The sequence below is a fragment of the Pyxidicoccus sp. M6 genome, from assembly GCF_055568925.1.
Genome location: NZ_CM145714.1, coordinates 1,759,215 through 2,214,770 on the forward strand (window position 1 = coordinate 1,759,215; position 455,556 = coordinate 2,214,770).

A 455,556-nucleotide genomic window follows, 5' to 3' on the forward strand; every position below is an offset into this window, starting at 1 on the left:
TTCTGTCCGTCTTTCAGTGAGGTCACTGGCGCCGGTCCGGTCTCAGTGTTGTCCGTGCTCATGGGGATTCTCCGTGCCGTCGCGCTGGGGGCTGTGTTCGGGCTGTGAGGAGGGTTCCGTCGGTGCAGACGTCGGGCTTGCCTCGCTCGTGTCGCCTGGCAGGCGTCCACCCACGAGCCGTTCCAGCTCGGCGCGGGCCATCCAGTAGTCGCGGACAGCTTCGATATAGGAACGGTACGCCTCCACCTGCTCCCGCTTCGCGGTGAGCAGTTGATAGAGGCCAATCTGCATGCCGTTGCATTGGAGCTGCGCCTGCTCGACGACCTTCTCGCGCAGGGGCAGTACGACCTGTCGGTATCGCTCGGCCACCTGACGGAGCGACAGCAGGCGTGCGCGCGCGGCGCGGACCTCGGAGCGGGCGTTGACGGACAGCTCGGTGAGGCGCCGCTCGCCCTGGCGGTGCTGGGCTTCGAGCCGGGCGATGAGCGCCTGGCGTTGGTCGAAGATGGGCAGCTCCAACGACAGCGTGGGGCCGAAGAGGCGCGGTCCATCCGCGTCGCGGTGCGTGTGGACGCCCACCTCCACGCGTCCGAAGTAGCGCGTGCTCCGCGCCAGCTCCAACGCGTTCCACAAGAGCGACGCCTGCTTCCGCGCCGCGTCGATGTCCAGCCGCTGCCGGATGGCGAGCGACTCCAATCGCTCCAGTGGAGCTTCCCGCGAAGGCGGCGGCGGAAGCTGCTCGGAGACCTTCCACTGCGTGCGCGGCCCCCAGAGGCCGAGCAGGCGGTTGAGGCGCTCGCGGTCCTCCACCAGCGCCAATTCCTCCTGCGCCAGGATGAGCCGGGCCTCTTCCGTGCTGGCCTGCTCGGTGGCCAGCTCCAGCTCGGTGATGTTGCCGGCCTCGCGCTGCCGGGCCGCGAGGTCGGACGCGGCCTCCGCCGCCTCCAGCACCGCGCGACGCATCTGCACGAGTTGCTGCCGCGCCTGCACCTCGCTGTAGGTCTTGCGCACCTCGGCCGCGGTGCTCAGGGCCTCATGCGCTACGCGCAGCGTGTCTGCGATGAACTGCTCCTGGGCCACGCGCTTGCGCAGCGGCAGCGTGAACAGGTCCACGAACTCCTGCACCAGCGAGAACTCGTGCTCGGAGACGCCCACGCCGGAGATGGGGAAGCCGATGCTCCCGCTGAACGTGGGATTGCTGAGCAGCCCGGCCTGCACCATGTCGGCCTGGGACACGCCGAGGTCCTCATACGTCGACTGGAGCGCGGGGTTGTTGAGCAGTGCCACCTCCACCGCGCGGTCCGAGGTGAGGTCTTCCTTCAGGAGCGCATCGAGGTGTCGCTGCACCTCGGCGTCCTCGGGCGTGCCCTGGTTCCAGCGCGTCTTGCGGCCCAGCCGTTCCTCGACGAGCGCGGCGACCTCCGCGTGGCCTCGCTCCTTCTGGATGGAGGCGCAGCCGCTCGCGAGCAGGGTGATGCAGAGGAGTCCTCCCGCTCTCACGGATGGGCTCCGTGGTCATGGCCGGACGGAGTGGAGGACGGCTGCCCCGCATCCGTGGCGCCACCGGTCTCGGGCTGTGCGGGCACCAGCTTCATGCCGCACTTGGGACACCGGCCGGGCGCATCGGACCGGACCTCCGGGTGCATCGGGCATGTGTAGACGGTGGCGGTGCCCGCATCGCGCGCTGCCGCGCCACCATGTCCCGCATGCTCCTGTGCCGAAGCCGAAGGCACGGATGCGACAGGCGTCGACAAGGTGCTCGGGAGCACGGCGGGTGGGGCCTCGGGCGCATCCGGGCTCGATGGGTCCACGTTGGAGGGCAGCCTGCGCGGCTCGGAAGCACAGGCGGCGAGCGTGAGCAGGCTCGCGAGGACACAGACGACACGGCGCATGACAGACCTCGAGGAGTTGCGGTGTTTCAGGACCCACTCCCTTGAGCAAGGCACGGGCCACGCGGTCCACCGCCGCAACCGCGAGAATCAACGAGCTGTTCGAGTGTCGCGGCCCTCGACGGACGAACCCGTGTGTAACCGGGGTCATCACACTGTGACGCCGTGCGCGACGGCCGGATGTTCACCCGCTCACGCGCGCGTGCTCCATCGGAGGCCTGGCGAACAGCCTCCTCGTCACGACGTGCAACGCAAGGGAGGGTGGGAAGGACCCACGGCGCCGCGCGGGGGAGGGTGTTTCGGCCCCTCGCGACTGCGCCAATCGCGTGCTGCTAGCGTTTCCCGCACCCCGTTCCCCGCGCGGGGCATTCCCTCGCAATCCCCCCGGAGTCGTCATGCTGAACGCAATCCGCGCGGCGCTCGCTGCCTCGGTCGCCTCAGTCCTGTTGTCCGCAGCTCCCGCGCTCGCCACCAACTACACGCTGTGGATCCACGGGAAGAACTCCGGTGGAACGCAGGCCGGCAACTACGCCGACTTCTCCAACTGGGGCCCCAGCTCCACGGCGGCCGGTGTGAACAAGAAGGCCGTGAACTGGGATGGGCGGCAGAAGATTGGCGGGCAGAACTACCGCATCCGCGACGCGCTGGACTGCTTCTGCACCGGAACGAACTGGTGCTACATCGCCGTGCACAGCGCGGGTGACCTGCAGATTGGCTACGCGCTGTCCCTGTACGGCGGCACCGCTCGCTACAAGAAGAACGCCATCCCCAACTCCAGCGGCGTGTGTGGCAACACGGACGGCACCACGCAGGTGGGCTGGAACATCAAGTGGGTGGACGTGGCGTCCGGCGCGGGCGGCGGCAGCGAGCTGGCGGACAACGGCGAGTGGGCCACGAGCGACGCCATCGTCGGTGACCTCGTCACCACCACGGCGCGCGCCATGTACAACCACAACACCACGCGCGGCCTCTGGTTCTACATGTTCGCCGGCGCCAAGGGCACGCTGTACTCGGGCATCCTCCCCGGGCAGGACGACGAGGCCGTCTCGTACCACTCGACGGGCGGCGTCGCGGGCAGCGCGGGCGGCGCGTACTGCAACCCCTCCGACTGGTTCTGCAATGATTTGACGACGGGCTCCGGCGTCTGCGAGGGCAACCACGCCAAGTGGAGCTACCACACGGTGTCGTTCCGCGATGACGGCGAGGCCTACAGCCACAGCGGCGGCGGCACCTGGGGAGGCATCGTCGGCAAGGTGCGCGAGGACGTCGTCACCTACGCGAAGTGATTGAACGGCACGAGCGTGGACGGAAGCGTCGCCCACGCTCGTGCCCGAGCTTCACGCGCTCACGCCTCCGCCTTTCGCGCCGCCAGCCGCTGGCCCATGCGCTCGCGCAGCCCGTGGACGAAGGCGTAGAAGGTGGGCAGCACCAGCAGGGTGAAGAGGGTGGACGTGACGAGCCCGCCCACCATCACCACCGCGAGGGGCCGCTCCACCTCCGTGCCATGCAACGGCAGGACGAGCAACGGCAGCAGGCCGAGGATGGCGGTGCTCGCCGTCATCAGCTTGGGCCGCACGCGACTGATGCTCGCCTCGCGCAACGCTTCGGCGAAGGGCTGGCCGCGCTCCATGAGGATTTTCGTCTGCGCCACCAGCACCAGTCCGTTCTGCACGGCGATGCCGAACAGACCGATGAGCCCCACGAGGCTGGACACGTTCCACGTCTCCCCGGCGAGGAGCAGCGCGAGGATGCCGCCCACGAAGGCGTCCGGCAGCGTGGCGACGATGACGAGCGCCTCCGCCACCGAGCCCAGCGCGAGGTACAGCAGGATGAACACCGCCATCAGCGCCACGGCAATCGCCACCATCAGCGACTTCGCCGCGCGCTCCTGGCTCTCCACCTTGCCGCCCACGTCGACGAAGTAGCCCGTCGGTAGCTTCAGCTCCGTCGCCAGCCGCTCGCGCACCTCGGCCGCGGTGCTGCCCAAGTCCCTCCCGGAGACACCGGCCTCCACCGCGATGCGACGGCTGCCCGCCTCGCGGCGGATGCTGCCCGCGCCGAACGTCTCTTCGATTTGCGCGAGCTGGCTCAGTGGAATGCGCGTGCCGTCATGCCCGTCCACCAGGAGGTTCCGGATGGCGGTGGCATCGCCGCGCCGGTGGTCCGCGAGCCGCAGCACCAGGTCATAGCGCCGCTGGCCCTTCCACACCTGGGAGGACTCCTGGCCCACGAGCCCAACGCGCACCGCGCGGACGACGTCTCCGGGTGTGAGGCCCACGCGGGCCACGGCGGCGCGATTCACGGTGATGCGCAACTGGGGCAGCCCGCTGAGCTGCTCCGCGCGCAGGTCCTCCACGCCGTCCACCTTCGCCATGATGGCGCGGGCCTGCTCGGCCAGTGGGGCGAGCACCTCCAGGTCCGGCCCGAAGATGCGCACGGAGAGGTCGGCGGGACTGCCGCCCAGGCCCTCGTCGATGCGCATGCCCAGCGGCGTGGTGAAGAGGGTGGACACGCCGGGCACCTTCTCCACCGCCTCGCGCATGTCCGCCTCCAGCTTCTCCAGCGAGCGGCCCCGCTCAGGCTTGAGCACCACGAGCACGTCGGAGAGCGTGTGCGGCATCGGGTCCTCGGTGCGCTCGGCGCGGCCCGTGCGGCGCACGACGTCGTCCACCTCGGGGAACTCCAGCAGCACGTCCTCCACGAGGTGGTTGAGCCGGTCCACCTCCTCCAGCGACGCCTCCGCCGGGAGCACCGTCTGGAGGAGCAGGGCGCCCTCGTCGAGTCTGGGCATGAAGTCGCTGCCCACGACGAAGGCCAGTCCCAGCGCGGGCACGGTGATGGCCAGCGCCAGCAGCCGCACGAGCCCCGCCCGGCGCATGCACCGGTCCAGCAGCGGCGCGTAGAAGGCCTTCACCTTGCGTACCAGCCACACGTCCTCCGGCTCATCGGGTTTGGGCGCGCGGAGGAAGAGCGACGAGGCCACCGGCACCAGCGTGAGGGCCAGTCCCAGTGACGCCGCGAGGCACGCCACCACGGCCGCCGCGAGCGGCTGGTACATGCGCCCTTCGATGCCCGTCATCGCGAAGAGGGGAATGAAGACGGCCACGACGATGAGCGTGGCGAAGGCGATAGGCCGGCCCACCTCCATCGCGGCGGCGAGCGACTCCTCGCGCTTGGACCTGCGCCCCGCGCCCTCGCGCAGGTCGTGGACGATGTTCTCCGTGACGATGATGGCCGCGTCCACCAGCAGGCCCACGGCGATGGCCAGTCCGCCCAGCGTCATGGTGTTGATGCCGATGCCCGCCGCCTTCAGCAGCACGCCCGCGATGCCCAGCGAGAGGGGCAGGGTGAGCGTGACGATGAGCGCCGCGCGCCAGTCCCCCAGGAGCCCGAAGAGGACGAGCACCACCAGCAGGGCGCCGAGGAGAATCGCCCGGCTGACGCCGCCCAGCGCGGAGCCGATGAGCTGCGACTGGTCATACACGATGCGCAACTGCACGCCCGGGGGCAGGCTCCGGCTCAGCTCCGTGAGCGCGTCCCTCACGCCCGAGGCCACCCGCTGTGTGTCCGCGCCGAACTGCTTGATGACCCGGCAGCTCACCACCTCGCCCTTGAGACGATGGGCGATGCCGCGCCGCACGGCGGGGGCCTCGCGGATGTCCGCCACGTCGCCGAGCAGCACGGGCGTACCGTCGCGAAGGGCCACCACGGTGCCGCTCAGGTCCTCCACCGTCTGCGCGCGGCCCACGGCGCGCACCGTCCACTCCATGGGGCCCTGCACCACGAAGCCTCCGGAGGCATTGAGGTTGGCGCCCTCCAACGCGTGCTCCACCTCGTCGAGGCTGATGCCTCGGGCCACCATCTGGTCCGGGTCGAGCTGCACCTGGAACTGGCGGAGGTAGCCGCCCAGTCGCTCCACGCCCGCGACACCGGGGACGGCGAGCAGCCGGTTGCGGATTTCGAACTCGGCGAGGTCCCGGAGCGTCATCAGGTCGGCCGTGCCGGGCTCGGCCTCCAGGGTGAACTCGAAGACCTCGTTGAGCCGGCCCGTGAGGCTGGAGACGAGCGGCGCGTCCGTGCCCGCGGGCAGCTCCGCCTGGGCCTGGGCCACGCGCTCCGCGACGTACTGGCGGCTGCGGAAGTAGTCGGCGTCGGGCTCGAACTCCACGGTGATTTGCGTCACGCCGAGCTGCGAGGTGGACCGGATGCGGCGCACGTCCGGCAGGCCCGCCAGCGCCACCTCCATGGGGATGGCCACGGCCGTCTCGAGCTCCTCGGCGCCCATGGCCGCGTTCTGCACGATGACGTTGAAGATGGGCGCGGACAAATCCGGGAACACGTCGCGGCGCAGGCCGTGGAGCGCCATGGCTCCGAAGGCGGACAGCGCCAGGGCGAGCACCACCGTGAGGCCCGGACGTGCGAAGGACGTACGCAGCACCCGATTCACCAGGGACGGCGAAGCAGGGTCCTCAGTGCGCATGGGCTTCGCCTCCGCCGCTCGACTTCTCCACCTCGGCCTTGAGGAGGAACGCGCCCTCCACGATGACCGTCTCGCCGGCCTTCAGTCCGGAGAGCACCTCCACGTCGCCGCCCAGCGTGCGGCCGCGTCCCACCTCGCGCCGCTCGAACACGCCCCGCGTGTCCGTGGGCAGGAAGACGACCCAGCCTCCCTCCAGTCGCTGGAGGGCCGCCGCGGGCACGGTGGTGATGGGCGCGCCGGTGTCACCGAGGGGAAGGAAGGCCGACGCGGACATGCCCGGACGCAGCAGCCCGTCGCGGTTGTCCAGTTCCAGCCGCACGGGGATGGTGCGCGAGGCCGCGTCGACCCGCTGACCCACGTGGCCCACCTTGGCCATGACCTCCTGTCCCGGGAAGGCCGCGAAGGTGACGCGAGCCTGGGTGCCTGGCTGGATGCGCACGGCGTCGCGCTCGAACGCGTGGACGATGAGCCACAGCGAGGACAGGTCTCCGATGCGGAACAGCGGCCGCGACGGGTCCGCCATCTGGCCCATGCGCGCATCCCGCTCGATGACGGTGCCGGACAGCGGCGCGCGCAGCACGAAGCCCGGTGCTCCCGGGCCGCCGCGCAGCTCGTCTTCGCTCGCGCCCAGGGACGTCAGCTCCGCTCGGGCGGAGGCGACTTCCGCTTCGGCGGAGGCGGCCTCTGCTTCCGCGGCCTGCACGTCCTTCTGCGCGACGATGCGCTCGGCGGCGAGGGCGCGTTTGCGTTCCGCGGCCTGGCGCGCGGCGGTGGCACGGGCCTGGGCCGCCTGGAGCGCGGCGCGGGCCTTGCCCAGCTCGGGGCTTCGCAGCTCCGCGAGCTTGTCGCCCTGCTTCACCTCCTGGCCGGTGGTGACGAAGACGGTGCCCACGCGCGCGGCGATGGGAGAGGCCACCTCCGCGTAGGCGTTCTCGCTGAAGGTCAGCTCGCCCAGGACGGTGACGCTCTCTCCACCGGGGCGCTCACCCACGCGGGCGGTGGTGACGCGCAGGTCGCGCATCATCTCGGAGGCGATGTGCACGCTCGACTCGTCGTGGCCCTCGCCGTGTGCCTCGGTTCCTCCGTGTTCCTCGTGCCCGTGCTCGTCCTCCTGCTTCGGGGACTCCGACTTGCACGCGGTCAGCAGGAGCAGGGCGGCCATCAACAGGGAAGAGGTCTTCATGGCAGGGCTCCCATCTCGACGGCGAGCTGCACTCGGGCGAGCGCGGCATCGAGGAGACTGTCGGCGTAGGCGAATCGGGCTTCGAGCGTGTCGCGTCGCACGAGGAGGAACTCCGCGAGTCCCATTTCGCCAGCTTCGTACGCCCGCGCCGCGAGCGAGGCGTTGTCCGCCAGCAGTGGCAGGGCCTCACGTTCCAGCAGCTCCGCGGCTTCCTTCCGCTTGCGGTGAGACACGCGCGCGGCCTCCACCTGGACATCCCGCACCGCACGCGCTGCTTCCAGCACGCTACGCAGGCGGCGCACGCGAGCGTCGCCCGTCACGCGCGCTTCCTGTCCGCGCGAGAAGAGGGGCAGCGGAACACCGAGGGTGCCGAGCACGGCTGTCTCATCCACCTCGCGCTGATAGCGCACGCCCACCTCCACGTCGGGCCACGCACTGCTCCTGCCCAGGCGCAGCTCCGCCTCGGCCTGTGCCAGCTCGGCCTCCAACGCGACGAGGTCCGGACGCTCCTCGGTGGGCGCCGCCGGCACATCGGCGATGGCCAGGGCCCGCAGCTCTCCGCGAACACCCATCGGCTGCACGAGCTTCATCCCCAGCAGGGCCCGCAGCAGGTGCAGGAAGGACGCTTCATCTCCCTCCGCGCCAGCCACCTCCGCGCGGGCCCGCGCCAGTGCCACGCGCGCCACGTTGACGTCCACCACGGGCACGTCGCCCGCGTCGAAGCGCCGCTGTGTCGACTGCGCCATGCTCTCGGCGGCGGACTCCGCCTCTCGCGCCAGCTTCAGCCGCTCGTGTGCGTGCAGCGCGCGCAGGAAGGTGGAGGCCACCTCGCCCAGCACGCGGCGCTCCGAGTCGCGCTGGTTCGCCGTTGCTTGCGCCAGCCCGGCGCGCGCGGACTCACGACGGGCGCCCTGTTTGCCGCCCAGCTCGAAGGGCTGAACCAACCCTACCTCCAGGTCCAACCCCCGCGTTCCATCGGCGACGGTGCGCGGCCCGGCCGCCACGTCCACGGTGGGGTTGTTGCGCAGCAGGGGCGCGGCGCCGGCCACGGGGCCCTGCGCTTCGGCGACACGGCCCGCGGCCTCCAGCAACGCGGGAGCACGCTGGCGGGCCAAGGCCAGTGCCTCCTCCAGGGAGAGCTCGACGGGAGGGGATGCGGATGACTGCGCCACGCCAATGCGTGGCAGGAGCAATGCGGCGGCGAGCCCGAAGGCGGCCGTCGCGAGACGATGGGACAACACGGGGAGACCTCGCGGTGAGTCAGCGAGCGTCAGACACGGGCATGCCCCACGGCACACCCGTCCTGGCGGACGCGAGAGAACGAAGACGACGGACTCGGGCTACGCGAGGGTGGCTATGGGGACGTGCAGGATGTCGCCCACGTCGGCGGAGGGCGGCGCGGCCTCGTCGTAAGCGAAGCGCGGCGGCCGCTCCACGTACACCCCGAGCGAGGGCATCAGCTCGGGCGCGGCCACGGAGCGCACATGGCCACAGCAGGTGCAGTCGGCGCAGTCGGGAGCGCACTGTCCGCGCTCGTCATCATCCGCGCAGCGCTGCGAGCACACCTCTGTCGCCGTGCCCGGCAGGGAAGGGAGCATCCCTCCCACGCTCGGGGCGAACAGCAGCAGGCAGAGGCAGAACCAGATTCGCAGCACCGGCGCCGTTCCTAGCACGCTTCCAAAGGGAACGCGCGAGCCTGACTCACGGACGGTGTAGGTACGACGGCTCCGGCCCGGAGAAGGCGCCGCGTCATCTCCCCGCGTCACGCGGGGCGAGGCGGTTCTTGTGCACCTTGCCGTCCTTCATGACGACCAGCAGGTTCGCGTCCGGGTCCTCGAACAGCTTCAGGTCCTTCAGCGGGTCGCCGCTCAGCACCAGCAGGTCGGCGAGCGCGCCCTCCTCGATGACGCCCAGCCTGCCCGGGTACGGATTGCGTGGGCCCGACAGCGCGAGCAGCGCGGCGTTGTCCGACGTCGCCATCTTCAGCACCTGCGCGGGCGTGAACCAGCGGACGAGCTTCGCCAGCCGCGCGCCCTGTCGCTCGGCCAGCTTCGGCTCGAAGAGCACGTCGGTGCCGAAGGCCAGCCGCACGCCGTGCTTCTTCGCGAGCTGGTACGCCCGCTCCGTCCCCTCGGTGACCTGCCGCTGCTTCGCGGCCCGGGCCTCGTCGGGCATGGGCGTGGCGTCCTCGTCGTCGAGGAACGGTTGCAGGCTCCACCACACGTCCCGCTCCTTCATCAACTTCACCGTGGCCTCGTCGGCGAGCTGCCCGTGGTCGATGCACTTCACGCCGGCCGCGATGGCCTGCTGGATGGCCTTCGGCGTGTACGCGTGGACGGCGACGTACGTGCCCCAGTTCTCCGCGGCCTCGACGGCGGCACGCAGCTCCGGCTCGGTGTACTGCGTGGCGTCGAGCGGGTCGTGCTCCGAGGAGACACCTCCGCCCGCCATCAGCTTGAGCTGGGTGGCCCCGCGCATGAGTTGTTCGCGGGCGCGCAGGCGGACCTCGTCCGGGTTGTCGGCGATGGCGGCGGCTCCCAGGCGCTCGGAGTAGCTCAGGGGGGTCGAGCCGTCCCGGGGCAGCTCGTTGCTCAGGCGGAAGTCGCCGTGTCCTCCCGTCTGCGAGATGAACGCGCCCGATGGGTAGATGCGCGGCCCCACGATGACGCCCTCGTCGATGGCCCGCTTGAGGCCGAACACCGGCCCGCCCAGGTCGCGCACGGTGGTGAAGCCGCGCATCAGCGTGCGCTCGGCGTTCTTCCCCGCCACCAGGTTGAGGTAGCCGACGTCCGCGGTGTGGGCAGCGACCAGCGGCAGCGTCGCGAACATCGCGTGCCAGTGCGCATCGATGAGCCCCGGCATCAGCACGCGGCCTCCACAGTCGATGACCGTCATGCCCGCGCCGCCGTCCACCGGAATGGGCGCGGTGGAGATGCGCTCGATGAGCCTGCCCCGTACCAGCACGTTCGATGGCGCGGACAGAGCACCGCTCCTGCTGTCGAAGATTCGCGCGTTCTGGAGCAGGACGGCCGGCTCTCGCGGCGCCTGGGGCCTGGGCGCTCCGGGCGAAGCCGGGGCGGCCAGCATCATCCCCCCGCCGCCGGCCAGCACTTCCGTGAAACCCATGGGCACTCTCCTTCCGAAGCAGACACGCGAGCCCGACATGATGGGTTCGCGCCGGCAGGAGGCACGGGTGGGGAGTGTCGCTCACCGGCGCGCAGGTCCGGTTCACGTCACTCGGTGGCGTATGCCACCGTCTGGACGACACGGGCCGGCCCTGGAGGGCGGCGACTCAGCGCGCGGTCAGGTGTTCGAACAGCGTCCGCGCCCCGAGCGCGATGAGCACGATTCCACCGAGCGCATCCAGCTTGCTCCCGAAGCGGTCGCCGAAGCGGCGGCCCGCCTCCACGCCCGCGAAGGAGAGCACGAAGGTGGTGACGCCGATGAAGGCGGCCGCGATCAGCGGGCGCACGTCGAGCGTCGGCAGGGTGAGGCCCGCCACCAGCGCGTCGATGCTGGTGGCAATCGCGAGCACCAGCAGCACCCGCAGGCTGAACGGATTCGAGCGCGGAGTCTCCGAGCCGTCCTTGTGGCTGAAGGCCTCGTGCAGCATCTTCGCGCCGATTCCGCACAGCAGCACGAAGGCGAGCCAGTGGTCCCACTCTGCGATGGCGTTGGCGAAGCGCTCGCCCGCCGCCCAGCCGATGACGGGCATGAGCGCCTGGAAGCCGCCGAAGAAGAGCGCGAGCAGCAGCGCGTCGCGCACCCGCACGCGCGGCGCCGAGAAGCCGCTCGTCATCGCCACGGCCGTGGCATCCATGGAAAGGCCGAGCGCCAGCAGCACCAGGGGCAGGGAGAGCATGGGCGCTCCCTATCGCATCCGGCGCCTCGCGACTACCCGCCCGCGAGGCGAGGCCCGGCAAAGAGCCTGCCCGGCCACCGCGCGTGTGGGGCAGCCTTCGCTCAGGAGATGCCCTTCTTCAGCCGGTTCCAGTCGAAGTTCGGCGCCGGGTCGTTCTTGCGGCCCTTGGGCACCGCCACGTCCGCGTGGCCGACGATGTTCTTCATCGGCACATCGTACGTCTGCTTCAGGTAGCCGGTGAGCTGGGTGAGCGACTTGTACTGCGCATCCGTGAAGGGCGTCTTGCCGTCGCCGAGGTTGACGATTTCGATGCCGATGGAGCGGCTGTTGATGTCGCTGGGCACGCCGTGCAGCTCGCCCTTGCCCGCGTGCCACGCGCGCTTCTGGTCGTTGACGAGCTGGTAGATCTTCCCGTCGCGGTCGATCATGTAGTGCGCGGACACCTCGCTCTTCGGGTTGCGCATCCACGAGAGGTCGGCCGCGCCGTTGTTGGAGCCGGTGTGGTGCAGGACGATGGTGTCGATGTCCTTCCCACCGCGCTCGTTGGAGTTGGGCGAGGGCGCGCTCACGACGGGCGGCTTGGTGAACTTCTCACCCGTGCTCGGCGGAGGCTTCGTCGGGCCGTCCACGGGCGGCTTGCCGCCGCTGGAGAGGGCCTTCTTCAGCGCCGCTTGCGTCAAATCGCCGTAGTAGCCGGTGGTGGGCAGCTTCTTGTCGCCCTGGAACTTCTTCACCGCCGCTTCCGTCTTCGGGCCGAAGCTGCCGTAGCCGGTGCCGACCTGGGCCTTCGTCAGGTAGCCCAGCTTCACCAGCGCGTCCTGGAGCTGCTTCACCTTGGGGCCCTCGTCGCCCTTGCGCAGGCCGGCGGGAGGAGCCGTCACCGCCGTGGTGGTCGCGGCGGCGCGGGTGAGCGTGGCGGGAGCCGTGCGGGGCGCGGAAGCGGGAGGAAGGCGGACGGTCATGGGGGCGCTCTCGGAACGTGGGGGGACGAGGCGGATTATCGCCCCCGCACTCCAGAAGTTGCGCCGCCAGGGAAGACAGCCGCTTTCACGGCCCTCTCACGCCGAGGTTTCGCCTGCGGGTGTCGCTCAGGCCGCACCACGCGTGGAGAGCTTGGGCTGGATGAGCTCGGTGGAGAAGTAGCGCTCCATGCGGTCCGGGAAGACGGTCACCACCTGGGCGCCGGGGCCCAGCCGCTTCGCGGCCTCGACGGCGGCGGCGTAGTTGAGGCCGGAGGAGGGGCCCACCGGGAAGCCGCGGCGGATGAGGGCGCGCGCGGTGTGCATGGCCAGGTCGTCCGACACGTCCAGCTCCACGCGGCCCGGCATCTCCGCCTCGCGGTACAGCTTGGAGATGCCGTCCACCACGCCGGGCACGCGGGGGCTGAAGCTGCAGCACTCGACGTCGCAGCCCAGCCCGGCGATGGGCCGCGCCACGAAGGCCGTCACCGGGCAGCCGGCCTCCGCGAAGGCCTGGTACAGGCCCACCACGGTGCCGCCGGTGCCCACGCCGCTCACCACGCCGTGCACCAGCCCGCCCGGCACCTGCGAGAGGATCTCCTGTCCCGTCCACACGCGGTGCGCCTCGGCGTTGTCCGGGTTCTCGAACTGGCGCGGGGCGAACGCGTTGCGCTCGCGGGCCAGTTCCTCCGCCCGGGCCACCGCGCCGCGCACGCCCGCGTCACGCGCCACCAGCTCCACGTTGCCGCCGTAGGCGCGGATGGTGAGGACGCGCTCGCCGGTGACGCCCTCCGGCATCACCGCCGTGAAGCGCAGCCCCATCTGCGCGCAGGCCAGCGCGAGGGCGATGCTCGTCGAGCCGCTGGACGCCTCGATGACCTCGCCGCCCGGGCACAGCTCGCCCAGGCGCCACGCCTTCTCCAGCATGTACCGGGCGATGCGGTCCTTGGTGGAGCCGCTGGGGTTGAGGAACTCCAGCTTGCACCAGATGGTGGGGCCGTCCTCTTCCAGACGGACGGGGACGAGCGGCGTGGGACCCACGGCCTGGAGGAAGCGGCCATCCGCGGGGAGCGGGCGACAGGGAGGGCGCATGTGGCCCTCACTATCGCGAAACCACCCCTCGGTGGGAGCGCTCTGAACTTTTTGCAGGCTGGACGACTGCTGGAAGCCTGCCTACCCGGGAAGCGGACACTCTCCGGGCGGTAAACCTTGGCGTGCGGCGGGGGACACAGGTACGACAGAGTCAACGTCCCCACCGAATGACTTCCAAGCCTGCGGTCATCCTCAACGTCAATGACGACGTCGCCAGCCGGTACGTGACTTCACGCGTGCTGGGGCTGGCCGGCTTTCGCGTGTTGGAGGCCGGGTCCGGCCACGAGGCGCTGGCGCTCACGGACGAGCACACGGACCTGGTCATCCTCGACGTGAGGCTGCCGGACATCAGCGGGCTGGAGGTGTGCCGGCGGCTGAAGATGGCGCCGCGCACCCACAACGTGCTGGTGCTGCACCTCTCCGCGCAGGCCGTGGGGCCGGGCGACCGGGCGCAGGGCCTGGAGCATGGTGCGGACGGCTACCTGGTGGCCCCGGTGGACCCGGAGGAGCTGGTCGCCCAGGTCCACGCGCTCCTGCGCCTGCGCAAGGCGGAGCGAGAAGTCCGCGCGCTGTCGCAGGAGGTGGAGCACCAGCGCCGGCTGCTGGAGCTGGCCATCTCCAGCGCCGCGGACCCCATCGCCCTCTATGACGGCGCCGGGCGCGTGCTCTTCGCCAACCAGGCGCTCTACGCGGCGCGCGGCAGCCACGCCGCGCACGGCACCGGGCTGACGCTGGAGGAGATGGCCGCGAGGGACTCCTCGCTGGAGCCCTACGTCCGCCAGGTGGAGGCGGCGCTGCGCACGGGCCAGGTGCAGCGGGGCTCCATCAACCTGTCGTCGGACCGGGGACCGCGGCACTTCGAGTTCGTGGTGTCGCCCGCGGTGGGCCCGGATGGCCGGGTGCTGGCGGTGATGACGTCCTCGCGCGACGTCACCGAGCAGCGCAGCGCGGAGGAGTTCCGCGAGCAGTTCATCGGCATGCTCGGGCACGATTTGCGCAACCCGCTCAACGCGCTGTCCATGTCCGCGCAGCAGCTCCAACGGCGCGGAGGGCTGGACGAGCGCCAGGCGAACCTCACCAGCCGCATCCTCACCAGCGCGGAGCGGATGGACCGGATGATTCGCCAGCTCCTGGACTTCGCCCGCGCGCGGCTGGGCGGCGGAATCCCCGTGGTGCGCGCGCCCGGCGATTTGTTCGATGTCGTACGCCGCAGCGTGGAGGAGCTGCGCGCCAGCCATCCCGGGCGGCTCGTGCAGGTCGAGGTGCTGGGGGACGGCCGGGGCGACTGGGACGCGGACCGGCTGGAGCAGGCGCTGGGAAACCTGCTGGCCAACGCGCTCAAGTACAGCCCCGCGGACAGCCTGGTGACGGTGAACGCCGAGGGCAGCCCGACGGGCGCGGTGCTGCGCGTGCACAACGTGGGCGCGCCCATTCCCCCCGAGGAGCTGCCGCACGTCTTCAGCGCCTGGCGCCGTGGGAGGAAGTTGCGGCCGGAAGGGGGCTCGGGCGGGGGACTGGGGCTGGGGCTCTACATCGCCTCGCAAATCGTCCGGGGCCATGGCGGCGACGTGGACGTGGTCTCCAGCGCCGCCGATGGCACTACCTTCACGGTACGTCTGCCTCGTTGATGAGAAGCGGACGAATGCGGTGCGTCGACCCTCGCCGTTGAACGAGGGAGTTGCCACCTTTCGGTCATGCCGTCCGAGAAGCTCATCTTCGCCCAATCCGTGGAAGCCCTCTTCGTGCGTTCCCTGGGACCGCACCTCACCCGTGAAGCCCGCCTGCGCCTGAAGGAGGTGGGGCTCGATTTGTCGGAGCCGTTGCGGCCGCACTACACGGTGGAGCAGTGGCGCGGCTTCCTGCGGGTGGCCGCGAAGGACGTGTACCCGGAGTTGCCCGCGCACGAGGCCTGCTACGAGCTGGGCGCGCGCTACCTGCAGGGCTTCCGGCAGACGTCGGTGGGACGGGCCAGCATGGCGCTCGTCACGCACCTGGGCCCACGCCGCACGCTGGAGCGGGTGCCCTACAACGTCCGCGCCGGCAACAACTTCAACGAGGTGCGGGTGGAGGAGTCCACGCAGGACTCGGCCACGCTGTGGATGAAGGACGTCACGGCGGACAACCCGTACTTCGCCGCCGGCTTCCTCGCGGAGACGCTGCGCTGCGCGGGCGCGGGCAACGTGCGCGTGGACCCCATCGCCTTCGACGGCACGGCGGCCACGTTCCGGCTGACGTGGACGCGAGGCGTGGCGCGGAGCCCGGTGGCCGCGAACAGCGCGCACGGGTAGGGCGCTTCAGCCGGACGTCTTCGTCTCTTCCTCCGCGAAGGGGGCCCATGGGTGCTGCAGCCCCGACCGCACGTCGGTGACGCGGGCCAGGGGCGTTGTGGGCCCCCGAGAAATCCATGTGCATCAGCTCGACCACGACGTCGGCGAAGTCGACGACATACGGCTGGGGCTGGCGCGTCTCCCGTCTCGAAGAGCTGGGGCTCCCGGATATTCGGGGCCGGTGAGAAGCGTGCGTCAGCGAACGCGTCATTGCATGCACAGTCCTCCAGATGGGGCCCGAAGAATGCCGGGGGTGGAAGGATCGAAGGTGGGTGAGCGTGCTCAGGCGCCTCTGTGAGGCCATGCAGCTCATTCTCTGTGCCGAGGTACTAGCCGAATCCAACCCGACATGGGGTGCCCCGCGCATTCATGGGGAGTTGTTGAAGCTGGGGATGAAAGTAGGTCAGACAACGGTCGCTCGGTACATGCCCAGACCGGGAAGGGGAGCGCCGAAACCATCGCCCTCATGGCGGAGTTTCTTACGCTTGCATGTGTCAGAGCCCGCGGGAATGGGCTTCTTTGTCATTCTGACTGCGACGTTTGGGGGGGCTGATGAGATTCGTGCTAGTGAGTCACCGGGACAGGCGAATCCTCCTTCTCAGGGAGGGAGTGGTGTACCCACACGCAGGCAGAGAGGTGCTGAGACGTCTGGTTCGGGCGCAATTCCGACCCCTATCGAGCAGGGCAGGAGGGCTGGACGGCCCGTTGGGCGCGTCGCTCACCCGTCATGACGCGAGTTTTGACGCACCCATGACGCAGCGACCGAAATCTGGATAGGCACAGTATCATCGACGCCATAATATGGCTCCGCCGGTACATATCGATGCCCTCGCCTTCCGCGGCGAAGTCGCCCGCGTCGCTCACTTGCGCGGCGCCGAAGCAGACGCCGCGATCATCGATCTCGAGGCCCGCTTCGCCGACTGGCCGGACTGGGCCCGCTGCGCGCCGTGGTCGTGGGTCGAGGCCGTGGCGCAAGGCTTCGCGATGCCGTGGTTCCGCCTCGCCCGCACAATCAATCTCAAGCATCCGGCGCTCTGGCACTGGCACCCGCAGTCGCTGCCGAGCAACACGCGCGCGTTCGAGACGATCAAAGCGATCCGCATGACGAACCCAGGCGTCATGCTCACCCACATCGTCGAGCACCCCGAGCTGTTTCCGGCGCTGCGCGCGGTGCACGTGTCTTCGGCGAACGAAGAGCGCATCGAACCGTGGCCGACGTTGAGCGCATCACCCATCCTCCGCCAGCTCGAAGTCCTCGCCCTCGGCAACCCGCGGCCGAGGGCACTTGGCTCGATTCACTGTGCGGACTACTCGGAGCTGCTCTACGGGGCCGAGCCGCCAAAATACACGGCCGACCGCCTCCACACGCTCGAGGTCCGGACCGGCACCCTCGAGCAACTCTTCGCATTCTTCCGCCGCGGACCATTGCCGGCGCTGAAGAGCTTGCACGCGGGCGTCGACGATGTGGACGAGTCAGAGTCAGAGATCGACACGAAGCCGTTTCGCGGGCTCGAGGAAATCGGCCTCTACAACGTTGGCAACCTGGCGGATGAACTCTTTGTTAAAGACGCTCAGATTTCTCCCGCCCGACTCATCGTCGGCGAGGGCGCCGTGACATCGCGGGCACTCGCGGTGCTCGAGGAGTGGAGCGCGACCTACGAGGCGCCACCCGCGAAGGCTCCGCGCCTGCGCCGCCTGTGCCTGCAGGCGTGCAAGCTGAGCGAGAGGAGCACGCTCGACTATCCGGAGCTCGAGACGCTGACCATCGTCACGAACTGCGGAGAGGATCACTTCCTCGCTGGCGTCGTCGCGAGCGCGAACCTGCCGAAGTTGCGCGAGCTCGCGTTTCGTTCGAGCGGCCCGCGAAGCTACGATGGACTCAAGCTCATCAAAGCGTGCAGCGGTCTCATCGGGCAGCTGGACGAGTTGAGCATCGACGCTCCGGACGAACTCGACTCAGAGGCAATCCAGACACTGATTGACGCCGACACGCGAGCGCTGAAATCGCTCGAGCTCCACTGCTGCGGGCTCGACGAGAGCGCGCTGGGCCTGCTCGCGAAGGGGCGCTTCCCCGAGCTCGTCGTGCTTGACCTCTCGATTAACTGGCCGTCCGCCGCCGCTGTCACCGCGCTCCTCGCCGGCGGTTGGCCGAAGCTTGAGTGGCTGGACCTTGATTACTGCGAGATTAAAGGTGCCTTCTCCGCGCCGGACGCGATTACCGTGAAGCTCCGCTCGCTCAGTCTGAACAACGGCCGCGTTGACCCGAGCTTCTTCGAGACCGTCTGGCCGCGGCTCCCGACAATCGAGGCGCTCGACATTCGCGAGCATCGTGTGACCGGCGAGCTCCTCCTGGCAATCGCTGAGAACGCTGGCCCTCACCTCGTCGAGTTGCTGCTGTCGAACGACGAGCGTTCGTCGATAGACGGCTCGGCCGCGCCGCCACCATTCACGGATGCGATGTCCGAACAGATTGCAGCAGCACCAGGCTTTCGCGCGCTCGATTGCCTCGCGGGCGGCATTTTGTTCAGCGACTATTCGGACGGCTCGGGCGATTGCTATATCATCGCCTCCTCCTTCGCGGCGCCTGCACTGCGCGCCTTCGAGACCCTGCGGCCGGAAGCGATTGCGAGCGCCCTCTACCACGTCCCATAAAGCGCGCACGATGAAGACGGACGGCTCGCTGCGCCCAGCCGGGGAGGCGGCGGTGACGGCGCGGCCCCGTGACAGCGAGAGGCCGCTGACTGATTCCTCCTTCTGCCGCGCGAGTGGTGGTGGTCTGCCCCCAGGTTTTCGGATCCAGTTGAAGCGTGAGAGAGTCCTCGCGGCCAGGGGGTAGGTCGGTCGTGAGGAAGAGCAGTTTCACCTGGGTGCAGACGTGCGGATGACCTGGTCAAAGCTGCTCGAGGCCCCTCTTCCCTTGTCGATGCCGGGCTTGCTCGCGTTCATGGAACGATGGAAGCCCGGTAGCACCCAGGGCTTCGAACCAGCCACGGCCGAGCAGATTGCCGCCCTGGCCAGGCCGCATGGAGGGCTCAATGCGCTGCCGCGCATGTATCGCGAGTTCCTGGAGACGATGGGCGCATCGACTGGCAGCCTGCGGTTGACGTTCGGCACAACCTCTATTTCGGCGCTGCTGAAGGACCGCGAGGAACTTCAACGGGAGCGGCCTGATGCTCGCCGGTATCTCAAGTTCACCATGGGCGAGGAGGGTAACGAGGGTCGCAACCCGGACATGTTCTTCGAACTCACCCGCCCAACACCCGACAGACGGGACGCGGCAATCATCCGAGTCCACGAAGAGGGCCTAATCCGTGGGAAGGTTGCACCTAAGCAACCCTTCTCGACCTTCTCCGACTGGCTACGAACGGTCATCGCATCCAGACTTGTCTTTGAGGCTGAACCGAGAAAGCAAACGGAGTACTACAGCCTTGGGCAAAAACCCGAGGCTCCGGCCAAGACGTACGATTTCCTCACGCGCCTGGGATTCTCGCTCACCGAACTCGGGGCCTCGTCGGCGGTGATTCCGGTCGAGCATGCAGAGTATGGCGCAATTGCCCTTATCTATGCGCCTACAGTGTCAATCCCACGCATGGGACTGGAGTTGCGCGCGCGCGACAAGACACAGCAAGCGCTTCTCAATGAAGTCATCGAGGACCACAAGCAGGCGTTGCGCGGTGGTTGACGAGGTTCGCTGCGCCTATGGCCTGAACTCCTCAAATCGAAGGTAACCCTCGTCACCCAAGGACATGACGCGCCGCCCGGGCGCGCTCGTGAGCCTCAAGCCGCCTGGATGACGCCCGTGGCGCCCGGCTGCCGGTGGGTGATGTCCGCCAGCACGCCCAGCACCCGGCCGATTCTCCCGTCCTCCGCGCGTGAGCGGGCCCGCAGCGCCTGCCGCCGCACGTGGCCGTCCGCCATGAGCAACCGGTAGTCCAGCACCACCTCGCCCGGAGCCTCGGCGCAGCGGGCCAGTCGCTCAGCCACACCCAGCCTGTCCTCCGGATGGATGCGCGACAGGAACGAGCCCAGCGCCTCCTCCACGGGAAGCTCCGCCTGCCCGAAGAGCGCCGCCGCGTTGCGCTCCCAATGCAGCATGCCCTCCGGCAGCCGCAAGTCGAAGAGCGTCAGCGACGCGGCGGACAGCGCCTGGAGCATCCGCGCTTCGTTGCGCCGCAGCGCCTCCTCCATGGCCTTGCGGTCGGTGATGTCGCGGCTGATGCCGAACAGGCCGAACACCGCGCCCGTGTCGTCCTTGAGCACGCCCTTGGTGGACAACCACACGCGCGACTTGGGGCCGCCTCGCTGCATCTCCTCGTAGGTGAACGTGTGTCGGAAGGCCAGGACCTCGCGGTCATGCGCGGCGGTGGTGCGCGCCTCGTCCGGCCATAATTCCGCGTCGGTGTGGCCCAGCACCTCGTCCACCGTCTTCCCCATCAGCTTCGCGCCGGCGGGGTTGATGCGCGTGTACCGGCCCGCCAGGTCCTTCGTGAAGATGGCGTCCGTGCAGCCCTGGAGCACCGCGGTGAAGAGCGCGCTGGTGCGGCGCAGCGAGTCCTCCGAGCGCCTGCGCTGGGTGATGTCCGCCATGTACACCAGCAGTCCACGCACGGTGGGTACCGCCGTCACGCGCACGTGGAGGTTCGGCGTGGAAAGGCACTCCTCGAACTCCACCGTGCGCCCGGTGCTCAGCGCGCGGTGCAGCTGGCGGCGCAGCGTGGACTCGGGCTCCGCCTCGTACGCGCTCCACAGCACGCGGCCCAGCAATTCGTCGCGGCTGATGCCCAGGAGCTTCTCCGCGGCACGGTTGATGTGGCGCACCCGGAAGGCCCCGTCCATGGCGAGGAACGCATCCGGCATGCACTCCACGTAGGCGCCCATCCGCTCCTCGAAGGCATCCGCCTCCACGACGAAGCGGGCCTCCTCGGTGATGTCCGCCAGCCACACGGCCAGGCAGCCGTCCTCCATGCGCACCGAGCGCGCGCGCACCTGGCGCGAGGCCTCGCCCTCGCCCACGCTGAAGGCGTGCTCGGTGCGAGCACCCGTGGCGAGCGTGGCCGTCCACGGCGCGCGCATTCCCGCCAGCGCGGGCCGGTTCGCGAGGAGCGGCGGGCCCACCAGTCCCTCCCCGAGCAGCAGCTCGGCGGCCGGGTTGGCGTAGTCACAGAGGAAGTCCTCGGCGCCTTCCGCGCCTCCGTGGGAGCGGAGCGCGAGGAAGCCGTCCGGGTTCAGCGCTTCGAGCGCGTAGCGGGGGGAGGGAGTCATGGCGGGGGTGGAATTGAGGTAGCACGCAAGGTGTCACCGGCGCCCTCGTACCGCCGCGCAGCGTCGCCGTTATGGGCACCAGGTGACACCCCGGCCAGGTGCCCGTTTGCGAAGAGACGCGCGTTCAGGGTTTGCCCGATGCTTGTCGTGGGCAACCCGTAGCGCCAATGGACACTGGCGGCGCGTTGACGACGGGCTGCACCTGTGTTCAGGCTGCTCCTGGAGAGGTACGCATGGCCCCGCAGATCAGCCTCGACTTCGCCGCCGAGTGCGCGGCGCATCCCGCGCTCGCGCCGTTCCATCCGGTGGTGCGCCGCTGGTTCGCCGAGCGCCTGGGCGAGCCCAGCCGGCCGCAGGTGGAAGGCTGGCCGCTCATCCAGGCCGGCGACGACGTGCTCATCGCCGCCCCCACGGGCAGCGGCAAGACGCTCACCGCCTTCCTCGCCGCGCTGGACTCGCTCTTCCGCCTCGCGCTCGAGGGCTCGCTGCCGGACGCCACGCAGGTGCTCTACGTGTCGCCGCTCAAGGCGCTGGGCAACGACGTGCAGAAGAACCTGCTCCAGCCGTTGGAGGAGCTCCTCTCCCGCGCCCGCGCGGAGGGCTACACGCCCCAGGACCTGCGGGTGCAGGTGCGTAGCGGAGACACGCCTGCCTCCGAGCGCTCGCAGATGGTGCGCCGTCCGCCGCACATCCTCATCACCACGCCGGAGTCGCTCTACCTCTACCTCACCGCCGAGCGCGCCCGCGCCACGCTGCGCAAGGTGCGCACCGTCATCGTGGACGAAATCCACGCCCTCGCGCGCGACAAGCGGGGCAGCCACTTCGCCCTCTCCATGGAGCGGCTCAAGGCGCTGACGGAGGTGCGCCCGCAGCTCATCGGCCTGTCCGCCACGCAGAAGCCGCTGGACGCCATCTCCGCCTTCCTCACCGGCGCCTCCCATCGCGAGTGCAAGCGCGTGGAGGTGGGCCACCTGCGCCCGTGGGATTTGACGTTGGAGATTCCGGACGCGGAGCTGTCCTCGCTCGCCACGCACGAGATGTGGGGCCAGATCTACGACCGGCTGGTGGAGCTGACGGGGCAGCACCGCACCACGCTCATCTTCGTCAACACGCGGAAGATGGCGGAGCGCGTGGCGCACGACCTCGGCGAGCGGCTCGGTGAGGGCACCGTGGCCGCGCACCACGGCAGCATGTCGCGCGAAATCCGGCTGGCGGCGGAGGAGAAGCTCAAGTCCGGGCAGCTCCGCGCCATGGTGGCCACCGCGTCGCTGGAGCTCGGTATCGACGTGGGCAACGTGGACCTGGTGGTGCAGCTGGGCACCACACGCGCCATCTCCGTGCTGCTCCAGCGCGTGGGCCGCGCGGGCCACCACAAGGCGGGCATCTCCAAGGGCATCCTCTTCGCGATGACGCGCGACGAATTGATGGAGTGCGCCGCGCTCCTCAACGCCGTGCGCGAGGGCGACCTGGATGCGGTGCGCATCCCGGAAAAGCCGCTGGACGTGCTGGCGCAGCAGATTGTCGCCGCGTGCGCCTGCGAGGAGTGGGACGAGCGCGCCCTCTTCAGCCTCTTCCAGCGCGCGTCCCCGTACCGCTCGCTTTCGTGGGAGGAGTACCAGTCCGTGCTGGAGGTGCTGTCGGAGGGCATCGCCGCCGCGCGAGGCCGGGCCGGCATCCACCTGCACAGAGACCGCGTGAATCAGCGCCTCAAGGGTCGGCGCGGCGTGCGAATCACGGCGCTCACCAACGGCGGTGCCATTCCGGACACCTTCACCTTCAGCGTCACCGCCGAGCCCGAGGGCAAGGTGGTGGGCACGCTGGACGAGGACTTCGCGGTGGAGTCCTCGCCCGGGGACATCTTCCTCCTGGGCAGCACCGCGTGGCGGATTCAGCGCGTCATGGGCAGCACGGTGGTGGTGGAGGACGCGAAGGGCGCTCCGCCCAACGTGCCCTTCTGGCGTGGCGAGGCCCCGGGCCGCACGGACGAGCTGTCCGCCCAGGTGGGCCGCCTGCGCGAGGAGTTGCTGAAGCGCGAGGACGCGGCGACGTTCCTGGAGAAGGACCTGCGCATGCCGCCGCCCGCGGTGGACGCGCTGATGGGCTACCTGCGGCTGGGCCGGAAGATGCTGGACGCGGTGCCCAGCCATACCACGGTGGTGGCCGAGCGCTTCTTCGACGAGGCGGGCGGGATGCAGCTCATCATTCACGCGCCCTTCGGCAGCCGCATCAACCGCGCGTGGGGCATGGCCCTGCGCAAGCGCTTCTGCCGCTCGTTCGACTTCGAGTTGCAGGCGGCGGCCACCGAGGACGGCATCCTCCTGTCGCTGGGCGAGCAGCACTCCTTCCCGCTGGCGGACATCTTCGACTTCCTCCACCCGGACCACGTGGAGGAGGTGCTGGTGCAGGCGGTGTTGCAGGCGCCCATCTTCGGCACGCGCTTCCGCTGGGTGTCCACGCGGGCGCTGGCGCTGCACCGGTTCATGGGCGGCAAGCGCGTGGCGCCCAACCTCCAGCGCGCGCGCAGTGAGGATTTGCTCGCCGCCGTCTTCCCCGCGCAGGTGGGCTGCCAGGACAACCACGGGGGCGGCGACATCGAGCTGCCGGACCATCCGCTGGTGAAGCAGACGATGGACGACTGCCTGCGCGAGGCCATGGACATCGACGGCCTGCGCGAGGTGCTGCGGCGCATGCGCGACGGCCGCATCAAGCTGGAGGCGCGTGACGTGCCGGAGCCGAGCGTCTTCGCGCACGCGATGATTCACAGCCAGCCGTACACCTTCCTCGACGACGCGCCGGCCGAGGAGCGCCGCGTGCGCAACGTGGCCCTGCGCCGCGCCATGCCCGCCGAGGACGCGGCCGCCTTCGGCGCGCTGGATGCGGCGGCGATTGCGCAGGTGGTGGAGGACGCCGCGCCGCCGATGCGCGACGAGGACGAGCTGCACGACGCGCTCTTGCAGTTGATTCTCGTCCACGCGCACGAGGTGCCGCGCGGGCTGGAGGTGCCCCTCTTCAAGCAGGGCCGCGTGGCGTGGCTGGAGCTGCCGGGGGGCCGCTTCCTCGTCTCCGCCGAGCGGGGCAACGCGGTGCGCGCGCTCTTCCCGGATACGGTGACGCAGCCTCCGTTGCCGGTGCTGCCGCATGACCGGCCCGTGGAGCGGGACGCCGCCATCCTCCAGGTGGTGCGCGGGCGCATGGAGATGCTGGGCCCCACCACCGTCGCGGAATTGGCGAAGCTCACGCTGCTCTCCGAGGACGAGGTGAACGTCGCCCTGCACGGCCTGGAGTCGCAGGGCTCCGTGCTGCGCGGGCGCTTCCGCGCGCTGGAGTCTCCACTTGCTCCGGGCGAGACGCCGCCGCTGGAGTGGTGTGACAGGCGCCTGCTCCAGCGCATCCACCGGATGACGGTGGGGCGGCTGCGCAAGGAAATCGAGCCGCTGAGCGCGCAGGACTTCATGCGCTTCCTCTTCCGGTGGCACCACATGGAGGACGTGGACGCGCTGCGTGGCTCCACCGGCCTGCTCAAGGCGGTGCGGCTGCTGCAGGGCTACGAGGCACCGGCCTCCGCGTGGGAGCGCTTCCTCCTGCCGGCGCGCATGCGCGGGTACACGCCGGACATGCTGGAGAAGGCCTGCTACGCGGGCGAGGTGGCCTGGGGCCGGCTGACGATGAAGGACGCGAAGCCTCCGCCGGGCCCGCGCCGGGGCGCACCGGTGGACCCGGCGCCCACGCCGCCGCCTCGCTCGCGCGCCTCGCCCACGCGCAACGCGCCGCTCACCTTCGCCCTGCGCGAGGACCTGGAGTGGATGCTCACCGCCGCGCGCCCGCATGCCGTGCTGGCTGATGGCGACGTGTGGACGCCGGCCGACTTGAGCATGGCCGCGAAGGACGTGGTGGCTGTGCTGGAGCGGCGCGGCGCGTGCTTCTTCCAGGACCTGGTGTCGCGCGTGCGCCGGCTGCCGGCGGAAATCGAGGACGCGCTGTGGGAGCTCGTGGCGCGCGGCCTGGTGACCGCGGATGCGGTGCAGAACCTGCGCATCCTCCAGAGCCCGGCGCACCGCAAGCGACAGAAGCTGTTGCAGCGCGGAGGCCCGGGCCGCTGGAGCCTGCTGGCCCCCGCCGAGCCGAAGCCGCAGGACGAGGTGATGGACCCGCTCGCGCGGCTGTTCCTCAACCGCTACGGCATCGTCTGGAGGGACCTCGTCATGCGCGAGGCGCTGGCGCCCACGTGGCGCGAGCTGCTCTTCGTCTACCGGCGCATGGAGGCGCGCGGCGAGGTGCGCGGCGGCCGCTTCGTGGCGGGCTTCGTGGGTGAGCAGTTCGCTCTGCCCGAGGCGGTGGACGTGGCGCGCGCGGTGCGCCGTCAGGCGCCGTCCGGTGTGCGGGTGCAGTTGTCCGGAGTGGACCCGCTCAACCTCACCGGCGTGGTGACTCCGGGCCCGCGCGTGCCGGCGATGCCGGGAAATGTTGTGACGTATGTGGACGGCGTGCCGCGGGGTGTCGACGAGTTGGAGGATGAGAACGACGCCAACGTTGGCGAGGACACGGAGGGCGGAGGTGGTGAGGTGATGGCGAGCTGAGAATCGGTTTCTCCCCGCACCCGCGATGCTAGGGTGCCCCCACTGATTGTCCGAGGGGGTTCATCCGCATGCGCCGCCTGTTGTTGCTGGGTCTCCTGCTCCTCACCGCCACCGCCTGCCCGGGCGAAGACGATGATGATGACAACGACCGTCCCGATGCCGGCAATCCAGCCGCCACGGGCACCATCCGTGGTCAGCTGACGCCGTTCCGCAGTAATGACGAGTCCGCCGAGGAGGGCGGCGTCTCCCGCGAGGCCCACCTGCCGTTCAGCAAGGCGGAGCTGACGAAGCTGAAGGCGAAGCTGCGCGGCATGCACGTGCGCAAGGACGGTCCGGTGGTGACGGACCCGGACCTGCCCATCGTCCCGCCGCCCATGGGCGCGCCGCCGCTGGCGCGCGTTCCGCAGACGGACCCCACGATTCCTGGCGACGTCATCCTGCGCTTCGAGGCGGCGGGCCTGTCGCCCGAGCACGTGCTGGAGGCCGCGAAGCTTCCCGGCTACCGCGCGGTGCACAAGGGCTACGCGAGTGAGTACCTGCACCTCGTCGGCTTCGAGGCGCTGGATGGCCACGCGGTGACGGCGGACGAGACGCGCGGCCTGGTGGCGAAGCTCGCGAAGCTGCCGGGCGTCCGCTACGCGGACCGGAACATCCGCATGTACAAGCTGAAGGTTCCGAACGACAAGGGCTACAGCGTCCAGTGGCACTACCCCACCATCAACCTGCCGTCCGCGTGGGACCTCGAGTCCGATGCGACGGGCGTGGTGGTGGCCGTCATCGACACCGGCATCATCCCGCACCCGGACCTGGATGCGCGCGTGCTCGCCGGCTACGACATGATTCAGGACACGGCCAACGCGGGTGACGGCAGCGGCCGTGACAACAACCCGCTGGACATGGGCGGAGACGAGCCCAACGGCGGCTCCTCGTGGCATGGCTCGCACGTGGCGGGCACCATCGCCGCGACGACGAACAACACCACCGGCGTGGCGGGCGTGGCGTGGAATGCCCGCATCCTCCCGGTGCGCGTGCTGGGCAAGGAAGGTGGCAACAGCTTCGACATCGCCGCGGCCGTGACGTGGGCCACGGGCGGCAATGTGCCAGGCATCAATGACACCTCGACCCCCGCGAAGGTGGTCAACATGAGCCTCGGTGGCTCGGCGCCGCCGCAGCAGGCGTATCAGGAGGTCATCAACGCCGCCGTCGGGCGCGGCGCCATCTTCGTCATCGCGGCGGGCAACGAGAATGTCGACGCCAGCAACAGCACGCCGTGCAACCAGGAGAACGTCATCTGCGTGGGCTCCACCAACTTCTCGGGCCGGCGCAGCAGCTTCTCCAACTTCGGGGCGCGGGTGGACGTCATGGCCTCGGGCGGAGAGATGACCGAGGACCTCAACGGCGACAGCTACCCGGACGGCGTGCTCTCCACCGCGCGCGACGAGAACAACCAGCCCGCGTACGTCTTCCTGCAGGGGACGAGCATGGCCACGCCACACGTGGCGGGTGTGGTGGCGCTGATGGCCGCCAAGCGGCCGGGGCTCGACACCAGCCTGGCGGAGAGCACGCTGAAGGCGACGGCCACAGCCATTCCCGCGTCGCAGTGCTCGGGTGGGTGCGGCTCCGGCCTCATCAACGCGCGGTCCGCGCTGGCGCGCATCGCCGACCTGAACCCGGGCACGCTGCCGCCGCAGCTCAGTGTCAACACCAGTTCGCTCTTCTTCCGGGGAACCGGAGTGCAGCAGCTCACGGTGAGCAACGTGGGCGGCAACCAGGGCGGTGACATGGCGGTGACGGCCACCGTCACGGGGACACAGGCGGGGGCGGTGACGTTCCCCTCGGGTGCGACGGTGGCGGTGCCGGCATTCGGCTCGGCCCCGCTGACCGTGGCGGTGAACACGGCGGGACTGCCTGACGGCGACTACACGGTGACGCTGAACCTCACGGCCTCCAACCTCGCGGGCTCCACGGGCTCGGCCACGGTGCTGGTGAAAATCAGTGTCGGGTCCACGCAGGACCTGGACGCCGTCGTCGGCTTCGTGTGGCAGGACGAGGTGACGGGCGACTGGGAGGCCTCGGAGGAATCCATCACCATTGCCCGCGCCTCGCTCAACTACGCGTACTCCATCAAGCTGGTGCCGCGGACGTACTTCGCGCTGGCCACCATCGACGACGACCAGGACGGCGAGCTCTTCGAGGAAGGCGAGCGCACCGGTTTCTGGCGCAACCTGGACTCCTTCGAGCCGCTGGAGCTGGGGGACAAAGAGACGATTGATGGCGTGAGCTTCGACCTGGTGCCGCTGGCGCCCGTGGATGACAACCCGACGCTGGATGTGGGCGGGACGTGCAGCAGTGACGCGAGCTGCCCCGGTGGCTACTGCGTGACGAGCTTCCCGGGCGGGTACTGCACGCTGGACTGCGCCGTGGATGCGTGCCCGGCCGGCTCCAAGTGCTACCTCGTGAGCAGGTCCGGCACGAGGGCGTGTCTGCAGACGTGCACGGAGGACATCGGCACGGGGCAGGGCGACTGCCGCGACTCGGACTACGTCTGCTACAGCGACGGGACGGGCGTGGGCGCGTGCCAGCCGAACTGCAAGACCTCGGGTCTGAGCTGCGCCACCGGCAAGATATGCAGCGCGGACGGCTTCTGCCGCTGAGCAGGAGTTGCACGGGCTCCCGGTGCGGAAAGGGCCGGGGGCCTGCTTCACGGAAGTGACGTGGGACGCTCAGCCCGCGCGCGTGAGGAGCACCGCGCGGCTGTCCACGTTGAGCACCTGGGTGCCGCCGTGCAGCGTGGCGAGCGGCTCCTCCCAGTGCGCGTGGCCGCAGACCACCAGCAGTCCCTCGTGCTGCTCCAACACCTCGCGGATGGGCTCGCTGCCGCGCACGCGCATGCCGGGGACGTCCGGCCCCGCGTGGAGCACGAGCAGGGCGGGCTCCTCTCGCAGCACCTCGCGAATCAGGTTCAGGTGCGCGTCCTCCTCGCGCCGTCCCGGCTTGTCGGGCCGGCCGATGATGCCGCCAACGCCGCCCATGCGCAGGCCGTCCAGGTCCACCGTCTCGCCATCCAGCAGGTACACGCCGGGCTGACGCTTGAAGCGCGCTTCGTCGCGGGGACTTCCGAAGGAGTCGTGGTTGCCCGCCACGCCGGCCACCCAGCGGTAGTGCGCGGCGAAGGCATTCCACACCTCGCGCACGTCGCCGGACGCGCCGCGCACGGTGGCGGAGGCGTCCGAGTACAAGTCTCCCGCGAGCACCACGCCCGTTTGGGCCGGGAGGGGCAGCTCTCCCAACTCACCGAGCGAGGCCAATGTGTCGGCGAGGACCTCGCCCAGCAGCGCCACCGCGCCGTCATGAAGCGCATGCGGGGCAACGCCTTGCAGGTCCGACAGCACCAGCAGGGCCTCCACCCCGTCGGGGAGGGCGTCCACTGTGCCGCGCAGCAGCGGGAAGTGGCGGACCTCCGCCCCGCCACGCGGTGCGGCGGATTGATAGGGCCAGGTCTGTGCCGGCACCGTGTCGAGTGTCAGGATTCGCATGCGCCCGAGGGTCGGATGGCCGCCCGCATTCCTGACGGGCCGTCCCGGACCGCGACACCTCGGGTGTGCGTCCGCCCGGCCCCTGTCGAAAAGGACATACAGGGGTAACCCTGTGGACACTCGCTGGAGAAAGCCGGTTCCCACCGTACGGGGTTGGGGCCATCTTCCGGACACCTTGTCCCTGCTGCAGCGACTGAAGACGGAGACGCGCCCGCACCACGAGCGCACCGAGGCCGCGGTTCGGCTGATGGACCCGGGCCTCACACTTGGCGACTACCGACGCCACCTGGAAGCCCTCTACGGTTTCTATGTCCCGCTGGAGGCGCAGCTCGCCGCCCGGCTGGCCGGTGCCGTGCCCGCCCTCCGCGCGCACGAGCGCTGGAAGGTGCCGCTGTTGGAGCAGGACCTGCGCGCGCTCAGCCATGACGCCGGCTCGCTGGACCGGCTGCCCCGCTGCGCCCTGCTGCCCCCGCTGCCCGGCGTCCCCGAGGCCCTGGGCTGCTTCTACGTGTTGGAGGGCTCCACGCTGGGTGGCCAGCTCATCCTCCGTCACCTGAAGCGCCACTTCGCCAACGTGCCCTCGGGGCATTTCGCCTTCTTCCAGGCGTATGGCGACGAGGTGGGCCCCATGTGGCGCGCCTTCGGTCAGGCCGTCACGGAGGCCGCGGCCCGGGCGGCCTCGGACGACTTCGACGCGCGCGTGGTGAAGGGCGCGCAGGAAACCTTCGACGCCTTCGGGGCGTGGCTGCTGCGGGAGACAGCCCATGACCCCTCTTGTCTCTGACCTGGACCTCACGCAGTGCGACCGCGAGCCCATCCACCTGCTCGGCGGGGTGCAGCCGCATGGCGTGCTGCTGGCCTTCCGCGAGCCGGACCTCTCCGTGGAGGTGGTGAGCGCCAACTCGGAGGCGCTGCTCGGCCTGACGCCGCAGGCGCTGCGCGGTCAGCCCGTCACTCGCGTGCTGGACGCGGACTCGCTGCGGCGTGTGCGTGCCGGCACCGCCACGGGCCCCGTGCGCGTGATGGCGGGAGGCCGCGCCTGCTCCGCGCTGCTGCACGGCAGTGACGGCCTCATGGTGCTGGAGCTGGAGCCCCTCACCGGGGAGGACGCGAAGGCAGAGGAGGATGCGCTCGCCGCCATGCATCGGCTGGTGTCGCCGCTGGCACTCGCGCGTGGCACGTCCTCGCTGCTCCAAGCCGCCGCGGAGGCGGTGCGCGCGCTCACCGGCTTCGACCGCGTCATGGTGTACCGCTTCCACGCGGACTGGCACGGCGAGGTGGTGGCCGAGAGCCGCGCCGCTGGCGTCGACGGCTTCATGGGTCTGCACTTCCCGGCGAGCGACATCCCCGTCCAGGCCCGCGCCCTCTACACGCGCAACCCGCTGCGCCTCATCGCCGACGTGGACGCGCGCCCGGTGGCGATGGTGCCTCCCACGCTGCCGGACACGCGGCGCCCGCTCGACCTGTCCGGCGCCGCCCTGCGCAGCGTGTCCGAGGTGCACCTGGAGTACCTGCGCAACATGGGCGTGCGCGCGTCCTTCTCCGTGTCGCTGCTGAAGGACGGCGCGCTGTGGGGCCTCATCGCCTGCCACCACCTCTCGCCGCGCCACGTGTCCGCCGCGCGCCGCCAGGCGTGCGAGGTGCTCGCGAGGTTGCTGGCGCTCCAGCTCGGTGCGGAGGAGCGCGGCGCGGAGGCCGCCTCGCGCGCACGCCGCGCGGACCTCCAGGCCCGGCTCGTCACCCGGCTCGGCGAGAACCCATCGTTGCCCGTCGCGCTGGAGGAGCACGGCGCGCTGCTCCTGGAGCTCACCGGCGCCACTGGTGCGGCGCTGTTGCTCGGGAGCCTCCTCGATGCGAGCCCGAATCCGGACGTGGACCTGGGGGACGTGCCCCTCCTCGTCGGCAAGACGCCCGGCGAGGCCGAGGTGCGGGCCCTGGCCGCGTGGCTCGCGAAGGACTCCGGCATGGGCACCGTCTTCCAAACCGAGCACCTGGCCAGCCGGTACGCGCCGCTGGCCGCGAGCACGGACGTGGCCGCGGGCCTGCTCGCGGTGCGGCTGGACCCCGAGGCTCCGCGCTTCGTCCTCTGGTTCCGCCCGGAAGTCGCCCGCACCGTCACCTGGGCGGGCAACCCGAGGAAGCCCGCCGAGCCCGAGCCCGGCCACGCGCGGCTGCACCCGCGCGGCTCCTTCGACGCCTGGCGCGAGGAGGTACGCGGCACGAGTGTCCCGTGGACGCGCGAGGACGTGGAGGCGGCGGAGGCATTTCGTGGTGCGCTCGCGGGCGTGGTGCTGCGCCACGCGGCGGAGTTGTCCCGCCTGTCGCGCGCCCTGGCCCGCTCCAACGCGGAGCTGGAGTCCTTCAGCGGCACCGTGGGGCACGACCTCAAGGAGCCGCTGCGCGGCATCCAGCAGTACACGGCCTTCTTCCTGGAGGACCACGCGGACTCGCTGGACACGGAAGGGCGCGAGCACCTCCAGGCGGTGGGGTGGCTCGCCCGCCGCACGCAGGTGATGCTCGACGACCTCTTCGAGCACAGCCGCCTCAACCGCATCGAGCTGGCCTGGGGCGAGGCGGACATGCAGGAGGTGGTGGAGGAGGTGCTCGGCACGCTCTCCGCGCGGCTGGAGGAGGGGCACGTCGAGGTGCGCCTGCCGCGCCGCCTGCCCCGCGTCCCCTGCGACGCCGTGCGCATCCGCCAGGTGTGGGCCAACCTCGTGTCCAACGCGGCCAAGTACCAGGCAGGCGAGCCGCACTGGGTGGAGCTCGGCTTCTTCGGGCCCGGAGAGCCACGTCCCGACGCGGCGGACCGCACGGGCGCGCCCTACGTTTTCTACGTGAAGGACCCGGGCATCGGAATCGCCGCGCCGTTCCACGAGAACATCTTCGAGATGTTCCGGCGGCTGCATCCCGCGCACGCCTTTGGTGGGGGCTCGGGCGCGGGGCTCGCGATTTCGCGCCGGCTGGTACGGCTCCATGGCGGCGAGCTGTGGGTGGACTCCGCGCCGGGCCAGGGCTCCACCTTCTATTTCACGTTGGGCCGGGGGCCGTGATGACGGAGCCACGTCGGCCCCTCCTCCTCGTGGAGGACAGCGACGCGGACGCGGTGGCGCTCGAGCGCATCGCCCGCCGGTTGCCCATGTCCCTGCCCCTCGTCCGCGTGCGCGACGGCGAGAGCGCGCTGGAGTACCTCTACCAGCGAGGTGACTACGCGGACGCCGTGCGGCCGGCGCTCGTGCTGTTGGACTTGCACATGCCCGGCATGGGCGGCCGCGAGGTGCTGTCCCGCCTCAAGGCGGACCCGGCGCTGCGCTGCATTCCCATCATCATCTTCTCCAGCTCGAAGGAGCCGCGGGACGTGGAGGGCGCCTACGCGGACGGCGCCAACTGCTACCTCTTCAAGCCCGAGCCCGGCGAGCAGCTCGAGGCCGCCGCGCGGGCGCTCCAGTCCTTCTGGCTCTCCGCAGCGCGGCTGCCGGGGGCGGAGGACTCGCCGGCATGAGCCTCCGCGTGCTGATGGTGGATGACAGCCCCGCGGACCGGCTGGCCGTGCGCCGCGCCCTGGAGCGGGACGCGGACGCCACCTGGGTGCTGGAGTCCGTCTCGACGGCGGAGGAGGCGCTGGGGCGCATCTCCACCACGCGGCCGGACGTCATGCTGGTGGACTACCACCTGCCGGGCATGACGGGCCTGGGGCTGTTGCGCGAGCTGCACGCGCGCCACCCGGGCACCGCGCCCGCCGTGGTGATGCTCACCGGCAGCGGCAGCGAGCGCGTCGCGGTGGACGCGATGAAGGCGGGCGCCCAGGACTACCTCATCAAGGACGCCTACAGCGCGGAGCGCCTGCGCCGCAGCCTGCGCGTCGCGGTGGACACGGTGCGCATGACGCGCGAGCTGGAGGAGCGCCGCGTGCGAGCCGAGCGCGCGGAGCGGGCCGCCCAGGAGGCGCTGGCCGTGCGCGACGAGTTGTTCGCCCTGGCCACGCACGACCTCAAGGGGCCGCTGCAAATCATCGCCCTCAACGCCGAGGTGCTGCGCCGCCAGTTCCCTCAGGGCACCCTCAAGCCCACGCAGGAGTCGCGGCTGGAGCACATCGTCCGCGCCGCGCACCGCATGGGCGACCTCATCGACCACTTCCTGCAGGCCACGCGAGGCCAGGAGCACGCGCTGCGCCGCGAGCCCGTGGATTTGCGCGCGCTGGTGCGCTCCAAGGTGCACGCGATGGAGGCCTCCGCGAAGCACCGCTTCGTCCTCCACGAAGAAGGAGACGACCTCACCGGCCACTGGGACGCTCGCGCGCTGGAGCGCGTGCTGGAGAACCTGCTGGGCAACGCGGTGAAGTACAGCGCCCCCGGCACCACCGTCACGGTGGTGCTGGCCGAGGAGCGGGACCGCCCGCTGGACGGCGTGAGGCTGGAGGTGTCGGACGAGGGCATCGGCATCCCCGCCGAGGACCTGCCCCACGTCTTCGAGCGCTTCCGGCGCGGGCGCAACGTGGCGCAAGACGTCTCCGGCAGCGGCGTGGGGCTGGCCAGCGCGCGCCGCATGGTGGAGTTGCACGGCGGCACCATTCACGTGGAGAGCCACGAGGGTCGGGGCACCACCTTCACCGTGCGCCTGCCGCGCGGCGGGCTCGAGGACGTGGAGCCCGCGCGGGAGCCGGGGACGGACGCCGCCGGGGATTCCTCCGCGACGCCCCGGTGAGCGTGGGCGCTACGGCACCGCGGGCACGCTGCCGCGGAGCATGAAGAAGACGACGACGCCCGTCACCGACACGTACACCCAGATGGGCGCCAGCCACCGCGTCACCTTGCGGTGCCGGGTGAACTCCTTGCGCCACGCGAAGTAGAAGGACAGCAGCGCCATGGGCACCACCGGCATGGACAGCAGCACGTGGCTCGCCAGGATGAGCAGGTACATCCCGCGCCAGTCGCCCACGTAGCGCGTGTTGCCGTGCACGTAGTGGTAGGCCAGGTAGCACACCAGGAACAGCGACGACGCCACGAAGGCGGACACCATCAGGTACTGGTGCACCCGCTTCGCGCCGCGCTTCACCGCCACCCACCCGGCGATGAGCAGCACCGCCGCCGTCGCGTTGAGCCCCGCGTTGACCGCCGGCAGGAAGCGCAGATCCACGCCCCCCACCGCGCCCCCGCGCCGCACCAGCAGCAGCCACGCCAGGAACGACAGCGCGGCGACGGACACCACCGCCGTGAAGACGAAGAAGTTCCTGTCACTCACGCGGGAGGAGGGGAGGGCGGATGCGGCGTTCGACATGGCTCCCCTATCTCTCGCGGCCTTCACCCCGTTGCAACCGCCACGCCCTTGCGGCAGCGGCCTGTGCACACATGTCGCATGAGCAATTGTTTCAGCATCGTTTGATCTTCAACAGGAAATCCCAGCATACTCCGTTCAGTCACCCCCGACCCCCCCTCTCGGAGGTCCCCCTTGGACCGTGTGCGTTGCCTTGCCGCCCTGGCCGGCGCCGCCTTCCTCCTGGCGATGCCAGCCGCCGCTGAAGAAGCGGTCTGCGCGCCCGTTGCGAAGGTGCCCCTGGAGCGGCACCTCCGTCAGCTCTCGTTGGACCTGCTCGGCCGTCCGCCCACCTGGGATGAGTACCAGGCCGCTCAGAAGAAGGGCTCCGTCGACGTAGAAGACATCCGCGCGATGATGGGCAAGGACGAGTTCTACGCCCGCATCCGCAACTACCACCGGGCGCTGCTCCGCTCGAACCTGTCCGCGAGCGTCAACGACAACGGCAACTCGCGCCTGAGCGGCTCGGGCGCCGCCGACAGCGTGCTCGGCTTCGCCAACAACAGCTCCGCCGGGCTGCGCGGCGGCTTTGGCGCCGGGTGTGACGGCACCATCGAGCAGGACTCCTGCCTCACGACGACCAATCCGGACGCGCACGCGGCGCCGCTGCGGGAGAAGGTGCTCACCTGCCGGGACAGCCAGGGCGTGCCCATGCCCGTGTCGTTCGACTACGACACCAGCTTCTACAAGTGCACGCCGCTGGCCACCGCCACCAGCAACGCGGTGAGCACGTGCGCCGACCTGGCGGCCAACGCCACCTGGAAGAAGTACACGTACTTCTGTGACAGGCGCGGGGCGGCCAATGACTCGTTCCTCTGCCTGCCGGACCCGGGCAAGAGCACCACCTCCGCGCTCACGGTGGAGGTGACGGACGCCCAGGGCCGCATCACCGCCTTCGAGCACCCGAACATCCCCTCCAAGCCCACGCTGACGGACCTCAAGCGCTGCACGCTGGACCTGGAGCTCAGTGGCAACGTGAAGGGCAACTACGCCGCCCGCCGTGGCTGCCTCCAGCGCGAGGGCTACGTGATGTCCACCAAGGCGCCCTACTGGGCCACGGCCACCACGCCCGCGTCCGTGAAGGTGTGTGCCATTGAAGCGCAGGACCGCGCCTACAACCCGTGGACCATGGCCTCCTGCGAGACGGCCCGCTTCGCCAGCGACCGGAGCTGCGGCTGCGGTGACCGCATGCGCCGCTGCGAGGTGAACGCGATTACCGCCCAGGGCGTCCGCTCCGTGCACGACATGCGCGTGGCCGCCTTCAACGAGGAGCCGCTGCGCATCGTCGAGTCGGTGGTGAAGCGCGACGAGCCGTACTTCAACATCCTCACCACGCGCCGCTCCTACGTGAACGGCACCCTGTCCGAGTACTACCGGCAGAACCAGGGCGTGGGCGTCTTCAGCGTCACGTCCCCCGCGTCCGCGCAGGCCATCCCCGCCGTGCCCTATGAGGAGAACGGCGCCTGGGTGGAGTACACGCGCGACACGCAGCACTCCGGCGTCCTCACCACGCCTGCCTTCCTCTATCGCTTCCCCACGCAGCGTGCGCGGGTGAACGAGTTCTACGAGGCCTTCCTCTGCAAGACGTTCGCCCCGCCGGCGGACGCCTCGCTGCCGCCCCCCGAGGACTCCTGCAACCGGCAGAACAACCTCGCGGTGCGCTGCGGCTGCAACTACTGCCACGCGACCATTGAGCCCACCGGCGCGCACTGGGGCCGCTACGCCGAGCGCTCCTCGCAGTTCCTCCCGCCGGACCAGTTCCCGCGCTTCGACCCGAAGTGCCGCGACTGCGCCCTCAACGGCGACACCAGCTGCGGCGGTGAGTGCAGCCAGTACGTCATGCAGGCCTATGACGGCGACGGCGCCAGCAGCCTGGGCATGCTGAAGACGTACCTGTACCGCACGGCCGACGAGGAGCAGAACATCGAGGCCGGCCCGCAGCTCCTCGTCCAGCGCATGCTGCAGACGGGCGACCTGGAGCGCTGCACGGTGAAGCGCATCTGGAACGAGTTCCTCGGCCGTCCCATGACGGTGGAGGAGCAGCGCATGTATCTGAACTCGCTGTCACAGGACTTCGCGAAGAGCGGCCACAAGCTCAAGACGCTCATCGAGCGCGTCGTGACGACGGACGCCTACCGGAGGATTGATTAAATGCGCCGCCTTGTCCTGACCGCCGCGCTGCTCGCGCTCGCCTCCGGCTGCCAGAAGTCCGAGGAGAAGACCCCGCCGCCGCTGGATGGCCAGCTCGAGCCCGTTCCCAACCCCCACCAGGGTGAGACGTACGAGCCGCTGCCGGACCCCGAGGCCCAGGGCGGCAGCGTGGGCCGCGCCCCGCGCCGGCTCACCGTGTCCCAACTGGACGCCGCCATCACCAGCGCGGTGGGCCGCAAGTGGGTGACGGCGGATGGCCGCGACGGCATCGACCAGCGCGCCACGTCGCTGGGCCGCGCGGACTACGCGCTCGTCGCCAGCGAGAACATCGAGCCCAACCTCGTGTTCGCCAAGTTCCTCGAGGACGGCGCGCGCTACACGTGCCTGGAGCAGGCGAAGGCGGAAATCGCCCAGTCGGACGCCTCGCTGCGCACGCTCAGCCGCACGCTGCCCGGCAAGTGGGACGACCTCCGCAAGCTGACCGACGCGCAGGTGCGTGAGTTCCTCGTCTACAACTCCACGCGCTTCTGGGGCTCGCCGCTTCAGGGCGACGAGCTGACGAAGTGGGTGGGGCTCTTCACCCAGGCGGCGACGCGGGTGGAGACGCTGGCGGGCACCACGAAGAAGCGGGAACAGGTCCTGGCGGTCATCTGCATCGCCATGCTGACCGACCCGCGCTTCATCACCTATTGAGCTTGGGAGAGCCTGCGATGAAGAAGAACAACCGCGACGAGAACTTCCTCCCCGAGCGCCGCACCTTCCTCAAGGCCGCCGCCGGCTTCATGGGCTCCACGCTGCTGGGCGGGCTGCCCTTCCGCGCCTTCGCCCAGGCCGCGGAGCTGGCCCCGGCGGACCGGTGCTTCGTCTTCGTGTACTTCAGCGGCGGCTGGGACCAGCTGCTCGCCTTCGACCCGAGAGACCCGGACGAGTTCACCGCCGACCGCGCGTCCGAGACGAAAATCCTCCCGGGCTACAACCTCATCAACGACTCGCGCTTCCCCACGAAGCCCATCATCCCGGACGAGCGCTCCGGCGCGGGCCGGCCCAACATCGACTTCGGGCCCGCGATTGGCGAGCGGCTGGCCTCGCACTACGACCTGATGACGGTGGTGCGCGGCATCAACATGAACACGCTGGGCCACGAGGTGGGCTACCGGTACTTCCTCACCGGCAAGCTCCCCATCGGCAGCGCGGCGCGCGGCTCCTCCACGGCCACGGAAATCGTGGGGCAGATGAAGCCGCGCGTGCCCATCGCCTCCATCTCCTACAACGTGGAGTCGTACAACGACCGCTACGGCGGCTATGCCAACGCGCTGCGCGTCAGCCGCCGGGACGATTTGCTCCTCACGCTGCGGCCCAGCTCGGCCAGCCTGACGCTCGACAGTGAAATCGAGAAGCAGCTCGTGGACTTCCGCGGGCAGCCCATCAACTGCGAGCAGGCGGCGTACGGCACGCGCGGCGTGGGCACCACCTACTCCAACAGCCGGGACCAGATGCAGCAGGTGCTGTCGCAGGGACTGGAGAAGGCCTTCCAGTTCCAGGACACCACCAACCCGGAGATGGAGGCGGTGCGCACGCGCTACGGCCTGTCCACCACGGGCTCCATCGACAACGAGGCGGGCCGCGCCGCGACGGTGGCCACCGCGCTGAAGAAGGGCATCGCCCAGTGCGTCACCATCAACCTCACGGGCGGCCTGGACACGCACTTCGGCACCCAGCTCACCCACGCCAACAACCAGCGCCGCGGCTTCGACGCGCTGGCCAGCCTGGTGGATGATTTGCGCGCCAGCCCGCACCCGTCCGGCGGCAACTTCATGGACCACACCACCATCATGGTGTTCTCCGAGTTCTCCCGCACGCCGCTCATCAACGCCTCCGGCGGAAGAGACCACCACCTGTGCAGCTCGTGCCTCCTGATGGGTGCGGGCATCAAGCACAACCGGGTCTTCGGGAAGAGCGGCGACATCGGCATGTCGCCGGGCACGTTCGACCTGCGCACCGGCGCGGCGGACCCGAACGGCTCCAACATCTTCCCCGAGCACGTCATCGCCACGGTGCTGGCCTCGGCGGGCCTCGACTACAGCATCACCCGCGTGGAGCCGCTTCGCCCCATCCTCGCCTGAGCCGTCATACGCATGCGTATACATCCGAGGGTCTCCTCCTCCGTCGTCTCCGTCCTCCTCGCCGCGCTCCTGGGCGCGTGCGGGGAGGACTCCCTTCCGCTGGACCGGCCCAAGCCCACGGCCTTCCAACCCGTGCAGGTGCCGGCCAAGGCGGGCCTGGCCAGCACGCCGGGCTTCGCGGACCAGTCCGGCGGCGGCGTCTTCGCCTCCGCGTCGGGCTCGCTGGTTCGGCTGCGGCTGGACGGCTCGCTCGGCGCGCTGGAGCCGCACCCGGGCAACACCGTGGCGGCCGGCAACGTGAGCGCCGTCTTCCGGCTGGGGCCGCACAGCGCGGTGGTGGAGGCGCAGAACGGCCTCTTCGTCGCGGAGTCCGGCTGGCTCATCGCCCCTTCATGGCGGGACGCGCTGGGCGCGGGTGTCACCGCCACCGCGCAGTCCTCGGACGGCGCCGGGTGGCTCGCGCACACCAGCGGCCTGTACCGCCTGCAGGAGGGCACGCTCGCCGCGCTGAAGGTGAGCGGCAGTCCCATCACCGGCATCACCTCGCTGGCGGCGGCGCCGACGACGGACGGCTCGCCGGGTGTGTGGTTCCTCCAGGAGGGCAAGCTGCACGTGGCGGTGGCCACCGGCGCCACCACGTACGAGGTGCGCGAGGCCAGCGCGCCGCTGGACGAGGGCGAGTCGGTGGAGGCGCTCGCGGGCCTGGGCCCGGCCGTCGGCAACGGCGGTGAGCTGTGGTTGCTCACCAGCAAGGGCCTGCTGCGCCGGGCGAAGGAGGGCTGGCGCCGCATCGATTTGGGCGAGCGGCCGGAGCAGCTCCTCGCCGCGGGTCGCTTCCTCTGGGCGAAGTCCGCGGACTCGCTGCTCGTCTACGACGGGGACGCCAACACCTGGGGCGTGGCCACGGACCTGGACACGCGCGAGCTCCGCTTCCTCGCCGCGGACGAGGCCGGCACCGCGTGGGTGCAGTTGGGCGGCCAGGCGGTGGCGGTGAGCCGCGCGGCGGTGCCTCGCGTGACGGGCCTGTACCAGGGCATGCAGGTGGTGGAGGACGGGCTGGTGGCGCACGCCGTGCCGCCGCCGGGCCCGTCGCCGGAGAGCATCTACTTCCAGGTGGACGGCGTGGACGTGCCGACGGTGGGGCCGCAGTACAGCCTCGGCGGCTCGGAGGCGGACGGCACGCCCAAGGCGTACTCGCTGGCGAGCCTCGCGGCCGGGCGCCACGCGCTGGCCGTCGTCGCGCGCTTCGCGGACGGCACCGAGGCGAAGCGCACCGTGCCCTTCGAGTACCAGCCCCTCGTCGCGGAGGCGCTGAGCTGGGACAAGGACATCCGCCCCATCCACGAGTCGCGCTGCGCGAAGTGTCACACCACCAGCCCGGGCCGGCCGCTCAACACCTATCAACTGTGGAAGGCGAACGCGGCGCTCATCACCGCCGCCGTGCGAGACAAGCGCATGCCCGCCGACGGGCCCATGGACCCGCAGCTCATCACCCGCATCCAGCGCTGGGCCGCCTCTGGCGCGCAGCCCTGAAGCCCTGGTGAAGTACCCGGAAGCTCCCCCCGAGGCACCTCAACATGATTCGACTGACTCGCGCGGCCCCCCTCCTCGCGCTCCTCGTCTCGGCCTGCTCGGACGAGCTGGAACCCGCGCGGGTACTCCCGCTGGAGCAGACCGTGGACCTGTGCACGGGCCTGCCCGCGCTCGCCCTGAAGGTGGAGCCGGCGCGCGTGCGCGTGGCCGGCCCGGTGTCGCTGGTGGCCTCCGGTGGCAGCGGCCACTACCGCTACCTGCTGGAGCCGGGCGGCTCGTCTGGTGAGCTCGTCGGCAACCGCTTCGTCGCGGGGCGCACGCCGGCCACCGACACGCTCATCGTGGAGGACGCGAAGTGCCCCGGCGACGCGCGCGCCACCGTGTCGGTGTTGGCCGCCTTCGACGTGGCCCCCGCGCGCGCGGAGCTGCCGCCGGGCTCCTCGTTCCAGGTCGCCGTGAACGGCCTGCTGGGCTCCGCCACGTACACGCTGACGCGCACCGACTCCGGCGCCACCCTCACCCCCGAGGGCGTCTACACGGCGGGCACGCGCGACGGCGTGGACCTGCTCACCGTGCGCGACTCGCAGACGGGCGACGAGGCGCTGCTCCAGTACCAGGTCCGCGCGGGCGCGAAGCTGGCGGGAGACCCGGCCTTCCTCGCGGTGCCCGCGGGCGCGTCCGTGCCGCTGGCCACGCGCGGCGGCGCGGACCGGGTGACGTGGACGAAGGTATCCGGCCCGGGCACGCTGGCCAACGGCCGGCTGTCCGTGGAGGCGGGCGCCTCCGGCGAGACGCTGCTGACTGCGACGGACCCCTTCACGAAGCAGACGGCGCAGGTGAAGGTGAGCGTGCTGGGTGAGCTCACGCGCCCGGGCGTGGCGCACGGCCGCCTCTCGGACGTGGCCGCCATGGTGACGGCGGACTTCGACGGTGACGGGGTGCAGGACCTCGCGGTGGGTCAGCGCGAGAGTGATTTGGCCCGTCCCGCCGGCGGCGCCGTGTTCATCTTCAAGGGCGCGGCGGGCGGCCTGCCGTCGGCGCCCACGTGGGTGCTCACCGGCAGCTCGGACACGGCGGCCTTCGGCGACGCGCTCGCCGCGGGTGATTTGGACGGTGACGGGCGCGCGGAGCTGGTGGTGTCCTCGCCGGGCGCGGACGTCGCGGTGAGCAACGCGGGCGCGGTGTACTTCTATACCTTCAAGGGCGCCACGCCCTCGCCGGCCCCGCTGCGCGATGGGCTCACCGGCCTGCTCAAGGACGCGGCGTTCGGCGCGGGCATGGCCGTGGCCGACATGGATGGCGACGGCGACCTGGACCTGGTGGCGGGCGCGCCGCTGGGCGATTTGGCGCCCACGAATGCCATCAAGCAGCGCGGCACGGTGGACATCTACCTGTCCGACAGCAAGAGCCCGGTGCCGGACCTGCCCTCGATTCGGCTGGGCGGCTCGGACCTGACGCGCGAGGGCGCGCTGGTGGCGCGCAGCAGCTCGGACCTGGGGCGCTCGGTGACGGCGGCGGACCTCAACGGCGACGGCCGCGTGGACATCGCGGCGCTCAGCAAGATTTCCCGCTACTCGGCGACGGACGGCTCGGTGTCCGGCTCGCAGGTGGCCATCTCCGTCTTCTTCGCCCGTGACGGGAGCACGCGCTTCCGCGCCTCGCCGGACGTGTACGTGCTGCCCTCCAACGCCTCGGAGGTCAACGGCGAGGGCACGTGGCGGCTGAGCGCCATTCCCGCCGACGGCTCGCGGCCCGCGCTGCTGATGGCGGTGGCGGACGGGCTGGACTCTCCGGACCTGAGCGGCAGCGGCGGCGTGAAGTCCGGCAACGACGCGGGCGGCGCGCTGCTGTTCGACCTGAGCGACCGCCGTCCCACCGGCGAGCCGCCCGCCACGCCCCCACAGGTGAAGCGCGAGGAGGCCTTCGCCCGCATCTACGGCGACGTGGGTGGCATCAACGCGGGCCGGAGCTGGGCGGTGCTGGACGTGGACGGCGTCGCGGGGGCCGAGTTGCTGCTGGGCGCGCCGAAGTTCACCGGCCCGGCGGCCAACAACGCGCAGCGCTGGATTGGCAAGGTGCTGGTGTACCCGCTGGCCTCGCTGACGAAGGGCAGCGTCATCAACAAGCCGCTGGCGTCGCTGCTCGGCACGGCGAAGTCAGACACGCTGGGCTCGGGCCTCACGGCGTGGACGCTGCCGGACGGTCCGGTGCTGGTGGCCTTCTCGGGCCGCGCGTCCTCGGACCAGGGCGCCTTCACCGGCCGCGTGGAGTTCTACCGGCCCTCGAGCACCACGCTGGCCGAGTGGCCGCGCACCGGCGTCATGGTGCCCGCGAAGCCCAGCGTGGAGCGCTACGGCGAGCTCGTCGCGGTGGCGCGCGGTCCGCAGAAGCAGGCCCTCACGGCGGTGGCCGCGCCAGGCTGGTCGGGCGCGGGCTCCAATGCGGATGGTGACGCGCTGTCCATCGGCCGCGCCTACGTGCACGACGCGGCGCAGCCGGCCGCGGCCCGCGTGGCGGAGGAGGGCGCGCCCTCGCCGAGCAAGGCAGGGCGCAGCGTGGGCGCGGACGTGGCCTTCACCGACTTCAACGGCGACGGGCGCAAGGACCTGGTGGTGGGCGCGACGACCTTCTACGTCCCCGGCACGGGCACCACGGCCGGCAACACGGAGCTCTCCAACACCTACTTCACCGTCAACGCCTCGTGCGTCACCAGCGGCACGCTGTCCGTCGGCGGCGTGCTGGTGTCGCTGGGTCAGACGGACGGCACCTTCAAGCCGGCCTTCCGGCTGTGGGCGCCCTCGCAGATTGCGGGCTGCACGCCGGAGACCGACTCGAAGTGCAAGCGCACCGCCATCGGCCGCGGGCTGGTGGGCGGCTTCGACTTCAACGGCGACGGCAAGGAGGACCTCGGCGTCCTGCGCGACAGGGGCATGGAGGTGTTCCTCGGCCGCGCGGCGGAGGACACGTCGCTCACGAAGCTCACCATGGGGTGCGACCCCATCTACTCGTGGCCGTCGATGGCCATCCAGACGTCCGCGCCCACCTCGCTGGACGACCTGAACGGCGACGGCTGCGACGAACTGGCGTGGCGCTACGCGGAGAACACGCGCTCCGGCGTGGCCATCCTCTTCGGCTTCGACCTGGGGGGCTCGCGCTGTGGCGCCCGCACCACCGGCACCGTGCTGCGGCTGGCCGGCGACAACGAGATGCAGCTCAACAACCTGGGCCTTGGTGTGGCGACGACGCGCGCCGGGAAGTTCCTCAACGACGCGCGCGACTTCGTGGCCGTCAGCGCCACCGCCGTCCCCTTCGACGGCGTGACGCAGCCGGTGGTGCTCCTCTACGACAAGGCGGAGCTGCTGACGAAGATGAACAGCCTGCAGTCCGCCGGCCAGCCGCTGGTGATTGGCGCGCTGGGCGACGGCATCGACCCGGTGATGCTGGTGCACCGCACGCGCGCGGTGAGCTTCGGCACCTCGCTCGAGGGCGGCCGTGACTTGACGGGTGACGGCGTGCCGGACCTGCTGGTGGGTGCGCCGGGCGCGTCGGATGCCTCGGACGGCGGCGGCGCCGTGTACCTCTACGCGGGCGGCAAGACGCAGCAGGGTGCGCTTTCCCCGTTCCTCATGGTGGTGGGGGATGGAACGGAGCGCAGTGCTCTCGGACAAGACATGGCGCTCATTCCGGGAGTCACCGGAGTTCCGCCGATGCTCGTCATCGGAGCGCCCCGGAGCTACCGCACCGGTACGCAGAACGGCACGGCCTTCGCCCTTCCGCTCGCCTTTTAACGAGGCGCTCGTGACACCGTTGGTCTCCGCTTGGAACGGACCTATCATTGTTCCGTTCCAATCGTAGGAGTTCCATGTCGCGGCAATCCGAATGGGCGTTTGGCGAGCAGCGGGCGTGGTTCGAGGCCCCGGACATTCTCTGGGCGAAGTTCCGGGGCGCCATCACGCTGGAGACGTCGCAGTGGTCCTGCGCCGTCTACAAGGAGGTGTCGGAGTCGGGGCGCTTCTACCTCGCGGCGGACATCACCGGCTCGCACCTGAGCCCGGAGTCGCGCGGCTACCTCGTGGACCACGCGAAGCCGGACTGGTTCCGCGGCATCGTCTACATCGGCGCGGGCGTGGACCAGAAGGTGACGACCAAGAGCCTCATGGTGCGCTCCATGCTGAGCGGCGGCGAGCCGCTGGACGTGCAGTACGTGGACACCATTGAGCAGGCCCGCGAGTGGATTGACCAGCACCGCGTGGCCTGGGCGAAGTTCAGCCGCTGAAGCGCCTGCCGGGCGTCAGCTCGCGTCCTTCCTCGCCGGCTCCTCGGCGGGGATGAGGTTGGCGAGCATGGCGCCACCGAGGATGAGCGAGCCGCCGACGAGCAGCGACAGGGTGAGCGGCTCGTCGAGGAACACCACGCCCAACACCACCGCCACCAGCGTGTCGAGCAGTGCCATGGCCCCCAGCGCCGCGAGCGAGATTCGCGGCAGCAGCCAGTAGAGGCACTGGTACGTCAGCACCGTGCCGCACAGCGCGAGGTACAGCACCGCGAGCACCGAGCGCGCGCTCCAATTCACGGCCTGCCCCGCCTCCAGCAGGAACGACAGCGCGAGCAGCGGAATCGCGCCGCTGAACGTCTGACCGAACACCATGACATGCGCGGGCACGTGGCCCATGTGCTTCTTGGCCACCACGTTGGCCACCGCGATGACGGCCACCGAGCCCAGGCACAGCAGGCACCCGAGCAGCATGCGCCCCGACACCTCCAGCGCGCCGAGCCCGGAGTGCTGGAGCACCGCCACGCCCGCGACACCGAGCGCCGCGGCCAGCAGCTTGCGGCCGGTGAGGTGCTGGTCCGGCATCATCACCCGGCCCACCAACAGCAGCCACACGGGGAAGGTGGAGAAGAGCAGCGCCGCCCAGCTCGAGGGAATCCACTGCTGCCCGACGAAGAGCAGGCCGAAGGGAATGGCAATCTGGAGCCACCCCAGCCCGGCGATGCGCCACCCCATGCCCGGCCCGAGCGGAGCCCCGCGCGAGCGTGCGAAGGGCAGCAGCGCCAGCCCCGCCACCAGCATGCGGATGCCCACGAAGCGCAGCGGTGGCAGGTCCTGGAGGCCCACCTTCACCACGGACCACGTGGAGCCCCACAGCAGGAAGCAGGTGCAGTAGGCGAGGGCAATCTTGAACCGGCCACCGGACTTCACCGGGCTCGTGATGGAGGCGGAGGACATTGGGGCGCGACGGACTAACACCGGCTGCCCGGGGATGCACGGTCGGATGCGGCAGTCACCAGCAGTGCTACTCCGGGAGCGTCTGCCGGTCCTTCATGGCTTCGGCGAAGAGGTCGCCCACGGCGTCCAGGCGCTTGCGCAGCGTCTTCAGGTTGAAGCGCGACGGGTCGAGCTTCTTCGTCACCTCGCCCCACGTCACGGGAGCGGAGAAGGAGGCGCACTTCACGGCGCGCAGGGAGTAGGGCGCCACCACCGTCTTGCCGCGCGCGTTCTGCCCCGCGTCCAGGTAGAGCCGCCCCTTGCGCTTGCCGATGGAGCGCTGCGTGGTGGCGATGTCACCGAGCTCTTCCTCCAGCTCGGAGACGAGGCGGTCCGCGAAGGCCTGCGTCCGCGCGTACGTGTGCCCCTGCGTGAGCGGAACCACCACGTGCAGGCCGCGCTTGCCGGACGTCTTCGGATGGCCGCGCAGGCCGTGGGCCTCCAGCTTCTCGCGCAGCGACATGGCCACCGTTACCACGTCGGACCAGCCGCCCTTGCCCGGGTCCAGGTCCAACACGAGCATGTCCGGCTGCGCGAGCCGGGGCGCGCGGCTCAGCCACATGTGCAGCGTCAGCGCGGACTGGTTCGCGAGCCACAGCAGCGCTTCCTCGTCCTTCACGTTGACGTGGCGGAGCGTCTTCTCCTCGTGGCGCACGCGCAGCGTGGGCAGCCACGCGGGCATGCCGGACATCTCGTGCCGGAAGAAGCCCGGAGCGGCGATGCCCGCGGGCCACTGCTGCATGGAGATGGGCCGGTCCTCGAGCACGGGCACGAGAAGGGGCGCCACCTCGCGGTAGTACGCGAAGACGTCCGCCTTCGTCAGCCCGATGTCCGGGAAGAGCACGCGGTCTCCGTGCGTCAGCTTCGCGCGGCCCACGGATGTTTCCGTTTCCAGGTCCTTTCCGCGCACCGCCGCCGTGCGAGCAGCCAGGGACGTCGGTGCGCGCCGGCTGCCTGCTGCACCCGGAGCCCTCTGGCCCGCCGTGCCCTCGCGCACCGGGCGCACGGCATTGCTCGCCGCGTCCGGAATCTCTTCGGACCGCCGTGCCTTCCGCGCGACGGGCGCGGGTTGCTCGCGCACCACCTCCACCGGCTTCTTGTCCGTGCGCAGGCCCTGGTACACGGGGTGGCGCAGCCGGCCGTCCTCGGTCCACTCGGTGAAATGGACCTGTGCCACGTGCTTCGGCTTCACCCACACCGCGCCCTTGCGTGGCTCCGCGTCCACCGCCATCGGCTGTCTCACGCGGTCCTTGTCGAAGAGCTGCTTCAGCGCGCGCCGGTCCTTCGACGAGAAGCCCGTGCCCACCTTGCCCACGTCGTGGAAGCCGTCCTCGTCGTGCACGCCCACCAGCAGCGCGCCAATCTCCGTCTTCGCCCGCTCGTTCTGGATGGGCAGGTAGCCCAGGATGACCACCTCCTGGCCCGCCAGCACCTTCAGCTTCAGCCAGTCATCGGAGCGGGTGCCCACGTACGCGGAGCCCTTCCGCTTCGCGATGAGCCCCTCCCATCCGCGCCGCTGCGCCGTGCCCAGCGCGCGCGTCAGCGGCTGCTCCACCCGCTCCGAGAGCTGCAGTGGCAGCTTCACGCCCTTCAACATCCGCTCCAGCCGAGCGCGCCGCTCCTCCAGCGGCAGCGCGCGGAGGTCCTCTCCCTCCAGCCAGAGCACGTCGAAGACGATGTAGCGCTGCTCCACCCCAGCCTGGTTCTGCAGGAGCTGGAAGCGCGAGCGCCCCTTCGAATCCAACGCGACGATTTCCCCGTCCACCACCGCGTTGCGCACGTCCAGCTCGCGCAGCGCCTCCGCGAGCGCGGGGAAGCGCGCGGATAAGTCGTTGCCCCGCCGGCTCTGGAAGGCCAGCTTGCCGCCCACCAGCGAGGCCACCGCGCGGAAGCCGTCGTACTTCACCTCGTACACGTGCGTCGCGTCGCTGACCTCTTGCGGCACCGACAGCCGCGCGAGCATCGGCGGCCACACGCGCTCCAGCAGCGCCTCCGGAGTCCGCGCCGCCGCCTGTCTGCGCGCCTTCGCAGTGACTTTCTTCGCCACGCGCCTCGTGAGTCCGGTGGGTGCTTCCTCCGCGGGCTCCGGTGCGTGCTTCCGCGCGCCGCGCTTCACCGGCCCGTGCGTCTCCACCTGGCCGCTCTTCACCGACTCCGGGCGCTCCGTGGTGACGTCGTAGTCCGGGTCCGCCGTCTCGTCCTTCGCCTTGAAGCACAGCCACTGCGTCTTCTTCCCGCTGCCGCGAAGGTGCGTGCGGATGAGGTGCCAGCGCCCCTTCAGCTTCTCACCCTGGAACTCCACCAGGAGGCGCCCCTTCTCGCGCTGCGCCTCGGCCTGTCCCGGCGGCACGGTGTCGAAGGTGCCGCGGTCCCACAAGAGCGAGTCCCCGCCGCCGTACTCTTCATCCGGGATGTGTCCCTCGAACCCGGCGTAGGAGAGCGGATGGTCCTCGGTCTCCACCGCGAGCCGCTTCTCGCCCGGGTCATAGCTGGGGCCCTTGGGCAGCGCCCAGCTCGCGAGCACGCCGTCGATTTCGAGCCGCAAGTCATAGTGCAGCCGCGTGGCGTCGTGCTTGTGCACCACGAAGATGCGGGCACCGTCCTCTCGGGCTTGGGGCTCGACGCCCGGCGCGGGCTCGGGCGTGAGAGAGAAGTCGCGCTTGCTTCGGTAGGTCTTCAGACGTGCGTTGGAGCGGCTCACGCCTCAACGTTTGGCATCCAGCATGCCAGCGGCAAATCACGCGATGGGAAGAGTGGAGGATTGGCACGCGCCCCGGGCCCCCACCCACTGTCCGGAGAGCCGCCAGCCGACCGGGCCCCACTGTGACCGGGCTCGGAGCGCGTGTCGGTGCCAACTGCACACCCCTCACTTCTGAGGGTAGGGGCTGTGGCGCGCGTTGCATGTGCCTGCCCGGGGCACGCCCGGAGGGGAGGCAGGCCCCGGCGGATGCCCTCATGAACGGGCGTGAGCATCCTCTGTGCCCGGAGGGTGCATGCGGTCCGAAGCCATTGGCTGGTTCAGCTCGTTCATCCTGGTGCTGACCATCGGCCAGCAGGTCTACAAACAGTGGAGGTCCGGCTCCAGCGAGGGCGTCTCCAAGTGGCTCTTCGTGGGCCAGATTACCGCCTCCACCGGCTTCACCATCTACAGCGTCCTGGTGCGCAACTGGGTGTTCGTCGTCACCAACGCGCTGCTGCTGCTGAGCGCCGTCGTCGGCGTCTTCATCGTCTTCAAGCACCGCCGCGCGGAGCGGCTGCGTGGAGCGCTGGAAGCACAGCGGCGAGGCGCGAAGGGCCGTGAGCCCGCGCGGCCCGCTCACGCCTGAACCCGCCCCTCGTCTCACGAGGGGCGGAGGCCACGTGTTTCAGCTCAGGGGGCGGACTGGCTCCTGCCGGCGCAGCTCGTCCGCCGACTTGAGGATGGACGCGTTGTCGCCGTGCTTCACACGCTGCTCCTCGTCGAAGGGCGCGGAGAAGGTCTTCACGATTTTGTTGTAGATGGCGAACGCAATCACCGTCGGCGCCCACTGGCCGACAAAGAGCGCCGCCTGCTTGCGGCCCAACGCCATCAGCGTCGCACTGGCCACCACGGAGCCCACGGCGAAGCCCAGCAGGCCGATGGACGGAATGCGCTTGGTTGCCTCTTCGACACGGGTGGTGGCGAGGTCCTCGTTCTTCATGTCGTTCCTCCAGCGGCAGGTTGGTGCGGGTCAAAAGTGCGCATGCCCCGCCCGGACACCCTCGCGAGCCTGCCCGCCTGCTCCCGGGCCGGGCGTCAGGGGAGACCCGGGGACGGGTTGGCCCCCGGGAAGGCCTTGCTCACATTGCCCAAGGTCCCCCTTCGAGGAGGTCGACATGGCCGAGAATTCCGCAGTCGCGAAGCTCCGCAGCCTGGCCCAGCTCGACGCGGATGCGGTGGGGGCATACGACGCCGCGCTGTCGCGAATCCCCGAGCCCCTGGTGCGCGAGCGGCTCAACGCGTACCGCATCGACCACATGCGGCACGTGCAGGACCTCAACACCCTCATCACCCAGTTCGGCGGCGAGCCCGTGGACCTGCGCCCGGACCTCAAGGGCGCCGCGATGAAGAGCCTCACGGTGATGACCAGCATGATGGGCACCGAGGCCGCGCTGGTGGCGATGATGGGCAACGAGGAGTACACCAACCGCGCCTACGAGCTGGCCCTGAGGTTCGAATGGACCCCGGAGGTCCGCGCCCTCATCGAGAAGCACCGCGAGGACGAGCGGCGCCACGTCATCTGGATTCGCGAGGCCGTCCGCAGCCGTCCCTGGGAGAAGGAGCGCGCCGCCGTCGTCTCCAGCGGCTCCGAAGCCCAGGCCTGACGTCTCCCCGGCGTCTCGATATGCCGGGCACCTGACCGCGTTCCCCGTGGGTCCGTTCTCGCGGGGGATACAATGCGACTTGCGATACCTGTGGTGGCTGCACTGGCCTTGCTGATGGTGGGCTGCGCGGCCCACCGGAGCGCGCTGGAGGTTCCAGACCGGGAGGCCATCTACGACCGGCCATTGGAAGAGATGTGGCCGGAGGTGCGCACCTTCTTCACGGAGAACAACCTGCCCTTCCGCGAGGACCGGGGCAGCATGGTGCTGGAGACCGACTGGCGCCAGGAGTTCGGCGGCTCGAAGGTGTCGGGCTTCTGGCATCGCTACATGGTGCTGGGCAAGCGCGAGTCCCCGACGCAGAGCAAGCTGTGGATCATCCGCATCACCAAGAGCTCCAACAAGGCCTTGTCGCTGGCGGGCAAGGAGCTGGACTGGAGCCCCAGCCGCGCCCTCTTCGGGAACAAGCGAAACGAGGGCGCCGATGGCCCCGTGGGAGGCGAGTTCTCCGAGCCCGACACCACCCCCGAGGACTGGGAGGAGATGCTGAACGAGCCGCAGGGCGAGAACTCCTTCTTCGCCGAGTCGGCGCAGGGCTCGAGGGACCTCCTGATGGAGTGGCGGGTGTTCCGCTCCGTGGCGCCCAAGCTGGCGAAGGAGGAGAACGCGCCGAAGCCGGTGCGCGTGGCGAAGGCGCCCGATGCGAAGGAGGAGCCCAACGCCCTGGCGATTGAGTGCGGGCTGCCCATCATCGGCCTGGCGAAGCAGGCGAAGAAGGGCGCGGTGCTGCTCTTGGGGGAGATGCATGGCACGCAGGAGGTGCCGCGCTTCCTCGCGCAGACGGTGTGTCAGGCCACGGTGGCGGGTCTGCCGGTGACGGTGGGACTGGAGCTGCCGCTGGAAAGCCAGACGCGCGTGGACGCCTTCATCGACAGTGCGGGCGCGGAGGAGGACTGGCTGAAGCTGATGGACGCGCCCTTCTGGCGCAGCCCGTATCCGGATGGGCGCAGCAGCGAGGCGATGGCGAACATGCTGGAGCAGTTGCGCCAGCTCCGCTCGCTCGGGCTGGACGTGGAGGTCTTCGTCTTCGACCACCCGAAGTCGCAGGGCCAGCAGCGAGAGAACGCGATGGCCTCCATCGTGAAGCACCAGGTGGAGTCGGCGAAGGACCGCTTCTACGTGGTGCTCTCGGGCAATGTCCACGCGCGCACGAAGCAGGGGCTGCCTTGGGACTCGAAATACAAGCCCATGGGGCTGCTGCTGAAGGACTCGCTGGACGAGGTCTCCGCGCTGGACATGGCCTACAGCAGCGGCTCGGCCTGGATTTGCGCGGTGGACAGCCAGGGGGCGAAGGACCGGCTGGCCTGCGGCGTCCGCGCGGCGAAGGGCCGGGACAACGGCGACCGCTTCTTCATGCACCGGTGGGCCAGCTCCAACGCCGAGGGCTACGACGGCGTCTTCTACGTGGGGCCGGTGAACGCGTCCGCACCCGCGGTGCACAGGGGCCTGGGCCGGCCGGGTGCCAACGACAACTCGGAGCACCCGCTGCGGGACGAAGGCTCGTCGTACGCCGCTGTCCACTGAGGGTGCCACCGGAGACTGCGTGGGGGGTGTGCTCGCCGGGGCGATATGCCGCGAGTACGCTCTCGTTACCTCTTGCATCAGGCGTTGGAGGGAGAACGAACGATGCGCCTCGCGGCATACGTGGCTGTGGCACTGGCATGGATGACGGTGGGTTGTGCGGCCCACCGAAGCGACCTGGAGATTCCGGACCGCGAAGCCATCTACGACCGGCCGCTGGAAGAGATGTGGCCGGAAGTGCGCACCTTCTTCACGGAGAACAACCTGCCCTTCCGCGAGGACAAGGGCAGCATGGTGCTCCAGACGGAATGGCGGCAGGAGTTCGGCGGCTCGAAGATTGCCGGCTACTGGCACCGGTACATGGTGCTGGGCAAGCGCGAGTCGCCCACGCAGAGCAAGCTGTGGATCATCCGCATCACGAAGAGCTCCAACAAGGCGCTCTCCCAGCCCGGCAAGGAAATCGACTGGGGGGTGAACCGGAACATGTTCGACGGCAACGACGACGGCCTGGCCGGGGTCACCGTGGAGGACTGGGAGGACCGGCTGGATGCGCCGCAGGGGGAGAACTCCTTCTTCGCCGAGTCGGCGCAGGGCGCGCGAGACCTCCTGATGGAGTGGAAGGTGTTCCGCTCCGTGGCGCCGAAGCTGGCGAAGGAGGACAAGGCCCCCAAGCCGGTGCAGGTGGCCAAGGCGCCGAACGTGAAGGAAGCGCCCAACGCGATGGCCTTCGAGTGTGGGCTGCCCATCATCGGCCTGGCGAAGCAGGCGAAGAAGGGCGCGGTGCTGCTGCTGGGCGAGATGCACGGCACGCAGGAGGTGCCGCGCTTCCTGGCGCAGACGGTGTGCCAGGCCACGGTGGCGGGCATTCCCGTCACCGTGGGGCTGGAGCTGCCGCTGGAGAGCCAGACGCGCGTGGACGCCTTCATCGAAAGCGCGGGCACGGAGGAGGACTGGCTGAAGCTGATGGACGCGCCGTTCTGGCGCAGCCCGTACCCGGACGGGCGCAGCAGCGAGGCGATGGCGAACATGCTGGAGCAGCTGCGTCAGCTCCGCTCGCGAGGGCTGGACGTGGAGGCCTTCGTCTTCGACCATCCGAAGGCCCAGGGCCAGGAGCGTGAGAACGCGATGGCCGCCATCGTGAAGCAGCAGGTGGGCGCCGCGCCGGACCGCTTCTATGTGCTGCTCTCCGGCAACGTCCACGCGCGTACCAAGGCGGGCCTGCCGTGGGACAGGAAGTACCGCCCCATGGGCCTGCTACTGAAGGATGCGCTGGACGAGGTCGCGGCGTTGGACATGGCCTACGACAGCGGCTCGGCGTGGATTTGCGCGGTGGACAGCAAGGGCGTGAAGGACCGGTTGGATTGCGGCATCCGCAACGCCAAGGGCAAGGACAACGGCGACCGCTTCTTCATGCACCAGTGGGCCAGCTCCAACGCCGAGGGCTACGACGGCGTCTTCTACGTGGGCCCGGTGAGCGCCTCCATTCCGGCGGTGCAGCGGGGCCTGGGCCGGCCGGGTGCCAATGACAACTCGGTACACCCGCTGAAGGACGAGGGCGCGTCGTACGCCTCTGTCCACTAGGGGAATCACCGGAGACCGCGCGGGATGGTGTGCTCGCGGGGTCGATATGCCGCGAGTACGCTCTCGTTACCCCCAGAGTCAGGAGCTTGGAGGGAGACGAACGATGCGCCTCGCGGCATACGTGGCTGTGGCACTGGCGTGGATGACGGTGGGTTGTGCGGCCCACCGCAGCGACCTGGAGATTCCAGACCGCGAAGCCATCTACGACCGGCCATTGGAAGAGATGTGGCCGGAGGTGCGTACCTTCTTCACGGACAACAACCTGCCCTTCCGCGAGGACAAGGGCAGCATGGTGCTGGAGACCGACTGGCGGCAGGAGTTCGGCGGCTCGAAGATTTCCGGCTACTGGCACCGGTACATGGTGCTGGGCAAGCGCGAGTCCCCGACGCAGAGCAAGCTGTGGATCATCCGCATCACCAAGAGCGTCAACAAGGCCCTGTCCAAGCCCGGCAAGGAAATCGACTGGGGGGTGAGCCGGGCCGTGGGTGGATCCAGCCCTGATGGGAATCTCAGTCCCGAGGACCTGGAGGCCTACTTCAACGCGCCGCAGGGCGAGAACTCCTTCTTCGCCGAGTCCGGACAGGGGGCACGCGACCTGGTGATGGAGTGGAAGGTGTTCCGCTCCGTCGCGCCGAAGCTGGCGAAGGAGGAGAACGCTCCCAAGCCGGTGCAGGTGGCGAAGGCGCCGAATGCGAAGGCAGCACCCAACGCCATGGCGATTGAGTGCGGGCTGCCCATCATCGGCCTGGCGAAGCAGGCGGGGAAGGGCGCCGTGCTGCTGCTGGGAGAGATGCACGGCACGCAGGAGGTGCCGCGCTTCCTGGCGCAGACCGTGTGTCAGGCGGTGGTGGCGGGCATTCCGGTCACGGTGGGACTGGAGCTGCCGTTGGAGAGCCAGACGCGCATCGACGCGTTCCTGGAGAGCGCCGGTACGGAGGAGGACTGGCTGAAGCTGATGGACGCGCCCTTCTGGCGCAGCCCGTACCCCGACGGCCGCAGCAGCGAGGCGATGGCGAACATGCTGGAGCAGTTGCGCCAGCTTCGCTCCCAGGGGCTGGATGTGGAGGCCTTCGTCTTCGACCACCCGAAGGCCCAGGGCCAGGAGCGTGAGAGTGCGATGACCGCCACGGTGAAGCAGCAGGTGGAGGCCGCACCGGACCGCTTCTACGTGCTGCTCTCCGGCAACATCCACGCGCGTACCAGGACGGGCCTGCCGTGGGACAAGAAGTACCGCCCCATGGGCTACCTGCTGAAGGACTCGCTGGGCAGGGTCTCCGCGCTGGACATGGCGTACGACAGCGGCTCGGCGTGGATTTGCGCGGTGGACAGCAAGGGCGTGAAGGACCGGCTGGACTGCGGCATCCGCAACGCGAAGGGCAAGGACAACGGCGACCGCTTCTTCATGCACCAGTGGGCCGGGACGAGCGACGCGGGCTACGACGGAGTCTTCTACGTGGGCCCGGTGAGCGCCTCCATTCCGGCGGTGCAGCGGGGCCTGGGCCGGCCGGGCGCCAACGACAACTCGGAGCATCCGCTGAAGGACGAGGGCTCCGCGTACGCGGCCTTCCCCTGACGTGGACGCATGAGGCGCTCGCACGGTCGATATGCAGTGCGAGCGCTCCCGTTCCCATCACCGGGCTTGATGAGGGGAACGCGAATGCGCTCGACGCTGTACGCGGTGCTGCTGTTGTCCTGGGGACTGGTGGGCTGCGCGGCCCACCGGAGCGAGCTGGAGCTTCCGGACCGCGAGGCCATCTACGACCGGCCACTGGAAGAGGTCTGGCCGGAGGTGGGGCGGTTCTTCACGGAGAACAAGCTGCCCTTCCGCGAGGACAAGGACAGCCACGTGCTCCAGACGGAGTGGCGTGAGGAGTTCGGCGGCTCGAAGGTGGCGGGTTACTGGCACCGGTACATGGTGCTGGGCAAGCGCGAGACGCCCACGAAGAGCAAGCTGTGGGTGGTCCGCATCACCAAGAGCTCCAACAAGGCGCTGTCCCAGCCCGGCAAGGAATTGGATTGGGGGCTCAACCGCGCGATGGGCTTCAATCGGGGAGGAGAGGACGCACGCCGAGAGGTGGGCTCGGCCGGTGATGGGGCGGGAGCGGGCGCCGACGATACGTTCCTGGGAGCCGAGGACTGGGAAGCCCGGCTGGCCGCGCCACGGGGGGAGAACTCCTTCTTCGCGGAGTCCGGCCAGGGCACGCGCGACCTGGTGATGGAGTGGAAGGTGTTCCGCTCCGTGGCGCCCAAGCTGGCGAAGGAGGAGAACGCTCCCAAGCCGGTGCAGGTGGCGAAGGCGCCGAACGTGAAGGAAGCACCCAACGCGATGGCCTTCGAGTGTGGGCTGCCCATCATTGGCCTGGCGAAGCAGGCGAAGAAGGGCGCGGTGCTGCTCTTGGGGGAGATGCACGGCACGCAGGAGGTGCCGCGCTTCCTGGCGCAGACGGTGTGCCAGTCCGTGGTGGCGGGTCTGCCGGTGACGGTGGGACTGGAGCTGCCGCTGGAGAACCAGACGCGCGTGGACGCCTTCCTCGACAGCGCGGGCACCGAGGACGACTGGCTGAAGCTGATGGATGCTCCGTTCTGGCGCAGCCCCTATCCGGACGGCCGCGGCAGTGAAGCGGTGGCGAACATGCTGGAGCAGTTGCGCCAGCTCCGCTCGCGAGGGCTGGACGTGGAGGCCTTCGTCTTCGACCACCCGAAGGCCCAGGGACAGGCGCGTGAGAACGCGATGGCCGCCACGGTGAAGCAACAGGTGGAGGCCGCACCGGACCGCTTCTACGTGGTGCTCTCGGGCAACATCCACGCGCGCACGAAGCAGGGGCTGCCGTGGGACGGGAAGTACCAGCCCATGGGCTACCTGCTGAAGGATGTGCTGGACGAGGTGGTGTCACTCGACATGGCGTACAACAGCGGCTCCGCGTGGATTTGCGCCGTGGACAACAAGCTGGACTGCGGCATCCGCACGGCGACGGGCAAGGACAACGGCGACCGCTTCTTCATGCACCAGTGGGGCGGGGCGAACTCCGACGGCTACAACGGCGTCTTCTACGTGGGCCCGGTGAACGCGTCGGCTCCGGCCGTGCACCGGGGGATGGGACGTCCGGGCGCGGATGATGGCTCCGGCCATCCGGTGAAGGACGAGGGCTCCATGTTCGCGTCCACGCGCTGACGGGGCGGCTCCGCCGATACTGCGGCCCCGGGGCGGCTGTGGCATACGCTGGCGGCGTGAGCGAAACCATCGTCTACCAGCCGGACCTCCTCTACACCGGAGGCCGGTTCCACGAGGGGCGGGCCCTGTGCGTGAGCGCGGAGGGCGTCGTCCTGCAAGAAGGCCCCGCGCCCTCCGGCGCGCGCACCGTGCGGCTTCCGGGGCGCGCGCTGCTGCCGGGGCTCGTCAACGGCCACTCGCACGCCTTCCAGCGGCTCATCCGCGGCCGCACGGAGTACGTGGCCTCCGGTCGCGAGGCGGACGACTTCTGGAGCTGGCGCGAGGCCATGTACCGCGCCGCCGAGTCGCTGGGCCCGGACGACGTCTACACCGCCTCGAGGCAGGCCTTCGTGGAGATGGCCCTGGCCGGCATCACCACCGTCGGCGAGTTCCACTACCTCCACCACCAGGCGGATGGCACTCCGTACGTGGACCGCAACACGCTGGCCCAGGCCGTCATCCGCGCCGCGAGGGACGTGGGGCTGCGCATCTGCCTCCTGCGCGTGGGCTACGCGCGCGCCGGCTTCAACGTCCCGGCGAACCCGCGCCAGCGGCGCTTCATCGACAAGGACGTGGACGCCTTCCTCGCCTCGGCGGAGTCGCTCGCGCGCGAGACGCGCGATGACGCCGCCGTCAGCGTGGGGCTCGCTCCGCACAGCGTGCGCGCGGTGCCGCGCGAGTGGCTGGCCGCGCTCGGCGGCGGCTCCCAGCGGAGCATGCCCGTGCACATGCACGTGGCGGAGCAGCCGAAGGAAATCGAGGCCTGCCTCGCCGAGCACCGGCGGCGCCCGGTGGAGTTGCTGGCGGACCTGGGCCTGCTCGGCCCGGGCTTCACCGCCGTGCACGGCGTGCACCTGACGGACGAGGAGGTGGCGCTGCTGGGGAGCGCGAAGGCCACGGTCTGCGCGTGCCCCTCCACCGAGCGCAACCTGGGCGACGGCATCGTCCCCGCGGACGCGCTGGTGAAGGCGGGGGCGCGCATCAGTCTCGGTTCGGACAGCCAGGCGACGGTGGACCTGCTGGACGAGGCGCGCCAGTTGGAAGGCCACCTGCGGCTGGCGCGGCTGCGGCGCGCGGTGCTGGACCCGGGCCGGGGCGCCATGGACGGGCTGGCCGCGCGGCTGCTCGACATGGCCACGGTGGAGGGTGCTCGCAGCCTGGGCCTGTCCACCGGTGCCCTGGAGGCCGGGAAGCCCGCCGACTTCTTCACGGTGGACCTGCACCATCCGTCGCTCCTCGGTGCGAGCGTGGAGTCACTGTTGGCCTCCATCGTCTTCGGCGCGGACAAGGCGGCGGTGCGCGAGGTCGCGGTGGCCGGCCGCGTGGTGGTGCGCGATGGCCGACACCCGCTCGCGGAGGAGAGCGGTCGCGCCTTCCATGCGCTGTCCCGCACGCTGTATCCGTAGGCCGCTCCGGTATGGCGCCGGCAGGCGCGGCGTCTTTCGAGCCGTCAGCTCGTGGAAAGAGGGCGGGGGGCTTCCAGGGGCTGGCGCGCGGTGCCGGGCGGTGGCATGACGCGGCTCCTGGAGGTCGTCCCGATGAGTGACACGCTGCCCGCGCTGCGAGCCACCCTGTCCGAGCTGGTGGCCATGGACACCACGTCCGCCCGCCCCAACGCCCCGCTGGTGGACTACGCGCAGGCGAAGCTGGAGGCCGCGGGCTTCTCCGCCGAGCGTCAGCGCTACACCGATGACGCGGGCATGGAGAAGGTGAACCTCGTCGCGGTGAAGGGCGGCAGCGGCCGCGCCGAGCTGGCGCTGGTGGGGCACACCGACTGCGTGCCGTATGACCCGGCGTGGACGGACGCGCTGCGGCTGACGGAGAAGGACGGGAAGCTCTACGCGCGCGGCGCGTGCGACACCAAGGGCTTCATCGCCTGCGCGTTGCACGCGGCCCTGAAGGCCGAGCGCCTGCGCGCCCCGCTGATGGTGGTGCTCACCGCGGACGAGGAGGTGGGCCTCGTGGGCGCGAAGAAGCTGGTGCAGGCGGGCCTCGGCCGCGCGCGCCACGCGATTGTCGGCGAGCCCACGCGGCTCACTCCGGTGCGCGCGAACAAGGGCTACTGCCTCGCGGAGGTGGACGTGCTGGGCAAGGAGGGCCACAGCGCGTATCCGGAGTCGGGCGCGTCGGCCATCTTCCGCGCGGGGCGCTTCCTCCAGCGGCTGGAGCACCTGGCCAATACGGTGCTGCGCGACGAGCGCGACGAGGGCTTCCAGCCGCCCTTCACCACGGTGAACGTCGGCGTCATCCAGGGCGGCAAGGCGAAGAACATCATCCCCGGCGCGTGCCGTTTCATCGTCGAGTGGCGCCCCATCCCCGGCCAGCCGCCGGAGCGCGTGCCGCAGTTGCTGGAGCGCATCCGCCAGGAGTTGGTGAAGGACGAGCCGGCCTTCGAGGCGCACATCCGCGTGGTGCGCACGGACCGGGGCGTGAATACGAGCGCGGACGCGGAGGTGGTGCGCTTCCTGGCCGAGGCCAGCGGCAATGCGCCCACCACGGTGTCCTTCGGCACGGAGGCCCCGCAGATGACGGAGCTGGGCGCCGAGGCCGTGGTGTTCGGCCCCGGCGACATCAAGGTGGCGCACCAGACGGGTGAGTACGTCCCCATGGAGGACCTGGTGCGCTGCGAGGCCGCGCTGTCCCGCGCCGTCGCGCACTTCTGCGGCGCGCGCTGAGTCAGGGCTCCTGGCCGGGCCTGTCGTCGAAGAGCTGCACCCAGCGCCCGTCGAAGCCGCCGTTCGCCGGCAGGTACCACGGTCCGGCCAGCCAGAAGCCGGCCTCCACGCCGTCCGTCGAGTCGACAGTGCCGGCGTGGACGAAGTAGTCGTGCTGCCACCAGAAGGAGTTGGGTGACGTGCTGTAGCCGCTGGCGCTCGCGCGCGTCTGGCCTCGCGAGTCCACCACGGTGCTGGCATAGGAGTTGTCCTTGAAGGCGCCGGAGCCGCCGCCGCCCGTGTCCGAGGCGTTGGCGTTCAGCTCGTAGGTGCCGAAGAACCAGCTCTTCGCGGGGTAGCCCTCGCGGTCGTCCTCGTTCTCGATGTCGCGCGTCTTCGTGAAGAAGCGATTCATCCCGCTGCTGACTTCCGATACGCCGGACTCGTTGAAGAGGGGGCTCTCCATCCACACGTCCACCACCGGGTTGGTGGTGAGCCAGTGCGTCGCATAGCCGCCGTACTGCCAATGCGTGGGGAGGATGTCCGCGATGTCCTGCAGCTCGTAGGTGACGCGCTTCACGTTGGGCCACGTCACGGTGTCGCCGTTGTCGGCACGGCTCGCGAGCGAGTCCGCCGTCGCGTAGGTAATCCCCCGCGCGTTGAAGGCGGACACGGCGCCGGGCGAGCCCTGCGGCACGAAGGCGTAGTGCAGGTTCTTCCGGCCGTCGTCGTTGTTCACGTCCACCTGCGCCTTCGCGGTGGTGCTGGCCATCTGCGTGGCAATCCACGCGTACGTGTCACCGACGAAGCGCAGCTCCTGCCCGTGGGGAGCCAGCAGCTTGTCGGACCACTCGGCCTGCCAGATGAGCAGGTGCTTGCCCGTGGACGTCTGCATGAAGTTGAGCTCCGCGCTGCCCTGCGTGCGGATGACGTTGCGCTTGTGCTGCGTCACCACGCCGTAGGCGACGGACTCGCCGCTGCCCGGTGCGCCCACCACGTTCTTCACCAGCAATTCCACGCGCTCCCAGTCGTGGAGCTGCCAGTCGCCGGCCGCGTTCTTATCCAGTGCGTGGTACAGGTGATACGTGAGGACGAGGTTCTTGGTGCTCCCGTCCATGAACTCGATGAGCGACGTGTAGAGGGTGGGGCGGATGCGCCACTGGCTGTACGCGCCCGTCCCGGCGCGCGCCGCGTCGACGTACTGGTTGATGTTCTTCCAGTGCAGCTTGTTGTTGGAGAAGTCCCCGTCCTGGTCGAAGTCGAAGTGGGTGAGCCAGTCGTAGCCGTGACGGTTGTCATTGCCGTTGCCGCGCTTGAAGACGATGGGCGCGTAGTGGTTCAGGAACGCCTGCCGCTGCGCGGTGGTCAGCGTCCACGCCTGTGCCTGGGCCGTGGAGAGCGGCCAGCCGACACACACCAGCGTGAGGGCGAGCACTCCGAGGAGACCAAGACTTCCAGATGTTCTGTTCTGTCCTGTATTCGTGGTCATGTGCGGGGCAGACCACGGAGCGAGCGCTCGTGTCAAAGGGGCGCCTGCGTTCGCGACGAGGCGCTGTTAAGAGTGCGGCCACTCTTCCCCAGGCCCCCTGCATGAGCACGACCGCCCGCAACGTCCTCTTCCTGCTGTCCAGCGCCCGCGAGGGTGGCAACGCCGAGCAGCTCGCCCGTCAGGCCGCGCAGGCGCTTCCCTCCGGCACGGTGACGGAGTGGCTGCGGCTGGAAGAGCACCTGCGCCAGCCCTTCCGTGATTTGCGCCACACGCCGGGCGGCTACCCGAAGCCGGGGCCGGAGCTGTACGCGCTCGCCGAGCGCACGCTGGCGGCGGACGAGCTGGTCATCGTGTCACCGGTGTATTGGTACAACCTGTCCTCCACGGCGCAGCACTACCTGGAGCACTGGTCCTGGTGGCTGCGCATGACGGAGCTGCGCTTCCGCGAGCGGATGCGCGGCAAGGTGCTGTCGCTCGTCACCTCGCACTCGTCCGACGAGGACGACTCCGTCGCCCAGCCCGCCGTCCTGAGCCTGCGCATGTCCGCGGACTACATGGCCATGCAGTGGCGCGGGGCGCTCATCGGCCACGCCAACATGCCGGGGCAGGTGCTCACGGACACGCGCGCGCTCGACGCGGCCCGCGACTTCCTGGTGCGGCCGGTGGAGTCGGCGGGCCCGCGGGCGGCGTGAGCCCTTCCCGGATTTGACGCACGCGGACGGCCCCCACTACGGTGCGCGCCCTCCGGCCCGTGAGAGGGAGTGTGGCGCGCCGCCGTCAGGCGCGAGGGCCCTTCATGTCCCCTCGGCAGGCCGGCTCAAAGCACTCCTGAGGGGAGTTCCATGCAGCGTCGTTGGTGGATGTCCGTGGTGATGTCGTTGGTGGCAGTAACCGCGTGGGCCCAGGTGCCCGCGCCCGAGGCGGCCCCTGCCGCCGAAGAGGAAGCCGCGGAGGACGCGGCGCCGCCCCTTCCCGAGCTCCACCCCCGCAAGGGCGAGGTGCTGCTGGGCAACGGGCTGGCGAAGATGAACGTCCCCGACAACTTCGAGTACCTCTCCCCCGAGGACGCGCAGAAGGTCCTCGTCGAGGTGTGGGGCAACCCTCCGGGCACGGAGACGCTGGGCATGCTGGTGCCGGCGGGCATCCCCGTGGACGCCGAGGACGGCTGGGGCGTGGTCATCGAGTACAGCGATGACGGCCACGTCGAGGACGAGGACGCGGCGGGCATCGACTACGCGGACCTGCTGAAGGACATGCAGGAGGGCACCCAAGAGGAGAACGCCGAGCGCACCCAGGCCGGCTATCCCCCGGTGAACCTCGTGGGCTGGGCCGCCTCTCCGCACTATGACCCGTCGACGCACAAGCTGTACTGGGCGAAGGAGCTGGCCTTCGGCGACGTGGACGCGAAGGACCACACGCTCAACTACAACATCCGCATGCTGGGCAAGGAGGGCGTGCTGGTGCTCAACGCCGTCTCCTCCATGAGCGCGCTGCCGCAGGTGGAGAAGGACATGAAGCAGGTGCTGGCCTTCACCGACTTCCAGCCCGGCCACCGCTACGCGGACTTCAACCCGGCCACCGGCCGCGTCGCCGCCTACGGCATCGCGGGCCTCGTGGCCGGCAAGGCCGCCGCCAAGGTCGGTCTCTTCAAGGGGCTGCTCGCCGTGCTCGTGGCCGGCAAGAAGGCCATCTTCGCGGGCATCGCGGTGCTCGTCGCCGCGCTGGGCAAGCTCTTCAAGCGCGGCGGCAACAGCGACGGCACGCCGTAACGCGTAGAGCCGCGCGTCCGGCACACTGAGGCCCGGGGCCATTCGGTCCCGGGCCTCTTTGCTTTTCTACGCCTGCGGCAGGGCGCAGTGGCTCAAATCGCGCAGCACCTTCTTGGCCTCGGCGATGAGGTCATGTCCGCTGGCGCCCTGGGGCACGCGGACGATGAGCTTCATGTCCGGGGTGAGCCGGTAGACGCCCTTCGAGCGCTGGACGAGGCCAGCCACCTTCGCGCCGTCCAGCAGCGCGTCCGCGCCCAGCGTCACCACCAGCCGGCCGGTGCCCACCTCCAGCGCGCGCAGCCGCAGGTCTCGCATGTCGATTTTGAGCAGCGTCAGCTCGGACAGCGAGTCCACCTCGTCCGGTGCCTCGCCGTAGCGGTCCACCAACTCGGCGCGCAAATCCGTGACTTCGTCCGGGTGGCTGGCCTGGCTGAAGCGCTTGTAGAAGAGCAGCCGCTGGTGCACGTCGCTGACGTAGTCGTCCGGGATGAGCGCCGGCATGGGCAGCGTCACGTCCGGCTCCACCTGCACGCGCGGCGGCTGGCCCTGCATCTCCGCCACCGCTTCTTCCAGAAGCTGCGCGTACATGTCGAAGCCAATCTCCGCAATCGCCCCCGATTGCTTGTCGCCCAGCAGGTTGCCCGCGCCGCGAATCTCCAAATCGTGCGAGGCGATGGAGAAGCCAGCGCCCAGCTCGGTGAAGTTCTGGAGGACTTCCAGGCGCCGCTGCGCGTCCTTCGTCACCGCGCGCCGCGAGGGCACCAGCAGGTACGCGTACGCGCGCTCCTTGCTGCGGCCCACGCGCCCGCGGAGCTGGTAGAGCTGCGCGAGGCCGAACTGGTCCGCGCGGTTCACAATCATCGTGTTGGCGCTGGAGATGTCGATGCCGCTCTCGATGATGGAGGTGCACAGGAGCACGTGGTGCTTGCGCTCGGTGAAGGCCAGCATGACCTTCTCCAATTGCCCCTCGCCCATCTGCCCGTGCGCCACGCCGATGCTCAGGTGCGGCACCAGCGTCTTGAGCTGCTGCTCCATGGAGGGCAGGGACTCCACGCGGTTGTGCACGAAGAACACCTGGCCGCCGCGCCCCACCTCGCGCTCGATGGCCTCCTTGACGACGGCCTCGTCGTACTTCATGACGAAGGTGCGGATGGCGCGGCGGTCCTCCGGCGGCGTGGCGATGATGCTCATGTCGCGCACGCCGGACATGCTCATGTGCAGCGTGCGGGGAATGGGCGTCGCCGTCAGCGTGAGCACGTCAATCTGGGAGCGCCACTTCTTCAGCGCCTCCTTCTGCTTCACGCCGAAGCGCTGCTCCTCGTCGACAATCATCAGGCCCAGTTCCTTGAAGGCCACGTCACCGCCGAGCAGCTTGTGCGTGCCGATGAGGATGTCGACCTTGCCGTCCTTGGCGCGCTTGAGGATTTCGCGCACCTCCGGCGCCTTCTTCATGCCGGAGATGACCTCCACCGTGACGGGGTAGTCCTTGAAGCGCTTCTTGAAGGAGAGGAAGTGCTGCTGCGCGAGCACGGTGGTGGGCACCAGCACCGCCACCTGCTTGCGGTCCAGCGCGGCCTTGAAGGCGGCGCGCATGGCCACCTCCGTCTTGCCGTAGCCCACGTCGCCGCAGACGAGCCGGTCCATGGGCTGCGCCTTCTGCATGTCCGCCAGCACGTCCTCAATCGCCTTGGCCTGGTCCGGCGTCTCCTCGAACTCGAAGTCCGCCTCGAACTGGGCGAAGTACCGGTCCGGCGCACTGAAGGCATGGCCCGGGTGCGCCTTGCGCGCGGCGGCAATCTGCAGCAGCTCCGCCGCCATCTTGAGGAGCTGCTCCTTGACGCGCTTCTTCGTCTTCTCCCAGCTCGTGGTGCCCAGCTTGTCGAGCTGCACCTTTTCCGGGTCACCGCCGGAGAACTTCTGGATGAGCCGCATGCGGCCCACCGGCAGGTAGATTTTGTCGCGCCCCGCGTACTCGAGGACGAGGAAGTCCCCGGGCACGCCATTCACCTCCATCTTCGTCAGACCCGCGTAGCGGCCGATGCCGAAGTCGGTGTGGACGATGAGGTCGCCTTCCTTCAAGTCTCCAAAGCCGGAGGCGAACGCGTCCAGCTTCTTGCTGCGCTTGGGACGCCTGCGCGCGCGGACGCCGAAGATTTCCTCGTCCGCCAGCACGGCCAGCCCGCCCGCGCCGTCCACGAAGCCCTGGCTCACCTCGCCCGTGAAGAGGTGCACCCAGACGGACGGCTCGTACAGCTTCGACGCGTCCGCCAGGGCCTCGGTGTGCACCTTCACCATGACGTTGCGGTCCAGCAAGAGCCGCTTGAGCCGGTCCGCCTGGCTCAGCGTGCCGCACGCCACCGCGCACGCCACGCGCATGTCGCGCCAGCGCTGGAGCCGCTCCACCAACGGGCTGAGCGCGCCCTCCTCGCCGTGGTGCGCCAGAATCGCCTCGCGCAAATCCTGGGTACCGCCGAAGTTGAAGAGGACGGGCGGCTTGTCGGACTGCGCCAGCGACAGGCCGCCACCCTCCACCACGCGGAAGGCGCCCAGCCGCTCATTCACCGCGTCGCGCGTGAGGAAGTGCTCGGCGGGGGGGCACACCAGGTCCTGCCGCTCCTGGGCCGCCGTGAAGGAGCGCTCCAGCTCCGACCACAATTCGTCCACCGCGCGGTCCACGCCCAGCGGGTCGTCCACGTAGAAGACGGGGGACTCCTTGCTCCACGTGCGCAGGAAGTCGAACACCGTGGACAGGCCGCCCTCGAAGAGGCCAGGCAGGAGCCCCTCCAGGCCGAAGCCGGGCAGGCCCTCGCGCAGCGCCTCCAGCCGCTCGCGCAACTGGATGGTGGGCAGGTTGATGCGGTCCGCCACCGCGCGGGCGGCGGCCTCGGCGCGCGGGCGCGTCTCCTCGGTGAGGATGACCTCGCGCGCGGGCACCAGCGACACTTCCTTCAGCGAGTCCACCGTGCGCTGCGACTGCGGGTCGAAGGCGCGGATGGACTCAATCGTGTCGCCGAAGAACTCCAGGCGCACCGGCTTGTCGTAGAGCGGGCTGAAGACGTCCAGCAGGCCGCCGCGCACGGAGAACGTGCCCACGTCCTCCACCAGCGGGCTGTTCTGGTAGCCCATGCGCGCCAGCTTCAGCGCCAGGGTGTCGCGGTCGAAGTCCTGCCCCACCGCCACGCGCTCCGCCAGCGACGTCATCACTGCCAGCGGCATCACGCGGCGGTACAGCGCGCGCGCGGACAGCACCAGCGCGGGGAAGCGCGTGCCCTGGCCCAGGTGGAAGAGCGCGCCCAGCCGCTCGGTGACGGTGCGCGTGTCGGGGGACAGTTCGTCGAAGGGCAGCAGCTCGTCCGCGGGCAGCCGCAGCACGCGCGGCTCCAGCAGGGTGCCGGTGCCTCCCAGGAAGAAGGCCAGGTCGGCGGCCAGGGCGTCGGCCGACTCCTCGTCCACCGCCACGCAGACGAGCGGCGCCTTCGCGGCCCGGTGCAGCCGCGCGAGCACGTGGCCGCGCGCGGCGCCCTTCATTCCCTGCGTCCGCACGCGGCGGCCGGGTTGGAGCGAGTCGAGGAGTGGGGCGAGCGGGTCTGCCGCCGGAGGCACACGCGCCGCCTCGGCATCGAACGTCTGGGAGAAGGGAGGAGTGTCCATGAGTGGACCCTGAGGGCCCCCGGGTAATTAGGGGCCTGCCTGGGCCAAAGCAATGACAGAGCGCGTCGCCTGTCGTGTCACCGGGGACTACACCGGCCGGCAGGTTCGGTCCGGCACGCTTCGGCCACCCCTGGGGCCGGTTGGCCGCCCCTCCACCGGTGGGGCTAGGCTGCCTCTCCAACGGGCATCGATGGGGGGTGCCGCTCCAACCATGCAATCTGTCCGTGGGAGCAACAAGCGCCCGGGTAGCGGGTCTCCAATCCCGCCGTCCGAGGCTGTCGTCGTGCTGCGCAGCGTCCGCTCCGCGGTGGGGGGCATCCTCGACTTCGAGTGCGTCTCCGCCAACATGTACGCGGAGCGGTGGCTCGGCCGTGAAGACCACCCGCTGGTGCGCCAGCGGCTCTCGGACGAGGCTCCGTGGGTGACCGAGTGCGGCCTGTTCGCCGTGTGCGTCCGCGTGGCCGTGCGCCGCGAGCCCGAGGCGACGCGGCTGTCGCGCAAGTCCCCCGTGGGCATGGTGTGGCTCCAGGCGCGCGTGTCCCCGTGGGAGGACGGTGTCGTCCTCTTCCTGGAGGACCTCACCGAGCGCATGGCCGCGGAGGAGGCGCTGCGCAGGGACCACGATTTGCTCCACGCCGTCATCGAGAGCGCCACCGACGCCGTCTACGTGAAGGACCTGGACGGCCGCTACGTGCTCATCAACCCCGCCACCGCGCGCGCCTTCAACCGCAATCCGAAGGACATCCTCGGGCGCACGGACGCGGAGCTGTTGGGGCCGGACGCCGCGCTGGCCACGCTGGCTCATGACCGCGCGGTGGCCGAGTCCGGAGAGACGGCCACCTACGAGGACCCCGAGGGCGGTCCCGGCACGGACTGCGTCTGGCAGACGACGAAGGGCGTGCTGCGCCGGAGCGACGGCACCACCTACGGCCTCTTCGGCATCAGCCGCGACGTCACCGCGCGGCGCCGCCTGGAGCTGGAGCGCGAGGAGGAGGCCCGCTTCCAGGAGCGCTTCATCGGCGTGCTGGGCCACGATTTGGGCAACCCGCTGGCCGCGGTGCGCCTGTCTGCCGCGGCCCTGCTCGCGCGAGACACGCTGACGCCGGACGTGCGCCGCGTGGTGGAGCGCATCGACGGGAGCGCCGGGCGCATGGCGCGGCTGGTGCGGCAGCTGCTGGACTTCACCCGGGCGCGCATGGCCGGCGGCATCCCCCTGCGCCCGCGCGAGGTGTCCCTGGAGGAGGTGTGCCGCCGCATCATCGCCGAGCTGGAGCCCGTCCACCCGCAGCGCGGCATCCAGCTGGAGGTGCAGGGCGACTCGAGTGGCGTCTGGGACGAGGAGCGGCTGGGGCAGGTGCTGTCCAACCTGGTGGGCAATGCCCTGCAGCACAGCCCGGAGGGCACGCAGGTGCGGGTGCGTCTGGACGCCCCGGACGGGCACTTCCAGCGGCTGGAGGTGCACAACGGCGGGTCGCCCATCCCGGACTCGCTACGCCCGCGCCTCTTCGCGCCCTTCCACCGCGCGCCGCACGAGCCGGGGCAGCCGAAGCCCCAGCACCACGGGCTGGGCCTGGGCCTCTACATCGTTTCGCAAATCGTCACCGCCCACGGCGGCTGGGTGGACGTGGCTTCGTCGGTGGACACCGGCACCTGCTTCTCGGTGACGCTGCCCCGCGTGGCCCGGCCTCCTCCAGGAGCCCGTTAGCGGGAGCCGAACCTCAGGCCCGCGCTGACGCGGAGCACGTCTTCCAGCCCGCCCGGGTCCACCATTTCCAGGGCGGCGCGCTGGGCCAGGTCGGAGTAGCGGGCGCGGTACTCCTCCTCGTCCTCCTCGTCGTCGTCCTTGCCGCCCTTCTTGTCGTCACCGCCGCCCTTGCCGCCCCCTCCACCCCCGCCGCCGCCCTTGCCGTCCTTGTGCAGCACGGACAGCGGCTCCGGCCGGGACAGGCCCTGCTCGATGCGCACGGAGGACAGTGCGTCCGCGCGCAGCGAGGCAAACAGGCTGGCCATGGATGCGCAGAACACGAGGGCGACGGTGAGGTTCTTCATGGGCGGCTCCAATTCTCACCCCTCATGACGCGCGGCCGCGGCCGGAAATTCAAGCCGGCTACTTCGCCTTCATTGTGCGGATGTGTCGCACCAGGCCGTCAATCTGCTCGGCGGTGAGCTTGTCCTTGTAGGCCTTCATCTTCTTGTTCTTGGACGAGCCCTCGGTGATGACCTCGCGGAGCTCCTCGTCCGACTCGGCCTTCTGCCAGGCAGGCGAGGTGAAGTCGTCGATGGACTCCTTCTGGCCCATCTTCGTCTGCGCCTTGCCGTCCTCGCCGTGGCAGGACTTGCACCTGGCCTTCCAGACGTCGGCGCTGTCCTCCGCGTAGGCACTCGTGGCCAGGCTGAGGGCCATCACCAGGGCGAACCGCTTCATCATCGTTGCTGTCTCCTCGAGAACGGAGGGGGTGGCGGCACGGGGACGGGGAAGGCTGGCCCGGAATTCAGGGGCACCCGTCCTGGCCCGCGTGGTTGTAGCACTCCACCACCTTCAGGGAGCGCGTCAGCGCGTTCACGACGAAGACCTGGTCCACCTTGTAGCCGCTGCCCGTGTCGGAGCGGAGCTTGAGCGAGCCCGCCGTGGGGGCCGGGTTGGCAGTGCTGCACGTCGTCGTGCCCTGCTTGGCCACCACCGCGCCGGATTCACCGCCCAGGAAGCACAGGCCCGCCAGGCTGCTGGCGTCCATGTTGGAGGGCACAGGCACCGTGGGCCCCGTCACGGCGCAGGTGCAGCCGCCCGCGCCGCAGGCGTTCGTCAGGCAGGCGTTGAGGGGGCACTGCGCGCCCCAGGTGTCCCCGGCGGCGCAGTCCAATTGCTCCCAGCGCAGCGCCGGGCCCCGCCGCCCGCTCTCGTCGCTCGCGGTGACGATGGACAGCCGCACCGGCTGGCGGGTGCGGCGCGCCTGCTGCCGTGCCTCGAGCGTCTGTTGGTAGATGGCGCGCTGGGCGCCGCTGACGCGCCGGTTGTTGACGACGCCCTGGAGACTGGGGATGGCCAGCGCCAGCAGGACGCCGAGGATGGCCACGGCCGCCATGAGCTCCAGCAGGGTCATGCCACGATGAAAGGCCCGCATGGTCAGCCTCCAGAAAGGGCGAAGTTGCGCGGGGAGATGCGCTGGATGACGTGCCGCCGCTTGTAGCCGTCCACGGGGTTTCCCTCCGAGTCCGTCGTCGAGCCGTTGGCGCCGCGGAGCACCGCGTCCACGTCCGGCTGTTGCGTGCGCGCGGTGATGAGCAGCTCCACCAGCCGGACGCGGCGCATCAGCTCGTCGCGTGCGCTGCCCGGCCCCGTCTCGTTGGCGCCCATGGTGCCCGCGTCTCCCGGTATCTTGGACCAGCACGCGAGGTTGGTGCACGTGTCCACGGCCGGCCGGCCCGCTGCCGGGTCCGGGAAGAAGTCGACGTCGTCGTTGGGGTCGTTCGGGTCATACAGCCCGAGCCGCACCTTGATGCGCTCGATGTCCGTGGCCAGGGCCTGGTAGGTGGCGGGGCCGGCGGACCCGTCCGGGTCCACCTCCAGCACCGGCCGGCCCGTCTTCCAGTTGACCCGGTAGGCGAGCACGTTCAGGGGAATCAGCATGGAGTTGCTGGAGTCGTAGACGCCCGCCGCCTGGGTGGGAGAGGAGCAGTCGCTGCCCGCGGGCAGCGCGGGCAGGCCCGGTGCTCCGGCCGTCCAGGCGATGGTCTTGTTGGCGAGGTCTCGGCCAGCTCCCACCACGCCGACGCAGGCCGTTTGCGCCTCGGCGTTGGCCACCACCGCGAGCGTGTTGGCGGGGATTCCTCCGTCCGCCAGGTTGGTGCCGCACAGGTTGGTTCCATCCCAGACCTTGGCGCCACAGTTGGTGGTGAGCTGCATCGCACGGGACGTGTCCGCGTCCCAGATTTCCACCGCGTCCGAGACGAGGGTGGCGTAGACGCCCGTGGGCGCCGCGAAGGTGGAGTCCCCCGAGAAGGTGGCGTTGGTGGTCACCCATACCGCGTAGCGCTGGTCCACCTGGGCGCCGTTGCCGCCCACGTTGAGCCGGGCCCGGCCGAAGCCCGCGCCCGCCCGCTGCAAGGGGGGGACGAGCAGGTCGCGAGCGGCGCGGCTCGCGTTCTGCGTCTCCATGGTGCGCTCTTCCAGCAGGCCGCGCCGCTGGAGGTAGACGCCCGCGGTGATGGCTCCGGCGAGCACCAGCAGCGACAGGCTGCTGGCAATCATCACCTCGAGGAGGGTGAAGCCCCGGGGGGCGGATGCAAGTGGCTGTCTCATTGGGTCATCCGGGTCTGCAGGGCCACCGCGCGCCGCGTGGGGGCGCCCACGCCGGTCAGCGTCGGGTCCAGCCAGCTCACCACCACGCGCACGTTGATGACCTGGATGAGCTGCTGGCCGTTGACGACGCGGTCCACCGCGGGGCTGCCCCGCGCGACGCCCTCGAAGGCGCCTCCCGGGCCCGGGTCCACGTCCACGGCGACGTCGAACTGCAGCCGCGGCTGGCCGGGGGCCGGGGCCGTCGTCTGGGGCTGGCCGTCCGCGGCCCAGTACCAGGAAGGGCGCGGGAGGCCGTCCAGCGCCTGGATGTTGCCGCACAGGGGGTTGGGCGCCACGCCCGTGCAGCCCATGGCGACGATGCGCTCCAGCTCCCGCTCCGCGATGATGCTCGCCTGCGCCTGGATGAGGTTGCGGCGGTTCTGCCGGGAGGAGGCGAGCACCGTGAGCGACACCGCGAGGATGCCCACCACCAGTACCACCATGGTGGCCATGGCCTCCATCAGCGTCGCCCCCCGGCGCCCGCCCGCCCTCCGTTGCTGCGTTCTGCTCACGGAATCACCTCACGGATGTTGCTGTCGGGGCGGACATCCCAGATGAGCGTCCGCGACGTGTTGCCTCCCGAACTCCCCGTGGGCGGGTCCAGCGTCCCCGTGCCGAGCTCGATGCGCGCGTTGTTGTTGGGCCGGATGAAGACGCGCTTGCCGACGACGACCGGCGGGCTGAACACGTGGTCGTTCAGCACGGTGCCGCTGCCGGGCATTGCCGCGCCGTTGTTCCGATTGAACGCGTAGATGATGCCGCTGGTGTCGTCGCTCACGCTGCAGACATCCGCGCGCGTGCCCACGGCGGTGGCCGTGGTGACGGTCTCCTCCTGCATGACCAGGCCGCCCCAGACGGACTGACCCGAGGCCAGCTTCTGCACCCACAGCTGCTGCACGGTGCAGCTGGGCGTCAGCGGGTTGGCGTCGCGGAAGGCCATGACGTGGTAGCTGCGCGGAGTGGCGGCCAGGTCGTCCGCGTCCACGTCGGAGTCCGGGTTGTTGCCCGTGCCGAAGTAGATGTCGACGGTGGCGTTGGTGCCCGAGCGGTTCGTCCGCAGCGACAGGTTCGAGTAGATGCGCTGGCTGGTCGCGTCGTCCACGATGGCGGTGTTGGCGTACTTGGCCTTCTGCGCGTCCGCGATGACGCACGAGCTGATGGCCTTGCCGTAGTCGCGCGTCGCGTCCACGTCGCGCAGGTTGACCTTGTAGACCTTGCCCGAGGTGGACGGCACGTAGATGACGTCGTAGCTGCCGTCGCCGTCCACGTCCACGGCCGAGGGGCTGCCGCCGATGCCCTGGTTGTGGTCCTTCGCGGGGTCCGTGCCGAGCGTGACGACGCCCGTCAGGCGCTGCTTCATGCCGTTGCCGTGGTTCGCCATGATGGGCTGACCCGTCTTCACGTCGATGAGGTAGAGCGTGCCGGCGGTGTCCGTGCGCGGCGTGAAGTCCGTGGCGAAGGCCGCCACCCACTTCTTGCCGCCGCGCGTGCCGAAGTCCATGCGCAGGAGCAGCGGGTTGTGCCGCGAGCCGCGCGTGTCCGCCTTGACGGGGGCATTCGAGGGGTACGCGTTGCCGATGATTTCGCTGATGCTCGCGCAGTCGGGGTGGCTGGTGGTGCACAGCACGCCGCTGGAGTCCACCGTGTGGAACTTGTCATTGGCGATGTCGAACTCCCACATGGGCCACGGGTAGTTCGTGTTCGTGCTGCTCGGGTTGGTGACGTCGAGCGCGTAGAAGACGCTCATGTTGGGGCCCGCGGCGCTGGTCAGCACCGTCTTGGCGCCGGTGAGCTGCGTGGGGTCGGTGCTGAGCTTCCACGCGGTCGTCGACGCGGGGACGTAGCCCTTCTTGTTGTTGTAGTCGTTGGTGCCGTTGTTGTCCGGGTTGGTGTTCTGGCCCAGGTCCACGGAGGCGAAGGTGGGCGAGGCGTCCATCGTCGCGGCCGCCCGGTCCGCGCGCGGCGTGCGCACGTACGTCTCCACGTAGTTGAGCAGCATCTTCCCGGGCAGGTAGGCGAACAGCTCCGAGCCGGTGCCGTACTGGCGCGCGCCCGTGCAGGCGGCGGGGTTGCCGAGCTCGAAGTGGCCGCTGTACTCCGTCGCCGTGGTGCAGGGGTCGTTCTTCGAGTTCCACTTGCCCACGTCCACCGCGTGCAGGAAGCCCTGGTTCGTGCCGACGAAGGCCACGGCCTTGCGGCCGGCGATGGCGGGCGCGTCCTTGAAGTTCGAGCGGAACTGCGTCTTCTCCGCCTCCGTCACCCCCGTGTTCGACAGCCAGGCGGGCTCGGTGACGACGCCCACCAGGGCCGGGGTGGACAGGTTGATGGAGCCCACGGGCCAGGTGCGCCGGGGCGACAGGTCCGGGTCATTGGGGTGAAGGGAGTCGTACTTCTCCCAGCCGTAGAGCCAGTCACGCAACACGTTGCGGTCCGTGGCATTGCACAAGCCGTCGTTGTCCAGGTCGTACCGGGGCACGTTCGTGCACAGGTTGTCCGCGCCGCTGGTGGGGAAGATGTTGGCGGTGACGTTCTTGATTTCGACGCGGGTGCCACCCACGCGGCTGTAGAGCTTGCGGCTGTTCGGGTCCCCCGTGCTGATGGCGACGCGCTGCACCTCGCCGGCGTCCCAGATGGGCGGGTTGGCGGCGTCGCTGTCGGGCAGCAGGACGGTCTGGTTCGTCGGCTCGTAGAGCTTCTTCAGGTACAGGTGGCCGCGCGGGCTCATGTCCGGCCGGCCGTCCAGGATGCGCTTGGAGGGGGCCAGCGTGGCGCTCTCCACCCAGCTGCGGCCCGGCACCTCGCTCATGCCGTAGAGGGTGGCGTTGGCCACGCGGATGGGGCTCGCGCGGGCGTACTGCCCGGCCTTCTGCGCCTTGTACGAGATGTCGACGTTGGCGATGGTGGGCTGGCAGCCCTCACCGGGGCTCTCCAGGACGGCGCGCCAGCACAGCTGCGTGCCGGTGTAGCCGCGCTCCAGCAGGTTGTCGATGGAGACCGTCACGTTGTTGCGCTGGCCGGGCGGCGCCGTGGGGTTCGTGAAGGGCACGGTGACCCACTGCGGCTCTCCGGGGTTGGGCTCGAAGACGGGTGTGGTGGTGTTGCAGTTGGCCACGCAGACCTTGCAGTCCAGCGCCACCTCGTAGGTGATTTTGGGCCGTGGCTTGTAGATGCTCCCGTCCGGCTGGGTGATGTTGGGCGTGCACGCGCCGCTGTTGCCGTTCGGGTCGTAGAACGGGTGGTCCGTGACGGTGAGCGTGACGGAGGTGATGGTGTAGTCGCGGGCGACGTTCAGGTTGATGTTCGAGACGATGTCGGACTTGTAGACGCCGTTGTTCTGCTTGTTGATGAGGATGACGATGTCGTTGTACGTGCGGTTGCCGCCCGAGTTCTGGTCCTCCCAGCCGAGAATCCAGACGCGCGGGTTGTTGTCGGGCGCGCCCACGATGGTGTGCGCCGCGCGCTGGCCGTACGAGAGGATGTCCTTCTTCTGGCTGTGCTCGAAGAAGACGTGGCCATACTCGGGCGTCAACAGCCGGTCGTACGCGCCGTCATCCAGCCAGCCGGTCTGCAGTTCCTTGTCGTCGAGGACGACGGTGCCTCCCGTCTGGTGGAGGTCCATGTTGAGGAACGTCTTGGAGAAGAAGACGTTGATGTCGCCGTGGGCCCAGAGCTGGCACTGGATGCCGCCGGGCACCGGCCTCGTGATGAAGCAGGAGTCGGTGGCCTGCTCACCGTCCATCCAGCCGTAGATCTGCTCCACGTAGGTGACGAGGAAGAAGACGATTTCCTTGTTGCCCTTGATGCGGCCAATCTTCACGCGCCGGTCGTCCTCGTTGGGCGAGGCGTTGCCGTTCTTGCCCGGGATGAGGTGGCCGGTGTTGTCGAAGGCGCTGGCCTTGTAGTCGGGGATGCCGTCATAGGCGCCCGACTTGTCGAAGATGGGCCCCACCTGCGTGCCGCCGTCGGTGCTCCAGGCCATGCGCGGCTGGAGGCACTCGGAGGTGCCGGAGTTGGGGCACTTGTTCGCGTCGTCGTCGGTGGCGAGGAGGGCGATGTAGCCCAGGCCCTTGTTGCCGTTCTTCGGGTCCTTGGGCTCGAGCAGGTTGGGGATGTGCGGGAAGAGGCCCTGGTCGCTGAACCAGGAGTCCGTCTTGGTGTAACTGGAGGCCGAGTCGTTGTAGATGTTCAGCGTGCGGTTGGTGTTGGGCCAGTTGAGGTCGTACCAGACGAGGGACCGGCCCACCGCGGCGCCACCCGGCCTGGGCTGGGGGTAGCGCGTGTCGCCGTCGGGCCAGCGCCGGGGGCCTCCGGTGGCGGAGTACGTGGTGGGCTCGCTGCAGGCGCCGGTGAGCAGCTCCGGCTCGCGCAGCGTGACGGTGGTGCCGTCGGGCTTCGTATGGACGAAGTTCGGCTTGGCGGGGCACCGGGGGCTCACGCCGATATACGTGCGGGCCGGGTTGAGGTTGTAGAGGTCCTCGTGGAAGTCCGGCACGCCGCTGTTGTCGGCGTCGATGAGGGTGTCATCGTCGGTGGTCTCCGTGCCGTGCGTGTCCACGTAGCCCTTGTCGATGAGGTCCTGGTAGTAGAACCAGCCCAGCGTGTGGGAGGCGCCGTCACCCGCGCGGTCGTCCACGATGAGCGCCTCGAGGTCCTGCTCGAAGGGCAGGATGATGCGCTCGGGGTCCAGGACGACCTGGTTGGTGTTGAGGCGCAGCTTGGGCGGGGCGTCGTTGGTCAGCAGCACCGCGCTGTAGCCACCGGCGTCCGCATTGAAGTCCGGCTGGTGGTCCTCGCCGGTGGTGTCGATGCAGGTGTTGAAGTTGGCGGCGACGCCCCCATCCGTGCCGCCGTCCTGCGCGAGGACGGCGCCGGGCACGGTGAGGACCAGGGCGGTGATTAGGAACTGGCAGAGGCGCATGGCGTGTCCTTCACGGAAGGGCTTCGCGTACTGCTGAAATGGGGAGTGGGCGGCGCTCAGAAGTCGTTGGCTTCGCAGCCCGCTTCGTGGCAGGGGGGACCCTCGCCGCCGCTCGTGTTGGGCGTGATGAGGGTGCGGATGATGGAGCGGTGGGGCTGGCTTCCCGTCGGGCCGGCGACCTCGCCCACGGAGACGAGCCAGACGCGGGAGTTGGCGTCGGTCGTGCGGCTGTCGCCATCGTCGTCGTCGACGAGGAAGACGCGGTAGCGCACGCCGCCGGCGGTAGGGAAGTCGGGGATGCGCACGCCGTCCGGCCCGTTCATCTCCCGGTTGGCCCCCGAGAAGCCATCATCGATGGCCATGCCCAGCGGCGTGGTGGTGAGCGTGTAGGGCGTCCAGGGGATGACCTCGAACCAGGGCACGTTGGCGTCGCTGGGCAGGCCCGCCTCGTTGACGCGGGCGCCGAGCACGGTGCCGTTGAGGAACGGAGTGAAGACGGTGGTCGTCAGCTGCGAGCGCACCCAGTCCCGGCCCTCCGCCATGCCCGCCTGGGCGGCGAAGAAGGCCTCGCGCGCGCGGCGCTCCTGGCCCTGCAGGGCGCTCTCCGTGGAGACGGCGCGCAGGGAGATGAGCGTCGCGGCGGTGATGGCGGCGATGAGCGCGACGGCGATGAGCAGCGCGATGCCGCGCTCCGGCCGCCGGTGCCCCCGCTGCACGCTCCGCCGGCAGGCGGACAGGCTCGCGGGCACGCGCGTGTGGGACGGAAGACGAATCACGGAGGCTCCTTGCCGGACAGGCAGCGGGGAAGAGCAGGTCACTCGCTCAGCAATCCCCGGGCCCACGGCAGGAGCGCGCGAATTTCAATTGTTTCAGCCCTTTGGCACAGCCCCTGGGTGGAGGGTGACACGTGTTGAGCTGACAACCTTTGCAAGGTCCGCAAAAGTTGCGAGGCAGGACGGACAGAGTGCCGGCCGCGCAACGGGTTTCTCAGAAAATGTAAGGCATTGGATTCTCCGTGAGGCACGGAAAAGCCGGTGCTGTGTCAACCGCCGGGACGGGGCCAGAAGGGGACGGCACGGCCGGGCGGGGAGAGCCAGACGGACTGGAGGAAGCGCACCGCGTTGCGATCCGCGTCGTCGTGTTCGGTGGTGAGGGCGTGGAAGGTGACGAGCAGCGCCAGCGTGACGAGGCCCGCGCCGAGCGAGGCGGTGACAGGCCACGCGCGCCCGGGGGCTCTTGCCACCTCGCGGAACACCCACGCGGCCACGGCCATGAGCGCGGCGAGGAGCACGAGGCCCGCGGCGGGCTGGGGCACGCCGAGGAAGGCCAGCACGCCCGAGGGGAAGTAGCCCGAGTCGAGGAGCGGCAGCGCCAGCCCTCCCACGGCGTTGGAGACGTCGTCCGGGATGTAGTTGATGAAGGTGGCCGCGCCGGTGGTGAGGAGGGACGCCGCGCACAGCAGGGCGGCCACGCCGAGCGTCCACGTCCGCCCCGAGGCGCGCAGCCGCTCCAGGAAGAGGCCGGCGGGGAGCAGGAGGAAGGGGACCAGGCCGGTGAGGTGGCGCGGCCCCGTCGTCCAACCCCAGGAGTCGTAGGAGAAGGACGACGTGAAGTACGTGTAGCCCACCATCAGCGCCACGCCCATCCACGCCACCGCGCGCCCCTCGGGCGAGGCTCCGGCGCGGCGTTTGAGCAGCACCAGTCCCGGCAGGGCGAGCAGCAGGAAGGGGGCCAGGGTGAAGAGGCCGCGCAGGGGCGAGAAGAAGGACAGGACGAAGGCGCGCGGGTCCGGGGTGCGGATGCCGAGGAAGCCGCCCAGGTGCCACGGCTGGTAGGCCGCGTCGTTGAGGTACTTGTAGCCCGTCGTCAGCGGGTGGCCGAAGGCGGCCTGGTGGTAGAGGGCCAGCGCCACCACGAAGGGCAGGGCGCCCAGCGTGGCGAGGCCGGCGGCGCGGCCCAGGCGCTTCAGGCGCTCTGGCATGGGGCCGGACTGGAAGAGGACGGTGAGCGCCGCGTACAGCACGAGGCCCGCCACGCCGAGCGCGCCGGTGTACTCGGCGGCCACGGTGGTTCCGGCCCAGGCGCCCGCGACGAGGTAGCCGCGCTCGCGCCAGTCGCCGCGCGCGCAGCGCCACAGCGCGTAGAAGCCGGCGAAGAGGAGCACCGCCGTCGTCTGGTGGCTCATGAAGAGCAGCGAGTAGCTGAAGGCCAGCGAGCCCAGGCCGTACGTCACCGTGAGGACGTCCGCCACGGGCGCTTCCAGGTGCGCGCGCAGGTAGCGGCGCAGGAGCCACAGCATGCCCAGCGTGGGCAGCACGGTGAGGAAGAGGCGCGAGAAGAAGACGAGCGGTACTTCCGGCACGGAGTCGCGGTGGCCGCCGCCCACGGCGCGCAGCGTGGCGTACAGCGGCACGGCGGCGAAGGACAGGAGCGGCGCCTTGCTGGGGTAGTACTTCCCGTCCTTCACGGACAAGTCGCCGACGTAGCCGTAGTCGCGCAGCGCGCCGTTGATGTCGAGCGTGCCATACTCCACCAGCGCGCGCGTCTGCCACAGCCGGCACAGCTCGTTGGGCGAGCGCAGGCCCGGGTGGTACGGGAAGAGCAGCACGTACAGCGCCACCAGCACGGCCCACACGGCGCGCGGCGCTCCGGTCGCCTGCGACACGGGACGCTCGGAAGGAGTGGAGGGCGCCTCCGCCGGTGAGGACGCGTGGGCGGCGTCAGGCCGAGGGGCGGCGCTCATGGACGCGGACTCCTCACGCATCGCCCCCGGTGACGCGGGCCACGGCGAAGAGGCTCATGCCCACGGGGAGCTTCACGCGGGACTCCGCCTGGGCGAGCAGCGGCGCCAGCGTGTCGTATAGCTTGAGCTGCAGCTTGGGCACCGCGCGGCGGCGCAACAGGCGGCTGTTGACGAACCAGCCCGGCAGGCCGGCGAGGTTCATCCACTCCAGCTTCTCCACCGCGAAGCCGTTCTCCTCCAGCACCGCGCGCAGCGTGGCGGGCGTGTAGCGGCGGTGGTGGCCCACCGCCTCGTCGATGGCGCCGAAGAGCTGCGGCAGCGCCGGCACGAGGATGACCACCCGCCCGCCCGGCGACAGAATCTGCCGGAAGCGCCGCACCGCCGAGGCGTCGTCGGGGATGTGCTCCAGCACGTTGGAGAGGACGATGGTGTCCAGGCGCTCGGCCTGGAGGGACTCCCAGTCCGCCAGCGCCACGTCGGACAGGTAGGGCCGCACGTGGGGCTTGCCGCGGAAGAGGTTCTTCAGGCGGTCCACGTAGAAGCGGTCCACCTCCAGCGCGATGAGCAGCTCGAGGCCCGCTTCCAGCTCGCGCGTAATCGTGCCGATGCCGGCGCCAATCTCCAGCACGCGGCGGCCCAGGTGCTCGCGGAAGCGGCGGCCCAGCCACTGGTTGTAGTGGGTGGCGCCGTCCATGCGCTCCAGCGTGGTGTAGCCCTCGTGCTGGTTGTCCGCGTCGTCGCGCACGGTGGCGTAGCGCAGCAGCGTGCGCAGCCGGGAGACATTGGCGGCGCGCGGGCGGCGCGGCACCACCGGCACGGGCGGCAGGTCCACCTCGGTGAGGCGGAAGAGCTGCGCGGCCAGCTTCACCACCAGCTCCGCGTCCACCGCGTCGTCGTCGCTGGTGAGGGTGACGGAGCGCAGCGCGTCCGTGCGGAAGGCGCGCAGGCCGGTGAGCGGGTCCTTCAGCGCCACGTCGGTGACGAAGCGGGTGACGCGTCCCAGGGCGCGGTCCGCGAGCAGCTGCGGCGCCAGGCCCTGCACGGTGCGGCGGCCGAACACGGCGTCCGCGGTGTTCGCGCGGATGGGGCGCACCAGCGTGTCGTACACGTCCGGGGACCAGGCGGTGTCCGGGTCCTGCACCACCGTCACCTCGCCCGTCACCCGCGCCAGCGCGGCGCGGAGGGCCGTCCCCTTGCCTCCCTGCACGGGGAGCACGTGCAGGTGGGGGCCAGGCGTCACCTCGACGGGGCCCTCGCCCGCCAGCACCACCTCCGCATTCCGTGACAGCTCTCGCGCGAAGCGAGCGGCGGTGTCGGCATTGCGGGCGGTGTAGGGCAGGACGAAGGAGAGCGAGGGATTCACGCGGCGCTCAGTAGCACAGGCTGTCAGGACGCGCGCGTTCATGTCCTACCGGGCCCGCGAAGATGAGTGGATGGAGGGCATCCAGGCAGCAGTGGAACGATGGACAACCCGGCGTGGAAACGGCACGCTCGACGGCGCTTGTGACGTGTGGGTGTAGGTCGGGCGGAGGCCCTGACGGGCCGGGCCGCTCCAGTGGGTTTCCAGGAGAGACGAGACGTGGACGGAACCGTGTTCGACCCGGCCGGCGGTGGTGCCGGTGCCCTGACGCCCGCGGGCATGATGCAGCACGTGCGCGCGCTGTGGCGGCGTAAATGGGTCGTGCTCGGCGTGGCGGTGGTGGTGGCGGCGCTGTCTGCCGCGTACACGCTGCGCCAGCCGAAGGTCTACTCCGCCAGCACCTCGCTCATCATCGACGTGACGGCTCCGCGCTTCCTCGACAGCGAGGTGAAGGAGGTCATGGGCGAGGAGCGCAGCAACTACTGGTTCAACAAGGAGTACTACGCCACCCAGAGCCAAATCATCACCTCGCGCGCGGTGGCGAGCCGGGTGGTGGACAAGCTGGGCCTGGGCGCGGACGCGGACTTCCTGGGCCTGGCGGCGGTGAAGGACGAGAAGCTGCGCGTGCAGGCCATGCAGGCCACGGACGCGGTGGCGATTGTGCAGTCGCGCATCCGCGTGGTGCCGGCGAAGGACTCGCGCGTCATCAACATCGCGGTGGATGACCTGGACGCGAAGCGCGCGGCGCTGCTCGCCAACGAAGTGGCCGCCGCGTACATGGCGGAGAACCTGGCCCTCAAGCTGCGGATGACGGAGGACGCGCGCTCGTGGCTGGAGGGACGGCTGGAGGATTTGGAGTCCAAGTCCAAGTCCAGCGAGCTGGCCGTCTACGACTTCAAGAAGGACGCGGACATGCTGTCCACGTCGCTCGAGTCGCGGATGAGCATCGTCAGCGAGCGCATCAACTCGTACAACCTCAAGCTGACCGAGGTGCGCATCCAGATTGCCGCGCAGCAGGCGCGCGTGGAGGCCATCAACAAGCTGCGCAAGGCGTCCCCCGAGGACGAGACGTGGGCCGAGGCGCTCACGGGCATGAACGAGGGCCCCATCCAGGACCTGCGCCGCAACTACACCGAGCTGCGCGTCGCCTGCGCGGAGCTGGGTGAGCGCTACCTGCCCGAGCACCCGAAGCTCCTGGAGTGCAACCGCAAGCTGTCGGTGGTGCGCGAGGACTTCCTCAAGAGCCTCAGCAACATCGTGCGCGCGGCGGAGACGTCGCTCGCCGAGGCGGTGGCGCAGGAGAAGAACCTGGATCGCCTCCTGGACGCGGCCAAGGCGGAGGCCTTCGCGGTGAACAAGAAGGCCATCGAGTTCGACCGGCTCAAGCGCGACTCGGACAACAACCAGCGCCTGTACGAGCTGGTGGCCAAGCGCCTCAAGGACATCGAGCTGTCGGGCCTGCTGCGCACCAGCAACGTGCGCGTGCTGGACCCGGCCCGGCCCATCTTCGCGCCGGTGAAGCCCAACACGCGGCGCAACCTGGCGCTGGGCCTGGTGATGGGGCTCATGGCGGGTCTGGGCATCGCCTTCCTGCTGGAGCTGCTGGAGAACAGCGTGGCCACGCAGGCGGACGTGGAGGAGCGGCTGGGCCTGGCCTTCCTCGGCGTGGTGCCGCGAATCGAAGGCCACAAGGCGCCGCGTGACAGGGACCTGTACGTGCACCGCGAGCCGAAGTCGTCGGTGGCGGAGTGCTGCCGGGCCATCCGGACGAACCTGCTCTTCATGTCACCGGACAAGCCCTTCAAGACGCTGGTGGTGACGTCCAGCGGGCCGCAGGAGGGCAAGTCCACCACGTGCATCAACCTGGGCGTGGCCATGGCGCAGAGTGGCAACCGGGTGCTGCTGCTGGACACGGACATGCGCCGCCCGCGGCTGCACCGCGCCTTCGGGGTGCCCAACGAGCTGGGCATCTCCTCGCTGGTGGTGGGCGAGGGCAAGCTGGAGCAGGCCATCAAGAGCACCGAGGTGCCCGGCCTCTTCGTGCTGCCGTGCGGCCCGCTGCCGCCCAACCCGGCGGAGCTGTTGCACACGCAGGCCTTCGCGGAGCTGCTCAAGTCGGTGGCGGAGCGCTTCGACCGCGTCATCCTCGACAGCCCGCCCATCAACGCGGTGGCGGATTCCGCCGTCCTGGCCACACAGACGGACGGCGTGGTGCTGGTGCTGAAGGCGGGCAAGACGAATCGCGAGTCGGCGAAGCGCGCGCTGCGCTCGCTGGCGGACGTGCAGGCGCGCATGTACGGCGCCGTCCTCAACGACGTGGACCTGCGGGCGCCGCGCTATGGGGACTCGTACCTGGCCTACCAGGGCTACGGGCAGTACGCGGACGACTCCAAGGACGGGGTGGCGCAGTCGTGAGCGGGTCGTCAGCGGGTGCGGGCCTCCGGGTGTTGCACCTGGGCAAGTTCTATCCGCCGGCCTCCGGAGGCATGGAGGCCCACGTGCAGACACTGGCGCGGGCCCAGGCGGAAGCCGGCGCGCAGGTGGAGGTGCTGTGCGCCAACCACTCGGCGGACGGCGCGGGCACCAGCCACGAGTTCCACGGACGCAGCCCCACGCGCGAGGACTGGGATGGGCCGGTGCGCGTGGTGCGCCTGGGGCGCGCGGCCTCGGTGGCGCGCATGGACGTGATGCCAGATTTGCCGCGCGTGCTGCGGCGCGCGCTGGCGCGGGGCGTGGACGTGCTGCACCTGCACACGCCCAATCCCAGCATGCTGCTGGCGCTGGACGTGGCGCCCCGGCTGCCGCCGCTCTTCGTCACGCACCACAGCGACGTCATCCGCCAGCGGGTGGCGGGCGCGCTGTTCCGCCCCTTCGAGGCGCTGCTGTACGCGCGCGCCCGGCGCGTGCTGGCCACGAGCGAGGCGTACGTGCCGGGCTCGCCGCTGCTGCGCGCGTTCCGGAACAAGGTGCGCGCGCTGCCGCTGGGCATCGACCTGACGCCGTACCTGCGCCCGTCCGCCGAGGCGCTCGCGGCGGAGTCGCGCTGGCGCGCGGAGGCCGCGGGCTCGCCGCTGTGGCTGATGGTGGGGCGGCTCGTCTACTACAAGGGCCTCTTCACCGCGCTGGAGGCGCTGGCGCGGGTGCCGGGCCGGCTGGTGGTGGTGGGGCAGGGGCCGCTGCACGCGGAGGCGCGCGAGCGGGCGCGGGCGCTGGGCGTGGAGGACCGCGTGACGTGGGCGGGCTACCTGCCGCCGGACGCGCTGGCCGGGGCGTACCGCGCGGCCACCGCGCTGTGGTTCCCGAGCAACGCGCGCAGCGAGGCGTATGGCCTGTCGCAGGTGGAGGCCATGGCGAGCGCGCTGCCGGTGCTCAACACCGCGATTCCGCACTCGGGCGTGCCGTGGGTGAGCCGCCACGAGGAGACGGGGCTGACTGTGCCGGTGGGCGACGCGGCGGCGCTGGCGATGGCCGCGCGGCGGCTGGTGGAGGAGCCGGGCCTGGCGAAGCGACTGGGACACACCGCGCGAGAGCGGGCGGTGGCCGAGTTCCGGCATGACATCATGGCCACGCGCAGCCTCACGCTGTACGCGGAGGCGCTCGGGCGGCCCGTGCCGGTGGTGGAGGAGGCGCAGGTGCACGCCACGCCCCAGGCCGCGGCGGGGAGGGCGTGAGACACCCCATGCGCGTGCTGCACGTCTACAGCGGCAATCTCTATGGCGGCGTGGAGACCTTCCTCCACACGGTGGCGCGCGAGCAGGCGCGCCACCCCGAGCTGACGCACGCCTTTGCTCTCTGCTTCGAGGGCCGGCTGGCCAACGAGCTGCGCGAGGCGGGCGCGGAGCTGCACCTGTTGGGCGAGGCGCGGGTGGGCCGTCCGTGGACGGTGTACCGCGCGCGGGCGGCGCTGCGGGAGTTGCTGAAGCGCGAGCGCTACGACGCCGTGCTTTGCCATGCCATCTGGCCGCAGGCGCTGTTCGGCCCGGTGGTGCGCGCGTCCGGCGTGCCGCTCGTCTTCTACCAGCACGACGCGCTGAACGGCCGGCACTGGCTGGAGCGCTGGGCGCGCGTCACACCGCCCGACCTGGTCATCGCCAACAGCCGCTTCTCCGCGGGGACGCTGGCGGCCGTCTATCCCCATGCGCGCTCGCGGCTGGCCTACTGCCCGGTGCGCGCGCCTGCGCCGGCGGCCGCGGAGGACAGGGCGCGCCTGCGCGCGGAGCTGGGCGCGGGCGACAAGGACGTCATCATCATCCAGACCAGCCGCATGCAGGAGTGGAAGGGACAGCGGCTCTTGCTGGAGGCCCTGGGGCGGCTGCGTCAGGTGCCGAACTGGCAGGCCTGGGTGGCTGGTGGCGCGCAGCGGCCCGACGAGGAGGAATACCTCGCGGGGCTGAAGGCCCAGGCGGAAGGGCTGGGGCTGACGGGGCGCGTGCACTTCCTCGGGCAACGCTCGGACGTGCCGAGGCTGCTGCGGGCCGCGGACATCCACTGTCAGCCCAACGTCTCCGCGGAGCCGTTCGGCATCGCCTTCATCGAGGCCCTGCACGCGGGGCTGCCCGTCGTCACCACTGCGATGGGTGGACCGCTGGAAATCGTGGACGTCACCTGCGGCGTGCTGGTGCCGCCCCGGCCGGCGCCGCTGGCGGTGGAGCTGCGCAAGCTCATCGAGAATCCGGAGGCGCGTCAGCGGCTGGGCGCGGCGGGGCCCGCTCGCGCGGCGAAGCTGTGTGACCCGGCCCTCTACCTGCGCCACCTGGACGAGGCCCTGCGCGACATCGTCCCCGAGGAGAGGCTTCGCGCGTCATGACGAGCCCGCGTCCGACAACCCCTCCCGGGGTGGCGAGGCCGCAGCTCCAGGGGCCCGGAGTGCTGCGGCGCCACTACGTGCGCCGCGCACCGGGTGCTCCGCTGGAGTCGCTTCCGCCAGGAGCTCGGGTGCAGCCCGAGGCTTCGGAAGCGCGAGGCACCGGGGCTCTGGAGGCGCAGGCCGCCGCGGCTCCGGCGCCTGCTCGCAAGGGGCTGCTCGCGTCGGGGCGGCTGGTGCCGTACTTCATCTGCCTGCTCTTTGCCTGCCAGCTCGCGCTGCTGGTGCCCGCGATTGCGCCGCTGCGCATGGTGGTGCGCATCACCGCCTTCGGCGTCAGCCTGGCGCTGCTGGCGCTCGTGCGCGGGAGCGCGCTGAAGCACCCGGCGCGGCCGTTCATCCTGGGCGCCATGGGCATCACCGCGCTCAACTTCTTCAACCCCGGCACGTCGAGCGCGCTGGGCGGACTGGCGCAGCTCGGCATCGAGCTGTCGGTCGTGGCTCCGCTCGTGTGGGTGACGCGGCTGTCCATCGACGCGAAGACGTTCCACCGCACGCTGGCGCTCATCTTCCTCTTCAACGCCGCCAGCGCCACGGTGGGTGTGCTCCAGGTCTACTTCCCCGGCCGCTTCCAGCCCGCCATGTCCGCGGTGGTGGAGGGGCAGGGAGAGAGCTACCTGCGCAGCCTCCAGTTCGAGACGGCCAGCGGCGAAATGGTGCTGCGTCCCATGGGCCTGACGGACATGCCCAGCGGCGCGGCGGCGGGTGGCTTCTACACCGTGCTGCTCGGCAGCGGCTTCCTGCTGTCGTCCCGGCGCAAGCTGGTGCGCGTGCTCAGCGTGGGCGGCATCCTGACGGGGCTGGTCTGTCTCTACCTCTGCCAGGTGCGCGCCATCTTCATCACCCTGGCCGTATGCCTGCTGGCCATGGCGGTAGTGCTCGCGCTGAGCGGCCGAGTGATGCGGTTGCTGACATTGATGGGCGTCATGGGCGCCGCGGGAGTGGGGGCCTTCGGCTGGGCGGTGGCGGTGGGTGGTGACGCGGTGATGAACCGGTGGTCCACCCTCGTGGAGGGACGGCCCGAGGACGTCTACCAGCAGAACCGCGGCCGCTTCCTGGAGGGCACGTTCGAGGAGCTCCTCCCCGAGTACCCGCTGGGCGCGGGCCTGGGCCGCTACGGCATGGCCAACGCGTACTTCGGGGACAACAGCGACCCGGAGCGCCCGCCACTGTGGGCCGAAATCCAGTGGACGGCGTGGGTCTTCGATGGCGGCTTCCTGACCATCCTCCTCTACCCGCTGGGCCTGCTGGCCACGCTGTGGTGGGTGTTCCGCATCGCCCAGCGGAAGGATGACGGGCCGGAAGAGTTCTGGCTGTGGGGCAGCGTCATCTTCGCGTACAACCTGGGCGCGGTGGCGCTGACCTTCAGCTATCCGCTCTTCCTGAGCCAGACAGGCATGGAGTTCTGGCTGCTCAACGCTGCGCTCTTCGGCGCCATGGCCCATGCGAAGACCGTACACGCTCATCGCCGGTGACTTCGTCGCCACCGGGGGAATGGACCGCGCCAACCTGGCGCTCGCGCTCTGGCTGGCGAAGCAGGGCGGACCGGTGCGGCTCGTGGCGCACCGGGTGGCGGAGGAGTTGCTCGGCTACTCCAACGTGCGCTTCGTGCGCGTGCCCAAGCCGGGCAACGCGTACATGCTGGGCGAGCCGCTGCTGGACGCGGTGGGCCGCGCGTGGGCGCTGCGCACGCGCGCCGAGGGCGGACGGGTGCTGGCGAATGGTGGCAACTGTCCGGTGCCCGGGGCGAACTGGGTGCACTACGTACACGGGGCCTATGTCTCCGAGCCGGTGGGCGGTGCGCTGCGCCGGCTCAAGGGGCGGCTGAGCCACCGGATGTACCTGCGCGGCGAGCGCGAGGCGCTGCGGCGAGCGCGCGTCATCATCGCCAACTCGGAGCGCACGCGCGCGGACCTGGCGGCGGCCACGGGCGTGCCGGAGTCGAAGGTGCGCGTCGTGTACTACGGCAGCGAGCCGCAGCGCTTCCGGCCGGTGTCGCCCGAGGAGCGGCGCGCGGCGAGGGCGGCGCTGGGCTGGCCGGAGTCGCGGCGCGTGGCGCTGTTCGTGGGCGCGCTGGGAGACAGGCGCAAGGGATTCGACACGTTGTTCCACGCGTGGGCGCGGCTGTGCGCGCGCGGGGACTGGGGCGTGGACCTCAAGGTGGTGGGCGTGGGCGCGCAGCGCGAGGCGTGGGAGCGCGAGGCCCAGGCGAAGGGACTGGGTGAGCGCATCCAGTTCCTCGGCTTCCGCAAGGACGTGCCCGTGCTGCTGTCCGCGGCGGACCTGCTGGTGGCGCCCACGCGGTACGAGGCGTACGGCCTGGGTGTGCACGAGGCGCTGTGCGCCGGGCTGCCCGCGCTGGTGAGCCGCACGGCGGGCGTGGCGGAGCGCTACCCGGCCGCGCTGCGTGGGTTGTTGCTGGACGACCCGGACGACGTGGACGGACTGGTGCGGCGGCTGGATGCGTGGCGGGAGCACGAAGCGGAGTGGGCGCCTCACGTGGCCGCGCTGTCCGAGTCGCTGCGCTCGCAGACGTGGGATGGCATGGCCGAGGCCATCTGCGACGTGGTGGAGCGCGAGGGCTGAAGCGCCTTCACCGCGCGGCCATCACTTCGTTGAAGAAGTCCAGGTGCGCGCGTGCCACCACGGGCCACGCGAAGCGGGTGACGGCGCGCTCCCTTCCTCGCGCGGACATTTCGCGTCGGCGCTCCGGACTCTCCAGCAGACCCGCGAGCGCCTCGGTCCACGCGGGTGGAGACGCCTCCGGCAGCACGAGCCCTGCATCGCCCACGGTGTGCGGCACCTCACCGGAGTTGCTGCCGAGCACCGGCACGCCGCAGGCGAAGCCCTCCGCGAGCATGCGGCCGAACTGTTCCTTCCACTTCGGAGCCGTCTGACTGGGCGCGCACAACACATCCATCGCGTTGAGCACGCGCGGGACGCCGGTGTGCGGGACGCCGGTGATGACCCGCACCTTGTCTCCATGCCGTGCGCCCCACGCCCTCAGCACGTCTTCCATGGGCCCGCCGCCCGCGAAGAGCGCGCGCCATGGCGTGGTCAGCCGCTCCAGCGCCTCCATCAACAGCGGCAGTCCCTTCTCCTGCACGAAGCGCCCCAGGTAGCCCACCACGGGCGGACCCGAAGTCTCCCAGCCGAGCTCGCGCAGCAGCGTCTCGCCCGAGGCGCGGTCCGGACGGAACAGCTCCGTGTCCACGCCCATGGGGATGTAGCGCGCGGGTCGCTGCGCATAACCGGGCCGTGAGAGGAGGTTGTCCTTCACCGTCTCGCCCCAGGCGACCCAGCCCGAGGCGCGCCGGACGACGAAGCGCTCCGCCTGCGCGAAGGGCGGCGGGTAGCGCTTGGACAGGTTCTGCGCGGTGCAGAAGACGAGCGGCACGCGGCGCGGAGTGAGCAGCGCCACCTCCAGCCCCGCGAGCACGTACGGCTCCTCCCACGAGTGCACCAGGTCCACGCCTCCCGCGAGCCGCGCGCGCAACTCCGGCCCGTACACGAAGCCATGCAGCGAGCGGCTGAAGAGGGCGCGAACACCCTCGATGCGCGCGGGCTCGCCCGGCTCGCGCTGGAGGGTGAGTGGGCTCAGGTCGCCATGGAAGAAGCGAGGGGCCACGGCGGTGACGTCCCATTCGCCACCGCCCACGCGCGCCATCTCGTTGGCGAGGCGCCGGTTCAGAGTGACGACATAGGAGTGCGAGACGGTGACGAGCCTGCGTGTCCGCTTCACGTGGGGAGCCCTCGGAGTGTGCGCGACCGAACCAGAGCCGTCAGGACAGGTCAAGGCATCGCTTGGGTGTGCTCCAGTTGCGGACGGTAGAATCCAAACGTCATACCGACCCATCAGGAGCGGACGGCATGGTCCCACCGAACTGGCTTGCGCGCGTCTGCCTGCCCGCTCTGCTGCTGGCGCTCCTGTCGGGCTGTGCCGCGGGAAGCACGATGACCCTCGTCGAGGGCAGTCTCCAGCCGCACCACTTCCAGTTCGTCACCATCATCACCAAGTCTGAACCCGGACCAGATGGCTGGCGTGAGGCCTGTATCAACGTCGCACTGCGTAGGGCTGCGGGTGCGCCATACATGTGCCGACTGGGAGTCGGGATGCCTTTGCAGAACAAGGACGAGCCCATCTCCAACGAACGGGCCCAGACCCTTGCCGCGAGGTGTGCGAACCTGGCCGCTCAATTCGCATTCGAGTCAGTGACGCCCGAGACCCCTCTGGTACTCGCCTGCCAGCGCTTTCATGACGCTTACGACGCCACGCTGCGCGGCATGGTGGTGGGCTCGCATGTCTCGCTGCAGTGCCACAAGAAGACAAAGCCCGTCTATGTGGGGCCCTGACACCATGGAATTTTCAACCGAGAAGCTGCTGGCCATCGCTCGTAAGTACTGGCGTGCGGACAGGGAGTACGAGGCCAGGCAGATGAATTCCCCCGAATACGACAGGTTTTGTGACTTCTGGGACGAGCGACTGGAGAAGGACCTCGGACGCTGGCGGGCATTTCTGAATGCGCTGAGACAGTTGCTTCCTGATTTCGAAATTGGAAACGCAACCATGGGCCCGGCCGCGAGCGCGTTTCGCGGCGTGGCCTACGCTCGCAATCCACAGAGTTCTTCGCAGTTCCCCTTCGCCCTTGTCGGCTGCCTCAGCGTCCTCGCACCCATCTACACCGTCTACGGCGTGCAGTACGACTTCGTCGGCCGTCAGCGGCACAACCCGCGCTTGAGCTTCGACCCGCTCCCACCCGAGATGCGCGCTCCCGCCGACATCATCTCCCGGAAGCTCGAGGAGACCTTCGACGTGCGGCGGCTCCCGCGCGAGGTGGCGGACACGCCCATCCCCCTCTACGTGCACAACATGGAGCCGCCGCGAACGACGCTCTTCCACGCGCTCTTCGACAGCCAGCCCGACAACCTGCCCTGAATCCGGAGGGCTCAGGCCCCGCGCACGAGCGAGCGGTACACCGCGAGAATCTCACTCGCATACCGCTCACGGGAGAACCGCTCCACCGCCGTGCGCCGCGCCGCCTCGCCCAGTCGCGCTCTCAGCTCCCCGTCCTCCAGCAGCGTTCCCAGCGCCGTCACCAGCGCGCTCACGTCCCCCGGAGGCACGGCCAGCGCGTCCACGCCATTCGTGAGCCCCTCCGCAGCGCCGCTCGCGCGCGAGACGATGGATGCCCGCCCGCACGCCAGCGCCTCGGCAATCGTGAGGCCGAAGGGCTCGCGCCGCGTGCTGGCATGCACGAAGACATCCAGCGCGCGGTACACGGCGGCCGGCTCCGGCTGGAAGGGCACCAGCCCCGCGCGTCCCGTGAGCCCTCGCGACTCGATGAGCCCGCGCAACTCCTCCCCGGAGAACTGCGAGCCGGGCGTGCGGTACAGCGGCGCGCCCACCAGGTAGAAGCGCGCGGGCAGGGCGGGGTGCCGCCGCATCAACTCCGCCGCTGCTTCCAGGAAGACGTCGTGCCCCTTCCAGCGCGCGTACGTGGCCACCAACCCCACGCGCAATGTGCCCTCGGGCGCGGGCGGCAGGCCGGCCAGTGCGTCCAGCCTCGCTCCATCTCCGGCGCCTGGTGAGAAGCGCTCCACGTCCACACCGTTGTGCACGACGTGCACGGGCACCCGGCCCAGCACCTCGCGCGTGTCCTCGCCCACCGCGCCCGAGTTGGCGATGGCCGCGGAGGCCAGCGGTGCCAGCGTCCCCAGCGCCCTTCGCACCAGCGGCCGCTCGCCGAGGAAGTCGTGGATGTGCCACACGCGCTTCAGCGGCAGCCCCACCGTCACCGGGCTGAGCAGGTGCGTCTTGATGCCATTGGAGTGCAGCAGGTCTGGACGCACCGCCGCCACCTCGCGACGCAGCGTCCGGCCATAGCCCGCGAGCAGCAGCGGCGTCGGCGCCAGTTCCCTCGCGAAGCGCAGCGCCTCTCGCGGCCCGCGTCCACGCAGTGCACTGTCTCCCAGCGCGGACAGCCGCTCGGGCAGGGGCAGCGCCCGCGCCTCCACTCCCAGCGCCCGCGCCTCGTCCACCAGCGGCCCCTCCGTGCCCGCCAGCAGATGGAGCGACAGCTCCGCGTCCAACCGCTTCAGGCACGCGAGCAGGTCCAACAGCGCGCGCTCGGCGCCGCCAAGGATGCCCACCGGATTGAGGAAGAGGATGCGCACGGCGGCCCGGACCGAAGCAGACCCCTTCAGGTGGGTCAAGGCATCACACCAGTTCCATCCAAGGCTTCACGAAGCCGCTCGCTCGGCCGACTCCCCCGTGAAACAGCCCCGTGAGACATGTGAAACATGAATTTCGTTTCAGCTCGGAGGAGCGTCTGGCTTCCTTCCGGCGAAATCCGTGCGACTTCGGGCGCGACATGTCGTTGCACTCGCAGGCGTGTGTGCTCGGACAGAGGGGGAAGGGGTCTGGTGAGACCCTTCAGGCCTGGATGGCATGCACGCACGTGGACGGGCGATGATGAGTGAATCGATGAGCCAACACCAAAAGTGTCCCCGCTGCGGGTCTGCCCACCCCGCGGGTGTCACGCGCTGCCCCCGGGATACGTCCGAGCCCGTGGCCCCGATTTCCTACGACTACGAGGACGAAGTCACCGCCCGGCGCATGCCGGACTCCGCTCCCGTCGCCGCGCGCCCGCTCGTCGTGGGCGCTCCCGCTGCCTTCACGGAGAAGGAAGAGGACGGGGCGTGGGAGAAGTCCGTCGCGCGCGACGTGCTGGTGGGCAAGCAGCTCGGCGACTACGTGGTGAAGCGCCGCATCGGCTCGGGCGGCATGGGCATCGTCTACGAGGGCGAGCACCCGGTCATCGGCCGCAAGGTGGCCATCAAGATTCTGCGCCCGGACTTCGCGGAGGGCGGACGCGCGAGGGACCTCGCCTCCGAGGCGCGCGCGGCGGCGGCCATCCGGCACCGCGGCATCATCGACATCTTCGGCTTCGGCAGCATCCCCGGCGTGGGGCAGTACCTGGTGATGGAGTACCTCGACGGCGCGCCGCTGGACGAAATCATCGGCCAGCGCTCGCCCATGCTGGAGGTCGAGGTCGTCACGGTGCTGGATGACTTGCTGGGCGCGCTGGCGGCGGCGCACGCGGCGGGTGTCATCCACCGCGACCTCAAGCCGGGCAACGTCTTCGTGGTGCGCGACAGCACCGGCAACGAGTACGTGAAGGTGCTCGACTTCGGCCTCGCCAAGCGCGCCGAGGCACCCAACGCCACCACGCCGCAGACGCGCGCCAGCATGATGGTGGGCACGCCCGAGTACATGGCGCCGGAGCAGGCCTGTGGCCAGCAGGTGGGGCCGTACACGGACCTGTACGCGGTGGGCGTCATCGCCTTCGAGATGCTCACGCGGCGGCTGCCCTTCGAGGGGTCGTCGCCCATGGCCATCGCCGTGCACCACGTGCGCACGCCGCCGCCATCGCCGTCGCAGTACGTGGAGCTGCACCCGGAGCTGGAGTCGCTGGTGATGCGGCTGCTGGCCAAGACGCCGGAGGAGCGCCCCGCGTCCGCCGAAGTCGTGCGCCGCGAGCTGAAGGTCATCCTCCAGAAGCTGACCCGCGACGCCACGCAGCTCTCCGCGCCGCTCCAGGCGGGCCCGCCGTCCACCCTTTCCCAGGAGGCCGTGCCGCTGCCTCCGCGCAGGCGCACCGAGCGCTTCGGGCAGCAGCCGGGCCGCCGCACCGGTCCTCCGGCGCCCCGGCGCGCCACGCCGGTCTCCGTGCCCCCTACGAGCTCGGACCTCGAGGCCATGCCCCGGCGTGCCACGCCGGCCCCCATGGCTCCCACGTCCCTGGATGCTCGGGCCGTGCAGCCGACGGAGATGGACCTGACGCCCCTGCGCTCGGGCCGCTCGCGCGCGGTGGTGGCTGGCGTGGGGGGGGCCCTGACGCTGGGCCTGCTCGTGGTGGGAGGCGTCTGGATGTCCCGCGAGACGCCCGCGTCCACGCCGCCCATCCGGCCGCTCAGCGCGGGAGCGGTGAGCGAGAAGATGCCGCTGCGCGAGCGGACACCGGCCAGTGCGCCCACCGCGACGCCCGAAGCTCCGCGCGATTCGCACACCGAGGCCCTCGCCAACGACGCACGGCCGGACACCGAAGGCGCCACCGACGACTCCCCGAGCAGCGCGCAGAAGCCCACGCTGGCCGCCACCGTCCTGGCGAAGGGCACGCAGCCGCCTTCCACGTCCTACGGTGAGGGCAGCCGTCCCACGCGCAGGCCGGCGCGTACGGTGGGCGCGTCTCGCGACGGTCGCATCCCCGGCGCGCGCACGGATGTCGAGCGCACCGAGGAGCCCCGCGCTTCCGTTGCCACCACGGGCACGCTGACGCTCAAGGTGAAGGGCTACGTGAAGGACATCGTCGTGGACGGCGAGAGCCACGGACGCAAGTACCAGCTCGAGCTGCCCGCGGGGCTCCACCGTCTCGAGGTGCGCGGCAACCAGTTCACCCGGCCGTACAGCACCCCCATCACCATCCTGGCGGGTGAGCGGACCGAGCACCACGTGGAGCTCGAGGCCATCCCCTGAATCCCCGCACCGAGAACCTGATGAGGCCGAGCGTCTTGTTGTGCGTCGTGTGGCTGCTGCCGTTGGCGGCCCTGGCGCAGTCCCGAGGTGTCGCGCTGTACGAGCGGGGCGAGTACGCCAAGGCCCGCCGCTCGCTGGAGTCGGACCTGCGCGGCCCGAAGCTGAGCGAGAGTCAGCGCGGCACCGCGCGCCTGTACCTCGCGGCGTCCCTGTACGAGCTCGAAGAGACGGCGGCGACGTGGGCCCAGTTGGTGGAGCTTGCGCGCAGCCACCCGGACCAGACGGTGGACCCCGCCCTCTTCCCGCCCGAGTTCGTGGTGCTCGCCGCCGAGGCCCGCAAGCGCGTCCTCGCCGAGCGCATGCCGCCGCCCCCACCGGAGCCGAAGCCGCGCCTGGAGTTGCCACCACCGCCAGAAGTGAAGCCTCGCGAGGCACCCGAGGTGGCCGAGACGTCCGAGGTGCCCGAGGTGTCCGAGGGGCTCGCCGCGAAGTCCCGCACGCTGCTGCTCCCCGAGGTGTTCGGCTTCATGGACCCTGTGGGCAAGTCGGTGGGCGTGGGCGGCGGGCTGACGTACAGCGGCGGCACGCTGGAGGTGGGGGCGCGCGCGCTGCTGGGCGACGAGGTGGGCGTGGGCGTGCAGGTGGGGCTCGTGGTGGCGGGCAATGATGCTTTCCGGCCGCACGTGGCGCTTCGAGCCACGGCCATCCCCGGGCTGTCCGCGTACGGCGGCGGGCCGGTGGTGGGCTTGCGTGGCGTGCTCGGCTCGCGCCTCACCATGCTGCTGGATGTGGGCGCCGAGTACTTCTCCGTGTCTGACGTCGAGAACTACCGCACGTTCGCGCTGACGGTGTCCGCGGGCCTCGGCTTTGATGTGTTGTCACCGTGAAGGAAGGGATGTCCGTGCACCCGCGCTTCCTCCGTGGCGCCCTCGTGGCCGCCGTCTCCACTTCGCTTGCGCTCTGCCTGCTCGTGCCGGCTCGAGCCACCGCGCAGGCCTGGCAGCCCACCATCACCTGGAACACGTACCTGGGCGGCGGCACGCTGTCGGACGGCGGCGTCGAGTCGAACCGGGATGACCAGATTGAAGCCGTGGCGCTCGCGCTCGACGGCGACGTGGTGGTGACGGGCTGGACGAATTCCAGCACCTTCCCGGGCGGCTCGGGACTGCCCACCCCTTCCGCGAGCAAGAAGGACGCCTTCGTGGCCCGCTACTCGGCGGATGGCCAGACGCTGCGGTGGGCCCGCGTCTTCGGCGGCTCCGAGGACGACGTCGGCACGCGCGTGGTGGTGACGCCCGGTGGCGTGGCGTACGTCGTGGGCACGACGCGCTCGTCCATCATCAACATCGCCCCGGGCACGCAGGCGCCGCTCTCCATGAAGTACAGCTTCCAGGGGCGGGTGGACGGATTCCTCGCGCAGGTGAATCCGGACGGCACGCTGGAATGGTTCATGTACCTGGGCAGCACGCTCGACGACGAGGCCCGCGACATCGTCCTCGGGCCGCCGGGGACGAACCTCGTGTACGTCGTCGGCAAGACGGGGCGGGACGATGGCGTCTCGGGCGGCAGGTCCGATGACACGCCCATTCCCTTTCCTCCGAACAACGCGCAGAGCAACGAGCGCCTCCGCGCCTTCGAGGCGTTCGTCTCGCAGGTGGACGTCTCCGCGCCGGGAGACCCGGTGGTCCGGTGGACCCGCATCCTCAAGAGCAGCGAGAACGACATCGCCTGCTCGGTGTCGGCCCAGGGGGATGTCGTGTACGTGGGCGGCATCATGGGGGCGACCTTCTCCGGTGACTCCACCACCATCGTCCGCAACAGCTTCGGCGAGGGCGCGAATGATGGCTTCGTCGCGCGGCTGGAGGCGGACGCGGGTGTCTCGTGGCTGCGGTACGTGGGCGGCAGCGGGGACGACGACGTGCGGGGCGTGCTGGCGCGGCCGGATGGTGGCGTGGCCGTGGTGGGCAACACGGATTCGTCGAGCGCTCCCGTGCCCGGCACCGGCACCGACGTCTACGTGCTCAAGCTGAGCCCGGACGGCTTCCCGATTGGCAGCGGCCTTCGCGTGGGCGACGTGAGCAATGGGAATGAGCGGACCGAGGGCCAGGTGGCCATGGACCCCCAGGGCAACGTCTACGTCGGTGGCAGGACGACGTCGTCGTCGGGCTTCGCTCTCCACGCCTTCGACGCGGCCTTCACCGGCAACGCGAACAACAACACGGACGGGTTCATCGCCATGGTGGACTCGGCGGTGGAGGGCGTCATCTGGACGTCCTACGTGGGCGGGCTCGCCACGAGCGACGAGTGGGTGCAGGGCCTCGCCGCGGGCCGTGAGGGCCGGATTGTTTTGGGTGGCTACTCCAACGCGCCCGACTGGCTCATCGCGGATACGGGAGTGGACCGGACGTCCAACGGCGGCACGGACGGCTTCCTCTTCAACGGGGTGGTGGATTCCACGCGGCCCAACTCGGGCACGGTGAGCGCGCAAATCACTCCGGAGGGACGGCTCACGGCGACGTGGAGTGGCTTCAGCGACCAGGAGACGCCGCTCACCTACGAGTGGGGCATCGACGTCTTCCCAGGCACGGACCGTGTGCGGCGCTTCGAGTACGTGGGCCGGGACACCACCGTCACGCTGCCCCTGTTCGAGCCGGACAGCGAAGGGCCCTTCTACGTCACCGTGCGCGCGACCAACGCCGTGGGCCTGTCCACGCTCGCATGGTCGGGTTCGTTCCTGGCGACGCCGAGGCCGGACGCGGGAACGGATGCGGGCTCCGACGCGGGGACTGTGGATGGTGGCACGTCGGATGGTGGGACGTCCGACGGTGGCACGGATGGCGGCACCGTCGATGGAGGTACCGCCGACGGGGATGAAGGGGACGTCCGCTCTCCGCTGGGGTGGTCCTGCGCGTCGGGTGGAGGCTCGGGCTCGCTGGCGCTCACCGTGCTGGGCGTGATGGCCACTCTGTTCGCGATGCGCCGTGAGCGGGCGCGTCCTGGTTCGGAGCGCTGAGGTTTCGAGCAGTGGGCGGCCGGCTCAACCGCGAGCGCCGCTGCTCAGCAATCGCAGGTACGCGTCCAGCACGGTGCGCGCGTGCGCGGCCCAGGTGAAGCGCGCGGCCCGGGCCAGGCGCGCTTCACGAGGCGGGGCAGGGGAGCGTCCGGAGAGGAGAGCGTCCACCGTGTCCACCCACGCGGGCACATCGCCCACGGGGCAATAGGCGCACGTGTCCGCTCCTACCTCCCGCAGCACGGGCAGGTCGCTGGCCACCACGGGCGCACCGCACGCGAGGGCCTCGATGACGGGCAGGCCGAAGCCCTCCGCCTCGCTCGTGACGAGCACGGCCTGCGCATGCCGGTAGAGCCCCGCGAGCGTAGGCCGCTCCTGTCGCGGAGGCTGGAGCAGCTCATCGCCGATACCGAGTGCCTCCACCTGCGCGCGCTGCGTGGCATTCAATGCGCCGCCCTGTTGCACCAACTGCAATTCCGGATGGCGCGCGCGGAGCGCGGCGAAGACGGCGAAGAGCACGTCCAGCCGCTTGCGGGGAATCGCGCTCCCGACATGCAGCAGGTAGGGCCGGCCACCGAGGGACGTGAGCAGCTCCGCGCTTCGGTCTCCCGGCACGGGCTCGGGGCGGTACTCCGGAGACACACCGTAGGGAGCCCAGACGAGCTTCGACTCGTCCACCACCCCGCGCGCGAGCAACTCCGAGCGCACCGCCTGGGTGCTGTGGAACACGAGCGCCGCACGCTCCAGCCCCGCGAGTTGTGCGCGGGCCATGAGCCGGAACCAGGCCGGACGAGGCTCGCGCTCGGGCTCCAGCACGGAGCGGAACGCGTCCAGGTCGTGGCAGAAGACCCCGGTGCGCTCGGCCGGCAGCGCATGCACGAGCTGCGCGTACGTGTGGTCCACCACATGGAAGGCGTCGTAACGGTTCCGCGCGAGCAGCGTGCGGCCGGGGTACAGCCCGAAGCGCGTGAGGAGCCGGTCCGCGTTGAAGGCCGCGTTGCGAGCACCGAGGCGCGGCAGCCTGCGCACCACGGAGGGCATCGTCGGGCGCACGCTGACGGCGGAGACCTCGGTCGGGTGCGCGGAGAGCCCTTCCAGAAGCGCCTCGCCCACCAGGTCCATGCTGGGCCAGCCCTCCTCGCGCGGGTCCATCAGCAACGCGAGCCGGGGAGGCGAAGCGGACGGAGCATTGCGGCTCACGGGGACGTTCCTCCCATGCCTGGCCGCAGCAGCGCCTCCACCGTGCGCTCCAGCGCGAAGCGCTCGCGATACACCTGGGCCGCGTGCTCACCCAGCGCAGTGCGTGCCTCCACGTCGGACAACAGCCGCTCCGCTGCGGCCACCAGCGGCTCCGGCTCGACGCCTTCCACCAGCTCCACCGCGCGCAGCTCGCGCCACATCGGCTCCGTGAGGTGCCCCGTGTTGGTGACGAGCGGCAGTCCCAGTGCCAGCCCCGCCATGGTGGTGGTGCGCCGCGCGCTCACGCCATCCGGATAGGGCTGCACCAGCACGTCACACGCTGCCAGGTGCGCCGCCACGTCCTCCGGCGCGAGCGAATCCCGAGTCACCCACCGTCCCGCCAGCTCCGGGTGCCGAGCGCTCAAGGCCTCACCAAACGCGCGGCTGCCCCGGCCCAGGAGCAACGCCTTCCGCTCCGAATGCGCACGCAGCAGCGGCACCAGCACGGCCTCCAGCAACCCGGTCGTGTGCGAGCCATAGGTGCCGAAGTGCCCCAGCCAGGGCCCGCTCCCCAGCGCTGACCGCACCGCCGCCACCGCTTCGGTGGAGACCTCCGGAGGCAGCGTGCTGGGCACAGGCCTCCACTCCGCGCCCCGGCGCACGCGCGAGGGCAGGTGCTCCGCCCAGGTGGGAATGGACACGAACACGCGGTCCGCCGCGCCGGCCACCAGCCGCAGCATCACCCGCGTGGTGCCCGCGAGCACCTGGTGCCGCAGCGGCGCGCGAGGGCTCCACGGGTACACCACCTCGTGGAAGAACACCCAGCGCTCGTCCTCTCCGCGCGCGGCGAACCACGCGCAGAACGGCACGTTCATCGCCTTCATGCCGAACGCATGCGGCACGTACTGGAGCAGCAACCGGCGCGGCCCCGGGCACGCATCCAACCCGCGCGTCAGCTTCGCCAGCCCCACGGGCGTGAAGAGGCCGGGCACGCGGTGCACCGTGACGCCGTCCTCCACGCGCGTGTCCGAATCACCCGGCGCCCAGACATGCACCTGCTGCCCGGCGCGCACGAGCGCCGTGGCCACCTGGCGCGTGTAGTCACTGACGCCGCCGGGCTGGGGCGGGTACTCGCCGGTGAGGACGTGCCACGCGGGTGCGGTGGGAGCAGGGGACATGGGGCCACGGCTCCAGCCACCGGGCCGGAGCTAGGACGCCTCCATGTCGCGGATGGCGAGCAACTGGAAGGCGTGCTTCGGGAAGCGCGTGGCGAAGGGCTCGGTGAGGATGGACAGGCGGCTGCCAATCCGGAACGGACGGATGCGAGGCAGCGCGTAGTCCCCGCGCAGCGGCTTCCACCCGCTCATGCCCGTGACGCGGTAGCCGCGCAGCTCGAAGTCGTAGACCTCCCAGCCCGAGCGGTGCACCTGGTGCACGTTCTGGTCCCACTCGTCCTGCGGGAGGAAGCCGTTGGGCGTGAAGATGATGACGCGCTTGCGCGCCAGGGACTCCATCATCTCCAGCAGCTTGAAGCCGTCCGGCTTCTCGAAGTGCTCGATGACGTCGAGCGCGACGACGGCGTCGAAGCTCTTGGGCCCGAAGCGGCGGCCCGCGTCCATGAGCTCCATCTGGTGGTACTCGCTGTGGATGCCCACGGCGCGGCTGCGCTCGATGCTGGCCGCGTGGCCGTCGATGCCCACCGTGCGCGGAATCAGCTTGGAGAAGCTGTGCAGCGGTGAGCGGGAGCCACAGCCGATGTCGAGCACGCTGTCACACGTGCCCACCAGGGCCTCCTTCAACGTACGGTGGAGGACCTCGTGCTCGCCGACGAGCACCTCGCGCTTCAGGAACTGGAAGAGATTGCCGCCAGGGAGCATGCGGCGCGGACCGTAGCCTCGGGGCTCCACCCTCGCAACAAGCGCGAGAGCATCCGGACAGGCGTCCATGCCCGCCCGCACGCCGGGCCAGCGTCGCGTCCCCGTGCGGAGCAGCCGAGCCACCAGCACGCTCGCGTTGCTTGTGGGCCCGGAGCCCCACCGGTAGCATTTCGCCCCCTGCTCGTGCCGCGCGTCCCGGAGGATGCCGGCGCGGGCAGTCCAGGACCATGACTGTGACAGCGGTACCCGAAGTCAGCGCTGGAGAGGTGAAGGCACGTGCCCTGAAGGGCATGTTCGTGCTGGCCGCCCGCACCGTGGCCTCACAGGGGCTGCGCGTGGTGAGCGCGCTCTTCCTGTCCCGGCTCCTCTTCCCCTCGGACTATGGCCTGTTCGGCATCGTCTCCTATGCGGCGTCGCTGGGGGTGTTCCTCGGGGACCTCGGCCTGAGCGCCGCGCTGGTGCGCCAGCCGCACGAGCCCACCCGCGACGAGACCTTCACCATCTTCTGGTGCCACCAGGCGCTCACCGCCGTCATCGTCGCCACCGTCTGCGCGCTCGCGTCCCGGCTCACCGAGGGCTATGCGCTGGGTGCCGGCGCGGTGCCCATGGTGTGGGCCCTGGCGCTGGGGCTGTTCCTCTCCTCGCTGCGCGTGATTCCGCTGATGGCGCTGGAGCGCCAGCTCGCGTTCCCCGTCATCGCCCGCGCGGAGTTGCTGGAGAACGTGGCGCAGGTCATCACCACCATCTCCCTGGCGGCGCTCGGCTTCGGCGCGTGGGCGCTGGCGCTGGGCGGCCTCGTGCGCGGTGGGGTGGGGCTGGTGCTCGTGTGGTGGGCCTCGCCGTGGCGTCCGCACGGCCGCTTCCGGTTGGATGTGCTGAAGCGGCTCCTGAGCTTCGGCCTGGCGTTCCAGCTCCCGCCGCTGGTGGCGGCGCTGGTGGCGGGCTGGGTGCCGCTGGTGGTGGGCGGCGTGCTCGGCAAGGAGGCGGTGGGCCTGGTGAACTGGGCCTGGGCGCTGGCCTCCACGCCGATGATGCTCAGCGTGGTGCTCAACCGCGTGGCCTTCCCGGCCTACTGCCGCCTGCAGGAGGACCCCGCCGGCTTCGCGGAGTACCTGCGCACGTCGCTGCGCCGGCTGTCCGCGGCGCTGCTGCTCGTCATCCCCTGCGTGGTGCTGGGCCTGCCCGTCGTGGTGCCGCTGTTCTTCGGCGAGCGCTGGGTGCCGGCGGTGGCGCTGGTGCAGTGGTTCAGCCTGGAGTGCGTGCTCACCACGCTGACGGGCCTGCTGGCCACGGCGCAGAACGCGGGTGGGCGGCCGTGGGAGCGACTGGTTGTCGTAGTGGGCGTGGGCGCGGCGAAGTGGAGCGTGGGCACCTGGGCCATCCAGCGCTTCGGGCTGGCGGGCGTGGGCCCCATGGGGCTGGGCGTGAGCCTGGTGGAGATGGCGGTGACGGCGTGGCTGGTGGGGCGCATCAACCCGGCCATGCGCGGGCTGGTGTCGCAGGTGGTGGAGCCCTTCGTGACGGTGGGGCTGCTCCTGGCGGGCGCGTGCGCGGCGGCGCTGGCGTTGCCGCTGGCGGCGTCGGGCGTCGGCACGCTGGCGAGGGCGGTGGTGGGGGCGGGGCTGTTCGCGGTGCTGGTGCTGGCGCGCGAGCGGTTGCCGGGGACGCTGTCGCTCCTCGGCGAGCTGAAGGACATCCTGGGATTCGTCCGGGCACGGCGGGCCGCGAGGGCCGCGCCGGTGAGCCCGGCTTCGTGATGAAGGACGTGAGTGATTCGATGAAGAAGGTCGACCTGGTCATCTCCATCGTCAACCACAGCAACCCGGAGCTGCTGCACGACTGCCTCCGCACGCTGTACGCGACGACGCACGACATCACCTTCGAGGTGTGGATTGTCGACAACGCCACCGACGGGCGCGGCGTGGAGGCCATGCGGCGCGACTTCCCGCAGGTGAAGTGGCTCTTCAACAAGGAGCGCAAGGGCTTCTCCGCCAACCACAACCAGGTGCTGCGCGCCGCGCGGGGCCGCTACATCTGCATCTTCAACGACGACACCATCGTCCACGAAGGGGCCTTCGACGCGCTGGTGCGCTTCATGGACGAGCACCCGCGCGTGGGCATGGCGGGCGCGCGGCTGCTCAACGCGGACGGCACCATCCAGAACTGCACCTTCCGGAACATGTCGCTGGCCGGGCAGCTCTTCGACCTCGTCTTCCTGCCGCGCCCGCTGCACTTCCTGAAGCGCATCGAAATCGACCCGGCGCAGTACGGGCACGAGGAGGCGCGCGTCGACTGGGTGCTCGGCGCGTGCATCGTGGTGCGCGAGGAGACGCTGGCCGAGGTGGGCCTGCTGGACGAGCAGATGTCCCCGCTGGGCAACACCGAGGACACCGACTGGTGCGTGCGCGCGTGGAAGGCGGGCTGGGAGGTGGCTTTCTGCCCGGAGGCGGTGATTACGCACCTGTCGAGCCGCTCGTTCCGCCCGTCCGCGACGGGGCCGGACAAGGTGCGCATCGAGCTTTGGCGCACGCGATTGGCGTACTTCCGCAAGCACCACGGCAAGCTGCACGAGGTGGCGATGCGGGCGATTCTCGTGGGCACGCTGCCGTACAACGCGGCGGTGCTGACGCAGACGCTGCTGCGCGGGCGCACGAATCTGAACGACTACCGGCGGCAGCTCTCCACCTTCCTGGGCATCTCCGGGATGGGCCTGCGCGCCCGGGTGTGACGGGCATGCCCTTCTTCTCCATCGTCATCCCCACGTACAACCGGGCACGGCTCCTGGAGGAGACGCTCGCGTCCGTGTGGGCGCAGGAGGAGACGGACTACGAGGTGCTCGTGGTGGACGACGGGTCCACCGACGACACGCTGGAGACGCTGGCCCGGTACGGCGAGCGGGTGCGCGTCTTCCAGCAGCGCAACGCCGGGCCGGGCGCGGCGCGCAACCTGGGCATCCAGGAGGCGCGGGGCGAGTACGTCGTCTTCCTCGACAGTGACGACCTGTGGTTCCCGTGGACGCTGGCCACGTACCGGCGCGTGCTGAGGGAGCAGGGCGGGCCCTCGGTGGTGATGGGCACGGCGGCGTCCTTCGCGAAGCGCGAGGAGCTGGCCCCCGTCACGTGCGAGCCCGTGCGGGTGGTGTGCTTCGCGGACTACCTGGCGAGCGCCGGTGACAGGACGCCGCGCACGGCGTGCGTCGTGGCGGTGCGCACCGAGGCGCTGCGGCGGGTGGGCGGCTTCACCCCGCTGCGCATCAACGGCGAGGACTACGATTTGCTCTACCGGCTGGGCACGGAGCCGGGCTTCGCGTGGGTGCGCGCGCCGGTGACGGTGGGCTACCGCCAGCACGGTGGCTCGTCATCCGCGGCACTGGAGCTGAGCTACCAGGGCACGCTGTACCAGTTGGAGCAGGAGCGGCTGGGGCGCTACCCGGGCGGCGCCGCTCGCAAGCGCGAGCGGCTGGAGATGCTGCTCTACAACCTGCGCCACGTGTCGCAGTGGCTGCTGTCGCTGAAGCGCGCGGACCTGGCGCTGGCGTTGTACCGGCGCGGGCTGCCCTTCCACCTGTCCGCGCCGCGCTGGCGCTACGTGCTGGGCTTCCCGCCGTGGGCGGTGGCCACCACCGTACGCCAGCGCGTGCGGAAGCGCTGAGGGCGCGGACGCTCAGCGGCCTCCGCCCATCAATCCGCCGAGCATTCCGCCCAGCCCACCACCGCCACCGCCCGGCGTGTTGCCGCCGCCACCGGCGCCGGCCAGCAGGGGCACCACCGCGAGCACCTTGCTCACCAGCCCCGGGTCCAGCCGCGACTTGAGGAAGTTGAGGAGCAGCGGCGCCACGAGGGACGCCTTGCTCGCGTCGATGTTGAAGCGGCCCAGCAGGGAGACGACGGCGGCCACCTCACCGGTCTGCGCCGCCACGCTACCGAGCGCGCCCAGCATGGCGCCCATACCGCCACCGCCGCCACCGCCGCCTCCACCGTCGTTTCCGCCCATGAGCCCGCCGAGGGCGCCCATCAGCCCGCCACCGCCCTGCTCCTGTGCGGGCGCCGCGGTCTTCGCGGCCTGCTGCCACGAGTCCATCTCTGGAATGGCGCTGCCCATCTGGTTCGCCGCGTCCGGGCCGAGCTTCTCCTGCACCGTGCCCTGCACCAGCTTCAACAACGAGCCCGCCAATCCCTGAGCCTGCGTCCCGTTCACCCCGAGCTGCTGCGAGAGCTGTCCGATGAGGTCCATCCCGGTCTCCTTGCGTGTGAGGCGCCTTTCTAGCGGGTATCGACGCTGCCCATGCAAGGACTGTCGCGGAAGCGTTGTCCACCGACACGCCGGCCCTGGCCTCCGAGGCGGGCGCGGCCGTCTCGACGGCTGCCCCCTTGCCCGCCGAGCGTTTCCGGCCGGCCAACGAGGCACTGCGCATCTTCGTCTCCAGGGCAGTGAGCCCGTGGAGGCGAGACATGGACGAGGCGACCTCGGCGGGCACCGAGGCGACGAAGGAGCCGTCGCACGACACGTCGAAGGCCTGGGGGGGCATCGACCTCGGGGGAACGAAGATAGAGGCCGTGGTCATCGACGAGGCCGGCGCCGTCCTCGGCCGGGCCCGGCACCCGACGCCGGGTGATGGCGACGCGAGAGACGTGGTGCAGGCCGTCTACGGCGCGCTGAAGGAGGCGGCCCAGGCCGCGGGAACGACGCCGCAGCAGCTCGCCGGCGTGGGCGTGGGCGCGCCCGGCTCGGTGAACGCGAACGAGGGCACGCTGGCGCACGTCGGCAACGTGGGGCGGGGATGGGAAGAGCCCTACCCCGTGGCCGCCGACCTGGGAGACCTGGTGGACGGGCAGGTGGTGCTCGGCAATGACGTGCAGGTGGCCGTGGCGGCGGAGTACCGCCTGGGCGCTGGCCGGCCGTTCCGCTCGGTGCTGGGAGTGTGGTGGGGCACGGGCGTGGGCGGAGGGCTCGTGCTGGACGGCACGGCGTGGCGCGGGCGTGGCGCGGCGGGCGAGATTGGCCACATGGTGGTGAAGCCCGGAGGCGCGCGCTGCGGCTGTGGCCGGCGCGGCTGCATGGAGGCCTACGCGGGCCGCGCCTCCATGGAGCGCAAGGCGCGCAAGGAAGTGCGTAGGGGCGAGAAGACGATGCTCTTCGACCTGATGCACAAGAAGGGACGCCCGCGCCTGACGAGCAGCATCTGGGACAAGGCGCTGCAGGAGGAGGACCGGCTGGCCACGTGGCTCATCGAAAGGGCCGTGCGGATGCTCGGCGCGGGCGTGGCGTCCGCCATCAACCTGGTGGACGTGGAGGCCATCATCCTCGGTGGAGGACTGGGCACGCGGCTCGGCCCCGCGTATGCCGGCCGCATCCACGACGCCATGCGCCCGCACATCTTCGTCCCCGAGCGGCAGCCGCCCGTGCTGGTGGCGGAGCTGGGCGAGTTGTCCGGTGCCATCGGCGCGGCGCTCCTCTCCCAACCTCCGATGAAGTGAGGACGTGAAGCCCGCAATCGCGCCTCCATCCGGATGCCCGGTTGGTCGCTGTTGACCGCGAGAAGCCATGGAAGACAATGGCCCACCCGTTACCTGGGCCTGCCCTCTTCATGTCCTCTTCGTCTCCATCGACAGCACGGCCGCTTGCCCAGCGCAGGGACGGCCTGGACGTGCTGAGGGCGCTCGCCATCCTCGCGGTGCTCTTCTTCCACGCGCCGGACGTCGTCCTCGCCGCGCTTCCCTTCACGCTGCGAAAGGCCTTCGCGCACGGGTGGATGGGCGTGGACCTGTTCTTCGTCCTCTCCGGCTACCTCGTGGGACGGCAGGTGTTCGCCCGGCAGGAGGAGGCGCAGGGCACGCTGGCGGAGCTGCGCACCTTCTGGCTCAAGCGCTGGGGCCGCACGCTGCCGCTCTACTACGTCGTGCTCGCGTTCTACGCGCTGAAGCCGTGGACGTTCGGCACGCCCTTCAACGGCGGCGGCTGGCACTTCGTCTTCTTCCTCCAGAACTACACCGCGCTGAGCGACTTCGTGCAGAGCTGGTCCCTCTGCGTGGAGGAGCACTTCTACCTGGTGCTTCCGCTGCTCGCGTTCGGTCTGCGCGGGCGGCAGTGGCCCGCGTGGGTGTGGTGGCTCCCGATGGCCGTGAGCCTCACCGCCCGCTGGATGACGTGGCGGGAGCTGCCTCCGGACGTTCCGCTGCGTCAGCTCCCGGCGCTTCTCGGCTGGCCCACGCTGCACCACCTGGACGGGCTCGCGGTGGGCGTGTTCCTGGCGAAGACCGCGCCCGTCTGGCAGCAGTGGGCGTCCTCGCGGCGCACGCTCTGCGCCGTGGTGGGTGCCGCGGTGCTGGTGCTCACGATGGGTGTGTGTGGCGCGCTGCCGGTGGGCGTGAATGGCCTGTGGGTCTACACGGGCCTGTCGCTGGGCTTCGGCGGCGTGCTGATGGGCATCGAGTCGATGCAGCTCCCGGCCGGTCCGCGCTGGGGCATCTACCAGGTGGCGGTGCTTTCCTACGGCACGTACCTCTGGCACGGCTCCGTGGTGCGGGTCATCGAGCGCACGGGCCTCTCGCTCGGCGCGTGGCCGGTGGATCTGCTCGTCTACCTGGGCGCCACGCTGGGCGTGGCGTGGGTGACGTACGTCACGGTGGAGCAGCCCGGCCTCAAGTGGAGGGACCGGCTCCTGGCGCGCTTCGAGTCACGTCCGGCCCCGCGCGTCCAGGCGGGCTCGATTTCGCCCGCGCCGGTGGACAAGCTCGCCGGCCCCTGACGGCCGGACGCCACGACAGCACTCAGGCGATGGGCAATCACTTCCACGCATCGCTTCAGTTCGTGGAGCCCGAGCACCTCACAAGGTAGTCTCGCGGCGGATTTCGCCCAAAAGTTTCTTGGAGGCGCCGCCGTTGACACGCCGTTCACAGAGCTCTGACGCGATCTTCTTCAAGAAGAAGGCGCGCTCCGTCTTCTGGCCCTGCATCGCCGTCATCCTGGCGGCCGCGGGGCTCGTGGCGGCGTCGGAGCTGACCATCGCGGCCTTCTCCTCCGCGGGCATCCAGGGCATCCATGAGCGGAACCCGATGTCGATGCTCATCAGCGTCGGCGTCATCACCGCGGCGGTGGGCCTGCTCTGGACGGCGACGAACCGGCTCGGCGTCTCGCTGGCGCTGGTGATTGCGGGGCTCGTCTTCACGTCCTCGGTCCACATCCGGAAGCTCGAGCTCATCGGCCGGCCGCTGCTGCCGTGGGACTTCCTGGAGTGGCGACAGGTGACGTCGCTCGCGCCCACGCTGTTTCCCGGAGCCGGCGCGCTCGTCGCCATCCTCGCGGGGCTCCTCGTGCTGGCCGTCCTCGTGGCCCTGGTGCGCGCCGTGCGGCGCGGCCGGCCCCGCTTCCCGCTGCCCGGGCTCGCGCGCGGCGGCCTCGCGGTGGCGTCGCTGGTGTACCTGCTGGCCATTACCTTCTACGCGCACCTTCCGCTCCTGCCGAAGGCGTTCATGCGCTTTGGCGTCATGCACCAGGTGTGGGACCAGCGCTCCAACTTCCAGGCCAACGGGCTGCCGCTGATGCTGCTCTGGAACTGGGAAGGGCTGCGCCTGGACCCGGGCGGTGCGTACTCGGCGGCAGCGGTGCACGCCGCCCTGGGCCGTGACGCGGAGCCTCCGGCGGGTGCGCCCGCGGAGCCCGTCGACGTCGTCATCTACATGGCCGAGTCGCTGTGGGACCCGACGCAGCTCGGGGTGAGCCTGAGCGCGGACCCGCTGCCCTTCCTGCGCGGCCTCATGGCCGCGCACAGCTCGGGTCGCCTCATCAGCCCCACGTTCGGCGGCGGCACGGCCAACGCGGAGTTCGAGCTGCTGACGGGCATGTCGACCACCTTCGTGCCCGACGGCTCCTTCCCGTATCAGCACTACGTGCTCGAGCCCGTGGAGGCGCTGCCCTCGCTGTTCCGCGACGCCGGCTACCACACCTCCGCCATCCATCCGTTCCACGGCTGGTACTGGAGCCGCGATGTCGTCTACCCGCTGCTCGGCTTCGACGACTTCCAGTCGCTCTCCGCGTTCGCCAACGCGAAGCAGGAGGGGCCGTGGGTGTCGGACGAGGCGCTGGTCGACCACATCCTGGAGCAGCTCTCCGACGCGCGCCGGCCACAGTTCATCATGGCCATCACCATGTCCACGCACGGCCCCTACAGCCTCCCGCTCACCGGCGAGGAGCAGGTGCGTGTCATGGGAGACATCTCTCCCGACAACAAGCTGCTGCTGACGAACTACGCGCACAAGCTCCGCCAGACGGACCGCGCGCTGGAGCGGCTGGTGCACGTGCTGGAGGCGCGCCCGCGCAAGACGCTGCTCGTCGTCTTCGGCGACCACCTGCCGATGCTCGGCCCCAACTACTCGCTCTACCGCGAGGCGGGCTACCTCAAGGAGCCGTGGACGGACGCCCAGCGCGAGCGCATGGCCGAGGTGCCGTTGGTCCTCTGGTCGAACTTCGCCATGCCGAAGCGGGACGTGCACCTGAGCATGAGCCTGTTCGCGCCGCGCATCCTCGAAGCGGCGGGGATGAAGCCCCACGGCTTCTTCGCCTACCTCGACGAGATGGCCCGCGCGCTCCCCGTGGTGCGCAGCGACGTGCTGAAGACGGGCGCGGGCGCGTACGTGCCGCAGCCGGAGCGCGACGCCGCGTCACCCGCTCCGGGCTCGCCGGCCGAGTGGCTGCGGCGCTACCGCCTGCTCACCTATGACCGGCTGGCGGGCGAGCGCTTCAGCGTGGTTCCGGCGCGCAAGCCCGGGCCGTCCCTCCCGAGCGGCCCGGCCGGTCCCTCGACGGCCAAGGTCCACGCGCCCTGATGGGCCACCCTCGCGCTTCCCGGCTATGGTCCGCCCCGCGATGAAGACCGCACCCTCGGAGTCCCTGCGCCTGCCCGCGCACCTGCCCGCGCTGGACGGCCTGCGCGGTGTGGCGGTGATGCTGGTGATTACCTACCACTCGCTGACGGGGCTCCGCACCGCGTCGGTGGGCAGGTTCTTCCAGGTGGGCTGGGCGGGAGTGGACCTCTTCTTCGTCCTCTCCGGCTTCCTGATTACGCGCATCCTCCTGCAGACGCGCGAGCGCGGGGGCTACTTCCGCACCTTCTACGCACGGCGCGCGCTGCGCATCTGGCCGCTGTACTTCCTGATGGTGGCCTTCTGTTTCGTCCTCATGGGACGGCTGATGCCGGCCATGGCCTTCGACACCCAGCGGTATCCGTGGGTGATGTATGCGCTGTACCTCCAGAACATCTGGCAGACGGACTTCGGCCCCTATCCGCTCAACGTGACGTGGTCCCTGGCCATCGAGGAGCAGTTCTACCTGGTGTGGCCGCTGCTGGTGTTCTTCCTGAGGAGCGGGCAGCTCCGCGCGCTGCTGTGGGCGTGCGTGCTGCTGTCTCCCGTGGCGCGCTTCGCCGCGCTTCTGGAAGGCGTTGCTCCCATCCAGGTCTACACCTTCACCCTGTTCCGCCTGGACGGGCTGGCGCTCGGGGGACTGCTGGCGCTGGGCGTGGTGGACGGCCGCTTCACGGCGGAGCGCCTGGAGCAGTGGGGCCGGCGGCTCGCGGTGCCCTTGCTGCTCGTGGCCTTCGGAATCTCCTTCGTCTTCTTCAGCTACGGGCAGTCCATCCACATGGCGACGGCGCTCGAGGGGGCGGGAGGCCCGCATGTCCGTGCGCTGATGGTGGCGGGGACGTACACGCTGTGGGCCGTGGGCTTCGCCAGCCTGCTGGCATGGGCGCTCACCGGGCGCGCGCGGGTGCTCCAGGCCGTGCTGCAGTGGCGGCCGCTGCGCTTCGCGGGGCAGGTGAGCTACGGGCTCTACCTGTTCCACGCGCTCGTCATCCCCGCTGGCGCCCACTACACGCGGCCGCTGTTCTACCGCTTCATCCCGTCGAGCCTCGTCGCCACCGCGCTCGCGCTGCTGTTCGAGTACGTGGTGCTGCTGGCGCTCACCGTCGTGTCGTGGCGCTTCTTCGAGAAGCCCCTGCTGCGCTTCAAGGACCGCTTCAACACCACGGACGCGGAAGCCAAGGCCGTGGCGCACACGGCCTGAGCGCCGGCTTCAGCGCAGGTGCGTGTACGGCCCCTGCACCTGGGCCCACCGCCGCGCGAGCACGAAGAGCACCTCGCGCACCGGGTCTCCCCGCAGCGCGAGGGCCGGGCTGACGAGTCCCGCGCCCACGAGCCGCGCGCACGCCTTCAGCCGCGCGAGCCCCTGGAAGCGCCGGCCGAGGTAGCGCGCCTCCAGCGTCTGCTCGCTGCGCACCACGCCCACGATGAGGCGCAGGAAGTAGCGCGTCTCGAAGCGCGAGCGCGGGATGATGTGCCACATCTTCAGCGTGGGGCCGTAGCGGCGCTCGTACCCGGCCTTGCCGAGGAGGTAGCCGAACTCGATGTCGCCGCCGCTCAGGAGCTTGTTGCCCAGCCGGTCCGGCATGAGCTGCTCCGGGTGCTGCCAGGGCACGGACTCCAGGAAGGCGGCGCGGCGCAGCCAGAGTCCCGCGCCGATGGTGGGCGCGAGCGTGGGCTGCGCACCGAAGTCCACGACGGCGTCGCCCATGCGGTGGTTGATGGCGAGCAGGTGCTCGCGGCGGCCGATGCTGGGCGGAGGTGGCACCTCGTAGCGCGGGAAGAGCCGCGAGACGACCACACCCACCTTCGCGTCGTCGAAGAGCGCGAGCCCGTCGGTGACGAAGTTCGGCTCGGGGACGTTGTCGTCGTCGAGGAAGCACACGATGTCGCGGCGTGCCTCGTGGATGCCCCGGAGGCGGGCGAAGAGCAGCCCCTGGCGGGACTCGTGCACCACGCGCACGTCCACGCCGCGCTGGCGCAGGCTCGCGGTGGAGGGGCTCGACTCCACCGCCTGCGCCGTGCCGTCCTTCGAGTTGTTGTCCACCACCACGACCTCGAAGGACCCGGACGGAGCCTCCTGCGCGAGCAGGGCCCGCAGCGGGTCCTCGATGCGGCGCGCGCCGTTGTACGTGGGGATGACGAGCGTGACTCCCGCCGTGCTCATCCTCGTGCCTCCTGACGGCGGGCCCAGAGCAGCCCGTTCTCTTCACCGGTCCAGATTCCAGCCCGGACCTCGTAGCCCAGCCCCGCGAGGGCGCGCTCGCACCAGTCCTTGCCGTCGGGATGTTCGGGGGTGCGGTGCCACTCCATGACCAGTGTGCTCACTTTCAGTTGCGCGAAGCGCGGGTCCTTCAGCAGGGCGTACTCGCCGCCCTCGATGTCCATCTTCAAGAGGTCGATGGGCTCGGTGCCCACGGCATCGAAGAAGTCGACCAGCGGCACGCGCAGGGTGCGGGCACCCGCGGGCGCGTCCACGATGGAGGAACAGTTCTCCGCGTCGAGGAACTCGGCCTCGCCGGCGCGCACGCTCGCCGCCGCACGGTGCAGCGTCAGCCGGCCGGCCAGCCCGTTGAGCGCCACGTTGCGCTCCAGCATGTCCACGTGCGTGGGGTGCGGCTCGAAGGCGATGACGTGCGCGCGGGGATACTGGCGGCCCCAGAAGATGAGGGAGTGGCCGCAGTTGGCGCCCACGTCGACGATTCGGCGCGTGCGCTCCGCATCCACGGGGAAGGGCGGGCGGTACACCTCGGCGACGAAGAGCTCGAAGGCCGTGTCCAGGTCCGTCGCCGGGAGCGGCCGCAGCATGAGGCGCTCACCCGAGCGCAGGCGCACCGTCAACCGCCGCCCCAGCGGCAGCGCCCGCCAGGCCAGGTAGTGCAGGTGGCTCAGCGGCGTCAGCCGGTCTCTCAGTCGCATCATGGAATCCCCCCATCATCCGTTTCCTTGAATCGCGCTGCGCGCGCCGGGCCGCAGCCACCGCAGCAGCGCGGGCGGCCGGTCCTTGAGCGTCAGCGCGGGCTTCTCCACGAGGTGCCAGGATAGCGCGGACAGCGCCACCACCACCGGAAAGGAAACCGCCGCATTCACCCACCACTCCGTGCGCCCGCCCAGCAGCGCGGTGACGGCCTGCTGCACGGGAAAGGCATACACATAGACGCCGTACGAGAAGTCTCCCCGGCGCCCGAAGTCCGCCAGCGCGCCCGCCGGCAGGAAGGCGAGGTACAGCACCACGTACGCGCCGAACAGCCCCGTGCCGATGCGGCCGTAGCCGAGCCACGTGGTGACGAGCCAGCCCGCCGTGCACGCCAGCGCGAGCCACGGGCTCATCCGCACCTTGTCCCGCCACAGGTACAGCGCCACGCCGCCGCCGAAGTACAGGTAGAGCTCCGGCCAGAAGCCGAGCCGCCCGGTGACGAACGGCGCCACCGCCGCGCCCACCCAACCGAAGACCACCATGCCCTTGCGCAGCAGGCCCGTGAGCCCCAGGCCCAGCGTCAGCAGGTAGAAGCCCACCTCGTACTTCAGCGTCCACAGCGAGCCGTTGACGGCATTCGAGTAGGCGTTGGACTCGAAGACGCCGGGCAAATCCCACTGGGGGAAGGCGAGGGTGAAGTTGCGCAGCCAGTACAGGTGCGTGTCCGCGGCCAGCAGGTAGTCGCGCAGCGGCAGGCGGGTGAAGGCGGGGCCCAGCACCAGCGTGGTGAGCAGCAGCATGACGCCCAGGCCCGGGAAGATGCGCAGCACGCGCGCCCAGGTGAAGCGCGCCAGGTCCGGCGTGCGCTCCCAGCTCCGGGTGATGAGCACGCCGCTGATGACCAGGAACACCGCCACGCACAGGCGGCCGAGCGAGAGCTGTCCCCGCGAGAAGACGTCCAGCGGCTCCACCGTGCCGCGCCCCTCGCCCAGCGGGAAGGCGTGACTGAGGATGACGCCCGACGCCGCCACGAAGCGCAGGAAGTCGAGGTTGTTGCGGCGGCGGTCGAGGCACGCCTGCAGCGTGGGGTGGGCAGGGGGCATGGGGTGTGGCGCGATTCTCGTCCGGGGGCCGGTCAGGTCAATAGCGACCAGGGGGGCAGCCGTCCGGAGGGATGAAGGGAACGAAGGAGTCGCCATTACGCGGCGCGATGGCCTACAAGGCACGCGCTCATGCGAGTCCTCCTCGGCATCCACCATCCGCTGGACGCGAACCTCGGCGCCCCGGGCGTGACGCTCGCGCTGGGACAGGCGCTGGCCGCGCTGGGCTGCGAGGTGGACTATTACAGCTACCATGAGGCCTTCCCCGGTACGCCGTGGTTCGGCACCTCGCACGGCGTGCGCTTCCCCTGGAAGGTGGCCGCGCACCTCAAGCGCGAGGCCCACCGGTACGACGTGCTGGACATCACCACCGGCGACGCGTGGGCCTGGGCACGCCTGGGCCGGCCGGGGGCTCGCGAGAGGCATGCGCTGGTGACGCGCAGCCACGGCCTGGAGCACACGTTCTCCGAGCGCATCCGCACGTCCGCGCGCGAGGGCCACCTGAAGCTGAGCTGGAAGTACCCGCTCTACCATGGCGGCTTCCGCCTCTGGGAGGTGCGCCAGTCGCTGCTGCTGGCGGATCACGCGGTGCTGCTCAACACGCTCGACGCCGCGTACGCGCGCGAGCGCCTGGGCGTGCCCGCGGAGCGCGTGAGCGTCATCCCGCACGGACTGGACGCACCCTTCCAGTCGCTGCCGCCGCCCCGGCCCTCCGCGCCCGGCGCGCCGCTGCGCGTGGCGTGCGTGGGAAGCTGGCTGCCGCTGAAGGGCAGCGCGGAGATGGTCGCCGTCGCCACGCGGCTGCACGCCCAGGGCGTGCCCTTCTCGCTGTCGCTGTACGGCACGGGCGCGAAGGAGGACGAGGTGCTCGCCGCCTTCCCCGCCGAGGTGCGCGAGCGGCTCCGGGTGGTGCCCCGCTATCCGCGCACCGAGCTGCCGAAGCTGCTGGAGGCCGAGGAGGTGCTGCTCTTCCCGAGCCACTCGGAGGGCTTCGGCATGGCGCTGGTGGAGGCCATGGCGTGCGGGCTGGCGCCGGTGTCGTCACCGGTGGGCGTGGCGCCGCAGGTGGTGCGCAATGGGCAGACAGGCTGGCTGATTCCTATCGGCGACGTGTCGGGCCTGGTGGGTGCGCTGCGTGGGTTTGCCGAGGACCGTGAACAATTGCAGTCACTCCGTCAGGCGGCCCAGAACGAGGTGCGAAATCTCACCTGGCGGGACATCGCCGCTCGCACTCTCTTGCTATATGAGGCGCTTCTCGGCAACCGAAGAAAGCCTTGAATTTCGCACGGTTGGTGGCTGACTGAGCAGCCGCGGGGTCCATTCCTCAACACACATCCGCGTGCATTGACGCGTCAGGCCAGGGGCCGTCACAGTTCCAGATGGCTCAACCGAAATGATTACCTTCTTCGTCGCGTTCCTCGTCTCCCTGATGGTTGCCCTGGTGCTGACGCTCGTGGTGCGCAACCGGGCCGTGGCGTGGGGCTGGCTGGACCAGGCCAATTCCAGTCGCAAGGTTCACGTGCGTCCCATCCCGCGGTTGGGAGGCATTGGCATCGTCGGTGGCTTCTTCGCGCCGCTGTGCGCGCTGTTCCTGGTGGACTCGGGCGTCGGGCACAACTTCCGCGCGCAGCAGGAGCTGGTGGGTGGGCTCTTCATCGGCGGCGCGGTGATTGCGGCGCTGGGCCTGTACGACGACCTGAAGGGTGCGGGCGCGCGGCTGAAGTTCGCGGTGCAGTTCGCGGTGGCGCTGGGCCTGTACGCGATGGGCTTCCGCATCGACGTCATCGCCAACCCGTTCGGCCCGGAGCTGTCGCTGGGCGCGCTGAGCCTGCCCTTCACGGTGTTCTGGATGGTGGGCGTGGTGAACGCGCTCAACCTGATTGACGGGCTGGATGGGCTCGCGGGCGGAGTGGCCTTCTTCGGCGTGAGCACCAACTTCATCCTCGCGCTGGCGCGCGGAGACATCCTGCTGTGCCTGCTGATGGCGGCGCTGGCGGGCGCCATCCTCGGGTTCCTGGTGTTCAACTTCAACCCGGCCTCCATCTTCATGGGGGACACGGGGAGCATGTTCCTGGGCTTCGTGCTGGCGGCGGTGGCCATCAAGACGAGCACGAAGACCGGGACGACGGTGGCCATGCTGGTGCCGGTGATGGCGCTGGGGCTGCCCATCATGGACACGCTGCTGGCCATGGTGCGGCGCTCGCTGCTGGGCCGGCCGCTGTTCAGCGCGGACAAGGAGCACATCCACCACCGGGTGATGAGCCGCATGGTGCTCAGCCACCGCGCCACGGTGCTGGTGCTCTACGGGCTGTGCGGCCTGTTCACGCTGACGGCGCTGGGGCTGAGCTTCGCCAACAGCGCGCAGAGCGCCATGCTGCTGTGTGGCATGGGCCTGGTCATCTTCGTGATGATGCGCAAGCTGGGCTACCTGGACTTGAAGCGCGCGGCGGACGTGCAGCAGGTGCGGCAGCGCAACATCCGGCTGCGTACGGTGGTGAAGGACGTCACCCGCTCCGTTCGCACGGCGCCGTCGCTGCAGGACGTGTGGAACGCGCTGCGGCCGCTGGCGGAGGCGCTGGACGTGTCGCGGCAGGAGCTGCGCTTCCAGCACGAGTCCGGCGGGCAGATGGACGGAGTCGTCTTCGAGACGCAGCGCCCGGCGGGCTCGGAGGTGCCGCTCGAGGTGCGCATCGACGTGAAGGACGATGACGAGGTGCTCGGGGCGCTGCTGCTGGTGTGGCGCGACGGGCGGGCGGCCATCAACCGCGACGAGGAGCTGGCGCTGGAGGTGGTGGCGGACGCGGTGGCCGAGCGCGCCGCGCGCTTCCACGTGCCGGTGGAGGCGGAGCCCGGGCGCGTCATCGCGCTGCGGCGGTGACGGCGGTGGACGCGCGCGCCCTGGCGGCGCTGCTGCGCTCCTGGCCGGGGGCTCCGTCGAGTGAGGCCCCGGTGGGTGTGGAGGCCGACGGGCTGGTGCGCGCGGCCGTGCACCACGGGCTCGCGGGCTTCGTGGAGCACGCGGTGGCGAAGGCCGGGTGGGTGTTGCCCGAGGAGTCCCGTGCGTTGCTGCGCCGCGAGTCGCTGCTGGGCGCGGCGCGGGTGATGCGGGTGAAGGCGCTGCTCGTGCGGAGCCTGGAGGCGTTGGCTTCGGTGGGCTGTGTGCCGGTGCTGCTCAAGGGGTACGGGCTGGCGCAGCGGCTGTACCCGGACCCGCTGCAGCGGGCGACCACGGATGTGGACCTGCTGGTGGCGCGCGGCGAGGTGGACGCGGCGGTGCGGGCGCTGGGTGGGCTGGGCCTGGCGGTGCGCGCGGGGGATTCCGCGCGGCATGGCGAGGAGGACTCACATCACCTGGAGTTGGCGGGGCCCGCGGGATTGGTGGAGCTGCACTTCCGCGCGCTGGCGGGGTGGGGTGAGGCGCTGGAGGGCGATGCGTTGCTGGCGCGCGCGGTGGAGGGCGAGGTGGAGGGCCGGCGCGTGCGGTGGCTGCGGCCGGAGGATGAGGCGGTGTACCTGGCGCTGCACGCGAGCAACCACCTGTTGCAGCGGTTGGCGTGGGTGTTCGACTTGAAGTTGCTGGCGCTGAAGGGGTTGGACTGGCGGGCGGTGGTGGAGGGCGCGCGCGGGACTGCGTTTCCGCACGGCGTCTGGTACGGCTGGGAGGTGGCGCGGAGGCTGCTGGATGCGCCGGTGCCCGAGGACGTGCTGGAGGCGCTGGCGCCGCCGAGGTGGCAGCGGGCGCTGGCGCAGCGGTTCTTCTCGGAGGAGCGGCTGTTGGGCGCGGACCTGGCGCGCAGCAAACCCGCGTGGGTGGCGGCGAAGCTGCTGCTGGCGCCTCGACCCGGAGCGATGGCGCGATATGCGGTGCGCCGGGTGGAGAACGCGGTGCGGGCCCGGCGCTGAGGCTCAGTCGAGGAAGCGGCGCTCCCAGCGGCGGACGTCCTCGGGGGGAAAGTCCAGATTGTTTCGAGGCTCTTCATGGAAGAGCCAGGGTTCCAATACGCGCGCCAGCTCGCGGTACAGCGGGAGGTCCTGACCTGCTTCGGTGTCACCGGCCTCGGGCCATGTGCCGAGGGTGATGGCCACCCGGTCTGCATCCATCTCCTGCACCGTGATGTCTGGTGACGAAAGGCGTGCGCGGAGACCCGTGGCTCCACCGAGCTGTCCGAGCACGGGCTGACCGATGAAGGTCATCCAATAGGCACCGCGTACGCGGGTTCCTATCTCGGCGGAAAGCATGCCCTCTCCAGAGATCTCCATTCCAGGGTGGAGAAAACATTGACGTCGGACCACCCTGGCCACTCCCATCATGTGCGTCAGCGCATTGAGAGAGAGGCTTGCGTAGCCCGAATTGAAGGGTAGGGGCGCGGCCACTGCCAGCGCGACTTCACGGACGCGCGCGGGGCCGTGCTGCTCCAGGAACTCGGTGGGCAGCCAGCAAGAAAGGGCACACACCGTGCCACGCATCGTATTGGGAACTGTAGGGTCTGGCCCGCCGCCGTAATATTCGAGCTGGTACTCGCCCACGCCGCCCGGTCCGTCGCGCAGCAGTGTGTGGGCCCATCGGTTTTCGCGGAGCTCGCCGAGGACGTGCTCCCAGCCATTGTCATTGAGCTCAAGATAGTCGTCCCGGTCATTGTCGAAGTACCAGGACAAGGCTTGAGGGCCTACTGCGTTTCGGTACTGCTCCAGCGCCTTGATCACGGGCTGAGCCACCTCCGAGTGTGGTCGGAGCATGTAGAAGCAGAGGGTGAGGCCGTCACGAATCAGCAGTTCGCCGTTCTTGGCCTGGACTCGGACCCGTGGAAAGCGCCTGCTCATCAGATGATTCCCCACGATGGTGATACGAGGGAGGGAGTGACTCTCAGGGCATCTCTGTAGATGTCACTTTGATTGGCTCGGAAGTAGGGGTGTCCCTGGGGATAGTCATTCCATTTGGGCTGGTTGGTACCCGGGCACGGGAACTTGAGGTCATAGACCGCAACGGCTTGGAGTGGATCTCCCGTATGGATGACGACATCGGGCCGCAGGGTTCCTCGCAGCTCGTCACCTCGCCCCTGACGTAGCAGGGCCTGGGCCTCTTTTTCACTGAGCAGTGTGGTCTCGTTGGACTTCTTGTCGTAGCGGTATCGCTGCTCCAGGCTGAACCCTCCTGGCCAGGCTGAGGGCAGCCGCTCCTGGATGCACCGGAACGCGACCTCGTGCTTCTCCGTGCCCAGTGTCATCGCGCGTGTAATGGGGTTGCCCTTCGAGTCCACGCCCACCTGCTCGGAGCACTGGGCCTTGGTGGGATTGGCTCCGAACCGGCGCAGGTTCACCTCCGAGTTGGCCAGCTCGACACAGTCTTTCAAGATCTGTTCGACGCGGTTCTGGTGCTCATCCTGGAAGAGCTTGAGCGCCGCAGCGAGCACAGCGGCCCCTTGCGCCGCCTGTGCTCCCGAGGCCGCCATCCTCACGGACCGTCTCGGGAGACTCCACAAACACCGCTCACAACGAAGCTCTACAGCGCTCGCGGTTTCACGGGCACAGGTAACTGCCGCCCGTGCCGTAAGGGCAGCCCTGGCCCACGCAGTACTTCGGCCCGCTGTCCTGTGCCGGCTGCTGTCCGTACGTGTCGCGCGGCACGCTCACGGTGCAGCTTCCCGCCGCCGAGTTCCCGGACGTATCCGTCACCACGTAGTGCACCGTGTACACACGGCCATCACCCGTGTCGTCGCGTTCGGCGCGCAACTGCACCGACGTCGAGTTCACCCGCACGCTCACGTCGTCGCACGTGTCGCCGTCACACGTCCCCGCGGCGTCCTCGGACTCGTCCGACGTGACGCGGACGATGCGGCCGTACTGCCCCAGCGGCAGCTCGCCCAGGCACGCGTCGTGGGCCGGGCCCGCGCACTCGGCCAGCGTCACCGTGCGATACGTGGAATCCGCCGGCCTCAGCGTCACCCCCAGCGAGCACCCCAGCTCCGGCGGCTTCGTGTCCCGCACCGACACCGAGAAGCCGCACCCGCACGCGTTGCCCGAGCCGTCCGTCGCGTTGCAGTCCACCACCGTCCGCCCCAGGGGAAACACGGAGCCCGTCGGCGGCGAGCACGTCACCGACACCGGACCGCAGTTGTCCTCCGCGTGCGCCGTGTACGTCGCCTGCGCCCCGCCCGCCGTGCACTCCAGCACCTGCGGCGCCGGGCACACGATGCGCGGCAACGTCGTGTCCACCACCGTCACCGTGCCCGTGCACATCGCGCTCTCCTCGCCGTCCGACGCCGTCAGCGTCACCTCACGGCTCCCCAGGCCGAACGGCCCTCGCGCCGACTGCGTCACCGAGAAGGGGCCCGGCTGGCCATCCGGGTCATGGCTTCCATCGTCCACGCTCGCCGAGGCCCGGCACGTCGCGTCCGCGCTCACCGTCACGTCGCGGCACACCGCCACCGGCGGCAGGTTCGCCGAGCACTCCAGCCCCACCAATCCCGAGCCGGTGTTGTTGTCCTCGCGGCACTCCAGCTCGCGTCCCGTCCCAGTGCCGTCGTCATCCACCACCGCGAACATCTCGCCGCGTCCACCGGGCGCGGTGCCGAGCACCAGCTCCGCCTGTGCCTCGCCGCCCGCGTCCAGCTTGTCCGTCAGCGTGGCCACGCCCAGCAGCGTGCCGCCACCACTCGCGGGTCCGCGATAGAAGGCCACCTTCACTCCCGCGGAGGCCGGAGCGTCACCCGCGTTCCGCACACGCGCGCCCAGCTTCACGCCACCCTCGCTGTCGCACGCGGCGCTCACCGCGTCCACCACCAGGTCCGGCGCGGCGAAGGGCTTCACCGTTCCCGTGCCCTGGCTGTTGGTCCGGAACGTGTTGAGCCCCGGCGTGAGCCAGTTGGCCACCGGGTGCGCGGGGATGGAGCCATCGTCCCCCACGTTGGTGACGGAGTACGCATGCTGGTTCCAGATGCGCCGCGTGTTCACCCAGCCATCCTTCTTGTCCCTGTACACGCGGATGCCGTGGAACGGGCCGAAGCCGCACGCGGTGTTCTGCGCCACCACGACTTCAGCGTTGCCGTCACCATCCACGTCGACGACGACCGGGTTCTCGTACGCGGTGCACGAGCTGTGCGGCGCCTCGAAGCGCACCTCTCCCGTCGTACCGTCGTAGATGCGCAGCGCCGTCTCGTCCGCGTAGACGACCTCCGCGCGCCCGTCTCCCTCGAAGTCGAAGGTGGACGAGCCCGTGCGGTTGGAGCTGGTGTCCTGCGTCGGCACCAGCCACTTCACCGTGCCGTCCGCCTCGAAGACGGAGTACCAGGCCATGGCGGCCACGCCGATTTCCGGCTGCCCGTCCGCGTCGAAGTCCGCGATGTTCGGCGGCCCGCCCGTGCCGAGTCCCAGGTGCTCCACCGTCCAGCGCACCGTGCAGTCGGACTCCATCAGCGACACATGGCCGCTCCACACCACCACCACTTCACCGTCCGGGTCCGCGTCGAAGTTGCCCACGCCGGAGAAGCCATCGCCCAGTGACTCGGCCCGGCACTTCAGCGTGCCGTCGTGCAGGTAGATGCTGGGGCCATTCACCACCTCCTGCTTCCCGTCCCCGTCCAGGTCCGCCGCGAAGGCGAGCGGCCCCGTGTCGTTCGGCGGCCCGCCCACGCCTTCGCTGCCCACCCATTCCAGCTTTCCCGCGCCGTCGTAGACGTGGTTGCCGGCGATGATTTCCACCGCCCCGTCCCCGTCCAGGTCCGCGAACGAAACGCCGCCCCAGTCCAGCCGGGGCCCGTCCGCGCGGAACTTGAAGTCACCGGTGTTCTCGAAGCAGAGGATGCCCACCGCGCTCTCCGGCACGGTGCACAGCTCCACCCACCCATCACCGTCGATGTCGCCCGCCGCGACGCTCGCCGCGCCGCGCGTCCGCAGCGCCGGGTCCGTCACCGCCCACAAGTCGGAGCCGTCCGCCCCGCTGATGGCGCGCAGCACGCCGTTCGTCTTGTAGTTCCAGCCCTCGAAGCTGTTGAACACCACGTCCGGCACGCCGTCGCCGTTGACGTCCACCACCACGGGCGTGCTCTCCACGTTGGTGTGCGTGGGCATGACGGGGCTGTCCGTCCACGCCCACTCCACCTCGGGCTCGAAGTGGGGCTCGAAGGGAGGCCGCACCTCGCACCGGGCCTCCGTCCCCACCTCCACGACGACCGACGAGCCGCCCTGCGCGGCGGGTGCCTCCGAGGTGGTGCCGCTGCACGCCACCAGTCCGAGCGCCCCCAAGACACACCACCGGCCCGCCCGCCTGTCCGTCCAGCCCTGCTGCACCATGTATGACAACCTCCCTCGGCTGCCTGCCCGGCCCGCGACGTACCGAGGGGCCGAGGTATTCATCCGCTCCGCCTTCCGGACCCACCCCGTGGGGCCGCCGCCTGTCTTCCGCCGGGCACTCGCCCGGGTTCGTGTCCGCCCGGAGACAGAAAGCGGGCGTTGCAGCCCATGCGTCCGGCCCGTTAAAGGGGGCCCCCATGCCGCCGCCGCCGAGCCTCCTCGACACCTTCCGCGTCCTCTCAGCCTTCGACCCGCCGCGCGTCCCGCTGCGAGGCGCGCCGTGGGAGGAGTACGTCGACTGGGCCATCGCCCAGGGGCTCGCGCCGCTGGCCGCCTACAACCTCCAGTACCGGCTGGGCGGCGCCGCCGTGCCGGAGTGGGTGCGCGACAGGCTGCTCGCCATCTACCAGGGCTCGGCCAACGACAACGTGATGAAGCTCGTCAACTTCAAGCAGATGGTGGACGACCTTCAGGGCCGCCGGCTCGTGCTCTTCGGCGGCGCGGCCTTCGCCGACTCGCTCTACCCGCACGTCGCCTTCCGTCCCGTGACGGAACTGCAACTGCTGATGAAGCGGATGGACGTGGACGGCTTCGCGGGCTTCCTCTCCAACCACGAGTTCAAGCCCGAGGACGCCGCCGGCACCGGCGCCACCCGGGTCGTCTCCGACGGCCGCACCCTCATCTGCCTCTACTCGGACGTGCTGGGCCCCCAGCGCAAGGAGCAGGCGGCGGGCATCCTCGAGCGGGCGAAGCCGATGCGCATCTACGGCCCGTCCGTCTTCCGCGCCGACCTGGAGGACGCGCTGCTGCTGGCGTCGCTGGACCAGGCACGTCAGGGCTATGAGGTACCGTGGCTGACCTTCCTCGACGTGCGCGAGCTCGTCACCGGCGCCAAGGCCATGGGCGGCCCGTACTCGCGCCCGCTGGACGTGCCCGCGCTGCTGGCCCGGGCCGCGGAGTGGCGCCTGGAGCGCGCCCTCTACACGTCCCTGGCCATTGTCGCGCGGCTCTTCCCGGAGGCCGCCGCGGACGCCACCGCCGCCTTCCCGCCGCTGCGCCGGGCCACGCGTGAATTGCTGGACCGCACGGTGGTGGGTCCTGTCAGCACCCCCGGCCGGACGTCGGCGCTCAAGGGCATGGAGCGGGTGCGCCGTCTTCTCACAGGCCAGTAAGTCTGGCCGCCTGCCCACCTGCCCTGGGGGACGGGCTTTCTTTCCGTGCGCCTCCCGGCGTATGAGTCCTGCTCCGGACACTTCTGGAACGGACTTTCAATGCGTATTGCCATCATCGGAACGGGCTACGTCGGCCTGGTCGCGGGCACCTGCTTCGCGGACTCGGGGAACGACGTCACGTGCGTGGACATCGACGAGCGGAAGATTCGCATGCTCCAGGCGGGCGAGGTGCCCATCTACGAGCCGGGTCTCGAGGAGCTCATCAAGAAGAACGTGCGCGAGAAGCGCCTCTTCTTCACGCGTGATTTGGCCGAGGCCGTGGCGCCCGCGCAGGTGGTGTTCATCGCCGTGGGCACGCCCGAGGGCGAGTCCGGTGACGCCGACCTCCAGTACGTGCTGGCCGCCGCCGAGCAGATTGGCAAGGCGATGAAGCAGTACACGGTGGTGGTGGACAAGAGCACCGTGCCGGTGGGCACCGCGGACAAGGTGCGCGAGGCCATCCGCAAGGTGACGAGCATCGAGTTCGACGTCGTCTCCAACCCCGAGTTCCTCAAGGAAGGCGCCGCGCTGGACGACTTCCTCAAGCCGGACCGCGTCGTCATCGGCGTGGACTCCGAGCGCGGCCGCAAGGTCATGGGCGAGCTGTACGCGCCCTTCGTGCGCACGGAGAACCCCGTGCTGTTCATGGACACGCGCTCGGCGGAGCTGACGAAGTACGCCGCCAACGCGATGCTGGCCACGCGCATCTCCTTCATGAACGACATCTCCGCGCTCTGCGAGAAGGTCGGCGCGGACGTGGACTTCGTGCGCAAGGGCCTGGGCTCGGACAAGCGCATCGGCTACCCGTTCCTCTTCCCGGGCGTGGGCTACGGCGGCTCGTGCTTCCCCAAGGACGTGAAGGCGCTGGTGGCCACCGCGCGTGACTACGGCCTGGAGCTGGATTTGCTCCGCGCCGTGGAGCGCACCAACGAGCGCCAGAAGAAGCTGCTGGTGAACAAGGCCGTGAAGCACTACGGCTCGCTCGAGGGCAAGAAGTTCGGCGTGTGGGGCCTGGCCTTCAAGCCGAAGACGGATGACATGCGCGAGGCGCCCTCCATCGAGGTCATCGAGGGGCTCATCGGCAAGGGCGCGCAGGTGATTGCGCACGACCCCGTGTCCGCGCACACCGCGAAGCGCGTCTTCGGTGACCGCATCCGCTACGCCACGGTGCCCTACGAGGCGCTGGAGGGCGTGGACGGCCTCTTCGTCGTCACCGAGTGGAACGAGTTCCGCCACCCGGACTTCGAGCGCATGAAGGGTCTGATGAAGACGCCCGTCGTCTTCGACGGCCGCAACGTGTACGACCCGGCGCGCATGCGCGAGCTGGGCTTCACGTACTACGGCATCGGCCGCCGATGAGCCGCGGCGGTTCGCTCGACTCCCTCACGGGGCTGCGCTTCCTGGCGGCCCTCCACGTGGTGCTGTTCCACTTCGGGAAGTCGTCCGTGGGTGCGGGGCCGGAGGCGCTGCACAACTGGGTGAGAGCGGGCTACTCCGCCGTCGGTGTCTTCTTCGTGTTGTCGGGCTTCGTCCTGGCCTGGAACTACCTGGACCGGGATGGACGGATGGAGACGGGGCCGCGCGCCTTCCTGGCCGCGCGCCTGGCCCGGGTGTACCCCGTCTATCTGCTGACGTTCCTCCTGGCGGCGCCCACCACCATCGCCGTTTCGGTGGGTGCCAACGGCTGGGCGGTGGCCGCCGGGAAGCTGACGGTGGCCGGCGCGAGCGCGCTGCTGCTCGTGCAGGCGTGGGTGCCGGTGCTGGCGCTGTACTGGAACCCGCCGGGCTGGTCCGTCGCGGTGGAGGCCGTGTTCTACGTCCTCTTCCCGGGCATTGCGCGCGGGTTGCCCCGGCTGCGTCCGTCGCTGTTGCCGGTGGCGCTCGTCGCCGTATGGGTGCTGGGGCTCCTGCCGCCGGTGCTGTGGCTGGCACTGCGCGCGGACGGGGCAGGGCCGGTGGACGCGGGCACCTGGACGACGGGGCTGGCCATCATCAAGTTCAACCCGCTGATGCGGCTGCCAGAGTTCCTCTTCGGCGTGCTGCTCGGCTGGTGCTTCGTGCGCGAGCGCGCGGACGGAGCGAAGAAGGGCAGCGGCGCGGTGATGGCGGCGGCGGGCGCGGCGCTGCTGGTGGCGGCGGGCGCGGCGGGCCCGAGGATTCCCTATCCGCTGATGCACAACGCGCTGCTGGCGCCCGCGTCGGGGCTGCTGGTGTACGGGCTGGCGCGCGGTGGCGGGCCGCTGGGGTGGCTGCTGTCACGCCCGTGGCTGGTGCACCTGGGCGGCGCGAGCTACGCGCTCTACCTGCTCCAGTACCCGGTGTCGGAAGGCGTCGTGGCGCTGGCGCGCGTGCTGACGCCGTGGGTGGACCTGCGCTCGCCGCTGGCGCTGCTGGTGGGCGTGCTGGCGCTGGGCCTGCCCGCGTCGGTCTGGGTGCACCGCTACGTGGAGACGCCGTTCCGCTCGCGGGTGCGCAAGGCGCTACAGCCGTGGGTGGACGCGGAGCCGCGCGTGTCCGCGCGGCCGGTGGTGCCGGGGGCCTGAGGCCTCAGGGGCGAGCGAGGCCGCAGGCCTTCTTGCCCTCGGCGGTCTCGATGGCCCTGCAGTCGCACTGGTCGACGAGCTGCTCGCAGACGGCCTCGTCCTCCTCGGTGGGCTCCACGCGGCTCTCTTCCTGGGCGGCGTTCGAGAGGCACAGCTCCTTCTCCACGGAGTTGGTGGAGCAGTCGCAGAGCTTCTCCGACAGCTCGCGGCAGGCGCCCTTGCAGCCGGCGAGGCCGGACAGGGTGGAGCACAGGAGGGCGGCGGTGATGACGAAGCGGCGCATGGGCCGGCGAACATGCCAGAAGGCTCCCCGGATGCAAGCAGCCCGCGAGGGCCGGAGTGCCGGAGCGGATGCCAGGGTCGCCCGCCTGCTCCACGCTCCCGGCTACGTGCTGTCACCGCTGGTGCTGATTGGAATCCCACTCATCATCTCCGGCCTGGGCGAGGAGGACGATGATGACCAGGCCTCGTTGCTGGCCTGGGGCGCGGGCCTCTCCATCGTCGGAGCGGGCGGCGTGGCGCTGCTCGTCACGGGCCTCGTCACCGGCTCGCGCGAGTCCAGCGTCCACCGCACCCGGCGCGAGGAGCTCGTCCAGGAGCGCATCCGCCTGGAGGACGAGCTGCGTGACTTGAAGGCCCGTCGCGATGCGCGCGGCTCGCTGCAGGCGCGCCGGTGGCAGCCGCGCCCCACCCTTGCCCTCATAGCGCTGCGCTTCTGACGCGCCGCCCCACGGACGCCCGGTCCCTCTGCGACCGGGGGCGGAGGCGGGAAGCGGGCGGTCATGGCATGCCGTGACATACTCCCGCGTCCTCCGCCCCAAGCATGTCCTCCTCCCGTCACGGCACGTCCCGATTCACCCTGCTCGCCGAAGCGGCGCTGGCGGCGCTCGTGGTGCTGGGCCCGGTGGCGCTCGGTGGCGCGGCGCGCTGGGTGTTGTGGCCGCTGGTGGGGCTCTCCGGCGCGGCGGCGGTGCTGGCAGCGGTGGCCGCGAAGCGGCAGGGCCAGTCCCTGCGCTTCCCGCTGCTGGCGGTGCCCCTGGCCCTGGGCGCGGTGCTGTGCGCGGTACAGCTCGTGCCGCTGCCGGCGGGCCAGCTGGAGGTGCTGAGCCCGGAGTCCGAGGCGCTGCGCGAGTTCGCCCTCGTGCCCATGGGCCTGGACGGCGCTCGGCCCGTGTCGCTGGACCCGCCCGCCACGTGGCGCGAGCTGGCGAAGCACGTGGCGTACCTCCTGTCCTTCCTCGCGGCGGTGCAGGTGTGCCGCGCGCGCCGCAGCCGTGAGCGGCTGCTGTCGGTGCTGGCCTTCACCGGCGCGGCGCTGGTGGTGGTGGGGCTGGGCCACGCGCTGCTCGGCGTGCAGTCCCTCTTCGGCGTGCTGCCGTATGTGGACGCGCGGCCCCCGCTGGTGACGCCCTTCGGCAACCCCAACCACCTCGCGGGCTTCCTCGGGCTGTCCTCCACGGTGGCGCTGGGGCTGGCGCTCACCACGCGGCCCCGCTCGCGCGCGCTGCCGTACGCGCTGGCGGCGGGCGCGGGCGGCCTGGGCGTGGTGCTGACGCTGTCGCGCGGAGGCATCGCCTTCTACGTCTTCGGCCAGGCGCTGCTGGCGGTGCTGCTGCTGCGCCGACGCCGCGAGTCCTCCGGGCGCGGCACGCCGGTGTGGGCCCGGAGCGCGGTGGCGCTGCTGGGGCTCTTCGCCGTGCTCGCGGTGGGCGCGTACACCGCGGCGGACAAGCTGTGGGTGGAGGCGCGCAGCGCGGACAGCGTGGAGGAGCTGCGCCAGTCCAAGGTGGCCCTCTGGCCGATGATGGTGGAGACGGCGCGCGCCTTCCCCGTGCTGGGCATGGGGCGCGGCGCCTTCGAGGCCGCCTTCCCGCGCTACCAGACGGAGCCCGGCATCCACACCTTCACGCATCCGGAGAACGCGGTGCTGCAGGTCGCGGTGGAGCTGGGCGCGCCGGGCCTGCTGCTGCTCGCGGTGGCCGCGTGGGGCTTCGTGCGGCTGCTGCGCCGCGACGGCCTGGATGCGCTGGAGCTGGCCGCGCTGTCGGGCGTGGCGGCGCTGGCGCTGCATGACCTCTTCGACTTCAGCCTGGAGCTGCCGGCGTGCGCGGTGGCGGCGCTGGTGGTGCTGGGCGCGGCGGCGCGGCCCCGAGAGCGCCGCCGTGCTCCCGGGACGTCCGGCGGCCTGAAGCCCTCCGCCTGGGTGCCGGGCGCGGGCGTGGCGCTGACGGGGCTGGCGCTGGCGGCGCTGGTGCCCGGCCGGCACTTCCTGGCGGACGCGGAGGCGGAGCTGGCGGGGCTCGTCAGCGCGCGCGCGCCGGCGTCCGACGTGCACGCGAGAGGCGTGGCGCTCATCGACCAGCACCCCGCGGACTATCTGCTCTACCGGCTGGTGGCGTCCGGGTACGCGGCGAAAGGCCCCGAGGCCGCGGGCGAGTCCCTGGCCTTCATCAACCGCGCGCTCTACCTGTCGCCGCACGATGGCGTCTCGCACCGCGTGGCCGCGCGGGCGCTCCTGGCGCTGGGGCGCCGCTCGCAGGGCTTCCTCGAGTACCGGCTGGCCTACGAGGCCGGGGACACGGGCGCGCTGCAGGGCGAGGCCCTGTACCGGGTGCGCTCGCTGGAGGACCTGGCCGCGATGACGCCGGACTCGCCGGAGGTGGCGGTGCGGCTGCTGGACGCGCTGGCCAACGTGCCGTCGCGGCTGGACGCGGCGCTCGCCTACTCGGGCTGGGCGCGGGAGAACTTCGAGGGCCGCACCGGCGTGGCCGCGCTCTGGGCGCGCGAGGCCCGGCTGCGGCTGCGCAAGGGCGAGCTGCCCGCCGCGGAGGCCGCCAGCGCCCAGGTGGAGCGCCTGGCGCCGGACGCGCTGGACACGCACCTGTTGCGCGCGGAGGTGCTGCGCGCCCAGGGCCGGCGCGACGAGGCACTCCAGACGCTGGAGCGGCTGCTGGCGCGCTTTCCGGGCCACGTGGAGCTGTCCTTCACACTGGCCGCGCAGCAACTGGACGCGGGGCTGACGCGCAGGGCGAAGGACACGCTGCAGGCGGTGTCCCCGTTCCTCACCGACTACGCGCAGCGCGCGCGGCTCCTGTCCATGGAGGCCGCGTGCCTGGAGCGCGAGGGCCTGCTGTCGCGCGCCGTGGAGCGCCGGCAGACGGCGGCGCGGCTGGCGCCCGGCCCGGATGCCTGGTTCGCCGTGGCGCGCACGCAGGAGGCACTGCACCGGTATGACGCCGCGGCGCGCTCGGTCCACGAGGGACTGCGCCTGTTGCCCGCCGGTGCGCGCAAGGATGCCGAGGCGTGGGCGGCCCGGCTGGAGGCCGAGGAGCGCTCCCGCGTGGAGACGCGCCGCAAGGAGCTCACGGACGACCCGCACGCCCAGGAGCTGGAGCACCTGCTGCGCAACCCCGACACCGGCGGCGCGGGCGAAGCGGCGAACGAGCCGTAGTCACCGCCGTCACGCGGGCGCGTGGGTTTCCATGCCCGCTTCGGGCATGCCCATCGCCGGTCGCTGCTCGCGCTGGATGAAGGTCGCCACCAGGGGCCACTCCAACGTGGCGAAGTCCTGGAAGCGCATCTCCAGGGCCTCCTCGTGCGAGCCCGCCCGGAAGAGCAGGTGGTCCGTGATGCTGAGCGACTCGTCCACCGCCACCGGCAGGCCGTACAGCTCGCCGAAGGGGGGTTCCGCGCCCAGCTCGCAGTCGGGGAAGAACTTGGAGAACTCGGCCTCCGAAGCCAGTCGCACGCTGCGCGCGCCGATGATGTCGCGGACCTGCTGAAGGTCCACCGTGCCCGCCGCGGGCACCACGACAATCCACGGCTGCCGGTCCGCCATCAAGATGACGGACTTGGCCACTCGCCAGCCGGACACGTGCAGCGCCTGCGCCAATTCCTGCGCGGTCACCGCATGCGGGTGCCAGTAGCGCTCGAAGCGCACGCGATTGCGCCGGAGATAATGCTGGATGGATTCCGGAATCATGGGGAATGTCACCTCCTCGCCAGAGAAGGTGGGTCGCCCCGCCGGGTAAGACCATCGTCCGATGCCGCCGTCCGGCTCCACCGAGGGCACGCCCGCCTTCCAGAGGCCCGCAGGCCCGCCGGTAGGGCAGGCGAGCGTGGGCCCTTGTCATGCCAGTCTCCCGCCCCGCAGGTGCCCCATGTCCTTGTCCCGATTCACCTTCGCCTGGAGCTTCGCGCCGCGGACGCGGCCGTGACGTGCACCAGCGTCTCAGCGCACCGGCAGCTCGCGGAAGGTGAGGCCGTCCAGCTCGAAGCGTTCCACGGTGTCCTTGAAGCGCTCGGTGACGATGAGGACGGTCGCGAAGTTGCGCAGGCGGAAGAGGTCCAGGTCCGAGGGGAGGGAGGCGGCGTCGAGGATGGGCTCCTTCGGGAGGCTGAAGCCATGACGGCCGCACTTGGGGCACGGAGGCGGAGTGCTCTTCGGGATGCAGTCGGCGTGCAGGAGGCCGCGCGGCTCGATGTGCAGGTCGAGGAGCTCGGGGATGCCCTTGGGGCGAAAAAGCATCTCCGTGCGGCAGCCTCGCAGGCCTCGGAGTCCTTCGTCCTGCAAGAGCTTCAAGACGTCGGGCCGGATGAGCAGCGAACCGGCATACCGATAGACGAGTGCGGAGAACGGCCCCCTGGCCTTTCCTACCAGGGGACCGAACATGGCCCCGGGTTCGAGCGGATAGTCTGGGGGTAGCAGAACTCGAACCTGGTCGCGCAGACGCTCGAACTCCTCGAAGTCTTCTTCCAGGTAGGCTCTCGACAACTTCTTCGCCACCGGATGCCCGGAGAGATCTACTGCGGGATAGTGGAGCCCCGCACCTGCCCACGTTGCCTTGCACTCAGGGCAGGTGATCCCCGGAAGCCCCCATTTGGGGGCGGCGTTGTAGCTGCCCTTCTGGGGTGGGTCGTCCACAAAATGAGTCTTGAAGAACCGTGACATGGCGTCAGTACTCGATGGGAGGCCCTACCAGCAGGTGGTACGGCAGGATGGGGCCTATCAGGTTGAAGCGAATGATGAGCTCCCGTGCATAACGGTACATGTCCTCCTTGGTTGCACCACGATGTGCGTCTTGAAAGTCCCGCCACGCTCGATTCCACGGTCCTCCATTCGGTCCATTGTGGATGCGGTGATGGGTGTCGATGTCGAGCAGCATCGTCTCCTGATGGATGTTGATGCCCTGCCGCTCGAACCAGATCCTGAGGCTCTCCTGCCGCGGAAAGATGTGGTGCTTCTCCCGGGGCTTTGTCGCCAAGGCCTGAGCCATCTCCAAGAGCCGCTTCTGGCTCGGCAGCAGCTCCCGCCCGTACCAGCGGATGACGAACACCGGCTCGGACTGTCCCGGCCGCACCCACGGGTAGCCCCAGTTCCGCTGCGGTGACTGCACCGCGCTCGGCGGGAGCACGAACGTGCCACGCGTCCGTACCACGCGCCCGGGTTCGGGAGGCGCATCCTCACAGCGGAAAAGGCCGCACGAGTCCTGCGCACAGACGAACGTGACGCACGCGCCCTCATCCAGGCGAGTGTACGCCTCCGGGTACTCCGCCGCGTCCCGTTCCACGGGAGCCGCGGGAGTCGACGTGCACGACCACAGCACTGCACACAGCCACAGCCACCAGGCACGGTGCCACATCACGAATCCCCAGCCGGCCCGGAAGGCCCGGAGCCGGCCGGAGGTCATATCAATAATTGCACCTGCAACTCCGATGCTTCATCCCCGCACCCTGGCGGCGTGTCCTTCCGCTGCGCGGAGATGTACGCCTCCATGGCGCGCAGCTTCGGGTCGCCGTCCGCGAACGGCTTGCCGCGCACCGGGTTCTCGATGCACCCGTCGCGCATGTCGCGCAGCAACGCCTGTCACCGAGCGGGCGGATGGATGGTGACGTGAGCGGGCGAGTGGATGGGATTGCGCGGAGCGGCGGTGCGCAGGTGTTGCTGATGGGAGGGCCGGAGCGGCTCGCGGACGCACCGCTCGACCTGGACAACCGCCCGCCTGGACGCGCTCCCTCGGGCCTGTGAGTGCTTCCCGGAGAGATGCCGTCGCTCGGTGCCTTGATGACTCCGTGCTGGGACGTGGCGGGAGCACTCTGGCCGAGGAAAGGGAGACGTTGCGCGTTCGCGGGCGATGTTAGGGTGCCCATCCAGGAGGTCATGTACTCTTGCCGCAACCCGTTAGATTGGCCCTTGCGCTCATGCTCTTGTGGGGAGTTGCGCCGCGAGCGGATGCCGCACCCGGGCGCACGAAGCGAGAGCGGTCCGTCGCGGTCGCCGCCACCCCCGCCGAGCCGTTGCCCGAGCTTCGCGTCGACAAGGCCACGTCGACGTTGCTGTACTTCCCGGCGGCAATCGCGAAGAGCACGCTCACGGTCGACGGGCAGCCACGCACGGTCGACAGGGCGGCGCTTCCGGACGAGTCGCGAATCAGGGTCCTCGACGTGGGCGAGCGCTCGCTCATCGTTCAACCCGTGGAGGATCTCCGGCCGGGCGAGCGCCACGAGCTCGCGGTTGTCTTCGCGGACGGGCAACCACCGGCACGGGCCGCGTTCATGCTCGTGACCGACCCGGCTGAAGTGGACGCGCGGCTCGACGTGGAGCGCCCCGCTTCGCCGAGCACCGCCTGTCCCGCTGAAGCACCACGCTCCCCACCCCGGCCAGAGGACTTCGTGTTGCTCGGATACGTGGATAAGAATGGCGTTCAAACGGACACGGTTGCCGAGGCTGCGGATGCCAGTCAGGGGCTGTCGTCGCAGCAGGGGTTTTCGTATCGGGGCAAGGGCTGGGTGTTGGTGGATGTGAATGTCGAGAACCAGGCCGGTCAACAGCCCTGGACGCCACGCGAGGTGTCGTTGACGGGCAGGCGGGGAGCCACGCTTCCGGCGCGGCTGGTGACCGTGGACGGCGGGAAGATTGCTCCCGGCGACTTTGGGCGGGTGCTAGCCGTGGCCGACCCTCCGCCCCCAGACGCTGGGACTGTCTTCAGTTTGCATATCCGTGGGGATGGAGGCCGTAGCCTGGAGATTCCGCACGTGCGATTCCAAGGGCGGTTGACGGAGCCCCAGCCATGACCGGCAATCTGATTCGGCTTCCGTCAGGAACGACTATTGATGGATGGCACGTCGTGAAGGAGCTCGGCAACGGCGGCTTCGCCGTCGTCTACCGCGTGGAGAAGGGCGCCACGCCATACGCGCTCAAGCTCGCACGGCACCGCGAGGCCAGTGGGGACGAGAAGCAGACCCACCGTCGCGTCCTGCAGGAGCTGTCGATCATCACGGCGTTGAGGCATCCGAACATCGTCAGTCATCGCGGCTCTGGGTACGCGGAGACTGGCAACGTCTACCTGGTGCTGGAGTACGTGGATGGGTGGACGCTCGCGGAGTGGAAGGAGCGCAAGCACCCCACGGCGCATGAAATCCTGCGGGTCTTCGTCAAGCTTGTTTCCGCGCTGGTCTACATGCACGAGCGTGGGGTTCTTCACCGTGACCTGAAGCTGGTCAATGTCCTGATTCGCAGAAGCGATGGCGAGCCGGTCATCATCGACTTCAGCAGCGCGACCTACGCGCTGGCCGACGACTTGACGGATGGCGGGCTGCCCCCCGGCACGGACCGATTCAGGGCGCCCGAGCAGTTCAAGTTCCTCGCCGAGCACAGGGATGAGCGGCGGGCGCAGTACGCCTTCCAGGTGGCCGACGAAATCTTCGCGGTCGGCGCGATGCTCTATGAGCTGCTGACGGACCCGCGACCGACGGAGCACCGGGCGCGCTCGCCTCTCAACGACCTGACGATTCCGCCGTCCTCGGCAAGGAAGGTGAACCCCCGCGTGCCGGAAGCGCTCAGCGAGTTGGTTGAGAGCATCCTGTCCCGAGAGCCCGAGCGGCGGCCTGTGGATACGCTTGCGCTCCAGCGCGAACTGGAAGACCTGCTGGCGGACCCGGGCGCTGACTACGCCGTGCCGGTACATCCACCGTCGGAGCAGCGGCAGGCCAGGCTGCCCGAAGATGAGGCTCCTCTTCCGGTGGATCCGGCGGGAATGTCTCGTCCGCGCAGGTGGGGCGCGCTCGCGGTGGCTGGGGGCGCTGCCGTCGTGCTCGCCGCCGCCATGGCCCTGTGGGTTGCTTCCTGGGATGCGCCCACGCCGCCCGCTGAGCCGCCCGTCGCCGCGAGCCCGGTGCCTCCCAGCATCCCCCCTTCCACGCCCTCCGAGCCAGCCCCCCCCTGATATGTCACCCCCTGGCCCCGCCCCCATGGTGGACGCAGGCCCGTCAACTGCCGCGGTTCAGAAGGAAGGTTCCACCGTGAAGACCCAGCCACCCGAAGCCCCGAAGCAGCCGCGCACCGGACGCAGCGGAAGGGCGTTTGCCACGCCGGCGGTCAGCGTGGCGCTGCCGCTCTGCGCCGTCCTCGCGGCGGGGTGTCCGGGAGTCCAGGTCCGGCCGGAGCCCTTCGATTGCCCGGCCGGCACCCGTGAGACGATGCGCGCGGTGCTGGGTTGGACGGACGGCGACAACTTCGCGCTCAACATCGACGAGCGCCACAAACAAGACGCGGTGCTTTGGTTCTCGGCAGGTGCCGAGGTGGTCGGCGTCGTTCCGGAGGGGTACGGGAAAGGCAATGGGCCGAAGGCGCCTGCGGGCACGCGGTTCTACGGGGGAAAGGTGTACCTCATCCCCGAAACCAACCAGTGGAAAGGCTATCCGTCGGTGGTCGTGAAATATGAGCGCGTGAAGGTGCCCGGAAAGGACGACGTTCCCGTGTGCTTCGTGGTGGAGCAAAACGCGCGTGAGGTGAAGGGAACGGCGGGGAAGGCTCGCAACGGCACCAATGGATGGGTGTCGGCGGATGGCTGGAGGCCTCGCTGAACGCTTCGCGCCGGGTGACGTGACGGGTAGGTGGCCGTTCTCGAGGCGCGGCCGGCATTTCCGGACACCACCCCGTGAGGGCGTTCCCTTCCGCCCCATCCCCTGGGTAGCTTGTTCCCGCGTCGCGCGAGCCCGGTGCCCGCGCGAGGGGCGGGAGGACCGAGGATGCCGGCCATCGATTTCAAGCTCCCCAGGGGAGCGATTCTGTTCACCGACGACGCCTTCGCCTACGAGTTCCGTGAGGACCTGGGAGAGGCCCATCACGGGCTGAGCCTCTTCGTCGCGCGGCGCCGGACGCTGGAGGGCAACCATCCCCGGGGGAAGGTGCTGCTCAAGGCGGTGGGCAGGCCGACGGAAGAGGACGGCGCGCGCGTCAAGCGCGCCAGGGCGAAGCTGGAGGAGCAGGTCCGCCTGGCCACGTACCTCCAGCACCCGGGCATCCTCCGCGTCCACGGGCTGCGCAAGGCGGAAGGGGCCTGGTACGTCATCACCGAGCATCCGTCCGGGCATTCCCTCAACGACCACCTGACGGCTGTCTCGGAGTGCCGGCGCTGGTTCTCGCCCCTGTTCGCGCTGTACGTCGGCGCGCAGGTGGCGAGCGCCCTGGAGCACGCGCACACGGCGAAGGACGGGATGGGGAGCCCGCTCGGCATCGTCCACCGGGCCATCGATTTGGAGCACGTCTTCATGGATTGGGACGGCACGGTGCAGGTGGCGGACTTCGGCCTCGCCCTCTCCAACCTGCCGGGGCGCGTGGCCTCCACAGTGGCCCGCCCGCGGGCGGATACCTACTTCTCCTCTCCGGAGATGTTGCTGTCCGGCCGCGTCGATGCGCGCTCGGACCTCTACGCGCTGGGGCTCGTCATGCTCGAGCTGGCGACAGGGAAGAACCTGCTGCACGCGCCGGATGACGTCTCCGAGGAGGCCAGGAGGGCGCTGTCGCGGCGGAAGCTCGCGCGAGTCAATCGCGCCATCAAACGCGCCCGGCTCGCCGGGTGCGGCCCCGCGCTGGAATCGGTCATCTGGCGCGCGGCGACCTACACGCCAGAGGACGTGGCCGCGGTGACGGCGACGCTCCCCGAGTTGCTGCGGGTGCCACTGTGCAAGCTGCTCCAGCGGGAGCCTGCCGCGCGCTACCAGACAGCGGGAGCGCTGGCGGCAGACCTGCGCCGGTGGCATGGCGAGGCCTACGGCAAGCGCGATGCGGCTGCCGAGGTGAAACGCGCCGCCAGGGACGCGGGCGAGGCGTGGGTGCAGCTGAACCTTCGGGGCCCCCGTGGTAGCGGGCGCGGCCTGGACGACATCACGACGCGTTAGATGCGCGGCGCTTCAGTGCAAGGCCAGCGGGTCGGTCAGCAGCGTGTAGTACCCGGGCCCGCTCAGCCGCAGTCGTTCGGCCAGCTCGGCGCGCGGGGCATGCGCGTCGGGGGGCAACGACTCCAATTGCCGTCCCAGCTCGCACGCGGCCTCGTCGTAGCACACCTCCTGCCGGGGGCCGCCTTCGGCCAGGTACCGCACGACGCCCGCCAGGTAGTGGCAGCAGCTCATCCAGTATCGGGAAGACCTCGCGCCTCGCGTCCGCCGCAAGTCAGCGGTGGTGCCTTCGAGGGTGGCCCCCGGCGTCATGTCGAACTGGAGGTACTCGTTGACCGCCAGCTCCGAGTCGATGGGCGCGCACAGCCACAGGTGCCAGCGGTGCCGGGGCGGCGCTGACTCCACCGCGTAGATTTCGGTCACCGCCACCGATTGGCGCTCATGGGGCAGGCGCAGCCCTGCTTCCGGCGGCACCCGCAGGAGCATCGCCGGGACGGGCAGCCGGAGCGTGGCGCAGGGGAGCTTTCCGGAGGAGGGGCCGCCCAGTCGCGCGGCGAGCGCGGGTGAGACCGTGTAGTGGTGCTGTCCGCCGAGGTCGTGCGCCACGAAGTGCCACTCCCGCCGGGCATTGGAGAGGGCGCTCTCCGTCCAGGCCAGCGCCTGCCGGGATGAAAGGCCCAACTGGTCGGCGTTGGCGACAAAGGAAGCGTGGAATTCCTCATCCGCGGTGATGTCTTCGAAGCGGGTATGACCGGCCCGGCGCGCCGCACGCTCGATGAGGATGCGCAACGTGAAGTGCCCGATGAACTTGCATTCGTCGAGCGTGAGGAGTCCCTGCTGGAGGTCCCGGTTGAGGGCCTGCTGGACCTTCATGAGCCCGCCCTCCCGATTCCAATAGCCACGCGCCTTGGCCATCCGCTCGCGCTCACGAGTGACCAGTCGGTCGAACTCCGTCGTGGGTGGCCGGGCCCCGGAGATGCGGCCAACCACCGTGAGGTCTTTTCTCATGGCTGCTGGAAGTCGTAGACGTTGCCGAGCTTCAACAGGCGCGTCAGCTCGTCCAGCGCCGTCATCGTCTCGCGCGCGAGCTGCGGGTCCTGCAAATCCTTGGGCCGCAGCACCTCGCGGTAGTGGCGCCGCACCCACGCGGCCAGCGAGTCGTGCAGCGCGGGCGTGTAGAAGACGTCCGCGGTAATCGCCTTGCGCTCCGCGTCCGTCAGCCACACGCGCTGGCGCAGGCAGGCCGGGCCGCCGCCGTTGTTCATCGACTGGCGCACGTCCAGGTAGTGCACCGCCTTCACCGGCGTGTCCTCGGCCACCACGCGCTCCAGGAACCGGTGCGCCGCGGGCGTCTCGCGCGCCTCCATGGGGGCGACAATCGCCATGGTGCCGTCCGGCAGCGTCAGCACCTGCGAGTTGAACGGGTAGGACTTCACCGCGTCCTTCGGAGGCAGCTCCGCGCTGCTGGCCACCACCGCGCGGAAGTCCGGGCCCAGCTTCTCGCGCAGCACCTGGAGCAGCCCCGCGTGGTCCACGAAGGCCAGCTCGTGCAGCATGAGGAAGCGCTCGTTGCCCACCGCCATGACGTCCGTGTGGAAGGCGCCCGCGTCGATGCCGTCCGGGTGTTGCTGCGGGAAGAGCACCTGCTTCGGGTCCAGCTTGTGGAGCCGCGCCAACGCCTGGCTCGCCTCCAGCGTCTGCCGCGCGGGGAAGCGCTTCGGCCCCGGCACGTCCTGCCACGCGCTGCGGCCCCAGGCGAGCAGGTGCACGCCCGCGTGGCCCGGCGTGGCCAGCCGGGTGTGGTTGGCCGCGCCCTCGTCCGCGAAGTGCCCGCTGCCCGGCAGGGGCGGGTGCACCAGGAAGTGGCGCTCGCTCGCGAAGATGGCGCGCAGCACCGCGTGCGTCGTCTCCGCTTCAATCGCGCGGTGGTACATCTGCGAGAGGTTGGCGGGTGTCAGGTGGACGCGGCCGTCGGTGGTGTCCGAGCTCGGCGCCACGGTGGCGGCGTTGGCCGTCCACATGGCGGACGCGCTGGAGGTGAGCCGCAGCAGGTGCTCCGCCTCGCGCGCCGCGCGGGTGATGATTTCCTCGTCGGTGCCGGTGAAGCCGAGCGCCCTCAGGGCGCGCAGCGATGGGCGCGGCTGCGGCGGCAGCACCGCCTGGCCCACGCCCAGTCCCGACACGAAGCGCATCTTCTCCAGGCCCTGGAGCGCGGCCTCGCGGGGGTGGCTGGGCTCACCGCCGTGGTTCTGCGACGCCAGGTTGCCGGGCGAGAGGCCGCCGTAATTGTGGGTGGGACCGACGAGCCCGTCGAAGTTGTATTCGCGCATGGGGTATGGAACGCCTTGTGGAGCGTCCTCCCTTAGCAAAGCGCCTCAAACGTTTCCTCCGCTACGTGCTCATCCGCGGAGTGCTGTTGCTCCTTCAACCCCTGCCCCTGGGTGTCGCCCGGGCCCTGGGCGCACGTCTGGGGGCGCTGGCCTACACCGTGGCCGGCGGCGAGCGGCGCAAGGCCCTGAAGTCCCTGGGCGTGGCCTTCCCGGAAAAGTCCGACGCGGAGCGGCAGGCCCTGGCCCGCGCCGCGTTCCGCCATCTCGGTTCCGCCGCGCTGGAGGTGGCCTGTACCGGCGCGATGGACCGGCAGCTGGAGCGCCTCGTCGCCTGGCCGGAGGAGGACCGTCGCGTGTTGGAGACGGCGCTGGCGCGTGGCCGCGGTGTCGTCTTCGTCTCCGGGCACGTGGGCAACTGGGAGTTGCTGGCCCGCCGCGTGGCGCGCTCGGGCTACCCCAGCCAGAGCATCGCCAAGGAGACCACCGACCCGCGTCTCACGGAGTTGGTCGGCCGCTTCCGCGAGCGCGGCGGCGTGCGGAGCATCTGGCGCGGCCAGGAGGGCGCGGCGCGGGCCATGCTGCGCGCGCTGCGGAGCGGCGAAATCCTCGGAATCCTCATCGACCAGGACACGCGCGTGCAGTCGCTCTTCGTGCCCTTCTTCGGTCAGCTCGCGGCCACGCCCCGCGCGGCGGCGGACCTGGCCATCCGCACCGGCGCGGCGGTGGTGGCGGGCTTCTGCCACCGCGTCGAGGGCGGTGGGTACCGGCTGGCCATGGAAGAGGTGCCGGTGCCCCAGGTTGAGGACCGCGAGGCCGCGGCCCTGGAATTGACCACGGCGCTGTCCGCGCGAATCGAGGCCGCCATCCGCCGCACGCCCGAGCAGTGGGTGTGGATGCATCAACGCTGGAAGACGCGTCCGGAGGCGGCGCCCGCCCCGGCCCGGTGATAAGGAGGGCCCGTGCCGCGCCTGTCTGCCGCCAGCCTCGCCGTCCTGCTCCTCGCCGCCTGCTCGCCCCGTCCTCGCGCGCAGGGAGGCCAGGAGCAGCCGCCACCCCAGGTGGTGCTCCACGGTGCGCGCCTGGAGTCCTACCAGGGCGAGACGCTCACCCTCTCCGGCACCGCCGCGCAGCTCACGTATCAGCGGGCCGGGGGTGACGTGCAGGCCACGGATGCGGTGTTGAAGGTGCCTCCGGGGCAGGGAGTCTCGAAGGGCCCGGCCGGTACCTCGGGGGGCATGGTGGTGAGCGCCCCGAATATGGAGGGCAACCTCGCGTCCAAGCAGTTGGTGGCCTCCGGCGGCGTCGTCATCCGCACGGGGGAAGGCATGCTCGTGGAGACTCCCCGGTTGACGTACGACGCCAACACGGCGCAGGCGCGAGGAAACGAGGGCGTGAAGGTCAAGGGGCCGGACTACCGACTGCGGGCGGACCGCTTCGAGCTGTCCACGCAGGACGAGACGTTCATCTTCGAAGGCTCGGTGGAGACCGAGCTGGGAGCGGCAGAGTGATTGAGTTCCTCGTGACGGCCTTCTTCGTCGCCCAACCGGTGCCCGCCACCGCGGCCTCCGCCGACGGGGGCACGCCGCCCGCCGCCGACGCGGGCGCGCGCGGCCCGAGCTCGCTGGCGCCCACGAATTTGAAGGAGCCCGTGCAGATTGCCGCGGACCGCATCGAGGGTGAGCGCACCCAGGCGACGCTGACGGGCAACGTGAAGGCCACGCACCGGACGCTGAGCCTGCGCTGCGACAAGATGATTGCCTACTACACCCAGCCCCGCGTGGTGACGCGCGTGGTGTGCACCGGCGGCGTGCAGGCCGAGGACGGGGACCGCATGGCCCGCGGCGAGCGCGCCGAGTACGACGTGGCCAGCGGCGTCCTGGTGGTGACGGGCTCCCCGGAGGCCCGGCAGGGGACCACGTACATGCGGGGGACGAAGGTTCGCCTCACGTTGGGTAGCGAGCGGCTCGAGGTGGAGAACGCCGTCATCATCTTCGAGCCGCCCCCCTCGTCCGCGCCCACGCCGCCCCGGCGCAAGGGCGCTGGCACCCCCGCTCGCACACCGCAGGCACCGGCCGCGCAGCCGGCGGCCCAGGGAGGCACGTCGAAGTGAGCGCGAAGCTTTTCGCAGAGGGGCTGGAGAAGACCTACGGCAAGCGCAAGGTGGTGGACGGCGTGTCCTTCACCGTGGCCCCGGGCGAGGTGGTGGGCCTGCTGGGCCCCAACGGCGCGGGCAAGACGACGAGCTTCAACATGGTGGTGGGCCAGGTGACGCCCGACGCCGGCCGCGTCCGCGTGGGCGACGAGGACCTCACGCACCTGCCCATGCACCGCCGCGCGCGCAGGGGCGTGGGCTACCTGCCGCAGGAAGCGTCCGTGTTCCGCAAGCTCACCGTGCGCGACAACTTCCTGGCCGTGCTGGAGCTGCAGAAGGGCCTGGACAAGCGCTCCCGCGAGCGGCGCGCCGACGCGCTGATGGAGGAGTTCGGCCTCGCGCACGTCGCCGAGTCCCTGGGCGAGAAGCTCTCCGGCGGCGAGCGCCGCCGCGCGGAGATTGCCCGCAGCCTCATCCCCGAGCCCCGCTTCATCCTCTTCGACGAGCCCTTCGCCGGCGTGGACCCCATCAACGTGGGCGACCTCCAGCGGCAGATCTTCCTCCTGCGCGAGCGCGGCCTCGGCGTCCTCATCACCGACCACAACGTGCAGGACACCCTCGGCATCTGTGACCGTGCGTACATCATCGCACAGGGGCAGATTCTCGAAGAGGGCACCCCCGCCCAGATTGCCGCGTCGCCCAAGGCGCGCGCCGTCTACCTGGGGGAGCGGTTCCGCCTGCAGCAGGCGCTCTGAGCACGACTCCCCACCGGCCAACCGAGTGACTAGGATGGGTTGGCCCCGCTTTTGCGTCGCCCGGTGAACACGCGCGGCTCATACGGAGCGTGCGTAAGCTGTTGGTTTTCTTGCAGATTTTGAACTCTGCAAGCAAGGGACCACCTCATCGCCACTAGACGAATCCGGGGCATCTTGTTACGTTGGCACGGTCTTTGATTGTGGTCCTGGATTGTAAGGGACTGAGTCAACTTGGGAGCCCCGTCTCATGGCGATGGAACTGAAACAAAGCCTGAAGCTTGCCCAGCAGCTGGTGATGACGCCCCAGCTCCAGCAGGCCATCAAGCTCCTCCAGCTATCCCGCATGGAGTTGCTGGAGCAGGTCCGCGAGGAGATGGAGCAGAACCCGCTCCTGGAGCAGCCGGACGAGCAGGCGCCCGGCGACGTGGCCGACAAGGAGCCGGGCGAGGCCTCGCTGGAGGCGGACAACGTCGAGGTGCCGCGCGACGTGGAGCTGCCGGCGGCCACGGCGGACACCGCCCCCGAGTTCAAGGCCGACGGCGAGGGCCCGCCGGAAATCGACTGGGAGCAGTACCTCAACAGCTACCAGTTCAACGAGCCCACCACCGCCTCCAACAAGGGCAACGTGGCCACGGACGACCTGCCGTCGTTCGAGGCCAACCTCGTGAAGAAGGAGGACCTGGTCGACCATCTCCAGGAGCAGCTGGGCACGCTGCGCCTGAACGACGCCGAGCGGCGCATCGCCATGCTCATCCTCGGCAACCTGGATGACGACGGCTACCTCAAGCTGCCGGAAGTGGAGGGAGACCCGCTCATCCGTCTGGCCAACGAGGCGGACGTGCCCATGCACGTGGCCGAGCGCACCCTGCGCCGCATCCAGTCGCTGGAGCCCCGCGGCTGCGGCGCGCGTGACTTGCAGGAGTGCCTGCTGGTCCAGCTCCAGGGGATGAAGGACAAGGCCGCGGCCCTCCTGGGCCTCATCATCAAGCGCCACATGAAGTACCTGGAGTCGAAGAACCTGCCCGCCATCGCCAAGGACCTGAAGGTCCCCATGGAGGAGGTGGTGGAGGCGGTGAAGCTGCTGCCCAAGCTGGACCCGAAGCCGGGCCGCAACTTCAGCGGCGACGACGCGCAGTACATCACCCCCGACGTGTTCGTCTACAAGATGGGGGACGACTACACGGTGGTGCTCAACGACGACGGCCTGTCCAAGCTGCGCATCTCCGGCACGTACCGGAACGCGCTGAAGACGGGCGCGGTGGGCCCCGGCCAGACGAAGGACTTCATCCAGGACAAGCTGCGCAGCGCGATGTGGCTCATCCGCTCCATCCACCAGCGCCAGCGGACCATCTACAAAGTCACGGAGAGCATCATCAAGTTCCAGCGGGACTTCCTGGACAAGGGCATCGCCCACCTGAAGCCGCTCATCCTGCGCGACGTGGCCGAGGACATCGGCATGCACGAGTCCACGGTGAGCCGCGTCACCACCAACAAGTACGTGCACACGCCGCAGGGCATCTTCGAGCTGAAGTACTTCTTCAACTCGTCCATTGCCCGCGTCTCCGGCGAGGACACCGCGAGCGAGGCGGTGAAGCACCACATCAAGCAGCTGGTGGCGCAGGAGGATGCGCGCAACCCGTACTCGGACCAGAAGATTGTCGAGCTCTTGCGCGCGCAGGGCACCGAGATTGCCCGCCGCACCGTGGCCAAGTACCGCGAGGTGCTGGGCATCCTCCCCAGCAGCAAGCGCAAGCGGTACTACTGAGCCCCAAGCTGTTCGAGGCCAACACCCGCCCCGCTGGTTCGCTCCGGCGGGGCGTGCTGTTTTCTGGGGACTGGCCGTTTCGAGTCCGACTGCCCTGATGCTCGACACGGGGGGGCTGGCGGTTCGCTCGGGAACCTGGGCGCGGTGTTTCTGAATCCGTGCAGCCGGCGGGTACCCGACATCTGCCCTGCCGTTCGCTCCTGGTTCTGGGCGCGGAGCCGCTGAAGGCCGGCCGGTACACGACACCTGCCCCGCTGTTCGCTCCTGGTTCCGGGGCGCGGTGGGTATAGGGTGCCGGCACGTATGCACCTCTTCTCCTTCCTTCGCCGTGGCTCCGTCCTCGGAGCCTTCGTGGCGGCCGGCCTGGTGGCGGGCTGCGGTGACGACACCGAGTCCGTCACCATCGACGTGGCCGGCCTCTCGGACCGCACGCTCACCTGGGCCATCAGCGACGTGGACGTCGCCGAGGGCCTGGAGCCCGCCGGCGCCCACCGCGTCACCATCGAGTTCTCCCTCGCGAGCGCCGGGACCTGCAGCCGCCTCGCCGACGGCGCCACCGCCACCTTCAACGGTCAGGCGATGACGCTGGAGCCCGGCGGCATCAACGGCACCGCGGGCCGCGACGTCTGTGAGCCCACCCGCGCCATCCTCGACGTGGACCCCAACGTCTGGGCGCAGCAGCCCGTGGAGGACGCGCGCATCGTCCTGAAGGACGGCAGCGGCACCGTGTCCCTCGTCGTCCAGGGCGGCAAGGCCAAGCGCCGCTTCACCTTCCAGGGCGCGGGCTCCGCGGACCGGCTGGCGCGCGGGCAGACGTACTCGTACCGCTGGCAGCCGGACACCGAGACGCCGGGCGGCGTCTCCGTCACCCTGCTGCGCGAGGGCGGCACGGCCCCCGCCAACGTGCCCACCACCCAGGACGGAGGGCTCGTCACCTTCACCGTCCCCGCCAACACGCCGGTGGCCAACCACCTGCTGACGCTGAGCGGGAGCGTGGGCCTGCCGGTGCTGGAGTGCGCCGGCGTCTCCTCGTGCAGCGGGTCCGCGTTCCACTCGGAAGGCTTCATCGTCACCATCCAGTAGCCACCGCGCGCCCGCGGGGCGGGCAGGGGAGCAGGGGGATGGCACCGATTGCCGGAGCCGGGTGCCACCATCATCAACACCGCGTCCATCCAGGCGTATCAGCCGTCGGCGGGCATCCTCGACTACGCCAGCACCAAGGGCGCCATCGTCACCTTCACCAAGGGGCTCGCGCAGCACCTCATCGAGCGCGGCATCCGCGTCAACGCCGTGGCGCCGGGGCCCGTGTGGACACCGCTCATTCCGCAGTCGTTCAGCGGCGACAAGGTGAAGGAGTTCGGCAAGCAGTCCCCCATGGGACGCCCCGCGCAGCCCTCGGAGCTGGCGCCTTCGTACGTGTTCCTCGCCTCGGACGAGTCGCGCTTCGTCAACGCGGAGGTGCTCGGCGTCACCGGGGGGGCTCGCCTGAGCTGACGCGGCGCGAAACCATATCAGGGTTGCTGGCCCGGCTCTCAATTCCCGCCGGGGCCAGCGACGCGGTGTGGCTGGCGGATGTCCTCCCTCGGACGGGTGGTGCGTTCGGGAAGATGCAACCTGGGGGGGCGGGTTGCTTTCCCGTGGGCAGACCGTTTCTGATCTGTCACGTCGCCCCCCTCTCACCCTAGGAGGCAGCCGCGCATGCAGTTCAACATCACCTTCCGTCAATTCGGGACGTCGGATTCCCTCAAGGAGTACGCACGCGAGAAGGTCGAACGGGTGAACCGACTGTTGGACCGGGCCGGGGAAGCCCACGTGGTGCTCTCGCTGGAGCGCCACCTCCACCACGCGGACATCACCATCCACTCCGGCGCCTGGGTGCTGCGAGGGCGTGAGAAGAGCGACGACATGTACGCGTCCATCGACCTGGCGATGGACAAAATCGAGCGCCAGCTCCGGCGCTACCGGGACAAGCTGAAGACTCATCACGGCCGCGAGCGCGTCCACCACCGGCAGGACCTGGTGAACCACCTCAAGGTCCGCCACGCCGTATTCGAGATGCCGGAGGCCGACGAGCTGGTCGCCCACGCCGACGAGGCGCAGGGCGCCGCCGCGGCGCCCGAGCCGAGGCCCGTGGCGGTGGCGCCCAAGCCGACCGCCTCCTCCGTGCCTCCCTCCGCGCGCGTCGTCCGGGCGACACACCTGGAGGTGAAGCCGCTCTCCGTGGATGAGGCGGTGATGCAGATGAACCTGATGAACAACGACTTCTACGTCTTCCACAACGTGGAGTCGGACTCGTTGTGCATCATCTACCGGCGCAAGGATGGCCAGTACGGCCTCATCGAGCCCCACGAGCCCTCGGCGCCCGCAGCCGCCACGGGCACCTGAGGCCCCAAAAAAATGCGCTCCGTCACCCCCCTCAAGGTGACGGAGCGCGGGCCCCGGTCCGGTGTGTGACCGGGGCGTGCTTCGTGTCCCCCGGGGCCCCGGCTCAGTATGAGAAGGGGAAGATGTTGCAGCCGGAGATTTCCCCTGCCCGCTCCGTCCCTCCCCGGAGCTTGGGGCCCATCCTGGGCGCGGAGGCCGTCGCCTTGGTGTTGACGAGCGCCAGCGTCATCAGCGCGGCCCGCTCGCCCACCGGCCTTGCGGCGAGCTCCACGGGGAAGGAGACCTCGATGCCGCGCTCCAGCAGGTTGTTGCCACAGTCGCGCATGCCCTTGAATGCGTCCCCGTCACGCTTGAGGGCGTAGGCGCACTGGCCCACCCGGCCGTGCAGCCACGTGCCGTCCTCGGTGAGGTCCACGTCGATGCCGCCAAAGGTGCCCCGGACCCGGGTTTCGTTGCCCTCGGCCAGCTCCAGGCGGGTGGTCAGCTCGCCGACGGAGCCGGTCAACTCCTGATGGTTCCACTGGAGGGCCACGGAGCGGGTGCGGAAGCGGCCGCGCATGCGCTCCCCGTCGATGAGCAGCGACGAGGTGGGGCCGGTGATGGCGGTGCCCTCCACCCGCAGCGGCTCGACCGAGGCATTGCCCAGGGGGACGCCGCTGGTGGAGCCCTGGGTGCTCGAGGTCGTGGCGCAGCCCTGACCGAGAAGGGAAAGGACGGCGGCGGTCGACAGCAGCAGACGCTTCATGGGACTCCCCCTGGCAGGTCCGTCGTTCATCGCGGACTCGCTCTGGAAAACGCCACGCCGTGAAGCGCATATCGCCCCCCAGTACGGGAGGGCGGCGCGTCGTGTGGCGCTCTCTTCTCCCGTCCGCCATGATGCGCAGTGAGCGCCGAAGGGGGGGCGGAAGACAGCCGACCCTTGCGCTATGGAAGGGTGAGGAGTAATTGCGGCCATCAGGAGCGCCAGCGCGGGAGCGTCAGTGAGAATCGCCGAGTTCCTCAGCCCCCAAGCCGTCATCGCCGACATGCAGTCGCGGACGAAGCCGGAGGTCCTTCGCGAGCTGAGCGCCACGCTGGTGCGCGCCCATCCGCAGCTCAACGGAGACCGCTTGGTGGAGGTGCTCCGCGAGCGCGAGAAGCTGGGCAGCACCGGCATCGGCGAGGGGGTGGCCATTCCCCACGGCAAGCTGCCGGGCATGGCGCAGCTCCAGGCGGCCTTCGGCGTGTCCCGCTCGGGGGTGGACTTCGAGGCCATCGACGGCCGGCCCACCCACCTCTTCTTCGCGCTGGTGGCGCCGGAGAACAGCGCGGGCGTGCACCTGAAGGCGCTGGCCCGCATCTCCCGCCTCTTCAAGAACCCTCGCTTCCGGACCGCCATCCTCGAGGCGCCCACGGCCGCGGACATCCACGCCCTCATCATCCAGGAAGACGCCCGGCCCTGAGGCCGGCTCCGGGGGGCGCCAACATGGATGTCGTCATCAGGCCGATCAACGACCGGTTCTTCCACGACCAGGTCCTTCCGTTCCTCACCCGCGCCATGGGGGATGCCCCGGGGGCGCTGGAGTCCCTGCTCGACGGGCTGGGCGACGGTCAGGCCCGCATGCTCTGCGAGCGCATGTTGTCCACGTCGGTGCCCGGTGGGCTGAACGCGGTGGACGCGGACCCATGGGCAGATCTCGTGGACCGGCTCATCTTCCAGCAGTGGCATGAGGGGCCCGCGGGCTGGGAGGTGGGCGGCATGCAGGCCGGCTACGCGGATGCCTGGGACGAGGCGCTGCACCTGGCGCTGATGCTGGAGGAGCCCGGCTACCCGTATTGGGATCCGCGCGGCGCGCGCGAGGTGCGGGATGGCTTCCGCTTCCGGCCCATGTCGGACGTGGGGCTGGCCTCGCTGCTGGCGGGGCAGTGGGAGCCGTTCCCGGAGTTTCCCCCGGACCGCATCTTCAGCACGCAGGGGCGCGGCGAGTACTTCCCGAGCGAGCGCTTCGCCTTCGCGGACTGGGCGTGGCGTCCGGCGCGGATGATTGCGCACTGGCAGGTGAACCTGCCGCGCAAGCTGGAGCGGTTGCTCGCGCGCGAGCAGGAGCGGATGCGGCTGCCCTCGCTGCCGGAGAAGGACGAGGTGCTGGGCTACTGGTTGGGGAAGGTGGCCGTGCCGCCGCCGCTGACGGTGGCCTTCTCCGGGCTGGGGCCGCGCGCGGCCAACTGGATTCGCGAGTTGGGCGCGCTCACGTCGCACGTGCGGACCGCCGCGATGGCGAAGCAGGGCCTGGCCGCGATGGTGACGAAGGGCACGGGCGTCCGCATCTGACGCGCCCTGGAAGTCCTCCGGGCACCCCGGCGATGGCCGCCCGAGTGGAGGAACCCGGGCCGGGTGTCCGGCGGATTGGCAGGGCGGCTCAGGCGGGCTTCGGCGCCGCGGGGCCGGGGCTCTCCAGGAGGATGGTGACGGGCCCGTCGTTGACGAGCGCCACCTTCATGTCGGCGGCGAAGATGCCGGTGCCCACGGTGAGACCGCGCTGGCGGAGCAGCTCGCAGGCGCGCTCATAGAGGGCCCTCGCGCCAGTGGGCTCCATGGCGTCGATGAAGCTGGGGCGGCGGCCCTTCTGCGCGTTGCCGTAGAGGGTGAACTGGCTGACGACGATGAGCTGCTTCGAGGTGTCCTCGAGGGAGAGGTTCATCTTCCCGGCGGTGTCCTCGAAGATGCGCAGGGTGGCGAGCTTCTCCACCATCCACGTCACGTCGGCCTCGGTGTCGCCCTTGCCCACGCCCAGCAGCACGAGCAGGCCCGGGCCGATTTCACTGACGCGCTGGCCCTCCACCGTCACGGACGCCTCCAGCACCCGCTGCACCACGGCTCGCATCGACGTGTCCTCCGCGAATGGGCACCCTTTCATGACGGGCCCGTGAGGCCTTCCGTTATCGCTCCGTGTGGCGCGGGTCCAGCGCATCCCTCAGCGCGTCCCCGAGCAGGTTGAAGCCCAGCACGGTGAGGGCCAGGGCCGCGCCGGGGAAGAGGGCCACGTGCGGGGCGACGAGGAGGTACTGCGTGCCCTGGTCCACGAGTGCGCCCCAGGACGGTGTGCCGGGCGGGACGCCGAGGCCGAGGAAGCTCAGCGAGGCCTCGGCGAGGATGGCGCCCGGCAGCGCGAAGGTGGCCTGCACGAGCAGCGGCCCGGCGGCGTTGGGCAGCAGGTGGTGGACGAGGATGCGTCCGGGGCCACTGCCGAGAGCGCGCGCGGCCTGGACGTACTCGCGCTCGCGGAGGGTGAGCACCTGTCCGCGTGCGAGCCGTGCGTAGCCCGTCCAGCCGGTGAAGGAGAGGGCGAAGATGACGTTGGACAGGCCGGGGCCCAGCACCGAGGTGATGAACAGCGCCAGCAGGATGCCGGGGAAGGCGAGGAGCACGTCGACGATGCGCATGAGCACCTCGTCCACCCAGCCGCCCGCGTAGCCGGCGATGCCTCCCAGCGTCACGCCGACGAGGCCGGAGAGGGCCACCGCGAACACGGAGACGAGCAGTGACACGCGGGCGCCGTAGAGGACGTGGGTGAGGATGTCGATGCCGTTCTCTCCCGCTCCGAGGAGGTGTGTGGCGGAGGGCGGAGCCAGCTCCGAGGACAGGTCGATGCGGTCCGGAGCGTATGGCGCGAGCAACGGTGCCAGGAGCGCGGTGAGCACCCACAGCACGGCCACTGCGAGCCCGAAGCGGCCGCCCCATGAGGACAGGCGGAAGCGGCGCGGTCGTCGGCTCACGAGCGCCTCCGCACACGCGGGTCCACGAGGGCATAGGCCGCATCGGTGAGCGTGTTGACCGCCACGTAGCAGAAGGTGAAGACGAGCACCGTGGCGCGCACGGTGTTGTAGTCGCGCTTCTCAATCGCGGTGAGCAGCAGCGTGCCCATGCCCGGCCACGCGAAGACCTTCTCCGTGACGATGGCGCCACCCAGCAGCGTGCCGAACTCCAGGCCCAGCACGGTGACCAGCGGCAGCAGCGCATTGCGGAACGCGTGCTTCCACAGCACCGCGCGCGGAGACAATCCCTTTGCACGGGCCACGGTGACGTAGTCCTCGCGCAATGCCTCCAGCATGGACGCGCGAGTCATCCGCGCCAGGAACGCGGCCAGTGCCGTGCCCAGCGTGAGGGCCGGCAACACCAGGTGCCGCCACGACTCCGCGCCCGACACGGGCAGCCAGTCCAGCTTCAACGCGAAGACGATGATGAGCACGGGGCCAAGCCAGAAGCGTGGCAGCGCCACGCCCGCCACGGATGTCCCCATGGCCATCGCGTCCACCGCCGTACCCCGTCGAGCCGCGGCGGCCACACCCAGAGGGAGCGCCACCGCCAGCGCGACGAGCATGGACGCGACCGTGAGCATCAGCGTGTACGGCAGCGCGGTGCCAATCGCGGGCAACACCTTGCGCTGGAAGGGAGGCAGCGACGTGCGCAGCTCTCCGGTGACGAGCTGCTGCGTGAAGACCCCGAGCTGCGAGTACCACGGCAGGTCCAGCCCCACGGCGCGCCGCAGGGCCGCGCGGTCCACCTCCGTGGCCTGCTCGCCGAGCATCACATCCACCGGGTCTCCCGGCACGAGGTGCAGGAAGAGCGACACGAGCAGCAGCGCGCCCACCAGCGCCACCATCGCGGACCCGATGCGGCGCTTCACGGTGCGAGCTCCCTCGCGCCTGTGGCCATCCGCGCACGGGCCAGCGGGGTGAGCAGTCCATGCGCGCTCGGCACGAATCCCTCCAGCCGAGTGGACACCACGGCCACGCTGTCCTCATGCCACAGCGGAAGAATGGGCATCAGCGCGTCCAGCCTGCGCTGCGCTTCCGCATACAGCGCCTTCCGTTCCTCACGTGGCGCGCGCGACGCCTCCTCCAGCAACGCATCCAGCGCCGCATCCCGCAGCCCGCCGCGATTGAAGCCACCCCAGTTGTTCTCCGGCCCGGGCACGTTCGTCGAATGGAACGCACCACGCAGCAGGTCCGGCTCCATGACGGACGCCCACTTGAGCGTGAACAGCTCGAACCGTCCCCGGCGCACGTCCTCGAAGAACGTGCCGAACTCCAGCGAGCGAACCTCCACCTCCACACCGCCGCGAGCAAGCTGCTCCTTCAGCACCAGCCCCACCGCGCGGCGCAGCCGGTCCGTGCTCGTCTTCAACGACAGCGTCAGCCGGGGCCTGCCACCAGGACCATCCGGGTCCGGATACCCCGCCTCATCGAGCAGCCGCGAGGCCTCCTCGGGCGAGTACGCACACCCGGCTGACGGAGCCCACGCCCAGTTCGCGCGAGGCAGCAGCCCTTTCGACGGCTGAGCCAGTCCGTGCAGCTTGTGCTCCACCACCGGCCCCACCTCCACGAGGTGACACAGCGCCCGCCGCACGCGCCCGTCCGCCAACGGGCCCTCGCGCAGGTTGAGTCCCACGTACGCGAAGCCCGTGCCCGGGCGTGACAGCACACGGAGCCGCGGCTCCCGCTCCAGCACCGGCAGCACCGCCGGAGACACCACGTTGACCGCCAGGTCCGCGCGCCCCTTCAGCAACTCCAGCACCCGTGTCGTCTCGTCGCGCACCACACGGAAGCGCACACGGGGCAGCGCGGGCGTCCCGGCGTACCAGCCCTTGAATGGAACCAGCGTGAGGTGCTCCTCGTCCGGATGCGACTCGAAGCGGAACGGGCCTGCGCCCACGGGGTGCTCGCCCTGTGCCACCACGCTGTCCGCGCCCGCGCGCTCGGCGGGGAGGATTCCCACCGACAGCTCCGCGAGCAGCGGCGCATAGGGACGCTTCAGATGGAAGCGCACGGTGCGCGCATCCACCACCTCCACCTGCTTCAGCACCTCGAACCGCTCCGCCCTCGGGCTTCGGACCCTCGCGTCCCGCAGTCCATCGAACGTCGCCTTCACGTCCTCCGCCGTCAGCGCGGTGCCGTCATGGAACGTGAGCCCCGGGCGCAGGGTGAACTCCATGAGGGTGGGGGACACCTCGCGGAAGGACTCGGCCAGCACGGGCACCGGCTGGCTCGCGTCGTCGAAGGCCAGCAGCCCGGGCGTCATCAGCGCCGCGAGACGCTGTCCGTTGGCTGTCAATGCGAAGCGGTCATCCAGGCTGTCCGGCGGTGATTCCAGAATCACCGTGATGCCGTCGGCCGGAGGCTCGGCCCGGCAACCTGGAGATCCAACGAGAGCAGGCAGGCTCAACGCCCCGAAGAGGAGCCACGTCCGAAGATGGTGCACACCCCCCGAACCCAGGCGCCGGAGCCGTGCGGGCACACCGGAGATGTGCGGCTCCATCGGAGACCGGGTGGGAGGAGGGGGCATCCTTCGGAACCTGTCCGTCTCACGGTTACAGGTCGGATGTCAGGGGGAAAGCCCATTCTACGCCCGTGCAGTCTCGGACTCTCAAAGAGGGGCAGTGAAAAGAAGTCCACATGCCTGGCACCCGCTTGCCGCCTGGTGGAAGAGCGAGCGCCCAACCGTGGACTCCTGCTGCCTCTCTCCCTTGCCGGGCTTTTGCCCCCTTCCCCATAATGGCCCGCGACTTCCCTGGAGAGAGTGTGCAGGTCCATCGAGCCAGCCCCTTCTTGGCCGCAGCGGCCATCATTTTCCTGACACTCCCGAGCGCCGCGTTGTCGGCGCCTTCGCCCGCGGAGAAGCGCGCGGACCGAGAGGCGCTGAAGCAGGCCTTGATGGAGGTGCTCAACCGCTCGGCGTTGAAGGCGAGCCGCGTGGGCGTCCAGATGCAGAGCCTGGATGACGGCGCCGTCGTCTTCAGCCACAACGCGGACGAGCTGCTCAACCCGGCGTCCAACGTGAAGCTGGTGACGTCCGCGGCGGCGCTCGCGTCGCTCGGGCCCGAGTTCCGCTACGACACCGAGTTCCTCGTGGAGCCGGAGCTGGCCGCGGACGGCAAGGTGAAGACGCTCTACGTGCGCGGCAAGGGCGACCCGTCCATGACGTCCGAGCGCCTCTGGGGCGTCGTCGCCGAGCTGTGGCACGCCGGCGTGCGTGAAGTCGGCGACATCATCGTGGATGACTCGTGGTTCGACGCCGAGCGCACGCCGCCCGGGTATGACCAGGAGGACTCGGACCGCGCGTACATGGCGCCCACCGGCGCGCTGAGCCTCAACTGGAATGCCGCCGCCATCTACCTGCGCCCCGGCAGCAGCCCCGGCGCCAAGGGCACGGTGGAGATGGAGCCGCCCAGCGACTACTTCGTCATCGAGAACCAGCTCAGCACGGGCTCGGCGCGCGCGCGCCGCGTGTCCGTGACGTCGGACCCCTCCGGGCCGAGCCAGAAGATTGTCGTGCGCGGGCAGATTCCCAACGAGCGCGGCGGCGCCGTGAGCGTGTGGAAGAAGATCGACAACCCGCCCATGTACTACGGGCAGACGCTCAAGCAGATGCTGGGCACCCGTGGCGTGAAGGTGAAGGGCAAGGTCAAGGTCGGCCTCACGCCGCAGAAGGCGAAGATGCTGTACGTGTCCCAGTCGGACACGTTCGACGTCATCCTCAAGCGCCTCAACAAGCTCTCCAGCAACTTCGTCGCCGAGCAGCTCCTCAAGACGATGGGCGCGGAGCTCAAGGGCACGCCGGGCTCGTTCACCAAGGGCGTGGAGGTGGTGGAGCAGTTCCTCGAGCGCGAGGTGGGCATTCCGCGTGGCACCTACGTCATGAAGAACGGCAGCGGCCTCAACGACGCGAACCGCTTCTCCACGTCGCAGCTCAACCGCCTGCTGCGCTACATGTACGAGCGCTTCCCGTTCGCCCCCGAGTACATGTCGTCGGTGCCGATTGCGGGCAAGGACGGCACGCTGAAGTACCGCTTCGAGGGCAGCGACGCGGTGGGCCGCCTGCGCGCCAAGACGGGCACGCTGGAGAGCGTCTCCGCGCTGAGCGGCTACGTGACGAGCGCGGGCGGTGAGCGCTTCACCTTCTCCATCATCGCCAACGACTTCGCGGGCCGCGCCGGTCCGATTGTGGCCGGCCTGGACGCGCTGGGCGCGGCGGTGGCCGCGACGGGCTCCAGCCTGGGGCCCTCCAACGCGGTGGCCGCGCTGGCCGACAACGGCCGTCCGGCCGGGGCCATCAACGACGTGGCCGCGCGCATCAAGACGTACCTGGACCTGGGCAAGCAGCGCGACCAGCGCAACATCGGCTTCCTCCGCACCGCGTGGCGCAGCGAGAGGGACCCGGCGGTGCGCGCGGTGCTCGCGGAGAGCCTCTACCAGTCCAACCCGCACGACTACCTGGGCGCGCGCACGCTGTTGGACAGCTACGCCGCCACCGGCGAGGTGTACGGCCGCCTGAGGGAGGTGGCCCGCGTCCTCTCCGTGGACGTGCCGGGCGTCAGCAGCATGGTGGAGCTGGCCGCCGGCGGTAACACCGAGGCGCTGGCCCGCGTGCTGGAGCTGGCGGGCGCCGCCGGGGCGGACGCGCAGGCGCAGCAGGAGATGTCCGAGGCGCTGGGCGAGGTGGCCCGCACCGCTCCCGAGGAGCTGGTGGTGGCCCTGCGCGGTGCCAACGCCGGGGACCGCGACGCCTCCACCACGCTGCTGGCTCGCGCGCTGGTGCAGGCCGGTCAGGCGGACCACCCGTTCTGGAAGTCCCTGCGCCGCACGCTGGGCGCCACGGACCCGCAGCTCGCCTCCTTCGCCCGGTCGCTGGACTCCACCCTGTCGCAGAAGGTGGCCGAGGCCAAGGCGCCGCCGAAGGACGGAATGGTGCCCGTGAATGTCGTGGCTCCGGCCGGCAATGCGCCGCGCACCGGAAACCCGACGGCCGAGACGCGCCCCGGCGGGTAGCCCCGCGTTCCCCGTCTCCACCTACCCCGGGTGTATGTCTCCCCACCCGGGGAGCAAGCAGGCGTCCAGGGCCCCAGGAACATTTCTGGCGCGACACCGGATGTCGGTGTGCACTGCTATAGGTGAAGGCCCCAACCTGGCAGGAGCTGTCCGGGTGGGGAGTGGCCGGCCCGTGGTGGGTCGGCTATCGACGAAAGGAACGCAGTCATGGCTGGAGGCGTGAACAAGGTCATTCTCATCGGCAACCTGGGCGCGGACCCCGAAGTTCGCTTCACCCCGGGAGGCCAGGCGGTCGCGAACTTCCGCATCGCCACCAGCGAGAGCTGGACCGACAAGAATGGCCAGAAGCAGGAGCGGACCGAGTGGCACCGCATCGTCGTCTGGGGAAAGCTCGCGGAGCTCTGCGGCGAGTACCTGAAGAAGGGACGGCAGTGCTACGTCGAGGGCCGCCTGCAGACGCGCGAGTGGACCGACAAGGAAAACCGGAAGAACTACACCACCGAAGTCGTGGCCAACGCCGTGACGTTCCTCGGTGGTAACCGTGAGGCCGGAGAGGGCATGGGCGGTGGCGGTGGTGGCGGCGGTGGCCGCCGGCAGTCGCCCCAGCGCGGCGGCATGGACTCCGACTACGGCCAGCCGCCTCCCATGGACGACAGCGGCATGGGCGGTGGCCACGGCGGCGGCGGTGGCGACGACGACATCCCGTTCTAGGCCGCGCCCCGAAAGCCCCTGGAAATGAAACCGGCCGCTCCCCGAGACACAGGGGGGCGGCCGGTGGTGTTTTCAGCGCCTGAAACGAGGGCCCGGATTCACTCCGGGCCCCGCGCCTCGCATCAGCGCGTCAGCATGGACACGCCTTCGGGGCTCATGCCCGCGCCGGCGGTGTAGAGCGCGTAGATGACAGCCCAGCTCATCGCCGTCAGCACCAGGAAGAGGCCGATGGCGACCGGCTCGAAGCGGCGCATGGAGCGCTCGCTGGCGAGGAGGCCCCAGGACATGGCGAAACCCTGGAGGCCGTTGGCCAGGTGGTACGCGGTGCCCAGCGTGCCCAGCAGGTAGACGACGAGCGTGGGCAGGTGGTGGTGCATCTCCCGGGCGATGTCGGAGAAGGGCTCCGCGTGGCCCTCCACCAGGCGCGGGTGCAGGAAGGCCAGCCAGATGTGGGCGCCGAGGAAGAAGAGGACGCCCACCGCGCTGATGCGCTGAACGAGGTACTTGAGGTTGCCGTAGTTGTTGTAGTGGGCGTTGTTGGGCTTGAAGCTGAACAGCCGGCCAATGCCCCACAGCGTGTGGATGAGCAGCGGCAGGATGACGATGATGAAGGTGACGCCCTGGGTGAACGGGTTGGTGTACGTCGTCACCGACGACTCCCACGCCGTCGCGCCGTTGAAGGCGGCCAGGTTGTCCCAGAGGTGGTTGATGACCCAGATGGACAGGGGCACCACCGCCAGGAACGAGCCCAGGCGGGAACTGAGGAGCGGTGTCTTCGTCGGTTCGGCTACGGCGGCTTGGCTGCTCATCGGGTCTCCAGCGACGGCGCGCGGGCGGGTACTACCGCGTCCAAGTCAATGTCGGGTGACAGTCGTGGGAGGTTTATAGCCATTTCCGCCAAGGGGCTGGATTTCTTCCGCATCCCCGGATGCCAGTCACCCCACACGGAGGCATAAGGCTGACCTTATGTGTCACCCCGGGGGAGGCTGTTGCTCCCCCGGCGGGCGGAGGGGCGCCCGGCTTCTGTCGTTGGCGGGCAATGCGGGCTCGGGCACGCTACTCGCTGCCCTATGTCCGATGAGCTCGTCAGTGGATTGCTGAAGAAGACGGACCTGCGCGTGGTGCTGGCCACCACCACGGAGCTGTCCCGTCAGGCGCGCGCCACCCATGGCACCGCCCCCGCCGCCGCCGCCCTCCTGTCCCAGGCCCTCACCGCCGCCGCCCTCATGGGCGCCCTCCAGAAGCACGACGCCCGCCTCAACCTCCAGGTGGAGTGCGACGGCCCCCTGCGCGGCCTCTTCGTGGACGGCGATGCCTCCGGCCTCGTGCGCGGCTATGTGAAGAACCTCCACGTGGAGTACGTGGGCGGCGAGGGCCAGTACCACTGGCGTCCCGTGCTGGGGAACAAGGGCTTCATCTCCGTGCTGAGGGACTTGGGCGGCGGCGAGTACTACCGCTCCTCGGTGGAGCTGGTGCACTTCGACCTCGCGGCCGACATGGAGCGCTACCTGCACCAGTCGGATCAGCTCCCCTCGCACCTGCTGCTCGCCCAGTTGCCCTCCGGGGGCGACGGCGCGACGGAGTCGCTGGGCACCGTCGCGGGCCTGCTCGTCCAGCCGCTCCCCAACGGAGACATGGACATGTTCAAGGAGCTGGGCCTCCGGCTGCGCCGCGACTTCGAGTCCGCGCTGCGGGCGCACGCGGCGTCCGGCGCCTCGGCGGTGCTGCGCGCGCTCCTGCCCGAGTCCGACTTCGAGGTGATGTCGCGTTATCCCCTGCGCTTCGGCTGTTCGTGCAGCAAGGACCGCGTGAAGCGCGCGCTGCTCGCCATGGGACGCGAGGAGCTGACGGACTTGTTGGAGAAGGAAGGGCAGGCGGAGGCGACGTGCCAGTTCTGCACGACGCGCTACGTCATTCCAGGAGAGGAAATTCGCGCCATGTTGGCGGCCGGCGCGATTTGACTTGAGGGGTCCTCGACGGTACTTGCCGCCGCGCCATGAGCTACTTCACGCAACTGCTCGAGGGCGGCTACGAGGCCGTCCATCTTCTCAGCGATTCCAAGACGGGCCTGCGGGCCATCGTCGGCATGCACAACACGCGGCTGGGGCCGGGCCTGGGCGGCACGCGCGCGCTGTCGACGTACACCAGCGAGGAGGAGGCCGTCGCGGACGCGCTCCGGCTCGCGCGCGGCATGACGTACAAGGCGGGGCTCGCCGGCCTGCCTCATGGTGGCGGCAAGGCGGTCATCATGCTGCCCCGCGGCAACTTCGACCGGGCGAAGCTCTTCGAGTCCTTCGGGCGCGCGGTGGAGTCGCTCGGCGGCCGCTACATCACCACCGAGGACAGCGGCACCAGCCCGGACGACATGGAGTACGTCCGCAAGCACACGAAGTACGTCGTGGGCCTGAAGGAGCGCAGCGGTGACCCGTCGCCGGTGACGGCGTACGGCGTGGCGCGCGCCATGGAGGCCACGGCGAAGCACCTCTTCGGCCGCCCGGACCTCAAGGGCCTGCGCGTCACCGTGCTGGGCGTGGGCCACGTGGGCATGTACCTCGTGAAGGAGCTGCACGAGCGCGGCGCCAAGGTGTGGGTGAGCGACATCAACGCCGCGAGCGTGGAGCTCGCGGTCAAGCAGTACGGCGCCACGGCGGTGAAGGCGGACGAGCTGCACCGCATGGAAGCGGACATCTACGCTCCCTGCGCGCTGGGCGGCGCCATCAACGACACCACGGCGCCGCTGCTGCGCGTGAAGGCGGTGTGTGGCGCGGCCAACAACCAGCTCCTCACGTCGCGTCACGGCGAGCAACTGGCCAAGCGCGGCATCCTGTACGTGCCGGACTACGCGGCCAATGCCGGCGGCCTCATCAACGTGGCCCAGGAGTGGGCGGGGTATGACCGGGACAAGGCCTACGCCCGCGCCTCGCACATCTTCGACACCATCGACACGGTGCTGACGCGCGCGAAGGACTCCGGCCTGCGCCCCGAGCAGGTCGCCGACCGCATGGTCGAAGAGAAGCTCGCCGCCTGAGTCCGGGGGCGGGCCGCCCCGCCTCTTCGCCGCGCTGCGTGCTGAAGGGGCGGGTGTGTTGCCGGATGTGGCCAGGGCGCGTGCCTCGGGATATGACGGGGCCCGCACCCCAGCCGGAGTCACCGCGTGGCCACGAAGCGGGCAACGCCCGGGCCCAAGGCCCAGGGCAAGCGCAAGCCCACCGCGAAGTCCTCTCCGAAGAAGAAGTCCTCTTCCCCATCTGCTTCCGCGTCGAAGGCGGACCGGCGGCAGGCGGAGAAGCTCGTCTCCATTCCGGCGGACCTGGTGTTGGCGCCGCAGGTGGAGGCCCCCCGCCAGCCCACGGGCAAGGACCAGTCGCGCAAGAAGTCCGCGGGCGGCGTGCGCGAGCTGACCTGGGCGGAGTTCGACCGCGCCGTGCAGGAGCTGGCCGGCACCATCCGCGAGTCCTTCGCGCCGCAGGCGGTGGTGGGCGTGGCCCACGGCGGCGTCTTCGTGGGCGGGGCGCTGTCGTCGGCGCTCGGCTGCGAGTTCTTCCCGGTGCGCATCAGCCGCCGCAGTCGTGACAGGGGCGAGGGCGCGCGCACGCGGACGAGCCCGACGCTGGCCGGGGAGATGCCGCGCGAGCTGAAGGGCCGCCGCGTGTTGATTGTGGACGACGTGGCCTCCAGCGGTGACACGCTGGAGCTGGCGTCCGCCCTGGCGCGCGAGGTGGGCGCGAAGCAGGTGGAGACGGCGTGCCTGGTGGCGCGGCCGGAGGGCTTCGCCCCGGACTACAGCGCGCTGGCCACCGCGTCGCTGGTGGTCTTCCCGTGGGACTACGAGCCGGCCACGGGCGACGCGCGCTTCGACGAGGACCCGGACAAGGCGGGAGCATGAGCCCCCGGGCGGTGGGGCGATGATTGTCGGGACGGCGGGGCACATCGACCACGGCAAGACGTCCCTGGTGAAGGCGCTCACCGGCATCGACACCGACCGCCTCAAGGAAGAGAAGCGTCGCGGCATCACCCTGGAGCTGGGCTTCGCGCACCTCACGCTGGACGACGGCTCGGTGGCCGGCGTGGTGGACGTGCCCGGCCACGAGCGCTTCGTGAAGGCCATGGCCGCGGGCGCCGGCGGCGTGGACCTGGCGGTGCTGGTGGTGGCCGCGGACGAGGGCGTCATGCCCCAGACGCGCGAGCACCTGGACATCTGCCGCCTCCTGGGCGTCAGGGCTGGCGTCATCGCCCTCACCAAGTCGGACTTGCTGGCCGAGCTGGGCGCGGAGTGGCGCGCGCTGGTGGATGCGGACCTGGGCGCGCTCACCGCGGGGACGTTCCTCGAAGGCGCGCCCGTGGTGCCCTGCTCGTCGAAGACGGGCGAGGGGCTGGACGCGCTGAAGACCGCGCTCACCGTCGCCGCCCGCGCGCTGCCGAAGCGCCCGGCGGAGGGGCCCGCCTTCCTGCCGGTGGACCGCGTCTTCACCATCAAGGGCTTCGGCACGGTGGTGACGGGCACGCTGCTGTCCGGTGCGCTCGCCGTGGAGGATGCGGTGTCGCTGCTACCCGGGCTGCCCGGCCCGCTGCGCGTGCGCGGCGTGCAGGTGCACGGGCAGGCGGTGCCGAAGGTGGAGGCGGGCCAGCGCGCGGCGGTGAATGTCGCGGGCGTGGAGCCGGAGGCGCTGCACCGGGGCATGGTGCTGGTGCGCTCGGGAGAGCTGCCGGAGACGCGCATGCTGGACGTGGAGCTGTCGCTGCTGCCCGCGGCGGAGGCTCCGCTGCCGCGCCGTAGGAAGCTGCTCCTGCACCTGGGCACCGCGCAGGTGGAGGCCACGGTGGCGCTGCTGGACGTGGAGCGGCTGGAGCCCGGCGAGACGGCGCTCGCGCAGCTGCGCCTGGATGCGCCCGTGGGCGCGCTGGTGGGGCAGCGCTTCATCCTCCGGGGCTCGCGTGCGCTGCCGGGCCGAGGCGCCACGGTGGCGGGCGGCCGCATCCTGTCCATTGCGCCGCCCCGGCGTCGCAAGGGGGGCTCGGCGGTGGTGGCGCCGCTGCTGGAGGCGGACCCGCAGGGACAGGTGGCGTGGCTCCTGCGCCAGGCCGGCTACCGGGGGCTGACGCAGCAGGAGCTGTTCGGCCGCTCGGGGCTGGGGCCCAGGGTGCTGACGCGCGCGCTGGAGTTGTTGGGCGCGAAGGGCGGGGCGCTGCTGGTGGACCGCGAGCGGCGGCTGTACCTCTCCGGCGAGGTCTTCGAGGGACTGCAGGGGCGAGCGCTGGCCCTGCTGGCCGCCTTCCACGAGCGCGAGCCGCTGCGCGAGGGCCTGCCGCGCGAGGAGCTGCGCCAGCGCCTGTCCGCCGAGCTGGATGCGCGCACCTTCCAGCGCGTGACGCAGGCGCTGGTGGACGCGGGGAAGGTGGAGCTGGAGAGGGAGGTGGTGCGCCTCAAGGGGCGGGGCCGCACGCTGTCCCTGGGGGACGAGGCGGCCCGGACGAAGCTGGCGGCGGAGCTGTCCGCGGCGGGGCTGGCGCCTCCCACCCTGACTGAGCTGGCGCAGAAGCTCCAGCTGCCCCCGCCGCGGCTCCAGGAGCTGTTGAAGGTGATGGTGGCCGAGGGCGTGGCGGTGCGGGTCAGCGACGAGCTGTGCTTCGACGCGGGGGCGCTCGCCAGCCTGCGGGAGCGTCTGGTTGCCCACCTGCGCGAGAAGAAGGAAATTACCACTCAGGCCTTCAAGGAAATGGTGGGCCAGAGCCGCAAGTTCGTCATCCCGTTGTCGGAGTACTTCGACCGGGAGAAGGTGACACTCAGGGTGGGCGAGAAGCGGGTGCTGCGTCGCGGATGACCACGAAGCGTTACAGCGAGGCCGACCTGCGCGCCCTCATCGAGCCTTTCGGCAACCCCATGGTGGTGGTGGTCGAAGGGCGTGTGTCCGCCGCGAATGACGCCTACCTCGCGCTGCTGGGCCTCCCCCGGGAAAAGGTGGAGGGCCGCTCCGTGATGGACTTCGTCCAACCCGAGGAGCGCAGCCGCCTGTCCGAGCGCTACCGCCTGCTGGAGTCCGGTGGCGCCTTGCTGGAGTCGCGGACGCAAATCTTCCAGGTGCCCTGCGCGGACGGCGTCGTCCGCGACGTGGCCCTCTACCCCAAGCGCGTGCAACTGGCGGACGGCGGCAGCGCGCTGCTGCTCAACTGCCTGCCGCTGAGGGAGCAGGACCGGCCGCCGGAGATGACCGTGGCCGAGCGCCTGGTGGAGACGTCCGCGGCGCTGGTGTCCGCGCACTCCGAGGACGCGGTGCGCCGCGTGGCGATGAAGGGGCTGCGCGAGGCGGGCTTCCGCGTGCGCCTGCTGCGCTGGGACGGTGAGCGGCTGCTGGCGCGAGACGGCGAGCCCTTGCCCGAGGACGTGCGCCTGGGCCTGGAGGCACTGTCCGACGGGCGCCCCGTCTTCGGCGGCGTGGACCGGGCGGCGCCCTCGCATGTCTACATCCCGGTGGGCGGCCCGCAGGCCGAGGTGCTGTGGGTGGAGGGGGCGTGGGTGGCGCCGCGCCACGGCTCGGTGCTGACGCTGTTCGCGAAGGTGGTGGGGGCCGCGCTGACGGACGCGCGCGTGCAGGCGGACGGCGCGCGCAGCCGCTGGGAGATGGAGGCCGTGGCCCAGGTGGCTCGCTTCGTCGCGCAGCCCGTCCCGCCCTCGCTGGAGGACTTCCTGGCGCGCGTCTCGGAGTTGCTGCAGGCGAGCGCCGCGGCGCTGCACCTGTCGCCCCCGCAGGGCGGAGCGGTGGCGCTGGCCACCCACGTGGGGCTGGCGGACCTGGTGCGCGACGGCGAGCACGCCTCGCGGCTCACCGCCGTGCTGGCGGATGTCCCGGGAGACGGCGGCCTGTCCACGGAGGCTCACGGCGAGGCGCTGGCGGCGCTGTCCAACGGGCGGCTCGGCCGTGGAGCGGTGGCGCGCCTCACGCGCGGCGGCGAGGTGTGCGGCACGCTCCAGGTGCTGCGCGCGGCCGGGCACTCCTTCGACGCGCGCGACGTGCGGCTCCTGGGGACGCTGGCGGAGCTCCTGGTGACGCTGCTGGAGCAGCGGCGGCTGCGCGCGGAGTCCTCGCGCCAGCTCGCGGAGACGCGCCTGTTGCTGGATTTGGCGCGCACCACGTCCGGCGTGCTGGAGACGTCCAGCATCCTCGACGTGGCGTCGGACTTCCTCGTCCACCTGCTGGACGTGTCCAACTGCTACATCATGCTGTACGACGAGGCGGCGAAGGTGCTGCGCGGCGCCGCCGCCTCCACGGCCCACCGCGACTTCTTCCGCACGGTGGTGCTGCCGCTGCACGGGGACAGCCTCGCCACGCGGGTGGCCCGTGAGCGCCGGCCCATCGCGATTGAAGACGTGTCGGCCTTCGCCAGCAGCGGCCTCGACATGCAGCTCGTCAACCGCTTCGGGGAGAAGGCGCTGCTCGCGCTGCCGCTCACCTCGCGCGAGGAGCTCATCGGCGTGGTGGTGGTGGACGACACGCGCAGGGCGCGTACCTTCGGGCCGGAGCTGATTGAACTGGCCGAGGCCACGTGCGGCCAGCTGGCGCTCTCCATCGCCAACGCGCGCCTGTACGAGTCGCTGTGGGCCAGCTACGCGGAGCTGGCCGCCACCCGCGCGGAGATGGTGAAGCGCGAGCGGCTGGCCGCCCTCGGCGAGCTGTCCGCGATTGTCGCCCACGAGGTGCGCAACCCGCTGGGCGTCATCTTCAACGCGGTGGCCTCGCTGCGCCGGCTGCTGGAGCCGGGCGGCGACGCGGCCATGCTGCTGGACATCCTCGGCGAGGAGAGTGACAGGCTCAACCGCATCGTCGGGGACCTGCTCGACTACACGCGCCCGAGGGACCCGGTGCTCCAGCACGAGGATTTGGGGCGCGTGCTCCAGGACTCGCTGGAGGCCGCTCGGGCGCAGGGTGGGGGCGCGGACCGGCCCGTCCTCATCCAGTCGGACGTGGAGCCCGGGCTGCCTCCGGTGCCCATGGACCGGCGCCTCATCCGCCAGGCGCTCGTCAACGTGGCCGTCAATGCGATTCAGTCCATGCCTCAGGGCGGCATGGTGCAGGTGCGCGCGCGCCGCGAGGCCCACGCGGGGCGGGAGCAGTTGCGCATCGACGTGGCGGACCAGGGCCCGGGCATTCCCGCGGAGCTGCTCCACCGCGTCTTCGAGCCCTTCTTCACCACCAAGGCCCAGGGAACAGGACTGGGGCTCGCCGTCGTCAAACGCATCCTCGAGGAGCACCGGGGAGAAATCGCCGTGGAAAGCACGCCCGGTCGCGGTACCACCTTCACCTTCCGGCTGCCCCTGTCGCAGCCCCCGTCCTTCCCATGACCGACGCGAATACCCCACCGTTCCGTGGACGCATCCTCGTCGTGGACGACCAGCGCAACCTGCGCGCCACCACCGCGATGCTGCTGCGCGCGGACCACTACACCGTCTTCGAGGCCGCCACGGGCGAGGAGGCCCTGGCCCAGCTCGCCGGCGGCAGCATCGACCTGCTGCTCACGGACCTGAAGATGGAGCCCATGGACGGGCTCACGCTGGTCAAGCGCGCGCTCGAGGTGGCCCCGCGCCTCCAGGTCATCATGATGACGGCCTTCGGCTCCATCGAGAGCGCGGTGGAGGCCATGCGCCTGGGCGCCTACGACTACGTCACCAAGCCCTTCAAGGAGAGCGAGCTGCGCTACCGCGTGGAGCGCGCCCTCGAGCGCTCCCGCCTGCTGCGCGACGTGGACAACCTCGCCACCGACTTCAACCAGCGCCATGGCCTGTCCGCGCTGGTGGGCCGCAGCCCCGCCATGCGGGACCTCACCTCGCGCCTGATGCGCGTGGCCCAGAGCGACGCCACCGTCCTCATCCAGGGCGAGAGCGGCACCGGCAAGGAGCTGGTGGCCCGCGCGCTCCACGCGCACAGCCGCCGCAAGGTGCGCTCGTTCGTCCCCGTCAACTGCGCCGCCATCAGCGAGTCCCTGCTGGAGAGCGAGCTGTTCGGCCACGCCAAGGGCGCCTTCACCGGCGCGGTGAAGGCCCGCCGCGGCCTCTTCGAGGAGGCGGACGGCGGCACGCTCTTCATCGACGAGGTGACGGAGACGAGCCCCACCTTCCAGTCCAAGCTGCTGCGCGCGCTGCAGGAGGGCGAGGTGCGCCGCGTGGGCGAGTCCACCGCGCTGCGCGTGGACGTGCGCACCGTGGCCGCCACCAACCGCGACATTGAACTGGAGGTGCGCGAGAAGCGCTTCCGCCAGGACCTCTACTACCGCCTCAACGTGGTGGCCCTGCGCGTGCCGCCGCTGCGCGAGCGCCTGGAGGACGTGCCCGCCCTTGCCGAGCACTTCCTGGAGCGCGCCAACGCCCGCAGCCCCAAGCCCAAGCGTCTGTCCGCCGCCGCCGTGGCCCACCTCATGGGCTACAACTTCCCTGGCAACGTGCGCGAGCTGGAGAACCTGGTGGAGCAGGCCGCCGCTCTCGCGGAGGGCGAGGAGCTGCTGCCCGAGGACTTCCCGCTGCGCCAGCAGCGCCTCACGCCCGCCCACGGCACCCCCAGCGTCAGCATCCTGGAGGGGCAGGGGAGTGGAGGCCCCAGCCGCCCCGCAGGCACCGGCCCCACGCTGGCCCAGGTGGTGGAGGAGGCGGAGCGCCATGCGATTACGCAGGCCCTGGAGCGCCACGGCGTGGACCTCGCCCGCGTCGCGGACGAGCTGGGCGTCTCATCCACCACCCTCTGGAGGAAGATGAAGCGCCTCAACCTCCGACCCCCCAGCGAGTTGGGCCGCGAGTAGGCACCGGGGTGTGGGGAAGGTCGGCACATCGGTGTAACTTTCCCGCACTCATGGATTCAGATCCGAAATGGGCGGGGTTCATCGGTGAAAAAGCCAAGCCATTGAAAACACTGGGACTTTTCAGATCTGCAACCCCATTTCAGGGCTGAAATGCAATCGCGAGGTGCCAGCAAAGTCGGGTGGTGGGCTAAGTCCTTGAGAAAATTGGACTTTGCGCCCCGGTTGGCACTGGCACGAGGGCTGCTAAAGGAATGCGCGGGACACATCGAAGCGAGGCTGAAGGCGGTTCCCCCCCACCCCTTCAGCACTTCCGGTGAGTCACCTTGAGAAGACCCGCGGCCCGGCACCCTTCTGGGGTGTCGGGCCGCCTTCTTTTCTACGCTCAGAAAGTTTTCCGGGTTTCCGTCGTTGCTCTTCCAAGCATGTGGAGGGGTGACTGATGACGGTGGAAGTCGGACAGCAGGCGCCGCGGTGGGTGTTGAGACCCGCGCGGCCGGATGACTACGCGCTCTTCGTGGAGTTGTTCGCCGAGCTGGGGGTGGATGACCCGCCGCCTCCGCTACCGGTGTGGGAGTCCGAGCTCCTGCCCCTCACCGTCTTCGCGGAGGGCCCGGAAGGGGTGGCTGGCTACGCGTTGACGGAATCCCTGGGCGAGCTGGGCTACGTGGGGCAGTTGGTGGTGGCGCCGTCCGCCCGGAGGCAGGGGCTGGGGCGGTGGATGATGGAGCGGCTGGCGGAGCACCTGCGGGCGCGGGGCTGTCAGCGCTGGGCGCTGAACGTGAAGCGGGACAACACTCCCGCGCTGCGCCTCTACGCCTCGGTGGGGCTGCGGCCCGCGCGCCAGGCGGCCAACCTCAAGCTGACGCGGGCCCACGTGGCGGCGCTGCCCGCCGCGCCTCCGGGGCTGAGCGTGGTGCCCATGTCGCCGGGGGACATGGAGGTGCTGACGGCCGCCTTCGACATGATGCCGGGCAAGCTGGCGCGCTTCGCCACGAGGAAGTCGCACCAACTGCTGCGGCTGGAGGCGCCCGGCGGCGGTACGCAGGCGCCACCGGGGCTGATGGACCTGCGCGCCTCCGCCCGCATCCTCTTTCCCTTCTTCGCGGCGACTCCCGGCCATGCACGCGCGCTGCTGGAGGACGCCTTCGCCCGCGCCGGGGAGGCGATGGAGTCCCTCGGCGTCGTGGTGACGGACGACGCGCCCCTGGACGCGCTGCTGCGCGCGGCGGGCGCCGAGGTGCGCCATGAGACGTTCGAGCTGCGCGGCACACTGCCCTGAAACGACGACGCCCGCCCGGGCACGAAGCCGGGGCGGGCGTGGACGGGCGGGGGAGCGACCCCCGCGAGACTACTGGCCGAAGAGCGTGCTGGCCTGCGCCAGCCACGCGGTGACGGGGCCGGGGATGATGCCCAGCACCACCACCGCGGCGGTGGACACCACCAGCGCCACCTCGGTGCCCCAGTTGCGCTCCAGCGCGTGCGCGCCCTCGGGCACCGGCCGCATGAACATGTAGACCACCACGCGCAGGTAGTAATAGACGCCCGCGGCGCTGGAGAGCACGCCGACAATCGCCAGGCCGATGAGGCCCGCGTCCACCGCCGCCTGGAAGATGAGCAGCTTGCTCATGAAGCCGATGGTGGGAGGAATGCCGCCCAGGGACAGCATGAAGGCCGCCATGGCGAAGGCCCAGCCCGGCCGGCGCTGCGCCAGCCCGCTGAAGCGCTCCAAATCCCACGCGGTGCCCTTCTCCTCGTCCTCGCGGCGCTCCAGCGCGGACACCATGGCGAAGGCGCCCACCGCGCTGAACGTGTAGGCCAGCAGGTAGTAGAGGATGCCGCGCAGCGCCTCGGAGCGAGCCACGTCCAGCGCGGTGCCGCCCGACAGCGCGGAGGCGCCCAGCAGGCGGAAGCTCTCACCCGGCGCGGTGACGAAGAGGGCCGCCACGCCCACCAGGAGGTAGCCGGCGTGGGCGATGGACGAGTACGCCAGCATGCGCTTCACGTTGCGCTGCGGAATGGCCAGCAGGTTGCCCGCCACCATGGTGAGGAAGGCCAGCGTGGAGAACAGCGCCAGCAGCATCTGCGGGTCGATGCCCCGGCCCACGGTGATGAACACGCGGACCATGGAGGCGAAGGCCGCCGCCTTCACGCCCGCGCTCATCAGCGCGGTGACGGGCGTGGGGGCGCCCTCGTAGACGTCCGGCGTCCACATGTGGAAGGGCACCGCGGCCACCTTGAAGGCGAAGCCCGCGCCCACCAGCACCACGCCCGCGTACACCAGCGCCGGCTGGCTGCGCAGCGCCCCGGCCAGCGGACCCACCATGGCCGTCAGCTGCGTGGTGCCGGTGGCGCCGTACAGCAGCGCCGCGCCGTACAGCAGCACCGCGGAGGAGAAGGCGCCGAGGATGAAGTACTTGAAGCCCGCCTCGCTCGGCCGCGTGCCGCGGCGCAGGTACGCCGTCAGCGCGTAGGTGGAGATGGACAGCACCTCCACGTTGACGAAGACGGTGATGAGCTCGTTGGACATGGCCAGCAGGCTCATGCCCGCCGCGGCGAAGAGCATCAGCGCGTAGAACTCACCGCGCTCCGCGCCACGGCGGCGCAGGAAGCCCACCGCGCTGAGCGCCGCCAGCGCCAGGCCCACGCACACCACGAGGGTGAGGAAGCTGGAGAACGGGTCCAGCACACCGAAGCCGACCATCACCTCGCGCGGCGGCTCGAACATCAGCGACACCGACACCGCGCCGGCCGCCACCGCCGTCACCACCGTCAGCACCGCCTGGTAGGCGCGCGACGAGGTGGCGGAGAGGAAGACCTCGGACAGCAGCAGGATGGAGGCGCCCACCACCATGAGGATGGCGGGCAGCAGCGGAAGGAAGTCTGCCAGGACGAGATTGGGCAGGGTCATGGAGAGAGCTCTTTCGGGCCTACTGCCGCTGCGAGGGGACGGCGGCCAGCGGAACGGGCACGGACGGCGCGGCGACGGAGGCGCTGGAGGGTAGCGACATCACCTCCACGCGCACCTGGTCGTCCTGCACCGGGGCGCCCGGGGTGCCCACGCGGGCGCGGGCGAGGAAGCGGTCCGTGGACGGGGCGAGCCGGTCCAGGAAGGGCTGCGGCATCAGGCCCATGACCACCACGAGGACGATGAAGGGCAGCACCGTGAGCCCCTCGCGCAGGTTCAGGTCGCGCAGGTGCTGGTTCTCCCGGTGGGTGAGCCCGCCGAAGAACACCTTCTGCACCATCCACAGCATGTACGCCGCGCCGAGGATGACGCCCAACGCCGCGAAGGAGCCGAACACCGCCGTCAGGTGCGGGTTGCCGGCGGCCACGCCCAGGTCGCTCTTGAAGGTGCCCAGCAGCACCAGGAACTCGCCGATGAAGCCGTTGGTGCCCGGCACCGCCACGGACGAGAAGGTGATGATGAGGAACGCCGCGGTGAACACCGGCATCACCTTCGCGATGCCGCCGTAGTCCGCCATGAGGCGCGTGTGGCGGCGCTCGTAGAGGAAGCCGAACAGGAGGAACAGCGCGCCCGTGGACACGCCGTGGTTGAGCATCTGGTACGCGCTGCCGGTGGCGCCCTCGGCCGTCACGGCGAGGATGCCCAGCATGCAGTAGCCCAGGTGGCTCACCGACGAGTACGCAATCAGCTTCTTGATGTCCCGCTGCGCCAGGCACATCAGCGCGCCGTAGACGATGCCGATGACGGCCAGCACCGCCAGGAAGGGGCGCGCGGCCTGCGCGGCCGCCGGGAAGAAGGGAATCGCGAAGCGCCAGAAGCCGAAGGTGCCCATCTTCAGCATGACGCCGGCCAGAATCATGGATCCGGCCACCGGCGCCTGCACGTGCGCGTCCGGCAACCACGTGTGCACCGGCCACATCGGCACCTTGATGGCGAACGCCAGCGCGAAGGCGCCGAACAGCCACGGGCCCCACGTGTGCAGCGTCCGCGCGAGCCCGCTCAGCGACTCACACGAGCCAGCGGCCGTGCACGCCGTCACCTGGCGGTTGGCGTCCAACAGGCCGTTGTAGATGGTGGCGTAGTCGAACGAGCGGCCCGTCGAGGGCGCGCTGATGAAGTACACGGCGATGATGGCCACCAGCATCAGCAGCGAGCCGGCCAGCGTGTAGAGGAAGAACTTCACCGCCGCCATCTGGCGGTCCTCGGCGCCCCACACACCCACCATCAGGTACATGGGGATGAGCATGGCCTCGAAGAAGATGTAGAAGAGCAGCACGTCCAGCGACACCAGCGCGCCCAGCATCGTCGTCTGGAGCACCAGCAGCGCCAGGTGGAACTCCTTGATGCGGTGGCTGATGTACGTGGTGGAGGCCAGCACCACCAGGGGGCCCAGGAACACGGTGAGCAGCAGCAGGCTCACCGCCAGGCCGTCCACGCCGATGTGGTAGCTGGTGCCGAACAGCTCGAACCACGGCACCCGGTACTCGAGCTGGAACTCCGGCCCGCCCGGCACGTAGCGCATGTACGCCCAGACCCCGAAGACGAGGTCCACCAGCATGCCGATGAGCGTGACGGTGCGAATCTGCCCCGACTCGCTCGCGGGCAGCATCAGCACCAGCGCCGCGAAGACGAGCGGCAGGAAGACGACGAGGTTGAGCAGGTGGGTGTCGAAGAAGCTCATTGCAGCACCTGGATGAGGGCGTAGGCCACGCCGCCCAGCAGGGCGAGGGCCATCACTGCGGCGTAGGCCTGGGCATCGCCCGTCTGCACGTAGCGCAGGGCGCTGCCCACGCGCGCCGTCACCCACGCCGTGCCGCGCACCGCGACGGTGTCGATGAGGAGCGCGTCCACCACGCGGAAGAGGATGAAGCTCAGGAACTTCACGGGGCGGATGACGATGAGCTCGTACAGCTCATCCACGTAGAACTTGTTCTGCGCCGCGCGGCGGACCGCCCGAGCGAAGGCCGGGGCCGGCTGGCCCGCGCGCGCCGGGAAGAACTTCAGGTACAGGAAGCCCGCCAGCACGCCACCCGACAGCGCCACGAGCCAGGCGAAGACGTAGTCGCCCAGGTGCGGGACGCTCGTGTCCAGCTCCACCGTCTTCGCCCCCGAGGCGATGCGGTTCATGGAGCCGAACACCGGGCTGAGGAAGTTCTCGAACACCGCCTGCGGCTGGCCGGAGGACGACTTCATCAGCGGGAAGGCGTAGACGGCCGCCACCACGCTGAGCACCGCCAGCACCACCAGCGGCAGCGTCATCTGCCAGGCGCTCTCGTGCGCGTGCGCCACCCGCGCCTCCTTCGAGCGAGGACCCTCGAAGGTGAGCAGATACAGGCGCGTCATGTAGAAGGCCGTGCACGCGGCGATGAGGAGGCCCAGGTAGTAGACGACGCTGGAGACCCAGTGCAGGCCCTCCAGGTGGTTGTGGTGCACGCCGTGGAAGATGGCGTCCTTCGAGAAGAAGCCGGACAGCGGGATGATGCCGGTGATGGCCAGCGTGGCCACCAGGAAGGTGCCCCACGTCCACTTCATCTCGTGGCGCAGGCCACCCAGCTTCTTGATGTCCGTCTCGTCGCCGTTGCCGTGCATCACGCTGCCGGCGCCGAGGAAGAGGCAGGCCTTGAAGAACGCGTGCGTCACCAGGTGCAGCACCGCCGCCCAGAAGATGCCGGCGCCCACGCCCATGAACATGATGCCCAGCTGGGACACGGTGGAGTAGGCGAGCACCTTCTTGATGTCGTCCTGCGCGAAGGCGATGAGCGCCGCGAGCAGGGAGGTGAGCGCACCGATGATGGCCACGGTGGCCATGGCGGTGGGGCTCAGCACCAGCAGCGCGGACATGCGGCTGAAGAGGTACACGCCCGCGGTCACCATCGTCGCGGCGTGGATGAGGGCGGAGACCGGCGTCGGGCCGGCCATGGCGTCCGGCAGCCAGACGTAGAGCGGCAGCTGCGCGCTCTTGCCCGCCGCGCCCAGCAGGAACAGCAGCAGCGCCACCGTCATCACCCCGCCGAAGGTGTAGCCCTCCAGCGGGCCCGCCTCGATGGGGGTGGACAGGTCCACCTTGTCGGCGCCGGTGTCCACCATGCCCTCGGCCATCTTCTCCAGGCCCTTGAAGGTGAGGGGCCCCTTGTCCTGCAGCGCGGCCTGGTAGCGGTCCCCGCTGCTGCCGGCGGTGGCGTAGTCGGCGGAGTTCGCCTGGCGCGTGAAGGCGCCGACGAGCAGCACCAGGAGGAACGTGGCGATGAGGAAGGCGAAGTCGCCGATGCGGTTGGTGACGAAGGCCTTGCGCCCCGCCCACGCCTTGGCCGGGTCCGTGTACCAGAAGCCGATGAGCAGGTACGAGGCCATGCCCACGCCCTCCCAGCCCACGAAGAGCAGGACGAGGTTGTCGGCCAGCACCAGCGTCAACATCGCCGCGACGAAGAGGTTGAGGTACGCGAAGTACCGCCAGTACCCGTCGTCGTGCTCCATGTAGCTGGTGGAGTACAGGTGGATGAGGAAGCCCACGCCGGTGATGACCAGCAGCAGGATTCCGGACAGGTGGTCCACCGCCAGCCCGAAGTTCACCCGGAAGTCGCCCGCGGAGAACCACGTGCCGTAGTCATACGCCAGCGCGTAGCGGACGAAGTCGTTCTCGATGCCGAACGGGTTCCGGTAGAAGGCGAGCAGCCGCCGCGTGCCTTCCGCGGCGCTGGTGTGGCTGGTGGCCCAGAAGGCCAGCACGCTCAGCACGAAGGCGCCAGCCACCGCGGAGCAGGCGATGAGGTGGACGTTGGCGCGGCCCAGCATCCGGCCGAACACGCCACAGATGAACGCGCCCAAGAGGGGCAGCGCGATGATGAGCCACAGGGAGGGCGCCAGCGACTCCGGAGCGACGGGCGCCACCTGGAAGAATTCGGCAAGGTTCATGGGAGGAAGGCTCCTGGCGGGGCGGGCGTCAGTGCTTCATCGTCCGGATGTCTTCCACCAGGACGCTGCCACGGCTGCGGAAGACGGCGATGACGATGGCCAGGCCGATGGCCGCCTCCGCCGCCGCGACGGCGATGACGAAGAAGGCGGAAACGTGGCCGATGCTGTCCCCGCGCATGCGCGCGAAGGCGAGGAACGTCAGGTTCGCCGCGTTGAGCATCAGCTCCACGCACATGAAGACGACCAGGGCGTTGCGGCGCACCAGCACGCCGAACATGCCCATGCAGAACAGCGCGGCGGCAAGCAGGAGGTAGTAGGTGATGGGAACCATGGGCCGATTCGGGGCCTCGCGAGCGGCTGGCGTGCGCCGCCATGTAGCACAGAAAGTTGTCCGGAAACGGCGATCAGATTCGCGACTTGGCCACCACCACCGCGCCCACCATCGCCACCAGCAGGAGGATGCTCAACGCTTCGAAGGGCAGCAGCCACTGGGTGAAGATGACCTGACCCATGGTGGCCATGGTGCCGAAGGAGGCCTGTGCCTCCGCGGGCACCCCGCCCGTGTTCTGCGGCAGCTTGAGCAGGGTGATGACCAGCACCGCCAGCAGGCCCACCGTCGCCGCGCCGCCCGCCAGGCGCGCCAGCGTGGGCCGGCCTCGCGTGGGGGACTCGCCGAGGTTGAGCAGCATGATGACGAAGAGGAACAGCACCATGATGGCGCCCGCGTAGACGAGCACCTGCATCACCGCCACGGTGTGTGCCCACAAGAGCACGTAGAGGCCGGCCAGGAAGAAGAACGTGGACACCAGCGCCATGGCCGAGTTGACGGGGCTGCGCGCGAAGATGACCAGGCCGGCCGACAGCAGCGTCAGGAGCGCGAAGGCTCCGAAGAGGATGAGCTCGATGTTCAAGACCAGTCTCCGAACGAACCCCAGGGCTTGTCGCCGAACGGGCAGCGCTTCTCCCGGATGTGGGCCTCGAACTCGTCCCGGAACCGCATGAGGAACGAGTGCGTGGGCAGCGCGGCCGCGTCGCCGAGCGCGCAGATGGTGTTGCCAAGGCCGATGGGCGGGTAGGGGGCGATGGACGAGGCGACGTTGGACAGCATGTCCACGTCTCCCGGCTCGCCGCGGCCTTCCTCAATCTTGCGCAAGAGGCGCGTCTGCCACGGCGTGCCCTCGCGGCACGGCGTGCACTGGCCGCAGGACTCTTCCGCGTAGAAGCGGGCCACGCGCCAGAGGCTGCGCACCATGCAGGTGGTGTCGTCCATGACGATGACGCCGCCGGAGCCCGCCATGGTCTGCTTCACCTTGAGGGCCTCGAACTCCATGGCCACGTCCAGCTCGTCCGCGCCCAGCACCGGCGCCGAGGAGCCGCCCGGAATCACGGCCTTCACCTTGCGGCCCGCCGGCATGCCCCGGCCGTACTTGTCGTCGTAGATGAGCTCGGCCAGGGTGGTGAACATGGACACCTCGTACACGCCCGGCCGGTTCACCGTACCGGAGAGGCAGACGAGGCGCGTGCCGCCCGACTTGTCCGTGCCCAGCTTCGCGTAGGCGTCCGCGCCCTGCTGGAACACGGCGGGCACGCTGGCGAGCGTCTCCACGTTGTTCACCACCGTGGGGCTGCCGAACAGGCCCACCACCGCGGGGAAAGGAGGCTTCAGGCGGGGCCAGCCCTTCTTGCCCTCCAGGCTCTCCAGCAGCGCCGTCTCCTCGCCGCAGATGTACGCGCCCGCGCCGCGCACGAGGTAGACGTTCAGCTCATAGTCCTTGCCCATGAGCGTCTTGCCGAAGATGCCCGCCTTGTACGCCTCGTCGATGGCGGCCTGGCAGCGCTGCGCCGGGAACTTGAACTCGCCGCGCAGGTACACGTAGCAGGTGTGCACGCCCAGCGCGTACGACGCGATGGCGATGCCCTCCAGCATCATGTGCGGGTCGTCTTCCAGGATGTAGCGGTCCTTGAAGGTGCCCGGCTCGGACTCGTCGCCGTTGACGGCGAGGTATTTGGGCTTGGGGCTGTCCTTGGGGACGAAGCTCCACTTGAGGCCCGTGGGGAAGCCCGCGCCGCCGCGGCCGCGGAGGTTGGACTTCTTCACCTCGTCGATGATGGCGGCCGGCTGCATCTCCAGCGCCTTCTTCAGCGCCTCGTAGCCGCCTCGCTTGCGGTAGCTGTCCAGGGTCCAGGACTGCGGCTTGCCCCAGGCCGCCGAGATGATCGGTTCAATCGCCTTTGCCGTAGAGGCCATGTTGATGACGTCCCGAGAAGGAAGGGGTGGAGGATCAGCTCAGCTTGGCCAGGATGGCGTCCAGCTTCGCCTTGGTGAGGCTCTCGTGATGATCCTCGTTGATTTGCAGGCACGGCGCGGTGCCGCAGGAGGCGAGGCACTCCGTCTCGCGCAAGGTGAACTTCTCGTTCGCCTCACCCGCCTTGAGGCCGAGCTTCTCCTCCAGGTAGGCGAGCATCTTCTCCGCGCCCCAGAGCGAGCAGGAGAGGTTGGTGCAGACGTCGATGACGTACTTGCCGGGCTTCTTGAGGTGGTACATCACGTAGAAGCTCGCCACTTCCATGGCGCGCTCCGGGGTGACTTCCAGGTGCTTCGCCACCAGCCTCAGGCCTTCTGGCGGGAGCCAACCCTTGAGCTCCTGGAGCAGCCGCAGCGCCGGGAGCATGCCCGCGCTTTTGCGATCCGGGGGGTAGTGGGAGATGATCTCCGCGATTCCCGCGTCGAACTTCTTCTGCTCTTCAGGGGTGAACAGGGGCTCCGCCATGGCGGGGCGTACGTATTGCCCCAATGGCTGCGTTGTCAACATAAACCCTCGACGCTACACTGGGCGGCCATCAGCAAATTGCCGAGCGATTTCAACGCCTTGTTATGAGCCCGGGACCAGAGGACAAGCGCCAGCACACCCGGGTCCCGGCCGTGCTGAGGGTGGACTACACGGACGGGCGCCAGGCCCGGGACGTCACGGAGAACCTGTCACATACAGGGCTCTTCGTGCAGACCGAGCAGGCGTTCTCCCTCGGAGACCCGGTGCGGCTCGCACTTTCTTTCCCGGGGCTTCTGGATCCGGTAGAAGTGGCCGGAACCGTGGCCTGGGTGAGGCCGGCGGCCTCCGATCATCCCGGGGGTGTGGGCGTCCGCGTCGAGCGCGAAGAGGACCGGCGGAAACTGGGTGACATCTTGAGTGCGGCAGGAGCTGACAGCCACGCGTCCCAGGCAGAGCACGACGGGTACCGTGTGCTCATCGTCGAGGACAACCCGCACATCATCGAGATGTACAGCTACGTGCTGAAGAAGCTGGCCAGCGGCGAGCTGCACGGGAAGGTGCCCCTGGAGGTCCACTTCGCGCCGGACGGGCACCACGCGCTGATGATGCTGCGCGAGGGCCGCTTCAACCTGGTGATGACGGACCTGTACATGCCGGTGATGGACGGCTTCGCCCTCGTGGAGCGCATCCGCGAGGAGGAGGCCCTGCGCGCCATCCCCATCATCGCCATCTCCGCCGGCGGCAAGGAGGCGCAGGAGCGCGCCATGCAGCTCGGCGTGGACATCTACCTGCGCAAGCCCGTGCGCTTCGTGGAAGTGCTGGAGACGGTGAAGCAGCTGCTGCGCATCAAGTAGCGGTGCGTCGAGCGGCGTGCTCTCCCGGCGGTCGGCGCGTTTTACCGGTAGTCCCACGTTGAGCGGTGGCGCGGGGCCGGCGTAGAGTCTCCCACCCATGCCGAAGCCCGCCATCAACCGCGACACCGTCAGTGGCGAGGCGCTGTTCATCCTCCGCAACCTGAGGGAGAACGGCCGTCTTGGACGCTCCAACAAGCTGGCTGACGTGAAGGCCGCGCTCGAGCCGTCCGTGTCGCTGGAGTTCGACAACTACTTCTTCTTCCTGCGCAAGTTCCACTACATCGCCATGGACCGCGAGGCCCAGCTCAAGCTCACCGAGCAGGGCGAGCGCGTGGCGGGTGGCGACTTCCAGGAGCGCTTCACCACCGAGGTGGGCGAGTTCTTCGCGGATCAACTCGTCCCCGCCGAGGACGAGCCGCCCGTGGCGCCCGGCGGCGACGAGTCGCTGCTGGTGCCGCCGCCTCCGCCGGAGCTGCTGCTGGACGAGACGGAGGTCCTTCCGCCGCCTCAGCCGCCGGCTCCGCCTCCGCCCATGCCTCCGGCCCAGCAGCGCCCCTCGCGCACGGCCATGCCCGCGCTGGAGGTGACGGTGCCGTCGGCCACGCCGCTGCCGCTGCCTCCGCCGCCCGCGCCGGCCGCCGCGCCCACGCCCGCGGCCCGCGCGGAGCCGCCCGCCCCCGAGCCGCGCAGGGAGGCGACCCTCATCTCGCATGCCCCCCGCGCCGAGGCGCCCGCTCCCGAGCCGCGCAGGGAGGCGACCATCATCTCGCCCGCGCCCTTCGCTCCGGCTCCCTCCACTCCGGCCGCCAGCCCCGCGCCGCTGCCATCCATCACCTCGCCGCTCGCCGCCGCCCCCATGCCTCCTCCCGCCGCTCCCGCCCCCGCCCCCGCGCCGGCCGCTGCTGCTCCCGCCTCGAAGGGCGCGGAGATGGACCTGCGCTACCAGAAGTTCGACCCCATCGGCACCGGGCCGCTCGGCACCGTCTTCAAGGGGCGCTTCACCGCGCTCGGGCTGGACATCTGCCTCAAGGAGCTGAAGGACATCTTCGGCTACTTCTCCTTCCTCCAGCGCGGCGAGGTCCTCAAGCGGCTGAAGAAGGAGCTGTGCGCCCAGGCCCAGGTTCGCCACCCGGGCGTGGTGCAGGTGGTGGACCAGAACGTGGACGCGGCGCGGCCGTACTTCGTGCTGGAGCTGATGCACGGCAGCCTCAAGGAGCGCCTGGAGGCGGGCGGCGGCAACGGCGTGCCGGTGTCCTTCGCGCTGCGCGCCTTCCTGCAGATGGCGTACGGCCTGCGCGCCGCGCACGCCGCCGGCCTCACGCACCACAACCTCAAGCCGGAGAACGTCCTCTTCGACGCGTACGGCAACGCGAAGCTGTCCGACTTCGGCCTGGGCCGCGTGGTGGAGGTGGACGCCACCAAGGGCATGCCCCAGGTCTTCGTTGGCACGGGCGGCATGTCCTATATGGCCCCCGAGCTGATGAACCGCGGGGCCAAGGAGCCGGGCGTGTCCGCGGACGTGTACGGGCTGGGCATCCTCCTCTACGAGATGCTCACCGGACAGATTCCGGGCCGCCGCTCGCCGCTGCCCTCCGAGGTGAATCCCGAGGCCCCCAGCGGCCTGGACCAGCTCTTCGACAAGGCCACCCAGGACAAGCGCGAGCAGCGCTACCCGGACGTGGATGCCATGTTGGAGGACTTCTACAAGGCCTTCCCGGACAAGGAGTTCCTCGTCCGTGGAGACCTCATCCTCTCCTCGGACGCGCCGAAGGAGTGATGGCCGGCGGGCACCGCATGCACTCCGGGCTCGCCGGGCGCATGCGGGGCTGACACACTGACGGGCGCCCATGACTTCGCGCCCGTCCGAGCGAGTGCTCGTCACCGTCACCGGGAAAGACGCTCCCGGAATCACGTCCCGCCTCACCGGCCTGCTCGCTGACGCCGGCGCCGAGCTGCTCGACGTGGAGCAGGTGGTGGTGCAGGGCCGGCTCACGCTCTGCCTGCTCGTGCATCTCCCCGAGTCGCGCGGAGTCCTCAAGGAATTGCTCTTCGCCGCGCACGAACTGGGCGTGGCGCTGGACTTCCAGGTGGTGGAGGCCCCGGCGCCCGCGCCCTCTGAGAGCGCGGGGCCCGTGCGCTACGTCGTCACCGCCGTGGGCCGCGCGCTCGGCGCCCGTGAGCTGCACGCGGTGGCCGCGCGGCTGGCCGCGCACGGCGCCAACATCGAGCGGATTACGCGCCTCACCGAGACGCACCTGGGCTCGGTGGAGTTCCACATCACGCTGCCGCCGGGCACCGTGCCGGACGTGCTGAAGCGCGCGTTGCTCGCGCTGTCCATGGAGGCCGGCTCGTTCGACGTGGCGCTGCAGCGCGAGAGCCTCTTCCGGCGCGGCAAGCGGATGGTGGTGATGGACATGGACTCCACGCTCATCCGCATCGAGGTCATCGACGAGCTGGCGCGCGCGCACGGAGTGGGCGAGCAGGTGTCGCGCATCACCGAACGCGCCATGCACGGAGAGATGGACTACGACGAGTCGCTGCGCCAGCGCGTGGCGCTGCTCGCGGGGCTGGACGTCGCGGTGCTGCGCCGCATCGCGGACAACCTGCCGCTCACCGAGGGCGCGGAGACGCTGATTCGCGTGCTCAAGCGCCTGGGCTACCGCACCGCCGTCATCAGCGGCGGCTTCTCCGTCGCGGCCGAGGCGCTGAAGGCGCGGCTCGGTATCGATTACGCGTACTCCAACGTGCTGGAGGAGCAGGACGGGAAGCTCACCGGCCGCACCGTGGGGCCCATCGTCAACGCGCGCCGCAAGGCGGAGCTGCTCGAGTCGCTCGCCAGGCAGGAGGGCATCCTCCTGGACCAGGTCATCGCCGTGGGCGACGGCGCCAACGACTTGCTCATGCTGGAGAAGGCCGGGCTGGGCATCGCCTTCCGCGCGAAGCCGAAGCTGCGCGAGGCGGCCGACACGTCCATCTCCGCGGGCGGCCTGGACGCCATCCTCTACCTCCTGGGGCTCACCGCTCGGGAGCTCCAGGAAGCGGGCTGAGAAGACGCGCGCGCGCAACAGGTGCGCGCGCACGCAAGTCCTGCGTGCGGGCTACAAGCGCATCCGCGCCGCCAGCTCCTTCTGCTGGAGCTGGCCCTTCTCCAGCAGCAGCTCCAGCAGGGCGCGCAGAATCTTGGAGCTCTTCTCCTGGTTCTGCTGCACCGTCTGGAGGCGCTGCAGGTCCTCCTCCGTCCACTCGGACGTGGGCGTGCCGCCGGCGAGGATTTCGTCGAGGATGTCCGCGGCGCTCGAGCCGGCCGCGGGCGGGGCCGGCTTCTCCGCGGCGCGCGCGGCGGCGGGCGGAGGTGTCGCGGGCGCGGCGGCGGGCGCGTCCGGGACGATGTCCGCGATGCGCTTCACCACCGTCTTGCCGCTCATGTCGACGACCTTGAAGTCGTCCTCGCCGCCCGAGTCGAACTCCTCGCCCGCGGGCTGCTGCGGCCGGGGCCCGCCGAAGCGGGTGCTCACCACCGGCTCCTGGTTGCGGTAGTGGCGCAGAATCGCGTGCGCGATTTCGCGCTCGCTCGCCACCATGACGACCACGCGGGCGCGGCTCTTCGCCGCCACCTGGTCGACGGTGGCCAGGTCCGTGGGGTCCGCCATGGCGAGCACCAGCGTCTTCCCGTTGTCCTTCAGGCCCACCGGGAAGATGCCCTTCTGCTCCGCGAGGCTCACGTCCACGCGCGCCAGCGCGCCCACGTCGCGGGTGATGTTGCCGAGCTGCACGCGCGGCATGCCCGTGCCCTGGCAGATGGCGTCGGTGATGGTCTCCTCCGACGCCAGGCCCAGGTCCGCGACGATGCGCGACAGGCGTCCGCCCCACTGGTCTTGCGAGGCGAGCGCGCTGCGTAGCTGCAGGTCGTCGATGACGCGGGCCTTGACGAGGATTTCTCCGATGCGGTTCCGGGAAGGAGAAGCCATGGTCCAGGAGTCTACCGTCTGGAAGCGCGGACGCTCAGTCCACGACGCAACTACCCGCCCAGAGGGCGAGGAGGCACCCCATGCAACCCTTCGCGGAAGCCGCCACCCAGCTCTGCCCCTACTGCGGTGAGGAAGTGGAGGTCGACGTGGACCCCATCGGTGCCCACTCGGAGACCTACGTCGAGGACTGTCCGGTTTGCTGCAGACCGTGGACGGTGCATGTGTCCCGCGAGGAGGACGGGGTCTCCGTCCACCTCGGACGCGACGACGATTGACGAAAAAGGGCAGGTCCCCGGGTCATTCGGCAGTGGGCAGGCAGGCAGGCGGGCCCTGGGGGACGGGGCCGCGCCGGGGTGGGGGCGTTCCTTGACACGTCTTCATCCATGGTTCTCTTGAGTCATGTGAGGCGGCGCTGGAGCCCGGTGGGGGCCGCGGCGACCGCGAACCAGGACAACGTTTCTTCAGTCATGACGTGCGCCCAGAGGGGCGACACGCACAGGAGAAGACCATGCAGACTCGCAACCCGTTCAACTCCGCCGTCGTCGTGAACCCCCTCATGCGCGACTTCGACGCGCTCGTCCGCGAGCTGACGCAGCCGGTGTGGCGCCAGGCCCCGCGTGAGCGCGTGCCCGCGGCGGACATCCTCGAGTCCGAGAGCGGCCTGACGCTCTTCCTCGACATGCCCGGGCTGGACGCGAAGGCCATCCAGGTGAAGGTGGAGAACGACGTGCTCACCGTGCAGGCCGAGCGCAAGGCGGAGCCGAAGGCCGAGGGCATCAACGTGCGCCGCCAGGAGCGTCTCTTCGGCACCTTCGCGCGCTCGTTCGCGCTGCCGGACACCGTGGACGCCACCAAGGTGGAGGCGAAGTACGAGAATGGCGTGCTGACGCTGACCCTGCCCCGCCGCGAGGAGTCCAAGCCCCGCGTCATCGAGGTCAAGGTCCAGGGCTGACGCAGAACAGACGTATCCAGGGAGGCCGCTGCCAGCATGACGGGCGCGGCTTCCTCCCCAGCAACCCAACCTTCCCGAGGGCTTCCGCGAGGGGAAGCGGAAGCCCTTCCCGTTCCTAGCGCTTGGCGCTCAGCGCCAGCGGCACGCGGAACAGCTCGAGTACCTCCTGAACGTCCAGCGGCTTGGCGAGGCACGCGAGCGCGCCGGCCTGCTTCGACTGCTCCACCACCTCGGGCGAGTGCAGGGACGTCATGGTGATGAGCCGCACGCCCTCCATCTGCTTGCGCGCGCGAATCCGCCGGCAGACCTCGAGGCCGTCGATGTCCGGCATGTTGAGGTCGATAATCATGCCGTGCGGCTTCTGCTCGGACACCAGCAGCAGGGCCTCCACGCCGCTCGTCGTCGTCTGCAGCTCCACCTGCGCCGCATACGGCTTGAACGCGCGCTTGATGGCCTCCAGCACCGGGCGCTCGTCATCCACCACCAACAGCCGCACCGTCCCGCTGCCCAGCTCCTCGGGCACTGGCATCTGGTGGGTGATGAGGAACGTGCGCAGGTCCGCCGAACGCACGCGACGGTGGCCACCCGGCGTCCGGAACGCCATCAGGATGCCACGGTCAATCCACTTGCTCACCGTGGACGGGTCCACCTGAAGCAACCGGCTGATGTCGTGCGTCGTGTAGAGCTGGTCCGTCATCGCCGTACTCCCCTCTTGCTGCATCATTCCGCTGCCCATGGAGTCTTTCACCTACCTTGAATACGGGGTTTGTTCAACTCTCTGCGCACCGCGTCCATCAGCCCCTCTCATGAGACCCACTGCGTCTTCCCAGCGGCCACTGGCCTTGAGGCACAGCTCCACGAGCTCCCGGGCGGCTCCTCGGCCGCCTGGGCTCTGGGTAACGAAGTGGACCTCCTGACGCACCTCCGCAACCGCATCCGCGGGACACGCGGCCAGACCCACGCGTGACAGCGGGGCCAGGTCGTTGTGGTCGTCTCCCATGTACGCGCAGTTCTCCGGGGAGACGCCCAGTTGCTGGAGCAGTTCATCCAGTGCGGCACCCTTGTCGCGGCGGCCTTGGAATACGGCCGCCAGCCCGAGCTCCCGCCCGCGGACCTCCACGATGCTCGAGGTGCGGGCGGTAAGGACGGCGGCGGGCAGGCCCGACAGGCGGGCCATGACCAGGGCGTGTCCGTCCTTCACGTCGAAGCGCTTCATCAGCTCACCCTGGGCGCCGTAGTACAGGCCGCCGTCGGTGAGCACCCCGTCCACGTCGAAGACGAGCAGGCGGACGCGTGCCGCGCGAGACGTCAGCTCTTCCTTTCCAGGCTTGGAAGGCGCTTCCGTCACCATGGCGTTCTTGTCTCCTCCCCGTCTCGATTGCGCATCAGCCGGGCTCGTGTCCCAACACCCGGCGGATGTTCAGCACATTTCGTACCACGTCCTCGAACATCTGTGGATTCAGGGAACACGGACCGTCACACAGGGCACGGTCCGGATCCTCATGGACTTCCGTGAACAACGCGTCAATCCCGGCAGCTGCGGCAGCCCGGGCGAGGAGGGCAACGAACTTGCGCTCGCCGGCCGTTTCGCCGTTGCCGGCGCTGGGGAGCTGGACGGAGTGGGTGGCGTCGAAGCAGACGGCGAGGCCGGCCTCGCGCATCTGGGCGAAGCCACGCATGTCCACGACGAGGTTGTTGTAGCCGAACGTGGAGCCGCGCTCGGTGACGAGCACGTTGGGGTTGCCCGCCTCGAACGCCTTGCGAGCCGAGTGGACGATGTCCTTGGGGGCCACGAACTGGCCCTTTTTCAGATTCACGCCCTTTCCAGTCCTCGCCACGGCTTCCACCAAATCCGTCTGCCGGCACAGAAAGGCCGGTATCTGGATGATATCCACTACTTCCGAGGCAGGCCCGACGTGGCTGGTTTCATGGACGTCCGTGAGCACTGGGACACCCACCTCGTCACGGACGCGCTTGAGGATGCGCAGGCCTTCCTTCAGGCCGGGGCCCCTGAATGACTTGCCGCTGGTGCGGTTGGCCTTGTCGTAGGAGCACTTGAAGGCATACGGGACGCCCAGCCTGCTCGTCATCTCCTTGAGCATGCGCGCGTGGCGCAGGGCCATGTCCTCGGACTCGATGCTGTCCGGGCCGGCGATGACGAAGAGCTTCTGCCCCGGGCCGACCTTGTAGCCACAGAGCTCGATGGGAAGGGTGCTGGTGGTCATGCGCGCACCTGGCCGGCCGCGGCGGTCCGCTCGCGCTGCTCGAGCGCCGCGCGGATGAAGCCGGAGAAGAGGGGATGGGGGGCGAAGGGTTTGCTCTTGAACTCGGGATGGAACTGGCAGCCGACGAAGTAGGGGTGGTCCGCCAGCTCAATCATCTCCACGAGGTTCAGCTCGGGGTTGTGGCCGGAGATGACGAGGCCCGACTCCTGGAGGCGGCCGCGGTAGGCATTGTTCACCTCGTAGCGGTGGCGGTGGCGCTCCTGGATGGTGTCCTGGGCGTAGAGCTTGTGCGCCAGCGAGCCGGGCTTGAGCGCGCACGCGTAGCTGCCCAGGCGCATGGTGCCGCCCTTGTCCTGCACCTTCACCTGGCTCTCCATGAGCGTCACCACCGGGTGCGGCGTGTGCTCGTTGAACTCCAGGCTGTTGGCGTTGGCGAGCCCCAGCACGCTGCGGCTGAACTCCACCACCGCCATCTGCAGGCCGAGGCAGATGCCGAAGAACGGAATCTTCTTCTCACGCGCGTAGCGGACGGCGGCAATCTTGCCCTCCGTGCCGCGCACGCCGAAGCCGCCGGGCACGAGGATGGCGTCCACGTTGGCCAGGAGCTTCTCCGGCCCCTGCGCCTCCACGTCCTGGCTGTCCACGAAGTGCAGGTTCACCTTCACGTCGTTGGCGATGCCGCCGTGGAGCAGCGCCTCGTTGAGGCTCTTGTAGCTCTCCGTGAGATTCACGTACTTGCCCACAATCGCCACCTGCACCTGGCCGCGGGCGGGCTCGTACACCTTGCGGAGGATGCTCTCCCAGCGCTCGAGGTGGGGTGCGCGGCTCCAGATGTTGAGGACCTCCGCGAGGCGCTCGTCGAGGCCCTGGCGGTGCAGCTCCAGCGGCAGCTCGTAGATGCTCTTCACGTCCGGCGAGGTGAACACGCTGCGCGTGTCCACGTTGCAGAACATGGCAATCTTGTCCTTTATCTCCCGCGACACCTCGCGGTCCGTGCGGCACACGAGGAAGTCCGGCTGGATGCCGATTTCACGCAGCTTCATCACCGAGTGCTGCGTGGGCTTGGTCTTCACCTCGCCGGCCGCGCCGATGTACGGCAGCAGCGTGAGGTGGACGTAGACGACATTCTCACTGCCCACGTCGTAGCGCATCTGACGGATGGCCTCGAGGAAGGGCAGCGACTCGATGTCACCGACGGTGCCGCCGATTTCGACGATGACGACATCCGCGTCCTGCGCGGCCTGGCGGATGTTGGATTTGATTTCGTCGGTGATGTGCGGAATCACCTGGACCGTCTTGCCCAGGTACTCACCCCGGCGCTCCTTGGTGATGACCGAGTTGTAGATGCGACCGGAGGTGAAGTTGTTGAGCCGGCTCATCCGAGCGTTGGTGAACCGCTCGTAGTGGCCGAGGTCCATGTCCGTCTCACCGCCGTCCTCGGTGACGAACACCTCGCCGTGCTGGAACGGGCTCATCGTGCCCGGGTCCACGTTGATGTAGGGGTCCAGCTTCAGCAGGGTGACGGCCAGCCCGCGGTTCTCCAGCAGGGCGCCAATCGAAGCCGAGGCGAGGCCCTTGCCGAGGGAGCTGACCACTCCGCCCGTCACGAAGATGAACTTGGTTTTCTTGGAGCGCATATCCCGTTCTGCCAACTGCGGCAGGGATGCGTCAATAATTCTGATTCGGGCGGACGACCGGGTGGGTCGGCGTCAGTTGCCGTCCCAACCTCCGGGCCGGGACTGTGCGAATTCCCGGGCAGTAGGCTGCCCGACACGGAACTGGCGGAGGTCGCAGTTGCGACAGCTCCAGCCCTCCCAGCCGCGCTTCACGACGAGGTGCAGGCAGGCGTCGTAATTCGGGCAGAACAGGTTGCGCTGCGTATCCACGGCCTCTTCGTCACGGAGGGCGGTAGGCAGGGGGCTGGGGCAAGGGGTAATGGACACGGCGGAACTCCCGGCTTGGAACGTGTTGGGTCGGCCACTCCCCCCGGGGCGACGGAACAGGGAGGTCGGGTCTTCATTCCCGAGCAGACGTAAAAAGGCCCGTCCCCACCAAGGCGGGAACGGGCCCGAACTGCCGGCGTCTGCCACCGCTTGCGCGGCCTTTTTCAGGCCAGCGAAGCGGAGGTGGACGCCTTGAAGTTGCTGTCGGTCAAGGCATCACCTCCTTTCGAGGAGGCGGATCTAATCCCGGCCGAAATACCGCGCCATACTCCTTGCACCCATTAATGGGCCTGAAGGGCGGGCAGGCGTTCAGGCCGCGACGAACTGCCGTTCCACCAAGCGGCGGTAGAGGCCGTCCTGTCCCATGAGCGCGGAGTGGGTGCCGCTCTGGATGACATGGCCGCCCTCCAGCACGAGCACGCGGTCCGCGTTGGCCACGGTGGACAGGCGGTGGGCGATGATGAGCGTGGTGCGGCCCTTCATGAGGCGCTCCAGGGCGTCCTTCACCAGGTGCTCGCTCTCCGCGTCGAGCGCGCTGGTGGCCTCGTCGAGGATGAGCAGGCGCGGGTCCTTCAGCACGGCGCGGGCAATGGCCACGCGCTGCTTCTGGCCGCCGGAGAGCTGCACGCCGCGCTCGCCCACCTGGGTGCGGTAGCCCTCGGGGAAGCGCTGGATGAAGGCGTGGGCGTTGGCGGCGCGCGCGGCCTCCTCCACCTGCGCTTCGGTGGCGTCCGGCCGGCCGTAGCGGATGTTGTCGAAGATGGAACAGGAGAAGAGCATGGGCTCCTGCGCCACCATGCCGATGTTGCGGCGCAGCCACTCCGGGTCCAGCGAGGTGAGCGTGTGGCCGTCCAGCAGCACCGCGCCGTCCAGCGGGTCGTAGAAGCGCGACAGCAGCGAGGCCAGCGTGGACTTGCCCGCGCCCGAGGGGCCCACCACCGCGACGACCTCTCCGGGGCGCAGCTCCATGTTGAGTCCCTGGAGCACGGTGATGTCCGGCCGCGTGGGGTAGGCGAAGCGCACGTCGCGGAACTCCACGTGGCCGCGCACCTCGGGGAGCCGCTCGCCGCCGGACGAAATCGCGGGCGGGCGGTCCAGCAACTCGAAGACGCGGTCCGCGGCGCCGCTGGCGCGCATGAAGTCCGCCCACAGCTCCGCCATGGCGCTGAAGGAGAAGGCCACCAGCATGGTGTAGATGAGGAACGAGGTGAGCGCGCCCACGCTCATGTGGCCCTGCACCACGAGCCGGCCGCCGTACCAGAGCACCGCGGCGATGGCGCCGTAGCCGGCGATGGAGACGGCGCCCATGAAGATGGAGGACTGGCGCGTGCGCTCCCGCGCGAGCGAGAAGGAGCGGTCCACCGCGGCGCCGTAGCGCTCCACCTCGTTGCGCTCGGCGGCGAAGGAGCGGACGGTGCGGATGCCGGACAGGTCCTCCTCGGCCACGTCGTTGCTGGCCGCGAGCGCGTCCTGCACCTGGCGGGAGATGACGCGCACGCGGCGGCCGTAGAACACCGCGCCCAGCGTCACGGCGGGGATGACGGCGAGCATGACACCGGTGAGGCGCGCGGACGTGTAGAAGAGCAGCGCCACGCCACCCAGGGCCTGCACGCCGTAGCGCAGCGCCATGGAGATGTTGGCGGTGACGGTGTTCTGCAGGACGGTGGTGTCCGAGGCGAGCCGGCTGGTGAGCTCGCCGGTGCGGCGCGCGTCGAAGAAGCCGACCTCCTGCGAGAGCAGCGCGCCGAAGAGGGACTTGCGCAGGCGCGCCACCACGCGCTCGCCGGCGGTGTTGAAGTAGTAGGCGCGCAGCGCCATGGCCACGCCCTGCACCACGAAGACGGCGAGCATCGCCAGCGCGAGCCCGTCCAACATCTTCTGGCTGCGGGTGCTGAGCGCCTCGTCCACCAGATTGCCGATGGCCTTCGGGTAGACGAGCGTGGACACGCTGCTCACGAGCAGGAAGACGGTGCCGGCGATGATGAACGGCAGCTCCGGCCGCGCGAGGGCGAGCAGGCGGCGCACCGTGACGCGGGTGGGGAGCTGGGGTGCGGAGGACTTTTCGGGCGAAGACACCGGCGGAGACTAACGCGGACCCGGCGGGTGTGCATTCCAGGGGCTGCCAGTCCTGCCTGGCGGTGTTAATCCTTCCGGAGCGGATGGCTCGATAGCGAGGTGTGTCATGGAGAAGCACCCGTTTGGTCGCACCGGTGTGTCGGTTCCCGTGCTGGGGCAGGGGACGTGGCAGATGGAGGATGACGACCGGGCAGGCGCCATTCGCGCGCTGCGAGCCGGATTGGATTTGGGCCTGACGCACGTGGACACGGCCGAGCTCTATGGGCACGGTCGCGTGGAGGAGAGCATCGTCTCCGAGGCGATTGCCGGACGCCGCGACGAGGTGTTCCTCGTGTCGAAGGTGATGCCCTCCAACGCGACGTACACGGGCGCGCTGGCCGCGTGTGAGCGGAGCCTGAAGCGGCTGCGCACCGACAGGCTGGACTGCTACCTGCTGCACTGGCCGGGGCCGCATCCGCTCGAGGACACGATTCGCGCCTTCGAGAAGCTGGTGAAGGACGGGAAGATTCGCTCGTGGGGCGTGAGCAACTTCGGCGTCGAGGATTTGGAGGAGGCGCTCGCGCTGTCCGGCCCGGGCCGCATCGCGTGCAACCAGGTGCTGTATCACCTGGAGGAGCGCTCGATTGAGCACGGCGTGATTCCGTGGTGCGAGGAGCAGGGCGTGGCGGTGGTGGGCTACAGCCCCTTCGGCAACGGCAACTTCCCGAGCCCCGACAGCAAGGGCGGCAAGGTGCTGGGGGCCATTGCCCGCGCGCACGGCGCCAGCCCGTACCAGGTGGCGCTGCGGTTCCTCACGCGCCGGCCCTCGCTGTTCGCCATTCCGAAGGCGAGCCGCGAGGCCCACATGCGCGACAACGCGGCCGCGGCTTCGCTGAAGCTGTCCGCGGAGGACATCGCTCGCATCGACGCCGCGTTCCCGCTCGGGCCCGACAGCGGCGAGCTGCCCGTCATCTGATTGCGGCGGCGAAGGCTTTCTTGAAAGCGGACACCGTGGGGTCTCCGGAGCCGGGGGCCACCGTCACGGTGCCCGTCTCTCCCTCGACGGCGGCGCGCGTGTCGCGGCCCTTGATGAAGCGCACGGTGGTGATGCGGCGGAGCACCTCGCGTCCCTGCTCCTGCGCCAGTGCGCGCAGGGCGTGGCCCGCGACGTTCATCGCCGTCTCCAGTGCTCGGCGGCCGGGCTCGTCGTCCAGGCCCACCCAGTCCACCTCGAAGCGCAGCGGACGGCCGCCCAGGGAAGCCTCGCCCGGCCAGAACTGCTCCGTAATCGCGTGCGGCAGCCTCTCCTGCAGCGTCACCACGTCCTGCCGCGTGGGGTTCGGCCGCACCAGTTGCGCGAGCTCCAGCAGCTTGTCCGCGTTGCCCACCGACACCGCCACCACCGTGGTCAGGTCCACGTAGGCCACCGATGCGGACCGGAGCAGGCCCTCCTTGCCCAGCGCCATCAGCACGGACTCGCGAGGGACGTAGTCCACCACCTCGCCCGTCATCGAGTGCCCGTGCGCCAGGTGCAGCGTGACGGTGAGCGCCGGCACCTCTTCACCCGTGCGCGCTCGCGCCGCCAGCGCGCCGAGCTGCTCCAGCACCCGCTCCACCTTTCGCGACAACAGCCGCTGCACGCCCTCCATGTCCTCGTCCTCCTCTTGCTGCCGCGGTTGCTTGCGGGGTTCCGGTTTCGGCTTCGGTGGGGGCTCGGTGGCCCTGGGCGGCTCGGGCCTCGGCTCTGGCTTCGGCGCGGGTGGGGCCTCCGCCTGCGCCGCGGGTGGCTCCGTGGCCGGTGTGCTGGCGGCGGGTTCCTCCTTCTTCTTCCCGCCGAAGAGGTCGCTCCAGAAGCCCATGGTTATCGGCCTCGCTCTCGCATGACGGCCTCCACCTTCGCCACGTCCTCGGGCACGTCCACCGCCACCGTGCGCCAGTTCACCTGCGCACAGCGGATGGAGATGCCGTGCTCCAGCGCTCGGAGTTGCTCCAGCTTCTCCGCCTCCTCCAGCGGGGTGGGCGCGAGGCCCGCGAGCGACAGCAGCACGTCCCTGCGGTAGCCATACAGGCCGATGTGGCCCCAGCGCTTCACGGGCGTGCCCGGCTCGCGGACGAAGGGCACGAGGCTGCGGCTGAAGTAGAGCGCGTCGCCGTTGCGTGCGAGCACCGCCTTCACCACGTTGGGGCTGCCCGCCTCGTCCGGCTCCAGCGGGCGCACCAGCGTGCCCATGCGCACCGTGGCGTCCTGGAACAGGCCCGCGAGCACCCGCAGGGCGGCCGGGTCCACCAGCGGCTCGTCGCCCTGTACGTTCACCCAGACGTCCACGTCCGGACGTCCTCGCGCCACCTCCGCCACGCGGTCCGTGCCGGTGGCGCAGTCGGGGCTGGTCATCACCACCTTGCCGCCGAAGCGCTCCACCGTGGCGCGGATGCGCTCGTCGTCCGTGGCCACCACCACCTCGTCGAAGGCCTTCGCCTCCTGGCAGCGGTTCCACACGTGCTCAATCATCGGCCGGCCGGCGATGAGGGCGAGCGGCTTGCCCGGAAAGCGCGTGCTGGCGTGGCGGGCGGGGATGACGGCAACTGTCCTGGAGGAGGGAGAGGCAGGCATGACACATCCCGTCTATCAGATTCAGGACGCATCTCCGCCATCACCCGCCAGGCCCACCTTCAACCACTGGCCACTTGGGAGGCAATGCCTAGCTTCGCAGTCGACATGAAGAAGGTCATCCACATCGTCGGCGCGCGCCCCAATTTCATGAAGGTGGCCCCCATCTACAAGGCCATCGCGGCACGCACTTCGCTCCAGCAGATTCTTGTCCACACCGGCCAGCACTACGACGTCAAGATGAGCGACGTCTTCTTCTCGGACCTGGGCCTTCCGGCTCCGGACGTCCACCTCGGCATCGGCTCGGGCAGCCACGCGCAGCAGACGGCGCGGATGATGGTGGAGCTCGAGAAGGTCTTCCTCGAGCACGAGCCGGACCTCGTCTCCGTGGTGGGCGACGTGAACAGCACCATCGCCGCCGCGCTGGTGACGTCCAAGCTGGCCATTCCGCTCGCCCACGTCGAAGCGGGCCTGCGCAGCTACGTCCAGCACCAGCCGGAGGAGGTCAACCGCGTCGTCACCGACCGGCTCTCCGATTTGCTGCTCACGCCGTCGCGCGACGCGGACGCCAACCTCCTCAAGGAAGGCTGTGAGCCGAGCCGCATCCACTTCGTGGGCAACGTGATGATTGATTCACTGCTCGCGTCGAAGGAGAAGGCGGAGCGGCTGTCCACGCTGAAGGACCTGGGCCTTACTCCGCGCGGCTACGCGGTGTGCACGCTGCACCGGCCTTCCAACGTGGATGACCCGCGGCTGCTCGGGGGACTGCTGTCCGCCGTGGCCCACGTGTCCACGCGACTGCCCGTCATCTTCCCGGTGCACCCGCGCACGCGGAAGATGATTGCCGAGCAGGGCCTGGGCCACTGGTTCGAGCGTCACCCGAACCTGCGCCCCGTGGACCCCATGGGCCACCTGGAGTTCGTCGCGTTGACGGCGCAGGCGAAGCTCATCCTCACCGACTCGGGCGGCCTCCAGGAGGAGACCACCGCGCTGGGAGTGCCGTGCCTCACCCTGCGCGAGCAGACCGAGCGCCCCATCACCGTGGAGCAGGGCACCAACGAAGTCGTGGGCACCGACCCGGACCGCATCCGCCAGGCCGCGGACCGCGTCCTCGATGGCCAGGGCAAGAAGGGCCGTATCCCGGAGCTGTGGGACGGACGCGCCAGCGAGCGCATCGCCGACGTCTTCGCGCGCTACCTGGGCGTGGAGGGCGCTCCGCTGCGCGTGGCCATGGCCTGAGGTGATGGACCGAGATGCATCGGGCGGGCATCAGCCTTGTTCCTCCGCGGGGGAGCGGGGTGGTGCCCGTTCGCACGTCTGGTGGACTGTGCGGCGGCGCGCTCCGTGTTAGAGCGCGCGTAACGGCCCATGCACAGCGAGCGGGACACAGACACTCCGGATGAAGCGCCCGACGGCTACGTCGACATCGTCTTCGTCGTGGAGCCCAACTACGCGGGGTGGCGGCTGGACCGGTACCTGGGCCAGAAGATCCGCCGCATGACGAAGGAGCGCCTGCAGGGCGTCATCCGGCGCGGCATCCTCTGCGAGGAGAAGCGACTCAAGCCGTCCACGCCCGTCTACCCGGGGCTCACCTTCCGTCTCCGCCGCCGCGCCAGCGAGGAGCCCGAGACGCCCACCGCGCTGCCGGTGGTGTTCCAGGACGAATGGCTGCTGGTGCTCGACAAGCCGGCGGGGCTGCCGATTCATCCGACGGCGCGCTACCACAAGGGCACGCTCGTCACGCTGCTGCGCGAGCGCTTCGGTGAGCGCTACGCCGAGCCCGCGCACCGCCTGGACCGCGAGACGAGCGGGCTCGTCGTGTGTGGCCGCACCACCGAGTCGTGCCGCGTGCTCGGACGGCTCTTCGTGTCTCGCGACGTGCACAAGGAGTACCTCGCGCTGTGCGAGGGGCATCCCCCCGAGGACACGTTCGTCGTGGACGCGCCCATCGCCGAGGGCACCGAGCTCATCCGCATCGCCGTGCGTATCGACCCCGTGGAGGGGAAGGAGAGCCGCACGCGCTTCCAGGTGCTCCAGCGCTTCATGCGTGACGGTGAGCCGTTCGCGCTGCTGCGCTGCTATCCGGAGACGGGGCGGCAGCACCAGATTCGCATCCACCTTCGCGAGGCGGGCTTCCCGCTCGTGGGCGACAAGATGTACGGGCCGGACCCGGGCTACTTCGACCGCTTCAGCAAGCACTGCCTGGAGCCCGAGGCGTGGACGCGCCTGCGGTTGCCCCGCCAGGCGTTGCACGCCGCGCGCATCGCGTTCCCGCATCCGGGGACGGGGCAGGAGGTCGTGTTCGAGGCGCCGCTGCCCTCGGACCTCACGGACTTCATCGAGGGCAGACCGTTGCCACTTGCGAGGCCGGAGCCGGAGACGGACGCGGCCTGAGCGTCACCCCGCAACTTTTCGCGGGCACCCGGGTTCATGGGGGAAACACGCTGTCTCCTTCACCCCTGGAGCCCACCATGCGCCGCACCCTCGTTGCCGTCACCGCCGCCTTCGTCCTCGGCGGCTTCGCCAACCATGCGTACGCCGACCGCCAGCCGAAGATGCGGGATGCCGTCGCCCACCTGGAGCGGGCCCTCACGTCGCTGAAGAACGCCAGCGCCGACAAGGGCGGCCACCGCGTGAAGGCCATCGAGCTCACCGAGGCCGCCCTCAACGAGGTCCGTGAGGGCATCAAGTTCGACAATCAGCACTGAACGCGCGGGCGTTGGCACGGCCCTGAAAATGCCAAGGCCCCCGACCCGGGAGGGCAGGGGGCCTTGCTCATGCGTCCGTGCGCGGAGCGCTCGGGCTCAGGCCGTCATCTTCACTTCGGCCGGGGGCGCCAGCTCGCCCATGAAGTACTGGCCGGAGAAGCACGCGCTGCAGAACTTCTCGCGCTTCGGGTCGCCCACCGCCTCGCCCAGGCCTTCCAGGGAGATGTAGCCCAGCGAGTCCGCAGTGACGTACTTCGCAATCTCCTCCGTCGTGTGCGTGGCGGCGATGAGCTCCTGACGGCTCGGCGTGTCGATGCCGTAGTAGCAGGGCCACTTCGTCGGCGGCGAGGAGATGCGCAGGTGCACCTCCACCGCGCCCGCGGCCTTGATCATCTTCACGATTTTGCGGCTCGTGGTGCCGCGCACGATGGAGTCGTCCACCACCACCACGCGCTTGCCCTTCAGCACCTGCCGCACCGCCGACAGCTTCAGCTTCACGCCGAAGTGACGGATGGACTGCTGCGGCTCGATGAAGGTGCGGCCCACGTAGTGGCTGCGGATGAGACCCACGTCATACGGAATCCCGCTCTGCTGCGAGAAGCCGATGGCCGCCGCCACACCCGAGTCCGGCACCGCGATGACCAGGTCCGCTTCCGCCGGCTGCTCGCGCGCCAGCTGCATGCCCAGGCGCTTGCGCACCTCGTACACGTTCTTGCCGAACAGCGTGGAATCCGGACGTGCGAAGTACACGTGCTCGAAGATGCACTGGGCCAGCCGCTTGGGCTCCTCGAAGGGACGGCTGGTGCGCATGACGCCGTTCTCGATGACGAGCATCTCGCCCGGCTCCAGCTCGCGCACCACATCCGCCTCGATGAGGTCCAGCGCCGTCGTCTCGCTCGCGAGCACGTACGCGCCTTCCTTCATCCGTCCCAGCACCAGCGGCCGGATGCCCATCGGGTCGCGCACCGCGACGAGCTTGCTCTCCGTGAGCACCAGCAGGCTGTACGCGCCCTTCACGCGGCGCAGCGCCTCGACGAGCTTCTGCTCGAAGGTGCTCTGCTTGGAGCGGGCCAGGAGGTGCATGATGACCTCCGTGTCCGCGTCCGACTGGAAGATGGCGCCGTCGGCCTCGAGCTGTTCCTTCAGCTCGGCCGCGTTCACCAGGTTGCCGTTGTGCGCGATGGCGCACTGGCCGCCCGCGTACTGCACGAAGATGGGCTGCGCGTTCTTCAGCGCACTGCCGCCCGCCGTGGAGTAGCGCACGTGCCCGATTGCCGCCTGCCCGGGCAGGCCAGCGAGGACCGGTGCGTCGAAGATGTCCGCGACGAGCCCCATCTGCCGGTGAGCCCGCAGGGAGTTGCCGTCAGAGGAGACGATGCCCGCGGACTCCTGCCCGCGGTGCTGGAGGGCATGCAACCCCAGGTACGTCAGGTTGGAGGCCTCGGCGTGGCCAACGATTCCGAAGATGCCGCACATGGCGCGCTGCCTTACTCCTTTCGGGCGGTGAGCGGAACAAGAACGCATGCCCCTCTGGTGGGTATTCCACCCGCCGCCACCGTCGTCCGATGTGGGCAGTCGAGCCTCCAGACTTTCGCCGTTGCGGTTAGTCTGGCTCGCGAATGGGCTTCCTGCGTCGCGTTCACTGGCGTTCCCTGATTCCCCTGGTTCTGCTCACGACGGGCGCCGCGTATGCGCTGGCGTCCTGGAACTGGTGTGGTGTCTGGAAGGAGCACGCGCCCGTGCTTCTTTCACAGGTGCGCGGCGAAGGGCCGCTGCGGGCGGGGGCGGCGAAGGTGGCGCTCGTGCCGCCCTTCCCGGTGGTGGTGGCCGGCTATGCGCCGCCTCGTCCCGAGGCCGTCGAGGCAGACCCGCCGCTGCACGCGCGCGCGGTGGTGCTGGAAGCCGGTGGGACGCGCGTGGGACTGGTGTCGCTGGAGTTGCTGTCCATCACCACGGAGGTGCTGGAGCGCGTGCGCGCGCAGGCCGCCGCGTCGGGGCTGGGCGAGGTGCTGGTGACGGCCACGCACGCGCACTCGTCGATGGGCGGGTATGACTCGCGGCTGGTGGCGCAGCTCGCGGGGACGGGCAAGTACCGGAAGGACTCGGTGGATGCCATCGTCACCGCAGCGGTGGCGGCGCTGACTCGCGCGGCGGCGTCGATGACGGACGTGACGCTGGAGGTGGGGGAGGCTCGCGAGCCGGACCTCGTGTACTCGCGCAGCAGTGGGACGGCGCCGGACGGGGCGCTGACTCGCGCGGTGCTGCGCGGGCAGGCGGGGCCGGTGGCGGAGTTGCTGCTGTTCTCCGCGCACCCGACGATGGTGTCTCGCGAGCGGGCGTACGTGGACCCGGACTATCCCGGGCGGCTCTGCGCGCTGCGCGAGTCCGAGGGCAGCGGTGTGACGCTGCTGTTGCAGGGCGCGGTGGGCAATGCCTCCGTGGCGTACTCCGAGGGGAAGGGGCTGGAGCGCGTGGCGGGCTTCGCTCGGGCGCTGGCGACGCTGACGGGGAAGGTGGCGCTGTCACCCGTGGGCGAGACGGTGCGCCTGTCGCTGGCGCGCGTGGAGGTGGCGATGCCGCGGCCGGATGCTTCGCGGCTGGTGCCTTCGCTGACGCGCGCCGCGGGAGACAACCTGCTGTGCGGCTCCGCGCAGCGCGTGGCGGAGGTGGGCGCGTTGATGCTCGGGCCGTTGGAGCTCGTGGCCGTGCCGGGTGAGCCCACGGTGGACGCGGGCGCGGTGCTGGTGCGGCGCACGGGGGCCACAGGGGTGCTGGGCCTGGCGGATGGGTACCTGGGCTACGTCGAGGCACCGGAGTTGGTGAAGGACGGACGTGGTGAGTCCGTGCGGCAGTACTTCGGGCCGACGCTGCTGGAGCGGCTGACCGTGGCGGCGGAGCTGGCGGCCCAGACGGCGGGCTTCTCGCGCTGACGTCGTGCCGTGGACGTTGCTCCGGTGCGCTCCGGCCACAAGGCAATGGGCGGCGTATTCAGGGCGGGCGAAGATGCGCGCGACTCTTTCCCACTCGGGAGCCCCATGAGCCAGACCGACCCCCGCATCACCCTGGAAGTGCGTGGCCACATCGCCGTCATCGGCATCAACCGGCCCGAGAAGCGCAACGCGTTCGACGTGGGCATGCTGCGCGCCTTCTCCGAGGCGATGACGCAGGCGGACCGCAACCCCGACGTGCGCTGCATGGTGGTCCACGCCGTGGGTGACCACTTCTCCGCGGGGCTGGATCTGGCCAACGTGGCGCCCTCGCTCGCGCAGGGCGAGGGGCTCGCGCCGAAGGGCTCCATCGACCCGTGGGCCACTCAAGGCGTGGTGCGCACCAAGCCCCTCATCGTCGCCGTCCAGGGCCTGTGCCTCACGCTGTCCATCGAGCTGGTCCTCGCCGCCGACATCGCCGTGGCCTCCGAGGACGCGCGCTTCGGGCAGATTGAAATCAAGCGCGGCATCTTCCCCTTCGGCGGCGCGACGATTCGCTTCCCACAGGTGGCCGGCTGGGGCAACGCCATGCGCTGGCTGCTCACCGGTGACGAGTTCGACGCGCGCGAGGCGTACCGCATCGGCCTCGTGCAGGAGGTGGTGGAGCGCGGCAAGCAGTTGGAGCGCGCGCTCGCCCTCGCGACGACGGTGGCGAAGCAGGCGCCCCTCGGTGTGCAGGCGACGCTCGCTTCCGCGCGGCAGACGCTCGACGAGGGCCCCGAGGCCGCCGCGAAGGCGCTGCTGCCCCGGCTGCTCCAGTTGGTGAACTCGGAGGACGCGGCCGAGGGCGTGCAGTCCTTCATCGAGCGCCGCGAGGGCCGCTTCACCGGGCGCTGAGGTAGGGGCTGCTCGTCGCCATTTCCCCAAGGCTCGGTATGGCCCTGTTGTGGTCTCGGAGCGTTCTTGTCATTGCCCTCTCTGGGCTCGGACCGCAGATGCGGCTAGGGTGCCCAGTCGAACCATGTACCTGACGCGATTCACCATCGAGAACATCCGAGCCATCCGGGCGCTGGAATGGGACGTTCCCATCCAGCAGGCTCCGGGCTGGCACGTCATTCTTGGGGACAACGGATCCGGGAAGTCGTCGGTCCTGCGCTCGATTGCACTGGCGCTCGTTGGGGTGCGTGGAGCGTCTGCGCTTCGAGTCGACCTGATGCGTTGGATGCGCCACGGTGCAGCCGGGACTGTTCGCCTGAAGTTGACGCCCGACTCCAGATTCGACAAGGGAGGGGGAGCCCCTTCTCGGAGCCGGGCCCTCAACGTTGGCTTCCAATTGGAGCCCGTGACGTTCGGGGGAAGAGCCACGGTGGCCTTCAAGGACACTGCTCCCGGGTGGTTCTCAAGAGGGCACAGGGCCGGATGGTTCGCGGCCTCGTACGGCCCTTTCCGGAGATTCACCGGGGGCGACAAGGACTACGACCAGCTCTTCTCCTCCGACCCTGAGCTCGCGCGTCATCTGTCCGTCTTCGACGAGAGTGTGGCGCTCACCGAGGGGCTGAAGTGGCTCCAGCAATTGAAGTTCAAGGAGCTCGAGAAGGGACCTGAGGGTGAGCTGCTTGGCCTGCTCACGAGGTTCATCAACCAGCCAGAGTTCCTGCCCCATCATGCACGCTTGGAGGAGGTCACCTCAGACGATGTTCTCTTCGTGGACGGCAATGGATACCGCGTTCCAGTCGAAGAACTGAGTGATGGCTATCGCTCCATTCTGAGCATGACCTTCGAGCTTATCCGCCAGATTGCGGCTGCCTACGGGGCCAAGCGCGTCTTCGACCCGAAAGACCCATCACGCGTGGATGTGCCCGGCGTGGTGCTCATCGACGAGGTGGATGCCCATCTGCATCCGACCTGGCAGCGAAAGGTGGGGCTCTGGTTCCGGAAGCACTTCCCGAAGATGCAGTTCATCGTCACGACTCACAGCCCATTGGTTTGTCAGGCTGCGGACGAAGGGACGGTGTGGCGGCTCCCCAGGCCTGGTACGGACGAAGAGGCCCATCAGGTCACGGGAGTAGACTTGGACCGACTCATCTTCGGCAATGTGCTCGATGCCTACGGCACAGGCGTGTTCGGCGAAGGCATCACCCGGTCGGAGCGCTCGAAAGAGAGGCTCCAACGGCTGGCTGAGCTGAACATGAAGGAACTGCGGAAGGGGTTGACCGCCGCTGAGCGCAGGGAGCAGACCGCTCTGCGCGCGAGCCAGCCCACCGCGGCCATGACCCTTCATGAGTCGGAGGCGTGGGGCCGGGAGTGATCAAGCTGCCGGACATCCCGTTGTCCAGGGCAGCCTCTCAACAGCTCGTGAGCTGGCAGGCCGAGGTGGATGCGCTCGCGAGCCACGCAGCGCGTGTCGAGGCCGCGAAGCGGCTCTTCAGACAGCGCAACACTCCGCGGAACAGGACCTTCATCGAGATTCGCCGGCAGCTCACGGCGATGTGCTCGGGTGCTCAGCGCTGCGGGTATTGCGAGGACTCTGCTGCCGACGAAGTCGAGCACGTCCGGCCCAAGGACATCTACCCGGAGCTGGTCTTTGCGTGGCGCAACTACCTGTATGCCTGTGGCCCGTGCAACGGGCCGAAGAACAACCAGTTCGCTGTCTTCCCTCGACGCGCACGCACTCCTGTCGAGGTCAGCCTGGCAGCCAGGACTTCCTCGCGGCCGCCCCCCAAAGGCGAGTCCGCGCTCATCGACCCGCGAAGCGAGGACCCGATGAAGTTCCTCGTGCTCGACCTTCAAGGCACCTTCCTTTTCGAGCCAAACGCCCGGAAGGGCACACGTGACTACGAGCGGGCCGATTACACGCGGTGCATCCTGCGACTGAATCGGGAACTGCTCACGACGGCCCGGGCAGAAGCCTTCAGTGGCTATCGAGCCCGTCTTTCCGAATACATCACCCAGCGCGACCATGGCGCCTCACGGGCCTCGCTCCTGCGGTGCATTCAGGCAATCCAGCGGGCAGCTCACCCTACCGTCTGGAGGGAGATGCAGCGGCAGCAGAGTCAACACAGGGCACTCCGGGCGCTCTTCCGTGAGGCGCCCGAAGCCCTGGGCTGGTAGCGCCTCTCAGAACTTCTCGAACTTCGACTTCTCCTTGCGCTTCTTGAAGAGGAGCGCGGTGCGGCCGAGGAGCTGGGCCAGCTCGGACTGGGTGCCCTCGGCCATCTTCGCCGCGGCCTCCTGGCGCGTCTCCGGGCCCTCGTTGATTTTGACCTTGATGAGCTCGTGGTCCTTCAGGGCCTGCTCGACCGCGGCGATGATTCCCTCGGTGACGCCGGACTGACCGACGATGACCACCGGCTCCAGGTGGTGTCCCAGCGCGCGTAGGGCGCGGCGTTGCTTCCCGGTGAGCGGCACGTTCCTCGACTCCTTTTGAGTGTCCGGCCAGGGCAGGAGCCCTGGCCTCATGGGTATATGGCCAGGGCGGTGGGCCCCGGCCGACAGCGACGGGGGACGCACCCTACTTCTTCTGCGCCGCCATGCGGATCTCCCGCTGCGCGTCGATGTGGTCTGGCTGAAGCTCCACGGTCCGCTTGAAGTGCTTCAGGGCTCCCGTAGCGTCGCCACTCAGCTTGGCAATCACCCCCAGGAAGTAGTGCGCGGGGGCGCAGCGCTCGTTGCGCTTGATGGCGTTCTGGATTTCGCGGAACGCCTCCGGCTGGGCGGCCTTCTTGTCCGCCGCCGTGAAGAAGCGCGCGTAGCCCCGCCACGCGTAGAACTCCGCCTCCTCCGCGTTCAGCTTGATGGCCTCGTCCAGCATCTTCACGGCGTCGGCGAACTTGCGCGCCTTCACCAGGATGGTGGACTTCTGGAACAGCTCCTCGGCCATGAGGATGGAGTTGACGTCCACCTCGGTGCCGGAGCCTCCGCCGGCCTTCAGCTCCTCGATGTACGCCGCGCGGCTCTTGTCGTCCGAGAGCGTCCGGTACGCGTCGCCGATGTACGCGAAGACCTCCGCCTTCAGCTTCTCCAGCTCCGGCGGAGCGCCCTGCGGCAGCGTGTCCGGGTGGTACAGCTTCGCCAGGCGGAAGTAGGCAATCTTCACCGCGCTCGAGTTCGTCTGCTCCGTCAGCCCGAGCCGCTGGAAGTGGTTCTGCTGCTTCATCGCCGTGACGAGCTGGCGCAGCGAAGGAATCTCCTCCGCGCCCGGGGCATTCGCGGGCGTCGCCGCCACGGTGGGGGCCGCCGGACGCTGCGGGGCCTGTGGCGCCGCGGCGGCAGGACGGGGCTGAGGCGCACCGGCTGGGGCCGTCGCGGGACGGGCGGCTCCGGCGGCGGCGCCTGCTCCAGGAGCCGCGTTCACCACGGGCGGAGCGGGACGAGGCGCGGCGGCAGGGGCGGCTCCGGCGGCAGTGCCTGCTCCAGGAGCCGCGTTCACCACGGGCGGGGCCGGACGGGGCGCCGCGGCGGCAGGGGCGCCTGGGGCGGCTCCGGCGGGACGGGGCGTGTTCGCGGCGGCGGGGCCCACGACGGGCGGCGGTGGGCGCGCGGCGGCGGACGCGGGCTGGGGCGCGGCGGGGCGCTGTGCGGCGGGCGCGGGCTGCGGCGTGGCGGCAGCGGACGGCGGCGGGGCTGAGGCTCCCGGTGGTGGCGAGACCGCGGCGCTCCTCGATGGCGCGGCGAACGACACTCCGTCCAGCTCACGGAGCAGGAAGGCGATGCGCAGCAGGTGGTCGGCGTCCTGCGGGAAGTCGGTGAGGAGCTGCGCCACCGAGCGCACTCCGTCGATGACCGCGAGCGTGCGGACCTCGTGCGGCGTGAGGCGCAGCTCGCTCGCGGCGACCAGGCCCCCGGACTTCATGATGGGGAGCTGGAGCACCGGGGCCAGCCGGCGCTTGAGGTCCGCGGGCGGGAGCCGGCGCACGGAGTCGCTCAGCACCGCCCAGCGGTTGCCGAGCGGCATCGCCTTGTTGCCCGGGAGGTCGCGCGCCTCGAAGGTGAAGGTGCCGGACTCGGCGCGCAGGCCCTTGGACAGGATGGACACCGCGCGCTGCGCGAGGTGCGTGAAGGCACTGGCCGGTTGCAGGAGGCCGAGGCCGAAGAGGGCCGCGAGGAGGTCTCCGCCGAAGCGCTCCTTCGCGGACTCGGCCTGCTGGAGCTGGTCGGGAGAGAGGAGCTTCGCGCCCATCAGCGACGTGCCGAGCGAGTCCTCCGCGTGCGTGGAGTCGACGAACTCCGGGTTGCCCTTGCGGAAGTGGATGTGGATGACGCGGTCCGACAGCGTGAGCGACAGCAGGCCCGTCTGCTCTCCGGCGGCGATGCGGCCGTAGAGGCGGATGGGAGAGAGCTGGTCCAGCGGGCCCTGCGGCGGGACGGTGAAGGGCGATTCGTCCGCGGAGACGACGGCGGGCGCGGGCGCGACGGGTGCGGCACTGGCGGCGGGCGCGGCCGTGGGGCTCGGGACGGGGCCGGGCGTCGGCGCCGCGGGGCCTCTTGCGGCCGCGGGGTTCTGGAAGGGACCGGGTGTGGGCGCGGTGGCGCCCCGCGCGGCCGCGGGGTTGGCAACGGGCGTTGGCGCGGCGGGGCTTCGCGCGGCGGGATTGGGGACTCCTGCCTGGGGCGCGCCGGGAGGCACGGTGGGGCGGGCTCCTGGTCCCGCCATGGGCGCGGCTCCTGCGACCGGACGGGCGCCCGGGCCCGCCATCGGCGCCGTGCCAGGACCTGCCGTGGGGGCTGCTCCTGGGCCCGCCATCGGCCGGGCACCGGGGCCTGCCACGGGCGCCCCACCCGGACCCGCGAGCGGCGCTCCACCGGGTGCCACGGGTCGGGCACCGGGGCCCGTCATCGGCACCGCGCCTGGACCCGCGACGGGCGCCGCTCCCGGCCCTGCCATCGGTCTCGCTCCGGGGCCTGCCATCGGGGCCGCGCCTGGACCCGCGACGGGCGCGGCTCCAGGCCCTGCCATCGGCCGGGCACCGGGGCCTGCCGTGGGCGCCGCACCCGGGCCCGCCATGGGCGCGGCGCCCGGCGTCACGGCACCGGGACCCGCGGATGCAGCCGGCGTGGGTCCGAGCGAGATGGCTCCCTGGGCCGGTTCGGGAACGTTCGGTGCTCCGTCGCCCCACAGGGCTCGCGGGAAGACGTCGCGGACCTCGGGGAAGCGCCACGGGAAGGCGAAGTTGAGCCCGTCCTCGGAGACCTGGAGCTTGCCCTTGATGGAGCCGCTCTCCACGAGCAGCTCGATGGTCGGCAGGGTGAGGGGCCCCCACATGGTGCCCCTGTCATTGCGAACCCAGTACTGGCGGACCTCACCCTCGGCCATGCGCCGCTCGACTCCGTTGAAATTCGGGGAAAGGAGAACCCTAGCGCCGTCCTCCGTTGACTCAAAGCATACGGCCGGGCAGGCCGCCCGTACTCCGCGTCAGGGAGTCACGCCATCCAGCGCCGCCAGTCCCAGCGCCGCGAGGCACGCCGCGTCCGCCTGCTGCTCCGCCGGCGGGTCGAAGCAGTGCACCTCCGTATCGAACACCTTGCACATCCCCGCCGGTGTCGCCGCGCACGACGCCTTCGAGAACGCCGTCGTGCACCCATAGCCACACACCGGTCCCGTCTCGCTGTTGCGGCACTCGGGCGCGGGCAGCGAGCGCTTCCAGGCGCACATCGCCGCGGGCGTCGGGTCGAAGCAGGTGATGCGGCCGCTGGCCAGCTTGCACACACCGGCGGGCGTCCGGGCACAGCGCACGCCTTCCGGCGCATTCACGCAGCCATAGCCGCACGTCAGTTGCACCCCGTTGCTCCGGCAATCCGCCTTCGGCGTCTCCCGGCCGTACACGGCGAAGACAATCGCGGGCGGGTCGAAGCACTCCACCTCGCCGCCGCGGCCCAGGCACACACCCGCCGGAGACTTCGCGCACTTCACCTTGCCGGGCTGCGTCGCGCAGTTGTAGCCGCACGCCACCATGCCATCGATGTTCTTGCACTCGGACGCGGGCAGCGAGTCGCCGTACGCCTTCTGCACGTAGGCCGGCGGGTCGAAGCACACGGCCTGCCCGTCCACCACCTGGCAGCGGCCCTGTGGCGTCTGCGCGCATCGCACCCGTTGTCCGTCCGACTTGCACCCGTAGCCGCATGACACCTGCCCGTCGATGGAGCGGCAGGTGGGCGCGGACGGGTCCTGGGACGGCGGCGCCGAGGCGAGCGTGAGTGCCAGCACGGTGATGAGGGAAGCGAGCACGGGGGACCTCGGGGGGCGGAGGTGGCGGGCGACATTGACGCCCAAGGCGCGCGGGGACGCAAGAAGCGGGCAGCCGCGACGGCGCGAGTGTGTCGTGGTACCCAGCGCGCACCGACGAAGAGGCGGGCCCCGGTGGCCCCAAGAGGAGGTCGGCCCCGGTGGACGTGGACGTCAGCCTGCTGCACATCATCCTGCTCTGTCTCGCCGCGCTGACCGCGGGCATCGTCGACGCCATCGCCGGAGGCGGCGGGCTCATCACCCTGCCCGCGGTGCTGGCCGCGGGCCTGCCGCCGCACGTGGCGCTGGGCACCAACAAGGGCCAGTCCGTGTTCGGCTCGTTCGCGGCGCTGGTGCGCTTCTCGCGCGCGGGGCTGGTGGACGGGAAGCTGGCGCGCGTCACCTTCCCGTTCGGCCTGGTAGGCGCCTTCGCGGGCGCCGCGCTGGTGCTGCTCGTCAAGCCGGAGGTGCTCAAGCCGCTGGTGCTGGTGCTGCTCATCGCGGTGGCGGTGTTCCTCACCTTCCGCAGGGCCCCGCGCGCCGGTGACCAGCCCGAGCCCGGACCGCGCCCCCGCGCGCAGGCCATCGGCGCGCTCATCGCGCTGGCCATCGGTGCCTATGACGGCTTCTTCGGGCCGGGCACCGGCACCTTCCTCATCGTCGCCTTCTCCACGTTGCTGGGCCACGGCCTGGCGCGCGCGTCCGCGGACGCGAAGGTGGTGAACTTCGCCTCCAACCTCGCCTCGGTGTCGCTGTTCGCCCTCAAGGGCGTGGTGCTGTGGCGGGTGGCGCTGCCCATGGCCGCCGCGCAATTCACCGGCGCGTACATCGGCGCGCACCTCGCGGTGAAGGGCGGCGACAAGCTGGTGCGCAAGGTGGTGCTCGGCGTGGTGCTGGCGCTGGTGCTGAAGCTGGGCCGCGACCTGGTGATGGCGGGCTGACGCCCCTCACCGTCAGCCGATGTGCACCAGCAGCGCGTCCCCGCGCTTCACCACGGTGGTGATGAACTTCTTCAGCTCGTCGAAGTAGGACATCAGTTCCTCCTGCAGGTCCACGTCCTCCTCGGGCTCCTCCCAGGTGCCGGGGTAGATGTCCTGGGCCTGCATCTCCGCCGGGTCATACCGGCGGCGCAGCGTGGACTCCTGCACCTTCTGGAGCGCGGCGGAGAGCGCCTTCACCTGCTCGGGCGCGAAGATGCGCGCGGTGCCCTCGTCCGAGGGGATGTCGCCCACGTCCTCGCCGCCGCGCACCAGGAAGTCCAGCGGCGCGGCGCCCTCCCACGGCGTGCCGGTGAGCAGGTACTGGAGGCCGTGCCACGCCTCGCCGATGTCCAGCTCCACGAAGGCCTTCGAATCACCGAAGTCCTCCTCGTCGTCGAGGAAGGGCTCCAGCAGGTCGGGCGCCTGGAGCAGGGCGTTGCGCTGCGCCTCCGTGGCGCTGCGAAGGGAGCAGAGCATCTCCATGCGGATGACCTCGGGGCGCTGGGGGAAACGCGCGCGGGGCGGACCTTACCGCCCGCCGCTCACCAACGGAACAAGGGAGGCATCGGTGCTCAGCGGTAGCTCGACGGTGAACGTCGCGCCCTGGCCCGGCACGCTGGCCGCGGAGATGGTGCCGCCGCTCGCCACGACAATCCGCCGGACGATGTAGAGCCCCAGGCCCAGGCCGCCGAAGTGCCGGTCCGACACCGCCCGCTCGAAGCGGTCGAAGATGCGCTCCAGCGCCGCGGGGGAGATGCCGATGCCCTCGTCCCGCACGGTGAGCCGCGCCCGTGCTTCATGCCGCTCCAGCCGCACGCGGATGGGCTTGCCGGCGCCGTACTTGATGGCGTTGGACAGGAGGTTGTCGAGCACCTGCTCGAAGCGCAGCGGGTCCACCCGCGCCATGAGGGCCGCGTCCAGCTCCAGGGTGAGTGTGCACCCGGCGCGAAACGTCTCCGGCTCGAAGCGCCTCACCGCGTCGCGGACGACCTCCGCCAGGTCCACCCGTGCGGGGCGCAGCTCGAGGCGGCCGGCGGAGATGCGCGACACGTCCAGCAGGTCATCCACCAGGTCCACCAGCTTCTTCACCTGCCGCTGGGACACGTCCAGGTGGAACTGCGCGCGCTCGGCGGAGGAGTGGGGTGGTGGCAGCGACAGCTCGCGCCGGAGCTGCTGGAGGCGGAGGCTGAGCGGGGTGAGCGGCGTGCGCAGCTCGTGGCTGGCGATGGAGAGGAACTCGTCCCGCGCGGCCACCGCCTTCTCGGCGAGCGTCAGGCTCCGGCGCAGCCGCGCGGAGTCCACCCAGAGCAGCCGGAACGTCAGCGCCACGCACGCCACCGCCGCCACGGCGAGCACGCTCCGCTGGAGCCACGGCGGAGGCTGCTCGACGAGCGGCGGCAGCAGGCCGTCCACCACCGTCACCCACACGTCCGCGGCGAAGGCGGCGAACATGAAGCGGCCGAGCGCGCGCCGCTCCAGGTACGGCAGCACCAGGGCCACCCCGGCGATGGGCATCAGGAGCAGCGCGGCGAAGAGGAAGTGAACGAACAGCGCCCCGAGCGCCACCATCACCAGCAGCGCATGCCCCGTCACCCCCGCGGCCCGCGCCGTGTGCCCGCGCAGCGCCAGTCCGCGGGCCCAGGTCAGCGCCGCCGTGTAGACGCCCACCGCCACCGCGCCTCCCGCGAGCGCGGGGCTGCGCAGCACGAGCGCGAAGGCCGCGTACACGAGCAGGAAGCCCACCGCGACGGGCAGCATCCACTGGAGGAACTGACGGAGCCGCAGCTGCTTCAGCTCCTCTTCGGAGGACTCATGCATCCCGGATGGACCTGCACTTGGGTAGGCGGCCGGACCGAACCATGAATGCCCATTCATGTCATCACGGGCCGGTCCGCGCGGGTCCGGCAGTGGATATTGGCGGCCCCCCGGGCGGGCAGCCGGGGGCCTGTCCGGATGTTTCAGAAATCTGAGCCGGAGTGTCGCCCCAGTCGCGGGGGCGGTGCGGGCGGGTGCCTCCGGCTCCTGGAAACCGTTGCTGGCATCCGCGTTGCTCTACACGCAGGCATCACCTCGTCTGCTGGAGCCACTTCATGCACCCGATGTCGCTGCGCCGACTCTTCTCCCGCGCCTTGCGCGCCTCGCTCGTCACGCCGCTGGTGCTCGCCGGGTGCGACAAGGACGACCTGGACCTGACGGGGTACTCCGCGCCCGCGTGCGAGGACGGCTACCTCGCGTTGAGCGGGCTGTCGCTCGCGACGCCGGTGGATGTCGTGCAGCTGCGCAGCATCCAGACCGGTTTCGGCACGGACGAGGAGCATCACGAGCGGGTGGTGTCCTCCTCTGGCACGGCCTGCGCGACGGCCTCCGACGTGCCCGCCTGCACGTCTTCGCTGAACAGCCTCACGTCGGAGACGGGGTTCCGTAAGTCCTGTCAGGAGTTCTGCGTGGCGTATTACTTCGCGACGACGCGCGGCGACGAGGTGACGGCCCATGCGTCGTTGGAGTCGCTCCGGGCGCTGCTGGGCACCGTCGACACCTCGCAGGAGGCCGTGCTGGTCGCCTTCGCCGAGGGTTACGACGTGTCCTGCCAGGAGCTGCGGCGCGGCGCGGTGAAGGCGGAGACCGACGGGCGCTTCAGCGTCATCGGCACGCAGGGCTTCGCCTGCGGTGAGGGCACGAAGGTGACGCGCTTCGTGCTGGAGGTGTCCCCGGACGGCTCGGTGCGCGAGGTGAGCAGCGAGGTCATCGAGCGGGGGGACCCGGGCTGCGCCATCGGCCGGCGGCCGGTGGGGCTGCGAGGCGCGGACGCCGTGGCCTGCTCGGACGCGCTGGGGCGCCACTTCGCCGTGGTGGCGCACCTGGAGGCGGCGTCCATCAACGCCTTCCTGCGGCTGCGCGAGGAGCTGGAGTTGCACGGCGCCGACGCCACGCTCAAGGACGCGGCGCTGCGGAGCGCGATGGAGGAGGTGCTGCACACGGACGTCAGCACGCGGCTGGCCCGGCGCTTCGGCGGCACGCCCCGGAAGCCCGAGGTCGACGCGCTGCCGCTGCGCCCGCTGTTCGAGGTGGCGCTGGACAACGCGGTGGAGGGCTGCGTGCGCGAGACGTACGGCGCGCTGGTGGCACATCACCAGGCGCTGCACGCGCGGGACGCGGAGGTGCGCGGCGCCATGGTGGGCATCGCCGATGACGAGACCCGGCACGCCGAGCTGTCGTGGGCCATCAACGCCTGGGCGCAGGAGCGGCTCTCCGCCAGCGAGCGCGAGGCCCTGCGCGCCGCTCAGCGCGAGGCGGTGGCGAAGCTGCGCGAGGAGGTGGCCAGGCCAATGGACGCGGCGCTCGTCACCGACGCCGGCATGCCCGCGCCCGAGGTGGCCGCGGCGCTGGTGGACACGCTCGCGGCGCAGCTCTGGACGTGAGGGCGGGGGTCTACTCCACCACCACCAGCTTCGCGTTGTTCTCCACGGCGATGCCTTCCTTGGCGAACAACTCCGTCACCTTGCCGGCCTTGGGGCTCTTGAGCTCGTTCTCCATCTTCATGGCCTCCACCACCACGAGCCCCTGGCCCTCCTTCACCTCGTCGCCCACCTTCACCAGCACCTTCACCACCTTGCCGGGCATGGGCGCGGTCACCAACTGCTTGCCCTCCACGGAGAAGGCCGCGTTGCCCGCGCGCAGGCGCAGGCGGCGCTCGTCCGCCACGTCGAAGCGGTTCACCTGCCCGCGCAGGAGGACGCCCACCTCGTCGCCGTTCTCCTCGAACTCGACGCCGTAGGACTGGCCGTCCACCAGCATGGTCATGGTGCCGTGCTCCAGCATGAGCGCGTCCACCTCGTACGTCTTGTCGCCCACCGTCAGCCGGTACTTGTCGTTGCCCAGCGGCTCCAGGTCCACCGGCACCGCTTCCTTCTGGCCCTGCTGCTTCGTGAAGTAACGCATGGAGGTCTTTCCGAGCTCGAAGGGGAGGGGATTACCGGCGCGTGCGCAGCGCCAGCTTCCACGGGGAGACGCCGCCATTGCCGCCGCCCTGGCCGCTGGCGGAGGGCATCGTCTTGGCGCGCTTCTGGTCCCGCTGGTACGACTGCACCACGCTGGCCAGCAGCGCCATCTCGCTCAGCTTCGCGTCCTCCACGCCGAGCAGCGCCTCGTGCTCGCGGGTGAGGAAGCTGGTGTCGTAGTCGCCGCCGATGAACTCGGGGTGCGCCAGAATCGCCTTCAGGTAGCGGATGTTGGTGGTGATGCCCTTCACCACGTACTCGGACAGCGCGCGCTGCGCCCGGGCAATCGCCTCGCGCCGCGTGGGGGCCCACACGGACAGCTTGGAAATCATCGGGTCGTAGAAGTTGGGCACCGTGTACCCGGGGAACACGCCCGAGTCGTCACGCACGTTGGGGCCGCCCGGCACGCGCAGGTACGTAATCTTCCCCGGGCTGGGCATGAAGTTGCGCGCCGGGTCCTCCGCGTACACGCGCACCTCAATCGAGTGGCCGCGCGGCTCGGGGGCGTGGGTGAGCGGCAGCTTCTCGCCCTCGGCGGAGCGAATCTGCAGGGCCACGAGGTCCAGGCCCGTCACCCACTCCGTCACCGGGTGCTCCACCTGGAGGCGGGTGTTCATCTCCAGGAAGTAGAAGTTGCGGTGCACGTCGACGAGGAACTCCACCGTCCCCGCGCCCACGTAGTTGACGGCCTTGGCCGCCTTCACCGCCACTTCGCCCATCTTCGCGCGCATCTCCGGCGTGAGGATGGGGCTGGGCGTCTCCTCCACCACCTTCTGGTGGCGGCGCTGCGCGGAGCACTCGCGCTCGTTGAGGTGGATGGTGTTGCCGTACTGGTCGGCGAAGACCTGGATCTCCACGTGGTGTGGCTTCTCCAGGTACTTCTCGATGTAGACGGCGTCGTTGCCGAAGGCGTTCATCGCCTCGCCCTTGGCACCCCGCCAGGAGGAGTCGAAGTCCTCGGCGCGCTCCACGCGGCGCATGCCCTTGCCGCCACCGCCGCCCGCGGCCTTGAGCATGATGGGGAAGCCAATCTTCAGGGCGTAGGCGCGCGCCTCTTCGAGCGAGGCGAAGGGCTCGGTGGAGCCGGGCACCACGGGCACGCCGGCCTTTATCATGTTCGCGCGGGCGCGGGTCTTCTCGCCCATGGCGTCCATGGCGGAGGCCGGCGGGCCGATGAAGGTGATGCCGGCGGCCTCGCAGGCGCGGACGAAGGAGGCGTTCTCGGAGAGGAAGCCGTAGCCGGGGTGGATGGCATCCGCGCCGGCCTGCTTCGCGGCGTCGATGATGCGCTGCTGCACCAGGTAGCTCTCACGCGAGGGCGGAGGGCCGACGAAGTAGGCCTGGTCGGCGGTGCGGACGTGCAGGGCGGCGCGGTCCGCCTCCGAGTACACCGCCACGGTGGCGATGCCGAGCTCCTTGCAGGTGCGCATCACCCGGATGGCGATCTCGCCGCGATTGGCGACGAGCACTTTGCGGATCTTGGGCATGGGCGCCCGTCTAGCACGGGACGCCCCGGATTTCGCGCCCCTACTTCCGGCTGCTGAGGTACTGCTCCATGTAGACCTTGGCCTGCGCCAGCTTGGCCTCCACGAAGCGGTCATCCTCGTCCGGCTCGGGCGGCGCCGCCGGCTGGGTGGCGGGCTCGTTGCCGAAGTCCACCGCCGCGGCCAGGAGATTGCGCGCCGCATTGCCGCCGCCGAACAGCCGGGCCAGCAAGCCCGTCTCCACGTCCAGCCAGCGCGCGGCCTGGCGCATCACGTCCAGGACCTCACCCTCCACGGCCTTGGACGGACGGCCGGGGCCGCTGACGCAGGTGCGGGCGTAGCTGTGCTCGCGGTCCACGAAGATGCCCAGCGCCCTGTCCCGGAAGTCCTGCGCGAGGGCCTGCGTCATGGCGTCGAGCTGCTCCTCCAGGAAGGGCTGCTCGGACTTGCGGGCCTTGCGGCCGGGCGCGGGCGGCAGCTCCAGCTCGGCCGCGTGCCAGCCCGCCTCCGCGAGGCCCTCCGGCGGGGACTCCAGCCACTTCACTTCAGGCGTGGGCAGGTCCACGGCCTCACATACGCGCTTCAGCGTCTGGCGCAGCGCGGTGAGGTTACCTTCGACGTCGGAGAGAAAGAGGATGAGTCGGCGGTGGGACAAAATAAGTTCCTTTCCTGGCAACCTGAAAGCCCGCGCGCCACCCTCAAATTTCCGGGGTGGCGCGTGCCTGCCTGCCCTCCAGCCAGGGAGGGCCCCTCTTTCTCTAGTAACGGCTACAGCGGGATGTTGCCGTGCTTGCGCGGCAGGTTCTCCTGGCGCTTGTCCTTCAACATCTCCAGGGCGCGGATGACCCGGGCGCGGGTGTCCTCGGGGCGGATGACCTCGTCGATGTAGCCCAGCTCCGCCGCCTTGAACGGGTTGGCGAACTTCTCGCGGTACTCGGCGGTGAGCTTCGCGCGCTCGGCGGTGGCGTCCTGCGCCTTGAGCAGCTCGTTGCGGAAGATGATGTTCACCGCGCCCTCGGGGCCCATGACGGCGATTTCGGCCGTGGGCCAGGCGAAGTTCATGTCCGCGCGGATGTGCTTGGACGCCATGACGTCATAGGCGCCGCCGTAGGCCTTGCGGGTGATGATGGTGACCTTGGGCACCGTGGCCTCGGCGTACGCGTAGAGCAGCTTGGCGCCGTGGGTGATGATGCCACCCCACTCCTGCGCGGTGCCGGGGAGGAAGCCGGGCACGTCCACGAAGGTGATGAGGGGGATGTTGAAGCAGTCGCAGAAGCGCACGAAGCGCGCGGCCTTCACGCTCGCGTCGATGTCCAGCACGCCGGCCAGGACCGCGGGCTGGTTGGCGACGATGCCCACGCTCTTGCCATTCATCCGCGCGAAGCCGATGACGATGTTCTTCGCGTACTGGTCCTGCACCTCGAAGAAGTGCTTGTTGTCGACGACGGCCTTGATGACGTCCTTGATGTCGTAGGGCTTGTTGGGGTTGCTCGGGACGATGTCCTTGAGCGACGCCTCGGCCCGGAACGGGTCGTCGTCACACGGCTGCGCGGGCGGCTCCTCCTGGTTGTTGGAGGGGAGGAACGAGAGCAGCTCGCGCGTCATGACGATGGCGGCCTGCTCGTTCTCCGCCGCGAAGTGCGCCACGCCGGACTTCTGGTTGTGCGTGAGCGCGCCGCCCAGCGCCTCCTTCGTCACCTCCTCGTGCGTCACCGTCTTGATGACGTCCGGGCCGGTGATGAACATGTAGGAGGTGTCCTTCACCATCATGATGAAGTCCGTGATGGCCGGCGAGTACACCGCGCCGCCCGCGCAGGGGCCCATGATGAGCGAAATCTGGGGCACCACACCGGACGCCAGCGTGTTGCGCAGGAAGATGTCCGCGTAGCCGGCGAGGCTCTCCACACCCTCCTGGATGCGCGCGCCGCCCGAGTCGTTCAGGCCGATGACGGGCGCACCCACGCGGGTGGCGAGGTCCATGATTTTGCAGATCTTCTGCGCGTAGGCGCCGGACAGCGAGCCGCCGAAGACGGTGAAGTCCTGGGCGAAGACGAAGACCTTGCGGCCCTCCACGGTGCCGTAGCCGGTGACGACGCCGTCGCCGGGAATCTTCTTGTCACCCATGCCGAAGTCGTTCGAGCGGTGGGTGACGAACTTGTCCAGCTCGCAGAAGGAGCCCGGGTCGAGCAGCAGGTCGATGCGCTCGCGTGCGGTGAGCTTGCCGGCCTCGTGCTGCTTGGCGATGCGGTCGGCGCCGCCGCCCAGCTCGGCCTGCTTCTCCAACTGCTGGAGCCGTGCGCGGAGGGGGTTCTCGGAGGTCTCGTCCATGGGCGCCCCGTCTAGCACGATTGGCCGGGGTACGCGCTCCCTGGAAGCACGGCGTCCACCGCGGCCAGGTCCAGGCTGTAGCGCTGTCGCACCTCCGCCAGGGGCAGCTCCCACATCCTTCGCCATGGCGCGCCAAAGAGGAGGCGGGCCCGGCGGCCCAGGAGCCACCCCCGGACGATGGCGCGCATGCGCACGTCCCGCTCGGAGAAGGCATAGAGGAGGGTGTTGGCCATCCCACCCGCGAGGATGCCCAGGGCGAAGGGGCTGCCCACCTGGGCGAGGCTGAAGGCCTGGACGCCCAGCTCTCCGGCCACGTCGGTGGGGAAGCCGGTGAGGACGTGCCAGATGTCGTGGGACTCCAGCATGTGGGCCCGTACGTACTCCTCGTCCGTGTGGGCCTCCAGGGTGGGGAGGGCGTCCGGGTCCAGCCCGTTGTCCAGCAGGTGGTCCGCGTAGGCGCGCCCCAGCGTTCCTTCCGGCAGGCCGCGCAGCGAGGCGAGGTGGAGGAAGCCCACGCGCGGGCGCTCGACGAAGGCGAGGGCGGCGGAGTCGTGCTGCATCAGCCGCTCCACCAGCCGGCTCATGGCGGTGGGTGGGGCCAGCACGGCGGCCAGCTCCAGGATGTCCTGGAGCTGCTCCGGGTCCCGGAGCGCGCGGGCCATGCGCCACGCTGTCCGGGCATACGCGACGGGGTTGCGCATGCCTGCCTCTCGAGCTGTGCGTCTCGACGCCGGGCGTCGTGCCGTGGCGCAGGGTACGCGCAGGGGAGGCGGGGGGAAGGAGCGGGGTGCGGAGCGGTGCTCGCGGGCGGACATCCCGAGCGCCCGGGAGCGGACACTCAGGAGGCGGCCGGCCGAACGGGTAGCCCCCGGGCCCGTGCGGACGTCATGCGCGGGACGGACGTTTGGGCCCTGGAGGTCCGCCATGCGCGCTGCGCGGGGGTCTTTGCAGGTGGGCGCGTTCCGCGGCATTCCCATCCGCGTCCACTTCTCGCTGTTGCTGATTCTTCCCCTGCTGGCCATCAGCTTCGGAGGGGCCTTCCGCCGGGCGGCGGAGGTGGCCGAGGTGCCGCCGGAGCGGCTGCTCGGCTCGCCACTGCTGTGGGGGCTGGGGGTCGCGGTGGGGTTGTTCGGCTCCGTGTTCGTGCACGAGCTGGCGCACACCGTCTACGCGCTGGCCCGGGGCGGGCGGGTGCGGTCGATTACGTTGATGATGGTGGGGGGCGTGTCGGAGCTGTCGGAGGCGCCGCCGCGCCCGAGGGACGAGGCGCTGATGGCGCTGGTGGGGCCGCTCACCAGCCTGTTGCTGGCGGCGCTCTTCGGGGTGGCGACGTGGCTGTTGCAGGGCACGCGCTCGTTCAATCTCCAGTTCGCGTGCTTCTACCTGGGGAGCCTCAACCTGTTCCTCGGTGCGTTCAACCTGCTGCCCGCGTTCCCGATGGACGGAGGGCGCATCGTCCGCGCGTCGCTGACGGGGCGGCTGGGCGCGGTGCGCGCGACGCGGGTGGCGTCGGTGCTGGGGCGGGGCTTCGCGGTGCTGTTCGGGCTGTGGGGCGCGTTCGTGCTCAACCCGTTCCTGATGGTGATTGCGGTGTTCATCTACATGGGCGCGGAGGGCGAGGTGCGGCAGGTGCGGATGAAGGACACGCTGGCGCGCGTGCCGGTGTCGGCGCTGATGACGCCGAGGCTCGCGGGCGTGGAGGCGTCTTCGTCGCTGTGGGAGGCCATGTGGGCGCTGCGGCAGGCGCGGCGGCTGGCGCTGCCGGTGACGGAGGGCGGGAAGCCGGTGGGCTGGGTGTGGCTGGAGCCGGTGCGGCAGGTGCCGGAGGGAGAGCGCGCCACGCGCGCCACGCGCGAGCTGATGGGGCCGGCGGTGGTGGCGGGCATGGACGAGGACGGGTGGACGGCGCTGCGGCGCATGGCGGAGGAGGAGGTGCCGCACCTCGCGGTGGTGGCGCCGGATGGGACGCTGGTGGGCACGCTGGACTTCGCGGACGTGCAGCGCGGGCTGGCGCTGTACGAGGCGCGGGCGGAGCGCGCCGGGCGCGAGCAGCGGGGCTTCCGGCAGGAGCGGCCGGCGTGAGCGAGTGAGTGCGCGTCAGGCCGCCGCGGCGCCCGCGCCGTAGAACTGCTGGCTCAGCTCGGCCTCGCTGGCGAACCTCGGGTACTTCCCCTGGCGCAGGGACGCGCTGTCCGGCAGCGCGGTGGCGCTGGAGTACTCCAGCAAGTCACTGAGCAGCTTCGCGTACGCGTCACGCTGCGCGAGCCCCGGGTAGAGCTGCGGCAGCGAGAGCCCCGGAACGTTGATTCGAAGCACGACGGGCCCCTGGTTGCCGCCACCCCAGGACACGACGAGGTCCGTGAGCACCGTCTGCCGGGGCGGCGTGCCCGGAGGCCCGGCGATGGGCAGCATGCCCACGGCGATGGCCAGCACCTCCGTCACCGCGAGCGTGCGACGCTGGCCGTTGGCGGACTCCAGGCTCAGCGCCTTGTCGCTCAGTCCCAGGATGCGGCAGGGAATGATGCGCGGGGGCAGCGAGGGCGCGTCGATGGTGGGCGCGGGCCGTCCCAGCTCCACCCCACGCCGTCCGCTTCCGTCCAGCGCGGCTTCCACTTCCGCCTCCAGCGCCTTCACGCGCTCGGCCAGCGCGGCGGCGTCTCCCGTCAGCAGCGTCTTCGCGCGGGCCAGGTACTCCGTCGCCTTCTCCAAATGCTTGGACTGCGCCAGCCGCAGCTCCGCCGCCCGGATGAGCGCGCGCACCGCGACGGCTCCCGCGCCCGAGCCGGCCACGACGTACAACTCCTCCGTCGTCGGCGCGGCGCCGGGCGGAGCACCCTCGCCCTCCATCGCCTGGGCCACGCGCCAGGCCGTCGCGGGGCGCAGCCGCTCCAGGGGCAGCAGCGTCCCGAACTGCTCCAGCGCCAGCCAGAGGGCCTCGGGCGACGCGCGCCCGGCCAGCAGGTTGAGCCCGCGCTCCACCTTCGACATGCCGAGTGGGAGCTTCCCGTCCTCCAGGTCCATCCTGCCGAGGGCCAGCATCGCGTCCGTCTGGTCCGGGTGGTCGGCCAGCACGCGCGTGAAGTCGGCTCGCGCCTCCTCGCGGTCTCCTCGGTCCAGCGCGGCCTGCGCCTCCGTCAGCCGCGGGTCCGCCACCCAGCCGCCCTGCTTCGCGGCCAGCGCGGGCGCCACCACGCGCTCCTCCAGCCGGGTGACTCGCATCAGCGAGGCCCCCACGAAGCCGAAGACGAAGCCGCCGATATGGGCCATCACCGCCACGCCCGTGTTGCTGCCCCAGAGGAGGAAGTTCAACACCTCGTTGCCGAACCACAGCCCCGCCCAGAGCCAGCCGACCACGGGGATGGTGCCGCGCCAGATGCGCAGTATCCAGACGAAGTAGCCCACGCGGACCCGGCGCTGCGCGAAGCGCAGGCAGAACGCGCCCATGCACGCGGCCACCGCGCCGGACGCGCCGACCATGACTCCCTCCGACGAGGACTCCAGCGCGAAGTGGGCGAGGCCGGCCACCAGTCCGCCCGCGAGGTAGAAGGCCGCGAAGAGGGGCCGGCCCCAGGCGTCCTCGAGCAGCAGGCCCACGACGTAGAAGAAGAGCATGTTGCCCAGCAGGTGCATCCACCCGAGGTGCAGGAACATGTACGTCAGCCAGCCGGGCTGGGCGATGCCACGCGCGGGCACCAGCGCGAAGCGGCGCAGCAGCGAGTTGTCCTGACGGGTGAGCAGCTCCACGCAGCTCGCGTCGAGCAGTTGCTGGCGCTTCGCCACGTCGAGGGTGGGGTCGACGTTCTCCGGGTCCGCCTTCATCTTCGCGCGCACCTTCGCGAGCTGCGCCCGGCCCTGGGCGGTCAGGAAGCGCTCGGCGCAGGCGGGCGGCACCTCCAGCTCGGAGTGCTGGAAGGATTGCTCCACCAGGTCGCGCACGTCGTCGTCGCCCACGCCCAGCGGCTCGGAGGGGATGACCCAGGTGGCGACGAACGCGAGGACGCACGCGGCCGCGATGCCGATGGACACGCGAGGAAGCCGGTCCAGCTCGGCTCCGTCCACACCCAGTGGCAGCAAGATGAACATGGCTTCAGGTCCCCCTCATGAGTCGCGCCCCGCGCGAGGATTCCCGGCGCGAGCACTCCCCATCTACCATGGCACGCCTGCCCGGCGACGGAGACGGCCCGTCATGGCAGGTCCGCCTCCGGGTAGGGGCGGGCAGGCGACCTTCGAGTCCGGCCCTACTTCGCCGGCAGCGTCCACGTGAGGGAGAAGTGGTGCGCGCCGCCGGGCGCGCTGTCCATCCATCCCGAAATCCGCTCGCTCTGCTCCAGCAGCGGGCCCAGCTCCGAGCTGACGGCGAACATGGCCGCGAGCTGCTCGTCCGCGAGCACGTCCGAAAGCGACACCTGGCCGAGCCCGCGCGCCAGCTTCTTCGGGTCCACCGAGAAGTCCGCCGCGCGCTCCAGCTTCGCGCCCGCCTCCGGCAGCGCGGCCAGCGTGGCCTGCGTCACCGTCTCGTCGTTGCCCACCACGAGCTGCTTGCCCTTCAGCCGCACGAAGACGCTGCCGCCCTTCACCGGCAGGGCCCAGCCGTCCGCCAGCGCCTTCGCGCCCGGGAAGCTCGCCATGGGCGCCAGCGCGTTCTTCACCGCCGCCGCGTCCGTCACCTCGGCGGCCAGCGCCTGGCGCACGGCGAAGAAGCGCGCCTCCGGCTGGCGCAGCGAGCCGCGCACCTGCACGTTGTCCATGTTCACCAGCATGTTGCCGGTGAGCTGCTTCGCCACCGTGTCCGCCATGGACTGCACCTGCTCCTTCGGACACGCCGGGCACACGGACTGGATGGTGGCGCGCAGCGAGCCCACCGCCTGTGACACGCCCGACGGCGCCACCGCCACGCGCGAGAAGAGCATGCCCGCCGGCTTCATCGCCCCGTAGGGGCTGGTGGTCTTCGCCTGGAAGGGCGGCAGCGGCAGCTTCAGCGCCGTGCCGTCCACCTTCAGCGCGTTGCCCGTGCCGTCCAGCCCCACCACGGTGTTGCCGGACGCGAGGAACGCCACGCCCGTCACCTTGCCCAGCCGCGCGTCCGGCGCGGGCGCCTTGCCCACCAGCTTCACCGCCTCCTTCAGCAGCGCGGGCCCGCCATCGTCCGTGGCGCCGTAGGAGCACACGTCCTGGCCCTTGAGGGCATAGCCCATGGCCCCACCCGCCGCGCGCTTCACGCTCACCGTCGTCACGCCCTTCGAAGTGGTGGGCTTCGCCTCGTCACCGCCGGCGGCGGCGATGGCCTCGGCGGCCTTGGACTGGAAGAGCTTCGCGTCCGCCATGCGCAGGCAGGACACGCGGCCGTCCTCGCGCAGGGACACCGTGGCCGGGCCGGCCGGGTCCACTCCCACGGCGGAGAGCGTCTCCGGCTTCGTGGGGTCGATGACGAGGAAGGGGTGCAGCTCCGCCCGCCACGCCGAGGGGCGCAGGAGCGCCGCGTGCGTGCCCGCGCGCTCGAGGAAGGCGGACAGGCCCGCCATCGCATCCAGCCTGGGGACGTGGACGACGGTCTGCGCCGACGCGGCGGCGCGGGGAGCGGGAGCCGCGGCCAGGGTGGCCGCCAGGACGAGCGAGGAGAACATGCCCCCGTGAGAGCAGCCGGGCTCCGGGGCTGTCAAGGATGACGCGCCCGCTCCCCCTCCCGGAGTGTCATTGGTTCGAGAGTAGCCGGGCGAGCCAGCAGGGCGGCGCCAGTCCGTCCGCGGCGCTGGCCGTCACCTTCCCCGAGGCGCGCCGCAGCACCTGTCGCCGCAGCGCACCCGGGGCGTGGGGCCTGACGGAACGCGGCCCCGTGTATTTGTTGCGCGCCGGCACCTCTCGGCGCGTCCTTCTGGGACGGGCAGACCTCACCATGATTGCTCCTCGGGTGGGCGCCCGCCGTACCGCCGCTAGAGGCGGCCGGCGTTGGCCCACTCAATCATCCGCTCCGCCAACTCCTCGGCGTTGCGGCGCAGGTGCGCGAGCTGCAGCACCTGGTCATCCGTGCGGGCCAGCGCCATGCGCAAGGCCAGCGTGTCCGCGAAACGCACCACCTGCGCGATGCTGATGCAGTCCCGGTCCTCCGACGCCCCCGCGAAGCGCGCGACCTCCGCGTCCACCGCGAACCCCTCCGCCACCAGCGCCTTCACCAGCGCGCTCCGCGCCACCGGCGTCTCGTACTCCCCAGGGTTGCGGAGTTGACGCCGCCACGACTGCGCCTCCCACCGCGTCCGCGCGGGGTCCCGAGAGACCCTCTGCGTCGCGGCCAGCTGCGCGCCCTTCATCCCCTGCATGCCGGCCAGGGCCGGCGTCCAGACGTTCATCTCCATCACTGCCCCCTCTCCACTACGGGGTCCATCCACGGGCATGAGCGACATCGATGCTTCTCCGACAGTCCAGAGCGCCGGGCTGCTCACCCCTTATTACGGCCATGCCGTGATTCCTTGACTGCCCCCCGGGCGCCAACCTGTTGCGTCGGGGCGCCAAGGCACTCGCGGACAGGGGTGCTGCGTGCTCGTTGACATGGCCCTGGTGCCCCGGGACAGTCCGCGCGCCATGGCTACCTACCCCGCCACACCTCGCGATGCCTTCCACCTGCTGCGCGCACTGTCGGAGGACCTCTCCCATCCGGAACGGCGCCCGCACGCCTTGAAAGACCTGCGCGAGCTGGCCGAGGCCACGCGGAACCAGCCGGAGACGGCGCCGCTGCGGCTGGTGACGGTGACGGTGGCGGTGGGCGCGTCGCAGGAGCGGCTGGAGCTCTTCCTCCTGCCGTCCATCTTCGCCCCCGAGGCGTGGGCCTACACCTTCATGGAGGGCCTCTTGAGCGTGCCGCTGGACGAGTACGCCGGGAAGCGCCTGGTGGAGGTGGGCGCGGGCTCGGGGTGGATTTGCATCGCCCTGGCGAAGTTCACCCGGCTGGCGCACGTGCACGGCGCGGACCTCAACCCGCACTCGCCCGTGGTGGCGCGCTGTAACGCGTGGCTCAACGGCGACGAGACATTGGTGTCACGCCTGTCCTTCGGGGAGAGCGACTTGTTGCGCGGCGTACCGTCGGATGCCCCGTGGGACTTCGTGGTGGGCTGCATCCCCCAGGTGCTGCGCGGCGAGGGAGACGCGCTGCCCTCCGAGCTGTCCCAGGCCGACGAGCAGGCGCTGTACGACTTGTCCAACTACTGCACGCTGCAGAACGTCTACGAGGACCACTTCGGACTGGGGCTCATCGCGCGGCTGCTCGACGAGGCACCGGAGCGGCTGTCGCCGGGAGGGCGGCTGTTGCTCAACCTCGCGGGCCGGCCCGGGCGTCCCATCATCCAGCGCATGCTGACCCGGCGCGGCTTCACCACGAAGGTGCGCGTGGCGCGGCGGGTGATGCAGGCGGCGGACACGGACATCCGCCCGCTGGTGGCGCTGGAGCAGCGCACCGGGCGCGAGTTCGAGTTCTTCATGGAGGCCCGCAGCCCGGAGCCGCTGCGCGCGGCCACGGCGCTGGGCTGGCTCCAGGACGGCCACCCGGTGTGGCACGAGGTGGCGGTGTGGGAAGCGCAGCTCGCGCTGCCTCGCGAGACGCTGGCCCTGCGCGCGGCCCTGCGGGAGCTGGGCGCCGCGTCGCTGCAGGAGGAGCTGGATTTGGGCGCGGCCTCGGCGGAGCAGCTCGGCTTCGTGGCGGAGCTGGCGGCGAGGCTCGCGCGCGGGCCGCTGATGCCGTACGCGCACGAGGCGGGCGACGCGTCCTTCCGCCGCCGCGTGGTGCGCTACCTGGACCGGTACTTCGGGCTGCGGCTGGCGGAGGAGGAGCTCTTCGTCGCGCCCGAGCGGGAGCAGGCCGTCTACTCGCTGCTGATGGCCACGTGTGACGCGGGTGACGAGGTGCTGGTGTCGCGCAACCTGCACCCGCTCTACGCGCGGGCGCTGGAGAAGGCGGGCGTGCGCGCCACGGTGACGCACACCACGCTGGAGGAGGTGCGCCGGCTCTTGTCGGCCTTCGACGTGAAGCTGGTGCTGCTGACGGTGGAGCCGGGCGAGCGCACCAACCTCGCGGTGCTGCGCGACATCCTCGCGGAGACGGCGCGGCGGGGCATCTGGGTGGTGCTGGACGAGAGCGCCTTCTTCAACATCACCGGTGGAGTGGAGCCGCACACGCTCTTCGAGTTCCTCGCGCGCGAGGCGTACGCGCCCAACCTCGTGGTGCTCTACGGCCTCATCAAGAACGCGGTGTGGCCGGACCTGGAGCTGACGCTGCTGCTCCCCGTGCCGGAGCCGCTGCGCGCGGACCTCGAAGTCGCAGCGGAGGTGACGTACTCGCGCATCAGCACGCTGGCGGAGTGGTTCTACGAGCGCACCTTCGCGGACCTCCTGTCCTTCCGCATCTCCTTCGCGGAGCCGGAAGCGCCCGCGCCGAGGAAGGCCCCCGCCGTTCCGCTGCCGCGCTCGAAGCGCATCGCCCGGCTCGCGGCCTTCCCCGCCTTCGCGCCCAAGGTGTTCCGCGAGGACGACGCGGAGCTGGTGCGGCTGGACTACGGCGAGAACGAGGGGCCGCTGCCCGCGCCGCTGGTGGAGGGCCTCATCGCCGCGAGCGCCGCGCCGCGCGAGTCGGGCGCGCAGACGGGGTTGACGGAGGCGGTGGCCGCGTTCCTCCTGGAGTCCCGTGCCGCGCGCTACGCACCGGAAGATCTGGCGGTGGCGCCGGGCGTGTGGCCGCTCATCCACCACCTCGGCGTGGCGCTGCGGCAGCGGCTGGGGCGCGCGCCTCGCGTGTTCCTCGCCACGCCGTGCTACGGCGTGCTGCCGCCCACCTTCGTGTCCGCCGGGTGCGAGGTGGAGCAGGGCCCACTGTCCGGCCTGCTCGCACGGCGGGGGCAGGGAGGCGCGGCGCCGGATGCCATCGTCGTCTCGCAGCCGTCCAACCCCACCGGCACGTACCTCACGCAGGAGGAGCTGGTGGCGCTGGCCACGTATGTGGTGGAGCAGCGCTGCCTCCTGGTGTCGGACGAAATCTTCGGACTGGTGAACCTCACCAGCCCCACGGCGGAGACGGTGCACAGCCCGGTGACGCTGGAGGGCGCGGTGCCCGGCGTGGGCGCTCGCACGGTGCTGCTGGGCGGCCTGTCCAAGGAGTTCGCGGCGGGCGGCCTGCGCGTGGGCTGGCTCGCCACGCGCGACAGGGCCCTGGCCGCGGCGGTGCGCGACAGCGGGCCGGGCGTGCTGCACCGGGTGACGGCACGCGCGGCGGCGTACCTGTACGCGGCCTATGCGCGCAGCCCGGACGGACAGCTCCTCTACGCGTCACGACACCGCGCGCTGCGCTCCTTCCTCGCGAAGATGCGGCGCGACCTGGCGGAGAAGCGCGAGCTCCTGGCGGAGGCGCTGCCCGGTGACGGGCGCTCGGACGCGAGCGACGCGGGCGGCCTCTTCATCGCGCCGCGCATGACGGCGTGGCTGGGCCGCGAGGTGGACGGCGTGCGCCTCACGCCGGAGAACCTGCCCGCCGTCATCTATGAGCACACCCACGTGGTGCTCAACGGCGGCCCGTGGTGTGGGGACGCGGAGCGCGTGCGCGCCGTCTTCTCCATCCCCCGCGAGAAGCTGCTGAAGGCCCGCGAGCGACTGCTGGCCTTCGGCGCGAAGCTGCGCGCCACGAAGGCGTGACGGAGCAGGTCGGGCCTGTTCACACGGGGACAGTGACCCTGTCCCCTCGCTCGATGGGCCCGTGCAGGTAAGTCCCGCATGGTAGGAAATCCCCGTGCCAGGACCGGCCGGGGTCTGTGGCTCGAAACATCCAAGCATCCGGGGGGATGCCATGCCGAATCTGCTCGACTTGCCGAGACAGGCATTGATGGACCTGCGTTCACGCCTGAGCCATCTACCGCTGGTCTCTCAGTTCCCGCTGCGCAACGTGACGCCGGACTTCCTGTCCCTATCCAGTCCTGCGCCGCAGGACCACACGCTCGCGGACCCGGAGCGCGTGGAGGTATGGCAGAAGGCCTGTGAGCGGTACATCCGACCCGGGCACGTGGTGATGGATGCGTGCACCGGCTCGGGGCTGCGCACCTTCCTGGCGGCCAGCCGCCATCCGAAGAAGCTGTACGCGGTGGACGGCTCGCGCCTTTTGGACACGGCGCAGTGGGTGGCGCGGCGCAACGGGCTGGAGCACATCGACTTCGTGCGCGCGCACCCGTGGCAGTACCACCCGCCAGAGAAGGTGGACGTGCTGCTGCACGAGCTCCTGGGCGATGCGCTCTTCGACGCGGGGCTGGTGCCGAGGGTGTTGGATTTGCGCACCCGCATGCTGAAGCCGGGCGGGCGCATCCTCCCCAACCGCTTCGAGGTGTTCGTGGAGCCGGTGCAGCTGCGCGACGAGGCCTGCATCCCCTTCATCTGGAGCCAGCGCTTCCCGAGCGTGGACTACAGCTGCCTGCAGACGCTGCGCGAGGCGATGAACCCGTCGTACTTCACGCGCGTCATCCGCTCGTACGAGGTGGACCACCTGCTGTGCGACCCGGAGCCCGCCTTCGCCTTTGATTTGGAGACGATGGCCGCGGACGGCCTGCCGCACCGCGTGCGTTACGAGCGGCCGGTGGTGGACGAGGGCCGCGTGGACGGCTTCTGCCTCTTCTACAAGGTGGCCTTCGACGCGGAGCTGTCCTTCACCGTGTCGCCCTTGCGAGGGCAGAACCACGCGGGCATGACGCTGCTCCGCGTGGACTCGCGCGAGTTCGAGCGCTTCGACACGCTCTCCTTCGAGCTGGAGCTGGTGGACCCGAGCGACGTGCGCACCTGGCGCTGGCAGTTCACCTGAGGGCACTCGCCCGCGGGCGCAGTGCTCGCGGGTGGACAGCTCGCGGGATGCGAGGCTGAGCGCCGGGAGGGGCGTGGCTAGCTTGCGTGGAAGGCATGCCCTCTTCCCGAGTCCTCCTCGTCGTCGTGTCCCTGTCGCTGGGCGCCGCGCTGCTGGCCGCCGCCCAGACGCCCTCTGCCTCCGAGCGTCCGCGCACCGTGGCCGGCGTGTGCGGCGCCACCAACTGGGCGTGCGTCGCCGAGTGCATCGACGCCGAGTGCGTGGACCGGTGCCTGCGCGAGGACTGCGAGAAGGCGCTGGACCGGCTCAAGCTCTGCACGGAGAAGGCGGGCTGCGCGCCGGATGACACGCAGTGCGCGAAGCGCACCTGTGGCAACACCTGCCAGCGCTCCTTCGAGCCGGCCCCGCCCAGCCCGGAGAAGGAGCGGACGGACCCGTGCAAGGGATTGCCCGCCCCGGCCATGAAGCCACCCGAGGAGCTGGTGGGCACGTGGATACTGTCCGCGGCCAGCCTGCCGGAGGAGGTGGACGGCGGGCCCGAGCGACTCGAGGCGCAGCCGCGCGCGGACTACGAGCGCACGCTGCAGGTGACGCCCGAGGGCTGCTTCATCCTACGCACCTCGCTGGACGAGCCGACGCTGGGACGGGGCAACACGCTGGTGGTCCGCGCCTGGGGCATGGTGGAACTGTCCGGCAAGGACCGCGTGACGCTGCGCACGAAGGACGGGCAGGCGGTGGGCCCGGTGTGCGGCGACAAGCGCGTGATTCCGCTCACCCGCAAGAAGCTGAAGTTCAAGGGCGGCACGTACCGCTGGGACATCGAGAAGGAGGTCCTCACCCTCATGGTGGATGACGCCACCAAGCAGACCTTCCAGTTCGACCGCAAGGCGCCCGAGGGGGAGAAGAAGTAGGGAGGCGCATCCGGTCAGGGCTCGGGTTGTGCGAAAGTCCCTGGGCTCTCCAGGGGGACCGATGAGCGCACAACCGCTGGCGTCCAGGACGCCCGAGCTCGACGGAAGCCGTTGTTTCCTCCACCCGGGCAGGCCCGCGCTGGGGACGTGTGCCCGGTGCGGCATCTTCTTCTGCGACCGGGACCACCGGGTGGTGGAGGGGAAGGCCTACTGCGAGGACTGCGCCGTCCGTCCCGAGGTGGACCTCTTGGAGGCCTTCCGGCTGAAGTACTGGGGCAGGCGCGACTTCTGGGCCTGGTTCGTGGGCTTCGGCGCGGTGTTCCACCTCGCCAGTGGCTTCGCCATCTTCACGTCGGGAGCGGTCGAGGCGATGCCCATCGGGCTCCTCGGGTTCGTGGCGGGCGTGGTGGAGGTGTTCTTCTGGCTGGGAGTCCCCTGGGCCCGCCCGGCGCTCATCGGCGTGCCTGTCGCCTTCATGGTGGGGGGCGTGATGTCAGGAGCCCCCCTGGTGACGGTGTCTTTCGGCATCTTCGCGCTGCTCGTCTCCATCGCCATCTACATGGACACCCGCAACAAGTTGTTCTTCAAGCGGGAGGTTCCTCGCGAGGCGTTGCAGAAGGCGTGGGACCTCTACATGAACAACGCGATGGCACGCGCGGGGCTCATGTTCGGAGTGGCGAGCCTCATCCCTGGCGTCGGCCTCGTCGCGCTCATCTGCTCCATCATCGGACTGCTGCAGGTGGATCCGAAGGCGACGCCTCCCATTGGGAGGAAGGGGCAGGCCATCGTGGGCATCGTCCTCGGCGCACTGGGCACGCTGTTCTGGGGCGACTTCGTGCTGAACCAGATGCTCAAGTGAGGGGTCCATGAGCAGGCCGGCCGGGAGGGTGCCCGGCCGGCACACCGGAGGGACGTGGAGCGATGGCGGCGCAGGAGCGGATGGCGAGCGTGGACGCGCTGTGGTTCCACATGGAGGAACCCGCCAACCTGATGATGATTACCGCCGTGCTCTGGTTCGAGGGCCGGTTGGATGACGAGCGGCTCCGGTCAGTGGTGCGCGAGCGACTGGTGGAGCGCTATCCGCGCTTCCGCCAGCGCGTGGTGCTGGGGCGGCTGGCGATTCCTCATTGGGAGGACGTGCGGGAGTTGGACCTGGACGCGCACCTGTCGCGGTTGACGGTGCCCGCGCCTGGAGACCGCGCCGCGCTGGAGACACTGGTGGGGCAGTGGATGAGCACGCCCCTGGAGCGCTCTCGGCCGCTGTGGCAGTTCCATGTGCTGGAGGGCGCGGACGGTGGGGACGTGCTGCTGTGCCGCCTGCACCACTGCCTCGCGGATGGCATCGCGCTGGCGCGGGTGCTGCTGACGCTGACGGACACGGAGGGCGCGGAGGAGGGCGTGGCGTCGACGCTGCGCGAGCCGCGGCACGGTGCGTCCGGTGGGCTGGCTCGGTGGATGCGCGGGGCGCGGGTAATGGCGGGTGCGGCGCGGACGGTGCTGCGCAAGGCGGAGGAGCTGGCGGCGGAGCCCATCCTCGCGGGTGATTTGGTGCGCCAGGGCGCGCGAGGCGTGGCGGCGATGGGGAAGCTGCTGGTGATTCCACCGGACCCGCACACGCCCCTGCGCGGGCCGCTGGGGACGGAGAAGCGCGCGGCGTGGTCGGGCCCGGTGCCGCTGGAGCAGGTGAAGGCGGTGGGGCGCACGCTGGGCGGCACGGTGAATGACGTGCTGCTGACGGCGGTGACGGGAGCGCTGCGGCGGTACCTGGAGGTGCGCGATGTGCCACCGGAGGACGTGCACGCGCTGGTGCCCGTGAATCTGCGGCCGCTCGATGAGCCGGTGCCGCGCGAGCTGGGCAACCGCTTCGGCGTGGTGTTCCTGCGGCTGCCCGTGCACGTCGCGGACCCGCACCGTCGCCTGCGCGAGCTGGCGCGGCGGATGGGGCAGGTGAAGCAGTCACCGGAGGCGGTGGTGACCTTCGGAGCGCTGGAGATGCTGGGCTACGCGCCCGCGGCGGTGGAGCGGGTGATGGTGGATGCCTTCGGCTCGAAGGCGACGCTGGTGGCCACCAACGTGCCCGGCCCACGTACGCCGGTGTCCCTGGCGGGCACGAAGCTGGGTGGGCTCACCTTCTGGGTGCCGCAGGCGGGACACCTGGGCCTGGGCGTGAGCCTCTTCAGCTACGCGGGGAAGGTGACGGTGGGTGTGGCCTCGGATGCGGGGAGGATGCCGGACCCGCATGAGCTCATCCGCGCGTTCCACGACGAGATGGAAGCGCTGGCGGAGGCGCCTCCTCTGAGGGAGGAATGAGCCCGATTCACGAAGCCGCGCGGAGCGCGCGAGGAGAGCCACCGCCGAGCTTCTTCAACAGACGCCGGAGGGCGCCAGCGTCCTGGTAGCCGACCTCCGCGGCGACGTCGTCGACGCTCATGCGCGTGGACTGAAGCAGCGCCTGCGCGCGCCGGAGCTTGACGCTATGGACGAGCGCAAGCGTGCTCCGGCCTGTCGCGCGATGCACGTGGCGCGACAGGGTCCGCTCCGTCATGCCGAGGCGCGAGGCGAGCCTGGCGACACTCGGGGGATTGGGGAAATGCGCTTCAAGCTCCGACGTGATGCGCGCAATCAGCGCGTCACCGTTCGCCAGCAGTTCCGGTGCAACGTACTTCGCCTGTGCCTGCCGGCCATCGAGCAGCAGCGTGCGCGCGAGGAGGTCCACCAGCCGCGCCCCGCAGTGTTCTCGCAGCAGGTGCAGCATGAGGTCGGTCTGCGCGAAGGCCGCCCCAGCCGTGATGACGGGGCCATCCGCACGGACCATCGCGTTCGCATCGACGGTGCATTCCCGTTCCATCTCGGCGAGCAGGCCCGCGAGCCACCAGGTGGTGGTGGCCCGGCGGTGGGCCAGCACGCCCGCCTGTTGCAGGAGGAAGACGGCCGAGCATGAGGCGGCAACGCGCCCTCCGCGCGAGACATGGCGGGCAATCGCCTTCGAGAGTTTCATGGCATCGGGTCGCGCGAGCCGCGCGCGGACGGCGGCAGCGTGCGTCGTACCGAGGCCCGGGATGACCCAGGTCGTCCTGTCACCGCGGGCCCCGGTGCGCAGGCGCGATGTCTCGATGCTCACACCCGAGGAGAGCGGCACCTGGCCGCCGTCGACCGAGCACACCTCGAAGCGCAGGGACTTCGCCCCCAGCGTGCGTGCTGCCTGCAGCATGTCGAGCGTCGCCGCGACGCCCGCCGCGAAGGCGCCTTCCAGGACGATGATGGTGAAGGCCATGGTGTCTGAATCTGCCCGAAAAATGTCTTTTCCGACACTGGCGGCCGCACGCGAGCCGTGGCTCTGATGTGCGTGGAAAGGATGCGACATGCGCAATCTCGAAGAGGACGACCTGCTCGAGGATTTTCAGCACCGCGACGTCACGCTGCTGGGGGAGACGCGGAAGGTCTACACGGCGGGCACCGGTCCCGCGGTCATCGTGATGGCCGAGATGCCGGGCATCAGCCCGCGCGTCGCGCGCTTCGCCCGCTGGGTGAGGGATGCCGGCTTCACCGCATGGATGCCGAGCCTCTTCGGCCGTGACGGTGCCGTGCCCACCGCGAAGGAGGGACGGGACATCTTCCAGCGCGCGTGCATCAGCAAGGAGTTCCGGGCGCTCGCCGCGAACGAGTCGAGCCCCATCACGGTATGGCTGCGGGCGCTCGCCACGCACGCGCACGCGGAATGCGGCGGCCCGGGTGTGGGCGCGGTGGGCATGTGCTTCACCGGCGGCTTCGCGCTGTCGATGATGCTGGAGAAGTCGGTGATGGCTCCGGTGCTGTCACAGCCGTCGCTGCCATTCGACAGCCCCGCGGGGATTCAAATCGCCCCCGAGGAACTGGAGCGCGTGCGGCAGCGACTGGAGGGAGAAGACCTCACCGTGCTCGCCTATCGCTTCGAGGGTGATGCCTTCTGTCGCGCGGAGCGCTTCGCCGCCTATCAGCGCGCGCTCGGAGACCGCTTCCAGGCGCGCGTGCTTCCGGACAGCGCCGCGGGCCCGAAGTCCGAGCGCCCCGACGACTTCTTCCGGTTCATCCCGACGCCCCACAGCGTCCTGACCGTGCATCTCGTCGACAAGGCAGGCGAGCCCACCGCCGCCGCGAGAGACGAGGTCCTGGCGTTCTTCCGGCGGCGGCTGCTGGCGTGACTGGAATGCGCGTCACGGGCTACAGCAGCCCGTGCTCCTCCAGCTTGTTGTAGAGCGTGCGCCGGCTGATGCCGAGCAGCCGCGCCGCCAGCGTGCGGTTGTCACCCGCACGCTTCAGCGCATCCACCAGCGCCTGCTTCTCCATGCCCTTGCGCTGGGACTCCAGCGTGAGTCCCGAGTCCGCGGGCGCGGGCACGCTCGTGCTCCCAGCAGGCACGGGCTGCGGGGGCACGGCGGGGGCAGGGGACAGGCCCGGCTGCCGCGCCAGCTCGCGCGTCACCTCTTCACCCGTGAGCACCTGTCCGTCCGAGAGCACCACCAGCCGCTCCAGGAAGTTCTGGAGCTGGCGCACGTTGCCGGGCCACGGCTGTGCCTGGAGCACCGCCAGCCCTTCCGGCGTGAGCGTGAAGGGCGGCCGGCCGTTGGTTTTCGCGTGGACGTCGAGGAAGTGTCTCGCCAGCGGCTCGATGTCCTCGGGGCGCGCGCGCAGCGGGGGCAGCTCCACCGGCACCACGTTGAGCCGATAGAAGAGGTCCTCGCGGAAGCGGCCCGCCTTCACCAACTCCTCCAGCGGCTGGTGCGTGGCCGCGACGAAGCGCACGTCCACCTTCACCTGCTGCGTGCCGCCCAGCCGCTCCAGCTCGCGCTCCTGAATCACTCGCAGCAGCTTCACCTGCATGGAGAGGGGGATGTCGCCCACCTCGTCCAGGAACAGCGTGCCGCCGTGGGCCAGCTCCACGCGGCCCGGCTTGCGCGTGGCCGCGCCGGTGAAGGCGCCCTTCTCGTAGCCGAACAGCTCGCTCTCCAGCAGCGTGTCGGGCAGCGCCGCGCAGTGCAGCTTCACGAAGGGCCCGTTGCGACGCGGGCTGCCTTCGTGCACCGCCTTCGCCGCCAGCTCCTTGCCCGTGCCGGACTCACCCCGCAGCAGCACCGTGGCCGTGCCCGTGGCCGCCTTCGCGAGCATCGCCTGCACGTCCGCCATGGCCTTGCTGCGGCCGATGAAGGGGCTCGGCGCGCGGAGCGGCTCACGCGCGGTGTCGTCATTCGCGCGCAGCAGCGCCTTGCGGATGGTGAAGAGAATCTCCTCACGGTCGAACGGCTTGAGCACGAAGTCCGCCGCGCCCGCCTTCATCGCCTCCACCGCCAGCGGCACCGTGCCGTGCGCGGTGAGCAGGATGACGGGCACGTCCGGCCAGCCGCGTGACACCTCGCCCAACAACTGCATGCCGTCCATGCCCGGCATGCGCACGTCGCTCACCACCACGTCGATGGGCTTGCGCCCCAGCAGCGCGAGCGCTTCCGTCCCGTCCCGGGCCGTGTGCGTCGTCAGCCCCGCCTGCGTCAGCAGCGCGCCCAGCACCTTGGCCACCGCCGGGTCGTCATCCACCAGCAGTACGTTCCCCTTCAATGGCTCGCTCACGCGGCCGCTCCTTCCCCGTTCGACAGGTGCCTCGCGCCCGCAGGCAGGCGCAGGCGGACCACCGTACCGTGCCCCTCCCGGCTTGTCAGGGACACCTCACCACCGTGTGCCTCCACCACGCGCCGCACGAAGGCCAGCCCCAGCCCGCTGCCCGAGGCCTTGGTGGTGAAGAAGTCGTCGAAGGCGCGCTCCCGGGTGCGCGCGTCCATGCCCTCGCCGGTGTCCTCCACCTCCAGCGCCACACCCGCGCCGTCACGCAGCGCGCGCACCGTGAGGGTGCCTCCCTTCGGCATCGCCTCGAAGGCGTTGCGCACCAGGTTCTCCAGCGCGTTGGCCAGCAGGTCCTCGTCCCCCGAGCACGGAGGCAGGCCCGGCGTCAGCTCGCGGACGATGGAGACCTGGCCCGGGCTCGCGAAGGACTGGAGGGACAACACGCCCTCCACGAGCCGGCCCAGGTCCACCGGGCGCGGCAGCGGCTCTACGCGGGCGAGGCGCTGGTACGTGTCCACCACGCGGTCCAAGCGCTCCACCTGCTCCAGCAGCAGGTCGAGGAACTCGCCGTGGCCGTCCCAGGGCTGTCCTCGCGCGTGCTCCTCCTTGAGGTACTGCGCGGCGCCCTTCATCGCGGCGATGGGGTTCTTCAAGTCATGCGCCATCTGCGCGGAGAAGCGGCCCAGGGTGGCCAGCCGCTCCATGCGCTCGCTATGGGTGACGAAGGCGGTGACGCCCCGGCGCGTGGCGGCCACGAGGGCGAACGTCACCGCCGTGGTGCACACCACCAGCACGCCCGCCTGCCCTGCGAAGAAGCGGAACACGGCGAGGTACGCGAGCACACCGAGGCCCGCCACCACCGCCGCGTGCAGCGCCATGCGCGGTGCGCCCAGGTCCTGGCCGTCCTGGCCGAAGAGTCCGAAGCGCAGCGCCACCGTGGCCATCACCGGCACGCCGAGCAGCGTGCCCAGGCTGCCCAGCCGAGGCACCTGGAGCCCCAGTTCCGCCGCGAGCTCCGTCAGCAGCAGGGCCACCAGCAACGTCAGGCCCAGGAGCACGAGGCCCGCGCGGGCCCGCTCATCCGCGTGCTGCGCGCGGCGCAGGTGCAGCACCAGCAGAGCGAAGCCCCCGGCCAACGGCGGCCCCACCAGTGCCGTGACGATGATGCCGAAGCGCTGCGTGAGGAGGCGGTCCGCGAAGGAAGGCGCGCCCAGCCCCGCGAGGATGGCCATGCCCAGCGCGCTGGCGACGGCATAGGTGCCGTACATGGCCCACGCGAAGCGACGGCGCCGTCCCACGAAGGACAGGATGAAGTGCAGCGTGCAGGGCACCGTCATCAATTCCGCCGCGAAGCCCACCAGCGGCCAGCCGGTGTCACCCGAGCGCTCCAGCGCGAAGCCGGAGAAGTTCCACGTGGCCAGCGTGATGGCCAGCAACGACAGCGGCAGCGCCAGCGGGCTGCGCCCCACGCGCGAGAGCGCGATTCCCGCGAGCGCCAACAACCCTACGCACGCCACCAGGCTGAGCCCCGTGACACCCGTCATGCGGTGCTCCCGGGCTCACGGAGGTCAGCCCGTGTGTCGAGCACGTGTGCGGAGTGAGGCAACAACATCCTCATGCCTTGCGCCGGAAGTCGTCGATGTAGCTGAGGTGCGAGACGAGCCCGGCCTCCTCGCTCCACAGGTGGAGCTGGCAGGCGGGCGGCTCGGGGAGCACCGAGAGGCGGCCCGGCACTCCCAGGTCGAGCTCCACCTGGAGCATGGTGCTCGGGCACGTGCTGGCCACCGTGCCAGCGAAGCGCTTCACGATGGGCCGGTGCAGGTGGCCACACAGCACGCGCTCCACCTGAGGGTGCCGGCCAACCACCGTGGCCAGCCCCTCCGAGCCCTCCAATCCCATCGCATCCATCGCGGTGATGCCGGTGCGGAACGGCGGGTGGTGCATGAACACCAGCGTCGGCCGCCGGGGCGCCTCGGTGAGCCGCGCGTCGAGCCACGCCTGCCGCTCCGCGCACAGCAGGCCGCCCGGCTTGCCCGGCACATGCGTGTCCAATCCGATGAGCCGCAGCGGGCCCTGGTCCACCACGTAGTGCAGGAAGCCGCTCGCGGGCAGGTAGCCGAGGTGCCCGAAGGCGGCCCGTAGCTGCTCGCGGTCGTCATGATTGCCGGGGATGACGAACCACGGCATGGGCAGCGGCTTCAGCAGTGCCGCGAGCCGCGCGTACTCCTCGGGCAGCCCGTCGTGGACGAGGTCGCCCGTTACCAGCACCGCGTCCGGGCGCGGCTCCAGATGACACAGGTGCCGCACGGCGCGCTCCAGGAACCCGGAGCTGCCAGAGCTGCGTTCTATTTCCGAGCCGGAAGCGCCGATGTGGAGGTCGGAAATCTGCGCGAGGAGCATGGCTCGCAGGCTACCAGCAACGGCCGCGTGCGCGCCCCTCGCGGTCCGCTACAGCATGCCGAGCCGGCGGGCGTTGGCCGGGTCCACCGCCGCGGCCTCCCAGCGGCGCACCGCCACCTCGCGCTCGGCCTCGGGGGCGTCCGCGTAGTAGCCGAGCGTGTCGTTGAGGGCGCGGCTCAGCTCTTCAATCGCCGCCAGCCGCACGTCGAGCTCCTTGTGGCGCAGCGCCGTGACGAGCCAGTCCGCCCGACGGCGGCTGCGGTTCTCCACCCACCACGCCCCCCACTGACGGGGGTTGAGGCCGATGGTGGCGCGCGTCACCTCGCGCAGCGCCTCGGCGCCGGCCTGGGCGCACATCTCGTCGTCGCTGCCGGTGAGCTGGATGAGGCCTTCAATCGCCTCGCGGTCATGCAGCGCGCCCAGCGCCCGCGCGGCCAGCGAGCGGCGCATCGCGTCCCGGCTGTTCAGCTCCTGGCGCAACTCGCGCATGGCCGCGTCCAGCCGGGGGAGCTGCTTGAGGGCCGAGGCCGCCACGCGAGCGGCGCTGGAGATGTCCGGCTCCAAATCGAAGAGCCCGCGCAGCACGCCGTCCACCAGCTCCACGTAGGGCAGGTTGCCGGCGGTGAGCAGCGCGAAGTAGCGCGTGTCCGCGTCGTGCGAGTCCAGCAGCGGCGCCAGCGCGTGCGCGGCGGGACGGCCCAGGCGCGAGAGCGCGCCGGGGATGGGGCCCAACTCGTCCGCCTCGGGCAGCTCCACCACGGGCAGGCGGCTCCACGCGGTGGGGCCGGGGAAGTGCTGTGCCAGCACCTTGGCGCTGGCCTCGGGCGAGCGTGCCAGCTCGGCCATGGCATTCGCACGCTGCGCGGCGTCCGGGCCGGTGAGGCGCTTGAGCAGCGGCGCGAAGTCCGGCGGCGGGCGCTCCTCCTGCGACTGCGCGCGCGGAGGCAGCGCGGCGGCGCGGCCCATGCTGCCCGCGGCGCCCCGGCCGAAGAAGGGGCTCCAGCCCAGGCCCGCGACGACGGCGGGCGCCGGGGCCGGCTGCGCGGCCATGGGCACGTCCACGTCGATGGTCAGCTCCGGCTCCTCCGTCGAGCGCAGCTCCGCCACGCGCTGCTTGCGGTAGAGGATGAGCTCCTGGAAGGCGGCCGGCAGGTCCTGGCAGAACAGGATGTAGTCGGACAGGCGGCGCTGGCTGATGGGCTTCTGCCCGCAGTCACCGTAGAGGATGGCCACCAGCCGGCCCTTCACCTCCACCGGGTACAGGAAGACGGTGCGAGGCGACTGCCGGCCGAACAGCTCCAGGTAGTGCCGCGTGAGCGCGTCCGGCGGCAGCGGGCCCGCGTAGCTGCCGCGCGTGACGGCCACCGTGCGGAAGACGCTGCTCGCGTCGAGCGGGACGGACACCTGCGTGAGCGTGTCGCCCATCATGCCCTCGCCGCGCGCCTCCAGGCCCTGCGCGGCACCGCGCACCACGGCGAACGAAGCCACGTAGTCGAACGTGCGGCGGCCGAAGCGCAGCGCGACGTCGATGAGCCGGTCCCGGTCCTTGGTGGCTTCCTTCAGCGCGGCGCGCGCCTGGGCCAGCGTCCAGTCCGGCACCTCCTGGCTCGCGGGAGCCTGCGGCTGCGGACGGGAAGGCGCGGGGGCCGGCTCGGCCGGGCGCGGCGCGGCGCCGGGATTGGGGAAGACGAGGAACGCGGGCTCCGAGGTACGCGCGGACGCGGGCTGCGCGTCGGCCTTCGCGAAGGGCGAGGGGAAGCGCAGCGTGGCCGGTGCCTCCGAGACGGGAGCCGTGGAGGCACCCGGAGGCCAGACCTGCGGCGCGCCGGTGGCGGCATTCGCCGGTCCGGGCGGCCACACCTGCGGCGAGCCCGAGGCGGAGGCGGGTTGCGCGGGAGCGCGCTGTGAGCCGTTCGTGGCGCCGGACGGCGTGGCCTGGAGCACCGGCGGAGCGCTCGTGGCGGGAGCCGTCGCGGGCTTCGCGGGCGGGACGGGCGCGGTCTGCGGGCCGGCGGTGACGACGGGCGGTGCGGCCTTCGCCACGGGCTGCTGCGGGCTCGCGGTGACGACGGGCGGAGCGGCCTTGGGCGCGGGCTGCTGAGGGGGCGTGGTGACGACGGGCGGAGCGGCCTTCGGTGCGGGCTGCGGACCGGCGGTGACGACGGGCGGCGCGGCCTTCGCCACGGGCTGCTGCGGAGCCGTGGTGACGACAGGAGGCGCGGCCTTGGGCGCGGGCTGCTGCGGAGCCGTGGTGACGACAGGAGGCGCGGCCTTGGGCGCGGGCTGCTGCTGCGCGGTCGGCTCCTTCGGCATGTTCAGCCGCAGCGGCGCGCGGACGTAGGCCGGCGGCGGAATGTTCGCCTCGGGCGGAGGCGGCGGGGGCTGGCGCTGCGGCTCTCGCGCGGGAGGCTCGGCGCGCTGGGGCGCGGCCGGCTCACGCGGAGCGCTGCGCACCTCGGGAGCCAGCGGCTCCTGCGCCACGGAGCGCGCCAGTCGCTCCACCATGTCCGCCGTGAGCGTGTCCTCCTGCGCGGCCGGCTTGGGCGGAGGCGCGGCGGCGGCGAGGCGCTCCGGGTCCAGCGCGGCGGCGAGCCGGGTGAAGCGCGGCGCGAGCGGCAGGCGGTAGATGTTGGAGACCCACTCGCGGACGCGCACCTCGGTGGCCACCCACAGCTCGAGCGGCTTGCCGAGCAGGAAGCCCACCTCGTCGAGCTCCTTCTTCGGCACCGGGTAGCCGCACGCCACGTGCAGCGTGTTGCCGTCCAGGGACAGCGGCACGACGCACAGGCGCTCGGCGATTTTCGGCGGGATGAAGGAGGCGACGTCCGTGTTGGGCTCGAAGTCCATCAGGTTCACCGGCCGGAAGCCGGAGACCTCGCCCAGCAGCGCGAGCACGTCCGCCTCGCCGAGGACACGCTGCTCGAGCAGCACCGTGTCCAGGAGCCCGCCCTGGGTCTGTTGCTGGCGCAGCAGCTCCCCCGCCTTCTCCTGAGAGAGAAGCATGCGCGAGACGAGGAGCTGGGCAAGGCGGGCAGGCATGTAGGACGCGGCATCTTACGGCCGCGGCCGCAAGGCACAATGAATGAAGGGTCAGCTCGGCTGGACGACGAAGGTGGACGTCAGCTTGTCATGCAGTGTCTGTCCGCGCCGATCGAAAAGCGCCATCCAGAAGCCACCCAGGAACAGCACGAACGAAAGGCTGGCGAGTACCGCGCGGACAATGGCGCGACCCGGTGCCGGGGCCAGGCCGTGCGTATCCACGAGCCGCAGCCCGAGGAGCAGCCGGCCGAGCGTGCGACCATTCCAGAGGAAGGCCGCCACGGCGCAGTACACGAGCGCCAGGACCAGCACCAGGAAAAACCCCGGCAGCAGCACGGTGTGGAACGCGCGCAGCCACGCGACGAAGGCATCCAGGCCCACCAGCCCGGCCGTGGGCGCCTTCGTCCCCGTCACCGAGGAGGCGAGGGTGATGTAGAGCGCCGCGACGCCCGCGATGGCCGCGGTGTCGATGGTGAAGGACAGCAGCCGGCGCCACAGCGAGGCCGGACGCGCGTGCACCTCCACCGTGCTGGACGCGTTGATGCCCTTCGCGGCGGGAGCGCGAATCGCCTCGGCGCGAGCGATGCCGACGTTGGGCGAGGCGGCGGGAGCCGGGGGCACGGACTCCATGCGAGGCAGGCCCGGCGACTGCGCCGGAGCCGCGCTCTCCACACGAGGCATGCCCGACGGAGCAGGAGCCGGAGCCTCCATGCGAGGCAGACCCGACGGCTGAGCCGGAGCCGCGGCCTCCATGCGGGGCTGCGCGGAAGGCGCGGGAGCCGCAGCCTCCATGCGAGGCAGGCCGGCCGGAGCAGGAGCCGCGACACCGGGAGCCGGAGCCTGCGCGCGCGGAGCCGGGGCCGCCGTGGGCGTGCCGTAGGCGGGCGTCATCGGAGAGCCCGCGGGCGGCTGCGCGGCACGAGGAGCGGCGGGAGCCTGCTGCTGCTGCGGCGCCGCGCGAGGAACGGGAGGCTGCTGCGGCGCCGCGGCACGCGGAGCGGCGGGAGGCTGCTGCGGCGCCGCGGCACGCGGAGCGGCGGGAGGCTGCTGCGGAGCCGCGTGAGGAGCGGCGACACCCGGATGACCCGGCTGCGGCGCGGGCATGCGCGGAGCGGCGACACCCGGGTGACCGGGCTGCGCGGCGGCGGCGCGAGGAGCGGCGGGAGGCGGAAGCGGCGCGGCCAGCGGGGCCACGGACGGCGGTGCATGCGCGGCGTCCACGAAGGCCGGCTCCGAGGCGCGCTCCGCCGAGCGGCGGTCGATGCGGATGTCCCGGTCGAGCAGGCTCGGCACCGGGGTGTCACGAACGGTGGTGGCGCAGGAGGTGCAATCCCCCACGGGCGGAAGCGTGGCACCGCACTTCAGGCACTTGGACAACGGACTCCTCCCGGCATGAACGGCAGCCACATGAAAAGGCGTTCACGCGCGGGGGGCAAGAAAAGTGCGAGCCCCCGAGGCTCCTCGCCTGAGGAACCGTCAGGGGCTCGTCAACGTCTTCAGCCACACGTCCCCTTCGAGACGTTGTGTGTGTGGGGCTTCACGCCTAGGCATGGACGCGCCGTCGTCCAGCGACCCCGACCAGCATGAGGACGACGATGGCGCCAATCACCGACATGATGATGCCCGACGGGCGCAGGTCGAACAGACGGCCGTCACGCTGGAAGAGCGAGCCAATCAGGCCGCCCACGAGCGAGCCCACCATGCCGAGCAACGTCGTCGCCACCAGACCCATGCTCTGCCGCCCCGGAAGGATGGCGCGGGCGATGAGACCCGCGATGAGGCCGATGACGATGAATGCGATGATCCCCATGAGTGTCTCTCCTGTGTTGAGGGACCCATGAGGTCCCGGACGGCAGAAACGTAGGAATCACCATCCGACATTGGGAACCCGATGGCGCCGGGCGCTCGCCTGGCCGCCCGCTACCCGAGTTCTCCATCCAGGTGCATCATCACCGCGAGAGCCGCGAGAGCCGCCGTCTCCGTGCGAAGGATGCGTTTGCCCAGGGTGACGTTGCGCGCGCCCAGTTTCCCGAGTGCATCCACCTCGTCGCGCGCAAGCCCGCCCTCAGGTCCAATGACGAGCGCCACCGGCGTCCCGGGGCCCGCCGCGCGGAAGGCCTCGCTCAGCGGCACCGCGGACTCCTCCTCGTCCAGCACCAGCACCACCGTGCCCGGCTCCAGCGCGCGCGCGGCTTCCAATAGAGGACGTGGCGTCTCCACGCGCGGCACGTCGTCGCGGCGACACTGGCGCGAGGCCTCCTCGACAATCTTCATCCACCGCGAGGTGCGCTCCTCCGCGCGCTTCGGCTCCAGCTTCACCACGCTGCGCGCGGTGGCCACGGGGAGGAACGCGGCGGCGCCCAATTCCGTGCCCTTCTGCAGCACCAGCTCCAGCTTGTCTCCCTTGGGCAGTCCCTGAAGCACGCTCACCGCGCGGCGGGGAGGCGCCACGCGCGCGGTGCCGAGCGTCACCCGCACGGCTTCCGCGCCCACGCCTGCCACGCGAGCCTCGAAGGCGCGGCCCCTTCCGTCGAAGACCTCCAGCGCGTCGCCTTCCTCCAGGCGCAGCACGTGGAGGAGGTAGTGGCGGCGTTCTCCGGTCAGCTCCACCTCGGCGGGGGCGGGCTCCGGCAGCGGGACGAAGAGGCGGACCACGGCGGCTTCCTCCAGAAGGCGTGCGCGGGACGTCCCGCGCGGGGGCGCGACTTCAACAGGAAGCCGTCGTCATGCGCCAGTTCACTTCGTCTCACCCTCCTCTTCCTCCGCGGGCTTCTTCCCCACGGGCAGCGCCGCGTCGTCCCCTTCACATGGTGGTGAGGTGTTCTTCTCGAACCCTCAAGCTGGGAAGCGCCGGGGCCTGGTGCCAGGGTATGCCAGGCAGGGAGGCGGACGTCCCGCGCAGGGGAAGGAGCCGAGCAAAGCGGCGCTGGTCCTGGTATGGCGCCGTTCCATGTCCACGCTCACCATCGAGACCGTCCGCTCGGGACTGGTCGAGTCCGTCCACGCCGTGTCCGTCGCGGTGGTGGACACGGAGGGCATGCTCGTCGCGCAGGCGGGAGACCCACAGCGCGTCACGTGGTGGCGGTCCGCGGCCAAGCCCTTCCAGGCCATGCCGCTCGTGCTGGACGGCGCGGCGGACCACTACGGCTTCGGCCCGCGAGAGCTGGCGCTGGCATGTGGCTCGAACTCCAGCGAGCCGATGCACCGGGCGCTCGCCGCGTCCATGCTGCGCGCGTGCGGCTGCGAGGAGTCGCAGCTCGCCTGCGGTCCACACCCGCCGCTGTCCCAGGCCGTGGCCGATGAGGCGATGCGCGCGGGCGTCATCATCACCCCGCGCTGGAGCAACTGCTCGGGCAAGCACGCCGGCATGCTCGCGCTGGCGCGGCACCACGGCTGGGCCACGCAGGGCTACGAGCGCGCCGGCCATCCGGTGCAGGAGCGCTCCCTCGCGGAGGTGCTGCGCTGGACGGGCCAGTCGCGTGACGCGGTGAAGCTGGGCGTGGATGGGTGCACGGCGGTGTGCTTCGCGCTGTCCCTGCGCGCCATGGCCACCTCCTATGCGCGCTTCGGTGTCTCGACGGAGCCCGCGGCGCGGCGGCTGCGTGAGGCCATGGTGGCGCACCCGGAATTGGTGGCGGGCACGGGCCGTCCGTGCACGGACATCATGACGGCCGGGCAGGGCGCGGTGGTGGTGAAGGTGGGCGCGGACGGCATCTACAGCGCCGCGCTGCCGGCGCTGGGGCTGGGCGTGGCGCTGAAGGTGGAGGACGGAGACGGGCGCTGCTCGCCGCCCGCGCTGCTGGCGGTGCTGCGGCAGGTGGCCGAGCGGCGCGGAGTGTCGCTGCCTCTCTCCGGCCTGGGACATCACGAGGCTCCGGTGCTGCGCACCACCCGGGGCGAGCCCGTGGGCGGGCTGCGGGCCACCGGCGCGCTGCGCTTCCACTGATGGGGGCCTCGAAGGAGCACGTCATCATGCGCCGACGCGACAAGCGCCATGGAAGGGGCCGCGAGTCCACGGTGGCCCGTTTCTCCCAGAGCCGCGCCAACGAGGAGATGGTGTTCGCGGAGAACTCGCTGCGAGGCGAGCGCCGCGTGTCCCTCCTCCGCCTGAGCGTGCTGGGGCTGATGGCCATCAGCCAGGGCGTCATCTCGACGCTGTCCAACGAGCCCTACCGGCCGGTGATGGACGAGTGGCGCATGCTGGCCATCGCCGGGTACGGGCTGTTCTCCGTGGCCGCCATCCTCGTGTTGCGGGACCAGAAGCCGGCGCCGAATCGCGCGCGGTGGTTCCCGCTGCCCACGACGGTGCTGGACACCAGCTTCTTCTCGTACATGGCCTGGCACACGTGGACGCGCACGGGCCAGTTCGACGCGGGCATGCTCGCCGCGAGCCTGGGGCTGGTGCTGGCCTTCTCGGTGGCTCGCTACTCGTGGCTGCACGTGCTGCTGTCCACGACGCTGTCTTCGATGGCGTACGTGGTGATGGCGGGCGTGACGGGGCACGGCTCTCCGGCGCGCGTCAGCTTCGTCGTCTCCTGCTACGTGGCCCTGGGCGCGCTCATCGCCCGGACGAACGCGGACGTGAGCGGCATGTTCCTCAACCTGCGCCGCCGCGACGGCCTCTCGCGCTTCCTGCCGAGGCAGGTGGTGGAGCGGGTGATGCAGCTCGGGGACGTGTCGCTCGAGCCGGTGCAGCGCGAGGTCACCATCCTCTTCAGCGACATCCGCGACTTCACCGCGCTGAGCGAGACGCTGCAGCCGCGCCAGGTGCTGGAGTTGCTGGACGACTACTTCGGGCACATGTCGCAAATCGTCATGGCGCGCGACGGCATCGTGAACAAGTTCCTCGGGGACGGGATGCTGGCGTGCTGGGGCGTGCCGGACCACCGTGAGGACCACGCGGAGCTGGCCATGCGCGCGGCGCTCGACATGCGGGCGCGGCTGGAGGAGCTCAACGCCCACCGTGAGCAGCAGGGCCTGCCCCGGCTGCGCATCGGCATCGGCCTGCACACCGGCGTGGTGGCGGCGGGCATGCTCGGCGGCGCGGAGCAGCACGAGTACACCGTCATCGGCGACGCGGTGAACCTGGCCTCGCGCGTGGAGGGGCTCACCAAGGCGCACGGCGTGGACATCCTCGTCAGCGAGAGCACCTGGAAGCTGGGGGGCGGGCGCTTCGCCGGGGAGCGCCTTGCGGAGACGCACGTGAGGGGCCGGCGCGGGGCGGTGGTCGTCTACACGCTCGAAGGCCGGCTCCCCGCGATGGAAGAGGCGACGCCCGTCCTCCAGGTCGCCGCGGCGACGTAGCTTTCTCCCGAAACGTCACGGGCCGCATCCACGCTGTGTGGACGCGGCCCGTGTCTTCCACTGCTCAGCGAGTCACGCCGCCAGCCGCGCGGAAGGAGCACCCCCCGCGGTGGCCCGCGCGTGCAAGTCACGCTTCAGCCCCATGGCGAACAGGGCGAGCGTGAGCAGGTACACGGGCTCGATGAAGAAGAGCAGCGGCCCGCCGAGGGACAGGCCGTGGGTCTTCTTCTCGAAGACGACGTGCGCGCCCACGACGAGCGCGAAGCGCACCACCATGACCCCCACGGCCACGGCGGCGGCGGTGCCCGCCGGCAGGGTCGCCACGGATTGCGCGGCGGCGAGCGTGGGCACCAGCGGCAGCGCCATCAGCAGCCCCGCCGTCCACTCCAGCGAGACGGCGTAGAGCGCCACGGCCACCACCAGCGCGTGCGCCGCGGTGAATTCCATTCCACCCACCGGCACGCGCACGAAGCTCAGCGGCACCAGCAGGGCGAAGGTGAACATGTACGCCCCCACGAAGTGCGCGGCACGGCTCACGCCGTTCTCGTGCAGGGGCATCCAGGCGCGCAGTTTGTCGGCGAAGCTCATGGGCTCAGGCGCGTGCCGGCTGTGCGGCCGGAGGAACGGGCTTCAACTGGTAGTCGCCGAAGAGCACCGCGACGAAGAACAGCGGGCCCACCAGCGCGTGCACGAGGTTGGTGAGGAACGAGGGCGACTTCTTCTCCCAGACGGCGTGCCCGGCGAGCTGTACCAGCCAGGCGAAGACGGCGATGGCCACCACGCTCCACATCGGCAGCATGCGGCCCACGGGGAGGCACGCGACCATGAACGCCATCACGATGAGGCCCAGCTTCACGTCCGCCCGCAGGTACCAGATGGCGGTCGTCACCAGGGACACCATCCCCAGCGTCAGCACTCCGCCCGGCAGCGCCGGCACCGTCGCCAGCTTCACCCAGTCCAGCATCGCCACGATGTGGAGGATGATGAGAGGGATTGCAACCTTGTGCGTGAGGCGGTTGGTGGGGTGCTGGTGCGAGGAGTAGTACTCGTCGAACAGGGCCACCACGTGGGGCTTGAGCATGTGTCCTCCGGGGGAAAAGGACTGCAAGACGTGTACGGTAGGTGATGTCGCGCCAGCTTTCCTGGCAGCGCGCGCCAATCTCCTGGCAGCGGACGCCAGTCTTCAGCGCTCCTCGCGCCAGACGCGGGGCGTCATCCCCGTCCACCGCTTGAAGGCGCGGTCGAAGGTGCTCAGCTCCGCGTAGCCGAGGAGGAAGGCCACCTGGCTGACGCCCAGGTGAGGGTCCTTCAGGTACTGGAAGGACAGCTCACGGCGCACCGCGTCGACCTCGTCTTGAAAGGACGTGCCGTGCTCGGTGAGGCGGCGCTGGAGGGTGCGGAGGCTGACGTGGAGCTGCTTCGCCACGTCGCCCACCTGGGGCGCCCCCTCGCGCAGGGAGGCGCGGATGGCCTCGCGCACGCGCTGGACGAAGTCGGGCACCTGCGGGCCGGGCGGAGGAGCGGCGGCAGGAGGCGTCCCGGCGGCGCGCTCCAGCACGGAGAGGAGGACGGGGTCGGCGCCCACGACGGGCGTGTCCAGCGTGGCCGCGTCCAGGGTGAGGGAGTTGAGGCCGCCGCCGAAGACGGGCGTGACGCCGAAGTGCTCCACGAGGGGGCGGATGTCGGCGGGGGCGGGGTGGGCGAAGGCGACGGCGCGCGGCCTCAAGTGGTGCTCGGTGAGCTGGCGGCCCACGTGGACGAAGAGGGCGAGGCCGTACTCGCTGGCGTGGCGGCCGTAGGCCAGGGGCTCGCCGGGGATGCCGTAGGCGAAGGTGCCGCCGCCGTCGGCCTCGTCGCGGAAGGACGCGCTCCACGCGGGCTCCAGCAATGCCATGTACCGGGCCAGCGAGCGGAAGGTGTCGCGTACGGTGGCCGAGGCCCGGGCGATGTATTCCACGAGGCCGTAGGTGCCGCGCGGCACCCGCTGCGCCACGTGCAGGCCGAGGAACGCGTCGCCGGAGAGGGCCTCCGCGGCGTCGAGGAAGGCGTGCAGCGTGGCGAGCGGGAGGCTGACCTCGGGCAGGGACGCGGCGTTGGCGGGGAGGCCGAAGCGCTCCACCAATGGCGCGGGGGCATGCCCCGTCGCGCGCAGGTACGCGAGCAGCGGGCCCACGAGCTGGGACCGGACGTCCGTCGGAGGCCTGGATGGGGGCTGCGTCTCCACGCGGCCGGAACGCTACCCCGTCCCGGGCACGGGCCCAACGGGGCCCGGCTCCAACTGCGCCTCCGGGTTGGACCACACGAAGGGAATGCCGGGCTGGCGGTAGAGCGTGGCGGGAATCTCGGGGGCGAGCCGCGCGTGGAGCTCGGGGAGCTGGGACCAGTGCAGGCCATGCCGTGCGTGGTGGGCGGTGTGGTAGCCCAGGTTGCCCGTCACCAGGTTGTAGCCGCGATGCACGATGTTGTACGAGGCGCCGGTGTGCTCCGTCGCGTCGAGCCCGACGTGGTGGAAGTACGTGGCCCAGACCGTCACGTAGAGCGACACGCCCATGGGGAGCAGGAACACCCAGAGCGCGTTGTACGCGTCATGCCAGAAGAGCAGGCCGAGCAGCGCCACCTGCAGCGCGCCCATCCCCAGGAAGACGGGGAGGACGCGCGGGTTCGCCAGGCCCACGCGGAACGCGCGCGGGTAGGCCACGAGCGTGTTGATGACGGAGAACTCCACCTCGCCCATCGGCGTCCCGTCGCGGCGCTTCCAGCGGGCCTCGTCCTTCTCCTGGTCGAGGTAGTTGCGATGGTGGCCGAGCACGTGGTGCAGGAACCACGCGTGTGACGTCACCCCCGTCTGGAAGCCGAACACCACATCCAGGAGGCGGTTGGGGAGGGCGTGGCGGAACACGGGCACGTGCTGGTGGTGGTGGTTCCACGCGCAAATCCATCCCTTGGGAATCACCCACAGCGCGAGCCACAGGATGGGGAGCCACCAGCTTCGTGCCGTGAAGTACACCGTCAGGTCCAGCGCGAAGAGGATGAGGAACAGCAGTACGGGGATGCGGTCTCGGGGATTCCGGAACAGGGTCATGCACTTTCCACAGCGGGAGATGAACGGGCTCTGATGAGGGATTGAACGTTTCCCGACTGGCGGGATTGCAGCTTCGCGGTGACACCCTTGGGGAGGACGACGCCGAAGAAGAAGCCCTCCTCGAAGGGCTCCGTCGAGTCGACCTGGACCTGCACCTGGGACGCGAGGGTCGTCAGCGCCGTCCGCAGGTACACCATGGCGAAGGCACCAGCCACGCAGGCCCGGGGCCCCCGGCCGAACGGGAAGAAGTGGCCGCTGCCGAGCGGATTCCTCTCCGCGCCGCCGTCGAGCCAGCGCGCCGGGTCGAAGACCTCGGGATTCGCCCAGTGGGACGGGTCCCGGTGCAGGTGCTGGTTCGAAATCATGAGCGTCGTGCCCGCGGGCCACGTCACCCCCGCGAGCCGCGTCTCGGCGGACGGCGTGCGCAGGAAGATGCGGACCGCGGGCAGGATTCGCAGGGCCTCGTAGGCGACGGCCTCGGCCCAGGGCGCTTCGCGCAGGCGCTCGTAGGACAGGGGCGCGCCCGCCAGCGAGGCGGCCTCGGCGGCCAGCCGCGCCTCGGCCTCGGGGAACTTCTGGAGCTGGTGGAAGGCGCCGACCAGGGTGGTGCTCGAGGAGAAGACGCCGCCGAAGAAGAAGCCTCCGAGCAGGTGCGCATGCACCGTGTCGTCGAGCTCCGGCATCTCGCGCAGCGTCCACGACATCAGGTCCACGCGGTGGGCATCCGGCGCCGCGCGCGCCGCGCGAATCTTCTCGGCGAACAGGCCGTAGAAGCGCTCCTTCGCCGCCGCGAAGCCCTTGGGCGGGGAGACGAACCTCAAGGGCAGCTTCGCCTGGATGCGCGCGTCGGCGGCGGCGGCCAGCAGCATGAAGTCTTCGTAGACGGACGCCGGGAGCTTCTCGCCCACGGTGGCCACGCAGAAGGCGTCGAACGTCAGCTTGCGCAGCGCGGGCGCGAGGTCGATGGACGGCTCACGCAGCAGCGCCTCCACCGACTCGGCCACCGCCGCTTGAAGGGGGCCCACCTGTGCGGCCTCCCAGGCCGGCGTCCACGGCTGCGCCAGCGGGTCCATGGCGTGCTTGCGCGACCAGTCCTCGGCCTGCTTCGCGATGAAGGGCGTGTCGTCCGTGGTGGAGTGGCGGATCTGCTCGCCGATGTTGCCCTTCTCGAACTCCAGGCGGCGCGTCTCCAGCACCTCCTCGATGAGCGCGGCGTCGTTGAGGACCAGCGCCGGGCTGGGGCCCATCCAGATGAGGGTGAGTCCCCCGTACGTGCGCCCGTAGCGCGCGCAGACGTCCCAGGGCGGAGCGGCGAGGAAGTCTCCGAGGTTGCCCAGCAGGCCGGGCGCCGGCCCGGGCAGGCTCGCGTAGGCTTTGCGCCGGGCGCCGAAGAACAGGTTGAACAGGCCGCGTGAGATGGGGTTCGGCAAGGGCGTGGACTCCAGGGCGTCTCAGACGGTGATGCCGCAGGGGACGCGGTCCGGCCGCAGGACGGTGTAGGGCACTTCGGCCCGCGCGTTGCGAGCGTTCACCGCCTCCTGCTGGGCGCGCAGCCGCGAGAGGAACCGGTCGCGGATGGCCGCGAGCTCCGGCTCCTGGAAGTAGTCCTCGCGCCAGCCGCCCTCGTGGAGGAGGTACTCCTCGTCATCGCCGAAGCTGGAGAGCGCCCGGCCGATGGCCACCTGCCAGAGCATCTGGGACTTGCTGGGAATCATCGCCGCCATGTCCTCCGGGCCGATGACGCCCTTCTGCCTCGGCGGCTCGCGGCGCATGCAGAGCGGTGCGTTGGGCACGAAGGCGTAGTGCTCGTACTGCAGATAGTTCACCGCGGCGTGCTGGACGCTGACCGTGAAGAGGACCGTGGTCAGCATGTCCACCAGGTCATCGACGCGCTTCAGCTCGCGGCAGGGCAGCTTGTCGACGGGCAGCCCCCGCTCGGTGAGGTCCGCCCACCAGCGCTGCATCTCGGTGTCGGCCGCGAGGTCGGCGTCGGACCGGTAGAAGTGCCGCAGCACGCCGCCGACGTACTCCTCGAGGGCATCCCACAGCGGCAGGGCGTCGTCCCGGTAGGGGTAGTAGGGGAGGACGGCGGCGTCGAGGACACCGCGCCGCTCGAAGTCCAGACGCGGCTTGTTGTCGGACAGCTTCCAGCGCTGGTAGCCCTTCTTGCCGAGCTGCAGGTGTCCCTTGTCGGGACCGCCGGTGGCGATGAAGTCGTCGAAGACGCCGCCCTCGGCGAGCAGGCCCTTGCGCGCGCCCTCGTTGATGGCGAGCGTGTAGCGGAAGTGGCGGCGGAGCAGCTTGTAGACGGGGTGCGGGTCCGGGAGGTTGCGCATCGTCGCCATGACGAACGGCTCCGCCACGAAGTGGGTCCGCAGCGCGTGCGACACCATCTGGTGCGCGTTGCCCTCGCTGCAGCGGACGTAGACCTTCGCCGCCAGCCAGTCGTGCTCGCCATCGTTGGGCGTGAAGACCGGGTCTCTCTCCGCGTCCCGCCCGAGCTGGATGGCGAGCGGCCGGAGCTGACGTGCGTCGTCCACGTAGAGCAGGCACCGGGACGCCGGCGCCCAGCGGTGCTCCTCGACGCCGTCCTCGCCGGTCTTCCGATACATGCGGATGTCGTCGAGGATTTCGAAGTCGAGCAGGAAGATGCGCTTCGCCTCGAGGGCGTGGGCCAGCGTCTGGCCCGATGACAGCAGGCCGTGGACGTCCGCGTCCGTCAGCGGCATGCCCTCGGGCAGCCGGGAGATGCCCTGGATGTGGAGGGGGTTGATGCCCTGGACGGCCTGCCGCGCGAACTCCAGGTCGTCCTTCCAGCGCTGGGCGAGCTTGGGCATCTCGATGCCCTTGAAGAAGTCGAAGATGTCGACGAGCCCGTTCCAGGCTTTGGACATCATGGGCAGGTGCAGCTTGATGGCCGCCAGCGTCTTGGCGACGACCACCTCATAGCTGCCCTCGGTGAGCCCCCGGTACAGCTCGTCCTTCGGCAGGGGCCGCTGCTCGCTGATGTCGAGCGCGCCGGGAAGCCCCTCGGTCGCCTCGGCCGGACGCCAGACGTACATCGCCTGGCGGGCCTGGAGCTGCGCGCGGCGGGCAAAGGCCTCGCGCTCGCTCGTCACCTGCTGTGGCAGTCGCGCCGAGCCCTCCAGCACCTCCACCGTCGTGCCGCCCAGGACCCACCGGTAGAAGGGGAAGAACCAGCTCCTGTTGCCCGCCGCCACGCGGACGGTGTCGAGGAGCCAGTCGTCTGTCGCGGCGGCTCCGGCGCCGGTGTTGCTGAACCGCAGCGCCACCGGCTCGCCCACGTCCTCCGTCGAGACGGTGTAGACGTCCTCGGCGCCGGCCTCGAAGTCGTTGTGGAAGCGCTTGTCCAGGACGTGCGGCGCGCTCTCTCCCCGCGTGCCGACCAGGACGACGGAAATGGTGGAGTCCGTCCCCGCGCCGAGCCGCGTGCCCGTGCGGATGATGAGCTTGTACTCAGTAGCCATACGTACCTCTGAATAGCGGGCCCGCACGGTAAGGCGCGCAAAGTGGGTGGCGCAAGCGTGCTAGCCTTCAGCGGGACGATGCTCAGCGCGCTGCGAAGCCTGATGGAGTCCCTGGGGTTCAAGGGGCAGGGAAAGGGCAATGAGCTCCTCGAGCCCGAGGAGCTGGCGCGGTGGTACTCGGGGCTGGCGCTCGAGGAGCGGCTTGCTCTCAGCCGCGAGCTTGCACCCCACGTACGGGGTTCCCGCACCCGGAAGGCACCCGAGAGCCTTCCCGCCGTCGCGGTGGGACGCATCGTCTTCCAGCAGGACGGCCCCGAGGGAGCGGTGCCCCTGCACCACCTCAAGGTGGAGCTCTGGGACCGGGACTTCGGCGCGCCCGACGACTTCCTCGGCGAGGGCTTCACGGACGCCGACGGTCGTTTCTCCATCCGCTATGACCCCGCGGACGCGGGCGCGGGAGACCTGCCGGACCTGGAGGTCCGCTTCTTCGAGCCGCAGCACACCTTCCGCGAGGATGGCCGGGTGGTGGAGACCTGGCGGCGCATCGGCTCGGAGAAGGGGCCCGACAACCATGGTGGTCTCCATCACGACTTCGGCACCATGCGGCTGCCGTATTGGGAGTACGACCCGACGACGCCGCTGGCTCGGCTGCTGGTGACGGAGGAGGGGACGCCGCCGACCGCCTATGCCCCCGGACGCTCGCTCGCGATGCTGAAGGCCGTCGCGCCCATCGAGCTCATCAAGCGCCAGCACCTGCTGCAGGTCCGCCTGGGCCACGCGCCCGACGTGCATCGCATCCAGGCCGACTACCCAGAGCCACTGACGGTCCGCATGGAGCGCGAGGCCCCGGGCTCCAGCCGGAGCGATGCCTTCTTCGGCGAGCGGCTCCTCAACGGCATGTTCTCCACCGTCCTCGACCGGGACCCCGAGGTCCCCGGAGATGCCCAGGCCTTCCGGCTCTACTACCCGTGGAACGCGTACGAGCAGGACGGTGTCCACTGCCTTCCCGACGTGGACGTGCGGCTGCGGCTGGTGGAGGGACGGCTGCTGCCGGTGCGCATCATCCTGGGGATGCGCGAGCCAGGAGCGACGGCGCCCGGCTCACCCGTGACGCGCCGGAGCTTCACGCCCGCGGATGGCGCGGAGTGGGAAGCCGCCAAGCGCATGGCCCGGGTGAGCGCGACGCTGGACACGGAGCTGGGCAACCACCTCGGGCAGTGCCACCTCAACGTCGAGCAGTACGCCATCTCCGCCCAGCGGAACCTGCGGCGCAGTCCTTTGCGCTGGCTGCTCATGCCGCACCTGCGGGAGGTGGTGCTCATCAACCACGCGGCCAGCGGGTTCCTCATCGGGCCGACAGGCTTCATCACCCGCACCAGCGCGCTGACCGAGCGGGCCATCGAGACACGCCTGCAGCACCTGCTGGGCAGCTACGACTGGCGCGGCTTCGCGCCCGCGCCGCCCGTGTGCGAGGGGCACCGGTATGCCCGGGCGGCGGGGCTGTTCTGGAAGCTCCTCGGCGAGCACGTGGATGCCTTCTTCGCGGAGCACGGGGCCGAGGTGGAGGCGCAGTGGCTCGAGGTGCGTCGCTTCTCGGACGACCTCGTCGCCCACGCCGCGCCGGCCTTCGTGTGCCGCTACCTCCGGGCGAAGGTGCCGGGGAAGGACGCTCCCTGGTTCGTGCGCACGGAGCGCATGGACCTGGACGCGAAGGTGACGGAGCCGGTGCCGAAGGCCGTCAGCGCGGTGACGAGGACGGACACGCCCGCGCCCGGAGAGCTGGACGCGCTCAAGCAGCTCTGCCGCTACGTCATCTACTTCGCGACCTTCCGGCATGCGTGGGCCAACAACCTCCAGTGGGAGGACGCGGGCGAGGTGCTGTACACGTGTCTGGGATTGCGCTGGGGGAAGGGCGGGGCGCTGTCCACGGAGGCGGACCTGGACGTCGCCCCGCCGCCCGATGCGGCCACGGAGATGCTGTGGATTTCGTGGATGCTGTCCAAGACGAACTACGGCTTCATCCTGTCCAACGAGGAGGCGGACGTGCACCCGCGGTTCGTGGAGTTGCTCCGCGCCCACGCGGCGCGGTTCGCGGAGCTGGGAATGGATGTCCGCACCGTCAGCTCCCGCATCAACATCTAGCGCTCACGTCGTGAGACACTCGAGCCCATGGACAACCTGGCCCACTCGCTGGTTGGTGCGTGGATGGCGGAGGCGGGGCTGAAGCGGACCACGCCGCTGGCCACCGCGACGCTCGTCATTGGCGCCAACCTTCCTGACGTGGATGCCTTCGTCTCCTTCGCGGGCCCGGATGCGTCGCTCTACTGGAGACGGGGCTGGACGCACGGCGTGCTCGCGCTGGCCCTGTGGCCCTTCGTGCTCACGGGCTTGATGCTGCTCTGGGACAGGTACGTCCGCGGACGGCGGCGTCCGGATCTGCCACCCGCGCGCTTTGGGCCGCTGCTCGTGTGCTCGGTGCTGTCGGTGCTCAGCCATCCCGCGCTGGACTGGCTCAACACGTACGGCGTACGGCTGCTGATGCCCTTTGATGGGACGTGGTTCTACGGGGACGCGCTCTTCATCATCGACCCGTGGGTGTGGCTGCTCGCGGGGGCGTCGGTGGTGATGGCGGATGCGCGCACGCGCCGCTCCATCGCGGGCTGGGTGGTGCTGGGCGCGGCCACCACGGCGCTCGTCACCGTGCCGGACTTCGTGCCCTGGCCCGCGAAGGTCCTGTGGAGCGTGGGCATCTTCGCCATCCTCTGGCTGCGCCTGGGTGGTGCGAAGGTGGTCACCGCGCAGCGTGTGGCGACGGTGTGTGGCGTGGGGCTCGTGCTGTACCTGGGCGCAATCTTCGTGGGCTCACAGGTGGCGGCGCCGGGAGCACTGGCGTGGCTGCGCGCGCAGGACCTTCCTGTGGAGCGCACCATCGCAGGCCCCATTCCGGCCAATCCGTTCGTGCGGGACATCATCGCGCTGGCGCCGGACCGCTATCACTTCGTCAGTGCCAACTTCCTGGAGCCGGAGGAGAACCGCTTCCGCTTCAGCGATGCGAGCCAACCACGCGAGCCGAACCCCCGCCCCGTCATCCAGGCCGCTCTGGCCGCGCCAGGGATTCGCGGGCTCGCCAACTGGCTGCGCCTTCCCACGTATGAAGTCGAGGAGACTCCGGTCGGCTGGCGCGTCACCATCCGCGACGTGCGCTACTCGCGGATGCAGGGCACCGGACTGGGCACCGCCGTGGTGGAACTGGACCGCGAATTGCGGCCCGTGCGTACGCAGCCATAGACGTGGGGCACCAGCCTCCGAAATCGGTGCGCCGCGCTCTATGCTGCCGTGAGATGAAGCTCGACAAGCTCGATAGGGGCATCCTCGCGCTGCTCCAGGAGAACGGCCGGCTGACGTCGGAGGCCATCGCCCGGAAGGTGGCTCTCTCGCCCACGGCGGTGCAGCGGCGCATCAAGCGCCTGCGTGACCAGGGGGCCATCACGGCGGAGGTGGCCGTCGTGTCGCCCACCGCTGTCGGGCGCGGCCTCACCGCCATCGTGAGCGTCGCTCTCGTGAAGGGCGGCAGTGAGGCGCTGCTCGGAGCCTTCAAGCGCCGCATGTCGAAACGGCCTGAGGTTCAGCAGTGCTACTACGTCGCGGGCGAGGCGGACTTTGTCGTCATCGTCACCGCCATCGACATCGCGGATTACGAGCGCCTCTCCCGAGAGCTCTTCTTCGACGACCCCAACATCAAGAAGTTCCAGACGACCTTCGTCCTCGAGCCCGTGAAGGTCGGGCTGCGCGTGCCCCTCGGCTGAAGCTCCGAGGCGTCGCGCGGGTCTCCTGCGCCGACCGCGTCCCGCGCGCCGCGAGGCTGCGTGTCGCGCGTGTCTTCGCCGCCCTCCTGCGTGCCTTCGGCCGTACTCCTGCCGTGGCTCACGACAGCCATCGGGAGGAGTCATGGCGGACAGCGACTACGACATCATCGAGGAGCGATTCCGGCGCTGCATCCGGCGCAGCGCGCGCGTGGAGAAGTTGTACGACGGGTGCCGCTGGGCGGAAGGGCCCGCGTACTTCCCCGCGCACCGGACGCTCGTCTGGAGCGACATTCCCAACGACAGGATGCTGCGCTTCGACGAGGCGAGCGGCTCCATTGCTCCGTTTCGCCAGCCCGCTGGCTACTCGAATGGCAACACCGTGGACCCGCAGGGGCGCCTCGTCACCTGCGAGCAGGGCGGGAGGCGCCTAACGCGCACCGAACACGACGGCCGTATCACCGTCCTCGCCGACAGCGTGGAGGGCCGGCGCTTCAACAGCCCGAACGACGTCGTGGTGAAGTCAGATGGCTCTGTGTGGTTCAGCGACCCGACCTACGGCATCGACTCGCAATATGAGGGTGTGAAGGCGGAGTCCGAGGTGGGCGCCTGCCACGTCTATCGCATCGACCCACGCTCGGGCGTCGTGAGTGTCGTCTGCGACGACTTCGTGCGCCCCAACGGCATTGCCTTCTCTCCCGACGAGCGGCGCCTGTACGTGAGCGACACGGGCGCCACCCACGTGAAGGACGGGCCCCGTCATATGCGGGTGTTCGATGTGCGGGACGACGGCACGGTGTCCGGAGGCCGTGTATTCGCCACCTGTCCGACGGGAATGTTCGACGGGTTCCGCCTTGATGAAGAGGGACGCCTGTGGACGAGTAGCGCGGACGGCGTCCTCTGCTACGAGCCGGACGGGACGCTGCTCGGCCGCGTGAAGGTACCGGAGTCGGTGGCCAACGTCTGCTTCGGCGGTCCCAAGCGGAACCGCCTCTACATCTGCGCCACCACGTCCCTGTACGCCGTCCTGCTGCCCGTCAGCGGTGCTCCGCTCAGGGGGTGAGGGCACCGGACAGCGGCGTGCATGCTCATGCGAGAGATGTCGCCTGCGCGTGCGCGCGCTCTTCAACGCAATCGCGCCGGACGAGGAGGGCGGCCACGGAAGACCTGTGTGATATCCATCGCGATATGTCCAGGCTGACGTGCACGGTGCTGATGGCGTTGGTGATGGGCATTGCTGGCTCTGGCTCGGCCACGGTGAGTAGCAGCGGGAAGCCCGCATCCGCGAAATGGGTAGGCCCGACCATGCCAGGCCCTGGGGGCGGCACCGTCAGGACGGTCATCTACTACGGGCCCTGGCAGTGCAACGCCAGATACCTGAGCCAACGCCAGCGACGCTGCGCTTCCGAAGGGCACGCGCTGCTGGGTTGCATCTGGCTCGCTGACCTCAAGGGTGACTGGCAGGGGCGCTTCGTGTTCCTGTCCGCGGAGGCAGGCGGGTACCTTGCGCTCAAGCACTGCTGTTGTGACTACTCCACCGTCAGCGATCTCCAGTCCCGGCGCCGCACATGGAACAACGCCCGAGAGGGCTTCCGGAATCAGTGGGGCCGCGAGTTCGGAGCGTGGCCGCAGACTGACGGCAACAACTGGCCCGGTCACCACATCTTCGACCTGCTGCATGGAGGAGACCCGACGGCGCCGCGCAACGTGTTGCCGGTGCCTCCCGAAGTGCACGAGGTCATCAATCTCGCCTACCCTGCGTGCTACACGCGTGGGGGCCAGTGGAGCGTGGTGGGACCGGACAGGCCCTACGTCGAGTCGCCATGACGATGGAACAGATGCTGGCCGAAATCTCCCGCGCTCACTTCCCGCACCCACGTGCCACCCCTGAGCAGATTGCCGCGTTCGAGGCGCAGGCGGGCTGGAAGCTCGACGCGCAGTTGCGCGACTTCTACCTTCATTGCAACGGCGCGGAGCTCTTCCGGCGGTTGCCGGAGGCGAACTACAGCATCCTCTCCCTCGAGAACATCCAGCGGAAGACGGAGCGCGTCCGCTTCCGGGACAAGGGTGCTCCGCCTACCGCCTCGTGGTTCCCGCTCGTGGACTGCCAGGACTCCGACTTCGTTCTCGTGGATGCGAGCCAGCCAGGGAGGTCCTACCCGCTCCTCGACGCCTACCACGAGACGTACCCGCGCGAGGTGCGGCGGATTGCGGCGTCCTTCAGTGAGTTTCTGGAGCGGGCGCTCAACAGCGGAGACCAGTTCTACTGGTTGAACGAGTAGAGCGCTCTCCGACAGGTGAGTGGGGCACCGTCCACGAAGAACGGTGCCCCGCATCCTCACCGCTTCAAGTCGATGCGAACCCACTCGCCCTGCTGGGCACCTTCCAGCACGGTGAAGCCGAGATTCCGGTAGGCCGCCTCCACGTCCGCGCGCTGGTGCGCCAGCACGCCCGCGAGCACCGCGCGGTCCTTCACCTTCGGCGCAATCAGCGGCGCCAGCTCAATCAGCGTGTTCGCCAGGATGTTCGCGAGCACCAGGTCGAAGGTGCCCTCCACCTGCGTCAGTTCCTTCCCCGACACGTCGATGTCCGGCGTCCCGTTGTCCGCGGTGTTCTCCTTCGCCAGCTCCACCGACGTCGGGTCGTTGTCAGTGCCCACCACCCGTCCCGCGCCGAGCTTCTTCGCGGCGATGGCCAGCACGCCCGTGCCCGTGCCCACGTCCAGCACGCTCGCGCCGGGGTGGTCCTTCATGTACGCGTCCACCGCCGCGAGGCACAGCGCCGTCGTCGGGTGGTCTCCCGTGCCAAACGCCATCTTCGGCTCAATCACCAGCCGCACCGCGTCCGCGGGTGCGTTCGCCACATCCCACGGCGGACCCACCCACAGCCGGCCCACATGCACGGACTTGATGAGCGACTTCCACTCGTTGCTCCAGTCCTGCTGCGGCTGTTCATCCAGCGACGCGCGCACATCAGGGAACGACTCCTTCACCTCGGCCTGCGCGGCCTCGGCCGTCTCGCGGTCGTCGAAATAGCCGATGACGATGGCCTCGCCCTGCTTCGGACCGCGCACGCCCGGCATGGGCGGAGTCTCGCGGTCCCTCACCTCGAGGCCCAGCGCCCCCGACTCATGGAGGAGATCCTGTACGGCCTCCGACGCTTCCTCGGGCAACTCCACTGTGAGTGACAAATAGGTCTGGGACATGCGGGCCGTTTAATCCCCCTGTGCCTAGCGTGGAAGCGCCGTGAGAACCCTCCATGTCTTGTGGCCCCTGGCCTGTTTATTCGCCTGCTCTGGACCCCCAGCTCCGGACGCGGCCGTCTGTCAGGATGTCGTAACCCGGCTGTGCCAGACAGCCGCCTGCCCTGGAGTCGGGGAGCAGCTCGCCCCGGGGCTCGACTGCGAATTCACCCTGCTGGAGCGCACCGGCTGCCGGGAGGAGGACTTCGTCTTCTCCGAGCCCACGCGCGACCGCGTCCTCGACTGTCGCGAGCTGCTGCTGACGGAGGACACCACCACGCAGACGCCTCCGTCCTGCGGCGACACCCTGAGCTTCCTCAACCAGTGCCAGGACGTGGCGGGCTTCTTCCGGGAACAAGGAGGTGAGCCATGAAGCGGCTCGGCGTGGCGGCGCTCGTCCTCGCGGTGGGATGCGCGCCCCTGGACGTGGAGCGGCGCAGCGAGCGCGGCCCCCTGGTGCGCACGTACACGCAGCAGAAGGTGCTCGGCGAGCGACTGCCCTACGCGAAGGTGGAGGCACAGTGGCCCAGGCTCACCCTGCACTTCACGCAGGCGGACGTCTGCCGCACGGAGTACCACGAGGAGTACGCGGAGGACGTCATCACCACCCGCTCCTCGCGCGGCGCCGCGGCGGCGGTGAGCACCGGCGGCGTCCTCACCGCCGTGGGTGGAGGCCTGCTGCTGGGGCGCTCGCTCTTCTCGGACCAGCCGCACGACCTCTCCATCGACCGCGAGGGCCACTACGGCGCGTCCAACCGCGAGCTGGCCACGGGGTGGGGCACAGGGCTCCTCATCCTCGGCGTGCCCGCGCTGGTGTCGGGGCTCGTCATGCTCTCCCGCAGCAGCGAGACGCACGCGGCGCGCAAGGCGGATGAAGTGGTGGCCATGCGCGAGCTGCCCTGTCAGCACCAGCCCATGGACGGCATGGTGGAGCTGGCCGGCGGCAGTGGAGCGCCGCCTCCGCCCCGCCTCACGTCCAAGGGGACACTCGTGCTCACCGCGGACGAGATGCGCGAGGAGTTCTTCACCGGGCTCCTGCTGGACGGCGCGCCCGTCACCCTCCAGGAGGACGGTGAAGACACGCTGGAGACATTCCGCACCTGCGCGCTGTTGCTGGCGCAGCCGGTGGAGCCCGAGGCGCTGGCCCGCGAGGCGAAGGAGCACCCGCACCGGCTGCGCATGAAGCGCGGCCTCGTGCAGATGTGCGACGCACTTCCTGGCGCTCCGACGGGCGCGCTGCTGGAGGCGCTCGACGTGGCGCTCGGAGGTGAATAGGCGCCTTTCTTCGGGACGACATCCGCGCCGACGCGCGGCGGACACCTGCTCTGCCCGAATCGCGGAGCACCGTTCGCTAAGTCACGCATCTGCCCTCTGGTACGGGGTCGAACCCGAAATCCATGTCCACCGTTTATTCCGGGCGTGATGGCTGGGCGGCGGCGAGCGGATGCGCACGCAGTCAGGTGCGTAGGTCCGCACATGGTCTCACAGCTCGGGGGGCTGGGGCGGGGCGTCGGCGCGACGTGCTCGAAGCAGGTTCCTGTCTCCCGCAGCGGGTCCACGGCGGAGCTGCCGTTGCGGAGTGCCGATGCGAAGTCGCCCTGGGGGTTTCACGCTCATCGAGGTGGCGGTCGTCCTTGCCATCCTCTCCGTCCTCCTCACCCTGTCCGTCATGGCGTTGCGCGTGCTGCCCGCGCGGGCGCGGATGTCCGGAGGCGTGCTGGAATTGAACGCCGCGCTGTCCGCGGCGCGTGCGCACAGCCTGGGCCGTGGCGTCCGCACGGCGGTGCTCATCGACACCGCGGAAGGTGCCCCGGAGCCCGAGGCGCGCATCCGCTTCTGGACGCTGGTGGACCCGTGGTTCCTCCTCGACGAGTCCATGGCAGAGCACTCGCAATGGCGCACGCCGGAGGAATTGCTGCCGCCGCTGCCCGCGCCCGCGGGCTCGATGTTCCGCGTGCTGGACTCGGGCCACTTCGGTGACTCCGTGCAGCTGGCGACCAAGGGGTACCGCTCGCTGGTGAGTCCTCCCATCCAGCCGAGCTGCGGCGAAGCGGGGGCTCCCTCGGTGGAGCTGTCCTCGGGCGCCGCGGATGGCTCGTGGGCCTTCCCTCCGCCGTTCTGCCAGGTGCCCGACGACAAGCCCTGCACCTTCTGCTCGCAGTCCGGAGGCACGGTGCGTGGCGCCATCCTCTTCGAGCCGGATGGACGCGTGTCGCTCCTCGACGCGCAAGGGCGCGAGGACTCGCGCGGCGCGGGCTCCATCGTCTTCGGCGGGCGCGAGGAGAACGCCGACGTGCGCGCCCTCGTGTTGCTGGGCACCGGCCTCTTCCGCTCCTTCGACGGACACCCGTGACTGCCATGACTCGCAAGCCTTCACGCCGCAACGCCGGCTTCTCCCTTATCGAGGCGATGTTCGCCGCCGTCGTCTTCACGCTGGGCATGACGGGACTGCTCGGCGCCATCATCCAGGCGCGCACCTCCACCGCCGCCGCGCGCCGCCACGTGCACGCGGTGGCGGTGGCCACGGACCTGGTGGCGCAGGCGCAGCTCTGGGCGTACGACGACCCGCGGCTGATTCCCTCGGGCTCGCCGTGCGCGGACGACCCCACCGACGCGGCGGGCCTGCTGCTGGACGCGGCCGCGCCCGGACATGACGCGTACGTCGCGTGCCTCCATGGCGAGGCGCAGCTCCGCTCGCAGCCCTGGCACGGGCTGCCCGAGGCGGACTTCCCCATCGGCTCGGGGCAGTGGGACCGCTACCGGCGCTACTTCGTCGTCACCGAGGTGGATGCGGACGGCCTCCCGGTGCCCGCGGCGCAGGCGCACTCGGGGGCGCGCAAGGTGGTGTGGGTGCTGGTGACGTGGAACGACGGCCGCATCGTCAGGCGTGTCACCAGCCAGGTCATCAAGTTCAACCCGGTGTCGCTGACGGGAATCAACGGGGGGCGGTGATGCGCGCGAGTCGGGGCTTCACATTGATTGAGATGTTGATGGGCACCACGGTGGCCATGCTCACCGTGCTCGCGGTGGCCGGGGCCTTCATCGCCTTCACCCGGAGCATCTACACGCAGGAGGGCATCCGCGGCGGCCAGGCCGGCATGCGGCAGGCGCTGCATGATTTGACGCGGCAGGTCCGCATGGCGGGCTACGGGCTGGAGCCGGCGTATGCCTTCGGACTGCCGGATGGCTGGTCGGGCTCGGGGCCCAATGCGTCGGACCGGCTGGTGGTGCGCTCGCGGGACCTGATGTTCAGCGCCGCCGTCGCGCAGCCGCTGGGCGCGTCCGCCGGAAGCATCCACGTGGCGTCGCTGCCGGTGTCGCTGCGCCGGGGACAGATTCTCCAGGTGGTCTGCCCCGGGGCGATGCGCTGGGGCTATGGCCGGCTGTCACAGGACGTGCCCGCTTCCAATGGCGCCACCGAGCTGCCGCTGGAGCCCGCGACGGGCGTGTTCCCGGACCTCGGCAATGTGTTCGACGAGCCGTGCTTCGACGGAGCGGTGGGGCTGCCCGCGCGCGTCTTCAAGGTGGACGTGCACGACTACTCCGTGCAGTTGGTGGACGACGACGGCCAACCGGGCACACCGCCCCGGCCGTACCTCTTCCGCGCGCACGGACTGGGCGCGAGGCCGGACGCGGTGGGCGAGCCCGTGGCCGAGGGAATCGAGGCCCTGCGCATCACCTTCCTGCGGGAGAACGGGGACGCCTTCGTGCCCCGGTGGGACGTGGCCCATCCGCCACCGGATTACGAGACGCCCGCGGGCTCGCCGCTGCGTCAGAACGACAACCCGGCCAACGTGCGTGCCGTGCGCGTGCGCCTCGTGGCACGTGCGTCCATGGCGGACTCGGTGCTGCGCGAGGCGGGGATGGAGGCACGCATTCCCGCCATGGCCGGCGAGAACGCACTGCCCGCGCCAGCCGGGTACCGGCGCTTCCTCTACGAGACGACGCTCGTGCCCCGGAACCTCCGCTCCACGGAGATGCCGCTGCCGGCCTACTCCCAGGACACCACCACACCCGGCGCGTGCACGGGCCGCATGCCCGCCGACGGACTTCTCTGCGCTGGAGGCTGAACCATGACATCCCCTCATCGAGGCTCGGTGCTGTTGCTGGTCGTGGTGCTGCTCGCGGTGGTGACGGTGCTGGCCATGGCCGCCATCGGCTTCTCCGGCACCGAGCGCGGCGCGGCGAGCAGCTTCCGCTCCAGCGAAGAGCTGGTGGCCTGCGCGGACGCGGGCCGCCAGTACCTCCTCTCGCGCTTCCGGCTCATCGGTCGCTCGCCCACGCAGTTGGAGCCCACGGACCAGCGCCTGGACCTCGCGGGCCTGCCCGGCTGCGGCGGTGGTGTGACCGGTGACGACGCGCGATGCATCCGCAGCGGCCACCTGGGCGAGCCGCCCACCGTCAGCGGCGTGCGGCTGGTGCCGCAGGTGACGTACGGCCGCCGCTCCAGCGCGAGAGACCTCTCCAACGTCATCGCCCCCGCCTCCGGCCTCGGCGGGCAGACCTACCAGGTCGTCGTGCACTGCCTCGACGCCCGGGGCGCCGAGAGCGAAGTCGAGTTCACGCTCCGCTTCGGCCTGTAGCCCTCATCCCATTCCCCACGCAGGAGCCGCCCCATGCGCCTGTTCCCCACGTTCTTCCGTCATGCTCCGCGCCGCCGTGCCGCCCTCGTAGGCGCCGTGGCAGGGGCCGCCGTCCTCTTCTCCGCCGGGCTCGCCATCTCCGGAGCCGTCTCCCCTCCGCCGCGCGCCGCGTGCTGCACGGGCCCCGTGGCCATGGGCGACGCGATGCTCCAGGCCCCGTCCGGCGCGGACAAGGACTTCTTCGAGGCGCGCACGCGTCCGCCCTCCGCCATCTTCCTGCTCGGCAACAACGCCTCCATGCAGGACTTCCACACGCCGCTGCCGGAGCTGGCCGGCATCCCCGGCGTCACCGGCTGCGACGACCCGACGCTGCGCGCGGGCATGGCGTGGTTCGACCTCCAATCCCCGAACGCGAGCTTCAACGGCTCGCGCATCTTCGACCCGGACGCGGCGCTGGGCGGCGGGCGCGGCTTCTTTGACCCGGACCGCTACTACCTCTCCTACGGCACGCGGCTGCCGCTGCAGAAGCTGGACAACGCAGACACCGCGGGTGACTCGACGACGCGGTACACCGTGCTGCGCGACTTCCACGGCACCCAGGGGAGCGCCACGCCCGAGGAGGCCTGTGCGCGCTGGCCGGGTGACGCGGCGACGCGCGCGGCCTGCGCGGCGTGCCTGCGCACCGTGGGCTGGTACCGCGGCGACAAGGACAATGGAGACCGCCGCCGCTGGGTGCTCAGTGGCCGCGTGCTGAACGTGCGGCCGCCCAAGTTCGTCATCGCGCGCAAGGCGCTGAAGGACGTCATCAACGCCGTGCCCGAGCTGCGCATGGGCGTGGCCACGTTCAGCCACAGCGACGACCTCTTCGACCCCGCGTGGCTCCTGCGGCCCCTGCGCCCGGCCTGCGACAAGTCCTGGCCCCAGTTCTCCGAGGACGACCTGCGGCGCTCGGAATTGGTGACGGCCGTCAACGCGGTGGAGTTCATCAACAGCGAGCGCTCCATCGGCGAGTCCCTCTACAGCCTCGGGGCGTACTTCTCCTCGCAGCGGCAGGACGACATCTGGGCGAACTGGTTCACCAACGATATCGGCGCGACGGAGGGCTACCCCGGCGGGCCGGACGGCACGCGCGACGACGCGGACGGGCGCGGCAAGCACTGGGCGCCGAAGACGTACGACTTCACCCACCTCGGAGGCACCTACGCGGACCCGCTGCCGCTGGAGGGCTCCGGCGACCAGAAGTCCGTGTGCGCCGCGTGCCAGGCCAACGCCGTCATCGTCCTGTCCGACGGCCGCCCGGACAACGACAACACCGTCCCTGTCTACAAGATGCTGAAGCTGCTGGTGGCGGCGGGCGCGAAGCACCCGGACGGCACGCCGCTGACGTTCAACCCCGGCGTGGATGGGAACCCCGGTGGGGTGAACTACTGCGACCGGTACGGCGCGACGAAGGAGGACTGCGACTACTTCGTCGACAACAACGGCGACGGGTTGGACGACGACCTCAGCGGTCCCAAGGGCGGCGACACGAACAACCGCAACTACATGGATGACGTCGCCTTCTTCCTCGCCAACGCGGACCTGCGCGGGGACATGGACGGCATGCAGTCGGTGCGCACGTACACGATTGGCTACGGTGACAACAGCCCCATGCTCCGCAGCATGGCGCGCGCGGGCGGCGGCCACTTCTACCGCGCGGACGAGCCGGGCCAGCTCCGCGACGCGCTCATGACGGCCATCGGCGACCTGCGCGAGACGGCCACGTCATTCTCCTCGGCCAGCGTCGCCAGCGTGCAGGCCGGCAGCGCGCAGACCTCCGCGTACGTGCCGCGCTTCATTCCCCGTAAGGGCCAGCCCTACGAGGGCCACCTGTACCGCTTCTACTTCTACGGCGAGTTCGCCCAGGGCTGCGACGCGGCCCGTGCCCGCACGCAGCAGGGAGACCCGCTGGACCTCAACGGCGACGGCGACTGCGATGACTCCTTCTACCTGGACCGGCCGGCGAGCTTCACGCCCGGGCCTGGCAACGTGCCGCTGCCCACCGCCTTCACGCGCGACAACGTCGTCGAGGAGAACGTCGCCGGTGAGTGGGTGAAGGCCGCCACCGCCCACCGCAACGCACAGGGGCGCCTCGAAGGCGGGGACCCGGCGGTGCCGTTCTGGGACCTGGCCGACACGCTCAGCCGCCGCAGCGCCTCCGCGCCGTGCGAGCAGCTCGGCAGTCCCGGCACGGCCATCCGGGCGACTGCGGGCCGCTGCGTCTTCACCATGAAGGACCGGGACGGCAACGGACGCTATGACCAGGAGGACAACCCGCCCGTGCCCTTCGACCTGCAGCACGCGGACGAATTGCGCCCGCTGCTGTTGGCTGGCGGTGACTTCTTCTGCGCGGATGTCTTCACCCGGCTGGACAAGGTGTGGACAGGCGGCGCTGCCGAGGAGCTCGAGTGCGCCCGCGCCGTCGTCGCCTTCGTCCGTGGGCAGGATGCCTTCGACACGGATGGAGACGGAGACCGCGGCGAGGACCGGCCGTGCCTGGGGGACAGCAGCCGCTCCTGCAAGCTGGGGGACATCTTCCACTCGTCGCCCATCCTGGTGGAGCCGCCCGCGGAGCCCTTCCTGTGTGACTTGGGCCTCGCGCCGCAGTGCCTGCGCACGCTCTACGCGGACTATGCGCAGGACGGCACGCCGCCCTCGTCCGAGCCGGTGTGCGGCAACAACACCCCGAAGCCGTGCTACCGCGCCACGCCCATGCAGCCGCCGCTGAGCCTGGTTGACGGCGACTACGGCGCCTATGGGCAGTACCTCCAGGCGCAGGGGCGCAGGGACCGCTTCCTGCTGGTGGGCTCCAACGGCGGCATGCTGCACGCGGTGCACGCGGGGCGTGCGCTCGACTCGCCGGGGCGCGGCGGCGCGCTGGATGACCTCTACGATTTGGGCACCGGCCAGGAGCTCTGGGCCTTCATTCCTCCGGACCTGCTGCCCAAGCTGGGGCTGCTCGTGCGGGGCCACGAGTACCTCGTGGACGGCACGGCCATGGTGCGCGACGTCTGGGTGGACGGGCTCGACGACAACCGGGTGGACGCCTCCGAGGGGAAGAACCGCGGCGACGGCGTGAAGCAGCCGGAGGAGTTCCGCACCCTGGCCATCATCACCGAGCGCGACGGCGGACAGCGCTACAGCGCGCTCGACGTGACGAATCCGTACGGGATGCTGAGCAACGCGGCGGGCGCGGCCGGCCCGTTCCGCTGGATGTTCCCCCAGGCGTGTGACCCGGAGTCCACGCGCATGGGACAGGCGTGGATGAACTTCGCGCCCAAGCCGCCGCCCATCGGCCCGGTGCGGTTGACGAGCTCCCGCGAGTCGCGCGGTTGGGAGGAACGCTGGGCCGTCTTCCTCAACGGCGGTTACAGCGCGGACCTCACGCGCGGGCGCGGCCTGTACGTGCTGGATGCGTGGACGGGGCAGAAGCTGTGGGCGTTCGGCTCGGACGCGCTGATGCCGGTGGCCGCCGCGCCCGCGCTGGTGGACGTGGGCAAGGCGCTGGACATCAAGACGGACCAGGACGGCTTCTTCGACACGGTGGTGGTGGGGGACCTGGGCGGACAGGTGTGGACCTTCCGGCTGCACGCGCCCGGTGATGACACCTCGGGCACGGTGGACAACTGGTACGGCGCGAGGACCTTCGAAATCGCGCGAGGTCAGCCGGCCCACCAGAAGACGCCCTTCTTCAACATCGCCTCCAACACGCTCCAGCCGGAGACGGGCTGGCTGCGCACCTTCCTGGGCTCGGGAGACCGGCAGCACCTGCGCGACTCGGAGGGCGACGCGTGCGGCCCGGAGAACCTCCTGGCCTGCGTGCGGATGAAGTGCGACGTGGCCCTCACCCTGTCCGGAGTGGTGGACGGCGTGTCGCGGACCAGCGTGCTCGAATACTCCGGCGGCGTGCTCACGCGGAACGAGGACCTGACGTCGGGCACACCGGTGAATGTCTGCGCGCCGGGCAAGCTGGAGCTGACACAACTGGCCATCGACTGCGGCACCACCGCGCTGGGCAGCGGGCAGTACAAGTTCCCCCCCAGCAGCGACGTGCCCTCGGGCTCACGCAGCGAGTGCACGCTGGAGGGCGGGCTGTGGCGGTGCGAGACACAGCGGCTCGCCTCGGGGAGCAAGGGCAAGCTGTGGCTGAGCAATGACGAGCGGGGCGTGGTTCCGCGCAACACCTACGTGGGCTTCTACAACTACGGCGGCTCGCGCATCTTCTCGGACGCGGCCTCCGCGCAGGCGCTGGACGCGCGCCGCTGGACGGACACGGATGACGCGTGCCCCACCGGCCAGGGCTGCGGCCTGCGCGACGTCACCCTGCCGCAAGGAGCGCTGCGCACGCGCCGGCTCCCGGGCGGCGAGATGCAGAGCTACATCACCACGGAGGACCTGGCGCTGCGGCCGCGCGCGTCCACCACGGGCGCGGGCTGGTTCCTGCGCTACGACGGGCTGGACGAGAAGACGGCCGCGGGCTCCAGCATCCTCGGAGGCATCGTCACCTGGCCGTCCTTCTCTCCGCCGGTGGCGGTGCCCGGCGAGTGCAGGGTGGGCGGCGCGGGCGACCTGGCGCGCTCGTGGCAGATGGACATCGTCACCGGCTGGCCGGACCAGGCGGAGGGCTTCAAGCTCTTCGACGACGACGGGAAGCTGGTGGGCTACATGCCCTTCAAGTCGCGCGACGTGCTGTCCCCGCCGTCCGAGCCGGCCAGCGTGATTACGCTCTCGCGCACCGGCGCCATCCGCTACACCACGCTGGACATGGGCGTGGGCAAGTCACCCACGCAGGAGACGCTGCGGCAGAACGACAACCCCGCCGCGGACATCTCCTGGGTGGAGGTGCCGCGCAGCGTCCACGTCTGCCGCCACGTGGACGCGCGGGCCTGCAAATAGACGCCGGAGCTACGGGCCGACGATGGCGAGCGCGCCGCGGTTGAAGTCGATGACCCGGCGCGCCACCTCCTGCACTTCCTTCGACGTCACCGCGGCCACGTGGTCCGCGTAGTGGAGGAAGTTGTCCAGGCCCAGGCCGTAGCACGTGTCCATGGCCAGGAGCCCCGCGCGGGCGCCGTTGCGCTGCAGGCCAATCTCATGCGTGCCGATGAGGTGCTGCTTCGCGCGGGCCAATTCCTCCTCGGGGATGGGCTCGTCGCGCACGCGCTCCAATTCCGCGCGGATGCCGGCCAGCGCCGCGTCCACCTTCTCCGGGCTGGTGCCCATGTAGACGGCGAAGTAGCCCGGGTCCACGCCTTCAATCGCGAACGAGCTCACGCTGTAGGCCATGGAGCGCTTGTCGCGCAGCTCCACGAAGAGGCGCCCGCCCTGGCCGGACAGCACCGTGGACAGCACCTCCAGCTCATGGCGCCACGGGTCTCCCACGCGGGCGGCCGGGAAGCCGAGGACGATGTGCGACTGGGCGCGGGCCAGGACCTTCTTCTCCTGGCGGGGCGCGTCCGGAGGCGGCTCCGCTGTGACGTGCGGCGGCGGGGCCGCCTTGCCGCGCGACTTCCCGAAGTACTCGCGCGCGAGGGCGAGCACCTCGTCCACCTTCACGTCGCCCACCACGCTGAGCGTGAGCTGCGACGGGTCCATGTGCGCCGCGTGCCACGCGCGCAGCTTCTCCGGCGTCAGCGCCTCCACCGAGGCCTGCTCGCCCAGCGACGCCAGGCGGTACGGGTGCGTGTGGTACAGCGTCTTGCCGAAGAGGTCGAAGGCCACGCTGGCCGGCTTGTCCTCGCGGGTGAGGATGTCCTGCAGCAGCAGCGTGCGCTCGCGGGCGAATTCCACCTCGGGGAAGGTCGGGTTGAGGAGGCAGTCCGCGAAGAGGCGGAAGGCCGGCTCGAAGTGGCGTGAGAGGAACTCGCCGCGCAGGCTCACCGAGTTGCGCCCGCCCTGGCCGCCGAGGCTGCCGGCGTACGCGTCGATGAGCTGGGAGATGTCCTCCGCGTCGTGCGACGGCGTGCCGCGCGTGAGCGTGCGCGTGAGCAGGGTGGTGATGCCGTTGTCGGCCGGCGTCTCGTAGCGCAGGCCCCCGGCGAAGGCGGCGCGCATGGCGAACAGCGGCACCGCGGGCTCCACGCGCACCACCAGCGTCGCGCCCGAGGGCAGCTTCTCCTGGATGATGTCGCTGGGGCCGGAGCCCGCCGCGCGGGCGATGCGCATGGAGGGCTCGCCGGCCGCCACCTTGCGCGGCTTGCGCTCGGGCGGAGCGGTGGCGGGCTCGCGGTCCACGCGGTCCAGCACCTCGTGCACCTGGGCCTCGGTGAGCTCGGCGCCCTGGGGCATCAAGGCGGTGAAGACGGCGCGGTCGAAGCGCAGGTAGCGCTCCGCGGCCGAGCGCAGGTGCTCCGGCGTCAGGCCGCGCACCGCCTCGTAGTAGCGCGCCTCCGCCTCCAGGCTGCCCATGCCGGACTGGTAGAAGCCCATCTTCCGCGCCACGCCCTGCACCGTCTCGCGCTGGTACACGGCCTCGGCCTCCACCAGCGCCTTGGCCGTGGCCAATTCCTCCGCGGACACCGGCATCGCGCGCAGCGTGGCCAGCACGCGGGCCGTCTCTTCGATGGCGCGCGCGGCATGTCCCGGCTGCGTCGTCATCGACGCGGAGAAGAGGCCCGGGTCCCTCGGCGTGTACGCGAAGGCGTGCACGTCGTTGGCCACGTTGTGGCGGCGCTTCACCTCGCGCACCAGCCGGGACGCATCGCCCTGGCCGGCAATCATCGCCAGCACGTCCAGCGCGGGCGTGTCCGGGTGGTCCGCCTGCGGAATGCCGAAGGACAGGTGCAGCCACGCCTCCTTCACGTCGTCCGGGCGCAGCAGGATGCGACGGCCCGTGGGCACGGGCTCGTCCGGGCGCTTCACGCCCCCTTCATACGGACGGCCCCAGTCCCCGCCGAAGATGTCCTCCACCCACTCGCGCAATTCGGACTCGCGCAAGTCACCCGACACGGAGAGCACCAGGTTCTTCGGCGTGTAGTGCCGGTGGTAGAACTCCAGCACCTTCTCGCGAGTGAAGCTGCGCACGCTCTGCTCGGTGCCGATGACGGGCAGCTTGTAGGGGTGCACCTGGTACGCGGTGGAGAACAAGTCCCGCGAGGCCCGCCGGGACGGCGTGTCCTGGCTGCGCTTGATTTCCTCGCACACCACCTCGATTTCGCGGGAAAGCTCGCCCGCATCGAAGGACGAGCGGCGCACCGCGTCGCCGAGGATGTCCAGGCCCGTGCGGGCGAACTGGCTGGCGATGACGATGTGGTAGACGGTCTGGTCGTACGACGTCCAGGCGTTGATTTCGCCGCCGTGGGCCTCCACGTCGCGGGCGATTTCACCTGGGCCGCGTCGCTCGGTGCCCTTGAAGAGCATGTGCTCGTGCAGGTGCGCCAGTCCGGCCTGGTCGGGGCGCTCGTCGGCGCTGCCGGCCTTGACCCAGACCTGGAAGGCCGCGACCTTGGCGGCGTGCTGCTCCTCGAAGACGACGGTGAGCCCGTTCGGTAGCGCGTAGCGGATGGCCATAAGGAACGTCCGAAGCTGTCACCAGCCCCCCGGGCCGGCAAGACAAGGTGTGATGTTTTCCCCTACTGGCTAACGTCTGGCCCCCCTGGCGTCGAGGAGACTGTGAGCCTGCCGTCCGACCGGCGGGACGGAGCGGGCCCGCCCCCTCGGCCAACGCGTCTATGGTGATGAGCGGCGGTGAGCGCTAACCTGCGTGCGCCCATGCCGTCACCTCCGGAAGAGGTGGATCCGTTCGCGGACATGCTCGAAAGCCTGGGCCTGGACGACACCAGCGCCGAAGCGGCCCCCCCCGCCGCCCCCGTCGCCGCTGTCCCCAGGCCCCTGCCGAAGCCCCCGCCCTCGGCCCCACCACCCGCTGCTCCGCCACCGCTGCCGCCCCGCCGTCCGGCCTCCCCCCAGGCCACCGCGCCGGCGGGCACGGGCACGCCTGCCTCCCCGGCCGCCAGGACCGCGGTGCCGGCCCCGTCGGCCACGTCCGCTGTCGGAGCGGCCCCGGCCGCGTCTGCGGGTGGCGCGGCCCTGGCCGCGTCTGCTGGAGGTTCGGCTGCGGCCGCGCCCGCTGGAGGTGCGGCTCCGGTGGCACGTGCCGTGCGGGTGCCGGGCAATGACCCCTTCAATGAACCGCCTGAAGTCCGGATGCCCATGGGGGGCTCTCCGGAGGAGAAGCTCGAGTACTTCCGCTCCGTCGTCCGTCAGAAGACGGAGACGCTGGCGCGCGCCCGCACGCTGTACGCCGAGCGCGACGGCGAGGTGAACGGGCTGAAGCAGTCGCTGACGCTGGCCCGCAAGGAGGCCGCGGAGGCCAAGGCGCAGCACGGGGCGGTGAAGGACGCGCCCGCGAAGCTGGCGCAGGTGTCGGAGGCCCTGGCGAAGGCGGAAGCCCGGGCCGCCGAGTCCGAGGCGAAGGTGTCCGCGCTGGAGGCGGAGCTCGCCACGGCGGAGGCGGACCGGAAGGACCTGTCGCGGGCCCTGGCCGAGGTGGAGTCGGAGGTACCCCGCCTCACCGCGGAGCTGGCCGAGGAGCGCGGCTCGCGCGGCGCGGTGGCCGAGGAGCTGGTGGGCGCCAAGGAGGCGCTGTCGCTGGCGCAGGACCGCGTGGCGGAGCTGGCCGCGCAGAAGTCGGAAGCGCAGGGCGCGCTGGAGGCGGTGCAGGAGCAGTATCAGCAGGCCATCGCCGACGTGGAGCGGCTGACGGGCGAGCTGGAGGCCGCCACCACCGACAAGGACTCGCTGGGGCTGCGCACCGCGCAGCTCGAGGCGGCGCTCGCCGAGGCGCAGGCCGCGCTGAGCGCGCAGGAGTCCGAGAGCGAGTGGTCCAAGAGCTCGCTGGAGGAGGCGCAGGCGCGGGCCCGCACGCTGGAGTCGGAGCGGGACGAGGCGCGCAAGCAGCTCGCGTTGGTGGAGGACGGGCTGCGGGGCCTTCAGGGGCAGGTGACGGAGCTGGAGCGCGCGCTGGCGCTGAAGGACGCGGAAATCGTCGGCCTCCGGGCGGCGCTCACCGCGCGCACGGCCGAGGCCGCGGAGCTGCCCGCGCTGCGCCAGGCGCTGGAGGGGCGCACCGGCGAAGTCAGCAAGCTCAACGCGAAGCTGGAGGCGGAGGTCGCCAAGGCGGCGGAGCGGGCGCAGGCGCTGGAAGAGGGACTGTCCCAGGCCAGCGAGCGCGCGCAGGCCGCCGAGGGTGATGCCGCCGCGCTGAAGGAGGCGCTGGAGGCGGCGGAAGTCGAGCAGGTGTCGCTGCGCGACAGGATTGAGTCCGACGCGGCGGCCCTGGGCGAGGCGGTGCACCAGGCCGAGGCCAAGGTGGCCGAGCTGTCCGGCGCCGTGGAAGCGGCGCAGGCCGAGCGCGAGGAGCTGAAGAAGCAGCTCGCCGCGACGGAGATGAAGGTCGCCACCAAGGACGCCGAGCGCGTGGGCCTCGCCGCCCGCGTGTCCATGCTGGAGACGGCGTCCGCGCAGCGCGAGGCGGAGCTGGCGCGGCTGCAGGGGGCGCTGACGCAGGCGCAGGCCTCCCTCTCGCAGGCCCAGAGCGCCGCGGCGCAGGCGCAGGAGGACGTGTCGCTGGAGCGCGTGCGGCGCGAGGCGGCGGAGGCCGAGCGCGCGGACGCGCAGGTGAAGCTGGCCGAAGTCGAGGCGCGGGTGGACGCGCTGACGGAGGGGCAGGGCGGCGCCGAGGCGAAGCTGGCGGAGCTCCAGGAGGAGCTGGCCGAGGCGCGCGCGGAGGCCGACAAGTCCGAGCGCCTGCAGCAGCAGGTGAAGATGCTGGAGGGTGCGCTCCAGGCCGCGAAGGCGCAGACGGCGGCGGCCGGCAAGACGGACGCGGCGCGCGCGGAGGCCGAGGCGAAGCTGGCGCAGGTGGGCCAGGCGCGCGCGGAGGCCGAGGCCAAGGCGACGCAGGCCGGCGCGGCGCGCGCGGCGGCGGAGGCGAAGCTGGCCCAGGTGGAGGCCTCCCTGAAGGCCGAGCAGGAGGCCCGGAAGGCGCTCGAGGAGAAGCTCGCGGGCGCGGCGGCCTCGGCGGCTCCGGCCGACTGGGAGTCGGAGCGCGAGAGCCTCAAGGCCGACGTGGCCAACCTCAAGCGCAAGCTGGTGGCGGCCGAGACGGCGCTCGAGAACGCGGCCGGCTACAAGGCGAAGATTGCCAAACTGGAGGCGCAATTGAAGGGGAAGAAATAGAGGTTTTCCCCTCATGCCCTTCGACGCGCCGGTGGACTCACTCACGGGGATGCAGGCGGCCCGCTTCGGGCTGTACCTGCACTTCCCCTATTGCCTGGCGAAGTGTCCCTACTGCGACTTCGCGGTGGCGGTGGCGCGTCAGGTGCCGGAGGAGCGCTACGCGCGCGCGGTGCTGAAGGAATTGGACTCGCGCCTGGCGGCCCAGCCCGCGTTGGCGGGCAAGCCGCTGGAGTCCATCTTCCTCGGCGGCGGCACGCCGTCGCTGTGGCACCCTCGCTACGTGGCGCAGGTGCTGGAGGGAATCGCGTCGCGGCTGTCGGTGGCGTCCAACGTGGAGGTGTCGCTGGAGGCCAACCCGGAGCGCGCGGACGCGGAGCGCTTCGCGGGCTATCGCGCGGCGGGCGTGAATCGTCTGTCCCTGGGCGTGCAGTCCCTCCAGCCCCAGACGCTGAAGGCGCTGGGGCGAGCGCACGACGCGGCCATGGTGGAGGCGGCGGTGGACGCGGCGCGCCGGGCGGACTTCCCGGTGGTGGCCATGGACTTCATCTATGGCGTGCACGGCCAGACGGTGGCGCAGGTGGAGGCGGACGCGCGGCGCGCTGTGGCGCTGTCTCCGGAGCACCTGTCCACGTACGCGCTGACGGTGGAGCGCGAGGTGCTGGCCGAGGACACGCCGCTGTCCAAGCGGCTGAAGCGTGGTGAGCTGGAGTTGCCCCCGGACGAAGAGGTGGTGGCCATGGCCCGCGTGGTGCGCGAGGTGTACGGCGCCGCCGGGCTGCATCGCTATGAGGTCTCCAACCACGCGCGGCCCGGCTACAGCTCGCGGCACAACGCGCTGTACTGGACGGGCGGCGAGTACCTCGCCCTGGGCGTGGGCGCGTCCGGCATGCTGCTGACGCCCACGCCGCACCGGTACGTGAATCTGCGCAGCGCGGAGAAGTACCTCGTGGCGGCGGAGTCCGGGCGGCTTCCGGAGGAGGGCCGCGAGGATTTGGGCCCGGAGGAGCTCTTCGCGGAGCGGCTGTCCATGGGTCTGCGGCTGGTGTCGGGCGTGGATTGGGAAGCTGTGTGTGCGCGATATGGCCAGCCCGTGGAGCCCCGGCGCGCGGAGGTGGCGCGTCTGGTGGAGCACGGCTTCGCGACGCTGAAGGACGGGCGTCTGGCCTTGACGGAGAAGGGCGCGGACGTGCACAGCGCCGTATGCGCGCGGCTGCTGTAGAGAGGCGTCCGCCGGAAGCACTCAAAAGAGGGGCGAATGAGCAAGTGGATGTTGTGGGTGATGCTGACGATGCTGACGGGCAGCCCGTGGATGGCGCTGGGCCTGATGGTGGTCATCGTCTTCGCGGCGGACCACTTCACGTGGCAGGCGCTGCCCAGCCCGGTGCGGATGTTCAAGCGCTTCCAGCGCGCGGGGTACCTGGCCGGCACCATCCTCACCAACCCGCATGAGCGGCGCGCCCGTCACGAACTGGCGGACATCCGCGTGGAGCAGAAGCGCTACGACGAGGCCGTGGACATCCTCAAGCCCAACCTCGAGGCGGGCGACGAGGACGTGGACACGCTGTACCTCCTCGGCGTGGCCTACCTGGGCGCGGGCGACGCGAAGCGCGGCGAGCTGTTGCTGGACGAGGCGGAGAAGCTGGACGCGGACTACCGGCAGGGCTCCATCCACCTGGAGCGCGGCCGCTTCCGCCTGAAGCGCGGCGAGTTCCAGGGCGCGGTGGAGGCGCTGGAGCGCTTCTGCACCGTCCGCCACGGCTCGGTGGAGGGGCGCTTCCTCCTGTCGAAGGCGCTGGCGGAGATGGGGCGCGGGGACGAGGCGAAGCGGATGCGCGAGCTCGCCTGGAGCGACTACGTGGTGGCGCCGCGTTTCCAGCGCCGCCGCGAGCGCAAGTGGGCGTGGCGCGCGCGTCCCAGCCGGCCGCTGATGTACGGCGCGCTGCTGGCGGTGGTGCTGGGCGGCGTGGGGTGGGTGGTGCGCGAGGTGAAGTCCACTCCACCCACGTACGGCCACGGGTACTACGACGACGCGCCCACCGCCGCGGGGATGGACGAGGACACGGGTGAATAGCGGTAGGCTGTAGTCACTTCCGGACGTCACATCTCAGCGAGGCCCACCCGCATGTTCCCCACGCCATCGCAGGTGCTCCGCCAGCGAGAGGGCACGCTGGCCGACACGCCCTTCCCGCTGCTCCTGCACTCGCTCATGGTGGAGGAGCGCACCTGCACGCTGGAGTTGAAGGTGCGCCAGCGCGAGAAGCGCATCGTCTTCGAGGACGGCTCGCCGGTGGGCTGCCAGTCCAACCTCCTGCACGAGACGCTGGGCAAGTTCCTCGTGGAGAAGGGCCGTCTCTCCGAGGCGGACTACCAGAAGTCCCTGGCGGAGAGCGTGTCCTCGGGCCTGCAGATGGGGGCGCTGCTCATCCAGAAGCAGCTCATCAGTCCCTTCGACCTCTACAAGCAGCTGCAGGCGAACCTCGCGCACAAGCTGCTCGACTGCTTCCGGTGGACGGACGCGAAGTACCGCCTCATCGCGGACGTGGAGACGCCGGACGCGAGCGTGCGCATGAACACCGCGCAGCTCATCCTCACCGGCGTCGCCAACGTGATGCCCTTCGATGCGGTGGCCACGCACTTCACCTTCACCGACGAGCGCCGCTTCGGGCAGATGCCCGGCGTAGAGGCCGGGCTGAAGCTGTCCTCCAAGGACGCGCGCCTCTTCCAGGCCCTGCGCCAGCGCCCCACCTTCAATGAATTGATGGAGCGCACCGGCTTCGACACGGAGACGGTGCTGCGGCGGCTGTACGCGCTGTGCCTGCTGGAGGTCTCCGGCTTCGTGGAGGACGTGGACGCGCGCACCGCGAAGCTGGCCGCCGCGCCGCCCGCCACGCCGGCGCCCGTCGTGGTGGAGACGCCCGTGCACGCCGCGCCGCGGGCGCAGGGCACGCCCTTCTCCGACGAGGACGAGGCGGCGCGCAACGAGCTGGTGAGCGCCTTTCTCGCGCACCGGAGCAAGGACCCCTTCACGCTGCTGGAGGTGCCGGAGGACGTGCAGCCGGTGCCGCTGCGCAAGGCCTTCTTCGCCTGGGCGGACAAGCACTCGCCGCTGCGCTTCCAGACGCCGGAGCTGCGCGAGAAGGCGGAGGCGCTGCTGGCCGCGTACGCCAAGGCCTTCGGCGCGCTGTCGGACGCGGAGCAGAACCTCCTCTGGCGCAAGCGCCGCGCGGCGCAGCGCGAGAAGGAGCGCGGCAGCGCCCGCCCCAGCACCGCGGAGCAGTTCCGCATCCGCACGGACCTGCTGGATGCGACCACCCAGTTCGACGAGGCCAAGCGGCGGCTGGACGCGCGCAACTTCGCGGGCGCCTTCGAGTACTTCGAGTACGCGTGCGACATCGACCCGAAGCCGCTCTACAAGGCCTACCGCGCCTTCGCGCGCTACCTGATGAAGCCGGAGGCCCACGGCCGGCTCGCACTCCAGGAGCTGCAGGACGTGCTGCGCGAGGACCCGGGCATGGAGCTGGGCTGGGCCTTCCTGGGCGAGGTGGGCCAGGGCGAGGGCCAGTGGCCGCTCGCGGAGGACGCGTACCGCAAGGCCTTCAAGCTCAACCCGAAAAATCGCCGCTACGTCGAGCTCATCCAGGAAATCGCCAGGCGCCGCTGAGCCGTATTACCGCCAACCCCTCTCATGAATTGCCCGCGCCAATAGTCAATACGACAACTGGCCCGGGCAACCCCTCTCATGAATTGCCCGTGCCAGCCGTCAATACGACAACTGGCCCGGGACAATCCCTTTCGGCGTCTGTCTTTTTCTCAGAACCTGTTGCGGACGAGCCTGATTACAGGTTGGAGATATAATTCCGGTCGGCGGACGTCAGCTTCTCGCCCCGCGACAGGCGCCACACGGCCGCCTGCAGCTCCGCCTGGGGAGCCGTCCGGTCAATCTCCTTGTCCTCGACCAGGTCGAAAAGCTCCAGGAAATCCGTGTACTTGAGGACGGGCCCCATCTGGAACGTGTCCGAGGGGCTGCTCCCGCTGCGGGTGTCGTTCAGGCAGAAGAGGTACATCGGGATGTAGAGGGTCTTCCCCGGCTCCACCGTCACCGTCGTCTTCTGCAGCAGGGCCCCGTTCTGGGTGGTCAGCTTGTCGGACACCACGGTGAAGCCCGGGGGGAAGGTGACGGTGATGGGCAGGGGGTTGCTCGTGGTGTTCGTCGTGTTCCTCAGCGGCAGGCAGACGCGCACCAGGTCTCCGGCGCCCTTGGCCTCCTCCTCGGGGGCGCACTTCTCCGGCTCGAACACGCTGTAGCCGCTGATGCTCCCCGCCAGCTCGAGCCCCGAGGGAAGCGAAAAACGCTGTCCTTCCGGGGACTTGGTGGAGCTCCCCAGGCCCGGCCGGTGCTCCTGTCCCGAGGGGGTTCCGTCGCCGTCCTGGTCGTCGTCGTCGTCCGAATCAGAGCCGCCGCACGCCGCAAGCACCACCATCGCCAACAGCCCGACAATCTTCCATGTCTTCTCGCGCATCTCTCGTCCTCTTGCTCGTGACCTCTGCCACCGAGCGTGCCCGAATGCCGGCCCCCATCCAGGATATTGCCAACCAAGTGTAGAACACCTGAAGGTCTTTATTTCGTTGCCAGCACCGTGATCTGCGATACTCGGAGTGAACCGTGGAGTCTTTGATATCATCAATGGCTCTGAAGCTCAGTCCTCATGGGGAGGCCAGGATGGCCATGAAACACCAGTCGGGTCAGGCGGCAGTCGAGTCCGCGCTCATCCTCCCGCTCTTCGTCTTCCTCATCCTGGGAACCCTCCAGCTGGGGCTCATGCACCAGGCGCGGCTGCTGACGAAGTACGCCGCCTACAAGGCCGTGCGCGCCGGCTCGCTCCACAGCGTCAACCAGCGCTCCATGGAGCGCGCGGCGCTGGGGGTGTTGCTGCCCATGGTGAGCCAGGGCAGCTCCGGGGCCGAGTTCATCAAGACGGTCAACAGCGCCTCCGACTTCCAGGCCAAGTGGATGTGGCCGGGGGTCGCGTCCAACAGGATGATGGACACCGGCATCCCTTACGCCGAAGTTGTCGTCTGCGGTCCGCTGCGTAACGAGCTCCCTGGCGGACCGGAGGTGGACTTCGATGACCCGGCGATTACCGCCAGCGACGACTGGGGCCAGGGCCAGCGCACCAAGCTGCGCGTCCAGGTCACATTCAACTACCGGATGCCCATCCCCTTCGCGAACATGGTCATCTTCAACGTGACGCGCGCCCGGGACGTGCCCTCCGTCCTCATGCTGGGCAAGGGAGTGACGGCGGCGGAGCGCGCCGATGTGCAAAACAATCGCAGGTTGGGCGTCGCCACCGCGGACTCGCTCTACGTCGCCGCGGCCTCGTCCGGCGTCTACATCATGCCCATCCGCGCCACGTACACCATGCGGATGCAGTCCAACCTCTTCCCCCAGGCCAACCCCCTTCCCGAGAACAACGAATGCGTGCTCGTCGCCCACTGAAGAAGCAGCGCTCCGCTCGGGGCCAGGCGCTGGTGCTGGCCTGCTTGTCGTTCCTCGTGCTGGCGCTGATGGTGACCCTGAGCTTCAACCTCAGCCATGCCCTGCGGCAGAAGGTGAGCCTGCAGCAGCACAGCGACTCGCTGGCCTACTCCATGGCGGTCATGGAGGCGCGCGCGCTCAACTACTACGCGGTGAGCAACCGGGCCATCGCCGCCTCGTACGTGGCCATGAACAGCATGCACGCGTACATGGCCGCCGCCAGCGTGACGGGCGAGATGATGGGCGCGGCCAGCACCAACTTCTACATCATCGCCGCCATGGAGTTCGCCCAGTGCGGCTGCTGGACCTGCATCAAGCACTGCATCCACGGCATCAAGGCCATCCGCATCGCCAGCAAGTACAGCCGCGCGGGGCGCAACTACAGCAACAAGGTGAAGAACCTGGAGAGCAGCTTCAACCAGACCAACAAGGGTTTGGACACGTTGATGGAGACGGTGCACTTCTCCCAGAACGCCGTGCACCTCAAGGTGGCGCAGGCGGTGATGGGTGGCTCGGCCAACGGGCTGTCGCAGCTGACGGACTACAACTCGCCCGGGGCGAGCAACCTGCCGGGCGGCGTGGGCGGCATGAACACCAACGAGTTCAACTGCGCCGTCGACGGCATGGTCTGCACGGGCAGCACGGGCAACAGCGACTCGGCGGCGCTCGCGCGGGTGATGACCGAGGTCGCCAACGCGAGCCGGCCCGGCTGGACGGCCAACCGCGACTCCAGCCTGGGGATAAAGCCCCTCTACCTCCACCCCAGCTTCCTGCAGGAGCTGACGCAGGACATCCCCGGCGAGGGCCTCAACTATCCCATCCCCTTCGTGGAGAAGGGCACGGCGAAGACGACGCAGAACCGCTCCAACATCCACGGCCCCGGCCAGGTGGGCGGCAACACGGGCAAGGTGGTCGTCGCGGACGAGGAGGGCGCCATGTTCAACCAGTGGAAGGACGGCATCGCGCCCTACATGCCCTTCGAGGCCCGCGTCTGGAGCGACTCGAACGGCGGCGGGCACTCGCCCCGCCGTGCGCACTCGGACCAGCATGACTTCGACGGGGTCAACACCCGCGGCCTGATGAGCTGCGTGGGCCAGGGCAACTGCTTCATGAAGTTCCGGGCCAACCCCAACCTCAACCGCGACTACGGCCAGTCGCGCGTCTACAGCTACGTCACCCGGCAGTTCCGCGTGGGGGACCTCGCGCGGGCGCCGTGGGAGCTGAGCACCGCCGGTGAGCTCAACTTCGAGCACGGCAAGCAGGGCACCGCGAAGATGTCGCTGGCCGCGGGGGAGGGCGCCGGCCTGTCCAAGGCGCTCGTCTACTACCACCGCTTCGGACAGAACGGCTGGCGCGAGGCGCCCAACATGTTCAATCCCTACTGGCGCGCGAAGCTCCATCCGTTCACCGCCACGGAGGCCTCGACGGTGCTCGGCGCCGCCGGCAACACCGAAGCGGCCCAGATTGCCATCGTCCCGGGGGTGTCCCTGTGATTCACCGCTCGAAGCGCTCTCGCATCGCCCGTGGCGCCGCCGCCGTGGAGATGGCCCTGAGCATGTTGGTCTTCATCCCGGTGTTCATGTACGCCATCTTCCTGGATGACCTGCTCCGCTACTCGCTGGACGCCCAGGAGGCGGCGCTCTCCACCGCGTGGGACTTCACGGTGCAGGACTACACCAAGCCGCTGAAGAAGGCGGGCTCGAACTCCGCCGGGCCCCGGGGTGGCGACTCCATGGTGCAGAAGCAGGCCCGGTTGATGTTCTGCGACCACGAGTCCGGCTTCGACCGCTACACCGCGATGAGCCCCGTGGAGAACCCGGATGGCTCCACGGGCATGAGCTATGCGGACTGCGTGGACACGGACCACCACCGCGCGCTCGTGGCCCACGTCTGCTGGCTCAACGCCAAGGCCAAGCAGGTGACGTGCGAGGACCCGGAGACGGGCGCGGGCGGGCTCGGCGTCCCCGTCTACAACCAGTTCATGAGCGCCTTCACCAACGGCGGCCTCGTCCGCTGCTCGGCCCGCGCCGTGGTGCAGAACTACCTGCTCCCGGAGACCTTCCTGCCGGAGTTCAGCAAGACGAAGCTGACCAACAAGCGGTGGCACAACGACGAAGAACAGGCCATCCACAACCAATCCAAGGAGGGCACGACGACGTCGAACGGCTTCGACGGCAACTCGTACTTCCTCGCCGAAGTGCGGCTCGCCATCCTCACCGACACCTGGGCGCTGACGACGAACGCCAACACCATGCCGGGTGACAAGAGCGGCGAGATGTACGACCGGGTCGAGAACGTGTACCAGAACCCGCAGAACGTCGGGTACCCCATCGTCGCGCTGCAGTCCGCCCAGTTCTTCCAGCAGGCCTCCAGCAACAACCTGCTCAACCCGGTGGTCATGACGATGGCCGGAACCGCGGGTGACGTCGTCGGGCTGGACAACCCCAAGTCCCCCAACCTCGCCATCGCGCCCCAGGGCACGGGTGACGGCACCACGCCCAGCAACCGCGTCACGCAGGAGGGCTCGAACCGGCGCTACTTCAACACCGAGTGGCGCGACTGGGACCAGGACAACAACCGGCAGACGTACCAGAACCGGGGTACCTGGTACATGGGCTGCAAGAATCCGGGAAGCTGCTGATGTCGTTGATGTCGAAGCCGGGAGTCCGGGCTGGGTTGTGGCTGTTCTCGCTGGCGGCGGTGGGCGGGCTCATCGGCTTCGCATGGGAGCGCACGGCGTACCCCGACGAGGCCGTGTCGTTCGAGCGGCTCCATCAGCGGGCGGCGACGGACATCCTGCTCGCGGGCTCGGGCCGCACGCCCGCGGAGGAGGCCATCCTCTCTCGCGCGCTGACGCACTTCCCGCCGTACCCGCGCACGCAGGCGCCTCCCGAGGTGCTGGCGGCGGACTACCTGGGGCCGGGCGCGCCCATGGCCGTGGCGTGGTTCTCCACGAAGGACACGCCGGACCAGGTGCTGGCGCACTACGAGGGCACGCTGGTGGACGCGGGGTTGCCGGCGCTGGGCAAGCGCTATGGCGTCAACGGCGGCTACGTGGGCTACTGGAGCCCCTCCACCAAGGAGGTGCACCTGGTCTCCGTGCTGGCCCAGGGCGGCGAGACGTTCGTCTTCGTCTCGTCCGGGCAGGTGGGCCCCGTGCTGGAGGGGAGCGCGGCGGTGCCCGCGTGGGTGCCCCTGCCGCCCGGCGTGAAGGACCCGGTGGTGCTCACCTTCCGCATGGAGGGCGCCACCTACTACACGGTGTCCGGCCAGGTGCCGCAGGGGCGGCTCGCGGAGGTGGGCAGTGCCTACCAGACCGTGCTGAAGGAGAAGGGCTGGGCTCCGGGCGAGGCCTCGGGGTCCGACGTCCAGGCGCTGAGCTTCGACGTGAATCGCGAGGCGACGCGCGGCCAGGTGCTGCTGCGCCAGCCTTCACTGCAACCCGGGGTAGAGTTCCACCTGTCGCTGATGGAGCGGGCAGTCGCCGCTCCCGAATGACGGGCCACACGGAGGAAGAGACGATGAAGTCGTTCGCGACGTGGATGCTGAGCGGGCTGGCGTGTGGCGTGCTGCTGCTGGGGTCTCCCGCCTGGGCAGACAAGACCTGCGAGCGCGACTGCGCGGATGACGCCAAGCAGTGCAAGTCCATCTGCAAGAAGCACGCGAAGGGGATGTCGGGCAAGTGCGAGTCGGCCTGTGACGAGGAGAAGCGCGCGTGCACCGAGGAGTGTTCGGGCCGCCCCGGCAACCGCGAGAAGCTCGATGAAGGGAAGGACGATGACCATGGCCACTGACAGCAAGCGCCGGCGGGCGCGCGGACAGGCAATGGTGGAGTACGCCGTCGTCACGTCGGCGCTGCTGGGCTTCACCGTGCTGAGCTGGCCGTTCCTCGTGCAGCTCATCGCCGGCCTGCACCGCTACTTCCAGTCCATCTACTACGTCATCCAGTCGCCCGTTCCCTGAGGCGGGGAACGTGGGCCCCGGCCGTCCGTGGCCGGGGCGCATGCGCGGAAGTCGCCGGGGCGCTCCCGTCCCCGACGGGAGCGCCAGGCTTCGCTACGGCTTCACGGTGGTGACGAACTCCGCCTTGCCACCGGCCACCTTCAGCACCACGGCGTCCTTCACCGCGTCGCGATTCGCGTCCAGCGTGATGCGGCCGGAGACGCCCGTGAAGTCCTTCGTCTGGGCAATCGCGTCGCGCAGGGCCGGGCCGCTCGTGTCCGGCGCGCGCTTCATGGCCTCAATCGCCACCCGTGCCGCGTCGTACGCCAGCACGCCCACGCTGTCCGGCACGGCGCCGTACGCCTCCTTGTACTTCTTCAGGAACTGCTGCAGCGTCGGGTCCGGGTTGTCCGGCGAGTAGTGGTTGGAGAAGTAGCTCCCCTCCAGCGCGGACCCGCCCAGCTCGTACAGCTTGTCGGAGTCCCAGCCGTCACCGCCCAGCAGCGGCACCTTCAGCCCCACCTCGCGCGACTGCCGCGCGATGATGCCCACGTCCGTGTAGTAGCCCGGCACGAACATGGCCTCGGGCTTGAGCTGCTTGATGGCCGTCAGCTGCGCCCGGAAGTCCGTGTCGCCCTTCGAGTAGCTCTCGTCGCCGACAATCTCCCCGCCCAGCTCCTTGAACTTCTGGATGAACACGTCCGCCAGGCCCATGGAGAACGCGGCCTTGTTGTCGCGCAGCACCGCCACCTTCGACAGCTTCAGGTTCTCCCGCGCGAACTTCGCCATCACCAGCCCCTGGAAGTCGTCGATGAAGCAGACGCGGAAGATGTAGTCGCCCTTCTTCGTCACCTCGGGGCTGGTCGACGTCGGCGTAATCATCGGCACCTTCGCGGCCTGCGCCTTCTCCGCCATGGCCATGGACACCGAGGACGCCGCCTCGCCCAGAATCACCACCACCTTGTCCTGGGTGATGAGCCGCGTCGCCGCCTGGGCCCCTTCCTCCGGGCGGCCCTGGCTGTCGTACACGCGCACGGCCAGCTTCTTGCCCTTCACGCCGCCCGCCGCGTTGGCCTCGTTCAGCGCCAGCTCAATGCCGTTGCGCGCGGAGATGCCGAACGTCGCCTCCGGGCCCGTCAGGCTTCCCACCTCACCCAACAGGATGGTGTTCGCATCCAAGGGAGTCGGGGCGGCTGCCTGGGCCCCGGTGCTCTGGCCACCCGGCGAGGGCTCGGCCGGCGCGGGCGTGGACTTCTTCTCGCAGGCCACCGCGGCCAGGGCCAGGGTGGCGAGCAGCATCAGGGAACGACGCATCGTGTGGGTTCCTCCGAGGGACGGGAGCGCCACCCTAACCCTCTCCTACCTGCCCTCCAACCAGCGGCTCCCGGACGGTGATTCAAAATGCAATGTGGACTGAACTAGTCCAGATTACATATGACGCCCCCCGGGGACGGTAGGGCCCCCGCAGGAATCCGACCTACGAGAGGAGACACCCGCACCCATGCTTCGGATGAGCAAGATGACCGACTACGGCATCGTGCTGATGACCGAGTTGGCTCGGGCGGAGGGTGACACGCGCACCACCCGCGAGCTGGCGGCGCGCACGCGCGTGCCCCTGCCCTCGGCCAGCAAGGTGCTCAAGAGCCTGCTCCAGGCGGGCCTCGTGGTGTCCCACCGTGGCGCCAGCGGCGGCTACGGCCTGGCGCGCCCGCCGGCCCAGCTCACCCTCGCGGAGCTCGTCAGCTCGCTGGAGGGCCCCGTCGCCCTCACGGAATGTGGCGTCCACACCAGCGGCGGCGCCCCCTGTGAGCTGGAGCCCGTGTGCCACGTGCGCGGCCACTGGCGCCTCATCAACAACGCGATTCAGGACGCGCTGGGCCGGCTGACGCTGGCGGACCTCGTCGCTCCCGCGCCCCGCATCCCCGAGCGCCTCGTGGGCCTGGGCCTGCCGCAGCGGACTTCGGCCCCGGCCAACGCCGCCGCTCCCACCCCTTCCGCTTCCGCATCAGGAGTCCGTTCATGACCACCGACACCCTCCAGGAATTGACTCGCCGCCCGTACCAGGCCGGCTTCGTCACCGAGGTGGAGTCGGACACCTTCCCCCCGGGGCTGAGCGAGGACGTCATCCGTCAGCTCTCCGAGAAGAAGGGCGAGCCCGCCTTCATGCTCGAGTGGCGCCTCAAGGCCTTCCGCCACTGGCTCACCATGCGTGAGCCGAACTGGCAGGCCGTGAAGTACAACCCCATCGACTATCAGGCCATCCGCTACTACTCGGCCCCGAAGCAGAAGCCGAAGAAGGGCAGCCTCGACGAGGTCGACCCGGAAATCCTCCGCACCTACGAGAAGCTCGGCATCCCGCTGCACGAGCAGAAGCTCTTGCAGAACGTCGCGGTGGACGCCGTCTTCGACTCGGTGTCGGTGGCCACCACGTTCAAGGACAAGCTCGCCAAGGCGGGCGTCATCTTCTGCTCGTTCTCCGAGGCCGTGCGCGAGCACCCGGAGCTGGTGAAGAAGTACCTGGGCTCGGTGGTGCCGTACTCGGACAACTTCTTCGCGGCGCTCAACTCGGCGGTGTTCAGCGACGGCTCGTTCGTCTACGTGCCCAAGGGCGTGAAGTGCCCCATGGAGCTGTCCACGTACTTCCGCATCAACGCGGCGGAGACGGGCCAGTTCGAGCGCACGCTCATCGTCGCGGACGAGGGCGCCACCGTGAGCTACCTCGAGGGCTGCACCGCGCCCCAGCGTGACACCAACCAGCTGCACGCGGCGGTGGTGGAGCTCGTGGCGCTCGACGGCGCCAACATCAAGTACTCCACCGTGCAGAACTGGTACCCCGGCGACGCGGAAGGGCGGGGCGGCATCTACAACTTCGTCACCAAGCGCGGCATCGCCCACCGCGCCGCGAAGATTTCGTGGACGCAGGTGGAGACGGGCTCGGCGATTACGTGGAAGTACCCGAGCGTCATCCTCAAGGGGGATGACTCGGTGGGCGAGTTCTACTCGGTGGCGCTCACCAACAACCTGCAGCAGGCGGACACCGGCACGAAGATGGTGCACATCGGGAAGAACACCCGCAGCACCATCGTGTCCAAGGGCATCTCCGCCGGGCGCGGGCAGAACACGTACCGCGGGCTGGTGAAGGTGCTGAAGAGCGCGGAGAACGCGCGCAACTATACGCAGTGCGACTCGCTCCTCCTCGGCGACAAGTGCGGCGCCCATACGGTGCCGTACATCGAGGTGAAGAACGCGTCCGCGCAGGTGGAGCACGAGGCGTCCACGTCGAAGATTGGCGAGGACCAGCTCTTCTACTGCCGGCAGCGCGGCATCTCCCAGGAGGACGCGGTCTCGATGATTGTGAACGGCTTCTGCCGCCAGGTGTTCAAGGAGCTCCCGATGGAGTTCGCGGTGGAGGCGCAGAAGCTGCTCGGAGTGAGCCTGGAAGGGAGCGTGGGGTAGAGGTCATGGCACTACTGACTGTTCGCAACCTGCACGCCCGCGTGGCGGGCAAGGACATCCTCAAGGGAATCGACCTGGAGGTGCAGCCCGGTGAGGTGCACGCCATCATGGGCCCCAACGGTTCCGGGAAGAGCACGCTGGCCAGCGTGCTCGCGGGCCGTGACGGCTACGAAGTCACCCAGGGCGAGGTGCTGTTCGACGGCAAGTCGCTGCTGGAGCTGCCGCCCGAGGAGCGCGCCACGGCGGGCGTCTTCCTCGCCTTCCAGTACCCGGTGGAGATTCCAGGCGTGGGCAACCTCCACTTCCTGCGCACCGCGCTCAACGCGCAGCGCCGGGTGAAGGGACTGGAGGAGCTGGACGCGATGGACTTCCTCCAGCTCGCCAAGGAGAAGTCGAAGCTGGTGCAGCTCGACGCGGCGTTCATGAACCGCTCCGTCAACGAGGGCTTCTCCGGCGGAGAGAAGAAGCGCAACGAGGTGTTCCAGATGGCGGTGCTGGAGCCGCGCCTGGCCATCCTCGACGAGACGGACTCGGGCCTGGACATCGACGCGCTGCGCACGGTGGCGGGCGGGGTGAATGCGCTGCGCTCGTCGGAGCGCGGCATGGTGCTGATTACGCACTACCAGCGGCTGTTGGACTACATCGTGCCGGACAGGGTGCACGTCATGGCGGCGGGCCGCATCATCCGCTCGGGCGGGCGCGAGCTGGCGCTGGAGCTGGAGGAGAAGGGCTACGGCTGGCTGGGCCTGAAGGACGGCGCGCCGAAGGGCGTGGAGGCGCGGCGATGACGCAGGCCCTGGCGCACTACCTGGACGTGGGTGCGCGCTTCCACGCGAGGGATGCGTCCGCGCCGGCCTGGCTCAAGCGCGTGCGCTCCGAGGGGCTCGCGCACCTGCAGCGGTTGGGGCTGCCCACCAACCGCGACGAGGCGTGGAAGTACACGCACCTGGCGCCGCTCGTGGAAGGAACGTTCGTTCCGGCCGGGGCATCGCACGGCGCGGGTGACCTCACCGCGCTGGTGGAGCGGCTCGGCCTGCCGGGCCCCCGGCTCGTCTTCGTGGACGGACGGCTGGTGCCGGAGCTGTCCTCGGTGGCGGCCCTGCCGCGCGGCCTCACGCTGAAGCCGCTGCGGGACGCGCTGCGCGAGGACGGTGAGCTGCTGGAGTCCGTCCTGGGCCAGCGGGCGCAGGCGGGTGACTCGGCGCTGACGGCGCTCAACGCGGCGCTGCTGGAGGACGGCGCGCTGCTGCGGCTGGCTCCGGGCACGGTGAGCGAGGTGCCGGTGCAGCTCGTCTTCCTCACGCGAGGGGACGCGCCGGTGCTGGCCAGCCCGCGCATCATCGTGCTCGCGGGCGAGAGCAGCGAGGCCACGCTGGTGGAGACGTACGCGGGCGCCGGAGCGGGCGCCACCTTCACCAACGCGGTGACCGAGGTGACGCTGGACGACAACGCCAGCCTGCACCACTACAAGCTCCAGGCGGAGGCGGACGCGGCGGTGCACGTCAGCGGGCTGCACGTGCGGCAGGGCCGCGACAGCCGCTTCGCGTCGCACGCCTTCTCCTTCGGCGGCGCGCTGTCGCGCAACGAGGTGCACTCCGCCTTCGCGGGCGAGGGCGGCGATGCGACTCTGAACGGCCTCTATGTGGGCCGGGGCAACCAGCACCTCGACAACCGCACGGCGCTGGACCATGCCGTCCCCCGCTGCACCAGCCGCGAGCTCTACAAGGGCGTGCTGGACGACAGGGCGCGCGGCACGTTCCACGGGCTCATCCGCGTGCGGCCGGACGCGCAGAAGACGGACTCGCGGCAGCAGAACCGCAACCTGCTCCTGTCCGAGTCGGCGCAGGCGGACGCCCGGCCCCAGCTGGAAATCCTGGCGGACGACGTGAAGTGCGCGCACGGCGCGGCGGTGGGGCGGCTGGACGCGGGGGCGCTGTTCTACCTGCGCTCGCGAGGGATTCCCCGGGCGGAGGCCGAGCGGCTGCTCACGTATGCCTTTGCCCGTGAGGTGGTGGACGCGGTGCCGGCCGGTCCGGTGCGTGAGCGGGTGGAGGGGCTGCTGGCCCTGAAGCTGCCGGGCGCGGCCCGGCGAGAGGTGCGCGCATGAGTGGCTTCGACGTGCAGAAGGTTCGCGCCGACTTCCCCATCCTCCAGCAGGAGGTGCGGGGCCGGCCGCTCGTGTACCTCGACAGCGCGGCCACGGCGCAGAAGCCGCAGGCGGTCATCGACTCCATCGTCCGCTTCTACCAGCACGACAACGCCAACGTGCATCGTGGCGTCCACGTGCTCTCCGAGCGCGCCACGGAGGCGTACGAGGGCGCGCGCGAGACGGTGCGCCGCTTCATCAACGCCCGCGACGCGAAGGAAATCATCTTCGTGCGCGGCACCACCGAGGCCATCAACCTGGTGGCGCAGACGTACGGCCGCAAGCACATCGGCCCTGGTGACGAGGTGCTGATTACGCACATCGAGCACCACGCCAACATCGTGCCCTGGCGGATGCTCTGCGAGCAGACCGGCGCGGTGCTGAAGGTCATCCCGGTCGATGAGCGCGGCGAGCTGGTGCTGGACGCGGTGGACGCGCTGATGACGGAGCGCACGCGCATCCTCGCGGTGACGCACGTGTCCAATGCGCTGGGCACGGTGACGCCGGTGAAGGAGCTGACGCGCCGGGCGCACGCGAAGGGCATCCCCGTGCTGGTGGACGGGGCGCAGGCGGTGACGCACTTCCCGGTGGACGTGCAGGACCTCGGCTGCGACTTCTACGCCTTCAGCGGGCACAAGATGTTCGGCCCCACGGGCATCGGCGTGCTGTACGGCCGCCTGGAGCGCCTGGAGCCGCTGCCGCCGTACCAGGGCGGAGGGGACATGATCCTCTCCGTCACCATGGAGAAGGTGACGTACAACCGGGTGCCGCACCGCTTCGAGGCGGGCACGCCGGACCTGGCGGGCGCGGTGGGCCTGGCCGCGGCCATCCGCTACCTGGAAGCGCTGGGCATGGGCGCCGTCGCGGCGCACGACCAGCAACTGCTGGCGTACGCGACGAAGGCGCTGGAGTCGGTGCCGGGGCTGCGCATCATCGGGCAGGCGCGCGAGAAGTCGGCGGTGCTGTCGTTCCTCCTGGAGGACATCCATCCGCACGACGTGGGGACGATTCTGGACCGCGAGGGCATCTGCATCCGGACGGGGCACCACTGCGCGCAGCCGGTGATGCAGTACTTCAAGGTGCCGGCCACGTCGCGGGCGTCGCTGGCGCTCTACAACACGACGGACGACGTGGACGCGCTCGTCCGCGGGCTGCACAAGGTGCTGGAGGTGTTCAAGTGAGCTCGGACCTGTCGGACCTGTACCAGGAGGTCGTCCTGGAGCACTCCAAGCGGCCGCGCAACTACCGCGTGGTGGAGGGGTACGACCACCAGGCGGCGGGGCACAACCCGCTGTGCGGCGACCAGCTCTCGGTGACGATGAAGATGGAGGGTGACGTCATCCGCGACATCGGCTTCCAGGGGCAGGGCTGCGCGATTTCGAAGGCGTCCGCGTCGCTGATGACGGGGGCGGTGAAGGACAAGACGCGCGCGGAAGCCGAGGCGCTCTTCGAGCGGGTGCACAAGCTGGTGACGGAGGGCCCGGAGGGCGTGGACGTGGACGCGCTGGGGAAGCTGGCGGTGCTGTCCGGCGTGAGCGAGTTCCCCGCCCGGGTGAAGTGCGCGAGCCTCGCGTGGCACACGCTGCGCGCGGCGATGGAGGGACGCGGCGAGGCCGTGTCCACGGAGTAGGGGAGGGATGAGCACCATGAGAGGAATGACAGCGGTGCTGGGGCAGGACGTGTCCGCCACCATCATCCCCAGCGGAGACCGGGTGCTGTTGCCCGCGGGCGCGGAGCTGCGGGTGATGCAGACGCTCGGCGGCAACATCACGGTGCAGGACCCGTACGGCCAGCTCTTCCGCATCGACGAGAAGGACGGCGGCGCGCTGGGCGAGGAGTACGCGCCGAAGGAGAAGGCGGCGGCGGACGAGGGGACGTTCCACGAGGAGGCGGTCTGGGACCAACTGCGCACGGTGTATGACCCGGAGATTCCGGTGAACATCGTGGAGCTGGGGCTCGTGTACGCGTGCAAGGCGGAGCCGCTGCCGGAAGGCGGGCAGCGCGTGGACATCCAGATGACGCTGACGGCGCCCGGCTGCGGCATGGGGCCGGTGCTGGTGGACGACGTGCGGACGAAGGTGTCCTCCGTGCCCGGTGTGAAGGAGGCCAACGTCGAGCTCGTGTGGGACCCGCCCTGGAGCCAGGAGCGCATGACGGACGTGGCGCGCCTGCAGCTCGGGTGGATGTAACGGCGCGTCCGGGTGGCGCGGCCCCGGCATGGACCTGAACTAGGCTTCCGGCCATGAGGTGGATGGTCGGACTGCTGTGCCTGCTCGTCGTCGGGCTGGGCTGCGAGAAGACGGACTGGAAGAAGGCGGAGGCCCGGCTTCCGCACAGTCCCGTGGTGAAGACCGAAGCCGTGGTGGACGCGAGCGGCGAGAAGCGGCTCGTGGCCGTCTCCTTCGGCGACGACAAGCGCTTCGCCGTGTCGGTGCTCTCCCCGGCGCAGGTGCTGAAGACACTGAAGCAGCGCTTCCCCCAGGAGGCCACCTTCCACGGCCTTCAGGTCCTCAGCCGCGACAGCTCGCGGTGGGTCTTCTTCCAGGCTCGCGACGCGAAGACGCGCGGCGACTACTACTGGGACGTGGAGAAGGACACGCTCTACTCGCGGACGTCGCCCGCGAGCGGCGGCGAGTGGACGCGCTCGAACAACGTCAAGGCCAAGAGCCCCATCGCCGAGGAGATGAAGGCGCGCGAAGAGGCGGCGCTGCGCGACCTCCACCAGAAGCTCCTGGAGTGCGTCCAGGATGCCCCCGAGCTGAAGGTGGAGGAGAAGGACCTGGACGAAGGCCTGCGTGACGAGGAGCGGCTCCTGGTGGACGACAGCACCGTGCTCGTGGGCGTGCTGTCACTGAAGCCCACCCGCATCGCCGTCTGCACCGAGAGCACGACAGGGCGCGTGACGTTCTCCAGCCTGCTCCCGGTGACGGAGGAGTGCATGGACTTCGGCTTCGCGCGGAGCCTCCGCTTCGCGGACGTGGCGCCCACCGAGGGGAGTGAGTTGGTCGCGGAGGTGACGTCCCTCTCCTGCACGGGAATGAAGGGCGACAAGACGCAACTGCTCGTCTACTCCACCCCGCTCGAGGGCGCTCGCGCGCAGCCCCTCCTGGTGACGGAGAAGCACGCATCGGTCATCGCCGTCATGCAGGACGGCTCCAGCGAGTCCACCACCCGCTTTCGCTTCGCGGGGAAGGCGGGCGGCTACCGCATCACCGCCACCACCACCGAGGAGAGCAGCGACAGCCCAACGACGGAAGTCACCCGCACCTTCGTCTGGTCCAAGTCGCAGGGGCGGTTCCTCAAGCTTCGCGAGTGACGTCAGCGCAGTGCCGCCAGCCCGCGCGGGTGGCTTCAGCGCGGGTCCGGCGGCCTGCGCGAGTGACGTCAACGCGCCGCCGCCAGCCTGCGCGCGCCCACGCCGAGCATCGCCGTGGCCACGCTTCCCGCGAGCAGCTTCGGCCACCTCCGCTGCGGCGCTTTGACGGCGGCCGGCACGCGCACCGCCACTTCCGGCATCTTCTCCGCGAACAGCTCCATCATGCCCTCGAGGAACGCGAGCATGTGATGCGGGCCCGGGCTGGACACCCAGTTGCGGTCTCGGATGACGGCCTCGTCCACCCACTCGCCGCCCGCGTTCTTCACGTCGTCCTTGATGCCCGGCCACGAGGCGACCTTGCGCCCCTCGATGAGGCCCGCGGACACCAGCAGCCACGAGCCGTGGCAGATGACCGCGATGGGCATGTCCAGCGTGTCCGCGTCGCGCACGAAGTCCTGTGCCAGCGCGCTCTGCCGCAGGAAGTCGGGGTTCACGAAGCCACCGGGGAGAAGCACCGCGTCAAAGTCCGCGGCCTTCACCTCGTGCAGCGTGGCGTCCACGGGCACCTTCCTGCCGGGGTACAGCAGGTTCATCCCCTGAATCTTCCCCTTGTGGAGCGAGACAATCGTCACGTCCGCGCCCTCGCGCTTCAGCTTCCTGACGGGAAGGGTCAGCTCCACCTGCTCGAAGCCATCCGCCGCGAGCACGGCCACCTTGAGCCCCTTGAGCTTCTTCATCGCGCGCACCTGTCATCCGGAAGGTTGTCGCTCCTGACCCTGTGCATGACCGGTCGCTCCGTGAATGGAGGAGGGGAGCGGGCAGGGGGGCCCTTCTCCCGTCGTCTCGGCACCTCTTCACGGCAGCGGCGTTGTGCCTCCCTGGAGGGCGTGCTACCGACCCGGCGGACCGGCGGCGGCGCAGGCGGTGTGTTCCGTCCCGGCGGTTTCGGTTGATGACCGTGGTCCTCGTCCCCTCGGATGCTCCCGGAGGTCCCCCGAATGTTCGCCTCGCTCTCTCCCCTTCACCGTGGCCTGCTCGCGGGCACCGCGCTGCTGCTCGGCCCGGTGGGCTGCACCAGCGTCGAGTCCACCCGGGTGGAGGAGTCCCGCATCGCCACGAAGGACTCGCCAGCGGTGAAGCCGAAGTGGGGCATCGTCATCCACGGCGGCGCGGGCGTCATCATGAGGGAGCACCTCGCCACCGAGCGCGAGGCCGCCATCCGCGCCGTGCTCACCCAGGCGCTCCAGGCCGGCCATGCGGTGCTCGCGAAGGGCGGCAGCAGCGTGGAGGCGGTAGGCGCCGCCATCCGCGTCATGGAGGACTCACCGTACTTCAACGCCGGCAAGGGCGCCGTCTTCAACCATGACGGCGTCAACGAGTTGGACGCGGCCATCATGGATGGAAAGACGCGCATGGCCGGCTCGGTGGCGGGGCTGCACCGCGTGAAGAACCCCATCGACCTGGCGCGTGCGGTGATGGAGAAGTCGCCGCACGTGATGATGTTTGGCGACGGCGCCGAGGCCTTCGCGAAGACGCAGGGCGTGGAGCTGGTGGACCCGAAGTACTTCTTCACGCAGGAGCGCTGGGATGGGCTTCAGCGCGCGCTGGAGAAGGAGCGCGCCGAGCAAAGCAAGCAGCCGTCGTCCTCGCTCCAGCCGGGGTATGACCCGGTGACGGGGGACCACAAGTTCGGCACCGTGGGCGCGGTGGCGCTGGACCAGGCCGGAAACCTCGCGGCGGGCACGTCCACCGGCGGAATGACCAACAAGCGCTTCGGCCGCGTGGGCGACGCGCCCATCATCGGCGCTGGCACCTACGCCGACCCGCGCTGCGCCGTCTCCGCCACGGGCCATGGTGAGTTCTTCATCCGCTACACCGTGGCGCGCGACATCTGTGCCCGCATGGAGTACCAGCAGGTGCCCGTGTCCGAGGCCGCCAACGTCGTCATCCAAGACGTGCTCGTGAAGGCCGGCGGCGAGGGCGGCGTCATCGCCATGGACAACCAGGGCAACGTCACCACGCCCTTCAACTCCAGCGGCATGTACCGCGGCTACATGGGCGAGGACGGCCAGCCTGTCGTGGCCATCTTCAAGGACGACGCGAAGGAGCCGGTGGAGTCGAAGTAGGAAACTCGCGCGCGCCTCTTTCACGAAAGGTGCCCGGCTGTGTCTGAGGGGCATGCGCTTCTACTTCCTACTGACGTTGCTGGGGCTGGCCCTCGTGGGCCGGCCCGCCCTCGCGGCTGACGGAGACCTCGGAGTCACGGTGCTCGGCACCGGGCAGGCCGTGTTCGGGGACCAGGTGTGGCCGTACCAGTTGCTCCGGTTGCAGGAGCCCGGCAAGGCCCCCACGTATGCCCAGTGGTTCCCGCCCCGCCAACCGGGCCTCTCGCCCGCGATGATGCTCGCGCGTCCCTACGACGGCATCGCCTGGACGGGCGAGGCGGTGGACGCGAAGTGGGCCGCTCGCGGTGATGGCCTGCACCCGGACGACAGCGAGCCGCACTACCACGCGGGCTCCTCGGTCATCTCCTACGTGCTCAGCAATCCCGACTACATCGCGGCGGAGTCCTTCTACTACCTGTTCAACGACTTCGGCGTGCTCGCCGTCTTCGGCCGCTTCTATGCGGGCGGCGACATCCAGAATGACCGTGACGACATGCACGCGGGCATGCGCTTCCTCGCGCAGGCCCAGGGGGTGGACCGCTCGCGCATCGGTGTCTACGGCGGCTCATGGGGTGGCTTCGAGGCGCTGTACGCCGCGGCGGACGCGCCCACCGGGTCCCGCCCCCGCGTGGGCGTGGCGCTCTTCCCGCTGTCGGACTTCGCGCGGGAGCTGGACTACGTCTTCAACGTCGTCCCCACGCGAGTGACGGACCCGACGCGACTCAACCAGTACTCGACGTTCTTCGAGCCCTACCTGCGCCGCATCCTCGCCACCACTGGCGAGCCTCCAGGCTGGGACTTCAGCCGGTGGACGCGCGAGCACCTGGCCGCGACGCTGAGCACTCCGTTCCTGGTCGTCCACGAGGACTGGGACACCCTGGTGCCGGTGGAGCAGACGCAGACGCTGGCGGCGCTGGCGGGGCCTCGAATCACGCCGCTGTACTTTCAGCACTGGGACCCGGTGGATTGGAACAGCCGGGACCTCGACCACGGTCCGCTGGTGTCGACGTACTGGAGCGTCGTGGAGACGGTGAGCGTGGGCCACCTGCTGACGAACCTGGGGCGGCCCACCCAGTTCCTCGTCGTGCCCTTCACGGAGCAGACGCTGGCCACCTGGCTGTGGGACGTGCGCGTGCTGCAGTGGATGGGACGAGACGTGCGGGCCGTGGCGCCGCTGCTGCGCGAGCTGATGGACCCGCGCGTGTACCTCTTCGAGCCCTCCACCGGCAGGGTGCTGGGCGGCGCCGACTGGGTGACGGCGGTCATCAACATGCTCTGGGGCACGCAGTACACGAGCGCCGCGCTGCGCGACGTGCTCGCGGTGGGGCTGCCTCCCTGAGCGCCGTCACCCGGGGCTCGCCGCGTTGCGGGCCATGCCTCCGACGACGAGGTGGTGGAAGGGCCGGATGACGTTGAAGTACACGGGGCCGGCCCAGTTCCGGTAGTGCACCAGCGTCACCACGTGGAAGCGATGACGCGGGCCACCGGTGGGCTCCATCACCACGGCCAGCGTGGCCTCCAGGTGCTTGTCCGTGGCGGCCACCACCCAGACGTGTTCCTCCTCGGCGTGGCGCACGGTGAAGAACGAGGCCGCGCTGCCCGGCGTCATCGGGATGTCCTCCGGGCGCAGGTGGCGCGGCGGCCGGGGCACGCCGTGCTGCCGCATCCCCAGCAGCCGGACGAAGACGGCTCGCACCCCGAACAGGGCCGTCACCCACGCGGGCTGATAGGACATCAGGCCCGCGAGGAACTCGCGCAGCGTGGCCTGGGACTCCACCGTCTTCACGTCTACGTGGTCCGCGCCCCGGGCGAAGGGGCGGAGCACCTCTGGCAGCTCGGTGGGCGTCCGCGACTGGAAGAGCACGCGCAGGCCCAGCGGGAAGAGGACCCACGCGCCGGTGATGGGCATGGGCACCACGCAGAAGAGCCCCAGCCCGAGCAGGCCCCACCCGAAGCCAGCAGGGGGCGGGCGGTGCAGCTCGCGCTCGAGCCAGTGGGACAGGGCCCCGGCGAGGAGCATGCCGCCTCCGAACGCGAGGAACCAGAAGGCCGCCGCGCGGGCGCTGGTGTCTTCGCCCACGCTGTCGAACACGCCGGCTCGGGCCATCTCCAGCAGCGGTTCCTTGAAGAGCACCAGCCCGACGCCTTCGTGAATCGCGGCGATGAGCATCAGCAGCGACCCGTTCGTCACTCGCATGTGCGGCCTCCCTTCATGTCATCCGATACGGTGCCGTATCGCGATACGGTACCGTATAGAGCGAGGGCCACGCGAATGCGCCCTGGACGCCGGGGAGGGGGGCCGTCAGACTGCGGTCGACGATGAGACGCACTACTGCCCGTTCGCCGGAGCCCGCGCCCTTCCGCAGCATCGAGGACATCCGCAAGAAGCAGCGGGGGCCGGGGCTGACGGCGGAGGACTGGGCGGACGCTGCCCTGTGGAGCCTCGCGGACGGCGTGGAGGCGCTGTCGGTGGAACGGCTGGCCCGAAGCCTGGGCGTGACGAAGGGCGGCTTCTACTGGCACTTCAAGGACCGGGCGGACGTGCTCCAGGCCGCGCTCTCGCGGTGGGAGCGGTTGGCCACCACGGACATCATCCAGCGGCTGGACGCCCTGCCGGACCCGAGGGAGCGGCTGCGCCAGTTGCTGGCACTGACGTTCGAGTTGGGCCCGCACGGGAAGATCGAGGTCGCCATCGTCGCGGGTGCCTCGGCGGACCCTCGCATCCAGCCCGTGCTCGCGCGCGTGTCGCAGCGGCGCATCGACTACCTGGTGAAGCTGTACCGGGCGCTCGGCCTGCCGGCGCGTGAGGCGCGCAACTGGGCGATGCAGGCGTATTCCACGTACGTGGGTCTCCTGCACCTCGCCATCGCCAGCCCGGAGACGCTGAGCACCAGCCGCGCCCGGGCCGAGTACGTGCAACACGTGGCCCGGACGCTGATACCGGCGTGAGGCGCGCTGACGCGCGCACATTCGAGGCAATAGTGCCTCGGGTGCAGATGCTGGTTCCGTGCAGCACCGTGCTGCTTCGAGGCTCGGTGGCCCCACGGATGAGATGGCACGGTGCGCCGTCGCGGGTACGGGTGTGACGGCGCCCGCGCGCCAGCGCGTGGTGGCTGGCGCGCGAGCCGAGCGCTCTACTCCTGCTGCTCCACGTCGATGAAGCACACCTTGTTGTTGGAGGCGCCGCTCCCGTTGCCGAGCGTCAATCGTCCGTCCGTCACGGTGACGTCCGCGCTGGAGGTGACGAAGCGCGCGCTGGTGGTCGGCGTACCGGAGAGCACGAGCTGCCCCTCCACCGCGAGCCTGAAGACGCTGTCGAAGTTGCTCGCGTCACCCGCCGCCAGCGTCACGCGGTACTTCCCCGAGGGCACGGCCAGCTCCCACGACGCATTTGGATTCTCCGGCTTCTGCAGGTGCGTGAGCGTGTCGTAGCGCTCGTCCGGAGACGTGGCGCTGTTCCTGTCGCGCGTCTGCGCGCTGTTGTCCGCGTCCCACCCGTAGCTCAGCCCGTTGCTCCGCGCGCCATAGACGGCGCCCGTGTCGGCGACATATCCCGTGGGCACCGGTGACGTGGCGGGCTGGAAGTTCACCCGCGCGCGCAGGCCATCCCTGTACGTGGCGGTGAGGCTGGAGGCCGTGGCCGGTGTCACGTAGCCATGTGCCCGCGCACCACCGTCCGACCACGAAGCCCACACCTTCCACGCGCCCGTCCCGTCCGCCTGCGCGGGCGCGGTGACGTTCAGCGTGTAGCCCTCCCACGACTTCAGCGTCACCGGAGTGGTGACGGTGCCGCCGTTCACCCCGAGCGACAACCCCGAGGGCACCGAGGCCAGCGTCACGTCCACGATGTTCGGCAGCACGTCGCGCACCACCGTGGTGCTGCGCCCCTGCGAGTCCGTCGCGGTGAGCCGCACCTCGACGTAGCTGGTGGGCACGGCGGCCAGTTCCTCCGGCGCCGGAGCGGTAATCGTCAGGTTGTTGCCGGCCGTCGCCGTGAGCAGCGGGTGGGTGTGGCTGTCATGGTGCAACAGCGCCTCCCACGTGAGGCGGCTGTCCGGCAGCGTGCCGTCCTCCGCGTCCGTGGCGCTGCCCGTCAGCACCAGCGTCTGGCCCACGCGGAAGCGCAGGCTGGTGGACGGCGAGCTGATGGTGGGCACGGGCGCGGTGTTCCCCACGTCGATGCGCACGGTGGCCGCCTGCGTGGACGTGGCGCCTCGCGCGTCCCGCACGGTGAGCGACGCGGTGAAGGCTCCGTTCGCGGAGTACACGTGGCTCGTGGTGGGCGTGGTCGTCTGCACCGTGGCGCTGCCGTCTCCGAACGTCCACACGTACGTCAGCGCGTCACCGTCCGGGTCGCTGCTGGCGCTGGCGTTGAAGGACACGGTGAGCGGCGAAGAGCCCGTGGTGGGCGACGCGGAGACGGAGGCCACCGGTGGACGGTTGCTCGTGCCGGTGTAGTCGATGCGGCGCACCTCGCCGCCGTTCGCATAGGTCGTGTAGTAGAGCGACTGGCCCGCGGCCGACGGGCCGAAGCGCAGCGTCACCGCGGAGCTGCCGCCCAGGCCGGTGGCGAACGCGCTCACCGACACCGCGCTGCCCGAGCGCGTCAGCTTGAACACCTTCCCGCAGACGTAGTCGCTGAAGAAGTACGCGTTGTCGTCACCCGGCGCCCAGGCCCCCACGGGCGCGAAGGCGCCGCCCGTAATCGAGTTGCAGTTCTGGAAGGGCGAGCTGGCCTCGTTGGTGCCGTGCTTGTAGTCGAAAATCGGGTTTGTCATCCCCGCCGGCGGTGTGCCGCAGTCGGTGGTGGAGTTGTTGGCGCAGTGCCCCTCGCGCACGTTCCAGCCGTAGTCCGCGCCCTTCACGCCCTCGTCGATTTCCTCCCAGACGCCCTGGCCCACGTCGTTGATGAAGAAGGTGCTGGTGCCGGGCTGGAAGGCGAAGCGGAACGGGTTGCGCAGGCCCGTGGCGTAGCTCTCCTGGCAGGGGCCGGTGCCGGCCGGGACGCCCGCGGGGTTTCCGCAGCGGCGACTGCCGGCGGCCGCGTACCAGGGGTTGTCCGTGGGGATGCTCCCGTCCTTGCGGATGCGCAGCAGCTTCCCCAGCAGCACGTCCAGCCGGCGCGCGGTGGTGTTCTGCCCGGCGCAGCGGCTCGGGTCTCCGAGCTGGCAGCCGCCGTCACCCACGCTGATGTAGAGCAGCCCGTCCGGCCCGAAGTGCAAATCCCCCCCGTTGTGGTTGCCCGCGGTGGAGGGGATGTTGTCCACCAGCACCACCTCGCTCGCCGGGTCCACCACGTTGCTGTCCGCCAGCGTGAAGCGCGACACGCGGTTGACGGCGACGTTGGTGATGTTCGTGGTGCAGGTGTTGAACTTGTTGAACGTGTAATAGACGTAGATGTGGCGCGTGGTGGCGAAGGCCGGGTCCACCGCCACGCCCAAGAGGCCGCGCTCGGAGTTGGTGCAGAGCCGCGCGCTCAGGTCCAGGGCCGGCGTCGTCAGCAGCACGCCGCCGGAGACGACGCGCAGCCTCCCCGGCTGCGTGGTGATGAGCAGCCGCCCATCCGGCGTGAAGGCCAGCGCCGTGGGCTGCGCCACCGTCGCCACCAGCGAGTCCGTGTAGGACGGCGGCAGGGTGATGGCCGAGGCCGCGCGCTCCAGCGCCGCGTCGTCAGGGCCTTCGGATGAGGGCTCCGGCGCGCAGGCCAGGGAGATCAGGAGAAGCCAGGTGCACCGCAGGGAGAACAGCCGTCGAGGTGTCATGGATGACTCCGAAGAGGGTCATTCAGCACCTTGGTATTTGCTGTTTAGTCCTGTTTTTCGCGAGTAGTAACTCTCGTGCCTGTCGGGCACTGAACGGCAAACGGGCCCGGCCGTGAGGCGCGTTCAGTGCCGGCCGTGGCCGCCGCCGCGCGAGTGGCCTCCGCCTCCTGGCGACGCGGAGTGGCCGTGCGAGGAGGAGTTGCCCCAGCGCCCCGTGCCGCGGCCGCGGTAGCCGGAATCATGGCCGCGGTAGCCGGAATCATGGTCGCGGTAGCCGGAATCATGGCTGCGGTAGCCGGAATCATGGCTGCGGTAGCCGGAATCATGGCTGCGGTAGCCGTAGTCGCGGCTGCGGTAGCCGGGGCTGTAGTAGCTCCGGTAGCTGGGGCGGTAGCTCCGGTAACCGTAGTCCCGCACGCGGTAGCCGTAGTGGTGCACCGGATAGCGGTAGCGGTGCCACGTGTAGCGATAGACGTGGGGGGAGCCCCAGCGCGTGCTCACCGTGACGTACGGGTAGACGGGCACCGTCACCCGCACCGAGCCGCGCATGGCCCAGCCGCCCCAGGAGAAGGACCAGGACGGGCCCCGGTGGACCCAGCGGGGCGAGACGAAGACGAGGCCCGGGCGGGGCGGCTCCACCCACGTGCCCTCAATCCACACCCAGTTGTCGCCCTCCCAGTACCAATAGCCGGGCGTCCACGTGAGGTTCGGCGAGGGCGCCGGAGGCGGCTCCTCGTACCGGGCCTCGGGCGGCGCCTGCGTCGTGGTCAGCGCCTCGCCCGAGGGCTCCACGGAAATCTCCACCATGTTCGAGTCGGGGCGCGCCCAGCCGCCGGGCACCCACCGCCAGCCCTGGCTGTCCTGCTCCCAGTAGCCGTTGATGAAGCGGTAGCCCGGCATCGGCGCCACCCACGTGCCGGAGACGTAGCGCCAATCATTCCCGTCCCAGTCCCAGTGGCCGGAGGCCCACACCGCGCCCGCGTAGGGCCGGGTGGTGGGCCGCTCGTCGGGCAGTTCGGGAGGCGCGGACGGCGCGGTGGGGACCGCGTCCTCCTCCGGCGTGTCGTCGTTGGAGTCGTAGTCGCCGTCGTCGGAGGACTCGTAGCGGGAGTCGTCGGGGTCCTCGGCGGGGCGCGGGCTCGTCTGGCCATGCACCACCGGCGCCGCCAGCAGGGCCACCAGGCAGAACCAGTATCGAGGCGTCATGACGTCATCTCCGTTGGGGGCGGAACCTTCTCCGCGTTGGGGCACCGGACGGAAGCCTCGCCCCGGGGTTCGAAGGTAGGGACGGCCACGGTTCGTTTCTATTCACGCTTTGCCCCAACTGTTGCCTGCCTACTGTTGCAAGGCGGGGAATTCCGAAGAAACTCCCGGCATGTACCTCGTCGCCGCCGTGGTGGCCGTGGTGGTTCTGTCGCTGCTCGCGCTCAGCGTCCTGCGCTCGCGTGGGGACCTGCTGAGCACCATCCGGCAGGGGAATGCCGCGCGGGTGGAGGCGTTGCTGCGCAAGAGGCCGGAGGCGCTCGCCGCCGCGCGCGAGTCCGTGCGCGGGCCGCTCCAGGCCGCCGCGGCGAAGGGGAGCCGCGACATCGTCGAGCTGCTGCTGGCGCGCGGCGTGGACCCGGCGGGCATCGACGGCTGGGGGCAGGGCGCGCTGCACGTGGCGGCGCTGCACGGCCACGTGGACCTGGTGCGGCGCTTCCTGGAGTTGGGCGTGGACGTGAATCAGCGCGCGCGGCGGGCCACCTCGGACAAGGTGCCGGCGCGGCCGGGGGCCACTCCGCTGCACTTCGCCTGCGGCGCCGGGCAGCTCGAGGTGTTGAACGTGCTGCTGGAGAAGGGCGCCGCCTGGGACGCGGTGGATGAGCGTGGCCTCTGCGCGCTGCACGAGGTGGCCGCGCGCTCCGGCTCGGTGGAGGTGGCGCGGCGGCTGCTGGAGCTCGGGAGCGTGGTGGACGCGGTGGACTGCCTGGGGCAGACGCCGCTGATGCTGGCGCTGGCGTACAAGCGCACCGCGCTGGCGTCGCTGCTGGTGGCCCATGGCGCGAGCCCCCATGCGCGCGGGCCCATGGAGTTCACCCCGCTGCACCTGGCGGCGCTGCGTGGCCTGGAGGACCTCGTGTCCGCGCTGCTGGCCGCGGGGGCGAACCCGCTCGCGGCGAATGACCTGGGGCACAAGCCCGTGGACGTGGCCCGCGCCGAGGGGCATGCCTCGGTGGCGACCCTGTTGGAAGAGGCGGGGGCCCGGATGGCGGTGACGTCCGTGGTGCCGGAGCCCACTCCCCAGGACGAGGGCGCGGCGGTGGTGGCACCGCCGCGGCCCCGGACGTCGGAGGGTTAGCCGACTACTGCTTCACCAGCACCAGCTCGCGCGTCTGGATGAGGTCCACGTCGCCGGTGAAGCCGGAGAACTGCTCGTACTGCTTCGGGAAGACGCGGGTGCGCGGCACGCGCAGCGACTCGGTGATGGAGAGGGTGTTGCCCTCCTGCTTCTCCGAGCGCGTGAAGCGGCCGAAGGCGTTGTCCACGTTGAGTGACGCCTGCGGGTCCGCCAGCTTCCAGCCGCCCGGCAGCTCCAGCGTCACCTGCGTGCGGCTGGCCTCGGTGTTGTCGATGTAGAGCGGCGTCGTGCGCGTGCTGAGCTGCACGTAGCGCCGGCCGAGCTGCGCCGGGAAGGTGAGGGGCCCCAGCGCCATCCGCTTGTCGCCCTCCATCCGGCCGAAGCGCGGCACCGTGAACTCGTAGTGCAGCACGAAGGGCGCGCCCACCTGCTCCTCGTGCTCCAGCTTCACGCCGGACAGCGACGCCCCACCGAAGTACCGCGCCACCGCGCCCTGGAGCGCCTGGTTGCGGCTCTCCGCCGAGAGCTGGCTGAAGGCCTCCGCAATCTGCGCCGCCTCGAAGCCGGAGTACACCTCTACTCCCTTGCCCGTGAGCTGCCCGTCCGCGGAGAGCTTCAGCGCCAGCTTCACCTCCTTGCCGGGCGCCTCCTTCATGGGCGGCGTCTCCACCTTCTCCAGCGCACGGCCGGGCTCGGGCAGGAGATACGCCTCGCGCCCGCCCATGGCCGGCTCCGGCAGCTCGCCGAAGGGGCCGAAGCGCACCGACGTGTCCACCCACACCGGCCCGGTGCCCGGCACGTCCACGCGGAGCGCGGCGAACGGCAGCAGGCTGTCCTGCGGGAAGAGGTACGGCGCCGGGTCCGTGTTGAACGTCCGGATGGCCACCACGCGCGCCGGAATGCCGAGCACGTCCAGGCTGGCCTTCATCAACAGCAGCCGGCTGCCCCGGTCCTGCGCCGCCGTGGACGCCGCGGACTGGCCCAGCCCCGAGTCGTGCCCGGAGAAGCGCTGCATCACCGCCGCGTGCAGCGCCTTCACCGCGTCCAGGCCCGTCTTCCCCTCGGCCGCCTTGCGTGCGAAGGCCTCCACCTCCGTCGTGCGCTGCCAGCGTTCCTGGAACACGTCGCCGTAGACGCGCACCAGCCCGTCGTTGCCCGTGGCTCCGGCGCCCACCAGCACGAAGGGCAGGTACTCATTGGCGGACGGCGGCGAGTCCGGCTCGGCGATGAACGGCGGCACGCGGCGCGCCTCGTAGTGGAAGACCTCCATGTCGCCCTCCACCTTCGGCGGCGGCGCCTTCATGCCGTGCGCGTCCACCTTCATGCCGCTGCCCTTGGGGGCCACCACCGTGTACGTCGTCCACGCGTTCGGCTGGTTGGCAATCTGGAAGTAGAAGGCGGACGCGGTGAAGCCCGGCTGCGCGGGGCCGCGCGGGCCTTCCGCCAGCAGGTACTCCACCTCGATGTAGTCACCCACCTGCACGCCGGGCAGGCTCACCGTGTCCTTGCCCTCGATGTTCTCCGGCTCCAGCACGCGGCCGTCCGCCTTCAGCGTGCGCAGCGCCAGCACCTGCGCGCCGCGAGGCACGGTGACCTCGGCGATGTCCTGCACGCCGGACTGCTCCAGCGCCTTCTGAACCGTGTGGATGCGGTTGATGATGCTGCCGTCCGGGTACACGCGCACCGCGGCCGCATCCAGCACGAAGGCCGCCGAGGCACCGCCCGTCACCGGCTCCGCCTCGTACGCGCGGATGGCCTCGCGCCCGTCGATGGCATAATCCTGCAGCACCTCCTTGCCCGTCTTCGCGCGCTCCACCGCGCGGCGCAGGGACAGGTCCTCGCCCTCGATGGCCAGCGCCTTCTCGCGCAGCGCCAGCGCCTCGGCGGGCTGGCCCGCGTACTCGCGCACGTCCGCCATCCGCTTCACGAGGTCCGCGTTGCGCGGCCACACCTTCGCCAGCTCGCGCAGCACCGCCGTCGCGTCGTCGTAGCGGCGCAGGCCCACGTAGATGTTGGCCAGCGAGGTGCCGGTGCTCACGCTGGCCGGGTCCTTCTCCAGCATGTCCGCGTACAGCTTCGCCGCGGCCTCCATGTCGCCGCGCGTGCGCGCGTGCTCGGCCTCGCGCACCGTCATGCCCGGGCAGCCGCGCTGCGCCTCCACCAGCGAGTCCCCGCGCTCCACCGCGTCGCGCCGGCGCGCCAGGCTGTACTGGAGACCCAGCGCCTCGCACAGGCCCGGCTGCGCATCCAGCGCGGCCTGCAGCGACTCCTCCGCCAGCGACTCGACGTCCAGCGCCAGCGCCGCGCGCGCCCGCGTCAGCGACACGAGGAAGGCGGGCGGGCCCTTCGTCGCGTCCACCGCCTTCAGCGTCTCCAGCGCGGCGGCCGGCTGGCCGTCATCCAGGAAGAGGTCCGCGCGCACCAGCATCGCCGCCACGTTGCCCGAATCTTTCGCCAGCGCCGCCTCCAAATCCCGCGTGGCCCGGCCGCGCGCCACCTTGGTGGGCACCGTGCGGTCCACCACGGACAGCTCCGCGCGCAGCTCCAGCAGGGTCGGCGTGTTGGCGTCCACCGCCGCCATCAGCCTGCGCGCGCCGTCCGCGTCGCGCCCCAGGCCGTCGCGAATCGCCAGCACGGTGGCGAGCAAATCCCCCGCCTCGCCCTCCAGCGCGGCCTTCAGCGACTCCGCCGTCGGGTAGACGCCCGGCGTCTCCTCGCGCGCTTCCGCCCCCCGGCCCCACGGCTGCGGCGCGGCCCCGGTGGCGGCGGTGAAGCGCACGTTGGACGGGCGCCCGTCCACGCGCAGCAGGGAGAAGGTGAGCAGGCCGGAGGTTCCGGCCTTGAGCTGGCGAATCAGGAAGCGGTGCTTGCCCGCGGGCAGGTCCACCGTGCGCGCGGTGACGGTGGAGGTGGTGCGCTCCCAGCCGCGGCGCTCCAGGAGCGGCGCGCCGTCCAGAATCACCTGGTGCGACGTGCCGCTCACCGAGCGCACCACGTACTCGCCCGGCTCCGTCACCTCCGCGTCGAAGGCGAGCACGTACAAGTCACCCTCACCGGGCTCACCGCCCAAGTCCAACCGGCCGTCCGGCGCGCGCAGCGTGCGCACGGGCTGCGGGCCGAAGGGGCTGTTGAAGGGGCCCGCCAGCGCGCCCGTCTTGCTCACCGGGTCCTCCTCGGCCCACGACAGGATGTGGAAGGGGGAGAAGGGGCCCACGAGCGACGCCTCGCCCGCGCCGCCCAGCTCGTACAGCGCCGCGTCCCGCGCCTTCGCGTCGCCGCGCACCACCTGCACGGACAGGCGCGCGCCGCGCAGCAGGTACGCGGCCTCGCCCGCCACGCCCGCCGCCAGCGCCCGGTCCGCGCCCTTGAGGATGTCGTCGTCCAGCGCCTTCGACGTGCCCACCGAGTCGAGCATGTAGCGCGCGGCGAACACGGCCAGCGGATGCCGGGGCGAGCGCGCCGCCAGCTCGATGGCGGCGGCCAGCGCCCGGTCCGTGCGGCCCGCGCGCCGGGCCATCAGGTGCTGCCCGGCCAGCGCGTACGCGTCTCCCGCGTCCTTCGCCACGGCCGCGTCGAAGCGCTGCTGCGCGAGCGCGTTGTCACCCGTCACCAGGAACGCGTGGAAGCCCGCGAGCGCGAGCGTGCGCGCCTCGTCGGTGCCCTTCTGGGCCCGCTCGGCGGCGGACTCCAGCACGTGCGGCGTGACGGAAGAGGAGGACTTGGGGCAGCCGGTGAGGGCGGCGAGGACGGCGAGCGCGGTGAGTCCGCGACGGAAGGTGCGCATAGGAGGGCCGAAGGGATAATGCAATCCCTCGTGGGTGGCCATATTCCCCTGCGCTGGATGTCCTCGCGCGGTCGGTTCGCGCCCGCTACCGCCGCTTGCCGCCCCTGGGCGGTGCCTTGGCGGGCTGCTTCTTGGGCGGCGGAGGCGGTGGCGCCTTCTTGGGCGTCACGGCCTTGGCCGGCACCGTGCTGGCTGTGACGGCCTTGGCCACCGGAGTCACCACGGGGGGCACTGGAGCCGTCGTCCCCGGGGGCGGGGCCTGGCGCACGGTGTAGACGAAGTCGTCGGCGCGGCAGGTGCCCTCGATGCAGCCGAAGGCGGACAGCGGCGTGATGCTGAATCGCTCCATCCACCCCGGCCCCAGGTTGAGCGGCTCGGCGATGGCGCGCTGATCCTTGCCGCGACCCACATACGCCTGGAGGATGCCGTCGGCGTCCACCTTGATTTCCAGCGCCGCCTCACCGTCGGGGGCGGGCTGGCCCAGCATGGTGCCGTGACGCTCGCCCAGGCCCCACTCCAGCCGCAGGGGGGCCCTGGCTCCGTTGTGGAAGAGCGCCACGTAGCGGCCCTCGGTGCCCACGAGCAGCAGCGCGGCCATCGCCTCTGGCGGAGGCCCGAAGGCCACGGTCCGAGCGCGGCGCAGCCACGTGAGGGGCTGGGCCTCCACGCGGACGCGGGCACTGAGCGAGGCGATGTCGCCCTCCATGGTCCCCTGGTCCACGCGGACGAGCCCCGCCCGCGACGGGCTGTCTTCCCCGGGAGGGAAGACGAGCGCCTTGTCCTCGATGACCAATGGCCGGCCGTTCACCAGCAGCTTCGGGGAGTCCGGCCCCTCGCCCAGGGACACCGTGCGCTTCTCCTGGCCTTCCGATATCCGGCCCGGCCATGGGCCCGTCGGCAGCGGCGCCAGCTTGCCCATGAGGGTCTCGCCCGGCTGCAACTGCTCGGGCTGCTCGGCGCTGCGCAGCCAAGCCACGCCCAGCACTCCGAGCGCCGCCACCACGGTCAGCACCTCCGCCGTCTGCAGCGTGCGCCGCACCACCTTGCGCACGCCCTGACGGAAGCGCTGCATGCGCGTCTGCTTCATCGGGAGCAGCGACGGCAGGCTGCCGGGCACCAGCACTTCCAGGTCCGCGATGAGCGCCGTCACCGACGGGTAGCGGTCATCCGGGTCCGGCTTGAGGCACCGCGTGACGATGGCGTCCAGCCGCGGGTCGATGCCCGGCTTGCGCCGCGATGGAGGATCAAACGTGCCCAGCGGCACTTCACCGGTGAGCCACTCGTAGAGGATGACGCCCAGCGAGAAGATGTCCGCGCGCGCGTCCGCGTTCTTCGCGTCCACGCGCTGCTCGGGCGCCATGTACGACAGCGTGCCCATGGACACGTGCGTGGACGTGAGCGCGAAGCGCGACGAGGGGCTCGCGTCCGCGAGGAACGAGGCCAGCCCGAAGTCCGACACCTTGGCGATGCCGCCCGCCTGCTGGTCCAGCAGGATGTTCTCCGGCTTCAGGTCGCGGTGGATGACGCCGCGGCCGTGCGCGTACTCGATGGCCCGGCAGATTTCGAGCATCCGCCGCAGGGCGACCATCGGGTCCAGGTCCGGCGAGCGGATGAGCTCGCGCAGCGACGGGCCGTCCACGAACTCCATCACCAGGTAGTACGTGGTGTCGTTCTTGCCCTTGTCGACGATGGAGACGATGTGCGGGTGGCTCAGCGCCGCCAGCGCGGCGGCCTCCTTCTGGAAGCGCGCGATGAAGGACGGGTCCTTCGCCAGCTCCGGGTTGAGGAGCTTCACCGCCACCGTGCGGCCGAGCGAGAGCTGGGTGGCCTTGTGGACCTCACCCATTCCGCCGCTACCGACGAGCTTCTCGAGGTGGTAGCCGCTGATGAGGTCCGGAGAGCGTGGCCGGCTGATCGCGGTGGGGTCGATTGAGGACATGGCGGTTGAGGGGCCGCCAGGGTAGCAGAAACGCGCGGGTGTACTATCCGGTCATCACGGGTCGCCGGTGCCCCCCCAGGCAGGCGACCCGGCGGCCGTCAGTGTCCCGAGGCGGGCGAGCGGCCCACCGCCTGCCGCAGGCTGTTGCGGACCTGGTCCAGCGACGAGCGCATCTGCCCGTGGCGCACCGACGCCGCCACCGCGCGCGACAGCGACTTCAGCAGGCTGATGTCCTCCGGCTTCCACACGCGCGCCTGCCGGCAGTCCTCGAAGCCCACCACGCCCCACCACTGCGTCCGTGAGGGGTGGATGGGGCACAGCAGCACCGACTGCGTGCCCTGGCGCTCCAGCAGGTCCTTCATCATCGGCGGCGCGTCGCGCGTGGGGCACGCCACCACCATGCCCGCCTCCAGCATGTCCACCCAGCCCGGCGCGAAGTCGCGGAAGGAGAAGGCGCGCAGCACGGGGTTGGCCAGCGGCGACGGCGTGGGCGGCTCCGCCCAGGCGTGGCGCATGTCCGTGATGAAGCGGCCGTACGTGCCGTGGACCCGGTTCTCGAAGATGTAGGCCCGGTCCACCCCGAGCGAGTGACCCACCAGCCGCAGCGCCTCGCCGCCGGTGGTTCCGCCCAGTCCTTTCTCCAGCAGCAGCTTCGACGCCTCAGACACCTTCGCGAAGGCTTCAATCATTTGAGGGGGCACTCCAGAACGAGGGGGTAACAGTGAGTTCCGCCACTATCCGGAACGGTCTGTCATTCGCTGAAGTCGTATTAAGCAGGATTACTCTGTTCCTGTCAAATCTCAGACTCACTGAATGTGTCGAAGCCGTCGCGGAGAGAATGACCCGGGAGGGGCGAAACAGACCTCTCATCCTTGTCGAGTGCGTGCCCGGTGAGACGCGCGGGCCGGGTGGAGTTGGACCCTTGGAAAAGACGACGGGGGCGCCTCCCTTGGAAGAGGCACCCCCGCCCGTGTGACTGGAAACTGTAAATCCGGAATTACTTGGTCTCGGCGGCCGTCTCGGTCTTGGGGGCGGCCTTCTTGCCGGACTTCTTCGCGGGCTTGGCCTCGGGCTTGGCCTCGGCGGTGGGGGCGGCCTCAGCAGGCTTGGCCTCGGGAGCGGGAGCGGCCTCGGCGGGCTTGGCCTCGGCGGCGGCCGGCTTGGTCTCGGCGGCGGCCGGAGCAGGAGAGTTGGCAAACGCGGTGGCGGCGGCGAGGAGGGCGGCGGCGAACACGGTCTTCATGGAAAGCTCCGTTGGGGGGGGCACGACGCTGGATTGCGTCGCGTTGCCGTCCGGACGCTTGAGCAGCCGGCATGCCAGGAGGCCCTCCCGAGGGAAGCGCGGGTGCAAGGCGCAGCTGCCTGGGGAGAAACTCCACGGTTGGCGAACCAACAGTGGGGGCCTGCTCCCCAGGCGAGCGCATGTCGCTTTGACGACACCGGAGCAGTTGAGCAAGCTGCGTGCGCTACCGGCTGACATCCGGTGGCAGGCCCGGGCCTCACGCCACGCATGTCGCGCGGCCGCGGTGCGGGAGAGACGGTGTATGCGGTCCCTGCGGCTCGTGACGGCGGTGGCATGGCTGGGTGTCGGCTGTGCGGGACGAATCACGCCCGCGCAGCTCGAGGCCCAGGTGCTGGAGAAGGAGCGCTGGCAGCGCGAGTACGAGGCGGAGCGCGAGCGGACGGAAGTGCTGGCGGTGCGCATGGCCGCGCTGGAGGCCCGACTGGAGCGGCTGATGCTGGAGCGCGCCGAGGCGGAGCAGGGGCGCGCGGCGGTGCTGGAGGAGCTGGTGCGCACCGAGGCGGACCGGCACGCGCTGGAGGAGCACAACACGCAGCTCCTGGCGCTGGAGCGGCAGCTCAACGAGCTGAAGGAACTGAAGGAGATGCACGAGGAGCTGTCGGACGTCTGGTACGAGTCCGCGCTGGAGCGCGCTCGGCGCCGCATGCAGCCGCCGCAGCCGACCAGCCCCCCGCCGCAGGACGGCGGCAAGACGGGAGCACCCTAGCAGGCGGGACGGGCCGGCCCGCGACGCGCCCGCCGCCGTGTTAGAGAAGTCTTCCCCCGTGAGCTCCTCTCGCACGCCCATTCGCGGCTACCGCACCGGCTTCTTCTTCGTGGTGGTGCTGCTGTCCGCCGTCACGGCCTTCACGCTGTGGACGGAGGTGCGCACCGGGCGGCAGGTGGACGCGCTGGTGCAGGAGGCGCTGGAGCGCGCGGGCCTCATCGGCCGCATCCGCGTGGACGCGCTGTCGCTGGAGTCGGCGATTGAGGCGCACATCCGCGCCACCGACGACTCCGAGCGCGGCGCCGCGGACGCGGTGATGGAGGACATCCTCAACGACATCCGCGCAGCGTCGGAGGCATACACGCGCAACCTCCCACCCGGCGACAAGGCGGTGTGGCAGCGCTTCAACGCGGGCTGCCAGGGGTTGGCCAACCAGGTGCGCGCGGCGGCGGTGCTGTCGCAGCGGCGCGAGGCGGACCGGGCGCGGCGACACCTGGCCGAGCGCATCCGCCCGCTGGCCGCGGAGCTGGACACGCTGGCCGGCACGCTGGCGCAGGAGAACACCGACGAGGCGCGCGAATTGGTGGGCCGTTTGGCGGACCTGCGCGTGCGCAACACCGCGCTGGGCGCGGGCGCCACGCTGCTGGCGCTGCTGCTGTCGCTGGGCGTGGGCTGGCACATCACCTCGCTGCTCAAGCGCCAGGACGCGACGATTCAGGGGCAGCTCGAGGAGCTGGACCGGCACAACCAGGAATTGGACTCCTTCACGCGGCGCGTGGCGCACGACCTCATCTCCCCGCTGGCGCCGCTCAAGGGCTACCTCACGCTCATCCGCCGCACGGGCGCGGTGAAGGACGCGGGCGCGCTGGAGATGCTGGCGCAGTGCGAGTCCAGCGCGCTGCGCATGGGCGAGCTGATTGAGGCGCTGCTGCGCTTCTGCCGCGCGGGCACGCGGGGCGAGCGCACGGTGGGCGAGTTGGACACTGCCGTCACCACGGTGCTGCTGGAGGTGGCGCAGACGGCGGCGGCGCAGGGCGTGGCGCTGGAGCGTGACTTGTCGCCGGGCGTGGCGGTGGACTGCCCCGGGCAGTTGTTGCAGGTGAGCGCGCGCAACCTGCTCACCAACGCGGTGAAGTACACGGCGGGAAGGCCGGACGCGAAGGTGAAGGTGCGCGTGGCCGCCGAGGGCGAGGAGGCGGTGCTGGAGGTGGAGGACAACGGCATCGGCATGGCGCCGGCGACGCTGGCCTCGCTCTTCCAGCCCTTCTTCCGAGCGCCGGAGGTGCGCGGCCTGCCGGGTCATGGCCTGGGGCTCGTCACCACCAAGCGCGTGGTGGAGGCGCACGGCGGCACGCTGGTGGTTCGCTCGGAGGAGGGGAAGGGCACGCGCATCGTCGTGCGCTTCCCGCGCGTGGTGCGCCCGGTGGCGGCGGGCAGCACCGGTGAGCCCGTGGTTGTTTCGTCCGCCGCTTCCGGAATGCGCAAGGTCGGCACATGAGCACAGCCCGCATCCTCGTGGTGGACGATGACCCGCAGGCCAGGGACTTGCTCCAGCGACTGCTGGGCACGCTGGGGACGGTGACGCAGGCGCCGGACCCGAAGCGCGCGGCGGAGCGGCTGGCGGAAGGGTCTTTCGACCTGGTGATGACGGACATGGCCATGCCCGAGCCGGGGGATGGGCTGAAAGTCCTGCAGGCCGTGAAGGCGCAGTCGGCGGACACGCCGGTCATCGTGGTGACGGCGTTCGGCAACATCGAGGGCGCGCTGGACAGCATCCAGCAGGGCGCCTTCGACTACCTGGCCAAGCCCTTCGACGTGGACGCGATTCTGCGCGTGGCGAAGCGGGCGCTGGAGCAGAAGCGACTGGTGGAGGAGAACCGCTCGCTGCGGCAGCAGGTGGAGCGCACGTCGCTGGTGCTGGTGGGGCGCAGCCCGGCGCTGCTGGAGGTCTACAAGCAGGTGGCGCGCGCGGCGGCGAGCAACGTGCCGGTGCTGATTACGGGCGAGACGGGGACGGGCAAGGAGATGGTGGCGCGGGCGCTGCACAAGCGCTCGCCGCGCGCGAGCGGCCCCTTCATCCCGGTGGACTGCGGGGCGATTACGGAGTCGCTGATGGAGAGCGAGCTGTTCGGCCACGCGAAGGGCAGCTTCACGGGTGCCTCGGGCGCGCGGCGCGGCGTCTTCGAGGAGGCCAGCGGCGGCACGCTCTTCCTGGACGAGATTGGCGACGTGGGGATGAAGGTGCAGTCGCAGCTGCTGCGCGTGCTGCAGGAGGGCGAGATTCGCCGCGTGGGCGAGAGCGTCCCGGTGAAGGTCGACGTGCGGGTGGTGGCGGCGACGAACAAGGACCTGAAGGCGCGGGTGGCGGAGGGGCTGTTCCGGGAGGATTTGCTGTACCGGCTGGACGTGGTGCACCTGCACCTGCCGCCGCTGCGCGAGCGGCGCGAGGACGTGCCAGCGCTGGTGGAGCACTTCGCGGCGAGACACGCGCGCGGCGGCGTGCGGCCCGTGGTGACGCCGGAGGCGATGACGCGCCTGACGGGCTACGACTGGCCGGGCAACGTGCGGCAGTTGGAGAACGTGGTGGCGCGGGCGCTCGCGCTGAATGTGACGGGCGTGCTCGGACCGCAAGACTTCCCGGAGCCCATTGGCGACGCGACGCAGAAGCTTACGGGGCTCGCGGGAGACATGCCGAGCCTCGCGGAGCTGTCTCGGCGTTACGCAGCGCATGTGCTCCAGCATGTGGGTGGCAACAAGAGCGAGGCGGCGCGGCTGCTCGATGTGGACCGCAAGACGCTCTACAAGCTGCTGGAAGCGCCAGAGGGTGGGGCGGAGTCGTAGCGCTTCCGCCGACGTTGGCGCCCGCGCCGCGTGCCACGCCTGGTCGTCGCGACGCCCCGAGCCTCCGTCGTGCCCGGCGGGTATCCGCGTACCCCCTGACAGCGCACCCTCGTTCAAGCGATGCTCGCCCCCGAGAGGGGGATTTCGACACATGAGGGGTCTACGAAGGACCGGGCTCGCGGTGGCGTTGCTCGCGCTCTGCGCGTGCGGCAACAAGGAGCGCGAGCAGTTGGAAAAGGAGACCGCGGCGGCGCAGAAGCAGCTCGCCGACGCGCGTGCCTTCCGTGAGGGCGTCGAGCGCGAGAAGGCGCTCCTCGCCCAGAAAATCACCGAGGCTCGGAACGAGACGGACGCGGCCCGCACCGCGCACCACCGCACCCTGGCCGCCGCGGCCTGGCTGGCCTCGCAGGAGGGCAGCACCCTCGGGCTCGACGGCGATATGCGCGCGGCCCGGGCGGGCTTCCAGCTCGAGGAGGCCGCCCGCAAGAAGGACAACGACGCCCTGCTCGCGCTGGCCACGGAGTGGCTGGACCCCGAGCGCCCCTGTGTCCCGACGAAGAAGGAGGACGCGCAGGAAGGGGACGGAGAAGGCGAAGGCACGGCCGGGAGCGAGAGCACCTGTGGCGCCAACTGCGAGGCCCCGCGCCCCTACGAAGACGCCTGCGAGGACGTCCCCAAGCAGCTGTCCCCGTGGCCGGACTGGACGTGCGATACCCTCGCGAGCACGGGAGGGAAGCTGGGCGCGGCGGCCTTCTGCCGTGCCACCTTCGACCGTCCGACACCCACGTCGGCCGGAGTCTCCCCCTACGCCATGGACGGGCTGCCCGTCAGCCTGCAGGTGGTGCGCGTCGCCTTCGAGCACGAGGGGCACCTGTACGCGGCCGACTGGCCCGAGCCCTCGGTGGACCTGTACCACCCATCCAATGGCTCGGCGATCGCCGAGTGCGAAGCCGTCAATGGGGAGCGCGACTGCTCCCACCAGTGTGACGTGCAGTTCGACCGCTACCAGGACCCGTGCGCGTGCGAGCCGGAAGGTGACGATGAGCACGACCATGACGATGGAGATTCGGACGAGCCGGACGAGTCCTACGAGGTGCGGGAGGCGAGAAGGGCCGCCGAGGCCGCCGCGGCCGAGGCCGCCGATGCGCAGCGCCGTGCCGAGGAGGCGGCGCAGGAGTTGAGCTACCGCGAGTGTCTGGCCGCCTGTGAGCCGTCGCAGCCGGAGTCGGCACCGACGAAGGATGAGGCCGGCAACCCGCTGCCGCCCGAGCCCGCGCGCAGGACGCAGACCGTGCGGCTGGAGGCCTCGCCCGCGCCGGGCATCTTCGTGGTGTCGGAGGAGACGCGGACCTTCGCCGCGGACGGAAGTGAGCTGGAGAAGAACCTGTTCACCTACGTGCTGGAGCACTCGACGGTGTCGGAGCTGCGCGCGGGACAGGCTCCCACGGACGCTCCCGACACGCTGGGCTCGCTGGTCCAGCACATCGGCTACGAGGACGTGCTGCGCAAGGACGGCAAGCTGTCCCTGGCGCCGCTGCCCGGGATGAAGGGACCGATGATGGTCGGCCTGTGGGACGGCAAGGTGATGGCCATCCGCTTCTCCTCGGAGCCGGGCCAGGACGCGGTGGAGAAGCTGGAGCCCGCGGAATCGTGCGCGGCCCTCCGCAAGGAGCCCAAGCGCTTCCCGGTCTCCTACCTGGAGGCCTGTGACAGGCTGCCCGCCGTGGCACCCACGCCCGCGGCCGCTGCCGCGCAAGGAGCGGACGCGGGGAGCGAAGGCAAGGTGGCTGGGGAGGTGACGCCATGAAGCGGTCAGCGGGTTGGTGGGTGGCGGCGCTCGTGCTCGCGGGATGTGGAGGGGACGCCGCGCGGGTGGAGGCCCAGAAGAAGCTGGATGCCGCGCGGGCCGTGCTGCGCGAGGAGGAGTCCCGCACGCAGGCGCTCTCGGACGAGGTGGCGCACCTGAAGTCGCGGCTCGGCGAGGCGGAGAACGCGCGCGCCGCCGAGCGCCGTGATTTGGCGTTGCTGCAGAACCGGCTGGCGGAGAGCTGGCGCGGGGAGCCGGGCGTGCTGAAGTCCCTCCAGGACGAGGCCGAGGTGCCGGCGGCGCTGCGGGCCTCGCTGCAGGAGGCGCAGCTGGCCGCGGGCGGGGCGGCGCCGGAGCAGCGTTTCCGTCAGGGCGTTCAGGGCAATGACTTGTCGGTGGTGTCCGCGGTGCTCACGCAGTGGGCCGTGAAAGAGGGCGTGACGCCCTCGCCGCAGGCCGAGTCACCGGAGGCTCCCGCCGAGCCGGAGGCCCAGGCCTGTGAGCGTGTGCAGGGCGACTTCACCTGCGCGTCGCTGCCCCTGGGCGGCGACGGTGACGGCGTGACGCGGCTGTGCCGCTTGCCGGGCAATGGACCCGCGTGGGTGGTGCGCTCGGACCATGGCTCGCTGGTGATTGCGCAGCTCATGCCGACGGACCGCGCCCGCTACCGCCCGGTGCGGATGATGGGGCCCGACGTGTGGCTGCTGCGCGGGGATTCTGGCTCCGACGCGCAGGCGGCCCTGGACGTGTTCCAGGTGTCCGGCGGGCAGGCGGTGCGGCGCATCTCGGTGGACCTGATGCGCAAGGGCAAGCCCGCTTCGCTCGTGGAGGCGGACCTGGACGCGGACGGGTTGACGGAGACGCTGGTGGTCAGCGCCGACGAGGTGGAGGCCGTGCACCTCGATGGCGCGTCCGGCGTGCTCTCCCTGTGGAAGGACGCGCACCTGTGCCCGATGGTGGAGAAGCTCGCGGGCAAGGAGCTGGACGGAGCGCGGGCGGCCTGCGCGGCCTGGCGCAAGAGCACGCCCGAGGGACGGTAGGCGCACACGTCACGGAGGCCAGGACCGCATCTCGCGGTCCCGGCTTCCGTGGTGCGATGCTCCCGCGCGCTCAGTTGGCGGAGTAGGTGGTCTGGTAGATGGCGCCGCCCACGCTCTCGACGAGCAGCGAGATGCGGGTGCCCTGGGTGGCCGCCTCCTTCGCGCTCTGGAAGAGCTGGAGCCGCTCGGCCTCGGTGTACTGGTAGCCGGTGTTGGACGCGCCCGAGCTCAGGTACTGGTAGGCGCCGATGGAACCGCCGGTGCAGTTCGGTCCGGCGTAGACCTGGATGTACACGTAGCCCTGGCCATAGAAGACGTTGTTCTGCCGCGTGTACATCGCGGTGCAGACGTAGCCGGACGCGTTGACGGCCGCGGCCTCGGCCTCACCAGCGAAGAGCACCGACATCATCACCGCGCACAACAGGGAAAGACGCTTCATCGTTGCCTCCTTGGGACATTACCCATGAGCCGTGGGGCCCTGGGCCCGGACACGGAAAAGGAGGGCGTTGGTTGCCCTCCTGACTTCACAACGACGTCCGACTCCAGAATTCCTTACTTCATTTTCAGGTCCATTCTTCTCGCCGTGCGCCCCCGGCCCCCGCCCTCACCTGGCCGACTGCCGGACAGAGTGGGGGCCGGGTCTTGCGGTTCGTGTTGACGGGTGTCAATCAACCGGAAGCCCCTCCCTGGTCATGACTCCCTCTCCGTCGACATCCACCTTCCCCCTGCGCGCAGTCATCGACCAGTTGCTCGTGCTGGACCGGGCGCGTCCCCGCGGCGCCGGGGTGTTGGAGGACCACGGCCTCATCGAGAAGCTGCTGGTGACGGTGGACGCCGCGCCGGTGCTGCTCGCGTACGTGGACGCCGAGGAGCGCTACCGCTTCTGCAACCAGACCTACGAGCGCTGGTTCGGCACTGCTCGCGAGCAGGTCCTCGGACGGAGCATGCCCTCGGTATTGGGGGCCGCTGGTTATGAGGCCATCCGGGCGTACGTGAAGGCGGCTCTCTCCGGCCAGGCGGTGCGCTTCGAGCTCGCCGTTCCCTACCGCGAGGGCGGCACCCGCGTGGTGCAGGCGGACTACCTGCCTCACGTGGACGCGGACGGCCACGTCGCCGGCTTCGTGAGCATGGTGGCGGACGTCACCGAGCTGCGCCGGGGCGAGGAGGCCGGGCGCATCGCCCGCCAGCTGCGCGAGAGCGAGGACCGGCTGCGCCTCGCGATGGAGGGCGCGGACCTGGGCACGTGGGACTACGAGCTGTCCACGCGCCAGCAGAGCTACAGCACCCGGAGCCTGGAGCTGCTGGGCCTGCCGCCCGGCACCGTCCTCGACGACGCGCGCGTCATGCAGTGCATCCACCCGGAGGACCGCCACCGGCTGGACGCGGCCCGGAGCGCGGCCTTCGACCCGGAAGGGGACGGGAGCTTCCGCATCGACTTCCGCGTGGTGGGGCCGCTCGTGAAGGAGGAGCGCTGGCTGTCGGCCTTCGGGCGCATGCACTTCGACGGGCGGCGGCGGCCCCTGCGCTTCATCGGCATCCTCCAGGACATCACCACGTCCCGCCGGGCCCGCATGCGCGCGGACAAGCTGGCCGCGGTGTCGTCCGTGCTGTCCCGCGCGCTCCGGGCGGAGCAGGTGGCCGAGGTGGTGGTGCGCGAGGGGGCCACGGCGCTCGACGCCGTCTGCGCCTCGCTGGTGCTTCTGAGCGAGGACGGCGCCTGCTTCGAGCTGCGTGCCGCGCACGGCTTCCCGGAGGGCGCGCTGGAGCCCTGGCGGCGCTTCCCCGCGGACACGCCCGTCATGTTCCGGGACGCGGTGCGCACGGGCCACGCCGTGCTGTACCCGGACCTGGACGCCTTCTTCCAGGACTACCCCGACATGAGGGACTCGCCGTCGCTGCTGGGCCGGGCCTTCGCCGCGCTGCCGCTGCGGGTGGACGGGCGCACGCTGGGCGCCTTCGGCTTCACCTTCGCGCACGAGCAGTCCTTCGGGCAGGAGCAGCTCCAGTTCATGGAGTCGCTCGGCCAGCAGTGCGCCCTGGCCCTGGAGCGCGCGCGCCTCTACGAGTCCGAGCGCCGCGCCCGCGAGGAGGCCGAGCAGCTCCGGGACAGGCTGGCCACCGAGCGCGGCCTGCTGGAGGCCGTGCTGCAGCAGCTCCCGGTGGGCGTCGTCATCGCCGAGCCCGGCGGCCGGCTCATCCGCGGCAACGCGGCGGTGGAGGCCCTCTGGGGCCACACCTTCGTGGCCTCGGACGACATCTCCGGGTACGCGGCCTACCAGGGCTTCCGGCCGGACGGCACGCCGTACAGGCCCGAGGAGTGGCCCATCTCGCGCTCGCTGACGCGCGGGGAGACGGTGACACGCGAGCCCGTGCATCTGCGCATGCACGATGGCAGCTCTCGCCACATCGACGTCAGCTCCACGCGCGTCCACGACGCGCAGGGCCGGCCGCTCGCGGCGGTCGCCGTGTCCATGGACGTCACCGCGCACCATGCGATGCGCGAGGCCCTGCGCCGCGAAGGCGAGACGCGAGACAGGCTGATGGGAATCGTGGGGCACGACTTGCGCAACCCGCTGCAGGCCATCGCCACGTCCAGCACGCTGCTCTTGAAGGAGGCCGCGCCGGACTCTCCGCAGCGCAAGCGCGCCGCCCGCATCCTCACCAGCGTGCAGCGCATGGACCACCTCATCCGCGACCTGCTGGACTTCGCGCGGGTGTCCCAGGGCGGCACGCTTCCCATTCAACGCCGGCGCATGAGCCTGGAGGACCCCTGCCGCATCGTCGTGGACGAATTGCTCGCCGCGTACCCGGACCGGGACATCCACCTGGACCTGTGTGGAGACCTGCGGGGCGAGTGGGACATGGACCGGCTGGCGCAGTTGTTGGGCAACCTGGTCGTCAACGCCTTCACGCACGGCGCGCGGGGCGTACCGGTGGAGGTGCGGGCGGACGGCGAGGGCCATGACGTGGTGCTGGAGGTGGCCAACGCGGGCACGCCCATTCCCGCCGCGCTGTTGCCCCGCCTCTTCCAGCCCTTCACCCGCGCGGATGAAGGTGGAGACCCGCTCAGGGGCGTGGGGCTGGGCCTCTTCATCGTGCACGAAATCGTCACCGCGCACGGGGGTAGCGTCCAGGTGACCTCCACGCGCGAGACGGGCACCGTGTTCCGCGTGCGGCTGCCCCGCTTCGGCAAGGGCTGACGCCTCGCCTCAGGCGGCGCCGCGGCGCGGCTGTCGGGCCTCCTCCAGGAAGGCCACCAGGTCCGTCAATTCCACCGGCTTCACGAAGTGGCGATGGAAGCCGGCCGCCTTGCTGCGGACCCGGTCCTCGTGCTGGCCATAGCCGGTGAGGGCGGCGAAGGTGGGGCTCTCGTCGCCCAGGCGCTCGCGGATGAGCGCGGCCAGCCCGTAGCCATCCACCTCCGGCAGGCCGATGTCGAGGATGGCCACGTCGGGTGTGAAGACGTCGAGCCGCTGCATCGCCTGCCGGTGGTCATGCGCCACGGCCACCGTGTAGCCGGACATCTCCAGCAAGTCCGTCAGCGCCTCGGCCGCGTCCACGTTGTCGTCCACCACCAGCACGTGCAGCGGCGCGGGCGTCGCGGCCGGGTGGGGAGGTGGCGGCGGCTCCGCGGGCAGCTCCAGCGGCCCGGTGTGGCGCGGCAGCACGACGGTGAAGGTGCTTCCCCTGCCGGGGCCGTCGCTGTGCACGTCCACGCGGCCGCCGTGCGCCGTCACCACGCTGCGCACCAGCGCGAGGCCGATGCCCAGTCCTCCCGCGTTGCGGTCCACCGAGCGCGGCCCCTGCACGAAGGGCGCGAAGATGCGCTCCGCCAGCTCGGGGGGAATTCCCTCGCCGTTGTCCGTCACGGTGAGCACGACGTCCTCCTCGCGGGACTCCGCGCGCACCTGGAGCCGGCCTCCGGACGGCGTGTACTTCGCAGCGTTGTTGAGCAGGTTCGTCACCACCTGCGTGAGCCGGTCCGCGTCGCCCAGCACGGGCAGGCCCTCGGTGGGCACCGCCACGTCGAGCCGGTGCTGGCGCTGCGTCATGAGCGGCGTCACCGCCTCCACCGCGCGAGCCACCACCGTGGACAGCTCGAGCGGCGCGCGGTGGAGCGACATCTGCCCCCGGACGATGCGCGCCAGGTCGAGCAAGTCATCCACCAGCCGCACCACGTGGCCGAGCTGGCGGCGGATGACGTCGTGCTCGGACGTCTGCGCCAGGCCGCGCAGGCGCAGCACCTCCAGCGAGCTGACGATGGGGGCCAGCGGGTTGCGCAGCTCGTGTCCGAGCATGGCGAGGAAGGCGTCCTTCGCCTGCGTGGCGGCGATGGCCTCGGCCCGCGCCGCCTCGGCCATCTCGAGGTGGGCGTCGCGCTCGCGGGCCTGCGCCTCCAGGCGCTGACCGGAGCGCACCAGGGCCTCATCGAGCCGCGCCAGCTCGTGCACGTCCGAGGCGTCCACGCGCACCGGCGCGCCGCTGGCGAGCGCATCCGCCGCGTCCACCGCGCCGGAGATGGAGTGGCCGATGCGCCGCGAGAGCGCCCAGGCCCCGGCGGCGCTGAGCAACAGCATGGCCAGCCCGAGCGCGCCACCAGCCATGAGCGAGCGCTGCAGCGGAGCGTCCAGCACGTGGCGAGGACTGACCACGGTGACCGTCCAGCCGGACGCGGTGTGGCTGAACGCCGCGTAGACGGGCTCTCCCTCCATGGAGTGGTCGGCGTAGACTCCCTCGTGGACGGCGCGCGTGCGCTGGAGGAAGGACGGCGTCGCGGACTGGCCCACGAAGCGCGCCGGGTCCCGGGTGCGGGCGGCCACGATGCCATTCGGGTCCACCAGCGTGCGCGTCCACTCGACGTCGTCCGCGGCCTGCCGGGCCACCACGTCGCCGAGCGCGTCCGTGGAGATGACGGCGGTGAGCACGTAGCGCAGGCTTCCGTCGCGCACCACGGGGACGCGCAGGGGCACGGCGAGCCGGTGTCCCGGCCCCTTGCCCACGGCGATATTCCCCACCGTGGGCCGCAGCGTCTCCCGCACCCGGGCGAGGCTCTCCGGCTCCGCGATGGGAGGGAGTGGGCTGTCTGGAGCGTAGCTCGTGTTGAGCAGCGGGACGCCGTCGGGCGTGAGGAGGATGAGCGTCAGCCACCCGTGCTGCGTCTTCATCACCCGCGTGCCCTGCGTCCAGAAGCCCTGGAGGTCGCCCGAGTCCAACTGGGTGGACTCGGCCAGCGCTTCGAGCGCGCGCATCGAGCCGGCGATTTCGCTGTCGAAGGCCTCCGCCAACGCGCGCGCCGAGGTGAGCACGCGCCGCTCGGAGGACTCACGCTCGGCGCGGGCCAGGTAGACGAAGAGGCCGCACGAGAAGGCGACGACGGGCAGCAGCGCGCCCAGCACCAGTCGCACCAGGTGCCATCGCAGTGGCCGGGGATGACGGGGGCGTGGGGACATGGTCCGGGCGGGACTTGATGGATGGACGCTGCGCCTGCCCGGGCGCACCGTCCCGGCGGAACGAAGCGGACCATCCCATCAGTCGCGTCGCAAGTCACCCCCGGGCCCCGCGTCCGGTTTCCGGTGCGCGGAGGTGCGACGGCGGCCAGGGCATGCACCTCCGGACACTTTGCGCCCCGAGCATCCGTGTTCTCGATCAGCGCGTGGGCGGTGGCGTCCGGCCCTGCTTCGCATCCGTGAGCTTGGGCTTCGGCAGCGCGGACACGTGGCTGGCGATGAGTCGCCACCGGCCGTTGCGCTTCACGAGCGTGTCGGTGAAGCGCAGCTCGGCGGCGAAGGGCTTTCCACCGGCCAGGCCCTTCAGGCTGGTGATGCCATTGACCACCGCCGTGTCGCCGTAGAGGCGCACCTTCATGTCGTGGTTGCGGAAGACCTCGTAGCGGGGCTCCTTGTTGCGCAGCTCGAGGAGCGTCTCCTCACGCGTCGTCATGTTGCCGGACGAGTCGATGAGGGTGAAGCCGTCACCCAGGTACTCGGCCGCCAGGCTCTCGTTCCCGGTGCGGATGGCCTCGCAGGTCGCGTTGAGCGCCGCGAGGACGACGTCCTCCTCCCTCTTCGGCGCAGCCAGGGCGGGAGCGGCCATGGCGAGCAAAACGAGACACGTGGCGAAGGGCTTCATCATCGGTTCATCCTCCGGCGGACTTCGACGTCGCCTCGAACGTACCCCGATACTCCCCGTATCGAATCGTCCGTACCAGACAGGCGAGCGTGGGATGTGCCTTGTGCCCCACGGCCCGGCCCCTCCAGACTTCGCGGTGTGAACCCCCGCACCCTGCCGGCGCTGACCCTGCTCGTGGCCTCCAACCTGACGGCATGTGTCTCGCAGCCGCGAGGCCATGAGGAAACAACCGAAAACCTGGGCCCACCGGCGCGCCTGTGGCGGCGGAGCGCCTCGGAGCGGGACTTCGAGCGGTTCCTCCGCGAGGGCACGGTGCTCGCGGCGGATGGGGCCCTGGAGTTGGACGCGGCGGCGCCGGCCGTCAGCGAGCCATTCACCTCGGGGGTGGAGGCGGATGGGGGCACGCGCTACGTCGGTGGGAGCTACCGCCTGGGCATGGCGGTGTCCGACACGCAGCCCGTCCCGGGCGGTTTCACCACCGCGGTGCCGTCCTTCGACGCGCTCACCCCGCCGGGGACCTGGCTGAAGGTGACGCTGGCGGCGCGCATCGAGGGCACCTGGACGAAGGACTACGAGCTGGGCGTGTGGGCCTTCGACAAGGAAACCGTCGCGCGGCACAGCGTGGACGGCCAGCGCGACGCGGACGGCGCGGTGTCCACGGACACGCTCAGCCTCCAGCGCCGGGCGGACGCGCTGCGGATGACGGTGTGGCTCTACTCGTCCCGGCCGGACGCCACGCCCCGCGTGCGCGCGCTGTCGGCGGCGGTGAGTGACAGGCACGGCCTCGCCGGGGACGCCGCGCCGGAGCGCACGGCGTGGGGGACGGTGCTGGACGTGCCGGGCTACTCGCAGATGCTCTACCCGGACGGTGGGCCGGTGTGGTGCTCGCCCACGTCCACCACGATGCTGCTCGGGTACTGGGGGAAGCGGCTGGGCCGGCCGGAGCTGCACACCACGGTGCCCGCGTCCGCCGAGCGCACCTATGACTGGACGTACAAGGGCACGGGCAACTGGCCCTTCAACACCGCGTACGCGTCCGCCATGGGCAACGGGGCGCTGCACGGCATGGTGCTGCGCCTGGACAGCTTCGCCCAGGTGGAGCGGCTCATCGCGGCGGGCATCCCCATCAGCATCAGCATCGCGTACGAGGAGGGGACGCTGACGGGGTCTCCCGTGCGCCGCTCGGACGGGCACCTCATCGTGGTGAAGGGCTTCACGCCGGAGGGGGACGTGGTGTGCAACGACCCCGCGTTCAAGACGGACGAGACGGTGGAGGTGACGTACCGGCGCGACGAGCTCTGGCGGGCCTGGCGTCACTCGCGCCATGCCGCGTATGTGCTGTGGCCCGCGGGGACCTCGCTGCCCGAGGGCGTGGTGGAAGTCCTGCGCTGACGTCCCGCTCGGACATTTCCTGGAGGAATTCGTCATGTCGGCCTTTTCGCCCCTCGCCGTCCCCGACGCGTGGGACCTCGTCGCCCCCGAGTACGTGCGGGAGTTGCAGCCCGTGTTCGAGACCTTCGCGCGGGAGGCGCTCTCGCGAGCGGGAGCACGGCGAGGCATGCGTGTGGTGGACGTGGCGGCGGGGCCCGGGACGCTGGCGCTCATCGCGGCGCGCGAGGGCATGCGGGTGACGGCGGTGGACTTCGCGTTCCGGATGATTGAGGCGCTGCGGGCGCGCGCGGCGGCGGAGCGACTGGAGGTGGAGGCGCTCGTCGGCGACGGCATGGCGCTGGCGCTGCCGGAACGCGCGTTCGACGCGGCGTTCTCCCTGTTCGGGCTGATGTTCTTCCCCGACCGTCCGCGCGGCTTCCGCGAGCTGCTCCGGGTGCTCGTCCCGGGAGGCCGGGCCGTGGTGTCGAGCTGGGTTCCGATGGAGCGCTCTCCGACGATGAACGTGGTCTACCGGAGCTTCGCCGAGCTGATGAACGGAAGCGGGGCGCCGCGCGACGGGATGATGCCGCTGTCGGACCCGGAGACGTGCCGGCGGGAGATGTCCGGCGCGGGCTTCGTGGACGTGTCCGTGCACGAGGTGAGCGCGCGCGCGGACTACCCTTCGACGGCGGCGCTGGTGGACGCGATGGTCCGTTCGAGCGCACCCGTGGTGCTGGCGCGGCGGGCGCTCGGAGACAAGTGGAGGGACGTCGAGCGGGCCCTGCTGGACAGGGTGACGTCGGAGCTGGGAACGGGGCCGCAGAGTCTCCTGTTCAACGCATACCTCACGGTGGGTGCGCGGAAATGACAGGCCATGCGGTCCGGACCCCCGCTGAGGCCCTCGCGCTCCTGGCCAATCTCGGCGCCTCGCCGTGGCTCGTGCGCCATCACGAGCTGGTGGTCGAGGCCGCCGAGCTCCTGACCCGAGGGCTCTCCCAGGAGCTGAAGGTGCCCTTCGAGCGCGACATGGTGCTGCTCGGAGCCGCGCTCCATGACGCGGGCAAGATGGCGAGGAACGCCTTGCGCGCTCACGGGTGACTGGGGATTGAGTGGAATTCCCGGAGGCTCGCCGAGACACGTGTTGAGACACCATTCCGTTGCATGTGACAACCGCCGCCCGGGGCGCACGGATTGCGCACCCGCTCGGATTCGGTCTCACCTCGGACGACGTTGTGACTCGGCTCGCACCTACGTAGCGTGTCGCATCCATGCCTCGTTGGCTTCCGCTCGCTCTGCTCCTTCCGGGTCTTGCGTGTGCTCCGTCTCCCAGCGCGGAGGAGGCGCGCGTGGATGCCGGCGTGGTCATTGCTGCCTCGCGCGAGGCGGGAGGCGCTGAGCCTCCGGCGGGCGCGAGTGCTGGTTCGACGTCTGTCATTGCCGGAGCCCCGCCGGACGCAGGCCTCACGGCTGGCGCGATGGCGGGCTCTTCCTCCGTCGCGGCCGGGGCCCCGCCCGATACAGGCGCTGTCACGGCCAGCGCGGGCGCGCCGACGGGAACGGGTGGGCCGGCCGTCGCGACAGGGACGCCGGCCAGCGGCGTCATCACCTCGGGCGACGGCGGCGTGAGTGAGCGGGGCTCCGGTGCTGGTCCCACCTCGGAAGAGTTGCTCGCCGCGTGGCAGCGGACCGCGGCGGAGTCGGGCACGGATGGTGGTACGGGCACGTCGTCGCTGGGGGCTTCACGGTCCGCCGATTCGAAGATGGCTCGTGTCGAGGACTCCGCGTCCCCGGACTCCGACGGCTCGCACGACGAGGCCCCCGCGCTCGCCATCGACCCGGCGCTGAGCGCCATGCCCCGGCCCGAGCGCCATGGTGAGCCGGAGACGGCGGAGCCTCCGCCCGTGGAGCAGCTCGTCGTCATCCCCGACAAGAAGAACCCGGGCGCGGAGCTGGTGCTCGGTCCCGACGGCGAGCCGCTGGAGGACACGAGCCTCGTCCTTGGCGACGTGGACCCGTCCCTGGACCCGGAGGAGTTCGAGCCGGACTCGGAGCCTGTCGGCGGCGCGGACGCGGGGACGGCGCCCTTCGCCATTCCGTATGCGCCCGACGCCGGCTCGCTGCGGGTGAAGCGCTCCATTGCCGTGCGCCAGGAGCCCCGTAGGGATGCGCCGCCGCTGGGCACCGTGGCCCAGGACATGCGCGTGCGCTGGCAGGGCGAGACGGCCATGCGCGGACCGGACTGCGACGCGTGGATTCAAATCGAGCCGCGCGGCTGGGTCTGCAACCGCTATCTGGAGCCCAACTTCCGCGAGCCGCGCGTGAGGGACCTGCCCAAGCTGCGCGAGGGCGAGCTGACGCCCGGCATCTACGCGCGCGTGGTGGGCCGGCGCGTGAAGGCCTACCCGAGCCTCGCTCTCGCGAAGAGGAAGCGGAAGGGCGTGCTGCTGAAGGGCTCGGTGACGGTGCAGTTGCGCGGGCAGGTGCGCGTGGGCCGCCGCACCTTCTGGCGCACTGCGGACGGCCAGTACCTGGAGGCGCGGGTGCTGCGCGAGTACCGGCCTTCCTCCTTCGAGGGCGTGGACGCGGAGACGCTCGCGGAGCTGCCGACGCCCTTCGCGTGGGCGCAGTCGCGCACGAAGCCCCAGGCGGACGTGGAGGTGAAGGTGGCGCCGGACGCGAAGGCCGCGCGCGAGACGGTGCTGCCCGCGCGCACGCTGGTCGCGGTGAAGGAGTTGTCCGCGGACGGCAAGTGGGTGCTCATCTCGGAGAACCACTGGGTGGCACGGGATGACTTGCACGTGGCCTGGTTCACCCCCGCGCCGCCCGGCGTCGAGCCCGGCGAGCGGTGGCTGGACGTGGACCTGGAGGCGCAGGTGCTGGTGGCCTACGAGGGCGAGCGGCCGGTGTACGCGACGCTCATCTCCTCGGGGAAGCCGGGCACGGACACGCCGGAGGGGCTCTACCGCATCTGGATAAAGTTCGCCGAGGCGGACATGACGGGCAACGGCACCGCGGGCAACGAGACGTACCGCGTGGCCACGGTGCCGTGGACCATGTTCTTCCAGGACGACTACGCGCTGCACACCGCCTACTGGCACGACCGCTTCGGCGAGCCCATGAGCCACGGCTGCATCAACCTGGCGCCGAGGGACGCCCGCGCCCTCTATGTCTGGGCCGCGCCCGAGGTGCCCACCGGCTGGTCCATGGTCCACGCCACGCCGGACGCTCCCGGCTCGTGGGTGCGCATCCGCGGCCAGGCGAAGGGCCCGGAGCGCAAGGTCGCGGTCGCGGCCAATTCGCACCGGGGACGGCAGCGGAAGGCCGCTGTCGTCCGCTCTGCCCAGGAATGATTGCAATTGCAGTACTGACGGCGCGCCTTCACGACGTGCCGCTCGGTGAATCAATCCCGGGATGCGCTCGGGCTGTCGCTCCAGACGCGCCCCAGTCCGATGCGGACCTGCCCCGCGCCGGGGATGTGGAAGCGCGGCCTCCCGAAGCGGGAGTAGTCCGCGTCCGGATGGAAGGGCAGGGATTGGGGCTCGTAGGGCTCCACCCGGTACGCGTGGCTGTCCGGCGATTCATTCTCCCGCTCTCCCAGCGACGCCCTGCCGGGGCCCGAGACATCGGCGAAGAGGTAGCGGTGCCCCTCCCAGACGATGAAGCGGTCTCCGGGCCCGGGCTCGCCGCGGATGGCGGTGAGCATGTGCGGCTCGTCCTCGGGGATGAGGAAGAGGATGTCCTCCGGCGCGATGAGGTAGCGGAGGATGCCGACGAAGAGCGTGGCCTTCGAGTCGCAGTCGCCGTAGCCCGTGAGCAGGATGAGCGGCGCGGGTGACAGCCCCGAGCGGAAGATGCCATCCGCATCCAGCGAAGGGATGCCGTAGGGGATGTCCTGTGTGAAGGCCATCGCCATGGCGATGCGGTTGGCGCGGGAATCCAGGCCGCGTTCCCTCAGGCTGGCGATGATGAAGCGCGCGATGGGCCGGGTGACCTCCGGCCCGTAGAACGTGCTCACCGCGCCGAGGTCCGGCTCCAGCATGTCTCCGCGTGCATGGAACAGCCCGTTGTCGAGGAGCTTGTCGCGGTTGGGCAATTCCGTGACGGGGATGGGCTGGAAGAGCGTGTCGGGGATGCCGTAGCGGGCGCTCAGTTCGAGGATGCGCGCGTAGTCGTACGTGTGCTCGAAGACCTGCGGCGTGTCGAACGGGTCCATGAACTGGAAGCGGACCCGGAGCCCACCGTCAGGCGTCTTCACGGCCTCGTAGGCGACGTGCTCGTTCTTGGCGAACTGCTCGGGCGCGCGGAAGCCCGCATTCATCGGAGCGGCGAACAGCAGGTGCGACAGGAGGAACGCGAGTCCGCTGGCGACCAGGGCCATGGGTGCTCCGGAGTGTGAGGCGAAGCGGTGACGCGCGGCGGGAAGGAATATTCATTCCGCCACCGCGCGCCCCGGCGCTCTCACCCCACCACGGACACGGTGACGCGGCGGCGGTGCGGCGACGTGCGGTGCTCCCACACGTAGACGCCCTGCCACGTCCCCAGGTCCGCGGAGCCGTCCTTCACGGGGATGCTCAGCGAGTTCTGCGTCAGCACCGTGCGCACGTGCGCGGGCATGTCATCCGGGCCCTCCGCGTCGTGCACGAAGAGCGAGTCCCCGTCCTTCACCAGCCGCGAGAAGAAGGACTCCAGGTCCCGGCGCACGTCGGGGTCCGCGTTCTCGCACAAGAGCAGCGACGCGCTCGTGTGGTGCAGGAACACCGTGCACAGCCCCTGGCGCGCACCGCTCTCGGCCACGGCGCGCTGCACCTCGCCGGTGATGTCCGTGAAGCCGCGGCCCCGCGTGGACACCGTCAGCTCCTTCGCGTGGTACATGCCTTCAGCGCCCTCCCAGCCGCGCCACCAGGAACGCGGCCAGCCGCTCCAGCTCCTCGGAGTCGATGGTGTGCGGCCCGTGGAAGGGGAAGAAGTCCACCGCCAGCCCGGACTCCGTCAGCACGTCGCGCAGGCGCTCGGCGGCGGAGAAGGGCAGTACCGTGTCGTCGCGGCCGTGGGCCTGGAACACGGGCAGCCCCTTGCGGGCTTGCGCCTTCTGCCGCCACTCCGCCTCCGAGGTGACCGTGCCGGACAGGATGCACAGGCCGGCGGGCGCCTCCTCCAGCCGCAGCGCCACGTCCGTCGTCACCATGCCGCCCTGGCTGAAGCCGCCCAGGACGATGCGTCCGTACGGCAGCTTCATGGTGGTGGACACCGCCTCCACCACGCTCATCACCGCGCGGCGCGCGGCGGGCATGCCCGGCGGCACCTCGCGCGCGAAGAGGTCCCAGTCGCGCAGCTGCCCGCGCATGATTTCGTCGGGCAGGTGGAACCACGCGCGGCCGGCGGGCATGCCCCACTCCGCCAGCGTCAGCGGCGCGCCGGGGAAGATGAAGCGCACGCGCTCGACGAGCTGTGCGTTCAGGGACATCAGCTCCGGCGCCAGCGGCACCAGGTCCGTCGCCGGTGCGCCGAAGCCGTGGCAGAGGATGACGGCCAGCTCCGGCGTGGCGCCCTCGGCGAGCGCATCCACGACGTTGCAGTCCAGCTCGCCCAGGCGGGTGGCGATGCGTCGCGCCGTCCGGCCGCCCATCACTTCGCGCCCGCCGGAGCCTGGTCGCTCATCACAATCTTGTTGATGACCACCGCGAACTGCGGCCTGTCGCTCGCGTCGCGCGGGACGTTGGAAATCTTCTCCACCACGCCGTAGCCCTGCACCACCTCACCGAAGATGGTGTGGCGGTTGTTGAGGTAGCCCGGCGTGCTGGTGGTGATGAAGAACTGGCTGCCGTTGGTGCCGGGGCCGGCGTTGGCCATGGCCAGCAGGCCCGGCTTGTTGAAGGTGCGGCCGCTCTGGAACTCGTCCTCGAAGCGGTAGCCCGGGTCGCCGCGGCCGGTGCCCGTGGGGTCTCCGCCCTGAATCATGAAGCCCGGAATCACGCGGTGGAAGACGACGCCGTCGTACAGCGGCTTGCCCGTCACCCGGCTCCCGGTGCGCGGGTCCGTCCACGGCTTCTCGCCCGTGGCGAGGCCCACGAAGTTGGCCACCGTCTTCGGCGCGTCCTTGGAGAAGAGCCGGACGGTGATGTCGCCCTGGTTGGTGTTGAGGGTGGCGTAGACCTCCTGGCCGGCCTGGACCTTCTTGGTCCACTCACCGGAGGCGGCGGCCTCGGCGGGCGGCGTGGCGGCGGGAGCCTGCGAGGGCCGGGCCTCGGTGGCCGCCGGGGGAGGGGCGCTGGAGGACTCCTTCTTGTCGGAGTCCTTGCAGGCGGCGAGAGAGAGGCAGAGGAAGACAGTCGTCAGGATTCGGGTCGTCCGCATGGCGGGCGAACCTAAACGCCACCTTCAACGGATTCCAGGGGTTTACGCGGGCGCTCCTGTCCACTGTCACGCACCTGCGGTAAAAAAGACGAACGAATACCGCCCCCGGCGCAACTTCTGACCGCAAGGCGCGATGATCCACAGAATTCCGCGAAGTGTCCCTTTTGGAGCCCCGCCCCATGGCGCCCATCCGTAACGAGCCCCGCCCCGGCCCGACGCCCGCCTCGACCGCGCGTCCCACGACTCCGCCGGCTCCGCCCCGGACGCAGGCGCAGTCGTCGCAGGGGGACCGGTTCGAGACGGGCCACAACCAGGTGAGCCGGGTCGCCAATGGCGTGAAGTCCCTCTCCGACGGAGTGGCCGCCACGCAGGTTCGCGGCGCGCCGGGCCCGCAGCGCCTGGGCCCCTGGGACATTCCGGGCCGCGTCAACAACGCCACCGTCGAGGGCGTCAACACCCGGGGCGCGCGCTTCGCTGGCGCCGCGGGCACGACCGCCAGCGTGGCGCAGCTTCCCGGCGCCGCCTACCTGACCTTCCGCGACACGCGCGACTTCTTCCGCAACCCCTCGCTGGAGGGCGCCAACAAGGCGGCGGGCTCCGTGGCCAGCACCGCCTCCACCGGCCTCAACGTGGCGAAGGGCGGCCTGGAGCTGGCCGGCAACGTGAGCAACTACCGCGCCGCCGCCAACGCGGCCCGCACCGCCTTCACGCAGGCGGCTCCGGAGGCCGGCCGCGCCGTGGCCAACCGCGTCGCTGGTGCCGCCGCCCGCGAGGCGGTGCAGGGCGCCTCCCGCCAGGTGGTGCGCAACGTGGCCGCCCGCGTCGCGGGTGAGGGCCTGGAGAGTGCTGGCCGCCTGGGCGCCAACGCCGCGCGCACCGCCGTGCAAGGTGGTGGCACCGCGGTGGCTCGCGCCGCCGGCCGCTTCGCCCCGGGCCTCAACGTGGCCATCGCCGCCGCGGACTCCGCCGCAGCCGTGAGCACGCTTGCCGACCCGAACGCGTCGGCGGGCAAGAAGGTCACCGCCGGCGTCACCGCGCTGGGCTCCATCGCCGCGGCAACCAACGTCCCGGTGGTCAGCCAGGCGGGCGCCGTCGTCTCGACTGTGTCCAGCTTCGTCGGCTCCTTCTTCTGAGGCTCCCTGGGAGTCCGCCAGACGCCACGGCGATGGCTCCCGAGTGAGGGGCCCGGCTGGTGTCTGATGGATCAGTCCAGGCGGGATGGAAGACGCCGCGCCGGCCTCATCGCTCCGGAGCCTCGGTCCCCCTGTCGGGGTGTGGTATCCGACGTCCCTGGAGCGAGCCATGACGACGAAGGATGACCCGAAGGGCGGTGCGCGTTCGCTGGCCGAGCTTCACGCGCTCGGCATCATGAAGCGGATGCCCGCCGCCTTCTCGCTGGACAGCACGGAGAAGCTGGAGATCCCCACCGCGACGGCACCCTCTCTGGATGGGCTGACGGTGGCCCTGGTGTCGCCGGCTCCGCTGACCGAGCAGGACCTCGTCGACCGCTTCGACGCGCTCCGCCGCCAGCACGCCGACCGCCGCGAGCGCAAGCCGGGCGAGGACGTGGGCGACGGAGACGAGGTGCTGCTGGACGTGCTCGGCTTCGCCAACGGCCGGCTGCTGCCCTTCTCCACGCGGGAGAACTGGCTCACGCACGTGCTGCCGGACCCGATGCTGCCGGGCTTCTTCGAGGCGCTGAAGGGCGCGAAGGTGGGCCAGTCCTTCGGCATCGAATTGAAGCTGCCGGACACCTACGCCGTGGAGTCCCTGCGTGGCCAGACGGCGCGCTTCCTCCTCGACGTGAAGGCCGCGCGCGAGCTGAGGCTCCTGCCGGACGACTCGCCGGAATTGCTCAAGCGGCTGGGCATGGGCAGCCTCACGGACGTCATGCGCCGCCTGGGCGAAGACCTGGCCCGCGAGCGCACCGGAGAGATGGACCGCCTCACCCAGGAGCGCGTCCTGGACGTGCTGGTGGAGCGCACGCAGGTGTCGCTGCCCAAATCACTCGTGGACGAGGAGATTCGCCGCCGCTGGGCGGAGACCGAGCGCCCCATCCTCGCCCGCAAGAGCTTCCAGCCGGACGAGCTGCAGGAGGCGCTGGAGGGGTGGCTGGGAGATTCACTCACCCGCGCGGACGCGGCGCGGCGCCTGACGCTGTCCCTGGCGCTGCGGGCCATCGCCGCGCGCGACGGCGTGCAGCCCGAGCGCAAGGCCACGGACGCGCTCATCGACGACCTGGCCCGCCTGTCCAACGTGTCCCGCCAGGACATGGGCAGGGCGGTGAAGGAGGACGCGGCGCTCGCCCGGAAGCTGTACGACCTGGCGCTGCACCTGGCCACCGTCGACCATGTGATGAAGAAGGTGAAGCTGACCGCGCCCGCGCCGTGAGGCCCGGGCTTCAGCGCGCGTCCAGGGCCAGGGCCACCATCGCCTCGGTGATGTCGCCGGGGTGGTAGCGGTTGAAGCCAGGCAGGGCGCGCATCGCGGCCTCCGAATGGTCCATGTCGGAGAGGCGCACCACGCCCGCGCCGGGCACCTCCGCGTCCAGGGCCGTCACCATGCCGTCCGACGCGTAGCCGTACCTGTCGTACAGGTAGCGCTGCAGCGGGTACAGGCTGGACAGCCGAGACAGTCGCGAGGTGGCCAGCGACACCGTGGGGATGCCGGCCGGGTAGGGGTGCTTTCGGATGAACTCCATCCGATTTGTATAGGAAAGCTCCTCCACGGACCGGGACACGCCATGGAACAGCAGAGGGAAGGCGAAGTCGATGAGCCGCCGCATCTCCGGCGTGGTGGCCAGGTCATGCGCAATCGAGGAGCCGCCGTACGGCGACTGCAGCGTCACCACCGCGCGCACCACCCGGCGGAGCTCCGGGTACAGGGCCAGCGCGGCCGTGCACTCCACGCCGCCCTTGCTGTGGCCCACCAGCACCACCGTGCGGCCGAAGTGCTCCGCGTCCAGCAGCGCCTCGCGCAGCACCGCCACGTTGTCGGGGATGAGCCCCTCCGTGTCCACCGGCGCCTCGAGCACGTCCAGGCCCCGGCGCTCCAGCCGCTGCACGTTGTCCAGCAGGTAGCCGGGCAGCTCGTCCCCCAGCATGCCGCGCACCAGCACGTACTGGTACCGCTTCGCCGCGTCCGGCAGCACCGGCTCGCCCTCGCGCACGCGCGTGAGCAGCGCCTTGAATCTCGCGGTGAGGTCCTCGCCCGCGAGCCCCTGTGCGGAGCGTTGCAGCCAGCCGGCCAGGCCTCCGCAGCCGGGGCCCCACCAGCGCTCCGCGGGCGGAAGGCCGCGCAGGCCGCGCGACAGCCGGGTGATGGCGTTCGCCTCGCGGGTGGGAGCCGGAGTCGGAGTGGGAGTGGGCGGCGGAAGGGCGGCGTCGGGCAGCGACTGCGTCATCTCGCTCGGAAGCGTACCGGGAAGCGGACGCGGCGCGCCAATGGCCCCGCCACGCCTGCCTGCATGTGGCCGACACGGGCTCACCTTCGAGGGCAGGCAGCATGATAGAAAGCGGGCACGCAGGAGGGGTTCCGACGCTGACGACAGGACAGGAGTGGCTGGTGGACGCCAGCGGCTGCGCGCCCGAGCGCCTCAAGGACGCGGCCGCGCTCGCCGCGCTCTTCGAGGAGCTCATCGTCCTGTTGTCGCTGAAGGTGGTGGGCCAGCCGCAGTGGCACGTCTTCCCGGAGCCCGGTGGCATCACCGGCCTGACGCTCCTGGCGGAGAGCCACCTGACCCTCCACACCTTCCCGGAGCACGGCTTCGCCGCGCTCAACCTGTACTGCTGCCGCACCCGCCCGCGCCCGGACTTCGAGTCCATCCTGGCGCGGCACCTGGGCGCGGCGTCCTGCACCGTGCGAGAGCTGAAGCGGGGAGGGGTGGCGTGACGCAGCAGGGCCAGTGTCCATCATGCGGCGCGATGATTGAGTTCACCGCCGGCTCGGCGCAGGTGGTGGTGTGCGCGCACTGCCAGACGGTGGTGGCGCGCAGCGGCGCGACGTTCGAAGCCCTCGGGAAGATTGGCCGCATCGTCCCCACCGACTCGCCGCTGCAGCTCGGCGCGGAGGGGAAGTATGCGCGCGCGGGCTACCGCATCATCGGCCACCTCCAGAAGGACCACGGCGCGGGCCCGTGGGACGAGTGGTACGTCGAGTTCGACGACGGCCGCACCGGGTGGATCAGCGAGTCCGAGGGCGCCTTCCACCTGCTCTTCGACGCGGGCGTGGAGGAGGGGCTGCCGCTGGAAGGGCTGGAGCCCGGCGAGCGCCTGCGCCTGCGCAACCGCGCGTGGGTCATCGAGGAGCGCGGCCACGGGCGCGTGGTGTCCGCGGAGGGGCAGCTCCCCAGCGACGTGGACCCCGCGCAGGACAGTTGGTACGTGGACGCCACCGGCCCCAAGGGCGCCTTCCTCACGCTGGACTTCGGCACCCGCGCGCAGGACCCGGAGGTCTTCACCGGCGAGGCGCTGAAGCTGGCGCAGCTCGGCATCGCGGCCAGCCAGCTCCGCCCGCGCGCGCGCAAGGTGGAGCTGAAGCAGGCGCGCTGCACCAACTGCAACGGCCCGCTGGAGCTGCGCGCGCCGGACAAGTCGCTGCGCGTGGCGTGTCCCTACTGCGGCGCGCTGCTGGACGTGAGCCAGGGGAAGCTGTCCTTCCTGCGCCTGCTGGAGAAGCCCGCCGAGGCGCCCCTCATCCCGCTGGGCGCGAAGGGCACGCTGGATGGCACGGAGTGGATGTGCATCGGCTACCTGGTGCGCTCGTGCACCGTGGAGGGCGTGCGCTACCCGTGGGAGGAGTATCTCCTCTACCACCCGGCGCGCGGCTTCACGTGGCTGATGCAGTCCAACGGCCACTGGGTCTTCCTCCAGCCGCTGGCCGCCGGTGACGTGCAGCTCTCCCCCGGCGTGGTCGCCTTCCACGAGGGGCGCCGCTACAAGGCCTACCAGCAGGTCACCGCCGTCACGGAGGCGGTGCTGGGCGAGTTCTACTGGGAGGTGACGGCGGGCGAGCGCGCGAAGGCCACCGAGTACGTGGCGCCGCCGTACTCCGTGAATGTCGACGCCACGAAGGACGAGGTGTCGTACACGCTCGGCGAGTACCTCGAGCCCGGCGTGGTGAGGGACGCCTTCAAGCCGAAGGAGCTCCTGCCGGAGCCGCAGGGCATCGCCCCCAGCCAGCCCAACCCGCACAAGGCGGGGATGGCGTCCACCTTCAAGTGGACGCTGGGGTGGATGTTGGGGCTGTTCGTCCTGGCGGCCTTCTTCACCGTGCGCGCGGACAGCCACCAGGTGCTGGAGGAGGCGGTGGTGGTGCCCGCGAACGTGCAGCCCGGCTCGCCTGACGCGATGCACTTCAGCAAGCCCTTCGAGCTGACGAAGCGCGGCAACATGGAGGTGGAGGTCTCCGCCGAGTCGCTCGACAACGACTGGCTGGGCGTCCAGGGCGACCTCGTCAACCAGGACACGGGCGAGGTGGTGGGGTTCTACGAGGAGCTGAGCTACTACAGCGGCAGCGACAGCGACGGCTCGTGGAGCGAAGGCTCGCGCTCGGGGAGCACGACGCTGTCCCCGCTGCCGCCGGGCAAGTACGTGCTGCGCACCACGGCGGCGTTCGACCCGGGGCCCATCCGGCCGCGCGCCTTCAACGTGAAGCTCACGCACGACACGCCGAGCGGAGGCGGGTTCTGCTTCGCGTTCATCCTGTTGCTGCTGGGCCCCGCGTGGGTGCTGTTCCGCTCGCACGGCTTCGAGACGCAGCGCTGGGCGGAGAGCAACCTCGCGGACACGGATTAGGTCCATGACTCACGGAGGCACGGAATGAAGTACTTCGGTGGGCTGGTGCTGCTGGGCTACGCGGCCCTGATGTTGTCGGGCTGGCAGCCCTTCAGCAGCGAGCAGAAGGAGCAGGTGCCCGGCAACGTGCGGCGCGGGCCGGGCGGCATCCTGCTGTGGACCGGTGGTTACCAGGGAGGCAAGTGATGTTGCTGCTCGGTGTGGTGGTGAGCCTGGAGGGAGTGCTGGCGAGCGTCATCTACTCGCTCATCGGCCTGGCGGTGTTCGTGGCGGGCTTCTACGTCATCCGCCTCATCCTGCCCTTCGACGTGCACAAGGAGCTGGAGGTCGACCAGAACACGGCGCTCGGCATCGTCATCGGCTCCTTCATCATCGGCCTGGCCATCATCGTGGCGGCCGCCATCGGCGGCTGAGCCGGCGCTCCAGCGAAGTGAAGTGACGACGTGAACAGAACGCTGCTGTACATCACCGTCCTCGTCATCGCGACGTGCGGGCTCATCTACGAGCTCGTCGTCGGGGCGCTCGCGAGCTACCTGCTCGGGGACTCCATCACCCAGTTCTCCACCGTCATCGGCGGCTACCTGTTCGCCATGGGCATTGGCAGCTACCTGTCGCGCTACATCGAGCGCGGGGTGGCGCAGCGCTTCGTGGAGGTGGAGCTGGCCGTGGCGCTGCTGGGCGGCCTGTGCGCGCCGCTGCTGTTCCTCACCTTCACGCTGACCAGCCTGTTCCAGGTGGCGCTGTACGGCAGCGTGATTGCCATTGGCACGCTGGTGGGGCTGGAGATTCCGCTGCTGCTGCGCATCCTGAAGGACCAGCTCAAGTTCAAGGACCTGGTCAGCCAGGTGCTGTCGCTGGACTACCTGGGCGCGCTGGCGGCGAGCCTCGCGTTTCCGCTGCTGCTGGTGCCCAAGCTGGGGCTGGTGCGCACGTCGCTGCTGTTCGGCATCCTCAACGCGGGCGTGGGGCTGTGGAGCACGTGGCTGCTGGCGCCGCTCTTGGGCAATCCGCTGCGGCTGCGTGTCAAGGCGGTGGTGCTGACGCTGTTCCTGCTGGTGGGCTTCGTGCTGGGCGACAGGCTCACCACGTTCTACGAGGACCAGCTCTACGCGGACGACGTGGTGCACGCGTCCAGCTCGCCGTACCAGCGCATCATCCTGACGCGCGGGAAGCGGGGCTTCTCGCTGTTCCTCAACGGCAATCTCCAGTTCGCGAGCATCGACGAGTACCGGTACCACGAGTCGCTGGTGCACCCGGCCATGGTGCGGGCGGGGAAGGTGGAGCGGGTGCTCATCCTCGGCGGCGGGGACGGGCTGGCGGCGCGCGAGGTGCTGCGTCACCCGCAGGTGCGCTCGGTGACGCTGGTGGACCTGGACCCGGCGATTACGGGGCTGGCGACGAGCTTCGGGGAGCTGGCGAAGCTCAACGGGCACTCGATGACGGACCCGAAGATGCGGGTGCTGAACACGGATGCCATGCGCTTCCTCGCGGAAGGGGACGAGCAGTACGACGTGGTGGTGGTGGACTTCCCGGACCCGAACAACTTCGCGCTGGGGAAGCTGTACACGACGGGCTTCTACAAGCTGCTGAAGAAGCGGCTGGCTCCGGACGGGGTGGCGGTGGTGCAGAGCACGAGCCCGCTGTTCGCGCGGCGCTCGTTCTGGTGCGTGGCGGAGACGCTGAAGGCGGCGGGCTTCTGGACGCAGCCGTACCACGCGCTGGTGCCGTCTTTCGGAGAGTGGGGCTATGTGCTGGTGGCGCACGAGGCGCCGGCTCGGCACCGGCCGCTTCCGGAGGGCCTGCAGTTCCTGGATGAGTCCACGCTGGACTCGCTCACGCAGTTCGCTCCGGACATGGGGCCGTTGCCCGCGGAGGTGAACCGGCTGAACAACCAGGTGCTCGTGCACTACTACGAGGAGGAGTGGCGGCGGTGGAACTGACGCGCGAGCGGGCCGCCGCGAGTCTCCACGACGAGGCGTGGCGGTCATGGAGCTGACCCGGCGCGAGCTGGTGGCCGCGTTCCTCGGCTCGGCGGTGGCGGCCAGCGCGTGCAAGCGCTCCGGACCGCGTGAGCCCGTGCCCGGTGCCATCGTCGACCGCGCGGTGGACACGGGGCACAAGCTGCGCGGTGGGCCGCTGCCTCGCGCGGACGTGCTGGAGCCTGTCGATGTCCTGGTCGTGGGCGCGGGCATCGCGGGCCTGTCCGCGGCGTGGCGCCTTGCCGGTGCGGGCCTGAAGGGCGTGCGCGTCCTGGAGCTGGAGGCCGAGGCCGGCGGCACGTCGCGCTCCGGCCACAACGCCATCTCCGCGTACCCGTGGGGCGCGCACTACCTGCCGGCGCCGCTGGAGGACCAGGGCCCCGTGGTGCGGCTCCTCCGGGAGATGGGCGCCGTCACCGGCACCGACGCCGACGGCTACCCCACCTTCGAGGAGGCGCTCCTCATCCAGGAGCCGGAGGAGCGCCTCTTCTACCGGGGCCACTGGTACGAGGGTCTCTACCTGCGCGCGGGCGCGAGCCCCCAGGACGTCGCGGAGTTGGAGCGCTTCGACGCGCGGATGAACGCCTTCGCCGCCGCGCGTGATGCGAAGGGGCGCAAGGCCTTCGCGGTGCCCACCGCGCTGTCCAGCGACGACGCGGAGTGGACGGCGCTCGACGGGCTCAGCATGGCCGCCTGGCTCACGCGAGAGGGCTTCACGTCCGCGCGCCTGAAGTGGCTGGTGGACTACGCCTGCCGCGACGACTACGGCACCACGTCCGAGCACGTCTCCGCCTGGGCTGGCATCTGGTACTTCGCCGCGCGGCAGGACGGAAAGGGCGAGCGCAGCGAGGGCTTCCTGTCCTGGCCCGAGGGCAATGGCCGGCTGGTGAAGCAGCTCCAGTCCGCGCTGCCGCCCGCCGCCGTCGAGCGCAACGTGCTGGTCCACACCGTGGAGCCCAACGAGCACGGCTGCCGCGTGGACGCGCTCGAAGCCACCACGGGAAGGCCGAGGGCCTTTCAAGCCCGCCAGGTGGTGCTGGCCTGCCCGCGCTTCATCGCGGCGCATGTCGTGGCTCCGTGGCGCCAGCAGCGTCCCGAATGGATGAGCGCCTTCACCTACGGGCCCTGGGTGGTGGCCAACCTGACGCTGTCCTCGCCGCCGCGCTCACGCGGCTTCCCGCTGGCCTGGGACAACGTCTTCTACGAGAGCCGCAGCCTCGGCTACGTCGTCGCCACGCACCAGCAGCTCCGCCAGGACGAGCGCGGCCCCACCGTCCTCACCTGGTACCTCCCCATGTCCGGCGCGGACGCGAAGGCCGAGCGCGAGAAGGCGCTGTCCGCGAGCTACGCGGACTGGGAAGCCCTCGTCATGGCGGACCTGCTGCCCGCGCACCCGGGCATCGCCGAGCAGGCGCAGCGATTGGAGGTGCAGCGCTGGGGACACGCCATGGTGCGGCCCTCGCCGGGCTTCATGTGGAGCGCGGCGAAGCAGGCGGCCCGCGAGAGCCTGGGGCGCAGCCTGCACTTCGCGCACACGGACCTGGGAGGCATGGCCCTCTTCGAGGAGGCCAACTGGTTCGGCGTGAAGGCCGCGGAGCGCGTGCTCGCTGAGCTGGGACGGCGCGAGCCGAGCTGGCTGTGAAGCCCAAGGCCCGGGGCAACGCGTCCCGGGCCCGTCACGTCAGGAACAGCAGCTCAGGCCTGCGCGATGGACTTGGGCGGCAGCTTGAGCACCTGGCCGACCTTGATGGTGTCGGGGTTCTTCAGCTGGTCCTTGTTGAGCTCGAAAATCTTCGGGTAGAGCTTCATGTCCCCGTAGATGTCCTTGGCGAGCTTGCTCAGCGTGTCGCCCGACTTGACGGTGTAGACGCCGTACGGGTCGTTGTGCGTCACGTCGAGCATCACCATGATTTCGTTCTGCCAGTTCGAGTGCTTCGCCTTGATCTGGTCCCAGATGCGGTCCCGGTCGAACGCGTAGTTCACCTTCCCCTTGATGATGAGCTTGCCGTTCTCCTCGCGCGGCTCGACCTGGGCACCCACGGTCTTCGCGACATCCAGAACGTCCTTGTAGCTGTCCTGCAGGCTCATGGTTCCTCCTCCTCCGTGCCTCGGGAATCCGCGCGGGCACGCACACCGGTGTGTGAGGCTGGCCACGGTAGGAACGGCGACCCGACGGCTCAATCACTCCGCGTGTCACGTCTTGGCAGGTGCTCGCCGCTCAACGTTTCGCCGCGCGGAGCTGACCAGAAGTCGCCGTGAGGAACTTTGCGGGCGGCTGCCGTTGAGAGGGACATGAACCTCAAAAAACTCTCTTCGGCAGCGCTTCTCCCACTCGTCCTCACCGCGTGTGGAGCTCCTCTCGACGACGGTCAACCCATGAGCCTGGGCGAGCAGGAACAGCCCGAGCTGGTCGACACGATTGCCGAGACGTGTGTCACCCCGGACCCCTCCGGCTATGAGTCCATCGGCACGGCCTACGGCGGCACGCTGGAGGAGTGGCGTGAGTCGCTGGATGCCCTGCCGGCCTCCACCCTGAAGACGGACCTGCAGAACCGGATGCTCACGGCCCTGAAGAGTCCGTACTCGGCCTTCGCCACCGCCGCCGAGGCGCAGACGTTCCTGCGCGGCATCCGCACGCCGCTGCCGCTGAAGCTGCCCTTCACCTCGAACTCGCCGTACATCTCCGGCACCGAGGTGAACCTGGGCCACGGCTGGCGCTACAACGGCGGCGGCATCCACCGCGGCCTGGACATCAGCCGCGACGGCACGCCCGCCGACAAGGACCCCAGCTTCGACGTGCTGGCCATCGCGGAGGGCAAGGTCCTCGCCGTCTACTTCGACGGGCCCCCGGGCGGCGGCGGCAACACCGTGGTCATCGAGCACACCGGCGCCAACGGGAAGAAGCTCTACAGCTTCTACATGCACCTGCGGAACGGCCGCACCCACGACGTGGCCGCCGTGAAGGGCATGACGTGCCCCGTGGGGGATGACGGGTGCGCGCGCTACCAGTTGATGGCGAAGAACTACCCCAACCACCCGTCGTGGGGCACCGACAGCGACACCATCACCGTCACGCCGGGCCAGTGGGTGACGCAGGGGCAGAAGATTGCCAAGTCCGGCAACACGATGACGGCCGGCTCGCTCGCCACGGATGGTGAGCCCGCGAGCAACCACGCCAACAACCACCTGCACGTGTACATCGGCGTGCCCACGCCCACGGACCCCAAGGTCGCCGTGGAGGTGGACCCGTACGGCGTCTACGAGAAGGTCTCCACCGGCTGCTACGACGGCTTCCAGCCCACGTACTACCCGCGCCTGTGGATGCCGCACTACCCGGACTTCCACAACGTCACCTGGGACACCTTCGTCGAGCTGCCCGAGTACTACAGCGGCATGAGCTACCGCCCGCAGACGCTCAGCTTCTACGAGCAGAGCGGCGTGCTGAAGGTGGCGGGCTCGTACCAGTACTCCACGGACAAGCTCTGGGGCGTGCAGGCCGGCCTGGACAGCGCGAGCTTCGACGCGGTGGTGGCGCAGTGGGGGCAGTCCAACTACGTGCCGCGCGAGACGCGCATCCGCATCGATTCGTCCGGCAAGGCCCGCTACAACGCCATCTTCGGCAAGCTGCGCACGAATGAATCCGTGCGCTTCGAGCACCGGCTCACGCAGGCCAGCCTGGACTCGCTCTACACGACGTACGTGGTGAACGCGGGCTGGCGCGTGGAGGACTTCTTCCCGTACCGCGAGGCCGGCGTGCAGTACTACGCGGTGCTCTTCAGCAACACCGACAACAACGTCCGCTGGCTGCGCTACGCCGCGTCGGAGGCGTACGCCGAGTCGGAGATTGCCTCGCTGCCCTCGCAGGGCCTGCACGTGGAGAACATCGTCGCGGACCCCACCTTCAGCCCGCCGCGCTTCGCGTACATCGCCAATGACGCCAGCGGCTGCGCGCCCCACGTCTACGTCAACGGCGCCATGTCCGGGTACCAGACGGCCTACAACAACGAGAGCGCCATGGGGTACCGCCTGAAGAAGCTGCAGGTGTACAACAACGGCGCCAACTTCACGGCCATCTTCGACAAGGGCAGCGGCACCTGCCAGTGAGCCCGTGACGCGTGTTTGAAATGGGCCCGGTCTCCACCGTGAGTCAGGTGGGGCCGGGCCCGTGTCGTTGCCGGGCGGGGACTACTGGGCGGTCATGACCTCGATGTACTCGTCGCCCGTGAGGGAGTTCTTCCACTTGGAGGAGAAGCCCAGCGCGTGCTGCGGGTTCACCACGTGGGGCGCCGCGTTCTTCGCCACGTCCAGGCGGGTGAGCTCGTTCTTGAACAGGTCCAGCACCTGGCCGAACTGCTTCGCGGTGAGGTAGTTCCGGCTGAACATCTTCTCGGCCATCTCCTCGCGGGTGAGCTCGTTGGCCGTGCTCTTGAGGGCCTTCATGACGCCGCTGAAGGTCTCCGCGTCCATCGCGAGCTCGCCGTCACGCCTCTTGGTACAGCCCGGGTCCTCGCCGGTGCCACAGTCGCGGAAGGCGGGCTCGGACGCGGGGGCCCTCGCGGGCATCGCCTGGGGCTGGGGCTCCTCGTGCCGTACTTCCTCGCGGCGCTCGCGGCGCTCGCGCTTCTCGACGCGCTCGGAGGACCGCGTCTCGCCTCCCTTGACGTTCATCTCCACGCCCACCCGCGCGCCGCCGGCCTGGACCTTCATGTCCACCCCTTGCGTCTCGCCGTCGGGGTCCATGCCCTTCACCTGGATGGTGGCCGAGGGCATGTCCGAGTCGTCGACCTGGACATTCATGTTCATCTCCGCGTCCTGCGCGAAGGCGGCGGAGGAGAGGAACAGGGTCGAGGCAAGCAGGGCGCGAGTCAGGTGGGTCATTGGGAGTCCTGGCGAAGTAGGGTGTGCGGCACCCGGAATCAGCCGGGCGTTCAATTTGCCGCGCGTCCAGGACGTGCCACCGCTCCGGATATTCAGAGGGTAAACGTGGGCAGGTCCAGGCCCAGCAACAGCCCTCCGGTGAGCTCCAGCGTGGCCGGGGACACCATGGCGTGCTGGGTGGCGGTGTGGACGTCGCGGAAGCAGCGCTGCAGCGGGCTGGAGCGGAAGACGGCGCTGCCTCCCGCGGCTTCGTACATGCGGTCCACCGCGCGCGCGGCGCTCCGGGTCGCGTGCGTCATGGCCAGTCGCAGCTCGGCGCGGGTGCGCACGGAGACGGGGCCTCGCGTGGACTCGGCGTGGATGGTGTTGAGGGCCTCCAGCATGAAGGCACGGGCGGAGCGCACGGTGGCCTCGGCGTCGGCGACGGCTTCCTGCGCGGCGGGGCGCATGGCGAGCAGCCGGCGCTCCAGCATCAGCGTCTTCTGGTGGGACAGGTCCTTCATCGCGTCGATGGCGCGCCGGGCGATGCCGAGCGCCACGGCGGAGATGCCCATGCCCAGCAGGCCGAAGGCGTAGCCATACAGCGGCCGGGCGATGCGCGGCGCCTGCCCCGAGAGGGAGAAGGTGTACTCCTCCGGCACGAAGACGTCCTTCGCCTCCATGTCGACGCTGCCCGTGCCGCACAGGCCCGAGGCGAACCACGTGTCGTGCAGCACCGCGCGCTCCGCGGGGAAGAAGAACGAGCGCATCTCCGGCACGCCCTCGCGCACCATGCGGGGCTTGCCTCCCTCCGTCACGATGGCGCCTCCCACCAGCCAGTGACAGTGCTGCGCGCCGCTCGCCCACGGCCAGCGGCCGGTGAGCCGGTAGCCACCCTCGACACGCTCGGCGCGGCCGATGGGCGCGGCGACGCCGCCAGTGATGACGTCCGGGCGGGTGAAGATGGCGCGGGCCGCGGGCTCGAACATCCACGCGGCCGTCAGCGCGGTGGCGGCGCCAATCATCACGCACCAGCCGGTGGCGCCGTCCGCCTTCGCGATGGACTCCATCACCTGGAAGGACACGGCCGGGTGCAGCTCCAGCCCGCCGAGCGCCTCCGGAATCATCATGCGGAAGTAGCCGTCCCGAGCCAGCTCGGCGGCGAGGTCCGGCGGCAGGCGGCGCGCGTTCTCGATTTCGTCGGAGCGCGCGGACAGGCGCGGGAACATCGCCTCGGCTGCGGAGAGCAGCGGGTGCGGAGTGGCTTCAGCGGGGATGGTGGAGGCGGGCTGCGGGAGCGGGCTCGTCATGGCGGCGAGCCTATGAAGGATGCCGCATGTCTGGCCAGCAGCCCCGGGAGGGCGGACGGGCGGCCGAGCAGGTGAGGGGGCCGGGAGCGCTCGTGCGGGTCCCTGTTCGGAAATGTCGGGACATTTCGCGCGGGCGGTCTCAGCCAGTCATCGCAACGGCCCGTTCAAAACCCCCGACATTTCCGAACAGGGAGCCACTGGACCGCGCCCGACCCGCGAGGCGGGAACGGGCTTCTCCTCTCCAGGATGCTGTCTGCTCCATCCCGAGCCTGCTTGCGAACTGTCTGCTATTGACCGAGGCCTTTCGGCCATGTGCTTCTGGCTGCTCGGTTCCTCACCGGAAGCGCCCGGCACGGAGGCATGTCTGCCCCGCTCTAAACCTGCTCGTGAGAGGTCCGCTGCTGCCCGATGGCTGTCGGCCGCGGCGCCTGGTTGCTCAGGTCGGCGGCGCGTGCGTGGCGATGTGGGTGACGTAGCGGGTCCTCCCGTCGGGCGTGGTGACTGTCTCGGCGGACGGCTCCGGGTCGACCGCGATGATGACGATGTCGCGGCGCTGGCCGAGGGCAATCAGCTCGCTCGGCCTGGGCACCACCGCGCTTGCGGTGCTCGCCGCGCCGTCGGGGAAGAACAAGGCCCGTCCCTCTTCCAGGTAGAGGAGGGGCACGTGGCTGCCTCCGGCGTCCACGCCGTCGGGGACGTAGACGTGCACCGTGCGGCGAGACGGCTCGGTGCGCGTGTACTCCCGCACCCGGGCGATGACTTCCGTCGCGACGGTGTCGAAGTCCAGGGGCTGCGAGAGCGGCTCGCGCCAGGAACCGCACGCCGACGCCATGAGGAGCAACAGGGACATCCAACGAGACATGACGGTCCTCCCTGCCTCGGCGCATGCGCCGGGCAACCCACGAGTCATGAAGCCCGCATCCGCGGGCGGTGTTTCGCAATGCCTGTCCAGGGCGCGGAGCCGGTCCGCTCGCGCACCAGGTGCTTCAGGTCATCCGGCAGCGACGAGCCACAGCTCGCTGCTCAATCACATCCATGCGCATGAGCGCGCCCGTCGCGCCTGCTCGCACTGCTTCGCCGCGAGCCCGGCCGTTCCAGCTCAGGGCGCGCGGCCGACGTCACACCGCCCAGAGGCGGTGCGCGACAGGTCCTCCGCGACGGAGCGGAGCAGGGTACCTGTCAGCCCCGAGCGCTCCTCTCCGTCGTCCTTCTTCTCCTGCGTGAGCCACGACGCCACCCGGCCGAGGCTCGCGGCCGTCACCACGTGCAGCCGCACCTCCACCTGCACCACGAAGCGGTCCTCCGCGTCGGGGCGGTCCTCCAGCGTCCAGGCCACGCGCTCCAGCTCCAGCGCCCCGGGCCCCTCCGATAGCAACCGCCCATCCAACACATAGGCGCCGCGCGTGAAGGCCAGCACCTGCGTGAGCCGCGTGCTGTCCACCCGCGCGTCGAACCACAGCGAGCGGCGCTTGAGCAGCGTCACCTCCACCTCCACCCGGCCCGCCATGCCCAGCCGCACCAGCCGGTCCAGCTCCGGCGAGATGAAGGCGAAGGCCTCCGGCCGCACCACCACGCGCCGCCCGGAGAGGGTGGCCGTGCAGGCCGCACGCGGCTCCTCCGCATGGGCCCCGGGCGCGAGCAGTCCCGCCGCGGCCACCCACGCCGCGCCGAGCCACCTGCCCGCCCTCGTCCACGTCCGTGCCATGTGCCTCAGAAGGTCCGCACGAAGAGCAGCCGTGCCTCGGGAGTGGCCGTGGCCTTGTCGTCCGTGCGCCACGCGACGTCCAGCCGCACGTCGTCACCGAAGTGGAGGCTGGCGCCCAGCCCCAGCTTTGCCTCCGTCCATTCGTCGTCGTCCGCGCGCACCGAGCCCACGTCCGCGAAGACGCCGAAGGCGTGCCACTGGTACTCCGCGGTGGCGAGCAGCGACACGTCGCCGCGCAGCTCCTTGAAGCCCACGCCGCGCAGCGCGCTCCAGCCGCCCAGCGCCTCGCGCTTCTGCTCGGGCAGGTTGTGTCCGCCGGCGGAGCGCACGCGCAGGTGCACGCCCGTCCCCCAGCCCGTGGGCACGTCCAGGGCCAAGTCACTCACCAGCTTCCAGAAGCGCGCGTCCCCGCCGGAAGCGCTGGGGCCATCGCCCACCTCCATCGTGAGGAGCCCGCGCAGCGAGGCGCGGTCCTCCCAGTCACCATCCCGCTCGAAGAGGGACGTCTCCGGCGTGCGGAAGAGCGAGCCAATCCTCGTGCCGCGCTCCGCGTTGCTCGTGTACTCCAGGCGGAGCACCACGGACTTGAAGTGGCCCTCCGTCACGGGCGCGTTCGGGAAGGGCGCCGAGTCCCGCCGGAAGAGCGAGAGGGGCGGGGTGAAGCTGCGCATCGACTCGTAGCGGTCCGCCCGGTACTCGACGCCCGCGAGCCACTCGTCCGCCCAGCGCCAGGTGGCGAAGGCCGTGAAGCCCTTGCGGCGGAAGTACTCCCGGTCCGGCCGGTTGATGAGGAACGAGTAGATGTACGAGTCGATGTCGCCCAGCCGCCACCGGTCCATCGTGTCGGTGAAGTCATGGCCCTGCACGCCGAGCTCCGCGAAGCCGCTGGCGGGCACCCAGGCCTTCACGCCGCCCAGCAGGTTGAGCCGGCGCTGACGCTTCGTGCCCTCCGGGTCATCCGGCAGGTGCTGGCCGCCCAGGCGCAGCGGGATGAAGAGGGCCGCGTCCAGCGTGAGGTGCGCCCTGTCCTTCGGGTCCCAGATGCGCAGCTCGCCCGAGAGGCCCGGGGCGAAGCCCGTCACCTGCGTGTGCACGGGCATCAGGCTCACGTCCAGGTCCGGCCGGCGCGGGCGCACGTGCACGACGAGGCGCTTGTCCTCGAGCGTGATGCCCTCGCCATCCTCGCCGTGCTCCCACCAGTCTGTAAGCTGCTTCCAGGTCAGCTCGAACTCCACCTGCTCGTGGCGGCGCCGGTGCCGGCGCTCGTCCTCCTGGGTACGGTAGGTGTGCGTGCCGTCGGCGCCGCGCTCCTCGATGATGCGCACCCGGCGGTACAGCCCGCTGTCCTCGTCATCCACCTTGGCGGGCTCGAGGAAGGGCAGCTTCGACTCCAGCCGCTGCATGGCGCGCCGCGCGTCGCTGCGCAGGAAGACGTCGCCGGGCTTCAGGTCCAGCGCCTCGCGCACCCGCGTGGCCATCTCCGGGCCCACGCCTCGCACGTCCACGGACTCCAGTCGGCCCTCGTCCACCATCACCACCAGCCGGCCGTCCGGATGCAGCGTGGCGGAGAGGCTCGCGAGGAGGTAGCCGTCGTCTCGCAGGTCCTTCAGCGTGTGCTCCAGCGCCGCGGCCACGCCGCCCAGGAGGATGCCGGGGCGGAGCTCACCGCGCTCCAGGCGGGCCAGCCACTCGCGAGGCGGGCGCGGCGGCGGACACTCGCGGACGACGGACAGCGTCCCGCGCCGCGAGTCCAGGCGCAGCGTGGCGATGATGTCCTCGTCTTCGTCCTCGTCCTCGGAGGGGAAGCGGTGCGGGAGGCGCAGCAGCTCCTCCAGCACCTCGCGCTCCTGGAGGTCCTGGAGGCCTTCGAGCTCCACGGACGTCACCGTGGGGTTCTCCTCGAGGTGGACCTCCAGCACGGCCGAGCCCTGCTCGGTGGCGCGCAGGCGCGGCTCGACGCGGGCGAAGAGGCCCGTGCGCGCGAGACGGCGGAGGAACGTCTGCGCCTTCTGCGGCGTCAGCGCCTCCGGCGTACCCGGGAGCGGCGCGCCGATGAGCGCGCGGACCTGCGCCTCGGTGAGCCGCTGGAGCCCGAAGAGCTCCATGCTGCCGGGGGTGAGCTGGCGCCCGTCCACACTGAGCTGGAGCGGAGCGAGGACCCGCGACTCGTCCTCCGTCTCGTCCTCCGTCTCGTCCTCGTCGGACCCGTAATCGTCGGGGCACTCATCCCGCCCGTCCTCGGTGGCCTCCGCGCGGGCTTCGTTGCGCTCCTCCGCGCCGGGCTGGGCGTCCTCGTCGTCGTGCTCGTCACGGGACTCGTTGCGGGACTCGGCGTCCTCCTCGTCGTGGGTGCGCGCGGGCTTGGAGGCCGTGGCCGGAGGCGGAGCGCCGAGGGTGGCGGGAGGCGTCCCGGCATCATCGGGAGCAGGGGCCGGCACGGGCGCGGGCTGCGCACCGGCGGCGAGGGAGAGGCAGCAGAGGAAGAGCGCGAAGCGGTTCATGTCCGGACGGGAGAGCACATGCCGTTCCAACCGTGAGCCTGCGGCAAGTGCCTGGAAGGACGAGGGGCGGGCGGGCCCGTCGATGTCACGGGCACATCCTGATGTCGAGCAGTGATGTGATACTGACATCCGCTCCGGCGATTGCACGGGCGGGGGGAGGGGCGAAGCCGCCGCCGGGGACACCAGGAGGACGACGTGGGGCGAGCGCTGGCATGCGTGGCCGTGGTCTGTCTGTGGTGCACGGTGGGATTCGCCGCGGAGGGCCCCGCGGCGTGGTTGGAGGAGGCCCGCGCGCGCAGGTTCGCCGACGCGCTGCCGAAGGTGGAGCGCGCGTGCACGCTGCGTGAGGCCGCGCTGGGAGCGGCGCACCCCGACGTCGCGAGCTGCCTGCATGTCCTCGGTGAGCTGCTCTGGCTGGAGGGGCGGTACGCACGCGCGGAGGAGCTGATGCGGCGTGCCCTCTCCCTCCGCGAGGCGGCCCTCGGCCCCAACCACCCCGACGTCGCGGCCTCGCTGGACCTGCTCGGCAACCTCCTCGCGGACCTGGGGTTCTACGGACGCGCGGCTGTCACGCTGGAGCGCGCGCTGGCCATCCGCGAGGCGGCGCCCGTCAAGGGCTCGCTCGACGTGGCGTCGTCGCTGCGCCACCTCGGGCGCGTGTACCAGCTCCAGGGGCTGTATGCCCGGGCCGAGCCGCTGCTGGAGCGCGCGCTGTCCACTCGCGAAGCGGCCCTCGGCCCAGGGCATCCCGACGTCGCCGAGTCGCTGGAAGACCTCGCGGCCGTCTACCAGCTCCGGGGCCAGTATGCGCGGGCCGAGCCGCTCTACACGCGCGCCCTCGCGCTCCACGAGGTGGCGCCCGGTGAGGTGCAGCGGCTCCTCGTCGCGTACGCGCTGACCAACCTCGCCTTCCTCCACCACCAGCAGGGCGCGTACATGCGAGCCGAGAACTTCTACGAGCGCGCGCTCGCGGCCTACGAGGCGGCGCTGGGCCCGGAGCACCCCAAGGTCTCCGACGCGCTGGGGCAGCTCGCCCAGCTCTACGAGGTCCAGGGGAGGTTCGGGCAGAGCCTTCCCCTCTACACGCGCGCATTGGCCATCCTGGAGGCGACCTTCGAGGAAGAGGGGACGGCGAATTCCGTCAGCAAGTTCATCAACCTCGACGGAAGGCTGGAGCCGCTCCAGGAGCGCGCGCTCGCCATCAGCGAGGCGACCGCGCTCGGCAAGTTCCATCCCCTCATGACCACGACGCTCGACAACCTCAGCTTCGTCTACTACCCGGAGTCCTCGCGACAGTGGCTGCGGCTGGGAGAGCGCTCGATTCGCTTCTACGAGGCGGCCGTCGGCCCGTCGCATCCAGACGTCGCCGACCTGCTCTTGCGCGTCTCGGCGGTGTACCAGGACCTGGGGCTGTACGCCCAGGAGGAGCCGCTGGTCCAGCGCGCGCTCGCCATCTACGAGGTCACCGTCGGCCCGGGCCATCCCCGCGTCGCCGCGTGCCTCCAGAAGCTCGCCTTCCTGCGCCAGGCCCGGGGACAGCATGCCCTCTCGGTGCCGCTCCTGCTGCGCGCGCTGGCCATCTGGGAGGAGATGCTCGGAGGGAATCACCCGGACGTCGCCCTCACCCTGAACGAGCTCGCCAGCGCCCACCAACAACTGGGCGAGCATGCCCGGGCGGAGCCGTACCTGAAGCGGGCGCTCTCCATCCAGGAAGCGGTGTTGGGACCGGCACATCCCGACCTCGCGCCCACGCTCGTCAGGCTCGCGAGCGTCTACGAATCCCGGCGCGCGTATTCCAAGGCAGAGTCCCTGCTCCAGCGTGCGCTCGCCATCCAGCGAGCGGTGCTCAGCGAGGAACATCTCGATGTCGCGCTCACGCTCAACCGGTTGGCCCTGCTGCACCTCGCGCGCCGCCGGCTCTCCGACGCGCTGCCCCTACTGACGCGCGCCTTCGACGCCACCGAGGTGCACCTCCGCCATGAGTCGCTTGGCTTCTCCGAGTCGTATCTGGCGAGCTTCCTCCAGTCCATCCGCCACGACGAGGAGCGGCTCTACGCACTCTTGCGCGCACATCCGGACGACGCCCGGGTGCGGCGCCTGGCCCTGACGGCGGTGCTGCTGCGCAAGGGCCGCTCCGTCGAGGAGACCGCGGGCACCTCCCATGCCGTCTACCGCAGCCTGGGGGACGCGGACCGGGAGCGCTTCCACCAGTTGATGGACCTGCGCTCCCAGCTCGCGAAGCTGTCGCTCGACGGCCCCGGTCCCACGCCGCCCGCGGAGCACCAGCAGCGGCTGCAGCGGCTGGACGAACAGGCCGACGCGCTCGAAGCCAGCCTCGCCTCGCGGTCCGCGCCGCTGCGCGCGCTCACTGCGTTGCCTTCCGCCGACACCATCGTCGAGCGCGTCGCCGCCTCCCTCCCGAAGGATGGCGCGCTGGTGGAGCTCATCGCCTACGTGGACCGTCCGCTCGCGCCGTCCGTGTCGAAGCGTGCGGCCTCGCTCCGCTACCTGGCCGTGGTGCTCTTTCCCGATGGGAGCAGCCGCGCGGTGGACCTGGGGCCCGCGGAGGCCATCGACCAGGCGGCCCTGCGCTTCAGTCGCGCCATCTCCAGCCGTGATGTGAATTACATGGAGCCCTCCCGGGCCCTGTACGCGCGCGTCTTCCAGCCCCTCGTGAAGCTCCTCGGCGGCACCCGCCGCCTCTTCCTCTCGCCTGATGGACAGCTCGGCCTCGTCCCCTTCGCCGCGCTGCACGACGGCAAGGGCTTCCTCGTGGACACCTACGACCTCACCTGGCTCACCTCGGGCAAGGACCTGCTGCCCCGTCCCATGGGCCGTCCCTCCGAGCGCCCCGTGGTCGTCCTCGCCGCCCCGGACTTCGACGAGCCTTCGGGCAAGCCGTCCGCCCTCATCGTGAAGCGCGACACGGAAGAGTCAGACTCCTCACTGGAGCGCCCCTCCACGTTGATGCGCGCGCAGCTCGCGGAGGAACCCTGGGTGCCGTTGCCGGGGACGCGCGAGGAGGCGGAGACCGTCCAGCGTTTCTTCCCCGGGGCCCAGCTCTTCCTCGGCGCGGAGGCCACGCGCGAGCGGCTGCTCCAGGTCTCCGCACCCGGCATCCTCCACATCGCCACGCACGGCTTCTTCCTGGACGACCCCGGCCGCGCGCCGGACGCTCGCGGGGTGGGCTCCTTCGGAGGCCTGAGCACGCCGAAGGAGCTTCCACCGGACCCGCTGCTGCGCTCGGGGCTCGTCTTCCCCGAGGCACGGAACGCCACGCCCGCGGACGGAGCCCGGTCCCGGTCCAACGCGATGGTGACTGCGCTGGAGCTGGCGGGGCTGGACCTCTGGGGCACGGAGCTCGTCGTGCTGTCCGCCTGCGACACGGGCCGGGGCGCCGCGCGGCCCGGCCAGGGCGTCCAGGGGCTGCGCCGCGCCTTCGTCATCGCGGGCGCGGAGACGGTGGTGATGAGCCTGTGGAAGATCAATGACGAGACGACGCGCCACCTCATGGAGGCCTACTACCGCCAGCTCATCGCGGGCCGGGGACGCTCCGCCGCCCTGCGTGACGCCATGCTGGCGTTGCGTGAGTCGAAGCCGCACCCGTACTACTGGGCGCCCTTCATCAGCCTCGGAAGCGACGCTCCGCTGCGCGCCGTGTCCTCTCTGGCCTCTCCGCCGTGATGCCGCTCAGGCGGTGCGGTGCTCGTCCCACCACTTCAGCCAGCCGCGCCGGGTGGCGTCGAGATTCCCGACGACGCCATCACCGAACGTGGTGACGCCGGTGATTCGCCGCAGGGCCGCGCCCCAGAAGACGCTGCCCTCGCGGTAGCGCTCGATGATGAGCGGCACGGCGGGACGTCCGAGGGCGATGATGGCCTCGAACGCGGAGTGGTTGACGAACACGTAGGGGTTGGACGCCTCGCGATGGGCCGCGCAGTGCGCCTCCCACTCCTTCGCCAGTGCCTCGAAGCGGGTGCTCACGTCGCTCATGCGTTGTTCACCGCGGGCTGACGGGGACGGACGTAGACGCGCACCGGCTCACCATACGAAGGGCCGGTGAGGTCGTCAGCGCTGTTGTGGCGGATGAGCGGCTGGGTGCCAATCTTGCTCGTCAGGCGGCCCTGCTCGTCCATGAGCGCGCCGTGCGTGACTTCAATCGGCCCCGGGCCCGTCTTCGGCTTGCGCCCGTAGACGACGACCTTCTCCAGATTCGGGTCGTTGCTCAAATCCAGCGAGGACATGGGCTGGTAGCCGTGCTGCGCGTAAAGCTTGTCGAAGTCCTCCAGGCGCGTGCCCGGCCACACCCACTGGTCCTGGATGCCGAGCGTCCAGGCGATACAGTTGTAGCGCTGCGACGACGGGCCAATGCCGACGAAGTCCTCCGCCTGGAGGTTGGGGAAGCTCGTGCCGCGAAGCAGCTCTGCCTTCCATGACGGGTCCGCGTCGTCACGCGCGGGGCCCACCTTGAACTTGAAGTTCTGCCCGAAGGACGAGTCGTAGCTCGTGCTGCCGTCGCCCTGGCCCTTGAACCAGAGGGTCATCTCCGTCGCCTCGATGGGCACCTGGAGCGAGGGCATGAACATCGTTCCCGGCTCGCCACCCTCACCCGGCTGCACGGTGAGCGGCACCTCCCTGGGAGGCTCGCCGTTGAAGGACACGCACGCGACGACGTCCGACGGCACCCTGCCGCCGAGCAGCGCGGTGAGCCGGTCCTTGTCGTATGCAATCTCGACCTTGTCGCCCGCGCGCAGCTTCCCCTCGACCTGCGTCTTCCAGTCGTCGGTGAAGACGACGGCGGCGCCCTCGGAAGGCGCAATCGCCGCGTCGGAGCTGGGGTCCCACGACGAGGACGTCCTGCCGGATGCATCCGTGGTGCGGATGGACAGGCGCAGTGTGCCGAAAGCGTTCTCCGGCACGTCAATCCTCGCGGGCAGCATGTTCAGCCGGCCGTCGGGACCGCGCGAGCCATCGGTGAGAGGAATTGCCACCTCCGTCCCGCCCGGAGCCACGCGCCACACCAGTTCGGCCTTCTCCGCGGACTTGGAGATGCGCTGCGGGTCCACCGTCACCGTCAGCGGCTTGCCGGCTTCCGCGTGGAACGAGGGGCCCCGGCCGTTGCCCGTGGGCAGCGCTACCTGGCCCTGGCCCTCGACGGTGGCGCGCGCGGTGCGGCCGCCCATGCCGAAGTGGGCTTCGTAGCCGCTGGCCTCGTGGACCTCGGGCTGGAGCTCGGCTGCCTTCGAGGAAATGACAGTGGCGGGAGCGCTCGTGCCCGTCAACAGGGCGGCGCCGCGCGGGGTGGCGCGCGAGTCGAAGCCGTCGGCCTGGGTGCGGGAGAGGGGCGCCTTCCCGGTGCTGGCCGGGCGCGCGGTACGGTCCGGCGTGGACGCGGCCGGCGTGGGCACGGCGGTGGGGAACGAGGGACGGCCAATGCGGTTCGACATGAAACTGCTCTCCCGGCGGGGGCTTCCGGTGTCCGGGAGGGATTATCGACGCAATGCGGGCGGGGTTGCGTCGAGGGGGGCGCCTCCACCCGGAGTGTGGTGGAGGTACGTCCCGGAGCGGGAGAAGTCAGGAATGAAGCCTCCCGCCGATGGCTCGCGCGGGAGGGCCGAGGCTCGGGAGGAACTCAGCTCACGGGGCGATGGGGTCGCTCCCGCAAGGCGTACAGGTGTACCGGGTCGTGGAGCCGAAGCCCGCACAGTCCGGGTAGTAGATGGAGCTGCTGACGCAGTAGCCCGCCCGGCACGGCAGGTTGCACGTGTACCAGAAGGCCGGCTGGATGACGGCCTCCTCCTGTGAGGCGAGCAGCGGAGTGGGTGTGCCGGACTGCGCGGGCTCCTCCGTCGCCACGTCGGCACCGCCACAAGCAGCGATGAGCAGCAGGCACGGCAGCAACAGGGCCTTCTTCATGCGTCCTCCTGGGGTGGATTGTTGCAGATGCAATCGTGATTCATTCACGAGCGCACGGCAACACCGGCCACGCTCAGGAGGGGTGGCTAGAAGAGGAGCCCCGGCACCTGGGGCCGCACCTTGCCCTCGTTGATCTGCACGATGAGCCGCCGCATGACCTCCTGGCGCTGCGCATCGTCCATGTCGACGAGCAGCCGGCGCAGCACCTGCGCGTCCTCGGCCCGCCACGTGCCGGAGCGCGAGGCCTCCTCGATGAGCTGCTGGCCCTGCTGCCGGGCGGCGAGCGCCTGGGGTGTCGGCTCGGGCGGAGGCTCGGGGGCCTTCGTGGGCGCGCCTCGGGGTTGGGCCAGCTCCTCGCGGAGCTGCGCCAGCTCCGCCCGCAGCGCGGTGGCATCCACTCCGGCGCCGGAGGGAGCGGCCACCGCGCCCTGTGTCTGGGGTGCGCCAACCCGCGTGGCCACCCGCGCCGGAAGCGTTTCCAGGAACGCCCTTTGTTCCTCGAGCGCGCCCAGCACCTCCTCGCAGCGCGAGTCACGAGGAGGCGCGGTGCGCCCCACGGCCATCCCGAGCGCGACGCCGAGCGCCAGCGTCAGCACGAGGACCAGCAGGGCCTGCTTCACGGAGGTCTGCAACACGGAAGGCTCCCGGCGCGGAGGGGGCGGATACGACTACGGCTGCTTCGGAGCCCAGTACGAGGCGTTGCTCACGAACAGGTACGTGCAGGTGCCGGTCGCATCGTAGTTGAAGTAGATGTACGCGCCGTCCGACAGGGCTTGCGCCGCGTTCACCAGCGCCGCAGAGGAGGACGTGCAGCTCGCGGCGACGCCAGCCGCGCTGTACGCGTTACACAGGACGTAGTTGGTGCCGTTGCTGAACCCCTGCACCGCGCAGCCGATGTACTGCGTCGTGTCCGCGCTGCCGCGGGCAGAGCCAAACGAGCCATAGGCCTCGCGGTTCGTGGTGTCGACGCCGACGTAATAGGTGGTCTTCATACCGGCCCACGCCGCCGCGCTCGTCAGCAGCGCGCCCACCGCACAGCCCATCAGCAGCTTCTGCATCTTCATATGAGTGACTCCTCGTTCCATGTGGCCCGCCACCATGGCGGTCCCCCTCTCGGAGCAGGTCCGAGTACATGGATGGAATCAGTAGCTCATACTCAATGTCAAACGCAGCCCGGTATACGAAGGAAATCAGGATACCGGCAGGCCCAGGGCCTTGATGCGGCGGTAGAGGTTGCCGCGGTCCACCTGCAGCAGCCGCGCTGCGCCGGCGATACTGCCGCCCTCCTGGAGCGCGGCGCGGATGAGGTCCCGCTCGAAGTCCTCCACGTGCTCGCGGTAGCTCTTGTCTCCCAGCGTGGGGCGTGAGGGCGCGGCGGCGGCCAGCGGCCCATGAATGGCTTCAGGTCCGAGCGCGAGCGGACCGTCCCCGCGCAGCAGGTTGAGGCGCTCGATGAGGTTGCGCAATTCGCGCACGTTGCCGGGCCAGGAGTAGGCGCGCAGCGCGGCCTCGGCTCCGGGCGCGAGCACCAGCGGCACGTTGGGTCCGGCGAGCTCGGCGGCGAAGGCGCGGGCCAGCGGGAGCAAATCCTCCGGGCGCTCGCGCAGCGGCGGAATCTGGAGCGGCATCACGTTGAGGCGGAAGAAGAGGTCCTGCCGGAAGCGGCCCTCCTTCACCGCGCGGGCGAGGTCCTGGTGCGTGGCCGCGAGCACGCGCGCGTCCACCGGCACCGGCACCGAGCCGCCCAGCCGCTCCACCTCCTTCGTCTCCAGCACGCGCAGCAGCTTGGCCTGGAGCTCCAGCGGCATGTCTCCCAGCTCGTCGAGGAACAGCGTGCCGCCGTGCGCCTGTTCAATGCGGCCCGCTCGCCGTGATACCGCGCCGGAGAAGGCGCCCTTCTCGTGGCCGAACAGCTCGCTCTCCAGCAACGTGGCGGGAATGGCCGCGCAGTTGACGGCGACGAGCCGGCCCTTGCGCCCCGAGGCGAGGTGCAGCGCCCGCGCGACGCGCTCCTTGCCGGTGCCCGTCTCGCCGGTGATGAGCACCGCCGTGTCACTGGGCCCCACGCGCGCGATGAGCCGGCGCAGCGCCTCCATGGCGGGGCTCTCGCCCACGAGGTGCCCGGGACGGGCGAGCGCGTCCAGCAGTCGCTCGCGCTCCTCGTGGAGCTCGCCGAGCGCCATGGCATTGCGCAGCGCCGTGAGGAGCCGCTCGGGTGAGGGCGGCTTCTCCACGAAGTCGGTGGCGCCCAGCTTCAGCGCCTGCACGGCTTCCGTGGGAGAGGCCTCGCCGGACAGCACCACCACCGGCACGGGCAGCGGCCGGGGCAGCCGCGCGAGGAATTCCAGGCCCGTCTCGCCGGGCATGCGGATGTCGAGCAGCATCGCGGCGGGCAGGCCCTCGGGCGCGTCGAGCAGGCGCGTGGCCTCCGCCGTATTGCGGGCCTCCACCGGAGTGAAGCCCTCGTCCGTGAGGAGGCCGCGCAGGGCCTTGAGGACGCCGGGGTCATCATCGACGACGAGGATGCGGGGGCCGGGCTTCATGCGGAGGCCGGGGCGGGAGAGGGGGGAACGAGGGGCAGGTCCACGCGCGCCAGCGTACCGCCAGCCGGGCCTGGCTCCAGGCGCAGCGTGCCGCCATGTTCGTGGACGATTTTCTGGGAGATGGGCAGGCCCAGGCCGCTGCCCTCCGGCTTGGTGCTGAAGAGGCCTCGCGTGAGGGCCGGGCCCTCCAGCACGCCGGGCACGCCGCTGCCTCCGTCCGTCACGGTGACGCGCACGGCGCCGCCGTCGAGCGCTTCGAGCGCGACGCGTACCGGTGGGGCGCCGGAGGGGGAGGCCTCGGTGGCGTTCTTTACGAGGTTGCCGAAGAGGCGGCGCAGGCCGTCCGGGTCCGCGCGCAGGGATGCATCGGGGCCGGGGGCGAGCTCCACGGGGACGGGCGAGGTGCCCGCGTAGAGGGTGCAGATTTCAGCCAGCAGCGGGCGCAGGGCCACGTCCTGGAAGCGCGGGGCGGGGAGCCTCGCGAAGGTGGAGAAGCTCTGCGTCATCCGCATCAGGAGGTCCACCTCTTCCTGGAGGAGGGAGACGGCCTCGGAGATTCGGGTGGAGTCGGTGGGCATGCTCGCGTCCGTGCGGGACAGACGCGCGAGCGAGAGCTTCATTGCGGTGAGGGGGTTCTTCAGCTCGTGCGCGAGGGCGCGGGCCACGTCCTGCCAGGCGGCAATCTGCTCGGCGGACTTGAGGCGCTCGCGCTGGGCGAGCAGCTCCTGGCCCATGCGGTTGAACTGGCCGAGGAGGAACTGGAGCTCGTCGCGCGGGGCTTCCGGCGCGCCGAGGCGGACGGTGAGGTCTCCGCGTGCGTAGGCCCACATGCCCTCGGTGAGGGTGGCCACGGGGCGCGTGAGGGCGCGGCCCAGCAGCACGGCGGACAGCGCGAGCACGCCGCCGGAGACGAGCACCAGCGCGGCGATGAACGCGGGCACGCGGCGCACCAGGGCCCGCCGCGCCAGCTCCGCCTGGGCGAGGTTGAGGCGGGCTTCGTTCAGGGAGTCCTGCGGCAGGCCGCGCCGCTCCAGGTCCGCGGAGACGCCATCCAGCACGCCCTCCACGGGGGCGACGGAGACGGAGAGCACCCGCTCCAGCGCGCCCTGCGCGAGCAGCCCGAGCAGCACCAGCGGCACGAGGCCCGCGAGCAGCATCACCACGAGCAGCTTGCGGCGGAAGCGGGGCGGAGGAGGGCGGAGGGCGCTCGGTGGGGTGGGAAGGTCCGCGGGCGGCGGGTGACTGCGCATGGTGCGGTGTTCATATCGCATCAGCGGCCCGGCCCCAGGGCGTCCACCCGGCAGGACAGGTCAGGAATCCCGTGACGCGGGCGTACTAAAAAGCACCATGCCCTTCGACCCCCGTGAAGTGGAGCCCAGGTGGCAGGCGCGCTGGCGCGAGGCCCGCCTGCATCGCACGACGTTCGACCCGAAGAAGCCGAAGTTCTACGCCCTCGACATGTTCCCGTACCCCTCCGGAGCGGGGCTGCACGTCGGACACTGCGAGGGCTACACGGCCACGGACGTGCTCACGCGCTGGAAGCGGATGCAGGGCTGGAACGTGCTTCACCCCATGGGCTGGGACGCCTTCGGCCTGCCGGCGGAGAACTACGCCATCAAGACGGGCATCCACCCGCGCGTCACCACCGAGCAGGCCGTCTCCAACTTCCGACGGCAGATTGACTCGGTGGGCTTCGCCTATGACTGGGAGCGCGAGGTCAACACCACCGACCCGCGCTACTACAAGTGGACGCAGTGGATCTTCCTCCAGTTGTTCAAGAAGGGCCTCGCGTACGAGGCCGTGATGCCCATCAACTGGTGTCCCTCGTGCAAGACGGGCCTGGCCAATGAAGAGGCCGCCGGAGGCCGGTGCGACCGCTGCGGCACCCAGGTGGAACGCAAGGACTTGCGCCAGTGGATGTTGCGCATCACCGCGTACGCGGACCGCCTGTTGGAGGACTTGTCCGAGGTCGACTGGCCCGACTCCACGCTGACGATGCAGCGCAAGTGGATTGGCCGCTCCGAGGGCGCCGAGGTGTCCTTCCGCGTGGCGGACGGCCCGGCGGGGGGCGAGGAGATTCGCGTGTTCACCACGCGCCCGGACACGCTGTTCGGCGCCACGTACCTGGTGATGGCTCCCGAGCACGCGCTCATCGAGCGGCTGACGACGCCGGAGCAGCGCGCCGCGGTGACGGACTACCAGACGGCCGCGCGGCTCAAGAGTGATTTGGAGCGCACGGAGCTGGCGAAGGAGAAGACGGGCGCCTTCACCGGCAGCCACGCCGTCAATCCCATCACCGGGGAGCGCATCCCCATCTGGATTGCCGACTACGTCCTGGCCACCTACGGCACCGGCGCCATCATGGCCGTGCCCGCGCACGATGAGAGGGATTACGACTTCGCGGTGAAGTTCGGCCTGCCCATCCGTGAGGTGGTACGCCCGGCGGACGGCGCTCAACCGGAGCCCGGCAGGCCCTTCACGGACGACGGCGTGGCGGTGAATTCGGGCGAGCTGGACGGGCTGCCCACGGCGCAGGTCAAACGACGCGTGGTGGCCACGCTGGAGGCGAAGGGCCACGGCAAGGGCGCGGTGAGCTACCGCCTGCGCGACTGGATCTTCTCGCGCCAGCGCTACTGGGGCGAGCCCATCCCCATCATCCACTGCGCGAAGTGCGGCGCCGTCCCGGTCCCCGAGGAACAGCTCCCCGTGACGTTGCCGGAGGTGGAGCGCTACGAGCCCTCCGGCACCGGCGAGTCCCCGCTGGCCACGATTCCCGAATGGCTGCACACGCCCTGCCCGGCGTGCGGAGGCCCGGGTCGCCGCGAGACGAACACCATGCCGCAGTGGGCGGGCTCGTGCTGGTACTACCTGCGCTACCTGGACCCCACGAACGACACGGCGCCCTGGTCGAAGGAAGCGGAGCGCCAGTGGATGAACGTGGACCTGTACGTGGGCGGCGCCGAGCACGCGGTGCTCCACCTGCTGTACGCGCGCTTCTGGCACAAGGTGCTCTTCGACTTGGGCCACGTCTCCACGAAGGAACCGTTCCGCAAGCTGCGCCACCAGGGCATGGTGCTGGCGTACACGTACCAGGACGCGGCGGAGCACTATCACTCGCTGGAAGAGGTGGAGCTGCGCGGCGAGACGGCCGTGCTGCGCGCCACGGGCGAGCCGCTGAAGGTCCAGGTCGAGAAGATGGCCAAGTCCAAGCTCAACGGCGTCAACCCCGACGCCGTGGTGGCCGAGCACGGCGCGGACGTGCTGCGCCTGTACGAGCTGTTCATGGGCGAGTTCGAGCTGCCCAAGCCGTGGGACCCGCGAGCCATCGAAGGCTGCGGCCGCTTCCTGCGCCGCGTATGGCGGCTCGTCGAAGAGCACGAGCCCTCCCGCGTCCCCGAGGGAGACGTTCACCTGCGCCTGCGCCACAAGACGGTGCAGCGCGTGACGGCGGACCTGGAGCGGATGCAGTTCAACACGGCCATCGCCGCGCTGATGACGTACACGAACGAGCTGACGTCGAAGGGCGCCACGCGCGAAGACCTCGTCACGCTGGTGAAGCTGGTGGGCCCCTTCGCGCCGCACCTGGGCGACGAGGCGTGGGAGCGGCTGGGCGGGAAGGGCTTCCTGCTGGAGCAGGACTGGCCCGCGTTCGACGTGGCGCTCACGGTGGATGCGCAGGTGACGTATGCCGTGCAGGTGAACGGCAAGCTGCGCGGCAACGTGGAGGTGGAGCGCGGCACGCCGGAGTCCGAGGTGCGCGAGCGGGCGCTGGCGCTGCCCAACGTCGTCCGTCAGCTCGAGGGCGGGAAGACGGTGGCCCGGGTCATCGTGGTGCCCGACAAGGTGGTCAACATCGTCGTGCGCTGACTACTGGCGCGGCAGCTCCACGGTGAACGTGGAGCCCTCGCCCGGCGTGCTGTCCACGGAGAGGAGTCCCCCGTGGGACTCCACGATGAGGCGGGAGATGTACAGGCCGAGGCCGAGCCCGCCGTAGTGCTGCTCCGAGACCGCCCGCTCGAACTTCTCGAAGATGCGGCCCCGGGCCTCGCGGGAGAGCCCGATGCCGTGGTCCCTGACGGAGAGCCGCACGCCGTCCTTCGTCGAGGTGATGGAGACCTCGATGGGCCGGCCCCTGCCGAACTTGATGGCATTGTTGAGGAGGTTGGTCACCACCGCCTCGAGCCGGAGCCGGTCATACCAGCCGACGGCGGGGCACCGGGCCTCCAACTCCAGCCGTGTGCCAGTGACGGTGAGCTGCTCCTGGAGGTTCTTCGCCACGTCCTGGACGACCTGGCAGACGTCCACCTCCTCCGGGTTCAGCTCGAGGTTCCCCGAGCTGGCCTGGGCGACGTCGAGCACCTGCTCCGTCAGGTTGCCGAGGCGCCGGGCCTGTCGGATGGCCATGGCCAGCTCCTGCTCGAGCTTCTCTCGCTGGGGTGTGTCCTCGAGCCCCTGAAGCATCTTGCGGCTGCGCTCGAGCCGCAGCAGGTGCGAGGTCAGCGGCGTCCGGAGCTCGTGCGCGGCGACCTGGAGGAAGAGGTCTCTGGCGCGAACGGCCTGCTGCGCCTGCCGGTAGAGCCGCGCGTTGTCGATGGAGATGGCCGCGCGGCGCGCCACCTCCTGCGCGAGCTCCAGCTCCGCGGCCCCGTAGGTCCGTCCGTGCTCACCCCAGGCCAGGGTCAGCGCTCCGAGCGTCTGTCCGCGGATGGAGAGCGGTACCGCCAGGATGGTGTGGGCTCCGAGCTCGCGGACGAGCCCGGCATGCTCGGCGCTCTCGGTGGAGAGCCGCAGGTCGGCGTCCGAGAAGTTGGCGGCGAGGTGCGGCATGCCGTCCCGCAGCACCCGGCCCGCGAGCGTCGGGGAGCCCTCGCTCGCGGGGTAGCGCCTCGCGAGCTCGTCGAGCAGCGGCCGCTTCGAGGGATTGACGTGCGCGCCCGCCATCCGCTGCACCTGCCCGTCCCGCACGACGTCAATCAGACACCAGTCCGCGAGCCGGTGCGCCACCAGCTCACCGAGGCGCTCGAGCGTCTTGTCCGCGTCGAGCGACTCGCTCAGGGAGACCCCCGCCTCGGCGAGGAAGCTCACGCGGCGGTTGGCCTCGCTGAGCTCGGCCGTCCTCGCCCGCACCTGCTGCTTCAGCAGCTTGTTCCAGAGCATCACCACCGCGACGAGCAGGCCCACGCCTCCCGCGGCGAACACGACGAACCGCCAGAAGGAGGGCTGCTCGAAGATGGGGCGCTCCCAGCGGAAGACCCAGCGCTCCCAGATGGCCCGCTTCTCGTCCTCGGTAATCCGGGCGAAGCCCTTCTGGATGATGCTGAGGAGGATGGGCGAGTCCTTCCGGACGCCCAGCCCGAGCTCGTACTGGTAGGGGACCTGGCCCGCGACGTGGAAGGTGGCCATCGACTCCTGCTCAATCAGGAAGGAGGAGGTGGCGGCATCCGCGACCAACACGTCGACCTCTCCCGTGGCGAGGCGCCTCAAGCCCTCGAGGTCGTTGGGCGCCGGGACGAGGTGGAGCTGCGGATATTCCCTCGCGAGGAAGTCGTGCACGCCGAAGCGCTCGCCCACGGCGACGCGCAGGCCGCGCATCTGTTCGAGCGAGAGGGTGTCCCATGTCCCCCGGCGCACGATGATGAGCGTGGGAATCACCACGAGCGGCCGGGTGAAGCGCAGGTGCTCGGCGCGCTCCGGCGTCCAGGCGAGCATCTCCGTGACATCCACCCGCCCGTCCCGCACACCATCGAGGACGCCGCTGATGGTCATCGGAGGGAGGATGTGGAACTTGAACCCGAGCTTCTTCTCGATGAGGGCGACGTAGTCCGCGCCAATCCCGTGGAACTCGCCTCGCTCGTCCACGAACGAGAGGGGTGGGGCCTCGGGAAAGATGCCGAGGACGACCTTGCCATCGTGGCTCTTCAGCCACGCCCGCTCCTCCGGGGTGAGCGGGTCCTCGTCGAGGCCCGGCCGGATGAGGGTGGCGAGCACGATTCCGAGCAGGGCCAGCCCTCCTCCCATGAGGAGCAGCCAGCGTCTCTGCCGTTCTCGTCGCATGGGCGCGGGGAGCCTCCACCCCCAAGATGCCAATCCCGCGCGCTGCCCCATATGCGTGCCCTTCCGTACCTGCCTGGCCGGGAAGAGGGCGAGACGAGGACCGGAGGAGTCAGGGAGAGGACTGGGGGCATGCCCCGAAGCTGCTAGCCTGCGGCCTCCGATGCCTCGTCTCCTCGCTCCCTCCCAGGCGTGGCTGTTCCGTCCGGGAGTGGACCTGTCCGTCTTCGCCGGTAGCGCGCTCGTGTCCGTGGCGTTCGTGCTCGCCGCGCCATGGCTCGGCACAGTGGGCGACACGCCGCTGTGGGCCTGGGTCCTCTTCGTCGTCTGCGTGGACGTGGCCCATGTCTGGTCCACGTTGTTCCGCACCTACCTGGACATGTCCGAGCTGCGGCGCCGCCCAGGCCTCTACCTGGGCGCGCCGCTCGCCGCGTACGCCGCGGGCGTGTCCGCGTACCTCGTGTCCTCCCGTGCGTTCTGGACGCTGTTCGCCTACGTCGCCCTCACGCACTTCGTCCGCCAGCAGTACGGCTGGGGCTCCCTCTACGGCCGCAAGGCCCGCGCATCTCCCTTCGAGCGTCGTCTCGACGCCGCCGCCATCTACGCCGCCACGCTGGGGCCCGCTGTCTGGTGGCATGCGAACCTCCCCCTCGACTTCTGGTGGTTCGTGGAGGGCGACTTCCTGTCCGGCCTGCCCCGTGGGGCCGGCACCGTGGCGCTGGCCCTCCATGCCGTCGTCCTCCTGGCCTGGGCGGGGTTCCAAATCGTGCGCATCATCCGGGGCGAAGGCATCCAGGCAGGCAAGGTGCTGCTCGTCATCGCCACCTGGGTGGCGTGGTTCGGCGGCATCGTCCTGGCGAAGGATGACTTCGCCTTCACGGTGATGAACGTCGTCCTTCACGGCGTCCCGTACTTCGCGCTGCTGTTCCGCTACGCCCGCGGGCGCCGCGCGGAAGGGGGCTATGGCGTGGGAGGGCTCCTCCTTCGCGCGGGGCTGCCCGGCTTCCTCCTGTTCCTCATCGCACTGGCGCTGCTGGAGGAGGGGCTCTGGGACTGGCTCCTCTGGCACGAGCGGGCGCCGCTGTTCGGGGTCAGCACCGTGGACCTGCCGGAGGACGTCCTCGCGCTGGTGGTGCCGCTGCTGGCGCTGCCACAGGCGACGCACTACGTGCTGGATGCCTTCATCTGGAAGCCCGGCCGCGAGCCCGCGTTGTTGACCCGCCTGGGCTGGGCCCCGGCGGCCGGGCCCGGCATGCCCGAGGGTCCACCATCCAGCACGCTGCCCCTTTCAACCATGGCCATTCCAGGAGGGAGTGAATAAGCGTCAGGGGCCTATGTCCCGACTCCTGCTCGTCTCCAATCGCCTTCCCGTCACCGTCAAGGCGGAGAAGGACAGCGTCTCCGTGGTGCGCAGCGCGGGTGGCCTCGCCACCGGCCTGAGCCGCCCGCACGCGCGCTCCGGCGGCCTGTGGCTGGGGTGGCCCGGAGACGTCTCCCGGCTGACGGATGCCCAGCGCGCCCAGGTGGAGTCCCAGCTCGCGGGCCTGCGCCTCGTGCCCCTGTACCTCAGCGCCAGCGAGGTGAGCCGCTACTACGAGGGCTATTCCAACCGCGTCCTCTGGCCGCTGTGCCACTACATGGTGGACCGCATTCCCAGGCAGGACCGCGACTGGGAGGTCTATCGCAAGGTGAACGAGCGCTTCGCCGACCTCGTGGTCCGCCACTATCAGCCGGGCGACACCGTCTGGGTGCACGACTACCAGCTCATGCTGGTGCCCGGAATGCTGCGGCAGCGGCTGCCCGGCGCGCGCATCGGCTACTTCCACCACATCCCCTTCCCGTCGTCGGAAATCTTCAGCACGCTCCCGCGGCGGCACGAGCTGCTCAAGGGCCTGCTCGGCGCGGACCTCATCGGCTTCCACACGGTGAGCTACGTGCGGCACTTCTCGGGCTCGCTGTTGCGGCAGCTCGGGCTGGACACGGACATCGACCGCATCATCTGGGACGGCCGAGAGGTGCGCGTGGGCGCCTTCCCCATGGGCATCGACGTGTCGGCCTTCGAGCCGCTCGCCATGGACTCCGGCATCCTGGAGGAGGTGGCCACGCTGCACCGCAAGGCGGAAGGGCAGCGCATCCTCCTGGGCATCGACCGGCTGGACTACACCAAGGGCATTCCCCGCCGGCTGCTCGCCGTACAGCGCGTGCTGGAGCGCGAGCCCGCCTGGCGCGGGCGCCTGCGCTTCATCCAGGTGGCCGTGCCCAGCCGCACCCAGGTGGAGGCGTACGCCGCCTACCGCGAGCAGGTGGACGAACTGGTGGGCCGCATCAACGGCACGTACGGCAGCGTCCACAACGTGCCGGTGCACTACCTCTATCGCTCGTTCAACGAAAGACAGCTCGTGGGGCTGTACCGCGCGGCGGATGTGATGCTCGTCACGCCGGTGCGCGACGGCATGAACCTGGTGGCCAAGGAGTTCTGCGCGTCCCGTCCGGACGAGGACGGCGTGCTGGTGCTCAGTGAGTTCGCCGGCGCCGCCGCGGAGATGGGCAGCGCGCTCATCGTCAACGCATACGACGTGGAGGCCATCGCGGACGCGATTGAGACCGCGCTGGAGATGCCCGAGGACGAGCGCCGCAGGCGGATGCGCGCCCTGCGCGAGGGCGTGAAGTCCCACGACGTCCACTGGTGGACGGCCCACTTCCTGGACAGGCTCCAGGGGCTGAAGACGGCGGCGGAGAAGGGGCTGAAGAGCGGGGCCGAGGCGCTGGAGCAGATGAAGTCCGCACCCCGGTTGCACCTGCTGCTGGACTACGACGGTACCCTGGTGGGCTTCGCGCCCCGGCCGGAGCTGGCGACGCCGGATGACGCGCTGCGGGAGTTGCTGGCGAAGCTGCTGGCGCGGCCGAACACGTCGCTGAGCATCGTCAGCGGCCGGCCGAAGGAGACGCTGGAGGCGTGGTTCGGCGAGCTGCCCATCAGCCTGCACGCGGAGCACGGCCTCTGGTCCCGCGCGCGGCCGGGCCAGCCATGGCGGATGCTGGAGGGCGTGTCCTTGGAGTGGAAGGCGCGGGCGAGGCCCGTGCTGGACGCCTTCTGCGAGCGGGTGCCGGGCTCCTTCCTGGAGGAGAAGACGGCGTCGCTGGCGTGGCACTACCGGATGGTGGACCCGGAGTTCGGCGCCATCCAGGCGCGCGAGCTGCGCCTGCTGCTGCTGGAGACGTTCGCCGGGCAGAAGATGGACGTGTTGCCGGGGGACCGCGTGGTGGAGGTGCGGCCCCAGGGCGTGCACAAGGGCCGCGTGGTGGGCGAGGCCACGCAGGGCCTTCCGCCGGGCACGCTGATTGTGGCCATCGGCGATGACCGCACGGACGAGGACCTGTTCGCGGCCATGCCTCCGGGCGGGCTCTCCATCAACGCGGGCCAGAAGCCCACGCGTGCCGCGTTCCGCGTGAATGGGCCCACGGAGGTCCGCAAGCTGCTGGGCGCCTTGGTTTCTTGCAGTCCGGAGTGACAGCGCCGCGAGGCGCGGGTGTTCCATCTCACACGGCCGGCACGCCGCCGGCCTTCCCCTCATCAGGAGATGGAACATGGCTGTCCTGCACCGTGGACTGCGGGTGGGCATGGCATTGCTCGCGAGCTTCATGGCCCCCGCCTGCGGACCCGAGGCGCCGGCTGGCAGCGAGCCGGAAGTGGGCGAGCTGGAGTCGGGTGAGCTGAACCTGGAGCAGGGTCAGTCGCCCCTACCACCGCTGAACCGCGAGGCCCTGCGGCAGGCCATCGCCAACCTGCCGAACGACGAGGTGACGGGGGCCATGGTCCGGGTGAGTGGCGCCGATGGTCACTGGCTCGGCACCTCCGGCGTGGCGGACATCCACACCGGGGCGCCGATTCCCACGGACGCGCGCTTTCGCATCGGCAGCATGACGAAGGTCTTCACGGCCGTCGTGGTGTTGCAGCTCGCCGCCGAGGGCCGTGTGGATTTGGACCGGCCCGTGCAGCACTACCTGCCGCGCCTCTTGCCGGACGGCGTCTTCAAGCCCATCACCGTGCGGCAGTTGCTCAACTACACCCACGGCCTGCCCGGCGTGCCGGTGCCGCAGAAGGACCCGGCGTGGTTCTTCGAGAACCGCTACCGCCGCTTCAGCCCGCGCGAGCTCGTCGCACTCTCGATTCCGGCGGGGCCCCGCTTCGACCCGGGCGAGAAACAGGAGTACGGCAACATCGGCTACCTCGTCGCGGGGCTGCTCATCGAGAAGGTGACGGGCCGTCCCTACGGCGAGGAGGTGCAGGCGCGCATCCTCCGCCCGCTGCACCTGCGCGACACCTTCGTGCCCGGCAATGACGTGACGATTCCGGGGCCGCATGCGCACGGCTACGAAGTCGTGTCCCCGACGGAGGAGGGCTGCCCGGACGGCGCCACCGCGTATCAGGGCCGGTGCCTCGTGGACGTCACCGAGGCCAGCCAGTCCGTGCCCTGGGCGGCGGGGGAGATGATCTCCACCACCGCCGACCTGGACCGCTTCCTCGTCGCGCTCTTCAAGGGCCGGCTGCTGCCGCGCGCGCAACTGGAAGAGATGTTCACCGTGCCCGACGTGGACGACGTGAAGGGTGGACACGCCAGCTTCGCCGCGGGGCTGGGCCGCTTCGTCGTCAACGGCTACACCCTCTGGGGGAAGAGCGGGGACAGGCACGGCTACAACAACGGCATGGGCGCCACCCGGGACTTGCGGCGGCGGCTCATCTTCTCCGTCAACATGCTGCGCATGGGGCAGGACCAGCCGCGTATTGCCGCGCGCATCATCGCGGCGGCGCTGACTCCACCCTCACAGCCGTAGCCGGACGCCGGACATGAAACGGCCCGCTTGGGGAGGTGTCTCCACCGGCGGGCCGTGTCACTGCCTCGATTGCGCTTGGGCTACGGCGCCGCGGACGCGGTGCGGCTGCCCGGGCCCTGGATGAGCACGCGGCGGCCGAAGGCGCGGTCCACCCGGCCGAGGAACTCCCTGAACTCGGCGTAGTCATCCGCCTTCACGCGCGCGGCGGTGAGAGCCATCTGCCCATCGGCCACCAGCTTGCCGCCGTCCACGCGGTAGCTCAGCTTCACGTAGCCGAACTTCGTGGTCTCCTCCACCGGCTGCGGCAGCTCCGCCACCGTCCAGCCCGAGGGCAGCGTGTAGCGCAGCGTGAAGCTGTTCAGCCACGGGCCCTGCATCACCAAATCAAAGCGGCGCTCGGCGAGCGACGCGTACGCCTGCTGGTACGTGCGGCCCGTGCCGAAGGGCAGGAAGCGCATCGCGTTGGGCAGCGCCTCCGCGTAGCGCGGAATGTGCATCTTGAAGTCCAGCGCCACGTCGTCATCCAGCTTCGTGGTGTCGCTCAGCTTCACCTCCTGCACCGTCAGGCCCGGGAAGCTCTGCGCCCACGCGCGCTCGAAGGTGGACTTGCGCGTGGCTTCCGGCCGATACGCCCGGCGGTAGTCCGGCGCGCTCTCGCCCGCCACCGTGCTCGCGCCCGTCACCTGCGCCGCGCCGTTCGCGCTCAGCACCACGTCCAGCGTCAGGCGCGTGGCGTTCTCCTCGGCCTTCGCCTCGGGCGTGGTGAGGAAGGTGCTCTTGCCGTCCGGGTCCACCACCAGCACGTTGGCCACTCGGTCCGCGCTGGGCAGCTCCTTCGCGCCGTGGAACTCCGCCGTGCCGTCCAGGTACAGGTCGTACTTGGGCACGTACGCAATGGCGTGGTTGAAGGCCGCGAGGCTCGCCGGCTCCTCGCCGATGGCGCCCAGGTTGCGCATGCGCAGCAGCACCAGCCGGCTGTCCACGCCCGCCACGCGCAGCATGGAGTGGATGAGGCTCGCCTTGTCCTTGCAGTCGCCGAAGCGGCGCGCCAGCACGCGGTCCACGCGGTACGGCTTGTAGCCGTGGATGCCGAACTCCAGCGCCACGTAGCGCGTGTTCGTCACCACGAAGCTGTAGATGGCGCGAATCACGGCCAGCTCGTCCTTGCGGTCCACGCCCTGGAGCACCTGGTCCACCGTCTGGCGCAGCTCCGCGTTGGGCTGGAGCTGGTCCCTCACGAGGCCCCACCAGTAGCGGCCCACCTGGTCCCACGTCTGGTACGTGGAGACGTGGAGGTTCTGCGCGACTTCCGCCCAGCCCGGCATGCCCGGCTCCGGCACCACCTTGGACACGTGCTTCGCGTTCCACCGGTAGAGCACGCGGCCGCCGTCCACCGTCTCCTGCGCGCTCTGCACGCCGCCCAGCTTGCTCTTGTTCCAGTAGAGGGGCCGCTCCTTCGGCATGTCCACGAGGTACTGGAAGCGCACCTTCGGGTAGACGCCCTGCACGCTCTCCACGTCACCCCAGTAGTCGGACAGGAGGTTCTCCTGCGCGGTGTCGTCCAGGCGGTACGTCAATTCCAGCGTGTCGCCGGCGGCCAGCGCGGGGAACGTCAGCACCTTGGCGCGGGCGTCGTAGTACATGCCCGTCCACGGCTCGTTGATGTTGCGGTCGTTCTCCCCGTAGCTCTCCACCACGGAGCCGTCCGCCTTCACCACGCGGGCCTTGAGGATGCGGACCTCCTGGCGGTCCGGCGAGTAGGTGATGGGCATCATGCGGAACGAGTCCACGCCGCGCGCGTTGAGCACCTTCACCACCTGCTGCGTCAGGCGGCTGGACAGGCCGCTCTTCTGGACGCGCACGTAGGTGCTGTCCACCAGGTACACGGCGTCCTCGTGGACGTAGGCCTCGGCCTCCTTCTCCAGCCCCTTCGCGTCCACCAGGTACTGCATGCCCGCGCCGGACGTCTCGCCCTTGAGCGCGCGCAGGGCCTCCTTCAGGCCCGGGTTCTGCGGGCGCAGCGCCAGCGACTTCTCGAAGGCGGCCAGCGCCGGCTCGCGGCGGCCGGCGGCCAGCAGGGCGCGGCCCTCGCGCTCGTACACCTCGGGCTCGTCGGGAGAGAGGGCGCGGGCCTCGGCGAAGAGGGCCACCGCCTGCTCCACCGCGCCGTTGTTGGCCTTCAGCTCCGCCAGCCGCACGCGCGCGCCGTTGTCGAAGGGGTTGAGGGTGACGAGCTGCGCGTACTCACGCTGCGCGGCCTCCACCTGGCCGGAGTCCGCGAGCAGCGAGGCGAGGCCGCGGCGCGTGTTCACATCGTCGAAGCGCAGCGCCAGCACCACGCGCATGCGGTCCATGGCCTCGCGGTTGCGGCCCATCTGCCGGGACGCCTGCGCCGCGGTGCGCACCGCGCGGGGCACGCGGGGCTGACGGCGGAAGGCCTCCTCCACCAGCGCATTCGCGCGCGGGCGCTCATCCAGCGCCTCGGCGGCGCGAGCCAGCATCAGCCGCGCGGCGGCATGGTCCGGGTCCTTCTGCAGCACCGGCGCCACCAGCGCCTCCACGCGCTCCGGGTGGCCGCGGTCCATCTCGTGGTCCGCCAGCGCCACGCGCGCCTCGGCATGGTCCGGGTCCGCCTTCAGCGCGGCCTCCAGGAAGCGGCGGCGCTCGTTCAAGTCATCGCGCTGCAGGTTCGCCGCGAGCAGCTGCAGGCCCGCGTCGTTGGGCGCGGCCTCGGCGGCGCGGGTGGCCTCGACGGTGGCGGTGTGCTCGCGCTCGTCATAGGCGCGGAAGAAGCCCAGCACGCGGGCGTAGTCGCCGCGCAGCGCGGCGTCGCCGGGGTTCTTCTCCACCAGCGCGCGCAGGGAGGAGGTGAGGGTGGGCAGCGGCTGCGGCGCGGGCGGCGCGCCACGCTCCAGGGCGGGGGCCTTGGGCGGCAGCGACGCGCGCACGGAGGGGGACTCCTGGCGCAGGTAGAAGCCCAGCGGGCCGGACTCCTGGCACACCTTCACGAGGACGCGGTTGAGGCCCTTGCGCAGCTTCACGGACACGCGGGACTGGTCCGGGCGCGGCAGGTTGTAGCGGTCCTCCTTCGCGGCGAGCTGGCCGTTGACCCACAGGCGGAACGCGCCCGAGGTGCCCACGCCCATGGCCACGCGCGTCTCGTTGGAAGCCTCCAGCCACGTGACGGCGTAGGCCACCGTCTCGCGGTTGGGGCGCACGGCGGTGGCGAGGTCCACGTAGCCGTCCGCGGTGTTCGCGGTCAGCTTGCGCCACGTCGCCTCGCGGCCCTTGGCGCCCGGGTAGGTGGCGGCCAGGTCCAGGTTGGCGGCCTCGGGGCCGAAGTCCGTGTCACAGCCGGCCTTGCCCTCGTTCTCGAAGCCGCCGACGACGTAGTAGTCGCCCACGAAGCCCAGCCACTGCTTCACCTCGTTGGCCCGCACCAGCCGGCCGCGGGCGCGCTCGGCGTCGAGCAGCAGCAGCTGCGCGGTGGCGCGCGTATTCACGTCGGACGTGCGCCGCGAGGCAATCTGCGCGTAGGTGCTGATGAGCGGCGTCAGGTCCTCCACGTCGTCCAGCAGCCCGTGCATCCGCACCAGGGTGGCGGCGCCGCGGGGGGAGGAGGCCTGCTTCATTGCCTCGGCCGCGTAGACGCGGGCCGTCTCGTCCGCCGCGGGCTTCGCCTGGGCCCAGAGCGGGCAGGTGAGCACGAAAACCGTGGCCAGCCATGTGAAGCGGGACATCCGTTCTCCTCGTTGACGTCTTCGGTAGAGGCGCCCGCGAAGGAAACAGGGGCGCCGACGGCGATGAACAGGTGGCCCCTTCGGGGCCTTCCCCTGCATGCGGCCCCGGGTGGCGGGCAGGCAACCGAAAACGTCGCGGAGGGTACGGAAGGGGACGAGGTGGGGGCAGGTGCGCCTACGCGCCGTGGCCCCGCGGCCCGGCGAGCTGGATGGCGCAGTGGAGCTGCGTCTCGGAGAGGACGCGCTCCACGTCCATCAGCAGCACCAGCCCTTCGCCGTGGCGGCCCATGCCCACCAGGAAGTCCACCGGCATGGCGGCGCCGAAGGAGGGAGCGGGCACCACGTCGCGCTCGGAGAGGGCCAGCGGCGCGCCCACGCCGTCCACCGCGAGGCCCAGTCGCCGGGGCTCGCCGCAGCAGTTCACCTGGGCCAGCACCACCGTCGTGGGCCGCGAGCGCGAGGTGCGCAGCGCCTGGCCCAGCAGGTGGGAGAGGTCCACCACCGGCACGGACTCGCCTTCCTGCACGAGCACCCCGCGCACATGGGCCGGCGCGCCCTGCAGCGGCTCCACACGGGCCTCGGGGACCACGCCGGCCACGCGCGCGGTGGGCGTGGCGTAGTGCTCACCCCCCACGACGAAGTGGAGGTACGGCTCGGCTCTCGCCTGTGTGTCGACGTTCATCATGATGTCGATTCCGAGGTGCGTGGCGTTCCGCGGCTTCCCGGGCGGGCAGGCACAAAGGCGTACCGCTTTTGACGGGTAGCTGACAAGTGCGCGGCGGGGGCGTTGCGCTCCGGGCCCAAGGTAGGTGTGGCTGCGCCACGTGCTTCAGCGGAGGACGATTCCGAAGTGCCGCGCGAGCGCGTCGTGCCAGGCGGCCTCGTCCGGGAGCGGCTCCTCGCGGCGCCCGTCCCGCGTGGTGATGATGAGCGCGCCCTCCTTCAGCGTGATGCGGCCCTCGGGCGTGGCCAGGGAGCACAGGCGGCCTCGCGTGAAGTGGGACTCCGGCGACGTCTGGTGGAAGTGACACATGCCGGCGAAGTCCGCGAGCGCGTGCGGGGTGGGGGAGAGGACATATTGCGCCTCCCAGCCCGAGGCCTTCTCGCTCCACAGGACGCGCTCACCTCGCTCTGCGTCGTCGAGCCGGTAGCCCCGCCCGCCGCGCGTCTGGACGCCCCGCTCGTCGAACCGCAGCGGCTCCACGAAGCACTCCCCGAAGCCGATGTCGGCGAGCCAGCGGCCCGAGGCGTCCTCCACCAGGAGCGCGAGGTGGTCGAAGTCCGGGCCGTACGCACTGCCGTCCGGCTGGGTGGCCACGCGCGCGTTCAGCAGCGTCACGTCGTAGCCGAGCGTCCGCAGCAGGCGCGCGAAGAGCCCGTTGAGCTCGTAGCAGAAGCCGCCCCGCCGCTGGAGGACGACCTTGTCGTAGAAGGCCTCCTCGTCGAGCCGGATGGGGCGCTTCAGGTGGATGTCGAGGTTCTCGAAGGGGACGGCCTGGAGGTGGGCCCGGTGGAGCTCCGCCAGCGGCGAGCCCGCCTTCGCTCCGAAGCGCTCCAGGTAGCGTGCGGCGTCGAACATGCGCGCTGTGTAACGCGGCCCGTCCCCCGGGGCGACTCCTTCTGCCCGGGGTCGAGCATGCACGCTGCGTAGCGCGGCCCGTCCCCTGGCGAGTCATTCAGGGGACGGGCCTTGCTCCTGTCGTCACCGCGTCCGGGTGGAGGCGGGCACCGTGGGCGGCGCGCGCAGGAAGGACTTCACGCCCTCGCGGTGGAGGCGGTCCGACTCGGCGCACAGGCGGATGGACTCCTCGGCCCGGGCCAGTGCGCGCGGCGCGTTCTCCAGGCGCGGGACGCGAGGGCCCAGGAACTCCTTCACCTCCGCGGCGCGCTGCGAGTCGCAGAGGCTGCCCACGAGCCCCACGAGCCAGCTCAGCTCGTCCGAGCGCATCCGCTCCGCGAGCGCGTCGAAGTTCTCCCGGTAGAAGGTCCAGGCCAGCTCGCGCGTCTCGGGCGCGCTGAAGGCGCCGGTGAGGATGACCCGGGTGTCGCGGAGGTCCATCTCCGTCCCGGTGACGAGCGACAGCGCCTCCTTCACGAGCGCCGGCTCCCGGAAGGAGGCCAGCGTGGTCAGCAGCCGAATGCGCTCGTTGCGGTCCTCCTGCTTGCGCGCCTGGGTGAGCAGGGTGTCGAACAGCGCCTTGTCGCCGTGCATCGCCGCCACCGCCAGCACCCCGTTCACCGCCTCCGGATTGACGGCCGAGCGGTCCTTCAGCCACGCGCGCGCGAGCCGCCCCGCCTCCTGGCTCAGTGCGGGGTCCTCGCCGTGCGCCGTCGCCAGCTCCAGCAGCCGCATGCGCTCCTGCTTCAGCTCGTCGCTGTCGCCCGGCTTCGGCTCCCAGCCCAGCTTGCGCGCGCGGGGGCCGTACACGTCGGCCACCCACTTGCGGAAGCGGGCGCGCTCCGCGGGGGACAGGCCGTCCTCGTTGACGAGCTGGAGGAGCCGCGCGCCGCGCTGGACGATGGTGCGGTCCTTCTCGTTCGCCGTGGAGGGGACGAGCCGCAGCGCCTCGCCGAGCGGCAAGTCCCCCCGGCGCACCGAGCCCTCCACGTCGGCGAGCAGCGCCAGCCGCTCCTCCACCGTGAAGGCATCGGGCGGCGCGGCCAGCACCTTCGCGAGCTGCTCGCGCGTGTAGCTGGCGCGGTAGTAGCCGGTGCCGCCCGCGTTGAGCAGCACCCACTTCGGGCAGTCGCGCATGGGCAGCGACAGCTCGCCCGTGGCCTCGGAGAGCAGCGCGCAGACGCGGTGCGAGCCGCCTCCCGTGCCCGCGCGCACGCATACGGGCACCGTCCACGTCTGCGCGGTGCTGCCGGTGGAGCCCGCCGGGAGGAAGCGCTCCTGCGACAGCTTCAGGCGCGTGGGCGTGCCGGGCTTGCACTGGAGCTCGGCGGAGATGCTCGGGGCGCCGGGCTGGTCGATGAAGCTGCGGAAGGAGCGGGCCACTTCGGGGCTGGCGGCCTCGGAGAGGGTGGTGGCGAAGTCCTCGGAGGTGGCCACGCCCCAGGCGTGCTTGCGCACGTGCTTGCGGAGGATGTCGCGCATGTGCTCGGGCCCGAGCCACGCCTCGAACATGGCGATGACGGACGCGCCCTTGGCGTAGGTGGTGCCGTTGTCGAAGGAGCCGAGCACGTCGTCATGCGTGTCCGCCGGCTTGCGCACGGGGAGCGCCGCCGAGAGCGCGTCCGCGTCGAGCGCGAAGGACAGCGCGTTCATGCTGGCCTCGCGCGAGAAGCCCCAGCCCGGGTCGAACCCGTCCATCGTCTTCCGGTCCAGCCACGAGGTGAGCGACTCGTTGAGCCAGATGTCGTCCCACCACTTGCAGGTGACGATGTCGCCGAACCAGTAGTGGCCCAATTCGTGGCCGGCGATGGTGGCGTACCACTTGCGGCGCGCGAGCGTCTCCTCGCCGGGGCGGATGAGCGTGAGCGGCTGCCCGAGCGCGACGATGCCCGGGTGCTCCATGGTGCCCCAGTAGCGGGGCACCACCGCCACGTCGAGCTTCTCGTACGGGTACGCCTGGTCGAAGAAGTCCTCCAGCGCCTTCACGATGCCCGGCGTGGCGCTGGCGGCGTACGCCGTCTCCGGGCCGCGGCCCTTGGGGACGATGAAGCGCAGCGGCGCGGCGTTGCGGCCCACGGTGCCCGCGTCCACCACGTCGAAGGGGCCCACCATGAAGGCCACGAGGTAGCTGGGCATGGGGCGGCTCTCCGCGAAGGTGACGCGCTCCAGTCCGTCCGGCAGCGGCTCGCGGGAGACGATGGGGTGGTTGGCGAGCGCGACGTGGCCGGCCTTCACCGTGAAGCGCAGGCGCCAGGGCACCTTGAAGCCCGGCTCGTCGAAGCAGGGGAAGGCGCGGCGCGCGTCCACGGGCTCGAAGAAGGTGTAGAGGTAGGGCTCACCACGCTCCTCCACGCCGTAGATGCCGCGGCTGCGCTCGCGGTCCACGTGGCCGCTGAAGGTGAGGTGGATGACGGCCTTGCCCGCGGGCAGCGGCTCGGGGAGGAGCAGCCCCAGGCGTCCATCGCTGGCGGTGACGGCGCGCGCCTCCAGCGTGCGCGTGCCCGTCTCCACGCGGGCCTGCGTCACCTCCAAATCCTGTCCGTGCAGCCACACCTGCCGTACGGGCTCGCGCACCTCCACGTCGATGGCGACGGCGCCGGAGAACGTGGGCTTGGTGGGGATGAGCTTCAGGTCCAGCGCGTAGTGGACGGGACGCACGGTGTCCGGCAGCCGCAGCGCGGGAGGGCTGGGCTCGGGATACGTGGGGGCCGCCGCCACGGGGGCGGGCGCGGAGGCCGCGGGCTCGGGCGCGTGGGTACAGCGGAGGGAGAGGAATGCGAGGAGGAGGGGGAGGTGCCAGCGCATGCCGCGAGGCTACTCCTCCTCGTCGTGCGGTGGGGCCCCACGGTGCGAGGCCGCGTTCAGGATGGCTTCTGGCAACGCGTCGAGCGGGAGCGACTGCTCGGCTGCTCCCCGCAGCATCGCGGCGCGCGGCATGCCGTACACCACGCTGGTGGCGGCATCCTGCGCGAAGGTGGCGGCCCCGGTGCGGCGCATGGCCGCCAGCCCGTCCGCGCCGTCGTCGCCCATGCCGGTGAGCAGCACGCCCACCGCGTCCGGCCCGGCCACCTCCGCCACCGAGTGGAAGAGGAAGTCCACGCTGGGCCGGTGGTGACGGACGGGAGGCGCGTCCGACAACTCCACCGCGTAGCCGTCGGGCCGGAGGACGAGGCGCAGGTGCTGGTCTCCGGGCGCGAGCAGCGCGAGGCCGGGACGCACGCGGTCTCCATGCGCGGCGCGGCGGACTTCCATTCGACACACCTCGGCCAGCCCCAGCGCGAAGGCGGAGGCGAAGGGCTCCGACATGTGCTGCACCACGAGCAGCGCCGGCGCGTGTGCGGGCAGCGCGCCCATGAGGCTGCGCAGGGCGGCGGGGCCTCCCGTCGACGCACCCACCGCCACCACCTGGCGCGCCCAGACGCGGGACGGCTTCGGCGGAGGAGGTGGCGGGCGAGGCTTCTCGGCGCAGGGCGGCGGCGGTGGAGCGCGGGGCGGCCGCCGTCCCATGCTCAGCAACAGCGTGGCGAGCTCTTCGGCCTCCTGCTCCAGCCAGGCCCGGATGCCCACGCGCGGCCAGAGGAGGACGTCCCTCGCGCCGGCGCACAGCGCCTCCTGGACCAGCGTGTCGCTTCGCGAGGAGGCTCGCGTACCGATGACGACGGGGACGGAGGCCGCCACCATCTCCCGCAGCAGGGACAGCGCCTCGTCGCCCGGCGGCTCCAGGCCGAGCAGGACGACGTCGGGCCACGCTCGCCGGAGCCGCTGCCGCGCGGCCGGCACGTTCGCCGCGACCACCACCTCGCAGCGGCCCGTGTCGCGCAGCAGCGCCGAGACGTCCTGCCTCACGACGGCCGAGGCATCCACCACCAGCACCCGCCGCCGTATCGGCTCCACGGTGTGCGTCATGGCGAGGGCGTCCCGGAGTCGCGGGTGTAGATGGTCGGGTGGACGGAGCGCAGGCCGCGCAGGCCGTGCAGGCTCTCGGCGTGGCCGAGCAGCAGCAGCCCGTCCGGCGCGAGCCCGCGGACGAGCCCCCGCAGCGCGCGGGTGCTGGACGCCGCGTCGAAGTAGATGAGCACGTTGCGGCACATCACCAAATCGAAGATGCCGGGGGCCCTGTCCTCCGCGCGCAGCAGGTTGAGCGGCTGGAAGCGCACGACGGAGCGCAGCTGTGGGCCCGCGCGAATCCACCCCTCGGCGGGGCCGGTGCCGCGCAGCATGAAGCGGTGGAGGTACGCGGTGGGAATCTCCGACGCCTTCTCCATGGGCCACATCGCCGACTCGGCCCGGGCGAGCGCGTCGCCGGACAGGTCTGTGCCCAGCACCTCCACGCTCCAGCCCTCTTCGGCGGGAAGGTGCGCGAGCAGCAGCATGGCCAGCGAGAAGGGCTCCTGCCCGGTGGAGCACGCCGCGCTCCACGCGCGCACGTGGCGGCCGCGGCGGCGCGAGGAGTCCTTCCGCCAGCGTGGGAAGAGCTCGCGCTCCAGCCAGGTGAACTGGGCGGGCTCGCGGAAGAAGCGCGTCTCGTGGACGAGCAGCGCCTCCACCATCTTCTTTCGCTCGGCGGCGTCCACCGTCACGCGGGCCGCGTAGTCCATGAAGGACTCCAGCCCGAGCTCGCGCAGCCGCGCGGACAGCCGCCAACGGACGAACTCCCCCTTGCCTTCGCCGAGGCGCACTCCGGCCTCGGCGTAGAAGCACTCCCGCAGGCGCGCGAGCGCGGCCGGCTCCGGCAGCGGTGCCTGCGCCAGGCCCGGCAGCCCCCCCACGGGCTTCATGCCGGCGCGTCTCCAGAGCCCGATTTCTCGGCCCCGGAGGCCGGTGACTCGGGGCTGGCCGCGACGGGGGCTCCGGCCTCGCCAGCCACGAGCTCGCCCACGGCCAGCAATTCGTGGTGGGCCAGCACGCGGTCCACGTCCAGCAGCAGCAGGATGCCGTCGGCGTGGCGGCTCATGCCGAGCAGGAACTCGGTGCGGATGGCGGTGCCGAAGGGCGGCGGCGGCAGCACGTCCCCGGCGGCCAGTTCCACCACCGAGTCCACCGAGTCCACCATCATCCCCAGCATGGCGGGCTCGCCGTCGACGTCCACCTCCACCAGCACGAAGCACGTCCAGGGCGTGGGCTCCTGCGCCGGGCAGCCGAAGCGCACCGCCAGGTCCACCACCGGCACCACGCGCCCGCGCACGTGGATGACGCCGCGGATGGACGGCGGCACACCGGGCACGGGCGTCACGGGGCTGTAGCGCAGCACCTCCCGCGCGCGCGACAGCGGCAGGGCGTAGCGCTCACCGCGGATGTGCTGCGTGAGGTACTGCCGGGTGCTCTCGGCGTTGCTCATCGCGTTCCCGCCACGAAGGGCTGGAAGTGGGAGTCGAGCCCTGAGGCCGGAGGCGGCGGCGCCAGCTCGCGGGGCGTGGACGCGGCGGGCGGCTCGCGGCGCTCGGGGAGCTGGAAGAGGCCCAGCAGCCGCAGGAGGTTGGAGGCCTGACCGGCGAGCTGCTTGGACGTGGCCGCCAGCTCCTCGGCGGCGGAGGCGTTCTGCTGCGTCACCACGCTCATCTGTCCCATGGCGCGGCTGACGTGGCCCACGCTGGTGGCCTGCTCGCTGGCGGTGGTGGCCACCTCCTGTACCAGGTCCGCCGTCTTGCGGATGGACGGCACCAGCAGGCCGAGCCGCTCGCCCGCGCGCTCCGAGGTGGCGACGCTGTTGCTGACGAGGGTGGCGATGTCACGCGCCGCGCCCTGGCTGCGCTCGGCCAGCCGGCGCACCTCGGTGGAGACCACCGCGAAGCCGCGGCCATGCTCGCCCGCGCGGCCCGCCTCGATGGCGGCGTTCAGGGAGAGGATGTTCGTCTGGTAGGCGAGCTCCTGGATGAGCATCACCTTCTCGGCGATGGCGCGCATGGCCTGCATCGTCTGCGTCACCGCCGCGCCACCCAGCTCCGTGTCCTTCGCGCCCTGCTGCGCCATCTGCTCCGTCGTGCGGGCGTGTGCGGCCGTCTGGTTGATGGCCACCGTCATCTGCGTGAGGCTGGCCGTCGTCTCCTCCACGGCGGAGGCCTGCTCGCTGGTGCCCTGCGACAGCGAGGTGGACGTGGCCGCCACGTGGCCGGACGCGGACGAGAGGCCATCCGCCTCGGCGCGCACCTGGGCCATGACCTCGCGGATGCGGCCCGACATGACGTCCAGCGCCTGCTGCAGGCGCGTCAGCTCGTCGCGCCCGTCCACCTTCACGCGCTCGCGCAAATCACCGGAGGCGATGCGCTCCGCCACCGCCACGGCGGACTCGAGGGGGAGGGTGAGCGAGCGGGTGAGCAGCCACGACGCGACGCCGGCCAGCACGAGGGCGAAGCCGAGGAAGGCCCACAGCGCCGTGCGCAGCGTGCGCAGCGTGCTGCTCATCTGGCTCTCGATGACGGCCTCGTACCGCTCGTGCTGCGCGGCCGCGGTGGACTCCAGGAGCCGGATGGCCTCCTTGTGCTCCGCCAGCTTCGTGTTGGCCTCCTGGGGCGTGCGCAGCATTCCGTCCTGAATCCCCGCCCTCACCGCGCCGAAGCCCTCGGAGTACTCCTCGAGGGCCTTCTGCATGTGTTCCACGTCCTGGTGGTCCTGCCCGGTGGTGCGCGCGAGGAGGTCCTTGATGGCCTCGACGAGGTCCGCCCGCTCTTCGGTCCATTGCTTGAAGTACTCCTGCTGGCGCGTGGGGTTGCCGATGTTGAGGAGGAAGTCCTTCTCGTAGCGCCGGAGGTTCAGCGTCAGCGAGACGACCTCCGTGGACTTCGCGGCGATGCGGCCTTCACCGGCGAGGAGCTGGTGCGACATCTCCTCGACCTGGGAGAGGCCGACGTGGTTGGCGAGCGACACGGCGAGCACCAGCGCCATCATCACGCCGAAGCCCGCGGCCAGCCGGGGTCCGATTCGAATGTTCCTGAGCATCATGGGGTTGGGGTACCTGAGGGCCTCGGTGGCGTGGCCACGCGGGCGGGGGTGTGGGAACGGAGCAGCGAGGGAAGGTCGAGCAGCAGCGCCAGCCGGCCGTCGGGGAGGACGGACGCGCCCGACAGGCCGGGCTGCCGGCGGAGCAGCGGACCCAGCGGCTTGACGACGACGTGGTGCTCGCCGAGCAGCGCATCCACCACCAGCGCGGCGCGGCCGGACTCGGTGCGCACCACCACCGCTTCCTCCTGGCGGGCGTCGGCGCCACCGAGCTGGAAGGCGGTGCGCAGGCGCACGTAGGGCATGGGCTGTCGGCCCGGGAGGTCGAGCATGCCCCGCACCGCGCCCGTGCGCGCGGCGCCTTCCTGCAGCGGCGAGCACTCCTCCACGGCGTCCAGGGGCAGCACGTAGGCGTGGGTGCCGGCATCCACGGCGAAGCCGGGGACGATGGCCAGGTGGAGCGGCAGGCGGAGCGTGAAGGTGGTGCCGAGCCCCGGCGCGCTGCTCACGTCCAGCGAGCCGCGCAGCGATGCGACTTCCCGGCGGACGGCGTCCAGGCCCACGCCGCGGCCGGACAGCGCCGTCACCACGGAGGCGGTGGAGAAGCCGGGGGCGAAGATGAGCGCGTCCAGCTCCGCGTCGTCCGGGCGCACGTCGGCGGGCACGAGGCCGCGCTCTCGGCCGCGCGCGAGGATGCGCTCGCGGTCCAGGCCACCGCCGTCATCGGAGAGCGTCACCACGAGGCAGCCGAGTCGGTGGCCGGCGCGCAGCGTGAGCGTGCCCTCCTCGGGCTTGCCCTGGGCGATGCGTGACTCGGGCGCCTCGATGCCATGGTCCACGGCGTTGCGGATGAGGTGGACCAGCGCCGAGCGCAGTGGGCTCGCCACGCGCGTGTCCATGTCCACGCCCGCGGCCTCAACGACGAGCCGGACGCGCTTGCCGCAGAGGGCGGCGGCATCCCGCGCCGTGCGCTGCTGCCCTTGAAGCACGGGCTCCACGGGGACGAGCCGCGCCTGGAGCACCGCGGCCTCCAGGCTGCGCAGCCGCTGCTGCATGTCTTCCAGTTCCGTGAGGAGCACGTCGCGCGTCGCATGGGTGCGCACCAGCTCCGTCACGCGCCCGTGGTCGAGGGTGAGCTCCCCCGTCACGTCGAGCAGCCGGTCCAGCCGCTCCTCTTCCACCTGCACGGCGGCGGTGGAGGAGGGCAGGGGGCACGCGGGCTCCTCGGATGCACGGTGCGCTGCTTCGTCGGAGGTGGTCGTGGAGTGTGAGGGCTCGGCGGTGCGCTGACGGAGGCGGGCAATCTCCGCGAGCAGGGCCTCGGCCGGGGCGATGTCCTCCGGCTCGCCCAGCTTCGAGGTGCGGGACAGGTGGCGGAGCGCATCCACGAGCGCGAGGAAGCGGGTGACGAGCGCCGCGTCCAGCACGAGGCAGCCGTCCCGCAGTGCCTCCAGGTGCTCTTCCAGCGAGTGGGTGATGGCGGCGATGCGCTCGAAGCCGAGAGAGCCCGCGCTGCCCTTGAGGGTATGCGCGGCGCGGAGCATCTCCAGCGGAGCTTCCCGGTTGCCGGGCGAGGATTCGAGCGTGAGGAAGCCGGTCTCCAGTCGTCGGAGGAGCTCTTCAGCCTCCGCGACGAAGATGGCGACGACGGACTGCAGCAGTTCCAAAGACGTGACCCCGGTACGCGCTCAGGCGCGGCTCCCGTGAGAGGGCGCGCGGTACATACCCTGCGGGATGTTTTGTCCCCAACAGGCCGCCGAGAGGGGGCTGCTCACTCCGCCGCTCTCGGGACGGGCGGCTCGACGCCTTATGGGGACGGGCAGGCGTCGGCGCGAGCGATGTCGCAGCGCAGCACCTGGCGCCGGTGGTGGAGCGCATCCGTCAGTGGGCACCGAAGTAGCCGCTCGCTTCTGCTCCCTCATCCAGACGGCTCGTCCGCGCGGAACGGGCGAGGGAGCCATCGCCGCATGGGCAACAGGTATGGAGGTCGTTATTTTGCTCTGTGGGGTACCCACAGGAAGGCAAGCAATGGCCTCACTCGGTGAGCTGCTCTGCGAACGTACCGATGAGCTCGTGCAGCGATGGTACGAGCGGTGGCAGCGAGAGGGGCCAGCGAGCCCGGCGCTATCCGAGGCCGCACTCAAGGACCACCTGCCCGTCCAACTCCGGGTCATTGGCGAGGCGCTGCTCGAGGGGACTCAGGAAGCTCCCCGCGAGTTGTGGAGGCAGCACGAGCGGTTGTCCCCCGAGCAGCGCGTGCGCGATGAGGTGCTCATCGAGGAGGTGGTGCGCGAGTACGCCTTCGTCATCGAGGAGGCCCGCGCCTGGCTCGACGAGCGCGGCTGGCAGGTTTCCTTTCAGGACTACTCGTTCTTCTCCGTGGCCATCTTCGAGCTTGCCGCGGAGTCGGCGCGCCGGTACGCGAAGTACCAGGCCGAGCAGGTGGCCCGCGAGCGCTCGGAGTACGTGGCGGGCATCGCGCACCAACTGCGCACGCCCATCTCCACGCTGAGATTGTACGTTCAACAACTGGAGCATGCGAAGGGAACAGAGGATACCCGCACCATCAAGCGGTTGAGCCGCACGGTAAACCGGCTGTCCCGACTGGTCGACGGCATCCTCCGCATGGAGCGCTTCAAGCCCAACGAGATGCCCGTCCACCCGGAGCCCCTTGCACCGGCCCAGGTGATCAATCAGATCGTTGCTGATTACGAGCACGATGCCAGCAACAAGGGTCTGCGGCTTGAAATCTCTGCCAACCGGTCCGCGCGCATGCAGGCGGACCGGGATTTGCTGGTGGACGCGCTCGGCAACCTCATCCAGAACGCCATCAAGTACACCGAGAAAGGCTTTGTGCGCGTCTCCTTGGAGGAGCGGGAGGACGCGGTGGTGTTCAAGGTGGAGGACTCCGGCCCCGGAATCAGCCCCGAGCGCCAGCGGGAGCTCTTCCGGCCCGTGCGGCCCGGGCAACCCGGTGGTGTCGGGCTGGGCTTGAGCATCGCCTTCCGTGCCGCGATGGCACAGGGCGGGGGGCTGGAGTTGGAGAGCGAGCCGGGCCGCGGGAGCACCTTCCTTCTGCGCCTGCCCTGGGTCGTGAGTGCGCGGGAGGCGCTGACTGAGGGGCGCACAGAAACCTCCTGTGGAGACGCTGGACAGCAACTGCATTGAGACGTGCTCCTGCCGTCAACCGCGTGTCAGGGGCGCGTCCGTTCTGACGGGCGGCTATGGGAAATGGATGTTGCCCAGGATGACCTGGCGCGTGTCGCCCGCGGCCCAGACCGTCAGCGTGTACGGCCCCGTGCTGGTGGTGTCCGTGGCTTCGGCTTCCACAATCAACCGGCCCGCTTCTCCGGGCTGTAGCGGCGCGGATTGCCACAGCCGCAGCACTCGGATCACGGTGCCATCCTTCGCTTCCAGTGCCGCGCCCTCCGCCTTCCACGGGCCGGCTCCGCCAGTGCATGCCAACTGCATCGTGAGCGCGAAGCTTCGGGCCGCGTGGTAGGTAACGACTTTCCTGGCGGTCAGTGCACTGCGCGGGCGAAGAACGAAATCACGCGCCAACAAGCGCCGCTGGACACCTCTTGTTTCGTCTATGTGCTCGGTGACGAGCAGGCCCGTGAGGCCTTCGGGTTGGGCCTGGGCGGCCTGCAAACGGGCGACCTCCTCGCGCAGGCGCCGCACCTCGGCCTCTTTTTCCTCCAGCTCCGCCTGGAGGTGGTCGGCAGGGCGCGGGTGGCGAAACACCTCCACCTGCCGCTCGGCCAGGGTGGCTTGCACCACCAGGAGGAAGTCCGCGCCCGTGGGTGCCGCGCCGTCCTCGAAGTGCACGGTGAGCTTCAGTTCCCCTTCCTCGAGGTTGGAAGCGGGCAGCAGCGTGAGCGTGTCCTTGTCCAGCCGCACCCGCCCGAAGTGCTCCTGTTCCTGCAGCTCCACGCGTACCACCGTCGTGTCGAAGACCAGGATTGTCCCCACGCCTGGGTTGATGCGCACCTTGGGGGGCGGACCCGAGCGCTGCGCCCCAAGAGTGATGCGGCGCGTGCCCGGCGCCCACGGGTCACCTTCCGGCTGAGCGGCGGCATGGGTCACGGCAAGAAGGGCGCACGTCAGCAGGACGGCGCCATGTGGACTCAGCACGAGGGGATACCTCCAGGGAAGATTCAACGAGCGGACCGTGCCGCTACCGCTCCGTGCGCCTGTCTCATGAGAACAGTCACGGCCTCACTCGAAGTGGTCCACTGCGCGCAGACTCACGGTGGAGATGATGCGCGCGGAGTCCACGGCGGTACTGCCCGGCTCCCGCCGTACACCCCGGACCAGCTCTTCGGGGTCACGCATCTCCAAGCAGACGGGGAGGATGTCGCCCCCCTTCGTGCGGCCCTCGGTGAAGCGGCCGTAGACGCGCTCACCCACGATGAGCCGCCCACTGACGGTCCCATTGTCGAGCGGCCCACGATTATCGGAGACACGGAGGGTGACCCAGCCGTCGCTCACGGTGACTACGCCCGCGCCCCTGCCGGTGGCAAGCCCGGGCAGGTATCCGGTGAGCGCGTTGTTGCTCAGTTGCTGCTTCTGCATGGTCTCCACGGCGCCCGGGGGGCACGGCTCGACGGGAGGCTTCTCGCGAAACTGGGGTCCACTTGGGCAGGCCAGGGCGGTGCAAGCAGCGGCGGTGGCGGCAGCGCGCGCCAGGGCACCCGCGGAGCGGGGTGGGCGAGGCGGCGCGGAAGAAGGATTGAGAGGCTGCTTCACGGGTGACTCTTCTTTCTGCATGTGCGCCGCCGGCAGGGCGACGGCCGCGGGATTGGATGCCGCCGGCAAGGGCGCGGCTGCGGCCCGCTCAGCTTCCGGCGGCGCGGTGGACGGCGCCATTTCCCTACCCGAAGGCGGGAGCGGTGTCGCGTGCCTCCCCAACGTCAGCGCCGCTCCCGCGAAGAGGCTGGCCACGAGGCCCATGAGGACGGCCCACTTCAAGCCGCTCCGCGCTGGCGAAGAGGAAGCCACGGGCGGTGCCACCGCGCCAGGAACCAGAGGGCCGGGGCCATTGGGCACCGTGCTATCCGCCACCGGCAGCTTGCCCCGGCGCGGCACACCCCCTCCCGCTTCTCCCACCAGCAGCCATTCCTCCTCATCGTCTTGCGGTACCACGTGAGGCGCGGCGGGAGCGGAGGCCTTGCTCTCGCAGAGCGGTACATCCCAGGCATCGTCCGCCCGGGCCAGCTCCGCCTCCAACGCCTGGGCCAGAGCGCTCGCGCTGGCGAAGCGTGCTTCCGGCTGCTTCTCCAGCAGCCGCATGCAGAGGGCTCCCAGGGCTGGAGGCACGCGCGGATTCACCACGTGCGGGGCGACGGGCGGACGCGAGATGACGGCTTCCACCTCCGTCACGGATGAAGGAGCGGCGAAGGGGTGCCTGTCCGTGAGCATCCAGTAGAGGAGGACTCCCAGGGCATAGAGGTCGTCCGCCTCCGTGGAGACGTAGTGGGCGTCGTCGCTCGCTCCATGCGCCCGGCGGAAGGCCAGCGCCTCCGGGCTGCGGTACTGCGGTGTGCCGGGCGGCAGCACCTCCCGCGTCAGGCGCGGCGCTCCCGGGTAGGAGCCCACGCCGAAGTCCACCAGCACCGCTTCACCGGTGGCTTCGCGCACCACCACGTTGCTCTCCTTCACGTCCCGGTGAAGCACGCCGCTGTCGTGGGACGCCGCCAGTCCACGCGCGAGGTCCAGCACCAGGCGCCCCGCCACACGCGCGGTGGGGTTCTCCTCCGCGACCCACTGGTTCAGCGTCCGCCCTTCCACCAGTTCCATGGCGATGTAGAACCACTGGGGCGCCTTGTCCGGCCACAACCCGCAGGCGTGGAAGCGGACCACGTTGGGGTGGCTCAGCCGCGTGAGGATGGCCACCTCGCGCTGCGCCCATCCGCCCAGCTCGGCGAGCGACTGCAACTTGAGCGCGAAGGCCTGGCCCCCGCGCCGCGCGCGGAAGACGGCACCGCAACCGCCCCGGCCCAGCACGCCCTCCACGGTGAAGCCACCTACGTCCGTGCCCCGTCCCACCTCCGCGAAGAACAGGCCTCTCATTCGCCCGTCTCCCGGCAGCCAGCGACGTCATGGCCTTCTCGAGGAACACCGGCGCCGCCCAGGCGCATGAGGACGACCTCCAGGAAGGGGTGGGCGGTAGCAAGCCCGGGAGCGCGGCGGCACGCGACGCGAGAATCCAGGCAACCACGCCACGGGGGAGGACGCGGGCGGCGCTACCGGTCATGAAGTCTAGCACGCACTAGACTCCGGAGATACAGCTCCTGCGTCCATGAAGAAGATGTCCGGTGGATGAGCTCGCGCGGGCCGAGGTGCGCTACCTTCGCTCGCACGTATGGACGAACAACTGGGAGTGACGGTGGGAAAGGCGATGCGCGAAGCGCGAGCGCGCCTGGGGCTGACACAGGCGGAGGTGGCCGCCATGGTGGACATGCACCCCATGGTCTACAGCCGTGTGGAGCGCGGGAAGATGGTGCCGAGCACGGGCATGATGCGGAAGCTGAGCATGGCCCTGCGCACCCCCACGGACGAGCTGCTGGGACTGGCCCGGCCCGACAAGGAGGCCCGGCGCGGCGCCCAGAAGGAGCCGCCCCTGTTGCGCCGGTTGGTGACGCTGGCGCGCGAGCTGGACGACGAGAAGCTGGAAGCGCTCGTCGTCGTGGCCCGCGCGCTGTCGCGTTAGCGCCGCGAACAGCGAGGCCCGCTATTTCCTGTGCTTGCTGCGCGAGGAGGGGACGTCCAGCTCATGCGGCGCCAACCCCGAGGGGAACAGGCGTTCGTCCGCCAGGTCCACCTCGTCCCGCGCGGCGCTGGCCTCGCTGATGAGCTGCGCGAGCTCCGCCGCCGCTTCCTGGCGTCCATAGGCGCCGGCCGGCCACGCGCGTGCGAGACAGGCTCGCAACGCGTCCCGCATCTGACCGGCGGTGGCATGGCGCTCGGAGGGCTCACGGCGCAGTGCCTGCTGGAGGATGGCCTGGAAGTCCTGGGGGAGCGCCGCCATGGCCCGGACGACCGTGTCTGGCGTGCGGGATGCCATGAGCGCGAGAAGCCGGGTCAGGGGCAGCGAGGGCTGCTCCTCCACGCTCACCTTCGCGGGCGTGCCTTTCGGCGATGCCGGGAGCTCCTCCAAGGCGTCCTGGAAGAGGTGGCGCCCGGTGGCCAGCTCCAGCAGCACCACCCCCAGCGAGTAGAGGTCCGCGGCGGGCGTCAGCTTCCGCAGGCCGAGATACTCCGGCGAGGCATAGGCGACGTCCCCCTTGCGGAGGGCGCCTTGCGTCTCCTCGCGTCCCACCAGTCGCGACCAGGCCGCGCCGAAGTGCGTCAGCTTCACCGCCCCGTCCCTGCTGATGCTGATGTTGCGGGGGCTGACGTCGCGGTGAATCAGCGCGAGCGGACGGCCCGCGTCGTCCGTGAGCTGGTGGGCATGGTGAAGCGCGTCCGCCAGCTCCGCGCCGACGTACAGCGCGAAGGCGATGGAGACAGGCTGGTGCCGCATCGCCATGAGGCCCAGGACGCCATCCAGGGTGGGGCCGTCCACATACTCCATGATGACGTAGGGCTTGCCTGCCCGGACCTTGAAGAGGTGTACCTGGGCAATGGCTGGGTGAAGGAGCCGGTAGGCCAGTTGCAGTTCCTCCACCAATCGCTGCCGGCGCTCGAAGGTGGCCGGGGTGTGCAACCGCCGGATGGCGACGGGGCCCGCGAGCCCATGCTTTTCATGGCGCTCGGCCAGCATCAGCACTTCGCCGTCATGACGCCGCTCCAGGACGCGGACGAAGTCGTAGCGCGTGTCTCCCACGTGGAAGAGCGTATGGCGCCCGCCCGGCGCTCCAAGTGCTTCCTCTTCCTCGGTGATGAAGGTGGAAACGGGGTGCGGCGGAACCACGGGCGTCACAGGGGTTCTCATGCGGGCTCCAGAAGCAAGGGGGACATGTACTCCCGGAGTCTATCCATGACTAACTCTCGATGACACGCGATTGCGGATTCGCGACGCGGGGGCACGGCCAGGAAGCCCCTCAGAAGGCGTCCGGTGGCCTCGGTCGCTGGGTGACGGCTGCGTCAGACTCGCGCCGCCGCGACGACAAGGGCTGTCCGCGCGCTTCCGCCTTCGAGAGCACGCCCTTGCGCGAGGCTCAGCTCAGGCTGAAGGCCCGCGCCACCGTCAGCACCTCCACCCGCACGGCGCCTGCCTCGCGCAGCGCGGACGCGGCGGCGCGTGCGGTGGCCCCGGTGGTGAAGACGTCATCCACCAGCAGCACTTCACGTCCCTTCACGATGGAGGACGCGGTGAAGGCCTCCGCCACGTTGCTCGCGCGCTCGACCTCGCTCAGGCCCACCTGCCGCTGTGTCTCGCGGGTGCGCGTGAGCCAGCCCACCGGCGCGTCCCGGCCCGTGGCCTTCGCCAGGGTGCCCGCGAGGAGCTGTGCCTGGTCGTACTTGCGCGCGTGGTAGCGGCGCGTGTGCAGCGGCAGGGCCACCACGTGCTCGGGCGCGCGGCCCAGGAAGCTCCGGGCCTCGCCCGCCAGCAGCTCGCCCAGCGGCGCGGCCAGCTCCGGATGGTCCTCGTATTTGAAGCGGTGGATGGCCCGAGCCATGGGCCCTTCATGGGCAAACGGCGCCCACGCCCGGGTGAACGGAGGCGGGGACGCGCGGCACCGGGGACATGCTCCACCAGGAAACGTGCCGGGCTCCGCGCAGGTGCGGCAGCACGCGGGAGGCAGCCGCTCCAGCGCGGTGTCACACGTCTCGCAGAAGAACGCGCCCGGGCCCGGCAGCACCTTCGCGCAGGCGATGCACGAAGGTGGGTAGAGCAAGTCCAGCAGCGCCTTCAGCACCGGCACGGCCCCGGGCTGCTCAAGGAATCAGCCCCATCCGGTTCATCTCCTTCGACTGCGGCAGCCCCATCACCTTGCACAGCGTGGGAGCGATGTCCGCGAGGATGCCGGGGCGCAGCTTCTGCCCGCGGAAGTCCGGGTGGATGAGGTGGAAGGGCACCGGGTTGAGCGTGTGCGCCGTGTGCGGCTCGCCCGTCTGCGGGTCCACCATCTGCTCGCAGTTGCCGTGGTCCGCGGAGATGGCCATCACCCAGCCGTTGCGCTCGCACGCCTTGCCCAGCACGCCGAGGCACTCGTCCACCACGCGCACCGCCTGCATCGCCGCGTCCAGCCGGCCGCTGTGGCCCACCATGTCCGGGTTGGCGAAGTTGACGAGCGCGAAGTCGTACGCCCCCGAGTCGAGCCGCTTCACCAGCTCCGCGGTCACCTCGCGCGCGGACATCTCCGGCTTCAGGTCATACGTCTTCACGTCGCGCGGGCTCGGCACGAGGTGCCGGTCCTCGCCCGGGTACACCACCTCGCGCCCGCCGTTGAAGAAGAACGTGACGTGCGCGTACTTCTCCGTCTCCGCCGTGCGGAGCTGGCGCAGGCCCTTCTGCGACAGCAGCTCCGGGAAGATGTCCTGCGGCTGGTCCGGCGCGAAGGCCACGGGCAAGTCGAAGGTCTCGTCGTACTGGGTCATGCACACGTAGCGCCCCAGCCGCAGCCCGCCCCGGTCGAACTCCTTGAAGTCCGGGTACGCGAGCGCCTTCGTCAGCTCCCGTGCGCGGTCCGCGCGGAAGTTGAAGAACACCACCGTGTCGCCGTCCTGGATGCGGCCCACCGGCGTGCCGTCGCCGCTGGCGAGCACCGTGGGCTTCACGAACTCGTCCGTCACCTTCTCCGCGTAGGACGCGCGGATGGCACTCAATGCGTCCGGTGCCTTGGGGCCACGGCCGAACACCAGCGTCTCGTACGCGAGCTGCACGCGGTCCCACCGCTTGTCGCGGTCCATGGCGTAGTAGCGCCCGCTCACCGTGGCGATGCGGCCCGAGTGCGTCTCGTGGAGGAAGCGCTCCAGCTCCTCGATGTAGCCGAGCGCGCTCTGCGGCGGCGTGTCGCGCCCATCCAGGAACGCGTGCACATAGACGTGCGGCACACCCCGCTCGCGCGCGGCGCGCAGCAGCGCGTACAGGTGCTCCATGGACGAGTGCACGCCGCCCGGCGACACCAGCCCGAGCAGGTGCAGCGCCTTGCCGTCCGCCTTCGCGCCGTCCATGGCGGCGCGCAGCACGGGGTTCTGCCCGAGCTCACCGGACTCGGCGGCGCGATTGATGCGCACCAGGTCCTGGTAGACGATGCGGCCGGCGCCGATGTTGGTGTGGCCCACCTCCGAGTTGCCCATCTGCCCCTCGGGCAGGCCCACGGCCAGGCCGGCCGTCTGCAGCTCGGTGAAGGGGTAGGGGCTCGCCAGCTTGTCGAGGTGGGGCGTGCCGGCCAGGAGGATGGCGTTCGCATCTCGCTCGTGGCGGATGCCCCAGCCGTCCAGGATGCAGAGCAGGACCTTGTGCGCGGGAGTCATGCCCGAACCCTAACCATGGGGGCGGCGGGCCGGAGAGGACAAAAATCGCCAGCCTCTCATCCAGGCTGCCGGGAGGCCGTCACTCCCCCCGGGCGCGCGTCTTGTACGTCAGCACCGGGGCCAGCGTGGCCACCACCCGCACCAGCCCGGCCTCCACCAGGTCCGTCACCACCCGGTCGATGGGCTTGTACGCGGGCGGCGCCTCCTCGAAGAGGAGGTCCTTGTTCTCACACACCACGTGGCTCTTGAAGGACGTGCGCGTGAGGGACTCCGCGGTGAAGCGCTCACGGATACGCTCACGGGCGGCGGTGCGCGTCCACTTGCGGCCCGCGCCGTGCGCGAGGCTGTGCGCGCTGCCCGTCCCATCCCCCGTCGGCATCACCAGGTAGCTCAGCGCGCCACGGCTGCCGGGAATCACCACCGGGCCCTCGTCGTGCGGCGCCGCGCCCTTGCGGTGCAGCCACTGCGTGCGCCCGTCGACTCGAAGCGGGGTGACGCTGTTGTGGCAGACATCCAACACCCGCCGGCCCGATGCGCCAATGCCGTCCAGCATCCGTCGCGCCACCAGGGCCCGATTGGCCCGGCCCCACGCCACCGCGTGGTCATGCCGCGTCAGGTAGGCCCGCGCTTCCGCCGTGCCGTCCACCAACCCGCCCGCCGCGTGCCGGTCCACGTGGGCCCGGAGAATCGCCTCACCCAGCCCGCGCGAGCCCGAGTGCACCAGCAGCAGCAACCGGTCCGTCGCCAAACCCAGTGCCGCGAAGACCGCCACGTCGTGTACCGCGTCCACCCGCTGGACTTCCGCGAAGTGGTTGCCACCGCCCACCGTGCCCAGCGCCGCCTCGAAGCCGGAGGACTTCACGCCGTGCTCCGAGAGGAAGCCCTCCACGTCCCCGCTCCACGGCCCCTCCAAATCCAGCTTCGACGCCCACCGCTCCGGCCTGGCTTTGCGTGTCGGCAGGTCCACGTCGAAGAGGCCCATGCCACAGCCGATGTCGTTGCCGACGAGATATGGATAGAGGAAGCCCTCGGACGTGAAGGCGGCGCCTACGGGTGCGCCCTTGCCGGGATGCAGGTCCGGAAGTCCCACCGCCATGCGCATGCCGGGCAGCCGGGCCATGGCTTCGAGTTGTCGTACCGCCTCACCTTCCACCCATGACTGGGGCGAGGCGATGACGCGGACGTGCGCCGTGGGCGCGGAGGAGGAAGTCGGGGTCGCTGCGGTGCTCATGAGCCCGCAGACGCCACGCCGGAATGCGCCCTGACGGGCAGGCCCGGACGCCCGGGCCTGCCCGACTGCCTACTTGTGGTAGGGCTCACCCTTGAGGATGGTGAAGGCGCGGTAGAGCTGCTCGATGAGCACCACCCGCGCCAGCCGGTGCGGCAGCGTCATCTTCGACAAGGACAGCGTGAGGTTCGCCGCGTCGCGCACCTTCGCGTCCAGCCCCTCGTCGCCGCCGATGATGAAGAGCAGGTCCTTCGCACCGGTCTGCGCCTTGGCGACGTAGCGGCTCAGCTCCACCGAGTCGAGCAGCGAGCCGCGCTCGTCCAGCGCCACCAGCCAGTCCTGCGGCTTGCGCTTGGCGAGAATCGCGTCGGCCTCCGCGGCCTTCGCCTCGCCCGGCTTGAGCTTCTTGCCACTCGCCTCGGGCAGCTCCACCAGCTCGAAGCGGGTGTAGTGCCCCAGGCGTTTGGCGTACTCCTGGACCGCGGGCTCGTACAGGCCCGAGCGGTCCTTGCCGATGGAGAGGAGGCGGACTTTCAGGCCACCTTCTCCCGCGCCGCGTCGGCCCAGAGGCCCTCGAGGTCATAGTGCGCGCGCAGGTCCGTGAGGAACAGGTGCGCCACCACCTCGCCGTAATCCAGCAGCACCCACTGGCCCGTCTCCAGGCCCTCGGTGCCGATGGGACGGTGGCCGCCCTCCTCCGGCGTCTTGAGCTGCACCTGGACGTTCTCCGCCATGGCGCTCACCTGGCGGTCGCTCTCGCCGGAGGCGACGACGAAGTAGTCCGCGTAGGACGTCATGCCGCGCACGTCGAGGATGACGACGTCCAGGGCCTTCTTGTCCACCAGCAGCTGGCCGATGCGCTGGGCCAGCGCCTTCGCCTCGGGGTTCTCCGCGGGGCCGGCCTTCTGCTGCGGGGCGGGTGGCAGCCTCGCCTTCTTCCGCGCCGGGGCCCGGCCCGCCGTCTTCTTCCGCGCCGGGGCCTTGCCCGCGGGGCCCTTGCCCGCCGTCTTCTTCTTCGCCGGGGCCTTGCCCGCGGCCTTTTTCGTGCTCGTCTTCTTCTTCGTGGCCATGTGCCGCGCACCCTACCGCACCCTTGGCAAGGCGGCAGCGGTCCTCTATCTGCTGGTGTCCATGAGTGACGCCCGGCTGGAGCAGTTCAAGAAGATGGTGGCCAACTTCCCCGACTCCCCCATGAGCCACTTCTCCCTGGGGAAGCTGTACCTGGAGCGTCGGGAATACGCCGAAGCCGCCCGGTGCCTGGAGTCCGCCGTCAAACTGGACCCCGGGTATGCCGCCGCCCTGGTGGCCCTGGGTGACGCGTGGGCCGGCGCGGGGGAGACGGCGAAGGCCCGCGAGGTGTTCGGCCAGGCGAAGCAGCACGCCCTGGCCCAGAATCACCCCGGCCTCGCCGAGGACATCGACGCGCGCATCGCCGACCTGGACTGAAGGGCGCCGCGCTCGGGGCTCAGTCTCGCCAGGTGAAGCCCAGGCCGAACACCTGGCGCGTGTAGGTGAGCCCGTTGCGGGGCAGCCGCGTGCTCCACAGGCCCCAGGACAGCTCCGCGTCCACCTTCTCCGTGATGGGGCGGGCCAGCTTCAGGGAGAGGGAGTTCTGCCCCTCGTCCTCCTCCACGAGGATGATTTCGGGCGAGAGGTAGATGCCGTCCGGGTAGGAGCTGAAGCCCAGGGTGCCCTGCGCCAGCAGCGTCACCCTCCAGGGCAGGCGCACCCCGGCGTTGCCCGTCACGCGGTGGCGCAGCACCGTCTCGCCGAAGCTGTTGGAGGTGGACTCCTGGTAGGCGTACGTCAGGCCCAGCGCCACCGGGCCCCGGTAGGTGTACGTCGCGCCGACGGTGATGGCGCCGTCCTCGCGGCGGCCCGGAGAGGGGACGGTGCTGTCCGGCCGCGTCCGCGCCTGGGTGCCGTAGCCCCGCGAGCCATAATCACCGAAGAGGGACAGGCTGTGCCGGCGGTCGAAGCGGTAGCGGCCCATCACGCCGAACTCGGGGCCGCCGAAGTTGGCGGTGCCGTCCGGCCGGTACACGAAGCGCCGCGCGCCCCCGCGCAGCCGCAGCGCCAGGCGCACGTCGGGCGCGTACTCGACGAAGGCGCTGGCCCCCAAATCCGAGTACGCCCGCGAGCCGCCGCGCCTGTCTTTCGCGTGGCCCTCCAGGCCGACGCCGAACTCGGAACCCAACGCGAGCGAGCCCTCCAGGGCGCCCGCCTGCACCAGCGTGTCCTCGTCCGTGAAGCCCAGGTACTTGCGCACACCCAGCTCGTAGCGGCCCACGAGCTGCGAGCGCTCGAAGGTGGCGCGCCCCTCCGCGGAGCCGAGCAGGCTCACGGCCTGGTCCAGGCCGCCATTGGTGGTGGTGGTGGCGTCGGAAAAGTCGCGCGACGCGTTGGTGTCCACCAGCACACGGGTGGTGCCCTTCAGCGCACCTTCCCACTCGGCCGCGGGCGCGGGGCCGGCGGCGAGCACGGAGAGGGCAAGCAGGTGGTGTGGACGGAGACGGGCCACGACGCGCGCACCATAGCCGGCCCGGAGCCTGCACGCCCCACTCGCGGGAGGGCGTGCCCGTCCGGCAGGCAGGCCTCGACGATGACGGCCCCCCTTCGGGCCGATACACTTGATACATGCGACTCGCGCCCCTCCTCGCGGCGGCCGGCCTCGGGCTGGCGGCCTGTGCCCCCTCGTCCTTCACCACCGTGCTGAAGGGTGAGTCCACCGTGCCCGCGGGGCCCCCCGGCGTCGTCACCGAGCTCAACGCCTTCCCCAGCATCAGCAGCTTCGCGGGGCTCGACTTCGACCAGAACCAGGACTTCAAGAACCAGGACGTCACCAAGGCCGACGTGACGTCCGCGAAGGTCACGGCGCTGACACTCCGGGTGCTGAGCCCCAGTGACATGGACTTCGCCTTCCTGGACTCGGTGGAGTTCTTCGCGCGCGCGGGAGACAGAGAGACGCGCATCGCCCAAAGGCAGAACGTCTCCCGGCTGAACCTGAAGGCGCCCAACCCCATCCTCACGCTGGACGTGGACGACGTGGAGCTCCAGCCCTTCGTGTCCGCGCCCACCATGAGCATCATCGTCCGCGGCCGCGGGCGCATGCCGGACCGCGAGGTGCGCCTGCAGGCGGTGGTGGCAATCGAGGTGGAGGACGGGCTGCTGTAGCCGGCCGGCGGCGGGCGCCGGGCCTCAGCGCTTGTCCAGCTCCTGGGCCCGGTGCTCCAGCGAGGAGGCGCGGCCCTCCAGCTCGCGGGCCAGCGTCTCCAGCCGGGCGGCCTCGGCCTCCATCGCGGCCAGGTCCACCGGCCCTCCCGCGGCCAGGTCCTGCGCGCGCACCGAGTCCACCTGGGGCCGGCGGTCGCTCGCGCGGGCCGAGGTGGTGATGGGCGCCGGCTCACCCGGGGGGCCGTCCGGGCCACGCGGGCCGCCCGGGGAGCCGCCCACGTCTTCGTTGGGCGAGCTGACGCCCGGGGCCGGGGGCGGCGCGGCGTCGCCCTCCGAGTCCCCCAGATAGTTCGAGCCGCCACCCCGGCTGGGGCTGCGCTCCACCTGCACGCGGTCGCCGCTGAGGCGCACCCGCAGCCGGCGGTCCTGCTCGTCGAACATGGACTCCTCGCCGAGGAAGTCGTTCATGCGACGGTCCAAATCCCGCTCTTCGCGCACCTCGGTGATGCGGCCGCGCAGCGCCTTGAGCCGCTCGCGCACCTTGTCCTCGGTGTCGCGCAGCGTGTCCGCCTGCTCCAGCAAATCCTCGGGGTCATCACCACCGGAGCCCGCGCCGTCCAGCGCCGGCACCCGCGAGGCGGGCAGCGCCGCGCGCACGGCCTCGCGCTCGGCGCGCACGGTGCGCATGGCGTCCAGCAGCTTCGCGCGCTGGCCCCGGTCCGACGTCGCGTCCCACGCCGAGCGCAGCCGCGACAGCTCGTCCGACAGCGCGGTGTGCAGCGCCAGGTGGGCCCGCTCCGACTCGCCCTCCGCCGCCGACACCGACTGCGCGAGCCCGGTGAGCGAGCCGCTCAGCTCCTGCGAGCGCCGCAGCGCCGTCTCCAGCTCCGTCCCCGTCGTCAGCCGCCCCTGGCGCTCCGCCTTCAGCGCCTCGATTCGCGCCGCCAGCCCGTTGAGCTCGTCGCGCAGCGCCTGCTGCTGACCCCGCAGCGAGCGCATCTCGGTGCGAGCCGCCTGCGCCCGCCCGCGCGCCGCCTCCAGCCCGGACGCGCCCCAGGCGGGCACGCCAAGCAGCAGGCACAGCAGGAGGGCGGAGAGGCGGGGGTTCATCAACGGAGCTTCCTGAGCAAGGCGGATGCCAGCACGGCCCGCCGCCCCCACACCAGCCCTGCGGGAAAAGCCGAGCGATTCCAGGGGCCTGAGGCCACCGGTGCGGAGTGGGAGGGGGTGGGACGGCGGTGGAAAATCATGGTGGCGGGTCCGGGTGTCACGGATTTTCGAGGCTCAACCCTCCTCGGGTGGCGTGCCCTTGGGCAGGAAGCCGTATTTCTCCAGCTTGTAGTACAGCGCGGACGTCTTGATTCCGAGCAGGCGCGCCGTCTCCGTCTTCACGTGGCCGGCCTTCTCGTAGGCGCGGGCGATGAGCTGCCGCTCCAGGTCCTCGAGGATGTCGGGGAGGGGCCTGTCTCCGTGGGGCACGGGCAGGCCCGCGTCCATGCGCGGCGTGCTGCCGGTGAGGTGGGAAGGCAGGTCCGCGTCGGTGAGCACCTCGCACTCGGCGAAGACGAGCGCCTGCTCGATGACGTTCTCCAGCTCGCGCACGTTTCCGGGCCACGCGTGGCGGCCGAGCGCGCGCAGGGCGCTGTCGTCCAGGGCCGTCACGCGCCGATTCACGCGTGGAGCGTGCTTGGCCACGAAGTGCCGGGCGAGCGTGGCGATGTCCTCGGGGCGCTCGCGCAGGGGCGGCAGCAGCAGCGGGACGATGTGCAGGCGGTAGTAGAGGTCCTCTCGGAAGCGGCCCGCCTTCACCTCGGCCTGCAAATCCCTGTGGGTGGCGCTCACCACGCGCACGTCCACCTTGAGCGTCTCCTCGCCGCCCACGCGCTGGATTTCCTTCTCCTGCAACACGCGCAGCAGCTTCGTCTGCACGGAGGCGGGAATCTCGCCAATCTCGTCGAGGAAGAGGGTGCCGCCGTCGGCCAGCTCGAAGCGGCCCAGCTTGCGCTTCACCGCGCCGGTGAAGGCGCCGCGCTCGTGGCCGAACAGCTCGCTCTCCAGCAGCGTCTCCGCGAGCGCCGCGCAGTGCACCACGACGAAGGGCCCGTCCTTGCGCGGGGAGAGCTGGTGCACCATGCGGGCGACCAATTCCTTGCCGGTGCCGCTCTCGCCGTGCACCAGCACGGTGGCCTCGCTCTGCGCCACCTTGCGCACCTGGGTGACGAGCTTCTGCATGGGCTCGCTGTCGCCCACGAGGCTGCCGTGGGTGAGGGCCGCGTCCGCGTCGTGCGCGGCGGTGCGCGCGGTGAGCTTCTCCACCTGCCGGCGCGTGGAGGACAGCTCCAGGCCCTTGTCCACCTTGGCGCGCAGCACCTCGGGCGGGAAGGGCTTGGTGATGAAGTCGTAGGCGCCCTCCTGCATGGCGCGCACGGCCGTCTCAATCGTGCCGAAGCCCGTCACCACCATGACGACGGCGGCCGGGTCCAGCGCCTTGAGGGACTTCGTCACCTCGATGCCGTCCATGCCGTCCATCTTCAAGTCGGTGACGACGAGGTCGAAGGGCGTCTTGCGGTAGGCGGCCAGCCCGTCCGCGCCGCTGCGCACCGCGGAGACGGTGTGCCCGGAGCGGGTGAGGGTGACGGCCATGCCCTCGCGCAGGGTGTCGTGGTCGTCGATGACGAGGATGCGCGCCATGGCGTTGCTCGAGTCTCCATGCACTGCCGGGGCCGGCCGCCCCGGGTGCGTCTGCATGAGAACACACCCGGGCGCACCCTACACCGGCTCGCGCCGCCTGCACGCCTGCCATGCGAAGGCGCTGGCGGGTTTCGGCCCAGGGCGATACGTGCGAGGCCATGGATTCCGCATCTCCCATCGCCCTGCAGGCCCTGCTCGCGCACCATGTCCCCTCCGACGACAAGGAGCGCGGCGACTTGGAGCGCATGCGTCACTTCGCCGCCACGCTGGCGCAGCCCTTCTCGCGCTCGCAGGCCACGGCGCACTTCACCGGCAGCGCGGTGGTGGTGGACCCGGAAGGCGCGCGCGTGGTGATGCTGCACCACGGGAAGCTGAAGCGCTGGCTGCAGCCGGGCGGGCATGCGGACGTAGCGGATGGCGGCGACATGGCGGAGACGGCGCTGCGCGAGGCGCGCGAGGAGACGGGCTGCCGTGTCCATGTCCACCCCGCCGCTCCCCGGCCGCTGGACGTGGACATCCACACGATTCCGGCGCGCCGCGACGAGCCGGAGCACAGCCACCTGGACGTGCGCTTCCTGCTGGTGGCGGAGAACCCGGAGGCGCTGGTGCACGACCCGGCCGAGTCCACCGGCGTGCAGTGGCTCACCTGGGACGAGGCGCTGGCCCGCGCGGACGAGGCGCCGCTGCGGCGGATGCTGGAGAAGGCGCGGAGCGTGGTGGCCGCGGCGCGTCGCTAGGGGCTCGGTGCCGGAGCCTCCGTGTAGACGAGGAGGCTCGCGCGGAACTCGCGCTCGAATGAGCGGCCGATGATGCGGGTCTGCAGGGGCTCCAGGCGGACGGCGTCCGCGCCCGTCTTGCAGACCGTCTTGCGCAGCAGTCCCTTGAGCGAGAAGGCATCGTCCCGGCCGGACACGGCGAGGGTGAGCGGCACCGTGCCGATGACCCGGTACGGCCGCGTGGGCGCGAACTGCTCGTACAGGTCGAAGGCGCAGTCCGGGGACTTCGCGGGCCGCTTCTCCACCGGGAACTGTTCTTCGCGCCGGGGCTCGCGTGATGCGGTGGAGGCGCACGCCAGCCCGAAGACGGCGATGAGCGTGGGCAGCGACTTCGACAGCGACATGCGCGAGGGGCCCCCTGTCCCGGCACTCAACGCCCGGGGCGGTGCATCATATCGGTCTGGCCTCGTTCCATCCGTGCGTCACGGCTCGCGATGCGTGGGCGTCCGAAGTGGAGCTCGACCAGGAGGCAGACCTGGGCCGCGAGGTTCCGGTACACCCAGGCCGCGCCCGCTGCGTACAGGAGCACGATGGTCAGGGTTCCGCGAAGGGTCATGGATGAGCCGTCAGAGCGGAAGAGGTACAGCAGTTCCGCGGTGACCACGAGCAGCGCGGCGGGAAATCGAAGTGCTCCCGCGGGGCCTCCTGCCCCGAGGCTCAACGTCCGGGTTCGCGCGCCATATCAGCCCGGTCGCGCTCCACCGGCGCGCCATGGCTCGTGGCGCGCGGGCGTCCCGCCTGTGTGGAGCGCCGTTGCCGAGGGCGGGCCAGACGCCTTCGCTACTTCCGGGGCCGCTTGAAGAGGTCTCCAAGGCCCTTGCGTGCCTGGTTCACCGGGTTCTCGAGCCCCTCTGGCAGCGGGCCCCTGGCGATGTCCAGCGGGCTGCCAGGCGTCACCTCGGGCGCTCTCAGCGTGCCCGTGATGGTGAGTGGAATCGTCACCGGCACCTTCGTTGGAATCGCACCGCGGGTGATGGCCGAGACGAACTGTTCGGAAGAGTTGATGGTGCCCTTGAGCTCCAGGCGTTGGTCGAGCCCCACCCGCCCATCCAGCGTCCCGGAGCCAATGTCCGACTGAAACGCCATGGGCTTCGTGAACGCGACCCATCCGTCCTGGACCTGGAACTGCGCGCTCAGGTCCTTCAGCCGGGTGCCCTGCTCCGCCTTCTGGACCGTGCCCGCCGCGCCCTTGTGCCCCAGCACCGCCAGGCCCTGGGTCAGAATCGGAGTCACCTCCGCCCCGACGTCCACCGTCGTGAGGGCACCGTCGCGAAGCTGCACATTCCCGCCGCCGGTGACGCGGTCCCGCGCCTGGGCCCAATCCGCTCCGGTACCGGAGAGTTGAAGCTCGCCGCTGACCTTGCCCCGCAGGGACGGGTGTCCCGAAAGCGATTGGAAGGCCTGCGCGGTGTCCACTCCGGCGAGGACCACCTTCAGTGTCCACTCCGGCTGCTTCTTGGTGAGGTCCACCCGGGTCCCCGTGAGGTCCGCGTGCCCGCCATAGAGCGTTGCGCCACCACGCTGCACCAGGAGCACGCCTTCATCCAGCTTCGCCTGCGCGTCCACGTCCGTGGCCACGAGCGCGCCGTGATGGAGCTTCGCGAGCTTGAGCGTGCCGCCCACATCAATCTTCCCGAGCCGCGCGCGCACCGAGGCCGGCAGCGCGGTGGACGATTCTGCATCCTTCGGCTGCGGTGGCAGCGCTCCGAGCAGGTGCTTCACGTCGAGCTCCTGCCCTTGCAGTGCGAACCGCACGCGCGTGGGCGCCACCCGGGCCGAGGCCGTGCCGCCGAGCTGGATGCCCGGGCCCTCGAGCGAGAGCTGCGTGAAGTCCACCTTCGCCGCCTTCGCATGGGCCGGGTCGATGCGCGAGGTGAAGTCGAACGAGCCGCTCGCCGGCTCACCGCGAAGCTTCAGCTCCCTCGCTGAGCCGTGGCCCGTGAGCGAGTACGCGCCCTGTTCCGTCTTCACGTCCGCGCGGACGTCCACCCGGCCCCCGGTGAAGTAGCCAGCCACCTTCGGAGGCAGGAAGTTCCGGAATGCGTTCACGGAGAGGTCCTCGCCGCGCAGGTGCATCGTCACTTCGGGCCACGGCTGGCCGGGCTGGAGCTTCCCGGCGGGGAGCGGGTCGACCTCGAAGTCCAGCGCCACGTTCTGCTCCGGTGCGGCGAGCGCTGCCTTCATGGCGCCCTCGAGTGCTCGGCCCGGTCCGAGGCCCTTCAATTCCACGTCGATGTCCCGAAGCACCACCGCGGCGGTGCCCCCGGCCGCCTGCAGGTCGGTCACGTTCACCACGCCGTCTCGAATCCGAAGGTCCTCGACGAACGCCGCTCGCTCGGACTCCGGGCCGGTGCTCCCGAGCGACTCGTAGTTCCACGTCCCGTTCTCGCGCCGCACCAGGTTCAGCTTCGTGGCATCGAGCTTCAGCGCGCCCACGCGCACGTCCTTGCCGAGACTCCGGAGCAGCGGCCAGAGCTGAACGGTCGCAGTCGCACGTGGGGCCTCGAGGAGTGCCGGCTCGTTGCCTTCGCCCTCGACCCGCAGGTTCGTGATGGCGGCGCCGGGCCTCGGAAGCCAGTGGGCCTCGAGCTTTTCGACGCTCACGGGGCGGCCGAGAGACCTGGTGGCGGTGGTTTCGAGTTGCTCACGCAGACGCTCGGCGATCCACGGCGGCTTCAGCGCCAGCGCACCGGCCACCAACACCAGCACCGCGGCCACGACAGCGAGCGCGACCTTCGAGACACGGCGGGCGGAGTGAGCAGTCCTCTTCATGTCCTTGAGAGTTGGGCCGTTCCCGGCCCCACGAAGCCCTCACGCGGCCATGCTCCCGTTGGGCCGCACCAGCAAGAGCCGGCTGTCTCGCCGCCCGTGCGCAATGTCCCTTCGTCGACCGGCGCCGTGCCGCCGCTCGGACCTGAGCGGGCTCAGCGCTTTCCTTCAGGAGAACGGCGAGCGAGGACGGCGTTGATCTCGGCGCCCAGCATCAGCGCGAGCGAGGAAATCCACATCCACAGCAGCAGGACGATGATGCCCCCCAAGGCTCCATAGGTGATGCCGAACGTGCTGAAGCGGGAGACATAGAAGGAGAAGCCCAGCGAAGCGGCGAGCCAGACGAGCACTCCCACCACGGAGCCGGGGGTGATGAACTTGAACTCCTGCCGGGCATCCGGGAGCACGGAGTAGAGGATTGCCCAGAGGCTCATCATCAGCAGCGCCGCGAGGGGAAACCTCAGCCAGCCAGCCAGGGCTGCCCAGGGCCCGCCGAGCCTGGTGGCAAGGGCAGGGGCGGCCACCGCGACGAGCCCGGCGAGCGGCGCCAGGACGGCTCCTGCCAGCACCATCCCCAGCGCCATCCCGAGGACCTTCCAGCGCGGACGGCTCTCCGTCACACCGTAGGCGGTATTGAGGGCCGTCATGAGGCTCATCACCCCGGCGGTCGCCGACCACACCGCGGCGAGCGCGCTGAACGTGAGCATCCCCCTGCCAGGCCCGGAGGTGAGTTGCGCGAGCTGCGCATAGAGGAGCTGGCTGAAGGCCGGGGGGACCTCGCGCCCCAGCGCGCCGATGAGCGCTTCCACCTGCGAGGGTTGGATGACGAGGCCCGCCAGGGCGACGGTGAGGAGCAGGAAGGGAAAGAGAGACAGGAGGCCGTAGAACGTGAGGGCGGCCGCCGCGTCGCTCAGTTGGTTGCGCTTCCACTCCCGTCTCAACCCCGCAAGCAGGCCCCTCCACTCCGCTGCTCTGCCGGGCAGACCCCTCCGCGCCCCGGCAGGGCACCTTTCCGAGCCAGGCGCTTCCTTGCGAGTCAGGCTTCGGGGCTCGCCTTCCATGGTCATCTCCTGGGCGAAAGGTAGTCTCGCCCCGCCTCCGTCTGCTTCAAGAGCGCCACGGACCAGGGAGGCAGCCGGGCCCGAGCGCCGGACACTTGATAGGTTGGTTTTGGAGCGCAGCCCGGTTTTCCACCTGGAGGCCTCGCTCGCTGCCAGCCCTCACGACACCTCTATCCGAGGAGACGAGTCATGGAACGCGCGGATGCTGACCGCTTGAAGGCAGTGCTGGCCAAGATGATGGCCGTGCTGGTCATCATCGGAGCCATCAACTGGGGGTTGATCGGCTTCTTCAACTGGAACCTCGTGGATGCGATTCTGGGTGGCGGCTCACGAGAGGTGACCAGCGCTCTTGCGCGGCTCATCTACTCCATCGTGGGACTGGCGGGAGTGGCGCTCGCGCTCACGTTCCCGTGGCGCCGGCCGCTGGACATGACGACAACGACCACGACGACCCGAATCACGGGTGCCGGGGCCAACCGGCGGTCGGACGTGCGTACCTGACGTGGAGCGCCGTGGAGCTGAAGGAGGAGTGGGCAGTGGCACCCGGGAAGAGCCACCCGCGTCCCGGGTTGGCAGCAGCTCGCGGATTGCCATCTTGCGCCTTCTGACATGCGAGTGACATGCCCGGGTGTTACCCAGGCATGCACATCTCGCTCTTCTTCACAGGACACTGGGCCCTGTCGGTCCTCCTGCAGAGCCTCTTCCAGCACCGATACGCGGCCCACCGGATGTACACGATGGGACCGAAGACCGAGCGCTCACTGCATCTGCTCACCGCGCTGGTGCAGGGCTCGAGCTACCTCGAGCCTCGCGCCTATGCGCTCCTCCACCGTGAGCACCATGCCTTCGCCGATACGGAGAAGGACCCTCACTCCCCCGCCCACCACGGCAACCCGGCCCGGATGATGCTCGCGACGGCGCGCCGCTATGCCGCCTTCGTCACCCGGCGCGAGCAGCCGGAGGCGCGCTTCCTCGGTGGCTACCCCGAGTGGCCCGCCGTGGACCGCACCTTCGGACGCTGGCCGTCCCGCATTGGCTTCGGGGCGCTCTACACGCTGTTCTACCGGCGCTTCGCCACCCGGCGCTGGCAGTACCTGCTACTGCCACTGCACTACGTCATGGGGCCGATACACGGCGCCATCGTCAACTGGTGCGGCCACCGCTACGGCTACCGCAACTTCCGCACCCGCGACGAGTCCCGCAACTCGCTGCCCGTGGACGCGCTGTGCATGGGCGAGCTGTTCCAGAACAACCACCACGCCCGGCCGGCCAACCCGGACTTCGCCTCCCGGCGCTTCGAGCTCGACCCGACCTGGCAGGTGATGCGGCTGCTGGCCCGGCTGAAGCTCATCCGACTGGCCCACGTCCCGCGCGGCCACGACACGGAGGTCGCCCAGCAGCCCCTCCGGACCCCAGCCCGCGCGCGCTCCTCCGCGGCCGCCCCTCCTCTCGTCCCATCTTCGGGGGCAGCGCCGCGGCGTCAATGGGCTCTCCCGCGGTGACGCCCCACATCCATACGGCTTCCGGCTCACCCGCGACGCCACCGTCAATCGGGAGCCATCGCCGCGAGTCGATGGACGAGCCGCTGGACAACGTGGATGCCTGCCTCCAGGCGTGGAACGACTCCGACCCGCTGAAGGGGGCTACGCCGGGGCCTGCTCCCGCGTGAGGCGCTGGAGCGTCCCGTCCAGGTAGCGCGCGCGGCACGCGGAGCGCTGCAGCTTTCCGCTGGACGTCTTCGGTAGCGCTCCCGGGCGCACGAAGACCACGCGCGGCGGGAAGCCGAAGTGCTCCTGCGCGGCCCGCTGCACCGCTGCCTCCAGCGCGGCCGGGTCCGCGCCCGTCTCAGGAGTGACGGCGAGGACGACCTCCTCCGTGCCCTCGGAGCCGCGCACGCTGAACGCCACCACCGCGCCACTGCGCACGCCGTCCAGCGCGCCCACCACGCGCTCCACGTCGGCCGGCGCATGCTTGCGGCCGCCCACGACGAGCAAATCCTTGAGCCGGTCCACGATGAACAGCTCGCCCTCGGCGAGGTAGCCCAGGTCTCCCGTGCGCAGCTCCCCGCGCGGCGCTCCGCCCTCGCGCAGCTCATGGAAGTAGCCGGGCGTCACGGACGGGCCGGACACCGCGACTTCCCCCAGGTGCCGCTCGGGCAATTCGCGTCCGTCCTCGGTGGAGAGGATGCGCACCCGGTGCCCGGGCACGGGCCGGCCCACGCTGATGAGGGTGGTGCTGTCCGCGCTTCCGCTCTCCACGGGCCGCGCTTCACCTCGGGCCGTGAGGGCCTCGCGCTCCACGGTGTCACAGCGCAGGGGCGCATCCGGAGGAGGGAAGGACACGGCCAGGGTCGCCTCGGCCAGTCCGTACGCGGGGCGGAAGCTGGTGGCGCGGAAGCCAGCGGGTCCGAAGCGACGGATGAAGGCCTCGGCCGTCTTCGGGTCTATGGGCTCCGCCCCGTCGAAGGCGAGCCGCCACGAGGACAGGTCCAGCTCGCGCAGCGCGCTCTCGGGGATGCGGTGCGCGAGCAGGTGGTACGCGAAGTTCGGCGCGGGGCTGAACGTGGCGCGGAAGCGGTGGATGGCCCGCAGCCACGAGTCCGGCCGGTAGACGAAGCTCTTCAGCGGCGCGACGTACGCGGGAATGCCCAGGTACATGCCGAGCAGCAGCCCGGCCACCAGGCCCATGTCGTGGAACACGGGCAGCCACGAGTAGACGGCGTCGTGCCCGTCCATGCGTCCGCCCTCGATGATGGCGCGCAGGTTGGCCACGAGGTTGTCGTGCCGCACCACCACGCCCTTCGGCTCGCCGGTGCTGCCGGACGTGTACTGCAGGAAGGCAATTCCCTCCGGGCGGCAGCGCCAGTCGAGCGCGCGCTCCAGGGGAACGGACTCGCCGTCCAGCTCCGCTACCTCGACGAGGGCGAGCGTCGCCGCGTCGAGCGCCCCGGCCACGGCCTGCCGGGCGCGCGCGTCGTCCACCACCAGGACGCGAGGCTTCGCGTCGCGGGCCACCGAGCGGAGTCGCGACTGGTACGACTGCATCTGCAGGTCGGCCATCGACGGCAGTGGCGCGGGGATGGCGCCGAGCACCTGCGTGGCGACGAGGAATGAGAAGAACGCGTCCGCGCGGGACACGCACAGCAGCACGGTGTCCCCGGGCCGCACGCACGCGCGGGCCAGCAGCGCGGCGGCTTGATGGACACTCTTCGCGAGCGCCACGTAGGTGAAGGGCCGCGCCTGGGGCTCGCGTCCGGTGAAGCCCACCGCGTGGAGCACGGGCTGGTCGGGCGTGCGGGCCACGCGCCGCGCGAAGGCCTCGGGGAAGGTGAGCGTGCGGGCGGGCAGCCAGGCCGTGACTTCAGCCCCGGTGTTCGCGGGCACGGGCAACCACGCCGAGTTCGCGGGCTCCGCCTCGGCGAGTGTGAGCGAAGGAGCGGGACGCAGCGCCGGGGGTGCGGACTCAGCAGCCGACATGCGGACCTCCGTCGATGAGCTCGGCCTCCGAGGTGATGCACGCGCGAGCGGACTCAGCCGGCATACAGACCTCCGTCGATGAGCATGGCCGCGGGCTCGGCCTCGGAGGCGACATGCGCGGGAGCGAGCTCAGCCGACATGCAGACCTCCGTCGATGGGGATGGCCGCTCCCGTCAGGTAGGGTGTCTTGCAGGTGGCGAGGAACTCGATGACCTCGGCGATTTCGTCCGGCTGTGCGAAGCGGCGCAGGGGCACGCGAGGCATGACGAACTGCTGCAGCGTGGCGCGCATCGGCGCGGCCATGGGCGTGTCGACATAGCCCGGCAGCACCGCGTTGACGGAGATGCCGTGCGGCGCCAGCTCGCGAGCGTGGGACTGCGTGAGCGCCACCATGCCCGCCTTCGACGCCGCGTACGGCCCCGCGAGCGCGGCCCCGGTGAGCCCGGAGATGGAGCTCACGTGGACGATGCGCCCGCCCGTGCGCGCCATGATGGCGCCGAAGTGCGTGGTGGTGTGGAGCGTGCCGGTGAGGTTGATGCGCAGCACGCGCTCGACGGCCTCCGCGTCGTCCTTGAGCGCGGACACCTGCTGGAACACGCCCGCGCAGGTGACGAGCACGTCCACCCGGTGCCAGGCCGCGTCGACGCTCGCGGCCACGCGGCGCACGGAATCCACGTCCGCCACGTCCATTACCTCGCAGCTCAGGCGGGGCGGGTCCTCGCTCACCTGCGCCAGCGCGCGCAGGGACTCCGGCGCGTGGTCCGTCGCCACCAGGTGAAGCCCGGCGCGCAGCAGGCGCCGCACCACCGCGCGCCCGATGCCACCCGCCGCTCCCGTGATGACGGCGACGCGAGGCTCAGACATGCAGGCCCCGGGGGGGAGGCGAGGGCTCGGAGGCGGAAGGCTGCCGCGCGGTCAGGTCCCCGGGCGCGGGTGCGGCCTGCATGGCGCTCCGCACCTGCTCGGTGGAGTGGGTCGCGGTCCGCTGCGTGGGCTCGGTCCGAGCGGCGGATGGCTCCGAGGCGGCGGGGCGCGAGGCCGGCTTGGCCTGCGGGTAGAAGTCGCGTCCCGTCGAGATGAACGCGTCCAGCGCCAGCATGGGCCCATCGGGCAGCAGGGCCCGCACCGCGTCCGACGTCAGCAGGCGCGAGGCCCGCTCGCGTGTGAGGTAGCGGCACAGACTCCCGAAGCCGAGCGGGAAGTCGATGAGCTCCCGCGCCAGCACGTCCACCACGGTGGGGTGCCCCAGCGTGCGCTCCGAGAGTGCGCGGGTGGCGAAGCCCAGCAGCGAGATGAGCACCGCGTCCGCGAGCGGCGCGGAGCCATGCGCCCCCCGGACCTCCGCGGTGGCCAGCGCCTCCAGCGCCTGCTCCACGGTGTTCAGCGCCACCGGCCCCGGCAGGTGCGGCGCCAGCACCATGGCCAGCGCGGCGCGCGGCAGCGCGTGGATGAGCTCCGCCGGAGAGCGCACGAAGCCGATGGTGCGTACCGTGGCCAGCGCCTCCCGCGCCTCGCCACCCTCGAGCACGTGCGCCACCAGCGGCCCCAGGTACGCGCCGAGCAGCGCATGCAGCACCGGCTCTCCCGTCGCGTTCGACAGCACCGGGTGGAACCCGGCCCGGTGCAGCAGCGCGAAGAGGCTGCGCGCCACGTCCAGCGGCTGGCCCTTCCCCCCGCGCAACTCCACCACCGGCAGGCCCGCCTCCAGCAGCGGCGCGTACAGCACCACGTCCGACGTCCCCAGCAGCGAGCCCTCCACCAGGTCCACCGCCAGCGCCACCGTGCCCTCCGGCAGCGGCCCCTGCTCGGGCGCGTAGCCTGTGACGTGGATGGCCGGAGCGCCCGGAGGCGGAGCCCACGGCGCCACCTCCACCGACAGGCCGCGCACGCGCCGGGTGCGCAGCTCCTCCGCGAACGACGCGAGCCGCGCATCCTCGGCGTCGATGACGAGGTGCGTGAGCGGCGGCAACTCGTGCTCGCGCAGGCTGTGGTGCTGCGCGAGCCGCCGCACGAAGAAGATGGACAGCGCGGCCTTGGCGATGGGGTTCACCACCGAGCGCCCGCAGGCCTCCACCTCGAGCTGGTAGTGCGCCGCGTCCGCCACGTCCCGCCGCGAGGCGGCCAGCATCAGCTCGAAGCACTCCGTGTACACGGGCTGGTACGCCGGCGGCAGGCTGGCGATGCGCTCACGCGTGCGCGCCTCGAAGTCCGGCGGCACGGGGGGGAGCTCCCATGGGGCCACCTGGCAGCGCTTCGGTGAGCCACAGTCCAGTACCGAGTCCACGAAGAGCTCCACGCCCGCGTCGAAGCCCGCGTCGTCGAAGCAGGCATCCACCAGCCCGCGGCGCATCGCATCAGGCGCGGACCAGCGCTGGCCCCACAGCAGCGCCTCCGTGGCGCTCTCCAGGCCGATGAGCCGGGGCAGGTCCTGCGTGCTGCCGAACGCCGGGATGAACAGGTACTCGGCAATCTCCGTCATGTAGAAGTGGGTCTCGTACGTGTGCGCGGCGACGCGGTAGTCGCAGTGCAGCGAGAACTCCACCCCACAGCCGTAGCAGTTGCCCCGGATGGCGGCGATGGTGGGTGCGGGGAACTCGCGCACCGCGCGGTAGGCGCGCGTCACCGTCTCCGTCATCCGCGCGATGTCCTCGGGCGCCTGGGCGGTGCCCGCCATCATCAGCCCCACGCCGTTGATGAAGCTGCCCGGCTTGGCGCTGCGGAAGACGAGCGCGCGCACCCGCTCGCGGTCCACGCCCTCCAGGAGCTCCAGCAGTTGCACCGCCGCTTCATGGCTGAAGATGTTGAAGTCACACCCGGGAGTGTCCAGCGTCAGCACCAGGACATCTCCCACCCACTGCGTCCCGAAGAGCCTCGTGGCGTTGGACATGGCCTACCCCAGTGCAGCGACGTAGTTGCAGAGCGAGCCCACGGTGAGCGCGGACGGGTCCGGCTCACTCGCAATCCAGTCGTCCAGCAGCACCGGCTGCCGGACGCGGTCCTCCAGCTCCAACGCGAGCCGGGCAATGCTCATCGAGTCGAAGCCCAGGTCCGTGACGAAGCAATGCCCGCGCTCGATGACGTCGGGCAGGGGCAGCCGGCACGCGGCCCGTGTCGCCGCCACCACGGCGTGAAGAATGGAATCGCTTTCGCTCCCGGTGTGCATCGCGGAACCCCCCATCGCTGGGCCACTGAACAGTCAGCAGCCCGGTTGTCCAATCCAGGAGCAGCAGCACTGCGCCCCAACCCGGGAGACTTCCCGCCACCCGCCGACCCCAACCCACCCGGCGTAGAATCAATGAATGATAAAAATATACAGGGAGGGTCTAACCTGGAGAAGCGGGTGTCTCATGACTCTGTATCAATCTTCGTTTGTTGCATGGTGACGGACACATTCGAGCTCCAAGCGACGCGAAGGGGACATGGGTGATGTTGACTCGAGGGTTGTCAGGAATGACCGCACAGACCCACGTCTGCGCTGTGAATCGACGGGAGGAGTAGCGTCAGGGGCCCGGGGGGAGCTTCCACATGCAGAACGTCAGCCCACTGCCTCCACGCGTCGAGCTTCCAGCAGTGCAGCAATCGCTGCTATGGCGCGCGCGTCCCTATGAGTTGTTGCTCAGCAGCCGGGAGCGGCTGGGAGACGCCTTCACGCTGGAGCTCGGCAGCCACGGCACGTACGCGGTGTTCTCGCATCCGGACGCGCTGCGGGACATCTTCTCCGCGGACCCCGCGGTGCTGCACGCGGGCGAGGGCAACGTGGTGCTGAAGCCGCTGCTCGGCGCGCACTCGCTGCTGCTGCTGGAGGAGAAGCCACACCAGCGCGAGCGGCGCATGCTGGGGCCGGCCTTCCATTCGCGGCGAATCGAACAGTACGGCGCGCGGGTGCGCGAGGCCACGCTGGCGGCCCTCCAGGACTGGCGGCCCGGACAGTCCGTCGTCATCCAGGACGTCATGCAGCGCGTGTCGCTGCGGGTCATCCTCACGGCGGTGTTCGGCCTGGAGGGCGGCGCCCGCGCCGACGAGTTGAGCGAGCGCATCCAGGCCTTCCTCAACGACTCCAAGTTCAACCTCGGCAACCTCGGGCAGCTCCGCGAGGAGCACCAGTCCGAGGCCTGGGCCGCGTACCGGCGGAGCCTGGAGCGCATCGACGCGCTCCTCCTGGAGGAGGTGCGCCACCGGCGCGAGCTGAAGGACAGCGAGCGCGGCGACATCCTCGGCATGCTGCTGGCGGCCACCTACGAGGACGGCACGCCCCTGGACGACGGCGTGCTGCGTGATGAGCTGATGACGCTGGTGGTGACGGGCTACGAGACGACGGCGACGGCCATCGCCTGGGCCCTGCATTGGCTGCACACCTCACCCGGCGCATTGGAGCGGCTGCGTGAGGAATTGCACGCGCTGGGGCCCGAGCCCACACCGGCCGCGCTCGCTGGCAGCGCCGCGCCCTGGCTGAAGGCCGTCTGCCAGGAGACGCTGCGCCTGCACCCCATCATCCCCGTCGTCGCGCGCCGCACCCAGGTGCCCTTCCTCATCCAAGGTCACGAGGTACCCGCGGGCGTCACGGTGGCCGCGTGCATCTACCTCGCCCACCACCGCCCGGAGGCCTTCGCGGAACCCGACGCGTTCCGTCCGGAGCGCTTCCTGGAGCGAGCCTATTCACCCTTCGAATATCTGCCCTTCGGAGGAGGTGTGCGCCGATGTATCGGAATGGCACTCGCGCTGTATGAGATGAAGGTCGTGCTCGGAATCCTCCTCTCGCGTTTCGAGCTGGCACCGCTGGACCCCCAGGTACGGCCCCAACGTCGCGCCGTCACCATCGCCCCGTCCGGCGGTCTGCGCATGTGCATAGAGCGATTGCGGTCCTGAATCGTTACATGTGTGCTGGGAGTGCAGGGATTCCATCCCTTTCACACAGTTGTGAGCACTCACATCGACCCCGGTGGCTGGAATCCGCGAGGCGTTGCTCACTAAGCTGCATCGGTGAGCGCTGGCATGCGCGACGGCGAAGGTAGCGCTGTTACATGCCACGTCCGGGGGGACAGCCAGGCGGGGGAGGCGCGCTCGCGCTCGGGGGGCATGCGGTCATGGACAACATGGATGAGAAGGTCATCAGTGATTTCGCCAGGAAGGGTGCACTCACCTTCATCAGCTGGGTGGCGCTGCCCGGCTTGAATTGCGCGTACCTCATCGCGCTGTCCATGGGGCTCAACAGCGACGAGGGGCTGTGGGCCACCACGCGCATCGCCCCCGCGCTCATCTTCTTCTTCGGCACCATCTACCCCTATGCCGCGCTGCGCCTGCTGGCCTCGCGGGCCCTGAGGCACCGTGCGGATGACGCGCCGGGTGAGCGGCTGGGCCGCATCCTCCGGCTGCCGTGGCAGAGCACGGTCTTCACCACCTACGCGGCATGGACGCTGGGCGGGCTGAGCTTCAGCATCCCGGTGTGTCTCCAGTTCGACAAGGAGGTGCTGCGCGTGGTGCTGGGCTCCACCATCGCCTTCTGCTTCGGCGTGGTGATGTCGGTGCCCATCGCGCTGAGCCTGGAGAAGCAGTTGGTGCCGCTCGCGATGGAGGAGCAGCGGCTGCACCCGGCCGTGGCGCCTCGCGGTGGTGGCTTCTTCTGGCCGCGCCAGGCGTGGTTCCTGCCCTTCACCTTCGTGGCCTCCATCGTCTCCACGCTGCTGCTGAGCGGCTGTGTGATGGCGGTGAAGATGCTGGGGCTGCGCGACGTGCTGCGTGTGGAATTGGCCAGCGAGGGGGCCATCACCACCTCGCAGATGCTGGACTCGCTGGGCGGCACGCTGGTGAAGGAGTTGTTGAGCTCCATGGCCTGGGTGGCCGGTCTGGTGCTCATCCTGCCGGCCATCACCACGTACATGCTCGCGCGCCGTCAGGCGGAGGGCACCCGCGCGGTAGGCGTGGCGATTGAAGCCCTGGCGGACGGGCGCACGATTTCGCCCGAGTGGGTGTCCACGGATGAGATTGGCACCCTGGCCTCGGGGATGAACGCGGTGCTGGCGAAGCTGCGGCAGCTTCCGCTGACCCTTCAGGCCTCCGCCGCGCTGTTGGGGGATGCGGGCGGCCACCTGCGCGCCGCCAACGACGAGCAGCAGCAGAGCCTCACCCGTCAGGCCGCCGCGCTGCACGAGGCGCAGGTGACGTCGGAGGAAATCAAGCGCACGTCCCTGCTGGCGGCGGAGCGCGCGGACGAGGTGCTCCAGGTGGCCCGTCGCGCGGAGGAATTGGGCCAGAAGGGTGAGGCGGCGGTGGAGCAGAGCGTCACCGGGTTGGCGGACATCCGCCGCGCGGTGGACGGCATCCAGCAGCGGCTGGCGCGGCTGGCGGAGAGCACCACCCAGATTGGCGACATCACCGAGACGGTGAAGGACCTGGCGGACCAGTCGCACCTGCTCGCGGTGAACGCGGCGATTGAGGCGGCGCGCTCGGGCGAGCAGGGAAAGGGCTTCGCGGTGGTGGCGCGCGAGATTCGCGGGCTGGCGGACCAGTCCATCCAGGCCACGCGGCGCATTCGCGGCATCCTCCAGGACATCAGCAAGGGCATCCGCGACGCGGCGCTGATGGGTGAGCAGGGCGTGCACACCATCGGCACCGGCCTGGACCAGATGCGCGCGTCCGGTGAGTCGCTGCGCGAGCTGTCGCGCATCTCCCAGGAGAACTCCACGGCGGCGCGTCAGATTGCCTCGGCGGTGACGCAGCAGAACGCCGGCTTCTCGCAAATCTTCACGGCCATTGGCGACCTGTCGCAAATCATGGACGCCACGCTGAAGCGCCTGGAGTCCACGCAGGAGGCCACCGCCACGCTCTCCAACGTGTCTCAGGAAGTGGGCCGCATGGCCCGGCAGTTCACCGCGACGCGCTGACGTCCGTCCCGCTCAGCGGCAGCGTGAGGACGAAGGTGGTGTCCCCCGGCGCGGAGGCGAGGCGCAGGTCGCCGCCGTGCGCGAGGGCAATCTTCCGTGCCAGCGGCAGGCCCAGGCCGGTGCCCTTCTCCCGCGTGGTGAAGAAGGGCTCGAAGATGCGCTCGCGCTCCGCCTCGGGGACACCGGGCCCGGTGTCGCGCACCTGGATGGTGTAGCGGCCCTCGCCCGCCGTGCCGGACACGCGCACCCTGCCTCCCTGGGGCGAGGCCTGCACCGCGTTCTTCACCAGGTTCACCAGGGCCGCGGTGAGCAGGCTGCCGTCCGCCTCCAGCAGCGCGGGCGCGGCGTCCACCTCCACGGCGACCTGGCGCGTGCCCGCCTCGGCGGCCAGCAGCTCGCAGGCGCCGGAGAGCAGCTCGGGCGCCTGTACCGGCGCGCGGGCCAGCGGCTGCTCGCGGGCGAAGGCGAGGAAGTCCTCGACGATTTGCTGGAGGTAGGCCACCTCGCGCTGGATGCGCTTCACGTGCTCGCTCGCGTCGGAGTGGGCGCCGGCCTGGAGGTCCTCCTGGAGGAGGCCCGAGAAGAGGGCGATTCCGCCGATGGGGTTGCGCACCTCGTGGGCCACGCCGGCGAGCATCATCTTGAGCTGCCTGTCCCGGCTCTCCAGCGCGCCACGCATCACCTCCAGCTCGCGCGCCAGCACGCCGATTTCGAGCGTGGGCTCCGGCGGCACGGGCGTGGTGAGGTCTCCCCGGCCGATGCGCAGCGCGGAGTCCATCAGCCGCCGCAGCGGCCGGGCCAGCCCGCGCGCGGTGAGCAGCGCGATGACGGCGAGCGCGGCGAGGGCCACCGCGCCCATGACGGCGAAGGTGCGCGAGAGGCTCTTCAGCGGACCGAAGAAGGCCGCGCTGCCCTCCACTCCCACCGCGCCCACGACGCGGCCGTCCTGGCGCACGGGGGCATAGCCCGTCTTGTAGAGGTGCCCGTCCGTGCCGGTGAAGAGCACCTGGCTGGCGGCGCGCTCGCCCGCGAAGACGCGCGCCAGCTCCAGCCTGTCGCGGGCCAGTTCCGGCATCTCCGCGCCCACCGGCAGGCCGCCACCCACGTCCACGCGCACGCGGCCCTGGGTGTCCACGACGTAGACGCGGCGCACGCCGCTGGCCTCGCGCACGCCCTCCAGGGTGCGCACGAGGTTTCGCCACGTGCGGGTGCCGGTGACGTCGTCGCCGGGCTCCACGGTGAGCATGCGCTCGCCGTTGACCTGGCTCGCGGTGGCGGCGGCGATGGCGGAGAGGCTGGCGCCCAGCTCCTCCTCGAGGATGGCGCGCGCGAGCTGGTACACCGCCGTGCCCGCCAGCGCGACGAAGAGCAGGGTGGGGACGAGGAACGCCACCAGCAGCCGCGCGGAGAGCGAGCCCAGTGCGTCCCTCCACCGCGAGGTGTGTCGGGCTCCATCGGCCATGTGTGCCGCGGACTCTACCCGAGCCTCGTCATTCTCCGCGCCTCGAAGGCGCTCGGAGATTGCGCCGGGAAGCTCCATGTGGCCGCGCTTCAGTCCGGGAGGACGCGCTGCACCTCCGCCGTCCCGCTGGGCCCGCACTCTCCGCCGGCTACGGAGACCTCCTTCGTGTCGCTGCTCTGGCCGTCGGCGCTGGTGGCGCGAAGGAGGTACCTGCCCACCTCGTTCCGGGTCTCCCACTCCAGGCAGGTTCCCGCCGTCTGGCCCTGCCGGGTGCAGGTGGCATCCTCTTCGGCGCCACCGTCGAGGCTGAACGTGACGCGGGCGTCCTGCACGGCCACGCCCCGCGCATTCACCACCGTCATCCTCACGGCGGGGACCCAGACCGCGGGGCAGACAACGGGTTCGTCCTCTTCTCCACAGGCGGCAAGCAGCGCGGCGGCCAGCAACATCGGGAGCGAAGTGAAGCGCACGGGACATTCCTCCGGAGCGACGGCATCGAAGCCCCTGGCATGTGCAAGCCAGGGGCCGCATGCGACGTCGCCGCGCCGGTCGGAGCGCATGTGCTGGACGCGCGTGGCACCCGCGTCAGCCGTGTGACGGAGGCCACGGATTTTCGAGGGACGCGGCCCCGGTGTGTGTCAGTGCGTGACGGGAGGCTCCACGCGCTCCCGGGCCAGTCCGGCCTCGCTGGGCGCGTCGGTGACGCCGCTCACGTCACGCGGCATCTGCATCCGCAGCGCTCCTGGAGGTGCCTCGCGGGTGCCGCCGTCCACCGAAGGCAGCCTCAGCCAGTACACCGTCGCGCCCGAGTGGTAGCGATTGGAGGAAGAGAACCGGACGGTGTAGGGCCCGGACTCCTCACCATGGGAGATGAGCAACGGGTCGCTGCCCGGTTCGAGCACCATGGACACGTGCTCGCCCTTGCCGTTGCGCGCCCAGAGGCAGAGGTCCCCCGCCTTCACTTGAGATTGCGACACGGCGCTCAGGTAGCTCAGCAGCGTGCCCGTGTAGCCCTGGCCGTTGAAGCCCAGGCCGTTCGGGTCACCCGCGCCCGCCCACTTGTAGCAGAGCGTGACGAAGCCCGAGCAGTCCGTGTTCAGCGGCAGCTTGTGGCGCTGGTTGATGCCGTCCATGGGGCGCAGCTGCTGGTAGTGGATGCCGGCGGCGTTCGAGATGCCCCACTGCGCCTCCGCGATGATTTTCTCGCGCAGGCCGGTGACGGGCGTGGGAGCGGGGGCTCGCAGTGCCGCCCACGTCGCGGGACCGACGATGCCGTCCACCGTCAACCCCCGCGCGCGCTGGAAGTCCATCACCGCCGCCTTCGTCTTCGCTCCGAAGTCTCCATCCGCCGCGCCGGGGCTGCAGCCCACCGCCGTGAGCAGTCGCTGCAGCTCCACGACGGCGGGCCCGGATGCGCCTTGTTGGAGGATGGGGTCGGCCTTCGGGGCACGGCCTGTGATGGGGACATACGATTCTTGTTCGGACATGGCGTCTCCTTTCGGGGGGAGCGCCAGTGCCCCCTTCGAGGCGGAGTGCGCATGTCGGGGATGTGACGCACCGGGTGCCGGGACTGCAATCCGGTTGCGGCCGTGCGCGGGGCGTGGTCTATGTCGCGTCCGGCGCCTCACGGCGTCGTCCCATGATCTCCTCCCGCTGACCCACTTCCCCGAGACTTCCCCCGTCGCCCCGGCACTCAGGCCGTGGCGCGCCGGTGCGTGTCGTCCGGACGTGTGGGCCCTGCCGAGTCCCCGCCGCGAAGTCCCTTCCATCCGCGCCTGGAGCGCCGGGCGCATGCGCAGCCTTGGAGAATTTCTGTATGCGTAAGCTCAAGTACCACGTTGCTTCCAGCGCCGACGGCTTCATCGCCCACGAGGACGACACCTACGGCGCCTTCCTGCAGGAGCGGCTCGTGAAGGACGGCGAGCACGTCACCGACTACATCGCGTCCTTCGCGACATACGGCGCCGTGCTGATGGGCCGCCGCACGTATGAACCTGCCCTGAAGGTGGGGGTGAAGGACCCTTACCCGATGATGGACACGTACGTCTTCACCCGGTCCATGAAGGAGAGCCCGCACCCGCACGTGCAGCTCGTGTCCGACGACGCGTTCGGCTTCATCCGCCGGCTCAAGGAGCAGCCGGGCAAGGACCTCTACCTCGCGGGCGGCGCGGACTTCGCGTCGAAGGTGCTCGACGCGGGGCTCGTCGACGAGGTGGTGCTCAAGCTGAATCCGCTGCTGCTCGGCTCGGGCATTCCGCTCGTCACGCGGCTGAAGGGCTTCAAGAGCCTGGAGCTGCTGTCCACCCGCGTCTACAAGAACGGCGTGCTGCTCTTGCGCTACGCCGTCCTGCCCGAGGGCGCGCCGGGGACGAACGTCGTGGCGCCGCCGGGGGCGCCCCAGGCGGAGTGAGGCCCTGAAATGAAAAGGGGAGGAGCGGGGTGTCCGCTCCTCCCTTCGTTCAGCTCAGGCAGAGGCCCGCGCTCCGTCTACTGGAGGAAGGCGCTCTTCACCGCGTCCAGCAGCGGATTGGCGCCGGTGCTGGGGTCGGTGCAGCCCTGGTTGATGGTCCAGATGATGGTGCCACCGAAGCCGTTGTCGCGGGTGTACGCGCCCTTGGCGGCGATGGCCTGCGGGCTGTCGTACGAAATCCAGCGCACGGTGCCGTCGTCCACACCCGAGTTGAAGGTCAGGTAGCTCGCGGCGGCGGTGGCATCCCAGCGGTACGTGCCGGACGCGGAGAGCTGCTGAATCTTCTTGTAGGTGTAGGAGTTGTCGCTGCCCACGTAGTCGGACCAGTTGGTGAAGGTCTGGTACGGGCCGGTGATGTTGCGCCAGGCCATGCCGTAGAAGGGGATGCCCATGCCGAGCTTCGCCTTGGGGATGCCCGCGGACACCCAGCCGTTGAGGCTGGCGGAGACGGACGTGGGGCGGTTGCTGGCGTGGCCGTACAGCGCGGAGGTGTACCAGGACTGCCAGCCGTCCCACGGGCCAATCATCTCGTAGGACATGACGTTGACCTGGTCCAGGTACGGCGCGAGCTGCGCGTACCAGGGGTCCACGTCCGAGGCGAAGTTGGTGTTGATCCACCCGATGGGGAAGGTGAGCAGCATGCCCGGACGCGCGGCGCGCAGCTCCTTGACGAGCGCGAGCAGGTTGGGCTTGTCCGCCGTCTCCACCGGCTCCCAGTCGATGTCGAGCCCGTCGTAGCCGAGGCTGTCCATGGCGGAGAGGAGGTTCTGCACGAACTTCGCGCGGTTGGTGCTGTTGGCGGCGCCCACCCAGTTGTCGTGCTCACCGGCGCCGCCCACCATGATGATGGCCTTGCGGCCGGCCGCGTGGGCCCGCGTCGCCAGCGTCTTCGCCATGGCGGGGCCGTTCGAGTTGTCGAACGCGGTGCTCAGCGTGCCGTCCGTGCGCGGCGTGGCGCGGCCGACGATGATGTGCGTCATCGCGCTGAAGTCCACCTTCTCCGGCGGGTACAGGTCCGCGTTCCAACCGGTGTAGTAGCCCGACACCCACTTGCCGGTGGCCGGCGTGGACGCGGTGACGGTGACGGTGGCCGTGGCCTTCTTCGTGGTGTCGGCCTGGCTGGTGGCGACGACGTGGTACGTGCCCGTCGTCTGCGGCGCGGTGTAGAGGCCGGCGCTGGTGACGGTGCCACCGGCGGAGCCCTCCTGGACGGACCAGGTGACGGCGGTGTTGGTGCTACCCGTCACGGAGGCGGTGAACGTCCGCGTGGCGCCCTTCAGCAGCGAAGCGCTGGTGGGCGTCACGGAGATGCTCACCGTGGGCACCGGAGAGCCCACGGTGGCGGAGACGGCCGCGGTGCGCGAGCCCTCGCCGCCGGAGCCCACCGCGGACACGGCGTACCAGTACGTGGCGCCGGAGGTAACGGCGCTGTCGCGGTACGCGGCGGTGGTGACGGGCGTCACCGTCAGCTTCGTGTACGTGCCCGTCTGGGACGTGGCGCGGTACACGTGGTAGCCCGTGGCGCCGCTGGAGGCGGTCCACGTCAAGGAGACGTACGACGAGGACGGCGTGGCCTTCAGCCCGGTGGGGGCGGAGGGCGTCGTCGCGGAGGTGCCCAGGCGGATGCTGTCGAAGGCCATCACCGGCAGCGAGCGGCCGGCGCCCTCCTGGATGACGAGGCCGTCCAGGGTGACGTTGGTGACGCCGAGCGCGGACAGCGGCAGGCGGCAGCGCGTCCAGGCAGAAGCCTTGATGACGCCGCCGTCACAGTAGCGATTCACGCCGATGGTGGGGCGCGCGGCGTTGCCGACGGTGGCATACGCGGTGAGGGCGGGGTTGCTCGTGGAGCCGCCGTGGACCTGGAGCTCCACGAACTCGAGCCCCGCGGTGGGGACGCCCGTGTGGTGGAAGTACAGGCCCGTCCACGCGCCGAAGGTCGCGGACACGGCGCGCGTGCCGGCGAAGATGGGAGAGGTGGCCGCGAGGTTGTGCGTGGCCCAGGACCAGTCCGTCCAGCCGGAGCCGAGCGCGTCCACGTAGATGCCGTTGGAGTCCACCGCGGTGGCGACAGCCTCGACGGGCGCGGATTCGGACGGCGTCGGGGCCTCGGGAGCAGTCACCTCGGGGGTGGTGAGCTCCGGCGTGCTGCCTTGAAAGTCGGACGCCGCTCCGCACGCCGCGGTGGCCTGAACGCCGACTGCCAACATGAACCACTTGAGCTGCTTTCTCATGGTGCTCCAGCAGCCAGGGATTGTGAGCCGACAAGAGCCCCCGCTTCTCCATACAGCAACCGACGGAAGGGGACCTCGTCTGCTCAACCGCCGCGTCGGAAATGACCGGCGTGCAAGGGGTGCCTGGCAAGTGGGGGCACAAACATCAAAACTCGCAGTCGCAGTTCAAGCCATCTTGTGAGTCATTTCGGCACTCGATGGGTACGTCAGGCTGGAGGACGGGTAGGAATGCAAGGCATTGCTTCTGGAGTGAACAATGTCTGGTGCAAGAGCGGGATATCAATCGCTTACACGGGCGAAATGTCTGCCTCGGGCCGCCGGTGCGCACGCACGCTTCCTCGCCGGACTCAAGCGGTTCAATTGTACACCGAGGTCAATATTTCCGGCGATGTGGCCGGAGGGACTACCGCCGCTGTGACAGGGTGTATCGAGCCTGCCTGCTCGCCTGTTCTACGCTGACGGGGCCTGCCCTGGAGGGCGGTGCATTCCTGCGCGGTAGAGGAGGGGACTTGAGACTCGACATCTTCTCGGAGATGCAACACCCGAAGGCGCATTGGACTGGCGACAACCACGAGCACCGGCTCATCCAGGAGACGCTGGAGCAGGCGAAGCTGGCGGATGAGATGGGCTATGGCGTGTGGTGGCAGGTGGAGCACCACACCGCGGTGGAGTTCAGCTACAGCTCGGCGCCGGAACTCATGCTCACGGCCATCGCCATGAGCACGAAGCGGATGCACGTGGGGCACTCGTCGGTGCTCGCGCCGGGGCGCTTCAACCACCCCATCCGCGTGGCGGAGCGCGGGGCGTTTCTCGACCACCTGAGTGGAGGGCGCTTCCAGCTCGGGTTCGCGCGCAGCACCATTCCCGAGTGGCGCGTCTTCAACATCGACCCGGACTCCACGCGCGGGCAGATGCAGCAGGCCTTCGAGATGGTGCCGAAGATGTGGACGCGGGAGAAGTTCTCCTGGGACAGCCCGGAGTACCGGCTGAAGGACATCAGCGTCATTCCCAAGCCGTACCGCAAGCCGCACCCGCCGCTGTGGCAGGCATGCTCCAGCCCGGCCTCGTTCGAGCAGGCGGGGCGCAACGGCGTGGGCGCGCTGGGCGTGACGCTGTGGGCGTCACCCGAGGAGGTGGCGGAGATGATTCACATCTACCGCGAGGCGCTGCGCACCCGCTGTGAGCCGGTGGGCGAGTTCGTGAACAACCAGGTGGCGTTCTTCACCTTCGTGCACTGCGCGGACTCGGAGCAGGAGGCGATGGAGAACGGCGCCGCGAGCGCGGCGGCCTGGTACACGAATGGCTCCTTCACCTTCTTCGAGGCGAAGGAGGCCTTCATCCGGACGGCGGCGGAGCTGGAGTCACTGGCGAAGGACCCGGCGGGCGGAGGCCTGACGGGGCAGCTCATGCGCAAGAAGGACCCGAACGCGCCGCAGTCGCGGGCGCAGCGGCTGCTCGGGCGCATCGTCGCGGGCGAGGACGTGCCGGAAGGGCAGGTCTGGGAGGTGCTCAGCGAGCAGGACTCGCTGATTGTCGGCACGAAGGACCAGGTGCGGAAGCGGCTGAAGCGCTACGAGGCGCTCGGCATCGACGCCCTCATGTCCTTCCACCAGGTGGGCGCCCTGCCGCACGACAAGGTGATGAAGAGCATCCGTCTCACCGGCGAGCTCATCCCCGAGTTCAAGACGCCGGCGGCGCCGTAGCCATTCCGCCGGTACTGAGGCGCTGGCGCGCGGCGTCCGGCCCCGCGTCAGTCGAACATCGCCGCCAGCGCCTCGCCGAGCGTCTCCACGCCCACCACGCGCATCTTCCCTGCGTTCTCCAGGCGCCGCGCGCTGCCCGCGGGCAGCACCACGCGCTGGAAGCCCATCTTCGCGGCCTCGGCCAGCCGGGGCTCCACCTGGCCCACCGCGCGCACCTCGCCCGCGAGGCCCACCTCGCCCAGCACCAGCGTCTGCGCGTCCAGCGGCCGGTTCTGCAGGCTGCTCACCAGCGCCGCGCAGACGGCCAAATCACACGCGGGCTCGTTGAGCTGCATGCCACCCGCGACGTTGACGAAGAGGTCGCAGCCCACCAGCGGAATCTCCTCCTTCTTCTCCAGCACCGCCGCCAGCAGCGCCACGCGGTTGCCGTCCACGCCGATGGCCGTGCGCCGCGCGGTGCCGTAGCCCGTGGGCGCCACCAGCGCCTGCACCTCCACCAGCAGCGGGCGCGTGCCATTCAGTGTGCTCGTCACCACGCTGCCGGACTTGCCCACCGGCCGCTCCGAGAGGAACAGCGCGGACGGGTCCGCCACCTCCACCAGCCCCGCGCCCTTCATCTCGAAGACGCCAATCTCGTTGGTGGAGCCGAAGCGGTTCTTGTGCGCGCGCAGAATCCGGAACGGGTGGCCGCGCTCGCCCTCGAAGTAGAGCACCGTGTCCACCATGTGCTCCAGCACGCGCGGGCCCGCGATGGAGCCCTCCTTCGTCACGTGGCCCACGATGAAGGTGGGCACCCCCGTGCGCTTCGCGTACGCCATCAGCCGGCCCGCCACTTCGCGCACCTGGGTGATGCTGCCCGGCGCGTTGCCCAGTTCCGGCAGGTACATGGTCTGGATGGAGTCCACCACCAGCGCCTGTGGCTTGAGTCCCTCGGCGGCGCCCAGCACGCGCTCCGCGTCCGTCTCCGCGAAGAGGTGGATGGCGTCTGCCTCCACGCGAAGCCGCTCCGCGCGCATCTTCGTCTGCCGCAGGCTCTCCTCGCCCGAGACGTAGAGCACCGGCCCGTGGCGGGCCAGCTTGTCCAATGCGGCCAGCAGCAGCGTGGACTTGCCGATGCCCGGGTCTCCGCCCAGCAGCACCACCGAGCCGCTCACCACGCCGCCGCCCAGCACGCGGTCGAACTCGGCGATGCCCGTGCGGCGGCGGACCTCCGTCTCACCGCTGACCTCCTTGAGGAGCATGGGCTTCGCCGCCCCGCCCGAGGCGCCCCACGCCGGGCGCTTCTCGTCCACCTTCGCTTCCGTCTCCTCCAGCAGCGAGCTCCATGCCCCGCAGTCCGGGCACTTCCCGAGCCACTTCGCCGTCTGATACCCGCACGCCTGACAGGTGTAATGCGTCTTCGCCTTCGCCATGGGTTGGGTGAATAGCGCGGAACCCTGACGTTTTTACGCCCCTTCAGGTCGGGCAGACAGGAGAGCAGGCAGGCACGGTGTCAACCCCCCGCGTGTCAAGTTGTCCGGGTGGGATGGGCAGACCACCTTGCTGCCCATGGGCGACGCAAGCCGCGCCGCCCCTCAAGCAAGGGAGGTTGTCGTGGGGATCATTGCTTTCCTGGTCATCGGCCTGCTGGCGGGCCTTATCGCCCGCGCCATCATGCCGGGCACCCAGTCCATGGGACTCATCGCCACCACGCTGCTGGGTGTCGCCGGCTCGTTCGTGGGCGGCTTCGTCGCCTCGCTGTTCAGCAGTGACGGCCGCATCTTCGACCTGCATCCGACGGGCCTGCTGTTCTCCGTCCTCGGCGCCCTCCTCGTGTTGTTCCTGGTGGGCATGGCCGGCAGCAGGCGCCGCGTCCGCGTCTAGCGCGGGCCCCGGTTGACTGAAGACGGCAGGGCCGGTGTCCCGGAGACGTCCCGTGGGCACCGGCCCGTGGTGTTTCTTCCGCGTGGCACCGGGTTCAGCTCAGGCCGACCTGGCGGTTCACGAACGCGTCCGAGCGCGTCGAGTTGAAGTCCGTGGCCAGGTCCGGGTGGGCGATGCTGTCGCCGAAGAGGCTGTTGAAGGGGATGGCGTCCTTGGGCTCCTGCGCCTTCTCGTGCAGCTGTTCCTTCACCCAGTCCTTCACCTTGTCGACGGTGAGGTCCTTCACGGAGCCCACGCCGGGCAGCTCCAGGTCCGGGAGGTACTTCGTCGCGGTGAAGAGGAAGTCCACCGTGTTGTCGATGGCCTCGTTCTTCTTCTTGAGGTCATCCAGCGCATGCTGGAACCCGCCCTCGAGCGAGCCCACCAGGCTGCCCATGAGCCGCGCCTCGCGCTTCACGTCGTTGGGGAGCTGGCCGCTCGGGGTGTTGGCATACCTGTTCAGGTCGTCCCGCATGGCGCCCAGCGTGGCCGAGACGCTGTTGCGCAGCGCCGCCTGCGAGGGGAACTCCGGCTTGGAGAACATGGCGCGCCCGAAGAAGGTGGACATCGCCTTCTGGCCGTCCGTGGTCAGCGCCCCGTTCGCCGTCTGGAGGCTCTTGTGGACGGCGTCGCGGTTGCCCATGTAGAGCCGGGAGATGCCGTCCGTCAGCGACGTGTAGCGCGAGTCCCCCGGAGGCGACTTGCCCAGCGCGGAGACGGCGGCGTCGAAGACCTTGCCCTTGAAGGCGTCGTACTGCGCGCCACTCAGCCCGCCAATCTGGCCCACCACCCTGGCGAGCCCGTCCATCGCGTTCAGGTTGCGGGTCGTGTAGGCCGCGTTGACGGGCGGCTGCTCCAGGCCCTTGTTGATGATGCCGAGGAACTTCTCCTGTCCGAGCCGGTCCACGTACTCCTTGACCCGCTTGGGGTCCGAGGCCAGCACGTCGCCGAACTTCTGCGCGTCGATGAAGGAGCTGCCCGCCGTCTTGACGGCCTCGTCCAGGAAGGCGCGGCGCATGCTCTCGTTGGCCTGAGGCTGCTTGAGGATGGGCACCAGCGTGTTGACGCTGCCTGGCTTCGCCGCGTCCAGGGCGAGCTGCTTCGCGGCGGTGGGGGACAGGAACTTCGTGCCGGTGGCGAGCGCCGTCAACGCCGCCTGGTGGTCCGCGTCCGTCCCGAAGCGCACCTGGTTGTCATTGCCCACCAGGGCGGAGGCGTTCTTGAAGAGCTCCGTGGCCTTGTCGTCCGGGAGGTCGGCGTAGAGCTCCTTCAGGAAGGAGGGGTCGTTCTGGTGCTTGCGGAGCGTGTCGATGAAGTCCTGGCTCTGGTTGTTCTTTCCCTCGGGGCCCCCGTAGTTGTCCGGGTTCTTCAGCCGCGCCGCGGCCTCCTTGCCCGAGCTGGCCTCCGAGGCCGGCCCCTCGGGGTCCACCGCCGCCGCGGGGCGGGCCGCCGCGGTGGCCACCTGGAAGGTGTCCTGCGTGCTGAAGCCCCGCGCCCGGTGCTTCTTCTCCGGGCGGGACTCCTCCGTCAGGGACTCGTCCTTCGGCTCCTCGCGGGTGGATGAGGTGGAGTGGGTGGTCGTCCGGCTGATTCCGCTGATGCTCATGGTGCGCTCCAGTGCGGAGTGGCTCCGCTTTGGATGACCGACACACCGGCGCGGAATTTGTCGCACCCTTCCCCGCATTCGGGGGCGCGTCCTCCCGGGGTGGGAAGTCGTCAACCTGTTTGCTCGACGGCGTTGACAAGTTGCCCCAGGCCGAGCACGGTCCCCCTCCTCATGTCTGCCGAGGAGCCCATGTCCGACGCATCCGCCGAGTCCTTCCACGGTCATTCCCACACGGCCGCGCCGCCGCCTCCGGGCGTCGAGGTGCGCCATGACTGGTCGCTCGCCGAGGTCCGCGCCATCTACGCCATGCCCCTGCTGGACCTGGTCCACCGGGCGCAGACGGTCCACCGGGCCGTGTTCCAGGACAACAAGGTGCAGTTGTGCTCGCTCCTGTCCATCAAGACGGGCGGCTGCTCCGAGGACTGCGCGTACTGCCCGCAGGCGGCCCGCTACAAGACGGGCGTGAAGGCGGAGAAGCTGATGGCGGTGCCGGAGGTGCTGGCGGCCGCGAAGACGGCGCGCCAGGCCGGGGCCACGCGCTTCTGCATGGGCGCCGCGTGGCGCGAGGTGAAGGACGGCCCGCAGTTCGACAGCGTGCTGGAGATGGTGCGCGGCGTGCGCGCCATGGGCATGGAGGCGTGCGCCACGCTGGGCATGCTCACCGACAGCCAGGCGAAGCGCCTCAAGGAGGCGGGGCTGTCCGCGTACAACCACAACCTGGACACCTCGCCCGAGCACTACGGCGACATCATCTCCACGCGCACGTATGACGACCGGCTGCGGACGCTCGACCGCGTGCGCGAAGCCGGCATCTCCGTGTGCTGCGGCGGCATCATCGGCATGGGCGAGTCGGTGGATGACCGGTGCAACCTGCTGCGCACGCTGGCCAACCAGGAGCACCACCCGGAGTCGGTGCCCGTCAACGCGCTGGTGGCCGTGGAGGGCACGCCGCTGGCCGAGCAGCCGCGCGTGGAGACCGTGGACATGGTGCGGACGATTGCGACGGCGCGCATCCTGATGCCGCAGTCCATGGTGCGCCTGTCCGCGGGCCGGCAGCAGATGAACGAGGAGGCGCAGCTGTTGTGCATGATGGCGGGCGCCAACTCGCTGTTCTTCGGCGAGAAGCTGCTCACCACCGGCAACCCCGAGTACGGCCAGGACATGGCCCTGCTCGAGAAGGCCGGCATCCGCCCGCTGGAGCCCCGGCAGGACCGGTAGGGCCACGCGCGTGAGCGGCACGACATCGACGGCCCGGCGCGAGGCCGGGGAGGGCAGGGCGCCGGACGCGGTGGCGCGCATGCCCCCGGAAGCAGTGGACGCCGAGGCGCCGGGCTCGGATGCGCGAGCGGAGAGCGTCGCGGAAGCAACGGGCGTGGCGGCCTCCTGGGCCCGGGAGGACCTCGCGGCCCTCTCCGCGCGCGGCCTGCGCCGCCACCTCGAGCCGCTCGACTCGCCCCAGGGCCCGGTGGTCCGCGTGGGCGGTGAGACGCTCGTCAACTTCTCGTCCAACGACTACCTCGGGCTGGCCGCCTCGCCGTCGGTGCGCGCGGCCGCCGCCGCCGCGCTGGAGCGGTACGGCATGGGCACCGGCGCCAGCCGGCTCGTGGTGGGCGACACGTCCGCGCACCACCGGCTGGAGGCCCGCCTCGCCGCCTTCGAGCGCGCCGAGGCCGTGCTCCTCTTCAACAGCGGCTACGCCGCCAACACCGGCATCCTCCCCGCGCTCGTGGGGCCCGGCGACGCCGTCTTCTCCGACGCGCTCAACCACGCCTCCATCGTGGATGGCTGCCGCCTGTCGCGCGCCCGCGTCGTCGTCTACCCGCACGCGGACGTGGAGGCGCTGGCGCGCGCGCTCGCCGAGACGCCCGCGCGCCGCAAGCTGGTGGTGACGGACACCGTCTTCTCCATGGACGGCGACGTGGCCCCGCTGCGCGAAATCGTCGAGGCGTGTGAGCCGCATGGCGCGGCATTGATGGTGGACGAGGCCCACGCCACCGGCATCCTGGGCGCTCGCGGCGCGGGCCTCTGCGAGGAGCTGGGCCTGGAGTCGCGCGTGGAGTTGCGCATGGGCACGCTCAGCAAGGCGCTGGGCGGCATGGGCGCGTACGTGGCCACCTCGCGCGCGGTGGCGGATCTGCTGGTGTCTCGCGCTCGGCCCTTCGTCTTCTCCACCGCGCTGCCCGCCGCGCTCTGTGCCGCCGCCGAGGCCGCGGTGGACGCCGTGGAGGGAGACCCGGCCCTGCGCGAGCGGCTGTGGCGCAACATCCGCCGCTTCGCGGACGGCCTGCGCGCCCTGGGCCTCAAGGCCGAGGCCCGCAGCGCAGTGTTCCCCGTCATCCTCGGCGAGCCTGAGCGGGCCCTCGACGCCGCGCGCCGCCTGCGCGAGGCCGGCGTGCTGGTGAAGGCCATCCGCCCGCCCACCGTGCCCGAGGGCACGAGCCGCCTGCGCTTCTGCCTCTCCGCCGCCCACACCGTGGGCCATGTCGACCTGGCGCTGGACGCCTTGCGCCGGGTGGGGGTGCACCACCGTGGCCACCAGCCGTAAGCCCTTTCAAGTCTTCGTCACCGGTACGGACACCGGTGTTGGCAAGACGCAGGCCTCCTGCGCGCTGCTGTCGCTGCTCGCCGACGCCGGCCTCCAGCCCCAGGGCTTCAAGCCCTACGAGAGCGGCTGCGCCTCCCTGCGCGCGCCCGCGGACACGCTGGCCATGCGCGAGGCCGCGCGCAGCACGCTGCCCGTGGACGCGCTCTGTCCCCATCGCTTCCGTGCACCGCTCGCCCCGGGTGTGGCCGCGCGACGCCTGGGCCGCGAGCCGGACTGGGACGTCACCCTGGCCGCCTGGGAGACGCTGCGCCACGGCAACGCGGTGGTGGAGGGCGCCGGCGGCCTCTTCGTGCCCCTCGACTCGAAGCACGACGTCATCGACCTCATCGCCACCCTGCGCCTGCCCGTGCTGCTGGTGGCGCGCGCGGGCCTGGGCACGCTCAACCACACGGCCTTGTCGCTCCATGCACTTGCCTCGCGCCGCATTCCGGTGAAGGCCGTGCTGCTGTCGCGCGGTACGCCCGCGAAGGACCCATCCGAGCGCGACAACCGTCAACTTCTCGAGCAGCGCCACGGCGTGCCGGTGCTGGGCCCGGTGCCGTACCTTCCTGACGCGCGCAGACGGCACGCCGCCTTCCGCCAGGCCCTGCGCGCGCTGGTGCCCTGAGCGCGCGGAGGCCGGAAAATCGGCCTCCGGCGCGTTTCCGCTACAGGTCCGGTGCTACAGGTCACGCAAGTTTTTCGGCCCTTCGGCCGTGAAATGGACGTGCCGTTTTTTCCGCGCGAGAACGCGTTGCGAATGGCGGACATCATCGACCTCACGTTCCACGCGGACGTCCGGCGCTTCTTCACCAAGCTCATCGACCAGAGGGGGCTCAGCTACTTCCTCCAGAAGGAGGGGCCTCGGCTGTTCCACATCGAGCCCTCGAAGGTCGAGCTCGTCATCCGGACGGCGCTGCGCACCCGGGACCCGGAGCTGCCCAGGCCTCACGAGAAGGCCATCGAGCACTGCCGCAAGGAAGTGCGCCGGGAGCTCATCCGCCGCGTGGCCAGCGCCATGTTGCAGACGGGCCTGTGAGCGGCTTCTCCGCCCGCTCCGACTTCCTTCGCACCCCGAACCCGCTGGCCGAGGCGCTCGCCCGGCACCGCGCCCGCGGGCTCCCCCTGTTGGACCTCACCGAGTCCAACCCCACGCGAGTGGGGCTGCCCGCCCCCGCGGAAGCCCTGGTCGCCCCGCCCGGCGCCTGTGGCTACGCGCCGGAAGCCCTGGGCCTCCCCTCCGCGCGCCACGCCCTGGCGGCGCACCTGACGGCCCGAGGCGCGGCCGTCTCCCCCGAGCACCTCGTGCTGACGGCCAGCACCAGCGAGGCCTACGGCTGGCTCTTCAAGCTGCTGTGCGAGCCCGGGGACAACGTCCTCGTCCCCGCGCCCAGCTACCCCCTCTTCGAGCACCTCGCGCGCCTGGAGGGCGTGGAGGTGAAGCCCTACCGTCTGCCCCGCGCGCACGGCTTCGGCCTGGACGTGGACGAGGTGGAGGCCGCGCGCGACGCCCGCACCCGCGCGGTGCTCGTCGTCAATCCCGGCAACCCCACCGGCCACTACCTGCACGAGGGCGAATTGGCGGCGCTGGCGGACGCGTGCGCGCGCCATGGGCTGGCGCTGGTGTCCGACGAAGTCTTCAGCGACTTCGCCTGGGACGCCGAGCCCGCGCGCGTGGCCACCGTGGCCGGGCGCGCGCTGCCCGCACTGACCTTCGCCCTGTCCGGCCTCTCGAAGGTGGCTGGCCTGCCCGGCCTCAAGCTGGGGTGGATGCACGTGGGCGGGCCACGAGCACTCCGAGACGAGGCGCTGGCCCGGCTGGAGTGGCTGGCGGACACGTACCTGCCGGTGGGCACGCCCGTGCAGCTCGCGCTGCCGGAGTTGCTGACGCGGCACGTGCCCCGCTTCCAGGACGCGGTGCTGGAGCGCGTGAAGGGCAACCGGCGGCGGCTCATCCAGTCCCGCCCGGCGGGCGCCACATGGGACGTGGTGCCCGCGCACGGCGGCTGGAGCTCGGTGCTGAGGATTCCCCAGGAGCCGGGGGAGGAGGCCACCTGCCTCGCCCTGCTGGACGCGGGCGTGCTGGTGCAACCGGGTTTCTTCTACGACTTCGGCGGCGGCGCCTTCCTCGTGCTGTCGCTGCTGCCCCAGCCCGAGGTGTTCGCCGCCGCCGTGGACGTGCTGGCGCGGGTGCTCAGTCCGCCGTCGGGTTGATGAGCTGCACGAAGTGGAAGGTGCCGTTCCTCACCTGCCACAGCTCGTACTCGGACGGGGCCTCGCCGGCGTCGTTGTTGAAGTTCAGGTCGCCGCTGGCGCCCGTCACGTCGATGGTGGCGCCGGTGCGCATGGCGTCCCGGGCACGGGTGAAGTCGCTGAAGCCCAGGTCGAACTGCGGCGCGGAGGAACCCGGGGCCGGCGTCACATGCGTCAGGCCCTCGGCGATGCGGGCACCGGTAATCGGCTGCGGCTTGCTGGCGTCCGGGCCCGCCGCCCAGGCCGTGCCCAGCGCGACGAGGTACATGGCGTCGTACGCGTGCGCGGTGAAGGAGAACTGGCCCGGGTCCTTGTTGTAGGTGGCCTGGAAGCTGTTGCGGAACAGCAGGTACTCGTCGCTGTTCGGACGGGCCTGGGCCGGGGCGGTGCCGTAGGCGCCCTCCACCAGGCCCTTGTTGGCGCCCAGGCTGGTGAACAGGGTCGAGTCCTTGCCGGCATCCGTGAAGAACCACTTCTGCGTGGTGCGGCCCTGGGCGGCGAGCTGGTTGATGATTTTCGCGTTGTCCTCGGTGAAGCCCATCAGCACCGCGAAGTCGGGCTGCTGGGAGCTGATGGCCGTCACCGCGGCCGTCACGTCCGCATTGCGGCTGTACTTCGCAGTGCTCACCGTCAGGCCTGGCTTCGTCAGCCGCTTGAGCACGGTGCCGGACAGGCCCTGGCCATACAGGTCATCCACGTAGGTCAGCATCACCTTGCTCGTGTCGCGGAAGGTCGTCGTGTCGCCCGTCACGGCCTGGGTGCCCTGGAGCACGTCGCCGATGATGCGGCCCTGCAGCGTGTCCGAGGGCGCCGTGCGCCACACCAGGCGGGCGTTGGCGCCCTGCGGCCTGTCCGTCAGCGTGGCGATTTCCGTGCTCGTCGCGGTGTGCGTCATCAGCAGCGCCCCCGCGGCGATGGTGGCGGTGGAGGCGGAAAGCGTCTGCGAGCTGCCGGAGGTGAAGACCGCCGGCACCGCCTTCTCCTTCACCAGCCACTCGGCCTGCTCGCGGGCCCGCGCGGGGTCCGAGCCGGTGTCGCAGATGTAGAGGACGAAGTGCCGGCCGTTGATGCCCTCGCGCTGGTTGACCTCCTGCATGGCCAGCTTGATGGAGTTGAGCGCCTGCTCCTCCGACTCGTCCTTGCCCTCGGACGTGGTCAGGGGCAGCGCCGCGCCCAGCGCGATGGCGTTGGGCTCGGAGGTGGGGCCGAACACGTCCCCGCAGCCCACGGGCTGGGGTAGGCAGAAGCCCTCGGTGCACACCTGCGCGGTGTCGCAGTCCGAGCTCGTCTCGCATTCGGTGAGGCCACCGGCGGTGGTGAAGCTGCAGCCCGACAGCAGCAGGGCGCCGCACGTCAAAAGTCCCAGCGCGCGCATCAGAAGCTGACCTCCATTCCGGCCCCGGCGCCACGCGGCGCCAGCGTCACCCGCACCTCGCCCTCCACGGGCGGACCTTCCTTCGGGTAGAGGATGATGGCGGTAATCGCCCCGGCCAGGCCCACGCCGAAGCCGATGTCCGCGAGCAGCGCCTTGCTCTTCGTGTTGTCCGAGTAGGTCTCCTTGTCCTTCACGTTGGTGGCCGCGTCGAACTTCTCGCGCGCGTCTCGCGCCTGCATGCCCATGAGGATGCCCGCGCCCACGCCGGCCACCGCCACGCCGCCCACCGTGAAGGCGATGATGCGGTCCCGCTTGTAGGCCTTCAGCGCGCGCTCGTACTCGGCCTGCTGGCGGCGCTGGTTCTCCTCCTCGGCGCGCCGGGCCACGAGCTGCTCTTCCTCCGCGCGCTTGCGCGCGGTCTCCGCTTCCGCCTGGAGCCGCTCACGCTCGGCGCTCGCGTTGGCCTGTGCGTCGTCCTCCTTCTTGATGAGGACCTGGAGCCGGTCGACGCCGCGCGCGCTGCGCTTGAGCAGCGTGGGGTCCGTGCCCTCCGAGTTGCTGACGTACTGCTGGTACCAGGAGAGCGCCTCGCGCAGCTCGCCCGCGTTCTCCAGGGCGACGGCGATGTTGTAGATGAGCTTCGGGTTGGGGGCGATTTCATGCGCCTTCTTCAGCGCCTCCGCCGCCTCCCGGTACTTCCGCTCTCCGTACAGCCGCTCACCTTCGCGGATGAGGACCGCCGGATTCTTCCCGCCGCCACGCTGGGCGAGCGCCCCCGGCGGCGCCAACGCGAGCGCCGCCGACAACACAAAGGCCAATCTCATGGTGCCCGGAAGCCTAGCCCGGAGCCGCCCGCACGGCGAGGAGGTGCCTTTACTTCCCGTGAAAAGACTCCGGGGCCGCCCCACGCCCGGCATGAGCAGGCGGGAGGCGGCCCCGGAAGGGCTTCAAAGCGCTACAGGGAGGCTCAGGTCTCCAGGCGCGAGATGAGCAGCTTGCGCTGGAGCATCAGGGCCTCGGGGGCCTTGGTGCCGAGCTGCTCGAAGAAGACCTCCTGGCTCTTCAGCTCGGCCTTCCACTCGTCCTCCTTGATGGAGGTGGCCTCGGCGACGGCCTCGGGGGAGATGTCCAGGCCCTTGAGGTTGAGGCCCTCGTCGGAGCGCGGCACCCAGCCCAGCAGCGTCTCCTTCGTGGGGACGCGGCCGTGGACGCGGTTCACGATCCACTCGAGGACGCGCATGTTGTCCCCGAAGCCCGGCCAGACGAACTTGCCGTTCTTGTCCTGCCGGAACCAGTTGACCTGGAAGATCTTCGGCAGCTGGGGGATGGCCTTCTGCATGTCCAGCCAGTGCTGGAGGTAGTCGCCCATGTGGTAGCCGCAGAAGGGCAGCATGGCCATGGGGTCGCGGCGCACGACGCCGACCTTGCCGGTGGCGGCGGCCGTCGTCTCGCTGCCCATGGTGGCGCCGAGGAACACGCCGTGGGTCCAGTTGAAGGCCTGGATGACCAGCGGGACGGTGTTGGAGCGGCGGCCGCCGAAGATGAGGGCGGAGATGGGAACGCCCATCGGGTCGTTGGCCTTGGAGCTCAGCGCCGGGTTGTTCGCCATGGGCGCGGTGAAGCGGCTGTTCGGGTGCGCCGCCTTCTCCGCGCTGCCCTTCTTCCAGGGGCGGCCCTGCCAGTCGGTGAGCTCGTCCGGCACCTCGCCGTCCTTGCCCTCCCACCACACGTCACCATCCGGCGTCATCGCCACGTTGGTGAAGAGGGTGTCCTTGGAGATGGTCTCCATGGCGTTGGGGTTGGTCTTGTAGTTGGTGCCGGGCACCACGCCGAAGTAGCCGGCCTCCGGGTTGATGGCGTACAGGCGGCCATCCGGACCGGGGCGCATCCAGGCGATGTCGTCGCCGACCGTCTCAATCTTCCAGCCCTTGTACTCGGCCGGAGGAATCATCATCGCGAAGTTCGTCTTGCCGCACGCGGACGGGAAGGCGGCGGCGACGTAGGTCGTCTCACCCTTGGGGCTGGTGACGCCGAGGATGAGCATGTGCTCGGCGAGCCAACCCTCCTCGCGGCCCAGGTAGCTGCCGATGCGCAGCGCGAGGCATTTCTTCCCGAGCAGCACGTTGCCGCCATATCCCGAGCCGAAGCTCCAGATGGTGTTGTCCTGGGGGAAGTGGCAGATGTAGCGGCGGTCCGGATTCACGTCGCCGGTGCTGTGCAGGCCGCGGTTGAAGTCGTCGCTGTCACCCAGCATGTCCAGCGCCTGCTTGCCCATGCGGGCCATGATCCGCATGTTCAGCACGACGTAGACGCTGTCGGTGAGCTCCACGCCAATCTTGGTGAAGGGGCTGCCGATGGGACCCATGGCATAGGGCACCACGTACATGGTGCGGCCCTTCATGGCGCCGTCGAAGTGCTGGCCCAGCTTGGTGTAGGCCTCGTCCGGGTCCATCCAGTTGTTGGTGGGGCCGGCGTCCGTCTTGTTGGGCGTACAGATGAACGTGAGGTGCTCGACGCGCGCCACGTCATTGGGGTTCGAACGATGCAGGTAGCAGCCCGGCCGCTTCTGCTGGTTGAGCGGGATGAGGATGCCCTCCTTCACCGCCTGGTCGGTCAGGCGCTTCTTCTCCTCCTCGGAGCCATCGCACCAGACGATGTTGTCCGGCTGGGTCATCTGGGCCATCTTGGCCACCCAGGCCAGAAGCGTGGGGTTCTTCGTGGGGGCCTTGTCACCCACAGCCGCCGCTTGCGTCGAAGCCATCGAAGTTTCCTCGTGTCGTCTCGAAATAGGGATTCCCGCGTACGTCCCAAGGGGGCCGGAACCTACCAACGGGAGAGACGACAAAGCTTCTGGATGGGCGCCGGGAATGCAACTGCCGTCCGGCAGTAAACCGGCCGGCCAGACAGCGTCTCCTAATTCCACTTATCAGCGCCCGGTCATCCAGTAGTTGACGACACGGTGCGCCAGGGGCACCGCGTATGACGTGAGAGCACGGATTGCGTGCGCTCGGGCAGGCGGTGACGTCTGGGGGACGTCATGCAGCGGTTACTGGGCGACGTCGTCGAGCACCGCGGAGAGGCTGGTGGCGTTCAGGGACCTGTCGAACCAGCGGTCCAGCGTGGCCATGTTCGTGCACGTGAGGATGCGCTGCCGGGCTGCTTCGTCCACCGGCACGCCCCGCGCGGCGAGGATGCGCAGGATGTCCTCGGCGCGTCCGCGGGTCAGTCCCTGTGCCAGGCCCTCCTCCCGGCCCTTGGCCAGCCCCTGCTGAAGTCCCCGCTCGAGCCCCTGCTGGAGTCCCCGCTCGATGAGTTCCTCGCCGTAGCCCCGCATCAGTTCCTCCGTTCGCTGCTCACCCAGCACCGAATTTAACACCCGCCCGGTTGCTTCGCGCGCGGCCTCGTTTCCCACCAACAGGAGGTAGCGGATGAGCACCACGAGTTCTTCGGTGCCTTCGGGACCTGCCTGCACCTGCGCGAAGAGCGCCACCCACTCCAGCAGTTTCCGCGCCAGTACCTTGCTGCGCCCATACCGCAATGCGAGCCACGCCAGCCGGACCAGGGGTGGACCGGGTCGCGACTTCAGCGCCTCCTCACGCTCCGCCGTGAGGTCATCGAGCAGGTACTCGAATCGCGGCACCAGCGCTCGCCACCGTGCCCGTCCCTGCTCGGGCAGCGCGAAGAGCTCCTCCACCCGGCGTGGCGCCGTCCAGGCTCCCTCGGGCCCGTGGTACATGACGAGCGGGAGGATGGGCGGGAGCACGGTGCTGTCAGGGTGTTCCTGGCGCCAGCGCTCCAGTTGGCGCACCACGTAGCGCAGCATGCGCAGCGCCATCCACCGGTCCACCGTGGACTGGTGCTCCAGCAGCACGTACAGCAGCAGCGGTTCCCCGGTGCGCAGGCGCGCCGTGAAGAGCAGATCGCTCTCGGTTTCTCGCAGTTCCGGGTCCACGACAGTGCCGGGCTCTCTGCGCAGAGACGTCCAGTCCACCGCCGAGACGACCTGCTCGGGCAGTACGGCGCGCAGCTCGGCCGCGGCCCGCTCGGGATGGCCGAAGGTGTAGCGGACGAAGAGGTCGTGCGGGCCAGGCATGGAGGCCCGGCCCAAAGCACGCGGCGGGCCAGACGGAGGCTTATCCTCGAGCGGCGCTGTTCGAGCGTGCCTCGCGGCGGACCATCACGGCGCACCGTGCCCGGGCGTCTGGCCGCCGCCTTGCCCTCCAAGCAGGGTGCTCCGGAGTAGCGGCCGGGCATCCAATAGTTGACGGCCCGGTGCTCCAAGGGGCTCACCCCGTGGGGATGCAGGGCACAGGTTGGTGGCGGGACCCATGACCATCGCCATCGTCCTCGGCATCGTCGTCGTCGCGCTGGTGCTGTTCTCCATCGACTCCATCCCCATCGAGGTCAGCTCGCTCGTGGTGGTGTGTCTGCTGGCGCTGACCCGTGTGCTCACTCCGACGCAGGCCTTCGAGGGATTCAGCAACGACACCGTCATCTTCATCTTCACCCTGCTCGCCATGACGCAGGGGCTTGCCTCCACGGGCGTGGTGCAGCTCATCGGCCAGCGACTGGCCTTCTTCGCCCGCTTCGGCCACCAGACCTTCGTCATGGCGATGATGGTCGCCGTCGCGGCCTTCTCGTCCATCATCTCCAACACCGTGACGACGGCGGCCTTCCTGCCCGTGGCCATCGGAGCCGCGCACCGTGCGAAGGTGCCCAAGAGCAAGGTGCTCCTTCCGCTGGCCTACGCGTCGATGCTGGGCGGCATGATTTTCCTCTACGGCACGTCCACCAACCTCGTGGTGTCCGCGGCGCTGCAGCGCATGGGGATGCCCGCCATCGGCGTGGCGGAGCTGGCGCCGGTGGGTTTCCCGCTCGCCGTCATCGGCATCCTCGTGGTGGTGCTGCTGGCGCCGCTGCTCCTGCCCGCGCGCGAGGGACAGGGCGGCATGGAGGACTGGACGCTGCGCGACTACCTCACCGAGGCCGTGCTGCCACCGGACTCGCGCTACATCGGCAAGGAGCTGGCGGACATCACGGAAGGGCTGGGCCTGCGCGTCATCGGCATCCTCCGCGACGGGCAGACGCTCCCGGCGGTGCCGACGCACCGGCTTCAAGGCGACGAGCGCCTCATCGTCGAGGGCAACCGTGAGGACATCCTCCGCGTGAAGGACCTGCGCGGCATCGAAATCCGCCCGGACGTGAAGCTCTCGGACTCCGAGCTGAGTGACAAGGACAGCATCCTCATCGAAGCCAGCGTGCCCCAGGGCAGTACGCTGGTGGGGCGCAGCCTGAAGGAGACGCTGTTCCTGGAGCGCTACGGCCTCGTCGCGCTGGCGCTACACCGTGCACCCGCGATTCAACGCGTCACCAAGTTGCAACTGCTGGGACGCATCTTCGGCGAGCGCTCGATGTCGACGCTGCCGCTGTCGGTGGGCGACGTGCTGCTCCTGCGCGGGCCGAAGGAGAAGGTGTCGGAGCTGGCGGGTAGTACCAACCTCGTGGTGCTGGGCGGGCACGAGTACCAACCCCCGCGTCACGGCAAGGCGCTGCTGGCGGTGGTGCTCTTCCTCGGCGCGCTGGCGGCGGGGACGCTGGAGGTGGTGCCGCTGGCGGTGGCCGGGCTCACTGGCATGCTGGCGATGATTGCCACCGGTTGCGTGGACGCGCGCATTGCCTTCCGCGTGGACTGGCGGGTGGTGCTGCTCATCGGCTCCATGATGGCGCTGGGCCTGGCCATGGAGGAGAGCGGCGCGGGGAAGTTCATCGGCGACGCGGTGGCGAAGCTGGGCGCGTATGGCGGCCCGCGCATGGTGATGGCGTTGCTGATGGTGCTGACCATCATCCTGTCCGCGCCCATGAGCAACCAGGCCGCGGCGCTGGTGGTGCTGCCGGTGGCCCTCAATGCGGCGCAGCAGCTCGGCGTGGACCCGCGGCCCTTCGCCATGGGCGTGACGCTGGCGGCGAGCTGCTCGTTCATCACCCCGCTGGAGCCGAGCTGCGTGCTCGTCTACGGCCCCGGGCACTATCGCTTCACGGACTTCTTCCGCCTGGGCACGCCGCTCACCGCGCTGCTCGTGGCCGCGCTCGTGGTGGCCGTGCCCTGGGTATGGCCCTTCCAGCAGGCCGCGCACGAGGCGCCCGCGGGCGGGACGCCGGTGAGTGTCGTGGCTCCCGTGAGTCCGGGGCCCTGACGCTTCAGTGGATGGCCGCGCGCAGGCCCACGTCCGCGATGACCTGCGCCTCGCGCTCCAGCATCCACTCCAGGCGCTCGCGCACGAGGGCCTCGTTGCCCTGGGCGGCGGTGACGGCGAGCCGGAAGAAGAGGGACTGGTGCCCGTCCTCGGACTGGGCCAGCTCTCCGTAGAAGCGCGCGAGCGCCGGGTCGGTGAGCCCTTCGGCGAGCAGGGACAGGCGCTCGCACGAGCGGGCCTCGATGACGGCGGCCACCAGCAGCCGGTCCACGCGGCGCTCGTTGAATGGCGTGCGCACCAGCTTCTGCAGGCCCTGCGCGTACGGGTCCCCGGAGTCCTTCGTCAGCGTGAGTCCACGCGCGTCCATCAACTCCAGCACCTTGGCCAGGTGCGCGCTCTCCTCGCGCGCCAGCCGCGCCATCTGCGCCGGCAGGCCCGGCAGGTCCGGGTACACCTGGAGCAGCGACAGCGCGTTGGCGGCGGCCTTCTTCTCGCAGTGGGCGTGGTCCACCAGCACCTCGTCGAAGCGCTCGAGCGCCAGCGGCAGCCAGCGCGAGTCCGTGGCGGCGTGGAGGATGACGGGACCCTCTCCGGAGAGGGGACGGCGGGAAGGCGTGGGACGGCTCATGGACGCGCCGGACTGTAGGGCACGCGGGCCTAGTCGACCAGGACGAGACGCTGGGTGCGGCCGGCCAGGTAGCCGACCTTCCGGGCAATGCGGGCGGTGCTCTCGTCGCGCTCGTCGATGCGCAGGGTCAGCCGGGGCAGCGAGGACAGCAGGTGCCGGGAAATCTGCCCCAGGCACAGCGTGGCGTGGCCCTTCTTCCGCTCGGACGGCAGCGTGTAGAGCCCCTCCAGCTCCGCGCCGTACTGGGAGCGGCTGCCGATGTCCACCTTGAACACCAGTCCGCCCGCCTCCTCCAACACGTACGTGCGGCGCTGGCGCACGCGCTGGATGACGCGGGCCTCGTAGCCGCGCGGGTCCTCCGCCAGCGGGTCCCGCTCCATCGCCTCGCGCACGTAGCCCTGGGCCAGGGGTATCAGCCGGGGCAGGTCCTCCTCGCGCGCCAGCCGCAGGAGCGGATTGGTGAAGGGGCCCAAATCATCCGCGGACACGCTGAACAGCCGCTGCGTGCGCGACAGGCGCGGCTTGCCCTGGCAGAGGCTGCGCACCAGCGCGTCCACCGCGGCCTTGTCCCCCACCGTGCCGCGCAGCTTCAGCGTCGAGGCCAGCGCGTCCGCGATGACGCTGGTGGCGGTGGCGTCACTCGCGCTGGGGACGACGAGCCCCCCATCACCGCCCACGAAGACGGCGGCGGTGAGCACCTGGTTGTCGAAGCGCCCGTAGAAGGCGAAGGGAACCCGCCCTCGCGGAGCGATGCCGAACTCCTCCAGCAACCCCAGCAGGTAGAGGTTGTGGACCGGGTCCTTCGACAGCAGCGCGCGCAGGGCTTCCGCGTCACGGGTACCAAGCTGTTCGACGGTGACGGGCATGTGGGGGCGGGGGAGTGTCACCTTACGCAAAACCCGCCCCTACCGGCCAGCCTCCCCCAGTACGCGGAACTCGAAGGGATAGACGACCGTCGCCTTCCCCCCACCCGGAGGGGCGGGGAACCGGGCGTCCAGGAGCGAGTCCAGCACACACGCCTGCACCATCGGGTCCGGAATGGTGCTCGCCAGCAATTCACCACCCGTCATCTGCCCCGCCTCGCCCTGGCCCTCCACCGTGAACCGCAGCCGCACCGTCTGCGGCCCCCGGTTTCGCTGTGCCGCGTCCTCGAAACATTCCTGGACGAGCGGAGTCACGGACCGGATGGCGACTCGGACGTCCTCGGGAGAGATGCGCCCGGTGGTGGACTCGATGACGGGCTCCACCTCCACCACGCGCCGCGTCCCGGGGGCCGTGGCCGTCTCGGTGGGCGTGGGCGTGGCCGGGAGCTGGCTCGGGTGGGAGGGGAAGGGCGGGGGCGGGACGACGGCGGGCCGTTCAATCGGAGGAATGGACGGGTCGGGCGGAGAGGCCACCTCGGGGCGGTGGGGTTCGGGTGGTGGGACTTCCGGCCGGGTGAGCCACCAGGACAGCGCTGCGGCGAGCACCAGGAAGCCCAGGCTCACCAGGGGGATGACGGCCCAGCGGATGACGGACGGGTTGGCCATGCACTCACTCGGGGCGCCGGGGAGGGCGCCCTGGAGGAAGGATAGGTCTCACTCCGGCGGCAGGGTGCACCCGACGCTGTCGAGCACGCGGCGGATGGGCGTGCACACGCTCAGGCCCTCGGCGCCTGCCTGGTGGAGGCCCACCGCCGCGCCTGCTTCGTCCACCACCAGCGCCCCCGAGTCCCCCGGATTCGTACAGGAGGTGAGGCCGAGCTGGTCCGTGAACCAGAGCAACTGCGTGCCGCCGTCCGCGGTGGGGTAGGGCAGGCCGATGGTGAGGTGCAGCGCCGCGACGGTGCCGGACACCTGCTCGCTGGTGGCGCCCACCATGCGCACCGGTAGGCCGATGGGAACGTCGTCCCGCTGCACGGTGGGCCGGAGGTTCAGCACCGCGATGGACGTGCCCAGCAGCTCGGGCGAGTCCGGGCGCACCGTGGCCGCGTCCACGTTGGTGGGGCCCTGCTCGCGGCCGGGGACGAGCGGCCCCATGCGCACGAGCGTGCCGAACCGCGCGGCCGCGAGGCCTCCATGGTCCCTCGCCTCCTCCTGCGATGGGGCGAGCACCCTGTCCCCGGGGGCGCCCAGGCCGAAGTTGCCGAGGACGTGCGCGCAGGACAGACCGAGCAGCTCGCCCGTGTCGACAGCGCGCACCGCGCACCCCAGCGTGCCGGAGCCGCCGCGCCGGTGGCTGATGTTGAAGCCCGGCAGCACCGGCCTGTCGTCGCTGATGAAGGACTCCAGCCATGGCTCGCCCACCTCGCGCACGTCGGTGGGCACGCGGCCGCGCAGCCCCAGGCCGTCCACGCGCACCGTCTCGGGGATGCGGCGCTTCTCCGGTACTCGGTGCTTGGGGCGCTTGAGGCGCACCAGCACCTGGAGCGCTAAATCATCCACGCGCCCGCGGCTCACCTTGGGCGCGAAGCACAGGCCCACCACGTTGGGCGCGGTCCACCAGGGCGCGTGCTCCTTCGCGAGGAGGGGCGCCCTGTCCAGCTTCTGCGCGGAGCGGGCCGCCAGCCGCGCCACGGGCGGCGGGGCCGGGTCCTTGCCGACGGAGATGGCGTGGACCACGCGCCGCATCTGCTCGGTCGTCAGTCGCACTTGCGCTGCTCCGGCTTCTTCTCCGTGCACATCCCCACGGGGTGGAACTGCTTCTCGGCCTCCGCCACCGCCTCCTCCGCGGACTTGTCGCACTCGCGCTTCGCGATGTCGCCGCGGATGTCGAAGAGGCGCAGCACCTCCGTGCACCGCTGCTGGAAGGTCTTCACGCCGTCTTGGAAGAGGGGCCGCATGACGGCGGGCGAGAAGGAATAGCCACTGGCCGTCTGCAGCGCGGACTCCGGGCGGAACATCCACGCGGAGCGCCAGCTGGACGCCACCTGCTCGAAGCGCGCGGCGCCCAGCCACATGCTGGTGGCCGCCTGGAGCGCCACGGGCTCCTTGGGGACGAAGCCCGGACCGGTGCGGCGGCAGAACGGTCCCACGTTGCCCGAGTTCTGCACGTCCGCCAGCCGCTCCTCGCAGACGTTGTACTCGGCGAAGCGGCGGCTGACGGCGGCCAATTCGCCCTGCTGCACCTCGCCCACGCGCGGCTGCGCGACGAAGAGGTCGATGGTGCGCATCAGCGTGTTGACGGCGTTGGACGGCGGGTTGGAGGTCTCCGCCTGGAGGCCGCCGGTGGAAATCACCAGCACGCGCTCGGCGCCGCGCTGCACGGCCTGGAGCAGCGGCAGGCCGGAGCGCACGCCGCCGTCGAGGAACGTCCCCTGGAAGCGGCCCGCCTTCGAGGGCACCCACGGCACCGGCTCGGCGAGGACGGGCTCGACGATGGAGGCCACCGCCGCGTTGACGAAGCCCTCCACGCGCTGCTGCTCGGACGCGTTCGGGTCGATGTCCTGCGGGTCCTGGTCGCTGATGCCGTAGACGTCGCCGGTGTTGAAGTCCACCGAGACGGCTACGAGCTCCGTGTCATTCGTGAGCTGCGCGGGGACGACGGCGCTGCGCAGCTTGTCCTGCACGCCGTCGAAGCGGACGAGCCCGCGCAGGTCCGAGGCAATCTTCCAAATCCAGGTGGAGTTGACGCAGTACAGGTCCGACTCCACCGAGCACGTGTAGTTGTCGAGCAGCAGCCGGCGGGCCCGCACCTCCTGGCCGGGCGTGTGGAAGAGGTCCACGAGGGTGCTGATGAGCGCCCCGGTGCTGGTGCCGGCGGCGAGGTCGATGCGCGCATCCCCACACCCTTCCGGCGCGGGCTTGCCGCGGCACTCCTGGAGGATGCCGAGCAGCCGCCACATGATGCCGGCGCTGAAGGCCCCGTTGGCGCCGCCGCCGCTGAGCACGACGGCGTTGGACGGACGCCCCAGCTTGCGGCTCCAGCGGCGGGCGTTGACGTACTGCGCGGCGGACTCGGCGCCCTCCTGGATGCCGGGGCCGAGCACGTCCGGGCCCACCGGCTCCTGCAGCGAGTCCTGCAGGGCCACCAGCGACTGGGCGATGCCCATGGCGTTGGCGAGGAAGCGCGCCGCGTCCACCTCGGCGGGGTTGGGGTTGATGGGGTCCACGTCCTTGGGCGGCGGCGGCAGGCCCCAGAGCGAGTCCGTCACCGCCTTGTCCATGAACTTCTCGAAGCAGACCTTGTTGGTGCCGCCGGACGACTTCCGCAGGCACTCCAACTGGTCGAGGATGACCTGGGGCGAGCTGCCCATGTTGGACATCCAGCGGGCCACCTCGCGCGGGTCCACGTACGCGTCCACGAGGTGGGAGCGCGTCATCCTCGCCACGCGCTCGCGGGCGGGAATGGGCGGAGGCGCGGCCTTGGGTTCCGAGGGCTTGTTCAGCTCGCCCAGGAGGTAGTCCGTCCGCAGGAAGCAGCCGCTCGCGAGCGTGGCGAGCGCGGCCAGGAACAGCAGGCAGGTGGTGCTCCGGGTCATCGAGTCGGTCCCCCGTCAGGAGTCTTTCGCCGCGTCAGCTTCGCGCGGACGTTAGCGCATCGCTCCAACGAGGGCGGCGCTCCGTGACGCGAAAAAGCGACGCTTTGTCGCGAAGACGGACCTCGGGAGCGGGGCGCCTGGAAGGACCTGTGCTCAGGCAGTCGGTGGCCTCCTCTCCCGATGCTTCTGAAGACGCTCCATCACCTCCATGGTGAGGCTGGGGTGCGTCTCATTCCGCCTCGCCCGGGGAGGTCGTTTGCTCCAGTTGCCTGGCCATCACGACTTTCGCCCCATCCATCAGGGGCGCCAGTACGTCGTATTCCGCGTCCGGGAGGAGCGCACGGGCGGGAGCCGGGTCATCAAGGAGGTCCAGCCGGGGCCGAACGCCGAGCATGCCAGCGCCGCGCTCCGCCATGAGCACGAGATGCTCCGCGGGCTGGACATTCCCGGCGTGGTGAAGCCTCTCGCGCTGGAGGAGGTGGCGGGAGCCCTGGCGCTCGTCCTGGAGGACGCCGGCCCGCTGGACCTCGAGCAGCGCCTGGGACAGGAACCGCTGGGGACGGGGCCCTTCCTGGAACTGGCCATCCAGATAGCGGACATCGTGCTGGCGCTCCACCGGCACCACGTCATCCACCGGGACCTCAACCCCTCCAACATCGTCGTCCGGCCCGACAGCCAGCGGCTGACACTGGTCGACTTCGGCACCGCGACGAAGGCCAGGGGGCTCGTTGGCGCGTCCGAGGGAACCCTCTCGTACATCGCGCCCGAGCAGACGGGACGGATGAACCGGCTCGTCGACCACCGCGCCGACCTCTATGCCCTCGGCGCCACGTTCTACGAGATGCTCACCGGCGTCCCCCCGTTCGTCTCGGCGGACCCTGTCGAGCTCGTGCATGCCCACCTGGCCCGGCCCCCCGTCCCGCCGGAGCAGCTCAACCCCTCCGTTCCCCGGCTCCTCTCCGACCTCGTCCTCAAGCTGCTCTCGAAGATGCCCGAGGAGCGCTACCAGAGCGCGGAGGCGCTCAGCCGAGACCTCCGCGAGGCCCTGCGCCGGTGGAGGGACTCCGGCGCCATTCCTCCCTTCGCGCTCGCCTGTCATGACCTGGCGCGCGAGCTCGTCATCCCCGACACGCTCTACGGACGCGAGCACGAGCTGGCCGAGCTGCGCGGCGCCCTGGAGCGCGTCCGCGCCGGCCCCACCGAGGTCGTCCTCGTCACGGGCGAGGCCGGCTCCGGCAAGTCCTCGCTCGTTCACGAGCTGCACCGGCGGCCCGAGCAGGACGCCCGGTTCCTCTTCGGCAAGTTCGACCGGCTCCACGGCAACGTGCCCCATGTCTCCCTGGCGAAGGCGCTGGGAGGGCTCGTCCAGGGCCTGCTCCAGGAACCGCCCGACGGCGTCGACGCGTGGCGCCAGCGCCTGCGGAGCGTGCCAGGTGTCAGCGGCGGCGTGATGACCCGCTTCATTCCCGGACTGGCGCGCCTCCTCGGAGAGCCGCCGCCTCCCACCCACCTGGACGCCGCCAGCATGGAGGGCCGCTTCCGGCTCGTGTTCCAGGCCTTCATCCAGGTCTTCGCCACCCGCGAATCGCCGCTCGTCCTCTTCATGGACGACATGCAGTGGGCGGACGCGGGCTCGCTCCTGCTCCTCCGGGACCTGGCCACGGCACCGGACCTCCACCACGTGCTGCTCGTCGGCGCCTATCGCTCCCGCGAGGTGGGCCCGGACCACCGCCTCGTCCGGACACTCGCGGAGATGCGCGCCCGGGGCGCGACGCTCCGCACCATCGAGCTGCCCCCGCTGGACCTGGCCGCGCTCACCCGGCTCTGCGGAGACGCCCTCCACGCCGGGCCCGAGCGCGTCGCGCCGCTCGCGGGGCTGCTGTCGCGCAAGACGGCGGGCAACCCCTTCTTCGTCAAGCGGCTCTTGCGCCATCTCCAGCACTCCGGGCTCCTGGCCTTCGACACCGAGCGGGGCGAGTGGACCTGGGACCTGGCGCGCATCCAGCAGGTGGAAGTCACGGAGAACGTCATCGAGTTGATGCTGCTCGCCATCCGTCAGCTCCCCGCGCTCACCCAGCAGCTCCTCGGGGTGGCGGCATGTTTCCGGGACAGGGTGGACCTCTGGCTGCTGTCCGCGGTGGTGGGGCGGTCCGCCGAGGACACGGCCGGCGCGCTGTGGAGCGCCATCCAGGAAGGGCTCTTCGTCCCCGCGAGCCAGGGCCCACGCTTCGCGCGCGCGGCGGGCCCGGTCCATGAGAGCCCCGCGGTGCGCGGCGCCACCTATCGCTTCGTGCATGACCGCATCCAGCAGGCCGCGGACTCGCTCGTCTCCGAGGAGGAGCGGCGCCGCATCCACCGCGAGCTGGGGCGCCGGCTCCAGGAAGGCGTCTCCGAGGACGAGCTCGACGAGCGCATCTTCGAGGTGGTCGACCACTTCGACATGGGCCTGGAGTCGAGCCAGCCCCTGACACCATCGGAGCGCATCCGGCTCGCGGAGCTGTACTGCAGGGCCGGCGCCAGGGCCGAGGCCATGTCGGCCTTCGGCTCCGCGCTCGTCTACCTGCGGCAGGGCGTGGAGCTGCTCCCGCCCGACGCGTGGGAGTCATGCCCCGAGCTGTCCCTCCGGCTCCACCGGCTCGCGGCGGAGTGCGCGCACCTCACCGGTGACCATTCCCTCGCCGAGGCGCTCATCCAGGCCGCGCTGCCTCACGTCACCTTGGACCTGGAGCGCGTGGGCCTCTACGAAATCCACGTCATCGCCTACACCATCGAGCAGGAATACCCCGAGGCGCTCCGATGGGGCAGGGAAGGGCTGCGGCTGTTGGGAGAGGCGCCACCGGAGCGCGAGCTCGAGCGGGCCATCGCCGAGGAGTCCGCCGAGGTGGGCAGGCTGATGCGGGGGCGGACTCGCGAAGCGCTCCTGGCCGCTCCGTCCACGAGCGACGCGCGGCTGCTCACCCTCATGCGCTTCACGTCGAGCGTCGTCATGGCCGCGTACTTCGCGGACCAGCACACGCTCTTCGCCTGGTTCCAGGCGCGGATGCTCCACCTCTGCCTGGAGCACGGCCACGGTCCCCACTCCTCGCATTTCTACGTCGCCCATGCCCTGACGCTCGAGGCGGCCACGGGTGACTACGACACCGCCATGAAGCTCGGCGAGGTGGCGGTGGCGCTGAGTCGGCGTTACGGCGACCCGAAACAGGAGTCGCGGACCCTGACCACGTTCGCCGGAGCGGTGAGTCACTGGCGGGCGCCATACCGCGCCAACGTTCCGTTGCTGCGGCGGGCCTTCTCCGCCGGCCTGGAGGGCAATGAGTTCCTCTTCGCCAGCTATGCCGCCACGCAGTTGGTGGAGGTCCTCTACGCCATGGGCGCCGAGCTCTCCTCCGTGCATGCCGAAATCGAGGCCAGCCGGGTGTTCATCCAGAAGGTCGGCCATCGGGACATGGAGGCCCTCCTCGTCGCCTACCGTCAGGCCATCCGGTGCCTCCAGGAGCGGACCTGGCAGCGGGCGCGCTACGAGGACGACACGTTCTCCGAGGCGGAGTACCTCGACTCCATCCGCGACAGTCCGCTGGTCCTCTGCGAGTACCAGATACTGCGCGTCCAGACGTCCTTCCTGCTGGGAGACGTCGCCGATGCACTGGAGATGTCTCGCGCCGTGCGGACGAACCACCACCTCGTCCGGCCCCTGCTCCCCTCGGTCGAGTACGCCTTCTACACGGCGCTGACGCTCGCGGCCTCCCTGCCCGCGGCCCCCGAATCCGACCGGGACTCCCTCCGGAGCGAGCTCGGGGCGCACCTGCATCAGCTCGAGGTCTGGGCGCTGGGATGTCCCGAGAACTTCCGCCAGAAGCACCTGCTCGTCGCCGCCGAGCTTGCCCGCCTCGACGGCCGTCAGCGCGAGGCGATGCGCCTGTACGACGCGGCCATCGACGCTGCTCAGCGGAACGGGTTTCCACAGGACGAGGCGCTCGCGCAGGACCTGGCTGGCCGCTACTACCGCACGCTGGGCCACCGCCGCATCGCCACGCCCTATCTCGTCTCCGCGGTGAAGGGGTTCGCGCGCTGGGGCGCCAGGGCCAAGGCCGCGGCGCTCACGGAGGAGTTCCCGGACCTCACGCTCGGCACGGCCCTTCCCTGGAAGACGCCCACCACGCGCGACGGAGAGGAGGCGCGAGGGGCCCGGCTGGACCTGCTCAGCATCCTCAAGGCCGCGGGGACCCTCTCAGGCGAGGTGGTCCTCGACCGGCTCCTCGAGAAGCTCATGACGGTCTGCCTGGAGGTCGGCGGCGCCCAGTGTGGCGCCCTCGTCCTCCACGAAGAGGGCGCCCACTTCGTGCGCGCCCACGGCTCCATCTCAGAGCCCGTCTCGCTCGAGCGCACGCCCCTCCACGCGTCCCAGCACGTCCCCCCTTCGCTGGTGGAGCAGGCGCATGCGTCCGGAGACGCCATCGTCCTCGCCGATGCCCGGCAGAGCCCCTTCTCCGCGGACCCCTACGTCGCCTCCCACGCGCTCAAGTCCGCCCTCGCCGTCCCCATCCGCCGTCAGGCCTCGTCCGTCGGCGTGCTCTACCTGGAGAACAACCTCGTCACCCGTGCCTTCGCGCCCGACCGCGTCCGGGTGCTCCAGCTCCTCTCCAGCCAGATGGCCATCTCCCTGGAGAACAGCCTCCTGTTCGAGAAGCTCCACGTGGAAGTCGAGGAGCGCCGCCGGGCCGAGCGCGCCGTCCGCTTCCTCGCCGAGTCCTCTGCGGTCCTCGCCGAGACTCTCGACTACGAGACCACGCTGAGCCGCGTCGCGCGCCTCGCGGTGCCCTTCCTCGCCGACTGCTGCCTGGTCTACGTGCTGGAGAAGCCCGAGACGCTCCACTGCGTCGCCGTGGCCTGCGCCGCGCCCGCGAAGGAGGCCGTCCTCCGCGAGCTCCAGCGCAGCCACCCTCCCCGGTGGGACGCACGGTTGCCGGGAGTGGTGGCCGCGCGCACCGGGGAGCCGCAGCTCATGCCCGAGGTGGACGATGCGCAGCTCGCGGCCGTCAGTGAGGATGCCGCGCACCTGGAGCTGCTGCGGACCTTCGACCTCCGCTCCCTCCTGGCGGTGCCGCTCATCGCCCAGGGCAAGAGCCTCGGCTCCGTCATCCTCGTCCGGGTGACGCCGGCGCACCGCTATGGGCCCGCCGACCTCGGGCTCGCACAGGAGCTGGCGCGCCGCGCGGCCACGTCCATCGACAATGCCCGGCTGTACCACGAGGCCCGCGAGGCCATCCGCCTGCGCGACGAGTTCCTCTCCATCGCCGCCCACGAGCTGTACACGCCGCTCACCTCGCTCAAGCTCTCCATCCAGGGGCTCGAGCGCGGCGAGGGGCCCGTTCCCTCCGAGGTCGTCTCCCGCGTCTCCCGGAACGCCCCCAGGCAGATTCGCCGGCTCACCCGCCTCATCGACGAGCTGCTCTCCGTCTCCCGCCTCCGGGAGGGCCGGGTCCACTTCCAGCTCGAGGAGGTGGACCTCGCCAGCGTCTCCCGCGACGTCGCCGAGTCCTTCAGCGAGGAGTCCGTCCGCTCCCGCACGCCGCTCGTCGTCCACGCGGAGACTCCCGTTCCGGGCCGCTGGGACAGGACCCGCCTCGAGCAGGTCGTCACCAACCTCGTCGCCAATGCCCTCAAGTTCGGCGACCGCAAGCCCGTCGAGCTCTCCGTCACGTCCGAGGACGGCATCGCGCAACTGACGGTGACGGACCACGGCATCGGAATCTCTCCGGACCGGCTGCCCCACATCTTCGAGCGCTTCGAGCGCGCCGTCTCCTCGCGCGAGTACGGCGGGCTCGGGCTCGGCCTCTACATCGCGCACGAAATCGTCTCGGCGCTCGGAGGCCACATCCTCGTCGAGAGCACGCAGGGCGTCGGCACCCGCTTCACCGTCCTGCTCCCGCGCTCGGGGCCTCCCACCACCGGAGTCGGGACGTGGCAGGAGGCCGGGTATGCGTGAGGCCGGGACCCAGGCCCTGAGTCGCATGGAGGCGCGGCGCGAGGCCCCTGCGCGCGCACAGGCGGGAGACGTCCACACGTTCCGATGGTGGTGGCGGCACCGGCTGTGGCTGCTGCCCGCGCTGGGGGCGCTCGCGGGTGCCTGCCTGGGAGTCCTGCTGGTGAACCCGCCCGCCCCTCTCGCCGGGGTGCTGCGCGGGGTGGCCTGGCGGGCCACGGTGGGCGAGGCGCGAAACATGCTCGCCACCGCGCTGGGCGTCGCGCTGTCCTCGCTGAGCATCATCCTGTCCCTGTCGATGCTCGTGGTGCAGAACGCCGCCGGGCAGTACTCGCCACGCCTGCTGCGCCTGTACCTGCACAGCGCCGGTATCCGCGTCATCATCCCGGTGTTCGTCGCCACCAGCACCTACTGCCTCGTGGCCGCGCAGGCCTTCGGGTACGTGGCCGAAGCCGAGCGCGCTCCGCGCCCGGCGCTCAGCCTGGTGCTGCTGCTGCTCGTCTTCTGCGAGGGGGCGCTCGTCTTCCAGGTCTTCGACACCCTCCAGTTCATGCGCGTGGAGAACCTGGTCCGGAAGGTCGGCGAGGACACGCTGCGCGTCGCTCGGACGCTGCAGCAGCTCCGCCGGGGAGACCTGGTGGCGCCGGACTCGCTCCCGGCGCGCACGGCCGAAGCCTGGCCGCTCCAGGTCCGGCGCAATGGGTTCCTCGTCGCGGTGGATGTGCGGGAGTTGCTGGCGGTGGCCACGTCGCATGGGCTCGTCGTCCACGTGGAGCGCGCCATTGGCGAGCCGGTGATACGGGGCGGGGAGGTGGGCTGGGTCGAGCTCACGGGCCGCGGGCCGGCACCGCCACGCGAGGCCACCGAGGCGCTGCTGCTCCACGCCATCGTCCTGGACCGCTGGCGGGACGCGGACGCCGACGTGGCCCTGGGCATGCGGCAGCTCGTGGACGTGGCCATCAAGGCGCTGTCGCCCGGCATCAACGACCCGTACACGGCCGTGGAGTCCGTGGACCAGCTCACCTTCCTCTTGTGCGAGCTGGCCTCGATGCACCTGGGGCCCCGGGTGCTGGCAGATGACGCGGGACGCGCGCGCGTCTTCCTGCGCGCGTCCACGCTGCGCGACTGCCTGGTGCTCGCCACGGACCAGATTCTCCGCTACGGCGCCGCCGAGCCCGCCGTGGTGCTCCGGCTGTTGCGACTGGCCGCGGCCGTGGGACAGCACGCGCGCGGCACCGAGGACCGACAGGCGGCTCGCGAGACGTTGCGGCACATCCTCGCGGCAGCGGAGCAGGCCCAGGCAGGCTCGACGTGGCTGGAGCCGCTTCGCCGGCATGCCGAGGCCCTGGAGCAATCCCTGGAGGGAGGGCCACTTCCGCCAATGCCATCCATTGGATTCTGAAGGGCCAGCCCTCCGGTACGGGTCTCTCCTCCAGTGAGCACCGGGCGCTCGTCGTGGCCCGGTGTATGTCTGGCCTACGGATAGACTTCGCGGCGCGGCGCGATGGCCCCTTCCGCGTAGACGCGCTGGCGCCGGCTCACGCCCACCGTGGCGCCCAGCACCGCGGAGACGAGGCCCAGCAGCAGCGCGCCGAAGATGCCCCAGAAGACGCGGCCCGTGGTGTCCGCGGCCTGGAGCGCGCCCTGCTGCACCTGCTGGCCAATCTCTCCCGCCTTCTGCTTCACCTGTCCCATCGTCTGGTTGAACTGCTGCTCGACGCGGTTGGCGACGTCCTCCGCGTCCTGGCGGGACAGCTTCGTGTTGTCCGCGATGGCGGTGACGAGCGTCTCCCGGTCCAGCCGGCCCGTGCGCACGGCGGTGTTGAGGACGTCGCTGGTGGCCGCCTTGAGCTGGTCGGCGGTGACGGTCGGCTTGCCCTCCTGGGCCAGCCGCTGGTTGACGGGGCCGAGCGCGTCGTTGGCATCCAGGCCGAACGTCTTCGCGGCCTCACCGCCCTGGGACACGGCGCCCACCACGGCCGTGCCCGCCGCGCCCACGGCCGTCTTGCCCACGTTGAACACCGCGCCCATCAGCGACGAGAGGACCATGCCCATCAAGACGACGCCGGCCAGTGTCGTCAGGCCCCACAGCACCGCGCCGTGCAGCGCGCCGCCGCCCTTGTCCAGCACTCCCGCGGTACGCGCGGCCACGACACCGCCGATGAAGAGGGCGATGAGGGGCGCGATGAGGCTCCAGATGCCGGTGCCGATGCCCGCCGACTTCGCGCTGGCCGGGTCATTGGGGTTCACCGACGAGAGCCCGAGCGCGAGGCCGAGGCAGTACAGGAGAATCCAGATGCCGAGCGCGACGAAGGCGCCGCCGAAGATGGCGCTCCAGCTCAGCTTGAAGGGGACTCCCGCGACGGCGGGGACGACGGTGGGTCTTTCGCTTTCGTCGATGGCTGCCATGGCTGCCTCTCCTGCTGCACGGAGCACCCCGGTGCGGGGGATGGGCGCTCGGGTCCGAGGCAAAGATGCGCATGTGGCAAGTGGCGGACGAATCCTCCGTCCCCAGGATGTCCTGTGGGGAGGGTGGGGAGGAGGCTCAGCGCAGGCCGAGTGCTTCGACGAGCACCGCCTCGCGAGCCACCACGGGCGTTCGAGGCAGCGCGTCGAGGTGGAACCTGCTCACCAGTTCCTGGAGTGTCACGGGGCCGCCGTCTCCCAGGCCGCTCCATGCGGCGAGCAGGCCCAGGACGCGCTCGGGAGGAAGGCCCCGCTCGCGCAGCTCCGCGAGGGCGAAGGCACCCTCGCGCTTGGCGAGCCGCTTGCCGTCTTCACCGAGGACCAGCGGCACGTGGAGGAAGGCCGGCGCGGTGAGGCCGAGCGCCGCGTAGAGCTGGAGCTGGCGCGGCGTGGAGGAGAGCAGGTCGTCACCGCGCAGCACGTGGGTGATGTCGCTCGCCGCGTCGTCCACCACCACCGCGAGCTGGTAGCTGGCCACGCCGTCGTTGCGACGCACCACGAAGTCTCCCACCACGGCGTCGACGTCCTGGGCATACGGGCCGAGGAGCTGGTCCTCGAAGCGGACCTCGCCGGGGCGGGCGCGGAAGCGGTACGCGGGGGCGCGGGTGCGGGCGCGCTCGACGATTTGCGCGGCGGTGAGGTGCGCGCAGGTGCCGGGGTAGCGGGGGCCTTCCTCGGAGAGGCCGTGCGGAGCGCTGGCGGCGCGGGCGATCTCCCCGCGCGTGCAGAAGCACGGGTAGACGAGGCCTTCTCGCTCCAGCTTCGCGAGGGCGTCGCGGTAGAGGTCGTCGCGCTGACTCTGGAAGAGGGGCGTCTCGTCCCAGGTGAGGCCGAGCCACTCCAGGTCACGCATCAGGTCGTCCACGTGCTGGGGCTTGCAGCGGGCGCGGTCCAGGTCTTCGATGCGAAGGAGGAAGCGGCCTCCGGCCGCGTGAGCCTGGAGCCATCCGAGCAACGCGCTACGGATGTTGCCCAGGTGCATGCGCCCCGTGGGACTCGGCGCGAAGCGGCCACGGAAGGGGCCCGCGGGTGGAGTCGAGGTTTGCGGTGCGTGGGACGCGCTCACGGACGGACCAGAGGCTTGCGGATGGGTTCGACGGGCTTGCGGTCCGGCACCAGGGCGGCGGGCTTCGGCCCATCGAGGACACGCTCCGCGCTCGCGGGGTACGGAGCCTGCGATGCCTGGGACGTGGAGACCACGCCGGGGGAGGGCACCACGGGCAGGGCTTCCATCACGCCCGCTTCCACACCGCGAGCGGCCACGGCGGCGATGCCCTCGCGCAGCGGCTCACTGGCTTCCAGCAACTCCGTGTCGACCGAGATACGGGACAGGCGGCGCGGAGCCGTGTCTCCCGGAGCGAGGACGAACGCGTCCACCGCGAGCCCCGTGGTCACTCTCGCCACCGTGCCGAGCACCACGAGGTCCGCGCCCGCCGCGCGGCCCATCGCCGAGGCGGCTTCGAGCGCGGCGGCGTCCAGTCGATTGCTCGCCAGGGCCAGCGCGAGCGCCGCATCGGGGCCGGTGCCAGCGGGGCGCACCTGCACGACGGCCTGACGGTCCGGAGTCACATCCACGATGCCGCCCACCGAATCGCCCGAGGGCAGCACCGCGCGCCACAAGTGCGCGCCGGGCGGCACGTCGGTGACACGCAGGGGCGCGTTGCCCACGGGCTTTCCATCGAGTGTCACCGCGAGGCCCGACGGCACGGATTCGAAGCGCACGCCGCCGCGAGGCCCGGACTCCTGTGCGGCACGCACGCGTTCCACCATCTTCGCGAAGAGGCGAGAAGTGGAGGCGAGCGGAAGAGGCCGATTGGGCGCGAGGGCAAGCGCCTGCGTGAGACTCGCGGCGGCCTCTTCGTCACGGCCGGTGGCATAGCGGACGGCCGCGCGAAGGGCATACGCATCCGCCAGCTCGGAGGCGTCCGTGAGCTGCGCGGCCCCGGCGGCAAAGGCTTCCAGCGCGCGGCCCAGTGCCGCATCCGCGCGCTTGAAGTCGCGGACGTCGCGCGCGGCGGTGGCTTCCTTCACGGCCTCACGCGCCACGGTCAGGGGCTCTTCAGGAAGAGCCTTCGCGGCGTCACGAGCGACCGCGGGCGTCACAGAATCCTTCTTCGTATCCCCGCGCGCCACCGCGAGCGTGGCGGTGGAACCCGTTCCAGCTTCTCGAGCAACGGCGGGCGCAACCGCCGCCCCTCCCTCCGTGCGCGCCACCGCCATGGCGGCATCCAGCTCCACGAGCTTGAGCCCCTCCGCCGCATGCACCTCCGCGGCGATTCGCGCGGTGACTCGGGGGCCGCTCCGCGCGGGCACATCGGCGGTGACGGCCTGGAACGGAAGCACCACCACCTTCACCGCCCGGGCGCGGGCCTTCCGTGGCTCGGCGGACCGCGCGGGGGCGGGGAGGGCACCGAGGAACAGGGCAAGCAGGAGCGCAATCCGCGTCATGATGTCCGCAGAGTAACGTGTCGGGCTTGCGCCGTGAGCACCTTACGAATCGCTTCCCCTCGTGCGGCATCCATGAGAATGCCGCCCTCCGGTCGGCCGTTCCCCAGGCGGGATACCCTCAATGCGCTTCGTTCACTGCTCCGACGTCCACATCACCGAGGACTACACGAAGTACTCCCTGCTCCGGCTCGGCTGGCGGCGCTGGTTCGCCCTCGTCGAGCTCACCCTGGGCGGCCGCGCGAAGCGCTACACCCGTGCCCCCGAGGTCCTCTCCGCCATCGTCCGTGACGCCGAGTCGCACGGCGTGGACCACTTCATCCTCTCCGGAGACCTCACCGCCTACTCCCTCGACGGCGAGTTCGCCGGAGCCCGCAAGGCCCTGGGCCCCCTCGCCGAGGACCCGCGCCGCTGCAGCATCGTCCCCGGCAACCACGACGTCTTCACCCCGGGCAGCATCCGCGCCGACCGCTTCGCCCGCCACTTCGGCCAGCTCCTGAAGAGCGACCTCCCCGAGTACCAGCGCGAGGGTCCATACCCCTTCGTCCGGCTCGTCGGAAACGAGGCCGCCGTGGTCGGCCTGCTCTCCACCCGCCGCGCCCCCCTGCCTGCCTTCCCCTACGGCCACATCGGCGAGGCCCAGCTCGAGGGGCTGGCGGCCCTGCTGAAGGACCCTCGCCTGGACGGTCGGGCGGTGCTCGTCACCATCCACCACGCGCCGCGCAACCGGAAGGGCCGGCCGGACCGATGGAACCACGGCCTGCGTGACGCGGATGCCCTGCTGCGCCTGTTGCCCGGTCCGCGCTTCGCCGTCCTCCACGGCCACATCCACGAGCGCTACTACCACCCGGCCACCGCGGACCGGCCCCACCTCTTCGGCGCCGGCTCCTCTACCGAGGCCGGCCACGAGGGCTACTGGGTCATCGAAGTGGCGAACGGGAAGGTGGTGGGCGGAAAGCCGCACACGCCTGCCCTGTGACAGCGCGGGCCCGCAGGGGTAGAAACCCACCCCATGTCGAACGCGCCGCACCCGCAGCCGCCGCCCCACGATTTCTCCCTCGAAGAGTACAAGGCCCTGCGCACCCTCCAGCGCGCCGTGGATGACCTCCTCGAGGAGAGCCTCCGCGAGCGGGAGACGCTCACCCAGTCCTTCCGCCGCTGCTTCCCGCCCGTCCTCAAGCTCACCGGCGCCCGCGCCATCGCCATCACCACCCGCGACGAGGAGCTCGTCGAGCAGACCTGGAGCGAGGGTGACTGGGGAGACCGCTACCCCGGCTCGCTCCTGGAGGGCCCGTCCGGCGCGAGGCGCCTCGATGGCGACACGCTGGTGACGCAGGCCCTGGACGTGGCCGGCACGCGCGTGGGCACCTTCGGCATGCTCTTCCCGGGCACGCACGCCACGCCGGAGGCCGAAGCGCGCCTGCTGCGCATGCTGGACACCGTGGCCGAGCAGCTCGACACCGTGCTGTGCCTCGTGCACACCGCGTCGGAGAAGCACCAGCTCATCATTCAGTGCAACACGCACCTGGCCAACCCCGTCTTCGAGGCGGGCATGGACCAGGCGGTGCTGACGCTGGCGCAGCGCGTGCGGCTGCCGGGCTTCCTCCTGCTCTACAAGGACGCCGTGCGGCCCCACGTGCTGCACTACCGCACCTACCGCAACGGCTACCTCGAGTTCGAGAGCGGTGAGCAGCCCAGCCCGGTGCTGGAGAAGGCCATCCGCCAGTACGGCCCGCGCCTGCTCGCGACGGAGGAGTCCGCGCTGCGCCAGCTCTTCGGCGGCCGCACCACCGAGGCGGTGCTCATCTCCGGCGCCAACACCAGCGAGCCCCTGGGCAAAATCGTCATCTGGAGCGACGCGGGCTTCTCCGCGTACTCCATGGACCTCATCCGCGTGCTGGCCTCCACGCTGAGCCAGCGCCTGCTGGACTACAACCGCGAGCGCATCCACCTGTCGCAGTTCTTCCCCACCGCTGTCATCGACGCGCTCCTGCAGGACCCGAACTACGCGCAGCACCTGCGCGCGCAGGACCAGGAAGTCGGCATCCTCTTCGCGGACATCAACGGCTTCACCCGCATCTGCGAGCAGGGCTTCGACAGCCCGCGCAACATCGGCCGCTTCGTGGACGAGTGGAGCGAGCGCGCCGTGGGCTGCATCTGGGAGCACGGCGGCGTCTTCGACAAGATGGTGGGCGACTGCGTCATCGGCCTCTTCGGCCCGCCCTTCTTCAAGTCCTCACGCCTGGAGCGCGCGCAGGCCGCGGTGAAGGCGGCGTGCGACATCCAGGCCTTCACCGCGTCGCTCGGCGCGCGCGAGGAAGTGGCCGCGCTGTGCGAGCGCGTGAAGCTGCCCGGGCTCGGCGTGGCGGTGGGCGTCAACCTGGCCAACGCCAACTGCGGCCTCTTCGGCCCCAACCGGCAGTACACCGCCTTCTCCAGCGGGATGAACCAGACGGCGCGCCTGCAATCCCTGGCGGGCTTCCGCGAGACGCTGGTGATGGAGAGCGTGCGCGAGGTGCTCGCCACGTCGCGCGAGCCCTTCTTCCAGTCCCTGCGCTTCGGACCGCTGACGGAGACGCCGGTGAAGAACGTGGCGCAGCCCCTGCGCCACTACCAGCTCATGCCGCTCAAGCCGTGAGATGACGGCCCGAGCGCTGGCGCGGCTCAGGCCTTGAGGTGCGGGGCCGCGTAGCGCCGCGAGAAGTGAATCCAGCGGCGCTCGTCCACCTCGACCTGCCACTCGGAGTTGGGCGTCAGCGGCATGCGGCGCTTGAGGAAGCCCTCCAGATGGTCCGCGGCCTTCACGGGTGTGAGGCCCGGCGCGCGGAAGGCGACGTGCAGGTAGACGTCCAGCGTGGCACCCACGTCCACCGAGGCGCTGACGCGCAGCGAGCCCACGCGACGTTGGTAGATGGGGTTCTGCCCCGGCCACGTCGCCGGGTCCATCTGTGCCACCGAGAGCCAGTTGAACGGCTCGAGGATGAAGTCGAGCAAGTCGTCGCTCGCCTCGTCCAGCGTTGCGTGCTCCTGGATGGAAAGCATCGCCCACCTCCTCGGGGAACCGATGGAAAGAATGTGCCCACGTCCATGTCGCGTGCAAGGGGCCCCCATTCCTTTCACCCACGCTGTCCGTCACCGACACGACGCACACACGCAGGTGTGGGGCGGGGCCCGCACTCACGCGTGAGTCAGCCGCGCTCCAGTGCGCGCACTTCGTCCGCGTTGAGCTTCACCGACGCGGCCGCGACGTTCTCCTCCAGGTGCTTGACGGAGGAGGTACCGGGAATCGGCAGCATGACGGGCGAGCGGTGCAGCAGCCATGCGAGCGCGAGCTGCCCCGGCGTCACGCCATGATGCTTCGCGGCCCGCTCGCGCAGGCGTGCGAGGGCGGCGTTGGGTGTCGAGACCATGCGCAATCCTCCGGGTGGGGGGCGCACGTTAACGGACGCGGGTGACACCCGCCCGCCGTTCCAACCCTGTCCTCAAGGGCTGGTGGGAAGTGAACGGCGCGAGCGCCGCTCCACGGTGGACTTGAGCTGCCCACAGCCCGCGTCGATGTCGATGCCCCGGCGCTGACGCACCGTGCTGGGAACGGCATAGGTCGTCAGCACGTCCTGGAAGGCGCGCACGGACTCGGGACGGCTGGGGCCTCCGTCGTAGCCCACGGTGGGATTGAGGGGGATGACGTTGACGTGCGCATCCATGCCGTGCAGCAATTTCCCCAACGTGTGCGCGTGCTCGGGCGTGTCGTTGCGGCCGGAGATGAGCGTCCACTCGAAGAAAATGCGGCGTCCGCGTTTCTCACTGTAGTAGCGGCACGCGTCCATCAATTCATTCAAGGGCCAGCGGCGGCCGGCGGGCACGAGCGCCGCGCGCTCTTCGTCCGTGGCGCCGTGGAGGCTGACGGCGAGGTGCACCGGGCGCTCCTCGTCCGCGAGCCGGCGGATGCCGGGCACCACGCCCACGGTGCTCAGGGTGATGAAGCGCGGCCCGATGGCGAGGCCGAGCGCATCCACCAGTATGTCCACCGCGGACATGGTGTGCTCGTAGTTGTGGAGCGGCTCGCCCATGCCCATGAGGACGATGTTGCGCAGCGTCTCGTTGGACTCGCGGAGGATGCGGGTGACGTGCAGCACCTGACCCACGATTTCGCCGGGCGTCAGGTGGCGCGACAGCCCCATCTGCCCGGTGGCGCAGAAGACGCACCCCATGGCGCAGCCCGCCTGCGTGCTGATGCACACGGTGGCGCGGCCCTTGAAGCGCATGAGGACGGTCTCAATCGTCTGTCCGTCCTCCAGCTTGAGCAGCAGCTTGTGCGTATGGCCGTCGCTGCTGAACGTCTCGGTGTGCGTGGCGAGGTGGCCCAGGCGGGCGCGCTCGCGCAGGGTGCTCTGGAGGTCCGGGCGCAGCCCGTCCACCTCGTCCAGCGAGCGCACGCCCTTGCGGTACAGCGCGGTCCACAAAAGGTCGCGGTAGTAGGGGCCACATCCCCAGCCGGAGAGCAGCTCCCCCAGCGCGGGGCGCGTCAAGTCGTACAGGTTGATGGGCGTGTCGGACGGCATGGCCATGGACGGAGATAACACACCGGCCGGGCGTGCAGCTTCTGACGGGAGGGCGGAAGGTGTGGGGCAGGCGGGCCGGCGAGCCCTGCGTCCTCCTGCCGGGGCGGAAGGGCGTGGATACCCTGGACCCATATGGGTCTGGCCATCCAACAGGAGGAGTTCCGCCCGGAGGACTACGAGCGCTTCTCGCGGCGGCTGACGGAGAACCTGGAGGCGCTGCGCGCGCTGCTGGCGCGCCCGGGCTTCGGGGGTGGGCCTAGCACCATCGGCGCGGAGCTGGAGCTGTTCCTCGTGGACGGAGCGGGCTTCCCGCTGCCCATCAACCGGCAGGTGCTGGCGCAGACGATGGACCCGCGGGTGACGCTGGAGCTGGACCGCTTCAACCTGGAGGTCAACCTGCGCCCGGGGCCGCTGGCCGGCCGTCCCTTCACCGCGCTCAAGGCGGAGTTCGAGGACACGCTGGGCGAGGTGCGGCGCGCGGCGGCCACGCAGGGCGCGCGGGTGGCCGTCATCGGCATCCTCCCCACGCTGCGCGAGGCGGACCTGGGGCGTGGCGCCATGACGGGGCAGGCCCGCTACCGCGCGCTGTCCGCGGCCATCCGTCACCGTCGCGCCGCGCCCTTCCATGTGTCCATCCACGGCGAGGACGCGCTGACGCTCACCTGGGACGACGTGACGCTGGAGGGCGCCAACACGTCGCTCCAGTACCACCTGCGGGTGGCGCCCGCGGACTTCGCGCGCATGTACAACGCTGCGCAGCTGGCGACGGCGCCGGTGCTGGCGGTGTCCGGCAACTCGCCGCTGTTCCTCGGGCGCAGGCTGTGGGACGAGACGCGCGTGGCGCTGTTCCGCCAGGCGGTGGATGACCGGGGCGAGCCGGGCGAAGGTGGCTTCCACCCGCACGCGCGCGTGTCCTTCGGGCACGGCTGGGCCCGCGAGGGCGCGCACGAGCTCTTCGCGGAAGCCATCGCGCTGCATCCGCCGCTGCTGCCCGTGTGCGGGCGCGAGTCGCCTCTGGAGCGCGTGAAGGCCGGCGGGCTGCCGGGGCTGGACGAGCTGCGGTTGCACCAGAGCACGGTGTGGACGTGGAACCGTGCCATCTATGACCCCAAGTGCGACGGCCACCTGCGCATCGAGCTGCGCGCCCTGCCCGCGGGCCCCACCGTGGTGGACATGGTGGCCAACGGTGCCTTCCTGTACGGCCTGACGCTGGCGCTGGCGGAGCGGGTGGATGCGCTCCTGCCCGCGATGCCCTTCATCCACGCGTGTGGCAACTTCATCCGCGCGGCACGACAGGGGCTGGACGCGGACCTGCTCTGGCCCTCGGACGCGGCGCCCAGCCCGAGGCCGGTGCCGGCCCTGGAGCTGCTGCCCCGGCTGCTGCCGCTGGCCCGGCAGGGACTGGTGGGGGCCGGGGTGGACGCGGCCGATGCGGACGCCATGCTGGGCGTCATCGAGCGGCGCGTGGCGCTGCGGCGCACGGGCGCGCGCTGGCAACGGCAGGTGCTGGCCCGGCTGGAGGAGCGGATGCCCCGCGCGGACGCGCTGGCGGCCATGCTGGAGCGCTACCTGCTCCATGCCGACGCGGGCGAGCCCCTGCATACCTGGCCGGTGGAGTAGGCGGCGCCCGCCCTTCTGGGGAGGATTGCGGCGAGGCACGCGGGCCGGTGAATATCCGGCCGCCTGCTACGTCAGCGTGCTGGCGGTACCCCGCGCAGACCCCGCTCCATGGTCCGACTCTTCCTCCTGCTGCCCGTCCTGTTGCTGTGCGCCTGCACCACCATGCGCGGCCGCGCCGATGACCTCGCCCGCAAGGGCCAGTTCGTCGAGGCCGCCGCCATCTACGACGACCTCATCTTCCAGCGCCCCTGGGAGAAGGAGCTGGTCCCCATCCGCGATGATTTGCGCTGGAAGGCGCTGGAGCAGCTTCTGGGCAATGCCCGCCGCTACCGCATCGAGGGGCGCGACGAGGACGCGGAAGTGAGCCTGCTCGGCTTCCTCGAGAAGCGCAAGGAGTGGAACTCGCAACTGAATGGCGCGCTGGAGAGCTCGCTGCTGGAGGAGATGGGCGGGACGCACCAGCACCTGCGCTTGCTCATCGGCGACCCGGCCCGGAAGGGGCTGGCGCTCACCGCCGAGCAGTCGCTGATTCGCAAGCGGCCGCTGCTGGCCCACAAGGAGATGGTCGTCATCCAGCGGGAGATGGAGAACGCGGTGCTCCAGAGCGGCAAGGACGCCTGCCAGCGGCTGCGCGGCGTCAGCACGGACGACACCCCGCACTGGAAGGAGTTGGTGTTCCGCTACTGCGCCCACTGGCGCGAGTACGCGCCCCAGCCGCCCGCCGCGCCGGAGCTCTTCGGTCCCGCCTCGTTCGACGGCGACATCTCCGGCCTGAACGAGGCCCAGGTGAACCTGCTGCGCGAGCACCTCACGCGCGCCTTCGAGTCCTCACCCTGGTTCTCTCCCGGCGCGACGCCGCGGCCGGCCTTCTCGCTTGCGGGGCGCTTCTCCACCGAGCACGACAGCCAGTCCGTGGAATTGACCGCGCCGTACACGGAGAAGGTGCCCTACACGGACCACGAGGACCGCACGGAGACGATTGAGGAGCCCTACACCGAGGTGGAGGAGTACACGGACGACAAGGGCGAGAAGAAGAAGCGCACCGTGACGAAGTACCGCAAGTACACGCGCACCTTCACCGTGCCCGTGACGAAGTACCGCGACGTGGCGAGGACCTTCGAGTACCACGCGCTCCGCCTGTCCGTGGCGCACCGGGTGTCGCTGTCCTCCTCCGGCGTGCTGGACGCGCGGCGTGGGCCCTTCACCGCCGCGCTCCAGGACGCGTTCTCCGAGTCCGGCTACGAGCACGACGTCTCCTTCTCCGACGCCAACGTCTCGCCCCAGCACGTTTCCTTCACGTCCCCGGACGCCTGGCTCGCGCAGCGCCTGGCCGGCATGGGCAACGTCTTCGCGAAGCGGCTGGTGGAGCAGTGGCGCGAATCCTACTGCTCCACGCCCACGCTCACATTGGACGATGCCGCCCGCTGTGCACGTGCTGGCGCCGAACTCCCCACTCCTGCTTACCGTGTTCTCTCTGAAGTCCTCGGGGATGACGCGGCGCGAGTGCCTCAACTCTTCGCGTCACAGTGAGGAGTCAATGAGGAGTGAACACCTCGGCGGACGGGGCGCGGTGTCATCAAAGACCGTATGGATTGTTCCGGAATTCTGACGTGAAATACCTCTGGGTACGGGACTTGATTGTGTGTCAACCCCGTCTCGAAGGGCATTTCGACCCAGAGGACCGTATGCATCCAACCGAAGTCCGAAGTCGTTTTTCTCGAGGGGCTGTCGCGCTGTGGATGGCTTCTTCTCTGGCGCTCGCCGGTTGCGGCGGGGCGGAGGCTTCCGAGAGCGCGGAGCCGTACGCGACGGAGTCACAGGGACTGGACACGAGTGGTGACGAGGGCCTCGACGCCGACCGTCGCATCATCGTGTACCAGACGCAGTCGCTGCAGTTGTACTGGGTGGACAGCCGGGGGAGCTCGCGGCTGGTGGCGCAGCGCACCGGCAAGCCGGTGATTTCGCCGGACGGCCGGCAGGTGGCGTACGCGAAGCTGCCGGACAACTACAGGGCGGGGGACCCGGTGACGAGCGCCGACCTCTACGTGCTGGACGGTACCTCCGGCCGCTCCTCGCAGCTCACTCGCGGCCATGACGACACCGAGCCGGTATGGACGAAGGACAGCCGCAGCCTGCTGTTCCAGTCCACGGAGCGCTCGGGAGTGCCGTCGCTGTGGAAGGTCCGCGACAACGGCTACGGCGTGGAGCAGGTGACGAACGTGGGCCTGGGCCGGACCAGCACCACCGTCGTCCCCAACCCGCTCTCCAGCGACGATGTGGAGTGGGACTTCGACCGCCGCATCATCGTCTACAGCACCACCAGCCTGACCAACGGCGACGTGCGCGTCATCAGCTTCGACCGCTCGCTCAACGCGGTGGCCGCGTTCAGCCTGGGCTCGGGCTACGGGGCGAAGTGGACCAACCCCGGCACCGTCAGGTTCACGCGCGACGTGGAGGGGCAGACCCTCACCATGGAAGTGCATGTGTACTGAGGGGACGTGACGCGGGGCCGGAAGGCGGCGCCGTGTGCAGGGCAGTGAAGCAGGGCAGTACCGCAGCAGGATGAAGTGCAGTGGCCGCAGGCGGGCCGGCGCGGAAGCAGCGGAGCGCAGGCGCCCGTGGGGAGGGGCAACGGAGGCCCTCCCTCGCCGCGGCTCGGCTTCATCCGTCGTCGTGAGGCACGGGCGACGTCGAGGCGCCTGGGCGGCCGGGCCCGGCCCCGATGCCCGGCGAAGCCCGAGCCTGCATCGCGCGCACGTGGGACGACGGAGCTGCTGCGCTCAGCCTGTGTCCTCGGTGCCCGGCGAAGGCCGAGCGTACGTCGTGCGTACGCGAGGTGAGCTGCGCGCTCAGCCCTCGTCCTCGGCGCCCCGGCGGAGGCCGAGCATGCGCCGCAGCTCGCGCGCGGATTGGCGGCTCACCTCCACCGCGTGGCCCCGGACGGTGCGCGCCAGGTAGCCGCCCGTCTCCAGCGGCTCCAGCCGCGTGACGTGCGACAGGTTCAACAGCGCGCGCCGGTGCACGCGGTGGAAGCGCTCCGTGGGCAGCTTCTCCGCCAGCTCATTGAGCGTGAAGTCGGTGAGGAAGTCGCCCTGGCCGGTGAACACCGTCACCAGCTCGTCCTCCAGCGCCGCATGCGAAATCGTGTCCGGGTCCACCAGGACGATGCCCTGCCGTGTGGGAATGGGCAGCCGCCCCAGTCCACGCGCCGGAGTGGACGCAGGCGGCTTCTCGGCGCTGGCGGCCGGAGCCTCGCGGGCGGACTCCTCCAGCCGGGCCCGCGCGCGCTCCAGTGCCTTCTGCAGGCGCGCGGGCTCCACGGGCTTGAGCACGTAGTCCACGGCGCCGTGGTTGAACGCATCCACCGCGTGCTCCGCGTGGGCGGTGCAGAGGATGACGCGCGGGCGCCCCTCCGGCATCAGCGCGAGCGCATCCAGACCGCTCAAGCCCGGCATGTGGATGTCCAGCAGCACCACGTCCACGCCCCCGGCGCGCACGGCTGCGAGCACGGCCTCGCCGTCCGCGGCCTCGCCGCAGACCTCCCAGTCGGGGAAGGCGGCCAGCAGGCGGGACAGGCGCTTGCGGGCGAGCAGTTCATCATCGGCGACGAGGACGCGCAGGGGCGGGCTCACGTGAGGACTCCAGGCAGGGGGCCCGCGCGGGGCAGGGTGACGGTGACACGGGTGCGCTCGTTGGCGCTCGTGAGGGCGAGGCGGGCCTGGCCGCCATAGGCCAGGGCGAGGCGGCGCTCCACGGTGGGCAGGCCGGCGCTGCCCTCGCGGGGGCCCTTGGAGGCGCCGGGGTTCTCAATCGCCACCTCCACCTCGTCGCCGCGCACGGCGATGTCCAGCGACAGGCGGCCGCGGTGGCCGGCGGCGGGGCCGTGCTTCACCGCGTTCTCCGCGAGCGGCAGCAACACCAGCGGCGGCACCGGCACGTCGCCCACGCCGGAAGGAACGTTCATTCCGAGCTGGAAGAGGTCCGGGTCCCTGAGGAGGTGCAAATCGAAGAGGGTGCGGATGAGCTCCAACTCCTGCGCCAGCGGCCACGTGGCGCTGCGCACGCCGGCGAGCACGGAGCGGAGCATGGTGGACAGCCGCAGCACGGCGGCCTCGGCGACGGCGCCGTCCTCGCGGCACCACTCGGCGATGGCGTTGAGGGTGTTGAAGAGGAAGTGCGGGTCCAGGTGGCTGCGCAGCGCGAGCAACTGCGCCTGCTCCGCCTCCAGCGCGAAGCGCGCGGCGCGGGCCCGCTCACGCACCAGGCTCTCCTCGAAGCCGATGTCCCGGCCCAGGCCCCAGCCGCCCACGAGGAAGAGCGCGCCGCAGATGGCGAGGTTGATGCGCTGGGTGAGGAACGTGGGCCCCATGCCGAGCAGCTTCGGCAGCACGAAGCCCAAGGTGAGCACCACGCCGCTGCCCACGGTGCAGTACAAGAGCAGGCGGATGCCGCCGTGGCTCAGGTCCAACCCTTCCGGGAAGAGGAAGCGGTAGGTGACCGGCGCCACCGCCACGAAGAGCAGGCACATCAGCATGCCCAGGTAGATGGCCAGCGGCTCGCGGCTGAAGCGCGCCTGCGCGGCCACGAGCGGCGCGGCCACCAGGAGGATGGGCAACAACCTCCGGGGCTCCACGAGGGCTCGCCACGTGGCTCGGACGATGGAGGCTTCCTTCGACTTCTCCGGCATGCGCCAGCGGGAGCCTACCCCGCCGGGCGGCTCAGTGCGCGGGGCCCTCTTCCAGCTCGGTCTCCAGGACGTCCAGCAACATGCTGCCGGCGAGGACGATGGGGAAGAGGAGGATGGCGGCGAGGACGAGGACGGGGGAGGGGAGGGTAAGCATTGGGGGCTCCTGACTCCGGGAAGCATGCCTTCACAGTCTGACGTGTCTTCCTGGTCTACGCTGACGCCCCCGGCCCGAGCGGTCGCTACCTGACAACGAGCGGTCGCCCGAGCCATCTCCACGACGCCTACACGGCCTCGGCCGCCAGGGTTTCCGCGAGCTGCCCTCCGTTGCGGATGCAGTCGTTGATGCCCACGCCCTTGTAGGCATTGCCCGTCAGGTGGAGGCCCGGCCAGCGCTGGAGCGCCGCGTCGATGGACGACACGCGCTCCATGTGTCCCACGTTGTACTGGGGGATGCCGCGCGGCCAGCGGAACACCTGACTGAAGGACGGGGTCGCCGTCACCCCGGCGAGCGCCTTCAATTCCTCGCGGGCCAGCGCCACCAGGGCCTCCTCGTCCAGCTTCACCAACTCAGGCTGACGCGCCCCGCCCACCATGCACGTGTAGAGCACCCGGCCTCCCTCCACGCGGAAGGGGAACGTGGTGGACGCGTGGATGGTGCCCAACAGCCGCCGCCCTTCCACCCGGGGCACGAGGAAGCCGAAGCCGTCCGGCACCGGCGTCGTCCCCGCGTCGAAGCCCAGGTGCACCACGGCAATGGGCGCGTACTCGATTTCCGCCACCGCCGAGGCGAGCGTGGCATCCAGCGGCTGGAGCAGCCCCGTGGCCACGTGCGCGGGCACCGCCAGCACCACGTGCTTCGCGTGGAGCTCCGCACCGCGCCCGTGCTCGTTCACCTTGAGGCGCCAGCCGTCACCCGCGCGCTCCAGCCCCTCCACCGTGGCGCCCACGTGCGCCGCGTCGCCCACCGCCGCCGCCAGCGCGTTGATGAGCGTCTGCAGGCCGCCCTCGAACGAGCTCAGCGCGCCGCTCATCTTCGGCGGGGCCGCCGCGCCGCCCGTGGCTCCGGTGCCAGCGGGCAGGGCCTTGCGCGCGGCCTTCTGCGTGCGGATGGCGCCGAGGATGAGGCTGCGGTGCTCGCGCTCCAGCTTCACCAGGGGCGGGAAGGTGGCGGCCACGCTGAGCCGCTCCACGTCGCCTGCGTAGATGCCCGTCTGCACCGCGTCCAGCAGCACCTGTGTCGCGGTGCGTCCCAGGTGCCGGCGGCCGAAGTCCGCGAGCGACTCGTCGACGCCCTGCGGCGGGCGGCCGGTGAAGAGCTCGCCCATGACGCGCAGCTTCGCGCCGAAGGGGAGGATGTCCGAGCCGAGGAAGGCGGGCGGCGACGCGGGTACGGACCTGAGTCGACCCCGCGTGTACACATAGCGACGCTTCGCCGCCGCGTCGGCCGCGCGGATGCGACCTTCGAGGCCGAGCACCGTCGCGAGCTCGCGCGTGGCCGGCTCGCGGTCCAGGAAGCTGTTCGGCCCCTGCTCCACGAGGTACCCGCCTCGCGCATGCGTCCCCACCGCGCCGCCCAGCCGTGCCGAGGACTCCAGGAGCACGCAATCCCTACCGCGCGAGCGCAATCCGTGCGCCACGACCAATCCTGAAATCCCGCCACCCACGACAACGACAGTCATTGTGTTGTCCTTCCATGCTCAGTGCATTGAAACACCATCACGCAACCCCCACCCGGGAGGAGGGCCATCCGCCGACCACCGTGCACTCCGTATTCACACTCATCACTGCTCAACAGGCGCGTTTTGCCTGCACAGGGCATTCGGCGCGTTAATGCCTTTCATGCGCTACGTCATCACCGGGGCAAGTCGGGGAATCGGGCTCGAGTTCGTCCACCAGCTCCTGCGACGCGGGGACACCGTCGACGCGGGAGTTCGCTCTCCCGAGGGCGCGAG

The 455,556-nt window shown here is 70.5% G+C and carries 367 protein-coding genes and 1 pseudogene (2 of these 368 running past the window's edge); 186 read left to right on the forward strand and 182 right to left on the reverse strand.

Annotation, left to right across the window (positions count from 1 at the left end; all coding sequences use genetic code 11):
- The 3 genes in view from ACVTJA_RS07395 to ACVTJA_RS07405 are tightly spaced (each overlapping or abutting the next) and all read right to left on the reverse strand, a layout consistent with a single transcriptional unit that may run on beyond the window.
- A protein-coding gene (locus tag ACVTJA_RS07395; RefSeq protein ID WP_465835016.1) for a multicopper oxidase family protein crosses the window boundary here: on the reverse strand, window positions 1-62 show its 5' portion. It extends 1,507 nt beyond the left edge of the window; 62 of the gene's 1,569 nt are visible here — the first part of the coding sequence; the start codon lies at window positions 60-62; its stop codon lies beyond the left edge, outside the window.
- On the reverse strand, window positions 43-1,500 hold the full coding sequence (locus ACVTJA_RS07400; RefSeq protein WP_465835018.1) for a TolC family protein: 1,458 nt from the start codon (window positions 1,498-1,500) through the stop codon (window positions 43-45). Before ACVTJA_RS07400 ends, ACVTJA_RS07395 begins: the two co-directional genes overlap by 20 nt.
- Entirely contained in the window at window positions 1,497-1,892 is a 396-nt protein-coding gene (locus ACVTJA_RS07405; RefSeq protein ID WP_465835019.1) for a heavy metal-binding domain-containing protein, read from the reverse strand. The genes ACVTJA_RS07400 and ACVTJA_RS07405 overlap by 4 nt, the downstream gene beginning before the upstream one ends.
- Before the next feature lie 392 nt (window positions 1,893-2,284).
- Between ACVTJA_RS07405 and ACVTJA_RS07410 the strand changes: the two genes are divergently transcribed.
- On the forward strand, window positions 2,285-3,175 hold the full coding sequence (locus ACVTJA_RS07410) for a hypothetical protein (protein WP_465835020.1): 891 nt from the start codon (window positions 2,285-2,287) through the stop codon (window positions 3,173-3,175).
- Window positions 3,176-3,234: 59 nt separating this feature from the next.
- Here the strand turns inward: ACVTJA_RS07410 and ACVTJA_RS07415 are convergent, their stop codons facing one another.
- The 8 genes from ACVTJA_RS07415 to ACVTJA_RS07450 all read right to left on the reverse strand — a co-directional run bounded on the left by ACVTJA_RS07415 (window position 3,235) and on the right by ACVTJA_RS07450 (window position 13,465).
- Window positions 3,235-6,369 carry an efflux RND transporter permease subunit gene (locus tag ACVTJA_RS07415; RefSeq protein WP_465835022.1) on the reverse strand — a complete coding sequence of 1,045 codons (3,135 nt, stop codon included), beginning with the start codon at window positions 6,367-6,369 and terminating at the stop codon, window positions 3,235-3,237.
- Window positions 6,359-7,552, reverse strand: coding sequence for an efflux RND transporter periplasmic adaptor subunit (locus ACVTJA_RS07420; protein WP_465835024.1), 1,194 nt, complete (start codon window positions 7,550-7,552; stop codon window positions 6,359-6,361). The genes ACVTJA_RS07415 and ACVTJA_RS07420 overlap by 11 nt, the downstream gene beginning before the upstream one ends.
- The gene (locus tag ACVTJA_RS07425; protein ID WP_465835026.1) at window positions 7,549-8,793 is read right to left on the reverse strand and encodes a TolC family protein; all 1,245 of its coding nucleotides are present in this window, start codon (window positions 8,791-8,793) and stop codon (window positions 7,549-7,551) included. The genes ACVTJA_RS07420 and ACVTJA_RS07425 overlap by 4 nt, the downstream gene beginning before the upstream one ends.
- A 99-nt stretch (window positions 8,794-8,892) precedes the next feature.
- Window positions 8,893-9,207: a hypothetical protein gene (locus tag ACVTJA_RS07430; RefSeq protein WP_465835028.1), complete on the reverse strand. Its 315-nt coding sequence runs from the start codon at window positions 9,205-9,207 to the stop codon at window positions 8,893-8,895.
- Window positions 9,208-9,301: 94 nt separating this feature from the next.
- On the reverse strand, window positions 9,302-10,678 hold the full coding sequence (locus tag ACVTJA_RS07435; protein WP_465835030.1) for a metal-dependent hydrolase family protein: 1,377 nt from the start codon (window positions 10,676-10,678) through the stop codon (window positions 9,302-9,304).
- A 166-nt stretch (window positions 10,679-10,844) separates the two neighbouring features.
- Window positions 10,845-11,414, reverse strand: coding sequence for a manganese efflux pump MntP (locus ACVTJA_RS07440; RefSeq protein ID WP_465835031.1), 570 nt, complete (start codon window positions 11,412-11,414; stop codon window positions 10,845-10,847).
- 101 nt (window positions 11,415-11,515) lie between these two features.
- Entirely contained in the window at window positions 11,516-12,376 is an 861-nt protein-coding gene (locus ACVTJA_RS07445; protein WP_465835032.1) for a peptidoglycan recognition protein family protein, read from the reverse strand.
- 126 nt (window positions 12,377-12,502) lie between these two features.
- Window positions 12,503-13,465 (reverse strand): PLP-dependent cysteine synthase family protein, encoded by a 963-nt coding sequence (locus ACVTJA_RS07450; protein WP_465835034.1) that lies wholly within the window; start codon window positions 13,463-13,465, stop codon window positions 12,503-12,505.
- A gap of 167 nt (window positions 13,466-13,632) precedes the next feature.
- Here ACVTJA_RS07450 and ACVTJA_RS07455 point away from each other — a divergent pair, with 167 nt between their 5' ends.
- The 4 genes from ACVTJA_RS07455 to ACVTJA_RS07470 all read left to right on the forward strand — a co-directional run bounded on the left by ACVTJA_RS07455 (window position 13,633) and on the right by ACVTJA_RS07470 (window position 19,474).
- Window positions 13,633-15,093 carry an ATP-binding protein gene (locus ACVTJA_RS07455; protein ID WP_465835035.1) on the forward strand — a complete coding sequence of 487 codons (1,461 nt, stop codon included), beginning with the start codon at window positions 13,633-13,635 and terminating at the stop codon, window positions 15,091-15,093.
- A 66-nt stretch (window positions 15,094-15,159) separates the two neighbouring features.
- Window positions 15,160-15,753 (forward strand): DUF2378 family protein, encoded by a 594-nt coding sequence (locus ACVTJA_RS07460; protein ID WP_465835036.1) that lies wholly within the window; start codon window positions 15,160-15,162, stop codon window positions 15,751-15,753.
- An 840-nt stretch (window positions 15,754-16,593) separates the two neighbouring features.
- Window positions 16,594-18,444: a leucine-rich repeat domain-containing protein gene (locus ACVTJA_RS07465; RefSeq protein ID WP_465835037.1), complete on the forward strand. Its 1,851-nt coding sequence runs from the start codon at window positions 16,594-16,596 to the stop codon at window positions 18,442-18,444.
- 229 nt (window positions 18,445-18,673) lie between these two features.
- A complete protein-coding gene (locus tag ACVTJA_RS07470) occupies window positions 18,674-19,474 on the forward strand; it encodes a hypothetical protein (protein WP_465835039.1) in 801 nt (266 codons plus the stop codon).
- A gap of 95 nt (window positions 19,475-19,569) precedes the next feature.
- On the opposite strand, the gene ACVTJA_RS07475 is transcribed toward ACVTJA_RS07470, so the two are convergent.
- Window positions 19,570-21,054 carry a PAS domain-containing protein gene (locus ACVTJA_RS07475; RefSeq protein WP_465835040.1) on the reverse strand — a complete coding sequence of 495 codons (1,485 nt, stop codon included), beginning with the start codon at window positions 21,052-21,054 and terminating at the stop codon, window positions 19,570-19,572.
- A gap of 233 nt (window positions 21,055-21,287) precedes the next feature.
- Here ACVTJA_RS07475 and ACVTJA_RS07480 point away from each other — a divergent pair, with 233 nt between their 5' ends.
- The gene (locus tag ACVTJA_RS07480) at window positions 21,288-25,631 is read left to right on the forward strand and encodes a DEAD/DEAH box helicase (protein ID WP_465835041.1); all 4,344 of its coding nucleotides are present in this window, start codon (window positions 21,288-21,290) and stop codon (window positions 25,629-25,631) included.
- Between the two features lie 68 nt (window positions 25,632-25,699).
- Entirely contained in the window at window positions 25,700-28,285 is a 2,586-nt protein-coding gene (locus ACVTJA_RS07485) for a S8 family peptidase (RefSeq protein WP_465835043.1), read from the forward strand.
- Window positions 28,286-28,354: 69 nt separating this feature from the next.
- On the opposite strand, the gene ACVTJA_RS07490 is transcribed toward ACVTJA_RS07485, so the two are convergent.
- Complete coding sequence (locus tag ACVTJA_RS07490; protein WP_465835045.1) at window positions 28,355-29,167, reverse strand: metallophosphoesterase family protein; 813 nt, start codon at window positions 29,165-29,167, stop codon at window positions 28,355-28,357.
- Between the two features lie 175 nt (window positions 29,168-29,342).
- Between ACVTJA_RS07490 and ACVTJA_RS07495 the strand changes: the two genes are divergently transcribed.
- Genes ACVTJA_RS07495 through ACVTJA_RS07510 form a run of 4 tightly spaced genes read left to right on the forward strand, consistent with a single transcriptional unit; the run spans window position 29,343 to window position 33,871 of the window.
- Window positions 29,343-29,951, forward strand: a complete 609-nt coding sequence (locus ACVTJA_RS07495) for a biliverdin-producing heme oxygenase (RefSeq protein WP_465835046.1) — start codon at window positions 29,343-29,345, stop codon at window positions 29,949-29,951.
- Window positions 29,932-32,220: an ATP-binding protein gene (locus ACVTJA_RS07500; RefSeq protein WP_465835048.1), complete on the forward strand. Its 2,289-nt coding sequence runs from the start codon at window positions 29,932-29,934 to the stop codon at window positions 32,218-32,220. Before ACVTJA_RS07495 ends, ACVTJA_RS07500 begins: the two co-directional genes overlap by 20 nt.
- Window positions 32,220-32,669: a response regulator gene (locus ACVTJA_RS07505; RefSeq protein ID WP_465835050.1), complete on the forward strand. Its 450-nt coding sequence runs from the start codon at window positions 32,220-32,222 to the stop codon at window positions 32,667-32,669. Before ACVTJA_RS07500 ends, ACVTJA_RS07505 begins: the two co-directional genes overlap by 1 nt.
- Window positions 32,666-33,871 carry an ATP-binding response regulator gene (locus ACVTJA_RS07510; protein WP_465835051.1) on the forward strand — a complete coding sequence of 402 codons (1,206 nt, stop codon included), beginning with the start codon at window positions 32,666-32,668 and terminating at the stop codon, window positions 33,869-33,871. The genes ACVTJA_RS07505 and ACVTJA_RS07510 overlap by 4 nt, the downstream gene beginning before the upstream one ends.
- Before the next feature lie 9 nt (window positions 33,872-33,880).
- Here the strand turns inward: ACVTJA_RS07510 and ACVTJA_RS07515 are convergent, their stop codons facing one another.
- Window positions 33,881-34,444: a DUF420 domain-containing protein gene (locus ACVTJA_RS07515; protein WP_465835053.1), complete on the reverse strand. Its 564-nt coding sequence runs from the start codon at window positions 34,442-34,444 to the stop codon at window positions 33,881-33,883.
- A gap of 225 nt (window positions 34,445-34,669) precedes the next feature.
- Here ACVTJA_RS07515 and ACVTJA_RS07520 point away from each other — a divergent pair, with 225 nt between their 5' ends.
- From ACVTJA_RS07520 to ACVTJA_RS07545, 6 genes are all read left to right on the forward strand, one after another.
- Window positions 34,670-36,631, forward strand: coding sequence for a DUF1585 domain-containing protein (locus ACVTJA_RS07520; protein WP_465840334.1), 1,962 nt, complete (start codon window positions 34,670-34,672; stop codon window positions 36,629-36,631).
- On the forward strand, window positions 36,632-37,324 hold the full coding sequence (locus ACVTJA_RS07525) for a hypothetical protein (RefSeq protein ID WP_465835055.1): 693 nt from the start codon (window positions 36,632-36,634) through the stop codon (window positions 37,322-37,324).
- A 17-nt stretch (window positions 37,325-37,341) separates the two neighbouring features.
- Window positions 37,342-38,754, forward strand: coding sequence for a DUF1501 domain-containing protein (locus tag ACVTJA_RS07530; RefSeq protein WP_465835057.1), 1,413 nt, complete (start codon window positions 37,342-37,344; stop codon window positions 38,752-38,754).
- 12 nt (window positions 38,755-38,766) lie between these two features.
- Entirely contained in the window at window positions 38,767-40,287 is a 1,521-nt protein-coding gene (locus ACVTJA_RS07535) for a hypothetical protein (protein WP_465835058.1), read from the forward strand.
- A 44-nt stretch (window positions 40,288-40,331) separates the two neighbouring features.
- Window positions 40,332-44,075: an FG-GAP-like repeat-containing protein gene (locus tag ACVTJA_RS07540; protein WP_465835059.1), complete on the forward strand. Its 3,744-nt coding sequence runs from the start codon at window positions 40,332-40,334 to the stop codon at window positions 44,073-44,075.
- 74 nt (window positions 44,076-44,149) lie between these two features.
- Window positions 44,150-44,563 carry a hypothetical protein gene (locus ACVTJA_RS07545; protein WP_465835061.1) on the forward strand — a complete coding sequence of 138 codons (414 nt, stop codon included), beginning with the start codon at window positions 44,150-44,152 and terminating at the stop codon, window positions 44,561-44,563.
- A 15-nt stretch (window positions 44,564-44,578) separates the two neighbouring features.
- Here ACVTJA_RS07545 and ACVTJA_RS07550 read toward each other — a convergent pair whose 3' ends face one another.
- Window positions 44,579-45,517 carry a DMT family transporter gene (locus tag ACVTJA_RS07550; RefSeq protein WP_465835062.1) on the reverse strand — a complete coding sequence of 313 codons (939 nt, stop codon included), beginning with the start codon at window positions 45,515-45,517 and terminating at the stop codon, window positions 44,579-44,581.
- Window positions 45,518-45,584: 67 nt separating this feature from the next.
- Window positions 45,585-48,257, reverse strand: a complete 2,673-nt coding sequence (ligD, locus tag ACVTJA_RS07555; protein WP_465835063.1) for a DNA ligase D — start codon at window positions 48,255-48,257, stop codon at window positions 45,585-45,587.
- Window positions 48,258-48,549: 292 nt separating this feature from the next.
- Here ligD and ACVTJA_RS07560 point away from each other — a divergent pair, with 292 nt between their 5' ends.
- On the forward strand, window positions 48,550-48,882 hold the full coding sequence (locus ACVTJA_RS07560; RefSeq protein WP_465835065.1) for a hypothetical protein: 333 nt from the start codon (window positions 48,550-48,552) through the stop codon (window positions 48,880-48,882).
- A 39-nt stretch (window positions 48,883-48,921) separates the two neighbouring features.
- Here the strand turns inward: ACVTJA_RS07560 and ACVTJA_RS07565 are convergent, their stop codons facing one another.
- On the reverse strand, window positions 48,922-49,236 hold the full coding sequence (locus tag ACVTJA_RS07565) for a hypothetical protein (RefSeq protein ID WP_465835067.1): 315 nt from the start codon (window positions 49,234-49,236) through the stop codon (window positions 48,922-48,924).
- Window positions 49,237-49,411: 175 nt separating this feature from the next.
- Between ACVTJA_RS07565 and ACVTJA_RS07570 the strand changes: the two genes are divergently transcribed.
- The 7 genes from ACVTJA_RS07570 to argE all read left to right on the forward strand — a co-directional run bounded on the left by ACVTJA_RS07570 (window position 49,412) and on the right by argE (window position 58,945).
- On the forward strand, window positions 49,412-49,900 hold the full coding sequence (locus tag ACVTJA_RS07570; protein WP_465835068.1) for a ferritin-like domain-containing protein: 489 nt from the start codon (window positions 49,412-49,414) through the stop codon (window positions 49,898-49,900).
- A gap of 72 nt (window positions 49,901-49,972) precedes the next feature.
- Window positions 49,973-51,481: a hypothetical protein gene (locus ACVTJA_RS07575; RefSeq protein WP_465835069.1), complete on the forward strand. Its 1,509-nt coding sequence runs from the start codon at window positions 49,973-49,975 to the stop codon at window positions 51,479-51,481.
- Window positions 51,482-51,583: 102 nt separating this feature from the next.
- Window positions 51,584-53,059, forward strand: coding sequence for a hypothetical protein (locus ACVTJA_RS07580; protein WP_465835071.1), 1,476 nt, complete (start codon window positions 51,584-51,586; stop codon window positions 53,057-53,059).
- 103 nt (window positions 53,060-53,162) lie between these two features.
- Window positions 53,163-54,632 (forward strand): hypothetical protein, encoded by a 1,470-nt coding sequence (locus ACVTJA_RS07585; protein ID WP_465835072.1) that lies wholly within the window; start codon window positions 53,163-53,165, stop codon window positions 54,630-54,632.
- An 84-nt stretch (window positions 54,633-54,716) separates the two neighbouring features.
- Window positions 54,717-56,231: a hypothetical protein gene (locus ACVTJA_RS07590; RefSeq protein ID WP_465835073.1), complete on the forward strand. Its 1,515-nt coding sequence runs from the start codon at window positions 54,717-54,719 to the stop codon at window positions 56,229-56,231.
- 56 nt (window positions 56,232-56,287) lie between these two features.
- Window positions 56,288-57,676 carry a formimidoylglutamate deiminase gene (hutF, locus tag ACVTJA_RS07595; RefSeq protein WP_465835075.1) on the forward strand — a complete coding sequence of 463 codons (1,389 nt, stop codon included), beginning with the start codon at window positions 56,288-56,290 and terminating at the stop codon, window positions 57,674-57,676.
- Between the two features lie 132 nt (window positions 57,677-57,808).
- Window positions 57,809-58,945 carry an acetylornithine deacetylase gene (gene argE / locus ACVTJA_RS07600; protein WP_465835077.1) on the forward strand — a complete coding sequence of 379 codons (1,137 nt, stop codon included), beginning with the start codon at window positions 57,809-57,811 and terminating at the stop codon, window positions 58,943-58,945.
- A gap of 1 nt (window position 58,946) precedes the next feature.
- Here the strand turns inward: argE and ACVTJA_RS07605 are convergent, their stop codons facing one another.
- Window positions 58,947-60,359, reverse strand: coding sequence for a hypothetical protein (locus ACVTJA_RS07605; protein ID WP_465835079.1), 1,413 nt, complete (start codon window positions 60,357-60,359; stop codon window positions 58,947-58,949).
- Window positions 60,360-60,514: 155 nt separating this feature from the next.
- On the opposite strand from ACVTJA_RS07605, the gene ACVTJA_RS07610 reads away from it, so the two are divergent.
- Together ACVTJA_RS07610 and ACVTJA_RS07615 are read left to right on the forward strand one after the other, a co-directional pair.
- Complete coding sequence (locus ACVTJA_RS07610) at window positions 60,515-61,105, forward strand: flavodoxin family protein (protein WP_465835080.1); 591 nt, start codon at window positions 60,515-60,517, stop codon at window positions 61,103-61,105.
- A 150-nt stretch (window positions 61,106-61,255) separates the two neighbouring features.
- Window positions 61,256-62,182, forward strand: coding sequence for a DUF2167 domain-containing protein (locus ACVTJA_RS07615; protein ID WP_465835081.1), 927 nt, complete (start codon window positions 61,256-61,258; stop codon window positions 62,180-62,182).
- 66 nt (window positions 62,183-62,248) lie between these two features.
- Here the strand turns inward: ACVTJA_RS07615 and mfd are convergent, their stop codons facing one another.
- Window positions 62,249-65,833: a transcription-repair coupling factor gene (gene mfd / locus ACVTJA_RS07620; protein ID WP_465835082.1), complete on the reverse strand. Its 3,585-nt coding sequence runs from the start codon at window positions 65,831-65,833 to the stop codon at window positions 62,249-62,251.
- Window positions 65,834-66,116: 283 nt separating this feature from the next.
- Here mfd and ACVTJA_RS07625 point away from each other — a divergent pair, with 283 nt between their 5' ends.
- The gene (locus ACVTJA_RS07625) at window positions 66,117-67,538 is read left to right on the forward strand and encodes a sensor histidine kinase (RefSeq protein ID WP_465835084.1); all 1,422 of its coding nucleotides are present in this window, start codon (window positions 66,117-66,119) and stop codon (window positions 67,536-67,538) included.
- Here ACVTJA_RS07625 and ACVTJA_RS07630 read toward each other — a convergent pair.
- The 9 genes from ACVTJA_RS07630 to ACVTJA_RS07670 form a co-directional block, all read right to left on the reverse strand.
- Window positions 67,535-67,882 carry a hypothetical protein gene (locus ACVTJA_RS07630; protein ID WP_465835086.1) on the reverse strand — a complete coding sequence of 116 codons (348 nt, stop codon included), beginning with the start codon at window positions 67,880-67,882 and terminating at the stop codon, window positions 67,535-67,537. The two genes, ACVTJA_RS07625 and ACVTJA_RS07630, sit on opposite strands and share 4 nt — an antisense overlap.
- A 58-nt stretch (window positions 67,883-67,940) precedes the next feature.
- Entirely contained in the window at window positions 67,941-68,261 is a 321-nt protein-coding gene (locus ACVTJA_RS07635) for a c-type cytochrome (RefSeq protein WP_465835088.1), read from the reverse strand.
- Between the two features lie 64 nt (window positions 68,262-68,325).
- A complete protein-coding gene (locus ACVTJA_RS07640) occupies window positions 68,326-68,955 on the reverse strand; it encodes a pilus assembly FimT family protein (RefSeq protein ID WP_465835089.1) in 630 nt (209 codons plus the stop codon).
- 2 nt (window positions 68,956-68,957) lie between these two features.
- A complete protein-coding gene (locus ACVTJA_RS07645) occupies window positions 68,958-70,133 on the reverse strand; it encodes a PilW family protein (RefSeq protein ID WP_465835091.1) in 1,176 nt (391 codons plus the stop codon).
- A complete protein-coding gene (locus ACVTJA_RS07650) occupies window positions 70,130-70,684 on the reverse strand; it encodes a type IV pilus modification PilV family protein (RefSeq protein ID WP_465835093.1) in 555 nt (184 codons plus the stop codon). The genes ACVTJA_RS07645 and ACVTJA_RS07650 overlap by 4 nt, the downstream gene beginning before the upstream one ends.
- Window positions 70,681-75,090: a pilus assembly protein gene (locus tag ACVTJA_RS07655; protein ID WP_465835094.1), complete on the reverse strand. Its 4,410-nt coding sequence runs from the start codon at window positions 75,088-75,090 to the stop codon at window positions 70,681-70,683. The genes ACVTJA_RS07650 and ACVTJA_RS07655 overlap by 4 nt, the downstream gene beginning before the upstream one ends.
- Before the next feature lie 56 nt (window positions 75,091-75,146).
- Window positions 75,147-75,866 carry a hypothetical protein gene (locus ACVTJA_RS07660; RefSeq protein ID WP_465835095.1) on the reverse strand — a complete coding sequence of 240 codons (720 nt, stop codon included), beginning with the start codon at window positions 75,864-75,866 and terminating at the stop codon, window positions 75,147-75,149.
- 266 nt (window positions 75,867-76,132) lie between these two features.
- Window positions 76,133-77,833 carry a hypothetical protein gene (locus ACVTJA_RS07665; RefSeq protein WP_465835096.1) on the reverse strand — a complete coding sequence of 567 codons (1,701 nt, stop codon included), beginning with the start codon at window positions 77,831-77,833 and terminating at the stop codon, window positions 76,133-76,135.
- A 13-nt stretch (window positions 77,834-77,846) separates the two neighbouring features.
- Entirely contained in the window at window positions 77,847-79,196 is a 1,350-nt protein-coding gene (locus ACVTJA_RS07670) for a methyltransferase domain-containing protein (RefSeq protein WP_465835097.1), read from the reverse strand.
- Between the two features lie 216 nt (window positions 79,197-79,412).
- Here ACVTJA_RS07670 and ACVTJA_RS07675 point away from each other — a divergent pair, with 216 nt between their 5' ends.
- The 5 genes from ACVTJA_RS07675 to ACVTJA_RS07695 are packed head-to-tail and all read left to right on the forward strand — an operon-like array spanning window position 79,413 to window position 86,643.
- Window positions 79,413-81,608 (forward strand): GumC family protein, encoded by a 2,196-nt coding sequence (locus ACVTJA_RS07675; RefSeq protein WP_465835098.1) that lies wholly within the window; start codon window positions 79,413-79,415, stop codon window positions 81,606-81,608.
- Window positions 81,605-82,864: a glycosyltransferase gene (locus ACVTJA_RS07680; protein ID WP_465835099.1), complete on the forward strand. Its 1,260-nt coding sequence runs from the start codon at window positions 81,605-81,607 to the stop codon at window positions 82,862-82,864. Before ACVTJA_RS07675 ends, ACVTJA_RS07680 begins: the two co-directional genes overlap by 4 nt.
- On the forward strand, window positions 82,861-84,000 hold the full coding sequence (locus ACVTJA_RS07685) for a glycosyltransferase (RefSeq protein WP_465835102.1): 1,140 nt from the start codon (window positions 82,861-82,863) through the stop codon (window positions 83,998-84,000). The genes ACVTJA_RS07680 and ACVTJA_RS07685 overlap by 4 nt, the downstream gene beginning before the upstream one ends.
- Window positions 83,997-85,532, forward strand: a complete 1,536-nt coding sequence (locus tag ACVTJA_RS07690) for a hypothetical protein (RefSeq protein WP_465835103.1) — start codon at window positions 83,997-83,999, stop codon at window positions 85,530-85,532. Before ACVTJA_RS07685 ends, ACVTJA_RS07690 begins: the two co-directional genes overlap by 4 nt.
- A complete protein-coding gene (locus ACVTJA_RS07695; RefSeq protein ID WP_465835105.1) occupies window positions 85,501-86,643 on the forward strand; it encodes a glycosyltransferase in 1,143 nt (380 codons plus the stop codon). Before ACVTJA_RS07690 ends, ACVTJA_RS07695 begins: the two co-directional genes overlap by 32 nt.
- A gap of 7 nt (window positions 86,644-86,650) precedes the next feature.
- Here the strand turns inward: ACVTJA_RS07695 and ACVTJA_RS07700 are convergent, their stop codons facing one another.
- Window positions 86,651-87,799, reverse strand: coding sequence for a glycosyltransferase family 4 protein (locus ACVTJA_RS07700; protein ID WP_465835107.1), 1,149 nt, complete (start codon window positions 87,797-87,799; stop codon window positions 86,651-86,653).
- Window positions 87,800-87,927: 128 nt separating this feature from the next.
- On the opposite strand from ACVTJA_RS07700, the gene ACVTJA_RS07705 reads away from it, so the two are divergent.
- On the forward strand, window positions 87,928-88,410 hold the full coding sequence (locus ACVTJA_RS07705; RefSeq protein ID WP_465835109.1) for a hypothetical protein: 483 nt from the start codon (window positions 87,928-87,930) through the stop codon (window positions 88,408-88,410).
- Window positions 88,411-88,414: 4 nt separating this feature from the next.
- Window positions 88,415-88,993 (forward strand): hypothetical protein, encoded by a 579-nt coding sequence (locus ACVTJA_RS07710; protein WP_465835111.1) that lies wholly within the window; start codon window positions 88,415-88,417, stop codon window positions 88,991-88,993.
- 11 nt (window positions 88,994-89,004) lie between these two features.
- On the opposite strand, the gene ACVTJA_RS07715 is transcribed toward ACVTJA_RS07710, so the two are convergent.
- The gene (locus tag ACVTJA_RS07715) at window positions 89,005-90,231 is read right to left on the reverse strand and encodes a glycosyltransferase family 4 protein (RefSeq protein ID WP_465840335.1); all 1,227 of its coding nucleotides are present in this window, start codon (window positions 90,229-90,231) and stop codon (window positions 89,005-89,007) included.
- A 394-nt stretch (window positions 90,232-90,625) separates the two neighbouring features.
- On the opposite strand from ACVTJA_RS07715, the gene ACVTJA_RS07720 reads away from it, so the two are divergent.
- From ACVTJA_RS07720 to ACVTJA_RS07730, 3 genes are read left to right on the forward strand one after another with little or no spacing between them, the layout of a single operon-like run.
- Complete coding sequence (locus ACVTJA_RS07720) at window positions 90,626-92,593, forward strand: serine/threonine-protein kinase (RefSeq protein WP_465835113.1); 1,968 nt, start codon at window positions 90,626-90,628, stop codon at window positions 92,591-92,593.
- Between the two features lie 20 nt (window positions 92,594-92,613).
- The gene (locus ACVTJA_RS07725; RefSeq protein WP_465835115.1) at window positions 92,614-93,480 is read left to right on the forward strand and encodes a hypothetical protein; all 867 of its coding nucleotides are present in this window, start codon (window positions 92,614-92,616) and stop codon (window positions 93,478-93,480) included.
- A gap of 8 nt (window positions 93,481-93,488) precedes the next feature.
- A complete protein-coding gene (locus tag ACVTJA_RS07730) occupies window positions 93,489-95,606 on the forward strand; it encodes a hypothetical protein (protein ID WP_465835117.1) in 2,118 nt (705 codons plus the stop codon).
- 24 nt (window positions 95,607-95,630) lie between these two features.
- Here ACVTJA_RS07730 and ACVTJA_RS07735 read toward each other — a convergent pair whose 3' ends face one another.
- Genes ACVTJA_RS07735 through ACVTJA_RS07745 form a run of 3 tightly spaced genes read right to left on the reverse strand, consistent with a single transcriptional unit; the run spans window position 95,631 to window position 98,659 of the window.
- Window positions 95,631-96,755, reverse strand: coding sequence for a glycosyltransferase (locus tag ACVTJA_RS07735; RefSeq protein WP_465840337.1), 1,125 nt, complete (start codon window positions 96,753-96,755; stop codon window positions 95,631-95,633).
- Between the two features lie 44 nt (window positions 96,756-96,799).
- Window positions 96,800-97,960: a glycosyltransferase family 4 protein gene (locus ACVTJA_RS07740; RefSeq protein ID WP_465835119.1), complete on the reverse strand. Its 1,161-nt coding sequence runs from the start codon at window positions 97,958-97,960 to the stop codon at window positions 96,800-96,802.
- A 30-nt stretch (window positions 97,961-97,990) separates the two neighbouring features.
- Entirely contained in the window at window positions 97,991-98,659 is a 669-nt protein-coding gene (locus tag ACVTJA_RS07745) for a class I SAM-dependent methyltransferase (RefSeq protein ID WP_465840338.1), read from the reverse strand.
- A gap of 227 nt (window positions 98,660-98,886) precedes the next feature.
- Here ACVTJA_RS07745 and ACVTJA_RS07750 point away from each other — a divergent pair, with 227 nt between their 5' ends.
- From ACVTJA_RS07750 to ACVTJA_RS07760, 3 genes are read left to right on the forward strand one after another with little or no spacing between them, the layout of a single operon-like run.
- A complete protein-coding gene (locus ACVTJA_RS07750; protein WP_465835121.1) occupies window positions 98,887-100,416 on the forward strand; it encodes an oligosaccharide flippase family protein in 1,530 nt (509 codons plus the stop codon).
- Window positions 100,417-100,436: 20 nt separating this feature from the next.
- Window positions 100,437-101,387, forward strand: coding sequence for a glycosyltransferase family 2 protein (locus ACVTJA_RS07755; RefSeq protein ID WP_465835123.1), 951 nt, complete (start codon window positions 100,437-100,439; stop codon window positions 101,385-101,387).
- A gap of 5 nt (window positions 101,388-101,392) precedes the next feature.
- A complete protein-coding gene (locus tag ACVTJA_RS07760; protein ID WP_465835125.1) occupies window positions 101,393-102,310 on the forward strand; it encodes a glycosyltransferase family 2 protein in 918 nt (305 codons plus the stop codon).
- A gap of 12 nt (window positions 102,311-102,322) precedes the next feature.
- On the opposite strand, the gene ACVTJA_RS07765 is transcribed toward ACVTJA_RS07760, so the two are convergent.
- A complete protein-coding gene (locus ACVTJA_RS07765; protein ID WP_465835127.1) occupies window positions 102,323-102,892 on the reverse strand; it encodes a DUF2780 domain-containing protein in 570 nt (189 codons plus the stop codon).
- A 218-nt stretch (window positions 102,893-103,110) separates the two neighbouring features.
- Between ACVTJA_RS07765 and ACVTJA_RS07770 the strand changes: the two genes are divergently transcribed.
- The 4 genes from ACVTJA_RS07770 (at window position 103,111) to ACVTJA_RS07785 (ending at window position 108,721) form a co-directional block, all read left to right on the forward strand.
- A complete protein-coding gene (locus ACVTJA_RS07770; protein ID WP_465835129.1) occupies window positions 103,111-104,136 on the forward strand; it encodes an ROK family protein in 1,026 nt (341 codons plus the stop codon).
- Between the two features lie 170 nt (window positions 104,137-104,306).
- Window positions 104,307-105,407, forward strand: a complete 1,101-nt coding sequence (locus ACVTJA_RS07775) for an acyltransferase family protein (RefSeq protein WP_465835131.1) — start codon at window positions 104,307-104,309, stop codon at window positions 105,405-105,407.
- 133 nt (window positions 105,408-105,540) lie between these two features.
- Window positions 105,541-107,484, forward strand: coding sequence for an LTA synthase family protein (locus ACVTJA_RS07780; protein WP_465835133.1), 1,944 nt, complete (start codon window positions 105,541-105,543; stop codon window positions 107,482-107,484).
- Between the two features lie 40 nt (window positions 107,485-107,524).
- Window positions 107,525-108,721 (forward strand): acyltransferase family protein, encoded by a 1,197-nt coding sequence (locus tag ACVTJA_RS07785; RefSeq protein WP_465835135.1) that lies wholly within the window; start codon window positions 107,525-107,527, stop codon window positions 108,719-108,721.
- 9 nt (window positions 108,722-108,730) lie between these two features.
- Here ACVTJA_RS07785 and ACVTJA_RS07790 read toward each other — a convergent pair whose 3' ends face one another.
- Genes ACVTJA_RS07790 through ACVTJA_RS07800 form a run of 3 tightly spaced genes read right to left on the reverse strand, consistent with a single transcriptional unit; the run spans window position 108,731 to window position 111,537 of the window.
- A complete protein-coding gene (locus ACVTJA_RS07790; protein ID WP_465835137.1) occupies window positions 108,731-109,684 on the reverse strand; it encodes a glycosyltransferase in 954 nt (317 codons plus the stop codon).
- Window positions 109,681-110,439, reverse strand: coding sequence for an FkbM family methyltransferase (locus ACVTJA_RS07795; RefSeq protein WP_465835139.1), 759 nt, complete (start codon window positions 110,437-110,439; stop codon window positions 109,681-109,683). Before ACVTJA_RS07795 ends, ACVTJA_RS07790 begins: the two co-directional genes overlap by 4 nt.
- 12 nt (window positions 110,440-110,451) lie before the next feature.
- Window positions 110,452-111,537 carry an acyltransferase family protein gene (locus ACVTJA_RS07800; RefSeq protein ID WP_465835141.1) on the reverse strand — a complete coding sequence of 362 codons (1,086 nt, stop codon included), beginning with the start codon at window positions 111,535-111,537 and terminating at the stop codon, window positions 110,452-110,454.
- Between the two features lie 129 nt (window positions 111,538-111,666).
- Here ACVTJA_RS07800 and ACVTJA_RS07805 point away from each other — a divergent pair, with 129 nt between their 5' ends.
- The 3 genes from ACVTJA_RS07805 (at window position 111,667) to ACVTJA_RS07815 (ending at window position 115,437) form a co-directional block, all read left to right on the forward strand.
- Complete coding sequence (locus ACVTJA_RS07805) at window positions 111,667-112,812, forward strand: glycosyltransferase family 4 protein (RefSeq protein ID WP_465835142.1); 1,146 nt, start codon at window positions 111,667-111,669, stop codon at window positions 112,810-112,812.
- A 115-nt stretch (window positions 112,813-112,927) separates the two neighbouring features.
- Window positions 112,928-114,412: an MraY family glycosyltransferase gene (locus tag ACVTJA_RS07810; RefSeq protein WP_465835144.1), complete on the forward strand. Its 1,485-nt coding sequence runs from the start codon at window positions 112,928-112,930 to the stop codon at window positions 114,410-114,412.
- Window positions 114,413-114,417: 5 nt separating this feature from the next.
- Window positions 114,418-115,437, forward strand: a complete 1,020-nt coding sequence (locus tag ACVTJA_RS07815) for a nucleotidyltransferase family protein (RefSeq protein ID WP_465835146.1) — start codon at window positions 114,418-114,420, stop codon at window positions 115,435-115,437.
- 3 nt (window positions 115,438-115,440) lie between these two features.
- Here ACVTJA_RS07815 and ACVTJA_RS07820 read toward each other — a convergent pair whose 3' ends face one another.
- The 3 genes from ACVTJA_RS07820 to ACVTJA_RS07830 form a co-directional block, all read right to left on the reverse strand.
- A complete protein-coding gene (locus ACVTJA_RS07820) occupies window positions 115,441-116,355 on the reverse strand; it encodes a type VI immunity family protein (protein WP_465835148.1) in 915 nt (304 codons plus the stop codon).
- A complete protein-coding gene (locus ACVTJA_RS07825) occupies window positions 116,355-116,984 on the reverse strand; it encodes a hypothetical protein (protein WP_465835150.1) in 630 nt (209 codons plus the stop codon). The genes ACVTJA_RS07820 and ACVTJA_RS07825 overlap by 1 nt, the downstream gene beginning before the upstream one ends.
- Before the next feature lie 67 nt (window positions 116,985-117,051).
- Entirely contained in the window at window positions 117,052-119,823 is a 2,772-nt protein-coding gene (locus tag ACVTJA_RS07830) for an FG-GAP-like repeat-containing protein (protein ID WP_465835152.1), read from the reverse strand.
- Between the two features lie 197 nt (window positions 119,824-120,020).
- Here ACVTJA_RS07830 and ACVTJA_RS07835 point away from each other — a divergent pair, with 197 nt between their 5' ends.
- The 3 genes from ACVTJA_RS07835 (at window position 120,021) to ACVTJA_RS07845 (ending at window position 123,577) form a co-directional block, all read left to right on the forward strand.
- Window positions 120,021-120,995 carry a nucleotidyltransferase family protein gene (locus ACVTJA_RS07835; protein ID WP_465835154.1) on the forward strand — a complete coding sequence of 325 codons (975 nt, stop codon included), beginning with the start codon at window positions 120,021-120,023 and terminating at the stop codon, window positions 120,993-120,995.
- Window positions 120,996-121,094: 99 nt separating this feature from the next.
- Window positions 121,095-122,393, forward strand: a complete 1,299-nt coding sequence (locus ACVTJA_RS07840; RefSeq protein WP_465835155.1) for a UDP-glucose dehydrogenase family protein — start codon at window positions 121,095-121,097, stop codon at window positions 122,391-122,393.
- The gene (locus ACVTJA_RS07845) at window positions 122,390-123,577 is read left to right on the forward strand and encodes an acyltransferase family protein (protein WP_465835157.1); all 1,188 of its coding nucleotides are present in this window, start codon (window positions 122,390-122,392) and stop codon (window positions 123,575-123,577) included. Before ACVTJA_RS07840 ends, ACVTJA_RS07845 begins: the two co-directional genes overlap by 4 nt.
- A gap of 4 nt (window positions 123,578-123,581) precedes the next feature.
- Here the strand turns inward: ACVTJA_RS07845 and ACVTJA_RS07850 are convergent, their stop codons facing one another.
- Window positions 123,582-123,860: a hypothetical protein gene (locus tag ACVTJA_RS07850; protein ID WP_465835159.1), complete on the reverse strand. Its 279-nt coding sequence runs from the start codon at window positions 123,858-123,860 to the stop codon at window positions 123,582-123,584.
- 31 nt (window positions 123,861-123,891) lie between these two features.
- On the opposite strand from ACVTJA_RS07850, the gene ACVTJA_RS07855 reads away from it, so the two are divergent.
- Both ACVTJA_RS07855 and ACVTJA_RS07860 read left to right on the forward strand, forming a co-directional pair.
- A complete protein-coding gene (locus ACVTJA_RS07855; protein WP_465835160.1) occupies window positions 123,892-124,296 on the forward strand; it encodes a hypothetical protein in 405 nt (134 codons plus the stop codon).
- Between the two features lie 104 nt (window positions 124,297-124,400).
- The gene (locus ACVTJA_RS07860) at window positions 124,401-127,028 is read left to right on the forward strand and encodes an O-antigen ligase family protein (protein ID WP_465835162.1); all 2,628 of its coding nucleotides are present in this window, start codon (window positions 124,401-124,403) and stop codon (window positions 127,026-127,028) included.
- Window positions 127,029-127,037: 9 nt separating this feature from the next.
- Here ACVTJA_RS07860 and ACVTJA_RS07865 read toward each other — a convergent pair whose 3' ends face one another.
- The 4 genes from ACVTJA_RS07865 to ACVTJA_RS07880 form a co-directional block, all read right to left on the reverse strand.
- Complete coding sequence (locus ACVTJA_RS07865; protein ID WP_465835164.1) at window positions 127,038-127,559, reverse strand: aminoacyl-tRNA deacylase; 522 nt, start codon at window positions 127,557-127,559, stop codon at window positions 127,038-127,040.
- A gap of 249 nt (window positions 127,560-127,808) precedes the next feature.
- Window positions 127,809-128,528, reverse strand: coding sequence for a SitI6 family double-CXXCG motif immunity protein (gene sitI6, locus ACVTJA_RS07870; RefSeq protein ID WP_465835166.1), 720 nt, complete (start codon window positions 128,526-128,528; stop codon window positions 127,809-127,811).
- Between the two features lie 4 nt (window positions 128,529-128,532).
- Entirely contained in the window at window positions 128,533-129,219 is a 687-nt protein-coding gene (gene sitA6 / locus ACVTJA_RS07875) for a SitA6 family polymorphic toxin lipoprotein (protein WP_465835168.1), read from the reverse strand.
- Between the two features lie 44 nt (window positions 129,220-129,263).
- Entirely contained in the window at window positions 129,264-129,425 is a 162-nt protein-coding gene (locus ACVTJA_RS07880) for a hypothetical protein (RefSeq protein ID WP_465835171.1), read from the reverse strand.
- A 45-nt stretch (window positions 129,426-129,470) separates the two neighbouring features.
- On the opposite strand from ACVTJA_RS07880, the gene ACVTJA_RS07885 reads away from it, so the two are divergent.
- The 5 genes from ACVTJA_RS07885 (at window position 129,471) to ACVTJA_RS07905 (ending at window position 133,759) form a co-directional block, all read left to right on the forward strand.
- Complete coding sequence (locus ACVTJA_RS07885; RefSeq protein ID WP_465835173.1) at window positions 129,471-129,605, forward strand: hypothetical protein; 135 nt, start codon at window positions 129,471-129,473, stop codon at window positions 129,603-129,605.
- Window positions 129,606-129,778: 173 nt separating this feature from the next.
- Window positions 129,779-130,651, forward strand: a complete 873-nt coding sequence (locus ACVTJA_RS07890) for a DUF2381 family protein (RefSeq protein WP_465835174.1) — start codon at window positions 129,779-129,781, stop codon at window positions 130,649-130,651.
- Window positions 130,648-131,802 carry a serine/threonine protein kinase gene (locus ACVTJA_RS07895; protein ID WP_465835176.1) on the forward strand — a complete coding sequence of 385 codons (1,155 nt, stop codon included), beginning with the start codon at window positions 130,648-130,650 and terminating at the stop codon, window positions 131,800-131,802. The genes ACVTJA_RS07890 and ACVTJA_RS07895 overlap by 4 nt, the downstream gene beginning before the upstream one ends.
- Window positions 131,803-131,827: 25 nt before the next feature.
- Window positions 131,828-132,442: a hypothetical protein gene (locus ACVTJA_RS07900; RefSeq protein ID WP_465835178.1), complete on the forward strand. Its 615-nt coding sequence runs from the start codon at window positions 131,828-131,830 to the stop codon at window positions 132,440-132,442.
- 165 nt (window positions 132,443-132,607) lie between these two features.
- Window positions 132,608-133,759 (forward strand): serine/threonine protein kinase, encoded by a 1,152-nt coding sequence (locus ACVTJA_RS07905; protein ID WP_465835179.1) that lies wholly within the window; start codon window positions 132,608-132,610, stop codon window positions 133,757-133,759.
- A 12-nt stretch (window positions 133,760-133,771) separates the two neighbouring features.
- On the opposite strand, the gene ACVTJA_RS07910 is transcribed toward ACVTJA_RS07905, so the two are convergent.
- On the reverse strand, window positions 133,772-134,764 hold the full coding sequence (locus ACVTJA_RS07910) for a hypothetical protein (protein ID WP_465835181.1): 993 nt from the start codon (window positions 134,762-134,764) through the stop codon (window positions 133,772-133,774).
- Window positions 134,761-136,086, reverse strand: coding sequence for an N-succinylarginine dihydrolase (gene astB, locus ACVTJA_RS07915; RefSeq protein ID WP_465835183.1), 1,326 nt, complete (start codon window positions 136,084-136,086; stop codon window positions 134,761-134,763). Before astB ends, ACVTJA_RS07910 begins: the two co-directional genes overlap by 4 nt.
- Before the next feature lie 5 nt (window positions 136,087-136,091).
- Here astB and ACVTJA_RS07920 point away from each other — a divergent pair, with 5 nt between their 5' ends.
- From ACVTJA_RS07920 to hpf, 8 genes and pseudogenes are all read left to right on the forward strand, one after another.
- Window positions 136,092-137,033 carry a lysophospholipid acyltransferase family protein gene (locus tag ACVTJA_RS07920; protein WP_465835185.1) on the forward strand — a complete coding sequence of 314 codons (942 nt, stop codon included), beginning with the start codon at window positions 136,092-136,094 and terminating at the stop codon, window positions 137,031-137,033.
- A 12-nt stretch (window positions 137,034-137,045) separates the two neighbouring features.
- The gene (locus tag ACVTJA_RS07925; protein ID WP_465835187.1) at window positions 137,046-137,594 is read left to right on the forward strand and encodes a hypothetical protein; all 549 of its coding nucleotides are present in this window, start codon (window positions 137,046-137,048) and stop codon (window positions 137,592-137,594) included.
- The gene (locus tag ACVTJA_RS07930; RefSeq protein WP_465835189.1) at window positions 137,591-138,196 is read left to right on the forward strand and encodes an LptA/OstA family protein; all 606 of its coding nucleotides are present in this window, start codon (window positions 137,591-137,593) and stop codon (window positions 138,194-138,196) included. The genes ACVTJA_RS07925 and ACVTJA_RS07930 overlap by 4 nt, the downstream gene beginning before the upstream one ends.
- A complete protein-coding gene (lptB, locus tag ACVTJA_RS07935; RefSeq protein ID WP_465835191.1) occupies window positions 138,193-138,933 on the forward strand; it encodes an LPS export ABC transporter ATP-binding protein in 741 nt (246 codons plus the stop codon). The genes ACVTJA_RS07930 and lptB overlap by 4 nt, the downstream gene beginning before the upstream one ends.
- A gap of 247 nt (window positions 138,934-139,180) precedes the next feature.
- The gene (gene rpoN, locus ACVTJA_RS07940) at window positions 139,181-140,698 is read left to right on the forward strand and encodes an RNA polymerase factor sigma-54 (protein ID WP_465835193.1); all 1,518 of its coding nucleotides are present in this window, start codon (window positions 139,181-139,183) and stop codon (window positions 140,696-140,698) included.
- 303 nt (window positions 140,699-141,001) lie between these two features.
- Window positions 141,002-141,781 carry a hypothetical protein gene (locus tag ACVTJA_RS07945; RefSeq protein ID WP_465835195.1) on the forward strand — a complete coding sequence of 260 codons (780 nt, stop codon included), beginning with the start codon at window positions 141,002-141,004 and terminating at the stop codon, window positions 141,779-141,781.
- Window positions 141,782-141,835: 54 nt separating this feature from the next.
- Window positions 141,836-142,192: pseudogene (locus ACVTJA_RS07950) on the forward strand (SDR family oxidoreductase); the annotation flags it as partial.
- A gap of 204 nt (window positions 142,193-142,396) precedes the next feature.
- A complete protein-coding gene (hpf, locus tag ACVTJA_RS07955; protein ID WP_465835197.1) occupies window positions 142,397-143,083 on the forward strand; it encodes a ribosome hibernation-promoting factor, HPF/YfiA family in 687 nt (228 codons plus the stop codon).
- 103 nt (window positions 143,084-143,186) lie between these two features.
- On the opposite strand, the gene ACVTJA_RS07960 is transcribed toward hpf, so the two are convergent.
- On the reverse strand, window positions 143,187-143,828 hold the full coding sequence (locus ACVTJA_RS07960; RefSeq protein ID WP_465835198.1) for a hypothetical protein: 642 nt from the start codon (window positions 143,826-143,828) through the stop codon (window positions 143,187-143,189).
- 235 nt (window positions 143,829-144,063) lie between these two features.
- Here ACVTJA_RS07960 and ACVTJA_RS07965 point away from each other — a divergent pair, with 235 nt between their 5' ends.
- On the forward strand, window positions 144,064-144,525 hold the full coding sequence (locus tag ACVTJA_RS07965) for a PTS sugar transporter subunit IIA (protein ID WP_465835200.1): 462 nt from the start codon (window positions 144,064-144,066) through the stop codon (window positions 144,523-144,525).
- Window positions 144,526-144,548: 23 nt separating this feature from the next.
- Window positions 144,549-145,394 (forward strand): hypothetical protein, encoded by an 846-nt coding sequence (locus ACVTJA_RS07970; RefSeq protein ID WP_465835202.1) that lies wholly within the window; start codon window positions 144,549-144,551, stop codon window positions 145,392-145,394.
- Between the two features lie 88 nt (window positions 145,395-145,482).
- On the opposite strand, the gene dtd is transcribed toward ACVTJA_RS07970, so the two are convergent.
- From dtd to ACVTJA_RS07990, 4 genes are read right to left on the reverse strand one after another with little or no spacing between them, the layout of a single operon-like run.
- Entirely contained in the window at window positions 145,483-145,947 is a 465-nt protein-coding gene (gene dtd / locus ACVTJA_RS07975) for a D-aminoacyl-tRNA deacylase (RefSeq protein ID WP_465835204.1), read from the reverse strand.
- 55 nt (window positions 145,948-146,002) lie between these two features.
- Window positions 146,003-146,839, reverse strand: a complete 837-nt coding sequence (locus ACVTJA_RS07980) for an ABC transporter permease (protein ID WP_465835205.1) — start codon at window positions 146,837-146,839, stop codon at window positions 146,003-146,005.
- A complete protein-coding gene (locus ACVTJA_RS07985) occupies window positions 146,836-147,750 on the reverse strand; it encodes an ABC transporter permease (protein ID WP_465835207.1) in 915 nt (304 codons plus the stop codon). Before ACVTJA_RS07985 ends, ACVTJA_RS07980 begins: the two co-directional genes overlap by 4 nt.
- Window positions 147,747-149,222, reverse strand: coding sequence for an ABC transporter substrate-binding protein (locus ACVTJA_RS07990; protein ID WP_465835209.1), 1,476 nt, complete (start codon window positions 149,220-149,222; stop codon window positions 147,747-147,749). The genes ACVTJA_RS07985 and ACVTJA_RS07990 overlap by 4 nt, the downstream gene beginning before the upstream one ends.
- Window positions 149,223-149,644: 422 nt before the next feature.
- Between ACVTJA_RS07990 and dacB the strand changes: the two genes are divergently transcribed.
- The gene (gene dacB / locus ACVTJA_RS07995; RefSeq protein ID WP_465835211.1) at window positions 149,645-151,891 is read left to right on the forward strand and encodes a D-alanyl-D-alanine carboxypeptidase/D-alanyl-D-alanine endopeptidase; all 2,247 of its coding nucleotides are present in this window, start codon (window positions 149,645-149,647) and stop codon (window positions 151,889-151,891) included.
- A 207-nt stretch (window positions 151,892-152,098) separates the two neighbouring features.
- Window positions 152,099-152,602, forward strand: a complete 504-nt coding sequence (locus ACVTJA_RS08000; RefSeq protein ID WP_465835213.1) for a single-stranded DNA-binding protein — start codon at window positions 152,099-152,101, stop codon at window positions 152,600-152,602.
- A 122-nt stretch (window positions 152,603-152,724) separates the two neighbouring features.
- Here the strand turns inward: ACVTJA_RS08000 and ACVTJA_RS08005 are convergent, their stop codons facing one another.
- A complete protein-coding gene (locus ACVTJA_RS08005; RefSeq protein ID WP_465835215.1) occupies window positions 152,725-153,411 on the reverse strand; it encodes a succinate dehydrogenase/fumarate reductase transmembrane subunit in 687 nt (228 codons plus the stop codon).
- 261 nt (window positions 153,412-153,672) lie between these two features.
- On the opposite strand from ACVTJA_RS08005, the gene hslO reads away from it, so the two are divergent.
- From hslO to ACVTJA_RS08040, 7 genes are all read left to right on the forward strand, one after another.
- Entirely contained in the window at window positions 153,673-154,563 is an 891-nt protein-coding gene (hslO, locus tag ACVTJA_RS08010) for an Hsp33 family molecular chaperone HslO (protein ID WP_465835217.1), read from the forward strand.
- A 35-nt stretch (window positions 154,564-154,598) separates the two neighbouring features.
- Window positions 154,599-155,630: a Leu/Phe/Val dehydrogenase gene (locus tag ACVTJA_RS08015; protein ID WP_465835219.1), complete on the forward strand. Its 1,032-nt coding sequence runs from the start codon at window positions 154,599-154,601 to the stop codon at window positions 155,628-155,630.
- A 126-nt stretch (window positions 155,631-155,756) separates the two neighbouring features.
- The gene (locus tag ACVTJA_RS08020) at window positions 155,757-156,488 is read left to right on the forward strand and encodes a phosphoribosyltransferase (protein WP_465835221.1); all 732 of its coding nucleotides are present in this window, start codon (window positions 155,757-155,759) and stop codon (window positions 156,486-156,488) included.
- A 19-nt stretch (window positions 156,489-156,507) separates the two neighbouring features.
- A complete protein-coding gene (selB, locus tag ACVTJA_RS08025) occupies window positions 156,508-158,424 on the forward strand; it encodes a selenocysteine-specific translation elongation factor (protein WP_465835223.1) in 1,917 nt (638 codons plus the stop codon).
- Window positions 158,421-160,940, forward strand: a complete 2,520-nt coding sequence (locus ACVTJA_RS08030) for an ATP-binding protein (RefSeq protein WP_465835225.1) — start codon at window positions 158,421-158,423, stop codon at window positions 160,938-160,940. Before selB ends, ACVTJA_RS08030 begins: the two co-directional genes overlap by 4 nt.
- Entirely contained in the window at window positions 160,937-162,388 is a 1,452-nt protein-coding gene (locus ACVTJA_RS08035; RefSeq protein ID WP_465835227.1) for a sigma-54-dependent transcriptional regulator, read from the forward strand. Before ACVTJA_RS08030 ends, ACVTJA_RS08035 begins: the two co-directional genes overlap by 4 nt.
- A 439-nt stretch (window positions 162,389-162,827) precedes the next feature.
- The gene (locus ACVTJA_RS08040; RefSeq protein WP_465835228.1) at window positions 162,828-163,667 is read left to right on the forward strand and encodes a GNAT family N-acetyltransferase; all 840 of its coding nucleotides are present in this window, start codon (window positions 162,828-162,830) and stop codon (window positions 163,665-163,667) included.
- Between the two features lie 69 nt (window positions 163,668-163,736).
- On the opposite strand, the gene ACVTJA_RS08045 is transcribed toward ACVTJA_RS08040, so the two are convergent.
- From ACVTJA_RS08045 to ACVTJA_RS08075, 7 genes are all read right to left on the reverse strand, one after another.
- Window positions 163,737-165,296, reverse strand: a complete 1,560-nt coding sequence (locus tag ACVTJA_RS08045; RefSeq protein ID WP_465835230.1) for an NADH-quinone oxidoreductase subunit N — start codon at window positions 165,294-165,296, stop codon at window positions 163,737-163,739.
- Window positions 165,297-165,315: 19 nt separating this feature from the next.
- On the reverse strand, window positions 165,316-167,034 hold the full coding sequence (locus tag ACVTJA_RS08050; protein ID WP_465835232.1) for a complex I subunit 4 family protein: 1,719 nt from the start codon (window positions 167,032-167,034) through the stop codon (window positions 165,316-165,318).
- Window positions 167,031-169,265 carry an NADH-quinone oxidoreductase subunit L gene (gene nuoL, locus ACVTJA_RS08055; protein ID WP_465835233.1) on the reverse strand — a complete coding sequence of 745 codons (2,235 nt, stop codon included), beginning with the start codon at window positions 169,263-169,265 and terminating at the stop codon, window positions 167,031-167,033. Before nuoL ends, ACVTJA_RS08050 begins: the two co-directional genes overlap by 4 nt.
- Before the next feature lie 28 nt (window positions 169,266-169,293).
- Complete coding sequence (gene nuoK, locus ACVTJA_RS08060; RefSeq protein WP_163990562.1) at window positions 169,294-169,596, reverse strand: NADH-quinone oxidoreductase subunit NuoK; 303 nt, start codon at window positions 169,594-169,596, stop codon at window positions 169,294-169,296.
- Between the two features lie 73 nt (window positions 169,597-169,669).
- Window positions 169,670-170,176: an NADH-quinone oxidoreductase subunit J family protein gene (locus ACVTJA_RS08065; RefSeq protein WP_465835235.1), complete on the reverse strand. Its 507-nt coding sequence runs from the start codon at window positions 170,174-170,176 to the stop codon at window positions 169,670-169,672.
- The gene (gene nuoF / locus ACVTJA_RS08070) at window positions 170,173-171,513 is read right to left on the reverse strand and encodes an NADH-quinone oxidoreductase subunit NuoF (protein WP_465835237.1); all 1,341 of its coding nucleotides are present in this window, start codon (window positions 171,511-171,513) and stop codon (window positions 170,173-170,175) included. The genes ACVTJA_RS08065 and nuoF overlap by 4 nt, the downstream gene beginning before the upstream one ends.
- A 34-nt stretch (window positions 171,514-171,547) precedes the next feature.
- A complete protein-coding gene (locus ACVTJA_RS08075) occupies window positions 171,548-172,036 on the reverse strand; it encodes an NADH-quinone oxidoreductase subunit NuoE family protein (RefSeq protein ID WP_206721744.1) in 489 nt (162 codons plus the stop codon).
- Between the two features lie 104 nt (window positions 172,037-172,140).
- Here ACVTJA_RS08075 and ACVTJA_RS08080 point away from each other — a divergent pair, with 104 nt between their 5' ends.
- From ACVTJA_RS08080 to serB, 3 genes are all read left to right on the forward strand, one after another.
- Entirely contained in the window at window positions 172,141-172,890 is a 750-nt protein-coding gene (locus ACVTJA_RS08080; RefSeq protein ID WP_465835240.1) for a TIGR02266 family protein, read from the forward strand.
- 97 nt (window positions 172,891-172,987) lie between these two features.
- Window positions 172,988-174,667 carry a serine/threonine-protein kinase gene (locus ACVTJA_RS08085; RefSeq protein ID WP_465835241.1) on the forward strand — a complete coding sequence of 560 codons (1,680 nt, stop codon included), beginning with the start codon at window positions 172,988-172,990 and terminating at the stop codon, window positions 174,665-174,667.
- Window positions 174,668-174,737: 70 nt separating this feature from the next.
- Window positions 174,738-175,937: a phosphoserine phosphatase SerB gene (gene serB, locus ACVTJA_RS08090; RefSeq protein WP_465835242.1), complete on the forward strand. Its 1,200-nt coding sequence runs from the start codon at window positions 174,738-174,740 to the stop codon at window positions 175,935-175,937.
- Window positions 175,938-175,988: 51 nt separating this feature from the next.
- On the opposite strand, the gene ACVTJA_RS08095 is transcribed toward serB, so the two are convergent.
- Entirely contained in the window at window positions 175,989-176,858 is an 870-nt protein-coding gene (locus ACVTJA_RS08095) for a GspE/PulE/PilB domain-containing protein (RefSeq protein ID WP_465835244.1), read from the reverse strand.
- Between the two features lie 80 nt (window positions 176,859-176,938).
- Between ACVTJA_RS08095 and ACVTJA_RS08100 the strand changes: the two genes are divergently transcribed.
- Together ACVTJA_RS08100 and ACVTJA_RS08105 are read left to right on the forward strand one after the other, a co-directional pair.
- Entirely contained in the window at window positions 176,939-177,133 is a 195-nt protein-coding gene (locus ACVTJA_RS08100) for a CPXCG motif-containing cysteine-rich protein (RefSeq protein ID WP_465835246.1), read from the forward strand.
- A gap of 233 nt (window positions 177,134-177,366) precedes the next feature.
- On the forward strand, window positions 177,367-177,810 hold the full coding sequence (locus ACVTJA_RS08105) for an Hsp20/alpha crystallin family protein (RefSeq protein ID WP_465835248.1): 444 nt from the start codon (window positions 177,367-177,369) through the stop codon (window positions 177,808-177,810).
- A gap of 115 nt (window positions 177,811-177,925) precedes the next feature.
- On the opposite strand, the gene ACVTJA_RS08110 is transcribed toward ACVTJA_RS08105, so the two are convergent.
- The 5 genes from ACVTJA_RS08110 to ACVTJA_RS08130 form a co-directional block, all read right to left on the reverse strand.
- On the reverse strand, window positions 177,926-178,546 hold the full coding sequence (locus ACVTJA_RS08110) for a response regulator (protein WP_465835250.1): 621 nt from the start codon (window positions 178,544-178,546) through the stop codon (window positions 177,926-177,928).
- A 12-nt stretch (window positions 178,547-178,558) separates the two neighbouring features.
- Window positions 178,559-179,161 (reverse strand): KdsC family phosphatase, encoded by a 603-nt coding sequence (locus tag ACVTJA_RS08115; RefSeq protein WP_465835252.1) that lies wholly within the window; start codon window positions 179,159-179,161, stop codon window positions 178,559-178,561.
- Window positions 179,162-179,195: 34 nt separating this feature from the next.
- A complete protein-coding gene (gene kdsA, locus ACVTJA_RS08120; RefSeq protein ID WP_465835254.1) occupies window positions 179,196-180,035 on the reverse strand; it encodes a 3-deoxy-8-phosphooctulonate synthase in 840 nt (279 codons plus the stop codon).
- Window positions 180,032-181,672, reverse strand: coding sequence for a CTP synthase (locus tag ACVTJA_RS08125; protein ID WP_465835256.1), 1,641 nt, complete (start codon window positions 181,670-181,672; stop codon window positions 180,032-180,034). The genes kdsA and ACVTJA_RS08125 overlap by 4 nt, the downstream gene beginning before the upstream one ends.
- A gap of 615 nt (window positions 181,673-182,287) precedes the next feature.
- Entirely contained in the window at window positions 182,288-184,054 is a 1,767-nt protein-coding gene (locus tag ACVTJA_RS08130) for an ABC transporter ATP-binding protein (RefSeq protein ID WP_465835258.1), read from the reverse strand.
- Between the two features lie 106 nt (window positions 184,055-184,160).
- Here ACVTJA_RS08130 and ACVTJA_RS08135 point away from each other — a divergent pair, with 106 nt between their 5' ends.
- Window positions 184,161-185,009: an aldo/keto reductase gene (locus tag ACVTJA_RS08135; RefSeq protein ID WP_465835260.1), complete on the forward strand. Its 849-nt coding sequence runs from the start codon at window positions 184,161-184,163 to the stop codon at window positions 185,007-185,009.
- Here ACVTJA_RS08135 and ACVTJA_RS08140 read toward each other — a convergent pair.
- Both ACVTJA_RS08140 and kdsB read right to left on the reverse strand, forming a co-directional pair.
- A complete protein-coding gene (locus tag ACVTJA_RS08140) occupies window positions 185,002-185,892 on the reverse strand; it encodes a hypothetical protein (protein WP_465835262.1) in 891 nt (296 codons plus the stop codon). The two genes, ACVTJA_RS08135 and ACVTJA_RS08140, sit on opposite strands and share 8 nt — an antisense overlap.
- A gap of 2 nt (window positions 185,893-185,894) precedes the next feature.
- Window positions 185,895-186,644 carry a 3-deoxy-manno-octulosonate cytidylyltransferase gene (gene kdsB / locus ACVTJA_RS08145; protein WP_465835264.1) on the reverse strand — a complete coding sequence of 250 codons (750 nt, stop codon included), beginning with the start codon at window positions 186,642-186,644 and terminating at the stop codon, window positions 185,895-185,897.
- A gap of 105 nt (window positions 186,645-186,749) precedes the next feature.
- Between kdsB and wecB the strand changes: the two genes are divergently transcribed.
- The 3 genes from wecB to ACVTJA_RS08160 all read left to right on the forward strand — a co-directional run bounded on the left by wecB (window position 186,750) and on the right by ACVTJA_RS08160 (window position 189,349).
- Entirely contained in the window at window positions 186,750-187,880 is a 1,131-nt protein-coding gene (gene wecB, locus ACVTJA_RS08150; protein WP_465840339.1) for a non-hydrolyzing UDP-N-acetylglucosamine 2-epimerase, read from the forward strand.
- A gap of 129 nt (window positions 187,881-188,009) precedes the next feature.
- Window positions 188,010-189,035, forward strand: a complete 1,026-nt coding sequence (locus tag ACVTJA_RS08155; protein ID WP_465835266.1) for an RluA family pseudouridine synthase — start codon at window positions 188,010-188,012, stop codon at window positions 189,033-189,035.
- 77 nt (window positions 189,036-189,112) lie between these two features.
- Window positions 189,113-189,349: a hypothetical protein gene (locus ACVTJA_RS08160; protein WP_465835268.1), complete on the forward strand. Its 237-nt coding sequence runs from the start codon at window positions 189,113-189,115 to the stop codon at window positions 189,347-189,349.
- A 96-nt stretch (window positions 189,350-189,445) separates the two neighbouring features.
- Here the strand turns inward: ACVTJA_RS08160 and purF are convergent, their stop codons facing one another.
- Window positions 189,446-190,825 carry an amidophosphoribosyltransferase gene (gene purF, locus ACVTJA_RS08165; protein WP_465835270.1) on the reverse strand — a complete coding sequence of 460 codons (1,380 nt, stop codon included), beginning with the start codon at window positions 190,823-190,825 and terminating at the stop codon, window positions 189,446-189,448.
- Between the two features lie 143 nt (window positions 190,826-190,968).
- On the opposite strand from purF, the gene ACVTJA_RS08170 reads away from it, so the two are divergent.
- The 4 genes from ACVTJA_RS08170 (at window position 190,969) to ACVTJA_RS08185 (ending at window position 195,387) form a co-directional block, all read left to right on the forward strand.
- Window positions 190,969-192,279 (forward strand): neutral/alkaline non-lysosomal ceramidase N-terminal domain-containing protein, encoded by a 1,311-nt coding sequence (locus tag ACVTJA_RS08170; protein WP_465835272.1) that lies wholly within the window; start codon window positions 190,969-190,971, stop codon window positions 192,277-192,279.
- A gap of 105 nt (window positions 192,280-192,384) precedes the next feature.
- Window positions 192,385-193,173 carry a crotonase/enoyl-CoA hydratase family protein gene (locus tag ACVTJA_RS08175; RefSeq protein ID WP_465835274.1) on the forward strand — a complete coding sequence of 263 codons (789 nt, stop codon included), beginning with the start codon at window positions 192,385-192,387 and terminating at the stop codon, window positions 193,171-193,173.
- Window positions 193,174-193,297: 124 nt separating this feature from the next.
- Window positions 193,298-194,584: an AAA family ATPase gene (locus ACVTJA_RS08180; RefSeq protein ID WP_465835276.1), complete on the forward strand. Its 1,287-nt coding sequence runs from the start codon at window positions 193,298-193,300 to the stop codon at window positions 194,582-194,584.
- Complete coding sequence (locus ACVTJA_RS08185; RefSeq protein WP_465835278.1) at window positions 194,581-195,387, forward strand: HNH endonuclease family protein; 807 nt, start codon at window positions 194,581-194,583, stop codon at window positions 195,385-195,387. The genes ACVTJA_RS08180 and ACVTJA_RS08185 overlap by 4 nt, the downstream gene beginning before the upstream one ends.
- Before the next feature lie 6 nt (window positions 195,388-195,393).
- On the opposite strand, the gene yhbY is transcribed toward ACVTJA_RS08185, so the two are convergent.
- The 3 genes from yhbY to ACVTJA_RS08200 form a co-directional block, all read right to left on the reverse strand.
- Complete coding sequence (gene yhbY, locus ACVTJA_RS08190) at window positions 195,394-195,684, reverse strand: ribosome assembly RNA-binding protein YhbY (RefSeq protein ID WP_465835279.1); 291 nt, start codon at window positions 195,682-195,684, stop codon at window positions 195,394-195,396.
- Between the two features lie 103 nt (window positions 195,685-195,787).
- Window positions 195,788-197,929 carry a J domain-containing protein gene (locus ACVTJA_RS08195; protein ID WP_465835281.1) on the reverse strand — a complete coding sequence of 714 codons (2,142 nt, stop codon included), beginning with the start codon at window positions 197,927-197,929 and terminating at the stop codon, window positions 195,788-195,790.
- 759 nt (window positions 197,930-198,688) lie between these two features.
- Window positions 198,689-199,501, reverse strand: a complete 813-nt coding sequence (locus ACVTJA_RS08200; protein WP_465835283.1) for a hypothetical protein — start codon at window positions 199,499-199,501, stop codon at window positions 198,689-198,691.
- A gap of 158 nt (window positions 199,502-199,659) precedes the next feature.
- Here ACVTJA_RS08200 and ACVTJA_RS08205 point away from each other — a divergent pair, with 158 nt between their 5' ends.
- Window positions 199,660-200,439: a TSUP family transporter gene (locus ACVTJA_RS08205; protein WP_465835285.1), complete on the forward strand. Its 780-nt coding sequence runs from the start codon at window positions 199,660-199,662 to the stop codon at window positions 200,437-200,439.
- Between the two features lie 12 nt (window positions 200,440-200,451).
- On the opposite strand, the gene ACVTJA_RS08210 is transcribed toward ACVTJA_RS08205, so the two are convergent.
- Together ACVTJA_RS08210 and ACVTJA_RS08215 are read right to left on the reverse strand one after the other, a co-directional pair.
- Window positions 200,452-200,961 carry a YfbM family protein gene (locus ACVTJA_RS08210; protein WP_465835288.1) on the reverse strand — a complete coding sequence of 170 codons (510 nt, stop codon included), beginning with the start codon at window positions 200,959-200,961 and terminating at the stop codon, window positions 200,452-200,454.
- A gap of 45 nt (window positions 200,962-201,006) precedes the next feature.
- Entirely contained in the window at window positions 201,007-202,296 is a 1,290-nt protein-coding gene (locus ACVTJA_RS08215) for a sensor histidine kinase (RefSeq protein ID WP_465835290.1), read from the reverse strand.
- A 272-nt stretch (window positions 202,297-202,568) separates the two neighbouring features.
- Here ACVTJA_RS08215 and ACVTJA_RS08220 point away from each other — a divergent pair, with 272 nt between their 5' ends.
- The gene (locus ACVTJA_RS08220) at window positions 202,569-203,897 is read left to right on the forward strand and encodes a ferritin-like domain-containing protein (protein WP_465835292.1); all 1,329 of its coding nucleotides are present in this window, start codon (window positions 202,569-202,571) and stop codon (window positions 203,895-203,897) included.
- Between the two features lie 10 nt (window positions 203,898-203,907).
- Here ACVTJA_RS08220 and ACVTJA_RS08225 read toward each other — a convergent pair whose 3' ends face one another.
- The 5 genes from ACVTJA_RS08225 to ACVTJA_RS08245 all read right to left on the reverse strand — a co-directional run bounded on the left by ACVTJA_RS08225 (window position 203,908) and on the right by ACVTJA_RS08245 (window position 208,989).
- Window positions 203,908-204,417: a biotin/lipoyl-containing protein gene (locus tag ACVTJA_RS08225; protein WP_465835294.1), complete on the reverse strand. Its 510-nt coding sequence runs from the start codon at window positions 204,415-204,417 to the stop codon at window positions 203,908-203,910.
- Between the two features lie 31 nt (window positions 204,418-204,448).
- Entirely contained in the window at window positions 204,449-205,963 is a 1,515-nt protein-coding gene (gene accC, locus ACVTJA_RS08230) for an acetyl-CoA carboxylase biotin carboxylase subunit (protein ID WP_465835296.1), read from the reverse strand.
- A gap of 40 nt (window positions 205,964-206,003) precedes the next feature.
- Complete coding sequence (locus tag ACVTJA_RS08235) at window positions 206,004-206,615, reverse strand: hypothetical protein (protein ID WP_465835298.1); 612 nt, start codon at window positions 206,613-206,615, stop codon at window positions 206,004-206,006.
- A gap of 113 nt (window positions 206,616-206,728) precedes the next feature.
- The gene (locus ACVTJA_RS08240) at window positions 206,729-208,288 is read right to left on the reverse strand and encodes an acyl-CoA carboxylase subunit beta (RefSeq protein WP_465835300.1); all 1,560 of its coding nucleotides are present in this window, start codon (window positions 208,286-208,288) and stop codon (window positions 206,729-206,731) included.
- Window positions 208,289-208,299: 11 nt separating this feature from the next.
- Entirely contained in the window at window positions 208,300-208,989 is a 690-nt protein-coding gene (locus ACVTJA_RS08245) for a Coq4 family protein (RefSeq protein ID WP_465835302.1), read from the reverse strand.
- Window positions 208,990-209,212: 223 nt separating this feature from the next.
- Here ACVTJA_RS08245 and ACVTJA_RS08250 point away from each other — a divergent pair, with 223 nt between their 5' ends.
- On the forward strand, window positions 209,213-210,370 hold the full coding sequence (locus ACVTJA_RS08250; protein ID WP_465835304.1) for a site-2 protease family protein: 1,158 nt from the start codon (window positions 209,213-209,215) through the stop codon (window positions 210,368-210,370).
- A gap of 15 nt (window positions 210,371-210,385) precedes the next feature.
- Here the strand turns inward: ACVTJA_RS08250 and ACVTJA_RS08255 are convergent, their stop codons facing one another.
- The 3 genes from ACVTJA_RS08255 to ACVTJA_RS08265 all read right to left on the reverse strand — a co-directional run bounded on the left by ACVTJA_RS08255 (window position 210,386) and on the right by ACVTJA_RS08265 (window position 214,638).
- The gene (locus ACVTJA_RS08255; protein ID WP_465835306.1) at window positions 210,386-212,371 is read right to left on the reverse strand and encodes a rhomboid family intramembrane serine protease; all 1,986 of its coding nucleotides are present in this window, start codon (window positions 212,369-212,371) and stop codon (window positions 210,386-210,388) included.
- Window positions 212,372-212,526: 155 nt separating this feature from the next.
- Window positions 212,527-213,912 carry a hypothetical protein gene (locus ACVTJA_RS08260; RefSeq protein ID WP_465835307.1) on the reverse strand — a complete coding sequence of 462 codons (1,386 nt, stop codon included), beginning with the start codon at window positions 213,910-213,912 and terminating at the stop codon, window positions 212,527-212,529.
- 306 nt (window positions 213,913-214,218) lie between these two features.
- Window positions 214,219-214,638: a hypothetical protein gene (locus ACVTJA_RS08265; RefSeq protein WP_465835308.1), complete on the reverse strand. Its 420-nt coding sequence runs from the start codon at window positions 214,636-214,638 to the stop codon at window positions 214,219-214,221.
- A 226-nt stretch (window positions 214,639-214,864) separates the two neighbouring features.
- Between ACVTJA_RS08265 and ACVTJA_RS08270 the strand changes: the two genes are divergently transcribed.
- The 5 genes from ACVTJA_RS08270 (at window position 214,865) to ACVTJA_RS08290 (ending at window position 222,328) form a co-directional block, all read left to right on the forward strand.
- Window positions 214,865-217,957, forward strand: coding sequence for an aminotransferase class I/II-fold pyridoxal phosphate-dependent enzyme (locus tag ACVTJA_RS08270; protein ID WP_465835309.1), 3,093 nt, complete (start codon window positions 214,865-214,867; stop codon window positions 217,955-217,957).
- A gap of 151 nt (window positions 217,958-218,108) precedes the next feature.
- A complete protein-coding gene (locus tag ACVTJA_RS08275) occupies window positions 218,109-219,107 on the forward strand; it encodes a class I SAM-dependent methyltransferase (protein WP_465835310.1) in 999 nt (332 codons plus the stop codon).
- Window positions 219,108-219,202: 95 nt separating this feature from the next.
- Window positions 219,203-220,018: a hypothetical protein gene (locus ACVTJA_RS08280; protein WP_465835312.1), complete on the forward strand. Its 816-nt coding sequence runs from the start codon at window positions 219,203-219,205 to the stop codon at window positions 220,016-220,018.
- A gap of 61 nt (window positions 220,019-220,079) precedes the next feature.
- Entirely contained in the window at window positions 220,080-220,877 is a 798-nt protein-coding gene (locus tag ACVTJA_RS08285) for a hypothetical protein (RefSeq protein WP_465835313.1), read from the forward strand.
- A gap of 62 nt (window positions 220,878-220,939) precedes the next feature.
- Complete coding sequence (locus ACVTJA_RS08290) at window positions 220,940-222,328, forward strand: WS/DGAT/MGAT family O-acyltransferase (RefSeq protein WP_465835315.1); 1,389 nt, start codon at window positions 220,940-220,942, stop codon at window positions 222,326-222,328.
- Between the two features lie 7 nt (window positions 222,329-222,335).
- Here ACVTJA_RS08290 and ACVTJA_RS08295 read toward each other — a convergent pair whose 3' ends face one another.
- Window positions 222,336-223,292, reverse strand: coding sequence for a GlxA family transcriptional regulator (locus ACVTJA_RS08295; protein WP_465835317.1), 957 nt, complete (start codon window positions 223,290-223,292; stop codon window positions 222,336-222,338).
- Between the two features lie 88 nt (window positions 223,293-223,380).
- On the opposite strand from ACVTJA_RS08295, the gene ACVTJA_RS08300 reads away from it, so the two are divergent.
- A complete protein-coding gene (locus tag ACVTJA_RS08300) occupies window positions 223,381-224,199 on the forward strand; it encodes a dienelactone hydrolase family protein (protein ID WP_465835319.1) in 819 nt (272 codons plus the stop codon).
- Window positions 224,200-224,218: 19 nt separating this feature from the next.
- Here the strand turns inward: ACVTJA_RS08300 and ACVTJA_RS08305 are convergent, their stop codons facing one another.
- The 7 genes from ACVTJA_RS08305 to ACVTJA_RS08335 all read right to left on the reverse strand — a co-directional run bounded on the left by ACVTJA_RS08305 (window position 224,219) and on the right by ACVTJA_RS08335 (window position 233,704).
- Complete coding sequence (locus ACVTJA_RS08305) at window positions 224,219-225,619, reverse strand: sigma-54-dependent transcriptional regulator (RefSeq protein WP_465835321.1); 1,401 nt, start codon at window positions 225,617-225,619, stop codon at window positions 224,219-224,221.
- Window positions 225,616-227,154 carry a sensor histidine kinase gene (locus tag ACVTJA_RS08310; RefSeq protein WP_465835323.1) on the reverse strand — a complete coding sequence of 513 codons (1,539 nt, stop codon included), beginning with the start codon at window positions 227,152-227,154 and terminating at the stop codon, window positions 225,616-225,618. Before ACVTJA_RS08310 ends, ACVTJA_RS08305 begins: the two co-directional genes overlap by 4 nt.
- Before the next feature lie 70 nt (window positions 227,155-227,224).
- Complete coding sequence (locus ACVTJA_RS08315) at window positions 227,225-228,010, reverse strand: phosphodiesterase (protein WP_465835324.1); 786 nt, start codon at window positions 228,008-228,010, stop codon at window positions 227,225-227,227.
- A gap of 48 nt (window positions 228,011-228,058) precedes the next feature.
- Window positions 228,059-231,049 (reverse strand): HEAT repeat domain-containing protein, encoded by a 2,991-nt coding sequence (locus ACVTJA_RS08320; RefSeq protein ID WP_465835326.1) that lies wholly within the window; start codon window positions 231,047-231,049, stop codon window positions 228,059-228,061.
- A 51-nt stretch (window positions 231,050-231,100) separates the two neighbouring features.
- Complete coding sequence (locus tag ACVTJA_RS08325) at window positions 231,101-232,426, reverse strand: RDD family protein (RefSeq protein WP_465835328.1); 1,326 nt, start codon at window positions 232,424-232,426, stop codon at window positions 231,101-231,103.
- Window positions 232,427-232,592: 166 nt separating this feature from the next.
- Window positions 232,593-232,859 (reverse strand): GlsB/YeaQ/YmgE family stress response membrane protein, encoded by a 267-nt coding sequence (locus tag ACVTJA_RS08330; protein WP_465835329.1) that lies wholly within the window; start codon window positions 232,857-232,859, stop codon window positions 232,593-232,595.
- A 110-nt stretch (window positions 232,860-232,969) separates the two neighbouring features.
- A complete protein-coding gene (locus ACVTJA_RS08335; RefSeq protein WP_465835331.1) occupies window positions 232,970-233,704 on the reverse strand; it encodes a 16S rRNA (uracil(1498)-N(3))-methyltransferase in 735 nt (244 codons plus the stop codon).
- 295 nt (window positions 233,705-233,999) lie between these two features.
- Here ACVTJA_RS08335 and ACVTJA_RS08340 point away from each other — a divergent pair, with 295 nt between their 5' ends.
- On the forward strand, window positions 234,000-234,995 hold the full coding sequence (locus ACVTJA_RS08340; protein ID WP_465835333.1) for an asparaginase: 996 nt from the start codon (window positions 234,000-234,002) through the stop codon (window positions 234,993-234,995).
- 26 nt (window positions 234,996-235,021) lie between these two features.
- On the forward strand, window positions 235,022-236,353 hold the full coding sequence (locus tag ACVTJA_RS08345; RefSeq protein ID WP_465835335.1) for an adenylate/guanylate cyclase domain-containing protein: 1,332 nt from the start codon (window positions 235,022-235,024) through the stop codon (window positions 236,351-236,353).
- A 72-nt stretch (window positions 236,354-236,425) separates the two neighbouring features.
- On the opposite strand, the gene ACVTJA_RS08350 is transcribed toward ACVTJA_RS08345, so the two are convergent.
- The 6 genes from ACVTJA_RS08350 to ACVTJA_RS08375 form a co-directional block, all read right to left on the reverse strand.
- Window positions 236,426-236,941 carry a DUF962 domain-containing protein gene (locus ACVTJA_RS08350; protein WP_465835336.1) on the reverse strand — a complete coding sequence of 172 codons (516 nt, stop codon included), beginning with the start codon at window positions 236,939-236,941 and terminating at the stop codon, window positions 236,426-236,428.
- A 4-nt stretch (window positions 236,942-236,945) separates the two neighbouring features.
- Window positions 236,946-237,434 carry an Mpo1 family 2-hydroxy fatty acid dioxygenase gene (locus tag ACVTJA_RS08355; RefSeq protein WP_465835338.1) on the reverse strand — a complete coding sequence of 163 codons (489 nt, stop codon included), beginning with the start codon at window positions 237,432-237,434 and terminating at the stop codon, window positions 236,946-236,948.
- 102 nt (window positions 237,435-237,536) lie between these two features.
- Window positions 237,537-238,577: an AraC family transcriptional regulator gene (locus ACVTJA_RS08360; RefSeq protein WP_465835340.1), complete on the reverse strand. Its 1,041-nt coding sequence runs from the start codon at window positions 238,575-238,577 to the stop codon at window positions 237,537-237,539.
- Between the two features lie 12 nt (window positions 238,578-238,589).
- On the reverse strand, window positions 238,590-239,435 hold the full coding sequence (locus tag ACVTJA_RS08365) for a fatty acid desaturase family protein (RefSeq protein ID WP_465835342.1): 846 nt from the start codon (window positions 239,433-239,435) through the stop codon (window positions 238,590-238,592).
- Complete coding sequence (locus ACVTJA_RS08370; RefSeq protein WP_465835344.1) at window positions 239,432-240,865, reverse strand: cytochrome P450; 1,434 nt, start codon at window positions 240,863-240,865, stop codon at window positions 239,432-239,434. Before ACVTJA_RS08370 ends, ACVTJA_RS08365 begins: the two co-directional genes overlap by 4 nt.
- Window positions 240,866-240,886: 21 nt before the next feature.
- Complete coding sequence (locus ACVTJA_RS08375) at window positions 240,887-242,923, reverse strand: lipoxygenase family protein (protein ID WP_465835346.1); 2,037 nt, start codon at window positions 242,921-242,923, stop codon at window positions 240,887-240,889.
- A gap of 57 nt (window positions 242,924-242,980) precedes the next feature.
- Between ACVTJA_RS08375 and ACVTJA_RS08380 the strand changes: the two genes are divergently transcribed.
- The 6 genes from ACVTJA_RS08380 (at window position 242,981) to ACVTJA_RS08405 (ending at window position 249,008) form a co-directional block, all read left to right on the forward strand.
- Window positions 242,981-245,065, forward strand: a complete 2,085-nt coding sequence (locus ACVTJA_RS08380) for a lipoxygenase family protein (RefSeq protein ID WP_465835348.1) — start codon at window positions 242,981-242,983, stop codon at window positions 245,063-245,065.
- Window positions 245,066-245,092: 27 nt separating this feature from the next.
- Window positions 245,093-246,211: a metal-dependent hydrolase gene (locus tag ACVTJA_RS08385; RefSeq protein WP_465835350.1), complete on the forward strand. Its 1,119-nt coding sequence runs from the start codon at window positions 245,093-245,095 to the stop codon at window positions 246,209-246,211.
- Window positions 246,212-246,264: 53 nt separating this feature from the next.
- Window positions 246,265-246,729: an Lrp/AsnC family transcriptional regulator gene (locus ACVTJA_RS08390; protein ID WP_465835351.1), complete on the forward strand. Its 465-nt coding sequence runs from the start codon at window positions 246,265-246,267 to the stop codon at window positions 246,727-246,729.
- A 142-nt stretch (window positions 246,730-246,871) separates the two neighbouring features.
- On the forward strand, window positions 246,872-247,789 hold the full coding sequence (locus tag ACVTJA_RS08395) for an SMP-30/gluconolactonase/LRE family protein (protein WP_465835354.1): 918 nt from the start codon (window positions 246,872-246,874) through the stop codon (window positions 247,787-247,789).
- Window positions 247,790-248,031: 242 nt separating this feature from the next.
- Complete coding sequence (locus ACVTJA_RS08400) at window positions 248,032-248,553, forward strand: hypothetical protein (RefSeq protein ID WP_465835356.1); 522 nt, start codon at window positions 248,032-248,034, stop codon at window positions 248,551-248,553.
- Window positions 248,550-249,008 carry an SMI1/KNR4 family protein gene (locus ACVTJA_RS08405; RefSeq protein WP_465835357.1) on the forward strand — a complete coding sequence of 153 codons (459 nt, stop codon included), beginning with the start codon at window positions 248,550-248,552 and terminating at the stop codon, window positions 249,006-249,008. The genes ACVTJA_RS08400 and ACVTJA_RS08405 overlap by 4 nt, the downstream gene beginning before the upstream one ends.
- Before the next feature lie 56 nt (window positions 249,009-249,064).
- Here ACVTJA_RS08405 and prmA read toward each other — a convergent pair whose 3' ends face one another.
- Window positions 249,065-249,931, reverse strand: a complete 867-nt coding sequence (prmA, locus tag ACVTJA_RS08410) for a 50S ribosomal protein L11 methyltransferase (RefSeq protein ID WP_465835359.1) — start codon at window positions 249,929-249,931, stop codon at window positions 249,065-249,067.
- A gap of 40 nt (window positions 249,932-249,971) precedes the next feature.
- Here prmA and ACVTJA_RS08415 point away from each other — a divergent pair, with 40 nt between their 5' ends.
- From ACVTJA_RS08415 to ACVTJA_RS08445, 7 genes are all read left to right on the forward strand, one after another.
- Complete coding sequence (locus ACVTJA_RS08415) at window positions 249,972-250,340, forward strand: hypothetical protein (protein WP_465835361.1); 369 nt, start codon at window positions 249,972-249,974, stop codon at window positions 250,338-250,340.
- On the forward strand, window positions 250,337-251,242 hold the full coding sequence (locus ACVTJA_RS08420) for a hypothetical protein (RefSeq protein WP_465835363.1): 906 nt from the start codon (window positions 250,337-250,339) through the stop codon (window positions 251,240-251,242). The genes ACVTJA_RS08415 and ACVTJA_RS08420 overlap by 4 nt, the downstream gene beginning before the upstream one ends.
- A gap of 310 nt (window positions 251,243-251,552) precedes the next feature.
- Window positions 251,553-252,320: a pilus assembly FimT family protein gene (locus tag ACVTJA_RS08425; RefSeq protein ID WP_465835365.1), complete on the forward strand. Its 768-nt coding sequence runs from the start codon at window positions 251,553-251,555 to the stop codon at window positions 252,318-252,320.
- Window positions 252,321-252,325: 5 nt separating this feature from the next.
- Window positions 252,326-252,919: a type IV pilus modification PilV family protein gene (locus ACVTJA_RS08430; RefSeq protein ID WP_465835367.1), complete on the forward strand. Its 594-nt coding sequence runs from the start codon at window positions 252,326-252,328 to the stop codon at window positions 252,917-252,919.
- Entirely contained in the window at window positions 252,919-254,037 is a 1,119-nt protein-coding gene (locus tag ACVTJA_RS08435; protein WP_465835369.1) for a PilW family protein, read from the forward strand. Before ACVTJA_RS08430 ends, ACVTJA_RS08435 begins: the two co-directional genes overlap by 1 nt.
- A gap of 3 nt (window positions 254,038-254,040) precedes the next feature.
- Window positions 254,041-254,550: a hypothetical protein gene (locus tag ACVTJA_RS08440; protein ID WP_465835371.1), complete on the forward strand. Its 510-nt coding sequence runs from the start codon at window positions 254,041-254,043 to the stop codon at window positions 254,548-254,550.
- 33 nt (window positions 254,551-254,583) lie between these two features.
- Window positions 254,584-259,485, forward strand: coding sequence for a pilus assembly protein (locus ACVTJA_RS08445; protein WP_465835373.1), 4,902 nt, complete (start codon window positions 254,584-254,586; stop codon window positions 259,483-259,485).
- Window positions 259,486-259,494: 9 nt separating this feature from the next.
- Here the strand turns inward: ACVTJA_RS08445 and ACVTJA_RS08450 are convergent, their stop codons facing one another.
- A complete protein-coding gene (locus ACVTJA_RS08450; RefSeq protein ID WP_465835374.1) occupies window positions 259,495-262,098 on the reverse strand; it encodes a M16 family metallopeptidase in 2,604 nt (867 codons plus the stop codon).
- Window positions 262,099-262,299: 201 nt separating this feature from the next.
- On the opposite strand from ACVTJA_RS08450, the gene ACVTJA_RS08455 reads away from it, so the two are divergent.
- Genes ACVTJA_RS08455 through ACVTJA_RS08470 form a run of 4 tightly spaced genes read left to right on the forward strand, consistent with a single transcriptional unit; the run spans window position 262,300 to window position 268,429 of the window.
- Complete coding sequence (locus tag ACVTJA_RS08455) at window positions 262,300-264,768, forward strand: coiled-coil domain-containing protein (protein WP_465840340.1); 2,469 nt, start codon at window positions 262,300-262,302, stop codon at window positions 264,766-264,768.
- Window positions 264,769-264,781: 13 nt separating this feature from the next.
- Window positions 264,782-265,987 (forward strand): radical SAM family heme chaperone HemW, encoded by a 1,206-nt coding sequence (hemW, locus tag ACVTJA_RS08460; RefSeq protein WP_465835376.1) that lies wholly within the window; start codon window positions 264,782-264,784, stop codon window positions 265,985-265,987.
- 36 nt (window positions 265,988-266,023) lie between these two features.
- Complete coding sequence (locus tag ACVTJA_RS08465) at window positions 266,024-266,839, forward strand: hypothetical protein (RefSeq protein WP_465835378.1); 816 nt, start codon at window positions 266,024-266,026, stop codon at window positions 266,837-266,839.
- 51 nt (window positions 266,840-266,890) lie between these two features.
- Complete coding sequence (locus ACVTJA_RS08470) at window positions 266,891-268,429, forward strand: DUF4388 domain-containing protein (RefSeq protein ID WP_465835380.1); 1,539 nt, start codon at window positions 266,891-266,893, stop codon at window positions 268,427-268,429.
- Window positions 268,430-268,604: 175 nt separating this feature from the next.
- Here the strand turns inward: ACVTJA_RS08470 and ACVTJA_RS08475 are convergent, their stop codons facing one another.
- The gene (locus tag ACVTJA_RS08475; protein WP_465835382.1) at window positions 268,605-269,288 is read right to left on the reverse strand and encodes a hypothetical protein; all 684 of its coding nucleotides are present in this window, start codon (window positions 269,286-269,288) and stop codon (window positions 268,605-268,607) included.
- A gap of 200 nt (window positions 269,289-269,488) precedes the next feature.
- Here ACVTJA_RS08475 and ACVTJA_RS08480 point away from each other — a divergent pair, with 200 nt between their 5' ends.
- The 6 genes from ACVTJA_RS08480 (at window position 269,489) to ACVTJA_RS08505 (ending at window position 274,267) form a co-directional block, all read left to right on the forward strand.
- Complete coding sequence (locus ACVTJA_RS08480) at window positions 269,489-270,265, forward strand: TadE family protein (RefSeq protein WP_465835384.1); 777 nt, start codon at window positions 269,489-269,491, stop codon at window positions 270,263-270,265.
- The gene (locus ACVTJA_RS08485; RefSeq protein ID WP_465835386.1) at window positions 270,244-271,797 is read left to right on the forward strand and encodes a hypothetical protein; all 1,554 of its coding nucleotides are present in this window, start codon (window positions 270,244-270,246) and stop codon (window positions 271,795-271,797) included. The genes ACVTJA_RS08480 and ACVTJA_RS08485 overlap by 22 nt, the downstream gene beginning before the upstream one ends.
- A gap of 62 nt (window positions 271,798-271,859) precedes the next feature.
- The gene (locus ACVTJA_RS08490) at window positions 271,860-272,945 is read left to right on the forward strand and encodes a hypothetical protein (protein ID WP_465835387.1); all 1,086 of its coding nucleotides are present in this window, start codon (window positions 271,860-271,862) and stop codon (window positions 272,943-272,945) included.
- A complete protein-coding gene (locus ACVTJA_RS08495) occupies window positions 272,945-273,802 on the forward strand; it encodes a hypothetical protein (RefSeq protein ID WP_465835389.1) in 858 nt (285 codons plus the stop codon). The genes ACVTJA_RS08490 and ACVTJA_RS08495 overlap by 1 nt, the downstream gene beginning before the upstream one ends.
- Before the next feature lie 23 nt (window positions 273,803-273,825).
- Window positions 273,826-274,098 (forward strand): hypothetical protein, encoded by a 273-nt coding sequence (locus ACVTJA_RS08500; RefSeq protein ID WP_465835391.1) that lies wholly within the window; start codon window positions 273,826-273,828, stop codon window positions 274,096-274,098.
- A complete protein-coding gene (locus tag ACVTJA_RS08505) occupies window positions 274,088-274,267 on the forward strand; it encodes a hypothetical protein (protein ID WP_465835393.1) in 180 nt (59 codons plus the stop codon). The genes ACVTJA_RS08500 and ACVTJA_RS08505 overlap by 11 nt, the downstream gene beginning before the upstream one ends.
- A gap of 93 nt (window positions 274,268-274,360) precedes the next feature.
- Here the strand turns inward: ACVTJA_RS08505 and ACVTJA_RS08510 are convergent, their stop codons facing one another.
- Window positions 274,361-275,560, reverse strand: coding sequence for an ABC transporter substrate-binding protein (locus ACVTJA_RS08510; RefSeq protein ID WP_465835395.1), 1,200 nt, complete (start codon window positions 275,558-275,560; stop codon window positions 274,361-274,363).
- Window positions 275,561-275,747: 187 nt separating this feature from the next.
- Between ACVTJA_RS08510 and ACVTJA_RS08515 the strand changes: the two genes are divergently transcribed.
- Genes ACVTJA_RS08515 through ACVTJA_RS08550 form a run of 8 tightly spaced genes read left to right on the forward strand, consistent with a single transcriptional unit; the run spans window position 275,748 to window position 283,164 of the window.
- The gene (locus ACVTJA_RS08515) at window positions 275,748-276,269 is read left to right on the forward strand and encodes an SUF system Fe-S cluster assembly regulator (RefSeq protein WP_465835396.1); all 522 of its coding nucleotides are present in this window, start codon (window positions 275,748-275,750) and stop codon (window positions 276,267-276,269) included.
- The gene (sufB, locus tag ACVTJA_RS08520) at window positions 276,266-277,702 is read left to right on the forward strand and encodes a Fe-S cluster assembly protein SufB (RefSeq protein WP_465835398.1); all 1,437 of its coding nucleotides are present in this window, start codon (window positions 276,266-276,268) and stop codon (window positions 277,700-277,702) included. Before ACVTJA_RS08515 ends, sufB begins: the two co-directional genes overlap by 4 nt.
- Window positions 277,703-277,707: 5 nt before the next feature.
- Complete coding sequence (sufC, locus tag ACVTJA_RS08525) at window positions 277,708-278,490, forward strand: Fe-S cluster assembly ATPase SufC (protein ID WP_465835400.1); 783 nt, start codon at window positions 277,708-277,710, stop codon at window positions 278,488-278,490.
- Window positions 278,487-279,809, forward strand: a complete 1,323-nt coding sequence (sufD, locus tag ACVTJA_RS08530) for a Fe-S cluster assembly protein SufD (protein ID WP_465835402.1) — start codon at window positions 278,487-278,489, stop codon at window positions 279,807-279,809. Before sufC ends, sufD begins: the two co-directional genes overlap by 4 nt.
- Window positions 279,806-281,029, forward strand: a complete 1,224-nt coding sequence (locus ACVTJA_RS08535; RefSeq protein ID WP_465835404.1) for a SufS family cysteine desulfurase — start codon at window positions 279,806-279,808, stop codon at window positions 281,027-281,029. The genes sufD and ACVTJA_RS08535 overlap by 4 nt, the downstream gene beginning before the upstream one ends.
- A complete protein-coding gene (gene sufU / locus ACVTJA_RS08540) occupies window positions 281,026-281,478 on the forward strand; it encodes a Fe-S cluster assembly sulfur transfer protein SufU (RefSeq protein WP_465835405.1) in 453 nt (150 codons plus the stop codon). Before ACVTJA_RS08535 ends, sufU begins: the two co-directional genes overlap by 4 nt.
- A 16-nt stretch (window positions 281,479-281,494) precedes the next feature.
- Complete coding sequence (sufT, locus tag ACVTJA_RS08545) at window positions 281,495-282,037, forward strand: putative Fe-S cluster assembly protein SufT (RefSeq protein WP_465835407.1); 543 nt, start codon at window positions 281,495-281,497, stop codon at window positions 282,035-282,037.
- 53 nt (window positions 282,038-282,090) lie between these two features.
- Window positions 282,091-283,164, forward strand: coding sequence for a hypothetical protein (locus tag ACVTJA_RS08550; RefSeq protein WP_465835409.1), 1,074 nt, complete (start codon window positions 282,091-282,093; stop codon window positions 283,162-283,164).
- 68 nt (window positions 283,165-283,232) lie between these two features.
- Here ACVTJA_RS08550 and ACVTJA_RS08555 read toward each other — a convergent pair whose 3' ends face one another.
- Window positions 283,233-283,901, reverse strand: coding sequence for a type 1 glutamine amidotransferase domain-containing protein (locus ACVTJA_RS08555; RefSeq protein ID WP_465835411.1), 669 nt, complete (start codon window positions 283,899-283,901; stop codon window positions 283,233-283,235).
- A 261-nt stretch (window positions 283,902-284,162) separates the two neighbouring features.
- Between ACVTJA_RS08555 and ACVTJA_RS08560 the strand changes: the two genes are divergently transcribed.
- Together ACVTJA_RS08560 and ACVTJA_RS08565 are read left to right on the forward strand one after the other, a co-directional pair.
- Entirely contained in the window at window positions 284,163-285,290 is a 1,128-nt protein-coding gene (locus ACVTJA_RS08560) for an isoaspartyl peptidase/L-asparaginase family protein (RefSeq protein ID WP_465835413.1), read from the forward strand.
- 52 nt (window positions 285,291-285,342) lie between these two features.
- Entirely contained in the window at window positions 285,343-286,668 is a 1,326-nt protein-coding gene (locus tag ACVTJA_RS08565; RefSeq protein WP_465835415.1) for an alpha/beta hydrolase family protein, read from the forward strand.
- A 6-nt stretch (window positions 286,669-286,674) separates the two neighbouring features.
- Here the strand turns inward: ACVTJA_RS08565 and ACVTJA_RS08570 are convergent, their stop codons facing one another.
- Window positions 286,675-287,526: a DUF6463 family protein gene (locus tag ACVTJA_RS08570; RefSeq protein WP_465835417.1), complete on the reverse strand. Its 852-nt coding sequence runs from the start codon at window positions 287,524-287,526 to the stop codon at window positions 286,675-286,677.
- 122 nt (window positions 287,527-287,648) lie between these two features.
- Here ACVTJA_RS08570 and ACVTJA_RS08575 point away from each other — a divergent pair, with 122 nt between their 5' ends.
- On the forward strand, window positions 287,649-288,278 hold the full coding sequence (locus ACVTJA_RS08575) for a TetR/AcrR family transcriptional regulator (RefSeq protein ID WP_465835419.1): 630 nt from the start codon (window positions 287,649-287,651) through the stop codon (window positions 288,276-288,278).
- 185 nt (window positions 288,279-288,463) lie between these two features.
- Here ACVTJA_RS08575 and ACVTJA_RS08580 read toward each other — a convergent pair whose 3' ends face one another.
- Together ACVTJA_RS08580 and ACVTJA_RS08585 are read right to left on the reverse strand one after the other, a co-directional pair.
- Entirely contained in the window at window positions 288,464-291,091 is a 2,628-nt protein-coding gene (locus ACVTJA_RS08580) for a PQQ-dependent sugar dehydrogenase (protein ID WP_465835421.1), read from the reverse strand.
- A 123-nt stretch (window positions 291,092-291,214) separates the two neighbouring features.
- A complete protein-coding gene (locus tag ACVTJA_RS08585) occupies window positions 291,215-292,297 on the reverse strand; it encodes a hypothetical protein (RefSeq protein ID WP_465835423.1) in 1,083 nt (360 codons plus the stop codon).
- Between the two features lie 169 nt (window positions 292,298-292,466).
- Between ACVTJA_RS08585 and ACVTJA_RS08590 the strand changes: the two genes are divergently transcribed.
- Complete coding sequence (locus ACVTJA_RS08590) at window positions 292,467-293,432, forward strand: ankyrin repeat domain-containing protein (RefSeq protein ID WP_465835425.1); 966 nt, start codon at window positions 292,467-292,469, stop codon at window positions 293,430-293,432.
- A gap of 4 nt (window positions 293,433-293,436) precedes the next feature.
- Here ACVTJA_RS08590 and ACVTJA_RS08595 read toward each other — a convergent pair whose 3' ends face one another.
- The 4 genes from ACVTJA_RS08595 to ACVTJA_RS08610 form a co-directional block, all read right to left on the reverse strand.
- A complete protein-coding gene (locus tag ACVTJA_RS08595) occupies window positions 293,437-297,216 on the reverse strand; it encodes a hypothetical protein (RefSeq protein WP_465835427.1) in 3,780 nt (1,259 codons plus the stop codon).
- A gap of 85 nt (window positions 297,217-297,301) precedes the next feature.
- Window positions 297,302-299,155 carry a serine/threonine protein kinase gene (locus ACVTJA_RS08600; protein WP_465835429.1) on the reverse strand — a complete coding sequence of 618 codons (1,854 nt, stop codon included), beginning with the start codon at window positions 299,153-299,155 and terminating at the stop codon, window positions 297,302-297,304.
- Window positions 299,156-299,253: 98 nt separating this feature from the next.
- The gene (locus ACVTJA_RS08605; protein WP_465835431.1) at window positions 299,254-299,844 is read right to left on the reverse strand and encodes a GAF domain-containing protein; all 591 of its coding nucleotides are present in this window, start codon (window positions 299,842-299,844) and stop codon (window positions 299,254-299,256) included.
- 308 nt (window positions 299,845-300,152) lie between these two features.
- A complete protein-coding gene (locus ACVTJA_RS08610; protein ID WP_465835433.1) occupies window positions 300,153-300,398 on the reverse strand; it encodes a hypothetical protein in 246 nt (81 codons plus the stop codon).
- Window positions 300,399-300,699: 301 nt separating this feature from the next.
- Here ACVTJA_RS08610 and ACVTJA_RS08615 point away from each other — a divergent pair, with 301 nt between their 5' ends.
- The 5 genes from ACVTJA_RS08615 to ACVTJA_RS08635 all read left to right on the forward strand — a co-directional run bounded on the left by ACVTJA_RS08615 (window position 300,700) and on the right by ACVTJA_RS08635 (window position 306,852).
- Window positions 300,700-301,164 (forward strand): hypothetical protein, encoded by a 465-nt coding sequence (locus ACVTJA_RS08615; RefSeq protein WP_465835435.1) that lies wholly within the window; start codon window positions 300,700-300,702, stop codon window positions 301,162-301,164.
- Window positions 301,165-301,222: 58 nt separating this feature from the next.
- Window positions 301,223-302,662, forward strand: a complete 1,440-nt coding sequence (locus tag ACVTJA_RS08620) for a sensor histidine kinase (RefSeq protein WP_465835436.1) — start codon at window positions 301,223-301,225, stop codon at window positions 302,660-302,662.
- Window positions 302,659-304,005 carry a sigma-54-dependent transcriptional regulator gene (locus ACVTJA_RS08625; RefSeq protein ID WP_465835438.1) on the forward strand — a complete coding sequence of 449 codons (1,347 nt, stop codon included), beginning with the start codon at window positions 302,659-302,661 and terminating at the stop codon, window positions 304,003-304,005. The genes ACVTJA_RS08620 and ACVTJA_RS08625 overlap by 4 nt, the downstream gene beginning before the upstream one ends.
- 151 nt (window positions 304,006-304,156) lie before the next feature.
- Window positions 304,157-305,812, forward strand: a complete 1,656-nt coding sequence (locus ACVTJA_RS08630; protein ID WP_465835440.1) for a hypothetical protein — start codon at window positions 304,157-304,159, stop codon at window positions 305,810-305,812.
- Window positions 305,809-306,852, forward strand: a complete 1,044-nt coding sequence (locus ACVTJA_RS08635; RefSeq protein ID WP_465835442.1) for a hypothetical protein — start codon at window positions 305,809-305,811, stop codon at window positions 306,850-306,852. Before ACVTJA_RS08630 ends, ACVTJA_RS08635 begins: the two co-directional genes overlap by 4 nt.
- A gap of 70 nt (window positions 306,853-306,922) precedes the next feature.
- On the opposite strand, the gene ACVTJA_RS08640 is transcribed toward ACVTJA_RS08635, so the two are convergent.
- Window positions 306,923-307,291 (reverse strand): hypothetical protein, encoded by a 369-nt coding sequence (locus tag ACVTJA_RS08640; protein ID WP_465835443.1) that lies wholly within the window; start codon window positions 307,289-307,291, stop codon window positions 306,923-306,925.
- Window positions 307,292-307,544: 253 nt separating this feature from the next.
- Here ACVTJA_RS08640 and ACVTJA_RS08645 point away from each other — a divergent pair, with 253 nt between their 5' ends.
- Window positions 307,545-310,052 (forward strand): PAS domain-containing protein, encoded by a 2,508-nt coding sequence (locus tag ACVTJA_RS08645; protein WP_465835444.1) that lies wholly within the window; start codon window positions 307,545-307,547, stop codon window positions 310,050-310,052.
- Between the two features lie 9 nt (window positions 310,053-310,061).
- Here the strand turns inward: ACVTJA_RS08645 and ACVTJA_RS08650 are convergent, their stop codons facing one another.
- Both ACVTJA_RS08650 and ACVTJA_RS08655 read right to left on the reverse strand, forming a co-directional pair.
- On the reverse strand, window positions 310,062-312,302 hold the full coding sequence (locus ACVTJA_RS08650; protein WP_465835446.1) for a hybrid sensor histidine kinase/response regulator: 2,241 nt from the start codon (window positions 312,300-312,302) through the stop codon (window positions 310,062-310,064).
- Between the two features lie 196 nt (window positions 312,303-312,498).
- Window positions 312,499-312,984 (reverse strand): nuclear transport factor 2 family protein, encoded by a 486-nt coding sequence (locus tag ACVTJA_RS08655; protein WP_465835448.1) that lies wholly within the window; start codon window positions 312,982-312,984, stop codon window positions 312,499-312,501.
- A 135-nt stretch (window positions 312,985-313,119) separates the two neighbouring features.
- Here ACVTJA_RS08655 and ACVTJA_RS08660 point away from each other — a divergent pair, with 135 nt between their 5' ends.
- The 4 genes from ACVTJA_RS08660 to ACVTJA_RS08675 all read left to right on the forward strand — a co-directional run bounded on the left by ACVTJA_RS08660 (window position 313,120) and on the right by ACVTJA_RS08675 (window position 317,702).
- Entirely contained in the window at window positions 313,120-314,373 is a 1,254-nt protein-coding gene (locus ACVTJA_RS08660; RefSeq protein ID WP_465835450.1) for a peptidase C39 family protein, read from the forward strand.
- A 34-nt stretch (window positions 314,374-314,407) separates the two neighbouring features.
- Entirely contained in the window at window positions 314,408-315,220 is an 813-nt protein-coding gene (locus tag ACVTJA_RS08665; protein WP_465835452.1) for a class I SAM-dependent methyltransferase, read from the forward strand.
- Window positions 315,217-315,450 (forward strand): hypothetical protein, encoded by a 234-nt coding sequence (locus ACVTJA_RS08670; RefSeq protein ID WP_465835454.1) that lies wholly within the window; start codon window positions 315,217-315,219, stop codon window positions 315,448-315,450. Before ACVTJA_RS08665 ends, ACVTJA_RS08670 begins: the two co-directional genes overlap by 4 nt.
- 377 nt (window positions 315,451-315,827) lie before the next feature.
- The gene (locus ACVTJA_RS08675) at window positions 315,828-317,702 is read left to right on the forward strand and encodes a L,D-transpeptidase family protein (RefSeq protein ID WP_465835455.1); all 1,875 of its coding nucleotides are present in this window, start codon (window positions 315,828-315,830) and stop codon (window positions 317,700-317,702) included.
- 50 nt (window positions 317,703-317,752) lie between these two features.
- Here ACVTJA_RS08675 and ACVTJA_RS08680 read toward each other — a convergent pair whose 3' ends face one another.
- From ACVTJA_RS08680 to ACVTJA_RS08695, 4 genes are all read right to left on the reverse strand, one after another.
- Window positions 317,753-318,730, reverse strand: a complete 978-nt coding sequence (locus ACVTJA_RS08680) for a hypothetical protein (protein WP_465835456.1) — start codon at window positions 318,728-318,730, stop codon at window positions 317,753-317,755.
- Between the two features lie 80 nt (window positions 318,731-318,810).
- On the reverse strand, window positions 318,811-319,224 hold the full coding sequence (locus ACVTJA_RS08685) for a secondary thiamine-phosphate synthase enzyme YjbQ (protein ID WP_465835458.1): 414 nt from the start codon (window positions 319,222-319,224) through the stop codon (window positions 318,811-318,813).
- Window positions 319,225-319,228: 4 nt separating this feature from the next.
- On the reverse strand, window positions 319,229-319,978 hold the full coding sequence (locus tag ACVTJA_RS08690) for an alpha/beta hydrolase (RefSeq protein ID WP_465835460.1): 750 nt from the start codon (window positions 319,976-319,978) through the stop codon (window positions 319,229-319,231).
- Window positions 319,978-320,706 carry a peptidylprolyl isomerase gene (locus tag ACVTJA_RS08695; protein WP_465835462.1) on the reverse strand — a complete coding sequence of 243 codons (729 nt, stop codon included), beginning with the start codon at window positions 320,704-320,706 and terminating at the stop codon, window positions 319,978-319,980. Before ACVTJA_RS08695 ends, ACVTJA_RS08690 begins: the two co-directional genes overlap by 1 nt.
- Window positions 320,707-320,885: 179 nt before the next feature.
- Here ACVTJA_RS08695 and ACVTJA_RS08700 point away from each other — a divergent pair, with 179 nt between their 5' ends.
- Entirely contained in the window at window positions 320,886-321,839 is a 954-nt protein-coding gene (locus tag ACVTJA_RS08700; RefSeq protein WP_465835464.1) for a hypothetical protein, read from the forward strand.
- Between the two features lie 169 nt (window positions 321,840-322,008).
- Complete coding sequence (locus tag ACVTJA_RS08705) at window positions 322,009-323,097, forward strand: trigger factor (RefSeq protein ID WP_465835466.1); 1,089 nt, start codon at window positions 322,009-322,011, stop codon at window positions 323,095-323,097.
- Between the two features lie 10 nt (window positions 323,098-323,107).
- On the opposite strand, the gene ACVTJA_RS08710 is transcribed toward ACVTJA_RS08705, so the two are convergent.
- Window positions 323,108-324,109 (reverse strand): lipase family protein, encoded by a 1,002-nt coding sequence (locus ACVTJA_RS08710; RefSeq protein ID WP_465835467.1) that lies wholly within the window; start codon window positions 324,107-324,109, stop codon window positions 323,108-323,110.
- 101 nt (window positions 324,110-324,210) lie between these two features.
- Between ACVTJA_RS08710 and speD the strand changes: the two genes are divergently transcribed.
- Genes speD through ACVTJA_RS08740 form a run of 6 tightly spaced genes read left to right on the forward strand, consistent with a single transcriptional unit; the run spans window position 324,211 to window position 330,122 of the window.
- Window positions 324,211-324,597: an adenosylmethionine decarboxylase gene (gene speD / locus ACVTJA_RS08715; RefSeq protein WP_465835469.1), complete on the forward strand. Its 387-nt coding sequence runs from the start codon at window positions 324,211-324,213 to the stop codon at window positions 324,595-324,597.
- Between the two features lie 32 nt (window positions 324,598-324,629).
- The gene (locus tag ACVTJA_RS08720) at window positions 324,630-326,501 is read left to right on the forward strand and encodes a DUF4178 domain-containing protein (protein ID WP_465835471.1); all 1,872 of its coding nucleotides are present in this window, start codon (window positions 324,630-324,632) and stop codon (window positions 326,499-326,501) included.
- 24 nt (window positions 326,502-326,525) lie between these two features.
- Entirely contained in the window at window positions 326,526-326,687 is a 162-nt protein-coding gene (locus tag ACVTJA_RS08725; RefSeq protein ID WP_465835472.1) for a hypothetical protein, read from the forward strand.
- Window positions 326,687-326,914, forward strand: coding sequence for a DUF350 domain-containing protein (locus ACVTJA_RS08730; RefSeq protein ID WP_465835473.1), 228 nt, complete (start codon window positions 326,687-326,689; stop codon window positions 326,912-326,914). Before ACVTJA_RS08725 ends, ACVTJA_RS08730 begins: the two co-directional genes overlap by 1 nt.
- Window positions 326,915-326,944: 30 nt before the next feature.
- On the forward strand, window positions 326,945-328,441 hold the full coding sequence (locus tag ACVTJA_RS08735; protein ID WP_465835475.1) for a polyamine aminopropyltransferase: 1,497 nt from the start codon (window positions 326,945-326,947) through the stop codon (window positions 328,439-328,441).
- A gap of 46 nt (window positions 328,442-328,487) precedes the next feature.
- Window positions 328,488-330,122 carry a flavin monoamine oxidase family protein gene (locus ACVTJA_RS08740; RefSeq protein ID WP_465835476.1) on the forward strand — a complete coding sequence of 545 codons (1,635 nt, stop codon included), beginning with the start codon at window positions 328,488-328,490 and terminating at the stop codon, window positions 330,120-330,122.
- 53 nt (window positions 330,123-330,175) lie between these two features.
- Here the strand turns inward: ACVTJA_RS08740 and ACVTJA_RS08745 are convergent, their stop codons facing one another.
- Window positions 330,176-330,568: a LysM peptidoglycan-binding domain-containing protein gene (locus tag ACVTJA_RS08745; RefSeq protein WP_465835477.1), complete on the reverse strand. Its 393-nt coding sequence runs from the start codon at window positions 330,566-330,568 to the stop codon at window positions 330,176-330,178.
- A 288-nt stretch (window positions 330,569-330,856) separates the two neighbouring features.
- Between ACVTJA_RS08745 and ACVTJA_RS08750 the strand changes: the two genes are divergently transcribed.
- Window positions 330,857-332,584 carry a hypothetical protein gene (locus tag ACVTJA_RS08750; RefSeq protein ID WP_465835479.1) on the forward strand — a complete coding sequence of 576 codons (1,728 nt, stop codon included), beginning with the start codon at window positions 330,857-330,859 and terminating at the stop codon, window positions 332,582-332,584.
- A gap of 81 nt (window positions 332,585-332,665) precedes the next feature.
- Here ACVTJA_RS08750 and ACVTJA_RS08755 read toward each other — a convergent pair whose 3' ends face one another.
- The 5 genes from ACVTJA_RS08755 to ACVTJA_RS08775 all read right to left on the reverse strand — a co-directional run bounded on the left by ACVTJA_RS08755 (window position 332,666) and on the right by ACVTJA_RS08775 (window position 338,871).
- Window positions 332,666-333,358, reverse strand: coding sequence for a DUF4476 domain-containing protein (locus ACVTJA_RS08755; protein ID WP_465835481.1), 693 nt, complete (start codon window positions 333,356-333,358; stop codon window positions 332,666-332,668).
- A 92-nt stretch (window positions 333,359-333,450) separates the two neighbouring features.
- Window positions 333,451-334,647, reverse strand: a complete 1,197-nt coding sequence (locus ACVTJA_RS08760; protein ID WP_465835483.1) for an acyl-CoA dehydrogenase family protein — start codon at window positions 334,645-334,647, stop codon at window positions 333,451-333,453.
- A 436-nt stretch (window positions 334,648-335,083) separates the two neighbouring features.
- On the reverse strand, window positions 335,084-335,509 hold the full coding sequence (locus ACVTJA_RS08765) for an alpha/beta hydrolase (protein WP_465835485.1): 426 nt from the start codon (window positions 335,507-335,509) through the stop codon (window positions 335,084-335,086).
- Window positions 335,510-335,746: 237 nt separating this feature from the next.
- Window positions 335,747-336,352 (reverse strand): hypothetical protein, encoded by a 606-nt coding sequence (locus tag ACVTJA_RS08770; protein ID WP_465835487.1) that lies wholly within the window; start codon window positions 336,350-336,352, stop codon window positions 335,747-335,749.
- A gap of 5 nt (window positions 336,353-336,357) precedes the next feature.
- On the reverse strand, window positions 336,358-338,871 hold the full coding sequence (locus ACVTJA_RS08775; RefSeq protein ID WP_465835489.1) for a BamA/TamA family outer membrane protein: 2,514 nt from the start codon (window positions 338,869-338,871) through the stop codon (window positions 336,358-336,360).
- 177 nt (window positions 338,872-339,048) lie between these two features.
- Here ACVTJA_RS08775 and ACVTJA_RS08780 point away from each other — a divergent pair, with 177 nt between their 5' ends.
- Window positions 339,049-342,537, forward strand: coding sequence for a CHAT domain-containing tetratricopeptide repeat protein (locus ACVTJA_RS08780; protein ID WP_465835491.1), 3,489 nt, complete (start codon window positions 339,049-339,051; stop codon window positions 342,535-342,537).
- A gap of 6 nt (window positions 342,538-342,543) precedes the next feature.
- Here ACVTJA_RS08780 and ACVTJA_RS08785 read toward each other — a convergent pair whose 3' ends face one another.
- The 7 genes from ACVTJA_RS08785 to ACVTJA_RS08815 all read right to left on the reverse strand — a co-directional run bounded on the left by ACVTJA_RS08785 (window position 342,544) and on the right by ACVTJA_RS08815 (window position 348,562).
- On the reverse strand, window positions 342,544-342,846 hold the full coding sequence (locus ACVTJA_RS08785) for a hypothetical protein (RefSeq protein ID WP_465835492.1): 303 nt from the start codon (window positions 342,844-342,846) through the stop codon (window positions 342,544-342,546).
- Window positions 342,843-344,300, reverse strand: a complete 1,458-nt coding sequence (locus tag ACVTJA_RS08790; protein ID WP_465835494.1) for a DUF6209 family protein — start codon at window positions 344,298-344,300, stop codon at window positions 342,843-342,845. The genes ACVTJA_RS08785 and ACVTJA_RS08790 overlap by 4 nt, the downstream gene beginning before the upstream one ends.
- 190 nt (window positions 344,301-344,490) lie before the next feature.
- Complete coding sequence (locus ACVTJA_RS08795) at window positions 344,491-344,769, reverse strand: hypothetical protein (RefSeq protein WP_465835496.1); 279 nt, start codon at window positions 344,767-344,769, stop codon at window positions 344,491-344,493.
- An 86-nt stretch (window positions 344,770-344,855) separates the two neighbouring features.
- The gene (locus tag ACVTJA_RS08800) at window positions 344,856-345,404 is read right to left on the reverse strand and encodes a hypothetical protein (protein WP_465835498.1); all 549 of its coding nucleotides are present in this window, start codon (window positions 345,402-345,404) and stop codon (window positions 344,856-344,858) included.
- A gap of 33 nt (window positions 345,405-345,437) precedes the next feature.
- Window positions 345,438-345,833 (reverse strand): hypothetical protein, encoded by a 396-nt coding sequence (locus ACVTJA_RS08805; RefSeq protein WP_465835500.1) that lies wholly within the window; start codon window positions 345,831-345,833, stop codon window positions 345,438-345,440.
- A gap of 126 nt (window positions 345,834-345,959) precedes the next feature.
- Window positions 345,960-347,312 (reverse strand): sigma-54-dependent transcriptional regulator, encoded by a 1,353-nt coding sequence (locus ACVTJA_RS08810; protein ID WP_465835502.1) that lies wholly within the window; start codon window positions 347,310-347,312, stop codon window positions 345,960-345,962.
- Complete coding sequence (locus ACVTJA_RS08815) at window positions 347,309-348,562, reverse strand: sensor histidine kinase (RefSeq protein WP_465835504.1); 1,254 nt, start codon at window positions 348,560-348,562, stop codon at window positions 347,309-347,311. The genes ACVTJA_RS08810 and ACVTJA_RS08815 overlap by 4 nt, the downstream gene beginning before the upstream one ends.
- A 97-nt stretch (window positions 348,563-348,659) precedes the next feature.
- Between ACVTJA_RS08815 and leuS the strand changes: the two genes are divergently transcribed.
- Window positions 348,660-351,179, forward strand: coding sequence for a leucine--tRNA ligase (leuS, locus tag ACVTJA_RS08820; RefSeq protein WP_465835506.1), 2,520 nt, complete (start codon window positions 348,660-348,662; stop codon window positions 351,177-351,179).
- Here the strand turns inward: leuS and ACVTJA_RS08825 are convergent, their stop codons facing one another.
- Window positions 351,180-353,366, reverse strand: a complete 2,187-nt coding sequence (locus ACVTJA_RS08825) for an ATP-binding protein (RefSeq protein WP_465835508.1) — start codon at window positions 353,364-353,366, stop codon at window positions 351,180-351,182. It lies immediately after the preceding gene.
- A gap of 160 nt (window positions 353,367-353,526) precedes the next feature.
- Between ACVTJA_RS08825 and ACVTJA_RS08830 the strand changes: the two genes are divergently transcribed.
- From ACVTJA_RS08830 to ACVTJA_RS08840, 3 genes are all read left to right on the forward strand, one after another.
- Window positions 353,527-354,684 (forward strand): hypothetical protein, encoded by a 1,158-nt coding sequence (locus tag ACVTJA_RS08830; protein WP_465835510.1) that lies wholly within the window; start codon window positions 353,527-353,529, stop codon window positions 354,682-354,684.
- 13 nt (window positions 354,685-354,697) lie between these two features.
- Window positions 354,698-356,875, forward strand: coding sequence for a bifunctional alpha,alpha-trehalose-phosphate synthase (UDP-forming)/trehalose-phosphatase (locus ACVTJA_RS08835; protein WP_465835511.1), 2,178 nt, complete (start codon window positions 354,698-354,700; stop codon window positions 356,873-356,875).
- A gap of 76 nt (window positions 356,876-356,951) precedes the next feature.
- The gene (locus ACVTJA_RS08840; RefSeq protein WP_465835513.1) at window positions 356,952-358,199 is read left to right on the forward strand and encodes a serine hydrolase domain-containing protein; all 1,248 of its coding nucleotides are present in this window, start codon (window positions 356,952-356,954) and stop codon (window positions 358,197-358,199) included.
- A gap of 80 nt (window positions 358,200-358,279) precedes the next feature.
- On the opposite strand, the gene ACVTJA_RS08845 is transcribed toward ACVTJA_RS08840, so the two are convergent.
- From ACVTJA_RS08845 to ACVTJA_RS08885, 9 genes are all read right to left on the reverse strand, one after another.
- Complete coding sequence (locus ACVTJA_RS08845; protein WP_465835514.1) at window positions 358,280-361,939, reverse strand: DUF3857 domain-containing protein; 3,660 nt, start codon at window positions 361,937-361,939, stop codon at window positions 358,280-358,282.
- Window positions 361,940-362,114: 175 nt separating this feature from the next.
- A complete protein-coding gene (locus ACVTJA_RS08850; RefSeq protein WP_465835516.1) occupies window positions 362,115-362,624 on the reverse strand; it encodes a chemotaxis protein CheW in 510 nt (169 codons plus the stop codon).
- Between the two features lie 144 nt (window positions 362,625-362,768).
- Complete coding sequence (locus tag ACVTJA_RS08855) at window positions 362,769-363,518, reverse strand: arylamine N-acetyltransferase family protein (RefSeq protein WP_465835518.1); 750 nt, start codon at window positions 363,516-363,518, stop codon at window positions 362,769-362,771.
- Window positions 363,519-363,641: 123 nt separating this feature from the next.
- Complete coding sequence (locus tag ACVTJA_RS08860) at window positions 363,642-366,362, reverse strand: M1 family metallopeptidase (RefSeq protein WP_465835519.1); 2,721 nt, start codon at window positions 366,360-366,362, stop codon at window positions 363,642-363,644.
- A gap of 9 nt (window positions 366,363-366,371) precedes the next feature.
- Complete coding sequence (cheB, locus tag ACVTJA_RS08865; RefSeq protein ID WP_465835521.1) at window positions 366,372-367,463, reverse strand: chemotaxis-specific protein-glutamate methyltransferase CheB; 1,092 nt, start codon at window positions 367,461-367,463, stop codon at window positions 366,372-366,374.
- Window positions 367,460-368,335: a CheR family methyltransferase gene (locus tag ACVTJA_RS08870; protein ID WP_465835523.1), complete on the reverse strand. Its 876-nt coding sequence runs from the start codon at window positions 368,333-368,335 to the stop codon at window positions 367,460-367,462. The genes cheB and ACVTJA_RS08870 overlap by 4 nt, the downstream gene beginning before the upstream one ends.
- Entirely contained in the window at window positions 368,332-368,895 is a 564-nt protein-coding gene (locus ACVTJA_RS08875) for a chemotaxis protein CheW (protein WP_465835524.1), read from the reverse strand. The genes ACVTJA_RS08870 and ACVTJA_RS08875 overlap by 4 nt, the downstream gene beginning before the upstream one ends.
- Complete coding sequence (locus ACVTJA_RS08880) at window positions 368,892-370,496, reverse strand: methyl-accepting chemotaxis protein (RefSeq protein WP_465835525.1); 1,605 nt, start codon at window positions 370,494-370,496, stop codon at window positions 368,892-368,894. The genes ACVTJA_RS08875 and ACVTJA_RS08880 overlap by 4 nt, the downstream gene beginning before the upstream one ends.
- Window positions 370,493-372,160: a chemotaxis protein CheA gene (locus ACVTJA_RS08885; RefSeq protein ID WP_465835527.1), complete on the reverse strand. Its 1,668-nt coding sequence runs from the start codon at window positions 372,158-372,160 to the stop codon at window positions 370,493-370,495. The genes ACVTJA_RS08880 and ACVTJA_RS08885 overlap by 4 nt, the downstream gene beginning before the upstream one ends.
- 361 nt (window positions 372,161-372,521) lie before the next feature.
- On the opposite strand from ACVTJA_RS08885, the gene ACVTJA_RS08890 reads away from it, so the two are divergent.
- Complete coding sequence (locus tag ACVTJA_RS08890; protein WP_465835529.1) at window positions 372,522-373,661, forward strand: sensor histidine kinase; 1,140 nt, start codon at window positions 372,522-372,524, stop codon at window positions 373,659-373,661.
- 54 nt (window positions 373,662-373,715) lie between these two features.
- On the opposite strand, the gene ACVTJA_RS08895 is transcribed toward ACVTJA_RS08890, so the two are convergent.
- Both ACVTJA_RS08895 and ACVTJA_RS08900 read right to left on the reverse strand, forming a co-directional pair.
- Window positions 373,716-374,627: a DUF2381 family protein gene (locus ACVTJA_RS08895; protein WP_465835531.1), complete on the reverse strand. Its 912-nt coding sequence runs from the start codon at window positions 374,625-374,627 to the stop codon at window positions 373,716-373,718.
- An 84-nt stretch (window positions 374,628-374,711) separates the two neighbouring features.
- Complete coding sequence (locus ACVTJA_RS08900; protein WP_465835533.1) at window positions 374,712-376,565, reverse strand: serine/threonine-protein kinase; 1,854 nt, start codon at window positions 376,563-376,565, stop codon at window positions 374,712-374,714.
- Between the two features lie 292 nt (window positions 376,566-376,857).
- Here ACVTJA_RS08900 and ACVTJA_RS08905 point away from each other — a divergent pair, with 292 nt between their 5' ends.
- Window positions 376,858-377,205: a helix-turn-helix domain-containing protein gene (locus ACVTJA_RS08905; protein ID WP_465835535.1), complete on the forward strand. Its 348-nt coding sequence runs from the start codon at window positions 376,858-376,860 to the stop codon at window positions 377,203-377,205.
- A gap of 21 nt (window positions 377,206-377,226) precedes the next feature.
- Here ACVTJA_RS08905 and ACVTJA_RS08910 read toward each other — a convergent pair whose 3' ends face one another.
- The 6 genes from ACVTJA_RS08910 to rsfS all read right to left on the reverse strand — a co-directional run bounded on the left by ACVTJA_RS08910 (window position 377,227) and on the right by rsfS (window position 383,216).
- Window positions 377,227-378,429: a serine/threonine-protein kinase gene (locus tag ACVTJA_RS08910; RefSeq protein WP_465835537.1), complete on the reverse strand. Its 1,203-nt coding sequence runs from the start codon at window positions 378,427-378,429 to the stop codon at window positions 377,227-377,229.
- Window positions 378,430-378,655: 226 nt separating this feature from the next.
- Window positions 378,656-379,357, reverse strand: a complete 702-nt coding sequence (locus ACVTJA_RS08915) for a ComF family protein (RefSeq protein WP_465840341.1) — start codon at window positions 379,355-379,357, stop codon at window positions 378,656-378,658.
- A gap of 19 nt (window positions 379,358-379,376) precedes the next feature.
- Window positions 379,377-380,918, reverse strand: coding sequence for a 2,3-bisphosphoglycerate-independent phosphoglycerate mutase (gene gpmI / locus ACVTJA_RS08920; protein WP_465835539.1), 1,542 nt, complete (start codon window positions 380,916-380,918; stop codon window positions 379,377-379,379).
- Between the two features lie 79 nt (window positions 380,919-380,997).
- Window positions 380,998-382,149, reverse strand: a complete 1,152-nt coding sequence (locus tag ACVTJA_RS08925; protein ID WP_465835541.1) for an RNA ligase RtcB family protein — start codon at window positions 382,147-382,149, stop codon at window positions 380,998-381,000.
- Between the two features lie 69 nt (window positions 382,150-382,218).
- Window positions 382,219-382,683 carry a 23S rRNA (pseudouridine(1915)-N(3))-methyltransferase RlmH gene (locus ACVTJA_RS08930; RefSeq protein ID WP_465840343.1) on the reverse strand — a complete coding sequence of 155 codons (465 nt, stop codon included), beginning with the start codon at window positions 382,681-382,683 and terminating at the stop codon, window positions 382,219-382,221.
- Window positions 382,680-383,216 (reverse strand): ribosome silencing factor, encoded by a 537-nt coding sequence (rsfS, locus tag ACVTJA_RS08935; RefSeq protein WP_465835543.1) that lies wholly within the window; start codon window positions 383,214-383,216, stop codon window positions 382,680-382,682. Before rsfS ends, ACVTJA_RS08930 begins: the two co-directional genes overlap by 4 nt.
- Window positions 383,217-383,277: 61 nt before the next feature.
- On the opposite strand from rsfS, the gene ACVTJA_RS08940 reads away from it, so the two are divergent.
- Entirely contained in the window at window positions 383,278-383,592 is a 315-nt protein-coding gene (locus ACVTJA_RS08940; RefSeq protein WP_465835545.1) for a tetratricopeptide repeat protein, read from the forward strand.
- A gap of 19 nt (window positions 383,593-383,611) precedes the next feature.
- Here ACVTJA_RS08940 and ACVTJA_RS08945 read toward each other — a convergent pair whose 3' ends face one another.
- A complete protein-coding gene (locus ACVTJA_RS08945) occupies window positions 383,612-384,667 on the reverse strand; it encodes a hypothetical protein (RefSeq protein ID WP_465835547.1) in 1,056 nt (351 codons plus the stop codon).
- 116 nt (window positions 384,668-384,783) lie between these two features.
- On the opposite strand from ACVTJA_RS08945, the gene ACVTJA_RS08950 reads away from it, so the two are divergent.
- On the forward strand, window positions 384,784-385,320 hold the full coding sequence (locus ACVTJA_RS08950) for a hypothetical protein (RefSeq protein WP_465835548.1): 537 nt from the start codon (window positions 384,784-384,786) through the stop codon (window positions 385,318-385,320).
- A 24-nt stretch (window positions 385,321-385,344) separates the two neighbouring features.
- Here the strand turns inward: ACVTJA_RS08950 and ACVTJA_RS08955 are convergent, their stop codons facing one another.
- The gene (locus ACVTJA_RS08955; protein ID WP_465835550.1) at window positions 385,345-386,430 is read right to left on the reverse strand and encodes a TetR family transcriptional regulator; all 1,086 of its coding nucleotides are present in this window, start codon (window positions 386,428-386,430) and stop codon (window positions 385,345-385,347) included.
- A gap of 174 nt (window positions 386,431-386,604) precedes the next feature.
- Window positions 386,605-388,011, reverse strand: coding sequence for a sigma-54-dependent transcriptional regulator (locus ACVTJA_RS08960; protein WP_465835552.1), 1,407 nt, complete (start codon window positions 388,009-388,011; stop codon window positions 386,605-386,607).
- A gap of 158 nt (window positions 388,012-388,169) precedes the next feature.
- Here ACVTJA_RS08960 and ACVTJA_RS08965 point away from each other — a divergent pair, with 158 nt between their 5' ends.
- Window positions 388,170-388,748: an NUDIX hydrolase gene (locus tag ACVTJA_RS08965; protein ID WP_465835553.1), complete on the forward strand. Its 579-nt coding sequence runs from the start codon at window positions 388,170-388,172 to the stop codon at window positions 388,746-388,748.
- On the opposite strand, the gene ACVTJA_RS08970 is transcribed toward ACVTJA_RS08965, so the two are convergent.
- The 3 genes from ACVTJA_RS08970 to ACVTJA_RS08980 form a co-directional block, all read right to left on the reverse strand.
- The gene (locus ACVTJA_RS08970; RefSeq protein ID WP_465835554.1) at window positions 388,745-389,131 is read right to left on the reverse strand and encodes a hypothetical protein; all 387 of its coding nucleotides are present in this window, start codon (window positions 389,129-389,131) and stop codon (window positions 388,745-388,747) included. The genes ACVTJA_RS08965 and ACVTJA_RS08970 overlap by 4 nt on opposite strands.
- 436 nt (window positions 389,132-389,567) lie before the next feature.
- The gene (locus ACVTJA_RS08975; protein ID WP_465835556.1) at window positions 389,568-391,559 is read right to left on the reverse strand and encodes an AsmA family protein; all 1,992 of its coding nucleotides are present in this window, start codon (window positions 391,557-391,559) and stop codon (window positions 389,568-389,570) included.
- A gap of 152 nt (window positions 391,560-391,711) precedes the next feature.
- A complete protein-coding gene (locus ACVTJA_RS08980) occupies window positions 391,712-392,497 on the reverse strand; it encodes a YihY/virulence factor BrkB family protein (protein WP_465835557.1) in 786 nt (261 codons plus the stop codon).
- Between the two features lie 309 nt (window positions 392,498-392,806).
- Here ACVTJA_RS08980 and ACVTJA_RS08985 point away from each other — a divergent pair, with 309 nt between their 5' ends.
- Both ACVTJA_RS08985 and ACVTJA_RS08990 read left to right on the forward strand, forming a co-directional pair.
- On the forward strand, window positions 392,807-393,118 hold the full coding sequence (locus tag ACVTJA_RS08985; RefSeq protein ID WP_465835558.1) for a DUF378 domain-containing protein: 312 nt from the start codon (window positions 392,807-392,809) through the stop codon (window positions 393,116-393,118).
- Window positions 393,119-393,258: 140 nt separating this feature from the next.
- Window positions 393,259-394,119 (forward strand): acyl-CoA desaturase, encoded by an 861-nt coding sequence (locus ACVTJA_RS08990; RefSeq protein ID WP_465835560.1) that lies wholly within the window; start codon window positions 393,259-393,261, stop codon window positions 394,117-394,119.
- A 141-nt stretch (window positions 394,120-394,260) separates the two neighbouring features.
- On the opposite strand, the gene ACVTJA_RS08995 is transcribed toward ACVTJA_RS08990, so the two are convergent.
- From ACVTJA_RS08995 to ACVTJA_RS09010, 4 genes are all read right to left on the reverse strand, one after another.
- Window positions 394,261-396,093 (reverse strand): fatty acyl-AMP ligase, encoded by a 1,833-nt coding sequence (locus ACVTJA_RS08995; protein ID WP_465835562.1) that lies wholly within the window; start codon window positions 396,091-396,093, stop codon window positions 394,261-394,263.
- 129 nt (window positions 396,094-396,222) lie between these two features.
- Complete coding sequence (locus tag ACVTJA_RS09000) at window positions 396,223-396,957, reverse strand: SDR family NAD(P)-dependent oxidoreductase (RefSeq protein WP_465835563.1); 735 nt, start codon at window positions 396,955-396,957, stop codon at window positions 396,223-396,225.
- Window positions 396,950-398,980, reverse strand: coding sequence for an enoyl-CoA hydratase/isomerase family protein (locus ACVTJA_RS09005; RefSeq protein WP_465835565.1), 2,031 nt, complete (start codon window positions 398,978-398,980; stop codon window positions 396,950-396,952). The genes ACVTJA_RS09000 and ACVTJA_RS09005 overlap by 8 nt, the downstream gene beginning before the upstream one ends.
- 3 nt (window positions 398,981-398,983) lie before the next feature.
- Window positions 398,984-399,256, reverse strand: coding sequence for a hypothetical protein (locus tag ACVTJA_RS09010; protein WP_465835567.1), 273 nt, complete (start codon window positions 399,254-399,256; stop codon window positions 398,984-398,986).
- A gap of 362 nt (window positions 399,257-399,618) precedes the next feature.
- Here ACVTJA_RS09010 and ACVTJA_RS09015 point away from each other — a divergent pair, with 362 nt between their 5' ends.
- On the forward strand, window positions 399,619-400,959 hold the full coding sequence (locus ACVTJA_RS09015) for a cytochrome P450 (protein WP_465835568.1): 1,341 nt from the start codon (window positions 399,619-399,621) through the stop codon (window positions 400,957-400,959).
- 218 nt (window positions 400,960-401,177) lie between these two features.
- The gene (locus tag ACVTJA_RS09020) at window positions 401,178-402,974 is read left to right on the forward strand and encodes a methyl-accepting chemotaxis protein (RefSeq protein WP_465835570.1); all 1,797 of its coding nucleotides are present in this window, start codon (window positions 401,178-401,180) and stop codon (window positions 402,972-402,974) included.
- Here ACVTJA_RS09020 and ACVTJA_RS09025 read toward each other — a convergent pair.
- From ACVTJA_RS09025 to ACVTJA_RS09035, 3 genes are all read right to left on the reverse strand, one after another.
- Window positions 402,958-404,436, reverse strand: a complete 1,479-nt coding sequence (locus ACVTJA_RS09025; protein ID WP_465835571.1) for a sensor histidine kinase — start codon at window positions 404,434-404,436, stop codon at window positions 402,958-402,960. The genes ACVTJA_RS09020 and ACVTJA_RS09025 overlap by 17 nt on opposite strands.
- A gap of 89 nt (window positions 404,437-404,525) precedes the next feature.
- A complete protein-coding gene (locus tag ACVTJA_RS09030) occupies window positions 404,526-404,906 on the reverse strand; it encodes a hypothetical protein (RefSeq protein WP_465835572.1) in 381 nt (126 codons plus the stop codon).
- A gap of 168 nt (window positions 404,907-405,074) precedes the next feature.
- Complete coding sequence (locus ACVTJA_RS09035) at window positions 405,075-405,923, reverse strand: peptidoglycan-binding protein (RefSeq protein ID WP_465835574.1); 849 nt, start codon at window positions 405,921-405,923, stop codon at window positions 405,075-405,077.
- 329 nt (window positions 405,924-406,252) lie between these two features.
- Between ACVTJA_RS09035 and ACVTJA_RS09040 the strand changes: the two genes are divergently transcribed.
- The gene (locus ACVTJA_RS09040; protein ID WP_465835576.1) at window positions 406,253-406,846 is read left to right on the forward strand and encodes a dihydrofolate reductase family protein; all 594 of its coding nucleotides are present in this window, start codon (window positions 406,253-406,255) and stop codon (window positions 406,844-406,846) included.
- 77 nt (window positions 406,847-406,923) lie between these two features.
- Here the strand turns inward: ACVTJA_RS09040 and ACVTJA_RS09045 are convergent, their stop codons facing one another.
- On the reverse strand, window positions 406,924-409,137 hold the full coding sequence (locus ACVTJA_RS09045) for a glycosyl hydrolase family 18 protein (protein WP_465835577.1): 2,214 nt from the start codon (window positions 409,135-409,137) through the stop codon (window positions 406,924-406,926).
- A 509-nt stretch (window positions 409,138-409,646) separates the two neighbouring features.
- Between ACVTJA_RS09045 and ACVTJA_RS09050 the strand changes: the two genes are divergently transcribed.
- Window positions 409,647-410,840: an LLM class flavin-dependent oxidoreductase gene (locus tag ACVTJA_RS09050; protein ID WP_465835579.1), complete on the forward strand. Its 1,194-nt coding sequence runs from the start codon at window positions 409,647-409,649 to the stop codon at window positions 410,838-410,840.
- Between the two features lie 47 nt (window positions 410,841-410,887).
- On the opposite strand, the gene radA is transcribed toward ACVTJA_RS09050, so the two are convergent.
- Window positions 410,888-412,252 (reverse strand): DNA repair protein RadA, encoded by a 1,365-nt coding sequence (gene radA, locus ACVTJA_RS09055; RefSeq protein WP_465835580.1) that lies wholly within the window; start codon window positions 412,250-412,252, stop codon window positions 410,888-410,890.
- 181 nt (window positions 412,253-412,433) lie between these two features.
- Between radA and ACVTJA_RS09060 the strand changes: the two genes are divergently transcribed.
- On the forward strand, window positions 412,434-412,703 hold the full coding sequence (locus tag ACVTJA_RS09060; protein WP_465835582.1) for a GlsB/YeaQ/YmgE family stress response membrane protein: 270 nt from the start codon (window positions 412,434-412,436) through the stop codon (window positions 412,701-412,703).
- Between the two features lie 94 nt (window positions 412,704-412,797).
- Here the strand turns inward: ACVTJA_RS09060 and ACVTJA_RS09065 are convergent, their stop codons facing one another.
- Complete coding sequence (locus tag ACVTJA_RS09065; protein WP_465835584.1) at window positions 412,798-414,348, reverse strand: hypothetical protein; 1,551 nt, start codon at window positions 414,346-414,348, stop codon at window positions 412,798-412,800.
- 189 nt (window positions 414,349-414,537) lie between these two features.
- On the opposite strand from ACVTJA_RS09065, the gene bioB reads away from it, so the two are divergent.
- From bioB to ACVTJA_RS09090, 5 genes are all read left to right on the forward strand, one after another.
- Window positions 414,538-415,566, forward strand: coding sequence for a biotin synthase BioB (bioB, locus tag ACVTJA_RS09070; RefSeq protein WP_465835585.1), 1,029 nt, complete (start codon window positions 414,538-414,540; stop codon window positions 415,564-415,566).
- 10 nt (window positions 415,567-415,576) lie between these two features.
- Window positions 415,577-416,893: an 8-amino-7-oxononanoate synthase gene (gene bioF / locus ACVTJA_RS09075; RefSeq protein WP_465835586.1), complete on the forward strand. Its 1,317-nt coding sequence runs from the start codon at window positions 415,577-415,579 to the stop codon at window positions 416,891-416,893.
- Window positions 416,877-417,560 (forward strand): dethiobiotin synthase, encoded by a 684-nt coding sequence (bioD, locus tag ACVTJA_RS09080; RefSeq protein ID WP_465835588.1) that lies wholly within the window; start codon window positions 416,877-416,879, stop codon window positions 417,558-417,560. The genes bioF and bioD overlap by 17 nt, the downstream gene beginning before the upstream one ends.
- A gap of 132 nt (window positions 417,561-417,692) precedes the next feature.
- A complete protein-coding gene (locus ACVTJA_RS09085; RefSeq protein ID WP_465835589.1) occupies window positions 417,693-417,971 on the forward strand; it encodes a hypothetical protein in 279 nt (92 codons plus the stop codon).
- Window positions 417,968-419,146, forward strand: a complete 1,179-nt coding sequence (locus ACVTJA_RS09090; RefSeq protein WP_465835591.1) for a pyridoxal phosphate-dependent aminotransferase — start codon at window positions 417,968-417,970, stop codon at window positions 419,144-419,146. Before ACVTJA_RS09085 ends, ACVTJA_RS09090 begins: the two co-directional genes overlap by 4 nt.
- Here ACVTJA_RS09090 and ACVTJA_RS09095 read toward each other — a convergent pair.
- The 4 genes from ACVTJA_RS09095 to ACVTJA_RS09110 all read right to left on the reverse strand — a co-directional run bounded on the left by ACVTJA_RS09095 (window position 419,127) and on the right by ACVTJA_RS09110 (window position 424,653).
- Window positions 419,127-420,560, reverse strand: coding sequence for an ABC transporter substrate-binding protein (locus ACVTJA_RS09095; RefSeq protein ID WP_465835593.1), 1,434 nt, complete (start codon window positions 420,558-420,560; stop codon window positions 419,127-419,129). The genes ACVTJA_RS09090 and ACVTJA_RS09095 overlap by 20 nt on opposite strands.
- Window positions 420,560-421,384, reverse strand: coding sequence for a hypothetical protein (locus ACVTJA_RS09100; RefSeq protein WP_465835595.1), 825 nt, complete (start codon window positions 421,382-421,384; stop codon window positions 420,560-420,562). Before ACVTJA_RS09100 ends, ACVTJA_RS09095 begins: the two co-directional genes overlap by 1 nt.
- A gap of 143 nt (window positions 421,385-421,527) precedes the next feature.
- Window positions 421,528-423,321 (reverse strand): phosphoenolpyruvate carboxykinase (GTP), encoded by a 1,794-nt coding sequence (locus tag ACVTJA_RS09105; protein WP_465835597.1) that lies wholly within the window; start codon window positions 423,319-423,321, stop codon window positions 421,528-421,530.
- 285 nt (window positions 423,322-423,606) lie between these two features.
- Window positions 423,607-424,653, reverse strand: a complete 1,047-nt coding sequence (locus ACVTJA_RS09110; protein WP_465835599.1) for an Rpn family recombination-promoting nuclease/putative transposase — start codon at window positions 424,651-424,653, stop codon at window positions 423,607-423,609.
- A 235-nt stretch (window positions 424,654-424,888) separates the two neighbouring features.
- Between ACVTJA_RS09110 and ACVTJA_RS09115 the strand changes: the two genes are divergently transcribed.
- Complete coding sequence (locus ACVTJA_RS09115) at window positions 424,889-426,754, forward strand: SLC13 family permease (RefSeq protein WP_465835601.1); 1,866 nt, start codon at window positions 424,889-424,891, stop codon at window positions 426,752-426,754.
- Window positions 426,755-426,758: 4 nt separating this feature from the next.
- On the opposite strand, the gene ACVTJA_RS09120 is transcribed toward ACVTJA_RS09115, so the two are convergent.
- The 5 genes from ACVTJA_RS09120 to ACVTJA_RS09140 form a co-directional block, all read right to left on the reverse strand.
- Window positions 426,759-427,382, reverse strand: a complete 624-nt coding sequence (locus tag ACVTJA_RS09120) for a MiaE family protein (protein WP_465835603.1) — start codon at window positions 427,380-427,382, stop codon at window positions 426,759-426,761.
- A 29-nt stretch (window positions 427,383-427,411) separates the two neighbouring features.
- The gene (locus ACVTJA_RS09125) at window positions 427,412-428,248 is read right to left on the reverse strand and encodes a GNAT family N-acetyltransferase (RefSeq protein ID WP_465840345.1); all 837 of its coding nucleotides are present in this window, start codon (window positions 428,246-428,248) and stop codon (window positions 427,412-427,414) included.
- A 39-nt stretch (window positions 428,249-428,287) separates the two neighbouring features.
- The gene (locus tag ACVTJA_RS09130) at window positions 428,288-428,911 is read right to left on the reverse strand and encodes an AgmX/PglI C-terminal domain-containing protein (protein ID WP_465835605.1); all 624 of its coding nucleotides are present in this window, start codon (window positions 428,909-428,911) and stop codon (window positions 428,288-428,290) included.
- 48 nt (window positions 428,912-428,959) lie between these two features.
- On the reverse strand, window positions 428,960-429,805 hold the full coding sequence (locus ACVTJA_RS09135; RefSeq protein WP_465835607.1) for a chymotrypsin family serine protease: 846 nt from the start codon (window positions 429,803-429,805) through the stop codon (window positions 428,960-428,962).
- A gap of 197 nt (window positions 429,806-430,002) precedes the next feature.
- Entirely contained in the window at window positions 430,003-431,841 is a 1,839-nt protein-coding gene (locus ACVTJA_RS09140) for a patatin-like phospholipase family protein (protein WP_465835609.1), read from the reverse strand.
- A 256-nt stretch (window positions 431,842-432,097) separates the two neighbouring features.
- Here ACVTJA_RS09140 and ACVTJA_RS09145 point away from each other — a divergent pair, with 256 nt between their 5' ends.
- Together ACVTJA_RS09145 and ACVTJA_RS09150 are read left to right on the forward strand one after the other, a co-directional pair.
- On the forward strand, window positions 432,098-437,827 hold the full coding sequence (locus tag ACVTJA_RS09145; protein WP_465835610.1) for an AAA family ATPase: 5,730 nt from the start codon (window positions 432,098-432,100) through the stop codon (window positions 437,825-437,827).
- Window positions 437,820-439,226: a DUF2254 domain-containing protein gene (locus tag ACVTJA_RS09150; protein WP_465835612.1), complete on the forward strand. Its 1,407-nt coding sequence runs from the start codon at window positions 437,820-437,822 to the stop codon at window positions 439,224-439,226. The genes ACVTJA_RS09145 and ACVTJA_RS09150 overlap by 8 nt, the downstream gene beginning before the upstream one ends.
- Before the next feature lie 74 nt (window positions 439,227-439,300).
- Here ACVTJA_RS09150 and ACVTJA_RS09155 read toward each other — a convergent pair whose 3' ends face one another.
- The 3 genes from ACVTJA_RS09155 to ACVTJA_RS09165 all read right to left on the reverse strand — a co-directional run bounded on the left by ACVTJA_RS09155 (window position 439,301) and on the right by ACVTJA_RS09165 (window position 442,738).
- Complete coding sequence (locus tag ACVTJA_RS09155) at window positions 439,301-440,233, reverse strand: hypothetical protein (RefSeq protein WP_465835614.1); 933 nt, start codon at window positions 440,231-440,233, stop codon at window positions 439,301-439,303.
- 136 nt (window positions 440,234-440,369) lie between these two features.
- Entirely contained in the window at window positions 440,370-441,272 is a 903-nt protein-coding gene (gene gluQRS / locus ACVTJA_RS09160) for a tRNA glutamyl-Q(34) synthetase GluQRS (RefSeq protein WP_465835616.1), read from the reverse strand.
- A gap of 80 nt (window positions 441,273-441,352) precedes the next feature.
- Window positions 441,353-442,738: a PEGA domain-containing protein gene (locus ACVTJA_RS09165; protein ID WP_465835617.1), complete on the reverse strand. Its 1,386-nt coding sequence runs from the start codon at window positions 442,736-442,738 to the stop codon at window positions 441,353-441,355.
- A 121-nt stretch (window positions 442,739-442,859) separates the two neighbouring features.
- Between ACVTJA_RS09165 and ACVTJA_RS09170 the strand changes: the two genes are divergently transcribed.
- A complete protein-coding gene (locus ACVTJA_RS09170) occupies window positions 442,860-443,714 on the forward strand; it encodes a metallophosphoesterase family protein (protein WP_465835619.1) in 855 nt (284 codons plus the stop codon).
- 33 nt (window positions 443,715-443,747) lie between these two features.
- A complete protein-coding gene (locus ACVTJA_RS09175; protein WP_465835620.1) occupies window positions 443,748-445,373 on the forward strand; it encodes an adenylate/guanylate cyclase domain-containing protein in 1,626 nt (541 codons plus the stop codon).
- 26 nt (window positions 445,374-445,399) lie between these two features.
- On the opposite strand, the gene ACVTJA_RS09180 is transcribed toward ACVTJA_RS09175, so the two are convergent.
- From ACVTJA_RS09180 to rlmN, 3 genes are all read right to left on the reverse strand, one after another.
- On the reverse strand, window positions 445,400-445,777 hold the full coding sequence (locus ACVTJA_RS09180; protein WP_465835621.1) for a hypothetical protein: 378 nt from the start codon (window positions 445,775-445,777) through the stop codon (window positions 445,400-445,402).
- Between the two features lie 146 nt (window positions 445,778-445,923).
- Window positions 445,924-446,145 carry an aldo/keto reductase gene (locus tag ACVTJA_RS09185; RefSeq protein WP_465835623.1) on the reverse strand — a complete coding sequence of 74 codons (222 nt, stop codon included), beginning with the start codon at window positions 446,143-446,145 and terminating at the stop codon, window positions 445,924-445,926.
- A gap of 72 nt (window positions 446,146-446,217) precedes the next feature.
- Window positions 446,218-447,297, reverse strand: a complete 1,080-nt coding sequence (gene rlmN / locus ACVTJA_RS09190) for a dual-specificity RNA methyltransferase RlmN (protein ID WP_465840346.1) — start codon at window positions 447,295-447,297, stop codon at window positions 446,218-446,220.
- Between the two features lie 132 nt (window positions 447,298-447,429).
- On the opposite strand from rlmN, the gene ACVTJA_RS09195 reads away from it, so the two are divergent.
- The 3 genes from ACVTJA_RS09195 (at window position 447,430) to ACVTJA_RS09205 (ending at window position 451,409) form a co-directional block, all read left to right on the forward strand.
- Entirely contained in the window at window positions 447,430-448,917 is a 1,488-nt protein-coding gene (locus ACVTJA_RS09195) for a glutamate-cysteine ligase family protein (RefSeq protein ID WP_465835625.1), read from the forward strand.
- 108 nt (window positions 448,918-449,025) lie between these two features.
- Window positions 449,026-450,447, forward strand: a complete 1,422-nt coding sequence (locus tag ACVTJA_RS09200; RefSeq protein WP_465835626.1) for a hypothetical protein — start codon at window positions 449,026-449,028, stop codon at window positions 450,445-450,447.
- Window positions 450,448-450,656: 209 nt separating this feature from the next.
- Window positions 450,657-451,409: a TolB family protein gene (locus ACVTJA_RS09205; RefSeq protein ID WP_465835628.1), complete on the forward strand. Its 753-nt coding sequence runs from the start codon at window positions 450,657-450,659 to the stop codon at window positions 451,407-451,409.
- Window positions 451,410-451,766: 357 nt separating this feature from the next.
- Here ACVTJA_RS09205 and ACVTJA_RS09210 read toward each other — a convergent pair whose 3' ends face one another.
- The 4 genes from ACVTJA_RS09210 to hemG all read right to left on the reverse strand — a co-directional run bounded on the left by ACVTJA_RS09210 (window position 451,767) and on the right by hemG (window position 455,283).
- The gene (locus ACVTJA_RS09210) at window positions 451,767-452,549 is read right to left on the reverse strand and encodes a LytR/AlgR family response regulator transcription factor (protein WP_465835629.1); all 783 of its coding nucleotides are present in this window, start codon (window positions 452,547-452,549) and stop codon (window positions 451,767-451,769) included.
- Complete coding sequence (locus tag ACVTJA_RS09215) at window positions 452,546-453,604, reverse strand: sensor histidine kinase (protein WP_465835631.1); 1,059 nt, start codon at window positions 453,602-453,604, stop codon at window positions 452,546-452,548. Before ACVTJA_RS09215 ends, ACVTJA_RS09210 begins: the two co-directional genes overlap by 4 nt.
- Window positions 453,605-453,635: 31 nt before the next feature.
- On the reverse strand, window positions 453,636-453,758 hold the full coding sequence (locus tag ACVTJA_RS09220; protein ID WP_465835633.1) for a hypothetical protein: 123 nt from the start codon (window positions 453,756-453,758) through the stop codon (window positions 453,636-453,638).
- 127 nt (window positions 453,759-453,885) lie between these two features.
- Window positions 453,886-455,283, reverse strand: coding sequence for a protoporphyrinogen oxidase (gene hemG, locus ACVTJA_RS09225; RefSeq protein ID WP_465835635.1), 1,398 nt, complete (start codon window positions 455,281-455,283; stop codon window positions 453,886-453,888).
- A gap of 160 nt (window positions 455,284-455,443) precedes the next feature.
- On the opposite strand from hemG, the gene ACVTJA_RS09230 reads away from it, so the two are divergent.
- Window positions 455,444-455,556: the 5' end (the start) of an SDR family oxidoreductase gene (locus tag ACVTJA_RS09230; protein ID WP_465835637.1), read on the forward strand. The gene runs 577 nt beyond the window's last position; only the first 113 of its 690 coding nucleotides appear in the window; it begins with the start codon at window positions 455,444-455,446; its stop codon lies off the right edge, out of view.

What these genes read in the sequence shown, in the direction of transcription:
- ACVTJA_RS08870 (WP_465835523.1), bottom strand. Translation starts at nt 368,335, where the DNA reads ATGAAGCCCGTGGGGGGGCTGCCGGGCCTGGCGCAGGCACCGCTGCCG.
- ACVTJA_RS08135 (WP_465835260.1), top strand. Translation starts at nt 184,161, where the DNA reads ATGGAGAAGCACCCGTTTGGTCGCACCGGTGTGTCGGTTCCCGTGCTG.
- ACVTJA_RS09120 (WP_465835603.1), bottom strand. Translation starts at nt 427,382, where the DNA reads ATGAGCCGTCCCACGCCTTCCCGCCGTCCCCTCTCCGGAGAGGGTCCC.
- ACVTJA_RS07575 (WP_465835069.1), top strand. Translation starts at nt 49,973, where the DNA reads ATGCGACTTGCGATACCTGTGGTGGCTGCACTGGCCTTGCTGATGGTG.
- ACVTJA_RS07525 (WP_465835055.1), top strand. Translation starts at nt 36,632, where the DNA reads ATGCGCCGCCTTGTCCTGACCGCCGCGCTGCTCGCGCTCGCCTCCGGC.
- ACVTJA_RS07760 (WP_465835125.1), top strand. Translation starts at nt 101,393, where the DNA reads ATGCCCTTCTTCTCCATCGTCATCCCCACGTACAACCGGGCACGGCTC.
- ACVTJA_RS07705 (WP_465835109.1), top strand. Translation starts at nt 87,928, where the DNA reads ATGGTCCCACCGAACTGGCTTGCGCGCGTCTGCCTGCCCGCTCTGCTG.
- ACVTJA_RS08845 (WP_465835514.1), bottom strand. Translation starts at nt 361,939, where the DNA reads ATGTCCCGCTTCACATGGCTGGCCACGGTTTTCGTGCTCACCTGCCCG.
- ACVTJA_RS08140 (WP_465835262.1), bottom strand. Translation starts at nt 185,892, where the DNA reads ATGGGCTTCTGGAGCGACCTCTTCGGCGGGAAGAAGAAGGAGGAACCC.
- ACVTJA_RS08485 (WP_465835386.1), top strand. Translation starts at nt 270,244, where the DNA reads ATGCGTGCTCGTCGCCCACTGAAGAAGCAGCGCTCCGCTCGGGGCCAG.
- ACVTJA_RS08015 (WP_465835219.1), top strand. Translation starts at nt 154,599, where the DNA reads ATGAGCTACTTCACGCAACTGCTCGAGGGCGGCTACGAGGCCGTCCAT.
- ACVTJA_RS08275 (WP_465835310.1), top strand. Translation starts at nt 218,109, where the DNA reads ATGCCGAATCTGCTCGACTTGCCGAGACAGGCATTGATGGACCTGCGT.
- ACVTJA_RS08910 (WP_465835537.1), bottom strand. Translation starts at nt 378,429, where the DNA reads ATGAGAACCCCTGTGACGCCCGTGGTTCCGCCGCACCCCGTTTCCACC.
- ACVTJA_RS09150 (WP_465835612.1), top strand. Translation starts at nt 437,820, where the DNA reads ATGCGTGAGGCCGGGACCCAGGCCCTGAGTCGCATGGAGGCGCGGCGC.
- ACVTJA_RS08330 (WP_465835329.1), bottom strand. Translation starts at nt 232,859, where the DNA reads ATGGGGATCATCGCATTCATCGTCATCGGCCTCATCGCGGGTCTCATC.
- ACVTJA_RS07865 (WP_465835164.1), bottom strand. Translation starts at nt 127,559, where the DNA reads ATGATTCCGGAATCCATCCAGCATTATCTCCGGCGCAATCGCGTGCGC.
- ACVTJA_RS08405 (WP_465835357.1), top strand. Translation starts at nt 248,550, where the DNA reads ATGACGATGGAACAGATGCTGGCCGAAATCTCCCGCGCTCACTTCCCG.
- ACVTJA_RS08115 (WP_465835252.1), bottom strand. Translation starts at nt 179,161, where the DNA reads ATGGTGACGGAAGCGCCTTCCAAGCCTGGAAAGGAAGAGCTGACGTCT.
- ACVTJA_RS07765 (WP_465835127.1), bottom strand. Translation starts at nt 102,892, where the DNA reads ATGGACCTCATCGGACAGCTCTCGCAGCAGCTCGGGGTGAACGGGACG.
- ACVTJA_RS07845 (WP_465835157.1), top strand. Translation starts at nt 122,390, where the DNA reads ATGAGCCGCGGCGGTTCGCTCGACTCCCTCACGGGGCTGCGCTTCCTG.
- ACVTJA_RS07415 (WP_465835022.1), bottom strand. Translation starts at nt 6,369, where the DNA reads ATGCGCACTGAGGACCCTGCTTCGCCGTCCCTGGTGAATCGGGTGCTG.
- ACVTJA_RS08220 (WP_465835292.1), top strand. Translation starts at nt 202,569, where the DNA reads ATGCACCCGATGTCGCTGCGCCGACTCTTCTCCCGCGCCTTGCGCGCC.
- ACVTJA_RS07435 (WP_465835030.1), bottom strand. Translation starts at nt 10,678, where the DNA reads ATGGGTTTCACGGAAGTGCTGGCCGGCGGCGGGGGGATGATGCTGGCC.
- ACVTJA_RS08770 (WP_465835487.1), bottom strand. Translation starts at nt 336,352, where the DNA reads ATGGCACGGACGTGGACGAGGGCGGGCAGGTGGCTCGGCGCGGCGTGG.
- ACVTJA_RS08210 (WP_465835288.1), bottom strand. Translation starts at nt 200,961, where the DNA reads ATGGAGATGCTCTGCTCCCTTCGCAGCGCCACGGAGGCGCAGCGCAAC.
- ACVTJA_RS08635 (WP_465835442.1), top strand. Translation starts at nt 305,809, where the DNA reads ATGAAGCGGTCAGCGGGTTGGTGGGTGGCGGCGCTCGTGCTCGCGGGA.
- ACVTJA_RS08245 (WP_465835302.1), bottom strand. Translation starts at nt 208,989, where the DNA reads ATGCGCAACCCCGTCGCGTATGCCCGGACAGCGTGGCGCATGGCCCGC.
- ACVTJA_RS08985 (WP_465835558.1), top strand. Translation starts at nt 392,807, where the DNA reads ATGGAACGCGCGGATGCTGACCGCTTGAAGGCAGTGCTGGCCAAGATG.
- ACVTJA_RS08100 (WP_465835246.1), top strand. Translation starts at nt 176,939, where the DNA reads ATGCAACCCTTCGCGGAAGCCGCCACCCAGCTCTGCCCCTACTGCGGT.
- ACVTJA_RS08160 (WP_465835268.1), top strand. Translation starts at nt 189,113, where the DNA reads ATGCGCCGCACCCTCGTTGCCGTCACCGCCGCCTTCGTCCTCGGCGGC.
- ACVTJA_RS07695 (WP_465835105.1), top strand. Translation starts at nt 85,501, where the DNA reads ATGCGAAGACCGTACACGCTCATCGCCGGTGACTTCGTCGCCACCGGG.
- ACVTJA_RS08105 (WP_465835248.1), top strand. Translation starts at nt 177,367, where the DNA reads ATGCAGACTCGCAACCCGTTCAACTCCGCCGTCGTCGTGAACCCCCTC.
- ACVTJA_RS08570 (WP_465835417.1), bottom strand. Translation starts at nt 287,526, where the DNA reads ATGCGAGTGACGAACGGGTCGCTGCTGATGCTCATCGCCGCGATTCAC.
- ACVTJA_RS08505 (WP_465835393.1), top strand. Translation starts at nt 274,088, where the DNA reads ATGGCCACTGACAGCAAGCGCCGGCGGGCGCGCGGACAGGCAATGGTG.
- ACVTJA_RS07580 (WP_465835071.1), top strand. Translation starts at nt 51,584, where the DNA reads ATGCGCCTCGCGGCATACGTGGCTGTGGCACTGGCATGGATGACGGTG.
- ACVTJA_RS08975 (WP_465835556.1), bottom strand. Translation starts at nt 391,559, where the DNA reads ATGAAGAGGACTGCTCACTCCGCCCGCCGTGTCTCGAAGGTCGCGCTC.
- ACVTJA_RS07590 (WP_465835073.1), top strand. Translation starts at nt 54,717, where the DNA reads ATGCGCTCGACGCTGTACGCGGTGCTGCTGTTGTCCTGGGGACTGGTG.
- ACVTJA_RS07855 (WP_465835160.1), top strand. Translation starts at nt 123,892, where the DNA reads ATGCAAGCAGCCCGCGAGGGCCGGAGTGCCGGAGCGGATGCCAGGGTC.
- ACVTJA_RS08510 (WP_465835395.1), bottom strand. Translation starts at nt 275,560, where the DNA reads ATGCGTCGTTCCCTGATGCTGCTCGCCACCCTGGCCCTGGCCGCGGTG.
- gpmI (WP_465835539.1), bottom strand. Translation starts at nt 380,918, where the DNA reads ATGACTCCCGCGCACAAGGTCCTGCTCTGCATCCTGGACGGCTGGGGC.
- ACVTJA_RS07805 (WP_465835142.1), top strand. Translation starts at nt 111,667, where the DNA reads ATGCGAGTCCTCCTCGGCATCCACCATCCGCTGGACGCGAACCTCGGC.
- ACVTJA_RS08805 (WP_465835500.1), bottom strand. Translation starts at nt 345,833, where the DNA reads ATGAAGATGCAGAAGCTGCTGATGGGCTGTGCGGTGGGCGCGCTGCTG.
- ACVTJA_RS09130 (WP_465835605.1), bottom strand. Translation starts at nt 428,911, where the DNA reads ATGGCCAACCCGTCCGTCATCCGCTGGGCCGTCATCCCCCTGGTGAGC.
- ACVTJA_RS07945 (WP_465835195.1), top strand. Translation starts at nt 141,002, where the DNA reads ATGCACCTCTTCTCCTTCCTTCGCCGTGGCTCCGTCCTCGGAGCCTTC.
- ACVTJA_RS09155 (WP_465835614.1), bottom strand. Translation starts at nt 440,233, where the DNA reads ATGGCAGCCATCGACGAAAGCGAAAGACCCACCGTCGTCCCCGCCGTC.
- ACVTJA_RS08575 (WP_465835419.1), top strand. Translation starts at nt 287,649, where the DNA reads ATGAGACGCACTACTGCCCGTTCGCCGGAGCCCGCGCCCTTCCGCAGC.
- ACVTJA_RS08390 (WP_465835351.1), top strand. Translation starts at nt 246,265, where the DNA reads ATGAAGCTCGACAAGCTCGATAGGGGCATCCTCGCGCTGCTCCAGGAG.
- ACVTJA_RS08420 (WP_465835363.1), top strand. Translation starts at nt 250,337, where the DNA reads ATGAAGCGGCTCGGCGTGGCGGCGCTCGTCCTCGCGGTGGGATGCGCG.
- ACVTJA_RS07740 (WP_465835119.1), bottom strand. Translation starts at nt 97,960, where the DNA reads ATGTCCCCTGCTCCCACCGCACCCGCGTGGCACGTCCTCACCGGCGAG.
- ACVTJA_RS08300 (WP_465835319.1), top strand. Translation starts at nt 223,381, where the DNA reads ATGCGCAATCTCGAAGAGGACGACCTGCTCGAGGATTTTCAGCACCGC.
- ACVTJA_RS07535 (WP_465835058.1), top strand. Translation starts at nt 38,767, where the DNA reads ATGCGTATACATCCGAGGGTCTCCTCCTCCGTCGTCTCCGTCCTCCTC.
- ACVTJA_RS08450 (WP_465835374.1), bottom strand. Translation starts at nt 262,098, where the DNA reads ATGGCCATCCGCTACGCGCTACCGAACGGGCTCACCGTCGTCTTCGAG.
- ACVTJA_RS07645 (WP_465835091.1), bottom strand. Translation starts at nt 70,133, where the DNA reads ATGAGACAGCCACTTGCATCCGCCCCCCGGGGCTTCACCCTCCTCGAG.
- ACVTJA_RS08515 (WP_465835396.1), top strand. Translation starts at nt 275,748, where the DNA reads ATGCTTCGGATGAGCAAGATGACCGACTACGGCATCGTGCTGATGACC.
- sufC (WP_465835400.1), top strand. Translation starts at nt 277,708, where the DNA reads ATGGCACTACTGACTGTTCGCAACCTGCACGCCCGCGTGGCGGGCAAG.
- ACVTJA_RS08585 (WP_465835423.1), bottom strand. Translation starts at nt 292,297, where the DNA reads ATGACGCCTCGATACTGGTTCTGCCTGGTGGCCCTGCTGGCGGCGCCG.
- ACVTJA_RS08840 (WP_465835513.1), top strand. Translation starts at nt 356,952, where the DNA reads ATGGCTGTCCTGCACCGTGGACTGCGGGTGGGCATGGCATTGCTCGCG.
- hemW (WP_465835376.1), top strand. Translation starts at nt 264,782, where the DNA reads ATGCCCTTCGACGCGCCGGTGGACTCACTCACGGGGATGCAGGCGGCC.
- ACVTJA_RS07970 (WP_465835202.1), top strand. Translation starts at nt 144,549, where the DNA reads ATGGATGTCGTCATCAGGCCGATCAACGACCGGTTCTTCCACGACCAG.
- astB (WP_465835183.1), bottom strand. Translation starts at nt 136,086, where the DNA reads ATGCGCGAATACAACTTCGACGGGCTCGTCGGTCCCACCCACAATTAC.
- ACVTJA_RS08125 (WP_465835256.1), bottom strand. Translation starts at nt 181,672, where the DNA reads ATGCGCTCCAAGAAAACCAAGTTCATCTTCGTGACGGGCGGAGTGGTC.
- ACVTJA_RS08630 (WP_465835440.1), top strand. Translation starts at nt 304,157, where the DNA reads ATGAGGGGTCTACGAAGGACCGGGCTCGCGGTGGCGTTGCTCGCGCTC.
- ACVTJA_RS08670 (WP_465835454.1), top strand. Translation starts at nt 315,217, where the DNA reads ATGACAGGCCATGCGGTCCGGACCCCCGCTGAGGCCCTCGCGCTCCTG.
- ACVTJA_RS08645 (WP_465835444.1), top strand. Translation starts at nt 307,545, where the DNA reads ATGACTCCCTCTCCGTCGACATCCACCTTCCCCCTGCGCGCAGTCATC.
- ACVTJA_RS09140 (WP_465835609.1), bottom strand. Translation starts at nt 431,841, where the DNA reads ATGACCCGGAGCACCACCTGCCTGCTGTTCCTGGCCGCGCTCGCCACG.
- ACVTJA_RS08880 (WP_465835525.1), bottom strand. Translation starts at nt 370,496, where the DNA reads ATGATGCTCAGGAACATTCGAATCGGACCCCGGCTGGCCGCGGGCTTC.
- ACVTJA_RS07840 (WP_465835155.1), top strand. Translation starts at nt 121,095, where the DNA reads ATGCGTATTGCCATCATCGGAACGGGCTACGTCGGCCTGGTCGCGGGC.
- sitI6 (WP_465835166.1), bottom strand. Translation starts at nt 128,528, where the DNA reads ATGTCACGGTTCTTCAAGACTCATTTTGTGGACGACCCACCCCAGAAG.
- ACVTJA_RS08990 (WP_465835560.1), top strand. Translation starts at nt 393,259, where the DNA reads ATGCACATCTCGCTCTTCTTCACAGGACACTGGGCCCTGTCGGTCCTC.
- bioB (WP_465835585.1), top strand. Translation starts at nt 414,538, where the DNA reads ATGTCCGACGCATCCGCCGAGTCCTTCCACGGTCATTCCCACACGGCC.
- ACVTJA_RS08445 (WP_465835373.1), top strand. Translation starts at nt 254,584, where the DNA reads ATGCGCCTGTTCCCCACGTTCTTCCGTCATGCTCCGCGCCGCCGTGCC.
- ACVTJA_RS08430 (WP_465835367.1), top strand. Translation starts at nt 252,326, where the DNA reads ATGACTCGCAAGCCTTCACGCCGCAACGCCGGCTTCTCCCTTATCGAG.
- ACVTJA_RS08265 (WP_465835308.1), bottom strand. Translation starts at nt 214,638, where the DNA reads ATGGAGATGAACGTCTGGACGCCGGCCCTGGCCGGCATGCAGGGGATG.
- ACVTJA_RS08170 (WP_465835272.1), top strand. Translation starts at nt 190,969, where the DNA reads ATGGGCTTCCTGCGTCGCGTTCACTGGCGTTCCCTGATTCCCCTGGTT.
- ACVTJA_RS07795 (WP_465835139.1), bottom strand. Translation starts at nt 110,439, where the DNA reads ATGATGCGACTGAGAGACCGGCTGACGCCGCTGAGCCACCTGCACTAC.
- ACVTJA_RS07810 (WP_465835144.1), top strand. Translation starts at nt 112,928, where the DNA reads ATGATTACCTTCTTCGTCGCGTTCCTCGTCTCCCTGATGGTTGCCCTG.
- ACVTJA_RS08180 (WP_465835276.1), top strand. Translation starts at nt 193,298, where the DNA reads ATGTACCTGACGCGATTCACCATCGAGAACATCCGAGCCATCCGGGCG.
- ACVTJA_RS08355 (WP_465835338.1), bottom strand. Translation starts at nt 237,434, where the DNA reads ATGCTCAAGCCCCACGTGGTGGCCCTGTTCGACGAGTACTACTCCTCG.
- ACVTJA_RS08550 (WP_465835409.1), top strand. Translation starts at nt 282,091, where the DNA reads ATGAGGTGGATGGTCGGACTGCTGTGCCTGCTCGTCGTCGGGCTGGGC.
- ACVTJA_RS07800 (WP_465835141.1), bottom strand. Translation starts at nt 111,537, where the DNA reads ATGCCCCCTGCCCACCCCACGCTGCAGGCGTGCCTCGACCGCCGCCGC.
- ACVTJA_RS08345 (WP_465835335.1), top strand. Translation starts at nt 235,022, where the DNA reads ATGCGCCGACGCGACAAGCGCCATGGAAGGGGCCGCGAGTCCACGGTG.
- ACVTJA_RS07860 (WP_465835162.1), top strand. Translation starts at nt 124,401, where the DNA reads ATGTCCTCCTCCCGTCACGGCACGTCCCGATTCACCCTGCTCGCCGAA.
- accC (WP_465835296.1), bottom strand. Translation starts at nt 205,963, where the DNA reads ATGCCCAAGATCCGCAAAGTGCTCGTCGCCAATCGCGGCGAGATCGCC.
- ACVTJA_RS08425 (WP_465835365.1), top strand. Translation starts at nt 251,553, where the DNA reads ATGCGAAGTCGCCCTGGGGGTTTCACGCTCATCGAGGTGGCGGTCGTC.
- prmA (WP_465835359.1), bottom strand. Translation starts at nt 249,931, where the DNA reads ATGTCCCAGACCTATTTGTCACTCACAGTGGAGTTGCCCGAGGAAGCG.
- ACVTJA_RS08705 (WP_465835466.1), top strand. Translation starts at nt 322,009, where the DNA reads ATGACGACGAAGGATGACCCGAAGGGCGGTGCGCGTTCGCTGGCCGAG.
- ACVTJA_RS08595 (WP_465835427.1), bottom strand. Translation starts at nt 297,216, where the DNA reads ATGCGCACCTTCCGTCGCGGACTCACCGCGCTCGCCGTCCTCGCCGCC.
- ACVTJA_RS07745 (WP_465840338.1), bottom strand. Translation starts at nt 98,659, where the DNA reads ATGCTCCCTGGCGGCAATCTCTTCCAGTTCCTGAAGCGCGAGGTGCTC.
- ACVTJA_RS09175 (WP_465835620.1), top strand. Translation starts at nt 443,748, where the DNA reads ATGTCGAACGCGCCGCACCCGCAGCCGCCGCCCCACGATTTCTCCCTC.
- ACVTJA_RS09220 (WP_465835633.1), bottom strand. Translation starts at nt 453,758, where the DNA reads ATGCTTACCCTCCCCTCCCCCGTCCTCGTCCTCGCCGCCATCCTCCTC.
- ACVTJA_RS08905 (WP_465835535.1), top strand. Translation starts at nt 376,858, where the DNA reads ATGGACGAACAACTGGGAGTGACGGTGGGAAAGGCGATGCGCGAAGCG.
- ACVTJA_RS08490 (WP_465835387.1), top strand. Translation starts at nt 271,860, where the DNA reads ATGTTGGTCTTCATCCCGGTGTTCATGTACGCCATCTTCCTGGATGAC.
- ACVTJA_RS08045 (WP_465835230.1), bottom strand. Translation starts at nt 165,296, where the DNA reads ATGACCCTGCCCAATCTCGTCCTGGCAGACTTCCTTCCGCTGCTGCCC.
- ACVTJA_RS07585 (WP_465835072.1), top strand. Translation starts at nt 53,163, where the DNA reads ATGCGCCTCGCGGCATACGTGGCTGTGGCACTGGCGTGGATGACGGTG.
- ACVTJA_RS08110 (WP_465835250.1), bottom strand. Translation starts at nt 178,546, where the DNA reads ATGGGCAGCGGAATGATGCAGCAAGAGGGGAGTACGGCGATGACGGAC.
- radA (WP_465835580.1), bottom strand. Translation starts at nt 412,252, where the DNA reads ATGGCGAAGGCGAAGACGCATTACACCTGTCAGGCGTGCGGGTATCAG.
- ACVTJA_RS08350 (WP_465835336.1), bottom strand. Translation starts at nt 236,941, where the DNA reads ATGAGCTTCGCCGACAAACTGCGCGCCTGGATGCCCCTGCACGAGAAC.
- ACVTJA_RS08765 (WP_465835485.1), bottom strand. Translation starts at nt 335,509, where the DNA reads ATGTCTCGTTGGATGTCCCTGTTGCTCCTCATGGCGTCGGCGTGCGGT.
- ACVTJA_RS08005 (WP_465835215.1), bottom strand. Translation starts at nt 153,411, where the DNA reads ATGAGCAGCCAAGCCGCCGTAGCCGAACCGACGAAGACACCGCTCCTC.
- ACVTJA_RS09005 (WP_465835565.1), bottom strand. Translation starts at nt 398,980, where the DNA reads ATGTCCAACGCCACGAGGCTCTTCGGGACGCAGTGGGTGGGAGATGTC.
- ACVTJA_RS08695 (WP_465835462.1), bottom strand. Translation starts at nt 320,706, where the DNA reads ATGCGGACGACCCGAATCCTGACGACTGTCTTCCTCTGCCTCTCTCTC.
- ACVTJA_RS07630 (WP_465835086.1), bottom strand. Translation starts at nt 67,882, where the DNA reads ATGAAGAACCTCACCGTCGCCCTCGTGTTCTGCGCATCCATGGCCAGC.
- ACVTJA_RS08340 (WP_465835333.1), top strand. Translation starts at nt 234,000, where the DNA reads ATGTCCACGCTCACCATCGAGACCGTCCGCTCGGGACTGGTCGAGTCC.
- ACVTJA_RS07540 (WP_465835059.1), top strand. Translation starts at nt 40,332, where the DNA reads ATGATTCGACTGACTCGCGCGGCCCCCCTCCTCGCGCTCCTCGTCTCG.
- ACVTJA_RS07515 (WP_465835053.1), bottom strand. Translation starts at nt 34,444, where the DNA reads ATGTCGAACGCCGCATCCGCCCTCCCCTCCTCCCGCGTGAGTGACAGG.
- rpoN (WP_465835193.1), top strand. Translation starts at nt 139,181, where the DNA reads ATGGCGATGGAACTGAAACAAAGCCTGAAGCTTGCCCAGCAGCTGGTG.
- ACVTJA_RS08175 (WP_465835274.1), top strand. Translation starts at nt 192,385, where the DNA reads ATGAGCCAGACCGACCCCCGCATCACCCTGGAAGTGCGTGGCCACATC.
- ACVTJA_RS09115 (WP_465835601.1), top strand. Translation starts at nt 424,889, where the DNA reads ATGACCATCGCCATCGTCCTCGGCATCGTCGTCGTCGCGCTGGTGCTG.
- ACVTJA_RS07825 (WP_465835150.1), bottom strand. Translation starts at nt 116,984, where the DNA reads ATGGCGGCCTCGGGAGCACAGGCGGCGCAAGGGGCCGCTGTGCTCGCT.
- ACVTJA_RS07725 (WP_465835115.1), top strand. Translation starts at nt 92,614, where the DNA reads ATGAGGCCGAGCGTCTTGTTGTGCGTCGTGTGGCTGCTGCCGTTGGCG.
- ACVTJA_RS08465 (WP_465835378.1), top strand. Translation starts at nt 266,024, where the DNA reads ATGAGCAAGTGGATGTTGTGGGTGATGCTGACGATGCTGACGGGCAGC.
- ACVTJA_RS08625 (WP_465835438.1), top strand. Translation starts at nt 302,659, where the DNA reads ATGAGCACAGCCCGCATCCTCGTGGTGGACGATGACCCGCAGGCCAGG.
- ACVTJA_RS08855 (WP_465835518.1), bottom strand. Translation starts at nt 363,518, where the DNA reads ATGTTCGACGCCGCACGCTACCTGGAGCGCTTCGGAGCGAAGGCGGGC.
- cheB (WP_465835521.1), bottom strand. Translation starts at nt 367,463, where the DNA reads ATGACGCACACCGTGGAGCCGATACGGCGGCGGGTGCTGGTGGTGGAT.
- ACVTJA_RS07445 (WP_465835032.1), bottom strand. Translation starts at nt 12,376, where the DNA reads ATGACCGTCCGCCTTCCTCCCGCTTCCGCGCCCCGCACGGCTCCCGCC.
- ACVTJA_RS08500 (WP_465835391.1), top strand. Translation starts at nt 273,826, where the DNA reads ATGAAGTCGTTCGCGACGTGGATGCTGAGCGGGCTGGCGTGTGGCGTG.
- speD (WP_465835469.1), top strand. Translation starts at nt 324,211, where the DNA reads ATGATAGAAAGCGGGCACGCAGGAGGGGTTCCGACGCTGACGACAGGA.
- ACVTJA_RS09020 (WP_465835570.1), top strand. Translation starts at nt 401,178, where the DNA reads ATGGACAACATGGATGAGAAGGTCATCAGTGATTTCGCCAGGAAGGGT.
- ACVTJA_RS07835 (WP_465835154.1), top strand. Translation starts at nt 120,021, where the DNA reads ATGCCGCCGCCGCCGAGCCTCCTCGACACCTTCCGCGTCCTCTCAGCC.
- ACVTJA_RS08225 (WP_465835294.1), bottom strand. Translation starts at nt 204,417, where the DNA reads ATGCGTTACTTCACGAAGCAGCAGGGCCAGAAGGAAGCGGTGCCGGTG.
- ACVTJA_RS07460 (WP_465835036.1), top strand. Translation starts at nt 15,160, where the DNA reads ATGCCGTCCGAGAAGCTCATCTTCGCCCAATCCGTGGAAGCCCTCTTC.
- ACVTJA_RS09000 (WP_465835563.1), bottom strand. Translation starts at nt 396,957, where the DNA reads ATGTCTGAGCCTCGCGTCGCCGTCATCACGGGAGCGGCGGGTGGCATC.
- ACVTJA_RS09045 (WP_465835577.1), bottom strand. Translation starts at nt 409,137, where the DNA reads ATGAGAAAGCAGCTCAAGTGGTTCATGTTGGCAGTCGGCGTTCAGGCC.
- ACVTJA_RS08250 (WP_465835304.1), top strand. Translation starts at nt 209,213, where the DNA reads ATGCGCGCTGCGCGGGGGTCTTTGCAGGTGGGCGCGTTCCGCGGCATT.
- ACVTJA_RS07690 (WP_465835103.1), top strand. Translation starts at nt 83,997, where the DNA reads ATGACGAGCCCGCGTCCGACAACCCCTCCCGGGGTGGCGAGGCCGCAG.
- gluQRS (WP_465835616.1), bottom strand. Translation starts at nt 441,272, where the DNA reads ATGCACCTGGGCAACATCCGTAGCGCGTTGCTCGGATGGCTCCAGGCT.
- ACVTJA_RS08725 (WP_465835472.1), top strand. Translation starts at nt 326,526, where the DNA reads ATGAAGTACTTCGGTGGGCTGGTGCTGCTGGGCTACGCGGCCCTGATG.
- ACVTJA_RS08155 (WP_465835266.1), top strand. Translation starts at nt 188,010, where the DNA reads ATGCACAGCGAGCGGGACACAGACACTCCGGATGAAGCGCCCGACGGC.
- rlmN (WP_465840346.1), bottom strand. Translation starts at nt 447,297, where the DNA reads ATGCCGTCCGACACGCCCATCAACCTGTACGACTTGACGCGCCCCGCG.
- ACVTJA_RS07850 (WP_465835159.1), bottom strand. Translation starts at nt 123,860, where the DNA reads ATGCGCCGCTTCGTCATCACCGCCGCCCTCCTGTGCTCCACCCTGTCC.
- ACVTJA_RS07500 (WP_465835048.1), top strand. Translation starts at nt 29,932, where the DNA reads ATGACCCCTCTTGTCTCTGACCTGGACCTCACGCAGTGCGACCGCGAG.
- ACVTJA_RS08650 (WP_465835446.1), bottom strand. Translation starts at nt 312,302, where the DNA reads ATGTCCCCACGCCCCCGTCATCCCCGGCCACTGCGATGGCACCTGGTG.
- ACVTJA_RS09015 (WP_465835568.1), top strand. Translation starts at nt 399,619, where the DNA reads ATGCAGAACGTCAGCCCACTGCCTCCACGCGTCGAGCTTCCAGCAGTG.
- ACVTJA_RS08085 (WP_465835241.1), top strand. Translation starts at nt 172,988, where the DNA reads ATGCCGAAGCCCGCCATCAACCGCGACACCGTCAGTGGCGAGGCGCTG.
- ACVTJA_RS09195 (WP_465835625.1), top strand. Translation starts at nt 447,430, where the DNA reads ATGGGTCTGGCCATCCAACAGGAGGAGTTCCGCCCGGAGGACTACGAG.
- ACVTJA_RS08950 (WP_465835548.1), top strand. Translation starts at nt 384,784, where the DNA reads ATGCGACTCGCGCCCCTCCTCGCGGCGGCCGGCCTCGGGCTGGCGGCC.
- ACVTJA_RS08555 (WP_465835411.1), bottom strand. Translation starts at nt 283,901, where the DNA reads ATGAAGAAGCTCAAGGGGCTCAAGGTGGCCGTGCTCGCGGCGGATGGC.
- hemG (WP_465835635.1), bottom strand. Translation starts at nt 455,283, where the DNA reads ATGACTGTCGTTGTCGTGGGTGGCGGGATTTCAGGATTGGTCGTGGCG.
- ACVTJA_RS07470 (WP_465835039.1), top strand. Translation starts at nt 18,674, where the DNA reads ATGACCTGGTCAAAGCTGCTCGAGGCCCCTCTTCCCTTGTCGATGCCG.
- ACVTJA_RS08260 (WP_465835307.1), bottom strand. Translation starts at nt 213,912, where the DNA reads ATGTTCTCCTCGCTCGTCCTGGCGGCCACCCTGGCCGCGGCTCCCGCT.
- ACVTJA_RS08475 (WP_465835382.1), bottom strand. Translation starts at nt 269,288, where the DNA reads ATGCGCGAGAAGACATGGAAGATTGTCGGGCTGTTGGCGATGGTGGTG.
- ACVTJA_RS08795 (WP_465835496.1), bottom strand. Translation starts at nt 344,769, where the DNA reads ATGAAGAAGGCCCTGTTGCTGCCGTGCCTGCTGCTCATCGCTGCTTGT.
- ACVTJA_RS08075 (WP_206721744.1), bottom strand. Translation starts at nt 172,036, where the DNA reads ATGGCGGAGCCCCTGTTCACCCCTGAAGAGCAGAAGAAGTTCGACGCG.
- ACVTJA_RS08280 (WP_465835312.1), top strand. Translation starts at nt 219,203, where the DNA reads ATGCCCTCTTCCCGAGTCCTCCTCGTCGTCGTGTCCCTGTCGCTGGGC.
- ACVTJA_RS08850 (WP_465835516.1), bottom strand. Translation starts at nt 362,624, where the DNA reads ATGATGAACGTCGACACACAGGCGAGAGCCGAGCCGTACCTCCACTTC.
- ACVTJA_RS08860 (WP_465835519.1), bottom strand. Translation starts at nt 366,362, where the DNA reads ATGCGCTGGCACCTCCCCCTCCTCCTCGCATTCCTCTCCCTCCGCTGT.
- mfd (WP_465835082.1), bottom strand. Translation starts at nt 65,833, where the DNA reads ATGGACACTCCTCCCTTCTCCCAGACGTTCGATGCCGAGGCGGCGCGT.
- ACVTJA_RS08760 (WP_465835483.1), bottom strand. Translation starts at nt 334,647, where the DNA reads ATGACGAGCCCGCTCCCGCAGCCCGCCTCCACCATCCCCGCTGAAGCC.
- ACVTJA_RS07830 (WP_465835152.1), bottom strand. Translation starts at nt 119,823, where the DNA reads ATGGTGCAGCAGGGCTGGACGGACAGGCGGGCGGGCCGGTGGTGTGTC.
- ACVTJA_RS07545 (WP_465835061.1), top strand. Translation starts at nt 44,150, where the DNA reads ATGTCGCGGCAATCCGAATGGGCGTTTGGCGAGCAGCGGGCGTGGTTC.
- ACVTJA_RS07880 (WP_465835171.1), bottom strand. Translation starts at nt 129,425, where the DNA reads ATGCGCGACGGGTGCATCGAGAACCCGGTGCGCGGCAAGCCGTTCGCG.
- ACVTJA_RS07785 (WP_465835135.1), top strand. Translation starts at nt 107,525, where the DNA reads ATGAAGACCGCACCCTCGGAGTCCCTGCGCCTGCCCGCGCACCTGCCC.
- ACVTJA_RS07920 (WP_465835185.1), top strand. Translation starts at nt 136,092, where the DNA reads ATGGAACGCCTTGTGGAGCGTCCTCCCTTAGCAAAGCGCCTCAAACGT.
- ACVTJA_RS08385 (WP_465835350.1), top strand. Translation starts at nt 245,093, where the DNA reads ATGGACAACCTGGCCCACTCGCTGGTTGGTGCGTGGATGGCGGAGGCG.
- ACVTJA_RS09165 (WP_465835617.1), bottom strand. Translation starts at nt 442,738, where the DNA reads ATGACGCGGATTGCGCTCCTGCTTGCCCTGTTCCTCGGTGCCCTCCCC.
- sufB (WP_465835398.1), top strand. Translation starts at nt 276,266, where the DNA reads ATGACCACCGACACCCTCCAGGAATTGACTCGCCGCCCGTACCAGGCC.
- ACVTJA_RS08815 (WP_465835504.1), bottom strand. Translation starts at nt 348,562, where the DNA reads ATGCGCAGTCACCCGCCGCCCGCGGACCTTCCCACCCCACCGAGCGCC.
- kdsA (WP_465835254.1), bottom strand. Translation starts at nt 180,035, where the DNA reads ATGACCACCAGCACCCTTCCCATCGAGCTCTGTGGCTACAAGGTCGGC.
- ACVTJA_RS08655 (WP_465835448.1), bottom strand. Translation starts at nt 312,984, where the DNA reads ATGATGAAGCCCTTCGCCACGTGTCTCGTTTTGCTCGCCATGGCCGCT.
- ACVTJA_RS07520 (WP_465840334.1), top strand. Translation starts at nt 34,670, where the DNA reads ATGCCAGCCGCCGCTGAAGAAGCGGTCTGCGCGCCCGTTGCGAAGGTG.
- ACVTJA_RS08050 (WP_465835232.1), bottom strand. Translation starts at nt 167,034, where the DNA reads ATGAGCTTCTTCGACACCCACCTGCTCAACCTCGTCGTCTTCCTGCCG.
- ACVTJA_RS07710 (WP_465835111.1), top strand. Translation starts at nt 88,415, where the DNA reads ATGGAATTTTCAACCGAGAAGCTGCTGGCCATCGCTCGTAAGTACTGG.
- ACVTJA_RS08955 (WP_465835550.1), bottom strand. Translation starts at nt 386,430, where the DNA reads ATGAACCCCCGCCTCTCCGCCCTCCTGCTGTGCCTGCTGCTTGGCGTG.
- ACVTJA_RS08890 (WP_465835529.1), top strand. Translation starts at nt 372,522, where the DNA reads ATGGCCTCACTCGGTGAGCTGCTCTGCGAACGTACCGATGAGCTCGTG.
- ACVTJA_RS08900 (WP_465835533.1), bottom strand. Translation starts at nt 376,565, where the DNA reads ATGAGAGGCCTGTTCTTCGCGGAGGTGGGACGGGGCACGGACGTAGGT.
- ACVTJA_RS09205 (WP_465835628.1), top strand. Translation starts at nt 450,657, where the DNA reads ATGGCTTCTTCTCTGGCGCTCGCCGGTTGCGGCGGGGCGGAGGCTTCC.
- ACVTJA_RS08365 (WP_465835342.1), bottom strand. Translation starts at nt 239,435, where the DNA reads ATGACCCTGTTCCGGAATCCCCGAGACCGCATCCCCGTACTGCTGTTC.
- ACVTJA_RS08995 (WP_465835562.1), bottom strand. Translation starts at nt 396,093, where the DNA reads ATGTCGGCTGCTGAGTCCGCACCCCCGGCGCTGCGTCCCGCTCCTTCG.
- ACVTJA_RS08940 (WP_465835545.1), top strand. Translation starts at nt 383,278, where the DNA reads ATGAGTGACGCCCGGCTGGAGCAGTTCAAGAAGATGGTGGCCAACTTC.
- ACVTJA_RS07420 (WP_465835024.1), bottom strand. Translation starts at nt 7,552, where the DNA reads ATGAAGACCTCTTCCCTGTTGATGGCCGCCCTGCTCCTGCTGACCGCG.
- ACVTJA_RS08740 (WP_465835476.1), top strand. Translation starts at nt 328,488, where the DNA reads ATGGAGCTGACCCGGCGCGAGCTGGTGGCCGCGTTCCTCGGCTCGGCG.
- ACVTJA_RS07490 (WP_465835045.1), bottom strand. Translation starts at nt 29,167, where the DNA reads ATGCGAATCCTGACACTCGACACGGTGCCGGCACAGACCTGGCCCTAT.
- ACVTJA_RS09125 (WP_465840345.1), bottom strand. Translation starts at nt 428,248, where the DNA reads ATGCCCGTCACCGTCGAACAGCTTGGTACCCGTGACGCGGAAGCCCTG.
- ACVTJA_RS09200 (WP_465835626.1), top strand. Translation starts at nt 449,026, where the DNA reads ATGGTCCGACTCTTCCTCCTGCTGCCCGTCCTGTTGCTGTGCGCCTGC.
- ACVTJA_RS08030 (WP_465835225.1), top strand. Translation starts at nt 158,421, where the DNA reads ATGACCACGAAGCGTTACAGCGAGGCCGACCTGCGCGCCCTCATCGAG.
- ACVTJA_RS08810 (WP_465835502.1), bottom strand. Translation starts at nt 347,312, where the DNA reads ATGAAGCCCGGCCCCCGCATCCTCGTCGTCGATGATGACCCCGGCGTC.
- ACVTJA_RS08745 (WP_465835477.1), bottom strand. Translation starts at nt 330,568, where the DNA reads ATGAGCCTGCAGGACAGCTACAAGGACGTTCTGGATGTCGCGAAGACC.
- ACVTJA_RS07570 (WP_465835068.1), top strand. Translation starts at nt 49,412, where the DNA reads ATGGCCGAGAATTCCGCAGTCGCGAAGCTCCGCAGCCTGGCCCAGCTC.
- ACVTJA_RS08535 (WP_465835404.1), top strand. Translation starts at nt 279,806, where the DNA reads ATGAGTGGCTTCGACGTGCAGAAGGTTCGCGCCGACTTCCCCATCCTC.
- ACVTJA_RS07565 (WP_465835067.1), bottom strand. Translation starts at nt 49,236, where the DNA reads ATGAAGAACGAGGACCTCGCCACCACCCGTGTCGAAGAGGCAACCAAG.
- ACVTJA_RS08495 (WP_465835389.1), top strand. Translation starts at nt 272,945, where the DNA reads ATGTCGTTGATGTCGAAGCCGGGAGTCCGGGCTGGGTTGTGGCTGTTC.
- dtd (WP_465835204.1), bottom strand. Translation starts at nt 145,947, where the DNA reads ATGCGAGCCGTGGTGCAGCGGGTGCTGGAGGCGTCCGTGACGGTGGAG.
- ACVTJA_RS09105 (WP_465835597.1), bottom strand. Translation starts at nt 423,321, where the DNA reads ATGGCTTCGACGCAAGCGGCGGCTGTGGGTGACAAGGCCCCCACGAAG.
- ACVTJA_RS07900 (WP_465835178.1), top strand. Translation starts at nt 131,828, where the DNA reads ATGGTGGACGCAGGCCCGTCAACTGCCGCGGTTCAGAAGGAAGGTTCC.
- ACVTJA_RS07730 (WP_465835117.1), top strand. Translation starts at nt 93,489, where the DNA reads ATGTCCGTGCACCCGCGCTTCCTCCGTGGCGCCCTCGTGGCCGCCGTC.
- selB (WP_465835223.1), top strand. Translation starts at nt 156,508, where the DNA reads ATGATTGTCGGGACGGCGGGGCACATCGACCACGGCAAGACGTCCCTG.
- ACVTJA_RS08455 (WP_465840340.1), top strand. Translation starts at nt 262,300, where the DNA reads ATGCCGTCACCTCCGGAAGAGGTGGATCCGTTCGCGGACATGCTCGAA.
- ACVTJA_RS08960 (WP_465835552.1), bottom strand. Translation starts at nt 388,011, where the DNA reads ATGGCGCGCATCCTCGTCATCGACGACCACGACACCCTGCGCGAGGGC.
- ACVTJA_RS08825 (WP_465835508.1), bottom strand. Translation starts at nt 353,366, where the DNA reads ATGCGACGAGAACGGCAGAGACGCTGGCTGCTCCTCATGGGAGGAGGG.
- ACVTJA_RS08730 (WP_465835473.1), top strand. Translation starts at nt 326,687, where the DNA reads ATGTTGCTGCTCGGTGTGGTGGTGAGCCTGGAGGGAGTGCTGGCGAGC.
- ACVTJA_RS09010 (WP_465835567.1), bottom strand. Translation starts at nt 399,256, where the DNA reads ATGCACACCGGGAGCGAAAGCGATTCCATTCTTCACGCCGTGGTGGCG.
- leuS (WP_465835506.1), top strand. Translation starts at nt 348,660, where the DNA reads ATGCCCTTCGACCCCCGTGAAGTGGAGCCCAGGTGGCAGGCGCGCTGG.
- ACVTJA_RS09185 (WP_465835623.1), bottom strand. Translation starts at nt 446,145, where the DNA reads ATGGTCTCGACACCCAACGCCGCCCTCGCACGCCTGCGCGAGCGGGCC.
- ACVTJA_RS09110 (WP_465835599.1), bottom strand. Translation starts at nt 424,653, where the DNA reads ATGCCTGGCCCGCACGACCTCTTCGTCCGCTACACCTTCGGCCATCCC.
- ACVTJA_RS08690 (WP_465835460.1), bottom strand. Translation starts at nt 319,978, where the DNA reads ATGGGCGGCCGGACGGCGCGACGCATCGCCACCCGCCTGGGCGAGCTG.
- ACVTJA_RS08035 (WP_465835227.1), top strand. Translation starts at nt 160,937, where the DNA reads ATGACCGACGCGAATACCCCACCGTTCCGTGGACGCATCCTCGTCGTG.
- ACVTJA_RS09065 (WP_465835584.1), bottom strand. Translation starts at nt 414,348, where the DNA reads ATGAGCATCAGCGGAATCAGCCGGACGACCACCCACTCCACCTCATCC.
- ACVTJA_RS08240 (WP_465835300.1), bottom strand. Translation starts at nt 208,288, where the DNA reads ATGGACGAGACCTCCGAGAACCCCCTCCGCGCACGGCTCCAGCAGTTG.
- purF (WP_465835270.1), bottom strand. Translation starts at nt 190,825, where the DNA reads ATGTGCGGCATCTTCGGAATCGTTGGCCACGCCGAGGCCTCCAACCTG.
- ACVTJA_RS08255 (WP_465835306.1), bottom strand. Translation starts at nt 212,371, where the DNA reads ATGTTCATCTTGCTGCCACTGGGTGTGGACGGAGCCGAGCTGGACCGG.
- ACVTJA_RS08295 (WP_465835317.1), bottom strand. Translation starts at nt 223,292, where the DNA reads ATGGCCTTCACCATCATCGTCCTGGAAGGCGCCTTCGCGGCGGGCGTC.
- ACVTJA_RS09095 (WP_465835593.1), bottom strand. Translation starts at nt 420,560, where the DNA reads ATGCGCGCGCTGGGACTTTTGACGTGCGGCGCCCTGCTGCTGTCGGGC.
- ACVTJA_RS09035 (WP_465835574.1), bottom strand. Translation starts at nt 405,923, where the DNA reads ATGTCCGAACAAGAATCGTATGTCCCCATCACAGGCCGTGCCCCGAAG.
- ACVTJA_RS08680 (WP_465835456.1), bottom strand. Translation starts at nt 318,730, where the DNA reads ATGGCCCTGGTCGCCAGCGGACTCGCGTTCCTCCTGTCGCACCTGCTG.
- ACVTJA_RS07890 (WP_465835174.1), top strand. Translation starts at nt 129,779, where the DNA reads ATGCTCTTGTGGGGAGTTGCGCCGCGAGCGGATGCCGCACCCGGGCGC.
- ACVTJA_RS07960 (WP_465835198.1), bottom strand. Translation starts at nt 143,828, where the DNA reads ATGAAGCGTCTGCTGCTGTCGACCGCCGCCGTCCTTTCCCTTCTCGGT.
- ACVTJA_RS08830 (WP_465835510.1), top strand. Translation starts at nt 353,527, where the DNA reads ATGCCTCGTCTCCTCGCTCCCTCCCAGGCGTGGCTGTTCCGTCCGGGA.
- ACVTJA_RS08615 (WP_465835435.1), top strand. Translation starts at nt 300,700, where the DNA reads ATGCGGTCCCTGCGGCTCGTGACGGCGGTGGCATGGCTGGGTGTCGGC.
- ACVTJA_RS07895 (WP_465835176.1), top strand. Translation starts at nt 130,648, where the DNA reads ATGACCGGCAATCTGATTCGGCTTCCGTCAGGAACGACTATTGATGGA.
- ACVTJA_RS08000 (WP_465835213.1), top strand. Translation starts at nt 152,099, where the DNA reads ATGGCTGGAGGCGTGAACAAGGTCATTCTCATCGGCAACCTGGGCGCG.
- ACVTJA_RS08605 (WP_465835431.1), bottom strand. Translation starts at nt 299,844, where the DNA reads ATGATTGAAGCCTTCGCGAAGGTGTCTGAGGCGTCGAAGCTGCTGCTG.
- ACVTJA_RS08710 (WP_465835467.1), bottom strand. Translation starts at nt 324,109, where the DNA reads ATGACGCAGTCGCTGCCCGACGCCGCCCTTCCGCCGCCCACTCCCACT.
- nuoL (WP_465835233.1), bottom strand. Translation starts at nt 169,265, where the DNA reads ATGAACCTTGCCGAATTCTTCCAGGTGGCGCCCGTCGCTCCGGAGTCG.
- ACVTJA_RS08480 (WP_465835384.1), top strand. Translation starts at nt 269,489, where the DNA reads ATGGCCATGAAACACCAGTCGGGTCAGGCGGCAGTCGAGTCCGCGCTC.
- ACVTJA_RS07910 (WP_465835181.1), bottom strand. Translation starts at nt 134,764, where the DNA reads ATGAGAAAAGACCTCACGGTGGTTGGCCGCATCTCCGGGGCCCGGCCA.
- ACVTJA_RS09215 (WP_465835631.1), bottom strand. Translation starts at nt 453,604, where the DNA reads ATGCCGGAGAAGTCGAAGGAAGCCTCCATCGTCCGAGCCACGTGGCGA.
- ACVTJA_RS07410 (WP_465835020.1), top strand. Translation starts at nt 2,285, where the DNA reads ATGCTGAACGCAATCCGCGCGGCGCTCGCTGCCTCGGTCGCCTCAGTC.
- ACVTJA_RS07610 (WP_465835080.1), top strand. Translation starts at nt 60,515, where the DNA reads ATGAGCACGACCGCCCGCAACGTCCTCTTCCTGCTGTCCAGCGCCCGC.
- ACVTJA_RS08835 (WP_465835511.1), top strand. Translation starts at nt 354,698, where the DNA reads ATGTCCCGACTCCTGCTCGTCTCCAATCGCCTTCCCGTCACCGTCAAG.
- ACVTJA_RS07735 (WP_465840337.1), bottom strand. Translation starts at nt 96,755, where the DNA reads ATGGACCCGCGCGAGGAGGGCTGGCCCAGCATGGACCTGGTGGGCGAG.
- sufT (WP_465835407.1), top strand. Translation starts at nt 281,495, where the DNA reads ATGAGAGGAATGACAGCGGTGCTGGGGCAGGACGTGTCCGCCACCATC.
- ACVTJA_RS07455 (WP_465835035.1), top strand. Translation starts at nt 13,633, where the DNA reads ATGACTTCCAAGCCTGCGGTCATCCTCAACGTCAATGACGACGTCGCC.
- ACVTJA_RS07655 (WP_465835094.1), bottom strand. Translation starts at nt 75,090, where the DNA reads ATGCGCCTCTGCCAGTTCCTAATCACCGCCCTGGTCCTCACCGTGCCC.
- ACVTJA_RS08285 (WP_465835313.1), top strand. Translation starts at nt 220,080, where the DNA reads ATGAGCGCACAACCGCTGGCGTCCAGGACGCCCGAGCTCGACGGAAGC.
- ACVTJA_RS08610 (WP_465835433.1), bottom strand. Translation starts at nt 300,398, where the DNA reads ATGAAGACCGTGTTCGCCGCCGCCCTCCTCGCCGCCGCCACCGCGTTT.
- ACVTJA_RS08700 (WP_465835464.1), top strand. Translation starts at nt 320,886, where the DNA reads ATGGCGCCCATCCGTAACGAGCCCCGCCCCGGCCCGACGCCCGCCTCG.
- ACVTJA_RS08310 (WP_465835323.1), bottom strand. Translation starts at nt 227,154, where the DNA reads ATGACGGGTGTCACGGGGCTCAGCCTGGTGGCGTGCGTAGGGTTGTTG.
- rsfS (WP_465835543.1), bottom strand. Translation starts at nt 383,216, where the DNA reads ATGGCCACGAAGAAGAAGACGAGCACGAAAAAGGCCGCGGGCAAGGCC.
- ACVTJA_RS08215 (WP_465835290.1), bottom strand. Translation starts at nt 202,296, where the DNA reads ATGCATGAGTCCTCCGAAGAGGAGCTGAAGCAGCTGCGGCTCCGTCAG.
- ACVTJA_RS08375 (WP_465835346.1), bottom strand. Translation starts at nt 242,923, where the DNA reads ATGGCTACTGAGTACAAGCTCATCATCCGCACGGGCACGCGGCTCGGC.
- ACVTJA_RS07750 (WP_465835121.1), top strand. Translation starts at nt 98,887, where the DNA reads ATGACTGTGACAGCGGTACCCGAAGTCAGCGCTGGAGAGGTGAAGGCA.
- ACVTJA_RS07820 (WP_465835148.1), bottom strand. Translation starts at nt 116,355, where the DNA reads ATGAGCAGGCGCTTTCCACGGGTCCGAGTCCAGGCCAAGAACGGCGAA.
- ACVTJA_RS07550 (WP_465835062.1), bottom strand. Translation starts at nt 45,517, where the DNA reads ATGTCCTCCGCCTCCATCACGAGCCCGGTGAAGTCCGGTGGCCGGTTC.
- ACVTJA_RS08675 (WP_465835455.1), top strand. Translation starts at nt 315,828, where the DNA reads ATGGCGGGCTCTTCCTCCGTCGCGGCCGGGGCCCCGCCCGATACAGGC.
- ACVTJA_RS08470 (WP_465835380.1), top strand. Translation starts at nt 266,891, where the DNA reads ATGTTCCCCACGCCATCGCAGGTGCTCCGCCAGCGAGAGGGCACGCTG.
- ACVTJA_RS08665 (WP_465835452.1), top strand. Translation starts at nt 314,408, where the DNA reads ATGTCGGCCTTTTCGCCCCTCGCCGTCCCCGACGCGTGGGACCTCGTC.
- ACVTJA_RS08685 (WP_465835458.1), bottom strand. Translation starts at nt 319,224, where the DNA reads ATGTACCACGCGAAGGAGCTGACGGTGTCCACGCGGGGCCGCGGCTTC.
- wecB (WP_465840339.1), top strand. Translation starts at nt 186,750, where the DNA reads ATGAAGAAGGTCATCCACATCGTCGGCGCGCGCCCCAATTTCATGAAG.
- ACVTJA_RS08750 (WP_465835479.1), top strand. Translation starts at nt 330,857, where the DNA reads ATGAGCCTGGGCGAGCAGGAACAGCCCGAGCTGGTCGACACGATTGCC.
- ACVTJA_RS08040 (WP_465835228.1), top strand. Translation starts at nt 162,828, where the DNA reads ATGACGGTGGAAGTCGGACAGCAGGCGCCGCGGTGGGTGTTGAGACCC.
- ACVTJA_RS09170 (WP_465835619.1), top strand. Translation starts at nt 442,860, where the DNA reads ATGCGCTTCGTTCACTGCTCCGACGTCCACATCACCGAGGACTACACG.
- ACVTJA_RS07530 (WP_465835057.1), top strand. Translation starts at nt 37,342, where the DNA reads ATGAAGAAGAACAACCGCGACGAGAACTTCCTCCCCGAGCGCCGCACC.
- ACVTJA_RS07755 (WP_465835123.1), top strand. Translation starts at nt 100,437, where the DNA reads ATGAAGAAGGTCGACCTGGTCATCTCCATCGTCAACCACAGCAACCCG.
- ACVTJA_RS08755 (WP_465835481.1), bottom strand. Translation starts at nt 333,358, where the DNA reads ATGACCCACCTGACTCGCGCCCTGCTTGCCTCGACCCTGTTCCTCTCC.
- ACVTJA_RS08270 (WP_465835309.1), top strand. Translation starts at nt 214,865, where the DNA reads ATGGCTACCTACCCCGCCACACCTCGCGATGCCTTCCACCTGCTGCGC.
- ACVTJA_RS08195 (WP_465835281.1), bottom strand. Translation starts at nt 197,929, where the DNA reads ATGGCGGGACCAGGAGCCCGCCCCACCGTGCCTCCCGGCGCGCCCCAG.
- ACVTJA_RS08720 (WP_465835471.1), top strand. Translation starts at nt 324,630, where the DNA reads ATGATTGAGTTCACCGCCGGCTCGGCGCAGGTGGTGGTGTGCGCGCAC.
- ACVTJA_RS08875 (WP_465835524.1), bottom strand. Translation starts at nt 368,895, where the DNA reads ATGAGCAACGCCGAGAGCACCCGGCAGTACCTCACGCAGCACATCCGC.
- serB (WP_465835242.1), top strand. Translation starts at nt 174,738, where the DNA reads ATGACTTCGCGCCCGTCCGAGCGAGTGCTCGTCACCGTCACCGGGAAA.
- sufD (WP_465835402.1), top strand. Translation starts at nt 278,487, where the DNA reads ATGACGCAGGCCCTGGCGCACTACCTGGACGTGGGTGCGCGCTTCCAC.
- ACVTJA_RS08590 (WP_465835425.1), top strand. Translation starts at nt 292,467, where the DNA reads ATGTACCTCGTCGCCGCCGTGGTGGCCGTGGTGGTTCTGTCGCTGCTC.
- ACVTJA_RS07615 (WP_465835081.1), top strand. Translation starts at nt 61,256, where the DNA reads ATGCAGCGTCGTTGGTGGATGTCCGTGGTGATGTCGTTGGTGGCAGTA.
- ACVTJA_RS08785 (WP_465835492.1), bottom strand. Translation starts at nt 342,846, where the DNA reads ATGAGCGACGTGAGCACCCGCTTCGAGGCACTGGCGAAGGAGTGGGAG.
- ACVTJA_RS07560 (WP_465835065.1), top strand. Translation starts at nt 48,550, where the DNA reads ATGCGGTCCGAAGCCATTGGCTGGTTCAGCTCGTTCATCCTGGTGCTG.
- ACVTJA_RS08290 (WP_465835315.1), top strand. Translation starts at nt 220,940, where the DNA reads ATGGCGGCGCAGGAGCGGATGGCGAGCGTGGACGCGCTGTGGTTCCAC.
- hslO (WP_465835217.1), top strand. Translation starts at nt 153,673, where the DNA reads ATGTCCGATGAGCTCGTCAGTGGATTGCTGAAGAAGACGGACCTGCGC.
- nuoK (WP_163990562.1), bottom strand. Translation starts at nt 169,596, where the DNA reads ATGGTTCCCATCACCTACTACCTCCTGCTTGCCGCCGCGCTGTTCTGC.
- ACVTJA_RS08600 (WP_465835429.1), bottom strand. Translation starts at nt 299,155, where the DNA reads ATGTCCTCAATCGACCCCACCGCGATCAGCCGGCCACGCTCTCCGGAC.
- ACVTJA_RS07635 (WP_465835088.1), bottom strand. Translation starts at nt 68,261, where the DNA reads ATGATGAAGCGGTTCGCCCTGGTGATGGCCCTCAGCCTGGCCACGAGT.
- ACVTJA_RS07905 (WP_465835179.1), top strand. Translation starts at nt 132,608, where the DNA reads ATGCCGGCCATCGATTTCAAGCTCCCCAGGGGAGCGATTCTGTTCACC.
- ACVTJA_RS08320 (WP_465835326.1), bottom strand. Translation starts at nt 231,049, where the DNA reads ATGCCTGCCCGCCTTGCCCAGCTCCTCGTCTCGCGCATGCTTCTCTCT.
- ACVTJA_RS08440 (WP_465835371.1), top strand. Translation starts at nt 254,041, where the DNA reads ATGACATCCCCTCATCGAGGCTCGGTGCTGTTGCTGGTCGTGGTGCTG.
- ACVTJA_RS08565 (WP_465835415.1), top strand. Translation starts at nt 285,343, where the DNA reads ATGCGCTTCTACTTCCTACTGACGTTGCTGGGGCTGGCCCTCGTGGGC.
- ACVTJA_RS08925 (WP_465835541.1), bottom strand. Translation starts at nt 382,149, where the DNA reads ATGAGCACCGCAGCGACCCCGACTTCCTCCTCCGCGCCCACGGCGCAC.
- ACVTJA_RS09025 (WP_465835571.1), bottom strand. Translation starts at nt 404,436, where the DNA reads ATGGCCGATGGAGCCCGACACACCTCGCGGTGGAGGGACGCACTGGGC.
- ACVTJA_RS07480 (WP_465835041.1), top strand. Translation starts at nt 21,288, where the DNA reads ATGGCCCCGCAGATCAGCCTCGACTTCGCCGCCGAGTGCGCGGCGCAT.
- kdsB (WP_465835264.1), bottom strand. Translation starts at nt 186,644, where the DNA reads ATGCCTGCCTCTCCCTCCTCCAGGACAGTTGCCGTCATCCCCGCCCGC.
- ACVTJA_RS07440 (WP_465835031.1), bottom strand. Translation starts at nt 11,414, where the DNA reads ATGCTCTCCCTGCCCCTGGTGCTGCTGGCGCTCGGCCTTTCCATGGAT.
- ACVTJA_RS07485 (WP_465835043.1), top strand. Translation starts at nt 25,700, where the DNA reads ATGCGCCGCCTGTTGTTGCTGGGTCTCCTGCTCCTCACCGCCACCGCC.
- sitA6 (WP_465835168.1), bottom strand. Translation starts at nt 129,219, where the DNA reads ATGTGGCACCGTGCCTGGTGGCTGTGGCTGTGTGCAGTGCTGTGGTCG.
- ACVTJA_RS08965 (WP_465835553.1), top strand. Translation starts at nt 388,170, where the DNA reads ATGGATTCCGCATCTCCCATCGCCCTGCAGGCCCTGCTCGCGCACCAT.
- ACVTJA_RS08790 (WP_465835494.1), bottom strand. Translation starts at nt 344,300, where the DNA reads ATGTCGAACCGCATTGGCCGTCCCTCGTTCCCCACCGCCGTGCCCACG.
- ACVTJA_RS09040 (WP_465835576.1), top strand. Translation starts at nt 406,253, where the DNA reads ATGCGTAAGCTCAAGTACCACGTTGCTTCCAGCGCCGACGGCTTCATC.
- ACVTJA_RS09180 (WP_465835621.1), bottom strand. Translation starts at nt 445,777, where the DNA reads ATGCTTTCCATCCAGGAGCACGCAACGCTGGACGAGGCGAGCGACGAC.
- ACVTJA_RS08400 (WP_465835356.1), top strand. Translation starts at nt 248,032, where the DNA reads ATGCCAGGCCCTGGGGGCGGCACCGTCAGGACGGTCATCTACTACGGG.
- ACVTJA_RS07770 (WP_465835129.1), top strand. Translation starts at nt 103,111, where the DNA reads ATGGACGAGGCGACCTCGGCGGGCACCGAGGCGACGAAGGAGCCGTCG.
- ACVTJA_RS08640 (WP_465835443.1), bottom strand. Translation starts at nt 307,291, where the DNA reads ATGAAGCGTCTTTCCCTGTTGTGCGCGGTGATGATGTCGGTGCTCTTC.
- ACVTJA_RS07475 (WP_465835040.1), bottom strand. Translation starts at nt 21,054, where the DNA reads ATGACTCCCTCCCCCCGCTACGCGCTCGAAGCGCTGAACCCGGACGGC.
- nuoF (WP_465835237.1), bottom strand. Translation starts at nt 171,513, where the DNA reads ATGGCCTCTACGGCAAAGGCGATTGAACCGATCATCTCGGCGGCCTGG.
- argE (WP_465835077.1), top strand. Translation starts at nt 57,809, where the DNA reads ATGAGTGACACGCTGCCCGCGCTGCGAGCCACCCTGTCCGAGCTGGTG.
- ACVTJA_RS08315 (WP_465835324.1), bottom strand. Translation starts at nt 228,010, where the DNA reads ATGCTCCTCGCGCAGATTTCCGACCTCCACATCGGCGCTTCCGGCTCG.
- ACVTJA_RS08580 (WP_465835421.1), bottom strand. Translation starts at nt 291,091, where the DNA reads ATGACACCTCGACGGCTGTTCTCCCTGCGGTGCACCTGGCTTCTCCTG.
- ACVTJA_RS08970 (WP_465835554.1), bottom strand. Translation starts at nt 389,131, where the DNA reads ATGTCGCTGTCGAAGTCGCTGCCCACGCTCATCGCCGTCTTCGGGCTG.
- ACVTJA_RS07505 (WP_465835050.1), top strand. Translation starts at nt 32,220, where the DNA reads ATGACGGAGCCACGTCGGCCCCTCCTCCTCGTGGAGGACAGCGACGCG.
- ACVTJA_RS09100 (WP_465835595.1), bottom strand. Translation starts at nt 421,384, where the DNA reads ATGAGATTGGCCTTTGTGTTGTCGGCGGCGCTCGCGTTGGCGCCGCCG.
- ACVTJA_RS07405 (WP_465835019.1), bottom strand. Translation starts at nt 1,892, where the DNA reads ATGCGCCGTGTCGTCTGTGTCCTCGCGAGCCTGCTCACGCTCGCCGCC.
- ACVTJA_RS07465 (WP_465835037.1), top strand. Translation starts at nt 16,594, where the DNA reads ATGGCTCCGCCGGTACATATCGATGCCCTCGCCTTCCGCGGCGAAGTC.
- ACVTJA_RS07640 (WP_465835089.1), bottom strand. Translation starts at nt 68,955, where the DNA reads ATGCGGGCCTTTCATCGTGGCATGACCCTGCTGGAGCTCATGGCGGCC.
- ACVTJA_RS07510 (WP_465835051.1), top strand. Translation starts at nt 32,666, where the DNA reads ATGAGCCTCCGCGTGCTGATGGTGGATGACAGCCCCGCGGACCGGCTG.
- ACVTJA_RS09085 (WP_465835589.1), top strand. Translation starts at nt 417,693, where the DNA reads ATGGCGGACATCATCGACCTCACGTTCCACGCGGACGTCCGGCGCTTC.
- ACVTJA_RS08435 (WP_465835369.1), top strand. Translation starts at nt 252,919, where the DNA reads ATGCGCGCGAGTCGGGGCTTCACATTGATTGAGATGTTGATGGGCACC.
- ACVTJA_RS08560 (WP_465835413.1), top strand. Translation starts at nt 284,163, where the DNA reads ATGTTCGCCTCGCTCTCTCCCCTTCACCGTGGCCTGCTCGCGGGCACC.
- ACVTJA_RS08395 (WP_465835354.1), top strand. Translation starts at nt 246,872, where the DNA reads ATGGCGGACAGCGACTACGACATCATCGAGGAGCGATTCCGGCGCTGC.
- ACVTJA_RS07665 (WP_465835096.1), bottom strand. Translation starts at nt 77,833, where the DNA reads ATGAGCGCCGCCCCTCGGCCTGACGCCGCCCACGCGTCCTCACCGGCG.
- ACVTJA_RS08080 (WP_465835240.1), top strand. Translation starts at nt 172,141, where the DNA reads ATGAGCCCGGGACCAGAGGACAAGCGCCAGCACACCCGGGTCCCGGCC.
- hpf (WP_465835197.1), top strand. Translation starts at nt 142,397, where the DNA reads ATGCAGTTCAACATCACCTTCCGTCAATTCGGGACGTCGGATTCCCTC.
- ACVTJA_RS08095 (WP_465835244.1), bottom strand. Translation starts at nt 176,858, where the DNA reads ATGGCTTCTCCTTCCCGGAACCGCATCGGAGAAATCCTCGTCAAGGCC.
- ACVTJA_RS07450 (WP_465835034.1), bottom strand. Translation starts at nt 13,465, where the DNA reads ATGCGCCCTCCCTGTCGCCCGCTCCCCGCGGATGGCCGCTTCCTCCAG.
- ACVTJA_RS07790 (WP_465835137.1), bottom strand. Translation starts at nt 109,684, where the DNA reads ATGAGCACGGCGGGAGTCACGCTCGTCATCCCCACGTACAACGGCGCG.